This is a genomic window from Streptomyces sp. NPDC037100 (assembly GCF_055606225.1).
The window spans coordinates 1-402,348 of record NZ_JBVJSX010000009.1 but is presented as its reverse complement, the minus strand read 5'-3'; the positions used below and the strand labels follow the sequence as shown (position 1 = coordinate 402,348).

The 402,348-nt window shown below is 70.9% G+C and carries 340 protein-coding genes and 20 pseudogenes; 194 read left to right on the top strand and 166 right to left on the bottom strand.

Going from position 1 to position 402,348, the window contains the following annotated elements; translation table 11 throughout:
- Positions 1-176: 176 nt before the first annotated feature.
- From ACZ7EG_RS28740 to ACZ7EG_RS28730, 3 genes and pseudogenes are all read right to left on the bottom strand, one after another.
- On the bottom strand, positions 177-1,400 hold the full coding sequence (locus tag ACZ7EG_RS28740) for a PP2C family protein-serine/threonine phosphatase (RefSeq protein WP_471084922.1): 1,224 nt from the start codon (positions 1,398-1,400) through the stop codon (positions 177-179).
- 101 nt (positions 1,401-1,501) lie between these two features.
- Positions 1,502-2,260 carry an IclR family transcriptional regulator gene (locus ACZ7EG_RS28735; RefSeq protein WP_471084965.1) on the bottom strand — a complete coding sequence of 253 codons (759 nt, stop codon included), beginning with the start codon at positions 2,258-2,260 and terminating at the stop codon, positions 1,502-1,504.
- 108 nt (positions 2,261-2,368) lie between these two features.
- A pseudogene (locus ACZ7EG_RS28730) lies at positions 2,369-2,607 on the bottom strand (LacI family DNA-binding transcriptional regulator); the annotation flags it as partial.
- Positions 2,608-2,926: 319 nt separating this feature from the next.
- On the opposite strand from ACZ7EG_RS28730, the gene ACZ7EG_RS28725 reads away from it, so the two are divergent.
- The 7 genes from ACZ7EG_RS28725 to hypE are packed head-to-tail and all read left to right on the top strand — an operon-like array spanning position 2,927 to position 10,876.
- Positions 2,927-4,672, top strand: coding sequence for an enoyl-CoA hydratase-related protein (locus tag ACZ7EG_RS28725; protein WP_471084919.1), 1,746 nt, complete (start codon positions 2,927-2,929; stop codon positions 4,670-4,672).
- Complete coding sequence (locus ACZ7EG_RS28720; protein WP_471084916.1) at positions 4,669-5,256, top strand: hydrogenase maturation protease; 588 nt, start codon at positions 4,669-4,671, stop codon at positions 5,254-5,256. The genes ACZ7EG_RS28725 and ACZ7EG_RS28720 overlap by 4 nt, the downstream gene beginning before the upstream one ends.
- Before the next feature lie 39 nt (positions 5,257-5,295).
- Positions 5,296-6,039, top strand: a complete 744-nt coding sequence (gene hypB, locus ACZ7EG_RS28715; RefSeq protein ID WP_471084913.1) for a hydrogenase nickel incorporation protein HypB — start codon at positions 5,296-5,298, stop codon at positions 6,037-6,039.
- Positions 6,036-8,348 carry a carbamoyltransferase HypF gene (hypF, locus tag ACZ7EG_RS28710; RefSeq protein WP_471084910.1) on the top strand — a complete coding sequence of 771 codons (2,313 nt, stop codon included), beginning with the start codon at positions 6,036-6,038 and terminating at the stop codon, positions 8,346-8,348. Before hypB ends, hypF begins: the two co-directional genes overlap by 4 nt.
- Before the next feature lie 2 nt (positions 8,349-8,350).
- On the top strand, positions 8,351-8,674 hold the full coding sequence (locus tag ACZ7EG_RS28705) for a HypC/HybG/HupF family hydrogenase formation chaperone (protein WP_471084907.1): 324 nt from the start codon (positions 8,351-8,353) through the stop codon (positions 8,672-8,674).
- A complete protein-coding gene (gene hypD / locus ACZ7EG_RS28700) occupies positions 8,671-9,813 on the top strand; it encodes a hydrogenase formation protein HypD (RefSeq protein ID WP_471084904.1) in 1,143 nt (380 codons plus the stop codon). Before ACZ7EG_RS28705 ends, hypD begins: the two co-directional genes overlap by 4 nt.
- Positions 9,806-10,876, top strand: coding sequence for a hydrogenase expression/formation protein HypE (hypE, locus tag ACZ7EG_RS28695; protein WP_466979761.1), 1,071 nt, complete (start codon positions 9,806-9,808; stop codon positions 10,874-10,876). Before hypD ends, hypE begins: the two co-directional genes overlap by 8 nt.
- Positions 10,877-10,924: 48 nt before the next feature.
- Here hypE and hypA read toward each other — a convergent pair whose 3' ends face one another.
- From hypA to ACZ7EG_RS28650, 9 genes are all read right to left on the bottom strand, one after another.
- Positions 10,925-11,275 carry a hydrogenase maturation nickel metallochaperone HypA gene (gene hypA, locus ACZ7EG_RS28690; RefSeq protein ID WP_471084901.1) on the bottom strand — a complete coding sequence of 117 codons (351 nt, stop codon included), beginning with the start codon at positions 11,273-11,275 and terminating at the stop codon, positions 10,925-10,927.
- A gap of 7 nt (positions 11,276-11,282) precedes the next feature.
- Complete coding sequence (locus ACZ7EG_RS28685) at positions 11,283-11,474, bottom strand: hypothetical protein (protein WP_471084898.1); 192 nt, start codon at positions 11,472-11,474, stop codon at positions 11,283-11,285.
- A 34-nt stretch (positions 11,475-11,508) separates the two neighbouring features.
- Positions 11,509-11,715, bottom strand: coding sequence for a hypothetical protein (locus ACZ7EG_RS28680; RefSeq protein ID WP_471084895.1), 207 nt, complete (start codon positions 11,713-11,715; stop codon positions 11,509-11,511).
- A gap of 41 nt (positions 11,716-11,756) precedes the next feature.
- Positions 11,757-12,353: a DUF5947 family protein gene (locus tag ACZ7EG_RS28675; RefSeq protein ID WP_471084892.1), complete on the bottom strand. Its 597-nt coding sequence runs from the start codon at positions 12,351-12,353 to the stop codon at positions 11,757-11,759.
- Complete coding sequence (locus ACZ7EG_RS28670) at positions 12,350-12,901, bottom strand: NifU family protein (protein WP_471084890.1); 552 nt, start codon at positions 12,899-12,901, stop codon at positions 12,350-12,352. The genes ACZ7EG_RS28675 and ACZ7EG_RS28670 overlap by 4 nt, the downstream gene beginning before the upstream one ends.
- Complete coding sequence (locus tag ACZ7EG_RS28665) at positions 12,894-14,687, bottom strand: nickel-dependent hydrogenase large subunit (protein ID WP_471084887.1); 1,794 nt, start codon at positions 14,685-14,687, stop codon at positions 12,894-12,896. The genes ACZ7EG_RS28670 and ACZ7EG_RS28665 overlap by 8 nt, the downstream gene beginning before the upstream one ends.
- 64 nt (positions 14,688-14,751) lie before the next feature.
- On the bottom strand, positions 14,752-15,840 hold the full coding sequence (locus tag ACZ7EG_RS28660; RefSeq protein WP_471084884.1) for an NADH-quinone oxidoreductase subunit B family protein: 1,089 nt from the start codon (positions 15,838-15,840) through the stop codon (positions 14,752-14,754).
- A gap of 1 nt (position 15,841) precedes the next feature.
- Positions 15,842-17,392, bottom strand: coding sequence for a hypothetical protein (locus tag ACZ7EG_RS28655; protein WP_471084881.1), 1,551 nt, complete (start codon positions 17,390-17,392; stop codon positions 15,842-15,844).
- A 230-nt stretch (positions 17,393-17,622) separates the two neighbouring features.
- Positions 17,623-17,799, bottom strand: coding sequence for a DUF6069 family protein (locus ACZ7EG_RS28650; protein WP_471084878.1), 177 nt, complete (start codon positions 17,797-17,799; stop codon positions 17,623-17,625).
- A 284-nt stretch (positions 17,800-18,083) separates the two neighbouring features.
- Here ACZ7EG_RS28650 and ACZ7EG_RS28645 point away from each other — a divergent pair, with 284 nt between their 5' ends.
- Positions 18,084-19,769, top strand: a complete 1,686-nt coding sequence (locus ACZ7EG_RS28645; protein WP_471084875.1) for an NAD-dependent malic enzyme — start codon at positions 18,084-18,086, stop codon at positions 19,767-19,769.
- 151 nt (positions 19,770-19,920) lie between these two features.
- Here the strand turns inward: ACZ7EG_RS28645 and ACZ7EG_RS28640 are convergent, their stop codons facing one another.
- Positions 19,921-20,736, bottom strand: a complete 816-nt coding sequence (locus ACZ7EG_RS28640; RefSeq protein WP_471084873.1) for a LamG domain-containing protein — start codon at positions 20,734-20,736, stop codon at positions 19,921-19,923.
- Positions 20,737-20,985: 249 nt separating this feature from the next.
- Here ACZ7EG_RS28640 and ACZ7EG_RS28635 point away from each other — a divergent pair, with 249 nt between their 5' ends.
- Complete coding sequence (locus tag ACZ7EG_RS28635; protein ID WP_471084870.1) at positions 20,986-21,417, top strand: hypothetical protein; 432 nt, start codon at positions 20,986-20,988, stop codon at positions 21,415-21,417.
- A gap of 70 nt (positions 21,418-21,487) precedes the next feature.
- On the opposite strand, the gene ACZ7EG_RS28630 is transcribed toward ACZ7EG_RS28635, so the two are convergent.
- The 3 genes from ACZ7EG_RS28630 to ACZ7EG_RS28620 form a co-directional block, all read right to left on the bottom strand.
- Entirely contained in the window at positions 21,488-24,052 is a 2,565-nt protein-coding gene (locus tag ACZ7EG_RS28630; protein ID WP_471084867.1) for a SpoIIE family protein phosphatase, read from the bottom strand.
- A gap of 97 nt (positions 24,053-24,149) precedes the next feature.
- The gene (locus ACZ7EG_RS28625) at positions 24,150-28,421 is read right to left on the bottom strand and encodes a HAMP domain-containing protein (protein ID WP_471084864.1); all 4,272 of its coding nucleotides are present in this window, start codon (positions 28,419-28,421) and stop codon (positions 24,150-24,152) included.
- A 266-nt stretch (positions 28,422-28,687) separates the two neighbouring features.
- Positions 28,688-29,092, bottom strand: coding sequence for an STAS domain-containing protein (locus ACZ7EG_RS28620; protein WP_471084861.1), 405 nt, complete (start codon positions 29,090-29,092; stop codon positions 28,688-28,690).
- A gap of 105 nt (positions 29,093-29,197) precedes the next feature.
- Here ACZ7EG_RS28620 and ACZ7EG_RS28615 point away from each other — a divergent pair, with 105 nt between their 5' ends.
- A complete protein-coding gene (locus tag ACZ7EG_RS28615) occupies positions 29,198-29,527 on the top strand; it encodes a helix-turn-helix transcriptional regulator (protein ID WP_471084858.1) in 330 nt (109 codons plus the stop codon).
- A 15-nt stretch (positions 29,528-29,542) separates the two neighbouring features.
- Here the strand turns inward: ACZ7EG_RS28615 and ACZ7EG_RS28610 are convergent.
- From ACZ7EG_RS28610 to ACZ7EG_RS28595, 4 genes and pseudogenes are all read right to left on the bottom strand, one after another.
- A pseudogene (locus ACZ7EG_RS28610) lies at positions 29,543-29,623 on the bottom strand (peptidase inhibitor family I36 protein); the annotation flags it as partial.
- A 177-nt stretch (positions 29,624-29,800) separates the two neighbouring features.
- Positions 29,801-30,793 carry an Acg family FMN-binding oxidoreductase gene (locus ACZ7EG_RS28605; protein WP_471084856.1) on the bottom strand — a complete coding sequence of 331 codons (993 nt, stop codon included), beginning with the start codon at positions 30,791-30,793 and terminating at the stop codon, positions 29,801-29,803.
- A gap of 329 nt (positions 30,794-31,122) precedes the next feature.
- Positions 31,123-32,151 (bottom strand): type I glyceraldehyde-3-phosphate dehydrogenase, encoded by a 1,029-nt coding sequence (gene gap / locus ACZ7EG_RS28600; RefSeq protein WP_471084853.1) that lies wholly within the window; start codon positions 32,149-32,151, stop codon positions 31,123-31,125.
- 129 nt (positions 32,152-32,280) lie between these two features.
- On the bottom strand, positions 32,281-32,973 hold the full coding sequence (locus ACZ7EG_RS28595; protein ID WP_471084850.1) for a response regulator: 693 nt from the start codon (positions 32,971-32,973) through the stop codon (positions 32,281-32,283).
- A gap of 598 nt (positions 32,974-33,571) precedes the next feature.
- Between ACZ7EG_RS28595 and ACZ7EG_RS28590 the strand changes: the two genes are divergently transcribed.
- The 3 genes from ACZ7EG_RS28590 to ACZ7EG_RS28580 all read left to right on the top strand — a co-directional run bounded on the left by ACZ7EG_RS28590 (position 33,572) and on the right by ACZ7EG_RS28580 (position 37,736).
- A complete protein-coding gene (locus ACZ7EG_RS28590) occupies positions 33,572-34,618 on the top strand; it encodes a zinc-dependent alcohol dehydrogenase (RefSeq protein ID WP_471084847.1) in 1,047 nt (348 codons plus the stop codon).
- Between the two features lie 103 nt (positions 34,619-34,721).
- Entirely contained in the window at positions 34,722-37,406 is a 2,685-nt protein-coding gene (gene ppdK, locus ACZ7EG_RS28585; RefSeq protein WP_471084844.1) for a pyruvate, phosphate dikinase, read from the top strand.
- A gap of 141 nt (positions 37,407-37,547) precedes the next feature.
- Positions 37,548-37,736, top strand: a complete 189-nt coding sequence (locus ACZ7EG_RS28580; protein WP_471084841.1) for a hypothetical protein — start codon at positions 37,548-37,550, stop codon at positions 37,734-37,736.
- A 12-nt stretch (positions 37,737-37,748) separates the two neighbouring features.
- On the opposite strand, the gene pflA is transcribed toward ACZ7EG_RS28580, so the two are convergent.
- From pflA to ACZ7EG_RS28565, 3 genes are all read right to left on the bottom strand, one after another.
- Positions 37,749-38,495, bottom strand: a complete 747-nt coding sequence (gene pflA / locus ACZ7EG_RS28575; protein ID WP_471084838.1) for a pyruvate formate-lyase-activating protein — start codon at positions 38,493-38,495, stop codon at positions 37,749-37,751.
- Positions 38,492-40,753: a formate C-acetyltransferase gene (pflB, locus tag ACZ7EG_RS28570; RefSeq protein WP_471084835.1), complete on the bottom strand. Its 2,262-nt coding sequence runs from the start codon at positions 40,751-40,753 to the stop codon at positions 38,492-38,494. The genes pflA and pflB overlap by 4 nt, the downstream gene beginning before the upstream one ends.
- 270 nt (positions 40,754-41,023) lie before the next feature.
- On the bottom strand, positions 41,024-41,464 hold the full coding sequence (locus ACZ7EG_RS28565; RefSeq protein WP_471084832.1) for a pyridoxamine 5'-phosphate oxidase family protein: 441 nt from the start codon (positions 41,462-41,464) through the stop codon (positions 41,024-41,026).
- 284 nt (positions 41,465-41,748) lie between these two features.
- Here ACZ7EG_RS28565 and ACZ7EG_RS28560 point away from each other — a divergent pair.
- Positions 41,749-42,130: pseudogene (locus ACZ7EG_RS28560) on the top strand (STAS domain-containing protein).
- 313 nt (positions 42,131-42,443) lie between these two features.
- On the opposite strand, the pseudogene ACZ7EG_RS28555 reads toward ACZ7EG_RS28560, so the two are convergent.
- Positions 42,444-42,618 (bottom strand): annotated as a pseudogene (locus ACZ7EG_RS28555) (flavodoxin domain-containing protein); the annotation flags it as partial.
- Positions 42,619-42,627: 9 nt separating this feature from the next.
- A complete protein-coding gene (locus ACZ7EG_RS28550) occupies positions 42,628-43,533 on the bottom strand; it encodes a universal stress protein (protein ID WP_471084829.1) in 906 nt (301 codons plus the stop codon).
- A 380-nt stretch (positions 43,534-43,913) separates the two neighbouring features.
- On the opposite strand from ACZ7EG_RS28550, the gene ACZ7EG_RS28545 reads away from it, so the two are divergent.
- Positions 43,914-45,626: a SulP family inorganic anion transporter gene (locus tag ACZ7EG_RS28545; protein WP_471084826.1), complete on the top strand. Its 1,713-nt coding sequence runs from the start codon at positions 43,914-43,916 to the stop codon at positions 45,624-45,626.
- Positions 45,627-46,177: 551 nt separating this feature from the next.
- Here ACZ7EG_RS28545 and ACZ7EG_RS28540 read toward each other — a convergent pair.
- Entirely contained in the window at positions 46,178-47,086 is a 909-nt protein-coding gene (locus ACZ7EG_RS28540; protein WP_471084823.1) for a universal stress protein, read from the bottom strand.
- Between the two features lie 142 nt (positions 47,087-47,228).
- On the opposite strand from ACZ7EG_RS28540, the gene ACZ7EG_RS28535 reads away from it, so the two are divergent.
- On the top strand, positions 47,229-47,522 hold the full coding sequence (locus tag ACZ7EG_RS28535) for a hypothetical protein (protein WP_471084820.1): 294 nt from the start codon (positions 47,229-47,231) through the stop codon (positions 47,520-47,522).
- A 134-nt stretch (positions 47,523-47,656) separates the two neighbouring features.
- Here the strand turns inward: ACZ7EG_RS28535 and ACZ7EG_RS28530 are convergent, their stop codons facing one another.
- From ACZ7EG_RS28530 to ACZ7EG_RS28505, 6 genes are all read right to left on the bottom strand, one after another.
- Entirely contained in the window at positions 47,657-48,547 is an 891-nt protein-coding gene (locus tag ACZ7EG_RS28530; protein WP_471084817.1) for a universal stress protein, read from the bottom strand.
- A 40-nt stretch (positions 48,548-48,587) separates the two neighbouring features.
- On the bottom strand, positions 48,588-49,493 hold the full coding sequence (locus tag ACZ7EG_RS28525; protein WP_471084814.1) for a universal stress protein: 906 nt from the start codon (positions 49,491-49,493) through the stop codon (positions 48,588-48,590).
- Between the two features lie 881 nt (positions 49,494-50,374).
- Positions 50,375-51,085, bottom strand: a complete 711-nt coding sequence (locus ACZ7EG_RS28520) for a tectonin domain-containing protein (protein ID WP_471084811.1) — start codon at positions 51,083-51,085, stop codon at positions 50,375-50,377.
- Positions 51,086-51,492: 407 nt separating this feature from the next.
- Positions 51,493-52,035 (bottom strand): hypothetical protein, encoded by a 543-nt coding sequence (locus ACZ7EG_RS28515; protein ID WP_471084808.1) that lies wholly within the window; start codon positions 52,033-52,035, stop codon positions 51,493-51,495.
- 662 nt (positions 52,036-52,697) lie between these two features.
- The gene (locus ACZ7EG_RS28510) at positions 52,698-53,264 is read right to left on the bottom strand and encodes a hypothetical protein (RefSeq protein WP_471084805.1); all 567 of its coding nucleotides are present in this window, start codon (positions 53,262-53,264) and stop codon (positions 52,698-52,700) included.
- A gap of 315 nt (positions 53,265-53,579) precedes the next feature.
- Positions 53,580-54,014: a hypothetical protein gene (locus tag ACZ7EG_RS28505; protein WP_471084802.1), complete on the bottom strand. Its 435-nt coding sequence runs from the start codon at positions 54,012-54,014 to the stop codon at positions 53,580-53,582.
- 616 nt (positions 54,015-54,630) lie between these two features.
- Between ACZ7EG_RS28505 and ACZ7EG_RS28500 the strand changes: the two genes are divergently transcribed.
- The 9 genes from ACZ7EG_RS28500 (at position 54,631) to ACZ7EG_RS28460 (ending at position 65,814) form a co-directional block, all read left to right on the top strand.
- A complete protein-coding gene (locus ACZ7EG_RS28500; RefSeq protein WP_471084799.1) occupies positions 54,631-55,023 on the top strand; it encodes a hypothetical protein in 393 nt (130 codons plus the stop codon).
- Positions 55,024-55,088: 65 nt separating this feature from the next.
- Positions 55,089-55,991, top strand: coding sequence for a terpene synthase family protein (locus ACZ7EG_RS28495; protein ID WP_471084797.1), 903 nt, complete (start codon positions 55,089-55,091; stop codon positions 55,989-55,991).
- Positions 55,992-56,283: 292 nt separating this feature from the next.
- Positions 56,284-57,645: a prenyltransferase/squalene oxidase repeat-containing protein gene (locus ACZ7EG_RS28490; protein ID WP_471084794.1), complete on the top strand. Its 1,362-nt coding sequence runs from the start codon at positions 56,284-56,286 to the stop codon at positions 57,643-57,645.
- Positions 57,642-59,018, top strand: a complete 1,377-nt coding sequence (locus tag ACZ7EG_RS28485; protein ID WP_471084791.1) for an SDR family NAD(P)-dependent oxidoreductase — start codon at positions 57,642-57,644, stop codon at positions 59,016-59,018. Before ACZ7EG_RS28490 ends, ACZ7EG_RS28485 begins: the two co-directional genes overlap by 4 nt.
- A 67-nt stretch (positions 59,019-59,085) precedes the next feature.
- Positions 59,086-60,651 (top strand): wax ester/triacylglycerol synthase domain-containing protein, encoded by a 1,566-nt coding sequence (locus ACZ7EG_RS28480; RefSeq protein ID WP_471084788.1) that lies wholly within the window; start codon positions 59,086-59,088, stop codon positions 60,649-60,651.
- 179 nt (positions 60,652-60,830) lie between these two features.
- A complete protein-coding gene (locus tag ACZ7EG_RS28475) occupies positions 60,831-61,868 on the top strand; it encodes a beta-ketoacyl-ACP synthase III (RefSeq protein ID WP_471084785.1) in 1,038 nt (345 codons plus the stop codon).
- An 852-nt stretch (positions 61,869-62,720) separates the two neighbouring features.
- Positions 62,721-63,083 (top strand): CocE/NonD family hydrolase, encoded by a 363-nt coding sequence (locus ACZ7EG_RS28470; RefSeq protein WP_471084782.1) that lies wholly within the window; start codon positions 62,721-62,723, stop codon positions 63,081-63,083.
- Positions 63,084-63,389: 306 nt separating this feature from the next.
- A complete protein-coding gene (locus ACZ7EG_RS28465) occupies positions 63,390-64,505 on the top strand; it encodes an ArsR/SmtB family transcription factor (protein WP_471084779.1) in 1,116 nt (371 codons plus the stop codon).
- 52 nt (positions 64,506-64,557) lie between these two features.
- Positions 64,558-65,814: an MFS transporter gene (locus ACZ7EG_RS28460; RefSeq protein WP_471084776.1), complete on the top strand. Its 1,257-nt coding sequence runs from the start codon at positions 64,558-64,560 to the stop codon at positions 65,812-65,814.
- A gap of 157 nt (positions 65,815-65,971) precedes the next feature.
- Here ACZ7EG_RS28460 and ACZ7EG_RS28455 read toward each other — a convergent pair.
- The 3 genes and pseudogenes from ACZ7EG_RS28455 to ACZ7EG_RS28445 all read right to left on the bottom strand — a co-directional run.
- Positions 65,972-66,298, bottom strand: a pseudogene (locus ACZ7EG_RS28455) (transposase); the annotation flags it as partial.
- Between the two features lie 257 nt (positions 66,299-66,555).
- A pseudogene (locus tag ACZ7EG_RS28450) lies at positions 66,556-66,660 on the bottom strand (cupin domain-containing protein); the annotation flags it as partial.
- A 441-nt stretch (positions 66,661-67,101) separates the two neighbouring features.
- On the bottom strand, positions 67,102-67,845 hold the full coding sequence (locus ACZ7EG_RS28445) for an IclR family transcriptional regulator (protein ID WP_471084962.1): 744 nt from the start codon (positions 67,843-67,845) through the stop codon (positions 67,102-67,104).
- 272 nt (positions 67,846-68,117) lie between these two features.
- Between ACZ7EG_RS28445 and solA (ACZ7EG_RS28440) the strand changes: the two genes are divergently transcribed.
- From solA (ACZ7EG_RS28440) to ACZ7EG_RS28385, 12 genes are all read left to right on the top strand, one after another.
- On the top strand, positions 68,118-69,260 hold the full coding sequence (gene solA, locus ACZ7EG_RS28440) for an N-methyl-L-tryptophan oxidase (protein ID WP_471084772.1): 1,143 nt from the start codon (positions 68,118-68,120) through the stop codon (positions 69,258-69,260).
- 42 nt (positions 69,261-69,302) lie between these two features.
- The gene (gene solA / locus ACZ7EG_RS28435) at positions 69,303-70,439 is read left to right on the top strand and encodes an N-methyl-L-tryptophan oxidase (RefSeq protein ID WP_471084769.1); all 1,137 of its coding nucleotides are present in this window, start codon (positions 69,303-69,305) and stop codon (positions 70,437-70,439) included.
- An 18-nt stretch (positions 70,440-70,457) separates the two neighbouring features.
- Positions 70,458-71,429, top strand: a complete 972-nt coding sequence (locus ACZ7EG_RS28430; protein ID WP_471084766.1) for a succinylglutamate desuccinylase/aspartoacylase family protein — start codon at positions 70,458-70,460, stop codon at positions 71,427-71,429.
- A gap of 301 nt (positions 71,430-71,730) precedes the next feature.
- Positions 71,731-72,687 (top strand): ABC transporter substrate-binding protein, encoded by a 957-nt coding sequence (locus ACZ7EG_RS28425; RefSeq protein ID WP_471084763.1) that lies wholly within the window; start codon positions 71,731-71,733, stop codon positions 72,685-72,687.
- Between the two features lie 7 nt (positions 72,688-72,694).
- Positions 72,695-73,648, top strand: a complete 954-nt coding sequence (locus tag ACZ7EG_RS28420) for an amino acid ABC transporter permease (RefSeq protein ID WP_471084760.1) — start codon at positions 72,695-72,697, stop codon at positions 73,646-73,648.
- Positions 73,645-74,412 (top strand): amino acid ABC transporter ATP-binding protein, encoded by a 768-nt coding sequence (locus ACZ7EG_RS28415; protein WP_471084757.1) that lies wholly within the window; start codon positions 73,645-73,647, stop codon positions 74,410-74,412. Before ACZ7EG_RS28420 ends, ACZ7EG_RS28415 begins: the two co-directional genes overlap by 4 nt.
- Positions 74,413-74,764: 352 nt before the next feature.
- Positions 74,765-75,718, top strand: coding sequence for a succinylglutamate desuccinylase/aspartoacylase family protein (locus ACZ7EG_RS28410; RefSeq protein ID WP_471084754.1), 954 nt, complete (start codon positions 74,765-74,767; stop codon positions 75,716-75,718).
- Complete coding sequence (locus tag ACZ7EG_RS28405) at positions 75,715-77,175, top strand: aldehyde dehydrogenase family protein (RefSeq protein ID WP_471084751.1); 1,461 nt, start codon at positions 75,715-75,717, stop codon at positions 77,173-77,175. The genes ACZ7EG_RS28410 and ACZ7EG_RS28405 overlap by 4 nt, the downstream gene beginning before the upstream one ends.
- Positions 77,172-78,110 (top strand): aldo/keto reductase, encoded by a 939-nt coding sequence (locus ACZ7EG_RS28400; RefSeq protein WP_471084748.1) that lies wholly within the window; start codon positions 77,172-77,174, stop codon positions 78,108-78,110. Before ACZ7EG_RS28405 ends, ACZ7EG_RS28400 begins: the two co-directional genes overlap by 4 nt.
- A 40-nt stretch (positions 78,111-78,150) precedes the next feature.
- The gene (locus ACZ7EG_RS28395) at positions 78,151-78,855 is read left to right on the top strand and encodes an HAD-IA family hydrolase (RefSeq protein WP_471084745.1); all 705 of its coding nucleotides are present in this window, start codon (positions 78,151-78,153) and stop codon (positions 78,853-78,855) included.
- A 122-nt stretch (positions 78,856-78,977) separates the two neighbouring features.
- Entirely contained in the window at positions 78,978-80,390 is a 1,413-nt protein-coding gene (gene aspA, locus ACZ7EG_RS28390; protein WP_471084742.1) for an aspartate ammonia-lyase, read from the top strand.
- Positions 80,391-80,439: 49 nt separating this feature from the next.
- Positions 80,440-81,174, top strand: coding sequence for an SDR family NAD(P)-dependent oxidoreductase (locus ACZ7EG_RS28385; protein ID WP_471084739.1), 735 nt, complete (start codon positions 80,440-80,442; stop codon positions 81,172-81,174).
- A gap of 43 nt (positions 81,175-81,217) precedes the next feature.
- Here ACZ7EG_RS28385 and ACZ7EG_RS28380 read toward each other — a convergent pair whose 3' ends face one another.
- Complete coding sequence (locus tag ACZ7EG_RS28380) at positions 81,218-81,490, bottom strand: LysR substrate-binding domain-containing protein (RefSeq protein WP_471084736.1); 273 nt, start codon at positions 81,488-81,490, stop codon at positions 81,218-81,220.
- A gap of 675 nt (positions 81,491-82,165) precedes the next feature.
- Between ACZ7EG_RS28380 and ACZ7EG_RS28375 the strand changes: the two genes are divergently transcribed.
- Complete coding sequence (locus ACZ7EG_RS28375) at positions 82,166-83,254, top strand: homoserine dehydrogenase (RefSeq protein WP_471084733.1); 1,089 nt, start codon at positions 82,166-82,168, stop codon at positions 83,252-83,254.
- Entirely contained in the window at positions 83,247-84,677 is a 1,431-nt protein-coding gene (locus ACZ7EG_RS28370) for an aldehyde dehydrogenase family protein (RefSeq protein ID WP_471084730.1), read from the top strand. The genes ACZ7EG_RS28375 and ACZ7EG_RS28370 overlap by 8 nt, the downstream gene beginning before the upstream one ends.
- Positions 84,678-84,749: 72 nt before the next feature.
- Here the strand turns inward: ACZ7EG_RS28370 and ACZ7EG_RS28365 are convergent, their stop codons facing one another.
- Entirely contained in the window at positions 84,750-85,211 is a 462-nt protein-coding gene (locus ACZ7EG_RS28365) for an Lrp/AsnC family transcriptional regulator (protein ID WP_471084727.1), read from the bottom strand.
- Positions 85,212-85,406: 195 nt separating this feature from the next.
- Here ACZ7EG_RS28365 and ACZ7EG_RS28360 point away from each other — a divergent pair, with 195 nt between their 5' ends.
- Together ACZ7EG_RS28360 and ACZ7EG_RS28355 are read left to right on the top strand one after the other, a co-directional pair.
- Positions 85,407-85,859, top strand: a complete 453-nt coding sequence (locus ACZ7EG_RS28360; protein WP_471084959.1) for an Lrp/AsnC family transcriptional regulator — start codon at positions 85,407-85,409, stop codon at positions 85,857-85,859.
- Positions 85,751-87,396, top strand: a pseudogene (locus tag ACZ7EG_RS28355) (ISAzo13 family transposase); the annotation flags it as partial. The gene ACZ7EG_RS28360 and the pseudogene ACZ7EG_RS28355, both read left to right, overlap by 109 nt.
- 11 nt (positions 87,397-87,407) lie before the next feature.
- Here ACZ7EG_RS28355 and ACZ7EG_RS28350 read toward each other — a convergent pair.
- Positions 87,408-87,770, bottom strand: a pseudogene (locus ACZ7EG_RS28350) (transposase); the annotation flags it as partial.
- 105 nt (positions 87,771-87,875) lie between these two features.
- Between ACZ7EG_RS28350 and ACZ7EG_RS28345 the strand changes: the two are divergent.
- A pseudogene (locus ACZ7EG_RS28345) lies at positions 87,876-88,733 on the top strand (IS5 family transposase).
- A 21-nt stretch (positions 88,734-88,754) separates the two neighbouring features.
- On the opposite strand, the gene ACZ7EG_RS28340 reads toward ACZ7EG_RS28345, so the two are convergent.
- Positions 88,755-89,720 carry an NAD(P)-dependent alcohol dehydrogenase gene (locus ACZ7EG_RS28340; protein ID WP_030578233.1) on the bottom strand — a complete coding sequence of 322 codons (966 nt, stop codon included), beginning with the start codon at positions 89,718-89,720 and terminating at the stop codon, positions 88,755-88,757.
- Between the two features lie 108 nt (positions 89,721-89,828).
- Here ACZ7EG_RS28340 and ACZ7EG_RS28335 point away from each other — a divergent pair, with 108 nt between their 5' ends.
- The gene (locus tag ACZ7EG_RS28335; protein WP_030578230.1) at positions 89,829-90,509 is read left to right on the top strand and encodes a TetR/AcrR family transcriptional regulator; all 681 of its coding nucleotides are present in this window, start codon (positions 89,829-89,831) and stop codon (positions 90,507-90,509) included.
- Positions 90,510-90,571: 62 nt separating this feature from the next.
- On the opposite strand, the gene ACZ7EG_RS28330 is transcribed toward ACZ7EG_RS28335, so the two are convergent.
- Complete coding sequence (locus tag ACZ7EG_RS28330) at positions 90,572-91,207, bottom strand: TetR/AcrR family transcriptional regulator (RefSeq protein ID WP_471084723.1); 636 nt, start codon at positions 91,205-91,207, stop codon at positions 90,572-90,574.
- Positions 91,208-91,374: 167 nt separating this feature from the next.
- Here ACZ7EG_RS28330 and ACZ7EG_RS28325 point away from each other — a divergent pair, with 167 nt between their 5' ends.
- Entirely contained in the window at positions 91,375-92,136 is a 762-nt protein-coding gene (locus tag ACZ7EG_RS28325) for an SDR family NAD(P)-dependent oxidoreductase (RefSeq protein WP_471084720.1), read from the top strand.
- 290 nt (positions 92,137-92,426) lie between these two features.
- Positions 92,427-92,642, top strand: a pseudogene (locus ACZ7EG_RS28320) (transposase); the annotation flags it as partial.
- Positions 92,643-93,032: 390 nt separating this feature from the next.
- On the opposite strand, the gene ACZ7EG_RS28315 reads toward ACZ7EG_RS28320, so the two are convergent.
- Positions 93,033-93,608 (bottom strand): TetR/AcrR family transcriptional regulator, encoded by a 576-nt coding sequence (locus ACZ7EG_RS28315; RefSeq protein ID WP_471084717.1) that lies wholly within the window; start codon positions 93,606-93,608, stop codon positions 93,033-93,035.
- Positions 93,609-93,921: 313 nt separating this feature from the next.
- Between ACZ7EG_RS28315 and ACZ7EG_RS28310 the strand changes: the two genes are divergently transcribed.
- From ACZ7EG_RS28310 to ACZ7EG_RS28300, 3 genes are read left to right on the top strand one after another with little or no spacing between them, the layout of a single operon-like run.
- Positions 93,922-94,119 carry a ferredoxin gene (locus ACZ7EG_RS28310; protein WP_471084714.1) on the top strand — a complete coding sequence of 66 codons (198 nt, stop codon included), beginning with the start codon at positions 93,922-93,924 and terminating at the stop codon, positions 94,117-94,119.
- A gap of 5 nt (positions 94,120-94,124) precedes the next feature.
- The gene (locus tag ACZ7EG_RS28305) at positions 94,125-95,300 is read left to right on the top strand and encodes an NAD(P)/FAD-dependent oxidoreductase (RefSeq protein WP_471084956.1); all 1,176 of its coding nucleotides are present in this window, start codon (positions 94,125-94,127) and stop codon (positions 95,298-95,300) included.
- Positions 95,301-95,345: 45 nt separating this feature from the next.
- On the top strand, positions 95,346-96,554 hold the full coding sequence (locus ACZ7EG_RS28300; RefSeq protein ID WP_471084711.1) for a cytochrome P450: 1,209 nt from the start codon (positions 95,346-95,348) through the stop codon (positions 96,552-96,554).
- A 389-nt stretch (positions 96,555-96,943) separates the two neighbouring features.
- On the opposite strand, the pseudogene ACZ7EG_RS28295 reads toward ACZ7EG_RS28300, so the two are convergent.
- The 3 genes and pseudogenes from ACZ7EG_RS28295 to ACZ7EG_RS28285 all read right to left on the bottom strand — a co-directional run.
- A pseudogene (locus ACZ7EG_RS28295) lies at positions 96,944-97,173 on the bottom strand (PAS sensor protein); the annotation flags it as partial.
- 186 nt (positions 97,174-97,359) lie between these two features.
- Complete coding sequence (locus tag ACZ7EG_RS28290) at positions 97,360-98,163, bottom strand: citryl-CoA lyase (RefSeq protein ID WP_471084708.1); 804 nt, start codon at positions 98,161-98,163, stop codon at positions 97,360-97,362.
- On the bottom strand, positions 98,160-99,323 hold the full coding sequence (locus tag ACZ7EG_RS28285) for a CaiB/BaiF CoA transferase family protein (protein WP_471084705.1): 1,164 nt from the start codon (positions 99,321-99,323) through the stop codon (positions 98,160-98,162). The genes ACZ7EG_RS28290 and ACZ7EG_RS28285 overlap by 4 nt, the downstream gene beginning before the upstream one ends.
- A 304-nt stretch (positions 99,324-99,627) precedes the next feature.
- On the opposite strand from ACZ7EG_RS28285, the gene ACZ7EG_RS28280 reads away from it, so the two are divergent.
- Positions 99,628-100,233 carry an NADPH-dependent FMN reductase gene (locus ACZ7EG_RS28280; RefSeq protein WP_471084702.1) on the top strand — a complete coding sequence of 202 codons (606 nt, stop codon included), beginning with the start codon at positions 99,628-99,630 and terminating at the stop codon, positions 100,231-100,233.
- A gap of 172 nt (positions 100,234-100,405) precedes the next feature.
- Positions 100,406-101,215, top strand: coding sequence for an IclR family transcriptional regulator domain-containing protein (locus tag ACZ7EG_RS28275; RefSeq protein ID WP_471084699.1), 810 nt, complete (start codon positions 100,406-100,408; stop codon positions 101,213-101,215).
- 32 nt (positions 101,216-101,247) lie between these two features.
- Here the strand turns inward: ACZ7EG_RS28275 and ACZ7EG_RS28270 are convergent, their stop codons facing one another.
- Together ACZ7EG_RS28270 and ACZ7EG_RS28265 are read right to left on the bottom strand one after the other, a co-directional pair.
- Complete coding sequence (locus ACZ7EG_RS28270) at positions 101,248-102,411, bottom strand: LLM class flavin-dependent oxidoreductase (RefSeq protein WP_471084696.1); 1,164 nt, start codon at positions 102,409-102,411, stop codon at positions 101,248-101,250.
- The gene (locus ACZ7EG_RS28265) at positions 102,408-103,250 is read right to left on the bottom strand and encodes an alpha/beta fold hydrolase (protein ID WP_471084693.1); all 843 of its coding nucleotides are present in this window, start codon (positions 103,248-103,250) and stop codon (positions 102,408-102,410) included. Before ACZ7EG_RS28265 ends, ACZ7EG_RS28270 begins: the two co-directional genes overlap by 4 nt.
- A gap of 188 nt (positions 103,251-103,438) precedes the next feature.
- Between ACZ7EG_RS28265 and ACZ7EG_RS28260 the strand changes: the two genes are divergently transcribed.
- The 4 genes and pseudogenes from ACZ7EG_RS28260 to ACZ7EG_RS28245 all read left to right on the top strand — a co-directional run.
- Positions 103,439-104,464 carry an AraC family transcriptional regulator gene (locus ACZ7EG_RS28260; RefSeq protein ID WP_099926986.1) on the top strand — a complete coding sequence of 342 codons (1,026 nt, stop codon included), beginning with the start codon at positions 103,439-103,441 and terminating at the stop codon, positions 104,462-104,464.
- 20 nt (positions 104,465-104,484) lie between these two features.
- On the top strand, positions 104,485-105,177 hold the full coding sequence (locus ACZ7EG_RS28255; RefSeq protein ID WP_471084689.1) for an alpha/beta fold hydrolase: 693 nt from the start codon (positions 104,485-104,487) through the stop codon (positions 105,175-105,177).
- Between the two features lie 223 nt (positions 105,178-105,400).
- Positions 105,401-105,967 (top strand): VOC family protein, encoded by a 567-nt coding sequence (locus tag ACZ7EG_RS28250; RefSeq protein WP_471084686.1) that lies wholly within the window; start codon positions 105,401-105,403, stop codon positions 105,965-105,967.
- A 385-nt stretch (positions 105,968-106,352) separates the two neighbouring features.
- Positions 106,353-106,556 (top strand): annotated as a pseudogene (locus tag ACZ7EG_RS28245) (MMPL family transporter); the annotation flags it as partial.
- 41 nt (positions 106,557-106,597) lie between these two features.
- On the opposite strand, the gene ACZ7EG_RS28240 reads toward ACZ7EG_RS28245, so the two are convergent.
- Positions 106,598-108,097 (bottom strand): CoA transferase, encoded by a 1,500-nt coding sequence (locus tag ACZ7EG_RS28240; RefSeq protein ID WP_471084683.1) that lies wholly within the window; start codon positions 108,095-108,097, stop codon positions 106,598-106,600.
- A gap of 764 nt (positions 108,098-108,861) precedes the next feature.
- Between ACZ7EG_RS28240 and ACZ7EG_RS28235 the strand changes: the two genes are divergently transcribed.
- Positions 108,862-109,020, top strand: a complete 159-nt coding sequence (locus ACZ7EG_RS28235) for a hypothetical protein (protein WP_471084680.1) — start codon at positions 108,862-108,864, stop codon at positions 109,018-109,020.
- Between the two features lie 95 nt (positions 109,021-109,115).
- Here ACZ7EG_RS28235 and ACZ7EG_RS28230 read toward each other — a convergent pair.
- Positions 109,116-109,531, bottom strand: a pseudogene (locus ACZ7EG_RS28230) (hypothetical protein).
- 233 nt (positions 109,532-109,764) lie between these two features.
- On the opposite strand from ACZ7EG_RS28230, the gene ACZ7EG_RS28225 reads away from it, so the two are divergent.
- Positions 109,765-110,430: a response regulator gene (locus tag ACZ7EG_RS28225; protein WP_471084677.1), complete on the top strand. Its 666-nt coding sequence runs from the start codon at positions 109,765-109,767 to the stop codon at positions 110,428-110,430.
- A gap of 106 nt (positions 110,431-110,536) precedes the next feature.
- On the opposite strand, the gene ACZ7EG_RS28220 is transcribed toward ACZ7EG_RS28225, so the two are convergent.
- Together ACZ7EG_RS28220 and ACZ7EG_RS28215 are read right to left on the bottom strand one after the other, a co-directional pair.
- On the bottom strand, positions 110,537-112,195 hold the full coding sequence (locus ACZ7EG_RS28220) for a sensor histidine kinase (protein ID WP_471084674.1): 1,659 nt from the start codon (positions 112,193-112,195) through the stop codon (positions 110,537-110,539).
- Positions 112,196-112,434: 239 nt separating this feature from the next.
- The gene (locus ACZ7EG_RS28215; protein ID WP_471084671.1) at positions 112,435-113,703 is read right to left on the bottom strand and encodes a DUF418 domain-containing protein; all 1,269 of its coding nucleotides are present in this window, start codon (positions 113,701-113,703) and stop codon (positions 112,435-112,437) included.
- 255 nt (positions 113,704-113,958) lie between these two features.
- Between ACZ7EG_RS28215 and ACZ7EG_RS28210 the strand changes: the two genes are divergently transcribed.
- The 3 genes from ACZ7EG_RS28210 (at position 113,959) to ACZ7EG_RS28200 (ending at position 116,648) form a co-directional block, all read left to right on the top strand.
- Entirely contained in the window at positions 113,959-115,866 is a 1,908-nt protein-coding gene (locus ACZ7EG_RS28210; RefSeq protein ID WP_471084953.1) for a Xaa-Pro dipeptidyl-peptidase, read from the top strand.
- A 436-nt stretch (positions 115,867-116,302) separates the two neighbouring features.
- Positions 116,303-116,482, top strand: a complete 180-nt coding sequence (locus ACZ7EG_RS28205; RefSeq protein WP_471084668.1) for a hypothetical protein — start codon at positions 116,303-116,305, stop codon at positions 116,480-116,482.
- A 10-nt stretch (positions 116,483-116,492) separates the two neighbouring features.
- Positions 116,493-116,648: a hypothetical protein gene (locus ACZ7EG_RS28200; RefSeq protein ID WP_471084665.1), complete on the top strand. Its 156-nt coding sequence runs from the start codon at positions 116,493-116,495 to the stop codon at positions 116,646-116,648.
- Positions 116,649-116,862: 214 nt separating this feature from the next.
- On the opposite strand, the gene ACZ7EG_RS28195 is transcribed toward ACZ7EG_RS28200, so the two are convergent.
- On the bottom strand, positions 116,863-117,096 hold the full coding sequence (locus ACZ7EG_RS28195) for an FAD-binding protein (protein WP_471084950.1): 234 nt from the start codon (positions 117,094-117,096) through the stop codon (positions 116,863-116,865).
- 249 nt (positions 117,097-117,345) lie between these two features.
- Here ACZ7EG_RS28195 and ACZ7EG_RS28190 point away from each other — a divergent pair, with 249 nt between their 5' ends.
- The gene (locus ACZ7EG_RS28190) at positions 117,346-117,525 is read left to right on the top strand and encodes a hypothetical protein (RefSeq protein WP_471084662.1); all 180 of its coding nucleotides are present in this window, start codon (positions 117,346-117,348) and stop codon (positions 117,523-117,525) included.
- Positions 117,526-117,624: 99 nt separating this feature from the next.
- Here the strand turns inward: ACZ7EG_RS28190 and ACZ7EG_RS28185 are convergent, their stop codons facing one another.
- Together ACZ7EG_RS28185 and ACZ7EG_RS28180 are read right to left on the bottom strand one after the other, a co-directional pair.
- Entirely contained in the window at positions 117,625-118,677 is a 1,053-nt protein-coding gene (locus tag ACZ7EG_RS28185; RefSeq protein ID WP_471084659.1) for an alpha/beta hydrolase, read from the bottom strand.
- A gap of 47 nt (positions 118,678-118,724) precedes the next feature.
- Complete coding sequence (locus ACZ7EG_RS28180; RefSeq protein ID WP_471084656.1) at positions 118,725-121,574, bottom strand: alpha-L-rhamnosidase; 2,850 nt, start codon at positions 121,572-121,574, stop codon at positions 118,725-118,727.
- A gap of 521 nt (positions 121,575-122,095) precedes the next feature.
- On the opposite strand from ACZ7EG_RS28180, the gene ACZ7EG_RS28175 reads away from it, so the two are divergent.
- The 9 genes from ACZ7EG_RS28175 (at position 122,096) to ACZ7EG_RS28135 (ending at position 133,389) form a co-directional block, all read left to right on the top strand.
- A complete protein-coding gene (locus ACZ7EG_RS28175; protein ID WP_471084653.1) occupies positions 122,096-123,589 on the top strand; it encodes an MFS transporter in 1,494 nt (497 codons plus the stop codon).
- A 61-nt stretch (positions 123,590-123,650) separates the two neighbouring features.
- A complete protein-coding gene (locus ACZ7EG_RS28170) occupies positions 123,651-126,089 on the top strand; it encodes a glycoside hydrolase family 3 protein (protein WP_471084650.1) in 2,439 nt (812 codons plus the stop codon).
- Between the two features lie 55 nt (positions 126,090-126,144).
- Complete coding sequence (locus tag ACZ7EG_RS28165) at positions 126,145-126,780, top strand: TetR/AcrR family transcriptional regulator (protein WP_471084647.1); 636 nt, start codon at positions 126,145-126,147, stop codon at positions 126,778-126,780.
- A 338-nt stretch (positions 126,781-127,118) separates the two neighbouring features.
- Positions 127,119-127,889 (top strand): SDR family NAD(P)-dependent oxidoreductase, encoded by a 771-nt coding sequence (locus ACZ7EG_RS28160; RefSeq protein WP_471084644.1) that lies wholly within the window; start codon positions 127,119-127,121, stop codon positions 127,887-127,889.
- 55 nt (positions 127,890-127,944) lie between these two features.
- Positions 127,945-129,261 carry an MFS transporter gene (locus ACZ7EG_RS28155; protein WP_471084641.1) on the top strand — a complete coding sequence of 439 codons (1,317 nt, stop codon included), beginning with the start codon at positions 127,945-127,947 and terminating at the stop codon, positions 129,259-129,261.
- Between the two features lie 189 nt (positions 129,262-129,450).
- Positions 129,451-131,697: a glycoside hydrolase family 3 C-terminal domain-containing protein gene (locus ACZ7EG_RS28150; RefSeq protein WP_471084638.1), complete on the top strand. Its 2,247-nt coding sequence runs from the start codon at positions 129,451-129,453 to the stop codon at positions 131,695-131,697.
- Positions 131,698-132,109: 412 nt separating this feature from the next.
- Complete coding sequence (locus ACZ7EG_RS28145) at positions 132,110-132,418, top strand: alpha-L-rhamnosidase C-terminal domain-containing protein (RefSeq protein ID WP_471084635.1); 309 nt, start codon at positions 132,110-132,112, stop codon at positions 132,416-132,418.
- 26 nt (positions 132,419-132,444) lie between these two features.
- Positions 132,445-132,582, top strand: coding sequence for a hypothetical protein (locus ACZ7EG_RS28140; protein ID WP_471084632.1), 138 nt, complete (start codon positions 132,445-132,447; stop codon positions 132,580-132,582).
- Between the two features lie 45 nt (positions 132,583-132,627).
- Positions 132,628-133,389 (top strand): alpha/beta hydrolase fold domain-containing protein, encoded by a 762-nt coding sequence (locus ACZ7EG_RS28135; protein WP_471084629.1) that lies wholly within the window; start codon positions 132,628-132,630, stop codon positions 133,387-133,389.
- A 351-nt stretch (positions 133,390-133,740) separates the two neighbouring features.
- Here the strand turns inward: ACZ7EG_RS28135 and ACZ7EG_RS28130 are convergent, their stop codons facing one another.
- Positions 133,741-135,996, bottom strand: a complete 2,256-nt coding sequence (locus ACZ7EG_RS28130; RefSeq protein ID WP_471084626.1) for an MMPL family transporter — start codon at positions 135,994-135,996, stop codon at positions 133,741-133,743.
- 192 nt (positions 135,997-136,188) lie between these two features.
- Between ACZ7EG_RS28130 and ACZ7EG_RS28125 the strand changes: the two genes are divergently transcribed.
- From ACZ7EG_RS28125 to ACZ7EG_RS28105, 5 genes are all read left to right on the top strand, one after another.
- Positions 136,189-136,917, top strand: coding sequence for a response regulator transcription factor (locus tag ACZ7EG_RS28125; RefSeq protein ID WP_471084623.1), 729 nt, complete (start codon positions 136,189-136,191; stop codon positions 136,915-136,917).
- Entirely contained in the window at positions 136,911-137,948 is a 1,038-nt protein-coding gene (locus ACZ7EG_RS28120; RefSeq protein ID WP_471084620.1) for a sensor histidine kinase, read from the top strand. The genes ACZ7EG_RS28125 and ACZ7EG_RS28120 overlap by 7 nt, the downstream gene beginning before the upstream one ends.
- 543 nt (positions 137,949-138,491) lie before the next feature.
- Positions 138,492-138,971 carry an oxidoreductase C-terminal domain-containing protein gene (locus tag ACZ7EG_RS28115; RefSeq protein ID WP_471084617.1) on the top strand — a complete coding sequence of 160 codons (480 nt, stop codon included), beginning with the start codon at positions 138,492-138,494 and terminating at the stop codon, positions 138,969-138,971.
- Positions 138,972-139,002: 31 nt separating this feature from the next.
- A complete protein-coding gene (locus tag ACZ7EG_RS28110) occupies positions 139,003-139,593 on the top strand; it encodes a DUF5060 domain-containing protein (protein WP_471084614.1) in 591 nt (196 codons plus the stop codon).
- Positions 139,594-140,066: 473 nt separating this feature from the next.
- Entirely contained in the window at positions 140,067-141,278 is a 1,212-nt protein-coding gene (locus ACZ7EG_RS28105; protein ID WP_471084611.1) for an IS110 family RNA-guided transposase, read from the top strand.
- 700 nt (positions 141,279-141,978) lie between these two features.
- On the opposite strand, the pseudogene ACZ7EG_RS28100 reads toward ACZ7EG_RS28105, so the two are convergent.
- Positions 141,979-142,149 (bottom strand): annotated as a pseudogene (locus tag ACZ7EG_RS28100) (pirin family protein); the annotation flags it as partial.
- A gap of 615 nt (positions 142,150-142,764) precedes the next feature.
- Between ACZ7EG_RS28100 and ACZ7EG_RS28095 the strand changes: the two are divergent.
- On the top strand, positions 142,765-144,153 hold the full coding sequence (locus ACZ7EG_RS28095) for an MFS transporter (RefSeq protein WP_471084608.1): 1,389 nt from the start codon (positions 142,765-142,767) through the stop codon (positions 144,151-144,153).
- 46 nt (positions 144,154-144,199) lie between these two features.
- Here the strand turns inward: ACZ7EG_RS28095 and ACZ7EG_RS28090 are convergent, their stop codons facing one another.
- From ACZ7EG_RS28090 to lnt, 4 genes are all read right to left on the bottom strand, one after another.
- A complete protein-coding gene (locus ACZ7EG_RS28090; RefSeq protein WP_471084605.1) occupies positions 144,200-146,104 on the bottom strand; it encodes a helix-turn-helix domain-containing protein in 1,905 nt (634 codons plus the stop codon).
- Positions 146,105-146,180: 76 nt separating this feature from the next.
- The gene (locus ACZ7EG_RS28085) at positions 146,181-146,981 is read right to left on the bottom strand and encodes a 3-hydroxybutyrate dehydrogenase (RefSeq protein ID WP_471084602.1); all 801 of its coding nucleotides are present in this window, start codon (positions 146,979-146,981) and stop codon (positions 146,181-146,183) included.
- 54 nt (positions 146,982-147,035) lie between these two features.
- The gene (locus ACZ7EG_RS28080; protein ID WP_471084599.1) at positions 147,036-147,515 is read right to left on the bottom strand and encodes an NUDIX hydrolase; all 480 of its coding nucleotides are present in this window, start codon (positions 147,513-147,515) and stop codon (positions 147,036-147,038) included.
- Between the two features lie 68 nt (positions 147,516-147,583).
- Complete coding sequence (lnt, locus tag ACZ7EG_RS28075) at positions 147,584-149,200, bottom strand: apolipoprotein N-acyltransferase (RefSeq protein WP_471084596.1); 1,617 nt, start codon at positions 149,198-149,200, stop codon at positions 147,584-147,586.
- Between the two features lie 216 nt (positions 149,201-149,416).
- Between lnt and ACZ7EG_RS28070 the strand changes: the two genes are divergently transcribed.
- Positions 149,417-150,490 carry an O-antigen ligase family protein gene (locus ACZ7EG_RS28070; protein WP_471084593.1) on the top strand — a complete coding sequence of 358 codons (1,074 nt, stop codon included), beginning with the start codon at positions 149,417-149,419 and terminating at the stop codon, positions 150,488-150,490.
- Between the two features lie 101 nt (positions 150,491-150,591).
- Here the strand turns inward: ACZ7EG_RS28070 and ACZ7EG_RS28065 are convergent, their stop codons facing one another.
- Both ACZ7EG_RS28065 and ACZ7EG_RS28060 read right to left on the bottom strand, forming a co-directional pair.
- Positions 150,592-151,146 (bottom strand): hypothetical protein, encoded by a 555-nt coding sequence (locus ACZ7EG_RS28065; RefSeq protein WP_471084590.1) that lies wholly within the window; start codon positions 151,144-151,146, stop codon positions 150,592-150,594.
- A 116-nt stretch (positions 151,147-151,262) separates the two neighbouring features.
- A complete protein-coding gene (locus tag ACZ7EG_RS28060; RefSeq protein WP_471084587.1) occupies positions 151,263-152,048 on the bottom strand; it encodes a glutamate racemase in 786 nt (261 codons plus the stop codon).
- A gap of 39 nt (positions 152,049-152,087) precedes the next feature.
- On the opposite strand from ACZ7EG_RS28060, the gene ACZ7EG_RS28055 reads away from it, so the two are divergent.
- Complete coding sequence (locus ACZ7EG_RS28055; protein WP_471084584.1) at positions 152,088-153,278, top strand: glycosyltransferase; 1,191 nt, start codon at positions 152,088-152,090, stop codon at positions 153,276-153,278.
- Between the two features lie 13 nt (positions 153,279-153,291).
- On the opposite strand, the gene ACZ7EG_RS28050 is transcribed toward ACZ7EG_RS28055, so the two are convergent.
- Complete coding sequence (locus ACZ7EG_RS28050; RefSeq protein WP_471084581.1) at positions 153,292-154,623, bottom strand: TerD family protein; 1,332 nt, start codon at positions 154,621-154,623, stop codon at positions 153,292-153,294.
- 298 nt (positions 154,624-154,921) lie between these two features.
- Between ACZ7EG_RS28050 and ACZ7EG_RS28045 the strand changes: the two genes are divergently transcribed.
- The 4 genes from ACZ7EG_RS28045 (at position 154,922) to ACZ7EG_RS28030 (ending at position 159,657) form a co-directional block, all read left to right on the top strand.
- Positions 154,922-155,350: a DUF6643 family protein gene (locus tag ACZ7EG_RS28045; protein WP_362246813.1), complete on the top strand. Its 429-nt coding sequence runs from the start codon at positions 154,922-154,924 to the stop codon at positions 155,348-155,350.
- A gap of 44 nt (positions 155,351-155,394) precedes the next feature.
- Positions 155,395-156,222: an MOSC domain-containing protein gene (locus tag ACZ7EG_RS28040; RefSeq protein WP_471084578.1), complete on the top strand. Its 828-nt coding sequence runs from the start codon at positions 155,395-155,397 to the stop codon at positions 156,220-156,222.
- A gap of 164 nt (positions 156,223-156,386) precedes the next feature.
- Positions 156,387-156,992: an Rv1733c family protein gene (locus ACZ7EG_RS28035; protein ID WP_471084575.1), complete on the top strand. Its 606-nt coding sequence runs from the start codon at positions 156,387-156,389 to the stop codon at positions 156,990-156,992.
- 229 nt (positions 156,993-157,221) lie between these two features.
- Positions 157,222-159,657 carry a right-handed parallel beta-helix repeat-containing protein gene (locus ACZ7EG_RS28030; protein ID WP_471084573.1) on the top strand — a complete coding sequence of 812 codons (2,436 nt, stop codon included), beginning with the start codon at positions 157,222-157,224 and terminating at the stop codon, positions 159,655-159,657.
- Between the two features lie 8 nt (positions 159,658-159,665).
- Here the strand turns inward: ACZ7EG_RS28030 and ACZ7EG_RS28025 are convergent, their stop codons facing one another.
- Positions 159,666-162,065, bottom strand: coding sequence for a hypothetical protein (locus tag ACZ7EG_RS28025; protein ID WP_471084570.1), 2,400 nt, complete (start codon positions 162,063-162,065; stop codon positions 159,666-159,668).
- A gap of 292 nt (positions 162,066-162,357) precedes the next feature.
- Here ACZ7EG_RS28025 and ACZ7EG_RS28020 point away from each other — a divergent pair, with 292 nt between their 5' ends.
- Positions 162,358-163,188 (top strand): DeoR/GlpR family DNA-binding transcription regulator, encoded by an 831-nt coding sequence (locus tag ACZ7EG_RS28020; RefSeq protein WP_471084567.1) that lies wholly within the window; start codon positions 162,358-162,360, stop codon positions 163,186-163,188.
- Between the two features lie 30 nt (positions 163,189-163,218).
- Here ACZ7EG_RS28020 and cds1 read toward each other — a convergent pair whose 3' ends face one another.
- Positions 163,219-164,343, bottom strand: coding sequence for an L-cysteine desulfhydrase Cds1 (gene cds1, locus ACZ7EG_RS28015; RefSeq protein WP_471084564.1), 1,125 nt, complete (start codon positions 164,341-164,343; stop codon positions 163,219-163,221).
- Between the two features lie 505 nt (positions 164,344-164,848).
- Here cds1 and ACZ7EG_RS28010 point away from each other — a divergent pair.
- Complete coding sequence (locus ACZ7EG_RS28010; RefSeq protein WP_471084561.1) at positions 164,849-165,172, top strand: hypothetical protein; 324 nt, start codon at positions 164,849-164,851, stop codon at positions 165,170-165,172.
- A gap of 183 nt (positions 165,173-165,355) precedes the next feature.
- Complete coding sequence (locus ACZ7EG_RS28005; RefSeq protein WP_471084558.1) at positions 165,356-165,898, top strand: ATP-binding protein; 543 nt, start codon at positions 165,356-165,358, stop codon at positions 165,896-165,898.
- Positions 165,899-166,060: 162 nt separating this feature from the next.
- Here the strand turns inward: ACZ7EG_RS28005 and ACZ7EG_RS28000 are convergent, their stop codons facing one another.
- Positions 166,061-166,345, bottom strand: a complete 285-nt coding sequence (locus ACZ7EG_RS28000; protein ID WP_471084555.1) for an SHOCT domain-containing protein — start codon at positions 166,343-166,345, stop codon at positions 166,061-166,063.
- A 164-nt stretch (positions 166,346-166,509) separates the two neighbouring features.
- Here ACZ7EG_RS28000 and ACZ7EG_RS27995 point away from each other — a divergent pair, with 164 nt between their 5' ends.
- Genes ACZ7EG_RS27995 through ACZ7EG_RS27985 form a run of 3 tightly spaced genes read left to right on the top strand, consistent with a single transcriptional unit; the run spans position 166,510 to position 168,582 of the window.
- The gene (locus ACZ7EG_RS27995; protein WP_471084552.1) at positions 166,510-167,088 is read left to right on the top strand and encodes a TetR/AcrR family transcriptional regulator; all 579 of its coding nucleotides are present in this window, start codon (positions 166,510-166,512) and stop codon (positions 167,086-167,088) included.
- Between the two features lie 10 nt (positions 167,089-167,098).
- Positions 167,099-167,677: a DUF4865 family protein gene (locus ACZ7EG_RS27990; protein WP_471084550.1), complete on the top strand. Its 579-nt coding sequence runs from the start codon at positions 167,099-167,101 to the stop codon at positions 167,675-167,677.
- Positions 167,674-168,582 carry a phosphotriesterase family protein gene (locus ACZ7EG_RS27985; RefSeq protein ID WP_471084548.1) on the top strand — a complete coding sequence of 303 codons (909 nt, stop codon included), beginning with the start codon at positions 167,674-167,676 and terminating at the stop codon, positions 168,580-168,582. The genes ACZ7EG_RS27990 and ACZ7EG_RS27985 overlap by 4 nt, the downstream gene beginning before the upstream one ends.
- Before the next feature lie 98 nt (positions 168,583-168,680).
- Here ACZ7EG_RS27985 and ACZ7EG_RS27980 read toward each other — a convergent pair whose 3' ends face one another.
- The 4 genes from ACZ7EG_RS27980 to ACZ7EG_RS27965 form a co-directional block, all read right to left on the bottom strand.
- Positions 168,681-169,103, bottom strand: a complete 423-nt coding sequence (locus ACZ7EG_RS27980) for a PPOX class F420-dependent oxidoreductase (RefSeq protein ID WP_471084546.1) — start codon at positions 169,101-169,103, stop codon at positions 168,681-168,683.
- 12 nt (positions 169,104-169,115) lie between these two features.
- Positions 169,116-170,006 (bottom strand): NAD(P)-dependent oxidoreductase, encoded by an 891-nt coding sequence (locus ACZ7EG_RS27975; protein ID WP_471084544.1) that lies wholly within the window; start codon positions 170,004-170,006, stop codon positions 169,116-169,118.
- A 141-nt stretch (positions 170,007-170,147) separates the two neighbouring features.
- On the bottom strand, positions 170,148-171,395 hold the full coding sequence (locus ACZ7EG_RS27970; RefSeq protein WP_471084542.1) for an ROK family protein: 1,248 nt from the start codon (positions 171,393-171,395) through the stop codon (positions 170,148-170,150).
- Complete coding sequence (locus ACZ7EG_RS27965) at positions 171,392-172,126, bottom strand: alpha-ketoglutarate-dependent dioxygenase AlkB family protein (protein WP_471084947.1); 735 nt, start codon at positions 172,124-172,126, stop codon at positions 171,392-171,394. The genes ACZ7EG_RS27970 and ACZ7EG_RS27965 overlap by 4 nt, the downstream gene beginning before the upstream one ends.
- A gap of 68 nt (positions 172,127-172,194) precedes the next feature.
- Here ACZ7EG_RS27965 and ACZ7EG_RS27960 point away from each other — a divergent pair, with 68 nt between their 5' ends.
- Entirely contained in the window at positions 172,195-173,325 is a 1,131-nt protein-coding gene (locus tag ACZ7EG_RS27960; RefSeq protein ID WP_471084540.1) for a methyltransferase, read from the top strand.
- On the opposite strand, the gene ACZ7EG_RS27955 is transcribed toward ACZ7EG_RS27960, so the two are convergent.
- Both ACZ7EG_RS27955 and ACZ7EG_RS27950 read right to left on the bottom strand, forming a co-directional pair.
- A complete protein-coding gene (locus tag ACZ7EG_RS27955; RefSeq protein WP_471084538.1) occupies positions 173,315-174,175 on the bottom strand; it encodes a class II fructose-bisphosphate aldolase in 861 nt (286 codons plus the stop codon). The two genes, ACZ7EG_RS27960 and ACZ7EG_RS27955, sit on opposite strands and share 11 nt — an antisense overlap.
- 117 nt (positions 174,176-174,292) lie before the next feature.
- A complete protein-coding gene (locus tag ACZ7EG_RS27950; protein ID WP_471084536.1) occupies positions 174,293-175,174 on the bottom strand; it encodes an SIS domain-containing protein in 882 nt (293 codons plus the stop codon).
- Between the two features lie 134 nt (positions 175,175-175,308).
- Between ACZ7EG_RS27950 and ACZ7EG_RS27945 the strand changes: the two genes are divergently transcribed.
- Both ACZ7EG_RS27945 and ACZ7EG_RS27940 read left to right on the top strand, forming a co-directional pair.
- Positions 175,309-176,088 carry a DeoR/GlpR family DNA-binding transcription regulator gene (locus ACZ7EG_RS27945; protein ID WP_471084534.1) on the top strand — a complete coding sequence of 260 codons (780 nt, stop codon included), beginning with the start codon at positions 175,309-175,311 and terminating at the stop codon, positions 176,086-176,088.
- A 120-nt stretch (positions 176,089-176,208) separates the two neighbouring features.
- The gene (locus ACZ7EG_RS27940; RefSeq protein ID WP_471084531.1) at positions 176,209-178,035 is read left to right on the top strand and encodes a glycoside hydrolase family 15 protein; all 1,827 of its coding nucleotides are present in this window, start codon (positions 176,209-176,211) and stop codon (positions 178,033-178,035) included.
- Positions 178,036-178,038: 3 nt separating this feature from the next.
- On the opposite strand, the gene ACZ7EG_RS27935 is transcribed toward ACZ7EG_RS27940, so the two are convergent.
- A complete protein-coding gene (locus tag ACZ7EG_RS27935) occupies positions 178,039-178,998 on the bottom strand; it encodes a hypothetical protein (RefSeq protein ID WP_471084528.1) in 960 nt (319 codons plus the stop codon).
- Between the two features lie 200 nt (positions 178,999-179,198).
- Between ACZ7EG_RS27935 and ACZ7EG_RS27930 the strand changes: the two genes are divergently transcribed.
- Both ACZ7EG_RS27930 and ACZ7EG_RS27925 read left to right on the top strand, forming a co-directional pair.
- Positions 179,199-179,411 carry a heavy-metal-associated domain-containing protein gene (locus ACZ7EG_RS27930; protein WP_471084525.1) on the top strand — a complete coding sequence of 71 codons (213 nt, stop codon included), beginning with the start codon at positions 179,199-179,201 and terminating at the stop codon, positions 179,409-179,411.
- Positions 179,412-179,414: 3 nt separating this feature from the next.
- The gene (locus ACZ7EG_RS27925; RefSeq protein WP_471084522.1) at positions 179,415-181,664 is read left to right on the top strand and encodes a heavy metal translocating P-type ATPase; all 2,250 of its coding nucleotides are present in this window, start codon (positions 179,415-179,417) and stop codon (positions 181,662-181,664) included.
- Between the two features lie 12 nt (positions 181,665-181,676).
- On the opposite strand, the gene ACZ7EG_RS27920 is transcribed toward ACZ7EG_RS27925, so the two are convergent.
- Complete coding sequence (locus ACZ7EG_RS27920) at positions 181,677-182,333, bottom strand: class I SAM-dependent methyltransferase (protein WP_471084519.1); 657 nt, start codon at positions 182,331-182,333, stop codon at positions 181,677-181,679.
- 136 nt (positions 182,334-182,469) lie between these two features.
- Between ACZ7EG_RS27920 and ACZ7EG_RS27915 the strand changes: the two genes are divergently transcribed.
- Positions 182,470-183,171 carry a phosphatase PAP2 family protein gene (locus tag ACZ7EG_RS27915; RefSeq protein ID WP_471084516.1) on the top strand — a complete coding sequence of 234 codons (702 nt, stop codon included), beginning with the start codon at positions 182,470-182,472 and terminating at the stop codon, positions 183,169-183,171.
- Positions 183,172-183,346: 175 nt separating this feature from the next.
- Here the strand turns inward: ACZ7EG_RS27915 and ACZ7EG_RS27910 are convergent, their stop codons facing one another.
- The 8 genes from ACZ7EG_RS27910 to ACZ7EG_RS27875 form a co-directional block, all read right to left on the bottom strand.
- Positions 183,347-183,799 carry a phospholipase gene (locus ACZ7EG_RS27910; protein WP_471084513.1) on the bottom strand — a complete coding sequence of 151 codons (453 nt, stop codon included), beginning with the start codon at positions 183,797-183,799 and terminating at the stop codon, positions 183,347-183,349.
- 116 nt (positions 183,800-183,915) lie between these two features.
- The gene (locus ACZ7EG_RS27905) at positions 183,916-184,509 is read right to left on the bottom strand and encodes a hypothetical protein (RefSeq protein WP_471084511.1); all 594 of its coding nucleotides are present in this window, start codon (positions 184,507-184,509) and stop codon (positions 183,916-183,918) included.
- 5 nt (positions 184,510-184,514) lie between these two features.
- A complete protein-coding gene (locus ACZ7EG_RS27900; protein WP_471084508.1) occupies positions 184,515-185,375 on the bottom strand; it encodes a carbohydrate ABC transporter permease in 861 nt (286 codons plus the stop codon).
- Entirely contained in the window at positions 185,372-186,310 is a 939-nt protein-coding gene (locus ACZ7EG_RS27895; protein ID WP_471084505.1) for a carbohydrate ABC transporter permease, read from the bottom strand. The genes ACZ7EG_RS27900 and ACZ7EG_RS27895 overlap by 4 nt, the downstream gene beginning before the upstream one ends.
- Positions 186,307-187,590, bottom strand: coding sequence for an ABC transporter substrate-binding protein (locus ACZ7EG_RS27890; RefSeq protein WP_471084502.1), 1,284 nt, complete (start codon positions 187,588-187,590; stop codon positions 186,307-186,309). Before ACZ7EG_RS27890 ends, ACZ7EG_RS27895 begins: the two co-directional genes overlap by 4 nt.
- 56 nt (positions 187,591-187,646) lie before the next feature.
- A complete protein-coding gene (locus ACZ7EG_RS27885; RefSeq protein WP_471084499.1) occupies positions 187,647-188,411 on the bottom strand; it encodes a cupin domain-containing protein in 765 nt (254 codons plus the stop codon).
- Positions 188,405-189,328 carry a DUF6807 domain-containing protein gene (locus ACZ7EG_RS27880; protein WP_471084496.1) on the bottom strand — a complete coding sequence of 308 codons (924 nt, stop codon included), beginning with the start codon at positions 189,326-189,328 and terminating at the stop codon, positions 188,405-188,407. The genes ACZ7EG_RS27885 and ACZ7EG_RS27880 overlap by 7 nt, the downstream gene beginning before the upstream one ends.
- Positions 189,325-190,449, bottom strand: a complete 1,125-nt coding sequence (locus ACZ7EG_RS27875) for a Gfo/Idh/MocA family protein (RefSeq protein WP_471084493.1) — start codon at positions 190,447-190,449, stop codon at positions 189,325-189,327. The genes ACZ7EG_RS27880 and ACZ7EG_RS27875 overlap by 4 nt, the downstream gene beginning before the upstream one ends.
- Positions 190,450-190,748: 299 nt before the next feature.
- Here ACZ7EG_RS27875 and ACZ7EG_RS27870 point away from each other — a divergent pair, with 299 nt between their 5' ends.
- The gene (locus ACZ7EG_RS27870; RefSeq protein WP_471084490.1) at positions 190,749-192,344 is read left to right on the top strand and encodes an alpha/beta hydrolase; all 1,596 of its coding nucleotides are present in this window, start codon (positions 190,749-190,751) and stop codon (positions 192,342-192,344) included.
- 341 nt (positions 192,345-192,685) lie between these two features.
- Here the strand turns inward: ACZ7EG_RS27870 and ACZ7EG_RS27865 are convergent, their stop codons facing one another.
- From ACZ7EG_RS27865 to ACZ7EG_RS27855, 3 genes are all read right to left on the bottom strand, one after another.
- Positions 192,686-193,177, bottom strand: coding sequence for a hemerythrin domain-containing protein (locus ACZ7EG_RS27865; protein ID WP_471084487.1), 492 nt, complete (start codon positions 193,175-193,177; stop codon positions 192,686-192,688).
- A gap of 89 nt (positions 193,178-193,266) precedes the next feature.
- A complete protein-coding gene (locus ACZ7EG_RS27860; protein ID WP_184567467.1) occupies positions 193,267-193,437 on the bottom strand; it encodes a DUF5670 family protein in 171 nt (56 codons plus the stop codon).
- Between the two features lie 291 nt (positions 193,438-193,728).
- Positions 193,729-195,627, bottom strand: a complete 1,899-nt coding sequence (locus tag ACZ7EG_RS27855) for a CASTOR/POLLUX-related putative ion channel (RefSeq protein WP_471084484.1) — start codon at positions 195,625-195,627, stop codon at positions 193,729-193,731.
- Between the two features lie 287 nt (positions 195,628-195,914).
- Between ACZ7EG_RS27855 and ACZ7EG_RS27850 the strand changes: the two genes are divergently transcribed.
- From ACZ7EG_RS27850 to ACZ7EG_RS27835, 4 genes are all read left to right on the top strand, one after another.
- On the top strand, positions 195,915-197,936 hold the full coding sequence (locus ACZ7EG_RS27850; RefSeq protein WP_471084481.1) for a flavin monoamine oxidase family protein: 2,022 nt from the start codon (positions 195,915-195,917) through the stop codon (positions 197,934-197,936).
- A gap of 212 nt (positions 197,937-198,148) precedes the next feature.
- Positions 198,149-199,132, top strand: a complete 984-nt coding sequence (locus ACZ7EG_RS27845; RefSeq protein WP_471084944.1) for a Bug family tripartite tricarboxylate transporter substrate binding protein — start codon at positions 198,149-198,151, stop codon at positions 199,130-199,132.
- Complete coding sequence (locus ACZ7EG_RS27840) at positions 199,129-199,668, top strand: tripartite tricarboxylate transporter TctB family protein (RefSeq protein ID WP_471084478.1); 540 nt, start codon at positions 199,129-199,131, stop codon at positions 199,666-199,668. Before ACZ7EG_RS27845 ends, ACZ7EG_RS27840 begins: the two co-directional genes overlap by 4 nt.
- Before the next feature lies 1 nt (position 199,669).
- Positions 199,670-201,163, top strand: a complete 1,494-nt coding sequence (locus ACZ7EG_RS27835; protein WP_471084474.1) for a tripartite tricarboxylate transporter permease — start codon at positions 199,670-199,672, stop codon at positions 201,161-201,163.
- A gap of 157 nt (positions 201,164-201,320) precedes the next feature.
- Here the strand turns inward: ACZ7EG_RS27835 and ACZ7EG_RS27830 are convergent.
- Positions 201,321-201,845: pseudogene (locus tag ACZ7EG_RS27830) on the bottom strand (Dyp-type peroxidase); the annotation flags it as partial.
- Between ACZ7EG_RS27830 and ACZ7EG_RS27825 the strand changes: the two are divergent.
- The gene (locus tag ACZ7EG_RS27825) at positions 201,837-202,073 is read left to right on the top strand and encodes a hypothetical protein (RefSeq protein WP_471084471.1); all 237 of its coding nucleotides are present in this window, start codon (positions 201,837-201,839) and stop codon (positions 202,071-202,073) included. The pseudogene ACZ7EG_RS27830 and the gene ACZ7EG_RS27825 overlap by 9 nt on opposite strands.
- An 8-nt stretch (positions 202,074-202,081) precedes the next feature.
- Here ACZ7EG_RS27825 and ACZ7EG_RS27820 read toward each other — a convergent pair.
- Positions 202,082-202,372: pseudogene (locus tag ACZ7EG_RS27820) on the bottom strand (CoA transferase); the annotation flags it as partial.
- A gap of 110 nt (positions 202,373-202,482) precedes the next feature.
- Between ACZ7EG_RS27820 and ACZ7EG_RS27815 the strand changes: the two are divergent.
- From ACZ7EG_RS27815 to ACZ7EG_RS27795, 5 genes are all read left to right on the top strand, one after another.
- The gene (locus ACZ7EG_RS27815; RefSeq protein ID WP_471084469.1) at positions 202,483-203,592 is read left to right on the top strand and encodes a GDSL-type esterase/lipase family protein; all 1,110 of its coding nucleotides are present in this window, start codon (positions 202,483-202,485) and stop codon (positions 203,590-203,592) included.
- A gap of 233 nt (positions 203,593-203,825) precedes the next feature.
- Positions 203,826-205,457 (top strand): cellulase family glycosylhydrolase, encoded by a 1,632-nt coding sequence (locus tag ACZ7EG_RS27810; RefSeq protein WP_471084466.1) that lies wholly within the window; start codon positions 203,826-203,828, stop codon positions 205,455-205,457.
- Positions 205,458-205,664: 207 nt separating this feature from the next.
- Positions 205,665-206,780 carry an acyltransferase family protein gene (locus ACZ7EG_RS27805; RefSeq protein WP_471084463.1) on the top strand — a complete coding sequence of 372 codons (1,116 nt, stop codon included), beginning with the start codon at positions 205,665-205,667 and terminating at the stop codon, positions 206,778-206,780.
- Between the two features lie 121 nt (positions 206,781-206,901).
- A complete protein-coding gene (locus ACZ7EG_RS27800; RefSeq protein ID WP_471084460.1) occupies positions 206,902-207,939 on the top strand; it encodes a LacI family DNA-binding transcriptional regulator in 1,038 nt (345 codons plus the stop codon).
- A gap of 180 nt (positions 207,940-208,119) precedes the next feature.
- Positions 208,120-210,588 carry a CBM35 domain-containing protein gene (locus tag ACZ7EG_RS27795; RefSeq protein ID WP_471084457.1) on the top strand — a complete coding sequence of 823 codons (2,469 nt, stop codon included), beginning with the start codon at positions 208,120-208,122 and terminating at the stop codon, positions 210,586-210,588.
- Between the two features lie 354 nt (positions 210,589-210,942).
- Here the strand turns inward: ACZ7EG_RS27795 and ACZ7EG_RS27790 are convergent, their stop codons facing one another.
- Positions 210,943-211,287, bottom strand: coding sequence for a BlaI/MecI/CopY family transcriptional regulator (locus ACZ7EG_RS27790; RefSeq protein ID WP_471084941.1), 345 nt, complete (start codon positions 211,285-211,287; stop codon positions 210,943-210,945).
- A gap of 326 nt (positions 211,288-211,613) precedes the next feature.
- On the opposite strand from ACZ7EG_RS27790, the gene ACZ7EG_RS27785 reads away from it, so the two are divergent.
- On the top strand, positions 211,614-211,865 hold the full coding sequence (locus tag ACZ7EG_RS27785; RefSeq protein ID WP_471084454.1) for a twin-arginine translocase TatA/TatE family subunit: 252 nt from the start codon (positions 211,614-211,616) through the stop codon (positions 211,863-211,865).
- Positions 211,866-211,876: 11 nt separating this feature from the next.
- Here the strand turns inward: ACZ7EG_RS27785 and htpG are convergent, their stop codons facing one another.
- The 6 genes from htpG to ACZ7EG_RS27755 form a co-directional block, all read right to left on the bottom strand.
- Positions 211,877-213,775, bottom strand: a complete 1,899-nt coding sequence (gene htpG, locus ACZ7EG_RS27780) for a molecular chaperone HtpG (protein WP_471084453.1) — start codon at positions 213,773-213,775, stop codon at positions 211,877-211,879.
- 85 nt (positions 213,776-213,860) lie between these two features.
- The gene (locus tag ACZ7EG_RS27775) at positions 213,861-214,565 is read right to left on the bottom strand and encodes a class F sortase (protein ID WP_471084450.1); all 705 of its coding nucleotides are present in this window, start codon (positions 214,563-214,565) and stop codon (positions 213,861-213,863) included.
- 119 nt (positions 214,566-214,684) lie between these two features.
- Entirely contained in the window at positions 214,685-215,380 is a 696-nt protein-coding gene (locus tag ACZ7EG_RS27770) for a hypothetical protein (protein WP_471084448.1), read from the bottom strand.
- A 195-nt stretch (positions 215,381-215,575) separates the two neighbouring features.
- Positions 215,576-215,863, bottom strand: a complete 288-nt coding sequence (locus ACZ7EG_RS27765; RefSeq protein ID WP_471084445.1) for a DUF3040 domain-containing protein — start codon at positions 215,861-215,863, stop codon at positions 215,576-215,578.
- A 487-nt stretch (positions 215,864-216,350) separates the two neighbouring features.
- Positions 216,351-217,814 carry an arabinose isomerase gene (locus ACZ7EG_RS27760; RefSeq protein WP_471084442.1) on the bottom strand — a complete coding sequence of 488 codons (1,464 nt, stop codon included), beginning with the start codon at positions 217,812-217,814 and terminating at the stop codon, positions 216,351-216,353.
- A gap of 30 nt (positions 217,815-217,844) precedes the next feature.
- Entirely contained in the window at positions 217,845-219,101 is a 1,257-nt protein-coding gene (locus tag ACZ7EG_RS27755; RefSeq protein ID WP_471084439.1) for an MFS transporter, read from the bottom strand.
- 208 nt (positions 219,102-219,309) lie between these two features.
- Between ACZ7EG_RS27755 and ACZ7EG_RS27750 the strand changes: the two genes are divergently transcribed.
- Entirely contained in the window at positions 219,310-223,251 is a 3,942-nt protein-coding gene (locus tag ACZ7EG_RS27750; protein ID WP_471084436.1) for a glycosyl hydrolase, read from the top strand.
- A 40-nt stretch (positions 223,252-223,291) separates the two neighbouring features.
- Here ACZ7EG_RS27750 and ACZ7EG_RS27745 read toward each other — a convergent pair whose 3' ends face one another.
- Both ACZ7EG_RS27745 and ACZ7EG_RS27740 read right to left on the bottom strand, forming a co-directional pair.
- Positions 223,292-224,344: a LacI family DNA-binding transcriptional regulator gene (locus ACZ7EG_RS27745; RefSeq protein ID WP_471084433.1), complete on the bottom strand. Its 1,053-nt coding sequence runs from the start codon at positions 224,342-224,344 to the stop codon at positions 223,292-223,294.
- A gap of 148 nt (positions 224,345-224,492) precedes the next feature.
- Positions 224,493-224,897, bottom strand: coding sequence for a cupin domain-containing protein (locus ACZ7EG_RS27740; RefSeq protein WP_471084430.1), 405 nt, complete (start codon positions 224,895-224,897; stop codon positions 224,493-224,495).
- A 435-nt stretch (positions 224,898-225,332) separates the two neighbouring features.
- Between ACZ7EG_RS27740 and ACZ7EG_RS27735 the strand changes: the two genes are divergently transcribed.
- Complete coding sequence (locus ACZ7EG_RS27735) at positions 225,333-226,001, top strand: TetR/AcrR family transcriptional regulator (protein ID WP_471084427.1); 669 nt, start codon at positions 225,333-225,335, stop codon at positions 225,999-226,001.
- A 262-nt stretch (positions 226,002-226,263) separates the two neighbouring features.
- On the opposite strand, the gene ACZ7EG_RS27730 is transcribed toward ACZ7EG_RS27735, so the two are convergent.
- The gene (locus ACZ7EG_RS27730; protein WP_471084424.1) at positions 226,264-226,695 is read right to left on the bottom strand and encodes a helix-turn-helix domain-containing protein; all 432 of its coding nucleotides are present in this window, start codon (positions 226,693-226,695) and stop codon (positions 226,264-226,266) included.
- A gap of 92 nt (positions 226,696-226,787) precedes the next feature.
- On the opposite strand from ACZ7EG_RS27730, the gene ACZ7EG_RS27725 reads away from it, so the two are divergent.
- Genes ACZ7EG_RS27725 through ACZ7EG_RS27715 form a run of 3 tightly spaced genes read left to right on the top strand, consistent with a single transcriptional unit; the run spans position 226,788 to position 229,480 of the window.
- Positions 226,788-227,639, top strand: a complete 852-nt coding sequence (locus tag ACZ7EG_RS27725; protein WP_471084421.1) for a class I SAM-dependent methyltransferase — start codon at positions 226,788-226,790, stop codon at positions 227,637-227,639.
- Between the two features lie 51 nt (positions 227,640-227,690).
- Positions 227,691-228,401 (top strand): ThuA domain-containing protein, encoded by a 711-nt coding sequence (locus tag ACZ7EG_RS27720; RefSeq protein ID WP_471084418.1) that lies wholly within the window; start codon positions 227,691-227,693, stop codon positions 228,399-228,401.
- Complete coding sequence (locus tag ACZ7EG_RS27715) at positions 228,371-229,480, top strand: Gfo/Idh/MocA family protein (RefSeq protein ID WP_471084415.1); 1,110 nt, start codon at positions 228,371-228,373, stop codon at positions 229,478-229,480. The genes ACZ7EG_RS27720 and ACZ7EG_RS27715 overlap by 31 nt, the downstream gene beginning before the upstream one ends.
- Before the next feature lie 2 nt (positions 229,481-229,482).
- On the opposite strand, the gene ACZ7EG_RS27710 is transcribed toward ACZ7EG_RS27715, so the two are convergent.
- On the bottom strand, positions 229,483-230,961 hold the full coding sequence (locus ACZ7EG_RS27710) for a glutamate-cysteine ligase family protein (RefSeq protein WP_471084412.1): 1,479 nt from the start codon (positions 230,959-230,961) through the stop codon (positions 229,483-229,485).
- Positions 230,962-231,102: 141 nt separating this feature from the next.
- Between ACZ7EG_RS27710 and ACZ7EG_RS27705 the strand changes: the two genes are divergently transcribed.
- The 3 genes from ACZ7EG_RS27705 to ACZ7EG_RS27695 all read left to right on the top strand — a co-directional run bounded on the left by ACZ7EG_RS27705 (position 231,103) and on the right by ACZ7EG_RS27695 (position 234,069).
- Entirely contained in the window at positions 231,103-232,284 is a 1,182-nt protein-coding gene (locus ACZ7EG_RS27705; RefSeq protein ID WP_471084409.1) for an MFS transporter, read from the top strand.
- A gap of 112 nt (positions 232,285-232,396) precedes the next feature.
- Positions 232,397-233,275: an SDR family oxidoreductase gene (locus ACZ7EG_RS27700; RefSeq protein WP_471084406.1), complete on the top strand. Its 879-nt coding sequence runs from the start codon at positions 232,397-232,399 to the stop codon at positions 233,273-233,275.
- Between the two features lie 65 nt (positions 233,276-233,340).
- Positions 233,341-234,069: a maleylpyruvate isomerase family mycothiol-dependent enzyme gene (locus tag ACZ7EG_RS27695; protein ID WP_471084403.1), complete on the top strand. Its 729-nt coding sequence runs from the start codon at positions 233,341-233,343 to the stop codon at positions 234,067-234,069.
- Between the two features lie 135 nt (positions 234,070-234,204).
- On the opposite strand, the gene ACZ7EG_RS27690 is transcribed toward ACZ7EG_RS27695, so the two are convergent.
- A complete protein-coding gene (locus tag ACZ7EG_RS27690) occupies positions 234,205-234,600 on the bottom strand; it encodes a MarR family winged helix-turn-helix transcriptional regulator (RefSeq protein ID WP_471084400.1) in 396 nt (131 codons plus the stop codon).
- 86 nt (positions 234,601-234,686) lie between these two features.
- Between ACZ7EG_RS27690 and ACZ7EG_RS27685 the strand changes: the two genes are divergently transcribed.
- Positions 234,687-236,168 (top strand): MFS transporter, encoded by a 1,482-nt coding sequence (locus ACZ7EG_RS27685; RefSeq protein ID WP_471084397.1) that lies wholly within the window; start codon positions 234,687-234,689, stop codon positions 236,166-236,168.
- 198 nt (positions 236,169-236,366) lie between these two features.
- Positions 236,367-237,614 (top strand): ABC transporter substrate-binding protein, encoded by a 1,248-nt coding sequence (locus ACZ7EG_RS27680; protein WP_471084394.1) that lies wholly within the window; start codon positions 236,367-236,369, stop codon positions 237,612-237,614.
- Positions 237,615-237,636: 22 nt separating this feature from the next.
- Here ACZ7EG_RS27680 and ACZ7EG_RS27675 read toward each other — a convergent pair whose 3' ends face one another.
- From ACZ7EG_RS27675 to ACZ7EG_RS27660, 4 genes are read right to left on the bottom strand one after another with little or no spacing between them, the layout of a single operon-like run.
- Positions 237,637-238,377, bottom strand: a complete 741-nt coding sequence (locus ACZ7EG_RS27675) for an ABC transporter ATP-binding protein (protein WP_471084390.1) — start codon at positions 238,375-238,377, stop codon at positions 237,637-237,639.
- Positions 238,378-238,379: 2 nt separating this feature from the next.
- Positions 238,380-239,312, bottom strand: coding sequence for an ABC transporter ATP-binding protein (locus ACZ7EG_RS27670; protein ID WP_471084387.1), 933 nt, complete (start codon positions 239,310-239,312; stop codon positions 238,380-238,382).
- Complete coding sequence (locus tag ACZ7EG_RS27665; RefSeq protein WP_471084384.1) at positions 239,302-240,294, bottom strand: branched-chain amino acid ABC transporter permease; 993 nt, start codon at positions 240,292-240,294, stop codon at positions 239,302-239,304. The genes ACZ7EG_RS27670 and ACZ7EG_RS27665 overlap by 11 nt, the downstream gene beginning before the upstream one ends.
- A gap of 10 nt (positions 240,295-240,304) precedes the next feature.
- Entirely contained in the window at positions 240,305-241,300 is a 996-nt protein-coding gene (locus ACZ7EG_RS27660) for a branched-chain amino acid ABC transporter permease (protein ID WP_471084381.1), read from the bottom strand.
- A 112-nt stretch (positions 241,301-241,412) separates the two neighbouring features.
- On the opposite strand from ACZ7EG_RS27660, the gene ACZ7EG_RS27655 reads away from it, so the two are divergent.
- Together ACZ7EG_RS27655 and ACZ7EG_RS27650 are read left to right on the top strand one after the other, a co-directional pair.
- Positions 241,413-242,351 (top strand): SAM-dependent methyltransferase, encoded by a 939-nt coding sequence (locus ACZ7EG_RS27655; protein ID WP_471084378.1) that lies wholly within the window; start codon positions 241,413-241,415, stop codon positions 242,349-242,351.
- An 8-nt stretch (positions 242,352-242,359) separates the two neighbouring features.
- Positions 242,360-242,644 carry a DUF6332 family protein gene (locus tag ACZ7EG_RS27650; RefSeq protein ID WP_471084375.1) on the top strand — a complete coding sequence of 95 codons (285 nt, stop codon included), beginning with the start codon at positions 242,360-242,362 and terminating at the stop codon, positions 242,642-242,644.
- Here ACZ7EG_RS27650 and ACZ7EG_RS27645 read toward each other — a convergent pair.
- Both ACZ7EG_RS27645 and ACZ7EG_RS27640 read right to left on the bottom strand, forming a co-directional pair.
- Positions 242,605-242,808: pseudogene (locus tag ACZ7EG_RS27645) on the bottom strand (response regulator transcription factor); the annotation flags it as partial. The gene ACZ7EG_RS27650 and the pseudogene ACZ7EG_RS27645 sit on opposite strands and share 40 nt — an antisense overlap.
- Positions 242,809-242,868: 60 nt before the next feature.
- Positions 242,869-243,561 carry a TetR/AcrR family transcriptional regulator gene (locus ACZ7EG_RS27640; protein ID WP_471084372.1) on the bottom strand — a complete coding sequence of 231 codons (693 nt, stop codon included), beginning with the start codon at positions 243,559-243,561 and terminating at the stop codon, positions 242,869-242,871.
- Between the two features lie 171 nt (positions 243,562-243,732).
- Between ACZ7EG_RS27640 and ACZ7EG_RS27635 the strand changes: the two genes are divergently transcribed.
- Positions 243,733-244,182 (top strand): nitroreductase family deazaflavin-dependent oxidoreductase, encoded by a 450-nt coding sequence (locus tag ACZ7EG_RS27635; RefSeq protein ID WP_471084369.1) that lies wholly within the window; start codon positions 243,733-243,735, stop codon positions 244,180-244,182.
- A gap of 33 nt (positions 244,183-244,215) precedes the next feature.
- Here the strand turns inward: ACZ7EG_RS27635 and ACZ7EG_RS27630 are convergent, their stop codons facing one another.
- Positions 244,216-245,457, bottom strand: a complete 1,242-nt coding sequence (locus tag ACZ7EG_RS27630) for a geranylgeranyl reductase family protein (RefSeq protein WP_471084366.1) — start codon at positions 245,455-245,457, stop codon at positions 244,216-244,218.
- Positions 245,458-245,647: 190 nt separating this feature from the next.
- Between ACZ7EG_RS27630 and ACZ7EG_RS27625 the strand changes: the two genes are divergently transcribed.
- Entirely contained in the window at positions 245,648-247,003 is a 1,356-nt protein-coding gene (locus ACZ7EG_RS27625) for a M20/M25/M40 family metallo-hydrolase (RefSeq protein ID WP_471084363.1), read from the top strand.
- Between the two features lie 87 nt (positions 247,004-247,090).
- Entirely contained in the window at positions 247,091-247,240 is a 150-nt protein-coding gene (locus ACZ7EG_RS27620) for a hypothetical protein (RefSeq protein ID WP_471084360.1), read from the top strand.
- Positions 247,241-247,315: 75 nt separating this feature from the next.
- Here the strand turns inward: ACZ7EG_RS27620 and ACZ7EG_RS27615 are convergent, their stop codons facing one another.
- The 13 genes from ACZ7EG_RS27615 to ACZ7EG_RS27555 form a co-directional block, all read right to left on the bottom strand.
- Positions 247,316-248,413, bottom strand: a complete 1,098-nt coding sequence (locus ACZ7EG_RS27615; protein WP_471084357.1) for an ABC transporter ATP-binding protein — start codon at positions 248,411-248,413, stop codon at positions 247,316-247,318.
- A gap of 26 nt (positions 248,414-248,439) precedes the next feature.
- The gene (locus ACZ7EG_RS27610) at positions 248,440-249,543 is read right to left on the bottom strand and encodes an ABC transporter ATP-binding protein (protein WP_471084354.1); all 1,104 of its coding nucleotides are present in this window, start codon (positions 249,541-249,543) and stop codon (positions 248,440-248,442) included.
- A 26-nt stretch (positions 249,544-249,569) separates the two neighbouring features.
- Positions 249,570-250,562 carry an ABC transporter permease gene (locus ACZ7EG_RS27605; protein ID WP_471084351.1) on the bottom strand — a complete coding sequence of 331 codons (993 nt, stop codon included), beginning with the start codon at positions 250,560-250,562 and terminating at the stop codon, positions 249,570-249,572.
- 74 nt (positions 250,563-250,636) lie between these two features.
- Positions 250,637-252,322, bottom strand: a complete 1,686-nt coding sequence (locus ACZ7EG_RS27600) for an ABC transporter substrate-binding protein (RefSeq protein WP_471084348.1) — start codon at positions 252,320-252,322, stop codon at positions 250,637-250,639.
- Between the two features lie 76 nt (positions 252,323-252,398).
- Positions 252,399-253,430 carry an ABC transporter permease gene (locus ACZ7EG_RS27595; protein WP_471084345.1) on the bottom strand — a complete coding sequence of 344 codons (1,032 nt, stop codon included), beginning with the start codon at positions 253,428-253,430 and terminating at the stop codon, positions 252,399-252,401.
- 306 nt (positions 253,431-253,736) lie between these two features.
- Positions 253,737-254,780 carry an NUDIX hydrolase gene (locus ACZ7EG_RS27590; protein ID WP_471084342.1) on the bottom strand — a complete coding sequence of 348 codons (1,044 nt, stop codon included), beginning with the start codon at positions 254,778-254,780 and terminating at the stop codon, positions 253,737-253,739.
- A 146-nt stretch (positions 254,781-254,926) separates the two neighbouring features.
- Positions 254,927-255,169 carry a hypothetical protein gene (locus tag ACZ7EG_RS27585; RefSeq protein WP_471084339.1) on the bottom strand — a complete coding sequence of 81 codons (243 nt, stop codon included), beginning with the start codon at positions 255,167-255,169 and terminating at the stop codon, positions 254,927-254,929.
- A 66-nt stretch (positions 255,170-255,235) separates the two neighbouring features.
- The gene (locus ACZ7EG_RS27580) at positions 255,236-255,460 is read right to left on the bottom strand and encodes a hypothetical protein (RefSeq protein ID WP_471084337.1); all 225 of its coding nucleotides are present in this window, start codon (positions 255,458-255,460) and stop codon (positions 255,236-255,238) included.
- Positions 255,461-255,510: 50 nt separating this feature from the next.
- Positions 255,511-255,786 carry a hypothetical protein gene (locus ACZ7EG_RS27575; RefSeq protein WP_471084334.1) on the bottom strand — a complete coding sequence of 92 codons (276 nt, stop codon included), beginning with the start codon at positions 255,784-255,786 and terminating at the stop codon, positions 255,511-255,513.
- Positions 255,787-255,930: 144 nt separating this feature from the next.
- Complete coding sequence (locus ACZ7EG_RS27570; protein ID WP_471084331.1) at positions 255,931-258,333, bottom strand: ATP-binding cassette domain-containing protein; 2,403 nt, start codon at positions 258,331-258,333, stop codon at positions 255,931-255,933.
- 77 nt (positions 258,334-258,410) lie between these two features.
- Positions 258,411-258,827, bottom strand: coding sequence for a VOC family protein (locus ACZ7EG_RS27565; protein ID WP_471084328.1), 417 nt, complete (start codon positions 258,825-258,827; stop codon positions 258,411-258,413).
- 10 nt (positions 258,828-258,837) lie between these two features.
- On the bottom strand, positions 258,838-259,281 hold the full coding sequence (locus tag ACZ7EG_RS27560) for a helix-turn-helix transcriptional regulator (RefSeq protein WP_104785109.1): 444 nt from the start codon (positions 259,279-259,281) through the stop codon (positions 258,838-258,840).
- Between the two features lie 175 nt (positions 259,282-259,456).
- Entirely contained in the window at positions 259,457-260,422 is a 966-nt protein-coding gene (locus ACZ7EG_RS27555) for an ROK family protein (RefSeq protein WP_471084324.1), read from the bottom strand.
- A gap of 199 nt (positions 260,423-260,621) precedes the next feature.
- Here ACZ7EG_RS27555 and ACZ7EG_RS27550 point away from each other — a divergent pair, with 199 nt between their 5' ends.
- Together ACZ7EG_RS27550 and ACZ7EG_RS27545 are read left to right on the top strand one after the other, a co-directional pair.
- The gene (locus ACZ7EG_RS27550; protein WP_471084321.1) at positions 260,622-261,686 is read left to right on the top strand and encodes a LacI family DNA-binding transcriptional regulator; all 1,065 of its coding nucleotides are present in this window, start codon (positions 260,622-260,624) and stop codon (positions 261,684-261,686) included.
- Between the two features lie 7 nt (positions 261,687-261,693).
- Positions 261,694-262,509 carry a hypothetical protein gene (locus ACZ7EG_RS27545; RefSeq protein WP_471084318.1) on the top strand — a complete coding sequence of 272 codons (816 nt, stop codon included), beginning with the start codon at positions 261,694-261,696 and terminating at the stop codon, positions 262,507-262,509.
- Here the strand turns inward: ACZ7EG_RS27545 and ACZ7EG_RS27540 are convergent.
- Together ACZ7EG_RS27540 and ACZ7EG_RS27535 are read right to left on the bottom strand one after the other, a co-directional pair.
- A complete protein-coding gene (locus tag ACZ7EG_RS27540; protein WP_471084315.1) occupies positions 262,455-264,278 on the bottom strand; it encodes a serine/threonine-protein kinase in 1,824 nt (607 codons plus the stop codon). The genes ACZ7EG_RS27545 and ACZ7EG_RS27540 overlap by 55 nt on opposite strands.
- 153 nt (positions 264,279-264,431) lie before the next feature.
- A complete protein-coding gene (locus ACZ7EG_RS27535) occupies positions 264,432-265,733 on the bottom strand; it encodes a DUF6986 family protein (RefSeq protein WP_471084938.1) in 1,302 nt (433 codons plus the stop codon).
- A 191-nt stretch (positions 265,734-265,924) separates the two neighbouring features.
- Here ACZ7EG_RS27535 and ACZ7EG_RS27530 point away from each other — a divergent pair, with 191 nt between their 5' ends.
- Complete coding sequence (locus ACZ7EG_RS27530) at positions 265,925-266,830, top strand: endonuclease/exonuclease/phosphatase family protein (protein WP_471084312.1); 906 nt, start codon at positions 265,925-265,927, stop codon at positions 266,828-266,830.
- Positions 266,831-266,886: 56 nt separating this feature from the next.
- Here the strand turns inward: ACZ7EG_RS27530 and ACZ7EG_RS27525 are convergent, their stop codons facing one another.
- The 4 genes from ACZ7EG_RS27525 to ACZ7EG_RS27510 form a co-directional block, all read right to left on the bottom strand.
- The gene (locus ACZ7EG_RS27525) at positions 266,887-267,849 is read right to left on the bottom strand and encodes an electron transfer flavoprotein subunit alpha/FixB family protein (RefSeq protein ID WP_471084309.1); all 963 of its coding nucleotides are present in this window, start codon (positions 267,847-267,849) and stop codon (positions 266,887-266,889) included.
- Between the two features lie 55 nt (positions 267,850-267,904).
- Complete coding sequence (locus ACZ7EG_RS27520) at positions 267,905-268,693, bottom strand: electron transfer flavoprotein subunit beta/FixA family protein (RefSeq protein WP_471084306.1); 789 nt, start codon at positions 268,691-268,693, stop codon at positions 267,905-267,907.
- A 221-nt stretch (positions 268,694-268,914) separates the two neighbouring features.
- Positions 268,915-269,406, bottom strand: a complete 492-nt coding sequence (locus ACZ7EG_RS27515) for a flavin reductase family protein (RefSeq protein ID WP_471084303.1) — start codon at positions 269,404-269,406, stop codon at positions 268,915-268,917.
- Between the two features lie 83 nt (positions 269,407-269,489).
- A complete protein-coding gene (locus ACZ7EG_RS27510) occupies positions 269,490-269,903 on the bottom strand; it encodes a thioredoxin family protein (RefSeq protein ID WP_351640985.1) in 414 nt (137 codons plus the stop codon).
- A gap of 87 nt (positions 269,904-269,990) precedes the next feature.
- Here ACZ7EG_RS27510 and ACZ7EG_RS27505 point away from each other — a divergent pair, with 87 nt between their 5' ends.
- Both ACZ7EG_RS27505 and ACZ7EG_RS27500 read left to right on the top strand, forming a co-directional pair.
- The gene (locus tag ACZ7EG_RS27505; protein WP_471084935.1) at positions 269,991-270,407 is read left to right on the top strand and encodes a DUF4395 domain-containing protein; all 417 of its coding nucleotides are present in this window, start codon (positions 269,991-269,993) and stop codon (positions 270,405-270,407) included.
- A gap of 188 nt (positions 270,408-270,595) precedes the next feature.
- Positions 270,596-271,324, top strand: coding sequence for a lysophospholipid acyltransferase family protein (locus ACZ7EG_RS27500; RefSeq protein ID WP_351640982.1), 729 nt, complete (start codon positions 270,596-270,598; stop codon positions 271,322-271,324).
- 18 nt (positions 271,325-271,342) lie between these two features.
- On the opposite strand, the gene ACZ7EG_RS27495 is transcribed toward ACZ7EG_RS27500, so the two are convergent.
- The 5 genes from ACZ7EG_RS27495 to ACZ7EG_RS27475 all read right to left on the bottom strand — a co-directional run bounded on the left by ACZ7EG_RS27495 (position 271,343) and on the right by ACZ7EG_RS27475 (position 276,002).
- A complete protein-coding gene (locus ACZ7EG_RS27495) occupies positions 271,343-272,044 on the bottom strand; it encodes a B3/B4 domain-containing protein (RefSeq protein WP_471084299.1) in 702 nt (233 codons plus the stop codon).
- A gap of 12 nt (positions 272,045-272,056) precedes the next feature.
- Positions 272,057-272,629, bottom strand: coding sequence for a transglutaminase domain-containing protein (locus tag ACZ7EG_RS27490; RefSeq protein ID WP_471084296.1), 573 nt, complete (start codon positions 272,627-272,629; stop codon positions 272,057-272,059).
- Positions 272,630-272,749: 120 nt separating this feature from the next.
- Positions 272,750-273,820: a threonine aldolase family protein gene (locus ACZ7EG_RS27485; RefSeq protein ID WP_471084293.1), complete on the bottom strand. Its 1,071-nt coding sequence runs from the start codon at positions 273,818-273,820 to the stop codon at positions 272,750-272,752.
- The gene (locus tag ACZ7EG_RS27480; RefSeq protein ID WP_471084290.1) at positions 273,817-274,563 is read right to left on the bottom strand and encodes an SDR family NAD(P)-dependent oxidoreductase; all 747 of its coding nucleotides are present in this window, start codon (positions 274,561-274,563) and stop codon (positions 273,817-273,819) included. Before ACZ7EG_RS27480 ends, ACZ7EG_RS27485 begins: the two co-directional genes overlap by 4 nt.
- Before the next feature lie 41 nt (positions 274,564-274,604).
- Entirely contained in the window at positions 274,605-276,002 is a 1,398-nt protein-coding gene (locus tag ACZ7EG_RS27475) for a DUF6421 family protein (protein ID WP_471084287.1), read from the bottom strand.
- A gap of 249 nt (positions 276,003-276,251) precedes the next feature.
- On the opposite strand from ACZ7EG_RS27475, the gene ACZ7EG_RS27470 reads away from it, so the two are divergent.
- Entirely contained in the window at positions 276,252-276,935 is a 684-nt protein-coding gene (locus tag ACZ7EG_RS27470) for a glycerophosphodiester phosphodiesterase (RefSeq protein WP_471084284.1), read from the top strand.
- 64 nt (positions 276,936-276,999) lie between these two features.
- Here the strand turns inward: ACZ7EG_RS27470 and ACZ7EG_RS27465 are convergent, their stop codons facing one another.
- Positions 277,000-277,539, bottom strand: coding sequence for a GNAT family N-acetyltransferase (locus ACZ7EG_RS27465; protein ID WP_471084281.1), 540 nt, complete (start codon positions 277,537-277,539; stop codon positions 277,000-277,002).
- An 81-nt stretch (positions 277,540-277,620) separates the two neighbouring features.
- Here ACZ7EG_RS27465 and ACZ7EG_RS27460 point away from each other — a divergent pair, with 81 nt between their 5' ends.
- A complete protein-coding gene (locus tag ACZ7EG_RS27460; protein WP_471084278.1) occupies positions 277,621-278,013 on the top strand; it encodes a VOC family protein in 393 nt (130 codons plus the stop codon).
- On the opposite strand, the gene ACZ7EG_RS27455 is transcribed toward ACZ7EG_RS27460, so the two are convergent.
- From ACZ7EG_RS27455 to ACZ7EG_RS27445, 3 genes are all read right to left on the bottom strand, one after another.
- Positions 277,995-278,930, bottom strand: a complete 936-nt coding sequence (locus ACZ7EG_RS27455; RefSeq protein WP_471084275.1) for an N-acetyltransferase — start codon at positions 278,928-278,930, stop codon at positions 277,995-277,997. The two genes, ACZ7EG_RS27460 and ACZ7EG_RS27455, sit on opposite strands and share 19 nt — an antisense overlap.
- Positions 278,931-279,092: 162 nt before the next feature.
- A complete protein-coding gene (locus ACZ7EG_RS27450) occupies positions 279,093-280,262 on the bottom strand; it encodes an IS630 family transposase (RefSeq protein WP_471084272.1) in 1,170 nt (389 codons plus the stop codon).
- A gap of 76 nt (positions 280,263-280,338) precedes the next feature.
- Positions 280,339-281,328, bottom strand: a complete 990-nt coding sequence (locus ACZ7EG_RS27445) for a S66 peptidase family protein (protein WP_471084269.1) — start codon at positions 281,326-281,328, stop codon at positions 280,339-280,341.
- 281 nt (positions 281,329-281,609) lie between these two features.
- Here ACZ7EG_RS27445 and ACZ7EG_RS27440 point away from each other — a divergent pair, with 281 nt between their 5' ends.
- Complete coding sequence (locus tag ACZ7EG_RS27440) at positions 281,610-282,371, top strand: VOC family protein (protein WP_471084266.1); 762 nt, start codon at positions 281,610-281,612, stop codon at positions 282,369-282,371.
- A 98-nt stretch (positions 282,372-282,469) separates the two neighbouring features.
- Positions 282,470-283,522, top strand: a complete 1,053-nt coding sequence (locus tag ACZ7EG_RS27435; protein WP_471084263.1) for an aldo/keto reductase — start codon at positions 282,470-282,472, stop codon at positions 283,520-283,522.
- Positions 283,523-283,557: 35 nt separating this feature from the next.
- Here ACZ7EG_RS27435 and ACZ7EG_RS27430 read toward each other — a convergent pair whose 3' ends face one another.
- Positions 283,558-284,040 (bottom strand): MarR family winged helix-turn-helix transcriptional regulator, encoded by a 483-nt coding sequence (locus ACZ7EG_RS27430; RefSeq protein ID WP_471084932.1) that lies wholly within the window; start codon positions 284,038-284,040, stop codon positions 283,558-283,560.
- Positions 284,041-284,282: 242 nt separating this feature from the next.
- Entirely contained in the window at positions 284,283-285,947 is a 1,665-nt protein-coding gene (locus ACZ7EG_RS27425) for an FUSC family protein (RefSeq protein ID WP_471084260.1), read from the bottom strand.
- A gap of 147 nt (positions 285,948-286,094) precedes the next feature.
- On the opposite strand from ACZ7EG_RS27425, the gene ACZ7EG_RS27420 reads away from it, so the two are divergent.
- The 5 genes from ACZ7EG_RS27420 (at position 286,095) to ACZ7EG_RS27400 (ending at position 290,401) form a co-directional block, all read left to right on the top strand.
- The gene (locus tag ACZ7EG_RS27420) at positions 286,095-286,643 is read left to right on the top strand and encodes a DUF5134 domain-containing protein (protein ID WP_471084257.1); all 549 of its coding nucleotides are present in this window, start codon (positions 286,095-286,097) and stop codon (positions 286,641-286,643) included.
- A 405-nt stretch (positions 286,644-287,048) separates the two neighbouring features.
- Positions 287,049-287,984, top strand: a complete 936-nt coding sequence (locus ACZ7EG_RS27415) for a M56 family metallopeptidase (protein ID WP_471084254.1) — start codon at positions 287,049-287,051, stop codon at positions 287,982-287,984.
- 116 nt (positions 287,985-288,100) lie between these two features.
- Positions 288,101-288,808, top strand: a complete 708-nt coding sequence (locus ACZ7EG_RS27410; RefSeq protein WP_471084251.1) for a phosphatase PAP2 family protein — start codon at positions 288,101-288,103, stop codon at positions 288,806-288,808.
- A gap of 9 nt (positions 288,809-288,817) precedes the next feature.
- A complete protein-coding gene (locus tag ACZ7EG_RS27405; RefSeq protein ID WP_471084248.1) occupies positions 288,818-289,507 on the top strand; it encodes an HAD family hydrolase in 690 nt (229 codons plus the stop codon).
- A gap of 207 nt (positions 289,508-289,714) precedes the next feature.
- Positions 289,715-290,401, top strand: a complete 687-nt coding sequence (locus tag ACZ7EG_RS27400; protein ID WP_471084245.1) for a TetR/AcrR family transcriptional regulator — start codon at positions 289,715-289,717, stop codon at positions 290,399-290,401.
- Here the strand turns inward: ACZ7EG_RS27400 and ACZ7EG_RS27395 are convergent.
- Positions 290,389-291,891 carry an LVIVD repeat-containing protein gene (locus ACZ7EG_RS27395; RefSeq protein WP_471084242.1) on the bottom strand — a complete coding sequence of 501 codons (1,503 nt, stop codon included), beginning with the start codon at positions 291,889-291,891 and terminating at the stop codon, positions 290,389-290,391. The two genes, ACZ7EG_RS27400 and ACZ7EG_RS27395, sit on opposite strands and share 13 nt — an antisense overlap.
- Positions 291,892-292,081: 190 nt before the next feature.
- Between ACZ7EG_RS27395 and ACZ7EG_RS27390 the strand changes: the two genes are divergently transcribed.
- Positions 292,082-292,735: a DUF305 domain-containing protein gene (locus ACZ7EG_RS27390; RefSeq protein ID WP_471084239.1), complete on the top strand. Its 654-nt coding sequence runs from the start codon at positions 292,082-292,084 to the stop codon at positions 292,733-292,735.
- A 61-nt stretch (positions 292,736-292,796) separates the two neighbouring features.
- On the opposite strand, the gene ACZ7EG_RS27385 is transcribed toward ACZ7EG_RS27390, so the two are convergent.
- Entirely contained in the window at positions 292,797-293,576 is a 780-nt protein-coding gene (locus ACZ7EG_RS27385) for a hypothetical protein (protein ID WP_471084236.1), read from the bottom strand.
- 520 nt (positions 293,577-294,096) lie between these two features.
- On the opposite strand from ACZ7EG_RS27385, the gene ACZ7EG_RS27380 reads away from it, so the two are divergent.
- Positions 294,097-295,464 carry a cytochrome P450 gene (locus ACZ7EG_RS27380; RefSeq protein WP_471084233.1) on the top strand — a complete coding sequence of 456 codons (1,368 nt, stop codon included), beginning with the start codon at positions 294,097-294,099 and terminating at the stop codon, positions 295,462-295,464.
- Between the two features lie 729 nt (positions 295,465-296,193).
- The gene (gene ligA, locus ACZ7EG_RS27375; RefSeq protein WP_471084230.1) at positions 296,194-298,281 is read left to right on the top strand and encodes an NAD-dependent DNA ligase LigA; all 2,088 of its coding nucleotides are present in this window, start codon (positions 296,194-296,196) and stop codon (positions 298,279-298,281) included.
- A gap of 299 nt (positions 298,282-298,580) precedes the next feature.
- On the opposite strand, the gene ACZ7EG_RS27370 is transcribed toward ligA, so the two are convergent.
- Positions 298,581-299,039, bottom strand: coding sequence for a DUF6214 family protein (locus tag ACZ7EG_RS27370; protein WP_471084227.1), 459 nt, complete (start codon positions 299,037-299,039; stop codon positions 298,581-298,583).
- 209 nt (positions 299,040-299,248) lie between these two features.
- Here ACZ7EG_RS27370 and ACZ7EG_RS27365 point away from each other — a divergent pair, with 209 nt between their 5' ends.
- Positions 299,249-300,592: an FAD-dependent oxidoreductase gene (locus ACZ7EG_RS27365; protein WP_471084224.1), complete on the top strand. Its 1,344-nt coding sequence runs from the start codon at positions 299,249-299,251 to the stop codon at positions 300,590-300,592.
- A gap of 110 nt (positions 300,593-300,702) precedes the next feature.
- Here ACZ7EG_RS27365 and ACZ7EG_RS27360 read toward each other — a convergent pair whose 3' ends face one another.
- Complete coding sequence (locus tag ACZ7EG_RS27360; RefSeq protein WP_471084929.1) at positions 300,703-301,998, bottom strand: extracellular catalytic domain type 1 short-chain-length polyhydroxyalkanoate depolymerase; 1,296 nt, start codon at positions 301,996-301,998, stop codon at positions 300,703-300,705.
- Positions 301,999-302,392: 394 nt separating this feature from the next.
- On the opposite strand from ACZ7EG_RS27360, the gene ACZ7EG_RS27355 reads away from it, so the two are divergent.
- Positions 302,393-303,181, top strand: coding sequence for a pectate lyase (locus ACZ7EG_RS27355; protein WP_471084221.1), 789 nt, complete (start codon positions 302,393-302,395; stop codon positions 303,179-303,181).
- A 76-nt stretch (positions 303,182-303,257) separates the two neighbouring features.
- Here ACZ7EG_RS27355 and ACZ7EG_RS27350 read toward each other — a convergent pair whose 3' ends face one another.
- Positions 303,258-304,016: a PaaX family transcriptional regulator C-terminal domain-containing protein gene (locus tag ACZ7EG_RS27350; protein WP_471084218.1), complete on the bottom strand. Its 759-nt coding sequence runs from the start codon at positions 304,014-304,016 to the stop codon at positions 303,258-303,260.
- Positions 304,017-304,091: 75 nt separating this feature from the next.
- Between ACZ7EG_RS27350 and ACZ7EG_RS27345 the strand changes: the two genes are divergently transcribed.
- The gene (locus ACZ7EG_RS27345) at positions 304,092-305,768 is read left to right on the top strand and encodes an acyl-CoA dehydrogenase family protein (protein WP_471084215.1); all 1,677 of its coding nucleotides are present in this window, start codon (positions 304,092-304,094) and stop codon (positions 305,766-305,768) included.
- 279 nt (positions 305,769-306,047) lie between these two features.
- Positions 306,048-308,090 carry a HEAT repeat domain-containing protein gene (locus tag ACZ7EG_RS27340; protein ID WP_471084212.1) on the top strand — a complete coding sequence of 681 codons (2,043 nt, stop codon included), beginning with the start codon at positions 306,048-306,050 and terminating at the stop codon, positions 308,088-308,090.
- Between the two features lie 229 nt (positions 308,091-308,319).
- On the opposite strand, the gene ACZ7EG_RS27335 is transcribed toward ACZ7EG_RS27340, so the two are convergent.
- Entirely contained in the window at positions 308,320-308,904 is a 585-nt protein-coding gene (locus ACZ7EG_RS27335) for an Rv1733c family protein (protein ID WP_471084209.1), read from the bottom strand.
- 211 nt (positions 308,905-309,115) lie between these two features.
- Between ACZ7EG_RS27335 and ACZ7EG_RS27330 the strand changes: the two genes are divergently transcribed.
- The 4 genes from ACZ7EG_RS27330 (at position 309,116) to ACZ7EG_RS27315 (ending at position 313,076) form a co-directional block, all read left to right on the top strand.
- Positions 309,116-310,273 (top strand): WD40/YVTN/BNR-like repeat-containing protein, encoded by a 1,158-nt coding sequence (locus ACZ7EG_RS27330; protein WP_471084206.1) that lies wholly within the window; start codon positions 309,116-309,118, stop codon positions 310,271-310,273.
- Positions 310,274-310,381: 108 nt separating this feature from the next.
- The gene (locus tag ACZ7EG_RS27325; protein WP_471084203.1) at positions 310,382-311,059 is read left to right on the top strand and encodes a uracil-DNA glycosylase; all 678 of its coding nucleotides are present in this window, start codon (positions 310,382-310,384) and stop codon (positions 311,057-311,059) included.
- A complete protein-coding gene (locus ACZ7EG_RS27320; protein ID WP_471084201.1) occupies positions 311,056-312,042 on the top strand; it encodes an N-acetylglucosamine kinase in 987 nt (328 codons plus the stop codon). The genes ACZ7EG_RS27325 and ACZ7EG_RS27320 overlap by 4 nt, the downstream gene beginning before the upstream one ends.
- 110 nt (positions 312,043-312,152) lie before the next feature.
- Complete coding sequence (locus ACZ7EG_RS27315; RefSeq protein WP_471084198.1) at positions 312,153-313,076, top strand: sirohydrochlorin chelatase; 924 nt, start codon at positions 312,153-312,155, stop codon at positions 313,074-313,076.
- Positions 313,077-313,188: 112 nt separating this feature from the next.
- Here ACZ7EG_RS27315 and ACZ7EG_RS27310 read toward each other — a convergent pair whose 3' ends face one another.
- Both ACZ7EG_RS27310 and ACZ7EG_RS27305 read right to left on the bottom strand, forming a co-directional pair.
- A complete protein-coding gene (locus ACZ7EG_RS27310) occupies positions 313,189-314,214 on the bottom strand; it encodes a lactonase family protein (RefSeq protein ID WP_471084195.1) in 1,026 nt (341 codons plus the stop codon).
- Between the two features lie 400 nt (positions 314,215-314,614).
- On the bottom strand, positions 314,615-316,105 hold the full coding sequence (locus tag ACZ7EG_RS27305; RefSeq protein ID WP_471084192.1) for an FUSC family protein: 1,491 nt from the start codon (positions 316,103-316,105) through the stop codon (positions 314,615-314,617).
- Positions 316,106-316,303: 198 nt separating this feature from the next.
- Here ACZ7EG_RS27305 and ACZ7EG_RS27300 point away from each other — a divergent pair, with 198 nt between their 5' ends.
- The 3 genes from ACZ7EG_RS27300 (at position 316,304) to ACZ7EG_RS27290 (ending at position 318,391) form a co-directional block, all read left to right on the top strand.
- Entirely contained in the window at positions 316,304-316,780 is a 477-nt protein-coding gene (locus ACZ7EG_RS27300; RefSeq protein ID WP_471084189.1) for an Lrp/AsnC family transcriptional regulator, read from the top strand.
- A gap of 19 nt (positions 316,781-316,799) precedes the next feature.
- Positions 316,800-317,495 carry an HAD family hydrolase gene (locus ACZ7EG_RS27295; protein ID WP_471084186.1) on the top strand — a complete coding sequence of 232 codons (696 nt, stop codon included), beginning with the start codon at positions 316,800-316,802 and terminating at the stop codon, positions 317,493-317,495.
- A gap of 131 nt (positions 317,496-317,626) precedes the next feature.
- Positions 317,627-318,391, top strand: coding sequence for a DUF4142 domain-containing protein (locus ACZ7EG_RS27290; protein ID WP_471084183.1), 765 nt, complete (start codon positions 317,627-317,629; stop codon positions 318,389-318,391).
- Positions 318,392-318,585: 194 nt separating this feature from the next.
- On the opposite strand, the gene ACZ7EG_RS27285 is transcribed toward ACZ7EG_RS27290, so the two are convergent.
- On the bottom strand, positions 318,586-319,368 hold the full coding sequence (locus tag ACZ7EG_RS27285; RefSeq protein ID WP_471084180.1) for a LysR family substrate-binding domain-containing protein: 783 nt from the start codon (positions 319,366-319,368) through the stop codon (positions 318,586-318,588).
- 58 nt (positions 319,369-319,426) lie between these two features.
- On the opposite strand from ACZ7EG_RS27285, the gene ACZ7EG_RS27280 reads away from it, so the two are divergent.
- From ACZ7EG_RS27280 to ACZ7EG_RS27250, 7 genes are all read left to right on the top strand, one after another.
- Positions 319,427-319,810: a DUF5997 family protein gene (locus ACZ7EG_RS27280; RefSeq protein ID WP_471084177.1), complete on the top strand. Its 384-nt coding sequence runs from the start codon at positions 319,427-319,429 to the stop codon at positions 319,808-319,810.
- A 200-nt stretch (positions 319,811-320,010) separates the two neighbouring features.
- Positions 320,011-321,339 carry an ABC transporter substrate-binding protein gene (locus ACZ7EG_RS27275; protein ID WP_471084174.1) on the top strand — a complete coding sequence of 443 codons (1,329 nt, stop codon included), beginning with the start codon at positions 320,011-320,013 and terminating at the stop codon, positions 321,337-321,339.
- Positions 321,336-322,247: a carbohydrate ABC transporter permease gene (locus ACZ7EG_RS27270; RefSeq protein WP_471084171.1), complete on the top strand. Its 912-nt coding sequence runs from the start codon at positions 321,336-321,338 to the stop codon at positions 322,245-322,247. The genes ACZ7EG_RS27275 and ACZ7EG_RS27270 overlap by 4 nt, the downstream gene beginning before the upstream one ends.
- Positions 322,244-323,188: a carbohydrate ABC transporter permease gene (locus ACZ7EG_RS27265; protein WP_471084168.1), complete on the top strand. Its 945-nt coding sequence runs from the start codon at positions 322,244-322,246 to the stop codon at positions 323,186-323,188. The genes ACZ7EG_RS27270 and ACZ7EG_RS27265 overlap by 4 nt, the downstream gene beginning before the upstream one ends.
- Before the next feature lie 27 nt (positions 323,189-323,215).
- Positions 323,216-324,124 (top strand): 5-dehydro-4-deoxyglucarate dehydratase, encoded by a 909-nt coding sequence (locus ACZ7EG_RS27260; RefSeq protein WP_471084165.1) that lies wholly within the window; start codon positions 323,216-323,218, stop codon positions 324,122-324,124.
- The gene (locus ACZ7EG_RS27255; protein WP_471084162.1) at positions 324,121-325,371 is read left to right on the top strand and encodes a glucarate dehydratase family protein; all 1,251 of its coding nucleotides are present in this window, start codon (positions 324,121-324,123) and stop codon (positions 325,369-325,371) included. Before ACZ7EG_RS27260 ends, ACZ7EG_RS27255 begins: the two co-directional genes overlap by 4 nt.
- A 230-nt stretch (positions 325,372-325,601) precedes the next feature.
- Positions 325,602-326,090 (top strand): hypothetical protein, encoded by a 489-nt coding sequence (locus ACZ7EG_RS27250; protein ID WP_352099169.1) that lies wholly within the window; start codon positions 325,602-325,604, stop codon positions 326,088-326,090.
- On the opposite strand, the gene ACZ7EG_RS27245 is transcribed toward ACZ7EG_RS27250, so the two are convergent.
- Positions 326,056-326,493 (bottom strand): hypothetical protein, encoded by a 438-nt coding sequence (locus ACZ7EG_RS27245; RefSeq protein ID WP_471084159.1) that lies wholly within the window; start codon positions 326,491-326,493, stop codon positions 326,056-326,058. The two genes, ACZ7EG_RS27250 and ACZ7EG_RS27245, sit on opposite strands and share 35 nt — an antisense overlap.
- A gap of 230 nt (positions 326,494-326,723) precedes the next feature.
- On the opposite strand from ACZ7EG_RS27245, the gene ACZ7EG_RS27240 reads away from it, so the two are divergent.
- Both ACZ7EG_RS27240 and adh read left to right on the top strand, forming a co-directional pair.
- Positions 326,724-327,947, top strand: coding sequence for an AfsR/SARP family transcriptional regulator (locus ACZ7EG_RS27240; protein ID WP_471084156.1), 1,224 nt, complete (start codon positions 326,724-326,726; stop codon positions 327,945-327,947).
- Between the two features lie 131 nt (positions 327,948-328,078).
- Positions 328,079-329,596 (top strand): aldehyde dehydrogenase, encoded by a 1,518-nt coding sequence (gene adh, locus ACZ7EG_RS27235; RefSeq protein ID WP_471084153.1) that lies wholly within the window; start codon positions 328,079-328,081, stop codon positions 329,594-329,596.
- Positions 329,597-329,653: 57 nt separating this feature from the next.
- Here the strand turns inward: adh and ACZ7EG_RS27230 are convergent, their stop codons facing one another.
- A complete protein-coding gene (locus tag ACZ7EG_RS27230; RefSeq protein WP_471084150.1) occupies positions 329,654-330,871 on the bottom strand; it encodes an acyl-CoA dehydrogenase family protein in 1,218 nt (405 codons plus the stop codon).
- Between the two features lie 117 nt (positions 330,872-330,988).
- Here ACZ7EG_RS27230 and ACZ7EG_RS27225 point away from each other — a divergent pair, with 117 nt between their 5' ends.
- The 8 genes and pseudogenes from ACZ7EG_RS27225 (at position 330,989) to ACZ7EG_RS27190 (ending at position 338,604) form a co-directional block, all read left to right on the top strand.
- On the top strand, positions 330,989-331,825 hold the full coding sequence (locus tag ACZ7EG_RS27225) for an enoyl-CoA hydratase/isomerase family protein (protein WP_471084148.1): 837 nt from the start codon (positions 330,989-330,991) through the stop codon (positions 331,823-331,825).
- Positions 331,826-331,919: 94 nt separating this feature from the next.
- Positions 331,920-332,552, top strand: coding sequence for a hypothetical protein (locus tag ACZ7EG_RS27220; RefSeq protein ID WP_471084145.1), 633 nt, complete (start codon positions 331,920-331,922; stop codon positions 332,550-332,552).
- Entirely contained in the window at positions 332,549-335,176 is a 2,628-nt protein-coding gene (locus ACZ7EG_RS27215) for a putative PEP-binding protein (RefSeq protein ID WP_471084142.1), read from the top strand. Before ACZ7EG_RS27220 ends, ACZ7EG_RS27215 begins: the two co-directional genes overlap by 4 nt.
- Positions 335,173-336,291, top strand: coding sequence for an acyl-CoA dehydrogenase family protein (locus ACZ7EG_RS27210; RefSeq protein ID WP_471084139.1), 1,119 nt, complete (start codon positions 335,173-335,175; stop codon positions 336,289-336,291). Before ACZ7EG_RS27215 ends, ACZ7EG_RS27210 begins: the two co-directional genes overlap by 4 nt.
- Positions 336,292-336,307: 16 nt before the next feature.
- Positions 336,308-336,730 carry a Zn-ribbon domain-containing OB-fold protein gene (locus ACZ7EG_RS27205; protein WP_471084136.1) on the top strand — a complete coding sequence of 141 codons (423 nt, stop codon included), beginning with the start codon at positions 336,308-336,310 and terminating at the stop codon, positions 336,728-336,730.
- Complete coding sequence (locus ACZ7EG_RS27200; RefSeq protein ID WP_471084133.1) at positions 336,727-337,881, top strand: thiolase family protein; 1,155 nt, start codon at positions 336,727-336,729, stop codon at positions 337,879-337,881. Before ACZ7EG_RS27205 ends, ACZ7EG_RS27200 begins: the two co-directional genes overlap by 4 nt.
- Positions 337,878-338,117: pseudogene (locus ACZ7EG_RS27195) on the top strand (SDR family NAD(P)-dependent oxidoreductase); the annotation flags it as partial. The gene ACZ7EG_RS27200 and the pseudogene ACZ7EG_RS27195, both read left to right, overlap by 4 nt.
- 106 nt (positions 338,118-338,223) lie before the next feature.
- On the top strand, positions 338,224-338,604 hold the full coding sequence (locus ACZ7EG_RS27190; RefSeq protein WP_471084130.1) for an SDR family NAD(P)-dependent oxidoreductase: 381 nt from the start codon (positions 338,224-338,226) through the stop codon (positions 338,602-338,604).
- A 10-nt stretch (positions 338,605-338,614) separates the two neighbouring features.
- Here the strand turns inward: ACZ7EG_RS27190 and ACZ7EG_RS27185 are convergent, their stop codons facing one another.
- Entirely contained in the window at positions 338,615-339,280 is a 666-nt protein-coding gene (locus ACZ7EG_RS27185; RefSeq protein ID WP_471084127.1) for a TetR/AcrR family transcriptional regulator, read from the bottom strand.
- A 142-nt stretch (positions 339,281-339,422) separates the two neighbouring features.
- On the opposite strand from ACZ7EG_RS27185, the gene ACZ7EG_RS27180 reads away from it, so the two are divergent.
- Positions 339,423-340,028, top strand: a complete 606-nt coding sequence (locus tag ACZ7EG_RS27180; RefSeq protein WP_471084124.1) for a TetR/AcrR family transcriptional regulator — start codon at positions 339,423-339,425, stop codon at positions 340,026-340,028.
- Positions 340,029-340,120: 92 nt separating this feature from the next.
- Here the strand turns inward: ACZ7EG_RS27180 and ACZ7EG_RS27175 are convergent, their stop codons facing one another.
- The 4 genes from ACZ7EG_RS27175 to ACZ7EG_RS27160 form a co-directional block, all read right to left on the bottom strand.
- The gene (locus ACZ7EG_RS27175) at positions 340,121-341,491 is read right to left on the bottom strand and encodes a 2-oxo acid dehydrogenase subunit E2 (protein ID WP_471084121.1); all 1,371 of its coding nucleotides are present in this window, start codon (positions 341,489-341,491) and stop codon (positions 340,121-340,123) included.
- A 4-nt stretch (positions 341,492-341,495) separates the two neighbouring features.
- Positions 341,496-342,509 (bottom strand): alpha-ketoacid dehydrogenase subunit beta, encoded by a 1,014-nt coding sequence (locus ACZ7EG_RS27170; protein WP_471084118.1) that lies wholly within the window; start codon positions 342,507-342,509, stop codon positions 341,496-341,498.
- A gap of 5 nt (positions 342,510-342,514) precedes the next feature.
- Positions 342,515-343,519, bottom strand: a complete 1,005-nt coding sequence (locus ACZ7EG_RS27165) for a thiamine pyrophosphate-dependent dehydrogenase E1 component subunit alpha (RefSeq protein ID WP_471084115.1) — start codon at positions 343,517-343,519, stop codon at positions 342,515-342,517.
- A gap of 102 nt (positions 343,520-343,621) precedes the next feature.
- Positions 343,622-344,068, bottom strand: a complete 447-nt coding sequence (locus tag ACZ7EG_RS27160) for a VOC family protein (RefSeq protein WP_471084112.1) — start codon at positions 344,066-344,068, stop codon at positions 343,622-343,624.
- Between the two features lie 314 nt (positions 344,069-344,382).
- Between ACZ7EG_RS27160 and ACZ7EG_RS27155 the strand changes: the two genes are divergently transcribed.
- The 4 genes from ACZ7EG_RS27155 (at position 344,383) to ACZ7EG_RS27140 (ending at position 348,546) form a co-directional block, all read left to right on the top strand.
- Complete coding sequence (locus tag ACZ7EG_RS27155) at positions 344,383-345,549, top strand: aromatic ring-hydroxylating oxygenase subunit alpha (RefSeq protein WP_471084925.1); 1,167 nt, start codon at positions 344,383-344,385, stop codon at positions 345,547-345,549.
- Positions 345,546-346,370, top strand: a complete 825-nt coding sequence (locus ACZ7EG_RS27150) for an SDR family NAD(P)-dependent oxidoreductase (RefSeq protein ID WP_471084109.1) — start codon at positions 345,546-345,548, stop codon at positions 346,368-346,370. The genes ACZ7EG_RS27155 and ACZ7EG_RS27150 overlap by 4 nt, the downstream gene beginning before the upstream one ends.
- Before the next feature lie 52 nt (positions 346,371-346,422).
- On the top strand, positions 346,423-348,159 hold the full coding sequence (locus ACZ7EG_RS27145; protein ID WP_471084106.1) for a PEP-utilizing enzyme: 1,737 nt from the start codon (positions 346,423-346,425) through the stop codon (positions 348,157-348,159).
- 72 nt (positions 348,160-348,231) lie between these two features.
- Complete coding sequence (locus tag ACZ7EG_RS27140; RefSeq protein ID WP_471084103.1) at positions 348,232-348,546, top strand: putative quinol monooxygenase; 315 nt, start codon at positions 348,232-348,234, stop codon at positions 348,544-348,546.
- Between the two features lie 57 nt (positions 348,547-348,603).
- Here ACZ7EG_RS27140 and ACZ7EG_RS27135 read toward each other — a convergent pair whose 3' ends face one another.
- Genes ACZ7EG_RS27135 through ACZ7EG_RS27120 form a run of 4 tightly spaced genes read right to left on the bottom strand, consistent with a single transcriptional unit; the run spans position 348,604 to position 351,581 of the window.
- Positions 348,604-349,635: an NADP-dependent oxidoreductase gene (locus ACZ7EG_RS27135; protein WP_471084100.1), complete on the bottom strand. Its 1,032-nt coding sequence runs from the start codon at positions 349,633-349,635 to the stop codon at positions 348,604-348,606.
- Positions 349,636-349,639: 4 nt separating this feature from the next.
- On the bottom strand, positions 349,640-349,855 hold the full coding sequence (locus ACZ7EG_RS27130) for a transposase (protein ID WP_468419158.1): 216 nt from the start codon (positions 349,853-349,855) through the stop codon (positions 349,640-349,642).
- 5 nt (positions 349,856-349,860) lie between these two features.
- A complete protein-coding gene (locus ACZ7EG_RS27125) occupies positions 349,861-350,187 on the bottom strand; it encodes a 2Fe-2S iron-sulfur cluster-binding protein (RefSeq protein ID WP_471084097.1) in 327 nt (108 codons plus the stop codon).
- Positions 350,172-351,581, bottom strand: coding sequence for an aromatic ring-hydroxylating oxygenase subunit alpha (locus ACZ7EG_RS27120; protein WP_471084094.1), 1,410 nt, complete (start codon positions 351,579-351,581; stop codon positions 350,172-350,174). Before ACZ7EG_RS27120 ends, ACZ7EG_RS27125 begins: the two co-directional genes overlap by 16 nt.
- Before the next feature lie 314 nt (positions 351,582-351,895).
- Between ACZ7EG_RS27120 and ACZ7EG_RS27115 the strand changes: the two genes are divergently transcribed.
- From ACZ7EG_RS27115 to ACZ7EG_RS27100, 4 genes are read left to right on the top strand one after another with little or no spacing between them, the layout of a single operon-like run.
- The gene (locus ACZ7EG_RS27115; protein ID WP_471084091.1) at positions 351,896-353,038 is read left to right on the top strand and encodes a sugar ABC transporter substrate-binding protein; all 1,143 of its coding nucleotides are present in this window, start codon (positions 351,896-351,898) and stop codon (positions 353,036-353,038) included.
- A gap of 26 nt (positions 353,039-353,064) precedes the next feature.
- Complete coding sequence (locus ACZ7EG_RS27110) at positions 353,065-354,546, top strand: sugar ABC transporter ATP-binding protein (protein WP_471084088.1); 1,482 nt, start codon at positions 353,065-353,067, stop codon at positions 354,544-354,546.
- 27 nt (positions 354,547-354,573) lie between these two features.
- Complete coding sequence (locus ACZ7EG_RS27105) at positions 354,574-355,668, top strand: ABC transporter permease (RefSeq protein WP_471084085.1); 1,095 nt, start codon at positions 354,574-354,576, stop codon at positions 355,666-355,668.
- Between the two features lie 2 nt (positions 355,669-355,670).
- The gene (locus ACZ7EG_RS27100; protein ID WP_471084083.1) at positions 355,671-356,714 is read left to right on the top strand and encodes an NAD(P)-dependent alcohol dehydrogenase; all 1,044 of its coding nucleotides are present in this window, start codon (positions 355,671-355,673) and stop codon (positions 356,712-356,714) included.
- A 34-nt stretch (positions 356,715-356,748) separates the two neighbouring features.
- Here ACZ7EG_RS27100 and ACZ7EG_RS27095 read toward each other — a convergent pair whose 3' ends face one another.
- The 3 genes from ACZ7EG_RS27095 to ACZ7EG_RS27085 all read right to left on the bottom strand — a co-directional run bounded on the left by ACZ7EG_RS27095 (position 356,749) and on the right by ACZ7EG_RS27085 (position 359,633).
- Positions 356,749-357,534: a ThuA domain-containing protein gene (locus ACZ7EG_RS27095; RefSeq protein ID WP_471084080.1), complete on the bottom strand. Its 786-nt coding sequence runs from the start codon at positions 357,532-357,534 to the stop codon at positions 356,749-356,751.
- Between the two features lie 3 nt (positions 357,535-357,537).
- A complete protein-coding gene (locus ACZ7EG_RS27090; RefSeq protein WP_471084078.1) occupies positions 357,538-358,302 on the bottom strand; it encodes an SDR family NAD(P)-dependent oxidoreductase in 765 nt (254 codons plus the stop codon).
- Between the two features lie 92 nt (positions 358,303-358,394).
- Positions 358,395-359,633, bottom strand: coding sequence for an acyl-CoA dehydrogenase family protein (locus ACZ7EG_RS27085; RefSeq protein WP_471084076.1), 1,239 nt, complete (start codon positions 359,631-359,633; stop codon positions 358,395-358,397).
- Positions 359,634-359,827: 194 nt separating this feature from the next.
- Between ACZ7EG_RS27085 and ACZ7EG_RS27080 the strand changes: the two genes are divergently transcribed.
- The 11 genes from ACZ7EG_RS27080 to ACZ7EG_RS27030 all read left to right on the top strand — a co-directional run bounded on the left by ACZ7EG_RS27080 (position 359,828) and on the right by ACZ7EG_RS27030 (position 375,835).
- A complete protein-coding gene (locus tag ACZ7EG_RS27080) occupies positions 359,828-361,369 on the top strand; it encodes an AMP-binding protein (protein WP_471084074.1) in 1,542 nt (513 codons plus the stop codon).
- Between the two features lie 33 nt (positions 361,370-361,402).
- Positions 361,403-362,017 carry a histidine phosphatase family protein gene (locus tag ACZ7EG_RS27075; protein WP_471084072.1) on the top strand — a complete coding sequence of 205 codons (615 nt, stop codon included), beginning with the start codon at positions 361,403-361,405 and terminating at the stop codon, positions 362,015-362,017.
- A 21-nt stretch (positions 362,018-362,038) separates the two neighbouring features.
- Positions 362,039-363,229 (top strand): acetyl-CoA C-acyltransferase, encoded by a 1,191-nt coding sequence (locus ACZ7EG_RS27070; RefSeq protein WP_471084070.1) that lies wholly within the window; start codon positions 362,039-362,041, stop codon positions 363,227-363,229.
- Between the two features lie 18 nt (positions 363,230-363,247).
- A complete protein-coding gene (locus ACZ7EG_RS27065) occupies positions 363,248-364,225 on the top strand; it encodes a PDR/VanB family oxidoreductase (protein ID WP_471084069.1) in 978 nt (325 codons plus the stop codon).
- A 108-nt stretch (positions 364,226-364,333) separates the two neighbouring features.
- Positions 364,334-367,564 carry a fused isobutyryl-CoA mutase/GTPase IcmF gene (icmF, locus tag ACZ7EG_RS27060; protein ID WP_471084067.1) on the top strand — a complete coding sequence of 1,077 codons (3,231 nt, stop codon included), beginning with the start codon at positions 364,334-364,336 and terminating at the stop codon, positions 367,562-367,564.
- Between the two features lie 29 nt (positions 367,565-367,593).
- Entirely contained in the window at positions 367,594-368,454 is an 861-nt protein-coding gene (locus tag ACZ7EG_RS27055; protein ID WP_471084065.1) for a 3-hydroxybutyryl-CoA dehydrogenase, read from the top strand.
- A 274-nt stretch (positions 368,455-368,728) separates the two neighbouring features.
- On the top strand, positions 368,729-369,613 hold the full coding sequence (locus ACZ7EG_RS27050; protein ID WP_471084063.1) for a glycoside hydrolase family 26 protein: 885 nt from the start codon (positions 368,729-368,731) through the stop codon (positions 369,611-369,613).
- Positions 369,614-370,207: 594 nt separating this feature from the next.
- Positions 370,208-371,302 (top strand): UDP-glucuronic acid decarboxylase family protein, encoded by a 1,095-nt coding sequence (locus ACZ7EG_RS27045; RefSeq protein ID WP_471084061.1) that lies wholly within the window; start codon positions 370,208-370,210, stop codon positions 371,300-371,302.
- 101 nt (positions 371,303-371,403) lie between these two features.
- The gene (locus tag ACZ7EG_RS27040; protein ID WP_471084059.1) at positions 371,404-373,293 is read left to right on the top strand and encodes a glycosyltransferase family 2 protein; all 1,890 of its coding nucleotides are present in this window, start codon (positions 371,404-371,406) and stop codon (positions 373,291-373,293) included.
- A gap of 38 nt (positions 373,294-373,331) precedes the next feature.
- Positions 373,332-374,354, top strand: a complete 1,023-nt coding sequence (gene galE / locus ACZ7EG_RS27035; protein ID WP_471084057.1) for a UDP-glucose 4-epimerase GalE — start codon at positions 373,332-373,334, stop codon at positions 374,352-374,354.
- 47 nt (positions 374,355-374,401) lie between these two features.
- Positions 374,402-375,835 (top strand): UDP-glucose dehydrogenase family protein, encoded by a 1,434-nt coding sequence (locus tag ACZ7EG_RS27030; RefSeq protein WP_471084046.1) that lies wholly within the window; start codon positions 374,402-374,404, stop codon positions 375,833-375,835.
- Between the two features lie 241 nt (positions 375,836-376,076).
- Here ACZ7EG_RS27030 and ACZ7EG_RS27025 read toward each other — a convergent pair whose 3' ends face one another.
- From ACZ7EG_RS27025 to ACZ7EG_RS27005, 5 genes and pseudogenes are all read right to left on the bottom strand, one after another.
- On the bottom strand, positions 376,077-377,627 hold the full coding sequence (locus ACZ7EG_RS27025; protein WP_471084043.1) for a right-handed parallel beta-helix repeat-containing protein: 1,551 nt from the start codon (positions 377,625-377,627) through the stop codon (positions 376,077-376,079).
- A 242-nt stretch (positions 377,628-377,869) separates the two neighbouring features.
- Positions 377,870-378,085: a hypothetical protein gene (locus tag ACZ7EG_RS27020; RefSeq protein WP_471084040.1), complete on the bottom strand. Its 216-nt coding sequence runs from the start codon at positions 378,083-378,085 to the stop codon at positions 377,870-377,872.
- 23 nt (positions 378,086-378,108) lie between these two features.
- A pseudogene (locus ACZ7EG_RS27015) lies at positions 378,109-378,309 on the bottom strand (MFS transporter); the annotation flags it as partial.
- A gap of 478 nt (positions 378,310-378,787) precedes the next feature.
- Entirely contained in the window at positions 378,788-380,716 is a 1,929-nt protein-coding gene (locus ACZ7EG_RS27010) for a DNA/RNA non-specific endonuclease (RefSeq protein WP_471084036.1), read from the bottom strand.
- 647 nt (positions 380,717-381,363) lie between these two features.
- Positions 381,364-382,785 (bottom strand): DEAD/DEAH box helicase, encoded by a 1,422-nt coding sequence (locus ACZ7EG_RS27005; protein WP_471084033.1) that lies wholly within the window; start codon positions 382,783-382,785, stop codon positions 381,364-381,366.
- 515 nt (positions 382,786-383,300) lie between these two features.
- Between ACZ7EG_RS27005 and ACZ7EG_RS27000 the strand changes: the two genes are divergently transcribed.
- From ACZ7EG_RS27000 to ACZ7EG_RS26985, 4 genes are all read left to right on the top strand, one after another.
- Positions 383,301-387,029: a CHAT domain-containing protein gene (locus ACZ7EG_RS27000; RefSeq protein ID WP_471084030.1), complete on the top strand. Its 3,729-nt coding sequence runs from the start codon at positions 383,301-383,303 to the stop codon at positions 387,027-387,029.
- 57 nt (positions 387,030-387,086) lie between these two features.
- Positions 387,087-387,437 (top strand): hypothetical protein, encoded by a 351-nt coding sequence (locus tag ACZ7EG_RS26995; protein ID WP_471084027.1) that lies wholly within the window; start codon positions 387,087-387,089, stop codon positions 387,435-387,437.
- Entirely contained in the window at positions 387,437-388,054 is a 618-nt protein-coding gene (locus ACZ7EG_RS26990) for a hypothetical protein (protein WP_471084024.1), read from the top strand. Before ACZ7EG_RS26995 ends, ACZ7EG_RS26990 begins: the two co-directional genes overlap by 1 nt.
- A gap of 258 nt (positions 388,055-388,312) precedes the next feature.
- Entirely contained in the window at positions 388,313-389,533 is a 1,221-nt protein-coding gene (locus ACZ7EG_RS26985; RefSeq protein ID WP_471084021.1) for a metallophosphoesterase, read from the top strand.
- Positions 389,534-389,661: 128 nt separating this feature from the next.
- On the opposite strand, the gene ACZ7EG_RS26980 is transcribed toward ACZ7EG_RS26985, so the two are convergent.
- Positions 389,662-390,978: an RICIN domain-containing protein gene (locus ACZ7EG_RS26980; RefSeq protein ID WP_471084018.1), complete on the bottom strand. Its 1,317-nt coding sequence runs from the start codon at positions 390,976-390,978 to the stop codon at positions 389,662-389,664.
- A 100-nt stretch (positions 390,979-391,078) separates the two neighbouring features.
- A complete protein-coding gene (locus ACZ7EG_RS26975; protein ID WP_471084015.1) occupies positions 391,079-392,509 on the bottom strand; it encodes an endo-1,4-beta-xylanase in 1,431 nt (476 codons plus the stop codon).
- Between the two features lie 703 nt (positions 392,510-393,212).
- On the opposite strand from ACZ7EG_RS26975, the gene ACZ7EG_RS26970 reads away from it, so the two are divergent.
- A complete protein-coding gene (locus ACZ7EG_RS26970; protein WP_471084012.1) occupies positions 393,213-394,679 on the top strand; it encodes a non-reducing end alpha-L-arabinofuranosidase family hydrolase in 1,467 nt (488 codons plus the stop codon).
- A 509-nt stretch (positions 394,680-395,188) separates the two neighbouring features.
- Here ACZ7EG_RS26970 and ACZ7EG_RS26965 read toward each other — a convergent pair.
- Positions 395,189-395,803 (bottom strand): TetR/AcrR family transcriptional regulator, encoded by a 615-nt coding sequence (locus ACZ7EG_RS26965; protein WP_471084009.1) that lies wholly within the window; start codon positions 395,801-395,803, stop codon positions 395,189-395,191.
- Between the two features lie 79 nt (positions 395,804-395,882).
- On the opposite strand from ACZ7EG_RS26965, the gene ACZ7EG_RS26960 reads away from it, so the two are divergent.
- The 4 genes and pseudogenes from ACZ7EG_RS26960 to ACZ7EG_RS26945 all read left to right on the top strand — a co-directional run bounded on the left by ACZ7EG_RS26960 (position 395,883) and on the right by ACZ7EG_RS26945 (position 402,061).
- On the top strand, positions 395,883-396,791 hold the full coding sequence (locus tag ACZ7EG_RS26960; protein WP_471084006.1) for an oxidoreductase: 909 nt from the start codon (positions 395,883-395,885) through the stop codon (positions 396,789-396,791).
- A gap of 308 nt (positions 396,792-397,099) precedes the next feature.
- Positions 397,100-398,122, top strand: coding sequence for a LacI family DNA-binding transcriptional regulator (locus ACZ7EG_RS26955; protein ID WP_471084004.1), 1,023 nt, complete (start codon positions 397,100-397,102; stop codon positions 398,120-398,122).
- An 88-nt stretch (positions 398,123-398,210) separates the two neighbouring features.
- Positions 398,211-398,441 (top strand): annotated as a pseudogene (locus ACZ7EG_RS26950) (cellulose binding domain-containing protein); the annotation flags it as partial.
- Positions 398,442-398,809: 368 nt separating this feature from the next.
- On the top strand, positions 398,810-402,061 hold the full coding sequence (locus ACZ7EG_RS26945) for a family 78 glycoside hydrolase catalytic domain (protein ID WP_471084001.1): 3,252 nt from the start codon (positions 398,810-398,812) through the stop codon (positions 402,059-402,061).
- Positions 402,062-402,348: the final 287 nt, after the last annotated feature.

The following is a 402,348-nucleotide window of genomic DNA, read 5'->3' as shown; positions in this document are numbered from 1 at the left end:
ACCGCACCAGGAGCGTCCGGCCCGGCGCAGCCGCCACCGCTCTCACGACCAGCACCTCGCCTCGGCCACCGCACCAGGAGCGTCCGGCCCGGTGCCGCCGCCACCGCTCTCACGACCAGCACCTCGCCTCGGCCACCGCACCAGGAGCGTCCGGCCCGGTGCCGCCGCCACCGCTCTCACGACCAGCACCTCGCCTCGGCCACCGCACCAGGAGCGTCCGGCCCGGTGCAGCCGGCCCCGGGAGCCTCGGCTTCCGCCGCGCGCCCGGTCGGCTTGCGGATGAGGAGCAGGGCCGCGTCGTCGTGCAGCCTGCCGCCCACATGGGCCAGCAGTTCCTCGTGGAGTGCGCCGAGGGTGCGGGCCGGCTCCTGGGAGACATGCCGCTTCAGGCCCTCGGCCAGGGGGTAGAAGGCGTGGCCCCCGTCGCGGGCCTCGGTGACCCCGTCGGTGTAGAGCAGCAGCTGATCCCCGTCGGCGAAGGGGAGCGTGTGGAGTCCCGGGGCGTGCCCCGCGAGGTCGCGCAGCCCGAGGGGCGGCGCCGGGTGCGCGGGCTCCACGGGCGTGATGCTCCCGCAGGCGCCCACCAGGAGTGGGGGCGCGTGCCCGCAGTTCACCACCTCCAGATGCCCCTCTCGCGGGTACCCGGCGACCACGGCGGTCACGAAGTCGTCGCGGCCGAGGTTGCGGGCGAGGCTCCGCTCGATGCGGTCGACGACGGCGAGGAGTTCGGACTCGTCGTGGGCGGCCTCTCGGAAGACACCGAGCACCAGCGCGGCGGTCCCGACGGCGGGCAGCCCCTTGCCGCGCACGTCGCCGACGATCAGCCGCACCCCGTGCGGGGTGGGTATCAGGGCGTAGAGGTCACCGCCGATACGGGCCTCGGCCGCCGCGGCGCTGTAGCGGACGGCCACCTGGAACGGCCCGACGGTCGACGGAACGGGCTTGAGCAAGGCGTGCTGGGCGGTCTCCGCGACCGATCGGACAGCGGCGAGGACCCGCTCCCGGCGCCCGCGCAGCACGCCGGCCAGGCCGCTCGCGAGCGTGACGGCGACCAGGGCCGACAGCACGGCGGCCAGCTCCCGGCCCGGCACTCCGTCCAGGATCCCGAGCGTCGCACCGACCACCACGGCGAGGACGCCGACGCAGAGGACCCCGCGCGGCCCGTTGGTCGTGGCCGCCAGGGCCGGCCCGGCCGCGAGCAGCGGCAGCCAGATCATCCCCGCCCCGCCGACGAGGTCGGCGGACACGACGGCGGCGACGACCACGACGGGCAGGACGGGTGCGCCGGACCCCAGCCGCGCGACGGCGCGCCTGCGGGCCGAAGCCCCGGCGCCGGCCACCCGGTTGCGGAGCGGCCGTACGGGCGGGTGGTCGACGCCATGGTTGCGGGCTTGGCTCATGTCGGTGTCCGCAGTCCTCACCTGTGCGCGGGGCACGTCCCGGAAATGTCTGACTTATACAGAAAACGGGGTGAGGCTGGTCCCCGGCAAGAAGCGGGTTTTCAGATAGTGAGCGAGAGGTTCCTGGTCACGCGGCTCGCGGTGGGAAGCAGCCGCTCCCGGATCTCCGGCAGCCGGGAGAGCCGGTTCGACGGCAGCGAAACGCCCAGGGAGCCGAGCGTGTCCCCGCTGTAGACCGGGACGGCGACGCAGACCGTGCCGAGGGCGTACTCCTCCAGGTCCGTGACGGCCGGGGCCATGGGCGGGGCCTCCAGCCTCCGGAGAAGTTCCGGGAGGCTGGTGATCGTCCGCGGGGTGAGGTCCGCGAGGTGGTGCCGGGAGAGGTAGTCCTGGCGCGCCTCCTCCTCCATCTCCCGCAGGACGGACTTGCCCAGTGCGGTGGCGTGTCCCGCGTCCTCGAAGCCCACCCAGAGATCGACGCGGGGCGTGCCGGGGCCGTCGACGATCTCGGCGACCCGGATCTCGCCCTCCTCGTAGAAGGTGAGGTAGGCGGCCGTCGCGAGCTCGTCCCGCAGCGCGGCGAGGGTGGGCCGGACGCGACTGAGCAGCGCCTGCGCACGGCCCCTGGTCTGCAGCGTCTGCAGTTTGTCGCCGAGGACGAAGCCACCGTCGGCCAGCTTGCGCACGTACCCGTCGTGGACCAGGGTCCGCAGCAGGTGGTAGGCGGTGGCCAGGGGCAAGCCCGTCTCACGCGCCAGCTGCTTGGCCGGCGCGCCGTTCTCGTGTGCGCTCACCGCCTCCAGCAGACGCATGGCCCGCTGGACGGAGTTGATGAGCGTAGGGCCGTCTTGCCCACCCATACGAACAGCGTGCGTCCTTGCCCGGTCCCCGGGCAAGGGGGAGGCCGGGTGGATCGGCGTGGGCCGGCAGCCGTGTCCCCTCGCGGCTCCGCCGCGGTGGCCGCAGGCGGACCGCTCGACGCCGATCAGCAGCGACGCGGGGCCGTGGAGAGCGGTTCCGAGGGTGACCACGCCGATGGAACGGTCCGCCCGGAGGCCAGGGCCCGGGCAGCGCTGTTCAGCCGGTAGCCGAGTTCCCCGGCCGCCGCGAGCACTCTTCGGCGTACGTCCTCGGAGACACGGCGCTCCCCGCTGAGGACCCGTGACACCGTCTTCTGTGAGACCCCGGCCGGCCGGGCCACGTCCAACCCGCGCGGCGCGCCGCCACCGGCCCGTCCTCCCACTGGCGTCCTCGCTCACTCCCCGTGTCCGGCGACCGCACCACGGCCCCTCACGCCCAGCGTTCCACATCCCCGAACGCACCCGGCCCGCGCTCCGTGCCCGGCCCGGTGTGCCACCCCCTCGAAGTCCGCGTGGGCACCCCGGCGGCGCACCGATCGCAACGACCGAAGGCCCGGGACTGCGGCGGTGGCCGCCGCGTACCCGTTCCGCCGGAAGCGGATGAGCACCGCGAAACGCCGCCGTGGTCCTTCGCCGCCCTCCCGGGACGGGCGACCATGCCGTGTCATGGACATCTTGCTCGTCGCCAGCGCGTTCAACAGCCTGTCCCAGCGTGTGTTCGCCGAACTGTCGGACGAGGGGCACCACGTGGACGTCGTGCTCGCCTCGCACGGCCCCGACGCCGTCCGGGACGCCGTACGCGAGACAAGCCCGGAGCTGATCGTCGCCCCGATGCTGAAGTCGGCCCTGCCGGAGGACGTGTGGCGGGATCACACCTGCCTGATCGTGCACCCGGGGCCACCCGGCGACCGGGGCCCGTCGGCGCTGGACTGGGCGATCGCCGAGGAGGCACAGGAGTGGGGCGTCACGGTGCTGCAGGCCGAGGCGGCCATGGACGCCGGGGACGTGTGGGCGGACGGTTCCTTTCCCGTGCCGCCGGCGGGCAAGAGCGATGTGTACCGCAACGAGCTGGCGGACGCCGCCACGGCCGCCGTGCTGCTGGCCGTGCGGCGCTACGCCGACGGGTCGTACAAACCACGTCCGCAGAGCGAACCCGGGATCCACGTGGTGTGGCGGGACTTCTTCCGCCAGGAGCAGCGCCGGATCGACTGGGACAACGACGACACGGCGACGGTGCTGCGCAAGCTCCGCGGGGCCGACTCGCAACCCGGCGTCCGGGACGAGATCTGCAGCCGGGAGGTGTTCCTGCACGGCGGGCACCCCGAGGACCGGCTGCGCGGAGAGCCCGGTGAGCTGCTCGCGACCCGGGCCGGCGCGGTCTGCCGGGCCACCCGGGACGGCGCCGTGTGGATCCCGGAACTGCGCCCCCGCAAGAGCTCCGGTGACCCGGCGCCGTTCCGCCGCCCCGCGGCCTCGGTGCTCGCCGGCTTCCCGGCCCCGCCCGGCAGCGGACCGGGCATGCCGGGGTCGAACGGCCGCCCGTACTGGCTGCCCGAGATCGCGGCCCCGCTCGAACTGCCGCCCGACCGCGTCACCTGGACCGACATCCGCTACCGGCAGCGCGGTCCCATCGGCTTTCTGACCTTCTCGTTCCCCGGCGGGGCCATGAGCACCACCCACTGCCGCAGGCTGCTCGCCGCCTGGCGCTACGCCCTCACCCGCCCCACCTCGGTGCTGGTGCTCGGTGGCGCACGGGACTTCTTCTCCAACGGCATCCACCTCAATGTCATCGAGGCGGCGGGCGACCCGGCGGGCGAGTCCTGGTCCAACCTCAACGCCATGAACGACCTGGTCGAGGCGGTGCTGCGCACCACCGACCGGCTGGTGGTGGCGGCCCTCGGCGGCAACGCGGCGGCCGGCGGCGTCATGCTCGCCCTGGCCGCCGACGAGGTCTGGTGCCGCACGGGCAGCGTCCTCAACCCGCACTACCGGAACATGGGCCTGTACGGGTCGGAGTTCTGGACGTACTCGCTGCCCCGACGGGCGGGTGCCGAGACGGCCGAGCGGCTGACGAGCGAGGCGCTGCCGGTGAGTGCCGCGACCGCCGGGCGGATCGGACTGGTGGACCGTCTGGTGCCGGTCGCGGCCCAGGACTTCGCCGGCCAGGTCGAGCGGCTGGCCGCCGACCTGGCCGGCGATCCGGATCTCCCCAGCCGGATCACCGCCAAGGCCACGACACGCCACGCGGACGAGCTCCAGCGGCCCCTCGCCGAATACCGGCGGGACGAACTCGCCCGAATGCGCGCCGTCTTCTTCGACCCCGAGGCGCCCTACCACGCGCTGCGGTCCGCGTTCGTCCGCAAACTCCCGGGCGGCTCCGCCCGGCCGCTGGCCACGGGAGCAGCGCAGTGAGCGCGCGGCTGCTCGTGGCGGGCGTCGGCAACATCTTCCTCGCCGACGACGCCTTCGGCCCCGAGGTGATCCGCGCCCTGGCCCCACGCCCGCTGCCGCCGGAGGTACGGGTGCGGGACTTCGGCATCCGCGGCATGGACCTGGCGTACGAGCTGCTCGACGGCTACGACACGGCCGTCCTGGTCGACGCGGCCGTGCGGGGGCACGAGCCGGGCACGCTGTCGCTGATCGAGCCGGACCCGCCCGGCGGATCCACCGCGGGCGCCCCGCCCGAGGCGCACGGCATGGACCCCGCGAAGGTCCTCGCCCTGGCCGCCCACCTGGGCGACGAGCCGCTCCCCCGCGTCCTGGTGCTGGCCTGTGAGCCGGAGCTGCGGGCGCCCGCCGACGAGGACATCGCCCCGGGCATCAGCGCGACGGTGCGCGAGGCGGTGGGGCGGGCCGTCGCGGCGCTGCACGCGATGGTGCCGGTGCTGCTCGCCGACCCGGGGGCCACGCCCCCGTTGAGCCGCCCGGACGAATCCGCCGCCCTGTCGTCGGCCGGGCTGCCGGGAACGGGGAGCGGCGGCGCGGAGGATCGGTAGCGGAACGACGTCCCCACCGACCCGCGAGGAGCGGCGCCCATGTGCGATTCCGTGGACGAGGTCACCCAGGCCGTCCTGGCGAAGAACGACTCTCTGGCCGCGGGCCTGCGTGAGGAGCTGACCCGGCGCGGGGTGAGCGTGGTCAACCTGCTGTCCAGCCCGGGCAGCGGCAAGACGGAGCTGCTCGGTCGGGTGCTGGCCAGGGCGGTGGAGCGGGGCCTTCCGGTGGCCGCGCTCACCGCCGACCTGGCCACCGAGAACGACGCCGACCGGCTGGCGCTTTCGGGAGCCCCGGTGAAGCAGCTGCTGACGGACGGGCTGTGCCATCTGGAGGCGCGGCAGCTGCGCGGCCACGTCGAGAGCTGGCTGCCCGAGGGGACCTCGCTGCTGTTCGTGGAGAACGTCGGTAATCTCGTCTGCCCCGCGTCCTACGACCTCGGCGAGAGTCTGCGGATCGTGCTCATGGCGGTGACCGAGGGCGAGGACAAGCCGCTGAAGTACCCCACGGCCTTCGGATCCGCCCATCTGGTGGTGCTGACGAAGACCGACCTGTCCGGGCCGGCCGGGTTCGACGAGGCCGCCTTCGAGGCGAACGTCCGGCGGGTCAACCCGGGCGTGGAGGTGGTGCGGTCCTGCGCCCGCACCGGCGCCGGCGTCGACACACTGCTGGAGCGGGTGCTCGCCGTCCGGGACGGGGCCCCTGTCCACCGGCCGCCCCTGGCGCCCCGGCCGCACACCCACACCCACTCCCCCGAGGGCGCCGAAGCCGGCCTCGTCTCGTGACGGCGCCCGTCACCCGGGCGGTACGCCGTCGCGTCACCGTGCGCGGCACCGTGCAGGGCGTGGGATTCCGCCCGTTCGTACACCGTCTCGCCTCCGAACTCGCGCTGACGGGCTTCGTGAGCAACACGGCGAGCGGCGTCCTGATCGAGGTGGAGGGCCCGCCGGAGGGTGTCGCCGACTTCTGCGACCGGCTGGCCGAGGAGCCTCCGCCGCTGGCCACCGTCACCGGCGTCGGGTTCGAGGACCTGCCCGCGACGGGCGCCGACGGCACCTTCGACATCCGCTCCACCGACCGCTCCACCGGCACCACCCTCCTCCCGCCCGACACGGCGACCTGCCCGGACTGCCTGCGGGAACTGGGCGATCCGGCCGACCGCCGGCACCGGCACCCGTTCGTCACCTGCACCCACTGCGGCCCCCGCTTCACCATCACCACGGGCATGCCCTACGACCGGGCGGTCACGACCATGGCCGGCTTCCCGATGTGCGCCGCGTGCGCCCGTGAGTACGGCGATCCCCTCGACCGCCGCTTCCACGCCCAGCCCGTGGCCTGCCCCGACTGCGGCCCCCGGCTCCGCCTGGTGCCCGCCTCCGGGAGCGGGGTCCGCCCGGCCCGGGACGCCGAGGCCCTGGCCTCGGCACGCGCGTTGCTGGCGGCCGGGCGGATCGTCGCCGTCAAGGGGCTCGGCGGCTACCACCTGGCCTGCGACGCCGGCGACGCACGCGCCGTCGACACCCTGCGCACCCGCAAGGCACGCGGCGGCAAGCCGTTCGCGGTGATGTGCGCGGACCTCGACGAGGTACGGCGCATCGCCGGACTCTCCTCCTTTGAACTGGCCGCGCTCACCGGCCCTCGCCGCCCCATCGTCCTGCTGCGCCGGCGCCCGGAGGCGAACGGCCTCGCGCCCGGCGTCTGCCCCGGCAGCCCGCACCTCGGCGTGATGCTGCCCTACACGCCCGTGCACAGCCTGCTGTTCGGCCTTCCCGGTGATCCGCCCGGGCCACGCGTGCTGGTCATGACCAGCGGCAACCGCTCCGGGGAGCCGATCGTCACGGACGACGACGAGGCACTGACCCGGCTCGCCGGGCTGGCCGACGCCTGGCTCGCCCACGACCGGCCCATCGCCTCCCCCTGCGACGATTCCCTGCTGCGCGTGCGCCCCGACGGCACCGAGCAGGTGCTGCGCCGGTCCCGCGGTTATGTGCCCCGGCCGCTGCGGCTGCCGGTGCCGGTGCGGCCCGCCCTCGCCGTGGGCGGTGACCTGAAGAACGCCCTGTGCCTCGGTGCCGGCGACCAGGCCTGGTTCGGCCCGCACATCGGCGACATGGGCGACCTGACGACCCTGGAGGCGGCCCGGCGGGCGGACATGCACCTGCGGGGCCTCACCGGCGTGAGCCCCGAGCTGGTCGCCGCCGACCGGCACCCCGGCTACCACTCCACACGGTGGGCCTCCCGACTGGCCGGGCACGCCCCCGTGCTGGTCCAGCACCACCACGCACACATCGCCTCCGCCATGGCCGGGCACGGCCTCGACGGCACCACCCCCGTGATCGGCGTCGCCTTCGACGGCACGGGCTACGGCGACGACGGCACCGTCTGGGGCGGCGAGATCCTGCTCGCCGACTACTCCGGCTTCCGCCGTTACGCCCGCCTTTCTCCCGCTCCGCTGCCCGGCGGTGACGCCGGGGTCGCCAACCCGTGCCGTCTGGCCCTGGCCCGGCTGTGGGCGGCGGGGCTGCCGTGGGACGCGGATCTGCCGTGCGTGACCGCCTGCGCACCCCAGGAACCGGCCGTGCTCCGGAAGCAGCTGTCCAGCGGTCTGGCCTGTGTGCCGACGTCCAGCATGGGCCGGCTCTTCGACGCCGTGTCGTCGCTCGTGGGCGTGTGCCATCGCGCGGGGTACGAGGCGCAGGCCGCGCTGGAGCTGGAGGCCGCTGCCGCTTCGGCGTGGGACGCCGACCCGTCGGCGTACGCCTTCGCCGGGGATCTCGACCCGGCACCCGTACTCGGCGCGCTGATCGCCGATCTGCGGTGCGGCACCCCGGCGGCCGTGCTCGCGGCCCGTTTCCACCGGGCCGTGGCACGGGCGGTGGCGGGGATCTGCCGGCGGGCGCGTCAGGACACCGGCCTGGCCACCGTCGCGCTCAGCGGCGGGGTGTTCGCCAACGCACTGCTGGAGGAGGAGTGCGCGCGGTTGCTGTCCGAGGACGGCTTCGCGGTGCTCCGCCACGGCGAAGTCCCGCCGAACGACGGCGGCCTGGCCCTCGGCCAGCTGGTGGTCGCGGCGCACCTACGACAGGAGGAGTGACCATGTGTTTGGCAGTGCCCGGCAAGGTCGTGTCCATCGACGACAGCGCCGATCCGCTCACCGGGCTGATCGACTTCGGCGGCGTGCAGAAGCAGGCGTGCCTGGAGTACGTGTCCGACGTGCGGGTGGGTGAGTACGTCATCGTGCACGTCGGTTTCGCCCTCCAGCGTCTGGACGAGGAGTCGGCCCTGGCCTCCCTGAAGCTGTTCGAGGAATTGGGGCTGCTGGAAGAGGAGTTCGGGGACGCCTGGGAGCAGGCGGCCAAGGAGGCGGGCGCCGCCGCCGCGGTGACGGAGGCCCAGGACAGCGGGAGTGAGGCGCGGTGAAGTACATCGACGAGTTCAACGACCCCCAGCTCGCCCGGCGCCTGCTGGACGAGATCCGCGCCACCGCCACCCGGCCCTGGGCCCTGATGGAGGTGTGCGGGGGCCAGACCCACTCGATCATCCGGCACGGCATCGACCAACTGCTGCCCGAACAGGTCGAGTTGATCCACGGGCCCGGCTGTCCGGTCTGTGTCACGCCGCTGGAGGTCATCGACAAGGCGCTGGAGATCGCCGCGCGGCCCGGGGTGATCTTCTGCTCCTTCGGCGACATGCTGCGGGTGCCGGGCACCGACCGCGACCTGTTCCGGGTCAAGGGCGAGGGCGGCGACGTGCGCGTGGTGTACTCGCCGCTCGACGCCCTGGAGCTGGCCCGCCGCAATCCGGACCGGGAGGTGGTGTTCTTCGCGATCGGCTTCGAGACCACCGCCCCGGCCAACGCGATGGCCGTGCACCAGGCGCGCCGGCTGGGTCTGTCCAACTTCAGCCTGCTGGTGTCGCATGTGCGGGTGCCCCCGGCCGTCGAGGCGATCATGACGGCACCGGAGTGCCGGGTGCAGGGCTTCCTCGCCGCCGGGCACGTGTGCAGCGTGATGGGGATGGCGGAGTACCCGGAGCTGGCCGAGCGGTTCCGGGTGCCGATGGTGGTGACCGGCTTCGAGCCGCTGGACATCCTGGAGGGCATCCGCCGGGCGGTACGCCAGCTGGAGCGCGGTGAGCACCGGGTGGAGAACGCCTATCCGCGGGCCGTGCGCGAGGAGGGCAACCCGGCCGCGGTGCGCATGATCGAGGAGGTCTTCGAGGTCACCGACCGGTCCTGGCGCGGCATCGGGCGGATCCCGGCGAGCGGCTGGCGGCTGACCGACGCCTTCCGCTCCTACGACGCGGAGCACCGCTTCGACGTCAGCGGGATCCGTACCGAGGAGCCCGCCGAATGCCGGGCCGGTGAGGTGCTCCAGGGCCTGATCAAGCCGACCGAGTGCGCCGCGTTCGGCACCACCTGCACCCCGCGCACCCCGCTCGGCGCCACCATGGTCTCCAGCGAGGGTGCTTGTGCGGCCTACTACCTCTACCGCCGGATGAACGCCCCGGCGCCGCAGGCCGGCGGCACCGCGCAGCAGGAGGTGACCCCCGTTGCCTGAGCGACTCGCCGATGTGGTCGACCCGGCCAACTGGACCTGCCCCGCCCCGCTGCGCGACCAGGGGGTGGTGGTCATGGGGCACGGCGGCGGGGGTGCGCTGTCGGCGGAGCTGATGGAGCAGATCTTCACCCCGGCCTACGGCAATGCCACCCTGGCCGGGCTCGCCGACTCCGCCGTCCTCGAACTGGGCGGCGCGCGGCTGGCCTTCTCCACCGACTCCTACGTGGTCCGGCCGCTGTTCTTCCCCGGCGGCTGCCTGGGCGACCTCGCGGTCAACGGCACCGTCAACGACCTGGCGATGAGCGGCGCGCGGCCCGCCTACCTCTCCGCCGCCTTCGTCCTGGAGGAGGGCGTGGAGCTGACCGTCGTCGAGCGGATCGCCCGCTCGATGGGGGCGGCCGCCGAGGCCGCCGGAGTCACGATCGCCACGGGTGACACCAAGGTGGTGGAGTCCGGGCACGGCGACGGGGTGTACGTCACCACCGCCGGGGTGGGTCTCGTGCCCGACGGCGTGGACATCCGGCCCCAGCGCGCCCGGCCCGGGGACGCGGTCATCGTCAGCGGGCCGATCGGGCTGCACGGCGTGGCGATCATGAGCGTGCGGGAGGGTCTGGAGTTCGGGGTGGAGGTCGCCAGCGACACCGCGCCGCTGGCGGACCTGGTCGCGGCGATGCTGGCCGTCACTCCGGACGTGCATGTGCTGCGCGACCCCACCCGGGGCGGCCTGGGCGCGTCGCTGAACGAGATCGCCCGTGCCTCCGGGACCGGTGTCCGGCTTCAGGAGCGGGCGATCCCGGTGCCGGACGCGGTGGCGAACGCCTGCGGGTTCCTCGGGCTCGATCCCCTGTACGTCGCCAACGAGGGTCGGCTGGTCGCCTTCGTGCCGCCGTCGGAGGCGGAGGAGGTGCTGGCTGCGATGCGGGCCCATCCACAGGGTGCCGGGGCGACACGGATCGGCGAGTGCGTCGCCGAGCATCCGGGGATGGTGGTGGTCGCCACCGGGCTCGGCGGCACGCGGGTGGTGGACCTGCCGCTCGGGGAGCAGCTGCCGCGCATCTGCTGACCCTGGACAGGAGAAGGGCCCCGCCGATCGGCGGGGCCCTTCTCCTGTCTATGCCGGTATCGGCTCGATCCCGGCGATCTCCAGTTCACGGCCGCTGCGCAGGTCGCTCGAGGGCTGGTCGCAGCGCGGGCACCAGAAGAACGGGGGCATGCCCACCGGGAACTCCTCGGCGCACGGGCCGCACCAGGCCTGCGCGGGAATCTGCTCGACGACGAGGTGCGCCCCCGCGAGGGCGGTGCCGTCGCGGGCCACCTCGAAGGCGAAACCGAGGGCGTCGGGGACGACGCCCGCCAGCTCGCCGACCCGGACGGTCACCTTCGAGACGGCGTCCGTCCCGTCCGCCCGGGCCAGCTCGTCGGCCCGCTCGATGATCGCCGTCGCGATCGACAGTTCGTGCACGGCCGGCTCACGGGTAGCGGTGGCCGGCGCGGAACCCGCCCGCCATCCGCCAGATCCGCATCTCGCGTCTCAGGCTGGGCCACTCCCAGGCGAGCAGGGCCAGGGCCGCGCCGCCCACCAGGACGGCCTCGGTCTTCAGCACCCTCTGCCCGCTCATCCCGCCCCGCCTGCGCATGACGCTTCTGCGTGCTCGTTTCATTGCGGCGACTCCCTGCTCGTTCGCATCACGGTGTTCATCCCGGCGAGATGTTCGGCATGGTCTCGACGAGGGCGTCATGCCGTTTCCAGTGGATCCCGGTGGAGCGGCGGGCGTCGGCGGTGCCGTCCGCGTGGTGCCCCTTCTGCCGCTCGCGCGGTCCCTTGTTGCCCTGGTGCATCCCGGCGATGTGCCCGGGCGTGTCGGGCTTCGCCTGGGGCCGGCCCACTCTGATGTTGCCCATGGGTGCTCTCCTTCCTCGCCTCCGACCTGCGGAGTGCGTGGCTATGGCCGCTCGGTGAGGTCCTGGAAGAACTGCTCGACGGCCGGCCAGATCCGGCCGCCACCGGACATGCCGCGCCACTCCCGGCGTACGACGGCGATCATCCGGTAGCAGTCGTCGATCGGCACGATCCAGTGCTCGTCGAGGCCGTGGACGGTGTTCACCAGGAGCGCCTCCACGTCGGGTTCCACGGTTGCCAGCTGCGGACACGTCCCGGCCAGCTGCTGCCAGGCCGCCGTGTCCACCTCCCACCGCATGGCTCCCGCCGGGCTCGGGCCCTCGGCGGTGATGGTGCCGTCCGCCCGGGGCACGAAGAAGACCAGGCCGACGGGTACGCCCAGGACGGCCGTGTCGACCTTGGGCAGCCGGAGCCGGCGCCGGGGCACGAGCCGGTACTGGCCGTCCCCCGCCGCCGCGTCGGCGAACAGCACGGAGCAGGGGCCGCAGGCGCAGCGCACCTCCTCCTGCCCGGTGTCGTACAGGTGGGCGTGCTCTTCGGCGACCGGTGCGGCGCACAGGTCGCACACCTCCTTCTCGGCCGCCGCCGTGCGGTCGGCCGAGGAGCGGATGAGGCGGGCCAGTGCCCCGTCGGTGGTCACGGTGCACCCCGGCGCGTCAGCGTGGTCAGGGGGACGAAGGCGGGGGGCGTCTCGGTCAGGGGCTCCACCGTCGTCAGCTCGGGAGCCACGGCGAGCACCGCCGCGCGGACCGCGTCGGTGACCTCGTCACCTCCGCCGCCGCAGCCGGACCCGCATCCGCCGCCGCCCGTGGTCAGACGCACCCGGGCGACCTGCCCCTCCACGCCGGCCCACTCCACGTCGCCGCCGCGTTCCTGCACGGCGGGCCGCAGCCGTTCGACCGCGCGGGCCGCCCGGCGTTCGGCGGGCTCGGGGTGGATGTCGTGCAGCACCATGAGGTGCCCGAGCAGCTCGTCGTCGGCGAGGCGCTCGGCCAGCCGCTCGTCCGCCTGGTCCAGGACGCGGGCCAGGGCCTCGCCGTAGACCTCGGTCAGCAGGGCCACCGCCTCGGTCGCGGAGCGGGTCGTGGGGCCGGGGGCGGACTCGAGGCTTTCCAGCGCCTGGTCGAGCCGGGCGAGCCGGGCCTCGACATCCGGGTCGGCCAGCCGTGCGCCGGCGGCCTCAGCCATGGTTCGCCCCGTACGTCGGCGAGTGCAGGGTCGTCAGCGTCTTGCCCTTGCCGACGTACATGTGCACACCGCACGGCAGACACGGGTCGAAGCTGCGGACCGTGCGCATGATGTCGACGCCCTTGAAGTCGTCCGGCCCGTTCTCCTCGAAAATGGGCTGGCCCTGGACGGCGTCCTCGTACGGGCCGGGGGTGCCGTACATGTCCCGGGGGCTGGCGTTCCACGGGGTGGGCGGGTACGGGTGGTAGTTGGCGATCTTCTTGTCCTTGATCACCAGGTGGTGGGAGAGGACGCCGCGCACCGCCTCGTGGAAGCCGCAGCCGATCGCCTCGTCGGGCACCTCGTAGTTCTCGAACACCTTGGTCTCGCCCGCGCGCACCATGCCCATGGCCTCTTCGAGGAACTGCAGGGCCATGGCGGCCGCGTAGGCGATGAAGTAGGGCCGGGCGCGGTCGCGCTCGATGGTGTTGCTCCACTGCGGGATGCGCCACTCCAGGGTGGTCTCCGGCAGGGACTCGCCCTTGGGCAGGGAGATGCGCACGCTGTGGCCGGTGGCCTTGACGTACGGGGTGTCGACCAGGCCGCTCAGCGCCGTCGACCACAGGCGGGCCAGGGGGCCGCCGCCGGTGTCGAGGGCGAGGTGGTCGCCGGTGCGCTGGTCGAACCAGCGGGGGCTCATCACCCAGCTGTACTTGTCGTCGAAGTTGCGCTTCTGCGGCACCGGGACGGTGGTCTGGTTCCACGGGTGGCGCATGTCGACGGGGTTGCCGAGCGGGTCGTGGGTGACGAACGGCTGCTCGTTGACCCAGTCCTCGTAGTAGGAGCTGCCGAGCATGATGCGCAGGCCGAGGTTGATGTCGACGAGGTTGTTGGTGACCAGCTCGCCGTCGACGATGATTCCGGGGGTGACGTACATCGCCTTGCCCCAGGTGTTCATCGTCTCGTAGCGGTAGTCGACGACCTTGGGGTCCTGGAAGGCGCCCCAGCAGCCCAGCAGTACGCGGCGGCGGCCGACCTCCTCGTAGCCGGGCAGCGCCTCGTAGAAGAAGTCGAAGACGTCGTCGTTCATGGCGACGGCCTTCTTCACGAAGTCGATGACCCGCATGAGGCGGCTGAGGTAGTCGGTGAAGACCGTCGGCTGCGGCATCGTGCCGACGCCGCCCGGGTAGAGCGTGGAGGGGTGGACGTGCCGGCCCTCCATCAGGCAGAACATCTCGCGGGTGACCCGGCTGACCTTCAGAGCCTCCTTGTAGACCTCGCCCTCGAAGGGGTTGAAGGCCTTCATGATGTCGGCGATGGTCCGGTAGCCGTGGATCTCGCCGCGGGGGGCCTCGGTGCGTTCGGCGCGGGCCAGGACTCCGGGGTTGGTGGCCTTGACCATCGCCTCGCAGAAGTCCACGAAGACCAGGTTGTCCTGGAAGATCGTGTGGTCGAACATGTACTCGGCCGCCTCGCCGAGGTTGACGATGTGTTCGGCCAGCGGGGGCGGCTTGACGCCGTAGGCCATCTGCTGGGCGTAGTCGGAGCAGGTGGTGTGGTTGTCGCCGCAGATGCCGCAGATCCGGGACGTGATGAAGCCCGCGTCGCGCGGGTCCTTGCCCTTCATGAACACCGAGTAGCCGCGGAACAGCGACGAGGTGCTGTGACATTCGACGACTTCCCGGTTGGCGAAGTCGATCTTCGTGTAGATGCCCAGGTTCCCGATGATCCGGGTGATCGGATCCCAGGACATGTCCACGAGCTGTGGCGGCTTGCGGTCCGTGGGCCGCGCCTCGGTGGTGGTCATCTGCGGTACTGCCCCTCGCTGTCGGTGGTGTGTGGGGTGGTGGGCTGGCTGCGGGGAAGCGTCATCAGGCGCGCCAGTGCGGGTCGTAACCGCTGGTCAGCTTGCGCTTGTTGTGGCGCCATCTGGGCTCGTGGTTGACCAACTCGTTGGTCATGCCGCGCAGTCGGCGGACGACGGCCCCGTACGGCTTGATGACCAGGGACGACAGGGTGCTGCCCGGGGGCTCGTCCATGAACGGCATGAACGCGTCGGGGAAGCCGGGCATCGTGCAGCCGATGCAGATGCCGCCGACGTTGGGGCAGCCGCCGATGCCGCCCATCCACCCGCGCTTGGGCACGTTGCAGTTGACGACCGGGCCCCAGCAGCCCGTCTTCACGAGGCACTTGGGTGAGTTGTAGTCCGCGGCGAAGTTGGCCTGCTCGTAGTACGAGCCGCGGTCGCAGCCCTCGTGGACCGTCTTCCCGAACAGCCACTGGGGGCGCAGCATGTGGTCCAGCGGCGGCGGGGGCGCGGAGCCTGCCGCGTGGTAGAGGACCCAGATCAGGGTCTCCATGAAGTTCTCGGGCTGGATCGGGCAGCCGGGTACGTTGACGACGGGCAGGCCGGCCTGGGAGGTGTAGTCCCAGCCCAGGTAGTCGGCGAGACCCATGCAGCCGGTCGGGTTGCCGGACATGGCGTGGATGCCGCCGAAGGTGGCGCAGGTGCCGGCCGCGACCACCGCCCAGGCCTTGGGGGCCAGTTGGTCGATCCACCAGTTGAGGGTCTGCGGCTCGCCGGTCTCCGGGTCGTTGCCGAAGGACGTCCAGTAGCCGTCGCCCTCGATGATGTTCTGGTTGGGGATCGAGCCCTCGATGACGAGGATGAACGGGCCCAGCTCGTCGCGTACGGCCGCCCGGTAGGGCGCGAGGAAGTCCTCGCCGCCCAGGCTGGGCGAGAGCACCTTGTTGACCAGGTTCACCTTCGGCAGGCCCGGGATCAGCCCGAGCACCAGATCCTCGATGGAGGGCTGGTCGGCGGCGGTGAGCGAGACGGTGTCGCCGTCACAGCTCATGCCCTCGGAGATCCAGAGGATGTGGATCTCGTCGATGCCCTGCCGGTCCTCGGACCGTTCGGGTTCCTTGCTGACTTCTTCGGTGCTGCTGTGGGTGGTCATGTCACTCGGCCTCCGCTGCGGGGGTCTCGGAGTCGGTCGTGTGCCGCGCCGAAGCTGCGGCGGGAGCCGGTGCCGACGGCTCGTCCGGGGATCCGGCGGGCTCGAGGGGTTCGAGCTCGTCGGGCCGGAAGTAGTGGAAGCGGCCGTACCAGTTGTTCAGTTCGGCGGCCGGATCGTCGTCGAGAGTGACGGCGAGGTGGACGCTGCCGTCCACGTCGTGGAAGACGGCGGCGACCTCGGCGGTCCGCCCGGCCAGGAACATGTCCTGGGCGTCGGCGCCGCGTCCCCGGGGGCGGAGCCGTACGCGGCTGCCGCCGCCGAGCCGGACGCCGTCGACGAGCACGGTGTCGGTCGTCGGGGACAGACCGTCGTCGGCACCCTCCTGCCACCAGGCGGGGCGGTCGGCGGACGCCGTGGGGGTGACGGGCGTGAGGGGGTGGCCGGCGGACGTCGTGGAGGCGGCCGGGGTCAGGGACCGGACGGCGCCGTGCAGGCGTTCGAAGACCTCCTGCGGCATGGTGTCGACCCTGTCGAGGATCGCCGCCGCCCGCGGGTCGGTGGCTCGCGCCTCGCGCTTCTCCTCGTCGGTCAGCAGCATCGTGCGCAACGTGAGGATCTCGTCGATCTCCGCGGCGTCGTGCAGGTCACCCGGACTTTCGGGGGCGACCTGGGGGTGGTCGGGCAGGATGATCGGTGCGGACAGCAGGACGCGTCCGGTGTCCCCGGCCTCGCCCCCGAGCACGGGGAAGGTGAACTCGTTGCGGCACGCGCGCACGGGTGTTTGCAGGTCCGCCGGTGGATCGATCAGCGAGACGAACTCCACCCCGTCGCCGCCGACGAGGGTGTGGGTGGCGATGAGGGCCCGGCGCAGCGCCTCGTCGCGCGCGGTGCCCGGTCGCGGTGCGGGCGCGGTGTTCGCGGTGCGTACGCGGATCCGGCAGAGGTCCTCGGAGAGCCGCTCGGCGGTGAGGGTGGTCTCGGCCCGGATCTCCTCCCGGCTGCGCACCACCCGCCCGGTGCCCTCCGGCAGCGGCTCGACGTCCTCCCCCGCCGCGGCTCCCACCGCTACGGTGCGTCCGCCCCGGAGGAGTTCGTCGAGCGGGGCCTCCACCTCGCACTCGCGCGGCAGGGCCTCGTCGAAGGTCAGATGCACCGTGCCGTCGTCACAACGCAGCGACTCGACGGGGCGGTCCGCTTCCTCCACCTGCTTGCGCTGCATCTGGAGGTAGCGGACCCGCACGCGTACGCGGGCGCTGTCCGGCTGACGGATCCGCAGCAGGCACTCGGTCTGCTGGTACCAGGAGTCGGCGGAGCCGGAGACACCGGGGAGGACGGGGCCGTCCGCCTCCACCCAGTCCCGGGGGAACAGCACGCCGAACTGCCAGCGGACTCGGTTCTTGGTGGACGAGCGGCGGTAGGGGTAGAGGAGGTAGCCCTCGTAGAGGACGGCGTCGGCGACGGCGCTGAGCTGCTCGAACACACCCGGGGACGGGCGTGCGCCGACCGTCGTGGCAGCGCCCTTCGCGCCGCCCCCGACCAGTGCCTCCGCCATCGCGCCTCCTCGTCCCTGCGTGCAAGGGGGTCCCTGTGTGCACACGGTCCCTGTGTGCACACGCATCCCTTCCACCACGGTCACACCGCTCATCCACGTTCGCCTCCTCCGGCGCAGCGAGATTGGGCTGTTCGGGGGGCGCACGGTGCCGCCGCCGTGCGGTGGCCCGGTACGAGACACAGCGACGGGCCCGTCAGCGCCGAGGCGTGACGGGCCCGTCGGGGGCGAGGTCAGCCCTGTCCGTGGGCGAGCCGGTGGGCCGGCAGCGGGACGACGACCACGGCGGCCACATGGGAGGCGGCCAGGACGATCCGGGTGGCCGTCGCGGTGTGCGGGGCGACGGCCGGGCCGGCGAGGGAGAGTGCGGTGAGCGCGATGGGCGTGATGGGCGCGATGGGCACGGTCACGACGGCACCGGCGAGGGTGGCGAGAACGCCTGCCAGCCATACGGGGCGGGTGGCGAGAAACGCGCTGCGGGACTCGGCCGGCGTGAGCGGGGTTGAGGCCTCGTCACACTCATGTCGCCGTCTCCTGGCGGATGTCGAGCTCGGTGGGACGCACACGGAAAGGCAGGCCGGGCGGCAGGGCGGAACTCGTCGGTGGCCGGGGGGCGTTTCCCCGGAGCCGGTGTTTCGTCCGGATGGCACACGTCACCCGCACGAACCGGTGCGTCCCGGGAAGGCGTCATCTCATGGACCAGCCGACACATCACCCCCGTCCCACCACCAGCCCCGCCGTCACGACCCTGGCCGACCCCCTGGTCAACAAGGGCACCGCCTTCAGCCGGCGCGAACGCGAGGAGCTGGGCATCGACGGGCTGCTGCCACCCGCCGTGGAGACCCTGGAGGAGCAGGTCGCCCGCGCCTATGAGGCGTTCCACGGCTACGACAAGCCCCTCAACCGGCACATCTACCTGCGGCAGCTCCAGGACACCAACGAGGTCCTCTTCTACCGTCTGGTCACCGAGTACCTGGAGGAGCTGCTGCCCGTCGTCTACACGCCGACGGTGGGCGAGGCCTGCCAGAAGTTCAGCGAGATCTACCGGCGGCCGCGCGGTCTGTTCCTGACCTGGGAGGACCGGCACCGCTTCCGGGACATCCTGCGCAACCGCCCGCACCGGGACCACGACGTGGACGTCATCGTCGTCACCGACGGCCAGCGCATCCTCGGCCTGGGCGACCAGGGCGTCGGCGGCATGGGCATCCCCGTCGGGAAGCTCAGCCTCTACACGGCGATCGGCGGCATCCATCCCGCCCGTACCCTGCCGATCCTGCTCGACGTCGGCACCGACAACGAGACCCTGCTCGGCAATCCCCGCTACCTGGGCCGGCGCGCCCGGAGGCTGACCGGCGCCGAGTACGACGAGATGATCGAGGCATTCGTCTCGGCGGTCGAGGCGGAACTCCCCGGGACGCTGCTGCAGTGGGAGGACTTCGCCACCGCGCACGCCCACCCGATCCTCACCCGCTACCGCGACCGGCTGCTCACCTTCAACGACGACATCCAGGGCACCGCGGCCGTCACGCTGGGCGCCCTGTCCACCGCGGCCGACGTGGCCGGCACCCCGCTGCCGGAGCAGCGTGTGGTGATCCTGGGCGCCGGGTCGGCCGCCATCGGCGTCGCCGACATGATCCGTACGGCCATGGTCGACGAGGGGCTGCCGGAGGACGAGGCCACGGCGCGGTTCTGGATCCTCGACGTCGACGGCCTGCTGGTGTCCTCGCGTTCCGAACTGACCCCGCAGCAGCGAGAGTTCGCGCGTGAAGACAGCGAGGTGGCCGACTGGGACGGCACCGGCCTGGCCGAGGTGGTGCGCCGCGTGGAGCCCACGGCGCTCATCGGGCTGTCGACGGCGCACGGCGCGTTCACCGAGGAGATCGTGCGGCAGATGGCGTCGACCTGCGAACGGCCCGTCGTCTTCCCGCTGTCCAACCCCACCTCGCACTCCGAGGCCGACCCCGCGGACCTCACCCGCTGGACCGACGGGCGGGCCCTGATCGCCACCGGCTCACCCTTCCCGCCGCTGACGGTCGACGGGCGCGAGGTGCCCGTGGCGCAGTCGAACAACGTGTACGTCTTCCCGGCCATGGGCCTCGCGGTGACCGCGAGCGGGGCCACCCGGGTCACGGACCGCATGCTCGTGGCCGCCGCCCGGGCCGTCGCGCGGTGCGCGGTGCGGGCGGCGGACGGCGAGGACCTCCCCGTGCCGCTGCTGCCGCCGCTGACCGGGATGCGGGAGTCCGCCCGCGAGATCGCCCTGGCCGCGGCCCTCGCCGCCGTCGAGGACGGGGTGGCCCCGCAGACGACGGAGGAGGACCTGCGCAAGGCCATCGCCCGGGCGCAGTGGACGCCCCGGTACGAGGACCAGGTGTGCTGACCGGACAGGTCGGTGACGCGGCCGGCCGGGGTCTGGCCGCTGCTGCCGGTGCGGGGTCGGTGGCAGTGCACCCGGCGGCCGCTTGTCCGTGGTGAACTTTCCTCAGCCTGAGCCTGTGACGAGGGCGGGTCCGGGTCGTACTCCTGCCCGGCTACTTCCTGCCGGACGCCCAAGTGGCGTTCCATCCACGTACGCGGTGGATGTGAGCAGTCTTCGGGTAGGGGGTGTCGGTCCCCGAGCGAGGGCCGATCTCGAAGAGGTCGATCATCAGGAAGAGCGGGTAGCCGGGAGACTGAGGCGTCTGTTTCACCATGATGCCCTCGCAGCCGATGAGCGTGCCTGACGGTCCCCAGATGGCTGTCCAGGTGTGGGGCTTCGACGCGTCCAAGGGAAGGACGACTTCTGCCATGTCGGTTGTCAGCCGCGCGTCTGAATGTGCCTTCACGCCGCATCGGGCGTGACTCCTCCCTTTGCCGACAGCGTCGGCGTCGATCTCGAAGATGCAGATCTCGCCGCTGTCCCTCTCGGACAGATGCTCCGTCCCCACGAGCCACGCCGCGAGCATGCACCCCTGGTGCACGCTCGCGCTCACGGTCACATCCACACGTCCGGCGGTGGGCGCCCACAGCAGGCGCTCTGGTGTCTGTGTGCGGACGACAAGTCCGTCCGAACGATGCCGATGTGTTCCTCTCCGAGAGCCTGCGGGACCGGAAAAGGCTCCGGTTTGCAGGTTGGACACGCGAAGCGGGGCGTCTTCCTCTCGCCAATCCAGCTGGTCAGCGTCGATACGGAGCCGCAGCCCGGATTCGTCGATGTCGTAGCGGGCCTGAGACCGCCCGGGTGACGTCCAGTGCGGAAGATAGTGATCGACCCAGCGATCTTCCCTGAGCCGCGGAGCGCTGAAATCCTCCTCGAAGTCGGGCTCACGAGCAGGAGGATCGGGCAGGCGTCCGAGATCGGCCATCATGACACCATCCTGTCAGTGGCTGTGGTCAATCATCTTGATCCGTGACGCTCGCCGTGCGGTTCACCTGGGAGCCGATGAGGCCGGTACCGCCGACGACCACGCTCTTCCTCATTGTCTCCATTCGCTGAGATTCCGACTCACCGGAGAGACCGGGCAGGGCCCGGACCAGGGCAGGTCGGAGCGGTGTGTCCCAGGTGCGGCGGTGGCCAGGTCCAAACGGTTGAGCAAGCACGCGGCGGCAAGGGTGCGATGCGACATGACCTGTACGGCCGACTGGCGCCGGGGCCGGAGAAGTCCGGCGACGGGTGCCTGCACGTCGCGGAGGGCATGGTGCTGACCGGCACGGGTATCGCCTTCGCGTACGTCGGCGTGCACCAGGACAAGCCGCTGTACCTGGTCGGCGGGGCGGCGTTCGCCCTGCTGTGCTTCGTCGGGACCATCGTGGTCGCGCGGAGCGACGGTGGGGAGAAGGCCGCGGCCGAGGCCGGTGCTCAGCGCGCGGAGCGCTTGTGGCGGCCTGCGCACTACTGCTCCGTCTGCTCCTCGGTGTTCTGCCCGGGCGGCGCCCCGTGGCAGGGAGCGCTCACCCCGGAACAGTTCAAGAAGCTGGTGTGGACCGAGGCCGGCTACGCCGACCAACTCCCCGCGGGCGACAAGGCCGAGGACGCGGTGCTTCCGTGAGGCGTCCTGCCGCAACGGTGAGGCACGAGGGGCGGCGGAGCCGCTCACCGCACCTCCTCGTCCGTGTCCCTCACCCGACCCGGATGCCCACGATGCACGTGTCGTCGTCGGTGTCCGACTTGCTGTAGGTCAACAGGCGGTCCAGCTGCTGGTCGAGGCTGCTGGGCGCCGCGCGGGCGGTCGTCAGGAGGTGGGTCAGGGACTCCTCCACCGGCCGGTCACGGCGCTCGACCAGACCGTCCGTGTACATCAACAAGGTGTCTCCCGGAGCCAGTTGGAGCTCCGTCTCCTCGTAGACGGCCTCGGGGACGGCCCCCAGCAGCAGCCCCTTGACCAAGGGCAGGGGGGCCGCTTCGGTGTCACGGACGAGCACGGGCGGCAGGTGCCCCGCCCGGGCCCAGCGCAGTGTCCGCCGGACCGGGTCGTACAGACCGCACACCGCCGTCGCGGTGACGGCACCCGTCAGATGGTGCGCCACGATGTTGAGCCACGACAGCAACTGGCCCGGCCCGGCACCGGTCACCGCCAGGCCGCGCAGCGCGTTGCGCAGGACGACCATGCTGGTGGCGGCCTCGATGCCGTGCCCGGCCACGTCCCCGACGCACAAGAGCACCTTCCGGGACGGCAGCACGACGGCGTCGTACCAGTCGCCGCCCACCAGTTGCTCGGTCTCCGCCGGCCGGTAGCGCACGGCCACCTGCAGACCGGACACCTGCAACGGTGCCTGAGTGGGGGGCATGATGGCGTGCTGCAACTGCAGGGTCAGCCGGTTGCGTTCGGTGGCCTGCTGCTCGGTGTGGGCCAGCTGGTCGCGGGTGGCGGCGAGCGCCACCTCGGTCCAGTGCTGGGCCGAGATGTCCTGGTAGGCACCGCGGATCAGGAGCAGCCGGTCGTCGGTGTCGAGGACGGGTTCGGCGACGATCCGGATGTGACGGGTCACCCCGTCCGGCCGCTGCAGCCGGAAGGCGGCGGCCGCCGGACGCTGGTGGTGCAGCAGTGTGCGCAGGAAACGGCGGATGGAGACGCCGTCGTCCGGGTGCGCATGGGCCGGCAGCTCTTCCAGAGGCACCGGGGTGCTCGTCTGCGCTCGCCCGTACAGGTCGAAGAGCTGCCCGTTCCAGGTGATCTCGCCGGTGAGTACGTTCTCCTCGAACCCGCCGATACGGCCCAGCCGTTGGGCGTGCTGAAGCAGGCTCGCCAGTCGTGCCGTCTCGTCCTCGATGCGCCAGATCAGGAGGACGGACATGCCGTGGCGGCTGATGCTGATGTCCGCGACCGCCGAGAGGGAGACCTGGTCGACGAGGGCGGTGAGGTTCATGCGGCGGGCCCGGAAGGGTTCACCGGTGGCATAGACCCGCTCGACGCGCTGGAACAACTCGCTGTCCCCGGCGGCCATCGGGTAGGCCTCCAGGAGCAGCGCGCCGTTCACCACCGCCCGCGGCCTGCCTGCCGGGTCCAGGAAGCGGTTGTTCACGTGCTGGATGCGGAAGTCGACCAGGTGCCCGTCGCCGTCCAGGTGCGGCACCAGGACGAGGGCGGGGTCGTACAGCCCGTCGGCCAGATCCATCAGCTCGGCGGCGTCCGGCAGCACGCGCGGCTCCTGGGCCGCTCCCTGGGGCGGCGTGTACATCTCCAGCGTGTGGGCGCACAGCTCGGCCAGCGCCTCCATCTGCCGGACGAGCTGCGGGGGCTGCGGCGCCAGCGGGGTCGGCCAGGCGATCTCCAGCACACCGTGGATGCGGCCTCCGGTACCGGCGGGCAGGGCGGCCCTGCCGCCGTCCGGATGGTGGTGCAGGCCGATGGTGGGCAGTCCGGTCGGGCCGAGGGTGGTGATCCACTGCCCCTCGCGCTCGATGAGCCCCCGTCGCGCCACGGTCACCACGTCCGGCGGGACGTAGCGCCAGCGCTCCGCCTCGGCCGGCGAGAAGCCGGCACTGCCCGCCAGGGTGAGCGAACCGTCGGCGCCCGCGGCCCAAATGGCCACGGCCACCGCACCGAGCGGGCGCAGCGCCTGCTCCAGCAGGGCGTCCGCCACGGCCTGGGCGTCGTCCGCCGCCAGTACGCCGCTCTCGGCCGCACGCAGGCGCACGGCGGCCGACTCGGTCTCCCCCTCGTCCGCGGCCCTGGTGGCGGCGAGGAAGGCGTCCGTCACCTCGGACATCCGGTCCCGGGCTGCCTGGTTGATGACGTCGACGGCGAGTTCCAGGGGGGTGACCTGGGCCTGTTCGGCCAACTGGGTGAGCTGGCGGGCGGCCTGGGCCGGGCCGCACTTCAACCGCTCGACCAGGACGCCCTTGGCAAGCTCGATCAGGGCACGTCCTTCGGCCTCCGCCTGAGCGGCCCGCACCTCCCGGCTGAGCCGTTCCACGGTGGCGGCGAGCCGGCCCACCGGAGAGGCGGGTGGGAGGTCCTCGAGGTCGGCCGGCGGTTCGTCGCGGGACTCCGACGGGCCGTCGGAGTCCCGCGACGGTCCGCTGTGAGCCGCCGCCTCGTCGGAGGTCTTGGACTCCCCGTCCGTGGCCGGGGACGACGCGTCGGAGGTCACCGCCTGCAGCGAGGACTCCGGGTCTGCGGCCGAGCCGCGCTCGGGCTCACCGCCCCGACCCGGCTCGCGCGGCTGCTGGGACATGCTCACGGTGTGGAAGCTCCTCGGCTGGAGTGCCCTGGGGCGCGGAACGACTGGCGCTGCGGGGCGTCCGGCCCGCCGCTGTGCGGGTCGGACGCCGGTGTGCTCATGCGGGCAGCCAGCGGCGGACGCAGGCCATGAGGTCGCGCGTGTCGACGGGCTTGGTGACGTAGTCGCTGGCACCCGAGGCGAGGCTCTTGTCCCGGTCGCCCGGCATCGCCTTCGCCGTGACGGCGATGATGGGCAGCTCGGCGTACTGCGGCATCCGACGGATCTCGGCCGTCGCGGTGTAGCCGTCCATCTCCGGCATCATCACGTCCATCAGCACCAGGGCGATGTCCGGGTTGTTCACCAGCGTCTCGATGCCTCTGCGCCCGTTCTCGGCGTGCAGGACGTGGAAGCCGTGGAGCTCCAGGATCCCGCTCAGGGCGAAGAGGTTTCGTGCGTCGTCGTCGACGACGAGGACGGTGCGGCCGGCCGACCCGTCATGGACGACGGGCGGCGTCAGATGCTGCGGCCCTTCTGTCCGGACGAGGGAGAGCACGTCCCCGGGTTCCTCCGCGGACAGGTGCAGGGCGATGCGCTCGCGCAGTTCGTCGAGGCTGGACAGCAACTCCAGTGCGCCGTCCGCCGAGCGGGAGCGCAGCCGCTCGTTCAGGGGCACGTCCGCGGGGTGGCTGCTGTGCACCAGCACCGGAACGCTCGTCAGCGCCGAGTCGCCCTCCAGGGCCTGGAGGAAGCGGGACGCCTCGTCGTCGGGCATGCCCAGCTCCAGGACGACGCAGTGGCACGGCTCGGACGCGAGGGCACCGGCCGCCTCCTGCGCGCCGACGGCGGTGATGATGTCGACCGCGGGGCGCTGAGCGCCGTCGGAGCGGCCGTGCGTCAGGTCCGCGACCACGCTCTCCGCGACCAGGGTCAGCAGACCGCGCGACCGCTCCTCCACGACGAGCAGACGCCGGGGCCGGGGGCCGGGCCCGATCTGGGGCACCGGCACCGAGCCGGACAGTCCCTCCGGGGAGGGTTCCACCGGGACCCGCTCCAGGGTTCTGCCGTGGCTGAGCAGTTCCTCGAAGTCGGGGCGGGCCACGGGCAGGAACAGCGTGAACGTACTGCCCTGACCGGGCGTGCTGTGCACCGAGACGGCGCCGCCGAGCAGTTGGGCGATCTCCCGCGTGATGGACAGGCCCAGGCCGGTGCCGCCGTACTTCCGGCTGGTCGTGCCGTCCGCCTGCTGGAACGCGCCGAAGATCGTCTCCAGGTGCTGCTCCGGGATACCGATGCCGGTGTCCTTGACCCGGAAGGCGACCACGGCGGCGCCCCGCACCACACCCCCGGGCACCTCGTCGTCCGAGGCGGGCTCGATGCTCAGTTCCACACCGCCCTGCTCGGTGAACTTCACGGCGTTCGACAGGAGGTTGCGCAGCACCTGGCGCAGCCGGGAGTCGTCCGTGAGCACGTCGGCGGGCGCGCCGGGCGCGGTCGCCACCGTGAACTCCAGGCCCTTCTGGGTGGTCATCGGCCGGAAGGTGGCCTCGACGTACTCGATGAGCTGGCGCAGCGTCACCCGCTCGGGCGTGACGTCCATCTTCCCGGCCTCGACCTTCGACAGGTCGAGGATGTCGTTGATCAGCTGCAGCAGGTCCGAACCGGCGGAGTGGATGATCTGCGCGTACTCGACCTGCTTGGGCGTGAGGTTGCGGGACGGGTTCTGCGCGAGCAACTGGGCGAGGATGAGGAGGCTGTTGAGCGGGGTGCGCAGTTCGTGGCTCATGTTGGCCAGGAACTCCGACTTGTACTTCGAGGCCAGCGACAGCTGCTGGGCACGGGTCTCCAGCTCCTGACGCGCCTGCTCGATCTGCAGGTTCTTGGCCTCGATGTCCCGGTTCTGCGCCACCAGCAACGAGGCCTTCTCCTCCAGTTCCGCGTTGGAGCGCTGCAGTTCCTCCTGCTGCACCTGCAACTCGGTGGACCGCGCCTGGAGTTCGACGGTGAGGCGCTGCGATTCGACCAGCAGCTCATCGGTGCGGGCGTTGGCCACGATGGTGTTGACGTTGACGCCGATGGTCTCCATCAGCTGCGCGAGGAAGTCCCGGTGGATCTGGGTGAAGGGTGTGACCGACGCCAGCTCGATGACGCCGAGGACCTGGCCTTCCACCACGATGGGCAGCAGCACCAGCGCGGACGGCACCACCTGGCCGAGGCCCGAGGAGATGGTGACGTAGCCGTCCGGCAGCTCCTCGACCATGATGGTGCGCCGGCTGCGCGCGGCCTGTCCGACCAGAGTGCGGCCGAAGGCGATGCGGGAGGGCCGGCTGCTCTCCTCCGGGTAGCCGTAGGAGCCGACGAGCCGCAGTTCGGGCCCGTCGTCGCCGTCCTCGGCGAGATAGAAGGCTCCGTACTGGGCCGACACCAGCGGGACCAGCTCGTCCATGATCAGCTCGGCGACCACGGGCAGGTCGCGGTGGCCCTGCATCAGGCCCGAGATCCGGGCCAGGTTCGTCTTGAGCCAGTCCTGCTCCTGGTTGGCCCGGGTGGTCTCGCGCAGGGACTCCACCATCGAGTTGATGTTGTCCTTGAGCTCGGCGACCTCGCCGGACGCCTCCACGGTGATGGAGCGGGTCAGGTCGCCCTCGGCCACGGCACTCGCGACCTCGGCGATCGCGCGGACCTGCCGGGTCAGGTTGCCCGCCAGCTCGTTGACGTTCTCCGTCAGGCGCTTCCAGGTGCCGGAGACGCCCTCGACCTCGGCCTGGCCGCCGAGGCGGCCTTCGGTGCCGACCTCACGGGCGACACGCGTGACCTCGTCGGCGAACGCGGACAGCTGGTCGACCATCGTGTTGATGGTCGTCTTGAGTTCGAGGATCTCGCCGCGGGCGTCCACGTCGATCTTCTTCGACAGGTCGCCCTTGGCCACCGCGGTCGTCACGAGCGCGATGTTGCGCACCTGGCCGGTGAGGTTGTTGGCCATCGAGTTGACGTTGTCGGTGAGGTCCTTCCAGGTGCCGGCGACGTTCGGCACGTGCGCCTGGCCCCCGAGGCGTCCCTCGGTACCGACCTCACGGGCGACACGCGTGACCTCGTCGGCGAAGGCCGACAGCGTGTCGACCATCGTGTTGATGACCTCGGCCAGCGCCGCGACCTCGCCCGCGGCCTCCACGGTGATCCGCTGCGACAGGTCGCCGCGCGCCACGGCGGTGGCGACCTGGGCGATGGAGCGGACCTGGCCGGTCAGGTTCGACGCCATGACGTTGACGTTGTCGGTGAGGTCCTTCCAGGTCCCCGACACACCGCGCACCTGGGCCTGGCCGCCGAGGCGGCCCTCGGTGCCGACCTCACGGGCGACACGCGTGACCTCGTCGGCGAACGCGGACAACTGGTCCACCATCGTGTTGATGGTGCTCTTCAGCTCCAGGATCTCCCCGCGCGCGTCCACGGTGATCTTCTGGGAGAGGTCGCCCTTGGCCACCGCGGTCGCCACCAGCGCGATGTTGCGGACCTGGCCGGTGAGGTTGCCCGCCATGAAGTTGACGGAGTCGGTGAGGTCGCGCCAGGTGCCCTTGACGCCCTTGACGTCCGCCTGGCCGCCGAGGCGGCCCTCGGTGCCGACCTCACGGGCGACACGCGTGACCTCGTCGGCGAACGCGGACAACTGGTCCACCATCGTGTTGATGGTGCTCTTCAGCTCCAGGATCTCCCCGCGCGCGTCCACGGTGATCTTCTGGGAGAGGTCGCCCTCGGCGACCGCCGTGGTCACCTGGGCGATGGAGCGGACCTGGCTGGTGAGGTTGCCCGCCATGTGGTTCACGGAGTCGGTGAGGTCACGCCAGACGCCCGCCACGCCGGGCACCTGCGCCTGGCCGCCGAGCCGTCCCTCGCTGCCGACCTCACGGGCCACGCGCGTGACCTCGTCGGCGAACGCGGACAACTGGTCGACCATCGTGTTGACGGTCTCCTTCAGCTGAAGGATCTCGCCCCGGGCGGGCACGTCGATCTTCTGCGAGAGGTCGCCCTTGGCAACCGCCGTGGCCACCTGGGCGATGTCGCGGACCTGGGTGGTCAGGTTGCCCGCCATCGCGTTCACCGAATCGGTCAGGTCGGCCCAGGTGCCCGAGACCCCCGGCACCTCCGCCTGTCCGCCGAGCGTGCCCTCGGTGCCGACCTCACGGGCCACCCGGGTGACTTCGGAGGTGAAGACGGACAGCTGGTCGACCATGCCGTTGAAGACCGTGGCGATGTCGCCCATGAGGCCGTCCGCGTCGTCCGGCAGCCTGGTGCCGAAGTCTCCGTCGCGGACGGCTGTCAGGCCGGCCAGCAGCCGACGCAACTCCTGGTCACCCGGCACCGCATCGACGACCCCAGTGCTGTCGCTGGTCATGCGCACCCTCGTTCCGCTCCCCAAGAGCCCTCGAATCCGAGGACTCGGAACCCCCCGGACCGATGGGCGGCCCGGTTGTCGTGCATGCGTGTTCCACGGTCACAGATGTGTATGCGATGTGGAAATACGCCGCAGGTTAACCCACGTTTCAAGCCCTGAACAAAGCAGAAGCCACCACCCTCGGCCGAACTGCGTCAGCGCGCCCCGAACCCGTCGGCGGCCGGCAGGCAGACCGGGGAAGTGACACGGGAGCGGGGCGGGCCCGCTCAGGAGACGGCGGCGTCGTCGACGGAATCCCGGGTCTCCAGGAGGGTGTCGACTCCGGTGATCTCGCAGAGCCGCTGCAGCTGCGCCGACGGCGTCACGACCCGCAGGGTGGCCGCCTGGTGGGTGAGGATCAGCAGATTCAGCAGGGTCGAGTCGGCGAAGGTGATGCCGGAGGCGTCCAGGATCACCTTCGGATGCTTCCTGGCCGCGTCCGCCAGCGCGTCCGCCAATGGCGTGATCGAGTCCATGTCGTAGGAGCCGCGGGCGATGACGACCCAGGCCCCGCGCCATTCGTATTGCAGCACCGCGGCCCCTACCGAGGCGGGCGCGGTGGGCTCTCCCGGCCGCGTCTCGGCGCCGGCGTCGCGCGTGAGCGCCGGCATGCCGGCCTCGTCCCAGGGCATGGTCGGGCTCCTTCTGTGGATCCCCGAAGGGAGCACGTCATCTGTTGCATGAAAAGTATGTCACGTATCTACGTTCCGGCAACGGGCTCATCTAAAATGCTCGGCATGGTCGGAGTGCCCGAGTCCCACAGCGGATGGACGTTCATCACCAGCCACGCGCGCGTACTGGCAGTCATTGCCGACAACCCGAACGTCCGCATCCGCGACATCGCTGCCCGCTGCCGTCTCACGGAGCGCGCCGTCTCGCGGATCATCGCCGATCTGGAGCAGGACGGTTATCTCTCCCACACCCGGGACGGACGCACGAACACCTACCGCATCCAACCGGACAAGGTGTTGCGCCACCCGGCCGAAGCCGGCCTGTCCGTGGCTTCCCTGCTCTCCCTGCTCCTGCAGGACGAGTCCGCCCGCGTCAGGAAGCCGGTCGCCCGGTAGCCGGCCCGCGGGTGTCCCGCCCAGACGGGCGCTGGAGTACACCCTGACGTGGTCCTTGATACCCGGCCCGGAGATCCCGTGGTTGGACCACGAGGAACTGGGAGCATCATCGAGACGGCCGTGAGCAGCGGTGGGGCCACGAAAGTCGTCACGCTCTGAGCGGGAAGCTGACCGGTGAAGGAGCCGTTCGACACGGCGGTCCTGCCCTGGGACGCGACCGCGGCACACCAGCGACGGCAAGACGATCTGGTGCGCGCAGCAGGTGCCGTCCGGTCACACGATCTCCAGAACGTCCCGTACCGGGCGGCGGGGCGTGGCCGGGCCCCTCGGGCCGTAACCGAGGCGCAGCACCATCTGCACCTGACCGACCCCCGACGCGGGGTCGCGGGCCAGCAGTCGCAGCGCGCGGTCCTCCAGCGCGTGAGACGTCAGGGAGGTGGCCAGGTCGGCCAGGGTCGCTTCCAGCAGGACGCGCTCCAGCGCCTGACCCGCGCGCAACCAGTCGGCCGGTCCGTCCCCGGGAGTGCTCAGCAGGGCCAGGTGCGGGGTGTGCTCGAACGTGGTGGTTCCGCGGTCCGCGACACGCCGGCGTCCGGCGAAGTCCCGCACGGGGGCCTTGCCGTCCCGCTTTCGCGGCCCGAACGCGTACTCGGGGACGCCGTCGACGGCCGTGTCCGCCTCCGGCCCGAGCCGGGTCCAGCGGGCCAGGTCCTCACTCGCGTCCGGGTCCAGAGTGTCCCGGCTCTCGGCGTCGCGGATCAGGTCGAGAACGGTCTCGGCGTGCCAGGGTCCCGGGAAGTGCAGCACGGCCCCCTCCCGCTCGGCAGCGTCCCGCAGGGTGGCCCGGACGTCCTCGGGGACCTCCTTCTCGGCGAAAGGGTGGCGGCTCGTGTGCCGCTCGCGGATCGCCGGGTGCAGCCGCATCAGGTCCCGGTCCCGCGAGCGTCCGACCTCGTCAGCCAGATGAAGAGCAGCGAGCAGCAGTGGGTCCTGCGGCTCGGGCAGCAGCCGGACCTCGGGGAGGAGGTTCGCGTGCGCGGCAGCGACGCGCAGGTTGAACAGTGCCGCCCCGCAGCCGATGTGCAGGGCGCGGTTGTCGGGATCGGGCCGGGGCATGGCCCGCTCGGGATCGGCGCGCAGCAGCAGGACGCGCTCGCCGGTCAGGAAGCGGAAGCGCCATGGCTGCGCGTTGTGCATGGACGGCGCCGCGGCGGCGTCCGCCACCAGGCCGGTCACGGTCTTCTCATCAAGCTGCCGCGAAGCCATGGAATCCTCCTCACATGCCGCGGACACTCCGCGGGTCTGCATCGGCGTGTACCTCGATGGGCCGCGTGGTGGATGTGCCGGCACCGCAATCACGACGGCGATCGGTCCGCGTTCGGCGAGTCAGTTCCAGTGTCCGCCTGAGGGGCACCGGGTGTCTCACGCAGTCGTGGACGCCACCGCGGGTGTGTATGCCGACGACACGCCCACAACACGACAGACCGCAGCCCCTGACAAGCAAGACCCCCATCGGCTCCGATCCGGGGCCGCCCGCCCCGCAGCCCATGAACCGGCCGCCCGGCCCGGACGCTCTCGCTCCACGGCCCGTTCGGTCAGTTGCGAGGGGGCCTGTCGGCGACGTACTCCGTGAGGTCCAGCAGCCGGTTGGTGTAGCCCCACTCGTTGTCGTACCAGCCGAAGACCTTCACCAGGTCGCCGTGCGCCTGGGTCAGCGGGGCGTCCAAGACGCAGGAGGCCGGGTCGCCGACGACGTCGCGGGAGACGATCGGGGCGTCGGACACGCGCAGGATGCCCTTGAGCGGCCCGTCGGCGGCCTCCCGGAAGGCGGCGTTGACCTCGTCGGCTGTCACCGGCCGGTCGAGGACCACGCTCAGGTCGGTGAGTGAGCCGTCCTCGACGGGGACGCGTACGGCGATGCCGTCCAGAGTGCCGGCCAGCTCCGGCAGGACCAGGCCGACGGCGCGGGCGGCCCCGGTGCTGGTGGGGATGATGTTGACGGCGGCGCTGCGGCCGCGCCGCAGGTCCTTGTGCGGGCCGTCGAGGACGACCTGGTCGTTGGTGTAGCCGTGGATGGTGGTCATCAGCCCCTTGACGAGGCCGAAGTGCTCGTCGAGCACCTTCACCATGGGCGCCACGCAGTTGGTGGTGCAGGACGCGTTGGAGACGACGTGGTCCCGCTGCGGGTCGTAGGTGTCCTCGTTGACGCCCATGACGACGGTGGCGTCGACGCCTTTGCCCGGCACGGACAGCAGCACCTTGCGGGCGCCGCCCAACAGGTGCAGCCCGGCCTCTGCGCGGGTGCGGAAGCGGCCGGTGGACTCGATGACGATGTCGACGCCGAGGCCGGCCCAGTCCAGGGCGGCCGGGTCGCGTTCGGCGGTCACGGCGATGCGGTGCCCGTCGACGGTGATCGAGGTGTCGTCGTGCTCGACGGTGCGGCCGATGCGGCCGTACGTCGAGTCGTACGCCAGCAGGTGCGCCAGCGCGGCCGGCGAGGTGAGGTCGTTGACCGCCACGACCTCGACCGGCGTGCCGGTCCCGGTCTCCGCGCGTTCCAGCACCAGGCGCAGGTAGTTGCGTCCGATGCGGCCGAAGCCGTTGATTCCCACGCGCACGCTCATGTCCGTCGTCCTCCCGGTCGATCGGCGTCTCCTGTGCGCTGCCAGCCTGCTGGCCGGGGATGCGATCGGGCATGGGCCGTACGGGGGCGAGTCGGGGGACGTTCGGCCCCCGGGCTCGCCGCGCGGGTGTCAGCGGCCTTCTTGCTTCAGCCGGTCCTGGGCCTGGGTGGCGATGACGGCGGCCTGGATGCGGCGCTCCACACCGAGCTTGGCCAGCAGCCGGGAGATGTGGTTCTTCACCGTCTTCTCGGCGAGGTAGAGCCGCCGGCCGATCTGCCGGTTGGTGAGGCCCTCCCCGATCAGGGCCAGGATCTCCCGCTCACGGTCGGTCAGGCCCGGCAGGGCGTCGGGCTCGGGTTCCGGCTCCTGGCCCTGACGCAGCCGGGCCATCAGCTTGGCGGTGGCGCTGGGGTCGAGCAGGGACTGGCCCCTGGCCACCGTGCGCACGGCCGATACCAGGTCCGATCCCTGGATCTGTTTCAGCACGTACCCGGAGGCGCCCGCCATGATCGAGTCCAGCAGCGCCTCCTCGTCGTCGAACGAGGTCAGCATCAGGCAGGCCAGTTCCGGCATGCGTGAGCGCAGTTCCCGGCACACGCTCACCCCGTCGCCGTCCGGCAGGCGCACGTCCAGCACCGCGACCTGCGGGCGCAGGGCGGGCACACGGGTCAGGGCCTGCTCGGCAGTGGCGGCCTCGCCGACCACGGTGATGTCCGGTTCGTCGTCCAGAAGGTCGTGCACCCCGCGCCGTACCACCTCGTGGTCGTCCAGCAGGAAGACCCGGATCGGGTTGTCGGGTCCGGGCTGCTCGCCATCCGCCATCGGATACTCCTTGTTCTGGGTTCTGCGCCGTCTGAATCCCGCACCGGACTTCGCCCAGGGTGCGACCGGTCCTGCTCTATCGCAGATCTTGCGCGGTCCCGGGCCGAAGGGCCAGGGCCGGTCGGCCCAACTGGCACGGGCGCGCCGTCTGACCACGGGGTACCCCGTCGGACCGGATCGCCTACCCCGTAGCCACCGCTGCCGGCAGGGATCTGGCCGACGCGCTCAAGCGGCATTCCCGCGCATCACAGCACCGCACGGCTGGACTCGCGGCGGATCAGCCCTGCGGCCTGTCGGTCGCCCGGCGGGCCGGACCGGCACGAGGGCGGCGGTCTGCCGGCCGCGCTGCATCGGGCCCCGCCAAACGCCGTGGCTCATCCCCCGGCAGCGATTTCCGCCGGACAGAGGGGTCCGGTGCCGCGCGGTTCAGGGCCGACCGGCCCCACTCGCGAGGACGTCCAGCACCTGCCGCGGCACCGGGCCGCGGTCGACCCTGGAACCGCACAGCACCGCACCGCACCGCACCGCACCGCACCGCACCGCACCGCACCGCACCGCACCGCACCGCACCGCACCGAAAGAGTCTGAGGAGCATTCCATGAAGGCAGCAGTCGTCCGGTCCTTCGGTGAACCGCTGGTGATCGAGGAGCGGCCGGATCCGGAGCCCGGTCCGGGCCAGGTCCGCATCCGGCTAGAGGCGTCCGGGCTGTGCCACACCGACATCCACGCCGCGCACGGTGACTGGCCGGTCAAGCCGAGCTTGCCGTTCGTCCCCGGGCATGAGGGCGTCGGCATCGTCGAGGCGCTCGGCGACGGTGTGACCCTCCCCCAGCCTCCGGCCGGGGGGACCCCCATCGCCACGCTCGCCGTCGGCCGGCGCGTCGCGGTGCCGTGGCTGGGGTGGGCGTGCGGTCGGTGCGAGCACTGCCTGTCCGGCTGGGAGACGCTGTGCGAACAGCAGCAGAACACCGGCTACAGCGTGGACGGCGGGTACGCCGAGAAGATGCTCGCCCCGGCCGACTTCGCCGCCGTGGTCCCCGACGGCATCGACCCGTGCGACGCCGCCCCGCTGACCTGCGCCGGCGTGACCACGTACAAGGCGCTGAAGGTCGCAGGCGTCTGCCCGACCCAGCTCGTGGCGATCTCCGGCATCGGCGGCCTCGGCCACCTCGCCGTGCAGTACGCGAAGATCGCCGGAGCCACGGTCGCCGCGATCGATGTCACCGACGACAAGCTCGACCTCGCCCGTGAGCTCGGCGCCGACATCCTGATCGACGCCCGCAAGGAGGATCCGGCCGAGGTCCTCAAGCGGCACGGGGGCGCGCACGCCGCGCTCGCGCTGGCCGTCGACGAGCAGGCCTTCGCCTCCGTCTACGGCGGTCTCCGGCGCGGCGGCAAGCTGGTCATGGTCGCTCTGCCTGCCGGCGGAACCATCCAGGTGCCGATCTTCGACACCGTCCTGAACGGCACCTCCGTCATCGGCTCCATCGTCGGTACCCGCCAGGACCTGGACGAGGTCTTTCAGCTGCACGCCGCCGGACGCACCGAGGTGATCTACGAGACCCGGCCGCTGGAGACCGTCAACGAGTCCATCGCGGACGTCCTGAACGGTCAGATCAAGGCACGCATCGTCTTCGAGATGTGACCCTCCGGCACGGCCGCTGCGGCTCGTGCACTGATCGGGGTGCAGCTCGGCCGGTTGCCAGGCCCGCACCGGCCCCTGCTCAGCAGGAAGGAACAGCACTGTCATGGTCCGTTACGTGTACGCGTTCACCGAGGGCGGCCGTGACATGGCCGACCTGCTCGGCGGCAAGGGCGCCAACCTGGCCGAGATGACCCGGATGGGTCTGCCGGTGCCGCCGGGATTCACGATCACCACCGAGGCCTGCCGGGCCTTTCTCACCGCTGGGCACGAGCCGGACGGACTGGCTCGTGAGGTCTCCGACCGGCTGACCGTCCTGGAGCGGGCGGCCGGGCGTCTGCTGGGGCAGCGCGACGATCCGCTGCTGTTGTCCGTCCGGTCCGGGGCCCGCTTCTCCATGCCCGGCATGATGGACACGATCCTGGACATCGGTCTCAACGACGAGACCGTTCTCGGCCTGGCGAAGTCCTCCGGAAACGAACGCTTCGCGTGGGACTCCTACCGCCGCCTTGTGCAGATGTTCGGCAACACTGTCATGGGTGTCGCCGGCGAGCGGTTCGAGGACGCCATGACCAGGCTGAAGCATGCGCGGGGCGCCGCCGACGACCTGGGCCTGGACGCGGCCGACCTGGCCGCTCTCGTCGAGGTCTACAAGGACCTGATCCGCCTGGAGACCGGCGAGTACTTCCCGCAGAACCCGGCCGAGCAGTTGCGCCGGGCGATCCTGGCCGTCTTCGAGTCCTGGAACGGCGAGCGCGCTCGGCTCTATCGCCGCCGCGAGCACATCCCCGACGACCTGGGCACCGCCGTCAACGTTCAGATGATGGTCTTCGGCAACCTCGGCACCGACTCCGGCAGCGGTGTCGCCTTCACCCGCGACCCGGCCACCGGCCGCCCGGGCCAGTACGGCGACTACCTGCCCAACGCCCAGGGCGAGGACGTCGTCGCCGGCATCCGCAACACCGTCCCGCTCGAGAGGCTCAGTCACCTGCACCCGGAGGCGTACGTCCGACTCCGCGACCACATGGGAATGTTGGAAACCCACTACCGCGACCTGTGCGACATCGAGTTCACCATCGAGCGCGGTCGGCTGTGGATGCTGCAGACGCGGGTGGGCAAGCGCACCGCGGAGGCCGCGTTCGCCATCGCCGCCGAGCTGGTGGACGAGGAACTCATCGACCCGGCCGAGGGTATGGCCCGGGTCGGCGGGGACGGCCTGGCCCGGCTGATGTTCCCGCGCTTCGACACCGACGCGGTCGGCTCGGCGTTCGCGCACGGCATCCCCGCCTCGCCGGGTGCCGCCGTCGGGGCCGCGGTGTTCGACTCGGCCGAGGCGGTGCGTCGCGCCGCAACGGGCGAGAAGGTCGTTCTCGTACGGCAGGAGACCACTCCCGACGACCTGCCCGGCATGGTCGCCGCCCAGGCCGTGCTCACCAGCCGGGGCGGCAAGACCAGCCACGCGGCCGTGGTCGCCCGCGGCATGGGCAAGGTGTGCGTCTGCGGCGCCGAGGAACTCGCCGTGGACACGCGGGCGCGGAAGTTCACGGCCAACGGCATCACCGTGGAAGAAGGCACCGTCCTCTCGGTCGACGGCTCCGATGGCGCCGTGTACCTCGGCGCCGCGCCGCTGGTCGACTCCTCGGTGATGCGCTACTTCGAGGCCGGCGAACGGTCGGCGGGCCTGGTCGACGCCGTGGCCCGGGCCATGGAGCAGGCGGACGGGGTGCGGAAGTTGGGCGTGCGGGCCAACGCCGACACCCCCGAGGACGCTGCCCGCGCCCGCCGGTTCGGCGCCGAGGGCATCGGTCTGTGCCGCACGGAGCACATGTTCCTCGGCGACCGCCGGCACCTGGTCGAGGCGATGATCCTGGCCCGTACCGACGGCGAGCGCGAACGGGCGCTGGATGCGCTGCTGCCGCTGCAGCGGCAGGACTTCGTCGGGATCCTGGAGGCGATGGACGGGCTCCCGGTGACGATCCGGCTCCTCGACCCGCCGCTGCACGAGTTCCTCCCGGACCGCACCGACCTCGCCGTGCGTCTCGCGGCTGCCGAGGCCCATGGCACCTCGCCCAGTGCGCACGACGCCGAACTGCTGGACGCCGTGAACCGCATGCACGAGGAGAATCCGATGCTCGGCCTGCGCGGGGTGCGCCTGGGGCTGGTGGCTCCGGGCCTGGTGGCCATGCAGGTGCGGGCGATCGCCGAGGCGGTCGTGGAGCGCAAGCGGGCCGGCGGCGACCCGCGAGCCGAGATCATGGTCCCGCTGATCGACACGGTCGAGGAACTGCGGCTCGTGCGCGAGGAGGTGGAGGAGGTCCTGGCCGAGGTGAGCAAGGCGTCGGGCGTCCCGGTCGAGTGCCCGGTCGGCACGATGATCGAGCTGCCCCGGGCCGCCCTCACCGCGGGCCGCATCGCCGAGGAGGCGGAGTTCTTCTCCTTCGGCACCAACGACCTGACCCAGACCACGTGGGGCTTCTCCCGCGACGACGTGGAGGCGGCGTTCTTCTCCGCCTACCTCGACAAGGGCATCTTCAAGGTGTCGCCGTTCGAGACGATCGACCGCGACGGTGTGGGGCGCCTGGTCGAGATCGCGGTCGCCGAGGGCCGCGCCGCACGGCCCGACCTGAAGATCGGCGTGTGCGGCGAGCACGGCGGAGACCCGGAGTCGGTGCACTTCTTCCACGCTGCCGGGCTCGACTACGTCTCCTGCTCACCGTTCCGGGTGCCGGTCGCACGCCTGGAGGCCGGACGCGCCACGCTGCGCGAGACGGAGGACAGCGACAGCAGGTGACGGGGGCCCGGCTTCCACAGGAGGGAACCGGCCAGGAGGGAACCGGCCGCTCCTCGACGGCCGCGGTGAGAGCGAACATGCTCGCCGCGGCCAAGCTGCTGCACACCGCCGGCCCCGTTCAACCCCGGACACTCGTGGGCCGTGACCGCCGCCCACGTCTCCCCCACCCTTGCCCGAGCCGCATCCCTGTCGATCGCCTCCCTGGCGATCGCCTGGTACACGGCCGTCGTGTACGTCATCGCCGGCGCCGGGCTGCTCGCGAGCAGCAGTTGGTGGCCTACAGCCGCTCTCCCGGCCGGGGCGCTTCGGGGACGTGCGTCTCGCCCGTGATGTACCACCCGTTCACAGCGCCCGCAGGCCGTGCCCCCGGAACTGCTGGCGGACCCGCTCGGTCAGCTCCTGATCCGGCACGGGTGTGTCCCGCAGGGGGAAGGGGATGCCCAGGGCCTCGTACTTGTGGGCGCCGAGCTTGTGGAACGGCAGGACGTCCACCCGGTCGACGTTGCCCAGCCCGGCGAGGAACTCACCGAGCCCGTCGACGGCCGCCGGGTCGTCGGTCCAGCCGGGCACGAGGACGTAGCGGGCCCACACCGGGACGCCGAGCCGGTCCAGTCGGGTGGCGAAGTCGAGGGTCGGGGCGAGGTCTGTGCCGGTCAGCTTCCGGTAGGTCCGGGCGTCGAAGGACTTGATGTCCAGCAGGACCAGGTCGGTGTCGGCGAGGAGTTCGTCGCTCGCGCGGGTGCCGAGGAAGCCGGAGGTGTCCAGGGCGGTGTGCAGGGCGAGTTCCTTGCAGCGGCGGAAGATCCCGGCCGTGAACACGGGCTGCAGCAGGGCCTCTCCGCCGGTGAGGGTCACTCCCCCGCCGGCGGTGGTGATGAAGGGCCGGTACTTGTCGATCTCGGCCATCACGTCGTCGACGGTGCTCTGCTCGCCGTCGCGCAGGTGCCAGGTGTCCGGGTTGGCGCAGTACAGGCAGCGCAGCGGGCAGCCGCTGAGGAACAGCACGAACCGGGTCCCGGGACCGTCCACCCCCGTGGACAGGTCCCAGGAGTGGATCCGGCCCGTCACCGGCTCGACGGTGGTGTTCACGGCGATCCGTGGAAGGTGCGGCTGATCACGTCGAGCTGCTGCTCGCGGGTCAGGCGGACGAAGTTGACGGCGTAGCCGGAGACCCGGACCGTCAGTTCCGGGTACTTCTCCGGGTGCTCCATCGCGTCCTCGAGCGTCGCGCGGTCCAGGACGTTCACATTCATGTGGAATCCACCGGAGGCCGTGTACGCGTCCAGGATGCCGACCAGATGGCCCGCGCGCTCGGCCGGGTCGTGCCCCAGCCCTTCGGGCGTGATCGTCGTGGTCAGCGAGATGCCGTCCCGCGCCTGCTCGTAGGGGAGCTTGGCCACCGAGAGGGCCGATGCGGCCACACCGTGCCGGTCGCGGCCGTTCATCGGGTTGGCGCCCGGTGCGAACGGGGCGCCCGCGCGCCGGCCGTCGGGCGTGTTTCCGGTGTGCTTGCCGTACACCACGTTCGAGGTGATGGTCAGCACCGACTGCGTGTGCTCGGCGTTCCGGTGGGTGGGGTGCTTGCGCACCTTCGCCATGAACGACTCCACCAGGCCGACGGCGATGGCGTCGGCCCGGTCGTCGTTGTTGCCGTAGGCCGGGTAGTCGCCCTCGGTCTCGTAGTCGACGGCGAGCCCGGTGGCGTCCCGTATGACCTTCACACGCGCGTACTTGACGGCGGACAGGCTGTCGACGGCGACCGAGAGGCCTGCGATGCCGCAGGCCATGAAGCGGTGCACGGGGTGGTCGTGCAGGGCCATCTCGATGCGCTCGTAGGCGTACTTGTCGTGCATGCAGTGGATGACGTTGAGGGTGTTGACGTAGGTCGCCGCGAGCCAGTCGAGCATGTGGTCGTACGCCGCCGACAGCTGCTCGTAGTCCAGGTACTCGCGGGTCAGCGCGGGCGCCTCGGGCGCGATCTGCTCGCCGGTCATCTCGTCCCGGCCGCCGTTGATCGCGTACAGCAGGGCCTTGGCCAGGTTGACCCTCGCCCCGAAGAACTGCATCTGCCGGCCCACCGCCATCGCGGACACGCAGCAGGCGATCGCGGTGTCGTCCCCGGTACGCGGGCGCATCAGGTCGTCGGACTCGTACTGAATGGCGCTGGTGTCGATGGAGACCTGCGCGCAGAACCGCTTGAAGCTCTCCGGCAGTTGCGCCGACCACAGCACCGTGAGGTTGGGCTCGGGGGCCGGGCCGAGGTTGTACAGGGTCTGCAGGAAGCGGAAGGAGGTGCGGGTGACCAGCGGGCGGCCGTCGGTGCCGATGCCCCCGATGGACTCCGTCACCCAGGTCGGGTCGCCGGAGAACAGCGCGTCGTACTCGGGGGTGCGCAGGAACCGTACGATCCGCAGCTTGATCACGAAGTCGTCCATCAGCTCCTGGGCACGGACCTCGTCGATGGTCCCCTCGTCCAGGTCACGCTGGAGGTAGACGTCGAGGAAGGTGGAGGTGCGGCCCAGCGACATCGCGGCGCCGTTCTGCTCCTTCACCGCGGCCAGGAAGCCGAGGTAGAGCCACTGCACCGCCTCGTGCGCGGTCGTGGCAGGCTGGGTGACGTCGCAGCCGTACGTGGTCGCCATCCGCGCCAGCTCGCCCAGTGCCTTGATCTGCTCGGCCAGTTCCTCGCGGTCGCGGATGACGTCCGGGCTCGACGGCTGTGCGTCCAGCCGGGCCCGCTCGGCCCTCTTCGCCTCGATCAGCCGGGTCGTGCCGTACAGCGCGACGCGCCGGTAGTCGCCGATGATCCGGCCACGGCCGTACGCGTCCGGCAGCCCGGTGATGATCGCGGCCTTGCGTGCGGCGCGCATCTCGGGGGTGTAGGCGTCGAAGACACCGTCGTTGTGGGTCTTGCGGTAGCTGCCGAACACCTTGGTCACGAACGGATCGGGCTCGTAGCCGTACGCCTTCAGGCCGTTCTCCACCATCCGCAGACCGCCGTTCGGCATGATCGCGCGCTTCAGCGGGGCGTCGGTCTGCAGGCCGACGATCAGCTCACGGTCCGGGTCGATGTAGCCGGGTGCGTGCGAAGTGACGGTGGAGGGGGTGGCGGCGTCCACGTCGAGGACGCCGCGCCGTCGCTCCTCGGGGAACAGGGCGCTGACCTTGCCCCAGACCGAGCGGGTGCGCTCGGTCGGGCCGGTCAGGAAGGCGGCGTCGCCCTCGTAGGGCGTGTAGTTGGCCTGGATGAAGTCGCGCACATCGACCTGGTTCCGCCAGTGCGTACCGGCGAAGCCTCGCCATGCCTCGGTGGTCGCCCGGGGTCCAACTGTCACCGTTGCCGTCATCGCCCGTCTCTCCCTCGTTGTGCACGTGAATGTCTGCACTGTCGATGCTCGTCGCCGGCGATGCCTGCCGGGAGGGCCTGTCGGCGTGCCCGGGGCACGCCATCCGTCCCTCGCGGCGGGGCCGTTGGGCCCGGTCAGGCCGAGCTTCGTCTCGCCGAGCCGACGGGAACCCCTCGGCACGCCCTAAGGGCCCGTCCCCTCGGGACGTAGGGCCCGGGCGGCCCCGCCCGGCCGGACGAGAGGGAACCCCGGGAAGGAGGAATGAGACGTTCAAACGGTGAGGTCCACGCCGTACGCAGTGCGTCCGCCGATGAGCTCACGTCCAGTGACCAGTTCCGGCTCGATGCGAACGAAGACCTCCTGCGGCGCGGGCACCCAGGAGACCGGGCCGGTGCGGGCCAGTCGTTCGTGCTCGGCAGGGTCGGTCACCACTGCGGCCGATCCTGTGACGACAACGCTCCAGCCGGAGTGCCTGGCCGCGACGACGTCGTCCGCCTCGAAGGCGACCACCGCGCCGTCGATCGCGCGGACCAGATCCGAAGCCGCGCAGGCGCGCAGCAGGATCGCGCCATCGTGGTCGAGGCTGAAGTTGACCGGCAGTACGGCGGGCAGGGCCCGGCGCGTGTAGACGATGCGGCCGACGGGCACCTTGGCCATCAGCCGCAGGCACTCCTGCCGCCCGAGTTCACGGAAACCGTCGTTGGGGTACATCTGCCAACCTGTCTTTCACCTGGTACAGCGCTCCTGCGTCTTGTCCAGCCTGAACCGTGTGAGGCTCGGAATGAGGGGGCCATCGGTCCCGGCCATGCGGAGAACGACCCGTGTCACCCTGTGATCGATCCCCCAGTGGGCCCTGGCCTTGCGGAGAGATGCTGGTCCTCCTTGGGCCGGCGGGCTGCTTCACGCCCGCGGCGGGCGCGGCAGCTCCACCCGAACCGGGCAGTAGGGCCGACCGGCCCTACCGTCACCTCGCTTCTGCCCCGTTGTCTCGGACCATGTCCGGAATCGGCCCCAGGTCCACCCCTCACCCTGCGGACTACACCGCCGGTGAAACCACCGTCGTGGAGCTGCGTGGCGAGATAGGCATCTTCACCGCGCCTCCCCTCGCGGCCCGGCTGGAGGCCCTGACCGCCAACCCGCGCCCCGATCTGGTGCTGGACCTGCGCTCCATGGCCTTCATCGACTGCACCGGCCTGGGCGTCCTGTGCCGGGCACGGAACCGAGCCGAGGCACGGTACGGCCGGCTGCGGCTGGTCACCGACAGCGCCGGGCTTCCGGCGGATCCTTCGCGCCGTGGGCCTGGCGGGTGTCTTCGAGCTGCACTCCAGCCTGAACGAAGCCCTGTCCCGTACGTCCCCGGTCGTCGCCACGAGCTGATGGGAGGACCGGGGCCTGCCGGCTCGGCAGCACCTCATCGAGCACCGCGCCCGGAGCGCGCCGGGGGCTCGCAGCGCCTTCGGGGCCGTATCCGAGACGGATGATCATCTGCAGATGACCGGTCCGCCCGGGGACCGGGCTCAGGGAACGGCGCGGGTCCGGCCACTCCAGCGCCCACCCGGCATCCGGGCCGCCTCCGCAGGCCACTCAGCAGGGAGAGCTTCGGATTCCCGGAATCGGCGAAGCCAGAGCGAGCGCGTTCCCCAATCTCCTGGTTCCCAAGATTCCCGGCAGCGTCACGCACTCGTGTGCCCGTCAGCCCGGCGGCGACGCGTGCCGCCCATGTCTCGATCGCGGTGAGGTCGCGGAAGTCCCCCCTTTCCGTTATGGCGGATCATCCGCACCACCCCTCCCTTCGCACCCTCCTCCAGGCAGCCCCCGAAGGTGACGTGTTCCCCGGCGTCGAGCCGGATCATGGCCTTCTTCACACGGTGCGTTCAGTGGTGCGCGACAACGGCGACAGGGGCGGTTGCGTGGTGCAGTACGGCGTGGGTGACGGGTCCGATGTGGGCGCCGATCGGGCTGCGGCGGATCCGGCGGCCGACGACGACCAGCGATGCCGCGCGGGAGGCGTCGATGACGTGGTTGGCGGGGCTGCCGAGGCGGGACTCCTCGAGGACCTCGACGGCCGGGTACTTCTGCCGCCAGGGGCTCAGGACCTTGGCCAGGTCGGCGGCGTCCTGCCGGCCCAGCTCCGCGCCCACCTCGGGTGCGTCGGGCAGGCTGGAGACGTAGTAGGGCGGGAGGATCCAGCCGTGTACGACCCGCAGCGACGTCTGCCGTCGGGCGGCCTCGTCGAAAGCGAAGGCGATCACCGTGTCGTCGGGGTGGTCGGTGTCGAGGCCGAGCACCACGGGCCGGTATGCGGTGGCGGCGGACGCGATGCCCACAGGGTCCTTCTCGTGCTCGTCGGCGGCCTGTTCGCCGGATCGCACGAGGACGACGGGAGTCTCGGTGCGAGCGATCACGGCCGCGCCAACAGACCCGACGAGGAACCCCCCGATCCCGCTCAGCCCGCGGGAGCCGAGGACCAGCAACTCAGCGTCCTTGGCAGCCTCCACCAAGGCGTCCGTCGGCCTGCCGGAAATCTGTTCCATGACCACGTCCACACCCGGGTGATGCAGGCGGAGTCCCTCAGCCGCTTCGCGCGGAATCCGCTCGCTCCAATGCTGCTGCGTCTCAGCACCCAGGAGCGGGGCCTGCGCGATGGGCTCCGGAACGGGCTCCCAGACGTGCACGAGCTTCAGCGGCAGGCCGCGCAGCTTCGCCTCACGGGCCGCCCACTCGGCGGCGGCGCGACTCTCGAGCGAGCCGTCGAGGCCCACGGTGACGGTGTGGGACATTGATGTCCACCTCCTGAATCGGGGTTACGGTCCCAGGGTGGTGGCGAGGCAATGGCGCGATGCAGAGACCGCAGGTCCCCTGTCGAGGGCCGATAGGCCCCATGGGCCGACCGCTGTTCTCCGTGTCGCAGCGTCCGGCGACGCCGACCGACGGCAGAGCGGGACGTGCGGGCGGAGTGAGGTCAAGCGGTGGCCTCCAGGCGCCCGGCCTCGGTCGGAGCGCTCGTGCGCGGTCGGTTCCCCGAGGGGGTGGTGGCGGCCCGTGCCCGCCATGCCGACCAGCAGCGCTGCGCCGGCAGAAGATGCCTCGCGGGCCGTTCGGCACCTCGCGGCCGGCCAGAAGCCCGGAGGATCCTGAGTCCTTGACCCCAAGGAGGATCATGTCCCAGAGCTCGGTCGGCCGTGCTCCACAATGGCGCCGTCTGGTGCCCGGACTCGGCACGCTGCTCGGCTATCGGCGCTCGTGGCTGCGAGGCGACGTCCTGGCCGGAGTGACAGTGGCCGCGTATCTCGTGCCCCAGGTGATGGCGTACGCGGGCGTGGCCGGCCTGCCGCCGGTCGCCGGGCTGTGGGCGATCCTGCCCGCGCTCGCCCTGTACGCCCTGCTCGGCTCCTCCCGCCTGCTTTCGGTCGGCCCGGAGTCGACGACTGCGCTGATGACGGCGACGGTGGTCGGGCCGCTCGCCGCCGGAGATCCGAACCGGTACGCGACGCTGGCCGCGACCCTCGCGATCGCGGTCGGCCTGCTGTGCGCGCTGGCATGGGCGACACGGCTCGGATTCGTCGCGGATCTGCTGTCCCGGCCGGTGCTGATCGGGTATCTGGCGGGCGTGGCGCTGATCATGATCGTGGACCAGCTTCCCAAACTCACCGGTGTCCCGACGACGGGCTCGGCCTTCTTCGCCCAACTGTGGTCCTTCGTGCGGCACCTGTCACACGCCCACGTGGTCACGGCCCTGTTCGCCATGGTGGCGCTCGGCGTCCTCTTCACGGTGGCCCGCTTCTACCGCGACGTTCCCGGCCCCCTCCTCGTCGTGGTCTTCGCTACGGCGGCCGTATCCCTGTTCGACGTCGACGACCGATACGGCATCAAGGTGATCGGCGACGTCCCGTCGGGCCTTCCCACCGTGGCCCTGCCGGACCTGGCCGTACTGCCGCACCTGATCCTCCCCGCGCTGGGCCTCCTCCTGGTCGGCTACACCGACCTCATCCTCACCGCACGGGCCTTCACCACGCGCGATGACAAGGGTTCCGGGCTCGACGCCAACCAGGAGTTCCTCGCTCTGGGCGCGGCCAACCTCGGTGCGGGCACACTGCACGGATTCCCGGTCAGCAGCAGCGCCAGCCGAACCGCGCTCGCCTCATCAGCAGGCGGGCACAGCCAGGCGTACGCACTGGTGGCCGGCGCGGCCGTCCTCGCGGTCCTGCTCTTCCTGAGCCCGCTGCTCTCCCGCACGCCCACGGCGATCCTCGGGGCGCTCGTCGTCTACGCGGCCGTCCGCATGATCGACCTGACGGGCTTCCGGCGGCTGGCATCCTTTCGCCGCCGGGAACTCCTGCTGGCGCTCGGCTGCCTGGCCGGGGTTCTCGCCCTGGACATCCTGTACGGCGTGCTGGTCGCCGTCGGCCTGTCCGTGGCCGAACTGCTCACCCGGGTGGCCCGCCCGCACGACGCCGTCCAGGGCCTCGTCCCCGGTGTGGCCGGCATGCACGACATCGACGACTACCCCCAGGCCCGCACCATCCCCGGCCTGCTCGTCTACCGCTACGACTCCCCGCTGTTCTTCGCCAACGCAGAGAACTTCCGCCGCCGGGCCCTGGCCGCCGTGGACGGACAGACCGAACCGGTCCGCTGGTTCGTCCTCAACACCGAGGCGAATGTGGAGGTCGACATCACGGCCCTGGACTCGGTCGACGAACTCCGCCGCGAACTTGCCCGACGCGGCGTCGTCTTCGCCCTCGCACGCGTCAAGCAGGACCTGCTGGACGACCTGACGGCGTACGGCTTGGTGGAGTCCGTCGGCCGCGAACGGATCTTTCCCACTCTGCCGACGGCGGTGGCCGCATACCGGAAGTGGAACCTGGATCAGTAGACCTCCTAAGGTCCCTCTCCCTCGACGTGCGGCTTGCGGAGCGCCTGGCGATCACGTCGCCGCCGGCGCTCACCCGGAACGGCTGCCACAGACAGAGCCGACAGTCGGTCGTCCCGGTGCCGTGCGGCCCCGCGGCGGTGCGGATTGTGGGACCGATGTGCCCGAATCCATGGGGCCGTTCGGCCCCAGTCGGCCCAGCACCGTGAATCAGCGCCGAAACGCGGTCGGGTGCCTGTTACACAGGAGATGCCGCCGGATGCGATGCGGCGCCCTGTGTGGGTCTTGCGCGGGTGATTTCCCACGCTGTGGAGTGTGTGGGGGCGTGGCAGCGGGAGGAGACGTTGCCGGAACCGAACCGCCTTTTCGGGCAGGCCGGGGAGTCGTCGGCGGCCGAGCAGGACGAGTGGGAGGCCATCGCGGACGCCGAGGAGGAGGACCGACGCCGGCGGGGCGCCCAGCGGGAAGGCAACGGCTCGCAACCATCCAAATCGGCGCCGGCTGACGACGTTGATCAGCGGGAGAAGCCGATGACGTCAGGCGCGGGTGCTGGTTCAGACGTGGGGCACAACGGCGACGGGGCAGCCGACGTGGTGCAACACCCCGTGAGTGACCGGACCGGTGTGGAACCCGAGACGGCTGTCCCGTATCCGGCGCCCCACCACCACCAGGGCAGCCCCGGCAGCGGCACGGACCAGTTCGGTGACCGCCCGGCCCTCGGCGACCGTCTCGGTGACGGCGACCTCGGGGAATTTCTCGCCCCACGGGCGCAGCGCCGCGACCACGGCGTGCTCGTGCTCCGCGAGCAGCTCCGGGCCGGGCGGCGGGACGACCCGGTCGGCGGTTGTGTATCCCGGCGGGACGGTGAAGGTGTGGACCACGCGCAGCGCGGCGCTGCGGCGCCGGGCCGCCGCGAAGGCGAACTCGATGAGGTCGTCGCACGGTTGGCCGGTGTCGAGGCCAAGGACGATGTCGCGGTACGGGAGCTCGGGTATCTCGTCCGGTGAGACACCGTCGGGGGCCGGGAGGTGTTCGGCGGCGGAGCTCTCACCTGCCCGGGTCAGGACGACGGGGCGCGGGGACCTGGCGAGGACCCGCTGGGAGACCGAGCCGAGCAGGAAACCCCTGACACCGCTGAGACCGCGGGAGCCGAGCACCAGGAGGTCGGCGCGTTCGGCCGCTTCGAGCAGGGCGGCCACCGGTGATTCCTTCACCTGCCGGTCGACGATGCTCAGCGCGGGGTGCGCGGCACGGACGCTGTTCGACGCCTCTGCCAGGATCTGCTTGGCCCAGCCGCGCTCGGTCATGTCCATGGGCACATAGGCCGGAGGGCGCGCGTGCACCTGCCAGGCGTGCACCAGCTGCAGCTCCGCGCCGCGGCCCAGGGCCTCGCGGGCCGCCCAGTGCGCGGCGGCGAGGCTCTCGGGAGAACCGTCGATCCCTACGGCAACGTGTCGATCCATGACCTGTGCCTCCTCGGTGTCCGCGTGTCCACTCTGAAGCCTGCTACGAACACCGAGCCGTGCGCAGGGACCAGAGGTCCCTTTCCTCGGGCTTCCCGGCCCCCGTGCTTCTCGCCGTGATTCCGGGGAGCCGTTCAAGGAGGTGGCTCGTCTGCTGGGCCGGCATCCGATCAGCGGCCCGCCGGTGGTGGACGCCGACGACAAGGTCGTGGACCTGATCTCCGAGTCCGACCTGATCCTCCGGCAGGCGGCGCAAGCCGAACGGGACCGGGGACGCGGCTTCCGGCTCCCGGCTCCCGGCACTGCGCCGCAGGACGCGGCGCACGACAGCCAAGGAGCGTGCCACCACCGCCGGGCAGCCGATGTCGCCGCCCGCGATCACCGTGCACCCGGAACAAGGTGTGGCGGACACGGCGCGGGTGATGGGGCGTCATGATGTCGAACGGCTGCCCGTGGTCGACGAGGAGGACCGCCTCATCGGTATCGCCACCCGCCGTGACGTGCTGCGGGTCTTCCTGCGGCCCGACGAGGAGACCTATGTCCCGGCCAGGCGGCGAGCCATTGAACCGGTCAAGACCACTGGGGTACGACCGCCACCGGGCAGGAGGAGTGGTGCAAGGCCGTGTGGGCGACCCTGCCGAGCTGGAGCCCGGCGTGTCCGCGGCGGCGCTGGGCGCCTACGACGAGCAGGTCGGCGGTGGCCGAGGCGTCCAGCAGCACCTGGTGGGCGGGACCTTCGGCAGTGCGCCGGCGCACTGGCACGGACGGGTGGGCGGCCGCCGCGTCGGACAGGGCCGCTTCCACCGTCATGGCGGCCTGCTGCTCAGGATGACGGGCGGGCTCTCCCGCAGGCAGGGCACGGGCGGTGCTCGGGTGTGTGGGGCGGCGCCAGGCCCGTACGGCGTGCAGGGTGGCGTAGCGGGCTGCCGCCTCCTCGAAGGCGAAGCGCACGGCTGCCGTGTTTCCCGGTTCCTCGCCGACACCGAGCACGATGCGCTGGTAGATCCGGGACGTGCGTCGGTCGTCGTGGCCGCCGCGCAGCACGATCACCGGGCAGTGGGCGCGGGCGGCGACGGCCAGGCTGACCGAGCCGAGCAGCCGCTCGGCGATACCGCTGCGGCCCCGCGATCCGATGACGAGTGCGCAGGCGTGGCGGCCCTCGTCGAGGAGCGCGCTGACGGCGTCATCGGGCAGAACCGCGGTGGTGATCTTCAGGTCCGGGGCCCGTCGGTGGGCGCGCCGCGCCGCGGCCTCGACGATGTCGTCGGCCAGCACCTGCTCCGAGGATCTGCCCAGCCCCTGGGCGAGCGCGGCGCCTTCGTACCGTTCCCACAGGGAGGCGTACACCAGCCGCAGCGGCACCCCGTGCAGGACGGCCTCGTCAGCCGCCCAGTCCACCGCCCGCATGCTCGGCTCGGAGCCGTCCACGCCCACGGTCAGGGGCAACTCCATGGTCCTCATCTCCCTTGCTGTCCCTTCCTTTACTCCTCTGCCGGGCCATTCAGTCGTGCGGGACGACGGCGACGGGGGCAGCAGCGTGGTGCAGTACGGCGTGCGTGACGGGGCCGATGTGGGCGCCGAACAAAGAGCGGCGGATCTGGCGCCCGACCACAACCAGGGAGGCGTCGTGGGAGGCGGCCACCAGTTGGTCGGCGGCCTTGCCGGCCCGGGAGCTCTCGACGATCTCCAGCGACGGGAACTTCTGTCGCCAGGGACGCAGGACCTCGGTCAGCGCTGACGCCCATTCTGCGGCGATCAGGGCGTTCAGCTCCGGGTCGTCGGGCAGCCCGTAGGCGAAATAGGGCGGCAGGGTGAAGCCGTGGACGACCTGCAGCGTGGTGGCGCGGCGCATGGCCGCGTCGATCGCGAACTCGATCAACGCCTCGTGGGGATGGCTGGTGTCCAGCCCCAGGACGACGGGCCGGTACCCGGTCGCGGCGGACGGAATGCCTGCCGGGTCCATGACGTGCTCGTCAGCGGCCGCTTCCCCGGCCCGTACGAGGACCACGGGCCGCTCGGTACGCGCGACGACGGCTTGGCCGACCGAGCCGACCAGGAACCCGCTGATGCCACTCAGCCCCCGGGACCCCAGCACGAGGAGCTCAGCCTCCTCGGCCGCGTCGGACAGCACCTCGCCCGGTCGCCCGGTGAGCTGTTCCCCGACGACCTCCACGCCGGGGTGGCGCAGCCGCAGCCCTTCGGCCGCCTCGCGCAGGATCCGATCCGGCCACTTCTGCTGCGCTTCGGCGCCCAGCAGGGGTGCCAGGGCCATGGGCGTCGGCACCGGTTCCCAGACGTTCACCAGCCTCAACGGCAACGCGCGCAGCTGCGCCTCACGGGCCGCCCACTCGGCGGCGGCCCGGCTCTCGGACGAGCCGTCGAGCCCTACGGTGACGGTGCGGGACATGGGACGTACCTCCTGGGGCAGGTCGAACGCATGGAGTATCCGGCTGCAGCCTCGCAGCCGGGGATGGTGTGTTGGAGAGGCCACAGGCCCCCTGGCATGGGGCCGATCGGCCCCATGTGCGGGCCCAGAACGTGTGCAGAAGTGCGATCGCGGCGCCGGGACTGCGGGGGGCCTCCCGGAGCCCCGCAGTCCCGGCGCTGTCAGCCAGTCGGCCCGCCGGTCACCTCTTACGCAACGACTCCGAGTCGATCAACCCCAGATGTCCGAGTTCGACGGAGCGTAGTCAGCACCAGGTCAGCACGGGGAGTGAGGACAGGTGATGGGGTGAGGACAGGTGATGACGTGGGCTTTTGGTCAGCACCAAACCAGCACGGGAGTCAGCACCGCACCGCCACATCACTCCGACCTACGCGTCACGGACAGCACTCGTTTCGACCACCTTCGAGCCCCTGAACCGCCCTGTCGTGAGCTGGCATGGTGGCCACACGCATAGCCAACCCTCGAACTATGGTGCCCCGCCACATGTGCGCCTGACCTGCGTGTTTCTACGGGTCAACTTGCCAACCCCATCAATCTCGTGGGGACGGTGACGGCCCCGGCATTCGCTCAACTCCAGGGCATGAACATCAACGTGGGCAAGCTCCTCGGGTGGATCCTGGTCTCCGTCACCGAACGCCCAAGCGGCCCATCCGCGCCGCCTGTCCGTACCGCTTTTGGTGGACCTGTTCTGGAAGCTCGGCCATCGGGCAGCGGGCCGCGCTGGGCTGCTGCCGGTTCCGCCTCGCGGCCAGCTGAGCAGGACAGCGGCGCGGGGGCTACAGACCGGAGCAGCCGTGCGGGCCCGACCTGTTGGCCGGGGCCGCACGGTTGTCGGGGCTGGATCAGCTTGGCTGGTCGCCGGTGTACCGGTAGATCGCGCCGGCGCTGTTGACGTGCCACACGGTGCCGTCGGCGCCTGCGGCGATGTCGGTGGCGTTGCCGGGGATCTTGACCCAGGGGTTGGTGCCGCTGGCGTCGTTGTTGGTGTACCGGTAGATGCTGCCTGCCGTGTCGACGCCCCACACGTTAGTCCGGGAGCCGACCGCGATCCGCTTCAGGCTGCCGTTGACGCTCTTCCACGGGTTCGAGCTGTCCTGGTCCCCCACGTACCGGAAGACATAGTTGCCGCTGTTGACGCCCCACACGGTGCCGTCCGCCGCGGCGCCGATGTCACTCAGTCCTCCGGGGATCTTGAGCCACGGGTTGGTGTCGTTGTTGGTGTACCGGTAGATGGCGCCGGCGGAGTCCACGCCCCACACGTTCGTCCGGGAACCCGCATCGATGCGGACCAGGCTGCCGTTGATGCCCACCCAGTTCGTCGTGCTCTGGTCGCCGGTGTACCGGTAGATCTGGTTGCCGCTGTTGACGCCCCACACGGTGCCGTCCGCCGCGGCACCGATGTCGCTCAGCCCACCCGGAATGTTGATCCAGGGGCTGCCGTCGAAGTTCGTGTACCGGTAGACGGCATTCGCGGAGTTCACACCCCACACCGTCGTCCTGGACCCCGCCGAGATGGCCGAGAGACCGCCGTCGACCTTCACCCAATCCGCCATGAAGTCCCCTCCGTCGAGCCGCTGTTGGCTACGACACTGAGTGACGAGACGACCGCGATAAAAGGGGCGAATTCTTGTCTTAATGTCAAACGAGCCAGTAAATCATGGTTTCAGTTCCCGTTGCCTTGCTAGGGCGCGGCGGATCCGGCTCGGCCGGGAGCGCTTCGGCCGGACACGCTGTCCCACCCATGGGCTATCGACATGAGCACCGGTCCGTGCTCCCCACGAAGCGGCCCAGGACTTCCGGCGCATCGGGCGAGGCCGTGGACTTCGGCACGAAAGACGCGCGAGCAGGTATCGGCCGACAGAGCCCTGGCTGCTAGGAGCCCAGCGGGGTCCGCCACAAGTGCCGCCCCGCCCGTCCCGTCTGCCTGTCGACAGGCAGACGGGACGGGCGGGGCGGGTGGTCAGGGGTTGTGGGACATGGTCATCGGAAGGGCCATGAGCTGCACGACGACGTTGCCCGGGTCGCCGACGGGTGCGAAGTCGACCGGCTGTTGCAACTGGTAGACGGCGCCCTGCGGGGGGAACACGGTGAGGTTGCCGTTCAGGGTGGTCATCGTCTTGGTGTTGGACAGCACCATAGGCTCACCGGTGGCGGGGAACTTCTCGATGGTGAGGGTGAAGTCGTGGAACAGGGTGCTCCTGAACGTCGGCGGCATGTTCGAGACGACTTCCAGCAGGCTGAGCGGCGTGGTGTCGACGTCGGCCTGCGAGAGCGTGACCTTGCCGAGCGTCGGGTGGTCGGCGCTGTACTCCTCGCCGATGATCCTCATCTTCACTCCGCCGAGACCGCCATTGAGGTTCGCCTCGATGCGGACCCTGATGCCGCCCTTGAAGTCGAGCTCGACCATACCGGTCGCGTCGATCTTCAACGGCACGTTCACGGCGTAGCCGGAGCACGGGATCTCCAGCCCGATCGGGGGTAGCAGGCCGCCAATACTCACCATCGGGACACCTCCGGAGCAGGGGGCCGCGCCGGGCGACGCGGACATGCCGCGCGAACGACGGCTTTCCGCACGCTACCGATCACCACAGGGCCGGGCCTGCTCACGCACCGGGAGACCACGAAAGGATGAACCCGGTGCGACGGCCCAGGCCCAAGCCGTCGGAGCCCGATCCTGCGCGACGCTGACCGCCCGCGCGAAGAGGGCCGGAGTTCGAGGCCCGGGGCCCGGCAGGGGCACGTGAGGGAATCCCTGCGACGCATGCAGCTCTTGGGCGCCTGGCCGGTTTCTTCAGAAGGGGAGGGCGGCCTGAAGCGCGGCATACATGGGCATGAGGTCGTCCAGGCCGACGAGGTGCAGGAGCCGTTGCACGGGTGCCGGAACGATGGCCAGACGGAGCCAGCCGTCGCTGTCCTGGGCACGGTGGGCGTAGCTGCTTCTGAACTACCCGAAACCGTGGCCCTGCTGTCCGTTCACGTCTTCGAGGCGGCGCGCGATGCTAAGACGGTCAGCGACGTGATGGACCGGGCCTGGGCGTCGACGTCGCAGCCACTCTCGGCTAGGTACGCGACACTCCGCGCCCGTACGGCAGAAGGCCGAAGGCCGAAGGCCCCGGCGGCCCCTGCGGCAGCCGGGGCCAGGTGTCGCGGGAGGAGGGGTACGCCTTACTTACTGATCTTCCAGTCGGCGAAGTTGCCGCCGCGGTTGAAGTAGGCGTTGGTGCAGACGTCGAGCTTGCCGCCGTTTGTGGCGTTCTGGTTGACCTCCAGGAAGCCGCCGTTGTCGTCGTAGGTGTTCCACAAGAGGACGATGTCTCCTTCCCGGACGTTCTGGTCGCCGGGTGCGGAGGTCTGGGCGAAGATCCGCCAGCTGCCGCTGCCGGGGGCGCGGTTCGTGGCCTGGGCGGTGGACACGTCGTACTTGCCGCCGACGCTCTTCTGCACGGTGCTGGCGTGGTTTGCGGTGTCGAGGTAGCCGCCGTCGCCGCCGTAGAGGTTGCGCAGGTGGACCAGGTCCCCGCTCAGGACGGGCTGGCCGGCTGCCTTACCCGAGGCGGACAGGATCTCCCACGTGCCCGAGCCCTGGGCGCGGGTGGGGCTGTCGGCGGTGGCCACCTCGTGCTTCAGGCCGGCATGGGGGCTGTGGTTGAGGGTGTCGAGGTAGCCGCCCTGCCAGCTGTTGTACCCGTTCTGCAGGTGGATCTGATCGCCGTACTTGAGTTCGTTCGCCATCAGGCATTCCCCTCACTCGTTGACGTCTGGTCCAGATTCCGGGATGGATCCCGCAAGAAAGCTCGCGGCGGCGGCTCGGCCGGGGTCGTGGGCTACACGTAATCGAGGAGCCAGCCGACGGGGTTGTCGTCCGGTACGTCGCTGTCACCCGCCCGTGTGGATCTTCTGGATGCCCCTGGGGAGCTTGCCGGCGCGTCGGCCATCGGCCTGGTTGACGGCCCAGGCGACGGCTGGGAGCCATGTCGTGCCGCCGCGCATCTGCACCTTCAGACACGCAGCCGCCCAGCAGGCGCCCAAGCTGACTGAAGCAGCGGCCTAGAACCCGGGGCTCACCCAGTGCGCCATGACTCCCGTACGTCCGTCGCCGTTGCTGATGACTTGGGCGCTGCCCGTCCCGATGCGGTACGCGTGGAGCGTGATGACGTCTCCGATGGCGAACTTCTCCAGGATCGTCTGCCCGGGGGTGGTCTGCATTTCCACGTTCCCACCGGTCAGTGCTTCAGTGCCGGGGATGACCTGGCCGTTCTTGAACAGTGCAGTACGGACGAGCAAGCTCGCCGCTGCGGTCCCGCCGGTGTACGAGCGGGCGTGGTACGAGATCTCCCACACTCCGGGGAAGGGGATCGTGAGGTCCGGGACCTCGGAGATCCGCTCATCGGTCCTGTCGGCACCGGTGAGTGAGTGGCTGAAGTCGACCGGGCCGGTCTGGAGCCATGTCGAGCCCTGCCGGTAACTTGCTGGAGTTGTCATGCCTTTACGCTAAGTAAGGCAGTCGTAGGACAAGACATGATCAGTCGGATGCCACCCGTCCAGGTAGAAAGAGGCATTTGACGTTTAATGTCGGGGGCTTGGCGTTCGCCCACCCGGTGATCCAACAGACCGGCAAGCGCCGGTCGGCGCCACGGCCGGAACGACGCGGCGTCGCGGCGTGCTGTCCTTCAGTGATCTGCCGGACAGAACGTAGACGGAACCGGCACGCGGCGTTCATTCATGAGGATGACCGACGTGTGTCCGCGTTACAACTCAGGGGAAGCAGGCACCTCTCTCACGCCTTCAGGTGAACTTCGGCCAGGGAAACGTTCATTCATCCCACTTTGGAGGCGTTATAGGCAAATCTGGCAGCCCTCTAAAGGAAGGCTTGCTCATGCGGCGTCGTACAGTGATCGTCACTGCTCTGCTTTCCCTGTCGGCTGTGGGCGTGTCTGCGGCTGTGGCTGCGGGGCCCGTGATGCCTGTTGCGGGGACGGTCACGTGGTGCTTGTCTGCCGTGGCGGCTGAGCGCCTGGCGGCCGACGGAATTGCGACGACAGCCGACGCTCCGGCCGTGCTCGACTCTTCTGGGCCGACCCCGTGTGTGCAGTGGCCGATGAAGGGCAAGATCAGCCTCGACCTGACCGAGGGGTCCTGGTCGGCGGGTGGCGGCATGACCTTCACGCGGGCCTCGGACGGGCGCAGTCTTCGCTTCACCGGGGCGCAGGGTGACTTGGCGCGGCGGTCGATGCTGATCCATGGGGCTGTCGGAGATGAAGCCGCGCAGCCGGTTGATCTCTCCACGTACGAGATCGACATGTCGAAGGTCACGGTCACTATGCCGTCCCTGAACTCGCCTGGCTCGGTTGAGAGCAAGCCGTTCGACACGATGCTCCAGCCGGACGGTTCGGCGGTCTTCTCTCGAGCGTTCGGTGTGTCACCGGTTCCCACTGGGAGCAGCCTGGCCACGCTCGCGGGCCGTGTCGATGTGGCACCGGGGCTGGGCTGAGGCGGATGACGGGGGAAACTGGTGCTGGCCTACTCCGCTCTGACCTGCCGGGTGAGGTCCGGGCTATGCAGGTCGGCGCCGCAGTGCTGGCATGGACACGGGATTTGAGCCTGGTGGTCGACGCTTTTGAAGAGAAGCGCCTGGCTGCTATGCGACTGGGGAAATTCGCTGAGTTGACCGCGCCGGAGGCGAACACCTGCGATGTGGAACTGACGGCCCAGTGGGCTGCATTCATCTGCCTGGTCGACGACCGGCTCGACCGCGGCGGGGTCGACGTCCGGCCGGAGGAGGTCGCGTCGCTGTTCAACCGGCTGCTGGACGTGCTCACCGGTGGCTCTGCCGGATCTGGCAGCGGGTTCGAGCGTGCCCTGCACGACTTGTGGCGGCGTACGGCTCCGCGGATGCCCACTCAGTGGCGGGAGCGGTTCGTTGCAGACTACCGCGACTTCGCCCTGGCTACGCATGAAGAGGCCACCGGCCGCGCCGACCTGGACCAGCTGGGGCTGCACGACTACGTCCTGCGGCGTCGAAGAACTATCACCGCCCTGCCTATGGCAGACATCCTGGAGTGCACCACTGGCGCGCCCTGGCCCGGCCTGCCCGCCGGGGAGGACCTCGTGAGGGCCCTGCGGCGGGCTGCGGCTGATGTGGCCGGTTGGACCAATGACCTGGTTTCGGACGAGGACGACCTGCGGGAGGGCCGCGACAACCTGGTGACTGTGTTGAGCCGTGAGCGCGGCTGCTCCCTGGCCTCGGCGCGCGAACAGGTCACGGTGATGCGCGATGACCGACTGAGGGATTTCCATGCGTTGGCCGCCTCGTTGGCCGCGATGGCCGTGCCCGGTGCCGAGCGGGATGGAGTACGGCGTTACGTAGCGGCGCTCGGTTCCTTTGTGGCCGCGACGCTGCACTGGCTCGGCGTCACCCATCGCTTCGATGCCCGCTGGGCGCCCGGCCTGTGTGACTGACCTCGGTGCCCGGCCCTTCCGATCCACACCACCGAGTTCTCCGTGCCCTCCAAGGACTGTCCTACCGATGAGACTCCCTTCCGCAGAGCAACTCCCCCCGGCCTGGCCGTCGTCGCATTTCCCAGCAACGCTGCCTGCCGGGCGCGAGCGGCTCTTGGCGCGCGTGTTGAACCGGGTGGGAGCCAATGGTGCCGTGCGCGACTCCTGCCGAAGCCGGGTCCTTGAATCCGCGCTCGCCCTGGCACTGGTGGAACGGTGTGCATCTGGCCACCGCGAGGCGCGTACTCGCATCGTGCGCTACCTGGAGCACCATCGGAACAGCGACCTCATGGACGCGACCGTAGCCGCCGCTGCCCTGGGCCGAGGTGCCGGGCAGCCGGCGTGTCGCCAGGCCTCGGAGGACATCGTCCGCCGGGTACCGGAATTCACCGGACCTCGCAAACGTGCTCTGGCCCACGCCATCTTCACCATGCTGGGCGCGGGTGCCGTCCATGACGACGCTGACGCCCGTGCCATCGATGCGAGCACGCTGCATCCTTGGGCTGCGGTGCAAGCCGTTGCCGTGAAGGCCATCCTGGGACGGGCGGCGGGCAGAGGCCCGGCGGGCCGGGACGACGTCACTGTGCTGGTTTCCACCCAGCGCCCCGGAACGGTGTGGGAGGGAAACCTCTTCATTCACCTGTCAGTCCTGCACGCCTTGGCGGACGTCCCCGGCATGGAGAGCCTGGTAGAGACCGGCCTGCGCACCGCTCTCATGCACCAGAGGGGGGACGGTGGTCTGCCTTTCGTAACGGACACCGACACGTGGAGCACCGTCGTCTCTGGCCTCGCTCTGAGCACCGTCGGCGCACCGCAGAAGGCGTTGCACCGCATCGCCCGGCACCTCGCGCACGTTCAGCACGCGAGCGGCGGCTGGTCCTACACCGACCAGGCCGAGCTCTCCGACACGGACTGCACCACCGTCGCGATCGAATTCCTGCACCAGCTGGACGCGATCACCTACCGCGATCCGATTCAACGCGGGCTGGAAGCCCTGATCGCGGTTCGCGGCACCGACGGCGGATTCCCTACCTATGGATCAGGCACGCCCTCCGAAGCCTGCATGACGGCCGCCGCGATCAACGCGCTCCATGTCCAAGGGCGCCACCATCACCTCATCCAGCCTGCTCTGCGTTTCCTCGCCGACAGCCAGATGCCTGACGGCTCCTTTCCCCCCGGCTGGAGCAGCAGTCGCCTGCACACCCTCTTCAGGGCGTACCTCGCCGCTGGCCCCCACCACCCGATGAGCGGTCGGATCACCGAGCTGCTGCGCACCACACAGAACGCGGACGGCGGCTTCGGACAGCAGAACCGGTCTCCGAGCGATGCCATCAGCACCGCCTACGCCCTGATCGTTCTGGCCGGGCAGCTCGACCCTGCTCCCGCTGCGCGCGCCGCTGGCTACCTGCTCGCTCAGCAGCGTTCCGACGGCAGCATCCACTCCGTTCCCGACATGCTCGGCCCGCGCCCCTTCCCGTATCACGTTCCGGTGTTGACCGACGCGTTCGCTCTGCTCGCCCTGGGTCACCTCACCCACCGCATCCGGCCATCACGCGTCGTCTTGCCGGCCCGTCGGCACAGCAGTGCGCAAAGCGCCGAAAGGACCACCCCATGAACCCCTTCCGCTCCAAGCCGGCTCCCGCTTCCCTGACTGGGCGCGTATGCCTGATCACGGGAGGTGCAGCGGGCATCGGCTGGGCCCTGACCTGTGCCTTGGCCGCGGTCGGGGCCCATGTGCACGTGTGCGACAACTCCCAGGCGAGCCTCGAGCGAGCTGCTGCCGACGTCATCCAGCTGCCTGGGGCGCCATCCGTCCAGTTCGCGCATGTCGACGTGACCGATCGTCCCGCCCTGGAGGAGTGGATCGCCAAGGTTCATGCCGAGCGCGGACGCGTCGACGTCCTGGTGCACAACGCCGCCTACATCCGCTGGTCGGACGTTGAAGAGATGGCTGTCGAGCAGGCCCAGTTGTCCATGCGCACCTCCTACGATGCCCTGGTCTGCTCCGTCGCAGCGGTGCTGCCGCTGATGCGGGCGGGCGGCGGTGGACAGATCGTGGCGATGGGCTCGGCCGCAGGGCGGATCTTCGTCAAAGGGCCCTCGGCGGCCTACGCCGCGGCGAAGGCCGCTGTCGAGGCGTACACCGAGATGCTGCGCATCGAACTGGCCGGCTCCGGTATCGGCGTGACTCTGGTACGCCCGGCCACCGTCGTAGGCACCGACTTCTTCAAGGTCCACGTCCGCTCGGCCCGCATGCCGAGGGTCGCCGACTTCCTGCCGCCCACCACACCGGAGAAGGTCGCAGCTGCGACCGTTCAGGCCATCAGCAGCCGTCGGCAAACCGTTGACATTCCCGGCTATCTGCCCTCGTTCTACCGTGCCTACGCCATGGCTCCCGAGCTCACCCGCAAGGCCGCCGCAACCGGAGGCAGCGCCCGGCGCGACTATGCCGCCGGGCGCCCTGCAGCCGCCACACCGGCGAAGATCGAGCCCTTTCAAACCAGCCGCACACATCAGGACGGGCTCATCGCCCGAGCCTTGAAGAAAGCGGGAGGAAACGCTCGCTTCGTGCGCATCATGTCCCACATCGCGCCAGGCGTCGACCGGGCAGCTCATCGTCTCAGCGGGGGCCGAATGCTGCTCATGCCCGCCACGCTGCCCTCACTGATGCTCACCACCATCGGCCGCCGCAGCGGCCTGCCCCGCCAGACACCTCTGCTGTGCCACCCCGAAGCAGACGGAAGCTTTCTCGTCGTCGACACCAACTTCGGCCGCCCCCCGAGCCCCGCCTGGTCCCACAACCTGATCGCCACACCCAGCGCAAGCGTGATCCGCCGCGGACGCACGCTGCCGGTGACCGCCGCCCTCCTGGAGGGCGACGAGCGGGCCGCCGCCTGGGACCACCTCGTCGAAGTCTGGCCGGCCTACGTCTCCTTCGCTCACCGCTCCGGGCGCCGCTTGCGGATCTTCCGGCTCACGCCGGCCTGAGCCCTGCCTCCCCACCGAGCCCACCACAGCGGAGAACACCGTGACCGTCCCCCTTCGTCCCACCCCCATGGACCTGACCATGCACGACATGGCCCAGGCCCACCCCTCGGTCTCCCAGACCATCGGAGTGATCCTCCACCTGGAAGGAACCGCTCCCGCCCTCAGAGAACTCCGCGCTCACGTCGGCTGCCACCTGAAATCCGAACCGCGCCTGACGCACTTCCTCCGCGGCCCCGGACTCAAAGCCCGCTGGCACCACGACCCAGCCCCCGACCTGCAGCACCGCGTTCACGAACAGCGCATCCCCTCAGGCGACCAGCACCTCGAGACGGCTCTGGCCGGCCTCGTCGCGCACCCCTTGCCCGACACGGGCCCCCTGTGGGACATCTGGCTGCTGACCGGATACGCCCCGGGGCGTTATGCCATCTGCCTGCGCGCACACCACAGCACCCAGGACGGCATGGGCCTGATCGGTACCGTGACCGCTCTGTTCGGCACCGCGCCCGCGCCCACCGTGCAGCCCGCGCCCCGGGCAGGAGCCGGAGCCTACCTGGGCACCGTGCGCAGCATGCTTGCCGCAAGCGCCACCAACAACGTCTGGAACGACACGGCACTGCCCCTTACCGGCCACCGTGACATCAGCTGGGCGCATGTCCCCACGCAGCGACTGCGGCAGGCCGCCACCGCCCGCGGCGGCGACACGAACGACGCCTTCCTGACCACCCTCAGCGGAGCCCTGCGCACCTGGACATCACAATCCTGGCCCCGCGGCGCCGACAAGTCCCTGCCGGCTATCACCATGGTCAACCTGCGCCGGGGCGAGGAGCACGACCTGCCGGGGAACTACTGCACCTTCGCACCCGTGCCCCTTCCCTGTCACGAGCCGACGGTTGAAGGCCGCCTCGACCAGGTCATCACCTCCACCCGCGCGGCCAAGGCCCCGAGCCGTCACAAAGCCATGCGCTCTGTGATGGACCTCGTCCCCGCACGCGCCTTCCAGGTTCTGGCGACCCGGCTGACCACGCCCGATCGGGCCACCATCACCACGTCCTACCTCGCCATCCACCGGCCACTGCGCTACAAGCAAGACCCAGTCATCCGCCTCCAGCCCTTCAACTGGCTCCCGCGGCACCAGCCAGCATCGATCGTGGCCTGCAGCTACAACGGAATCACCAGCGTCTGCTTCGTCACCGATGCCGCTCTTCCCGGGCTGAATCGGCTGCCCAGGCTGTTCCACGACGAGGTAAACGCACTGCCCCAATTCCACAGCAAGCCACAGGTGCCGGGTCAGCCACCCCACACCGGCGCAACGCTTCCAACGCCCGCCACTGACCGAGGTACTGCCCCTGTCATCGATTTCGCGCTCATCAAAAACATCCTGGTCCAAAGGGGAGATCTGCCAGCCGCGCCGATCACTCCTGCGGCCACGCAGGCACAGGCGGGCATCGACTCCCTCGCCGTTGCCCTGCTGTCCATGAATCTCGAAGAACGCTTGGGCATCGTGATCACCGAACACGAACTGGTGAAGGCGCCCACCGTCGCACACCTGGTCGACCTGGTGGCTCAACGGGCAGCATCGGCCTCCCGCCGCAAGAACCCGGAAGAGCCAGGCCTCTGCCCGCAGACAGACTGACCGAAGGCCGTACCAAGGACGCAGTCGCACTCCAGCCCCTCGCCGCAAGCTCCGGTCCCCCGGCCGGCACCAGCGCCGGCCCACCCGGCGGCAACGCGATACGACGAGCGCCCCGGCCGGTGGGAATCCCGACGGCATACCTCTGCCGACGGTGACGCCAGCACAGGGAAGAAGAACCGTTGATCTTTGCACGAAAAGCCGCGACACCGTTGCCGACGCCTGCCGCGCGATTGATCGGCCTGGGGTCCTACCTGCCCCCGCAGAAGGTAAGCAACGCCGACCTCGTATCCCGCCTGGACACGACAGACGAATGGATCCGCACCCGCATCGGTATTGCCGAGCGACGCATCACCGATCCGGCGACGGCCACCAGTGACCTGGCGGTAGAAGCAGGTCTCCGGGCGATGAAATCGGCGAAGACCGAACACGTCGACGCCGTCATCCTGGCCACCGCCACTCCAGACCATCATGTGCCCGGCACCGCGCCCCTGGTAGCCCACCAACTCGGCCTGCGCCAAGTCCCCGCCTTCGATCTCGGCGCCGGCTGTTCGGGGTTCGTCTACGCAATGACCGTTGCGGCGGGACTCATCCAAGCCCGAACTGCCGGCACCGTGCTGGTCATCGGAGCGGAGAAGATGTCGGCCGTCATCGACCCAGCCGACCGATCCACCGCGCCGATCTTCGGAGACGGAGCGGGAGCAATCGTGCTCACAGCCGGACACGCCCACGAACCAGGAACCCTCAAAGCAGCCGCATGGGGCAGCGACGGCGAGCACGCAGACGCCATCTGCATCCCCGACGGGGGCTCCCGCCACCCCTCACACCCAAGCGACGACATGAAAAGGCCGTACGTGCGTATGAAAGGAAACGAGGTATTCCGTCACGCGGTGCGCCGCATCACTCAGGTGACTCAAGAGTCGGCCGCCGCAGCAGGATGGGCCATCCAGGACATCGACAGACTGATCGTCCACCAAGCGAACGCACGCATCAGCGCAGCCGTGGCCAACACCCTGAGCATCCCGACAGAGCGCGTACCGTCCAACATCACCCACGTCGGCAACACCTCCGCAGCATCCATCCCCCTGCTGCTGAGCCACTCAGCCATCAACGGGCAGCTCAAAGCCAGGCAACGAGTCGTCGTGACCTCTTTCGGCGCAGGCTTCACCTGGGCGGCTACAACTCTGCTGTGGCCCACCGACCTCCAACCTCTCGCCTGAGCGCCTACTGATCATGGGTGCAGGCGTCCTCGCTCTGCTAGCGTCGTCAGCCAGGCGGCAACACCTGCAAACTGTCCGCAGAAGCTGTGCGGACCGTCGTGATGTTCGGCGAGGGGGACGAGCATGTCCTCGTGGACGCCGACCTTGCGGTAGGCGGGTCCGATCGTCGATAAGCTTGTTCTCGTCCGCGGCCTGTCTGGCCGCGGCTCCATCGCAGGCGCGTGGTCGTATTCATCCAGCCCTCGCGGTACGCACTGTCAGCGTCCCGCGCGGGGATGGTCCCGGGCCCAGCTGACCGACCTCGATGGCCAGCGCTCCTTGGCCATGCGGAGATGATCCCGGTTCGTTGACCCCGTCTTCCGCGCACTTGACTGGCGGTGACACTCAAGATCCGGACCATTCGCGGGCCAACACCGCCTCTCGGGCCTCAACATCTGCCGTTTCCGCTGTTCAACGAGGTGTTGAGTCCGTACCACCAGCAGACGAAGAACCTGCTGGGAGGGACCGAGGGACGGGACCTCGCCATGTGCCGCTACCCGCAGGAGGACACACAGGCAGGTATGCGCCCTCACCGATGAGGCGCCCCAGTTCGGCGATACCTGTCGCCACAGCGGTGCCAGCCACCTACCGAGGCTCGCCCGATATGGCCCACACGCCGGATTTTGACGCAGCGTAGTCAGCACCAAGTCAGCACGGGAGAGGTGAGAACGGGTGATGACATGGGCTTTCAGTCAGCACCAAACCAGCACGGGAGTCAGCACCCCACCTCCCAAACATGCCCGAACAGCGCAACTCGGACAGCGCTCTCGCGGGCTCGATCGGGGCTCTCGTAGAGGCTCCGGCGACGCCCTCATGGTGGTCCGCGCCTACGTCCACGCCGCGACCGATGCCCCTTCAACGGACTGGGTGGTCCGGCTCTGCGACGTCGACTCCCAGGGCGTGTCCCTCAACGTCGTCGACGGAATCGCACGGGTGAAGACCACACCCGGTGAATTCGCCGAACACGTCGTCGACCTGTGGTCGACCAGCTATGTCTTCCGTGCCGGTCACCGTCTGCGCGTCCACGTCACCTCCAGCAACTTCCCACGCTGGGACCGCAACCTCAGCACCGGCGCGTCCCCTGACAGCGGAACGGACTTCCACCCGGCACGCCAGGAGATCGCGCACGACGCGGCACGGCCCTCACGCATCGTTCTCCCCGTCGTCCGGCCTTGACGCTCTCCCCGTGAAGGAAGGGGGGATGCACAGATCACCGCGTTCTGGCCGCCGAATACTCGGAGAACGAGCAGATCAGGCGACAGTCACATGATCGGCCGGGCTGGCTCGTTCTACGGTCCGTGCGGGCGGTCGCGTGATCACCGACTGGTGATCGACCGGATACGGAAGTACTCGAGCTGCCGGACGGCCCTGCGGCGATTCCCGCTTGCCGCAGGGCCGCCCGCCGCGCGCAGGTAAGCTGTGCAGAAGCCGCCCCGGCGCGTGTCTCCCGTTGTGGACGCGGTGCGGCAAGGATGACGGGCTATGACGATCGTGTTCCGGGTCCCTGCCGGCGGTGCGGAGCGGGTGGGGTTCGCCTACTCGCCGACGATGGAAGCCGTACTGAGTCTCCATGTGCTGGTGGAGCCCAAGCACCACCCCGTCCAGCACGGCTGGGTGCGTGCGATGCGCAAGCTGTCCCCGGCGCTGAAGCGGGAGATCGAGGCGTTCTCATACGCGGTGCGCTCGTACTTCCCCGAGTTCCTCTTTCCGCAGCCGACCGGCCGACTGGCGGACTTCGAAGACGAACTGGCCGGCCTGCGCGGGGCGGATCCGGAACTGGTCCGCCTGGAGTTCGCCGTCCCCCTGCTCACGCCCTGGCCGGGCGGCGGCAGGGGCAGAGATCTGCAGGTGCTGCACGAACCGGAAGTACGCCGCCTGCTGCGCGAGCGCCTCGCACGGGAAAGCGACGAAGCCATGGCCACGATGCTCCTCGACGACCCCCGCGCGCTGCTCGAACGGTTCCTGAGCATGCTGGAGCGCTACTGGCGGGAGGCCTTCGAGGAAGAATGGGCACGGCTGGAACCCGAACTCGCCGCCGGCGTCAGTGAGGCCGGACGCCAGATCGAGGAACGCGGCCTCTACGGGATGCTGCGCGGGCTGTGGCCCGAAGTGCGCAGCGATCCGCGCGCCGAACGCTTCTGGCTGGAGCGACCGCACGACCACGAGGTCACCATCAGCCCGGACAACACCCTCGTCCTCGCCCCCAGCGCCTACGTGTGGCCGCACGTACGCGTCAACTGCGACGGCCCGTGGCCCCTCGGGCTCGTCTTCCCCCTCTCCTCGATCGTCCGGGAAGCCCGCCCGAGAATTCCTCCCACCCAGCTCGTCGGCACGTTGCGGGCGCTCGCCGACGACACCCGGCTGCGCGCCCTGCGACTGCTGGCCGAACGCCCGCGCAGCACCCAGGAGTTGGCCCCGCTCGTCGGCGTCAGCGAGGCCGCCCTGTCCAAGCACCTGCGGGTGCTGGCGGACACGGGCCTGCTGGAGCGCCGCCGCGAGGGCTACTACGTCCTGTACCGGCTCGCGCCCGGACAAGTGGCGGGCCTGACCCCCAGCCTGGAAAGCTTCCTGCACGGCGACGGCGAGGCGACTGATTAGCCATCTGCCTAATAAGTGGATCAGACCTCCGACGGGATCCGACAGTGGCCGCATGTCACTGCTGAAGGACCGCAACTTCCTGCTTCTCTTCGCCGGCCAGGGCATCTCACGCTTCGGCGACGGCCTGTACACCGCCGCGACCGCGTGGCTGGCGTGGTCTCTGACGAAGGACCCCACCGCCGTCGCCGTGGTGAGCGTCTCTGCGTTCGCGCCCGCGTTCGTGGCCACCTTCGTCGCTGCCTCGTACGCCGACCGCTGCGACCGCCGGAAGCTGATGATCGCCACCGACCTGGCCCGGCTCGCCGTGGTGGCCGTGGCTTCGGTCCTGCTCTCCCTCGACCTGCTGAACCTGCCCCTGCTCGTGGCGACCACGGCGTTGCTGGCGCTGATCGGCGCCCCGTTCGCCCCGGCCCGCAACGCCATCGTTCCCCAGATCGTGCCGGACGACCGCCTCCAGCAGGCCAACGGGCTGCTGCAAGTCGCCTTCCGGGCCGCCTTCTTCGTCGGACCGCTCATGCTCGCGCCGCTGCTGGCCTTCGGCTCGCTGCAGTCGGCGCTGGTGGTCAACGGACTGACCTTCCTGGGCTCGGCGGCCGCCGTGGCCGCCATCCGTGTGACCCGCCCCGCCCCCAGCAGCGCACAGACGGGACTGTGGTCCGATCTCGGAGCCGGGCTCAGGGCGGTGCGGGCCGCCCCCGACGTCCTCGTGGCCATCGTGACCTTCGTGCTCGCCCTCGCCCTGACCAACGGATTCCTGACCGTCGGGCTGGTCGCCGTCGTGGGACAGGGCGGCCAGTACGGCCTGCTGCTCGGGGTCGCCGGGGTCGCCGAAGTGGTGGGCGCCCTGCTCCTGGCCGGCCTGCGCATCCGCAGACTCGCACTGGCCGCGGTCCTGGCGTGGGCCCTGCTCGGGATCTTCCGGGCCCCGCTGGGAACGGTCACCTCCCATGCAGTGGCGGCGGTTCTGCTCACCGCCACGGGGCTGGCCTCAGCCCTCACGGACATCCCCCTGATCGCACTGGTGCAGCAGCGCATACCCAGCCACCATCTGGCGAAGGCGCTCGGCCTGTGGGAGGCAGGGGTGGCAGGAGCCCTGGCGATCTCCCCCTTTGTCGCCTCGACCACCATCACCCTCGCCGGAGCCGCGAACGCCTTCCTGCTCTCGGGAGCCGCCGTTGTCGTCCTGGCCGTGACCGCCGCGCTCACCCTCGCATGCGCCGGCGCACGGCAGCCCGGTCAGGAGCCCCTCGTCACGGCAAGCGTTGCGGGGCCGGAAGAGACAGCGGTGAGCACGGCCAAGCCGGAGTGACTGCGCGGATCAGCTCAGGACGCTGAGGACCGGCCGCCAGTGGCGCGAGGCACTGTCCACGGCGCTAGCTACTTGGCCCTGAAAAAGGGTTTGGGCTGGTGAGGAGACCGGTGCTGCGGGAAGGCTCTGCGCCGCTGGCCTGTCGGCGGCACGTGCCTCACCGGCTGAGGACGGTCATTCGCTGGAGGTTGTAGGCGAAGATCCCCAGTCCGGCCCAGGTCTGGGCGCCGGCCGGGCGACGCAGGCGTGTTCGACGGAAACCGAAGCTGCGCTTGAGGTGATTGATTCGGGCCTCGACGCCGACCCTCCAGTTGCGCATCCGCCGGAATCGGCGGCTCTGCTCGTACTCGCGCCGTGCCTTTCCAGGTTTCCCTGCGCGTTGCAGGCCGATTCGCTGGACGCCGAGTTCGGCCAGGGCGAGATCGTTGGCCGCGGTGCCGAAGCCGCGGTCGGCGACGACCGTGCCCGGCGGGCGGCCGGTCAGTAAGAGGTCGTTTCCAGCTATTTTGCGTCGCTTCATGCGCCATAGATGAGTACTCGCGCCTAGCACGTGTCGGGTTTCTGCGCAGGCCGGCTGCTATCAACGCTTCTTAGAGCGAGACAGGTTTCATGGGATGAGACGGTCAATATGGACTTCCCATGGACCCCGCCAATCGCGCCAGCCCATAAATCCTCCCAAAGGCCGCTCCGTCGCAGGGACTTGTTGGGATGAAACACACTCAGCGGATGAAAACGACCTCTGAGGGCGTGTCCGGTTTTTGAGTCGAGGCGCTCTGGGATCTCGTGGCGATCGCCTACGGCCGGTGTCCCGGTGGGCTCGAACATGAGGATGGCGGCGCCGGACGAGCTTCGTCGGCTCCCCGACGGTGACCGGCTGATGCTGGGCGACCGCCATCCAGGATGCGCAGTGACCTGGTGACGCTCTTCACCTCCATCCGGGGCCTCGCATATGAGTGAACGGCTCGGTCCCCCTCTTGACTCCCTCCGGAGCCTCAATCAAGCGTGCTGTGCTGGAAATTGGCGCAACATTCCACAATACGGCACGGATGATCGGACCGGACATCGGGCCGACGCCGTGGAGGTGCGACATCCCCCGTCCGCGCGGCGATGGACAGCGGTAGTACCTGACTCGCCTACCGAGCCGCGCGATACAGCCGCTCTGTGCCCGGCCCACCTCCCGGTCGGGCACAGAGCGGTGACGGCCGGGTATACACACGAGTCGGCCCCCCAGCTGGTGCGTGAGGGGCCGATTTCGTCGTGCGGCTCTTGAGTGCTTCCGTCTGGCGTTCAGTCGCGTCGGCGGCCCGTGATCTCCGCAGCCGTCTCGGCGACCATGCGGCTCCACTCGGGCAGTCGTTCGGCGTCGAAGCGGGAATCCGGCAGGGAGACGGCGACGGAGGCGAGCGGGGCGCCGTCCTCGTCCAGAACGGGTGCGGCGATGGCACAGACACCGGGCCGGTGCTGGTTGCGGTTGACCGCGTAACCGTCGGTGCGGATCCGGTCCAGTTCGGCGCGCAGTTCGTCGGGATCGGCGGGCGTGGTGTCCGTGAAGCGGTCGAGCCCCTGCGCGATGAGCTCCTCGACGTCCTGTTTCGGCAGATGGGCGAGAACCGCCCGCCCGACCGCGGTGGCGTGCAGGGGTGAGGTGTCGCCGATGGTGTGGAACGTGCGTACGGGATGGTCGCAGTCGACGCGGTCCACCACGACCATGCAGTGAAGGGCGTCCGGCACCGACAGGTGGATCGTCTCGTTCAGGGCGTCGCGCAGGCGGACCATCGGCTCATGGGCGGCGGTGAGCAGGCTGGAACCCTGCAGCGCGGCGGGCCGCACGGCGAGAACGCGGGCGCCGATCTCCCATCGGGTCGTGTCTCTGCGGTTGGCCCGCAGCCAGCCGGCCTCGGCCAGGGTGACCAGGGTGCGCTGCACCGTCGACTTCGGAAGGCCGAAGAGCTTCGTCAGCTCCCCGACGGTGACCGGCTGATGCTGGGCGACCGCCTCCAGGATGCGCAGCGACCTGGTGACGCTCTTCATCTCCATCCGTTTTCCCCCTGTTGATCCTCTGAAATTGCGTTGGACACCCTCTTGACTCCCCTCGGAGCCGCCTGTCATTCTCTGTGCCAGATCATAGCACAGCATTCCACAATGTGGCACGGCTTAAATTCCGAGGGTTGAGGGGATCCCCGAACCCGGACGGATACAAGCGATCAGGGCCTCCAGGGCCCGACCCCTGCAAGCCGCTGCAAATCGACCATCTTCACGCTTGGGGCCCAGCATCGGGCCCGGCGGTACGAAAGGAAAGCCCTGTGTCAGCAGCCAGGAAGCGCGTCGCCGTCGTCGGAGTCGGAACAGTGGGCAGCCAGGCCGCCTGGCGGCTCGCGTCCCGGGGCGCCGAGGTCGTCGGCTACGACCGCTTCGCCCCTGGCCACGACCGCAGCGCCGCAGGCGGCGAGTCCCGTATCTTCCGCAGCGCTCACTTCGAGGACTCCCGGTGGGTTCCGCTGCTCCGGCACGCCGACGTCCTCTGGGAGCAGCTCCAGCAGGAAACCGGCCGCGAACTGCGCACCCTCACCGGATGCCTTCTCATGGGGTCCACCGAGGAGCAGCAGATGGCCACCGTCCTCGAGTCCATCGCCGAGCATGGCCTCGACCACGAGGTGCTCGATGCCGAGGCCATGGCCAAACGTTTCCCCCAATACCGGGTCGAAGACGGTGATGCCGTCGTGCTCGACCGCCGGGCCGGTGTCATCCGTCCCGAGCTGACCGTGCAGACCGCCGCCCGCCGCGCGGAGGAGCTGGGTGCCACGATCCACCGCTACACGACGGTGCGGGAGATCACGCCGGTGAACGGCGGGGTGGAGATACACACCGACTCCGGAAGCGAGCACTTCGACGCGGTCGTCGTCACCGTCGGCCCGTGGGTCAACGACCTGCTCCCCGGCCTGCCGTGGGACGTGCAGATCCGCCGCTTGATCAGCGCCTGGTTCGTCCCCACCACCGACGCCTGGTTCGGCGAGGAGCGTCCCGCTTTCATCCGCACCACCCCCACCCACTGCTACGGCCTGCCCTCCCCGGACGGCATCTCCGTCAAGCTCGGGCTCAGCAAGGACCTGCACCGCCCGGCCGACGATCCCAACGCCCTGGACCGCACCGTCCAGCCGGAGGAGCTGGAGATCTACGCCGAGCTGATCCGCCGCCACATACCGGACCTGCACCCGGACCCGACCCGCGTGTCCGTCTTCATGGAGGGCTACACGGACAGCACCCGCCCGCTGGTCGGTCCACTGCCCGGGGCCGGCAACGAGAACGTGATCCTGCTCGCCGGCTTCTCCGGCCACGGCTTCAAGCTCTCCCCGGCCTTCGGTGACATCGCCGCTGACCTGGCGCTGGAGGGCTCCTCCTCCCAGCCCATCGACTTCCTGTCGACCGTCGGGCGCACCGAGGCCTGAACCACACCCGGCCACCACCGGTACACGCACAGAGAGAACCACATGGCCACCAGAAAACGCGTCGCTGTCGTCGGGACCGGAACCATGGGCAGTCAGGCCGCCTGGCGGCTGGCGGCCCGGGGCGCCGAGGTCGTCGCCTACGACCGCTTCGCCCCCGGTCACGACCGCAGCGCCGCAGGCGGTGAGACCCGGGTCTTCCGCAGCGTGCAGACCCACGACGGCCGCTACGTACCACTCGTACGGCATGCCGACGCCCTCTGGCAGCAGTTGCAGGCGGAGACCGGGCGGGAACTGCGCCGCCTGACCGGAGCCCTGGTCATGGGGCCGGCCGACGACCCCGAGATGCGTACCGTCATGGACGGCATCGCCGAGCACGGCCTCGACCACGAGGTGATCGACACCGAGGCGATGGCCAAGCGTTTCCCGCAGTTCCGTGTCGACGACGGTGACCTGGTGATCCTCGACTCCCACGCGGGCTTCGTCCGCCCCGAGCTGACGGTCCAGACAGCGGCCCGGCGCGCAGAGGAGCTCGGTGCCAGGATCCGCCGCTACACCCCGGTGCGGGAAGTCACCCCCGTCGCCGGGGGAGGCGTGGAGATCCGCACCGACACCGACACGGAGCGCTTCGACGCCGCGGTCGTCACCCCCGGCCCGTGGGTCGGCGACCTGCTGCCCGACCTGCCCTGGACGGTGAGCATCCACCGCGCGATCAGCGCCTGGTTCCTGCCCCACCAGGACCCCCCGGCGGACGCCGAGCGTCCCGCCTTCATCCGCTGCGGCGACTTCCCCTTCTACGGCATCCCGTCCCCGGACGGCCTGACTGTCAAGCTCGGTCTGCCTCAGGCCCACCACAAGCCCGTGGACGACCCGAACCGGCTGAACCGGACCGTCGCACCGGAGGAACTGCAGGCCTTCACCACTGCGGTGCGACGCCACCTGCCCGGCCTGAACCCCGACCCGGTACGGCTGTCCGTCTTCATGGAGGGCTACACCGGCAGCACCCGCCCGCTGGTCGGCCCCCTGCCGGGCTGCGACGACATCGTCCTGCTGGCCGGCTTCTCCGGCCAGGGCTTCAAGATCTCACCCGCCATGGGCGACATCGCCGCGGACCTCGCCCTGGAGGGCCGCACCTACCAACCGATCGACTTCATCACCACAAACGGCCGCATCGCGGCCTGAGTTCGAACGAGGTAAGACATGACCCTGACCATCGGCTCGCTGCGGGCCGAGCCCGGCCAGAAGACTCGCGGGAGCCTGTCCGCCGACCTGGGCACCACCACCGTGGAGATCCCGCTGGTCCTCGTCAACGGTTCCCGGCCCGGCCCGAGGGCGGTGATCACCAGTGGCGTCCACGGCGGTGAGTTCATCGGCGTCGACGCCGCCACCCGGCTGTCCGGTCTGTTGGAACCGGACGACATCGCCGGCCAGGTGGTGATCTGCCCCGTGGCCAACCCCCCGGCCGTATACGGGGGCAGGCTCAACAGCTCCCCGCTGGACGGCGTGAACATCAACCGGGTCTTTCCCGGTGACAAGGACGGTGGGCCCACCGAGCGGTTGGCGTCCTGGCTGTTCGAGAACCTGATCGACGGCGCCGACGCCTACGTGGACCTGCACAGCGGCGGCATCGACCAGCATCTGCTCGACTTCGCGGCCTACCGGCTGACCTCCGATACCGAGCTGGACGCGAAAAACAGGGCGATGGCCCACGCGGTCGGTTACGAGCGGGTCATCGTCCGCCCCCTCCCTGACGGAGGGAACAGCCATGCCGCGGCGAACCGGCTGGGTGTGCCCGCCATTCTCGTGGAGACGGGGCAGCTCGGCGACCGCGACCCCGCCACCGTGCGCAGGCTGCTCGATGCCCTGTACCGCCTCCTGCACCACCTCGGCGTCGTCGAGGCGTCGGAGCGCGTCAAGCCGGCGACCGTGCAGCCACGCGAGTGGCTTCGCACGGGTGACGTCTCCTCCGAGGTCACCGGCCTGTGGTACCCCGACGCGATCACCGGGGACGAGGTGACCGAGGGACAGACCATCGGCCGCATCATCGACCCGGTCGACGGCACCGAGCACAAGGTCACCGCAACCGCCACCGGAAAGATCATCTACGGCATGAACGGGCTCACCGTCCGCCCCGGCACGGAGCTGGCCACCATCGCCGCCCCGCACGACTGACGGGCGACATGCCCGCCCACTGATTCCACCCCTCTACCCCACCGGGCCGGCCCCCTTGCAACTACCTCCAGGAGCTTGCCATGAGTGATCCCTAGATCGTCCGGTGAGCGCTTCTGTGCCAAGCAGGCGGCCTGACCGCCCCTGCCACTCTTCCCTCACTCGCCCCCTGCGGCACCGGCAGGGCAGCAACTCAAACGCCCCGCCTGATGTGTTCCCGATCGCCCCGGCCAGTTCGAAATAGCCCCCCATCCGGGATCTGAGCGGCTCCCAGCGCGCTTTCCCTTTTGTAAGGAGCAAACCCATGCGAATCAGAAGACACTTGAGCGTCCCGATCGTCACGACCGCCCTGGCCCTCGCGCTCGCCGCGTGCGGATCGAGCGGCACCGCGCAGAACGCGGGGGCGAAGAGCACGACGCAGGGCGGGGGATCCGGGTCGTCGGCCGAGCACACCGACGACATCTCGGTCGGTGTGAAGCCGGATGCGAAGGCGGTTGCGCTGCTGCCGGCGGCGGTGAAGTCCAGGGGCACGCTCTCGGTGGCCATGGACCTGAGCAGCCCGCCCACCTCGTTCATGGCGTCGGACAACAAGACCCCCATCGGGTTCAACCCGGACTTCTCCCGGCTGATCGCCGCGAAGCTCGGCCTGAAGCTGAAGGTCAACAACATCAAGTTCGACACCATCATCACCGGCCTCCAGGCCAACCGCTACGACTTCACCGCCTCCACCATGGGCGCCACCCGGGACCGGCTGAAGGTGCTCGACATGGTCGACTACTTCAAGGCCGGGACCGGGGTGTCCGTCCCTTACGGCAATCCGCAGAAGCTGACCACGCATACGCTGTGCGGGCACCGCGTCGCCGTCCAGTCCGGCAGCACCGCGGAGCTGCAGTGGCTGCCCCTGCGGTCCAAGGAGGACTGTACGAGCAAGGGCAAGCCGGCCATCAAGGCGGTGACCCTGCCCAGCGTGAACGACGCTCTCACTCAGCTGGCCTCCAAGCGGATCGACGCGGTGATGTACGACTTCACCGGGCTTCAGTGGGCGGCCACGCAGCAGCCCAAGACGTTCGAGGTCCTCAAGCCACTGGTGGCCACCAAGACCGTTACCGTCGCGCTGAAGAAGGACTCTCCGCTGACCCCCGCGGTGAAGGCCGCCATCCAGTCGATCATCGACAGTCCCAAGTACGCCGAGGCGCTGGGCCGCTGGGGCTTCAAGGACCTCGGGATCAAGACCGCGGCCATGGCCGTCCCGCAGGACTGACAGGCCGATGGACGTGATCGAGACGAAGACCAGGAGCCGACCGGTGCCCCAATTGCTGGCCGAAGAAAAGAAGCGGATCACGCCGAAACGTCCGCGCGACTATGTCGCCTGGGCTGTCGCGATCGCGATCGTCGCCGGACTGGTGTGGACCGCGGTGACGAACGAGAACTACCGCTGGCCGGTGGTGTTCAGCTACTTCACCACCGAGACCATCCTCAACGGCCTGCTGATCACGCTCCTTCTCACCGTGGCGAGCATGGCCCTGGGCACGCTGCTGGGGCTGGTGCTGGCGGTGATGCGCATGTCGCACCAGCGACCCGTCTCCGGGCTGGCCCAGCTCTACATCACCTTCTTCCGCGGCACCCCGGTGCTCGTGCAGCTGATCTTCTGGTTCAACATCGCGGCGCTGTACCCGAACATCTCCATCGGCATCCCGTTCACCGACATCTCCACACCGGTCAACGTGAACGCGATCATGACACCGATGACCGCGGCCGTGGTGGGGCTGACGCTGAACCAGGCCGCGTACATGTCGGAGATCATCCGCGGCGGGTTCGCGTCGGTCCCCCGGGGACAGCACGAGGCCGCGGAGTCGCTGGGCATGTCGGGGTTCACCAAGCTCCGGCACGTGATCATCCCGCAGACCATGCCGGCGGTCATTCCGGCCACCGGCAATCAGGTGATCGGCATGCTCAAGGAGACCTCGCTGGTGAGCGTGCTCGGCGTCGCCGACCTGCTGAACAGCGCACAGTCGATCTACGCCCGCAACTACCAGACCATTCCGCTGCTGATCGTGGCCAGCCTCTGGTACCTGATCATGACGCTGGTGCTGAGCGTGCCGCAATCCATGATCGAGCGCCGTTTCTCCCGCTCGACCAGGACGCGGCTGACCCCGGCCGCCACCTCGGCCGAGCCGGGGGCGGGCCAGCCCGTTCCCACCACGAGGGAGTCCCTGCTGTGAACGCCGACGGAACGATCGTCGCAAGCAAGCTGTGCAAGAGCTTCGGACGTCACCAGGTTCTGCGTGACATCGACCTGACCGTTGCGGCCGGGGAGATCTCGTGCATCATCGGGCCCAGCGGATCCGGGAAATCGACACTGCTGCGCTGTATCAACGGGCTGGAGACCGTCGACCGCGGTGTCCTGCGGGTGAACGGGGAGGACTTCGGCTACGTCGAGAAGGACGACGCCTACCACGCCGTCGGTCCCAAGCGGCTGGCCGAGCAGCGCGCCCGTATCGGCATGGTCTTCCAGCAGTTCAACCTGTTCCCCAACATGACCGCCGAGAGCAATGTCATGTCCGGACCGGTGTTGGTGAAGAAGAAGGACCGCGCGGCCAGCCGGGAGAAGGCGCGAGAACTGCTGGCCAAGGTCGGCCTCGACGGGTGCGGCCACAAGTACCCCGCCCAGCTCTCCGGCGGCCAGCAGCAACGCGTGGCCATCGCCCGGGCGCTGGCGATGGAACCCACCATCATGCTGTTCGACGAACCTACCAGCGCACTGGACCCCGAACGCGTGGGCGAAGTACTCGCCGTCATGCGTGACCTCGCCGGCAACGGAATGACCATGCTGCTCGTCACCCACGAGATGGGCTTCGCCCGCGAGGTCGCCGACGAAGTGCTCTTCATGGACGGCGGCATCGCGGTGGAACGCGGCGACGCCCGTGAAGTCCTGGGCAACCCGCGCGAGAAACGAACCCAGGCGTTCCTCGAAAGGGTCCTGTAGAAGCGGCACGGATTAGCGGTTTCGGTAGCGTCCCCAGCCCGGCGTTAGCTTCGCTGAGGGCCATCGCCTGGAAAGGCGTCGCTGCCGCTGCGTTGCGCCGTCTCCGCGCTGGTCCCAGGACCGCTGGTCATTCGCAGATCGTCACCGCGCTGTGGATCGTCGACCTGATCCCACGCCTGCTGCGTGAAGCCGGCCTGCTGGCCCTCGTCCATAACCGATCCCCGCCGCTGGTCAAGATCGCGCCCCCCACTGATCAGCGACCGCGCTCTGCTCGACCGTATCGCCGCGATCGTCGCCGGCACCCTCGCCGAGGCGTCCGCCCACATCTGATCCACTATTGGTAAGGAACCACATGTACTCCATCGGTCCGCTGACCATCTCCCCGGGCGAGCGCGCCCAGGGACTCATCCCCGTCGGCACCAACAGCTACGGAGTGGAGCTCGGCATTCCGCTGATCATCGTCAACGGCGCCCAGGACGGCCCGGTCCTCTGTGTGGACGCCGGCGTGCATGGCGACGAGTACGACGGCCAGGAGGCCATCCGGCGCGCCCTCGCGGAGATCGACCCTGTCACCCTGCGCGGCACCGTCGTCGGCATCCCCTGCATGAACACCCCCGCCTTCGAGGCCGCCGCCCGCGCCAGCGGCATCGACCACCTCAACCTCAACCGTATCTTCCCCGGCGACGCGGAGGGCTCGTACTCGCAGCGTCTGGCCGCCACCTTCGTCGAGCAGGTCGTCCCCGCCGTCGACGCCGTGGTCGACCTGCACACCGGCGGCGCCTACGGCGAGATCGCCCCGCTGGTCATCCTCCAGGGCGGCTACGAGGACCTGGCGACGGACCTGGCGCTCGCCGCCGGGCACGAACTGGTCTGGAAGGGCGGCAAGTGGGGCGGCACGGTCCGCCACCCCGTCCTCGCGGCCGGCAAGCCCGCCATCACCATCGAGTGCGGCGGCGCCACCTATCGCGAGACCAACGTCGAGCACCACATGCACTCGATCCGCAACATCCTGCGGAGCCTCGGCATGACCGACGGCGAGGCGGAGCTGCGGGACACCTACACCACCGTCTCCGGCACCTTCGCCCGCTCCGCGGCCGGCGGCTTCTTCGTCGCCCGTGCAGAGCCGGGGGAGACCTGCAAAGAAGGCGACCTGATCGCCACCATCACCGACCACTACGGCAACACGCTGGAAGAGGTGACCGCCCCGCAGGAGGGCATCGTGCTCTGGGTCCGCCGGATCCGCACGGTCCGTCCGGGCGACGAGGTCGTCATCTTCGGCGAGGTGCTGGGGGAGATCCGGCCGTGACCGCTGAACTTCAGCTGACCGAGCTACTCATCGACGGCAAGCAGGTCCCGGCCTCCGACGGCCGATCCTTCACGGTCCTCGACCCCTCCGACGGGACGGCCCTCGCCCAGGTGGCACTGGCCAGCGAGGCGGACGTGAACCAGGCGGTGGCTGCCGCACGCGCGGCGTTCACCTCCCCCGCGTGGGCCGGGATGCGCGCCGCCGACCGGGGCCGCATCCTCTACCGGATCGCCGAGGCCATCCGCTGCCAGGGAGAACGGCTGGCCCGCCTGGAGAGTCAGGACGTCGGTAAGCCCCTGCGCCAGGCCAAGGCCGATGTAGAGGCCGCCGCCCGCTACTTCGAGTTCTACGCGGGCATCGCCGACAAGCTCGGCGGCTCCACGATCCCGCTCGGGCCCGGCCTCATCGACTACACCGTCCGCGAGCCGATCGGTGTGTCCGGCCAGATCATCCCCTTCAACTATCCGCTGCAGAACACCGCGAGAGGTTCCGCTCCCGCCCTGGCGGCCGGCTGCACCGTGGTACTCAAGCCGTCGCCGGAGGCGCCGCTGACTCCGCTGGAGATCGGCAAGATCGCTCTGGAGTGCGGCCTTCCGCCGGGCGTCCTGAACGTCGTCCCCGGTGACGGCGAGACCGGTGCGGCCCTCGCCGGTCATCCGGACATCGACCAGGTCACCTTCACCGGCTCGGTGGCGACGGGCATCAAGGTCGCCCAGGCAGCCGCCGCCAACGTGGTCCCATCGGTCACGGAGTTGGGCGGCAAGTCCCCAGTCGTCGTCTTCGCCGACGCCGACTTCGACCTGGCCCTCGGCGCGGTCGCCGCCTCCACGTTCGGCAACGCCGGACAGACCTGCTCAGCCGGCACCCGGCTGCTGCTCCAGCGGGGCGCCGAGCAGTTCCTCGACAAGCTGGTCTCGCACGCCGCCTCAATGCGGATCGGCCCGGGGCTCACCGACCCGGACGTCGGCCCGCTGGTCGCCGCCCGGCAGCGCGACCGGGTGCTGGGCTACCTGGACCTGGCCCGCGAGGAGGGCGCCGTGGCACGCGCCGGTGGCCGTGCCCCGTCCGACCCGGCCCTGGCCGACGGCTACTACGTCGAGCCGACCGTCCTCACAGGCCTGACGAACGACGCCCGGTGCGCCCGCGAGGAGATCTTCGGCCCCGTCGTCACCGTCATCGAGTTCGACGACGTCGATGAGGCCCTGGACATCGCCAACGACAGCCCGTACGGCCTCGCGTCCTACGTCTGGACCCGTGACATCGACAAGGCGATGCGGCTGGCCGAGGGCATCCGTGCCGGTCAGGTATACGTCAACGCCACCGGCATCGGCACCGGCGTGGAGCTCCCCTTCGGCGGCTACAAGCACAGCGGCTGGGGCCGGGAGAAGGGCCTAGAAGGCCTGTCGAGCTACCTGCAGACGAAGAACGTCTGCATTGGGTTCGGTAACCGGTCATGAGATACCGCCCGCTCGGAGAGCGGGGCCCGACCGTGTCGGTGGTCGGCGTGGGCGGCAGCAACTTCGGCAGCCGCCTCGACAAGGACGGCACGAAGGCTGTCGTCCACGCCGCCCTCGACGCGGGCGTCACACTGTTCGACACCGCCGACGTGTACGGCGGGTTCGGTGAGGGCGGCGGCTTGCGCGGCGACGGCGAACGCCTCCTCGGCGCCGCCCTCAAGGGCCACCGTGACGACGTCGTCCTCGCCACGAAGTTCGGTATGCAGATGAGTACCGAGGCCGACCTGTACGGCCGGCGCGGTGCCGGTCCCTATATCCGGTACGCCGTCGAGGCTTCCCTGCGCCGCCTCGGCACCGACCGGATCGACCTGTACCAGTACCACGAGCCCGACGGCCTCACCCCGATTCAGGAGACGGTCGCCGCACTCGAGGAACTCGTGACTGAGGGCAAGATCCGGTACCTCGGGTGCTCGAACCTTCCGGCCGAGCAACTCACCGATGCTTTCGTATCGAGCCAGGGTCGCTACCACCTGCTCGACCGGAAGGCCGAGAACGACCTGATCCCTGCCTGCCTGCGCCACGGCGTGGGTCTCCTTCCGTACTATCCGCTGGCCAACGGCCTGCTCAGCGGCAAGTACCGGCGCGGCGAGGAGCCCCCGCCCGGCAGCCGGCTGTCCTGGCGACAGGGCTGGCTCACCGGCACCGCCCTCGACCGAGTCGAGGCCCTCACCTCGTATGCCATCGAGCGTGGCCTGACCCTCCTCCAAGTCGCTGTGGGCGCCCTGGCCGCGTGCCCCGCAGTCGCCTCCGTGATCTGCGGCGCCATGACTACGCAGCAGGTCACAGCCAACGCGGCGGCGGCCGACTGGGTCCCCGACGCGGCCGACCTGGCCGCACTCGACGCAATCGTCGCCCCCGGCGAGCGCATCGTCTGAAGCCCCAGCTCCCCGAATCCGCGAATCGAGGCTGCACCCCGTGCGAGAGATCGTCACCTTCGATGCCTACGGCACCCTGATCGACTTCCAGCTCGGCCCGACCACTCTGAAGATCCTTGCGGACTCCGGCCGGCTGGACCTGGACAACCTGGACGTCGACGAGTTCCTCGACGACTTCCGTGTCATGCGCTTCCAGGCCGTACTGGAGGCCTACCGCCCCTACCACGAGGTCCTGCATTCCAGCCTGCGCAACGCCATGCGCCTGCACGGCCTGGAGTACCGCACCTGCGACGGTGACGCCCTCGTCGAGGCCGTCCCCATCTTCGGCCCCTTTCCGGAGGTCCCGGGCGCCCTGCGACAGCTGAAGACCAAGTACGAGATCGCCATCATCTCCAATACCGACGACAACCTGATCGCACGCAGCGTCGAGAACATCGGTGTCGAGTTCGACCACGTCATCACCGCCCAGCAGGCAGGCGCCTACAAGCCCGACCGGCAGACCTTCGAGCACGCCTTCAGGGCCATCGGTATCGCGCCGTCCCAGGTCATCCACCACCGCCCAGGGCTGGGAGTACGACCTCATCCCCACCCGCGACCTCGGCCTCGAGCGCCGCGTGTGGATCAACCGCCACGGCCGCCCGGGCAGCGCCGACTACCGGCCCTACGACGAGCTGCCCGACCTGACGGGCCTGCCGAAGCTGCTCGGCTGCTGACCGCGGCGACACGACACCCACACAGGCGGTGAGGCTGCGGGGGCATATCCGCGAAGCGGTCATGGGGACACCGCCGCGGGCCCGATCGCGCAGTGATGCTGCCGCCCTTGCACCCATGCCTTAAGCGCTCCGAGAAGGAAGGCCCCCTCCCGCCATGACCGCCTCAGTCACCCGCAGCGAACACGACCTGCTCGGAGACCGGGACATCCCCGCCGACGCGTACTGGGGCATTCACACCCTGCGCGCCACCGAGAACTTCCCCATCACCGGCACCCCGATCTCCGCCTACCCGCACCTGATCGACGCCCTGGCCGCGGTCAAGGAGGCCGCCGCCCTCGCCAACGAGGAACTGGGCCTGCTGGAACCGCGAAAAGCGAGTGCGATCGTCGCGGCCTGCCAGGAGATCCGCGTCGGCAAACTGCACGACCAGTTCGTCGTCGACGTCATCCAGGGCGGCGCCGGCACCTCGACCAACATGAACGCCAACGAGGTCGTCGCCAACCGGGCCCTGGAACTCCTTGGCCACAGCAAGGGGCAATACCGGCATCTGCACCCCAACGAGGACGTCAACCTCGGTCAGTCGACCAACGACGTCTACCCGACCGCCGTGAAGATCGCGACCGTGTGCTCGGTGCACGGCCTGCTCAAGGCCATGGCCGCCCTTCAGGACGCCTTCGCGGCCAAGGCCGTGGAGTTCCGTGGCGTCCTGAAGATGGGCCGCACCCAGCTTCAGGACGCGGTGCCGATGACATTGGGGCAGGAGTTCTCGGCCTACGCCGTGATGCTCGACGAGGACCGCAGCCGCCTGGCCGAGGCAGTCGAGCTGATCCATGAGATCAACCTGGGCGCCACGGCGATCGGGACGGGCCTCAACGCCCCCGCCGGGTACGCCGAGTCAGCCCGTCGTCACCTCGCCGAGATCACCGGGCTGCCGTTGGTCACCGCCGCCAACCTGGTCGAAGCGACCCAGGACTGCGGCGCGTTCGTGCAGGTGTCCGGGGTACTCAAGCGCATCGCCGTCAAGCTGTCGAAGAGCTGCAACGACCTGCGGCTGCTGTCCTCCGGCCCGCGCGCCGGCCTCGGCGAGATCAACCTCCCTCCCGTACAGGCCGGTTCGTCGATCATGCCCGGCAAGGTCAACCCGGTGATCCCCGAGGTCGTCAACCAGGTCGCCTTCGAGGTCATCGGCAACGACGTGGCCATCACCATGGCCGCCGAGGCCGGACAGCTCCAGCTCAACGCCTTCGAGCCGATCATCCTCCACTCGTTGGCGGAGAGCATCACGCACCTTCGCAACGCCTGCCTGATCCTGGCCGAGCGGTGCGTGTCCGGCATCACCGCCAACACCGAGGCCCTGCGCGCGAGCGTCGAGAACTCCATCGGCCTGGTCACCGCCCTCAACCCGCACATCGGCTACACCACCGCCACCGACATCGCCAAGGAAGCCCTCGCCACCGGCAAGGGAGTCGCGGAACTCGTCCTGGAAAGAGGCCTGTTGTCCGCGGAGACGCTCGCGGACCTGCTGCAGCCCGAGACCGTCGCGGGCAGCGGCCAGGTACTGGCCTGAACAGACAGCTCACACTCGACGACAACCCCACCCTTGAAGCGGGACGAACATGAGACTCCAGGACGTCAACGCCGTGATCACCGGAGCATCGAGTGGGATCGGTCAGGCTGTCGCCTCCCATTTCCGTCGGGAGGGGGCTAATCTCCTGCTCACCGGACGACGGCCAGAGCTGCCCGAGAACCATCCGGAGGACCTCTACCTCCCGGGGGACCTCAACGACGAGGCCTTCGTCTGCGAGCTCGCCGACCGAGCAGCGAACCACCTGGGGGACGTGGGAGTGGTCGTCCTCTGCCACGGACTGCAGGCGTCCAGCCCACTCGAAGAGATGACCTACGACGCCGCGCGCGACGTGCTCCACGGCAACCTGCTCAGCGCGTTCCTGGTCATGAAACACCTGGTACCACTGGCTCCAGAGCCGGGAGGGTCCATCGTGTGCGTCAGCTCGCGCCTCGGCATGGTCGGCATGCCGAACCAGACCCTGTACTGCGCAGCCAAGGGCGGCCTCATCGCACTCGCGCGCGGCGCTGCCATGGAATGGGCGTCCCGCAACATCCGCGTCAACGTGGTGGCGCCAGGTCTGACCGCGACGCCGATCATCGAAACTTCGTTCCAGCGACGTCCGGATCCCGCTGCCTACCGGCGCGTGAGGGAGGACTCCATCCCGCTCCGCCGGCTCGCCACACCCGAAGAGGTCGCCGATGCGGTCCTCTTCCTCGCCTGCCCCGAGTCGTCATACGTCACCGGCGCCGTACTTCCCGTGGACGGTGGCTACACGGCGTTCTGAATACGCCTGTCCCCAATACGCCGGAAACGTGCCCTGGGTTGCCCTAGGAATCGTCCTCGAGCCGGCTCGTCTTGGCCCGCAGCCATGCCGTCAGTCCGCGGACGCGTCCGTCCTGCTCGGGTGATCGGCGGCTGAGGAGGTGGTAGCTGGTGCCGTCGGGGACGAAACCGAAGGGCGCGACGAGTTGTCCCCGCTCCAGGTCGTCGCGGACGACGGCATACGGGGCGATCGCGACCCCGACGCCGGCCGCGGCGGCCTGGAGGGTCGGGCAGAAGTGCTCCAGGGTCTGCTGGGAGGCGGGTGTCGACCCCGACACCCTCGCCAAGCTCCACACCCGCATGAAGGACGTGGGCGCCACCACCTACCTCGAAGTCGTCAGCGCCCACCGGGACCAGGCAATTGCCTCAGTACGGACGGCCACCGAACTCGGGGTTGACTGGCTGATGGGCGGCACCTGGATCGAGGAGACCCTCAACGTCCTACGGCACACCCATCGGCTACCTGCCCTTCGCCGGGGAACCCCTGGGGCACCCACCCGCCTCGCCGGAGACCCGTACCGCCTCGCCGATGACTGCCGGCGAGCCGAGGCCGCGGGCTGCGCCGGCTTCGACCTCCTCGCCTACCGCGCCACCGACGCCGATCCGCTCGACCTGGTTCGCGCCGCCCGCGCCGCCACCACCGGCCGTCTGGTCGTCGCCGGCTCCACACCAGCACCGATCAGATACAGGCGCTCGCATCGGCCGGAGTCGGCGCCTTCACCATCGGGTCCGCCGCTTTCGACGGCACCCTGCAGCCCCGCGCCGCCACCCTGCGATCGCAACTGGCCCCCGTGGTGGGTCTGTAGCAAGGACCGAGGGTGAGTGAATCGTCATCACAACGGTGCAGGCCGGCATGCCGTGTGGCCGTTGCGACATGGAGCAGGTGACAGGCGCGGAAGCGAAGCTCTGACCAGCCGCACCGTGAAGGCGGCGGACTGTGAAGGAGCGAACTCATGGGCCGATACGATCTCGCCCTCATCGGCTTCGGCGGCGTCAACCGCGCGCTTGCCGAGCTCATATCCCACGGCGGGGAACGCCTGGCAAAGGAGCTGGGCTTCTCCCTGCGGGTGGTGGCGATCACCGATCTGCGGGCCGGTTCCCTGGTGGACACCGACGGTGTCGATCTGGCGCCGCTGCTGGCCGCCGAGCCTGGGGAGCTGAGCTTTGCGGGCCTGGCCGGTGGCAGCGCGGATCCGCGCAACGAGTGGGTGATCCGCGAGGTCCCGGCCGACATCGTGGTGGAGGCGACGTTCACCAACCCGACCGACGGCGAGCCGGCCCTCTCCCATGTGCGCTGGGCCCTGGAATCAGGCAAGCACGTGTGCACCACCAACAAGGGACCGGTCGCGCTCGCCGGCCGCGCACTGAAACAGCTGGCCGCCGAGGGCGGCGTCAGCTTCGAGTTCGAGGGCTCGGTACTCAGCGGCACCCCCGTCCTGCGCACCGCCGAGCGCATGTTCGGAGGCCTTCAGATCACCGGGGTCCAGGGCATCATGAACGGCACCTCGAACTACATCCTGGGCCGCCTCGAAGAGGGCATCGAGTTGCAGGCGGCCATCGCCGAAGCCCAGAAGCTCGGGTACGCCGAAGCCGATCCCACCGCGGACATCGAGGGCCACGACGTCCAACTCAAGGTCATGATCCTGGCCAACGAGGTCCTCGGCGCCGACCTGCGCCGCGAGGACGTCTTCTGCGAGGGCATCTCCGCCATCACCCCCCACGAGGTGCAGGACGCCGCCGCCAAGGGGCTGCGCTGGAAGCTGGTCGGCTCCGCCACCCGCCACGAGGACGGCAGCGTCGACGCCCGCGTCGCCCCCCTCGCGCTGCCCGCCCAGCACCCGCTCGCCGGGATCTCCGGCCCCCTCAACGCGGTCGCCTTCCACACCGACCTCCTCGGCACCATCACGGTCTGCGGGCCGGGCGCCGGCCGCATCGAGACCGCCTACGCCCTGCTGTCGGACATCATCGCCATCCACCAGCGCCACGCGGACGACGACACCGCCCCCACGCGCCCCGTCCTTGAGGAGACGCACCGTGTCTGACACCGTCGTGCCACCCGGCATCGAACTGCGCACCGACACGGCGCCCGTGCACAACCCCTACACCGGCGAGGTGATCGCCTCGGTGCCCACCGTCGACGCAGGCGCCATCGGCAGCATCCTGCAGCAGGCCAGATGCGGGCGCCGCACTGCGGCCGCGCTGTCCCGCGCCTCCAGGGCCGCGGTCCTGGAACGCGCCGCCCACCTGATCGAGCGGCGCGCCGAGTCCTTCGCCCAGCTGATCGTCAGCGAGTCCGGCAAGACCATCACCCAGGCCCGCAAGGAGGTCGGCCGTGCAGTCAACACTCTGTCCCTGTCCGCGGCCGAGGCCCGGCGCAACGCCGGCGAGGTCATCCCCTTCGACTCCTACGAGGGCTCGGAGAAACGGCAGGGCTGGTTCACCCGCGAACCGCTGGGCATCATCGCCGCCATCACCCCGTTCAACGACCCCCTCAACCTGGCGGCCCACAAGCTCGGCCCGGCCATCGCCGGCGGCAACGCGGTCATCCTCAAACCGTCCGCGCTGACGCCGCTGTCCGCGCTGCGCTTGGTCGACACCCTCATCGAGGCCGGCCTGCCCGAGGAGATCGTCACCGTCGTCAACGGCGACGCAGGCATCGCCGCCGCGATCGTGGCCGCCCCCGACGTGCGCATGGTGTCCTTCACCGGCGGATTCGCCACCGGCGAGGCCATCAGCCGCACAGCCGGCCTGAAAAAGCTCGCCATGGACCTCGGAGGCAACGCCCCGGTCATCGTCATGGACGACGCCGACCTGGACGAGGCCGTGACCTCCTGCGTCTCCGGCGCGTTCTGGGCCGCGGGCCAGAACTGCATCGGCACCCAGCGGATCCTGATCGCCCGCGAGGTCTACGACCGCTTCCGCGACGCCTTCGTCGCCCGCGCCAAGCTGCTGCATGTCGGCGACCCGCTCGACGAGAGCACCGACGTCGGCCCCATGATCACCCCGGAGGCCGCGGCCGCCACCCGGGCCAAGGTCGACACGGCGGTGGACCAGGGCTCGGTGCTGCTGTGCGGCAACGACGTCACCGGCGCCCTGTACACGCCGGCCGTCCTGGAAGAGGTACCGGTGACCTGCTCGATCTGGCAGGAGGAAGTCTTCGCGCCGGTCGTCGTGCTGCAGCCGTTCACGTCCTTCGAGGACGCCATCGAGCAGGCCAACGCCATCGACTACAGCCTGCACGCAGGCGTCTTCACCTCCCGCCTGGACCGCGCCCTGAACGCGGCCCGGCTGCTGGAAGCCGGCGGGGTCATGATCAACGACTCGTCCGACTACCGCTTCGACGCCATGCCCTTCGGTGGATTCAAGTACGGCAGCATGGGCCGCGAAGGCGTGCGATTCGCCTTCGAGGAGATGACCCAGCCCAAGGTCGTCTGCGTCAACCACATCACCGACGCGGTCCAATGACCCGAGCTCGAGTGACGTGACGCTGAATCTCCGTCCTGCAGCGCAGTGGCCGGGAGCAGGCCACCGCGCTACTCACCCCGGCGCCACAGAACTCCGCTCTCCTCGCGGTCGGTTGACCACCCTGGACAGGGTGAGCGCCGTGACCGTGTCCCGCACGCCGGGCATCTCGGCGATGTCCTCCCAGATGTTCCGTATGCGTTCCAGCGAGGCCGCCTCCAGGCGCACCATGACGTCGAAGTCGCCGCTGAGGATCTCGCAGATGACGACCTCCGGAATGCGTTGGAGCGCGGCCAGGACGTCACCGCCGCGCATACGGTCCTGGCGGTAGACCAGTACGAGCGCCGACACCACATCGCCGGTGTCGGCGCCGGAGCGGACGATGGTGTAGCCGGCGACGTGCCCCTCGCGCTCAAGCCGTTCGATGCGCTGGCGCACCGCGTTGCGGGACAGCAGCACTTTGCTCGCCAGTTCAGAATGCGAGATGCGGCCATTGCGGGTCAGTTCGGTGATGATCTTTTCGTCGATGGCATCCACAGCGGACCGTCTCCTTCGCGAATCGGGCGACGTTATATACCCCCATGGCACGCGAATCGCGGGCGTGCCGCAGCGTGATGCGGCGCGGCGGCGACACCCGCTCAAACTCTGCCTTCGAGGCCTCGGCTCACATCGGCAGGAGCCTCCGAAAGTTGCATGCCGAAGAGTGGAATAACATGCCAGGATGTGGCACACATGATGGTGGCGACTTGGAAGGCAGTCAAGGGTCTCGGACGCAACCTTCAAGCCACACCCGCCTATGGCAACCAGGGCGCTGGTATCAGAACTTTCCGCTTGCGCCTGGCCACCGAGCTCGATCTCGCACTGCTCGGCGCGCAGACCGAGGCACTGCTGTGGATCTCGGTGCGGCCGGGTGCGCTACAGGTGGCCGCGCGGCCACTGAGCGCTCACCCGCACGTCCGGTTCTGCGCCACCACCACCGGGCTCGCCAACCTGGTCGTCGCCGTCGCCGCCCCGAACCTCGAGGCCCTGTACACCTTCCTCACTGACGCCGTCGGTCCCTTGGAAGCGGTCACCGGTTGCAGTGCAAGTTTGAGCAGGTTCTGCCTCATCTCGACGAACGCCGTCGCCGGCTTTACCTCGCCAGCGAGGCCGTCTCGCTCGGTCATGGCGGAATCGCCCCGGTAGCTGCCGTCTCCCGAACCAGCACCGCCACCATCGCGCGCGGCATAACCGAACTGGAGACGCACGCGGCGCCCACGCACCGTATCCGGGCTCCGGGAGGCGGGCGCAAGCCGTTGACGGCCACCGACTCCGGTCTGCTGCCAGCTCTGGAATTGCTGATCGAGCCGCATACCCGCGGTGATCCCGTCGCCCCATTGCGCTGGACCACACTGTCGCCGCGGAACTTGGCTCGGGCCCTGTCCGCGCAGGGGCACCTGGTCGGCTCTACGACCGTCGGACGTCTGCTGCGCGCGATGGGATACAGCCTGCAAGGCACGACCAAAACCACTGAAGGCGCACGCCATCCGGACCGCGACGCCCAGTTCGCCCACATCAACGCCACCGCCACCGCCTTCCTTGACGACGGCCAGCCGGTAATCAGCATCGACACCAAGGCCAAGGAGTGGATCGGCAACCGCGACCGGCCCGGCCGTGTCTGGCGCCCCGGCAAGGACCCGATCAAGGTGGACTACCACTCCCACCTCTTCGATGACGACCAACCGGCGGCCATTCCCTATGGGGTCTACGACCTGGCCACCAACACAGGCTGGGTCAACGTCGGGACCGACCATGACACCGCCGAGTTCGCCACCGAATCCATCCGCCGTTGGTGGCGCCGCCGTGGGCGAGTGGACCATCCGAACGCGGACCGGTTACTGATCACTGCCGACGCCAGCGGCTCGAACAACCCCCGCTACTGGACCTGGAAGAAGCAGTTGCACAATTTCGCCCGCGAAAGCGGACTGAAGATCACGGTGTGTCACTTTCCGCCGGGTACTTCGAAGTGGAACAAGATCGAGCACCGAATGTTCTGCCATATCACCGCTAATTGGCGCGGCCGGCCGCTGACCAGCTACCAAGTCGTGCTCGAGACAATCGCCGCAACGACCACTGCGGCCGGACTCAGGATCGGTGCCGAGCTGGACACTGGCGACTACGCCCTCGGCACCACCGTCACGACCGCCGAATTCCACGCTCTGCCGATCACACCCGATGCGTTTCACGGCAACTGGAATTACGCTCTGGCTCCGGATCCCCCAAGTCCTTCCGAAGAACCGGCGGCTCTCCGGCCGATCGACCCCGCCGTGACCTTGATGCTTACCGATCCGACGCTGACCGGCATGGCTCGCTCGGAGTTCGCACACCTCGTGGAGGTCTCGGAACCGTACTGGGACGCCCTGGCCGAGGCAGCCTTCCAGCGCCGCTTCCACCGCCCACGGGGCTACCTCCATCCGCAAACCAGCAGCCTCGATCACTTCCACCGGCTGCTTGCCGCACTCCTGCGCCGCCGCAAGGCCGCAACCAGCACCCTGACGGCCCAGATGCTGGGCGTCACACGCACCAACCTGTCTAACCAGTTCCAGGACGGCCACCGAATTCTCGACCTGCACCGCATCCCCGTCACACCGATGCCCGGCTCACCAGCATGCACGCTCCAGCAACTGCAAACTCGTCCAACGTCCGTGGAGAACACCTCCACAGATCAACTCTGACAGTTATTTACGGACAAGCCCCGGCCGTGCCGGAATACTGCCGCTGCACGCCGGCAGACATGGCGCCCTTCTTGAGGAAGCCGGTGTCATCGATGATCAGGACACCGTCAGGAGTGCCGAGGCGCTCGGCGACGTACTGTTGCAGGTCGTCCCGGACCGCGTCAGCGTCCCAGGACGCACCGTTCAGCAGATGCTGGAAGCCGGCCGGCCCGCGGTGACCTGCGTACTCGGCGAGCTGCCAGCCGTTCTTCCGTTGCACCGGTGCCAGCAGACCACGCATGTAGTCCCGCATCCGCCATCGCAGATCCACCCTCGAGAACCGGCCCGCAACCCGCGTGAACACCGACTCCAACTCCCCAGCCCACAAGGCGCCTTCATCCATCCCCACCATGCTTGGCTCAGGCAACGATTTCTGACTGGAGTACTAGGGCCTGTTGCGAAAGTGGATCTTGGTCGTGGATGATCACGCCCTGTCGGGCGTGGTGATCTGACGAATGGACAGTGGGCCCGGCTTGAGCCGTTGTTGCCGCAGGGCATCAAGCCGGGCCGTCCGCCGGTGTGGACGCGACGGCAGCTGATAGACGGCATCCGGTGGCGGACCCCGTACCGGTGCTCCCTGGCGTGATGTGCCGGAACGCTACGGGCCCTGGGAACGCTACGACCTGTTCCGGCGCTGGCAGCGCGATGGCACCTGGGCCAGGATCGTCACTCAGCTCCAAGCTCAGGCGGACGCGAAGGGCCTGATCACCTGGGACGTGAATATCGACTCCACCGTCTGCCGGGCCCACCACCACGCCGCCGGGGCCTCGAAAAAGGGGATCTGCAAAAGGAACCGCCCGGCGGCATTGCCGTTGAGCCGGCCGACCATGGTCTCGGACGTTCCCGAGGCGGCCTGACCACCAAGATCCACCTTGCCGTCGAGCAGGGGCAGAAGCCGCTGAGCGTCGTGATCACAGCCGGCCAGCGGGGTGACTCGCCGCAATTCGAGCCGGTCCTGGAAGCCATCCGGGTACCCCGCCTTGGTCCGGGCAGGCCCCGCAGGCGGCCGGACCGGGTGCGGGCCGACAAAGCGTACGACTCCCGCCGCAACCGGGCCTACCTGCGCAGACGCGGGATCAAGGCGACCATCCCGGTCCCCGCCGACCGCGTCCGCAACCGCCAGAAACTCGGTGCCCGACGCGGTCGGCCGCCGAAGTTCGACAAAACCGACTACCGCGAGCGGCATGTCGTCGAGTGCGGGATCAACCGCCTCAAGCGCCACCGGGCCGTGGCCACGAGATACGACAAGCTCGCCGTCCGCTACGAGGCGACCGTGTTGGTCGCAGTCCTCAACGAGTGGCTGTGACCAGCACCTTTCCAACAAACCCTAGTCGACCCTGACCACGTACTTGCCCTGCACCCCGCCCGCCTCCAGCGCCCGGTGTGCGGCCGCTGTCTCTTCCAGCGGGAAGACCGTGTCCACCGCCGGCCGCAGCTTCCCCTCTGTCACCTGGCGGGCGAGGTCGTCGAAGAGCGCACGTTCGGGGTTGCCGCTGAAGAAGCGCACCCGGCCGCGTCCGTGGACGGCGCTGGCCGCGATGTAGCCCAGCGAGGCGGCGGGCCGCGTCAGGTCGAAGGCGATGGTGACCATGCGTCCGCCCGGCTTCAGCATCCGCCGTACGGTACGCAGGTCGGTGCCCGCCGTGTCGAGGACCACGTCGAACAGCCCCAGTTCCGCAGGGGACACGGTCCGGTGGTCGACGGCGTGGTGGGCACCGAGCGTACGGACGAAGTCGAGGTTGGCAGCGCGGGCCAGGGCCGTGACCTCGGCACCGTACGCCTGTCCCAGCTGGACGGCGGCGTTGCCGACGCCGCCCGCCGCGCCCCGTACAAGCAGCCGTTCGCCGGGGCGCAGTGCGGCCTTGTCGCGGAGGGCCGTGACGGCCGTGGTGGCCACCGGCAGCGCGGCAGCGGCTACGAGGTCCAGTCCGTCCGGGACCCGGCCGAGCCGCTCGGGCCGTACCGTCACGTACTCGGCGGCGCTGCCGAATCCGGAGCTGCGGCCCAGGACGCCCCACACCTGGTCGCCGACCGCTACGCCGGTCGCGCCGGTGCCGAGTGCGGCGATCTCGCCAGTGAAGTCCAGCCCGATGCGCTGCGGGAACTTCCGGCCGGTGATGAGGCGGGCCCGACCGGAACGGGCCGCCAGTTCGCCGCCGTTCACGCTGAACGCGCGCACGCGCACGAGGACCTCGCCGGGTGCCGGTCCGGGACGTGGCACCCGGCCCACATACAGCACCTCGGGGCCGCCGAAGCGGTCGAACAGTACGGCTTTCATCGTGCGGTCGTCCATCGTTGCGTTCTCACCTTCGCCACCAGTGGCCGTGCGGGGGATCGTGGCGCCGAGCGTAGGCTGGCAAGCGGACGAGATCGTCCATTTGACCGGAGGTGAGAGACAGCGGTGGGGGAATCCTCTCGGATCGCGGGGCAGGACAGTCTGCGGGCGGACGCCCGGCGCAACCGGCGGCGCATCCTTTCGGCTGCCCGCGTGGTCTTCGCCGAGCACGGCATCGACGCGCCCATGGCGACCGTGGCCCGGCGGGCGGGGGTCGGCGTGGCGACGCTGTACCGGCGTTTCCCGACGCGGGACGCACTGGTGCGGGCCGCGTTCGCGCACCAGATGGACACCTGCGCTCGGGCGCTCACCGAGGCGCTGGCCGACCCCGATCCGTGGCAGGGCTTCCAGCGACTGGTCGAGACGGTCTGCGAACTACAACGGGAGGAACGGGGCTTCCCGGCCGCGTTCGTCGCGGCCTTTCCGGACAGCACGCGAGAACACGCGCGGGTACGGGAACAGGCCGAGCGGGACTTCATGACCCTGGTCCGCAGGGCTCAGGCGGCGGGCGTGCTGCGGGCCGACTTCCACCCCTCCGACTTTGCCGTGGCCCTGTTGTCCCACTGCGGTCTGGTCACCGCATTGCCGGATGACCGTGCCGCGTCCCGGCGTCTGGTGGCGTACTTGCTCCAGTCGTTCCGCGCCGAGGCGGCCCACGGAGCGCTGCCAGCGCCGAGCGCACTGTCGCTGCGCAGTCTTCCGCTCGCGGCCCACGGCTCCCAGGGACAGCGGTCCTCCGGAGCCTGATACGAAGCGGCGCCTGCCGCGTGGCCGCCCTTCGGGTGACCGCGCCACTTTCGCAACAGGCCCTAGGCGAGCCCGTCCGCCACGACGGCGAGGGCCGCGCGCATGGTCGCTGTGAGCTCGGCTTCCGCTGTGGCCGCGTCCGTCGCGCCGTCGGCGACACGCCAGGCGTAGTACTCGACGGCCGCGCGCAGGGCCGCGTTGACCATGGCCGCCTGGATGGTGGGCACGAGGGCGTCCGCGGGCAGCCCGGAGCGTTCGGCGAGGGCGCGGGCGAACGCCGGTTCGGCCGCGTCATATGACTGCAGCCATTCCGCTCGCAGACCTGGTTCGCTGCGGGTCAGTCGTACCAGGGAGCAGATGGTGGCGCGGTCCGGACCGTGCACGAGGCGGCTGTCCGTCGGCAGGACGGTGCCGAAGACGTCCTCCAGCGGCCGATCAGGGCGCCAGCGGCGCAGTACGTCGGCGATCGCTTCGATGCCGGCCGCGAACAGCGGTCGTACGCATGCCTCCTTGCTCGGGAAGTAACGCCACACCGTGCGCGCCGAGACCCCGACCGCCTGCCCGATCTGCTCGCCCGTGGTCGCGGCCACCCCCTGGGCGGCGAACAGGTCCACCGCGGCACGGGCAATCTCCAGTCTGATCTCGGCCTTGCGCTCCTTGCTCAGGGGCGGCCGTCCCGTGCGTCCCCCTGCGGTCATCTGTCCCTCCGGTGCCAGTGGCTGCTGCACCGCGATTCTCCCCCGAGGAGCCGGAACGACAAGAAAGAACCCCTGCCCCGACTTTATGTCATTCAGAGACATTAAGTCGTATGGTGTGACTGCACCGGACGCCGAGCGCCCTCGGAACCACCTGATAGGAGCACCACATGGACAGCGGACTCGACGAGCGCAGCGTCATCGTCACCGGCGCGGGATCAGGGATCGGGCGTGCCGCCGCCCTGGCTTTCGCGAAGGAGGGCGCCCGGGTCGTGGTCGCCGACCTGAACGCCGAGAGCGCAGACACGGCGGTCAAGGAGATCGAGGCGGTCGGCGGTACGGCGGTGGCCGTCACCGGCGACCTCAGCGAGCAGTCGGTGGTGGACCAGGTGGTCGCGATCGCGGTGGAGCGGTTCGGCGGGATAGACGTCCTGGTGAACAACGCCGGGATCATGGACCGGATGTCGGCACTTGCGGACGTGACCGACACCGAGTGGGAGCGGGTCATACGGGTCAACCTCACCGCGCCGTTCCTGCTCACCCGGGCGGTGCTGCCGCACATGCTGGCGTCGGGCCGCGGCGCGATCGTCAGCACCGCCTCCGAGGCCAGTCTGCGCGGCAGCTCGGCCGGTGCCGCCTACACGGCCTCGAAGCACGGCATCGTCGGCCTGACCAAGAGCCTGGCCGTGATGTACCGCAACCAGGGCATCCGGGCCAACGCGATAGCGCCGGGCGGCACCAAAACCGGGATCCAGGTGGACGTGGAGGACGGCGCGCACGGACCGGCCGCGCTCGCGCCCTACTCCAGCAACGTGGGCCAGCTCTCCGAACCCGAGGAGCAGGCCGCCGCGATCGTCTTCCTGGCATCGGACGCGGCCAGCAACATAAACGGCGCGATCCTGCCGGTGGACAACGGCTGGGCGGCCGTCTGACCGCCCCGGTTCCTCCAGGGCCGGGCAGACGGTCACCCGCCGCCCGGCCAACCGGGCCTCCGGCCGCTCCCCCTCCGCCTGCACCGCCGCACGGCCGCCGCCGCACGGTCCTCGATGGGCTCGGCCCGGGTCCTTGAACAGCGCAGCACGCTATGACACGAGTTCGCGAAAGGGCCGCTTCCGTGGTGGTGCCGAAGCCTGCGTAGTGGACATTGAGATCGAAGCCCGCGCCGGCCCATTTGGCGGCATCAGCGACGACGTCCGTGACACCGAGGGAGCGGGCCCTGTCCCCGCGCAGCCCGTGGCAGCGCGGCACCAACGAGAACACCAACCGGCTGCTTCGACAGCACCTGCCCAAGGGCGCGGACCTCCGCGCCTTCAGCCAGGCCGACCTGGACGCCATCGCCTACGAGCTCACCCATCGCCCGCGCAAGACACATGCCTGTCGAACACCGGCAGATGTCGACGCTGACCTCCTGAACAGCGGTGGCGCGCTGACCGCTTGAGCTGGCCATCGTTTGACGACAGGCGTGCCTTGGGGATCGGCAAGGATGTCGCGCGGAACCTGGCCCGCCAGGGCGCGACGGTTGTACTGCACGGCCGCGACCAGGCGCGGGGCGAGGCCGTGGCGAAGGAGATCCCGTGCGGCCGTGCCGGTGATCGGCGGCTGATCTCCGAGATCGTCTGGATCCTGGGCGAGGGGCCGCCGACGAAGCCGGAGAACACCGATATCGGTGACAGCGTCAGCCGCCCGAGCGGGAACGAGCCGATCTCGTCCACTCGCTCCAGCGCTTGGGAGAACGCGGTGCCCATCGTCCTCGTGGGCGGTCGGCGCAGCCGCTCCAACTCGGAGAACCTGCGGTCCTTCCGGTGTCATCAACGCGCCGCACGCCATCTCAGTCGGGGAGCCCTTGAGCCGCTGTCAACACGGCGGTGCGGAGTGCCTCCGACAGTCCCGCACTTTCATTCTGGCCCGGCTCGGCTCGGCCATCGCGCTCCCGCCATGCGTAATGCTCCGCGGCCACGCGCAGGGCAGCGTTGATCGTCGCGGCTTGGATCCTGATGTGCAGGTCATCAGCGTCACAACCTGCGCGCTCGGCGAGGATTTCGGCGAGCTGACCGTCGTATTCGTGGTACGTCTGAAGCCATACGGCCTTCAGCCCCGGCTCGGTGCGGGTGAGGCGGATGAGGTCCAGACTCGCGGCGACATCGGGCTCGTCCATCAGGGCGTCGCCGTCTTCCCAGTCATTCACGGCCTCTCTCAGGGTGCGCCCTGACGGCCATGTGCGCAGTCGCCGGGTGACCGCTTCGGCCCCCGCTGCCAGCAATGGCTGGACGCATGCTTCCTTGCTGGGGAAGTACCGCCGCAGTGTGCGCGTCGAGATGCCGACGGCTTCCGCGATCTCATCGGCCGAGGTCGCGGCGACGCCCTTGCTCGTGAACAGTCGCACTGTCTCGCGGGCGATCTCCATCCTCGTTTCGGCCTTGCGCCGTTCCGTCAGTGGCGGACGGCCCGTTCTCCGCTCCGCGTCCGGCGCGCCTCGTCGGCTTGTCGCCGTGTCGCCGCACTTCACGTCACCCGTCTCCGCTCATCCCCACCATCTGGCCGAAAGTAATGCTATGTCATCCAGGGACTTCATGTCCCGTCCGGACTTACTGTCCGCTTGGGCCAATAACTCGTAGACTGCTTCCCATGGCGCCGGGGTGACGGCCTACCGCCGACAGCACGCTGTGCGCCGCAGTGAACAAGCCAGCCATGACAGTTGAGGTGATACGCCTATGCCTATGCGGGTAGAAGTCGACGCTCCCAAATGCGTCGCCTCGGGGCAGTGCGTCCTGCTCGCCCCGGAGGTCTTCGACCAGCAGGAGGAAGACGGCCTCGTCATCCTCCTGGACGAGACCCCGGCACCCGACCACCACGACGCCGTGAGGGAGTCGGCGGTGGTGTGCCCGGCCGCGGCGATACGGCTGACCGAATCGTGAACTCACTGAACCGGATCGCGATCGTCGGAGCCTCGGCTGCCGGGCTCGCCGCCGCCGAGACGCTGCGGCGGGAGGGGTACGAGGGTGCGATCACGTTCATCGGCGACGAGCCCCTGTCGCCGTACGACAGGCCGCCGTTGTCGAAGGAGATCCTGTCGGGATCGTGGGCCGCCGACCGGCTCCCGCTGCGCCCGGAGTCCGATCTGGAAGCCCTGCGCCTGGAGCTGCGCCTCGGCCTCGCCGCGACCGGACTGGACCTGACCGGTCGTACGGTGTCGCTGGCCGACGGCTCCGAGGTGGGCTTCGATGGCCTGGTCGTGGCAACGGGTGTACGGCCGCGTCGACTGCCCGGCGAGCGGGCGCATGTACTGCGCACACTGGACGATGCGCTCGCTCTGCGGGACCGCATCCGGCCCGGTTGCCACCTGACCGTGGTCGGAGCCGGATTCCTCGGCTCCGAGGCCGCCTCAGTGGCCCGCAGTCTGGGCGCGCGGGTGACGCTGCTGGAGCCGGCCTCCGCGCCACTGGCCCAAGCGGTGGGCGAGGACGTCGGACGCGTGCTCTCCTCCCTCCACGACGAGCACGGCGTGGACCTGCGCACCGGAGTGACAGTCGCCGAGGTCGTCTCCGGTGGCGTACGCCTTGGCGACGGCAGCGTGCTCAGAGCCGACGAAGTACTCCTGGCCATCGGCTCCCACCCCAACACCGAATGGCTGAAGGGCAGCGGCGTGACCGTCGGCGACGGCCTGGTGTGCGATGAGTTCAGTGCCGCTGCCCCTGGCGTGTACGGAGCCGGCGACGTGGCCTCGTGGCACAACCCCCTGTTCGGCACGCGGATGCGCGTCGAGCACCGCACGAACGCCGCCGAACAAGGCATGGCCGCCGCCCGCAACCTGCTCAACCCGCAGGCGCGCAAGCCCTTCGCGCCGGTGCCGTACTTCTGGTCCGACCAGTACGGCATGAAGATCCAGGCCCACGGCTACGTGCGCGGACACGACGAGGTCACCGTCGTGGAGGGCGACCTGGCTTCCCGCCGGTTCGTCGCCGCCTACCGCAGAGGCGACCGCCTCACCGGAGTCCTCGGCGTCGGTATGCCGCCGAAGGTGGTCCGGGCATGGCGGCAGTCCGTCGCCCTGCGCGCCGCCTGGCGCGACGCCGTGGAGGCGGCCCGGACGCCCTGACGCGCCGCGCCGCCTCACCCACATCCCATGAAGAAAGGAATCCCCATGTCGGAAACCCTGCCCGAGCGCCGTTCGATCCCCATTCAGCGGGCGAAAGGCTGCCCGTTCGACCCGCCCCCCGAGCTCGAGGAACTCCGGGAGAAGGAGCCGGTGTGCCCGGTCACCATGCCGGACGGCACCGACGGATGGCTGCTCACAGGCTACGACGACGTCTACGCGACCCTGCGCAACCACGAGACCTTCAGCTCCCGCGGTGAACTGCGCACCTCGGCCATCGGAACCATGCTCTCCGCACGCCGGCCCGCCGGCCCCGGCAACATGAACCCTATGGACCCGCCGGACCACACCCGCCTGCGCCGCAAGGTCCAGGGCAAGTTCACCACCAAGCGGGTCGCCCAGCTCGCCGATGCCATCACCCGGATCGTCGACCAGCGCCTCGACGAGATGGAGCGCGTGGGGCCCCCGGTCGACCTGGTCGAGACGTACGCCCTGCCCATCCCCTCACTGGTCATCTGCGAACTCCTCGGCGTGCCCTATGGGGACCACGCGGAGTTCCAGTCCCGTAGCGCCGCCCTGCTGAAAATGGGCAGCACCGCGGAAGAGTATGCCGCGGCGAACCAGGAGCTCCTGGACTTCGTCCACGAACTGGCCCGTCACAAGCGCGCCCAGCCGACGGACGACATACTCAGCGAACTCGCCCAGGACGAGGAGCTCTCCCTGGAGGAGACGGCCGCCCTCGGCATGAGCCTGCTCGTGGCCGGTCACGAGACCACCGCCACCATGATCACCCTGTCCACCTTCGCCCTGCTCCAGCACCCCGACCAACTGGCACTGCTGCGCGAAGACCCGGCCGGCCGGATCGACAACGCGGTCGAGGAACTGCTCCGCTACCTGACCATCCCGCAGTACGGCCTGGAACGCGCCGCTCTGGAAGACGTCGAGGTCCGCGGACGGCAGATCAAAAAGGGCGATGTGGTGATCCCCGCCCTGTTCGCGGCCAACCGTGACCCGGAGCGCTTCGAGGACCCCGACACCCTCGACATCGGCCGCCGCTCCGCCAACGCTCACCTGGCCTTCAGCTTCGGCATCCATCAGTGCCTCGGCCAGCAACTGGCCCGTGTCGAGCTGCGCATCGCGATTCCCGCGCTCCTCGAACGGTTCCCGACGCTGCGTCTGGACGCTCCCGCGGACGAGATCGAGATGCGGACGAACAGCTTCGTGTACGGCGTCACCGCTCTTCCGGTGGCCTGGTGACCGAATCCACCCAGAGGCGACAGCAGCTCCTTGTTCCCCTGCCGCCGTCACACAAGGGGCACCCTCTCTTCCCGTCCGCCCCGCCACCGTCCGGCTGCTGAGCGTCACCACACCCGCACCACCGCCGGTCTCTCACCCAACCCGGGACTCATCTCCGCCGAACTGACAACGATTCCGGCCCCACAGCGCGCGGTGGGGCCGGAACCCGGCACCGCCGTGGCCGGTGCGAAAGCCACGGATGGTTTTGGGCCGGCGAGGCCGGAGAGCTGTGCGTCGAGAAGGCGGTGGTGTCGGCGCCCGTACTGTTCAGCGGGCATGGCGGGACTCCGTTGCTGGTTGGCCGGCGGTGCTGGCCGGTGTCCGGGGATGGGGCGTGTCAGGACGGAGGGGCCCATGGTGGCGGACACGTTGATGCCATGGCCGACGACGAGGCCGACCCGTGCGCCGGGCAACGAAATCACGTCGAACCGGTAGCCGCCCACCTCGGCGTCGCCGCCCGACGTTCGATAGCGGGCGGCCATCTCCACCGTGGCGTGGGAGATCTGGGTCGGGGCAGCAGGGCGCGCTGAAGTGCCAGCGCGATGCCGCGTTCGCGCGTGTACCGGCGGGCGTTGTCCACGTGGTTGGCTGGAGCCGGTCCACATGGGCGGTGCGAGGCGTAATGCCGCAGCCAGGCAACCGGCCGTCAGGTGGTCGTGGCCGTAGTCCCCGTCCTCTGTGGAACCCGCCCCCCGGCTCACCGACGGGCACCGCAGGAGGGGCTTTCTCCATCCGCCGAGGCAGCCCCTCCTGTCCTTGCGGTTGTTCATCCGACGGCGTCACCGGCGACGTAGCGGGCGTTGCGGTCGACCGAGTGGTAGATGTCGGCGGCGATGGGGCGGCGGAGTTCCTCGGCGAGGTGGCCGAGGAGTCCGGCCGCGCGGGCCAGGAGAGCGAAGCCGCGCAGCAACTCGGCGGGGAGCCGGAGGTCGGCGAGTGCGGCACCGCACACACCGGCGCCGTTGAGGGGCAGGGTCCGGCCGAGGAACTCGGGTGCCATGCGGCCGAGGGCCTCGAACAGGGCGAGGTGGGGGCCGTAAACCCCTTCCTCGCGTGCGATGCGGATGATCACCGCTGTACGCGGGTCGCGTTCCTTGTGCACGGGGTGGCCGAGGCCGGGCACGAACCGTTTGGTCGCCTTGCGTTCGGCCAGTGCCTTGCTGGCCAGGGCGTCCCACTCCTCGGTGGTGGCCGGGAGCGGGTCTCCCGCGGCAGTGATCACCTCGTCGAGGAAGCGGCCGGTGTCCTCGGTGACACCGAGGAAGCGGGAGCCGCCACCGAGCAGGCCGGCGGCCATGGCTCCCTGGATGGACTCCGGTGCGGACAGCAGGGTCAGACGGGCGGCAATGGCGGTGGGGGTGAAGCCGTGGTCGGCCAGCGCGACCAACACTGTCTCGAAGAGCCGTACCTCGCCCTCGCTGGGGCGGCGCTGAGCGGCGAGCCAGAAGGCGAGTTCGCCGAAGCCGACCTGGCCCATCAGGTCGTTCGCCAGGTCATGGCCGAGCAGTCTGATGGTGGTGGCATCCGATGTGCCGAGTCCGGTCGGGTACTGGGGCTGTCCGGCAGTCACTGGTCCACGTCCTTGTCCGCCGCGAGCCAGGCCCGCAGCTCGTCGCCGTGCTGGTCGAGGTCGGGGGGAGGAAGGATGTGCCGTGGCGCGGTGGCACTGAAGGTGATCGGGTTGCGGATCATCGGTATCGCCTGCGGTCCTGAGCCGACGGTGACCACCGGGTCGAGACCCAACTCCTTGGCGAGGGCAACACCGCCGTCCACGTGGTTGATCGGTCCGCACGGGATCCCGGCCGCGGACAGTTTCTTGAACCACTCGTCCGCCGGGCGCTCCTTGAGCTTGGCGACCAGGAGCGGGCGCAGCTGTTCGCGGTTGCGGGTGCGGGCCTCGTTGCCGGCGAAGCGGGGGTCCTCGGGCAGCTCGTCCAGGCCGAGTTCGGCGCAGAGTCTGCGGAACTGGCCGTCATTGCCTGCGATGACGATGAGGTCCTTGTCCGCCGTGGGCAGCGGCTCGTAGGGGAACAGACTGGGGTGTGCGTTGCCCATCCGGTGCGGGACGACGTCGCCGGCCACGTAGGCGGAGGTGTGGTTCACCAGTCCGGACAGCGCTGAGGACAGGAGATTGACCTCCACGTGCTGCCCGGCCCCGGTCGCGTTGCGGTGGTTCAGGGCGGCCAGGATACCGATGGCGGCGTGCATCCCCGTCATGACGTCGAACACCGAGATCCCCGCCCGATACGGCGGGCCCTCCGCGTCTCCGGTCAGGCTCATCAGGCCCGATGCCGCCTGGACCAGCAGGTCGTAGCCGGGCAGGGACGCCCCACCCGCGGTGCCGAACCCGCTGATCGAGGCGTAGACCAGTCCCGGGTTGTCGGCGCTGACCGTGTCGTAGTCCAGGCCGAAGCGCGCCAGGCCGCCGGGCTTGAAGTTCTCGATCATGACGTCGGCGCGCGAGACAAGTTCCCTGGCCAGGCGCAGGTCCCCGGGGTTCTTGAGGTCCAGGGCGATGGACCGCTTGTTGCGGTTGATACCGAGGTAATAGGTCGAGACCTCGTCCCGGACCGGCGGCACCCAGGTGCGTGTGTCGTCACCGGCGGGCGATTCCACCTTGATCACCTCGGCGCCCATGTCCCCGAGCAGCATGGTGGCGTACGGCCCGGCGAGGATGCGGGAGAAGTCGGCGATCAGCAGCCCGTCGAGGGCTCCAACTGTGTCGGTCATCGGGCGACACCCTTCAACTTGTCCGCCATGCGGACGACTGTCCGACAGTTTGGGTTCCTGATACAGCCAGTGTCAACCACCCACCTCCGTATGGAAGGTGTGTCGTCCGTCGCGTGTGGGTTGAAGTAGCCGTTGTACGGACGTGAGTCCGTTGTACGGCAGGAAGAAGTGGTCCTGTTGCCGGAAACGGCCCGACCGTGCCGGAAGCGGCTCGTGCCGCCGACCGCCCCCTCCTACCGTCGCCCCTACGGACAACGGACCGAACGCTCGATGACGAGCACGAGATCGCACTGTGGAGGACGCCATGGGCGTGCAGACGACACGAGTCCTGGGGATCGGCGGGACGACGCGGCAGAACTCCAGCTCGGAGCGCGCCTTGCGGGTCGCCGCCGCGGCTGCGGCGGACGCCGGCGCGACCGTCGAGCTGATCACCGCGGAGGAGCTCGTCCTTCCGCTCTACGATCCCGAGAAGTCGGCGAGGACGGAGCGGGCCACCGCGTTGGTGGCCGCGCTGCGTGACGCGGACGCACTGCTGATCTCGTCCCCGGGCTACCACGGCACGGTGTCGGGGATGGTGAAGAACGCCCTTGACTATGTCGAGGACCTGCGAGACGACGAGCGCTCCTACCTTGCCGGGCTCCCGGTCGGCTGCATCGCCGTCGCTTACGGCTGGCAAGCGAGTGTGGCGACCCTGCAGACCCTGCGCACCTGCGCACACGCGCTGCGAGGGTGGCCTACCCCGATGGGTGCAGCGCTGAATGCCTCGATGCCGGGGCTCTTCGACCCGGTCACCGGCGCCTGCACGGACGAGTCGGCCCGGTTCCAGCTGGAGACCGTCGGCCGGCAGGTCGTCGAGTTCGCCGCCGCTCGGCTGGGAGACGAGAGGGTGCTGGCTCCGGCGCAGGCGTGAGGTGGGCGCACGGCGTGACCGTGGGGCAGCGTTGCGCGCCGTCCCACGGTCGCGCCATGCGCCAACCTGGACCTGCCCTGCGCGGAGCGGGCGGCGGTACAGTGGCGGACAACCATCCGGTGGGCGGTCATTCGGCCCGTCCGCCCATTTCGCAGGCGTGGAGGGACGACAGATGCGCCGGGACGCCGGTCCGGATTTCATCGAGGCCCTCGCGAGAGGGCTCGACGTTCTGCGCTGCTTCCAGCCGGGCAGGCGGTACATGACGCTGAGCGAGGTCGCAGCCGAGGCACAGCTCGCCCGGCCCACAGCACGCCGGATCCTCATCACGCTCCAGAAGCTGGGATACGTACGCAGCGACGAAGCCGGGTTCGCCTTGACGCCCAGCGTGCTCGAACTCGGGATGACCTACATCGGCTCGCAGAACATCTGGGAGCTGGCGGAACCTCACCTGCGTACCCTGGTCGACCGCACCCGGGAGTCGTGCTCGCTCGCGCAGCTCGACGGATCCGACATCGTCTACGTATCCCGGGTCGCCATGCCCAAGCTGGTGACGCTGTCGGTGACCGTCGGTACCCGCTTCCCCGCCGCGCAGACGTCTCTCGGCAAAGTGCTGCTCGCTGCCCTGGACGGTCCCTCACTCGACCGCGTCCTCGCTGAGCCCAGCAGGTCGGGCATCACGCCCCGGCACCGCCTTCAGCGCGACGAACTCGACGAGGTGCTCCGCGACGTACGGGCCAAGGGGTGGGCGGTGACCGACGAGGAACTCGCTCTCGGCATCAGGTCTGTCGCCGCGCCCATCCGCAACGGGCAGGGCCGCACAGTCGCGGCGGTGAACGTGAACGCGCATGCCGCCGAGACCTCGGTCGACCGCCTGGTCGAACACCATCTTCCCCTGCTGCTGCGCACCGCCGGCGACATCAGCGCCGACTGGGCCGCATGGGAGAACCGTCCCCTCGCCACGCTCGCCCCCCGGGCCGGCTGATCGGGCCGGGGGGCGAGCGTGGGCTGTACCGGTCAGGAGGAGGCCGGCACCTTGCCCGCGACGCCCAGCGGACGCAGAGCGGGCATCACCTCTGACGCGAACAGCTCCATGCTCCTGTTCATCTCCTCGGCGGTGATGTCTCCGATCGAGAACAGCCCGATGAGCTGGCCGAAGCCGAGCTGCGCCTGCAGGTCGCTCAGTCGGGCCGCGACGGTCTCGGGGCTGCCCACGACGGCGTATCCGCCCGCCAGCAGTTCCTCGTACGACGTCTCGGTGTACGGCTTCATTCCGGACATCAGCAGACCGCGCATCGAGCCCGGCGACATGTAACCCGGCGGATAGACCTGCGGGAAGCTCTGCTTGAGCCCGCGGTGGAACAGCCACTCGATGTGCCGCCGTCCCTCACGGTGGGCCTTCTCATCGGTCTCCGCCACATAGATCGGCACCGAGAAGGCGGACTTCACCGGGTCGTGTTCCATGCCCAGTTCCTCCACCGCCTGCCGGTGTCCGTCGAACCAGCGGCGGACCAGGGGCGTCGGGGCGTAGACCGACATATAGGTGTGGCCGTGCTCGGCGACGAACTTCATCGTCTCCGTACTGCCGGCGCCGGGGATGTAGATGGGCGGATGCGGCTCCTGCACCGGCCTCGGCCACAGGTTGACGTAGCGGTACTCGTAGTTGGGGCTGACCCACTGGAACGGCTCGTCGGACGTCCACGCCTTGATGATCAGGTCGTGGGCCTCGTTGAACCGGTCCCGTGACCGGGTCGGGTTGACGCTCTGCGCGAAGTACTCCCAGCCGATGCCGCGGACGAATCCGGAGACCACCCGCCCATTGCTGAGGTGGTCGAGCATGGCGATCTCCTCCGCCACCCGCAGCGGATTGCCGCGCACGCCGATCGCGTTGCCGAGCACCATGATCTGCGCCCGCTCCGTACGCCGGGCAAGGGCCGCAGCCATGAGGTTCGGCGAGGGCATCAGACCGTAGGCGCTCTGGTGGTGCTCGTTGACGGCGATCCCGTCGAAACCGAGCTTCTCGGCATACTCCAGCTCGTCCAGGTACCGGTGGTAGAGCCGGTTGCCGAGTTCACGGTCGAAGAACTTGTTCGGGAAGGTGAGGGAAGGGCTCGGGTACTTCTCGTCGAAGTCGTCAGGCAGGTACGGGTAGGGCATCAGGTGGAAGAAGACGAACTTCATCGGCTCGCTCCGCTCAGCTCGGTCCTGGCATCGGCTTCGGCCAGGAATTCGGTGACAACCTGGGCGAACTCCTGCGGACGTTCGAAATACATCGCGTGACCGCAGTCCTCGACCTGTGCGAACCGGGCCTGAGAAATGAGTTCGGCGTAGCGCGCTCCGTGGGCAACGGGGACGACCTTGTCCTCGGACGGACAGGCGACGAGTGTGCGCGCGGTGATGCGGTGCAGCCTGCGTTCCAGCTTCGGGTTGTTCAGGAAGGGATGCCACGAGAAGCGGGCGAGTGCGGTCATGTCGCGGTAGGCCGCGAGGATGTCGTCGACGTCCGGCTCGCCGGGGAACAGGGCCGACGCCTTGGCGGGGTCCTTGAACAGTGCGTCGACCACCTGATCCGGCGTCATGAGGAACAGATCGGCGAGCGGATGTGCCGGCAGCCGCAGCCCGGCCGGGCCAAGCAGGGTCAGAGAGCCGATCAGGTCCGGGCGGGCGACCGCGAGTTCCGCCGCTACCCATCCGCCGAAGGATGCGCCCACGATGTGCGGACGCTCCAGCCCCAGCCGCTCGATGACGTCGAGGTAGTGGAAGACCAGATCGTCGACGCCCTCCAGCTCGGGGAACTCGTCCGATCCGCCGAACCCCGGGTGGTCGGGAGCGAGAACTTCGAAACCGCGCGACAGCAGTTCATGGAATCGGTGCCATTGGCCCGCGCCGCCGGCCGCGTGCAGAAAGAGGACCGGCGCCCCCTTACCGCCCCGCAGCAGATGAACCCGCCCTCCGGGGACCTCGAGAAAATCCTCGGTCGGCGGACTGCTCACGTCCCGCCCGGCCTCGGTGGTCGTCACTTGTGTCACTGCACTACCTCCGGCTCTTGTGGTGCTGACGTCCGAAGGTAGGGAGTCGCCGGCAGAGACACCGAGCCGGATGCCGCAGCCTTGGGCCGCTTCCCGCACCACGGTTGACATACCGGTCGCAACCCCGGATTCTGCGAGCTGGACGTCATACGGACAGGCGTCCGACGGTGGAGGTAGTCATGCGCGCTCCGTCAATGTCGATGGACGAGGGGCTGATACCGGAGGGCACCAGCGTTCCCTACGGCCGATTGATCAACACGCGGGACCCGTCCGAGGCGCGGGCACGGACGCAGGAACTCCTCAAGAACGTGCACAGCATGAAGGTGCTGGAGCGCGGGAGTCCCTTCCAGGCCCGCGTCGAATACCGGAAGCTGAACGGCATCGGCCTGATGGCCTCTGGCTACGGCCCCGCGGTGGAGATCTCCTGCACGCCGCCGATCAGCGACGTGTGCGTGAATTTCGTCTTCGGCGGCACCATGCTCATCGACGAGGGCTCGACCGGTGAGGCCACCGCGGTCGCCGGCCCGGCCCGGGCGGCGGTCTTCTGCTTCCCGGAGACCGTCAGCATGCGCTGGTCCCCCGGGCTGCGCCAGCTCATGCTGACCGTCGACAAGGCCCTCATCGACCGCTGTCTGCGGAACCTGCTCAACGAGCCGCTGCACGCGCCCCTGCGCTTCGAGACCGAAATGGACCTCAAGCGCGGCGGCGAGGGCATCACGGCCGCGATCAGGACGCTGCAGCGGGCACTCGAACAGTGCGGCAAGGCAGGCCCTCCCCCGGTGCTCGCCAAGGAGATCGAACACGGCATCCTGACCGCCCTGCTGCTCGGGCAACGGCACAACTACACCGACCGAATTTTCTCGGCGCAGCCGCTGCCGGCGCCCCGTGTGGTCCGACGCGTCGTGGAACTCATCGAGTCGTCCCCCGACGCCGCCTTCACCGTCGCCGACCTCGCCGAATTCGCCGGTGTGAGTGAACGTTCCCTGCATTCGGCGTTCCGTCGGCAGTTGGGCACGTCACCGATGTCGTACGTCCGCCGCCACCGCCTCGAACAGGTCCACGAGGAACTGCTGATCGCCGACCCCTCCACCGGGGTGAAGGTCACCGATGTGGCTCTGCGCCACGGGTTCACTCACACGGGCCGCTTCGCGGCCGCCTACAAAGAGCGCTTTGGAGAGTCGCCGTCCGCGACGATGCGCCGTTAACGTTGAACAGAGAGCGAGCTGTGGACCCCCTGATTCTCTTCGTACACGGAGCCAACCACGATGGCTGGTGCTGGGCTCCGGTCCTGGAGCGGCTGGATCGCGTCGGCGTCGCCGGCCGGGCGATCGACCTTCCGTTCACCTCCTTCGAGGACGACACCGCCGCTGTGCGGGAGGCCGTCCGCGAGATCGCGCGGGCACGGCCCGTCGTGCTGGTCGCGCACAGCTACGGCGGCCTGCCGGTGACCGCCGGAGGGCAGGGAGCAGACCGATTCGTCTTCGTGGCCGCGCGGATGCCGCTGGCCGGAGAGTCACCCGCGGCGCACACGCCCCGCTGGAACCATCCGGAGTTCCGGGCGGCATGGGACACGGGCGAAGACGGCGCCGTCATCCTGCGCGGGGAGGCCCGCGAGGTCCTCTACTCGCGCTCTCCGCCGAACATGGCCGAGTTGGCGGCACAGCGATGGCGGCCGATGACGAGCCGCGTACCGCGAACACCGATCATCGAACCCGCGTGGAGGTCCGCACCGTCCGTATACGTGGTCTGCACGAAGGACCGGACGGTCCGGGTCGGCGCGCAGCGCGAATGCGCGGCACACGCCACCGAGAGCATCGAGATCGACTGCGACCACTCCCCCTTTTTCTCCGCCCCGGACCGGCTGGCGGCACTTCTGGCCGAGCAGGCCGCGCATGCCGCGCGAACGGTCAGGACCTGAGATCCCGGCCCCGCCGGGATCTCAGGTGCGCTGCGGTCCGGCTCCGCGCAGATCCGCTCTCCGCGCGATTCATCCGATTCCCGCAGGGCTTGATTCCCCTGCCTTTCCCGGCTCTTGACCGGGGAAGAGCCGCGCGCGACCGTCGACCCATGCTCGCCTGACGGACAGATGTCCGGAGATGTTTCCGTCTCAGTGAGCGGAAGATGACGAAGGAGAGTCAACGATGACCCAGTCCCTGCCCGAAGCCGCCAACAGCACGGCCGTCGGCTCCCTGCCGACGCGACTTCACCACAACGCCTACGTCACGCGGGACCAGGAAGCGACCCGGGCGTTCTACGAGGACATCATCGGCCTGCCGCTGGTGGCGACGTGGAAGGAGTCCGACGAGCTCTTCGGGGCCGTGCGGACGTACTGCCACACTTTCTACGGTCTCGGGGACGGCAGCGCGCTGGCCTTTTTCCAGTTCGTCGACCCGGCCGACCAGGAGCAGTTCGGCCCGAGGATGCCGCACTCGCCGTTCCAGCACATCGCGCTCAAGGTCACCGCGGAGGTCCAGGACGCCGTCGCCCAGCGGCTCAAGGACGCCGGCTGGAAGCCCGAGGAGACCTACGTCCTGGAGCACGGGTACTGCCGCTCCCTGTACACCAGCGACCCGAACGGCCTCCTCCTTGAGTTCACCCTGGACGCCCCCGGCATCGAGGCCTCCGACGAGGAGCGCCGACGGACCGCGCACGCCGAACTCAAGTCGTGGCTCGAAGGTGACCACGTCAGCAACAACACCTACCGCTGAGCCCCAGTGCCGCCGCCCGTATCCACCTCCCATCCCTGTGTCCCGCGCGGGTGGGTACGGGCGGCCCCCGGGCACTCAGCGGCGACACCGCGTACCGCCCGCCAGACAGGCGACGAGGTGGGTCCGAACCTCAGGGCCTTCGTCGGGTCCTCATAGCGGCCATCCGTCGGCCGACGAGGCCGCCCATGGACAGGCCGACCCAGTAGGCCGGCGGGGTCGAGCCGTTCGATCAGATCCACCGCGGCGATGGTCAGAGTGTGCATACCGTAGGGTTTGAGGCGCGCCGCTCTCATCGTCGGGCCAGCGAGGCAGGCGCCACTCACGGTCAACGCGGGCGGCACCGCCATTGCCGGACTGCTGGAGACCGGGTCCACCGAGCTGGTTGGTGTCGCCCTTGCCGCGCAATCCTTGGCATCACCTTCGGCTCGCTGCCGCTGGCGAGCTGCCCCTCCTGACGGCCGTCGTAGGCGTCGGTGTCACCTCGTTCATGTCGCTCACCGAGGTCCTCGACCTGTCCATCACCACTCCGACGTTCGACTCGATGATCGGTATCGCGTGCGGCATCGACCACGCGCTGTTGGTCGTCTCCCGTTACCGTGCCGGACCTGTGTCTCTGGGCTCGGCCCTGCCTCAGAACGTGAGGACGGGCTTGACGACATCTGCCCGCATGCGTGCGACCGCCTCGTCGATGTCTTCGAAGGCGAACGTGGAGATGACGCGGTCCGCGGGGAAACGGCCCTGCGCGTGCCAGTCAAGTAGGAGTGGCACGAGCTCATGCGGATTCGCGTCGCCCTCGATGCTGCCTCGGATCGTCTTGCCTCCTCCGATGAGGTCCATCACGTCGAAGCCGATGTCCGCCGCGCCGAGGCCGACGACGACCAGGGACCCCAGGGGGGCCAGCGCCAGGGCGGCGTTGCGGATCACACCGGGGGCCCCGGTCGTGTCGAAGCCATGGGTCGCGCCGCCTGGGGTGAGCTCCCTGATCTGCTCGACGAGGTCCGCGCTCGCGCCGTCGAGGGCGTGGGTGGCACCGAGTTCCGTCGCCAGGGCACGCCGCTCCTTGGAGAGGTCGACGGCTATGACGGTGCCGGTGCCGAGGGCCGCGGCGGCCATGACCGCCGCGAGGCCCACTCCCCCGGCGCCGTACACGACCAGGCTGGAGTCAGGAGTGGGCCGCAGCAGATTGACGACCGATCCCGCGCCGGTCTGGAATCCGCACCCCATGGGGGCCGCGGTCACGAGGTCGGTGTCCTGCGGGACGACGACGATGTTCTCGCGCACGGCGAGGTTCTCGTAGCGCCGGTCGGCCAGTTCCTCGGGCTCGCCCAGCCAGGCCCGCATGCCGCGCCACTGCCGCGCGCTCAGCACACAGACGCGCACCAGGCCGTCGGCGCACCGGAAGATCGGGTAGAGATGTCCGGCGGCGGGTCTGCCGGGCGGCAGGTCTGCGGCGCGTCGGCCCCCGGCGGCGGAGCCGCCCATACCGAAACCGGGGTCCACGATCTGGGTGACCGCCTCGTGCACGGAGAAGTCGATGTGGTCGCCGCGCCCGGTCTCAAGGCTGCTGTGATGCGCGAGCAGGGTCACCCAGGCGGCCTGCAGATATGCGGACTCGGTGACGATCGAACCGGGAGGCGGAAGCGGTGGGCGCCCGGGCAGACCGGAACGGCACAGAAGGCCACTGAGGGCCGCGTGCACGGCGTCGGTCGCCGCGTGTCCCGCATAGGGGCCGGTCAGTCCGAAGTCGGTCACGGTGAGCAGGACGAGCCGGGCATTGCGGGCCGTGACGCTCTCGTAGTCGAAGCCCGGCACGCCGCAGGGTTCGGACTCGATCCAGATGTCCGCCGTGTCCAGCAGCGCCCTCAGGTCGCACCGGCCGTCCTCGGTGTCCAGGTCGAGGGTGACGCCGCGCTTGCCGGCGTTGCGCACGGCGAAGTACAGGCTGGTTCCCTCGTGAAGCGGGGCCCGGGTGCGGGCACGAGCGCCCCCGGGCGGCTCCACGAGGATCACGTCGGCGCCCAGGCCCGCGAGGAAGCGGCCCACTCCCTCGCCGCGTCCGTCGGTGGTGTCGACCACCCGGACCCCGTACAGAGGTGCCGACGTGTCCCCGCCAGTCACTGCTCCGGTCATCGTTCGCCTCCTGGGCCGGGCCGGCCGGCGCCGCGCTCCGACGCAGGGCAGGGCAGACCGACCCGAGGCTGAGGGCAAGGGAGGATCACGCCGGGGTCGGGAGCGAAGCCCGTACCCGTGCACGTCGGAGACCTGCGGCGGCCTGATGTCGGCCGTGTGAACACCGCGTTTCCGTGCAGCAGCTTGCCCCGCAGACGGGCGCCTGTACACGTCCGTTTCGCTGATGTGCACGTGACCGGAACGGCAACGTCGCAGGTCCCCTGGAGGCGGACACGGGGCGGGTGATCTACTGACTCCGTGGACATCCAGCAGCTGCGCTACTTTCTGGCCGTGGCCGACGAACTGCACTTCGGCCGGCGAGCAGCGAAAGCCTAGTGATCACCGCGAGCGTCGGCGGCGGCCCGGCGAGCAGGAACAGTCCGGCGAGCGCCGGGCCGGCCGGCGTCGCGGTTTGGTCGACACCGAGTAGCACGGCCTGGACACGGTGAGCGCGTGCACCTGCCCGGCGGCCGACGGCGGTGCCAGCGGTATCAAGATGGAGAACCAAGGGAGGAACTCCTGGATGGGTGAGGGGAAAATCGCCTGCGGTCAGCGGCTGTGCGCCGGGCTCTGCACCGGGAGGGACGGAGCCGTTAGCGGCGGGGACAGCGCCGAGGCCGGCCGGGACACGGACGAGGCTTTGCAGGACGGCGGCGACCGACTTGGACTGGGCGTCGCGGACGGCGATGGCTTCGGCGAGCCGGCCGTCGTGCACCGTCGAGAAGGTGGGAGACCTCGTGCCGACCGATGTGCCCCTCGGGGTGGATGAGCCGGGCGAGGTGGTCGCGGTGGAAGTCGATGCTGCCCTCGGCGAGCGCGAGGCCGTCGTGCATGCCGAGCAGGGCGGAGAGCATGCCGGGCGGCTGGCCCTAGAAGGCCGATGAAGATCTTGGGGAGGGGCGGTCGGCGAACGGTGCGCCGTACAGGTCCTCGTCCGTCCGGCAATCTCGGTGGACGTGAGGTGGCGCAAGCGGGGCTTTCAGGGTCGGCCGGCCCGGGCCGCCCCGGCACGCGGCGGCGCCAGCGCGGCGGACAGAGGCAGGGTCGCGGTGGCCTTGAGCTGCGTCATGCGGACGGGCCGGGCCTGCTGATCGGGCGGGGGCATGATGCGTAGCAATTCACCGAGGGCTGCGCGGTAGCCGTCGCGGGCGTCGAGCGCGGCCTCCAGCCACTGCGCGTCGGAGCAGAGTTTGTGCGCCGACAGCACGCCCATGTCGCGGTCCGGATCATGTCCGCGTACACGCGGACGCGGACGACCTGGTCCTCGGCCAAAGCCAGGAACGAACGCAGTTCCAGGACACGGACGAGGGCACCGGCGAGTCCGACGTCCAGCCAGCCCGGAGCGACACGGCCGACGGCCTCGCCGCCACCGGGGTGAGCGGCACTGTCGCCCACGGCGCCCTCGGTGGTCTACTGGCCATCGCCGCAGGCTCCCTGCTGGTGATTCGCAGGCGCCGCAGCAGGGCCAGACCGACCCGAAATGTCACACATCATCGTTCGGTACACGCCACCCTGCGGTCCGTTGATAATTGAGGCGCCAACACCTGCGGCGCTCGCCGGGTCCTGACCAAGGACGACTTGCGCGTTGGCCGTCGGGGACGTCGCGGCTGACTGAGTGGGGTGGCAGGGTGATTCGGGTGCTCTTGGCCGACGACGAGGCGTTGATCCGTGCCGGGATCCGGTTCGTGCTCGATGTAGCCGATGACATCGAGATCGTGGCCGAGGCGGACTCGGGTGCCGACGCCGTCGAGCTCGCTCGCAAACACCTCGTCGACGTGGCGCTGCTGGACATACGTATGCCCGGCGTCGACGGGCTCGCCGCTGCCGCGGAGATCAGAAAGGCGGCACCGCGGACGACCGTGGTCATGCTGACCACCTTCGGCGAGGAGGATTACGTCACCCGGGCGCTGCGCTGTGGCGCTGCGGGGTTTCTCCTCAAGGACACCCCGCCCGACGACCTGATCAGGGCTGTCCGGGTGGCTGCCGCCGGTGAGCCCGTCCTCTCGCCCCGGGTCACCAAACAACTGATCGAACGCTACGTCAACCGTGACGTGAGCCAGGCCGACGAGGCGCGGCGCCGGGTATCGGCTCTGACCGACCGCGAGCGCGACGTGCTGTTCCTGCTCCGTGAGGGTTACTCGAACGCGGAGATCGCTAAGGCCCTGCTGATCGGCGAAGGGACCGCCAAGTCCCACGTCAGTCGTATCCTCTCCGTCCTTGGCTGCACCAACCGGGTCCAGGCAGCCATCCTGGCGCACGACGCCGGGATCCGTCCGCCGGACAGCCGTTCCTGATCTGCCTCGAGCCGATGCGCGCGCCTGCTGGGCGGGTGCTGTACCCAGCACGCGTATCGGGCACAACGCTCCGCTTCGGGGGCCCTGAACCCTGCCGGGTTTGCGGTTACGCCCTCTGGATCTCGTCCTTCTGCATGAGCTTGCCGTCTTTGAAGCAGAATCGGAACACGCTCCCGAAGCCCTCGGCCAGCGCGTACTCGCACGTGGTGTCGGGCGGCGTCACAGGCTGCTCGGCCTCGCCCACTTCGCGGGCGGTCGCGTTGTCGCCGCCGGTCAGCTCGCGCACCCTGTCCTGGGTGTCGCCGGTCCTGATCTTCCGGTAGGTCTGTGGCGAGACCGCCGACTCGATGTAGTAGAAGGCGCTGAAGCCGAGGCCACCGCAGACCAGGACGGCCCCTCCGGCAAGGGCCAGGAAGGCCGTCCTGCTCTTCCGTCGTGACGCGTCGTGGGACGGCCCGTCTTCGGTGCCCGTACGGGAGGGAAGCATCTGCCGGTCGGCCGGAGCGGATTGATCGCTGGCCGGGCTCATCGGGACCGGGCCTTCCTGGCGCAGGGGGAGCACGGCGGTGAGGGCGTGGTCACCGGTGAGCGGGTCCGTGCCGGCGGTGAAGTCGCCGCCGACCAGGCGTGCGCGTTCGCGCAGGCCGGCCAGTCCCAGACCGCTGCTGGGCGGCGGGACGGCCGGCGGGCGTGGGACGTTGCGTACGTCGACGGTGAGTTCTTCGGCGGTGACGGTGACGGTCAGCCGTGTGGGCGCGCCCGGGGCGTGCTTGTGCACGTTGGTGAGGGCTTCGCGCACGATGCGGTTGACCGCTCGGCGGATGCCCGCGTCGGTGTCGGTGAGGTCGTCGCCGTGCCAGGACAGGGTGACGGGCAGGCCCGCATGCTGGGCCTCGGCGACCAGGTTGCTGACATCCTCGCGCGTGCCGACCACCGATTCGGTGCCGTCCGGTGGTTCGGCGCCGTCGAGGCGCAGGATGCCCAACACGGCGCGCAGTTCGTCGAGCGCGGTCCGGGAGGTGGTCCGCAGCAGGTCGGCCTGCTCATTGAACTCGGGGGCCGCGGTGCGGGTGCGCATCTCCAGGGCCCCGGCGTACAGGACGATCAGGCTGAGCCGGTGCCCGAGCAGATCGTGCATCTCACCGGCGATGCGTGCTCTCTCCTGCATCCGGGCCTGCGACTCGCCGAGCAGGTTGGCGCGTTCCAGCAGGGCGTTGCGTTCCTGCAGGGCATCCATGGTCCGCGCTCGCTCCCCCTGCAACATGCCGATGGCTCCCGGCAGCACCACCAGCAGCACGGTGACGACGACAATGAGCCCGGCCGCCCCCAGGTCGGCCTTCATCCCCGCGACCTGGTCGACGAGGTTGGCAGCGGATTGCGCGCCGGTGGCGAGGGCCAAGGCGGCCACGGCACGTCGGGTGTCCGGCACCTGGCGGCCCACCGCGTAGGCGAGCGTCGCGCTCACCGGCCAGAGAAAGACCGGCAGGATCATGCTCGGCCAGATCAACGCCACCACCGCGACGCCGGTCCCGGCCAGCAGCGAGGTGATCGGCCGCGTGAACCGGCAGAGCAGGGCGACCGCGGCGGCCAGCAGGCCGATCGCCGTGGCGGGCTCCCTCGGCACGTTGACGACGCCGGTGACGATCGCGGCGGAGGGCAGGAACAACCACCACGCCACCAGCAACCTGCCCTGTCGTGACAGGTACTGCCAGGTCGTCACCACCTCGGCGGTGACGACCGCGGCGAGTTTCACGTAGCCGGCCACGGCACCTCCACGACGACGACGGCGGCAGGCGAGCCGGCCGGTCGCCCGACCGAGGAGCGCGAGCACGTCCGGGCCACACAGCCCGGAGGCACGTACCACGGCCGTGCGGGGGTACTGGCCGGTAGCCCGTGATCGGCACAGAGCGTACCCGAGGGCAGGGGACGTGGTCGCCGTATCCGCGCCCGGCCCGGACCGATCTCGTTCGAGTACCGGGTGAGCGCCCTCTGGCACGCCGCGTCTCACCGGACGAACTTCGCCAGTTTGGTGGTGCTGTTGAGCAGGTATTCCAGCGGTCCTCGACGGAAGTAGCGCGACCAGACGGTGGCGAACAGGATCGCACCGGCGATGAATCCGAGCAGCGGTACAAAGGTGCGGGTAGCTTCCTCGGGCAGCATGGCGAAGGCAGCGACGTGGGCGACGTACAGCGTCAGGGACATGGTGCCCACGGCAACCAGCGGACTCGCCAGTCGGCGCAGCCACGCCAGCCGGTCCATTGCCACGATCGCGCAGAGGAGTACGGTGATCGCCACGCCGAGGCCGCCGACGATCTCGAAGGACGTGCCGCTGTGCGGTTCAGCCCCCAGCAGCGACAGGGCGTTGTTCGAGCTGGCCGCGAGCTTGTTGTGGAGGGCCTCGAAGGCTGGAGACCCCGGCTCCAGGGATGCGGTGGACTGCGGGTCCATGTTCGCGAAGATGTCCTTCATCTCGGCCTTGCCCTCCTGCAGCGGCGGGTACAGCCTCGCCGTGAGCCAGGAGGTGCCGTATCCGAGGGTCATCAGGGCGGGGCCGAGCACGGCCAGCCGGCGTCGGACCGTGCGGGCGGCCAGGTCGAGCCGGGCCAGCGCCATGCCCGCGACGACGAACGGCATCCAGGTGATCGCCGGGTAGTAGCCGTCGAGCAGCAGGTTCAGCAGTCCGTCACCGCCGAGCCGGGCGATCGGGTCGTACGCCTCGACGGTCCTCGCCCCCGACTTCCCCAGCAGCCACCTCAGGCCGTACGCCGCCTGCGGCCCGACGAGCGCGAGGGCGGTCGCGAGGACGGCGAGCGTCTTCGCCCGCAGTCGCACCAGGGGTAGCGCGAGCAGGAAGTACACGCCGTAGAAGGCGAGGATCACCAGGATCCCGGTCTTGAGCATGGTCAGCGCGGTGCCCAGCGCGAGCAGGACCAGGGCGCGGATCACGATTCGGGCCCTCGCCTGCCGGCCGGCCAGGCCGGTCTTCGGTTCCCGGCGGCCGGCGATCAGCATCAGGGAGAACCCGGCGAGGGTCGCGAACAGGATCGACGCCCGGCCCTCGGTCAGCCCCAGCAGCCAGCCGCCGAAGCCGCCCACGCCCTCGGCAGGTGGGGCGACGTGTACGGCGAACATGCCGAACACCGCGAGGGCCCGGGCGAGGTCCACCCCGACCAGCCGTCCCACCGGGGGCTGTTGTGCGGGCGCGGTGGCCGAACCGGTCGGTGCGTCGGGCTGTGGGAGTGGCGTCTCGTTCAGGATCTCCGTCTGTGTCATGCGTTCACGGTCGCCGGTCGGGGTGGGCCGACGCGTCTGCCGGGTTTCCGGGTGTTCCTCTGCCGATCGGCAGAGGCCGCCGGGCCGTTCGGCGGGGACGGGAAGGAGACCCGGCAGACGCGCCCAAGCGGGCGGACCGGCGACCTTGGGCGCATGACCCCGAATCAGACACCACCATCCCGGCGCGACACACCGGCGGAAGCAGGCCCGGCCGACAGGGAGGCGAGGGCCACGGTCCGCAGCGCCTACGCCGCCATGTCCGCCGCCCTGTTGGCCGCCCTCCTCACCCCGGCGGCGGCCCAGGCCGCCCCCGCCCCCAAGGAGAGCCGACCGGTCTACAACTACGCCCATGCCGTCCGTGAGTCCGTCTGGGTGGACACCGGCCTCGACAGCGATGGCGACGGGAAGAACGACCGCGTCGCCGCCGACATCGTCCGGCCCCGCGAACCCGCCCGGCAGGGCCGCAAGGTCCCCGTCATCATGGACGCCAGCCCGTACTACTCCTGCTGCGGGCGCGGCAACGAAGACCAGAAGAAGAAATACGACACGCGCGGTCGCGTCAGCCAGATGCCGCTGTTCTACGACAACTACTTCGTTCCCCGCGGCTACGCCTTCGTCGGTGTCGACCTCGCCGGCACCAACCGCTCCGACGGCTGCGTCGATGTCGGCGGCCGCAACGACATCCGGTCCGCGAAGGCCGTCATCGACTGGCTGAACGGCCGCGCCCGGGCCTACACCAGCCGCCGCGGCGGCACCGCCGTCAAGGCGAACTGGACCAACGGCCGCACCGGCATGATCGGCAAGAGCTGGGACGGCACCATAGCCAACGGCGTCGCCGCCACCGGCGTCAAGGGCCTGAAGACGATCGTCCCGATCAGCGCGATCTCCTCCTGGTACGACTACTACTTCGCCAAGGGCGCCCCGTTCTCCGAGTTCGGCCCCGACTGGCTGTCCTGGGCGGTGCAGAGCGACGACGCCTCCAGGCACTGTGCGGCCACGGACCGCAAGCTCGTCGACGGGGCCCCGCGCAGCGGTGACTGGACGCCCCTGTGGACTGAGCGCGACTACCTCAAGGACGCGGCGAAGGTCCGCGCGAGCGTGTTTCTCGTGCACGGGATGCAGGACCTCAACGTCCGCGCCAAGCACTTCGGGCAGTGGTGGGACGCCCTCGCGAAGAACGGCGTCGAGCGCAAGATCTGGCTCTCGCAGACCGGTCATGTCGACCCCTTCGACTTCCGGCGTGCCGACTGGGTCCGTACCCTGCACCGCTGGTTCGACCATGAACTCCTCGGCTACGACAACGGCATCGACCGTGAGCCCATGGCCGACATCGAGCGCCACCCCGACCAGTGGGTCACCTCGAAGCTCTGGCCGCCGCGCGCCACGCACACCGCCACCCTGTACCCGGGCACCGGCAGCCGGCCGGGCGTGGGAACCCTCGGCCTGAACAAGGGCACCGGCACCGAGACGTTCACCGACAACCGAGCGCGGGGCGAGACCGACTGGGCGGCACGGATCGGCAGCACGACGCCCGAGAAGTCCGGCTTCCTGACCAAGCCGCTCACCAGCGACCTGCGACTGTCCGGCTCCACCAAGGTCACCGTCACCGCCACCCCGACCACGTCGACGGCCCATCTCTCCGCCGTCCTCGTCGACCTCGGCCCCGCCACCATCCGGGACTACGCCCACAAGGCCGAGGGCATCACCACCCTCACCAACCGCACCTGCTGGGGCAGCAGCACCAAGCAGGACAGCGCCTGCTTCAAGGCCACGCGGGCGAAGAAGAAGTCCGTCGACTACACCGTGTTCAGCCGCGGGTGGGCCGACCTCGGCAACCACGCCTCCGACCGCAAGGGCGTCCCGCTCACCCCGGGCAAGGCCTACACCATCACGCTCGACCTCGCGGCCACCGACCACGTCGTCCCCAAGGGCCACCGCCTGGCCCTGATCATCGCGGGCACGGACAAGAACCTCATCGACCCACCGTCCACCACCCCCACGCTCACCCTGGACCTGGCCCGTACATCGGTTCACGTCCCGCTCCTCGGCGGCACCGCCGCGTTCACCCGCGCCACCTCGGGCGGCACCTCCCCCGCACCCGAGGCCACGGTCCTGGACGGCGTGCGGGCACCGCACACCGTCCAGCGCCTCCCCGGCGACTGACCGGCTCGGGCGGCCGGGGGTACCCGGCCGCCCGGCTCCCGGGCTACGGCATGTGGTGTCGTGCGCACCAGCCTGCGAGAGCCCGAGCGCTACGCAAGGTCCGTGGACGAGGTCTTCCGCCGAACTGGGCCGCCGCGCGGACAGCCCGTACATGGCTCAGGTACTTCATGTGAGCATGCCTCAGGGGCCGACGGAGGCGGATCCAGCCGCCTGGTTCGTGATGGATCTGTCCCGCCGCTTCCCTGGCCTCAGCGGGCACCCGCCACAATCTCGCCATGCCTGACTGGATGCCCTCGTGGAGCACGACGGCGCTGATCTCGATCGTGAAGTCCCTGCTGAACCTGATCGTCGCGGGGCGGCACGTCTCGCCCCTGCTCGAAGTTCGCGACCGGCGCTTCCGGGCGAGATGCAGGCCCGCGAGAAGTGCAAGGCGAACATGCTGGACCTCCTGTCTGCAGTGCCCCATCTGCTCGCCGCACCCATCGTGCCGGAGGCCACTGACACGGTCCGTAGTGCCCTGCGGGAGGAACGTGCTCTTTGGCGTGCCCAGGTCGACGAGGCGACCAAACACCTCACCGACCACGCCGTGCAGCTCCTCTTCGCGTACACCGGGTAGCGACTCCCGGATGGCGGTGCGCTACTCCAGCACCGCGCGCGGGGTGTGGATCTCGGACATGAGCGAGGACCCCAAGTTGACCGCCCTGCAGAACATCACCCAGCACTGCCACGCACTGTTCTTCGACAGCCCTGTGTACGCCCGTCAGCGGGAGCGCTCACGATAGCTCCACGCGCCTGGGTGACCACGCGCTGGGCACCGCTCGTGGCGGGAGTCGACGAAGATCCACCACATCGTCGACGGGAACGGGCGCTACTCTCCGCATCCCTCGCGTAGAGATGCCCCGGTGGAGCATGTGGATTCGAGGTGCGGCGGCTGCAGCCGTCGCGATGTCGCCGACCGCGGTCCCGAGGTCATACGGTGACCGCCGTGGAGGCGATCTAACGGGACCTGGTGAGCCCCGCCCGCCGGCCGAAGGTCATCGAAGGGAGGCCGGAGGTTACCGCCGGGTACCGCTCGTAGAAGTTCCCCGCGATTTCGCCTGCGGCGTACAGGCCCGGAATCGGGCGGCCGAAGACGTCCAGCACGTGCGTGTCGCCGTCAACACGCAGGTCGCCGTACGTGAAACAGATCTGGCCGGGCACCGGCCAGGCGCGGAAGGGGCCCTCCGTCAGCGGTGTGGCGAAGTTGACCTTCGGCGGGACGATGCCGGTCTGCCGTCCGTGGCGAGGACAGCATCCACTGAACGTGCTGCCGCCAGCACTTTCGGAGAGAGTCGAGCGAATGCCGTGGTGTCTTCCGTCATAGCGCCTTGCTTGCGTCGGGGCCGCCGGGAGCGGCCACCCCCATCGTCATCCAGGTGGCTGGCCCTGGCAAGGCAAGCCGCCAGGGCCAGCCACCGGCTCGCAACCAGGACCACGGCTGTGGAAGAGAGCCTTCCTATCGTTCAGCCCGCAGCCGCCAGTGCCTCGGGCAGGCAATCTCGTTCGACCGGGCCGCTCGAGCATTCGGGCCAGTCGACCACCAGACACCGCGCGAAAGTGCTCATCACGCTGGCCGACGACCTGGACCTGGAGATCCCCAAGGTCCGCACCGGCAGCTAGGTTTGCCGTCCCTGACGCTCGACCAGAGGCCGTTGATGAAGGTAGTTGCCGGTGAAGACGGCCCTCAGTCATTCCGACGGGCCCCGCCGAGTCACCGGCTCACGAACGATCCTCGATCCACTTGGCCAGCACCCCGAGTGCCTCTTGGCCGTCTGCGCCCGCGGGCCTGTTCAGGGAGCCGTGTGACGCACCGGTGAGCAGGTGGCGCTCACACGGCACGCCGGCCTCGGTCAACTGGCGGGCGAGGAGTTCCGCCGACGGCCGCACCGTGTCGTTCTCACAGTCCAGGAAGAAGGTGGGGGGATGGCCGGGGAGCGGGTCTCCCAGCCCGGCGAAGGCCGCCGGGTCATTCATGTGGTCCGGGCCGGCGTAGTGGAGGTCCATCTCCACCAGCCATTGCGGTTCGAAGGAGGTGCCGTCGGTGGCCTCCCGTATGGCGGCCAGTTCCGCCGGGTCCCAGTCGGGGATTCCGCTGTGGAGGGCGGCGTAAGCCAGGATCAGTGTGCGCGGCGGCGGCTTCCTGTGGTCGAGGAGATACCGGGTGGCGGAAGCGACCAGGTTGCCGCCGGCGCTCGCGCCACCGAGGTGGAGCGTGTCGGCCGTGGCGCCAAGGACATCGGTGCTGTTCTCGACAGCCCAGTGCCAGCCTGCCAGCACGTCGTCGCGGGGCACCGGATAGCGCACACCGTGCAGGGCCTTGCGGTAGTCGAGGGCGAGCACCGGAACGCCCCGGGCGGCGAGGGCGAGGCCCACCCAGTGGGACTCGTACATGTCGAGGCTGCCGCTGACGTAGGCGCCGCCGTGGACCCAGACCAGTGCCGAAACGACCGGCTTGTCCGGATGGCGATACACCCGGGCCGGTACCCCTGCCGGCCCGAGGCGCAGGTGGCGAACCGTCACCGTTGCCAGCTCCGGAAGGCGTGCGACCAGATCGATCGGATTGTGCTGGCCCATGACGCGGTCTGCGGCTGGTCCCAGCCCTTCCAGGAGGGCCACGAACTCGCCGAAGGGCGGTAGCGCGGACTTTCCGCCCTGCGCCCCACGTCGTAGGACGGCCCCCAGCACCGGCGCGGGGAGTCTGCGCAGGACGTGTCCGGCGAGCTTCATCCGCAGCCGCTGCGAACGACTGCTCGTACCAACGGGTGTGGACACGCGTACTCCTCAGAGGTGATGCGGGTGAGCGTCGGCAGGGGTGGCACTCAGGAACTGGCGGCCTCCAGGGCAACGAACTTCTCCTGCAGGTCCACCAGGAACTGCTCACCGTTGGGCAGCATCTTCGCGACGGAACGCACTGTGGTGCCGGCGGGGGCGGAGGAGGCACCGTCCTCGATGTAGGCCGCGGCTTCCGGCATGTACGCGATAAGCAGGTCCTTGAAGGCGCGCATCGCGTCCTCGCGGTCCAGCAGCGCGTCGATGGCCATGTCCAGGGACAGCGGCGCACGCGCGTGGTCATCCGTCGCGAGGGACACCGTCCAGATGTGCCGTCCCGAGCCCACCTGCAGCTCCTGCCGGCCGGGCAGTAGCACGTCGGCGGTGGTGTTCGGCGGTACGAGGGCCTCGACGGTCAGCTCGCCGCCGGACAGGGACCAGGAGACCGCCGCGTCGCCGTACGGCGTGCGCAGCGCTGCCTCCGCGTGGGTGAGTCCGCCTCCCGGCACCGGCTCGATGCGCAGGCGCCGGTAGCCGGGTGCGGCGGGGGCCAGGCCGGCGACCGTGCGGTGCAGCCAGTCGGCGACAGCGCCCAGCGCGTAGTGGTTGAAGGAGGTCATCCCGCTCGGGTTGACCGTGCCGTCGGGCAGCATGCTGTCCCAGCGCTCCCAGATCGTGGTGGCGCCCATGGTGACCGCATAGAGCCAGGAGGGGCATTCGCGCTGGAGCAGCAGCCGGTACGCGGTGTCGGCGTGTCCGGTGCTGGTCAGGGCGTCGCAGATCAGTGGGGTGCCGACGAAGCCGGTGGCGATCTTGTAACCGCCGCCCCGGACCAGCTGGGCGAGCCGGTTCCCGGCGTGGACGCGCTGGTCGGCTGTGGGCAGCAGGTCGAAGCAGAGGGCGAGGGCGTAGGCGGTGGGGGCGTCGGCCATCATCCGGCCTGCGCCGGTGACGTATTCCTTCTGGAACGCGGACCGGATCTCGGACGCCAGCGTCTGGTAGCGCTCGGCGTCGGCGGTCTTGCCGAGGATCTCGGCGGAGCGGGCGAGAAGGTGGGTGGAGCGGGCGAAGTAGGCCGTGGCCACGAGCTCTTTCGGGGTGGCCGCGGCGTCCGGGCGTCCGGCCGGGGCCGTCGGGTCGAGCCAGTCGCCGAACTGGAAGCCGCTGTCCCACAGTCGGGACTCACCCGCGAGGCCGGCCACGTGGTCCACCCAGGCACGCATCGATTCGTACTGCGCCGCCAGGACCCCGGTGTCGCCATAGCGTTCGTACAGCACCCACGGCACCATGACCGCCGCGTCGCCCCAGGCCGCCGTGGCCGAGTCGGCTCCGGGAACGACCTTGGGCACGACGAACGGGACGACGCCGTTCTCGCCCTGCTCGGCGGCGAGGTCCGCCAGCCAGGAGGTGAGGAAACCGGCGCTGTCGTGCAGGTAGGAGGCGGTCGGCGAGAAGACCTGGATGTCGCCCGTCCAGCCAAGGCGTTCGTCGCGCTGGGGGCAGTCGGTGGGCAGGTCGAGGAAGTTGCCGCGCATGCCCCACACGACGTTCTCGTGCAGACGGTCGACGAGGTCGTCGGAGCAGCTGAACGTGCCGGTGCGGGCAAGGTCGGAGTGCAGGACGACGGCCTTCACCGCGGTTGCGGCGTCGAAGTCGTCGGGGACGCCGGTGATCTCGGCGTAGCGGAAGCCGTGGAAGGTGAAGCGGGGTTCGAAGACTTCGGTGCCCTCGCCGCGCAGGGTGTAGGTGTCCGTCGCGGCGGCGGTGCGCAGCGGGCGGGTGCACAGTTCGCCGTCTTCGAGGACCTCGGCGTGGCGCAGTACCAGCTGCCGGCCCGGCTCGCCGGTCACCGTCACGCGCAGGCGTCCCACCAGGTTCTGGCCGAAGTCGAGGAGTGTCTTGCCGGAGGGCGTCGTGGTGACGGAGACCGGAGCGATCTCCTCGATACGGCGTACCGGTGGTCCGTCGGGGGCGACCAGGGTGGCGAGGTCACGTTCGACGGTGCGGACCGCGCGCCAGCCGGCCTCGTCGTTCCCGGGTTCCGACCAGCCGTCCCGTTCCAGCCGGGCGTCGTAGACCTCGCCGTCGTACAGGCTGGAGGTGACGATGGGGCCGGTTGCCGCCCGCCATGAGCCGTCGGTCACCACGCGCTCGGAGGTGCCGTCCTCGTAGGTCACTTCCAGTTGTGCGAGGAAGGCGAGGCGGTTGCCGTAGACGGCCCGGGTCTTGCCGTCGAAGCCGATACGGCCGCGGAACCAGCCGTCTGCGAGCACCGCGCCGAAGACGTTGCGGCCCGGACGGAGCAGGCCGGTGACGTCGAAGGTCTGGTAGCGCAGACGCTTGTCGTACGCCGTCCACCCGGGTGCGAGGATGTGGTCGCCGACCCGGTTGCCGTTCAGTTCGGCCTCGTAGACGCCGAGCGCGGTGGCGTAGAGGCGAGCCGAACGCACCGGGCCGTGCAGGTCGAACTCGCGGCGCAGGAGCGGGGAGGGCTGATCGAGCTGCGCATCCTCCTCCCAGTCGGGACTGATGAAGGCCGCCGACCAGTCCTCGGGAGCGAACAGCCCCGCCTCGACGGTCGCCGGCTCGCTCCAGGAGGACTTCGCGCCGTCGGGCCCGGTGACGCGGACACGGACGGTGGCTCGGTTGCGGGCCGGCAGCGGTGCGAAGGGCCAGGGGACGAGGACGGAATCGTCGGATTCGATGTGCAGCACGGTCGGCTCCGATCCCCCCTGCCTGGTGAGCTCCACCTCGTAAGCCGTCTGATGCCAGTTCGCGGTCTCTGTGAGCGTGGTCCAGGACAGACGGGGGGTGGCAGTGCCCAGGCCGACGGGTTCACGCACATGCTCGAAGCGGACGTCGGCAACGGTGACGGCGTGGGTGCGGGCTGCCTGGATCACTAGGGGCTCCCCATTTCTATGAATCGATTCAATCCATGACCCACACCTAGACCGACGGTCCGGAGTGGCTCGAAAAAGTCTGTGACTGAACCCTAGCCATGAAACCCGAATGCCACTAGGTTTCCGCCGTGTGAACTTCCGACACGGTCCGATCACCCCCGTTCACGTGCAGTTAGGAAGCAGTCTTTCCCGTCTGTCCACGCTCCGTCGGTGACCAGCAGGTCACCACTGGGGACGGTTGACGGTTCAGGCCATGGTTCCCGTCATGGCCGCCACGGATCTGAAAGGTTCCAACCCCTCGCGTCGGCATCCGACCTCACCGCCGCAAGCCGCACTTCCCGGCTCCGTCCGAGTCCCCCACCGGCGTCGCTGCTGCGCCCCGCGCCTGCACGTCGTGCTCGACAGCCACTCACCACCGCTCGACGCGCTCCGAACCGCTCCGCATGAGCGGGCAGGTGCCGTCGCCCTCCCGCAGTCCGCCGAGCCGCGCGGGCCGCCTTCTGATGAGAGGCCACACTGCCGTGTCTTCATCCACCACTCCCTCCGCGCCCCCGCCCACCGCACCGGCGTCCCCGACCACTGCCGAGCCCGCAGGCCTCGGTGCCCGTCTGGCTCTGATCGCGGTGGCCCTGATGTGGCCGACCCAGTTGCTGTCACTGAGCGGCCTGCTCGGAGGCAGCGCCCAGGCATCCGTCGCCCTGCACTTCCACACGGCGGAGATCGGCTGGTTCCTCCTCGTCAACGCGCTGGTCGGCACGGTCGTCCTGCCCTTCGTCGTGAAGGCGGCCGACCTGTACGGCAAGCGCAACACGATGATCGCCATCACCGTGCTCGGCCTGGTCGGCGACATCGTCGCCGCACTCGCCACCAACTACGAGACCCTGCTGATCGGCCGCGCCATCGCCGGCTTCTACGCGCCGATCGCTGCCCTGGCCTACGCCAGCGTCCGTGAGCTCTTCCCGCCCAAGCAGGTCGGCACCGCCAGCGGGTTCATCGGCAGCGGCATCGCATTCGTGGCCCTGGGGGGCCCTTTCCTCACGGGGTGGCTGCTGGATTCCTTCGGCTTCCGCGGCGTCCTGTGGGCGCTGGCCATCGCCACGGCCGTCGGGCTGGTTCTCCTGCTCACTGTCGTGCCCGAGACACCCCACCGGGTGAAGGACAGCAGGTTCAACTGGCTGTCCGGGCTGCTCCTGGGCGTCGGCGCGGCGTCGGTCATCTACGGCGTGGGCAAGGGCGGCGAGTGGGGCTGGACGGACGCCGCCACTCTGGGGTTCATCGTCGGTGGCGTGCTGGCGGTGATCCTCTTCGTCGCCATCGAGAAGAAGTCCGCCAACCCGCTGTTCGACCTCACGATGATGTCCCGCCGCCCGGTGTGGAGCGTCATGGTCGCGACCTCCCTCATCGCCGGAACCGTCTTCGGCACCGGCGTCATCACGCAGCTGCTGGTCCTCTTCCCCAAGATCCCCACGGTCTCGGACGGTCTGGGCATGACCGCCACCCACTTCGCGGTCATCGGCATCCCCTCCAGCATCCTCATCCTGCTCGTCGGCTTCGGCACCGGCGCCCTGGTGCGCAGGATCGACGCACGCATCCCGCTGGGCCTGGGCGCCGCGCTCGCCTGCCTCGGCTTCGTGCTCTCGCACAGCTGGCACTACACGAGCTTCCAGCTGATCATCCTGGGGCCCGTTTCCGCGTTCGCCATGGGCATGATCGTCGCGTCGATGCCTGTGCTCATCATCCAGGCGGTCGACCCCGACGAGCAGGCCACCGCCAGCGGCCTGCAGAACCTCATGCAGGGCGTGACCATCTCGGTGATCACGCAACTCGTCTACGTGGTCCTCGCCCAGGACAGCCGTGTCGTCCAGGGCACCCGCTTCTACCTGGACGCCGGTTACAAGAACGCCATGCTCCTCGGCGCCGGTCTCGCGGCGGTGGGGCTCCTGACCGTGGCGCTGATTCCGAAGCTGAAGCGCACCGAGGACGTGACCGCGGGCGAGGCCCTGAGCCACTCCTGACCGTGCCCCCTGTCTGGTCCGCCCTCGGCGGACCAGACCTCCCATCACCGAAAGGCAACCCATGGCCCGTCGGCAGTCAGTCGACGAAGCGGATCTCGCCCGGCGCCTCGACGCCATGTCCCTCAAAGAGAAGGTGACCCTGCTCACCGGCGGCGACGCCTGGACCCTGACACCGGTCGTCGCCGCCGGCCTCGCTTCTCTCGCTCTGTCCGACGGGCCCGTCGGCCCCCGTGGCACCACGTTCGGCGGCGACGCTCCTGCCGCACTGCTCTTCCCCAGCCCCACCTCGCTGGCAGCGACCTGGGACGAGGACCTTGCCCGCGAGGCCGGGCGGCTGATGGGACTGAAGGCCCGCGAGATGGGCATCCGCGTCCTTCTCGCCCCCACCGTCAACCTCCACCGCTCACCCCTCGGCGGCCGCCACTTCGAGTGCTACTCCGAGGACCCCCACCTCACCGCACGCATCGCCACCGGCTTCGTCAAGGGGGTGCAGTCGACCGGCGTCGCCGCCACCGTCAAGCACTTCGTCGGCAACGACTCCGAGACCGAGCGCATGACCTACGACGCCCGGATCGACCCGACGACGCTGCGCGAAACGTACTTGCCGCCCTTCGAGGCGACGGTGCGGGAGGCGGAGGCCTGGGTGGTGATGGCGGCCTACAACTCGGTGTGCGGCACGACGATGACCGAGAACGCCGAGCTGCTCACCGGCCTGCTGAAGGAGGAATGGGGGTTCGACGGTGTCGTGGTCTCCGACTGGCAGGCCGCCCGGTCCCTGGAGGCCTCAGCCCTGGCCGGCCTCGACCTGGTGATGCCGGGACCGGACGGCCCCTGGGGCGACGCACTGGTCGCCGCCGTGGAACAGGGCGGCGTGCCCGAGTCCGTGGTCGACGACAAGGTACGGCGGATCCTGCGGCTCGCGGCACGCACCGGCGCCCTCGACGGAATCGACGCACCGCCGACGGAGGCTGTGCCCGGGGACATCCGCGCACGCATCCGCGACCTCGCTGTACGCGGGTCGGTCCTGCTGCGCAACGACGGCCTGTTGCCCCTGGCCCCTGCCGCGCTGCGCAAGGTCGCGCTCATCGGACCCAACGCGGTCCGTTTCGCACCGCAAGGCGGCGGAAGCGCCCATGTCACGCCCGAGCATGTCGTGACACCCGCGGAAGGACTGCGCCGCGCGCTCGGTGAACACGTCGAGGTCACCGTCCACCCGGGCGTCTTCCCGCACGCCAAACTGCCTCCGATCCACGCCGGACTGGCCACTGACCCCGTGGACGGAGCGCCAGGTGTGCGCCTGGAGTACCGCGCGGCGGACGGCACCCTCATCTCCGACGAACACAAGGACCCCTCGGCCTGGTGGTTCCCCATCATCCTGGGCGAGGACGTCGATGAACTGTGCGTGCGGACCCGGCTCACCCTGACGGAGTCCGGCGAGCATCGCCTGTCCGTCCTGGGAACCGGCCGCTTCACGCTGCACGTGCCGGGGCAGCAGCCCCAGACCCACCAGGAACTGCAAGAAGGCGACGACCTCGCCGCACTCCTGCTCAACCCGCCGTCGCACACCTTCGTCTTCTCCGCGGTGCGGGGCGAGTCCGACATCCTGGTGCGGGTGCGCCCGCAGCGCAACCTCCCCTACCCCATCGCTCTGCTGGGCCTCGGCTACGACGTCCCGCGTGGCAGCGACGAGGAAGAACTGCAGGCGGCAGAAGACGCCGCGGCGGACGCGGACGTCGTCGTCCTCGTGATCGGAAGCGACGCCGACACCGAGACCGAGAACGCCGACCGCGCTTCCCTCACGTTGCGTGGTCTGCAGGACCGGCTCGTCGAACGGGTCTGCGCCGCGAACCCCCGTACCGCCGTGGTCGTCAACGCCGGCTCGCCCTTCCTGATGCCGTGGGCCGAACGACCGGCCGCGCTGCTGTGGTCGTGGTTCCCCGGCCAGGAGGGTGGTGACGCGATCGCGGACATCCTGACCGGTACCGAGCCGGGCGGCCGACTGCCCACGACCTTCCCGGCGGTCGAGGAGGACGTTCCGGTGCTGTCGACCCAGCCGGTCGACGGCGTCCTCGACTACGCGGAAGGGACACTGATCGGGCACCGGGCCTACGCCGCGTCCGGCACGGCACCGCTCTTCCCGTTCGGTCACGGGCTGTCGTACACGACCTGGCACTACCAGGACTTCGTGCTCACCGGAGACCTGGCGCGCGGACTCACCGTCAGTGTCAACGTCCGCAACACCGGCTCAAGAGCCGGCCGCGAGGTCGTCCAGGCGTATCTGGAACCCGCCGACGGCTCCGAACCGGCCCACCTGGTCGGATTCGCCACCATCGAGGCGGAGGCAGGCGCGGCCGCGGTCGCCACCATCCAGGTGCCCGCACAGGCTCTCGCACGCTGGACCGGAAGCGGTTGGGGCACCCGATCCGGGCCGCACCTGCTCCGGGTCGGACGCTCGGTCCTGGACACCCGGCTCAGCACCCACGTGGCACGACCAGCCTGAACGCCTGTGAGTCCCGGGTATGCCGAGCTGACGGACGGTGAAGTACGGTCGGGGCGTGAGCACACCACGCAAGCCCCGTGGCCCCTACCGCAAGGGCCTGGAACGCCGGAAGCAGATCCTGCGGGCCGCCCTGGAGGTCTTCAACGAGCACGGCGAACGCGGCTCGTCGCTCAAGGAGATCGCCGACCGCGTGGGCATGTCGCAGGCGGGTGTGCTGCACTACTTCGACTCCCGCGAGGAGCTCCTGCTGGCCGTCCTGGCCGAACGGGACGCCCTGGACACCGAGTCGGTCGCCGACGCGACGTCCCCGGGCGAAGCCGTGGCCCGGACCGTGGCGCACAATGCCCAGCAGCCGGGCCTGGTGGACCTGTTCGTCACCCTGTCCGCCGCCGCGTCCGACCCGGACCATCCGGCCCACGCGTTCTTCAAGCAGCGGTACGCGGACCTGAGTGCCCAGATCGAGGACGGTCTGGGCAAGGCCCAGCAACAGGGGCAGGTCCGCCCGGACGTCGCGCCGCGGCACATGGCGCGGATGCTGGTGGCCCTGTCGGACGGGCTCCAGCTGCAGTGGCTGCTGGACCCGAGTGTCGACATGGCGGAGACGATCGAGGCGTTCAACCGGATGTGCCTGGCCTGGTCGGACGAGACCGAAGGTCAGGCGCACAAGGCGTCCTCCCGCGACCGCGCCTGAGCCTTTTCGACGCCGCACCTCACCGCAGTACCGCGTTCAAGCCCCCGCGCACCGTCACAGGGTGTGCCACGCGGTCGCCGACGCATGCCCTCGGCGACCTCTTCACGGTCCTGGTACATCCACGGCGCCCAATACCTAGCGCCATTCGCTTTTTGCTCTTAGAGTCGGTCGCCGACGCCCTTCTGTCTCGTCGCGCCCGACGAGCCGCGTATGCGGCGCAGGTACCCCGCCGCAGGCCGCAGCGCGGGGTACGGCGCATCTTCCCTCTCCTCAAAAACGACCACGATGCGTGCGCGCACCGCACTCAGCGGTCCGCCGCAAGACCAAGAGGTAGCCCTATGGAACGTCTGGACAGCCGCCGCATCCTCGTCACCGGATCCGCTTCCGGCATCGGCCGTGCCACCACCCTTCGGCTCCTTTCCGAGGGAGCGCGCGTCGTCGCAACGGACATCGACAAGGACGGCCTGGCGGAGACGGCCGGGCTTGCCGCCGAGGCGGGAACCGGTGAGCGGCTCCGGACGGCCCTCCTCGACGTCTCCGACGAGAGCGCGGTGAACAGCGTCGTGGCGGACGCCGTCGCCGGATTCGGCGGCCTGGACGCCCTGGTCAACGTGGCCGGCATGCTGCGCGGGGCCCACACCCACGCATGCTCCCTGGAACTGTGGAACCGCATCATCGCCGTGAACCTCACCGGCACCTTCCTGGTGACCCGGGCGGCGCTGCCCGCACTCCTGGAGACGGGCCGGGGCGTGGTGGTCAACTTCAGCTCCACCTCGGCCCAGTTCGCCCACCCGTTCATGGCCGCGTACTCCGCGAGCAAGGGCGGGATCCTGTCCTTCACCCACAGCATCGCCCAGGAGTACGCCAAGCAGGGCCTGCGCGCGGTGAACATCAACCCGGGCAGCATCTCCAGCGGCATCACCGAGAACATCTTCTCGCTCGTCCCCGAGGACACCGACTGGAACCTCTTCACCAAGCTCACGCCCGCCCTCGGCGAGGGCTTCGGTTCGCCCGACACCGTCGCCGGCGTCGTCGCGATGCTCGTCTCCGACGACGGAGCCTTCATCACCGGCACCGAGATCCGCATCGACGGCGGCACCCACCAGTAGGACCTGCGCGGGAGCATCTCGCGCCCGCGTCGACACTCCCCCACCGAATCCGCGCATGAGCATGCCTGACCGGCCGGAGGCCGCCATGTCCCACCCCTCAGCCGGGCTCCCCGCCCGAGCAGTCGTGGCCGAACGCGGCTCCGGTGCTCCCGCCCCGGTCAGCCGCCGGTTCATCACCCTCTACGTCATCGCCTACCTGGGCTTGTATCTGGCGGTGTTGACCCCCTTGCTGGTGTCGCTCGCAATCCGGCTAGGGGACATCGACCCGGACGGCAAGACCAGGAGCCTTGGCCTGGTGGTGGGTGCGGGAACACTGGTGAACATCGTGGCGGGTGTCGTCATCGGGGTCCTGAGCGACCACACCACCGCGCGCCTGGGCCGGCGCAAGCCCTGGATCATCGCCGGGATCCCGGCGCTGCTCGCCGGATCCGTGGTCACCGGTCTCGCCTCGTCAGTCGGCATGGTGCTCGTCGGCTTCGTCATGGGTCAGCTGGGGCTCAGCTCGATCATGACGGGGATGCAGGCGATACTTCCCGACCAGGTGCCCGAGCAGCAACGCGGCAAGGTGTCGGGGATGCTCGGCTTCACCGCACAGATCGCGGGAGTGGCTGGTTTCCAGCTCGCGGAACCCCTGAAGGGCTCCGGGCTCCTGCTGTTCCTCGTCCCGGCCGCCCTCGCCTCCCTAGCGCTCGTGCCCGTCGTCGTCCTCCTCCCCGACCCTGCCGTACGCGTCGCGGGGAAGGACCGTCAGAGCTTCGCCACAGTGTTCCGCGGCCTCACCTTCAACCCGCGGCGCCACCCGGACCTGGGATGGACCTGGGCGGGCCGGTTCCTGATCCAGCTCAGCCTGATGTTCCTGTCCACCTACCAGCTCTACTTCCTCACCGACCACCTCGGCTACAAACTGAGCGAGGTGACGGGTCTGCTCGCACTCTCCGGCGGGATCGGCCTGCTGATGACCTCCACGGGCGCCGTGGTCAGCGGCATCCTCTCCGACCGCCTGCGCCGCAGGAAACCGTTCATTTACGCCGCCGCTGCCGCGTTCGCCGTCGGCTTCGCCATCGTGGCGACCGCGCCATCGTTCCCGCAGGTCATGGTCGGCTCCCAGATCATCCTGCTCGGGGCGGGCGTCTTCGGAGCGGTGGACATCGCACTGGTCACTGATGTCATCCCGAACCGGGAGACCGAAGGCGCCAAGTACATGAGCGTTTTCGGGATCGCCAGCGCCCTGCCGCAGTCACTCGCGCCGCTCATCGCCCCCTTCATCCTCGCGATCGGCGGCGGCGACAACTACACGCTGCTCTTCCTCACAGCGGCGGGCGTCGCCGTGGCCGGCGGATTGACAGTCCGTCCGATCCGCGGCGTCCGCTGACGCGTAGGTGTTGTTCTCATACGCTAAAACCTAGCATCATTTGGTATTGGCGGTAGGATTTCCTTCACCGACGCACACCTCTCCACACCTCTCCCGCAACGCCGAACCAGCCGTCGCTCCACGCGTCGGCATGCCGGTCCGCGTCTCTTGCACCCGGCAACCGCCCAGAAATCTCGAGGTATAAGCCACATGACTCACGCCCACACGGCCACCGAGCCGAGTCTCGACGACAAGACCGCGCTCCTTTCAGGCCGGGACTTCGGCAGCACAGAGGCCGCCGAGGCCTCCGGGATCCCCTCGCTGGTGCTCAGCGACGGCCCCCACGGAGTGCGGCGCCAACGCGCGGACTCCGACCACATCGGAATACACCAGAGCGAACCCGCCACCTGCTTCCCGCCCGCTGTGGCGCTGGCCTCCAGCTGGGACCCCGGCCTCCTGCGCCGACTCGGCGAAGCCCTCGGCCGCGAGGCCCGGCACCTCGATGTGGACGTTCTGCTCGGCCCCGGCGTGAACATCAAGCGCTCACCGCTGTGCGGCCGCAACTTCGAGTACTTCTCCGAGGACCCGCTGCTCAGCGGAGTCCTCGGAGCCGCCTACGTGCGGGGCGTGCAGAGCCAGGGCGTGGGCACGTCGGTCAAGCACTTCGCGGCCAACAACCAAGAGACCGACCGCATGCGAGTCAGCTCCGACGTCGACGAACGCACCCTGCGGGAGATCTACTTCCCGGCGTTCGAACGCATCGTCACCCAGGCGCGGCCGGCCACCGTGATGTGCTCCTACAACAGGGTCAACGGCGTCCACGCCGCCGAGAACCGCTGGCTGCTGACCCAGGTGCTGCGCGAGGAATGGGGCTTCGACGGCCTGGTCGTCTCCGACTGGGGCGCCGTCAGCGACCGCGTCGCCGCACTGCTCGCCGGCACGGACCTGGAGATGCCCGGCAACGGCGGCGCCACCGACGCGGAGGTCGCCGCGGCGGTGCGGGCGGGCGAACTGGACGAGGGAGTCGTCGACACAGCCGTAGCCCGGTTGCGCACGCTCGCGGAGCGCGTCCGGGCCGGGGACACCCCGGCCGGGGTGGACCACGAGGCGCAGCACCGGCTCGCCCGCGAGATCGCCGCAGACTGCCTTGTCCTGCTCAAGAACCGGGACCGGACCCTCCCGCTCGGCCCCACCGGCCGCATCGCCCTCATCGGCGAGTTCGCACAGACCCTGCGCTACCAGGGCGGCGGCAGCTCCCACGTCAACGCCACCCGCGTCGACAGCCCGCTGGAACAGCTGCGCGCCGCGCTGCCTGACGCCGACATCGACTTCGCCCAGGGGTACGACCCCACCGGCCAGGCCGACGCGGCCCACCTGCGTGGGCAGGCCGTCGCGCTTGCGGCGCAGACCGACACCGCCGTGCTCGTCGTCGGCCTGCCCGAAGCCGACGAGTCCGAGGGCTTCGACCGCGAGCACATCGATCTGCCGCGGGATCAGGTCGAGCTGATCCAGGAGGTGGCCCGCGCGGCCCGCCGTACGGTCGTCGTGCTGCTCAACGGCGGTGTGGTGAGCCTGGAGGGCTGGCACGACGAGGTGGACGCCGTGGTGGAGGCGTGGCTGCCCGGCCAGGCGGGCGGGGGCGCGATCGCCGACGTGCTCGCGGGCCGGGTCAACCCCTCCGGCCGTCTCGCCGAGACCATCCCGTTCCGCCTCCAGGACACACCGTCCTTCCTCAACTTCCCCGGGGAGCAGGGGCATGTCCGTTACGGCGAGGGCGTGATGGTCGGCTACCGCTACTACGAGAGCGCGGATGTCCCGGTCCGTTACTCGTTCGGCCACGGCCTGAGCTACACGACCTTCGAGCAGAGCGACTTCCGCGTCACCGCCACCGGTGCGGACACGGCGACGGCCACCGTCACGGTCACCAACACCGGCGACCGGTCCGGCAAGCACGTGGTCCAGGTCTACGTGGCCGCCCCCAAGCGACCGGTCAGCAGCCCGGCCCGGGAACTGCGCGGCTTCGCCAAGGTGTCCCTCGCACCCGGCGAGAGCACGGTCGTCGAGATCGACCTGGACCGCCGCGCGTTCGCCTACTGGGACATCACCCGCGCCGACTGGACCGTGGCCGCGGGCCGGTACGAGGTGCAACTCGCCGAGAATGCCCACACCGTCGTCGCCGCCGTATCCCTGGACCTCGCGGGGGACCTGCTGGCGAAGCCGCTCACGCTGGACTCCACCGTCGGCGAGTGGTTCGGCCACGCGTCCGTCGGCCCCGCCCTCACCGAGGCCCTCGAGTCGGGGTTGACCGAGGAGCAGGCCGCCGTCGCAGCGGAGAACGCGGACGCGATGCGCATGGTCGAGTCCATGACCATGCGGGCGTTCCTCGGATTCTTGCCGAATCCACTGCCCCAGGAGTTCCTGGAAAAACTGATGCAGACGAGCCGCACCCTTGCATGACGGAGTGAGCGGACAGACCCAGTCGGCGGTCAGGGACGGGAAAGCCCTGACCGTCGTGGCCGTGCAGCAGCGGACCTGAACGCACCGGCCGTGAACGGCGCGACGGCTCCGCAGGATCGCAACCGAAAGCCCAAGGCCGGCCTTCCCCTGCCTTGGGCGGCGGCCGGAGACCGGCTCACGTTAGGGAGGCAGGACGACCGGGGCCCGAGCTGAGCCGCATGACTGTGTCTGCCCTTTCGGGCAGCTCGCGTGACTTGACTCGCAAGGAGCCTTGGCGAAGCGAGACGTACCGTCGCGGTTGTCAACGCCCAGGCCACCGAAGTCCGAGTCGGCGAGGACGACCTGACCCCCGGCTTCACCGCCTATCGCACACACCTTCAGGTGCAGAGCCACGGCCGACTGGCGGAACACCGTGAGAAAGATCGTCGCCGCCGACCTCATGCGCTTCACCGTGGGTCAGGGTGACCTTGGTGCCCCGGGGAGCTTCCCGGCCTACCGGCACTTCGACATCCGGCCCGAGCCGGGGGGCGGCCTCGTCTCGGCGGAGGCCGAATTCGACTCCGCGTACGGTCGCATCGCCTCCCGGTGGCGTGTCTCGGACGGCCGTTTCCACCTGACCGTCACGGTTCCACCGGGCACCACGGCGACGGTGACCATGCCGGACGGGCGGGTGTTCGACGTCGGCCCCGGCGAGCACCACGAGACCTGCCCGACATCCTGAGATCACCGACACAGAGGACCAGAGCGATGCCCAGTGATGCCTTCAGCCTCATGAAGGACATCATCAAGTCGGGTCGGACGGACGCGAACGCGAAGCCGGCCGACCTGGCCGCAGAGCGGCGACAGCAGGCCGACATCGCGGCGATGTACCGGCCCGTTCCCTGAGTCCTCGACGAACCCCTGGCGGACCTGCGGGACGGCTCGTACCTGATGACCCCTGACCGGCCTCGCGAGGATCTTGTGATCCTCTACATCCACGGCGGAGGGTTCCGGACCGGACTGGCGGCGATCGCACGGCCGCTCGCCGCCCATCTGGCCCTGGGCACACAGGCGCGTGTGGTGCTCCCCGAGTACCGGCTCGCGCCCGAAGACCCCTACCCAGCAGGTCTGGAGGACTCTGTCGCCGCATTCGAGTACGCCGCGACCCTCGCCCCACGGGTAGTGGTCGCCGGGGAGTCCGCGGGCGCCAACCTCGCCGCCGCGGTGCTGCTGCACGCGAAGGCGCAGCAGGACACACGGGCCCTGGCCGGTGTGCTCTATTCCGGCGTCTTCGACCTGCGCATCGAGCGCTACGCATCCGGCAGCTGGGTGGAACGCCGCGACACCGATCTCATTCTCGCGGGCGCGGACAGCGCGATGACCACCGACTACATCGGTGATCAGCGCTACGACGCGCCCCTCATCTCACTCCTCCTCGCCGACCTGCACGGACTGCCGCCGCTGTTCGTCCAGGTGTCGAGCGCCGAGATGCTGCTGGACGACTCACTGGAGCTGGTGGCGAGGGCGGGTGTGCAGGTGGAGTTGGAGGTGTGGCCGGAGATGACCCACGCCCGGCAGATCGCCGCAGGCTTCCTACCCGAGGCAACCGAAGCCACCGCCCGCACGGCGGCCTTCATCAACCGCGTGGCCGAAGGCCGGGGCGTCGACGGGGCCGCCCTACTCGGCGGTCCCGCGATTCTCGACGAGGTCTGACAGCCTGGCTACTGTCGGAGGGCTCGCTGGCCCGAGTCCGATGAGCAGCTCGTGCCCCCCAGCTCACCGCGCGGTCCTCGGTCTCCGGAGAGAGCTCGTGGCTCGCCTCGTCAGGGGCGGTGGCCATGCGGACGGCTCAGGTCACGACCATCGCGTCCGAGAGGGGCACGGCGACGGGGCCCTCTGCCTGTGGGGAGGAGTCCGGCTCCAGGTCTGATTAGGGGTCACCGCGCCGCCGTGCACTCCTATTAGGTCTTGACTAATACTCGGGCCGCGTCCGGAGTGGGCTCGCGACATCGTCCGAGGTGGCTCATACCTCTCAATCTCGAACGTCAGTAGGTTTTTGACTGGCTACGCATCGCCTCCCCCGGTGCCCACCGCGACCCGGGCGCCATCCGTCTGCCGTGGCGGCGCGCCGGGCGCCGAGGCCGGGTGAGTCGTCCGGCGGGCCAGCCTCTCCCCCTCGATGTCCACGTCCGGCAGGGCCCGCTGCAGGAAGCGCGGCAGCCACCAGGCTCTGCCGCCGAGGATCGCCATCACCGCCGGCACAAGCGTCATACGGACGACGAACGCGTCCAGGAGCACACCGATCCCGAGGGAGAATCCCATGCCCTTGATGACCTGCATATCGGCGAAGACGAAGGACCCGAAGACGGCGATCATGATCAGGGCGGCCGCGGTCACGACCTTCGAACCGTGGGCGAACCCCCGGATCATGGCCTCGGCGGGCGGGCGGCCGTGGGCGTGCTCCTCGCGCATCCGGGAGACGAGGAAGACCTCGTAGTCCATCGCCAGGCCGAACAGGATGCCGACGAGCAGCATCGGCAGGAAACTCAGCACCGGGCCGGTGTCCTTGATACCGAGGAGCCCGGAGAGCCATCCCCACTGGAAGACGGCGACCAGTGCGCCGAGCGAAGCCCCCAGCGAGAGCAGGAAGCCGACGGCAGCCTTCACCGGTACGGCGATCGCGCGGAAGACGACAACCAGCAGCAGTAGCGCCAGGCCCATGACCAGCAGGCAGTAGACGGGCAGAGCCGCCGAGAGCTTGTCCGCCACGTCGATGTTGACGGCGGTCGTGCCGGTGACCGCGATGTCCGTGTCCGTGCGCTCCTCGACAGCGTCGCGCGCGTGCCGGATTTCGACGAGAACCCCCTTGGTGGCCTCCGTCTCCGGCCCGCTCGACGGCGTGACGCTGATCAGGGCGGCGTCGCCGGATGCCGCGGTCACCACCGGGGACACGGCGCGGACGCCGGGCAGGTCCCGGACCGTCGAGGAGAATTCCTCGGCAGTGGCGACCACGGTGCTGGTGGCGCCCTGGACCAGAACGACCAGGGTGCCGCTGTAGCCGGGACCGAAGCCGTCGTCGACGAGTCGCTGCGCGCGCGCCGCGGAGGTGTCGGGGTCCTGGGTACCGCCGAGGCCGAGCTGCAGGTCGGCCGCCGGGACGGCAAGGATTCCCAGGCCCAGAAGGGACACGACGAGCACGGTCCAGCGGCGCCGTGACACGAGGGTCGCCCAACGCCGCCCCGCGCCATTTCGCTCCGTACGGCGTGCGGCACGCTCCGTGGAGCGGCGCAGCACCGGGACGGTGCTGGTGGCGATACGGGTACCCATCAGACCGAGCACGGCTGGGAGAAGGGTGACAGCGACCAGCACGGAGACCATCACCGTCGCGGCGGCTCCCAGCCCCATCACGGTGAGGAACGGAATGTTCACCACGGACAGCGCGGCCAGCGCGATCACGACCGTGGCGCCGGCGAACACCACCGCGCCGCCGGCCGTGCCGTTCGCGAGGCCGGCCGACTCCTCGGGGTCCATGCCCTCCCTGACCTGGGTCTGGTGGCGGGAGGCGATGAACAGGGCGTAGTCGATGCCGACCGCGAGGCCGAGCATCACGGCGAGGATGACCGAGGTGCTGTCCATCGTGACGACGCTGGTCAAGGACAGCAGTGCGAGGACGCCTACGGCGACCCCGACCAGCGCGGTGGCCACCGGGATGACCGCGGCGCGCAGGGATCGGAAGACGAAGACCAGCACGCCCAGGGCGATCAGCACGCCGACCGCTTCCCCGGGCCCCAGCACCTCGACCTTGACCTGGGAGAACGCGTCACCGCCGAGTTCCACGGTCAGCCCCGCCCGACGGGCGTCGGCGGCGGCCTCCTCGACGGCGCCCTTCGTGGTCGCCGGCAGCGTTGCGCCCTTCTTGGTGGAGAAGACCAGCTCGGCGATGCCCGTCCTGCCGTCGGCGGACACGGTTCCGGCCTTCGCCGACGGAGCGGCGGCCGACGTCACGCCTCGTACGTCGGCGACCGCTTCGACGCTTCGACGAACGGCCGCTCCAGCCTCCCCGGCGCTCACAGTCGCCCCGCTCCGCGCCCGGAAGACGATCTTCCCGGTGATGTGGGCGTCGTCAGTGGGGAATTCTTCCCGCACGACGTCGAGCGTGCGCTGGGCCTCGGTGCCCGGAATGGTCGTGGCCGAGGCGAACGGCTTCATCAGCCCCAGTGCGGCAACGACCGCCACCAGCAACAGCACGGACCAAGCGCCGATGACGGACCATTTGCGCCGGTAGGCGAAACGGCCCAGGCGGTACAAGAGCGTGGACACGCGAAAACTCCCGGATACCTAGCGAGGACAGGCGACATCTGCGTGATCCACGCTAGGAACACCGTGCGGCCCTTCCCGCCGAAAGAGCCTCCGGCGACCGCTCTTCACACACAACTCCCATGGAACACGTCCACGCGGCCGCGAAATGATCGAATGGAGTCGCCGAGAAGCAGCGAACAGAAGAGGGTCCGCATGTCCGATCAGCCCGCCAGGACCGACGCCACGGCACCGAAGCCGCTCGGTCGACTGCTGGTGGTCGACGACGAACCCGCGATCCTCGACACGGTCGGCCGCTTTCTGCGATTCATCGGATACGAGGTCCGTGCGGCCACCACGGCCAAGGACGCCCTGATCGCGGCGCGCGAGTTCCTTCCCGAACTCATCCTGCTGGACGTGATGCTCCCGGACGGCGACGGTTTCGAGGTGATGCGCAGGCTGCGCTCGGACGGCCTGGCGCACGCCGTCGTCTTCCTGACCGCGCGCGACACCCGCAGGGACCTGGTCCGCGGCCTGAGCGAGGGCGGCGACGACTACATCACCAAGCCCTTCGGCCTCGACGAGGTCGCCGCCCGCGTCGGAGCCGTCCTGCGCCGAACCCGCCGCCACGAGCGCCCGGACCGCGTCCTGCGCGTCTGCGACCTCGAACTCGACCCCGACACCCACACCGTCCGCCGCGCCGGAAGCCCGGTGGACCTCTCCCCCACCGAGTTCCGCCTCCTGCGCTACCTCATGCTGCACAGCGGCCGGGTCGTGCCGCGCGCCCGGCTGCTGGAGCACGTCTGGTCGTACGACTTCAACGGCGACGACACCGTGGTGGCCACGTACATCAGTTATCTGCGCCGCAAGCTGGACGCCCTGGGCCCGCCACTCATCCACACCCAGCGTGGCGTCGGCTACAGGATCGGGGAGCCCCGATGCTGAGCCGGGCCCGCCCCCTGCGCACCCGGCTCAGCGTGCTGGTCACCGCCCTGTGCGCCTGCGCGATGGCGGCAACCGCACTCACGTGGATCCTCAGCGGGGATCCGGCCGTCATCGTGATCGTCGAGCTGGCCGGCCTGGCCGGAGTGGCGCTGGTCAGCACCGCGATGGTCCGACGGGAGCTGCGCCCTCTGGAACAGGCTGCGGACACCGCCGATGCCATCGCCACGGGCGACTTCGGCCGACGGATCGTCGCGGCCGACGACGCCCCGAACACCGAGGTCGGCCGCCTCACCGACGCGCTGAACCGCATGCTCGGGCAGATCCAGGCCTCCCTCGCGGCCCGCGAGCAGTCCGAGGACCGCATGCGCCAGTTCGTGGCGGATGCCTCGCACGAACTGCGCACCCCGCTCCAGTCGCTGCGCGGGTACGCCGAGCTCTACCAGCAGGGCGCGCTGCCGGACACGGCGGCGGTCGACGACGCCGTCGCCCGCATGCTCTCCGAAATCCACCGGATGACACGACTGGTCGAATCAATGCTGATGCTGGCCCGCTTCGACGAGCAGGACGACGCCGAACTCGAACAGGTCGACCTCTCCCGCGTCGTGGCCGATTCCTGCCGCGACGCCACCGCCGTCGAACCGGCACGCCCGCTGCACTCACTCATCGAGCCCGGAGTGACCGTCCTGGGTGACGAGGCACAGTTGCGCGGCCTGCTCGGCAACCTTCTCGGCAACGTCCGCATGCACGCTGGCCCAGGCACCCCCTGCCGCGTCGATCTGGTGAGGGCCGGGAGCGATGTGCTCCTGCGCGTCGAGGACGAGGGACCCGGCATTCCCGAACACGCGGTGGCCCACGTCTTCGACCGCTTCTACCGTGCTGACAGGGGTCGAAGCCGCGCGAGCGGAGGCAGCGGGCTCGGACTGTCCATCGTCGCCGCCATCGCGGAACTGCACGGCGGCCGAGTACGACTGGACAGCGCGCCCGGCCGCGGCACCCGCGTCGAGGTGGTCCTCCCCGGACGGGCGGCTTGAGGTTCACCGAACGGACGCGAGGGGCTGGGTGGAGCACCTGGTTCTCCCTCTGCCAGCCACGCCGCGGCGATCCGTGAGGCGCCTGATTGCGCGACCAGGACGGACTCCCCACGCGGGCGTGGTCAAAGGGCAGGCAGGGTGATGGCGGTGCGGGTGGCATCTCAGTGGTGGTCAGGCCGGATCCCTTGGGATGGTGGGAGGCGGTCACGGAAAGGCGTGAGCGCGGTCCTCAGGCTGCGCACTCAGCGTTACTTGGTCAGCAGATGGCGTGTGAGCTTGTCCTACCGTTTTCGCACGGGTCCACGCCGGTCATTCGTAGGATCGGTGGACTCGAGGACTCCGGGTATGGCAGTCAGCTTGTCGCCGCTCGATGGCTGAAAGGACTTGGCCGCCCGGAGCCCGTGACGGTCACAACCGCTCATTGGGATAAGCGACTTGATCGCTGTGTAGGACAATGTCGACGAGGCCGTCCGCGGGACCGCAGAATAAACAGCTGACGGAGGCGGCCATGTTGAGGCGGGCCTGCACTGCCACAACGGGATCGTGGTCGACGACAGGTCACTGGCCTCCGACGGTCACACCCTCGCCGTCGGCGACTGCGCGAACCTTCCCGATCCCTCCCCAACTCGCGGGCGCGTGTGGCGCCTCCGCCTGGAAAGCGTCGACAACGCCGCCGAACAGGCCCGGGCGGCTGCCACGACCTTGGTCGGCCGTCCTCAGCCCTACCGCAGTGTGCCGTGGTTCTGGTCCGACCAGGGCAGCCTGAAGCTGCAGATCGCGGGCCTGGCCGGACCGGACGACGACGTCATCGTCCGCGCCGGCAAGCGCCCCGGACAGCACACGACGCTGCGCTACCGGGGCCCCGCCCTGGTCGCCGCCGAATGCGTCAACAGCCCCGCCGACTTTCTCGCGGTACGCAAGGCGCTCACCGCCGGTACCTCACTGTCGCGAGAAGCCGCTGCGGACACCCGTATTACGCTCAAACAGCACCTCAGCACCGCCGTGACCGCCCTGCACCCCTGACGTCCCCGGTGGTCCCACTCAAGAAGCCTCGATGTCCTACGGTCCCTCATCGATCCTCGGCGAGGTACTCCGGAACCCACGAGCCGCAGCCGTGGTGCACAAACACCTCCCCGGTCTTGAGAACGCGCCGATCCGGGTGCAGTTCATGTACGGCACGCTGCAGCAGGTGGCCGGCTTCATGGAAGGCATCCGGAATGACCGAGCCGCCTGGAAGGCCTTCTTCGCCGAGCTGGCCACAGTTGTAGAGGACGCCCCGAACCCACCCTCTTCCATCACCTCGGCGGTCGTTCCGCCCTCGGACTACGAGTCATCGGAGGTGACGATCGGTAGCGCCAGGCTCGTCCAGCAGGACACCGCGACGCAATGGCGGACTTTCGAGTTGGAGCTCTTCGGACCGGAACACGGAAATCCCTTCACCGACGTCGTATTGGCAGCCGAGTTCCGCCATGAGGAGCGGGTGCTGACAGCTCACGGCTTCTACGACGGCAAGGGGGTCTATCGGATCCGGTTCCTACCGGACGAGGAGGGCGTCTGGTCGTTCTCCACCTCGAGCAACGCCCGCTCCCTGGACTCGATCACTGGTACGTTCCACTGCGGGCCCGCAAACTCGTCGCACAGGTGACGCAGGATGGCGGTGGGCAGGCCTTCTTTCTGCGTGTCGTGGAAGGCCCGGTCTCCGTCACGAGTGATCTTCGCGGCGTCCAGTCGGCTCGATGTAGTGGCGTCGGTCAGAACGTTGACAGGGTTGTGTTCGAGGCCGAGTCGGGTCAGGAGGTCATCGGCTGCCTTGATGACCGACCTGCGTTGTCCTCCGTGCAGCAGGGCGCCGGCCCAGACTGTGACCCGGGTGGACAGCAGCTGCGCGTCGCCCATTACCTTCCTTCGTAGAGCCCGGTTCGGGTTCGTGGCCTTCGGGGCCGGTATGACTCGTTGCCCCTGTTCTTGATGATCCGGGGGGTGCTGTCGCCGGTCCCGGCGGCACCGGTTGATCGCTGATGGAAGCGCGCCTGCCTTCGGGCAGGGCTGCGTAATGTGGCTGCCGATCGCCGGTGCCCGGGCGGGTCACCGGCGGTAATTCCGGGGAGGGAAAGCCCGGTGACCAGCAACGACTTCACATCGATCGACGTGTTCTGCGCCCTGGACGTGGGCAAGTCCGCCCACCACAACACGGCCCTGCTGCGCGATGGACGCACGACCTTCGACAAGCCGCTGCCCAACGGCGAGCCCCACTTGCGGGAGCTGTTCGCCCGCCTCCAACGCAAGGGGAAGGTCCTGGTCGTGGTCGACCAGCCGGCCTCCATCGGCACCCTGGCGGTGACCGTCGCCCGCACCTGTGGATGCGACGTCGCCTACCTGCCGGGCCTGTCGATGCGCCGGCTCGCCGACGTGCACCCCGGCAACGGCAAGACCGACGCCCGCGACGCCTACGTCATCGCCGATGCCGCCCGCACCATGCCCCACCTGCTGCACAGCATCGAAGCGGACGAGAGTGTGCGGGCCGAACTGACCATGGTCCTGGGCTACGACGACGACCTCGCCCAGGACGCCACCCGCACCTCCAACCGGCTGCGCGGACTGCTCACCTCGATCCATCCCGCCCTGGAACGCGTCCTGGGACCACGGCTGCGCCGCCCGGCCGTCCTGGCCCTGCTGCAGACCTTCGGCTCCCCGACCGCCCTGGCTCAGGCCCCCGCCGAGGAGCTCATCCAGGTCATGACCGACGCTGCCCCACGCATGCGCACCCCGCGCGAGCTGGCCGGACAGATCTATGGCGCCCTGGCCGAGCAGACCGTCCAGGTCCCCGGCACGGCCTCGGCAGGAGAGATCATCTCCGGCCTGGCCGAGTCTCTCGCCGTGCTCCTCAAACGCCGCGAGATCCTGGAGACCAGGATCTCCGCACTGCTGGAGGCCCACCCTCTCGCGAAGGTCCTGACCTCCATGCCCGGGGTCGCAGTCAGGACCAGAGCCCGCATCCTGGCCGAGGTCGGCGACGCCAGCGCGTTCCCCACCGCCGCCCACCTGGCCTCCTATGCGGGACTGACCCCCACCACCCGTCGTTTGGGAACCTCCATCCGCGGCGAAGGACCGCCCCACGGCGGCAACAAGCTGCTCAAACGGGCCCTGTTCCTGGCCTCGTTCGCCTCGCTGAGCAGCCCCGCATCGCGGGCCTACTACGACAGAAAACGCGCGGAGAACAAGCGCCACAGCGCAGCCCTCATCTGCCTCACCCACCGCCGCGTCGACGTCCTGCACGCCATGCTCAAACACCGCACCCTCTACCAACCCGGGCACGAACACGCCGCCTGACCAAGCCCACAGACCTTGACCCAATAGATAGAAGCACCCCCCGCGTGGCGGGGACCACGACGACAGCTCAACCGCGCGTGGCTGCGCCCTCGGTTCACCCCCGCGTCCGCGGGGGTGACCCGCGGCAGGCGGCCGAGCTCGGCCATATCCGTACGTGCTCCCCTCCAGCGCGGGAGTGTTCCGGTGCCTGTCTTCAGCGCCATCTGCCCGAAGTGGTACTCCCTGCCAGCGCGGCGGTGTTCCGAGCCTGCGGCCGGCGCGGTGTTTATCGGGGAACGTGGTCCCGGCGGCGTCCACGGCGGAACACCCCCGGGCTGCCGAGCAGCCTGCCGCGGAGGCGCACACCTGGCCTTGTCGACTCTCCACAAGGCGACAGTGGCAGGCCCCGCGATTCGTACCAGCGCCTGCCCCAGCCACGCCTCAGTCCAGCGTTCAGTTGGTCGCCGTCAAATCCACAAAGCCGTGAGTAAGCGACTGGGCTTCGAGAGGAACTTCCCGACCTAGCCTGACTAGGCGTCAGGAAAGTCAGCAAGAGCTCTGCCACAGCCGCCCACAGACGGCCACACCGTGGAACCGCCACCCGCCCGCGCCCGAGACGGCAACGCGGTCGACCGCCCTCCCGCAAGCGGTCGACCGCGGGAGGCATTGTCCGGCCGCGCCCCACTCGACAGGGTCGCCGGCAGGCGGGCATTCCTGCAGGTCAACGCACTCTGCCCCGCGGCTTCAACGGCACAGGCGGCAGTTCCGGAGCGGGCAGCGGGGCGCCGTCATATCCCTTGACCTCACCGAACCGCGTGCCTTCCATCCAGTCCCGACGGGCCTGTACGATCTCTTCTTGGGACCGTCCGATCCAGTTCCAGAACAAGTGGAGCAGGCTTGGCTGGACGAGCACGGCAATCTCCCAATCCCGTACGGCGCTTTCCTGTGTGGGTCGGCACGGTCGAAACGGCGTTGCCGAATCGAAAGCAGCTGACGGTCACGGCACCAGGGCTGTTACCAGCCCCAGTGAGCACGGCAGGCTGCTTCAGTCACGACCCTCGTACGGCGATAGCCCGTGGGGCCTCGCACCGTCCTGAAGAACGTGGCCATCATCCACCTCGCGCACATCCCCGGGCTCAACTCCGCGCAGGACCAGAAGGCAACCTCTGCCCGATCAGTCCCAGATGACGGAGTTCAACGCAGCGTAGTCAGCACCAAGTCAGCACGGGACAGATGGAGACGGGTGATGACGTGCGCTTTCAGTCAGCACCGAACCAGCACGGGAGTCAGCACGGCGGCGTCAAAGCATACCGAATGACGCAACCTGGACACCGCCGAATCTGCTGCTGATCAAGCCCTCAGTGCGGCCCTCGAAGCACCGGCATGGGGGAGACACGCACACCCCGCCCCCGAACTATGTAGTCCCACCACATGTGCCCCTGACCTGCAGATTCCTACCGTGTGCGCACACCCACCCGTCCCCACCGCACACGAGGAAGTGGCGCCCATGGCCTCCGCAGCAACCGCTCCCCCACCCCCCGCCAACCTCAAGCGCATCGTCGCCGCCAGCCTCATCGGCACCACCATCGAGTGGTACGACTTCTTCCTCTACGGCTCCGCCGCCGCGCTCGTGTTCAACAGGCTGTTCTTCCCGGACTCCGACCCGCTCGTCGGCACCCTGCTGTCGTTCCTGACGTACGCGGTCGGCTTCGCCGCCCGGCCGCTGGGCGCGCTGGTGTTCGGGCACTACGGCGACCGGCTCGGGCGCAAGAAGCTGCTGGTGCTGAGTCTGCTGCTGATGGGCGGGGCGACCTTCGCGATCGGGCTGCTGCCGACGCACGCCTCCATCGGGACGGCCGCGCCGGTGCTGCTCACCGCGCTCCGGCTGGTCCAGGGGTTCGCGCTCGGCGGTGAGTGGGGCGGTGCCGTACTGCTGGTGTCGGAGCACGGGGACGCGCGGCGGCGCGGGTTCTGGGCGTCGTGGCCGCAGACCGGCGCGCCGGCGGGGCAACTCCTCGCCACCGGTGTGCTGTCGCTGCTCACGGCCCTGTTGTCGGACGCCGCGTTCGGCAGCTGGGGCTGGCGGGTGCCGTTCCTGCTCTCCGGGGTGCTGGTGATCGTCGGTTTGTGGATTCGTCTGTCTGTCGATGAATCGCCCGTCTTCAAGGAGGCGTTGGCGCAGGCCGAGGCCCGCAAGGCGGACGCGGCGGCGGATGCCGAGAAGCTGCCGCTCGTCTCCGTGCTGCGGCACCACTGGCGTGACGTCCTGGTCGCGATGGGGGCGCGCATGGCGGAGAACATCAGCTACTACGTCATCACCGCGTTCATCCTCGTCTACGCCACCACCTCGGCCGGCGTCTCCAAGCAGACCGCGCTGAACGCGGTGCTGATCGCCTCGGCCGTGCACTTCGCGGTCATCCCGGCGTGGGGCGCGCTGTCCGACCGGATCGGCCGCCGGCCCGTGTATCTGATGGGTGCGGTCGGTGTCGGGCTGTGGATGTTCCCGTTCTTCTCACTGATCGACACCGGCGGCTTCGGCAACCTGACCCTCGCCGTCACCGTCGGGCTGGTCCTGCACGGGGCGATGTACGCGCCCCAGGCCGCGTTCTTCTCCGAGATGTTCGCGACGCGGATGCGCTACTCCGGTGCGTCGATCGGCGCGCAGTTCGCCTCGGTCGCGGCGGGTGCGCCGGCACCGCTCATCGCCACCGCGCTGCTGTCCGACTACGGCAGCTCCACGCCGATCGCCCTGTACGTCATCGCCGCCGCCGTGGTCACGGTCGTCGCGGTGGCGGCGGCCGAGGAGACCCGGCACCGGGACCTGGCCGACGCCGTGCTTCCCGCCGACCGGGGGGCGGACCGGAAGGCCGCCGCGGAGGACGCCCGCACCTCGTGACCGGGAACCCGTGACCTCCGGCCCCCGTATCTCCCGCGTACGGGGGTCAGTGCGGTGCCGGCGCCGACAAGCGGTGCAGGCGCAGCGCGAGCTGGATCTCCAGGGCCCGGGCCGGGCTCTGCCAGTCGTCGCCGAGGAGGCGCCCCACGCGCTCCAGGCGCTGGGCGACCGTGTTCACGTGGACGTGCAGTTCGTCCTTGGTGCGCGCGGGGCTCATGCCGCAGGTGAAGTACGCGTCGAGGGTGCGCAGCAGTTCCGTGCCGCGTCGCCGGTCATAGGCGACGACCTCGCCGATGGTGCGGTCGACGAAGCCCGTGATGTCCCGGTCGCCGGCCAGGAGCAGTCCCAGGAAGCCGAAGTCCTCGGCGGCTGCCCCGTCCCCGAAGCGGCCGAGGACGCGCAGGGCTTCGAGGCAGCGGCGGGCCTCCGCGTAGGCCGTGGCCACGCTCTCGGGGCGGGTCGCGAGATCCTCGGCGGGTGCGGAGGCGCCGACAGTGACCGGTGCGTGGACCGCCGTGCCCAGGTGCCGGGCGGCGCGGCGGGCCAGATCGGTGCCGGTGTCGCCGGGACCGAGGGGCAACAGCAGGACGGTGCCCCCGTCGCGTGCGGCGGCCAGGCCGTGCCGGGTGGCGGCCAGGTGGGACGCCGCCGCTGCCAGCCGTCTGCGGGCGTCGGCCTCCTGGCCGGCGTCGGGCGCGTCACCCTCCAGTCGCGCGGCCAGGACGACGTGGAGGGCGTCGAGGTCGGCGTGGAGCCGGGCCGCGCGTTCCCGCAGCAGGCGCGGGTCGCGGTCGCGGGCGTCGAGCAGGTCGTCGAGCAGCTCACCGCGCACGCGCTGTTCGGCTTCGGCGGCGGATCTGCGGGCCAGGAGCAGCAGGGAAGTGACCATCGCGGCACGCTCCAGGGTGCGCTGGTCGACGGGGTCGAGCCCCGGGTGCCCGCGCAGCACCAGGGCACCGAGCACTTCGCCGCCGGCGGCGACGGCGGCGATCCAGTCGTCCTCGTGCAGCACCGCGTGTCCCTGCGCGCCGGACTTCTCCAGGGCATCGGCGGGTGCGGCGGCGGCCTCGGCGAACTCGACCGTGCCGTCGAGGATCTCGGAGACCGCGGCGGCCACGTCGTGCACCCCGCCGCCGCGCAGGACGAGCTCGGCGAGGCGGTCGTGCACGTCGGAGGCGCGCTCGATGACCGCGCTGCGGTCCCTGATGATCTCGTTCGCCCGCTCCAGGCCGGCGAGGGCCGACCTGGTCTCGGCGAGCAGGTTGGCGGTGTCGATGGCGGCCGCGGCGAGGGCGGCGAAGGAGCCGAGCAGGGCGATCTGCTCGCGCTCGAAGACCCGGGCGCGGCGGTCCGCGGCGAACAGCACGCCGATGACGTGGTGCCCGAGCGTCAAGGGCACCCCGAGGATGGCCACCAGCCCTTCGTCCCGCACGCCCGCGTCGATGGTGAGGGTGTGCTGAAAACGGTCGTCCTTGAAGTAGTCGTCGGTGACATAGGGACGCGCCGTCTGTGCGACCAGGCCGCCGAGCCCCTCCCCCATGCCGAGCCGCAGCTGCTGGAACCGGGCCGCGACCGAGCCCTCGGTGACCCGCATGTAGGTGTCGCCGCGCTCGGTGTCGTTCAGGCTGAGGTAGGCGACGTCCGTGCCCAGCAGCGAGCGGGCGCGCTGCACGATCGCCTGGAGCACGGCGTCGAGGTCGCGCAGCCCGGCGAGGTCGTGGGCGGTCTCGAAGAGCGCGGACAGCTCGGCCTCGCGCCGGCGTCGCCCCTCCAGCTCGGCGCGTACGCGCAGGGCGAGCGGCTTGGCCTGCCGGAGCGCGGCGATCCACTGCGCCGAGCGCCCGTCGGCACGCGCGAGCAGCTCCGGCTGCTCATAGGCGTCGGCCGACGCGCCCCGGGCCAGGAGCTCGAGGAACGGCATTTCGGCGGACTGCACGTGATCGCTGGACATGCTCACAGGATTCACCATGTTCGGGCCGCCCCGTCAGCCCTGTGGACAACTCCCCCCGGCCGACCGGGCCGGCCGCTCAGTGGGCGGTCCAGCCGCCGTCGAGCACGAGCGAGGTACCGGTCACGAAGGACGCCTGCGGGCTGCACAGATACGCCACCGCCTCGGCTACCTCCTCCGGCTCGATGAGCCGTTTGACGGCGCTGTCCTGCAGCAGCACCTCGGACAGGACGCGTTCCTCGGGGATGCCGTGCGCCTGCGCCTGGTCGGCGAGCTGCTTCTCGACCAGTGGGGTGCGCACATAGGCAGGGTTCACACAGTTCGAGGTGACACCGTGGGGCGCTCCTTCGAGGGCGGTGGTCTTGGACAGTCCCTCCAGCCCGTGTTTGGCCGCCACATAGGCCGACTTGTACGCCGAGGCGCGCAGCCCGTGGACGGAAGACACGTTCACCACGCGGCCCCACCCCTGCCCGTACATGTGGGGCAGGGCCCCGCGGATGAGCCGGAAGGGTGCCTCCAGCATCACGGTGAGCACCGTGTGGAAGACCTCGGGCGGGAACTCCTCGATGGGGCGCACCAGTTGGATCCCGGCGTTGTTGACGAGGATGTCGGTGCCCGCGGCGGCGAGTTCGGCGGCGTCCAGGTCGGTGAGGTCGAGGACGTGCGGCTCCATCGTGCCGGCGAGGCCGTGTCCCTGGCCGGCCAGGGCCTCCAGACCCGCCGCGTCCCGGTCGACGGCTCTCACCTTGGCGCCGGCGGCCGCGAGCCGCAGCGCGCAGGAACGGCCGATGCCGCCGGCGGCGCCGGTGACGAGCGCGGTGCGGCCGCCCAGGTCGAGCGGGGAGGCGTGGGAAGCCAGGAGGGCACGGGGCGCGGTCATGGTTCGACCCTAGGCAGCGCCTACGCCCCACCCCATGTGGTCACGCCCCATAGTTCAGCCGGAGGCAGTGGGGTCGAACCATGTGGGGGCGTCCGACAGGGCCTGCTTGATCCGGTGCAGGCCGAACTCGTTCAGCTCGGGCAGTGCGTCGACGTCGAACCACGCCACGTCCAAGGACTCGTCGTCGTTCACCCGCGCCTCGCCACCGACGGCCCGGCAGCGGAAGGTGATGTCCATGTACTGGCAGGTGTCGCCGTTCTCGTAGGTGACGGGCTCCAGGGCCTGGACGACGACGACCCGTTCGGCGACGCAGCGTACGGCCGTCTCCTCGTAGACCTCGCGCACCGCGCAGGCGGCGGGCTGTTCCCCCGGGTCGGGGATGCCGCCGAGCACCGACCACTTGCGGGTGTCGGCACGGCGGTTGAGCAGCACCCTGCCCTGGTCGTCGAAGACGAGGGCCGTGACCCCGGGGAGCCAGAGCAGTTGCTGACCGGCCGAGGCGCGGAGTGCGCGGATGAAGTCGGGAGTAGCCATGCCCTCGACCCTAACGGGCCGCTCTCGGCGCCCCGGCGCGATTCAAACGGCGTGCGACGGGCGTACGGTCACACGTCACCGGCGCGTCGCCCGCGCAGCCCGGCGCCGACGGCCCAGCCGAGGCCGCCGGCCGCGACCAGGACGAGGGCGACCTCCGGCAGGATGCCGAGCCGCGTGGCGGGGGTCTGCGAGGAGCGCAGCGGCACCTTCTGCACCAGGGAGTCGGCGACGAACATGCCGGTCTTCTGCGTGATCCTGCCGTCCGGCATGATGATCGCGCTGACACCGCTGGTCACGGGTACCGTCACGGTGCGGCTGTGCTCGACCGCGCGGACCCGGGACATGGCGAGCTGCTGGTAGGTCATCTCGCTGCGGTCGAAGGTGGCGTTGTTGCTGGGCACGGAGATCATCTGGGCGCCGTCGGTGACCTCGGAGCGCACGGTCCAGTCGAAGGCTGCTTCGTAGCAGGTGACGAGGCCGACCTCGGCACCGTCCATGGTGAACACGCCCGGCTCGGTACCCCGGCTGAAGTCCTGGCGCTGCATCGAGGTCCAGTTGCTGTTGATGGCGCCGATCAGCGAACGGAACGGCAGGTACTCGCCGAACGGCTGGATCTGGCGCTTGTCGTAGGTGTCCACGGGCCCCTTGGCCGGGTCCCACAGGATCTGCTCGTTGTACAGCTTGCCGTCCCGCTCGACGACACCGCCCACCGAGATGGGCACGCCGATGGACTTCGCGGCGGCGTCGATGACGACGCGGGCGTCGGGGTTGGCGAAGGGATCGATGTCGGAGGAGTTCTCCGGCCACAGGACGAAGTCGGGCCGCGCGACCTTGCCGGCCTCGACCTCGGCGGCCAGGCGTTCCGTCTCGCGCACGTGGTAGTCGAGTACGGCCCGGCGCTGGGAGTTGAAGTCGAGTCCGGCGCGGGGCACGTTGCCCTGGATCACCGCGACGGTGGCGGTGCCGTTCTCGGCCGTGTCGCTCACGAGCGGCCGGGCCGCGACCGCGCCCACGACCGGGACGGCCAGGCTCAGCAGGCCCATGGCCGCCGCGGCACGCCGTACCTCGCCGGTCCGCCGCCATCGCACGGCCAGCCGGACGACCTCGTACAGTCCGAAGCCGCACAGGACGACCGCGAAGCCGAGCACGGGGGTGCCGCCCACCGCGGCAAGCGGCAGGAACGCTCCGTCCGCCTGTCCGAAGGCGACCTTGCCCCACGGGAAGCCGTTGAACGGCGCACGCGCGCGTGCCGCCTCGCCGGCGATCCACACGGCCGCCGCCCACACCGGCCAGCCGGGGAGCTTGGACACGGCCGCGACACCCGCACCGACCGCGGCGACGAAGAGGGCCTCGATCGCCACCAGCGCGAGCCAGGGGCCCGGGCCCACCTCCACTCCGGTCCACACCAGCAGCGGCAGCAGGAAGCCGAGGCCGAAGAGGTAGCCGAGGCCCAGTGCCGGCTTCCAGCCGCGGCCGCGCAGCACCCAGCCGAAGACGGCGAAGGCCGGCAGCGCCAGCCACCACAGCGTGCGGGGCGGGAAGGAGACGTAGAGGAGCAGGCCGGAGAGCGCGGCTGCGGCGGCCGGGACGAGACGGACGAGCCGCCGGGCCCACGTCCGCGCCCGGGGCGCGATCCGCGGCTCCAGCTGGTCCGACTCGCCGACGGAGGTTGCGGTGACGGTCACTCCCGGAGTGTAAGGCGCGTGACCTGGGAGCCGACAGCGCGGTACGGACCACGGGCTCCCTGTTCATTTCGTCACGACACATCCTCAAACCGCCCACCAGCCGTTACGGTGTGCCCAGCCTCAGACGTACGGCCCGTGGCGGCTCGTGACGGCGGGGGTCTTCACGAGTCGGGGGCGACGGTACGCCGGGGGGCGGGCGGGGTGGGTTCCAGCGGGATGACGTCTGCGTCCGAGGCGGACGCGGACGGCGAGAGACGAATCTTCGCGGACGTGGTCGGTGTGGTGGTGCTGGGGGCCTGCGCCGCCTGGTCACTGGTCACGGCGGCCGTGCACGACGGCAGACCCGAGGGGGTTCTCCTGGCGGTGCTGGCCGTGGCCGCCGGGTACGCCGCCGGGCGGATCAGCGGGGCGTTGCTGCCCGTCGGCGCGCCCTTCGCCGGGGCACTGGCCGGCATCGCGCTGACGGTGGCCGTTCCCCACCTCGCGCCGGGCCCGCAGATCGCCGCACCCCTGGGGCATGCGGGGGCCACCGCCGCCGTACTGACCCTGTCGGCCGGTGCCGCGTGCTGCGCGGCCTGGGCCACGCCGGTACCGGCCGTTCGGTTCGCCCTGCGTCTGCTGGCCGCCGGGACCGCGGTGCTGGCGGCCGTGCTCGGTTCCACCAGCGGCTTCGCGACCTGCCTCGCGGTGCTGCTGTGCTCGCTTGCCGCCGGCCGCACCCGTCACCGCGGCGCCGGTACGGCCGTACTGGCCGCGGTCGCCGCCCTGGTCACCGCTCTGGTCTGGGCGATTGCCGCGCGGGCCGTACCGGGCGGCTTCGTGGCGGCCGTGGAGGGGCGGCTCACGCCGCATCGCGTGCGGCTGTGGCAGGAGGCATGGCATCTGCTGGGCGACGACACGCTGCTGGGGGCCGGCCCGGGCCGCTTCGGGGAGCTGAGCACGACGTCCGCCCAGTCCCTGCTGTCCGACGACAAGCCCCACTCGGCACCCCTGCAGCAGGCGGCGGAACAGGGGATCGTCGGCGTGGCCCTGCTCGCGGCCGTGTTCGGCTGGGTCCTGTACGCCCTGTGGCGCGGTCCGCGCCCGACTCCGGTGGCGCTCACCGCGGGCGCGGCCCTGACGGCGCTCGCCGCGATCGCCGCCCTCGGCAACGCGCTGAGCTTCACGGCGGTGTCCGTCGGAGCGGGCCTGCTGGCGGGCATGGCCACGGCGCGCCCCCTCGCCGACGAATCGTCGAGCCGCGCTGGGCGAAGCCACGCACGCGGAGCGGGACGCACCCCTGCGTGGTGACCGGCGGGCACCTGGCGTCCGGCTGCGGGGGCGTCACCGTCCGGTGATCACAGACCGTGATCAGTGCCGGTGATCACAGCCGGTGACGAGACCCCTGCGGCTCAGTGCGCGGGAGCGCCCGGCTTGGTGGGCCGCAGCCGTGCCTCGATCACCCGCACGGCGGCCTCCGCGTCGTCCACGGTGACCGTGAAGGTGTGCCCGTCCCACAGTTCGAGCTCGACGCCCTCGCCGCGTCGTACGACCACCGCGGTGCCCTTCTCCGGCCGCCACCGGTAACCCCAGCCGCCCCAGTGGCGGGGGGTGACATGGGCGATGTACGTGGCGCCGGCCACGTCGGAGAGCGGAATGCGGCGGCGGGGCACTCCGATGTGGCCGCAGCGCACCTCGAGGTGCTCCTCGTCCACCCGCAGGGCGACGTGCACGAAGGCGAGCGTTCCGAAGAGGACCAGCAACCCTGCGGCGATGCACCCGACGACGGCCATGAGCAGCGGGGCGATGCCGGACGTCCAGGACGAGTCGACGGCCAGCTCGATGCCGAGCGCCATGCAGGCGGCGCCCCCGAGCGCCAGCAGCCACTGCACCCTGTTCGTGGCACGGCCGGTCCAGACGTCCGCGTGCGGGTGGGGGGCGTTCTCGCCGTGGCGGTGGTCCCTCATGCCTTTGAGGGTACTCAGATTTCGCTCCGCGGGTACCTTGTGGCGGAGCGTGACTGCGCCGGGCGGGCGTCGCGCCGATCCGGTTCGCCGGTGACCTTCGGTGACCGGTTCTGCGGTCAGTGGGCGGGCGTGACAGCCTGCAGCAGACGCCCTTCGGCGTACGCCAGGGCGGGGGCGGGCAGCGTGCCCTCGCGTCCGCTGAGCAGCACGGTGAGCGTGCCGTGCGGCCTGGCTCCCGGAGCGGGCTGCCGGCCGAGGCGGCGCAGGGCCTGGGCGGCCACGGCTCCGGCGGAGCCGTGCAGCACGAGGGGCGGGCGGCCGGGTCGCTGGACGGCGGCCCGGATGCGCTCGGCGACCAGTTCGTAGTGGGTGCAGCCGAGGACGACGGTGGTCACCTCGTCCGGCGTGAGGGCGGCCGCCGCGGTCACCGCCGCGTCGATCGCCGCCTCGTCCGCGTGTTCCACTGCCTCGGCGAGGCCCCAGCAGGGCACCTCGGTGACGGGCACGCCACCGGCGAAGTCCTTGATCAGGTTCTGCTGGTAGGGGCTGCCCGTGGTGGCCGGGGTGGCCCAGATGGCGAGGTGGCCGCCGCCGGCCGCGGCCGGTTTGATCGCGGGGACGGTGCCGATGACCGGAAGCTCCGGTTCGAGGCGGGCGCGCAGGGCGGTCAGCGCGTGCACAGTCGCGGTGTTGCAGCCGACGATCAGGGCCTCCGGGCGGCGTGCTGCGGCGGCTTCGGCGACGGCCAGGGCGCGCTCGGTCAGGTCCTCGACGGTGCGCGGGCCCCACGGCATGCCGTCGGGGTCCAGGGAGAGCACGAGATCGGCGTCGGGGCGCAGCCGTCGTACCGCGGCGGTGGCCGCCAGCAGACCGATTCCGGAATCCATGAGCGCGATCTTCACCCGATCACGATAGACGATGAGCCGTCCGGGGCAGCGCCGGTGGGGCAGACTGCGCCCGTGAGCGCCGTTGTGTGGACTGCCGCTGGATCACTCCTCGCCTGGTTGTGGCTGCTGCTCTGTCAGGGCTTCTTCTGGCGCACCGATGTGCGGCTGCCGTCGCGCACGGAGCCGGACACGTGGCCGCCGGTGTGCGTCGTCGTCCCCGCCCGCGACGAGGCGGCCGTGCTGCCCGCCGCGCTGCCCTCGCTGCTCCTGCAGGACTACCCGGGACGGGCGGAGATCTTCCTCGTCGACGACGGCAGCTCGGACGGCACCGGTGATCTGGCGCGTGAGCTGGCACGCCGGCACGGCGGGCTGCCGCTGACGGTGGGATCGCCGGGCGAGCCTCCGGCGGGCTGGACCGGCAAGCTGTGGGCGGTGCGCCACGGCATCGCGCTGGCACGCGCGCGTGATCCCGAGTACCTCCTCCTGACGGACGCCGACATCGCGCACGCCCCGGACAGTCTGCGGGAGCTGGTGGCGGCGGCCCGTTCCGGTGGATACGACGTCGTCTCCCAGATGGCCCGGCTGCGGGTGGACAGTGTGTGGGAACGGTTCGTCGTGCCGGCGTTCGTCTACTTCTTCGCGCAGCTCTATCCCTTCCGCCGGATCGCCGCGGCGGGTCGGACGGCGGCCGCGGCCGGGGGTTGCGTCCTGCTGCGGGCGGGGGCCGCGGAGCGGGCTCGGATCCCGGACGCGATCCGGCACGCCGTGATCGACGACGTGGCGCTCGCCCGGGCGGTCAAGCGCGGTGGCGGCCGCGTCTGGCTCGGGCTCGCCGAGCGGGTGGACAGCGTGCGGCCGTATCCGCGCCTGCGCGACCTGTGGCGCATGGTCGCGCGCAGCGCGTACGCCCAGCTGCGGCACAGCCCCCTGCTGCTCGCCGGAACGGTCGCCGGGCTGGTGCTGGTGTATCTGGTGCCGCCCGTGGCGGTCCTGACCGGCCTCGCCGCCGGCAGCACGCCGGCGGCGGTCCTCGGCGGTCTCGCGTGGCTCGCCATGGCGGGGACGTACGTCCCGATGCTCCGTTACTACCGGCAGCCGCTGTGGCTGGCTCCGCTGCTGCCGTTCACGGCGTTCCTCTATCTCCTCATGACCGTCGACTCGGCGGTGCAGCACTACCGGGGACGGGGTGCGGCATGGAAGGGCCGCACCTATGCGCGCCCGGACGCCCTGCCGGACGAGGGCTGACGCCGCCCGAGGGTCACTTCCGGCCAGGGGTCCAGTTCATGCCCCAGCCGTAGGCGTGGTCGACGGTCCGCTGCGGACTCACCCCGCGCTCGGGCACCAGGTAGCGCGCCTCACGCTGGACGATCAGGTCGCCTCCGGTGTTGGTGATCAGGGCGAGCGCGCACACGAGCGAGGGAACCGTGCACTCGTCGAGGGAGAACTCGATCGGCGCCCCGTGCTGCGGCCGGAGCGTGACCGAGGCGTGCAGATCGGCGAAGGAACGGGCGCCTTCGTAGATGGTGACGAAGACGAGGATGCGCCGGAAGGCGTTCTTGTGGTCGAGGTTGACCGTGAGGTTCTCACCGCTCGACACGGCGCCGGTGCGGTCGTCCCCGTCGAGGTGGATGTACGGCGGCCGGTGCAGCGCCCCGAAGCTGTTGCCGAGGGCCTGGACGACACCCTTGCTGCCGTCGGTGAGTTCGTACAGCGCGCACAGGTCGAGGTCGAGGTCCGCATGCATCGCTGTCGGGCGCCCGAACTTGCTGCTCCACCCCGAGAACTGCTTGCGCACCTCCCAGTTGAGGTTGACGTGCAGCGCTCCGGAGGTGCCGCCCTGCTTGGTGAGGGAGACGGACGGGGCCGCCTTGGTGAGCGTCACCTTGGTGAGGCGGACGGGCGCGGCCGGCTCGGCGGGCGGGGGCGGAGCGGCGGGCGCGGCCGGCGCGGCGGGCCGAGGCGGAGCGGCGGGCGGGGGCGGAGCGGCGGGCGGGGGCGGGGACGGGGGCGCGGACGCGGCGGGCGGCGCGGCTGCGGGCTGCGCCGCGGCGGGGGCAGGTGGCGCCTGCTGCGGTTCGTCCACCGTGATGCCGTAGTCCGTGGCCAGCCCTTCGAGGCCGCTGCTGTAGCCCTGGCCCACGGCGCGGAACTTCCAGGCGCCCTGGCGACGGTAGAACTCGCCCAGCACGAAAGCGGTTTCGGTGGTGGCACCCGGGTTGTCGAAACGGGCTACCGGCGTGCCCTGGGCGGCGTTCCGGACCTCGATATACAGGTTGGGGACCTGCCCGAACGTGCCTCCGTCGGCCGATGCGGCGAGGACGACGGTCTCGATGGCGGGTTCCACGCGCGCGAGGTCGACGAGGAGTGTGTCGGTCACCCGGCCGTCGGTGGTGCGCTTGCCCTCGTGCCGGATCGCGCCGGAGGAGTGCGCGGGCTGGTTGTAGAAGACGAAGTCCGCGTCCGAGCGGACCTTCCCGCTCACCAGCAGCAAAGCGGAGGCGTCGGTGTCGGGCACGCCCGCTCCGGCCCGCCATCCCAATTCCACCCGCAACGCGGCGGTCGGCACCGGAGTATTTGAACCTTTCAGCATTTGCATGTCCGCCCCCATTGCGTGTCGCCGTGTCAGGCCCGTCCCGGCCGTCCGTCGGGTTTCGTGCGCACAACCTAATTGCTCACCATGGCGAAGTCCCCAGCGCGACCGCCACGGAGACCGGCGATCGACCGTCGGTAACCCGCCCGGAACTCGGCCTTTACGCGATCAAGGCCTCGTTCGCCGCCCCTTTTCGGCGAGTTCGCTCGCATTGGGGATCCCAGGTCACTGCGGACACGGAAAACAACCCTCTTATCGGTCTCCCCAACGAGCACATCGTTGGCTTAACTTATGTGCCATGACCTCCCCCCGCTCCACCTATGGCGGCGGCTACTACTCCGCCTCCTTCCCGGACACCCCGATCTACGACAGGCTCGTCGCCGAGCGGGGCACCCCGCAGATCGCCCCGATCAGAGTTCCCGCCCAGTACGACATGCCGGGCAGCAACCTGCCCGCCCTCCCGTCGGCGCTGCCCGCTCTTCCGGCAGCCCCCTCCCAGTCCGCCTACGGCTATCCGCAGGCGCAGCAGCCCGCCCCTCTCCAGCAGGCACCCGCGGCCTACATCCCGCAGCAGGCCACCGCTCCGCGCGGCTACCCCGGCCCCCAGCCGCAGCAGCCGCGTCCGGCGGCCCCCGCGGGCTACGAGGCGATGCGCCCCGCAGCTCCCCGGCCGGCGCCGGCTCCCTATCAGGACCCTTACAACAGCCAGCAGTACCGCGGGTACTGAGCCGGACTCCGGGGGCTGTCGGTGCCGGCTGGCACGATGGCCCCATGGGGAACGCTCACCTGCACTCGATTCACGTCCATCCGGTCAAGGCTGTCCGGGGCCTGGCGCCCCGGCAGGCCGTCGTGGAGCCCTGGGGGCTGGCCGGGGACCGGCGCTGGGTGCTGATCGACCACGGGGGAAAGGTCGTCACCCAACGCCAACAGCCGCGACTCGCGCTCGTCGCCGCCGGGCTGCTGCCCGGTGGCGGCGTCCGTCTGTCCGCTCCGGGCATGCCGCCGCTGACCGTGCCCGTACCCCGGCCCTCGGTCACCGTGCCGGTGGAGATCTTCCGCGACAAGGTCGAGGCGGTCCCGGCCGAGGACGAGACCGCGCACGCCTGGTGCAGTTCCCACCTCGGCATCGAGGTGCGCCTGGTGCACCTCGACGATCCGGCGACGCGCAGACCCCTAGCCCCGGAGTACGCGCGGCCGGGTGAGACCGTCTCCTTCGCCGACGGCTTTCCGCTGCTGCTCACCACGACGGCCTCGCTCGACGCCCTCAACTCCCTGATCGCGCAGGGCGAGCACGCGGGCGAGGGCCCGCTGCCCATGAACCGCTTCCGGCCGAACGTGGTCGTGACGGGCACCCACGCGTGGGCCGAGGACGACTGGTCGCGCCTCGCCATCGGGGACGTGCCCTTCCGCGTGGCCAAGAGCTGCGGCCGGTGCGTGGTGACCACCACCGACCAGGACACCGGCGAGCGTGGCCGTGAGCCCCTGTTCAGCCTGGGACGGCATCGCCGGCGCGACGGCAAGCTGATCTTCGGCCAGAACCTGGTGCCGCTGTCCCGCGGCACGATCCGGGTCGGGGATCCGCTCAGGATTCTCGAATAGCTCTTCGGGCGGAGCGGGAACCGTGCCGCGGGCCCGGGCGTTTGGGCTTGTGTGAGAAATTCGTGAGAGGCCCTGGGGAGAGGTGATGTCGCTCTCTCTTCGACGGGTCCGTGGGTGGACGGCTCCGCCGGGGAGTATCACGGAGCGGGAAGGGGGTGCAGGCGGTGCGAGCGATCAGCGGACTCTGGCGCTGGCGGCGCAATCCACTCTGCCGCGCGACCGACCTGGCCGAGGCCTGGGTGGCGCTGGCCGCCCTGCTCTTGATCCTGCTGGCCGCGCCGGTGGCCGGCTCGCTGGTCGGGGCGTCGGCTCAGGACGCGCTGCAGCGCTCGGTGCGGGCGCAGCACGAGGCTCGGCATCTGGTGACCGCCACCGTGGTCCGCAAGCTGGACCGCTCCCCGCTGGACTCCGACCCCGAGACCTCGTCGGGCCGGGATCTGCGCAACCGCGTCCTCGCCGACTGGACGGCGCCGGACGGCACCGCTCGCCAGGGCCCCGCCCTGGCGAGCCTCAAGGACCCGCAGCCGGGCGACACGTTCCGGATATGGACCGACGGGCACGGCCGGATGGTGCCCCGCCCGCTCGACTCCGCGACCGCCTCGACGCACGCGGTCCTCGCCGGCTTCGGCGCGGCCCTGGCCACGGGCGGTCTCATAGAAGGCGGCAGACGGCTGATCGTCTGGCGCATGGCCCGCCGTCGGTACGCCCGTTGGGACCAGGCATGGGACAAGGCGGGCCCGGACTGGGGCAGGACGGGCGCCGGCAGCTGACGGCCTTCCGGCTCTGGTCAACCCACCACCCGCGCGCACGCTACGGTGGTCCGGCCGAACCGTTCGGCACAACCCGCGCGCGAGCGAGCCTCAGGGACGCGCCGGTGTCGATGCCGCGTGCGCGCCCAGGCCCCCAAGGGCCGGGCTCCGTCGCGGTCGCGACCCCGGCCGGAGCGCCCCGAGGGCGGACGAGCCATCAGTACGACCGAGGTGGGGGCACAGCTACACCATGGCACAGGGCACGGTCCAGGTGACGCACACCGGCACGTCGCGGTGGCGGCGCCGCACGGGTGAGTACGCATCGCTCGCCGCCGCCCTGGAGGCCGCGGCCGACGGAGACGTCCTCACCGTCGCGCCCGGCACCTACCGGGAGAACCTCGTACTGCAACGCGCGGTGACCCTCCGCGGCCCCGACGGCTCCCCCGGCTCGGTGCGGATCGCGCCCCTGGACGGCGTGCCGCTGACCGTGCGTGCCTCGGCGGTGGTGCAGGACCTGCACGTGGAGGGCCAGGACGCGGCCGCACCCGCCGTGCTGGTGGAGGAGGGCACCCCTGAGCTGCGGGACGTGCGGGTCGTGACACGGTCTGCGGCCGGGATCGAGGTGCGCGGCAGCGCCCGGCCCACGGTGCGGCGCTGCGCGGTCGACAACCCGGCGGGCATCGGCATCGCCGTGGTCGACGGCGCGGGCGGGGTGTTCGAGGAGTGCGAGGTCGTCGCGGCCGGCCAGGCCGGCGTGCTGGTGCGCGGCGGCGCCCACCCGCGACTGGAGCGTTGCCGGGTGCACCACACCTCGGGCTCCGGCCTGTCGGCGACCGGGGAGAACTCGGCGCTGGAGGCGGTGGGCTGCGAGGTGTACGAAGTCCGGGGCAGCGGTGTGCAGATCACCGGCCGGGCCACCGCGCACCTCACCGACTGCGATGTGCACCGCACGACGTCCGACGGCGTCACACTCGACACCGACGCGGTGCTGACCCTCGCCGACTGCCGTATCCACGACATCCCGGAGAACGCGGTCGACCTGCGTTCCCGGTCCGTTCTCACCCTGACCCGCACCACGGTGCGGCAGTTCGGGCGCAACGGCCTGTCGGTGTGGGACCCGGGCACCCGTGTGGACGCCAACCAGTGCGAGATCTTCGACAGCACGGGCGACTACCCGGCGGTGTGGGTCAGCGACGGCGCCACCGCCGTACTGGACTCCTGCCGGGTGCACGACGTGCCGGACGCGCTGTTCGTCCTCGACCGCGGCTCTCGTGCGGACGTCGTCGACACCGACCTGTCGCAGGTGCGCAACACGGCCGTGTCGGTGAGCGACGGCGCGACCGCGCAGCTCGACGACTGCCGGATCCGGGACGCGGCGACGGGCGCCTGGTTCCGCGACCACGGCAGCGGCGGCACGCTGAGCGGCTGCACGGTCGACGGCACCCAGACCGGCGTGATCGTCACCAAGGGCGCAGACCCCACGGTGGAGCGCTGCACGATCGACTCCCCCGCGGAGGCCGGTGTCTATGTCTCGGCCGGCGGCCGGGGCAGCTTCCTCAACTGCCGGGTGACGGGCAGCGGCGGCTACGGCTTCCACGTCATCGACGGCAGCCGTACGACGCTGCGGAAGTGCCGCACGGAGCGGTGCGCGCGCGGGGGTTACGAGTTCGCGGACAGTGGTGCCGACGCGGCGTCCGGGGCGGGTCCGCTCGTCGAGGACTGCACGAGCGACGAGAGCGGGGGGCTGCGCCCGCCCACGGCGCGGGAGACAGCCGTGCAGGCGGTGAGCCACTCCCCCGGCCTGCTGGGCGCGGTCCCGGGACCGCGCACCGAACCGGGGCCTGAGGCGCCGGCCGCCGAGCCCGAGCAGCCGGCCCGGACCTCCAAGGACGTCCTGGGTGAACTGGACGCGCTGGTGGGCTTGGAGAGCGTCAAACGGGAGGTGCGCGCCCTGACCGACATGATCGAGGTCGGCCGGCGCCGTCAGCAGGCCGGTCTCAAAGCGGCCTCGGTCAAGCGGCATCTGGTCTTCACCGGCTCCCCCGGCACCGGCAAGACGACCGTCGCGCGGCTCTACGGCGAGATCCTCGCCTCCCTCGGCGTGCTCGAGAAGGGCCACCTGGTGGAGGTGTCCCGGGTCGACCTGGTCGGCGAGCACATCGGCTCGACGGCGATCCGCACCCAGGAGGCCTTCGAGAAGGCGCGCGGCGGCGTGCTGTTCATCGACGAGGCGTACGCGCTGTCCCCACAGGACGCGGGCCGCGACTTCGGCAAGGAGGCCATCGACACGCTGGTGAAGCTGATGGAGGACCACCGGGACGCGGTCGTGGTGATCGTCGCGGGCTACACGGCCGAGATGGAGCGCTTCCTGTCGGTCAATCCTGGTGTGGCGTCCCGCTTCTCGCGGACCATCACCTTCAGCGACTACGGCCCCGAGGACCTCCTGCGGATCGTGGAGCAGCAGGCCGAGGAGCACGAGTACCGGCTCGCGCCGGGTGCCGCGGAGGCTCTGCGGAAGTACTTCACGCTGCTCCCCAAGGGCCCGGCGTTCGGCAACGGCCGTACCGCTCGGCAGACGTTCGAGGCCATGGTGGAGCGGCACGCGAGCCGGGTCGCCCAACTCCCGGAGCCGGACAAGGACGACCTGACACTGCTCTACGCCGAGGATCTGCCCGAGCTGCTCTGAGGATCCGCCTAGGCGGCGGGCGGCTCCGGCTGGTGGCGTGGCGAAGGCACTTCCGGATGCTCCGAGTAGCACTCAGCAGGCTCCGCGGGCACCTCCGGGAGCTCTGAAGACGCCTCGGGCCGCAGCCGGGCCAGCAGCGTGCGGCGCTCCTCGGCGAACACCGGGTCAGCCTGGTAGTCGGAGTGGCCGAGGATCGGGGCCGGCAGCGGCAGCAGGGTGGTGCGGCCGTAGGCGAGGGGGTCCATCAAGGGGGCGTGGTCGACCTGCGCGCCGGGCAGCCGCATCGGGCCGCCGATGGGGTCGGTGAGCCGGTAGAGGTTGCGCCAGCAGTCCACGTCCCGGTGCAGGGAGCTGAGTGCGGCGGGCCCGAAGTGGGCCGGGAACCAGCGGCCGTAGAGGCGCTCCAGCGGGGAACCGTAGGTCAGGAGCGCGACGCGCTTGCGGGCGGACGGGGCGAGTTGCCAGGCCGCGGCGGCGGCGAGGACGCTGCCCTGCGAGTGCCCGGAGATGACCAGCCGTCCGCCGGTGGCGCGCGTCCAGGTAGCCATCCGCCAGGTCAGGTCGGGCACCGCGCGCTCGGCGTAGCAGGGCGGGGCGAAGGGGTGGGAGGCGCGTGGCCAGAAGGTGCCGACGTCCCACAGGATGCCGATGGTGCGGCGGGCCGCGGCGTCCTTGTAGGCGCGCCGGCCCCAGGTGACGAAGAGTATGAAGCCCAGGCCGATCAGCCAGGAGCCGAGCGCCTGGGCGGTCTCGGCGGCGCCGTGGACGACGGGGTAGGTGCCCTGCGCGGCCTCGCCCGGGGTCTCGTCCGTGGCAAGGGCGCCCACGAGGGCCGCGGCGCCGAGCAGCAGGGTGACGCCGGAGGTGACGGCGACGATGCGGGGCCCGCGGTCGGTGAGCGAGGCCATCGCGCGGGTGTAGGCGATACGGCGGGTGCGGGCGCGGTCCTGGTTCTCGTCCGGGTAGTCGCGTGCCACGGCGGTGCGCTCGGCGCGGGCGAGCTGCCACGCTCGGTGGGCCAGCCAGCCGAAGAGCCCCAGCAGCACGACGAGCAGCGGCGGGATCACGGACGCCTGCCAGGTCAGCAGCACCGGCGGGCCCTCGATGGACGCCCCGGTGCCGTCCAGCCAGTCGGACACGCGCTGGGAGACGCCGCCGGACATCACCCCGCCGAGCGCGCAGGCCAGCATCGCCACCGCGGGTCCGCCCAGGCCCCGCAGCACCGCCCGGCGGCCGGGGTCGGTGCGGTGCAGGACGTGGGCGACGCCCCCGAGGACGATCACGAGCATGCCCTGGACCAGGACGATGCCGCCGAAGGTCGTGTCGCCCGGCAGGCGGCCGTCCGACGTCCACCCCGGGCGCTCCCATCCGGCGTACACCACGGCGAGGGCGAGCAGGAGAAGCGCGGCGAGCGGCAGGCGTCGTACGAAGCGCTCGTCGAGTTTCCGGTCCAGCCGTCTCTCGCTGCGGCCGCGGCGGCACACCACCCACACCACGGCGGCCGCGCAGAGTGCGAGGGCCGCTTCCAGGATCAGGCCCAGGGTGCCGAGTACGGCGGGGCCGCCGGGGCGGCGGTCGTGGCGGACGGCGGCGCTGCCGACGGCGGCGGCGACCGTGATCAGGCCGGCGGCCGTGTGCGCGGCGCGCAGCCGGGCCACCAGCCGGCGCCCGTACCAGAACCCGGGCCGGCCGAGGGCGGTAGGGCCGCCGTCCCCTTCGGGCTCGGGGGCACGCTCGATGGGCTGCTGGGACTCGTAGTCGCTCCAGGTGCGCCGGGACAGGTACCACAGAAGGACGGTCAGGGCGGTGGGCACGACGGCGGCGAGGGCGAGCCGGCGGCCGGGGGCGCTCCACCAGCCGCCGTCCGAGGCTGTGGGTGAGAGGAAGCCCAGCCAGGAGTGGCGGTCGGCGCAGGCGGCGGTGCCCGCGCACTGCCAGGCCGCCAGGTCGAGGGCGACCTCGCAGGCCGCCGCGACGAGCAGCACCGTCAGTGTGAGCCCCGCGAGCCGCACCAGCAGGCCGTACAGCCGCACGGTCCGGCGACGGCCGTGGGCGGTGGGGCGCATCCAGTGGGCGAGGTTGACGACCATGAACGGCAGCAGCAACAGCCACAGGGCGCGGGTGCCGTTGCCGGAGGTGAGGTTGCACCAGACGTAGGCCTCGGGCACCGGCCCGTCGCGACGGCGGTCGTCGGGGCTGTGCTCGGCGTCGACGTCGTCGGCGCGCCGGAAGACGGCCGCGGTGTGGTCGCCGGTGATCCGCACCGTCCGCGGATCGTTGAGCATCTCCTGCGGCGTGGTGCCGCCCACGCCGTGGACCAGGAGCTCCAGGGCGGTTCCGCTCTCGCCGCGCCGCGTGGCGGGACCGTCCGGTCCGCCGGTCGACGCCTGTTCCTGCGCGCGTTCCACTGATTCGCACTTCCCCCGTGACACGCCGTCGGCTCTGTCCGTGCGGGCACAAGGATCTCCGCTTCCGCGGCGTGGCACACCCCCTGTCACGGAATCTCCCCGATCTGTGATGAAGGGAGCGAGGAGATGAGCGGGCGGGTGGCACGGGCGCGACGAGCGGTCGGTGGCACTGTCCGCCCCCCGACATGCGAGGATGGGGCGTCCTCGCATCGCCGCCGGGAAGAATGTCCCGGTAACAGCCGGTGTGTGCGGGGCGTGTCGACGGCATTGAGGCGAAAGGACCGGAGCGTACGTGAGCGAGAATCAGAACCTCCTCGCGGAGCAGCGGCGATCCCTGATCCTCGACGAGGTCCGCCGCCGGGGCGGTGTCCGGGTCAACGAGCTGACCCGCAAGCTCGGCGTGTCGGACATGACGGTCCGCCGTGACCTCGACGCGCTCGCCCGCCAGGGCGTGCTGGAGAAGGTGCACGGCGGCGCGGTCCCGGTGGTCGAGGCGAGTACGCACGAACCGGGCTTCGAGGCCAAGTCCGGTCTGGAGCTCACCGCCAAGGAGGACATCGCACGCGCCGCGGCCAAGCTGGTCGCGCCGGGCGCGGCGATCGCCCTGTCGGGCGGTACGACGACGTTCGCGCTGGCGCATCAGCTGCAGGACGTACCGGACCTCACGGTGGTCACCAACTCGGTGCGGGTCGCCGATGTGTTCCACGCGGCGCAGCGCACCTCGGGCCCTCGGCAGGGCGCGGCCACGGTCGTGCTGACGGGCGGGGTGCGCACGCCCTCCGACTCGCTGGTGGGGCCGGTCGCCGACCAGGCGATCGCGGCGCTCCACTTCGACCTGCTGTTCCTCGGGGTGCACGGCATATCGGTCGAGGCCGGCCTGTCGACGCCGAATCTCGCGGAGGCCGAGACGAACCGGCGGCTCGTACAGTCGGCCCGCCGAGTGGTCGTGGTCGCGGACCACACCAAGTGGGGCAAGGTGGGCCTGAGTTCGTTCGCCGCGCTGGAGCGGGTCGACACGCTCGTGACGGACGCCGGCCTGCCGGACGAGGCACGCGGGGTGGTCGCGGACCATCTGCGGCGGCTGGTGGTGGCCGGGGAGCCCGAGGACGCCGAGGACATCTGACGGCCAGGGTGGCGCGCCGCGGCCCCGGGTTCAGCCGGGCCAGACGCCCGTCTTCAGGAGAGAGTCGATCGCGGCCGTGTACGGCTCGATGTCCAGCCCTTGGTCGGCCAGCCAGGCGTCCGAGTAGTACTTGTCGAGATACCGGTCCCCCGGGTCGCACAGGAGGGTCACGACGCTGCCCTGCCGGCCGTCGGACACCATCTCGGCGACGATCTTCAGCGCGCTCCACAGCCCGGTGCCGGTCGAGCCGCCGGCCTTGCGTCCGATGACGCGCTCCAGGGCCCGCACGGCGGCGACACTGGCCGCGTCGGGCACCTTCATCATCCGGTCGATCGCGCCGGGCACGAAACTGGGTTCCATGCGGGGCCGGCCGATGCCCTCGATACGGGAGCCGCAGTCACAGGTGACGTCCGGATCGCCGGTGGTCCAGCCCTCGAAGAAGCACGAGTTCTCGGGGTCGGCCACGCAGACGCGGGTGTCGTACTGCATGTAGTGGACGTAGCGCGCGAGGGTCGCGGAGGTACCGCCGGTGCCTGCCGTGGCGACGATCCACGCCGGCTCGGGAAACCGCTCCAGGCGCAACTGGCGGAAGATGGACTCGGCGATGTTGTTGTTCCCGCGCCAGTCCGTGGCCCGTTCGGCGTAGGTGAACTGGTCCATGTAGTGGCCGCCGGTCTCGGCCGCGAGGCGGGCGGACTCCGCGTACATGGTGCGGGGGTCGTCCACGAAGTGACATCGGCCGGAGTGGAACTCGATGAGGCGGATCTTCTCGGCGCTGGTCGTGCGGGGCATGACGGCGATGAAGGGCACGCCGATCAGCTTCGCGAAGTACGCCTCGGAGACGGCCGTCGAACCGCTGGAGGCCTCGATGACGGGCCGGTCCGGCCGGATCCAGCCGTTGCAGAGGCCGTAGAGGAAGAGGGAACGGGCGAGGCGGTGCTTGAGGCTGCCGGTGGGATGGGTCGACTCGTCCTTCAGGTACAGGTCGATGCCCCACCGCTCGGGCAGGGGGAACTGGAGCAGGTGGGTGTCGGCCGAGCGGTTGGCGTCGGCCTGGACTCTGCGGACGGCTTCTTTGAGCCACGCCCGGTAGGCGGCGTCGCTGTGGTCGACGTCGAGGGTCACGCCGGTCCGGGTCTGGTGGGAAGTGCTCACGGGGGGCTCCTAACGCTGCGCGCCGCCGACGCGTCGCGCGGCCGACCCCTCCGATCATAGGCACCTCGCGCACGCTTCTCACCTGCATAAACGCACCTTTGAGCCCCCCAAAGCGCCCCCAGGAGCAGAGCCGGGGCAAGGGGGCGCGTGGTCCCGGGGGCGCATTGGTGAGCGTGCTGCGGGCGCCCCCCGGCGAGGGGGTCGCGGGCACTGGTGCTCGGCGCCGGGCGGGGGCAGACTGCACGGCGGGACCAAGGCCCCGGACGGGGTGGCCGCAGAGGTACGACGCACCTTCCCCAGCAGACTTCCGGGCACGGGCACCGCACCCCGGGAGAAAGGGCCGGGGGGTGCACCGCGGTGCCGGGCCGGGGTCCTGACCGGGCACGACGCACCACCCGGAGGGGAGCACTCCTGCGGACGGGGCACACTGGAACACGACACGAGCCCGTACCGGGCATCGCGCGGAGCGAGCCGGTACACCGACGCACACCAGGGGGCGGGTGGCATGGGAGAGCCGGAGTTCAGGGCCACGGGCGTGCGGATCGGGAAGCGGCTGCGCTCGCTCACCCGGGCCGGGCAGGTGCGGATCAACGACGGCCGGCTCGAGCTCCTGACCAGCTACGGCAGTGAGATCGACAGCGCCCCGGTGCAGGCCGTGCGCGCCTCCAGGCCCTGGTTCGGGCCCGATGACCGGGCCACGGCGGACCTCAACGGCAAGCGGTACCTGCTCACCCTGGGCGAGAACGACCCCGCACCGGGAGAGCCGGGCCCGCCGGCCGCGCGGCGCTTCATCGAGGCCGTGCGCAGGGCAGCGGGGCGTGACGACTGAGATGTCCGCGAGTTGCGGTACCTCACCCCCTGCGCCACTCTGGTCTCACGTCACTCTGGGTTTACCGGCGATAACGCTGCGAACCAGCCCGCCGGACACGACAGCAGGCGGCAGTGTCACGCAGGCGCCCTGCTGGATCCGAATCCCGTGTTCTTCCGGACCTCACGTCGGGGAGTCGCAGCCGTGATCAGCTACCCAAGCAGGCACTGCACGGTGGAGCTCCAAGCCCTGCCGTCGCGGATCGGCCAGGTCCGCAGAATCGTATCTGCGCAATTGCGCTACTGGCATCTGGATCCCCTGATCGACCGGGCCTCGCTCGGCGTGACGGAGCTGTTGTCCAACGTCCACCGGCATGCCCAGCCCGACAAGACGTGCACCGTGGAGATAGAGCTGCTGCTCGACCGGCTCATGGTCTCGGTGCGCGACGGCGATCCACGCATGCCCGTGGTGGAGGACCCTCAGGACATCGCACCGATGGCGACCTGCGGGCGCGGGCTCGCGATGGTCGCCGCCATGAGCGAGAGCTGGGGCGTCCGGCCGGACGGCGAGTCCGGCAAGGTCGTGTGGTTCACCCTGCCGACGTCCGCCCCCGTGATGACGGCGCCGTCGCTCCGGACGCGGCGCACGGTGCAGGAGAAGCCCGAGCGCCGGTTCGCCGAAATCGGCGCCTCTCCCGACGGGCTCAGGCCCGACCATGCTCCCGCCCGGTCCGCCGTTGCCGGTTGACCGGGCGGTGACCACCGTCCCCCGGCGTGCCGGGGGCGTGCGCCGTCGCGTGCGCTCCCGCGGGGCACGCCACTGTCACTGTGACCCGACGGCGCGCGGCACGTCCGGGCGTGCCGCGCGCCGGGCCAGGCCGCGACGCCGCGAGGTGCCGGCCGCGCGTGATCACCCCGCACCTCCCTTGTGACCGAACTCCTCGTTCAGCACGGACAGCCGGCGCCAGTACTCGTCCTCGTCGATGTCGCCGGAGGCGAAGCGGCGCCCGAGTACGGCGATGGGCGAGTCGTTCCCCACGGGGGGCCGCTGCCCGGGGCCGCCGCGGCGTCCGCGCCACACGGTGCGGCGCAGCAGCGCGATGCCGGCGCCGATGACCAGCGCCCAGATCACCGGGAAGAGCAGGATCCACGGGCCGGGCCCGCCGCCGTCACCGAAATTCGCCAGGGTCTGCATGTCGTCCCACTCCTCGATCGCTCCCTGTCGTGTGTCGCTTTCGAGAGTCCTCCGGTGCGGGGTCCCCGGTCGTCGTACGGCCGGCGGCACCGTGCGTACCTCGCGGGGAGCAGGCGGGCGGGCCAGGAGTTCTCCGCGCACTCTCGACTTCTGTAACTACTGGTATGTACAGTTCGGGCATGAGCACCCCGGAACGGCTGATCGAGTCCACCCGCGAACTGCTGTGGGAGCGCGGCTACGTGGGCACCAGCCCCAAGGCGATCCTGGAGCGCGCGGACGCCGGGCAGGGCAGCATGTACCACCACTTCAAGGGCAAGCCCGATCTCGCCCTGGCCGCGATCCGGCGGACCGCCGAGGAGACGCGGGCCACCGCGGCGCGCGTACTCGACGGTCCGGGCACGCCGTACGAGCGGATCGAGGCGTATCTGCGGCGTGAGCGGGACGTGCTGCGGGGCTGCCCGGTGGGCCGGCTGACGATGGACCCCGACGTGATCGCGAGCGCCGAACTGCGCGCGCCGGTCGACGAGACGCTCGACTGGCTGCGCGGACGGATCGCCGGAATCGTCGAAGAGGGCAAGGCGCAAGGCCAGTTCGCCCCCGTCCTCGACGCCGGGGAGATCGCGGCGGCGGTCGTCGCGACGGTCCAGGGCGGCTACGTCCTCGCCCGCGCCTCCGGCTCCCCCACCGCGTTCGACTCCGGTGTCCGGGGACTGCTCTCCCTGCTGGCACCACGGACCCCGTGAGGAGGCTTCCATGCACGCCATGCAGTACGAGCTCACCCTGCCCGCCGACTACGACATGGACATCATCCGCGACCGCGTGGCCCGACGGGGGCACCTGCTCGACGACTGGGACGGGCTCGGCCTCAAGGCCTACCTGATACGCGAGCGCGGCCTGCGCGGCTCGCCGGTCCACCAGTACGCGCCCTTCTACCTCTGGAACACCGTCGACGGCATGAACGCCTTTCTGTGGGGCGGCGGGTTCCAGGGGGTCAGTGACGACTTCGGGCGGCCGTCGGCGCGGCAGTGGACGGGGCTCGCGTATGAGGAAGGGGACGGTTCGCACGCGCGGTTCGCGGTGCTGCGGCGTCAACCGGTGCCGGAAAAAGGGCCGTTGGCCGATGCCATGGAAGATGCGGTGAGCGAGGCCGGGCGGCTGGCGGCGCAGGACGGCGCCCTGCTCGCGGCCGCGGCCGTCGACACCGGCCGCTGGGAGCTGGTGCACTTCTCCCTCTGGGAGCAGGATGCGCCCAAGGCCGACGGCGACGTGTTCGAGGTGCTGCACCTGTCCGCGCCGGGCCGGGACCGGCTGCCCCGGGGACGCAGGTGGTGAGCGCGGTCCGCACGGTGCTGGGAGACGTGTCTCCAGCGGACCTGGGGGTGTGCGACGCCCACGACCATCTGTTCTTCGGCAGTCCCCGGCTGCCCGGCCAGGAGCTGCGCAGCGTGGCGGCGGCGCGGGCGGAGCTGGCGGCGTTCCGGGAGCAGGGCGGTGGGGCCGTCGTGCAGTGGACACCGTACGGACTCGGGCGGCGGGTCGCCGACCTGGCGCCGCTGTCCCGGGAGACCGGTGTGCACGTGGTCGCCGCGACCGGTCTGCACCAGGCCGTGCACTACGACGAGGAGACGCTCGCCGGGCTGCGGAGCCGGCTCGCCGAGGTCTTCGTCCGCGAACTCACCGAGGGCATCGGGACGTCGGGGGTGCGGGCGGGGCTCGTCAAGGTCGCGGGCGGTTTCCACGCGCTGGACGCGCACGCCCGCTGGACCATGACGGCGGCGGCCGAGGCGCATCACGCCACGGGCGCGACGATCACCGTGCACCTGGAGATGGGGACCGGCGCGCTGGACGTACTGGACCTGCTCTGCGGACAGTTGGGGGTACCGCCGGACCGGGTGGTGCTCGGGCACCTCAACCGCTCCCCTGACCTGGTGGTGCACCGGCAGGCGGCGGGGTACGGCTGCTATCTGGCCTTCGACGGGCCGTCCCTCGCCCATCACGCCACCGACTGGCGGATGCCGGACGCCGTACGGGCCCTCGCGGACGCCGGGTTCGGCGACCGGCTGCTGCTGGGCGCGGACACCACGACGGCCGCCGCCCGCTCGGTGGACGGCGGCCCCGGCATGCCGTACCTGCTGCGCCGGGTGCGCCCCCGGCTCGTGCACGCCGTGGGCGAGGAGCTGGTGGGGCGCATCCTCACGGAGAACCCGGGCCGGGCGTTCGGCACCGAGTGGCGCTGACCGGTGCGGTGACCAATAAGGTGACCGGTGCGGTGACCGGTGCGGTGACCGGTGCGGTGACCGGTGCGGTGACCGGTGCGGTGACCGGACCCAACCTCTCAACCGCCGGCCTGGTCACTGTCCTTCATCGAGCCCCAGCCGTGCCAGCGGTCGACCTCGATCCAGGCACTGACCCGGGGGCGGACACGGTCCGGGTAGGGCTTGCCGGTGTAGTGCCGGGCGAGGAGGTCGATGTCGGCCAGGTCCTCGTCGGCGTGCGTCTCGGTGACGCGGCCGATGAGGGTGACATGGGTGTACCAGTCGTCGCCGGCGAGGACGGTGAGGGTGACGCGCGGGTCGCGGCGCAGGTGCTTGAGGCGTACCCGGCCCTCGTCGAGGTTGATCAGCACACGGCCGTCCTTCCACGCGTACCAGGTGGCGGTGGAGACGGGGGCACCGTCGGAGCGCAGCGTGGCCATGACGCACGGGTTGGGCTTGCTCAGCAGGGCCTCGGCCTCGGGCGGCAGCGGCGGCTTGGACATGAGAGGAACCTCCTAGGAGTCGGTTTTTTCGTCGAAACTGGCGAAGTAGGCCGCGACCATGTCCTCGTCTGCGTGGCCCTGTGCGGCGGCACGCTCCATACGGGCGGCGGTCGCTTCGGCGACGTCCAGGCGGACACCGTTCTCCGTGCCGGCCCGGACGATGAGCCGGGCGTCCTTGGCTGCGGTGCCCACCGCGAACTGGGGCGGCGTGAGCCTGTCTTCCAGCAGGAGATCGGACTTGGCACGCAGATAGCCCATGTCGAGGGGGCCACCGGCGACGAGGTCGAAGAAGCCGTGCGGGTCGACGCCGAGGGCCTTGGACAGGGCGAGGGCCTCACCGGCGGCGGCCGTGACGGCCAGGACCCAGCTGTTGGCCACCAGCTTCAGCCGGGTGGCACCACCCGACGCCCCGTCTTCGCCGCTCCACACGGTCCGGACGCCGACGGCGTCGAAGACCGGCGTCGCCTTCTCACGCCCTTCGGTGGGGCCGGCCGCGAGCACGGTCAGCTTCCCGGCCTCGGCGGGCTGGCGGGTGCCCAGGACGGGGGCGTCGTAGAAGACCAGGCCGTGTTCGCGGGCGAAGGCGGCCAGCTCGGCGACACCCTCGAGGCCCGCGGTGGTCGACTGCACCCAGACGGTGCCGGGGCGCAGGGCGGGGGCGGCCTCGCGCATGGTGTCCAGGGCGGCGGCGCCGTCGTAGAGCATGGTCAGGACGACATCGGCGTCCTGGACCGCCCGCGCGGGGCTGTCGGCGATCCGTACACCCTCGGCGGCCAGCGGCTCGGCCTTGGCCCGGGTGCGGTTCCAGGCGTGGACGGTGTGTCCGGCCCGGGCGAGATTGCGGGCCATCGCGGCGCCCATGATGCCGGTGCCCAGGACGCTCACGGTGAGTGTGTCGGTCATTGCGTCAACTTCCTCGGTGGTGCGGTGCGGGCGGACTGCCTGTGGGTCAGCCTGCCCGCTCAGCGGCGCGCCTTCCCGGAAGCGGCGCCTCCAAGCCTGATACCAGTGGGGTCGGTCTCGCGGCCTCCCGCCGGCCACCGGTCACGCCCGCGGGGCCAGCGCCCCCAGTGGATCGTCCAGGACCGGCTGCCAGGCCAGTTCCGCCGCGCCGACCAGGCTGTTGTGGTCGAGGGTGCAAGGCAGGATGGGGACACCGCCGCTCTGGCCCCACAGGCTGCGGTCGGCCACGACCGCGCGCAGGCGGCCCGGGTCGGCGTCGAGGAGGGTGCGGTGCAGGCCGCCGAGGATGATGCGGTCCGGGTTGAGGATGTTGACCAGGCCGGCGAGGCCGAGGCCGAGGCGGTCGATGAGGGCCTCGGCGGCGGTGCGGACGCCCGGGTCGGCGTAGTGGTGGCGGATCAGGTCGATGGACTGCTGGAGCAGGGACACCTCGGGGCCCGGTTCGCGTCCGGCCTCCGTGAGGAAGGCCAGCGGGTCGGTCTCCACGTCGAGGCAGCCGCGGCTGCCGCAGTGGCAGGGGCGGCCCTCGGGGTGCACGGTGAGGTGCCCGACCTCCAGCGCAAGACCCGAACTGCCGCGGTGCAGACGGCCGTCGAGAACGAGCGCGCCGCCGACTCCGCGGTGGCCGGTGGCCACGCACAGCAGGTCGCGGGCGCCTCGGCCGGCGCCATGCCGGTGCTCGGCGAGCGCGGCGAGGTTGACGTCGTTCGCGGCGAACGCGGGTCCGTCGATGCCGGCCGCGCGCACCTGCTCGGCGAAGATGTCCCGCACGGGCGCACCCGCGGGCCAGGCCAGGTGGAGCGGGTTCAGCGCCAGTCCCTCGGGTTCGGCGACTGCGGAGGGTACGGCGAGGCCCGCGCCCACACACCGCAGCCCCGTCGTGCGCAGCAGTTCGGCACCGGCCGTGACGACGGAGGCCAGCACCTTGGCCGGGTCTGCGTCGACGACCTCGCAGCCGGGCGCGGTGGCGACGATCCGGCCGCCCAGTCCGACCAGTGCCGCCCGGAATCCGTCGGCGTGCACCTGCGCGGCCAGCGCGACGGGCCCGTCGTCGGCGACGGCCAGCCTGTGGGAGGGCCTGCCCTGCGAGCCGGCCGCCGCGCCGGGCCGGGCGTCGACCCGGATCAGCCCGAGTGCCTCCAGCTCGACGGCGACCGCGCCGGCGGTCGCCCGCGTCACCCCGAGCTCGGCGGTGAGCACGGCCCGGGTCGGGGCACGTCCGGTGTGGACGAGCTCCAGCGCGGGTCCGAGTGCTCCGCGTCCCCGGTCCAGCCGCGCCCTCGAAGTGCTCCCGTTCCCCGCCTGCCGGGGGTCCGCCTTCCCGCTCATGAGGGCGAGTCTCCCATGATCCGCCGGGATGGTGGCCGAGCGTGCCCGCCGGGCCTCGCCGTGCGGCCGGGGTCGCTGTCCGCCGGGCGCTGGAGGCCGCTCACCCGGAGCGTGATGTTGAGCCGCCCGGTCAGCCGCAGCCCCGGCGGTGCCGTCCCGGGGTGGATGCGGGGGACTCCGTGGTAGGCGAGACGGGAGGGGCCGCCGAAGACGAACAGGTCGCCGCTGCGCAGCTCGACGTCGGTGTAGGGACGGGTGCGCGTCGCGGTGTTGCCGAAGCGGAAGACGCAGGTGTCACCGAGGCTGAGCGACACCACCGGGGCGTCCGACTTCTCGTCGCTGTCGCGGTGCATGCCCATGCGGGCGTCGGCGTCGTAGAAGTTGATCAGCGCGATGTCGTAGTCCGGCGCGGGTCCCCCGAGGGTGTCGCGGACCGCCCGGCGGCCCAGTTCGCCGAGCCACGGCGGGAACGGCTTCACCGGGGCGCCGTCCCCGTCGGCGACCGTACGGGCGTAGGCGTACGGGTACCAGTGCCAGCCCAGGCAGACCTGCCGGGCGGTCATGGTGCCGCCGCCGGGGGTGCGGACCGTGCGCAGCCCGGCGGGTGGCCGGGCCCAGTCGCGACAGGCGTCGAGCAGCTCCGACTGGCGTTCCGCGTCCAGCCAGTCGGGCAGGTGCACGGCGCCGGGCGTGACCTGTGTACGGGCCCTGGGGAACAGCTCGGCGTCCATGCCTTCCATGGTGCCCGACACTCCCTGAGCTGCGGCTCGGCTAGCCTGGTCGCACGATGGACGACCGTATGACGACGCCGTGGGGCGAGCCGGCGCTGACCCGTTTCCCCGAGGACCCGCGCGACCGGCTGCGCGCCTGGGACGCCTCGGACGAGTACCTGCTGAGGCATCTGGCCGCGGAGCGGGTGCCGCTGGACGGCTCGGTCGTGGTCGTCGGGGACCGCTGGGGTGCGCTGGTCACGGCGCTCGCGGTGCACCGGCCGGTGCAGATCACCGACTCCCACCTCACGCAGGAGGCGACCCGCGCCAACCTCGCGCGGGCCGGCGTCGAGCCGGGTACGGTGCGACTGCTCACCACGCAGGATCCGCCGCCCGGGCGGATCGACGTGCTGCTGGTCCGGGTGCCCAAGAGCCTGGCGCTGCTGGAGGACCAGTTGCTGCGGCTGGCGCCGGCGCTGCACGCGGGGACGGTCGTGGTGGGCACGGGCATGGTGAAGGAGATCCACACCTCGACGCTGGAGTTGTTCGAACGGATCCTCGGCCCGACCCGCACCTCCCTCGCCGAGAAGAAGGCCCGGCTGATCTTCTGCACGCCGGACCCCGCGCTGGAGCGGCCCGCCAACCCGTGGCCGTACGTCTACACGCTGCCGGACGGCATCGGTCCCGCCTCGCACGGGACGGTCGTCAACCACGCCGGGGTGTTCTGCGCCGACCGGCTCGACATCGGGACGCGGTTCTTCCTTCGCCATCTGCCCGGCGGACGGGGTGGCCGGGTGGTGGACCTGGGGTGCGGCAACGGTGTGGTGGGTACGTCGGTGGCGCTGGCCGACCCGGGTGCCGAGGTGCTGTTCGTGGACGAGTCGTTCCAGGCCGTGGCCTCGGCGGAGGCGACGTACAAGGCGAACGGCGTGCCGGGCCAGGCGGAGTTCCGGGTCGGGGACGGGCTGGCGGGCGTGCCGTCCGGCAGTGTCGATCTGGTCCTGAACAACCCGCCGTTCCATTCCCATCAGGCGACGACGGACGCCACGGCCTGGCGGATGTTCACGGGGGCGCGGCGCGCCTTGCGGCCGGGCGGTGAGCTGTGGGTGGTCGGCAACCGGCACCTCGGCTACCACGTCAAGCTGCGGAAGCTGTTCGGCAACAGCCGGCTCGTGGCGAGCGACCCGAAGTTCGTGGTGCTGAAGGCCGTCAAGCGGTAGCGGTGCCGAGGGTCTTCAGGGTCCTCGCCACCGCGCGTGTCATCGCCTCCCGGGCGAGGGTCAGGTAGCTGCGCGGGTCGACCGCCTCGGGCCGGTCGGTGAGGAACTCCCGGATCGCTCCGGTCAGCGCGATGTTCAGGGCCGTGCCGATGTTGACCTTGGTGATGCCGCCCGCGACGGCCGCCGTGAGCTCCTCGTCCGGGACGCCGGAGGAGCCGTGCAGGACGAGTGGGACGTCCAGTGCGGCCGACAGTCGTTTCAGCAGGGCGTGGTCGAGGGCGGCGGTGCGGGTGGTCATGGCGTGGGAGCTGCCGATGGCGACGGCGAGGGCGTCCACGCCCGAGTCGGCCACGAACGCCCGCGCCTCGTCGGGGTCGGTGCGGGCGCCGGGGGCGTGCGCGTCCAGTGGCGGTCTGCCGTTCTTGCCGCCGATCTGCCCCAACTCGGCTTCGATCCACAACCCTTGGGTGTGCGCCCAGGCGACCGCCGCCCGGGTCGCCGCGAGGTTCTCCGCGTAGGGCAGCCGGGCCGCGTCGTACATCACGGAGCTGAAGCCGGCGTCCGCGGCCTGGTGCAGCAGGGCGTCGCTCTGTACGTGGTCGAGGTGCAACGCGACCGGCACGGCGGCGTGTTCGGCCGCGGTCACGGCCGCGCGGGCGAGCGGGAGCACCTGTCCGCCGCGGAACTTCACCGCGTTCTCGCTGACCTGGAGGACGACGGGGGCGCGCACCGACTCGGCGCCCGCGACGACGGCCTCGACGTGCTCCAGGGTGATGACGTTGAAGGAGGCGACGGCGGAGCGCGCCGTCGCGGCGCGGGTGACGAGGTCGCGGGTGGTGGTGAGGGGCACGGGGTCTCCTGGGGCCTGTGGTCCGGTCAGGTCGCGGGGCATCGGCTGCGGCCTGTCGTCGCCGTACGCGTGCGGGGCAACGTGCCCACGGCGCGGTCCGCACGACAGGCCCCTGGGTCAGGGCGCGAGGACCACCGAGCGCGTGAGGTGGCGCGGACGGTCGGGGTCCAGTCCGCGGGACGCGGCGACGGCGACCGCGAGGCGCTGGGCACGGACGAGTTCGGCGAGCGGGTCGAGGTGCCCGGCGATCCACGACGCGCCGGTGCCGCGCACCTGTTCGGCGAGTCCGTCCGGCGCGTCCCCGAACATCCAGGTCGCCGTGCCCGCGGTGCTGACGCTGATGGGACCGTGCCGGTACTCCATCGCCGGGTAGGCCTCCGCCCAGGCCAGGGCGGCCTCGCGCATCTTCAGCCCGGCCTCGTTGGCCAGGCCGACGGTCCAGCCGCGCCCCAGGAAGGTGAACTGCCCGCATTTCACGAGCCGTTCGGGCAGTGGCTCGGCCAGGGCGGTGCGCGCGTCGGTGACGGCGGTGCCGCGGTGGAGGCCGAGGTGGGTGCGCAGCAGGGTGAGAGCCGTGGTCGCGAACCGGGTCTGCACGACGGAGCGTTCGTCGGCGAAGTCCAGGACGGCGAGGTCGTCGGCGGCCGTCATCACGGGCGTGTCCGGGTCGGCGGTGATCGCGGTGGTGCGGGTGCCGTCCCGCAACCGGGCCAGCAGGTCCAGGACCTCGGTCGTGGTGCCGGAGCGGGTGAGGGCGACGACCCGGTCGTAGCGGCGGCCGTGGGGGAACTCCGAGGCGGCGAAGGCGTCGGTCTCGCCCTGGCCCGCGCCCTCACGCAGGGCCGCGGCGGCCTGCGCCATGAAGTACGAGGTGCCGCAGCCGACGATCGCGACCCGCTCCCCCGGCGCCGGCAGCGCTCTCCGGAACCGGGGCGCTTCCGACGCGGCGCGTTCCCAGCACTCGGGTTGGCTCGCCAGTTCGTCCTCGACATGCGTCATCCCGCACCCTCCGCTCCACGAGTCCGGCCGATCTGATTGTTCCTGCAAGATATAGCCTTTTTTCGAGCATCATCAAGCATCAGGTGGGGATCAGGTGCGCTAGGGTCGCCGGAGATCGAGACGTGGAGGTGCGGATGTCGCGCGACGCCCGCTGGAAGGCGCTGCTGGAACTGCTCGTGGAGCGCGGCCGGCTGGACGTCGAGGACGCGGCGGCGGAGCTCGGGGTGTCGGCGGCGACGATCCGCCGTGACTTCGACGGGCTCGCCGAGCAGCAGATGCTGGTGCGCACCCGGGGCGGCGCGGTCGTGCACGGCGTGTCCTACGAACTGCCGCTGCGCTACAAGACGGCCCGTCACGCCTCGGAGAAGCAGCGCATCGCCAAGGCGGTGGCGGAGCTGGTGGCGCCGGGTGAGGCGGTCGGGCTGACCGGGGGGACCACCACGACGGAGGTGGCGCGAGCGCTGGCCGTGCGCGGGGACCTGGTGTCCGGGGCGCCCGCGCTGACCGTGGTGACGAACGCGCTGAACATCGCGAACGAGCTGGCGGTGCGCCCCCAGTTCAAGATCGTGCTGACCGGCGGGGTGGCGCGGGCCCAGTCCTACGAGCTGGTCGGGCCGCTCGCGGACGGGGTGCTCGGGCAGATCACGCTCGACGTGGCGGTGCTCGGTGTCGTCGCCTTCGACGTCATGCACGGTGCGGCGGCGCACGACGAGGCCGAGGCGGCGATCAACCGGCTGCTGTGCGAGCGGGCGGAGCGGGTGGTGGTCGCCGCCGACTCCAGCAAGCTCGGGCAGCGGGCGTTCGCCCGGATCTGCGCGGCCGAGGCGGTGGACACGCTGGTCACGGACACGGCGGCCGATGCGGAGACGGTGCGGCGCTTCGAGGAGGCCGGGCTGCGGGTCGTCACGGTCTGACGGCGGCGGTTCGGCAGCGGCGGGTCCGGCAGCGGCGGTCCGCCGGCGGCGGCTCTAGGCTTGGGCTGAGGCGCCTGCCGGGCAGGAAGGCCGAGGCGCCTGCCGGGCAGGGAGGCTGTCATGGGCGGAGCGGCGCAGGACCGGGGCGGGCGGCGGTACGTGCCGATCGCGGAGCACGGGCTGATCGGTGATCTGCGCAGTGTGGCCCTGGTGGGGACCGACGGCACGATCGACTGGTACTGCTGCCCGGCCTTCGACGCGCCGAGTGTGTTCGCCTCGATCCTGGACGCCGAGCACGGTGGCTGTTTCGAACTGGCGGCGTCGATGCCGGCCCGGACCAAGCAGTTCTACTTCCCCGACACCAACGTCCTGATCACCCGGTTCTTCACCGAGGACGGAGTCGGCGAGGTGCAGGACTTCATGCCGGTCGGCGGCGGGCCGGCCGAGGCCGAGCGGCACCGGCTGATCCGGCGGGTGGTGTGCGTGCGCGGTTCGATCCCGTTCCGCACGCGCGTCGCCCCCCGGTTCGACTACGGCTCCCTGCCGCACACCGTCCGGCTGACCGGTGACACCGCCGTGTTCGAGGCGGAGCTCATGGCACTGGCGCTGACCGCGACCGTGCCGCTGGAGGCCGACGGGCCGGACGTGCGCGGCGATTTCAAGCTCTCCGAGGGAGAGACGGCGGTCTTCGCGCTGGACAAGGTCGGCGGCGATGTGATGCCCCGCCGGTGTGCGCGGACCGAGGCCGAGGAGCAGTTCGCGGCGACGGTGGCGTACTGGCGGCGCTGGCTGGCGGCGTCCCGCTACAAGGGCCGCTGGCGGGAGATGGTGCACCGCTCGGCCCTGACGCTGAAGCTGCTCACGTACGCGCCCACCGGGGCGATCGTGGCCGCGCCGACGACGAGCCTGCCCGAGGAGCTGGGCGGCGAGCGCAACTGGGACTACCGGTACGTGTGGGTGCGCGACGCGGCGTTCTGCGTCTACGCCCTGCTGCGACTGGGCTTCACCGGCGAGGCCGAGGCGTTCATGGACTTCGTGACCCGGCACATCAGCCCGGGCGACGGCACGGTCTCCGGCCCGTTGCAGATCATGTACGGCATCGACGGACGCACCGAGTTGCCCGAGCGCACCCTCGGCCATCTGGAGGGCCACCACGGCTCGGCCCCGGTACGGGTCGGCAACGCCGCGGCCGACCAGCTCCAGCTCGACATCTACGGCGCGCTGATCGACTCGATCTACCTCTACGACAAGTGGGCCACACCCATCTCCAGCGGCCAGTGGGACGACGTGTGCGCGTTGGTGGACTGGGTGTGCGCGCACTGGGACCAGCCCGACGAGGGGATCTGGGAGACGCGGGGCGGGCGCAAGAACTTCCTGTACTCGCGGCTGATGTGCTGGGTGGCCATCGAGCGGGCCATCCGGATGGCCAACCGGCGCGGTCTGCCCGCCGACCTGCCGCGCTGGCGGGAGTGCCGCGACACGATCTACCGGCGGATCATGCGCCGGGGCTGGTCCGAGGCGCGCGGGGCCTTCGTCCAGCACGAGGACGGGGACGTCCTGGACGCCGCCGTGCTGATGATGCCGCTGACGAAGTTCATCGCCCCCACCGATCCGAAGTGGCTGTCGACGCTGGACGTCCTCACCGAGGAGCTGGTGTCGGACTCGCTGGTCTACCGCTACGACCCCCGCTCCAGCCCCGACGGGTTGCGCGGCGACGAGGGCACGTTCTCCATCTGCTCGTTCTGGTACGTAGAGGCGATGGTGCACGCAGGCCGCATCGACGAGGCGCGCCTGGCCTTCGAGAAGATGCTGACGTACGCCAACCACCTCGGCCTGTACGCCGAGGAGATCAGCCACACCGGTGAGCAGCAGGGCAACTTCCCGCAGGCGTTCACCCACCTCGCGCTGATCAGCGCGGCCTTCAACCTGGACCGGGCGCTCGGCTGACCGTCAGTGCCCGTGACCGTCCTTTGCATGCCCCTCGGGGGTATCGGAGGCGGCCGCCGCTCCGCCGGCGTCGACGGTGAAGGCCGCCGTGTGGACCTGTCCCTCGTGCTTGAAGTCGAGGAACAAGCGGTAGGAGCCGGAGCTGGGCGCCGTGGCCGTGAAGGAGATGTCCGGGCCGGGCCTGGTCGTGCCGTCGCCGGGTTCGCCGTTCGGGTGGACGTGCAGGTAGGCGAGGTCCCCGGAGCGCAGGGCGACCAGGTGGCCGTAGGCGCCGAGGTAGGGCTGGAGGTCGGTGACGGGCCTGCCGTCGCGAGAGACCTTCAGCTTCAGTTCGCCCGCCTTGCCGGGGCGCAGGGCGCCGGCCAGCTTCACCTCGTAGCCGTCGACGCGGGCCGTGGTGCTCGCCGGCGGCAGTTGCCGGGCCTGGTACGGGCCGGAGGCGGCGAGGTCCGCGCCGAGGGTGAGGTTCTCGGCGTTCTTCTTGGCCGGGGTGAAGTCGGCGAAGACGCGGTAGCCGCCCGCGCGGGGCAAATCCACGGGGGTGCTCCAGGTGCCGTCGGCGGCGCGGGTGGGGTGCAGATGGCGATAGGTGACCAGGTCCCGTGAGGCCACGATGAGGTGCAGTTCCTTGTCGTGCTCGCGCTGGTAGGCGGTGAGCGCGCGACCGCCGGCGTCCTGGACGGTGAAGCGCAGGTCGGCCGGCTTGCCCGCGGTGACGCGCGGGGTTTTCAGGTCGAGCGTGTAGCCGCCCTCGGAGATCTGCAGTCCGCCGGCCGGCGGTGTGTCGTGTCCGGCGTGGCCGCCGCCCTCCGACCGCTCGGGCGTGGGCCGGCCGTGTTCGTCCCCGTGCTTCGGCGGACTGTCGGCGACGACGGGGCCGACGCCCTGTCCGACGCCGTAGGCCGCGCCGAAGGTCGCCGCCAGGGCGGCGGCGAAGGTGGTGATCCTCAGTCCGGTGTTCATGGCCGTCGGCTCCTTCAGATACCGGGCCTCCCGCTCGATTGCGAGGCCCCATGCACTTCACGATACCCCCGGGGGGTATTACGTCAAGTCATTGCCGCGCTTGCATCGTATACCCCTCAGGGGTATACCTGAAGGCGGCGAGGGGATACCCCCGCCCCGTATTCACCCGCATCTGTTGAATCGCCCAGAGGAGGCACCCGATGCCCGCCACCACCTACGCCGTCTCCGGAATGTCCTGCGGCCACTGCAAGGCCACGCTGACCAAGGTCGTCGGTGAGCTGGACGGCGTCCGCGGTGTCGAGGTCGACCTCGACAGCGGCCATGTCACCGTCACCAGTGCCGCCGAGCCCGACGACGCCGCGATCGCGGAAGTCGTCGACGAGGCCGGCTACGAGCTGACCGGGAGGGTCTGAGCCATGAGCACCGGTACGACGACCGGCACCGACGCCGAGGTGGAGCTCGCCATCGGCGGCATGACCTGCGCCTCCTGCGCGGCACGCATCGAGAAGAAGCTCAACCGCATGGACGGGGTCACCGCGACCGTCAACTACGCGACGGAGAAGGCCAGGGTCAGCTACTCCGGTGAGGTCTCCGTCGGCGATCTCATCGCCACCGTCGAGGCGACCGGATACACCGCGCGGGAGCCCGCTCCCCCCGCCGAGCAGGACGACACTGGCGTGCCGGCCGACGAACTGCGGCCGCTGCGCGAGCGGTTGATCACGGCGGTGGTGCTCGCGGTACCCGTCGTGGCCATGGCGATGATCCCGGCACTGCAGTTCGAGTACTGGCAGTGGCTGTCGCTCACCCTGGCCGCGCCCGTCGTGACGTACGCGGCGTGGCCCTTCCACAAGGCGGCGTTCACCAACGCCCGGCACGGCGCGGCCACCATGGACACGCTGATCTCCGTGGGCACCACGGCCGCGTTCCTGTGGTCGCTGTGGGCGCTGTTCTTCGGCACCGCTGGCACGCCGGGCATGGCACATCCCTTCGAGCTGACCATCGAGCGCACGGACGGCGCCGGGAACATCTACCTGGAGGCCGCCGCGGGGGTGACCGCCTTCATCCTGGCCGGGAGGTATTTCGAGGCCCGCGCCAAGCGCAAGGCGGGCGCGGCACTGCGGGCGCTGCTGGAGCTGGGCGCCAAGGACGTCACGGTGCTGCGCGACGACGGCGGTGAAACGACCCTTCCTGTCGCAGAGTTGAAGGCCGGAGACCGCTTCCTGGTCCGGCCCGGCGAGAAGATCGCGACGGACGGGACGGTCGAGGAGGGGTCCTCCGCCGTGGACGCCTCGATGCTCACCGGCGAGTCCGTCCCCGTGGAGGTGGGCGCGGGCGACCCGGTCACCGGCGCCACGATCAACGTCGGCGGGCGGCTCGTCGTCCGTGCGACGCGGGTGGGTGCCGACACCCAGCTGGCCCGGATGGCCCGGCTGGTGGAGGACGCGCAGAACGGCAAGGCCGCCGCGCAGCGACTCGCGGACCGGATCTCGGCCGTGTTCGTGCCGGTGGTGATCGCCCTGGCGCTCGGCACGCTGGGCTTCTGGCTGGGCAACGGCGTCGGGCTGACGGCCGCCTTCACCGCGGCGGTCGCCGTCCTCGTCATCGCGTGCCCGTGCGCCCTGGGTCTGGCCACGCCGACCGCGCTGATGGTGGGCACCGGGCGGGGCGCCCAACTCGGCATCCTCATCAAGGGCCCGGAGGTCCTGGAGTCCACGCGCCGGGTCGACACCGTCGTCCTCGACAAGACCGGCACGGTCACGACCGGGCGTATGACGCTGCTGGCCGTGCACACCGCCGAGGGCACGGAAGAAGCCGAAGTGCTGCGGCTGGCCGGGGCGTTGGAGCACTCCTCCGAGCACCCGATCGCCCGGGCCGTCGCCGAGGGGGCGCTGGAGAAGCTGGGCGCGCTGCCCACGCCCGAGGACTTCGCCAACGTGCCCGGGCTCGGCGTCCAGGGCGTCGTCGAGGGCCACGCGGTGCTCGTCGGACGGGAGCGGCTGCTGGACGACTGGGCGATGGAGCTTCCCGAGGGCCTGGCCCGCGCCAGGGCGGCTGCCGAGGACGCCGGGCGCACGGCCATCGCTGTCGCGTGGGACGGCGAGGCGCGTGCGGTGCTGGAGGTGGCCGACGCGGTGAAGGACACGAGCGCGGAGGCGGTCGGACGGCTGCGGGCCCTCGGCCTCACGCCGATCCTGCTGACCGGCGACAACGAGGCGGTGGCCCGGTCCGTCGCCCGCGAGGTGGGCATCGAGGAGGTCATCGCCGAGGTGCTCCCGCAGGACAAGGTCGACGCGGTCAAGCGGCTCCAGGCCGAGGGCCGGTCGGTGGCGATGGTCGGCGACGGTGTCAACGACGCGGCGGCCCTCGCCCAGGCCGATCTCGGTCTGGCCATGGGCACCGGCACGGACGCCGCCATCGAGGCCGGTGACCTGACGCTCGTGCGCGGCGATCTGCGGGCCGCGGCGGACGCCATCCGGCTCGCCCGCCGCACGCTCGGCACGATCCGCTCGAACCTGTTCTGGGCCTTCGCCTACAACGTGGCGGCCCTGCCACTGGCCGCGGCCGGCCTGCTCACCCCCATGATCGCCGGGGCGGCGATGGCCTTCTCCTCGGTCTTCGTGGTCGGCAACTCGCTGCGGCTGCGCACCTTCCGTGCCACCGGCTGAGGCGCCGATGGGTCACGGACGCCGCCACACCAGCGTGTAGCGCCAGAACAGGCGGCGACGCAGACGGACACCGGGGAGGACGGCCCGGGCCTCGCGTGCGATCTCGGAGAAGGTCAGGTCCGCCGGGCGGGTGGGGGCGGTCATCGAGACCGGCCGGGGCGTCGGGCGCCCCCGGCTCTTCAGCAACGCCACGAGGACGTTGAGCGGGATCGACGCGACGCCGAGCAGGTGGTCGACGGGCGCGTGCTCCCGGGCCACGCCGACGATCACCAGGGTGCCGCCGGGGGCGAGATGGTCACGAAAGGCCTCGAGGGCCTCGCTGAACGGCAGATGGTGGATGACGGCGACGCAGGTGATGACGTCGTACGACCGGTCACCGAGGCCGGTCAGCGCGTCGATCGCCGTGTACGTCACCGGGGCCGCCACCGGGGTCAGCTCCCGCGCCCGGGCCGTGATGGCCGGGTCGGCGTCGATCCCGTGCACACGGGCGGCCCGGCCGGTCAGCAGCCGGGCCAGGTCGCCGCTGCCGCATCCCACGTCCAGGGCACTGCCCACCCGCTCGGGAAGCTGCCGCAGGATCCAGCGGTGGAAGTGGGCGTTGTGGTCCCAAGGTCGGGCGGCGTGGAAACGCTCCAGTGCGCGCAGGGCCCGGCGGGGCGGCAGTGTCATGTGCTCAGTGTTCCGGATCACCGGGGTGGTCGTCGGCCGTCCGGGCACTCGAGAGGTACCGGCTCGCAGGGGCGCCGAGCGTGCGCCGAGCGTGAGCCGGTACCTTGCTGGGGAAGGCCACTGCGGGGAGAAGCACATGACCGATCCGACGACCACAGACGCGGACGCCCCCCGTCCGCTTCGGCACACCCGGGGTTTCGCGAGTCGACCCGGCCGGCTCCTGAGTGCCGTGTTCGGCGATCTCAGGGCCGTGGACGGCGCCCTGTACGCGGCGGTGGCCGCCACACCCACGCCGACCCTGGACCGGACGCTGCGCCACCTGTCGCACGCGGCCGACCACTCCAAGATCTCGTTCGCCATCGCCGCCGCCCTGGCCCTGTCGGGGAAGCGACCACGCAAGGCCGCCTTCGTCGGCGTCGGTGCGATCGCCGTGGCCTCGGCCTCCGCCAACCTGCTCGGCAAGCGCCTGGTGCGCCGGGCGCGGCCGGACCGGGAAGCGGCCCGGGTGACGGTGGACCGGCACGTCAAGATGCCGACCTCCGCCTCGTTCCCGTCCGGGCACACGGCGTCGGCGGTCGCCTTCGCCACCGCCGTCGGCGTGGTCCTGCCGCCCGCGGCGGTGCCCCTCGGCGCGCTGGCGAGCGCCGTCGGCTACTCCCGCGTCCACACGGGCGTGCACTACCCGGGCGACGTGGCGGCGGGCGCGGTCCTCGGCATCGCGAGCGCGGCGGCGGCCCTGGCGGCGGCAGCGGCCACCCCCTCGGCGCGGACGCAGGCTCTGCTCACGGCGGCCCGCTCGTGGCCGCGGATCAGCGTCGTCGGCGCCCTGCGCCGGTGAGCCACGGGTCGGCCGGGCGCGGGGCCACACCCCGCCGCCCGGCGTCCTCGCGATGCTCACGGCGGCCCGCTCGTGGCCGCGGATCAGCATCGTCGGCGCCCTGCGCCGGTGAGCCACGGGTCGGCCGGGCGCGGGGCCACACCCCGCCGCCCGGCGTCCTCGCGGTGACGAACCGTCAGCCGAAGGCCCGCACGGCCTGGTAGTACGTCCAGGCCGTGCTGGTGCAGGAGGTCTTCGTACCGCCGCTGTAGGCCGCACAGATCCTCTTGAGGTCCTCGTAGAAGGCGCTGTCGAGCCGGGACTTGTTGGCGCTGAAGGTGCCCGCCGCCTTGTAGTTGCGGTAGCCGAAGTCGTGACGGGCGCAGGACATCGAGAAGGGGAAGCCGAACGGGTTGTCCGGCGAGGAGGAGCAGTAGTCGGTCGACCAGTCGAAGGCGTACGCGGCCCATGCGGCCTGGTTGGCCCGGGCGGCCGCCCAGGTGCTGTAGCTGGACTGGCTGGTCTGCGTCCAGTTCGCGAGCACCTGGGGCTTGTCGGCAGGAGCGGCGCTCGCGCTCGTGGCGGCGCCGACCACGGTGACGAGGGTCAGGGTCGTGGCGGCAAGACCGGTAGTGAATCTGCGGTGCATCCCACACCTCCATGAGGCTGCGACCCGTCCGTCGAGCCGCAGGTCCATGACAAGAGGATGGCCACCTCGTCCCCGTGCTCACACCTGATGTGCCCCAATGGCCCCTGAATTTCTGGCTATTGAAGGAGAACGGCAGCGGACCGGCGTACATCGACGGCGGTGAGCGCCAGTGCCAGCGGCCCGGGGGCGAGGAAGGCGAGCGGCAGCAGCATCCAGGCGCACAGCGCTGCCGTCGCCACGGCGAGCAGGACCAGGCCGCTGCCCCCCACGTCCGCCACGGCGTCCCGGCCGGCCCCGCGCACCGCGGCCCGCCAGTCGGTGAGCGACTCGGGGCGCCCGCAGGCCCGCAGTCCGACCACCACCGCGCCCGTGCCGATGGCCGCGGCCGCCACCGAGAACAGCGGCGCTCCCGGCAGCCCGGCCCCCGCCAGCGCCACATCGGCGGCGAACAGCAGCAGACCCGCCAGGGCGACGGCTCCCGCCGCCAGGTCACCGGCGCGCAACCGCCGCCGCAGCAGGGCGAAGTACCGCCCCGCCGTGACGGGTTGATCCAGTCCCGCGCCCCGCAGCACGGCGCACGCCGTCGACAGCGCGGCCGGGACCGTGACCAGGGGCAGGCAGGCCGCCGCCGTGGCGAGGCCGACGCTCAGCACGTCGGCGAACAGGGTCATGCGCGGGCCGAACACCTCGCCCGCCTCGCGGGTGCGCATCCCGCTCACCCCTTCAGTCCGGAGCTCGCCATGCCCTCCACCAGGAACCGCTGGAAGGCGAGGAAGAACAGCACGATCGGCAGCAGCGCGATCACCGACAGGGCGAACATCGGGCCGAACGCGGAGGTGCTGGAGGCGTCCACGAAGGAGCGCAGCGCGAGTGTGAGGGTGAACTTGTCCGGGTCGAAGAGGTAGATGAGCTGGGTGAAGAAGTCGTTCCAGGTCCAGATGAACGTGAAGATGGCGGTGGTGATCAGGGCCGGCCGGGTGAGCGGCAGCACGACCTGGAAGAAGCTGCGGAAGGGCCCGCAGCCGTCGATCCGGGCCGCCTCCTCCAGCTCGCGCGGCAGACTGCGCATGAACTGCACGATGAGGAAGACGAAGAACGCCTCCGTGGCGAGGAACTTCGGCAGGATCAACGGCCAGTAGGTGTTCACCAGGCCGAGCTGGTTGAAGATGATGTACTGCGGGATCAGCACCGCGTGGTGCGGCAGCATGATCGTGGCGATCATGAAGGCGAACAGCGGCCCGCGGAAGCGGAACCTCAGCCGCGCGAAGGCGTAGGCGGCGAGCGAGCAGCTGATGACGTTGCCGAGGACCGCCCCGCCCGCGATCAGCAGGGAGTTGCCGAGCAGCCGCCAGATGGAGACGTCGTTGACGCCGTCGAGGGCGGTTGCGTAGTTCGACCACTCCAGGTGGCTGGGCAGCAGGTTGAGGCTGGCCAGGACCTCGTCGGCGGGTTTGAGCGAGGTGGCCAGCAGCCAGGCCAGGGGGTACAGCATGACCAGCAGGGCGGCCAGGCAGCCCGCGTGCAGGGCGACGCGGCCCCATCGAACGGGTTTGTGGGCAAGGGTCGTTGAGGTCACCGGTCCCCCTCGGAGGCGTAGAAGACCCAGGAGCGCGAGGTGCGGAACAGCACCGCCGTGACGACGCCGATCACGAGGAGCAGCACCCAGGCCATGGCGGAGGCGTAGCCCATGTGGGAGGCGACGAAGCCACGGTCGTAGAGGTACATGGTGTAGACGAGCGTCGAGTCGGCCGGTCCGCCCTTGCCGGCGCTGACCGCGAAGGCGGGCGTGAACACCTGGAAGGCCTGGATGGTCTGCAGGACCAGGTTGAAGAAGAGCACCGGGGACAGCATCGGCACGGTGACGGACAGGAACTGCCGCCACTTCCCCGCCCCGTCGACCGCCGCCGCCTCGTACAGCTCCGCGGGGATCTGCTGGAGCCCGGCGAGGAAGATGACCATCGGCGCACCGAACTGCCACACCGTCAGCAGGGCCACGGCCAGCAGCGCCCAGCCGGGCTTGTTGACCCAGCCGCCGGTGCCCAGCAGGTTGTCCACGGTGCCGCCGTCGTTGAAGACGGCCCGCCAGACGAGCGCGATGGACATCGACGCGCCGAGCAGGGACGGTGCGTAGAACGCGGAGCGGTAGAAGCCCTTGCCGCGCTTCATGCCCTTCAGGGCGAGGGCGACGACGAGGGCGAGGGCGAGTTGCAGGGGCACGGCGACGACGACGTACGTCAGGGTCGTCACGACCGAACGCCAGTAGCGGGGGTCCTCGGTGAACATCTGCGCGTAGTTGCGCAGGCCCACCCACCGCGGCGGGTTGAACAGGTCGTAGTCGGTGAACGACAGGTACAGCGACACGGCCATCGGCAGCAGCGTCAGGACGATCGCGCCGAGCACCCAGGGCGAGAGGAACACCCAGGCGGCGCCCTCGCGTTCGCGCCCGGGCCGGCGCTTCGGGGCGGCTGCGGGGGCGCGCCTCGCCTCCGCGGGGATCGCGGTGGTGGTCATGACCTCAGCTCCGCCTTCGCCTCGGTGACGTAGTTCTCGGCCGCCTCGCGGGGCGACATGCGCGCGTAGGACACCTGGTCGTAGTCGCGCTGGAAGGTGCTCTGCAGGGCGTTGTCGCCGGAGGGCGGCGCCTGGGGCGGATCCTTGAGCTTGCCCTCCAGCGACGCCTGGAAGCCGGCGATGGTCTTGTCGAAGTCCTTGAGGCGCGGTCCGATCTCGTCACGGATCGTCTCGTTGACGGGGATGCCGCGGCTCGCGCCGAGGATCTTCGCTGCCTGCCGGTCGTTGATCAGGAAGTCGACGAGCTGCGCGGCCTCCTCGGGGTGGCCGGTGTCGGCCGAGACGCCCACGAACATGGACGGCTTGAAGTACTGGCCGGGTGTGCCGTCCTCGCCGGACGGCATCGGGGCGAGGGCGACACCGCCCTTGATCAGGGCGACGAAGCCGCTGGCCGGGGCGTCCCAGTTGGCGTCGGTGACGGCCGTGCCTCGCCCCAGCGGGGTGTTCTCGACGGAGCCGTCGAGCTGGGTGGTCTGCTCGGCGGGCGAGACGGCGCCCTCGCGGCGCAGCCGGTCGGTGAAGGTCCACCAGCGTGTGAGGTCGCCGGCGGTGAAGCCCAGGGCGCCGTCCTCGGTGTAGAGGGCCTTGCCCCGGCCGCGCAGCCAGACCTCGAAGGCGTCCTCGCTCTGGCCGGGGTCGGTCGCCCCGGGCTTGCCGGTCTTCTTCGCGAGGGCCCGCATGGTGTCGGCCCACTCGCTCCAGGTCCAGTTCGCGCCGGGCAGGGGGACGCCCGACTTCTTCCACGTCCCAACGTCGTAGGCGACGGTCTCGGTGCCGCGGCCCTGCGGGATCGCGTACTGGACGTCGTCGACGCGGCCGGTGGCGAGCAGGCCCGGGTCGATCTCGGAGGTGCGCAGGACGGACTTCTGTTTCGCCAGGTCGAGCAGGACCCCGCCGGAGGCGTACTGGTCGATCTGGCGGTAGTCCAGCTGCATCACGTCCGGGGCGTCACCGCCGGCGGCCTGGGTGGCGAGCTTCTGCTTGTAGGCGTCGTAGCCGGAGAACGACGTCGCCACGTCGATGTCCGGGTGCTGTTTCTCGAACAGCGCGACGGCCTGTTCGGTGCGTTCCGCGCGGTCGGGGTTGCCCCACCACGTGTAGCGCAGCACGACCTTGCCGCCGCCTGCGGACTCGCCGGATCCTCCGCAGCCCGCCAGCACGGCACACAGTGCCAGTGCGGCGGCCGACGCGCAGAACCCCTTTGTCCTGTGTCCGGGCATGCCGAGGTCGCTCCTCTCGACGGAGTTTCGGTTGAACCCCCCTCAGGTCCCTGCTGCTACTCCCCCTGGTACGGCAGCGTGCTGCCGGGCAGCGTGTACTCGTCGCGCCGGCCGCACATGCCGAACCCGCCGAGCCGGGTGGGCGCGGCCTCGTGGGCGGTGGCCCCGCCGAGATAGGCGGGATCGCCGGCGGCCAGGGCGTCGAGCTGGGCGCCGGTGCGTTCCGCGGTGGCCAGGGCGCCCTCCCGCCACAAGGCCCGCCAGGTGGGCACCTTGTCGCGCACGATCCGGGCGGCGGCCCGCTGGAACTCCAGGTACGGTCCGTTGTCGCCGGCGACGAGGGCCTCGCGCAGCCCGAGGTAACCCTCGACGGCGAGGTCCCTGCGGCGCCGGGCGGCCGCGGCCGTCTCCGGTCCCGTGCCGGGCGGCAGGGCGGCCGCTGCGGCGTACCGGTCGGGGTCGGCGAGCACCTCGGGCGGGAAGGTGAACACGGCGTCCCCGGCCTCGGGCAGGCCGCTGTTCTGCATCAGCACGGTGATGCGCAGACCGCCGCCCTGCACCATGCGGTGCACGGTGCCCGGCGTGAACCAGGCGATCGAGCCGGCTTCGAGGGGGATGTCCCGGTAGCCGTCGGGGCTCAGGGTCTGGACCGCGCCCCGGCCGCCCGTGACGACATACGCCTCCGTGCACACCAGGTGCAGGTGCGGGCTGCCGCCGCAGACGCCGTCGGCGGCCTCCCAGTCGTAGGCGCTGAGGTGGGACAGGCCGATCGCGCCGGGCAGCGGGTGCAAAAGACCCGCCGGCTCGGGTTCGCTCACCACGGCAGGCCCTCCAGGTGCGTGCCCACCCGGTCGCGGTCCCAGGCACCGTCCGCGACGACGATGCGGTAGCGGTACCCGAAGGACTCACCCGGCGGCAGCTCGAACTCCTCGAAGAACGCCCAGGAGAACGCGACCGTCGGGAAGGGCTCGGAGCGGACGAACCAGTGCGACTCGTGGATCGGGGACGTCCCGTCGAGGTTCTCGGGCGCGTGCGCGAACACCAGGGTCGAGTGGCCGTCGACGTCGTCGTGCTCGGTGGTGAAGGCGAGCCACGGGCCCTGGGTGCCCATCAGCTTGCCCGCGTCGGCGTCGGTGTCCGGGGCGAAGACCGTACCGCCGGTGAAGTCGCGCGGGCCGCGCCACTGGAGTCCGGTGTAGCCGGCCATCTCACGGCCCGCGGTGGTCGGGGAGCCGAAGGCCAGGGGCTCGGAGCGGGTGTTGGTGAGGCGGATCGACCAGTCCAGGGCCCAGGATCCGGCCTCCTCGTCCACCGAGTGGACGGTCAGTCCGCGCACCTCGCGGGCCCACTCCTCGCCGCCGTTCTCGATCCAGGTGAGGTTCTCGGTGAAGGCGAGACGGTCGTCCTCGACGGTGAAGTCCGCGAAGCCGTCGTGCCGCATCGAGCCGACGCGCTCGGGCAGGGGGAGGTAGCCCTGCCCGTGGACGTAGCAGTTGCCGCCCCAGAAGTTCTGTCCGGACAGATGGCTCGCGGTCATCTGCAGGCCCTTGTGCCAGCGGTGGTCGTTCGGGCGGTAACCGGTGACGGTGCGCCCCGAGAGGGTGCGCACGGGGTGGGCGTAGGGCTTGCGGGACTCGAAGGGATCCGGGTCGGGGCGGTAGACGTAGCGGAGGATCTCCGTGCCGCCTGCGGTGACGGCGATGTCCTCGCCGTGCGTGTGGGTGACGCGGATGGTCATGCGCGCTCCTTGGGGGCCCAGTCGGGGTACTCGCCGTGCATGGCCTCGTAGAAGGGGTCGCCGGGGCCGATCTCCCCCGCGTGCACCGAGCGGCCGGTGAACGCCGCCTTGTACAGGGCGGCGGCGAACTCCAGGGTGGCGCGGGCGTCCTGGCCGCTGCCCGGGGGTCTGGTGCCGGTGTCGTAGGCGTCGAGGAGTGTGCCCAGCTGGGCGGTGTGCGAGCTGGGCACGTCGCTTGCGGGGGTGCGCCAGGCCGTGGCCCGCTCGGAGGCGACGTGCGGGGCCGGGGTGTAGGTCCAGCTGTCGTTGCCGTGACCGTACAGGTGGGTGAGCTCGACCGTGGCGTCCGCGCAGTCGATGCGGATGCGGCTCACCTCGTCCGGGGACAGCACGCTGTTGACGACGGTGGCGAGGGCGCCGCTGCGGAAACGCACCAGGGCGGTGGACACGTCCTCGCTCTCGGTGTCGTGGACCAGCCGTGCTGCCATGGCCCGGATCTCGTCCCACTCGCCGAGCAGGTGCAGCAGCAGGTCGTACTGGTGGATGCCGTGGCCCATGGTCGGGCCGCCACCCTCGCTGGCCCATTTCCCGCGCCAGGGCACCGCGTAGTACGCCGCGTCCCGGTGCCAGGTGGTCTGACAGTGCGCCACCAGCGGGGCCCCCAGCTCGCCGCTGGTGATCAGCTCGCGGGCGTGCACGGCGCCGGATCCGTAGCGGTGCTGGAACACGACCGACGCGTACCCGCCGGAGGCCTCCTCGGCGGCGGCGATCTCGTCGTACTCGGCGAGCGACAGGGTGAGCGGCTTCTCGCACAGCACCCAGGCGCCGGCCTTCAGCGCGGCCACCGTCTGGTCGCGGTGCAGCGAGGGCGGCGTCCCGATGAGGACCAGGTCGGGGCGTACGGCGTCCAGCATCGCGTCCACCGAGGTGTACCCGGCGACCTGTTCACCGGCCAGCTCGCGGAAGGCGTCGAGGCGCTCCTGGTCCACATCGACGGCGGCCACCAGTTCCACCCGGTCGGAGTGGGCCCGCAGCGCGGGCAGGTGACTGCCGCTGACGATGGCTCCGGTGCCGACGACGGCCACGCGGCGGCGGGCGGGAGACCCTGGGGTCACGGACATGCGGCGCTCCTCGGACAACCGGCGGACAGGCGCTTGGAAAGCGCTTGCACTCGGAAGGGACCCTAGGCGCGAGAGAATGTCTGGACAACCCCCCTGCAGCGACCTGCACAAGCTCTGCCCGTGCATTGTCCCAGCTTGGGGCGGAGACAGGGGTTGTCGCCCCCGCCATGGAAATGGCATTCCCCCCTCTCCTCGGTGGGGATGGCCCCACCAGGAACCGGCTGCAGGCCGGAGTGATCGCGCGGCGCACCGTCCCTAGCGTTCTGACGCACAGCACCCCTCTTCCGACATGCCCTGCCATGCCGTCGAGGGGGCAACAGCGACAGAAAGGACCCCACGTGTTACCCCGTTCCACGGGCACCGCGAGACGTGCCGCCCTCGCCGCGACGGCCGCCGCCCTCGCCCTCACGGCGCTGCCCGCCACCGCCCAGGCCGCCTCGGACCCTCTCACCCGCTATCACCGGCAGCAGCTGACCTGGAAGAGCTGCGTGCTCGGGCCCGACGACACGACCGGCAAGGAACTGGAGCAGGCCGGCGCCCGCTGCGCCGACGTGACCGTGCCGGTGGACTACTCCGACCCCGGCGGCCGGACCGTCACCGTCGCGATCTCCCGGATCCCCGCCACCGACACCGAACGCCGCGTAGGCCCCCTGCTCCTCAACGGCGGCGGCCCCGGCGGGCCCTCGCTCGGCGACGCGCCATGGGTGCGCAAGGCGATGAAGGACGTCGCCGCGCGGTACGACGTGGTGGGCGTCGACCCCCGTTTCATCGGCCGCAGCACACCGCTGGACTGCCGCTGGCCGACCGGCTCGGCCTGGCGCGGAGCCGGTGAGGACCGGGCCGGCTTCGACCGCATGGCGGCCTTCTCGAAGCACCTCGCCGACCGCTGCCGCACCCACGCCGGCGACACCCTCCCGCACGCCACCACCCGCAACACCGCGCGCGACATGGACGTCATCAGGGCCGCCCTCGGCGAGCGGCGGATCTCCTACCTGGGCTACTCCTACGGCAGTTACCTCGGCGAGGTGTACACCTCGATGTTCCCGGGCCGCACCGACCGGGTCGTCCTGGACGGTGTGATCGACCCGGAACGCTACAGCGCCCGGCTGTGGCGGGGCGTCGAGCCGTCCAACCGCCACGCCCTGCGAGGGTGGGCCTCCTGGGCCGCCGCTCGCGACGCGACCTATGGACTGGGCCGTACGCGGGGCGAGGTGCTGGCCACGGTGGAACGCGTCCGGGTCGCCGCCGCCCGCACCCCGCTGCGGCTCGGCGACCACCGGCTCGACGGGCATGTGATGCCGATCGTCGTCCTCAACGGCCTCTCGCAGCACAACGACTCCGCCTACGGAGACTTCGCACAGGGCGTGCGGGACATGCTGCGGGCCTCGCGAGGGCAGCGGGTGACACCGTCCCCGTGGCTCGCCGGGGTGCTCGAGTTCGTGCTCACGGGCACCGACTCCCCCTACGGCAGCGCGCAGACGGCGATCGTGTGCGGCGACAACGCCGCGCCGCGTGATCCCGAGGTGTACTGGCGCGACGTCCAGCGCTCCCGAGCCGAGGACCCACTGTTCGCGCCCGTCACGAACAACCTCAGTCCCTGCGCGTTCTGGGACCGGCCGCGTGAACGTCCGGCCAGGATCCGGGACGACGTGCCGGCCCTGCTGGTGAACGCCACCGGAGACCCGCGCACCTCCTACGAAGGCGCCGAGGCCGTCCGCGCGATGTGGCCCTCCTCGCGCCTGGTCACCCTGCGGGGGGCCGACCAGCACGCGGTGTACGGCGTCTACGGATCGGCCTGCGCCGACGGCGCGGTCAACGCCTACCTCGCGACGGGGCGTCTGCCGGCGCGGGACATCGATTGCCCGGCGCGCGAGAGCGGAAGCTCGGGAGGCTAGGCAGTCCGGCGGTTCGCGGGACGAGGCCGAGCCGCTCAGGACCTACAGTGCCTGTCCGTGATCGAAGAGTGACTTCGCGGTCCGCCCTGCCGGAGGGCGCACCGGCACGCCCCCCACAGACCGCACGGGCGAAGGGCCGCTCCCGACGCCGGGCGGGAGGAGCCCGTCGCCCCGCCCACCTCTTCGGCGTCACCATGGCCGCGCCCGCACAGCCGTCCCGCCCGCGCCGCTCCGGGGCCTGCTCGTCCGGCTTCCGCCACCACGCCACTCGGACCGCGACGGCAACCGGCCCTGATGGTCACCGCCCGCGGGCGGTGACCATCAGGGCCGGCCTGGCCGAGTCAGGACTCGACGATCTTGCGCACGTTCTCCACGGAACCGCACCCGGACTTCAGCCGGCGCTCACGTTCCTGCCAGAACGCCAGACCGAGTTCCTCGCGCCGCTCCATCGCCACGTTCTCCCGCGCACCGTTGAGGATGGTGCGCTCCTCCTCGTCGGCGTGGTGGGTGACGGCCTCGACCAGCTCCTCGAGCTTCGAGTCCCACTCCTCGGAGCCGACCTCCTCGACCTCGAGGAGCGCCAGGAGCGCCTCGTTGCCCTCGTCGTGCTCGTGCTCGCCGTGCTCGACCTCTTCGTCGTCGATGTTCTTGTACCGCTTGAGCGCCGGGTAGACCTTGGCCTCCTCGGCCTGCGCGTGCGCGATCAACAGGTCCGCGAACTCCCGCAGGGCACCGGCCCGGTCGTCCTCGACGCTCCGCATCCGACGGAAGAGGTCTTCCATGCGCCGGTGGTCCTGGAGAATGAGTTCTACGACGTCTTTCGTGTCGGCCATGGAAATGGAACGCCTTTCCTGGGAGAGCTTCGGGTCACTTTCGTCTACCCCATTCCTGATGATTTGTTCGTCACCGACGCGCCGCCGGTCTACCAGCGGTACCAGCGGCCCTTGCGGCCACCGCTGTCCGCGGTGCGCAGTACGAAGCCGAGCAGCCACAGGACCAGCACGATCACCGCGATCCACCACAGGGCCTTCAGTGCGAAGCCCGCACCGAACAGGACCAGGGCCAGCAGCAGGACGAGAAGCAGGGGAACCATAGTTATCAACCTCCGCCCCCACTGGTGCCCTGCACACAGGCGAACACACAGTCGAATTTTCATGTTTCTTCACAAGGATCACGGGCACGTGAACCGCTTGTGCCGAGCGGGGCACCAGGATCACGCCACGCCCGAAGTTCCCCTCGTTTCGAGGGAGTTGTTCTTCCCGCCACGGGTATCCGGAGCGGCGGCCGGGCCCGCTCAGTTCGTGCATCGCGCCACCTCAGGCAGGCATCAGCCCCATGGCTCCCGTTCACGCATCGGCGCCCTGCGTACCTGCACCGGCCCCTCTCAGTCCGTCCCCACGACGATCACCTCGTCGGCGGCCGTCCAACGGCGGCGCTCGGACTTGGGCGGGTTGATCCGCACGCCGTAACCCGGACTCGTGGATGCGTCGTCGTGGCTCCGGTAGCCGATGGCGCATTCGCCGCGCCCGCGTGCCGCGGCCACGACGGTGGCGAAGGCCGTCTCGCACCCGGGCAGCACGTAGTCGCCGGCCGGCCGCAGGCGGATGCCGGTGCCGTCGGCGGAGAACAGCTCCTCGAAGACCGCCGCGAGGTGCCGGTTCTGGGAGATCTGTGCCATGAGCAGGCCGATGAGCTTGCCGCTGATGATCACGTCGGCTCCGGGCCCGAGGGGTGCCAGCGCCCGGTTGCGGTCGTCCACCAGCTCGGTGACGACGGGGAGTTCACGCCCGGAGGCCTCCTCCAGCTGTCGTAGCAACAGCAGGGTGACGAGCGTGCGGTTGTCGGGTTCGTCCGGCGGCTGTCCGGGAGCGGGGTCCTCGCCCACGACGATCACGCTGTCGTAGGAGTGCACGTCCAGACGCCGGAGGGTCTCGGGGCGGGTGACGTCCCCCAGGTGGAGGGTGAGGGCCAGGCCGGTGCCGTGGGGCGGCCCGGACTCGCGCACCTGACGGACCATCGCTTCACCGCCGTCCGCCACCACGTCGACGACCGATCCGGGCCGGGCACGGCGGCGCAGCTGGTCGACCATGAGCGGCGCCCGGCGGTTCCAGCCGAGCAGAAGGACCCGCTCCGGCCGCGCGGGGGTCGCGGGCCCGGAGGCCATCGCCGCCTTCTCGACCCACTGCCCGCACTCCCCCGGCCAGGCCGTGTCGTCGTCGCGGGAGATGACGATGAGGGAATCGTCCGGTGCGACGGTCGTCTGCGGCGGCGGGTTGAGCAGCGGGGTGTCGCCGCGCATCAATCCGACGACGCTGGACGTCGGATAGGACAGCAGCGCGTCGCCGAACGGGCGGCCCGTCAGGGACTCTTCGCCGACCAGGTAGAACTCGTCGCCGGCGAAGTCGAGCAGCTCCTGGTGGACGAGGGAGAGGCCGGGGCGGCGGGCGGCCTGGACGATCAGACGGGCCGTGACGGTGTCGCTCTCCAGGACGACACCGCCCGGGCCTGCGGCGAGGCCGGCGGCCAGCCGGTAGCGGTCGTCCCGGACCGCGGCGACGACGGGCGGGCGGTTCTTCACCCCGGCCAGGGCCGCCCGCAGCGCCAGCAGCGTCTTGACGACCTCGGCATCGGCGTCGGGCTCGTCGCGGGGCAGGACCAGCACGACACCGGCCGTCGCCGGACTGGTCAGGGTCAGCACGGCCGGGTCGGTGGTGGGGCCGCTGCGGCAGATCAGCCGCGTCCTGCCGACGGGTCCCACCTTCGTGCCGAGTGCCTCCTCCATCGCGGTCTTGTCGCGGTCGGCCAGCACGGCCACCGCCGCGCGCCGCTGGTTGGCGTTGGCGGCCACCAGCTCGCCGACGACCGTGAACACCTGCTCCGACCACCCCAGAACCACGACGTGCCCTTGTTCGAGCACGGTCGACCGGCCGCGCCGCAACGCGGTGAGCCGCTCCGTGAGCGCCGTCGTGATCAGGCCGACGAGCGTCGAGACGTACAGCAGCGCGACCAGGGCGAGCAGCACCGACATCGTCACGCGCAGCGGCGTGCCGGTCGCACCGCCCAGCCGGAGGGTCTCCCCGGTCAGGCGCCACACCTGCGCCAGCCGGTCCGGCAGGGACCTGGGCGCGTGCGGGTCGGTCCACACCACCAGCGCACTGGCCGGGACGACGACGGTCAGACACAGCAGTGCCATCCAGCCGACCAGGGCCGAGGCACCGCGGGCCAACGTGCTGTCGAACCAGTAACGGACCCGGTCACCCCACGCGGTGCGCCGCTGCGCCACCCTTCCCCCTCCGTCGCCCGGGCTCTCGTGCCGCCGGCCGGCGCCGCGTGCGCGGTGCGCCGGGCGGGACGGCCGGAGAGCACGGTTGTGGATACGCAGTCGCAGTGTGGAGGCTCGTTCCCGGCGGCGGACGCGGTTCGCCGCGCATTCATTCCTTCGGGTTCGCCGGTCACGCCGTGGGCGGCGGATCCGCCGTGACGTGAGGGTTTTGCCCCTGATTCGCTCCTTAGGGGCAACGCCCGGGCGAACGACGGCGCCCCGTCACGACCACCGTTACAAAGATCGCCATGACAGATGATCACGCGGTGGTGCGCTCTGAAGGTGGTTTCTCCCGGCGGGAGTTCGCGGCGGTGGCCGGCACGGCCACGGTGGCGACGGCCCTGACCGGCGGTACCGCCACGGCCCTGACCGCGCCGGCCGCCCCGGCCGCGCCGCTCGCCCCGGCCGCCCCCGGCGGCAGCCGTGGCGCCGACTCCGACAGATGCCTCGCCGTCGCCCGTGCCCTGCTCGTCCTCGATTCCGACGACCGCCCCCTCGTCCCGCGCTACCTGCGCGCCCTGAAGGACGGACTGCCGGCGCGACGGAGGCGCCCCAAGGACGTCCTCGTCGTCGGCGCCGGCCCGTCCGGGCTGGTGGCCGCCTGGCTGCTGAAGGAGGCGGGGCACCGGGTGACGGTCCTGGAGGCCAACGGCAACCGGGCGGGAGGCCGCATCAAGACCTTCCGCAAGGGCGGCCACGAGGGCGCCGGGCAGCCCTTCGCCGATCCCGGCCAGTACGCCGAGGCGGGCGCGATGCGCATCCCCGGCAGCCACCCGCTGGTGATGGAACTCATCGACCGGTTCGACCTGAAGAAGCGGCGCTTCCACTACGTCGACGTGGACGAGGAGGGACGTCCCGCCGCCCGGACCTGGATCCACGTCAACGGCATCCGCGTACGGCGCGCCGACTACGCCCGCTCCCCCCGGCGCGTGAACCGGTCCTTCGGCGTCCCGAAGGCCCACTGGGACACGCCCGCCGCAGCGATCCTGCGCGCCGCGCTGGACCCCGTGCGCGACGAGTTCAGCTCCGTCGGCCGGGACGGCAAGAGGGTCGACAAACCGCTGCCGGAGCGGCTGCGGGGCTGGGCGCGCGTGGTGAAGCGGTTCGGCGACTGGTCGATGTTCCGCTTCCTCACCGAGCACGCCGGTCTCGACGAACGGACCGTCGATCTGATCGGCACCCTGGAGAACCTCACCTCACGCCTCCCGCTGTCCTTCATCCACAGCTTCATCGGTTCCTCCCTCATCAGCCCCGACACTCCCTTCTACGAGCTGGAGGGCGGCACCGCCGTGCTGCCGGACGCCCTGCTCGAACGCGTGCGCGAGGAGGTGCGGTTCGACCGCCGGGTGACGCGCATCCAGTACCACCACCCCGACCGGCCGTCCCCGGACGGCGGGCACGTGCGGAGCAAGGGCCCGCACGTGTGGGTGGACACCGTCTCCGAGGGGCGCGACGGCCCGGTCGTCCGCGAGCAGTTCACCGCCGACGTCGCCGTGGTCACGGTGCCGTTCTCCGGGCTGCGCCATGTGCAGATCGACCCGCCCCTGTCGTACCGCAAGCGCCGCGCGGTCTGCGAGCTGCACTACGACAGCGCGACCAAGGTGCTGCTCGAGTTCAGCCGCCGCTGGTGGGAGTTCGACGAGGACGACTGGAAGCGCGAGCTGAACGCCGTCGACCCGGGCCTGTACGACGCCTACCGCACCGGCAAGGCGCCCGCGGACGGCAGCCTGCTCGGCGCGCACCCCTCCGTGCCCGGCGGGCACATCACGCAGGCACAACGCACCCACTACGCCGCGAACCGCGCGATCGGCCGCGACCAGCCGGAGGCGGCCGGTGTCGTGGGCGGCGGCTCGGTGTCGGACAACGCCAACCGCTTCATGTTCAACCCGTCCCACCCGGTCCCGGGCAGCGCGGGGGGTGTGGTCCTGGCGTCCTACAGCTGGGCCGACGACGCCCTGCGATGGGACTCCCTGAACGACGAGGCGCGGTATCCGCACGCACTGTGCGGTCTGCAGCAGGTCTACGGCCGGCGCATCGAGGTGTTCTACACCGGCGCGGGGCGTACCCAGAGCTGGCTGCGCGACCCGTACGCCTACGGGGAGGCGTCGGTGCTGCTGCCCGGGCAGCACACGGAGCTGTTGCCCGTCATCCCGGAACGTGAGGGGCCGTTGCACTTCGCGGGGGACCACACGTCAGTCAAACCGGCCTGGATCGAGGGGGCCCTGGAGTCGGCCGTGCGGGCCGCCCTGGAGGTCCACACGGATCAGTGACCGTTGATCGAGGGGCCCCGGCGCGTACGCGCCGGGGCCCCGTGCGTTCGGCTCGCACCCGGCGGCACTCACGGTGACCGCAAAGACCAAAACCTCCGTTGCTTCCGGAAGGGAGACAGCCCACCGGAGCCCGGGCACCATGTGGCCCACGTCACCCTCCCTCACAGGGCCTTTACCTACCCGCATCGACGTACCGACAGGTGGTGGCACTCGTGCGCCTGCGCACTCCCCTCGCCCTGCTCGGGGCCGCCGTGCTCGTGCTCGTCGGACCCCCGCTGCTGACCACCGGCAGCGGCTCCGAGACCGGCACACAGATCCCGGGCCTGCGCTTCATGGTCCCCAACACGCCCGGCGGCGGCTACGACATCACGGCCCGGACGGCCGCGAAGAACGCCGAGGACGCCGGACTCACCCACAACATCGAGGTGTTCAACCTCCCCGGCGCCGGCGGCACGGTCGGCCTCAGCCGGCTGGTGAGCGAGCACGGCAACGGCAAGCTCGCCATGTCCATGGGCCTCGGCGTCGTCGGCGCCGTCCGCTCCAACGACGCCCCCAAGACGCTCGGGGACACCACGCCGATCGCCCGGCTCACCGAGGAACAGGACGTGGTGGTCGTGGCGAAGGACTCGCCGTACAAGACGATCGACGACCTGATCGGCGCCTGGAAGGACAATCCGGGCAAGCTCCCGGTGGGCGGCGGCTCCTCGCCGGGCGGGCCCGACCACCTCGCACCGATGCTGATGGCGCGGGCCGCCGGGATCCCTCCGAAACAGGTCAACTACATCCCCTTCGACGGAGGTGGCGAGCTGCTCGCCTCCATCCTCGGCAACAAGGTCGCCTTCGGCGTCTCCGGAGTCGGCGAGTACCAGGACCAGATCAAGGCGGGCGAGCTGCGACTCCTCGCGGTCACCGGCCCGGAACGTGTCAAGGGCCTGGACGCGCCCACGTTGAAGGAGGCGGGCTACGACGTGAACTTCACCAACTGGCGCGGCATCGTCGCCCCTCCCGGCCTCAACGACGCGGAGCGCGACAAGCTCGTGCGGCTGACCGAGGAGCTCCACGACTCGGACGAGTGGCAGAAGTCCATGGATCAGAACGGCTGGGACGACGCCTTCCTCACCGGCGAGAAGTTCGGCGCGTTCCTCGACGCCGAGGACAAGCGCGTGGTTTCGGTGCTGAAGGAGCTGGGACTGTGACGACACAGACCGACATACCCACCGCCGAGACCGGCGGCGAACGGCGCTCGTGGCTGCGGGAGCACTCCGAACTCGGCGTGTGTGTCCTGCTGCTGGCCCTGGGCGTCCTGGTCCTGACCGACGCGCTCACCATGGACGTCGACATCGCCCAGCGCGGCCCGGTCGGCCCGAAGACCGTGCCGCTCGTGGTCGGCGCCGGCCTGCTGGTCATCGCCGCGCTGCTCGCCGTGGACGTACTGCGCGGCGGCCGGGGACAGGCCGAGGGCGGAGAGGACATCGACCTGTCCGAGCCCGCCGACTGGCGCACGGTGTTGCTGCTCGCGGGGGTGTTCCTCGGCGCGGCGGTGCTGATCGAGCCGCTCGGTTTCCCCGTCGCGGGCGCGCTGCTGTTCTGGGGCGCGGCGTTCGCGCTGGGCAGCCGCCGGATCGACCGCGATCCGCTCATCGCCGCCGGGCTCTCCCTCGTCACCTACACCGTCTTCAACAACCTGCTCGGAGTGCCCCTGCCCGGCGGTCCGCTGATGGGAGTGCTGTGACATGAACGCCCTCAACTCCCTTCTGGACGGCTTCGGTACGGCCCTCACCCCGATCAACCTGCTGTGGGCCGCCATCGGAGTCCTGCTCGGCACGGCGATCGGCGTGCTGCCCGGCATCGGCCCGGCGATGGCGGTGGCACTGCTGCTGCCGGTGACGTACGGGCTCGACCCGATCGGTGCGTTCATCATGTTCGCGGGCATCTACTACGGCGCGATGTTCGGCGGTTCGACGACCTCCATCCTGCTCAACACCCCGGGCGAGAGCGCCGCGGTGGTGGCGGCCATGGAGGGCAACCCCATGGCCAAGTCGGGGCGCGGCGCACAAGCCCTGGCGGCGGCCGCGATCGGCCACTTCGCGGGCGGCATGGTCGGCACACTGCTGCTGGTGGCGCTCGCACCGACGGTCGCGAAACTCGCCGTCGACATCGGCGCCCAGGACTACTTCGCCATCATGGTGCTGGCCTTCATCGCCGTGACCTCGGTGCTGGGCTCGTCCCGCATCCGGGGCCTCGCCTCCCTGCTGATCGGCCTCACCCTGGGCCTGGTGGGCCTGGACCAGATGACCGGCCAGCAGCGTCTCACCTTCGGCTCGCTGCAACTGGCCGACGGTATCGACGTGGTGATCGTCGCGGTCGGTCTCTTCGCGATCGGCGAGGCGCTGTGGGTCGCTGCGCACCTGCGGCGCAGGCCGCCCGAGCCGATCCCGGTGGGGCGTCCCTGGCTGGGGCGCGGGGATGTGAACCGGACCTGGAAGTCGTGGCTGCGCGGCCCGTTCATCGGCTTCCCGTTCGGCGCGATCCCGGCGGGCGGCGCGGAGATCCCGACGTTCCTGTCGTACGTGACGGAGAAGCGCCTGTCGAAGCACAAGGACGAGTGGGGCAAGGGCGCCATCGAGGGTGTCGCCGGTCCGGAGTCGGCGGCGTCGGCCTCGGCGGCGGGCACCCTGGTGTCGATGCTGACCCTGGGCCTGCCGACCACGGCGGTCGCGGCCGTGATGCTGGCCGCCTTCCAGCAGTACGGCATCCAGCCCGGCCCGCTCCTCTTCGAGCGGGAGCCCGACCTGGTGTGGGGTCTGATCGCCTCCCTGTTCGTCGGCATGGTGCTGCTGCTCGCCCTGAACCTGCCGCTGGCGCCGCTGTGGGCGAAGCTGCTGCGCATCCCGCGGCCGTACCTGTACGCCGGGATCATGTTCTTCGCGGCGGTCGGCGCGTACGCCGTCGGCGGCGAGGTGATCGACCTGGTGATCCTGCTGATCATCGGCCTGATCGGCTTCGGTATGCGCCGCTACGGGCTGCCCGTGCTGCCCGCCGTGCTCGGCGTCATCCTCGGCCCGAACGCCGAGCAGCAGTTGCGGCGCGCCCTGCAGATCAGCGACGGCAGTGTCACGGGGCTGTTCAACACGCCGTTCGCGATGACCGTGTACGCGGTGATCGTGCTGCTGCTGGTGTGGCCGCTGCTGCGGAAGGCGGTGACGCGCCGCAGCGCCGAGGTCTGAGGTCCGGCCGTCGCGGCGCCCGTTCCCGGGGGCCGCGACGGGCGGCGGTTCCGTACCCCACCGGTCGCGGCGACCCGTACGCGCGTTCCTGAACATCGCGTGTGCGGGTCGCCGTATCTGGTGAGAGGTGCGTTCGGCCCGGCCCCGAGCGTCGGGCGGAGAGCAGCCCTCTGCCCAGCCAGTCGGAGGAGTCCCGCACCCCGGGCAGGGCGAAGAAGTAGCCGCCTCCGGTCGGGGAGATGTAGTCGACGAGGGGTTCGTCGATCAGCCGGGTCTGTGTGGCTTCGAAACTGGCGGCGCATGTCCTGCTGGTAGCAGCAGAAGACCAGTCCCATGTCGAGTTCGCCGACGCTGTCGGCACCCCGGTCGTAGTTGTAACCCCGGTTCAGGATACGGAAGTTGCCGATCCCCGGGATGCGGGTTCGGCGAGCCGAATGTGTGCGTCTAGCGGAATCGCCGTGCCGTGCGGGTCCTTGGCGTAGTTCGGGCTGTCGGTCTCGCGGGCGCCGTCGAGCGGGGCTCCGGTGTCCTTGCGCCGGCCGAACATCAGCTCCTGCTCGGACAGCGAGACCCGGTCCCAGAACTCGACGAGCATCCGGATGATCCGGACGACCTGATAGCTGCCGCCGGCCGTCCACGCGGGCTCGCCCTGCCCGTCACCGACCCACACCAGGTGGTCCAGGCCGACGCCGAGGTCCGCGGGCGTGCCGCCGGAGGTGAGGAAGCGGACCCGCTCGGTGAGGGTCTTCAGCAGGTCGGCCAGTTCGGTACGGCGGTCGGCGATGACGTCGAAGTCCTCAGGGGGCGCCGACGGCGCGAGACGGGGCGGGAGTCAGCCGGCGGATTCGCCGAAGATCTCGGCGGTGTGCGCACCGAGCGCCGGCGGCGCCAGCCGGTGCCGCGCCGGTGACGCGCTCAGCGGGCCCGCTCCCGGCCGGTCTCGTCCGACAGGTCCAGGGCGACCGAGCGCTTGTTGCGGTTGACGCCGAGGAAGTAGGTGGAGGTGCCGTGTCCGTCGGAGGGGGGACGCCACTGCCGGGTCTCGTCGCCCGCTCCCGGGCGCTCGACCTTCACCACGCCGACGCCGAGATCGGCGAGGAGCATGGTCGCGTACGGCCCGGCCAGGACCCGCGAGAAGTCCGCGATCCGCAGCCCGTTCAGGGCGCCGCGTTCCGTGTCCACGTCTGCCTCCGGATGATCGTCGCCGATCGCCTTCGACCTCCGGAGCTCACCCTCTCACCCTCTCACCTCTTGACGCGTCACTGACAACAATGGCTTGATGTGGTGGGAGCGCTCCCACCTCCAGGGAAGGGACCACCATGCACGGAACCCCCCACTCGTCCCCGCACTTACGGGTCATGTCCGTCCTCGGCCTCCTGGCCGCCCTGCTCCTCCCCCTCGGCATGACGTTCGCACCCCGCGCGTCGTCAGCGCCCGCGGCGGACCCCGTCCGCGTCATGCCTCTCGGCGACTCGATCACCGGCTCTCCGGGCTGCTGGCGGGCCGTGCTGTGGAACCGGCTGGCCGACAGCGGATACACGGACGTCGACTTCGTCGGCACCCTCCCCCCGCAGGGCTGCGGCCAGGCGCACGACGGGGACAACGAGGGCCACGGAGGCGAGCTGGTCACCAACGTGGCGGACCGGAACCTGCTGCCCGGCCGGTTGTCCTCCACGCGGCCGGACATCGTTGTCATGCACTTCGGCACGAACGACGTCTGGAGCAGCATCGCCCCCGATCGCATCCTCGCCGCCTACACCAAGCTCGTGGCGCAGATGAGGGCCTCGAACCCGGACATGCGGATCCTGGTGGCGCAGCTGATCCCCATGAACCCCAGCACCTGCGCGGCCTGTGCCCAGCGCGTCGTCGACTTCAACGCGCGCATTCCCGGCTGGGCGCGGGCGACCGGCACCGAGCGCTCCCCCGTCACCGTGGTCGACCAGTGGACCGGCTTCAGCACGGCCACCGACACCTACGACGGCGTGCACCCCAACGCCTCCGGCGACGCCAAGATCGCGGCCCGTTGGTTCCCGGCCCTGGCGGCGGCCCTCGACGCCGGAGTGCCGCAGGACCCGGACGATCCGGGTGGCCCGGGCGGGGACCCGACCGCATGCACCGCGCGCTTCCGGGCCGTCTCCTCCTGGCAGGGCGGCTACCAGGGCGAGGTGACGGTGACGAACACGTCGGGTTCCGCCGTTCAGGGCTGGACCGCGACGGTCGTACCGGCGGGCGGGGCGCGTCTGACCCAGCTCTGGAACGGCTCCCTCACCACGGCCGCCGACGGCACGGCCACCGTCGCCAACGCGGCGTGGAACGGCGCCCTCGCTCCCGGCGCGAGCGCCACGTTCGGTTTCGTCGCCACGGCCCCGGCCACGGCCGGTACCCCGGCGGCGACCGCCACCTGTGCCGGGAAGGCGCCCGCCGGATGACGGCCGTGCCGGGCCGGAAGCGCCCCGGCACGAGCCCACCCGAACCTGCTCCGCCCGAACCTGCTCCGTCCGAACCGGGCCTTGCCCGAACCTGCTCCGTCCGAACCAACCCCACCCGAACCAGCTCCGCTCGAACCAACCCCACCCGAACCGACCCCCGACGGCAGGACCCCGTTCGGCACGACAGCGCGACCGACAACGTGTGCCACTCGATCCCCACTTCTGGAGCCGTCATGAGACTCCGCCCCACCTCTCCACGCCCGGCCACCGTGGCCGCCGCCCTGCTCGCCCTCTTCCTGTCCTTCCTCGCTCTCACTCCGCCGGCCCAGGCCGCGCCCACCGGCTTGCGGGTGCAGAACGGCCGGCTGCTGGAGGCCGGCGGGAACGACTTCGTGATGCGGGGCGTCAACCACGCCCACACCTGGTATCCGGACCGCATCAGCTCCCTCGCCCACATCAAGGCCAAGGGCGCCAACACCGTCCGCGTGGTCCTCTCCAGCGGCGACCGCTGGACCCGCAACGACGCCGCCGACGTGGCGAACGTGGTCGCCCAGTGCAAGCAGAACCGGCTGATCTGCGTCCTTGAGGTGCACGACACCACGGGCTACGGCGAGCAGAGCGGAGCCGTCTCGCTCTCCCGGGCCGCCGACTACTGGATCGACGTGAAGAGCGTCCTGGCCGGCCAGGAGGACTACGTCATCGTCAACATCGGCAACGAGCCGCACGGCAACATCGGCTACGCGGCGTGGACGGCCGACACCAAGGCCGCGATCCAGAAGCTCCGCGCCGCCGGGTTCGACCACACGATCATGGTCGACGCGCCCAACTGGGGCCAGGACTGGGCGTTCACGATGCGCGACAACGCCGCCTCGGTCTTCGCCGCCGACCCCGACGCCAACACGGTCTTCTCGATCCACATGTACGGCGTCTTCGACACCGCCGCCGAGATCACCGACTACCTGAACCGGTTCGTCACCGCCCGACTGCCCCTCGTCATCGGCGAGTTCGGCCATGACCACTCGGACGGCAACCCCGACGAGGACACCATCCTGGCGGTGGCCCAGCAGCTCCGGCTCGGCTACCTCGGCTGGTCGTGGAGCGGCAACGGCGGCGGCGTGGAGTACCTGGACATGGTGACGAACTTCGACCCGGACCGGCTCACCTCCTGGGGGCAGCGCCTCTTCAACGGCGCGAACGGCATCGCCGCCACCGCCAAGGAGGCCGCGATCTACGGCTCCGGCGGGGGCGACACCACTCCCCCGACGGCCCCCGGCACCCCCACCGCCTCCGCTGTGACCTCCTCGTCCGCCACTCTGACCTGGGCCGCCGCCTCCGACGCGACCGGCGTCACCGGCTACGACGTCGTGCGGATCAGTGGCGGCTCCGAGTCGGCCGTCACCAGCACCACGAGGACCACCGCCACCCTCACCGGTCTGTCCCCCGCGACCTCCCACACCTTCGCCGTCTACGCCCGCGACGCCGCCGGCAACCGCTCGCCCCGCTCGGGCACGGTGACGGTCACGACCCCGTCCGGCGGCTCACCGTCGGCCTGCGGTGTCGGCTACCGGGTGACGGGCAGCTGGTCCGGCGGCTTCCAGGGCGAGATCGTCCTCCGCAACACGGGCACGTCGGCGATCAACGGCTGGACGCTGCGCTGGACCTTCCCGGACAGCCAGCGCATCACCAGCCTCTGGGGCGGGACGGCGACCCAGACCGGCTCCGCGGTGAGCGTGGCGGCCGCCCCGTACACCGCGACGATCCCCGCGTCGGGATCGGTCACCCTCGGCTTCACTGCCTCCCGGTCGACGGCCAACCCCAGCCCGACGGCCTTCACCCTGAACGGCGCCGACTGCTCCTTGAGCTGACCGGACCCCGTGCGGTGGTGCCGCCGCGGCCCCGGGCCCGGCGGCACCACCGTCGATGTGATCCGCGCTACAGCCGCGCGGAAAGCGGTTTACGTCGCTCCGCAGTGGTCAGGCGGCCGGGATGTCGCACCGGCACCCCATCGCCGCATCTACGGCAAGACGCGTACGCACCCGCCCGGGTTCCCCGCACGCCGCCCGGGAGGCGTGATGAGCGAGGACACGCTGCGCATCCGCGCGGTCCCGAGCGGAGCGACGGAACGGAAGACGCCGCCCGCGCCGGAGCCGGCCGGCCGTCGGGACGCGTTCTTCGACAACGCGAAGTACCTGGCGATCGTGCTGGTGGCGATCGGCCACTCCTGGGAGCCCCTGCGGGACGGCAGCCGGGCGGCCTCCGCGCTCTACATGGTCGTGTACGCCTTCCACATGCCGGCGTTCATCGTGATCTCCGGCTACTTCTCGCGCTCCTTCGACGCGAGCCCCGGGCGGATCCGGCGTCTGATCACCGGGCTCGCGGTGCCGTACATCGTCTTCGAGACGGCGTACACCCTGTTCACCCGGTGGACCGACCAGGAACCGGACCGGCCGGTGACCCTGCTGGACCCCCTCTACCTGACCTGGTTCCTGATCGCCCTGTTCGTCTGGCGGCTGACCACGCCGATCTGGCAGCGCGTACGGTGGCCGCTGCCGGCCGCCCTGGTCATCGCGATGCTGGCGACGCTCTCGCCGTCCATCGGCAACGACCTCGACCTGCAGCGCACGCTGCAGTTCCTGCCGTACTTCGTCCTCGGTCTGCTGCTGCGGCCCGAGCACTTCCGGCTGGTGCGGCGCCGTGCGGCGCGGATCCTCGCCCTGCCGGTCTTCACGGGCGCGCTCCTCGTGGCCTACTGGGCGGTGCCGCGGATGAGCGGGGCCTGGTTCTACCACCGTGACAGTGCCGAGGAGCTCGCGGCGCCCGCCTGGTACGGGCCCGTGATGACGCTGGTGACGTTCGGCTGCTCGCTGGTCCTGGTCGCCTGCTTCCTCGCCTGGGTGCCCGGCCGCCACATGTGGTTCACGGTGCTGGGCGCGGGCACGCTCTACGGCTACCTGCTGCACGGCTTCGTCGCGCAGGGGTCCAAGTTCTGGGGCTGGTACGAGCCGGCGTGGGTGCACCGGCCCCCGGGCGAGATCCTCGTGACGGTCGTCGCCGCGCTGCTCGTGACCGTGCTGTGCACCGCGCCGGTGCGGCGGGTGTTCCGCTGGGTGGTGGAGCCCGACATGGCCTGGGCGTTCCGTCGGGACGCACGCGATCAGGCGCGGGAGCGGAACGCCGCACGGGCGTGAGGGGCCCGGGGGGCCGACCGCCGATCCGTTCCGCGGCCTGCCGCGGGCCCTGTGCGGCGCATCCCGATTCGCTCGATACCGTCTCTTGACGATCCACGTGTGACCGATCACAATTCTCGACATGAATGTGACCGGTCACACCAGGCGTCCGGCGAGCATCCGGGATGTCGCCTCGGCCGCCGGGGTCTCGTACCAGACGGTCTCGCGCGTGATCAATGGTCACCCGAGCGTCCGGCCGTCCACCCGGGAGCGGGTACAGGCCGCCATCGAGGAGCTGGGCTTCCGGCGCAACGCCACCGCCCTCGCCCTGGCCAGCGGGCGCACCCGCACCGTGACCGTGCTCACCGCGAACACCACCCACTACGGCTACGCCTCGATCCTCCAGGGCATCGAGGAGTCCGCCCGCGCCGCCTCCTACGCGGTCGGCATCGGCGTGCTGGAATCCGATGAGGACGCGGCCGTCGCCGCCGAAGTGCAGCGTGCGACGGACGCGGGCGGCGGGATCGTCGTGATCGCCTACGATCCGGCCGGTGTGCGGGCGCTGAGAGCCGTGCCCGCCGGGGTGCCGGTCGTGGGCGTGGTCGAGACCCCGGCGAGCCCGCCCGGCGGCGAGAGCCCCTGGGTGTGGACCGACGACCGCGAGGCCGCCTACCAGGCGACCCGCCATCTGCTCTCCCTCGGCCACGAGACCGTGCACTACGTCGCCATCCCCTCCAGCACCCGCCGCACCAGCGCCCGCACCAGCGGCTGGCGGCAGGCACTGAAGGAGGCAGGCGCCCCGGAACCCCGTCCGGCGCAGAGCGGCTGGGGACCGGAGGGCGGTCACGCGGCGGCGCTGAAGCTGGCGCGGGATGCGTCCGTCACCGCGATCCTGTGCGGCAACGACGACCTCGCGCTCGGCGTGCTGCGCGCCCTGCACGAGACGGGCCGCTCGGTGCCCGGCGAGGTCAGCGTGGCCGGGTTCGACGACGCCCCGCACTCCGCCTTCCTCACCCCGTCGCTGACCACCGTGCGCCTGGACTTCACCGGCCTCGGCCGGGCCGCCTTCGCTCTGCTGCACGGCGCCCTGGAGGAGTCCGCCCCGGTCGCCCCGCATCCCGTGTCCGAACCGGAACTGGTGGTGCGGGAGAGTTCGGGCCCACCGCCCGCCCATGCCTGAACGGCCCCTGTGGGCACCGCAGCCGCGCGCCTGAACCGAGCCGCCTGTGGCGAAAGATCGTGTCCGGAATCGCCAGTGGAGCCGTCAAGTGACCGGAGGTCCAGCAGCGTGATCGCCCCCACCCGCACGAGATCCCGCACCAGAACCGCCCTGTTCGCAGCACTACTTGGAGCAGCCGCCATGGCAGCCACCCTCCCCGCGGCCGGTCCCGCTGCCGCCGCAGCCGACCCGCAGCGCCTCACCGTCGACCTCGATGCCTCCGAGGGCCCGGTGATGCTCGGTGCCAACGGCTCCCTCTACGGGCTCAGCGACGACGGGGTGCCCAGCGACGCGGCGATGGAGCCCCTGAAGATCACCAGCATCTCGCAGAAACCGCAGGGCGGTGCCCAGCACCCCAACGGCGACGCGCTCACGGTCTCGAAGTCGTTCTTCCGCACCGGCGGCGGCGAGATCAACGTGATGATGCAGGACATCTACGCCAAGTGGCCGTACGAGGACCTCGGCATCGACGACTACCTCCCCAAGGTCGACAAGATCGTCAAGGAGATATCGGCCGACCCGCACAGCGACCGCTTCGTCTTCATCCCCTTCAACGAGCCCGACCAGATCTGGTACAAGCTCGACGTCCAGGACCAGGCCCAGTACGAGAAGAACCGCGACCGGTTCTTCAAGGACTGGAAGACGGTGTACCGGCGGATCCGGGCGATCGACCCGGACGCGCGCATCGCCGGTCCCAACGAAGCCGCCTATCACACGCGCCTGTTGAAGGACTTCCTCGCCTTCACCAAGCGGGAGAACGTCGTGCCGCAGGTGATGACCTGGCACGAGCTCGGCTCCGGCTCCCTGCGCGACTTCCAGGCGCACTACGACGACTACCGCAAGCTGGAACGCGAGGCGGGCATCGCCCCCCTGAAGATCAACATCGACGAGTACGCCAACCGCCGCGACCTGTCCGTGCCCGGGCAGCTCGTGCAGTGGGTGTCGATGTTCGAGCGCAACAAGGTGTACGCCAACATGGCGTACTGGGACGCCGCCGGAAACCTCAGCGGCCACGTGGTGCGCTCCAACATCCCCAACGGCGGCTGGTGGCTGTTCCGCTGGTACGCGGGTCTGACCGGGGACACCATGAAGGTGACGCCGCCGCAGCCGAACACCGTCGACACCCTCCAGGGGCTCGCCTCCCTGGACACCTCCCGCCGCCAGGCCCAGGTGCTGCTCGGAGGTGCGGACGGCGACTCGGACGTGGTCGTGAAGAACGTCCCCCGCTCCGTGTTCGGCCGTACGGTCACCGCGACGGTCGCCGAGGCCGCCTGGTCCGGGTACGAGGGGCAGCACGCGGCTCCGCGGGTCCTGGCGCGCACCAAGGTGAAGGTCGCTGACGACGGCTCTGCGACGGTCCCGCTGCGCGGCCTGCACAAGATGTCGGCGTACCGGATCGTCCTCACCCCCGGCGGTTCGGGCACCCCGGCCGCCGTCTCCGCCCCGTGGTCGGCCTCGTACGAGGCCGAGGACGCCGCCGTGACCGACGGCAAGGTCTACACCCAGGGCACGGTGGGCAACGCCAACGGCTACGCCGCCTCCGGCACCAAGGACGTCGGCTCCCTCAACCAGCCGGGCAGCAAGGTCGCCTTCACCGTGAACGTGCCGGAGGACGGCACGTACGACCTCGCCATCCTGTACGGCAACCAGTCCGGCGGTCCCGCCACGCAGAAGCTGACCGTCGACGGCGCCGACCCGGTGACGGTCACCTACCCCTCGACCGAGAACTGGACCTACCGCGCCAAGAAGGACCTCTCCGTCCGGCTGAAGGCGGGCTCCCACCGGTTGGTGCTGGCCAAGGGCGACGCGGAGGTCACGCTCGACCGGATCGACCTGACGAGCGACACCGGCCCCGCCTCCGCGTCGTACGAGGCCACGCTGGCCGACATCGGCGGCAAGCCGTCGTACGACTACTCGTCCTCGGCCGGTGTGGGCACGGGCGCCCTGGTGCTGCGCCCGGGCGACAAGGCCGTCTTCGACGTCTACGCCCCGCGCGACGGCTACTACACGGTGACCCCGCGGACCTCTGCGGCGGTGCGGCTCGCCCTGCACGGCGAGAAGGTCACGGCGGCGCCCGGCCGCCCGCTGCGGCTGTACCTCGTCGCGGGCAACAACCGGGTCGCGATGACGTCGGGCCACGCCGCCGTCCGCTCCCTCGACGTCTCGGGCGACGGCTCGGCCTCCGGCACCCTCTCCTACGAAGGGGCCTCGGCCACGCTCGCGGGTGGCGCGAAGCTCGTCGACAGCCCGCACGCGTCGGCCGGCTCGTACATCGGCCGGCTCGGCAACAGCCCGTCCAGCACTGCCGAGTTCACGGTGACCGCACCGAGGTCCGGCCGCTACGTGCTGGTCGTCCACTACGCCCACAACGACCGCCGGGACAACGGTCACGCCTACAACACGGACATCATGTCCCGCACGGCGGACATCGGGGTCGGGGGCGCCGCACCGCAGAAGGTCACCTTCAAGAACACCTGGAGCTGGGACGACTACTGGACGGTCGGCGTCCCGGTCGATCTGGTGAAGGGAGCGAACAAGGTGACGTTCGGCAACGCCACCGCCTGGGCGCCGAACATCGACCGGATCGAGCTGGGCCGCGTCGTGGGCTGAGCCGTGCCGTGACGGATGAACGCGGTGCCGCAGTCCGCCGTTGAGGCGGGCTGCGGCACCGTCGCGTCCGGGCGGGCTGGATGCTGCAACCGGCCGAGCACCGGGCGTCGTACGGCACTCCGGCCGGCTACGCCTCGCCCATGGACCACGGCTCCCCGCCCCCTTCGGCCCGGGCGACCACGGGCACAAGGGGGAGCACCATGACGGCCGCTTGGCTCGGGCCCCGGCACGGGCGCGGCCGTCGCCGCGGGCGCGGCCGGGCTCGCGGTCCGTGAGTGGCACGACGAATGGCAGGACGAATGGCAAGACGAATGCCAGGACGAGTGGCAGAAAGACGAGAACCCCCATGAGGCCTCAGTCGTCCCCTTCACCCTGGGCCTGGTCGAGCAGGTCACGCACCAGCTGCTCCTCGTCCGGGCCGAGGCCGGAGACGAAACTGGCCAGCACGGCCCCGCGGTCGCTCTCCCCGTCCAGCACCTTGCGCACCTTGCGGGCGGCCAGACCCGCCTGGTCCGAGGCCGGTGTCCAGGCGAAGGACCGGCCGACCCGCTCCCGGGTGACCGCGCCCTTGCCCAGCAGCCGGGTCAGGATCGTGATCACCGTCGTGTACGCGAGGTCACCGCCGAGGCGTTCCTGCACCCACCCGGCCGTGGCCGGGCCGTCAGCCTCCCGCAGCGCCGACAGCACCAGCGCCTCCAGCTCGCCCGGCCCCCGGCGGGGACTGCCCGGGACCCGTCACCGCCCTGCCTCCCTCACGCCGCCCTGCGTTGCCCTTTCGGCCATCGTAGAGATCCGTCGGCCCGACCCCACGTACTTCTACAGTGCTGTAGAGGTGGAGCACGCCCGGCTGGTCCGGCGGCAGGAACTGCTCGCCGCGGGATGCTGCCTCACCCGCACCCGCACCTGCACCTGCACCTGCACCTGCACCTGCACCCGGTGCCGCATCCCGAGACGGCGGTCACGCCGTGCTCCCCGCCCGATACGCTCACGCCGTGCCCGGCCCGGGCGAGAGAGGACAGGACACCATGTTCGGACTGAGCGAGCTCGCGATCATTCTCATCGTCGTCATAGCCGTCATCGGGATGAAGAAGCTCCCCGAGCTGACCCGCTCGGCCGGAAAGGCGGCCCGCATCCTCAAGGCCGAGGCCCGCGCGGCGAAGGACGAGGAGGCCGGGACGGCCCCCGCGCCGCGGGTGGTCCAGGGCGAGGTCGTCCCGCCGGGCACCGGCACGCCCCCGCCCGGCCCCCGGGCGGCGGACGCCCCGGACCACCCCTGATCCGACGCTGACTACAGCGTCCGCTCCAGGCGGTCCGCCACGAGCCTGACGAAACGCGCCGGGTCCTTGGGCTGACCGCCCTCGGCGAGCACCGCCAGGGTGTGCAGCAGCTCGGCGGACTCGGCGAGCTCCGCACGGTCCTCGCTGCCCTGGTAGGCCTGGTGCAGGCCCTTCACCAGCGGGTGGCCGGGGTTGAGCTCCAGGATCCGCTTGGTGCGCGGCACCTCCTGGCCCATCGCCCGGTACATGTTCTCCAGGGCCGGGGTCAGGTCGTGCGCGTCGGAGACGATGCAGGCCGGGGAGACCGTGAGCCGGGTGGAGAGGCGGACCTCCTTGATGTCCTCGTCGAGCCGCTCCCGCATCCAGCCGAGCAGCCCGGCGTACTCCTCGGCCTGCTTCTCCCGCTCCTCGCCGGCCTTCTCCTCGTCCTCGGCGTCGAGGTCGATCTCGCCCTTGGTGACGGACCGCAGCTTCTTGCCCTCGTACTCGCCGACGGCGTCGACCCAGACCTCGTCGACGGCGTCGGTGAGCAGCAGGACCTCGATGCCCTTGTCCCGGAACGCCTCCATGTGCGGGGAGTTCTCGATGCTCTGCCGGGACTCTCCGGTGATGAACCAGATGTCGTCCTGGCCGTCCTTCATCCGCTCCACGTACTGCGCGAGCGTGGTCGGCTCGTCGTCGGAGTGCGTGGTCGCGAACGAGGAGACGGCGAGGATGGCGTCACGGTTCTCGGAGTCGGTGACCAGGCCTTCCTTCAGGGCGGTGCCGAACTCCCGCCAGAACGTCGCGTAGCGCTCGGCGTCCTTGGTCTTGATCTCCTTGACCGTGGACAGCACCTTCTTGGTCAGCCGGCGCTGCATCATCCGGATGTGCCGGTCCTGCTGGAGGATCTCGCGGGAGACGTTGAGCGAGAGGTCCTGCGCGTCGACGACGCCCTTGACGAAGCGGAGGTAGGGCGGCAGCAGCGCCTCGCAGTCGTCCATGATGAACACGCGCTTCACATACAGCTGGACGCCGCGCTTGAAGTCACGCGTGAACAGGTCGTGCGGGGCGTGCGAGGGGACGAAGAGCAGGGCCTGGTACTCGAACGTGCCCTCGGCCTGGAGCCGGATCGTCTCCAGGGGCTCGCGCCAGTCGTGGCTGATGTGCTTGTACAGCTCGTGGTACTCGTCGTCGGACACCTCGTCGCGCGAGCGCGCCCACAGGGCCTTCATGGAGTTGAGCGTCTCGGGCTCGGGCGCGTCCTCCCCGTCACCCGCCTCCGGCACCATCCGGATCGGCCAGGTGATGAAGTCCGAGTAGCGCTTGACGATCTCCCGGATCTTCCACTCCGAGGTGTAGTCGTGCAGCTGGTTCTCGGGGTCGGCGGGCTTGAGGTGGAGCGTGACGGACGTGCCCTGCGGCGCGTCGTCGACCCGCTCCAGGGTGTACGTGGCCTCGCCGCGCGACGTCCAGCGGGTCCCCTGGCTCTCGCCGGCGCGGCGGGTCACCAGCGTGACCTCGTCGGCCGCCATGAAGCCGGAGTAGAAGCCGACACCGAACTGGCCGATGAGCCCCTCGGCCCCGCCCGCGTCCTTGGCCTCGTTCAGCTCCTTGAGGAACGTGGCCGTTCCCGAGTTGGCGATGGTGCCGATGAGCTGCCCGACCTCGTCGTACGACATGCCGATGCCGTTGTCCCGCACGGTGAGCGTGCGGGCCTCCTTGTCGACGTCGAGCTCGATGTGCAGGTCCGACACATCGGCGTCGAGGGAGTCGTCCCGCAGCTTCTCCAGACGCAGCTTGTCGAGCGCGTCGGAGGCGTTGGAGACGAGCTCCCGCAGGAAGACATCCTTGTTCGAGTAGACCGAGTGGATCATCAGCTGGAGCAGCTGACGTGCCTCTACCTGGAACTCAAACGTTTCGGTCGTCATGGTTCGCGAATCCCTCACAGGTCCCACAGTCGCCTGAACTGGTGAGAGTCACTGTAAAACACCAAGTCAGGCCGGGGCCCCGGAGTCAGACGAGGTGGGCGAAGACGACCAGGTTCTCGGTGTAGTCCCGGGCCCGGCGGTCGTAGGCACCCGCGCACGTGATGAGCCGGACCTGGGCCTGTGGCGTGTCGCCGTACACGCGGTCGCTGGGGAAGGCGTCCTTGTCGAACGACTGGGCGGCGTCCACGGAGAAGGTGGCCCTGCTGCCGTCGGCCCGCACGACCTGGAACCGGTCGCCCTTCTTGAGCTCGCCGAGCCCGGCGAACACGGCCGGGGAGGTCGCGGTGTCCACGTGCCCGGCGATGATCGCGGTGCCGGCCTCTCCTGGCGTGTGGCCCTTGGCGTACCAGCCGACGAGGTTGATGTCGTTCGGCGGCGGGGGCTCCAGCTGGCCGAAGTCGTTGAGGGCGAGGTCGGTGAAGGGCGCGTCGACCGAGATCTTGGGGATGAGCAGACGGACCGGCCGGGACCGCGGCAGGTGCGGGCCGTCGGACCGGTTCGGCGCCGTGGACGCGGGCGTGTCGGGCAGGTCGGGGACGGCCGAGGGGGCGGCCACGGCGGGCGGTGCGTGCGGCGGGCCGGCGGCGTCGGACGACTCACCGCTGCCGCCGAACAGGTTCACGGTCAGCACGAGGGCGGCCACCGACCAGATCACCGTCACGACGGCGCGGAGCCGCCGCTTCGACGGCGCGGGGCGGAGGTCGGAAAGGGCGGGGGGAGGGGCTGCCATCAGGGACCACCTCATTCGGGCACGGCAGCGGACACGACACGCGATAGGGGGACGAGCCGGGCCGCCGCGACGTGAGAGGCACGTGCGGCGGCCACGGCGGCTATGGCGTCAGGCATCGGTCATACGGCGCCCTGCGTGGCCTTCCGGCGGCGCAGCGCGTACATGCCGGTACCGGCGACCGCAAGCGCGGCCAGCCCGCCGGCGGTCACACCCGGCGCGGAGGCCAGCCCGCCGCCACCGGTGTGCATGCCCCCGCGCGGCTTGTCGTGCTTGCCCTCCCAGGAGCCCTTCTCGTGCTTGTCGCTCCAGTCGCCCTTGTCGCCGTAGCCGTTCTCTTCGTGCTTGCCGCCCCAGTCGTCCTCGCCCTTGTACGTGTCCGGGTCGTGCTTGGGGTTGTCCCAGTCGTCCGAGTTCACCGCGGCCAGCGCTCCGCCGCCGGTGTGCACGCCGCCGTGCGGCTTGCCGTGCCCGTCGTGCTTGCCTTCCCAGTCACCCTTCTCGTGCCCGTTCTCCTTGCCGTGCTCCTTGCCGTGCTCCTCGTGCTTGCCCCCTTCGTCGCCCTTGGCGGCGTCGGAGTCCTTGTCGTGCCGGGAGCCGTCCCAGTCGTCGGCGGTCACGGCGGCCAGTGCTCCGCCACCCGTGTGCATGCCGCCGCGCGGCCCGTCGTGGTTGCCGTCCTTGTGGTGCTCCTTGTTGTAGGAAGAGGTGCTGTCGTGGTCCCAGTCACCCGTCGCCTCGGCGTAGGCGGCGGGTGCGGCGATCGCGAGGGCGGCCGTTGCCGTGGCCGTCGCGAGCAGCATGCGGGCAGAGCGCATCGGTGAGTCCTTCCGTCGCGGACCGGGCAGCTGACGCCTCGCCAGCTCACGAGACCCGGTCTCGACGTGAACCACCGTCAGTCATGCCGGCCTGTCCCACCATCCGGGGCGATCACACGGGTTACGACAACACTCCGACGGCGGCATACCCCGGCCGTGCGCCCGTCGCCCGGGGCCTCTCGACGTGCGCTCCCCTCAGCGGCGTCCGAATCCCCGGTGGGTCATACGGGCCGGGTCCTGGCCTGCCGGCTGGGCCGCCATGCCGACGAGGACCAGCCCGCCCGCGATGAGCAGGCCCTGGGCCAGGGCGATGCCGGAGCCCAGCACGGCGACTCCGAACGCCAGCCCCCACCAGGCTCCGGTACGCCGGTACACGCGGGGCCGGGTGGGGCGGCCGGATCTCATGGCCCGGGTGAACCGGGGGTCCTCCCGCTCGAGTCGTGCTTCGGGAGCGACCAGACGGTGGTCTTCGGACTGGGGCACGGCTTCTCCTTCCCGGAACCCGAGCGCTTCGAGGCAGGGCACGGCCGAGGCCATGACAAGTCCTCGAGTGTCGGGCCCTGTGACGGCGCGGAGGGAGACAGGCCGCCGATGCGGTGGTGCGGCGTGCCACGGCTGTCTTACCTGGGCCTCGGCTTCTCCCCCTCCAGCGGCTTCCACCGTCGGGCCCCACCCTCATCCTTCCCGCTGGCCGCCCCTCACGAACGCCGGTCCGCAGGCGGGGTGCCGGTACCGTGGCCGCGGAGGCCGACCAGGGCGCCGAGACCGTCGCCCGGGCCCGGGAGCACCGGCCCGACCGGGGCCTCCCGGGCCCTCACCGACCGTGAGGAGGAGATCCTCAAGCTCCTCACCGAGGGCCACACCTCACAGCAGGCCGCGGACCGCGCGCGGGCAAGCAGATGTGCGCGTGAGGCTGCGATGGGGCCGAGGACCGCGGGGACGACACCCATTGCCGGCCAGGCGGTGCCCGTCACACCTGCCGGTGGTCGATGCCCAGCAGGCTCGCGGCCGCCCGGAAGTCCGCCGTGCGGCGGCCGACCGCGAGGGACCAGTGGTGGCCGACGCCCGTGGCGCTCCAGGCGTCGACCCATTCACCGGGGTCCCGGCCGAAGTCGACACGGCTGGTGGTGTTGCCGATCTCCAGCAGCGGTCCCGGTACGACGGTGCCCTCGGAGGTGACGAAGGACAGACTGCCGTCGGCGTCCTGGCCGAGCCCGAGCAGGGTGACGGGCCCGTGCCGGACGTCGAACTCGACGCTCACGCCCCAGCCGCGTTTGCCGTGGTAGACGCCGAGCCCGCGCAGCAGCGGGTCGCGGGCGCCGACCGCGAGGTGGGCGGGGCCGTCGTGGCCCATCTCCACCACGCCGTCCTCGAAGTTCAGGGCCTGGATCTCGGTGAAGGAGCCTCCGGCGCCGACACTCTGGGAGGCCAACTGAGCCACGGACGTGCGCAGTTCGTACTCGCCGGCCGCGGGCACTCCCCGGGCGGTGAGCAGCGAGGCGCCGAGGATCATGCCTGCGCCGAGCCGCTCGTGCAGCTCACCGTCGAGTCCGCGGTGGTAGTAGGCGAGGCTGTCGAGTTCGAAGTCGGCGACCAGCCGGTCCAGGGCGACGGACACCGTCGCGCCCCAGGCGAAGTCCTCCTCCACCACGCTCTCGTCGACGGTGAAGATCTGCCGGGCGAGAGCCATCCGCTCCCGCGTCTCCGCCTCGGTCACCCGTTCCACGCGGTGCCGCAGGTCGTCGAACTCCAGGACCTCCACGTGCGAGCCGAACGTCGTGGCGAGCAGCGTCGGATCCGTCTGCACGTCGAGCATGCCGGGGTACACGTGCCCCATGAGGCCGTGCCGGGCGTGCCGGAGCGCGGCACGGATGTGCGCCGCCCGGATCCACTGCTCGATGCGCCGCCAGGCGGACTCCTGGCGCAGCCAGCCCGACACCGACCGGAAGGGGATGCCGGCGCGCCGGAAGACGTTGCCGACCTCGGGGACGGGGCACTGCCCGCAGTAGGCCAGCCAGGCCCCGGTGTCGAAGGTGGCGTGGTCCATCCTCTCGGACGGCTGGAGGTCGATGACCAGCACGGGTGTGTGCGAGCGCCGGGCGATCGGCAGCACCATCGACGAGGTGAGATAGGTCGTCAGAAACAGCACGATCAGATCGCAGTCGGCCCTGCGCAACTCCTCGGCGGCCCGGGCGCCTTCCTGCGCGTCGGAGACGAACCCGGCGTCTGTCACCTCCGCGTCCATCGCCCGGAAGCGCTCGGCGACATAGGCGGCCGACTCCTTGAGCTGCGGCAGGAGGCCTGGGAACTGCGGCCAGTACGTGCCCAGTCCGCCGGCGACCAGTCCGATCCGGGTGCGGCGCCGGGTGACCGGCGGGAGCAGGTCCTTGAGGGCGGCGGTCCGTACGGCCGTGCGGTCCGCGGTCGTTGCCATGGTCGGTGCTCCTTGTCGGGGTGCTGCGGCTCAGGTGCTGGGCACGCGCAGGTCGGCCCGGTCCGGGACGGCGCTCGCGGAACGCGGGACCAGGACGCGGAGGATGAACACGCCCGCGAAAGCCGCCGCCGTCATGCAGGCGGTGATCGTCCAGAGCAGGACGGAGGGGCTGTGGTCGGCGAGGGCGGGGGTGAAGAAGGCGGCGACCGCGAAGACGCCCCGGGAGAGGGCGTAGGTGAGGCCCTGGGTGGTGGCGCGGGTGTCGGCGGGCAGCGTGAGCTGCGACCACACCTTGTAGTTGGCCTCCCCGGCGAAGGGGTTGGAGAGCTGGTACAGCACGAAGAAGACGAGCATGCCGACGAGTGCGCCCGCGGTCAGGGACGCGATGACGAAGGCGAGGATCTGCACCACCGCGGCCACATGGAACAGCCGGTCGCGCCAGGGGCTGTCGGCGACACGGACGAAGGCGAAGGTCAACAGCACCCCGATCGGGATGAAGGCCAGGTTGATCCCGGTGGCGAGGCTCTGCGAGGCGTCGCTGACGGTGACGAGCAGGTAGGTGCCGAACTGCCCGAACGTGTTGGCTCCGAGGCCCCAGGTCACGTAGAAGACGAACGTCGCGGTCATCGGCAGCAGGGCGGCTCGCGTCCACACCCTCTTCAGGGAGATGGCTTCCGGGGCGGGGCCGCTCTCCGTCTCCGGCGGCTCGTCGGACAGTTTCAGCCGGGACCGCAGGGCCCAGGTGACGAGTGCGGCGACGGCCAGTTGCCCGGTGATGAGCCGGGCCCCGGTCATGCCCGTGGTGGACAGGGCGAAACCGAGGAAGATGGCGACGGCGATGCCCAGCATCCACATGACCTGGGTGAACGCCACGAGTCTCCCCCGGGCCCAGGAGGGTGCCGCGTCCGAGACGACGGCCAGGGAAGTCGGCAGATCGGCGCCGGCCGCGAGCCCCGCGACGAGCACGCCGGCCAGCAGGGTGATGTCGTCCGGCGCGAGGGTGATGACGAGGGCACCGATCGCGAAGCAGAAGATGTCCCAGTTGTAGACGCGTCGGCGGCCGAAGAGGTCGGCGAGCCGTCCGCCGATCAGCGATCCGACGGCGATGCAGCCGGTGACGATCGCGCTGATCGCCCCGGCCATCCACACGCCCATGTCGTAACTGTCGCGGTAGATGGCCAGGTTGACGGAGATGCTCACGATCAGCCCGGCGTCGAGGTAGGAGGCCATGCCCGACAGGGCGGCGGCCTTCCAGAGCGGTCTGGGGATGGGGCGGGTACCGGCCATGATGCGACTCCGTCGTCTGGTGACATCGCGGTTCCGGGGGCCTGGTCGCAGCGAATATAGGGCGAGAAAAACGTTGCAACAAGGTGTCTCGCACGTATGGCTGACATGACGTCGAGTTCCGGGACTCCGTGCGGGGATGTGGCGCGGCCGCTCCAGCTCACCTACGGTGACAGTGGTCTGAAAACGTTTTAGGGGAAGGACCGCATCCGTGATCTCCCCCGAGCTCCGGCGCCTGTTCGACGACCCGCCCCGCGACTTCGGCCCCACTCCCCTGTGGTGGTGGTCGGGCGCGAAGGTGACCCGCGAGCGACTCGCCTGGCAGTTGCGGGCGTTCGCGGAGGGCGGCGTCCACAACCTCGTCGTCATCAACCTGGCCCCGGCCGGCCCGACGTTCGGGGCCAGGGCCGACGATCCGGCGTGGTTCGGCGAGGAGTGGTGGGCGCGCTTCACCGACGCCTGCGAGATCGCGGCGGAGCTGGGCACGCGGCTGTGGTTCTACGACCAGATCGGCTTCTCCGGAGCCAATGTGCAGGGCGGTGTGACACGGCGTCACCCCGAGGCCGCCGGACTCGCGCTGCGCTGTCGCGAGGCGCGAGTCTCAGGGGGCACGGTCGCCCCGGCGGACACCGAGACGTTGCTGGCCGCGTACTCCCGGCGGGGCCGGCGGCTCGAGCTCGCCGCGGGCGGGGCCGTCGCGGCGCCGGAAGGAAGCGAGGTGCGGCTCGTCACCGCCGTCCCCACGGCGTTCGACTACCTGGACCCGCACGCCGTGGGCCTGTTGATGGACGCCGTCCACCACGAGTACGACCGCCGCGTACCGGAGTACCTGGGCACCGTCATCGCGGGCAGCTTCCAGGACGAACTGCCCGGCACCAACGCCTGGAGCCACCGTTTCGCCGACGAGTTCCGCACCCGGCGCGGTTACGACCTGCTCGACCACCTGCCGGCCCTGTTCGGCACCGGTGCCGGCGTGCCGGAGGGGAAGATCCGCGCCGACTACTACGCGGTCCGCGCGGAGCTGACCGAGGAGGCCCTGTTCCGGCCGCTCGCCGCCTGGCACCGCGACCGCGGTCTGCTGCTGGGCAGCGACCAGAGCCACCCCGCCCGTGCGGGGTACCCGGCCCAGTCCACCCAGCTCTACACCGACTACTTCCGCACCCACCGCTGGTACAGCGCCGCGGGCAGCGATCACCACGGCGACGCCAAGGTGCACTCCTCCATGGCCCACCTCCACGGCCACGAGCGCGTCTGGATCGAGGCGTTCCACTCCTCCGGCTGGGGCGGCACGCTGGAGGACACCTACGACTGGCTGCTGCCGTTCCTGCGCAGCGGCGCCAACCTCTACAACCCGCACGCCAGTTACTTCGGCACCGCGGGCGGCTGGTTCGAGTGGGCGCCGCCGTCGACCGACTGGCGCCAGCCCTACTGGAGGCAGTATCCGGCGTTCTCCCGGGCCGTGGCCCGGATCTGCTCGATCATGTCGTGGGGCGGCTACGCGGCCGACGTGGCGGTGCTGCACCCCACCGCCACCATGCAGGCCCTCCTGCCGCTGGACGCGCCGGTCCGGCACTTCGGAGACGGCCGGCTGGGCGAGGGCCATGCCCTCGCCGACGAGACGCAGCGGCACTACCTGGACCTGTGCGGCACGAACAACTGGCTCCGGCCGCATGCCGGTGCCCTGGACCGGCACGGGATCTCCTTCGACGTCGTCGACGACGAGTCGGTCCGGCACGCCGAGGCCGGCGACGGTGCCCTGCGGATCAGGGACCTGGTGTTCAGGGCGGTGCTGCTGCCCTCGGCGAGCGTGCTGGAGGAGGAGACGGCACGGCGGCTGGCCCAACTGCTCGACGTGGGAGGGCGGGTGGTGGTCGTGGGCCGTGCGCCCGCGACGACGGCGGGCCGGTCCGGTGACGACTCGGTCGTGGCGGCGCTGCTCGCCCATCCCCGGCTGGATCGGGTGCGCGACCCCGAGGCCGCCGCCGCGGCGGTGGCCGACGCGGCCGGACACGCCACGGGCGAGGTGCCGCTGCTCGTCCGGCGGAGGGGGAACGACGCGGCGGCGCTGGTCACGGCCGCCTTCCCGGAGATCGGCGCGCATCCCCTGCGACCGCCCGGCTCCGTGCCCGAGCCCATGCGCACCTCGTCCGTCACCGTCCGGGCCGCCGTCGCGGAGGCCGAGGTATGGAACCCGGCGACCGGCTCGCGCAGTCCAGCCCGCGTCACGGTCCTGGAGGACGGCGCCCTGTCGGCCATCGAGGTGCCTCTGGAGGGCGCCCCGGCGGCCTTGGTCGTCTGGCGTGAGGGCCGTCCGGCGCCGGCGCCCCTCGCGGGTGGGACGGCGGTGCGGGTGCTCGACGTCTCGTCCGGCTGGCACGGCCGGCTGGTCCCGACGATGGACAACACATGGGGCGATCTCGCACTGCCCCCGGGGACGTCCGTGGCGGAACCGCAGATCTGGACCATGGACTGGGCCGAGGGGGCGGCGTGGGAGCCCGCCCGGGTCACCTACGGCAACCGGGTCCGTGTCCTGCCCCCGGTGCCCCTCGACCGGGCTCCCGAGCCGCTGGACACGGCGTGCGTGGAGCGGATCCTCTGCGGTGAACTGCCCTTGGTGCCGCCGGGCTCGGCCTGGGACGTCGGGGTGTACTCGTCGAGCCGGGGCATCCTCGGCCAAGGCGGCCTGCTGGGCACCAAAGGGCTGGTGAACGAGGAGTTCGTGCATGTCCCGGTACCGGGCGGCGGCACGGCCGCGCGGGTCCGGGCGATCGTGCGGACCGGCCATCGGGGGCCCGCAGAGCTGCACGTCGGCGCGGAGGCCGTCAAGCGGGTGTGGTGGAACGGGGAGCCGCTGGGCACCTGCGGCGGCTATCTGGCCTCCGCCCCGGTCACCGTGGGCCGGGACCTGAACGTGCTCGAGTACGAACTGTCGGACGCCCAGGACCGGCCTTCGACGATCTCGGCCGCTGCCGGCACCCCGCTGGGCAGCTTCTTCTGCTTGTCCGAACCGGGCGGGCTCGGGCCGCGGCCGCGGTTCATGCGCCCACCGGACGGGGTCCGGCCCGACGGCCGGGTCGCCTATCGCGCGACGCTCTCGGTCCCGGCCCGGGAGGTACGGGCCGTGCTCGTCGTGGGCGCCGCCTCGGCGGTGACGGTGCTGCTCGACGGGGCAGTGGTGGCGCGGCAGGAGAAGGTGGAGTACTACGAGGCGGACTGGGGCGCCGTGCCGATGTTCTTCCGTCACGAGCCGGAACTCGGGGCGGGCGAGCACACGCTGGAGATCGTGGCCGACAGCGCCGACGTCCGGGACGCCGTGTACGTCGACCTGGTGGCGCGGGCGGAGTCGGGGGTGACGGCCCTGGTCAGTGGCGCCGGCTGGGAGGCCGAGACGGGCACGTGGCGGGGCCGGACGGTCGAAGACGCCCTCAGGCGCGGCGAGTTGCAGCACTGCCACGCGGCCGTGCGACCGCACCCGCTCCCGGAGACCGCGTGGCTGGGCGGCCCTCCGGTGGTCGGCGGTGCCGTACGGCCGTCTCGGTCCACCGATGACGTCCGCGCGGCACCCCAGCGTTTCCGGTTCACCGTTCCGCCGGGAACGGTGTCGCTGGAGCTGCCGTTGGAGCTGCGCGCGCGGGTACGGGTCGGGGACGGGAGGGAACGGGCCGTGACCGGTGACCGGATGACGCTCCGTGGGCCCTTGACGGCACCTGCTCGGGTCGAGGTGGTCACCGAGCCCACGGCCGTGCTGCGGGGTGGCTCGGCCTGGCGCGGGCCGGTTCGGGTGCGGACCGTGCCGGCGCCGCTGGCACTGGGTGACTGGCGCGAAGTGGGGCTGGGCGGTTGGAGCGGGGGCGTGACGTACGCGCGGGCGGTGGAGGTGCCGCCCGGGCCCGATCCCGTGCTGGATCTGGGGCGGGTACGGGGCAGTGTGGAGGTGGCGGTCGACGGGGAGTTCGCCGGTGAGGCGTTCTGTCCGCCGTACCGTTTCCCGCTGCCCGGTACCGCTGGGCGCACCGTCCGGCTGGAGGTGACGGTCCGGGGCACGCTGGCGCCGTATCTCGCGGAGGCCACGCCGACCGCCTGGGCGTTCGCGTCGCAGCTGTCGTCCGGGCTGTGGGGGCCGGTGACGCTGCGGACGGCGTCCGGGGGCTAGGTTGCCGCTGCCCGGACAGCAAACGCTGTCTGGCGCGCCACTAGGTCGTGTCGTCGACGGCCGGGGCCTGGTTCGGGGTGTCCGGGGCCGGTCGGGTGGAGTCGCGCAGGACGAGGCCCGGGGCGAAGACGCGGGTCTCGTGGAGGTGGTCCGCGCGGGCCTCGATCTCGTCGAGCAGCATCTCCACGGCCGCCCGGCCGAGGTCCTCGACCGGCTGGCGGACCGTCGTCAGGGTCGTCGCCCCGAAGGTCGCGACGTCGAGGTCGCCGTAGCCGACGACCTGTACGTCCTCGGGGACGCGCACGCCCCGTTCGGTCAGGCCCCGGCACAGGCCGGCGGCGAGGAAGTCGTTGGTACAGAACACCCCGTCGGGCAGGTCGTTCAGCCCGCGGGCGATCTCCGTGCCGTACGCGACGGTCATCCGCTCGGCGACGACCTGGCCGAGCCGGGCCCCGCGGCGGCTGCGCACGGCCTGCCGGGCGCCCTGGTAGCGGTCGGAGCACTGGCGTATGCCGCGCTCGCCGTTGACGACGAGGATGTCGCGGGCCCCGCTGTCCAGGAGGTGCTGCACGGCGATGCGGCCACCGGCGATGTCGTCGACGGAGGCCGAGCAGCCCTCCCGGTCGGGCATCGCGCGGTCTGCCAGAACGAGCGGGATGCCCCGCTCGCGCAGTCGGGCCAGCCGGCCGGGGTCGGCGCTGAGCGGCACCACCACGACTCCGACGGCCCGCTGCTCGACGAGCATGCTGAAGTAACCCTGCTCCCGTTCAGGGGCGTCGCCGCTGTGGCACAGCACCAGGGAGTAGCCGTGGTCGTAGGCCGCGTCCGCGGCGCCACGCGCGATGCGCGCGTAGAAGGAGTTGGTGACGTCGGGCAGTACGAGCCCGATCGCGGAGGAGTGCCCGGTACGCAGGCCCGCGGCTCCGGGGTGGGGGACGTAGTCGAGCGCGGCGACGGCGATGCGGACGCGCTCGGCGGTCCGGGCGGTGACGCGCTCGGGCCGGTTGAGAACGTTCGACACCGTCGACACCGAGACACCGGCGGCCGCGGCGACGTCCTGGATGCGGGCGGGGCGTGCCGGAACGGCGTCCACCCCCTCGCTGTTGCGGCCGCGCGACCAGGCACGACGAAGGCCTTCATGGGCGCCGCAAAGTATAACGTGGCCGGAGTTGGAACGATTTCCGCGATGCCCAGGTGCGGTTGTGGTGGCCCGGCAGGTCGCCGCCGGGCCACCGTCCCGCTCAGTGCGTGTCCGTGCGCTTCTCGAGGCGGGTGCCATGGCGGAGGGTGATCGACATCAGATCGCTGGGGGCGTTCAACTCCAGCCGATGCCAGCGGCCACGAGGGACGATCACCGCGGTGCCTGCCTGTAACCGCACCACTTCCTCGTCGCCGGCGGGCCCGGTGGCGCGGAAGTGGAGGCGAACATCGCCGGTCAGGCAGCACACCGCCTCCGCGGCTTCCGGGTGCATCTCCCAGTGATCGGCGTGCACGTCGGCGTCGCTCTCCGCGTGGAACGTGGCGATCTGCCAGGCGCCGGCTTCGCTACTCGTCATGCGCCGTTCGCCAGCTCTGACATCGCCGCCGGGGTGGACATGCAGCGCCGAGGCGAAGAGGTCGATGGGCAGGATCGGTTGGGTCGTCATGACGGCGTTCCTTCCAGTCGGTCTTGTGCAGGGGCGGCAAGTCGCGGGGCGGGTGTCTCGGTCCGGCGGCGGGGCAGAACTCCGACCGCCACGGCTGCGGCCAGCACGAAGGCGGCGGCAGCGATGGCCAGGCCCAGTGGGTAGCCGTGGTTGAGCGCGGCAGGATCGGTGGCCGTGCCGGTGCGGTGCGCGGCGACGGTGACCAGGGCGGACAGGCCGATGCTCCCGCCGAGTTGGCGGGAGCTGCGCGAACCCTAACGCGGTGCGCATCGCAGGCAGGGCGACGTTGACGACCGACAGGTCCCGGGCGACGGCGAACTGGGCGACGGCCACCGCCGCCAGCACTACCCGGGGCCGCCCTCGCGATTTTTTATACATGTATATAAAGTAGCCTCTGAGGGGCACCGCTGTCGACACCTCGGGGATGATGAGGGCATGCCGCAACCGTCCGCACCGCGCAAATCACTCGGCCGACCTCCCCGTATCTCCCGTGCGGAAGTCGTGACGACGGCCCGCCGCATCGTGGACGCGGAAGGCGTGGGGCGGCTGACCATGCGGCGGCTGGCCGCGGAGATCGGCAGTACGCCGATGGCGCTCTACCACCACGTCGGCAACAAAGAAGAACTGCTCGTCCTGCTCCTGGACGACTACGCAGAGCGGACATTGCAGCGGCCCGAACTGCCCGACCGGCCTCGCGAGCGGGTCGTCGCCGCTGCTGCCGCGATCCACGAGGCGCTCGCCGCCTGTCCCTGGATCGTGGAGGTGCTGACCGCCGACGACCTGATGTCCACATCCGCCTTGTGGTTCGTCGAGCAGATCGTCGACGGCCTGGTCGCATGCGGACTGACCCCCGGGCGGGCCGTACACGGATACCGGGCGATCTGGTACTACACCGCCGGGGAGATAGTGGTCCGTACGACAGCGACCCGCAGGCGCACGGACGACGACCGCCCCACCTACCGGGAGCGAGTCTTCGCCGATCTCGACCCGAGCGAGCTACCCCGTCTGGCAGAGGTCGCGGACCGCTGGGCGCCGTTGACCGCCGAGGACACCTACCTCGATGGGCTCCGAGCCATGGTGGACGGCCTTCTCGCGGCCCGCTGACCAGTCGGCCCGGGCACGGGCGCCCGGCTCAGGGTGCCGTCCTGGCTCCCCGGGCCTCAGCGCGAACTGGGCCGTCAGGACCGCAACGTGCCGGTCTCCGCGGAGTTCGGCGCCGTCGTACCACCACCCCCGAAGCGGATCCCCCTGGCCTCCTTTCCGAGGGCGCTCAGCAGGATCACCACCGCCGGCGGCCGAGGCCAGGCACGCGGCGAGGCGCAGGCGAAGCCGACGATCGATTTGGACCAAGAGAGCCGGCGACCGGTCAACGGCGTTCCGGTGGCCGCCTTCCCGGCGCCGCGACGCCGCCGGACGCCGCCGCGTCGATCAGACCGCGGAAGGTGGGGCATTCCAGGTGGCTGGGCGCGGGGCACGCGGCGGCATGCCGCAGGGAGTCGCGCAGGGCGCCCAGTTCGCGGATCTTCCGGTCCAGTTCCTCCGCTTTGGCCGACAGCACCCGCCGGTCGATCAGCGGCCGCCCGTCCGGCGCGAACATCCGCGCGATCTCGTCGAGCGAGAACCCGGCCGTGCGCCCCAGCGCGATCAGCGCCAGCCGCTCCAGCACCCCGCTGTCGTACTGGCGCCGCAGGCCGCGCCGGCCGGTCGAGGCGATCAGCCCCTTCTCCTCGTAGAACCGCAGCGTCGAGGCGGGTACTCCGGCGCGGTGCGCCACTTCTGCTATGTCCAGTTCTGTCATTGTCTTGACCTCAAGTCGACTTGAAGTTGAACGCTGACATCCCGTCCCGACGAAGACAAGCGGGACGGAGGCGAGCAGAGGGAGAAACGACGATGAATGCCGCACGCAGCTCCTACGACGAGCAGGCCGCCCGCTGGAACGGGCCCGCCGGCCACGCCTGGGTGGACCTCCAGGAGGTGCTGAACGGGATGTTCAGGCCCATCGAGGAACTGCTCGTCGACGCCGTGGTCGCCGAACACGCGGCGAGCGTGCTCGACGTCGGCTGCGGCACCGGGGCCCTCACCCGGGCCGTCGCACGCCGGACCGGTCACTGCGTCGGGGTCGACATCTCCGGCCCGATGGTCGAGGCGGCCCGGGTGCTGGCCGAACGCGAGGGCGTACCGGCGTCCTTCGTCCAGGCCGACGCGCAGGAGTACGCGTTCGAGCCGGCCGCCTTCGACGCGATCGTCTCGCGCTTCGGCGTCATGTTCTTCAGCGACCCGGTGCGGGCCTTCGCCAATCTCCGGAGCACGGTGAGGGACGGGGCCGGGCTGTGGTGCGTCGTGTGGCGGGGCGCCGAGGAGAACCCGTTCATGACGACGGCGGAACGTGCCGCGGCCCCGTTCCTGCCGGAGCTTCCCGAGCGCCGGCCGGACGAGCCGGGCCAGTTCGCGTTCGCGGACCCGCAGCGGGTCCACCGCGTTCTGACGGAGAGCGGCTGGGCCGGGATCGACCTCCAGCCGGTCGACGCGGTCTGCACCCTGCCCGAGCAGGACCTCGTCACGTACTTCAGCCGGCTCGGTCCGCTCGGCACGGTCCTGCCCGACGCCGACGAGCGGACCCGGGCGGACATCGTCGAGGTGGTCCGCCCCGCCTTCGAGCCCTTCGTGCAGGGCGCGGAAGTCCGCTACACCGCGGCGTGCTGGATGGTGTCGGCCCGGGCCGCCGGCGCGAAACTTTCGTGAGGCCCGGCCCCCTTTTCCGAACGCGGGCCACCGGCGCATAGTGAGATCACGATGACGCAGAAGAGAGCGCTGGTGGTCCGAGGCGGCTGGGAAGGTCATCAGCCGGTCGAGGCCACGGAACTGTTCCTGCCCTTCCTCCGGAACAACGGATACGCCGTCCGGGTCGAGGAGTCGACCGGGATCTACGCGGACGACGCCGAGATGGCCGCCACCGACCTCGTCGTGCAGTGCGTGACGATGTCGGAGATCACGCGCGAGGAGCTGGCGGGTCTGAGCTCCGCGGTGGTGGCGGGCACGGGCTTCACCGGCTGGCACGGCGGCATCGCCGACTCGTTCCGCTCCTCCTCGGATTATCTGCACCTGGTCGGAGGCCAGTTCGCCACGCACCCCGGCAAGGAGCCGTGCGAGCGCCGGGGTGAGGCGGCGGACAACTTCCTGCCGCACACCATCACCCTCACCGAAGCCGGCCGCGCGCATCCGATCACCGCCGGCATCGAGGACTTCACGCTGGACACCGAGCAGTACTGGGTGCTCCACGACGACCTCATCGACGTCCTGGCCACCACCACGCATCCCACCCGGCCGTGGCAGCCCTGGCACCGGCCGGTCACCTCCCCGGCGGTCTGGACCCGCCGGTGGGGCGCCGGGCGGATCGTGGTGACGACGCCGGGGCACAGCGTCGACGTGCTGGAGAACCCCCACGTCCGCACCATCGTCGAGAGGGGCATGCTGTGGGCGACGCGCACCGCGTCGGGGTCGTAGGGCTCGGCGTCATCTCCCGCGCGTACCTGGACACGCTCGCCGGCCATCCCGCAGTGCGGATCACCGCGGTCGCCGACCTCGACGCCTCCCGGTCGGCCGCGGCCGCGGCAGAACTGCCCGGCGCCCGGGCCCTGACGGTCGAGGAGCTGCTGAGCAGCCCGGACGTGGACTCGGTGCTGAACCTGACCACACCGGCGGCGCACGCCGGGATAGCCCTCGGGGCGATCCGGCACGGCAAGCACGTCTACGGGGAGAAGCCGCTGGCAGCGAGTCTGGAGGACGCCCGGGCCGTCCTGGAAGCCGCCGCGAAGGCGGGCAGCGGTGTGGGCTGCGCCCCGGACACCGTGCTGGGCACGGGAGTTCAGACCGCGCGGGCGGCCGTGGAGGCGGGAACCATCGGACGCCCCCAGTTCGCCTCGGCCGTGATGGTGACGCCGGGCCATGAACGCTGGCACCCGCACCCGGACTTCTACTACACGGCCGGCGGTGGCCCGCTGCTGGACATGGGGCCGTACTACCTCTCGTCCCTGGTTCATCTGCTGGGGCCGGTCCGTGCCGTGACCGGGGCGGCCGGGCGGCTGCGGGCCGAGCGCGTCATCGGATCCGGTCCGCGCGCGGGCGAGCGCATACCGGTCGAGGTGGACAGCCACGTCTCCGGAGTGCTGGAGCATGTGAACGGGACGCTGACGACGCTCACGACGAGCTTCGACGGCGTGGCCACCACGGCCGCGCCGATCGAGGTCCACGGCGAGAACGGCACCCTCTCGGTTCCCGACCCGAACCGCTTCGACGGCGAGGTACGTCTCCACGCGCTCGGCGACACCCGCTGGCGCGCCCTTGCGACGTCTGCGGGCTACGCGGACGGCGCCCGCGGGGTCGGCCTGCTCGACTTCCTCACCGCCGACGGTGAGCGGGCGCCACGCGCCAACGGCGAACTCGCCCTGCACGTGCTGGAGACGATGACGGCGCTGCTGCGTTCGGCGGCCGAGGGGCGCCGGATCGAGCTGACGACGTCGGCGGAGGTGCCCGCGGCCGTGCCCCTGACGAGTGCGGCGCAGTGGCAGGGCCGCCAGGTGTGAGGTCAGTCCACGGGCCACGTGTGGGCGGGCACGTTCATGTGCATGTAGTCCATGTACGTCCTGGTCATCTGCCGCAGTGCCTCCCGCCGGTCGGAGATGCCGGCCTTCTCCAGGTGGTGCACCATCTCCGCCTGCCACAGGGCGCCGTTGCGGGCGGTGACGCAGCGCTGCTCGATGATGCCCAGCAGGGGCTCGCGCCACGCGGCGTCCATGCCGGTCAGTTCCAGGCCCCGGTGGGCCAGGGGCAGCAGCCGCCGCAACACCAGTTCCGTGACCGGAACTTCGCCCACGCCGGGCCAGTACAGACGGGCGTCGATGCCGTCGCGGGCCGCGGTGTGCAGGTTCTCCTCGGCGACCGAGAAGGACATCCGCGACCACACCGGCCGGTCCTCGTCGACCAGGGCGCGGGTCAGGCCGTAGTAGAAGGCGCCGTTGGCGATGATGTCGGCCACGGTGGGGCCGGCGGGCAGGACCCGGTTCTCGATGCGCAGATGGGGGCCGCTCTCGGTGACGGCGTAGATGGGGCGGTTCCAGCGGTAGATCGTGCCGTTGTGGAGGGTCAGTTCGCCCAGCTGCGGAATGCCGCCGCTGTCCAGTTCCTTCTGCGGGTCCTCGTCCTCGCAGAGGGGCAGCAGGGCGGGGAAGTAGCGCACGTTCTCCTCGAAGAGGTCGAAGACGCTGGTGATCCAGCGCTCCCCGAACCACACCCGGGGGCGTACGCCCTGGGCCTTGATCTCCTCGGGGCGGGTGTCGGTGGCCTGCTCGAACAGGGGGATGCGGGTCTCGCGCCACAGCTCCTTGCCGAACAGGAAGGGCGAGTTCGCCGCGAGGGCGATCTGCACGCCCGCGATGGCCTGGGCCGCGTTCCAGTAGTGCGGGAACTCCCTCGGGTCGACCTGGAGATGGAACTGGGTGCTGGTGCAGGCCGCCTCGGGGGTGATGGTGTCGGCGTACGTCGACAGGCGCTCCACTCCGTCGACCTTGATCCGCAGGTCCTCTCCCCGGGCCGCGAAGATCTGCTCGTTGAGGAGGCGGTAGCGAGGGTCGCCGGAGAGCGCGGACTCGCTGACGTCCGACTCGCCCAGGGTGGGCAGGATGCCGACCATGATCAGGTGCGCGCCCACCTCGGCGGCACGGTCCTCGGCGTGGTTGAGGGCGTCCCGGATCGCCTGCTCCCAGGAGCCCGGGCCGCCGGCCGTCAGCAGCCGGGGCGGGATGTTGATCTCCAGGTTGAAGCGGCCCAGCTCGCTCGACCAGGCGGGATCGGCGATCGCCTGGAGCACATCGGTGTTGCGCATCGCGGGCAGCCCGGCGTCGTCCACGAGGTTGAGCTCGATCTCCAGCCCGACCCGGGGGCGCTCGCTCTCGAAACCCGACTCGCTGAGCATCCGGGCGAGCACCTCGAGGTCGGTGTGCATCTTCTCGCGGTACCGACGGCGGTCCTCCCGGGTGAACACCAGGGCCGGCACGTCACGTCCCATGTGCCCTCCTGCGTTCCTTCGGCGGATACGTCCGCCCCTCGGCGGACGGGTCTCGTCCCAGAGTCGCACCTTGTCCTCGACCCCGCACCCACCTAGCCTCAATTTGTGCCGCAAATAAACAAACCCCGAACGCACAAGGACGTGCCGGGCAACAGCAACTCCCTGACCCGGCTCCGGATCGCCCTCACCGTCTTCTTCGCCCTCGACGGCTTCGTCTTCGCCGGCTGGGTCGTGCGCATCCCCGCCATCAAGGCCCAGACCGGCGCCTCCGCCGGCACCCTCGGCCTCGCCCTCCTCGGCGTCTCCGCCGGGGCGGTCATCACCATGGCCCTCACGGGCCGCCTGTGCCGCCGCTACGGCAACCACCGGGTCACCGTCGTCTGCGCCGTCCTGCTGTCCCTCAGCGTCGCCCTGCCCCCGCTGACCCACTCGGCGCTCGCGCTGGGCCTGGTCCTGCTGCTCTTCGGGGCCGCGTACGGCGGGATCAACGTGGCCTTCAACAGCGCGGCCGTCGAACTCGTGGCCGCGCTGCGGCGGCCGGTCATGCCGAGCTTCCACGCGGCGTTCAGCCTCGGCGGCATGGTCGGCGCGGGGCTGGGCGGGCTGGTCGCGGGGGTCCTCTCCCCCACGCGGCACCTGCTGCTGCTCACGGTCGTCGGCCTGCTCGTGACCGCCGCGGCCGGCCCCACCCTCCTGCGGCACGAGCCGCCGCTGCCCCCGGAACGGGAGCTGCCCCCCGAGGGCTCCCCGCGCCGCCCGGACCGCCGCACCCGGCGGCTGGTCGTCGTCTTCGGTCTGATCGCGGGGTGCACCGCGTACGGAGAGGGGGCGCTGGCCGACTGGGGCGCCCTGCACCTCGAACAGGACCTGCACGCCTCGGCGGGCGCGGCGGCCGTGGGCTACTCGTGCTTCGCGCTCGCCATGACGGTGGGACGGCTGACCGGCACGACCCTCCTGGAACGTCTGGGGCGGACCCGGACCGTCGTCGCCGGCGGCACCACCGCGGCGGCCGGCATGCTGCTCGGCTCCCTCGCCCCCTCCCTCTGGGCCGCTCTTCTCGGCTACGCGATCACGGGCATCGGTCTCGCCAACCTCTTTCCCGTGGCCGTGGAGCGTGCGGGCGCCCTGGCGGGCCCGGCAGGCGTCGCCACGGCCTCCACCCTGGGCTACGGGGGCATGCTCCTCGGCCCGCCCGCGATCGGCTTCATGGCGGACTGGTTCACCCTGCCGACCGCGCTGACCAGCGTGGCGGTACTGGCCGCGGTGGCGGCGGTCGTCGGGGCCCTGGCGGGGGCGACGGCGCGGCGGGCGGCCGGGGACTGACGGGAGGAGTCCACCGGGGAGGAGTCCGGCTGGGGAATGCCGGTCATCCTGGGTACCCGTCCCACGCCCGTGGTGATCACCGGGCCGTACCCGTTGACGAGGAGGCAGACCCGTGACCGAACAGCAGCACCCCGGAGAGCAGCACCCGACGCCGGAGTTTCCCTCCCAGGACCAGCCGCACCCCGGCTGGACGGGGCCGATGGACCCGCCGCCGGACCACGGTGAGGAGTCCTACCGGGGCAGCGGCAGGCTGGAGGGCCGCAAGGCCGTGATCACCGGCGGGGACTCCGGGATCGGCCGTGCGGTGGCCCTGGCGTTCGCCCGCGAGGGTGCCGACGTGCTGTTCACCCATCTGGATGACGAGAAGGACGATGCCGCCGAGACGGCCCGGCTCGTCGAGGAGGCCGGCCGGCGTGCCGTGCCCGTCGCGTGCGACGTACGGGAGGAGGAGAACTGCCGCGCGCTGATCGACCGCGCCGTGGACGAGTTCGGCCGGATCGACGTGCTCGTGAACAACGCGGCGTACCAGATGTCCCAGCCGGACGGCATCGAGGCGATCACGACCGAGCAGTTCGACCGGGTGCTGCGCACCAACCTGTACGGCATGTTCTGGCTGTGCAAGCTGGCCCTGCCGCACATCCCGGAGGGCGGCAGCATCATCAACTCCACGTCGGTGCAGGCGTACAAGCCCAGCCCGCATCTGCTGGACTACGCGACGACGAAGGGCGCGATCGTCACCTTCACGCAGGGGCTGGCGCAGATGCTGATCGAGAAGGGCATCCGGGTCAACGCGGTCGCGCCGGGCCCGGTGTGGACGCCGCTGATCCCGGCGACCCTGCCGGACACGCAGACGTTCGGCAAGCAGGCCCCCATCGGGCGGCCCGCACAGCCTGCCGAAATGGCTCCGGCGTACGTCTTCCTCGCCTCGCAGGAGGCGTCGTACATCACCGCCGAGATCGTCAACGCGACGGGCGGGACGCCGCTGCCGTAGTCACCGCGGCCGGTCTCCGGAAATCCCCAGGCCTGGAGAGCGCTTCATGCGGCAGACTCGGCGCCATGGAGACCGCCGAGTTCCTTCGAGCACTGGAGACGGAAGGCCGGCTGCTGGCCGCGGCCGCCGAGGAGGCCGGGACCGACGCGAAGGTGCCGACCTGCCCCGGGTGGCAGGTGCGCGACCTGCTGCGGCACACGGGCGCCGTACACCGCTGGGCCGCCGCCTTCGTCGCCGAGCAGCTCATCGAACGGCGCCCGCTGGTCGAGCCCACCGATCTCGACGGCGCCGAGCTCGTGGCCTGGTACCGCGCCGGCCACCGGGATCTCGTCCGTACGCTGGCCGGCGCCTCGCCGGACGTGGAGTGCTTCGCCTTCCTGCCCGCTCCGTCCCCGCTGGCGTTCTGGGCCAGGCGGCAGGCGCACGAGACGGCGGTGCACCGGGTCGACGCGGAGTTCGCGCGCGGCGGCGTCCCGAGAACCGTCACCCCCGAGTTCGCGACCGACGGCATCGACGAACTGCTGCGCGGCTTCCACGCCCGCCCCAGGAGCCGGGTACGCACCCCGCAGCCGCGGGTCCTGCGGATCCGCACGGAGGACACCGGCGCGGTGTGGACGGTACGGCTGTCGCCGGAACCGCCGGTGACCACGCGGGAGGCGTCCGAGGAGGCCGAGTGCGAACTGTCGGGCCCGGCCGAGCAGTTGTACCTGGCGCTGTGGAACCGGGCTCCCCTGCCGGCCGCCACGGGTGACCAGGCACTCGCCACCCTGTGGCGGGAGACGTCGGCGATCTGAGCAGACCACCGCCGGGCGATCAACCGTCCGCGATCCGAGCAGAACGCCCGCGGGGCGATCAACCGTCCGCCATCCGGGCAGACCACCGCCGGGCGATCAACCGTCCGCCATCCGGGCAGAACGCCACGCCGTCGATCAACCGTCGGCGAGCATCCTCGCCAGTACCGCGCGCTGCACGGGAAGCACCTCGCCGTGCAGCGCGCGCCCCTTGGCGGTGAGACACACCTTCACGCCGCGCCGGTCCTCGGAGCACATGCCGCGCTCGACGAGCCCCTCCTTCTCCAGCCGGGCGATCAGCCGCGACAGCGCGCTCTGGCTCAGATGAACCCGCTCGGAGATCTCCTGCACGCGGTAGGACGGCGTGCCCCTGGGTGTCCGGCATCCGGCGAGGACGTCGAGCACCTCGAAGTCGCTGGCGCACAGACCGTGGCCGTGCAGCGCCCGGTCGAGTTCGCACTGTGTCCGCGCGTGCAGCGCCAGGATGTCCCGCCATCGTGCCACGAGGGCCTGCTCGGCCCGCTGAGCCGTCATGCGCCGCACCGTAACAGAGAACCGAGATTGTTGCACCTGAATTAAATGCGCTTGCATCTCATGCATGCGCATGTAATGTCTCGGGCATGACCTCTCCGCTCATCTCCCCCACGTCCGAGGGGCGTTGGACGCCGCGGCTGTGGGGCACCCTGCTCGTGCTCTGCGCCGCGATGTTCCTGGACGCCCTGGACGTGTCCATGGTCGGCGTCGCCCTGCCGTCCATCGGCGCCGACCTCGGCCTGTCGACCTCGGCGCTGCAATGGATCGTCAGCGGCTACATCCTGGGATACGGCGGCCTGCTGCTCCTCGGCGGACGCGCCGCCGACCTGCTGGGTCGGCGACAGGTCTTCCTGGTGGCGCTGGGCGTCTTCGCACTCGCCTCACTGCTCGGCGGTCTCGTGGACTCGGGGCCGCTGCTCATCGCCAGCCGCTTCATCAAGGGCCTGAGCGCGGCCTTCACGGCTCCCGCCGGCCTGTCGATCATCACCACGACGTTCCCCGAGGGCCCGTTGCGCAACCGCGCCCTCGCCATCTACACCACCTGCGGCGCCACGGGCTACTCGATGGGCCTGGTCTTCTCCGGCCTGCTCACGGAGGCCAGCTGGCGGCTCACGATGCTCCTGCCCGCCCCGATCGCTCTGATCGCCCTGCTCGTGGGCCTGAAGCTGCTGCCGCGCAGTGAGCGCGAACGCGGCCGGGGCGGCTACGACATCCCGGGCGCCGTGCTGGGCACCGCCTCGATGCTGCTGCTCGTCTTCACCGTCGTGGAGGCGCCCGAGGTGGGCTGGGGCTCGGCCCGGACCGTCCTGTCCTTCGCCGCCGTGGCCGTACTCCTGGCGGCCTTCGTCGCCGTCGAGCGGCGCAGCCCCAGCCCGCTGATCCGGCTCGGCGTGCTGCGCTCCGGGCCGCAAGTGCGGGCGCAGCTGGGCGCGTTGACGTTCGTCGGCAGCTACATCGGCTTCCAGTTCCTGGTCACCCTGTACATGCAGCAGCTGCTCGGCTGGTCCGCGCTGCACACGGCCCTGGCCTTCCTGCCGGCGGGCGCTCTGGTGGCGCTGTCCGCGACGAAGGTCGGATCCGTCATCGACCGGTTCGGAACGGCCCGCCTGATGGTTTTGGGCTTCGCCCTGATGGTCACCGGGTACGTGCTCTTCCTGCGCATCGACCTCGACCCGGTCTACGCGGCGGTGATCCTGCCGACGATGGTGCTGGTCGGCTCCGGCTTCGCGCTGACCTTCCCGTCCCTCAACGTCCAGGCCACCAACGGCGTCGACGAGCACGAGCAGGGCATGGTCTCCGGGCTGCTCAACACCTCGGTCCAGGTCGGTGGCGCGATCTTCCTCGCCGTCGTGACGGCGGTGGTGACCGCGAACTCCCCCGAGGGCGCCCATCCCTCCCCGCAGGCCGTCCTCGACAGTTACCGGCCCGGCCTGCTGGTCGTGACGCTCGTCGCCCTCGCCGGACTGCTGATCACCCTCACGGGGCTGCGGGCCGAGCGGAAACGGCCGTCCGTCGTGGTCGCCAAGTCCACCCCGAAGGATGCGGAGCGCGTCACCGTGGGCGACTAGGGAGCGTTCACCAGACCCGATCAAGGCCCTGCGCGACCTGACGAGGCGGCGCAGGGCCGGGGCGCGAGACACAATCAATCGAAAGAGTGTGCGTTTCATACCTTTTCCGGACTCCAGATGAGTTCTAGGCTCGTGTGCAGATGGCGGGCGGAGGGCCGGCCTGTCGACCACCGCCGCCTGTAACGAGCGGAGGCGGAGATGAAAGCGTCGATACGGCGGTCCGCGATCTTCGCAAGCGCGGCCGCCCTCGTGATAGCCGTCTGCGGTACGACGGGCACTGCCCGGGCCGAGCCGGGCGATGGTGAGCTCCAGTTCGGCTACGTCCTGCCGGAGACGGGACAGCTGGCCTACCTCGGCCCACCTCAGATCGAGTCGCTGAAGTTCGCGATACAGAAGATCAACGACGCGGGCGGGGTCCTGGGCAAGTCCGTGCCGGGTGTGGTCTCCAGTGACGAGGCGGGCCAGGAGGCCGTCGCCGCGCAGTCGGCGGACCGGGTCCTCGCAGCAGGTGTGGACGCGATCGTCGGCGCCGCGGCTTCCGGTATGTCGCTGGCGTTCATCGACCGGGTGACCGGTGCGGGCGTCGTGCAGTGTTCGGGGTCGAACACCGCTCCCACCTTCACCGACTACGAGGACGACGGCTTCTACTTCCGTACCGTCCCGAGTGATTCGCTGCAGGGGCCCATCCTGGCGGATGTCGTCCGCGACGACGGCCACGACCGGGTGGCCCTGGTCGCACGGGCGGACGACTACGGGCGCGGCCTGATGGAGGCCACCCGCAAGACGCTGGAGGAGCGCGGTGCGACGGTGACGCTCGCCGAGACCTATGACCCGAAGGCGACCAACTTCGACCAGGTCGTCCAGCAGGTGGAGAACTCCAGGCCGGACGCCGCCGTGGTGATCGCCTTCGAGGAGGGCACCCAGATCCTGCAGGGCATGATCGAGTCCGGACTCGGGCCCGACCAGATCGGCGTCTACGGTGCCGACGGACTGCGCAGTGAGGAACTGCCCTCGCTGGTCGCCCCCGGCCAGCCGGAGAGGCTCTCCGGCATGAAGGGGACCGCGCCGGCCTCGGCGGAGAACGAGCAGTATGTGAAGGAGCTGAAGGAGTTCGCGCCGAAGCTGAAGGAGCTGCAGTTCGCACCGCAGGTCTTCGACTGCGTGACGACGATCGCGCTCGCCGCCGAGAAGGCGGAGTCCGACGACCCGGGCGCGTACGTGAAGGAGATGAACGGGATCACCAAGGACGGCGAGAAGTGCAACTCGTTCGCCGCCTGCAAGGAGCTCCTCGCCGACGGCAGGGACATCGACTACGACGGTGTGAGCGGTCCGCTCGACTTCACCGACAAGGGCGAACCCGGCCAGGCGACGATCGAGGTGTACGGCTACGACGACGAGGGGAAGTTGCAGACCCTGCGTACCGAGACCAGCAAGGCCGAGGAGTGACCGGGAGGACCGACAGCGGGAGTCAACGGACGCGGGCGAGCGTGCCGAGGTACAGCTCGATCACCTTCTCGTCGTGCAGCAGGGCCGTACCCGTGCCGGTGTAGGCGTTGCGGCCCTGGTCGAGGACGTAGCCGCGGTCGCAGAGCTGAAGGCACCTGCGGGCGTTCTGCTCGACCATGAGCACGGCGACGCCCGCGCTGTTGATCATTCTGCACCGGTCGAAGACATGGTCCTGATGGAGCGGTGACAGGCCGGCCGACGGCTCGTCGAGCAGCAGCAGCTGCGGCTCCGTCATCAGTGCGCGGGCCATCGCGAGCATCTGGCGTTCGCCGCCGGACATAGCGCCGGCCTTCTGCCTGCGACGGTCGGCCAGCACGGGGAAGAGTTCCTCGACCGCCGTGACCCGCCGCGCGTGGTCCTTGGGCCGCAGGTACACGCCCATCCGCAGGTTCTCCTCGACGGTCAGCGTGGGAAACACGTTCTGAAGCTGCGGTACGTAGCCCACCCCCCGCCGCACCAGCTCGTGCGCGGGCCGGCCGGTCACGTCCTCGCCGCGCAGCCGCACGGTCCCGCCGCGCACCCGAAGCAGCCCGAAAACGGCCTTGACCAGCGTGGACTTGCCGGCGCCGTTGGGGCCGATCACGCCGACCACCTCGCCCGGCCGCACCTCGACGCTGCATCCGCGCAGCACGTCGACACCGGGGACGTAACCGGCGACGATGTCGTCGGCCGCCAGCACCGGTGCCTGCTCCTCAGCGGACATCGCTACTCCTCCTTCCCCTTCTCCTTCTCCTCGGCCGCCTTTCCCTTCTCCTTCTCCTCGGCCGCCTTCCCCTCCTCCTGCTCCTCGGCCGCCTCCGGCTCGTCGTGCCGCTTGCCCAGGTAGGCGTCCACGACGGCGGCGTTCCGGCCGATCGTGTGCGGTGGGCCCTCGGCCACCAGGCGGCCGTCGGCCATGACGGCCACCCAGTCGCTGATGCCCATCACCACGTCCATGTCGTGCTCGACGAAGCACACCGTCAGCCCCTCGTCCCGCAGCCGGGTGATGTGCCCGAGCAGCGACTGGGTCAGCGCGGGGTTCACTCCGGCCATCGGCTCGTCGAGCAGGAGCATGGCCGGCCGGGTCATCAGCGCACGGGCCAGTTCCAGCAGTTTGCGCTGGCCGCCGGAGAGCGTGCCCGCATGGTCGTCGCGCAGGGGCCCGAGCCGGAACCGGTCCAGCAGTTCGTCGGCCCGGCGCTCGGCCTCCCGCTCCTGACCGCGCCACAGCGGCCGCAGCAGCGCGGGCAGCACCCGCTCGCCGCGTTGCCCGGGTGCGGCGAGCAGCAGGTTCTCCAGCACCGTGAGCCGGGCGAGCGCCCTGGAGAGCTGGAACGTACGGACCATTCCGCGCCGCGCCACCCGGTACGCCGGGGCGCCGGTGAGCGGCTGTCCGTCGAACGACCACCGGCCGCCGTCGGCCCGGTCGAACCCGCTCACCACGTTGAACAACGTGGTCTTGCCGGCGCCGTTGGGCCCGATGAGAGCCGTGATGGCCCCACGCTGCACCTCCAGGTGCTCGACCCGCACGGCGACGAGGCCACCGAAGGTGCGGGTCACCTGGTCCAGGACCAGCAGGGGATCGGGCTTGCGCACCCCCGGCTCGGGATCGGTCGCGGAGAGCCGGCCCGGGCGGGAGGCGGCAGGGTCAGCGGCCACTGAGCAACATCTCCTTCCGGCTGCCGAGGATGCCCTGCGGCCGGAACGCGACCAGCAGGATCAGGGCGACACCGACCAGGGCGAAGCGCACCGCGCCGATCTCCGACGTGCTGATGAGGTCCGGGGAGATGTACTCGGCGTCGATGGCCTGGCGGAGCGCGCTGTCGAGGAAGCTGAGGACGAACCAGAACAGGATCGAGCCCACGACCGGCCCGAGGATCCGCCCGGCACCTCCGAGCACCAGCAGCGTGTACAGGAAGAACGTGACGGCCGGGTCGTAGTTGTCCGGGTTCACGGACTGCACCTGGATCGCCTGCATCATGCCCGCGACCGCCCCGATGACGCCGCCGAGCACGAGGCTCTGCATCTTGTACGCGTAGACGTTCTTGCCCAGACTGCGCGCGGCCACCTCGTCATCACGGATCGACCGGATGACACGGCCCCAGGGGCTGTGGATCAGCAGGGCGAGCAGGCTTCCGACCACGAGCACCAGCGCCCATCCGACGATCATCACCCAGAGGTCGCGAGCGCTGTACCTCACGAGCCACACGCCGTACGTGCCGGGCTCGATGGGGCTCAGCGCGTAGAAGTCGTTCGCGAAGCGCTGCAACCCGAACACCCCGCCGGTGACCGGCTCGGCCCAGCTGGAGCGGTAGAACAGCCGTAGCGTCTCCCCCGCCGCGATCGTGGTGATGGCCAGGTAGTCGGCGCGCAGCCGCAGGGTGGGCAGGCCGAGCAGCAGGGCCAGCACGATCGCGCAGGCGACTCCGCCCAGGACGCCGAGCCACATCGGGCCGTCGTAGGTCGACACCGTGATGGCGAGCCCGTAGCCGCCGACCAGCATGAATCCGACCTGGCCGAAGTTCAGCAGCCCCGTGTAGCCGAAGTGCAGGTTCAGTCCCATCGCGGCGAGCGCGTAGACGGCGGCGATGGGACCGATTCCCGAGCGCAGGGCGTCGGAGAGGATGGCCGAGAAGTCCATGGCGCACCCCTCACCCGACGCGTTCGGCCCGGCCGAGGATGCCCTGCGGCCGGACGAGGAGGACGAGGATGAGGACGAGCAGCGCCCAGGCGTACTGGAGGTCGACCGGGAACCACAGGGTGGACATCTGGGCGACGACACCGATGACGAGGCTGCCGACCATCGCACCGTAGGCGGAGCCGAGACCGCCCAGGATGATCCCCGCGAACATGAGCAGCAGGAGTTTGAAGCCCATGTCCCAGGTGACGATCTCGACCAGGCCGAAGAAGACCCCGCCGAGGGCGGCCAGTCCGCCGGCGAGCATCCACACGAACAGCACCACCCGCTGCACGTCGATGCCCGACGCCTCCGCGAGGTCACGGTTGGCGGAGACGGCCCGCACGGCCGTGCCGATCCGCGTCTTCTGCAGGAGCGCGGCGATGCCGAGCAGCACCAGGACGGAGAGCAGGGTGACGGTGAGGTCCCGCGGGGTGATGCCGGCCGGCCCGATACCGATCGTGCTCTGGATGTCGTACTGGGCGTAGGAGGCGGGCCGTGTTCCGTACAGCACGAGGACGACGTGGCGCAGCAGCAGCGAGAGTCCGATGGTGACGATGAACATGTTGATCAGCCCGGTGCCCCGAGCCCGCAGCGGGCGCCAGATGCCGCGCTCGACCGCCCCGCCCAGCAGGGTGCCGAAGGCCACCGCGGCGAGGGCGGCGGGGATGAGATGCCAGCCCGGCCCGGCGGCGGCGGCGTTGAGGAAGAACGCGAAGGTGGCGCCGATCGTGACGAACTCACCGTGCGCGAAGTTGATCAGGTGAATGGTGCCGAAGATCAGCGAGAGCCCGACCGATGTGATCGCGATGATCACCCCGAACTGGATACCGTCGATCAGCGCCTGCAGAGCGCGTGCGGCGAACGTGGGGCCGCGCGGGACTTCCTCACCCTGTGCCCGCGCAAAGATCGCGGGCGCCATCACGAGGACCAGGGCGAGGCCCGTCACGAGCATCCGCTGATAGCGCACGGTGGTTCCGGTACGTCACGAACGTCCCTTATGGGCTCAGTGTAGGCGCAGGTCGGGGCGGTGACACGGACAGTGGGCCCGGTGTGGGCGCCCATGGAACGGAGGATGCCGGATGGGTGACGGTGGGGACCTCGCGAGTGCGTACAACGACGACAGTGTGCTCTTCCGGGTGCTGCGCCACCTCGGCTGGGACAGCCTGGTCGACATCGGCTACTTCACGCTGCCCACCCTGCCGCTCGTGCTCCTGACCGGGCCGGTGCCCTTTCAGCGCCGGCTGGCTCGCCGGTCGCTGGCGTTGCTGGACGCCCGGCCCGGACAGCTCGTCCTGGATGCCGGGTGCGGTCGCGGTGACACCACGGCGCGGTTGGGTGCCGCGGGATGCCGGGCGCTGGGGGTGGACATCCAGCCCGCGCAGATCGACCAGGCACGTCGCCGCTTCGGCGACAGCGCGCGCTTCGCCGTCGCCGATGCCACGGCTCTGCCGCAGCGGGCAGCGGAGATCCCGCTGACGGAGGGTTCCTTCGACCGAGTGCACTGCCTGGAGGCCGCCTTCCACTTCGGCCACGAGGGCCGTAGGTCATTCCTGAGCGAAAGCTTCCGGCTGCTCCGCCCAGGAGGCCGGCTCGTCCTCGTGGATGTCACGTCCCGTACGGATCAGCCGATCGGGTCCCTCGACCCGAACGGCCTCGTACGCGGGACCTGGCGCTTCGACGACATCGAGCCGTACGAGCGGTACCCGCTGATGGCTTCCGCCGCCGGCTTCACCACGCGCCGGATCCTCGACTGGACCACCCCCGTACTCCACAGGGCGGCCCAACTCTGTGCCCTGTTCGTCGGCGCCGCGTCCACCCGGGCCGGCCGCGAGGCCCTGTGCGTGCGGTGGCCCGGCCTCAGAACACTCGACGCACAGGACTGGGAGGAGGCCGTCACCGTCGTCCGGGCTCACCGGGCCGTCGGGCGCGTCACTCGCTACACGGCATACGTCCTCGACAAACCCCCCTCCCGAGGGCGTCCGGCGGGACGCTTGCCCGCCGGGCACCCTCCTGTTTGACTCACCGCATGACCAGTCACGGGGGACGGCGCACACAGGCCGAACGGGATGCCATCACCGTCGAGATCGGGTACGCGCTGTGCAGTGCGGCCTTCGCGGCGGCGGTGGTCTTCGGGGCGGTGGCGGGGCCCGCGTTGCTCTTCGACCTGCCGGCGACGCCTGAGCGCCTGCTGGTGCGGGCCGGTCTGGTGCTCGCGCCGGTGCTCTTCGCCGCCCGGGTCGTCACCGTGCTTGTCCGGTTCCGGAGGGCGGATCAGCCCAGCCAGCCCGGCCGCATCAGCCCCGACTCGTAGGCCAGTACGACCAGTTGGGCCCGGTCGCGGGCACCGAGCTTCACCATCGTGCGGCTGACGTGGGTCTTCGCGGTGAGCGGGCTGACGACCAGGCGGCGGGCGATCTCCTCGTTGGACAGGCCCATCCCCACCAATGCCATCACCTCGCGCTCCCGCTCGGTGAGCCCCGGCGTGGTGATCACGCGTACTCCCCGGGAAGTACGCCCGTCCGCCGGGCCGGTGGCCTATACGGGCCCGGGCACCAGCCCCACTCCCCTGGCGAGTTGCTCCGCCGCGTGCCGGAAGAACGTCTCCCGGTCCTCCACCACCCGGTTGAACTGGCCGAACAGTTCGAAGCCGACCAGGCCGTACAGCTGGGCCCAGGCCGCGACGAGTGCGGTCACGACCTCCGGGGGGAGGTCCGGGGCCAGGTCGGCGGCCATGCGTTCGGCCTCCGGGCGGAGGTCGGCCGGCAGCGCGGGCCGGGCGAGGCCCGGACCGTGGTGGGCGTCGCGCGTGATGCCGATGAGCAGGAGGCCGACGCGGGCGGCGGCCGGGACGGTGATGTCGGGGGCCGTGTAGCCGGGCACGGGCGATCCGTAGATCAGCGCGTACTCGTGCGGATGCTCCAGCGCCCAGCGCCGCACCGCCTGGCAGACCGCGATCCAGTGCTCGAAGGGGCCGGCCGCTGCCTCGTCGGCCGCCTCGGCGCTCTCGCCGAGGGAGTCGTAGGCGTCGATGATGAGTGCGGTGAGCAGGTCGTCACGGCTTGGGAAGTAGCGGTACAGCGCGGAGGAGACCATGCCCAGTTCACGGGCGACGGCCCGCAGGGAGAGCCGGGCGGCGCCCTCCGCCGCGAGCTGTCTGCGGGCCTCGTCCTTGATGGCCGCGGTCACTTCGATCCTGGCCCGGGCTCGGGCGCCGTGTGCGGTGCTCATGCCGGCAGTCTCCCATGACGGCAGATCACTGCACACAAAAGAGAGCAGTGAAACAAAACGAGAGCAGCGCTCTTGCCTTGACGTCCGGTCTCGCGCAGACTGGCACCAGACAGAGCGAGAGCAGTGCTCACAGAGTGGAGCGCCGCTCCGTCACCACACGAAGGGGCCCCGATGTCCACGCACGTCCAGAAGCCCGGCTGGTTCACCGTCCATGTTTTCAACCGCTTCGTGGCCTGGCTGACCCGCCGCGGCATCAGTGTCTGGGGCTCACGGGTCCTCGCCGTCCGGGGCCGCAAGAGCGGCCAGTGGCGCACCACCCCGGTCAACCTGCTGACCCTGGACGGCAGGCAGTACCTGGTCGCCCCCCGCGGTCATGTGCAGTGGACGCACAACATGCGCGCCGCGGGCGGCGGTGAACTGCACCTCGGCAAGCACGTGGAGACCTTCACCGCGGCCGAGGTGGGCGACGACGACAAGACCCCGATCCTGCGCGCCTATCTCAAGCGCTGGAAGGCGGAGGTCGGGGTCTTCTTCAACGGCGTCGGCCCCGACTCCCCGGACGACCAGCTGCGCCGCATCGCACCCGACCACCCGGTCTTCGAGATCACGGTGAAGGGCTGATCACGACGAAGGGCTGCTCACGGCGTGCGGCGGTCACTCCGCAGAGCCGGCCTCGCCGCCCGTCGCGGGACGGCGGTCCAGCACGGCGAGGGCCCGCTGGGCCACCGGGTACGTGCGGACGATCTCGCCCAGCGACGTGGAGCCCGACGTGATCTCCTTGAACGCCTTCCAGGCCGGGCGGAAACCCGTCAGCGCCGCGTGGAACAGCCCGGGACGGCGCTCGAACGCCGTCAGCAGCCGCCTGCCGACGCTCATCTCCACCCCGAGACCGGCCTTGATCGCGAACGCGTAGTTGAGAGCCTGCCGTCGCGTGTCCACGGCGTCGTGCGCCTCGGCGATCCGCACCGCCCACTCCCCCGCGAGCCGGCCGGACCGCAGCGCGAAGGAAATACCCTCACGGGTCCACGGCTCCAGCAGCCCCGCCGCGTCACCGCACACCAGCACCCGCCCGCGCGAGAGCGGCGAGTCGTCGGCGCGGCAGCGGGTCAAGTGCCCCGCGGAGATGCTCGGTTCGAACCCTGCGAGGCCCAGCCGGCCGATGAACTCCTCCAAGTACCGCTTGGTCGCGGCGCCTTCGCCCCGGGCCGAGATGACCCCGACCGTCAGGGTGTCGCCCTTGGGGAACACCCAGCCGTAACTGCCGGGCATGGGGCCCCAGTCGATGAGCACCCGGCCCTTCCAGTCCTCCGCGACGGTGTCCGGCACGGGGATCTCCGCCTCCAGACCGAGATCGACCTGGTCGAGCTTGACCCCGACATGCGCCCCTATCCTGCTGGCGCTGCCGTCCGCCCCGACGACGGCCCGCGCGAGCACGACCTCGCCGCCCTGCAAAACCACGGCGACCGTGCGCCGGTCCGGCACCGCCGAGCCGTGCTGCTCGACCCGCTGGACGGTGACGCCCGTGCGCAGCTCGGCGCCCGCCTTCTGCGCGTGCTCGACCAGCTGCTGGTCGAACTCGGGCCGGTTGATCAGCCCGAAGAGCATCTGCCTGGAGCGGCGTGTGCGCGTGAAGCGGCCGTTGTTGGAGAACGTCACCGCGTGCACCCGGTCCCTGAGCGGCAGCTCGAAGCCGGGCGGCAGGGCGTCGCGCGAGGGGCCGATGATGCCCCCGCCGCACGTCTTGTACCGCGGCAGCTCCGCCTTCTCCAGCAACAGCACGCGTCTGCCGGCCACCGCCGCCGCGTACGCGGCCGAAGCGCCCGCGGGTCCCGCGCCCACCACGACGACGTCCCACACCTGCCGCACGTCGTGCGCCGAAGAGTTCTCGCTGCTCACGATGGTCTGTTGCTCCCGATCAAAGCCGCCTGCCGCTGTCTCCCGCATCCTACGGCGGCGGTCACCGCAGGCCGCTGTGGGAGGATCGGCGGCGTGGGTGGCCCTTACACGGGGACGCGCCCGCACCACACGATCACGCGTACCGAGAGGTACGCATCCTGACAACGTCGCACCCACGAGGAGCGTGCCCATGTCGTCGAATTCGGTTGCCGAGACCGTCGCCTCGCTGATGCCCAGGGCGAAGCAGGAGCTCACCGAACTGGTGGCCTTCCGGTCGGTGGCGGACTTCGACCAGTTCCCGAGGAGCGAGAGCGAGGGAGCCGCCCGCTGGGTCGCCGACGCGCTCGCCGCCGAGGGGTTCGAGGACGTGGCCCTGCTCGACACCCCCGACGGCACCCAGTCGGTCTACGGCTACCTGCCCGGCCCGGAGGGCGCGAAGACCGTCCTGCTCTACGCCCACTACGACGTGCAGCCGCCGCTGGACGAGGCCGCCTGGACGACCCCGCCCTTCGAGCTGACCGAGCGGGACGGGCGCTGGTACGGGCGCGGGGCCGCCGACTGCAAGGGCGGCCTGGTCATGCACCTGCTGGCGCTGCGCGCGCTGAAGGCGAACGGCGGCGTGCCCGTCCATGTGAAGGTGATCGCCGAGGGCTCGGAGGAGATGGGCACCGGCGGTCTGGAGCGGTACGCCGAGGAGCACCCCGGCCTGCTGGAGGCGGACACGATCGTCATCGGCGACGCGGGCAACTTCCGCGTCGGCCTGCCGACCGTCACCTCCACCCTGCGCGGCATGACGATGGTGCGCGTTCAGGTCGACACCCTCGCGGGCAATCTGCACTCGGGCCAGTTCGGCGGTGCCGCACCCGACGCCCTGGCCGCGCTGATCCGCGTGCTGGACTCGCTGCGCGCCGAGGACGGCTCGACGACCGTCGAGGGGCTCTCCGCTGACGCGGGCTGGGAAGGACTGCAGTACGAGGAGGAGCAGTTCCGGCAGGACGCCAAGGTCCTGGACGGCGTCGACCTGATCGGGTCCGGGACGGTCGCGGACCGCATCTGGGCGCGCCCTGCCGTCACCGTCCTCGGCATCGACTGCCCGCCCGTGGTCGGCGCCACCCCGTCCGTGCAGGCCGGTGCCCGCGCGCTGATCAGCCTGCGGGTGCCGCCGGGCGTGGACGCGGGCGAGGCGACCAAGCTGCTGCAGGCGCATCTGGAGGCGCACACGCCGTGGGGTGCGCGGGTGAGCACCGAGCAGATCGGCCAGGGCCAGCCGTTCCGCGCCGACACCACCAGCCCGGCGTACCAGGCCATGGCGGCCGCGATGGCGGTGGCCTACCCGGGTCAGGAGATGCAGTACGCGGGGCAGGGCGGTTCCATCCCGCTGTGCAACACGCTGGCCGCGCTGTACCCGCGTGCGGAGATCCTGCTCATCGGGCTGAGCGAGCCCGAGGCGCAGATCCACGCGGTGAACGAGAGCGTGTCCCCCGAGGAGCTGGAGCGGCTGTCGGTGGCGGAGGCACTGTTCCTGCGCAACTACGCGGCGGGCTGACCGCTCTGCCTGCAGCGGAAGCCCCTCGTCGCCGGACGGGGGCCTTCTGCTGCGGTCCGTGCATGGACGTCGTCGAGCTGCTCCCCCATGCTCGTCCACCGGCTGGACGCACCCGTCGTGCCGGGCGATGTCCCGGGCCCGAAGCCGGTGTTCGAGGAGTGGGAGCGGCCGCTGCACGAGCCGGCGGTGAGGTTCCTGCCCGAGGGTGACGTCACCCGGCCGCGGGAGGTCACCTAGGTGTCGGACGGTGAGCTACTGGACCTGGGCGGCGGGGCGCGGGTCGTGCACGTGCCGGCCCACCTGGACCCGGCCCTACCCGAGGGCCGGGTCCAGGACGATGTCCTCCTGCCGCGCGGTGACCGACGGCTCCTCGGGGAAGTGGCAGGCGGTCAGGTGCCCCGAGGGGCTGCCCTCGACGCGCACCAGCGCCGGCTCCTCGAGGGCGCACCTGTCCTGCGCCTTCCAGCAACGGGTGCGGAAGCGGCAGCCGGAGGGCGGGTCGATCGGGGAGGGCACGTCCCCCGCCAGCCGGATGCGTTCGCGCCGTCCGACGGCGTCCGGGTCGGCCTCGGGTACGGCGGACAGCAGCGCGTGCGTGTAGGGGTGCCGGGGCCGCATGTAGAGCGACTCCCGATCGGCGACCTCGACGATCTTTCCGAGGTACATGACGGCGACCCGCTCGGAGAAGTGCCGTACGACGGCCAGGTCGTGGGCGATGAAGACGAAGGCGATCCCGAACTCCCGCTGGAGGTCCTGGAGCAGGTTGACGACCTGCGCCTGGATGGAGACGTCCAGCGCGGAGACGGGCTCGTCGGCCACGATCAGCTTCGGCCTGAGGGCGAGGGCGCGGGCGATGCCGATGCGTTGGCGCTGACCGCCGGAGAACTCGTTCGGGTAGCGGTTGTAGTGCTCGGGGTTGAGCCCGACCGTCTCCAGGAGTTCCTGGGCGCGCTTCTTGTGGCCCTGGTGCGGGTTGACGCCGTTGAGCCGCATCGGCGTCTCGATGATGGTGCCGACGGTGTGCCGGGGGTTCAGCGACGAGTAGGGGTCCTGGAAGATCATCTGGAGATTGCGGCGGGCCTCCCGCATCCGCGCGGCCGGCTGGTGCGTGATGTCCTCGCCGTCGAACACGACGGAGCCGCCGGTGGGTTCGAGCAGCCGGGTGATCAGCCGGCCGGTGGTCGACTTGCCGCAGCCGGACTCGCCGACCAGGCCCAGCGACTCGCCGGGCCCGACCGAGAAGTCGATGCCGTCGACGGCGCGGACGGCTCCGATCTGGCGCTGGAAGATGATGCCCTGCCGGATCGGGAAGTGCTTCTGCAGACCGCGTACCTCCAGCAGGTTCTCGCCGGGGCTCTCGCCGGCGGGGCGGTCGCTGCTCTGCCCGGTGCGGGGCTCGGTGGTGCTCACGGCATGGTCCCTTTCGTCCGCCGGCGTCACTGCGCGGCCCGTGCGGCCACGGCGTCCCGGTCGTCCGGACCGGCCCCGCCGCGGATCTCCTGCTTGGTGTCATCGCTCAGATGGCAGGCGGCGAGGTGCCGTTCGCTGCCGGGGACGAGGCGCAGTTCGGGCCGTTCCGCCGTGCAACGGCCCTCCGTCACCCAGCCCTTGTAGGCGCAGCGGGGGTGGAAGGAGCAGCCGTCCGGCAGGTTGATCAGGCTCGGCGGGGTGCCGGGGATCGGGTTGAGCCGTTCGCCGACGTCGCCGCCGAGGTGCGGCATCGACTGCAACAGGCCCCAGGTGTAGGGGTGCTGGGGGTGCTTGAGCACCTCGCGGGTGGCGCCGTACTCGATGCGGCGGCCGCCGTACATCACCAGGATGTCATCGGCGATGTCGGAGACCACGCCGAGGTCGTGCGTGATGATGACGACGGCGGAGCCGAACTCCTCCTGGAGGTCGCGGATCAGGTCCAGGATCTGTGCCTGGACGGTGACGTCCAGTGCGGTGGTGGGCTCGTCGGCGATGAGCAGGGCGGGGTCGCACACCAGCGACATGGCAATCATGGCGCGCTGGCGCATACCGCCGGAGAACTGGTGCGGGTAGTCCCTGACCCGGCGCTCGGGCTGCGGGATGCCGACCCGCTTCAGCATCTCCACCGCGCGGTCCTTCGCCTCCTTCTTGGAGACCTTGTGGTGCACCCGGTAGGCCTCGGCGATCTGGGAGCCGACGGTGAAGAAGGGGTGCAGCGCGGACAGCGGATCCTGGAAGATCATGGAGACGGTGCGGCCGCGCAGGGCACGCATCCCGGCCTCGGGCAGGGTGACGAGGTCCCTGCCCTCGAGCCGGATCGCGCCGGAGACCCGGGCGCGGGTGCCCTTGTGGAGTCCGAGCAGGGCCAGTGAGGTCACCGACTTGCCGGAACCGGACTCGCCGACGATGCCGAGGGTCCTGCCCTTCTCCAGGGTGAAGGAGACGCCGTCGACGGACTTGACGAGGCCGTCCTCGGTCGGGAAGTGCACCCTCAGGTCGCGTACGTCGAGGAAGGGTGCGGGCGCGGGGGTGACATCCGCGGGCTGCCGCGGTGAGGTCGATACGGACACGGGTGTTCCTAAGGACGAAGAAGGGCTCAGGCGAGGCGCACGCGCGGGTCGACGAGGCCGTAGACCAGGTCGACGACGACGTTGGCGAGGACGACGAACGTCGCGGCGAAGAGCGTGGTGCCGAGGATGACCGGCAGGTCGGAATTCTGGACGGAGTCGACGGCGAGCTTGCCGATGCCGTTGATGCCGAACACCGACTCGGTGATGACCGCGGAGCCGCCGATCAGGGAGCCGACGTCCATGCCGAAGATGGTGATGACCGGGGTGATCGCGGCCCGCAGTCCGTGCTTGAGGACGACGGTGGCGGCCGGCAGGCCCTTGGCGCGGGCGGTGCGCAGGTAGTCCTCGGCGAAGACCTCCAGCATGGAGGAGCGGGTGAGCCGGGTGTACATCGCGAGGTAGACGATGACGAGGGTGGACCAGGGCAGGATCAGCCCCTGGAACCAGCCGGCCGGGTCCTCGGTGAACGGTGTGTAGCCGGAGGTCGGCAGGATCTGGAACTTGTCCACGAAGAGGTAGAGCAGAAGCAGACCGATGAAGTAGATCTGCACCGACACACCGAACAGGGCGAGTCCCACCGCTGCCTTGTCGGCGGCCCGGCCCCTGCGCACCGCAGCCACGGTGCCGAGGCCGACGCCCAGGATCAGGAACGCCACCGCGGCGCCGAGTCCGAGGGAGAGGTCCGCCGGGAAGTCCTGGAGCAGGGTGGTCAGGACGGGGGTGTCGGTCTGGAAGGAGATGCCGAGGCAGGGCGCGCCGCAGTGGATGCGGACGCTCTGGTCGCCGTAGTCACGGCCCACGACCAGCCCCTTGACGAACTCCCAGTACTGCGTCAGGTAGCTCTGGTCCAGGCCCAGCGAGTGCTTGATCTCCGCGAGGCGGGAGGGCGAGCAGGTCTTTCCGCAGGCCAGGAGCGCGGGGTTGGACGGCAGCGCGAAGAAGATGAAGAAGGTGATGGTGGTGATCACCAGCATGATCACGGCCGCTGCCAGCAGGCGTCTGATGAGGTAACGAAACATGGGGTGCCGGGACCTGACGTGAGTGGGGTGCCCGCCGGCGGCCCAGGCCGCCGGCGGGGTTCAGAGGGGTTGCGTCACTGCTTGATGTAGGCGTGCACCAGGCTGGGTTCGGCCATGATCGAGTCGTCGATGACACCGCCGACCTTCGAGCCGCTCACCTCGCTGAAGTTCATGTACATCAGCGGGACCACGGCGGCGTCCTTGAGGATCTGCTCGTCCAGGTTCCCGTAGGCGACGTTGCGCTGCTTGATGTCGGTCATCTTGCCGATCTTGTCGATCTGCGCGTTGACCTTCGGGTCGTTCAGGTACGCGAGGTCGTTGTTGGACTGCGGGAGCTTCTTGATCTGGCGCCCGTCGAAGAGGGTGGGCAGCACGGTGGAGGCGTTCGGCCAGTCCGCGATCCAGTCGCCCCAGGTCAGGTCGTACTGGTTCTTCACGTTGTCGACAGTGCTGAAGTAGTTGTTCTTGTCGATCGGGGTGATGTTCACCGTGATGCCGATCTTCGCGAGCGCGGTCTTCACAGCGTCCGCGAAGTGCTCGTGCGTGGGAATGTTCTCCACCGCGAGGGACATCGTCGGCTCGGGGTTGCCGGCCTGCTTCATCAGGGCCTTGGCCTTGGTGAGGTCGCCGGCGGGGTTGCTGCTGTAGAGGTTGAAGTCCTTGTGGCCGTCGATGCCGGGGGCGAGCATCGTGGTGGCGTAGTTGCCGTAGGCCGAACCGCCGAAGGCGCCGCGTACGGTGGTCTTGTCGATGGCGTACTCGATCGCCTCGCGGACCTTCAGGTCCTTGACCCGGTTCATGTTGATCGCCAGGTAGTTGATGCCCGGGGCCGGGATCTTGTAGTAGCGCGACGTGAGTGACGGGTCGCCTGCCATCGTCGTCAGGTCGGAGCCGGCGATCGGCGTCTGGGTGATCGCGGTCCGGGCGGAGCCGCCGTCGGACTTGATCTGCTGGTCGATGGCGGCCTGGTCCTGACCGAACTTCGCGTCGATCTCGTCCAGGTTCTGCTGCCGGATCGGGTCGTTCGACCGGCTCCAGTTCTTGTTCCGGACGAGGACCATTTCCTTGTTCTTGGTGTACGACTTGATCATGTAGGGCCCGTCGGACCACACATGCGTGTCGTACGTGGCACCCGTGTCGTGGGCCTTGGGCACGCCCGACCATCCGGTCATCGCGGTCGTCTCGTTGAAGTCGGCGACCGGCTGGTTGAGATGGAAGACGAGGGTGTACTTGTCCGGTGTCCGGATCGAGGCCAACTGCTTCCCCTGGTACGGGCCCTTGTAGGAATCACCGCCGACCAGCCACTGACTGGCGTACGGCGGGCCGCCGTTGATGTCCGGGGAGAAGGCCCGCTCGACGCCGTACTTGACGTCCTGCGCGGTGACCTCGCTGCCGTCCTGCCACTTGACCCCGTGGCGCAGGTGGAACGTCCACACCGTGGCGCCCTCGCTGGGCGTTCCGGTGTCGGTCGCCAGGTCGCCGACCAGCTTGGGCTGGGAGCCCGTCTCGTCCCATCCGGTGAGGGTGCGGACGAGTTCGTAGTCCATGCTCGAACCCTCGGTGGTGTACGTCCGCTGAGGGTCGATGTGGTTGAAGTCGGCGTCGTCGAGGATCGTCAGCGTGCCGCCCTTCGACGGGGAGCCGCCGGCGCTGTTGCCGGAGGACCCTCCGCAGGCGGTGGCTCCGAGGGCGATCGCCACGGCGGTTGCCGTGAGAGCGGCCGTGCGCGATCTGCGCGTGGTACGCGTGGTGCGCGTCATGGGGGAAACTCCGTTTCTTGCTACGGGCTCGGCGGCCGTTCGTGGGACCGCCGGGGCGACACTCGGGGAAGGCTTCTCAGCCGCGCCGGGCGCGGGGATCCAGGGCGTCCCGGACGCCGTCCCCGAGCAGGTTGAGTGCCAGCACGAGGAGGAAGAGCAGGACGCCGGGCACGAAGAGGTACATCGGGTCCTGGAGGAAGAACTGGGAGGCGTCCGACAGCACGGCTCCCCAGTCGGGGTTGGGCGGGATGACGCCCACGCCCAGGTACGACAGCGCAGCCTCGGTGGTGATGTTCTGCGGGACGGCGAGCGCGAAGGAGATCAGGATCGGCGCCCACAGGTTGGGCAGCAGTTGCCGGAAGAGGATGTGCCGCCGGCCGGCGCTCATCAGCCGCGCGGCGTCGACGAACTCCCGCTCGCGCAGGGACAGTACCTGCCCGCGCACCAGGCGGGCGGTGTACGCCCAGGCGAAGACCGCGATGTTGAGGACCAGGACGAGCAGCCGCAGGTTCTCGTCGGTGCCGCCGTGGCTGTTGGTCTGCAGGGCGTTCTGGATCACCGGGGTGAGCGCGATGATGAACAGCAGCTGGGGAAACGCCAGCATCACGTCCATGATCCGGGACAGCAGGGAATCGACCCAGCCACCGAAGTATCCGGCGGCGAGCCCGGCCACCACACCGACCGCGGTGGACAGCAGGGCCGAGGCGAATCCCACGTAGAGCGAGGTGCGCAGGCCGTAGACGATGCGGGCGAACAGGTCGTAGCCGGTGCCCGGTTCGACGCCGAGCAGGTGCTTGGCGCTGATGCCGCCCAGTGATCCGTAGGGGAAATTGCCCGTGTCCGGATTGATCGCCTTGTTGTCGGGGGTGATCGGCCCCCAGCCGGTCAGTGCGGTGAGCACCGGGGCGAGGAGCGCGATCGCGATGAAAAGGAGGGTGGCCGCCAGGGCGGCCGTGGTGACCTTGTCCCGCCTGATCCGCCGCCAGGCCATCCGGGCCGGTGAGCGGCCGGCGACTGCCGTGCCGTCGGGTCTGGAGCCTTGGGTCGACGGCCCGGTCGGCAGCGCGGTGCCGCCGCCGGTGTCGACCGGCTGGTGTTGCGTGGTCATCGTACGGACATCCCGGATCTGCCGCTGAGGCAAGGAAATTGGGTGGCGGTCGTTGCTTCCGCCGTGAGACTCTGCGGACTTTCGCAACCGTGTGCGAGTCCGGTCAAGCCGCGCAGGGGCGAGAAAAGGGATTGTTTGCTGAGATGGAGAAGTGTTGACGAGAGCAGGGAATGTGATTACCCGCGGCGTGAGTGTTCGCGGGAGATTCCATGGGCAGCGATTGGCCGTGGCCACGCCGTCATTTCCTTTTGCTTTTCCCTCGGAATCCCCCGTGCCGGGTAAAGGGGGCGGGCGGCGGGCCCGGCGTCAGCCGACGGGCACCCCGGCTTCCAGATAGAGCGCGGCTCCCCGTTCGCGTGCGCGCAGGGCCCAGCGCAGCCGCTCGTAGCGCACGGGGGGCAGCAGGTCGGCGGCCTCCGCCTCGGTGACGAACCGCCAGGCGCGCAGCTCCGGGCCGGGAAGCAGCAGCCGGCCGGCCTCAGCGGAGTGCAGCAGGCCGCCGTCGAAGAGGAGACGCAGACCGCCGAACGCGGGGGGCGCGGGGCGCTCCCAGTCGACGACGAGCAGGCTCGGCACCTCGTCGAGGTGGATACCGGTCTCCTCGGCGACCTCCCGCACTCCGGCGCGCGCGGGTGCCTCTCCGGGTTCGACGACACCGCCGGGGAACTCCCAGCCGGCCTTGTACGTGGGGTCGACGAGCAGCACCCGGTCCTGCTCGTCGAAGAGGAGCACTCCGGCGGCGACGGTCTCGGCGGTGGGCTCGGGCGTCTGCACGATGTCGCAGACCCGCACCGAGCCGTCGGTGACGGCCCCGGCGATTCGCACGGCCGTCTCGTACGGAGTGAGGTCGCTGGTGTCGACCGGGTGGGCGTCGGCGGTGAGCCAGGAGGCGAGGGCGGTCCGGTACGGCTCGATGTGGTCGAAGGACCACTGGCGTATTCGCATGTCGCCGTCGGGAAGGTCCGGCGGCACCTCCCGACCCGCTATACGTTCCCGCAGTATCGTTTCGGCCGGAGCGAGCAGGATGTGGCTGACCGGAATCCGGCGCGCGGCGAGGCCGCCGAAGATCTCGTCGCGGTACTCCTGGCGCAGCAGGGTCATGGGCACGACGAGGGTCCCGCCGAGCTCGGCGAGCATCGCGGCCGCCGTGTCGATCACGAGCCGCCGCCAGATCGGCAGGTCCTGGAAGTCGCCGACCTCGGCGAGGTGTTTGGGTGGCAGCAGGTGGGCTAGCGCGCCGCCGATGACCTCCGGGTCGAAGAGCGTGCTGTTCGGGATCAGTTCGATCAGTTCCCGTGCGGTGGTGGTCTTCCCCGCACCGAACGCGCCGTTGATCCAGACGACGGTCACAGGTCCCCCTCTTCTCTTGGCCCCCTGAGGCTTGCCCGCTCCACCCTGCCACGGAAACCAGCCGCAGTTGAGGGCGCATGACGACGGCGCCGGCGCCCCCTCACGCGGGGAGCGCCGACGCCGTGGGACGTGGCCGGGGCGGCTCGTCAGCCCTTCTTCTGGGCGCCCTTCTTCGGCGCGCCCTTCTTCAGGGCGCCCTTCTTCTTCTGTACGCCGTTCTTCCCGTCCACGGACAGGCCCTCTCCGCCAACGGTCTGGTCGAGCGTCTTGAGGGTCTCGTCCACGTTGATGGCGGGGAGCTTCTCTCCGATGGCGTGCGACGGGGTGATCGCCGCGACGGCGAAGCCGGTGGCCAGGGAGGCGATGGCAAGCATGCTGCGCTTCTTCATGCCCCACTCAACTGCCGGACGGGGCCCGGGGTCACGCCACTGGGCCGTTCGGGCGAAGCGGCGGCTTCAGACGCGGTCGGTGCCCCAGGTGCCGGAATCGCCGCCGCGCCACTCGATCAGCCCGGACGCCGCCACGTACGCCGCGTCCGCGTCCTCGATCCCCGCCCGCCGCAGGAACTCGGCGACGTCGAGCGGCCCGTAGGCGATGCCGAGGAACTGGTCGTCCACACGGACCCGGCGGCCGCCGTCCGCGGCGGGCGGGTAGACCACGACGGGTTTCTCGGACGCCATGGCACCAGGGTGCGCGGGAACGGTGCCGGCCGCGCGCCGGGATGGGCCGTTCAGCCCGCCTTGCGCGTCGGCCGGAACTCGTGCACGTCGGCGGTGAGGGTGCCGTCCTGCTGCTCGTAGTGGGACAGGGCGAGGCCGAGACCGAAGAAGGTGGGTGCCCATTCGCCGACGAAGATGCCCCAGCGGTCGGCCCGGGCGAGGCCGGTGCCCGCTTCCATCTTCCGGGAGCCCATCCAGGCGACGACGCTGAGGCCGATCGAGGCCATGCCGGCCAGGTAGGCGTGCTCGCTGCGGACGCCCATCTCATGCATCTTCTTGATGATCATCTGCGGCTCCGTTTCCGTGAGGGTTCAGGAGACGGAGTGCCCTCGACCGGTGCCCGATATTCGTCGCATTTGCACTTTATGTTCGACTTGGAGGCCGCGAGGTGCCCGCTGCGGGGCTCGCCTCACGGCCTCCGAAGACCCCCGTCAGGCGCCCACGTAGGCCGCCAGGTGCTCGCCGGTCAGCGTGGAGCGGGCCTCGACGAGGTCGGCCGGGATGCCCTCGAAGACGATCCGGCCGCCGTCGTGGCCCGCGCCCGGGCCGAGGTCGATGATCCAGTCGGCGTGCGCCATGACCGCCTGGTGGTGCTCGATCACGATGACCGACTTGCCGGAGTCGACGAGCCGGTCGAGGAGGCCGAGCAGCTGCTCCACGTCCGCGAGGTGGAGCCCGGTGGTCGGCTCGTCGAGGACGTACACGCCGCCCCTCTCGCCCATGTGCGTGGCCAGCTTGAGCCGCTGGCGCTCGCCGCCGGACAGCGTGGTGAGCGGCTGGCCGAGGGTGAGGTAGCCGAGACCGACGTCCGCGAGCCGCTGAAGGATCCTGTGCGCGGCGGGCGTACGGGCCTCACCGCTGCCGAAGAACTCCTCGGCCTCGGTCACGGGCATCGCCAGCACCTCGCTGATGTCCCGGCCGCCGAGGCGGTACTCCAGCACCGACGCCTCGAACCGCCTGCCCTCGCACTCCTCGCAGGGCGTGGCCACGCTCTGCATGATCGCCAGGTCGGTGTAGATGACACCGGCACCGTTGCAGGTGGGGCAGGCGCCCTCGGAGTTGGCGCTGAACAGGGCCGGCTTCACACCGTTGGCCTTGGCGAACGCCTTGCGGATCGGGTCGGCCAGTCCGGTGTACGTCGCCGGGTTGCTGCGCCGGGAGCCGCGGATCGGGGTCTGGTCGATCGCCACCACGCCCTCGGCCCCCGCGTGCCGGGGCAACGAGCCGTGCACGAGCGAGCTCTTGCCTGAGCCCGCGACGCCGGTGACGACGGTGAGGACGCCCAGCGGGATGTCGACGTCGACGTCGTGCAGGTTGTTCGCCGAGGCGCCCCGGATCTCCAGGGCGCCGGTGGGCTTGCGGACGGTCGCCTTGATCTTGGCCCGGTCGTCGAGGTGACGGCCGGTGACGGTGCCGCTGCCCCGCAGCCCCTCCAGGGTGCCCTCGAAACAGACGGTGCCTCCGGCCGTGCCGGCGCCGGGGCCGAGGTCCACGACATGGTCTGCGATGGCGATGGTCTCCGGCTTGTGCTCCACGACCAGCACGGTGTTGCCCTTGTCCCGCAGGCGCAGCAGCAGGTTGTTCATCCGCTCGATGTCGTGCGGGTGCAAGCCGATGGACGGCTCGTCGAAGACGTAGGTGACGTCCGTGAGCGAGGAGCCGAGATGGCGGATCATCTTGGTGCGCTGCGCCTCGCCGCCGGAGAGTGTGCCCGACGCCCGGTCGAGCGAGAGGTAGCCGAGGCCGATCTCCACGAACGAGTCGAGGGTGTGCTGGAGCTTGGTGAGCAGCGGGGCCACCGACGGCTCCTCCAGCCCTCGCACCCACTCCGCCAGATCGCGGATCTCCATCGCGCAGGCGTCGGCGATGCTGACCTTGCCGATCTTCGAGGAGCGGGCGAGCTCGCTCAGCCGGGTGCCGTCGCACTCGGGGCACCGGGTGAAGGTCACCGCCCGGTCCACGAAGGACCGGATGTGCGGCTGCATCGACTCGCGGTCCTTGGAGAGGAAGGTCTTCTGGAGCTTCGGGATCAGGCCCTCGTAGGTGAGGTTGACGCCGTTGATCTTCACCTTGGTCGGCTCGCGGTACAGGAAGTCGTGCCGCTCCTTCTTGGTGTAGTCGCGGATCGGCTTCTCCTTGTCGAAGAAGCCCGACTCGGCGATGACCCGCACCACCCAGCCGCCCCCGGTGTAGGTGGGGATGGTGAACGGGTCCTCGGACAGCGACTTGGAGTCGTCGTAGAGCTGGGTGAGGTCGATGTCGGAGACGGTGCCCCGGCCCTCGCAGTGCGTGCACATACCGCCGGTGCGGCTGAAGGACACCTTTTCGGTCCTGGTCTTGTCGGCCCCCCGGTCCACCGTGAACCCACCGCTCGCCGAGACCGAGGCGGTGTTGAACGAGAACGCGCCGGGCGGTCCGATGTGCGGTGTGCCGAGCCGGCTGAAGAGGATCCGCAGCATCGCGTTGGCGTCGGTGGCTGTCCCGACGGTGGAGCGGGGGTCGGAGCCCATGCGCTGCTGGTCGACGGCGATCGCGGTCGTCAGCCCGTCCAGGACGTCGACCTCGGGCCGGGCCAGGTTCGGCATGAAGCCCTGCACGAAGGCACTGTAGGTCTCGTTGATCAGCCGCTGGGACTCCGCGGCGATCGTGTCGAACACCAGGGAGCTCTTGCCCGAGCCGGAGACGCCGGTGAACACCGTGAGCCGGCGCTTCGGAATCTCGATGCTGACGTCCCTGAGGTTGTTCTCGCGCGCGCCGTGCACACGGATCACGTCATGGCTGTCGGCAACGTGCGGCCCGGGCGACTGTCTGTCCGTCGTCGTGGCCTTGCTCATGGTGTCTCCCTCTGTAGCGATCTCGTTCCCCCGCGCCGCTCCCGGGAGCGGCGCGGGGACTGCGGTGCGGGGGGCTGCTACGGCGCCTTCAGCTGCTGGATGCGGACCATGTTTCCCGCGGGGTCGCGGAAGGCGCAGTCACGGACGCCGTAGGGCTGGTCCACCGGCTCCTGGACCACCTCGGCGTCGCCCGCCTGCACCCGCTCGAAGGTGGCGTCGACGTCGTTGGTGGCCAGGACGATGCTTGCGTAGGTGCCCTTGGCCATCATCTCGGCGATGGTGCGGCGCTCGTCCTCGGTGACGCCGGGGTCGGCGGCCGGCGGGTGCAGCACGATGTTCGTGCCGGGCTGGCCGACGGGGCCGACCGTGATCCAGCGCATGCCCTGGTACCCGACGTCGTTTCTGACTTCGAAGCCGAGGGTGTCGCGGTAGAACGCGAGGGCGGCGTCCGGGTCGTCGTGCGGAAGGAAACTGGCGTGAATGCGAAGGTCCATGGCCCTCACGCTAGTTTCGGCCCGGGGCGGGCGCTTCTCGATTCCTGATGGGTCTGGTCACCTGTTTCGCCACGCACGACGGAATCCCGGCCGTCGCGCGCGCCGCCTCGCGCCGGTAGGCACTGGGCGGCATGCCCACCAGCTCGGTGAAACGGGTACTGAAGGTGCCCAGCGATGCGCAGCCGACCTCGAAGCACACCTCGGTGACGCTGAGGTCGCCCCGGCGCAGCAGCGCCATCGCGCGCTCGATGCGCCGCGTCATGAGATAGCTGTACGGCGACTCCCCGTACGCCTGCCGGAACTCGCGGCTGAGGTGCCCGGCCGACATGTGCACACCCCGCGCGAGCGCCTCGACGTCCAGGGGCTTCGCGTACTCCCGGTCGATACGGTCCTTGACGCGCCGCAGTCTGGCGAGGTCGCGCAGATGCTGCGCCGAGGCGGGTCTGCTGCTCACAAGCGCGATCGTGCCACATCGCACGCACGTGCGGCTGATTTCCGGCGATACGGACCGGACCGGTCCGTATCGCCCCGTTCGGCGTTCGGCGAGCGCGGCCTCCATGGGACGGCCGTCCCACCGGTCCCCGCACCGGCACGCATCACGCCACCGCAGGCTGAACGTTCCTGCTCGATCAGCCGACCCGGTCCCACACCCCGGCCACCGCGTCCGTCCGCTTCGCCAGTGCCGCCGCCGCCGCGCCCACCAGCCCCGCGTCGGTGCCCATCTGCGCCGGCGCCACGGTCAGATGGCGGACGAAGGACAGCGTCGCGTAGGAACTCAGGGCCTTGCGCAGGGGGGCGAAGAGGACGTCGCCCGCCTTGCCCACTCCCCCGCCGATCACGGCGATGTCGATCTCCACGAGGGTCGCGGTGGCGGCGATTCCGGCGGCCAGGGCCTGGGCGGCCCGCCCGAAGGAGGCGACGGCGACCGGGTCGCCGGAGCGGGCGGCGGCGGCCACCGCGGCGGCGGACGTGTCCCCGTCCGGGCCGGGCCGCCAGCCGTTCTCCAGGGCGCGCCGGGCGATGTTGGGGCCGCTCGCGATGCGCTCCACACAGCCGTGCGAGCCGCACGGGCACAGATCGCCGTCGAGGTCCACGCTGATGTGGCCGATGTGGCCCGCGTTGCCGGTGGGCCCGGGGTGCAGCCGGCCTCCGAGCACCAGGCCGCCGCCGACGCCCGTGGAGACGACCATGCACAGCGCGTTGTCGTGGCCCCGGGCGGCGCCCTGCCAGTGTTCCGCCGCGGTGATCGCCACGCCGTCGCCGATCAGCTCGACGGGCAGGTCGCCGGCGGCGGCCCGGACGCGGGCGACGAGCGGGTAGTCGCGCCAGCCGGGCACGTTCACCGGGCTCACCGTGCCCGCGGAGGCGTCCACGGGCCCTGCACTGCCGATCCCCACAGCCGAGGCACGCTCCCACAGCGGCGACGCGGTGAGCTCGCCGAGCACCTCCGTCACGGCCCGCATCACGGTGTCGCCGTCCTCCCGGGCGGGCGTCGGCCGCTGGGCGCGGACCAGGATCCGGCCGCCGCCGTCCACCAGAGCGCCGGCGATCTTGGTGCCGCCGATGTCGAGCGCGGCCACGAGGTCGGTGTGCATCAGAGTCGGATCTCCCCGTCGGGCATGAGAAAAACGCCGGTAAGGCCGTCAAGCAGGGCTCGCAGCAGGCCCGTCCCGCGGCGGTGCGCGGGCCGGAGAGTGCGGTGGACAGTCTCCCCCGAGCCTGACAACGTTGTCCAGGCTCTATGCTCGACGCCACATCCTCTCCTCATACAAACCGAGGATCGACGCACCCCCCGTGGACGACAGGACAGGACACCGCACCGTGCCCCAGACCCCTCTTCGATCCGCAGCGCGCTACGGCACCCGGCCGACCATGAAGGACGTGGCCGCACGCGCCGGAGTCGGCCTCAAGACGGTCTCCCGTGTCGTGAACGGGGAGCCGGGGGTCACTCCCGAGACGGAGCAACGGGTCCAGGAGGCGATCGACGCCCTCGGCTTCCGCCGCAACGACAGCGCGCGGGTGCTGCGCAAGGGCCGCACGGCGAGCATCGGCCTGGTCCTGGAGGACCTCGCGGACCCGTTCTACGGGCCGCTGAGCCGGTCGGTCGAGGAGGTGGCCCGCGCGCACGGTGCCCTGCTGATCAACGGCTCCAGCGCGGAGGACCCCGAGCGGGAACAGGAGCTGGTGCTGGCCCTGTGCGCGCGGCGGGTGGACGGGCTGGTGGTGATTCCGGCCGGGGACGACCACCGGTATCTGGAGCCGGAGCTCAAGGCGGGGGTCGCCACGGTGTTCGTGGACCGCCCGGCCGGGCACATCGCCGCCGACGTGGTCCTGTCGGACAACTTCGGCGGCGCCCGCGGCGGCGTCGCCCACCTCATCGCGCACGGCCACCGCCGGATCGGCTTCATCGGCGACATGCCCCGGATCCACACCGCCGCCGAGCGGTTGCGCGGCTACCGGGCCGCCATGGAGGACGCGGGCATACCGGTGGCTGACTCCTGGATGTCCCTCGGCGTCACCGGCCCCGAGCGGGTGCGCAGAGCGGCCGAGGACATGCTGACCGGCCCGGACCCGGTCACGGCGATCTTCGCGGGCAACAACCGGGTCACGGTGACCGTGATCCGGGTGCTCGCCGAGCAGGCCCGCCGTGTCGCGCTGGTCGGCTTCGACGACATCGAGCTCGCCGACCTGCTCCAGCCGGGCGTCACGGTCGTGGCCCAGGACGCGGCGGACATCGGCCGTACCGCGGCGGAACGCCTCTTCCGGCAGCTGGACGGCACCCCGGTCACCCCCGAGCGCATCGAGCTGCCGACCCGGCTGATCACCCGCGGCTCGGGCGAGATCCCCCCGGCGGACTGAGCGGCCGATGGACGACGCCACCGATCGGACGCTGCGGGCACTCGGCCTGGCGGAGGCGCCGCGCGAGCACCCCCTGCTGTACCCCGGAGCGTGGCCCGCCGGATCCGGGCTGCTCGACGGGGACTGTTTCCTGCCGCTGGAGCAGCTGGTGTACGAGGATCGCGCCCCGGTCATCGCCATCGGCTCGAACGGCTGCCCGGCGCAACTGCGGCACAAGATGGTGGAGTTCGGGATCAGGGCGCCGCTGCCCATGGTGAAGGCGCGGGTGACGGGCGTCGACGCCGGCGTTTCCGCGCATGTGAGCCGAATGGGGTACGTCTCCGCCTCGCCGGTCGGCGCCCCGGGCACCGTGCGGGAGTTGTTCGTCCTGTGGCTCGACGCGGAGCAGCTCGCGGTGATCGACGCGAGCGAGGGCGTGCCGGTGCCGGGCGGCAACTTCGACCGGGCCTGGCTGCCGTCGCCCGACGTCCGGATCGACCTCGCGGACGGCACCCGGCTGCCCGGGGCGTACGCCTATGTCAACCGGCACGGTGTCCTCCACGACGGCACGGGCACGCCGCGCACCCACCCGGGTGAGCGGGAGCTGCTGACCGAGCTCCTCGTCGGGCTGCCGCGTCTGCGGGAGCTGTTCGGTGTCGTGCCCGAGGAGTTCTGCGCGCGGGCGCGGGGAGACCGGCGGCTGTGCGAGCGGGGCACGCGGCTGTTCGTCGAGGAGAAGCTGGTGACGGCCTCCGGTCTCGAACGGTACGTGGCCGCTTCGGCGCGTGGTCAGCAGACCGGGAGCCCGGGGACCGGCGCGTCGTTGTCGCCGCCCTTGATGTAGACGTCGCTGACCCAGACGTTCGTGTTGCCGCTGTCGTCGTCGGTCTTCGCCCACCAGACGTTGGTCCACTCCCCGGACGTCTCGCGGCGGCCCAGGTTCCGCTGGCAGTAGAAGTAGTTGGTGCCCGCGTTGAGGATGCCGGCCTTGGCGCCGGAGGCGGTGTAGGAGCCGGCGGTCTTCCAGACCTGGCAGTTGTACTTGCCACCGCCGATGGCGTGACAGGCCGGGGCCGGGGTGGTCGAGCCGCTGCCGGTCGTGGCGCCCCCTCCTGGACCGCCGCCGGGGGTGGCGCCACCGGTCGATTTCCCGGGGGCCGGTGTGGTCTCCCGGTCGGTGGGCTCGGGGTCCTTCTGGTCAGCTGTCTTCTCGGAGGGTGCCCTGTCCTCGGCGTCGGCCTGTCGCGTGGACCTCGGGGCTTTCGAGCCGTCGTCCGGTCCACTGGGCTCGGAGGAGCTGCCATCCGCACCGACGGCGTCCGTCCGCGTGCCGGTCTCCTTGCCGCCGGAGTCGTCGCCGAGCAGGGCGATCGTGGTACCGGCGGCGGCCAGAACGACGGTGACGGCCGCGGCGGCCAGCAGGACGCGCGCCTTGCGGCGGGGCGCGGCACGGCCGGAGCCCATCGAGCCGGTGGGTGCGGTGGCGCCGGGGGCGAGAGGGCCGACACCCTGGGGGCTGGTGCCGGGGCCCGACGGCGTGGGATGACCAGGCCTCGGGACCTGCGTGTCGGTGCCTGCCTGCGCGGGGTGAGCGGACTCCGGCGGCCCCGCGGCGTCGTCGCCCTCGTGAGGTCCGGCCGTGCCCTGCCGCGGGGGTCCGAACCCCGGCGGCACCGACGGGACACTGCGCTCCGTCTCCGGGCGCGGGAGCGCGATCGCGGGGCCCCGCAGGGAGGACGTCGGCGTGTCCGAGCCGCCGGCGTCCGCGACGGCTTGGAGCAGTGCGCGGGCCTGGCCGGCCTCCGGGCGGGACTCGGGGCGTTTGTCCAACAGCCGCTGCAGGACGGCCGCGAGGGGACCTGCGCGGCGGGGCTCCGGCAGCGGCTCGGAGACGATCGCGGTGAGCGTGGAGAACGTCGATGTACGGCGGAAGGGCGAGGTCCCCTCGACGGCCGCGTACAGCGTGGCGCCGAGCGCCCAGATGTCGGAGGCGGGGCCGGGGTCGGCGCCCTGGGCGCGCTCGGGCGCCAGGTAGTCGAGGGAGCCGACGAGTTCGCCGCTGCGTGTGAGGTGCGTGGCCGAACCGTCCCCCGGATCGTCCATCGTGGCGATGCCGAAGTCGGTGAGGACGACCCGGCCCGTGCGGTCGAGCAGGATGTTGCCCGGCTTGACGTCCCGGTGCAGGACGCCCGCGCGGTGGGCGGCGGCCAGCGCGTCCATGACCTTCGCGCCGATCCCGGCCGCCTCGGCCGGGCCCAGCATGCCGCGCTCGCGCAGGACGTCGTCCAGGGACGGACCGTCGACCAGTTCCATGACGATGATCGGGCGGCCGTCGTCCTGGGCGATGTCGTGCACGGCGATGACACCGGGGTGGCGCACCCGGGCCGCCGCACGCGCCTCGCGTTGCATCCGCAGCTGCAGAGCGGCCAGTTCGGGGCCGGCCGCGTCGGTGTAGGTGCGCAGTTCCTTGACCGCGACCTCACGGCCGAGGACCTCGTCGACGGCCTTCCACACGACGCCCATGCCGCCACGGCCCAGCGCCGCCGTGACGCGATAGCGGCCCGCCAGCAGCCGTCCGGCCCCGTCCGTCCGCCCGTGCTCCCCCGTCGACACCGCTGCCCCGTTCCTGTGACCCCACCGGATGCGCCGACGGCCGACACCGTCAGTGCGTGGCGTACAGACTACGGGGCGGCGGTGACGATCACAGGCGTCGGTGACGGCTGTGACAGGGCCGGTACGTGCCGACCGGTCCGCCGAACGACCGGGTCAGGCGGAGGCCGTCAGATCCCCGCGGCGGGGCACCGCGAAGCTCTCCAGGTCCGCCCGGGTCAGGCCGGCCAGGCGCGCGACCTCGCCGTTGTCCAGGGCGCCGCAGTCCAGGCCGCGCAACAGGTAGCCGCTGAGGGCCTTGGCGGTGGCGGGCTCGTCCATGACGTCACCGCCGGTGCGGTTGACGTAGCGGGACAGGCGGGCGGCTGCCTGCTCGAAGCCCTCGCGGTAGAAGGCGAAGACGGCCGCGTAGCGGGTGGGGATGTGGGCGGGGTGCATGTCCCAGCCCTGGTAGTAGGCGCGGGCCAGGGCGCGGCGGGTGAGGCCGTAGTGCAGGCGCCAGGCGTCGTGGACCTTGGCGGTCGGGCCTACCGGCAGGACGTTCGTCGAACCGTCCGACACACGTACGCCCGTGCCGGCCGCCGCGACCTGCATGACGGCCTTGGCGTGGTCCGCGGCGGGGTGGTCGCCGGCCTGGTGGGCGGCGGAGACACCGAGACAGGCGCTGTAGTCGAAGGTGCCGTAGTGCAGTCCGGTGGCGCGGCCCTCGGCTGCCTGGATCATACGGGCGACGGTGGCGGTGCCGTCGGCGGCGAGGATGGCCTGGCTGGTCTCGATCTGGATCTCGAAACCGATCCGGCCCGGTTCCAGGCCGTGCGCCTTCTCGAAGGCGTCCAGCAGCCGCGCCATGGCCGTGACCTGCTCGGCGTACGTGACCTTCGGCAGGGTGAGGAGCAGGCCGTCGGGCAGGCCGCCGGCCTCCATCAGGCCGGTGAGGAAGATGTCGAGGGTGCGGATGCCCCGGGCGCGTACGGGCGCTTCCATGCACTTCATGCGGATGCCCATGTAGGGGGCGGCGGTGCCGTCCTCGTAGGCCTCGGCGATCAGCCGGGCGGCGCGGGCGGCGGCCTCGTCCTCCTCGGCGTCGGGGCGGTTGCCGTAGCCGTCCTCGAAGTCGACGCGCAGGTCCTCGACCGGCTCGCGCTCCAGCTTGGCGCGCACGCGCGCGTGGACGGGCTCGGCGAGTTCCTCGGAGAGGCCGAGGACGGCGGCGAAGGACGCGGCGTCCGGGGCGTGCTGGTCGAGTGCGGCGAGGGCCCGGTCGCCCCAGGAGCGGACGGTGTCGGCGGCGAAGGCGTCGCCGGGTACATAGACGGTGTGGACGGGCTGACGGGTACCGGGGTCGCCGGGGTAGCGGCGCTCCAGCTCGGCGTCGACCGGCGCGAGGGAGGCGCTGATCTCCTCGCTGACGGATCCCGCGAGGCTCGTCGCCACCTTCTCCTGCCGGCCCTGACCCATTGCGAGACCCTCCATTTCCGCAGAGCGGAATCAAAAATCCGTAGAACGAAGCTATCGGCCGACCTTCGACCTGGTCAACACCATCGTGACGTGGAATTCTCCATGCTTCCCCCTTGATCACTGCCGATCGGCCCCCTTCTTCCGTACTCAGAAGGCAAGCTTCATCCAGACGTGAAGGGGAGGGAGACCACGTGCCGAACGAGGTCGGCGTGACGCGCCGCCACACGCTCAAGGCAGCGGCGGCCACCGCCATCGCCGGACCACTGCTCACCACCGCCGGCCCCACACACCACGCCTCCGCAGGCGAGCACGCGGGCGCCCTGAACGTCATGACGTTCAACGTCCGCTTCGCGACCGTCGTCGACACGACACCGCGCTGGGACGTGCGCCGACCGGTGATGCGAGAACTGCTGCGCCGCGAGCGACCGCACGTCATCGGCACCCAGGAAGGGCTCTACCGGCAGGTGCGCGCGATCGAGAAGGACCTCGGCGAGCACTACGACTGGATCGGCACCGGACGCGGGGGCGGCAGCAAGGACGAGTTCATGGCGATCTTTTACGACACACGCAGACTCAACCCGATCGAGTTCGATCACTTCTGGCTGTCCGACACCCCGTACACGATCGCCTCGAACACCTGGGGCGCGGACTGGCTGCGCATGGTGACCTGGGTTCGTTTCGCCGATCTCGCCGACGGGGGACGGGAGTTCTACGTCCTCAACACCCATCTGGACAGCGTCAGCCAGTACGCCCGGGAACGCTCGGTGGGACTCATCGGCGAGACGATAGCCGGGTGGGACCGGTCGTCACCGGTCGTCGTCACCGGCGACTTCAACGCGGGCGCCCACGACAACCGGGTGTACGACCTCATGCTGGACATCGGCCTGGTGGACGCCTGGGACGCGGCGGCCTCGCGGGGTCCGGCGTACGGGACGCACCACGGCTACCGGGAGCCCCGGCCAGACGGGCGGCGCATCGACTGGATCCTCACCACCCCCGGCGTGACCACGCACTGGGCCCGGATGAACACCTTCAGCATGGACGGGACGTATCCGAGCGACCATCTGCCGGTGCAGGCCTCGATGACCCTGGGATGAGCAGAGGCCCCCGTGACCGTTCGTACGGTCACGGGGGCCTGCCACAGCCGGGTCGATCAGCCCTTGCGGGTCTTGATCTCCTCGGTAAGGGCCGGGACGACGTCGAAGAGGTCGCCGACGACGCCGTAGTCGACGAGGTCGAAGATCGGGGCCTCGGCGTCCTTGTTGACCGCCACGATCGTCTTCGAGGTCTGCATACCGGCGCGGTGCTGGATCGCGCCGGAGATGCCGTTGGCGATGTAGAGCTGCGGCGAGACCGACTTGCCGGTCTGGCCGACCTGGTTGGTGTGCGGGTACCAGCCGGCGTCGACCGCGGCACGCGAGGCACCGACAGCGGCACCGAGGGAGTCGGCGAGCGCCTCGATGATCGCGAAGTTCTCCGCGCCGTTGACGCCACGGCCACCGGAGACCACGATCGCGGCCTCGGTCAGCTCCGGACGGCCCGTCGACTCACGCGGCGTACGGCCGGTGACCTTGGTGCCGGTGGCCTGGGCGGAGAAGCTCACGGACAGGGCCTCGACCGCGCCGGCGGCCGGGGCGGCCTCGACGGCCGCGCTGTTGGGCTTGACCGTGATGACCGGGGTGCCCTTGGAGACACGGGACTTGGTGGTGAAGGACGCGGCGAACACGGACTGCGTGGCCACCGGGCCCTCGTCACCGGCCTCGAGGTCGACGGCGTCGGTGATGATGCCGGAGCCCAGACGCAGCGCCAGACGCGCGGCGATCTCCTTGCCCTCGGCGGAGGAGGGGACCAGCACCGCGGCCGGGGACACGGCCTCATGGGCGGCCTGGAGGGCGTCGACCTTCGGTACGACCAGGTAGTCGGCGTACTCGGAGGCCTCGTGGGTGAGGACCTTGACCGCGCCGTGCTCGGCGAGCGTGGCGGCGGTGTCGGCGGCACCGTTGCCCAGCGCGACGGCGACCGGCTCGCCGATGCGGCGGGCCAGGGTCAGCAGCTCGAGGGTGGGCTTGCGGACGGCGCCGTCCACGTGGTCGACGTAGACGAGAACTTCAGCCATGGGACTTCTTCTCTCCTGCTTGCGAAAGATGAGGGGCGGTCGGCGAATGCCGGGCTCAGATGAACTTCTGGCCCGCGAGGAACTCAGCGAGCTGCTTGCCGCCCTCGCCCTCGTCCTTGACGATCGTGCCCGCGGTGCGGGCCGGGCGCTCGGCCGCGCCGTCGACCGTGGTCCAGGCGCCTTCCAGGCCGACCTCCTCGGCCTCGAGGTCCAGGTCGGACAGGTCCCAGGACTCCACCGGCTTCTTCTTGGCCGCCATGATGCCCTTGAAGGACGGGTAACGGGCCTCGCCCGACTGGTCGGTCACGGACACGACCGCCGGGAGGGAGGCCTCCAGGTTCTCGGAGGCGGCGTCGCCGTCGCGGCGGCCCTTGACCGTGCCGTCCTCGACGGAGACCTCGGAGAGCAGGGTGACCTGCGGGACGCCCAGGCGCTCGGCGAGCAGCGCGGGCACGACGCCCATGGTGCCGTCGGTGGAGGCCATGCCGGAGACGACCAGGTCGTAGCCGGCCTTCTCGATCGCCTTGGCCAGGATCAGGGAGGTGCCGATGGCGTCGGTGCCGTGGATGTCGTCGTCCTCGACGTGGATCGCCTTGTCGGCGCCCATGGACAGCGCCTTGCGCAGGGCGTCCTTGGCGTCCTCGGGACCCACCGTCAGGACGGTGATCTCCACGTCGTCGTCGGAGTTCTCGGAGATCTGCAGCGCCTGTTCGACCGCGTACTCGTCGAGCTCGGAGAGCAGACCGTCCACGTCGTCCCGGTCGACGGTCAGGTCATCGGCGAAGTGCCGGTCGCCAGTGGCGTCGGGCACGTACTTCACAGTGACAACGATCCTCAAGCTCACGCCGGCTCTCCTACTGCATCGTCATTTCCATGCTGCCTACTTGCAGGCAGCATAGGCGCCTCTAGCGTCCGATCCCGGTCGGGGCGAACCCACGCCCCGAGCGAAATATTACTCGTCAGTACACCCAGTTCGTTCCCGCTAAGCAAGCGCTTTGAACTGTGACCTTCGCAACGCAGCGTAACCGGAACTCGACGGTCACGCAGCCCGGGGAGCCACCCGGTTCAGTCGCCCAGACGCCGGAAACGTCCCTGGTGGTAGAGGAGCGGACGACCGGTGCCCGAGGGGTCGCCGTCCACGACCTCGGCGATCACGAGCCGATGGTCCCCGGCGGGTACGCGCGCGACGACCCGGCCCACCAGCCAGGCGAGCACGCCGTCGAGGACGGGGACCCCCTCGGGCCCCTCCCGCCAGTCGGTGGACGGGCCGAAGCGGTCGGCGCCGCTGCGCGAAAAGGTGGCGGCCAGCTCCTGTTGGTGCTCACCGAGGATGTGGACACCGACGTGGTCCGCCGTCGCGATGGCGGGCCAGCTCGAGGCACCGGTGCCGACACCGAAGGACAGCAGGGGCGGCTCGGCGGACACGGACGTCAGGGAGGTGGCGGTGAAGCCCACCGGGCCCGCCTCGCCACGAGCGGTGATGACGGCGACTCCCGCCGCGTGCCGCCGGAAGACCGAGCGCAGGAGGTCGGGCGTGGCGAGAAGGTCCGCAGGCATGGGGTCAGGCTGACGATAAATGGTACGCGCAGTCAAGTTCGTTCCGTGATGTGGGAGATGACTCACTGACGGCGTCACGCCCGTCACACCGCCTCTCCCAGTGCTGCGATCACGTCGGCCTTGCGCGGCTGCCCCGTGGCACGCCGCACCACCCGGCCGTCGGCGTCGAGCACCAGCACGGTCGGGGTCTTGAGGATGTCCAGCCGCCGTACGAGGTCGAGGTGGGCCTCGGCGTCGATCTCGACGTGGGTCACGCCCGGCACGACGCCGGCCACCTCGCCGAGGACCCTGCGGGTCGCCCGGCAGGGCGCGCAGAACGCGCTGGAGAACTGCACGAGCGTGGCCCGCTCGCCGAGTTCCGCGCCGAGCTCCGCCGCATCGAGCCGCTTGCCGTCGTCGCGCCCGCGCACCCGCACTCTCCCGCTCCGCCGCCGTTGCAGCACTCCGTAGGCGCTCGCCGCCGCGAGCACCACCACGCACACCACCAGTCCGGTCATCGTCTCCTGCAAGCGTTCACGAGACCGCAAAGATTCCCGCCTGCTCAATGCGGCCGCGCTGCGGAATGCTTGGTTCCCATGGATCCCATGGATATCGACGCGAGAGGGCCGCGTTTCGGCGCGGCCGTCACGTCCGCCGTCCTGGCGGTCGTGCTGGTCACGGGAAGCGCCTGGCTGCTGGCCTGGCAGACACTGGCGTTCCTGGTGGGGGCGGCGGGCGGGGTCGGGCGCTCTCCCTACGGCCTGCTGTTCGCCAAGGCGGTCCGGCCGCGACTCGGGCCACCGACGGAGTTCGAGGCGCCCGAACCGCCGCGCTTCGCCCAGGCGGTGGGACTGCTTTTCGCCGGCCTCGGGCTCGTCGGCCACGCCCTGGGACCCGACTGGCTGGGACTCGCGGCGACCGGCGCCGCGCTCGCCGCCGCCTTCCTGAATGCGGCGTTCGGGTACTGCCTGGGTTGCGAGTTGTACCTGCTCGTGCGGCGGGTGGCGGTCCGCGCGGAGTAATGGGGACGCAAAAGCACGAGGTGGGAACCTGCGGACGACGTGACGAGAATCTCGCCGCCGACGGGCACGAGGACTGGCTACCCGGCCGTTCTTGGGGCACGATCTGCCACAAGCCGTAAACCTACGGCTGCGTAACTTCTCCACTGGGAATCCCTTCCCAGGCAGAGCAGGAAGGGTCCGAACCGCCCATGGCAGAGCTCGTCTACCGTCCCGTCGTCGGTTTCGCCCGCACGCTGTTCAAGGTGTGGGACCTCAAGATCGACTGTCAGGGTTCGGAGAACATCCCGCGCTCGGGCGGCGCCGTGCTGGTGAGCAATCACATCAGCTACCTGGACTTCGTCTTCGACGGCCTGGCGGCGCTGCCGCAGAAGCGTCTCGTGCGCTTCATGGCGAAGGAGTCGGTCTTCCGCCACAAGATCTCCGGCCCGCTGATGCGCGGGATGAAGCACATCCCGGTGGACCGCAAGCAGGGCGAGGCGGCCTACGCGCACGCCCTGGACTCGCTGCGGTCGGGCGAGATCGTGGGGGTCTTCCCGGAGGCGACGATCTCGCAGTCGTTCACACTGAAGAGCTTCAAGTCGGGCGCCGCGCGCCTGGCGCAGGAGGCCGGCGTCCCGCTGATCCCGATGGCGGTGTGGGGCACGCAGCGGCTGTGGACCAAGGGACACCCGCGCAACTTCAAGCGCAGCCACATCCCCATCACGATCCGGGTGGGCGAGGCGATCGAGGCGTCCCGGGACAAGTACGCGGGCGCCATCACGCGCCAGCTGCGCGAGCGCGTCCAGGAGCTCCTCGAGGCCGCCCAGCGCGCCTACCCCGTCCGCCCCAAGGGTCCGGACGACACCTGGTGGATGCCGGCCCACCTCGGCGGCACGGCCCCTACGCCGGAGCAGGTGCGGGCGGCCGAGGCGCACTGAGCCCCGCCCGGCCGGGGCTCAGGCGGAGGACTCCGGGGCGCGGACGGCGATGTCCGCTCCCGGGCTGAACCTCGTCAGCAGCTCGGCGAGTTCCGCGGCGGCCGCCGCCACCTCGGCGACCGGCATCGGCGCCAGGCTCTCCAGCAGGAAGATGCCCGATGTCGTCCGCTCGGTGAGCCGGGTGCGCGGGCCCTGACGCCAGTTCCAGCGACGGCAGGTCACGCCCGCGTCGTCGCGCCACACCACTTCGCCCTCGTCGGGGTGCTCGACGGTCTCCACGCCGCCGGCGACGGTCACGAAGTCCTCCTCCCCCGTGGCCCGGATCAGGCGCATGCCGCCTTCGATGCGGTCCGCGTCCTCACCGCCGACGGGGATCAGGTGGGCGACGGAGACGGCGTTGTAGAGGTCGACGAGCAGGTTGATGCGGGGCAGCCCCGACTCCGACAGCGCCCGTTTGGCCAGCGCCTCCGCGGAGTTACGGGTACGGGACGGCTTCGAGCCGAACGCCGTGTAGGTCTCGCGCCAGGCGGCCATGTGCGGGTCCTCGTGCGGGGCGCGCCCGTCCAGTCGTACGGCGAGCCGGCGCGCCGCGTCGTCCAGCAGGGCCGAGCCGGCCTCGGTGCTCGGCCCGTTGACCAGGCCGTGCGCCTCGATCGCGACGTGCGTGAAGCCGGGCGCCAGAGCACGTACGTCGTCGGACACGGTCAGCGTGAGCGTCATGGTCGCCTTGCCTCAGAGTGCGGTGGGGAGCGTCTGCCACAGGTGCGGCCGGTCGCGAGCCGCTGTGAGAGCGTTCAGCACGACCGGATGCGGTGCAGCATACAGCACTGGATAGTCCATTTCATTGGACTTGAGGTCGGGCGTGAAGGCGAGCCGCTCACCGTCGAGGGAGAACTGCGCGTCGACGCCGGGCTTGTTGCCCCGGGGATCCTGCCGGTGCCACGCACCGTTGAACCGCACGGCCACCAGCCCGTGCACCTCGTCGAACCTCTGATAACAGAGCGCGGTGGGGATGTCCTCGGCCCGCAGCAGCGCGGCCAGCGCGTGGGCCTTGGCGTAGCAGATGCCGGTGCGCCGCTCCAGGACATCGGAGGCGCGCCAGGTGACGCGGAGATCGCCGGAGTCCTGCGAGTGCGGGATGGCATCGCGTACGAATTCGAAGGCGGCCCGCGCATATCCATACGAGTCGGCCACCCCCTCGGCGAGCCTCGCCGCGGTCTCGCGAACGAGCGGGTGATGGTGGTCGATCGCCTCGTCGGCGGCCAAGTAGGCAGAGAGGTCGGGCGTTTGCTGGATGAGCTGCATGCAGGCAGAGCGTAGAGAGGAATCTGCGTCTGATCAATTCATTTACGCCCTGCCGCATACTTATGCATGTCTGCCCGGTGATCAAGCGGCCCTAGCGGGCTGCCCGGTGATCGGGCGGCCCTAGCGGGCCATCTCCTCCTTCAGTGCCGCCACGAACGCGTCCACGTCGTCCTCGGTCGTGTCGAACGCGCACATCCAGCGGACGTCGCCCGCCGTCTCGTCCCAGAAGTAGAAGCGGAACCGCTTCTGGAGGCGCTCGCTCACGTCGCGCGGCAGGCGGGCGAAGACCGCGTTGGCCTGCACCGGGTAGAGGATCTCCACACCGTGCACGGCCCGCACGCCCTCGGCGAGGCGCTGGGCCATCTCGTTGGCGTGTCCGGCGTTGCGCAGCCACAGGTCCCGGGCGAGCAGGGCCTCCAGCTGCACCGACACGAAGCGCATCTTGGAGGCGAGCTGCATGGACAGCTTGCGCAGGTGCTTCATGTGGCTCACGGCGTCCTGGTTGAGGACCACGACGGCCTCGCCGAACAGGGCGCCGTTCTTGGTGCCGCCCAGGGAGAGGATGTCGACGCCGGCGGCGTTGGTGAGCGTCCGCATCGGGACGTTCAGGCCGGCGGCGGCGTTGGCCAGCCGGGAGCCGTCCAGGTGCACCTTCATGCCGTGCGCGTGGGCGTGCTCGCACAGGGCGCGTATCTCGTCCGGCGTGTAGACCGTGCCCAGTTCGGTGGCCTGCGCGATGGAGACGACCTGCGGCATCGCGCGGTGCTCGTCGTCCCAGCCGTACGCCTGCCGGTCGATCAGCTCGGGCGTGAGCTTGCCGTCGGGCGCCGGAACGGTCAGCAGCTTCAGGCCACCGACCCGCTCCGGGGCCCCGCACTCGTCGACGTTGATGTGCGCGCTCTCCGCGCAGATCACCGCGCCCCAGCGGTCGGTGACCGCCTGTAGCGCGACGACGTTCGCACCGGTGCCGTTGAAGACCGGGAACGCCTCGGCCGTGGGCCCGAAGTGGCTGCGGATCACCTGCTGGAGGTTCCCGGTGTAGGCGTCCTCGCCGTACGCGACCTGGTGCCCGCCGTTGGCCAGGGCCAGGGCGGCGAGCACCTCCGGGTGGGCCCCGGCGTAGTTGTCGCTGGCGAAACCGCGGACCTCGGGGTCGTGATGACGACGGGCGTCGGTCTTCGGCGGGTTCACGGCTTCTCGGTGAGCCACAGACGGTTTCCGTTCACTTCGGCGGCGGGCTTCTCCCAGACCTCGGTGATGGCCTCGGCCAGGTCCTTGACGTCGGTGAAGCCCGCGAACTTCGCGTTGGGCCGGTCGGCGCGCATCGCATCGTGGACCAGCGCCTTGACCACCAGGATCGCTGCAGCCGACGTCGGCCCCTCGGCGCCTCCGGCCTTGCGGAAGTAGTCGGCCATGGCCAGCGTCCACGCCTCGGCCGCGGCCTTGCCGGCCGCGTAGGCGGCGTTGCCCGCGGTGGGCTTGCTGGCGCCCGCGGCACTGATCAGCACGTACCGGCCGCGGTCGCTGCGCTGGAGCGCCTCGTGGAAGGCGAGGGAGGTGTGCTGCACCGTGCGGACCAGCAGCATCTCCAGGAAGTCCCAGTCGTCGAGGCTGGTCCGGGTGAAGGTCTCGCTGCCTCGCCAGCCGCCGACGAGGTGGACGAGGCCGTCGACCCGGCCGAAGTTCTTCTCGATGTGGGTGGCCCAGTCGCGGGTGGCCCCCAGGTCGAGCAGGTCCACCGTGTCGCCGGTGACGGTGGCGCCGCCGGTCGCGTAGCTCGCCGCGTCCACCGCCTCCGCCAGCCGCTCCGGATCGTTGTCCGAGCCGATGACGGTCGCTCCCGCCTCGGCCAGCCTGAGCAGCGCGGCCCGGCCGGCGGGTCCGCCCGCTCCGGCCACCGCGATCACCGCACCGCTGAGCGCCCCGTTCCCCATGATCCTCGCCTCCTGAGCAGTGTTCCCGGTACGTCGATCGCTCACGCGGCGATCCGCTCGGCGCTGTCCGCCGTGATGCCCTTGGCGGAGGCGATCACGTTCTTCAGCTTCTTGGACAGTGCCTCATAGAACATGCTCAGCGGAAACTCGTCCGGAAGCACGTCATCGACGAGTTTCCGCGGCGGCTGCGTCGTGTCCAGGGCGTCGGGACCCTTGGCCCACTTGGAGCCCGGGTGCGGGGAGAGGTAGGTGGAGACCAGCTCGTACCCGGCGAACCAGTGGACGAGCTTCGGACGGTCGATGCCGTCGCGGTAGAGGTCCTCGATCTCGGCGCACAGCTGGTTGGTGACCTGCGGGGCGCGCTCCCAGTCGATGGTGAGCTTGTTGTCGGTCCAGCGGACGACGTCGTGCTTGTGCAGGTAGGCGAAGAGGAGCTGGCCGCCGAGACCGTCGTAGTTGCGGACCCGCTCACCGCTGACCGGGAAGCGGAACATGCGGTCGAAGAGGACCGCGACCTGCACGTCACGGGCCTGCGGAACGCCGTCCGCCTCCAGCTTCACGGCCTCCTTGAAGGCGGTGAGGTCGCAGCGCAGCTCCTCCAGGCCGTACATCCAGAACGGCTGGCGCTGCTTGATCATGAACGGGTCGAAGGGCAGGTCTCCGTGACTGTGGGTGCGGTCGTGGACCATGTCCCACAGGACGAACGCCTCCTCGCAGCGCTTCTGATCGTGGACCATCGCGGCGACGTCCTCGGGCAGCTCCAGGCTCAGGATGTCGACGGCGGCGTCGGTCACCCGGCGGAAGCGGGCGGCCTCGCGGTCGCAGAAGATGCCGCCCCAGGTGAACCGCTCGGGGGCCTCGCGCACGGCGATGGTCTCGGGGAACAGGACGGCCGAGTGGGTGTCGTAGCCGGAGGTGAAGTCCTCGAACTTGATGCCGCAGAACAGCGGGTTGTCGTAGCGGGTGCGCTCCAGCTCGGCCAGCCAGTCCGGCCAGACCATGCGCAGCACGACCGCCTCGAGGTTGCGGTCCGGGTTGCCGTTCTGCGTGTACATGGGGAAGACGACGAGGTGCTGAAGGCCGTCCGCACGGTTCGCGGCGGGCTGGAAGGCCAGCAGCGAGTCGAGGAAGTCGGGCACCTGGAAGCCGCCGTCGGCCCACCGGGTCAGGTCCTTGACCAGGGCCTCGTGGTAGGCGCCGTCGTGCGGGAGCAGCGGGGAGAGCTCCAGGACGGCGTCGGCGACCTGGCGGACCGCGAGCTCGGCGTCGGCCGGGTCGGGCGCGCCCTCGGCGTCGAAGTCGATCGACCCGTCCTTGGACTGCCATGGCCGGATCCGCTCCACGGCATCCTTGAGCACGGGCCATGCCGGGTGGTCCACCACCCTGGCCACGGGAGGAAGACCTTCCTCCGAACCCACCTGCACAAGAATTTCCGTCATGTCCCACCTTCCACGGGAGAATCTCACGTATGCAGACCGTATACACACGAGGTTCCGCCCAGCAAGGGTAAACCCGGGAAATTATCCTGCCCGCCCCTGTGCTTCACCGCACTTTTTCCTGTCGGTCACGCTTCTGCCCGGATGCACGGCGACCATGCCCTCACTCTCTGCACAGGGCGGATCCAGGCGATACGGTCAGAGGGGCCGTCAGGCCTCCAGTGCCGCCTGTCGACGGAAGAGAGTCGCGTCTTGAACTTCCTCACCATCGGACACCGCGGGGTCATGGGTGTGGAACCCGAGAACACCCTCCGGTCCTTCGTCGCCGCCCAGGAGGCGGGCCTCGACGCCATCGAACTCGATCTGCATCTCAGCAAGGACGGCGCGCTCGTCGTCATGCACGACACGGATGTGGACCGCACCACCGACGGCACCGGCCCGATCGCCGAGAAGACCCTCGCCGAGCTGCGGGCCCTGGACGCGGGCCGGGGCGAGCGGGTCCCGGTCTTCGAGGAGGTCCTGGAGGCCGTCCACACGCCGCTCCAGGCGGAGATCAAGGACAAGCAGGCGGCGCGGGCCCTGGCCGAGGTCATGAACAGGCGCGGGCTGGCCGGCCGGGTGGAGGTGTCCTCGTTCCACGACGAGGCGATCGCCGAGATCAAGCCGCTGGTGCCGGGCGTGCGCACCGCGCTGATCGCCAGCCGCTACGGCACGGACATCGTGGACCGCGCCGTCGAGGCCGGCGCCGAGACCGTCTGCCTGAACATCCGCCGGCTGACCCTGGAGATCGTGGAGCGGGCCCGCAAGGCCGACCTGAAGATCATCGGCTGGGTGGTGAACACCCAGGACCAGCTGCGGCTGGTCCGGGCGTTCGGTCTGGACGGCGCGACCACCGATCACCCGGACATCAAGCGCACGGGCCGTTTCACGGCCTAGGCCAGTTCACGGCCTAAGCGAGTTCACGGCTCAGGCGAGCTCACGGCCTAGGCGAGCTCACGGCTCAGGCGAGCTCCTTGACCAGCAGCTCGAACGTCAGGTCGTCGCGCTGCGGAATACCGAAGCGCTCGTCGCCGTACGGGAACGGGGTCATCCGTCCCGTACGGCGGTAGCCGCGCCGCTCGTACCAGGCGATGAGGTCGTCCCGCACGGAGATCACCGTCATCTGCATCTCCCGCACGCCCCAGATCTCGCGGACCTGCCGCTCCGCCTCCGCGATGATCAGCTTGCCGAGACCCGCGCCCTGCAGCCGGGGGCTGACGGCGAACATCCCGAAGTAGGCGTTCTCGCCGCGGTGCTCCAGCTGGCAGCAGGCCACGATCCTGCCGTCGCGCTCCACGGCCAGGAGCCGGCTGTCGGGCGACTTGAGGACCTCCAGCACCCCCTCCGGGTCGGTCCGCTGCCCTTCGAGGATGTCCGCCTCGGTGGTCCACCCGGCCCGGCTGTCGTCGCCCCGGTACGCCGACTCGATCAGCGCGACCAGCTCGTCCACGTCGGCGTCGGTGGCTTCGCGGAAGGTCAGTGCGGTGGCGGCGGTCTCCATGGGCGTACGTCTCCGTCTTCCTGGCGAGGCTCGGCTCGGGCAGGGATGAGCGTAACGCCACCGGGCCCTAAGCTCCGCTGCATGGTGCATGTACTCAGCAGCCGGATCCTGCTCCACCCCACCGACCCCGAGCGGTCCCGTTCCTTCTACGGCGAGCAGCTGGGCCTCGCCGTCCACCGGGAGTTCGGCACGGGAGCCGAACGCGGCACCGTCTTCTTCATGGGCGGTGGCTTCCTCGAGGTCTCGGGCCGGTCCGAGGCGCCCACGGCGCCCTCCGTACGGCTGTGGCTGCAGGTCGACGACGTGGCCGCGGCACAGGAGGAACTGCGGGCGAAGGGCGTGGACATCGTGCGGCCGCCGGTGAAGGAACCCTGGGGGCTGATCGAGATGTGGATCGCGGATCCGGACGGGACGCCGATCGTGCTGGTGGAGGTTCCGGCGGACCATCCGATGCGCTATCGGCCCGGCATCTGAGTCAGACCGGGACGGTGCTCCCAGCCCCGGTCGGTGCGGGTGAGTTCGCTGAAGCCCGCACCGGCCAGGAGGGCGAGCGGGGCACTGTCGGCGGCCGATTCATAGGCGACGAGACGGTCGACTCCGCACAGCCGCAGCCAGTCGGCGGCCCGGGCGAGCAGCCAGTGCTCCAGTCCGGTGCCGTACTGCGCGGGGTCGATGTGCAGGTTGCCGATGTCGGCGATACCGGCCGCGCGGGCATGGCGTTCCGGGCGTGCCAGGGCCGTGTCGATCTCGATGAAGCCGAGGCTCTTCCCCTCGGCCCGGGCCGTGAAGCGGGTGCCGCACTCCCCCAGGGTGCGCTCGGCCGTGACACCGGTCAGGGGCTCGGGGGCGGGCAGGTCGGCCACCCGGGCGATCAGGATGACCTCGGTGTCCCCGGTGTGCCGGAATCCCGCGCGTTCGTAGAGGGCCCGGATGTGGGGCCAGTTGCGGGGCAGGCCGTAGACGAGCGGGGCGGGGAGGGATCCGTCGGCGTACCGGACGCGGGCGTTCCAGCGGGCGAACCGCGCGAGGCACGCCCGCATCAGCAGGTCCGCGGCGAGGTCGGCGTCCGCCCGGAGGGACGCCGCCGGGCGGTGGACGAACCAGTTGATCTCGGCTGCGTTCCGGTAATGGTCGCCGACCTCGGCATCAGCGCGGTAGCGCAGCAGGTGGGCCGCGGCGACGAGGTGCTCGCGTTGCTCGGCGACGAGCGTCGTCCGCTCGGCCACCCACGGATCGGTGATGAACTCGCCGGGCTGCCGCTCCAGGTCACCGAGGACGGTGTTCACGGAGACGGAGACGCCGGGGACGACGGCCGCCACGTGCAGGTTGACCAGGTCGGTCAGCTGGTCGCGGTCGGTCCGGCGGAAGGGGCGCACCTGGGGTGCGAGCATGGGAGACCTCCGGGCAGGGTGAAGGAGCCGGCGGCCGCCACGCGGTGCGGTACGGGGTGAGGTTACGCCGGGGTCACTGCGGTACACCACTGGGTTTCCCCGGATGGCAGGGAGTCCGGGAGGCGGCTTAGTGGTCGGCTCCGGAAATCCTTCGGGGGTTGATCAGGCGGCCAGGGCAACAGAGGATTCTTCTGGCCGGTCGGCGGGTGCGTGCCGGTCGAGTCGGGCCAGCAGATCGTCCAGGTCGGTGGTGGTGAACTTCCACTGGAACGGCTGTGCCGTGGCGTTGTAGCGGTCTTCGAAGGCGCGAAGCCGGTTCCGGACCTGGGACAGGTCCGTGAAGTCGTTGGGTTGGACGACCTTTCTCTGGACGATGGAGAAGAAGATCTCTATCTGGTTCGTCCAAGAGGCATGTACGGGGGTGTGGACCATGACTGCGTTCGGAAAGGCCGTGGTGAGACGGTCGATGGCCTTCTTCCCCCGGTGGGAGGAGCCGTTGTCGACGATCCAGAAGACACGTCTGGCGCTCGCGTAGGGCTCCTGGGCCATGACCTGGGTGACCAGGGTCATGAAGGGCACGACTCCGGTCTTCGGCTCGCAGCGGCCGAAGACCTTCGCGCGGTGGACGTCGTAGGCAGCCAGGTAGGCCAGCGCACCGCCGCGGCCGTACTCGTGGTTGACCCGCATCGCCCGGGCCTGCCCTGGGGCCAGCGTCGGATGGCAGCGGCAGCGGGCTTGGACGGAGGTCTTCTCGTCGCTGGAGATGACGTACTCGTTCGGCCCGAGCGGGACACCCTCGAACGTACGGGCGTACAGGTCAAGGACACGCCGGGCCTTCGCGCGGAAGTCCGGGTCACGGATGAAGATCCAGGACCGGTACTGCCAGGGCTTGAGCACGTCCTCGCGCAGCCAGCGGCGGACCGTGGACGCGGAGACGGTGTCGGTGATCCCGCGCGCGGTCAGCTCGGCGGCCAGTTCCGGGCAGGACCAGCGCGACAGCGGCACACCGGTCTCGGCGGGTAACTGGCAGGCCAGCGCCTTGGTCTCGGCGATCTGCACGGGTGTGAAGCGAGCCGGGCGTCCTGAGCGTTTACGGTCGGCCAGGGCCGACAGGCCGCCGTGGGCGAACCGGCCGCGCCAGGCACGAACCGTGTCCAGGTGCAGGCCGGTCTCGTGGGCGATGCGCGCGTTGGAGCGTCCCCGTGCCGCGTGCAGGACGATCTGCGCACGGTACCGCAGCCGGTGCTCGGTCTTGTGGCCATAGGCCAACTTCTTCAATCGCTCGCGCTCGGCAGCGGTCAGGACGATCGGGCAGGCCGACGCAACGGGCATGTCAGACGGGCCGATCGGGAGAAGCGGAAGACGACGGGGCGCGGCTCTCCGGGCCCGCGCCAACAGCCAACAGAACTCAGCTTTCCGCGACCGCCGACTCGAGCAGGGACAGCGTTTGGTTGTCCGCGTCCACGTCTGCGCGGACGCCGAGAGGCAGCGGCAGGTTCGGCGAGGTGTGGCCGAAGTCGACCTGGGCGAGGACGGGGATGTCACGCTGCGCCAGAACGTCGAGCACAACGTCGCGCAGACCCACCTGGTCTCCGCCGCCCTCGTAGGGCGTGACCTCTCTCGGGATGCCGACCACCATGCCCGCGATCCGGTCCAGCACACCGGACAGCCGCAAGACATGCAGGTCGTTCCAGATCCGCGTGACCGGCCGCTGTAGCTCTTCCCAGAACAAGACGGCGCCGTCGAACCGTTCGGCGGGCAGGGCGAACGGTGTCGCCTGCAGCTGGACCAGGCGGTTCAGCAAGCCGCCGACCAGTGGTCCCTGCGCGCGGCCCGGCCGCCAGGTTTCCCAAGCCTCCCTTGCCGGCAGCGCGCCCGGCGCCTCGGCCTTGGTGAGCACACGGGCGTAGAGGTCGACGAGTTCGGACCGACGAGCCTCGTCGCCCAACGTGTACCAATCGCTGCCGAAACCGTGGGTGACGATGTCGGCGTGGAAGCCGACGAGGCCGGTCTTGGCGTACAACGCCATGTGCAGCACCGAGATGTCGCTATAGCCGAGGATCGGCTTCGGGTCAGCCCGGATCGCGTCCAGGTCGATCAAATCGAGATAGCCGATGGTCGCCTGTCCACCGGTATGCGCGACGATGGCCCGCACCTCCGGGTCACGGAGTAGACCATTGAGCTCGGCGGCCTGCTCCGCCGGAGTGCCCGACGCCCACCAGCGATTCTGCGCTGGGTCGACCATTGGGCTGACTCGCACGTGGAAACCCATCCGCTCCAATATCGCCACACCGCGGGCGAGCAGTGGTTCCTCACCCGGCTCAAGCTGGCCCGAGGGCGCGGTAACGACCACGAGGTCGCCGGAACGTAGCGTGCGGGGCCGAAGGATCACAGACATGGGGCCTCCTTGTTGATCAACGATGGCGAGCAACAAGGCCAGTGCCGCCGATATTCCGCCTCCCCGACGTGATCAAAGCCCCGGAACCCGGCTGGGCCCACCGACCGCCTCCACGCGGACACCTTCGACTGTGCCTGACAGCCCCACTTCGCCACCCCAGACACGACGGACCGATGTGGAATCGCGCCCCGATGTCAACCCCCGAAGGATTTCCGGAGCCGACCACTTAGCGTGCTGGAAGGCCCCCGGGGGCTGTCCCCGCCGCTCGCGGAAGGAACGCCATGAAGCTCGACGCACCGGTGACCGGCGGCCCCTGCTGGACCGAGCTGGGGACCAGCGACCTGGACGCGGCCCGGCGGTTCTACACCCGGCTGTTCGGCTGGCGGCCCGAGACGGACGCGCGTCAGGACGCCGGCGGCTACACCGTCGCGCATCTCGGGGACGCGGCCGTGGCCGCGCTCGCGCCGCTGTACCAGCCGTCACAGCCGGTCGCGTGGAACGTGTCGTTCGCGGTGACCGACGCGGACGCCACCGCACGGGCGGTGGCCGAGGCGGGCGGGACGATGCTGTTCGGCCCGGTGGACGTGTCCGAGGTGGGCCGTTTCGCGGTGGCCGCCGATCCGGGCGGTGCCGTGTTCCAGCTGTGGCAGGCGGGCACCTTCCCGGGCGCAGGGCTGTTCAACGCGCCCGGTTCGCTGGGCTGGGTGGAGCTGATGACACGGGATCCGGAGGGTGCCGTGTCCTTCTACACGCGGGTGTTCGGCTGGACGGTCGCCCCGTCGGACCGTTACACCCAGTGGGGCGTCGGCGGCGCCGACTTCGGCGGCATGGTGACGATGGACGACAAGTTCCCGCCCGAGGTGCCGGCGCACTGGCTGCCGTACTTCGCCGTGGCGGACGTGGACGCCACGACGGCCGTCGCGCGGCGGCACGGCACGGTTCTGATGGTGCCCACCTCGGTGCCCGACGGGCCCCGCATCGCGGTGCTCCGGGACCCGCAGGGGGCGATGTTCGGCGTGTACCGGGCGGACTACGAGGGCTGAGACGGCGGTGTGTCACGGCGGGGGGCCGGCCGGGACTTGCGCTGTTGTGCGCTCCAGCTCCTAGCGTCCTGCGTACGACCTGCCCGGAGGGGACAACCGTGCGTTACACACTGTTCGGCAAGACCGGTCTGCGCGTGAGCGAGCTGAGTCTCGGCGCGATGACCATCGGCGACGACTGGGGCTGGGGCGCCGGTGAGGAGGCCAGCGCCCGGATCGTCGACGCCTATGCGGAGGCGGGCGGCAACTTCATCGACACCGCCAACAACTACACCGACGGCAGCTCGGAACGGATCCTCGGCGAGCTGCTCGAAGGCCGGCGCGACAGGTTCGTGCTGGCCAGCAAGTACACCTGCGGAATCCGTGACGGTGACGTCAACGCCGCGGGCAGTCACCGCAAGAACCTGGTCCAGTCCGTGGAGGCGAGCCTGCGGCGGTTGCGGACCGACCGGCTGGACGTGCTGTGGGTGCACGCCCGGGACAACTTCACACCGGTCGAGGAGGTCATGCGGGCCCTGGACGACCTCGTCCGCACGGGCAAGGTGCTGTACGTCGGTGTCTCGGACTGGCCGGCCTGGGAGATCGCCCATGCCAACACCCTTGCGGAGCTGCGGGGCTGGACCGCGTTCGCGGGGTCCCAGCTGCGCTACAGCCTGCTGGAACGGACGCCGGAGCGCGAACTGCTGCCGCAGGCCCGGGCCTTCGACCTGGCCGTGCTGGGGTGGGCGCCGCTCGCGGCCGGGAAGCTCACCGGCAAGTACCGCAGGGGCGAGACGGGGCGTCTCGACACCAGCGGCGGGGACGCAGACCCGCGCGAGGAGGCGGTGATCAGCGCCGTGCTGGAGGTCGCCGAGCAGGGTGGCTGGAGTCCGGCGCAGGTGGCGCTGGCCTGGCTGCTGGCCCGGCCCGGCAACGTGGTCCCGATCATCGCCGCGACCAGGGAGAGCCAGCTCGCCGACAATCTGGGCAGTGTCGACGTCCGCCTCGACGCGGACGCCCTCGTCCGGCTCGCCGAGGTGAGCGCGGTGCCGCTCGGTTTCCCGCACGACTTCGTCCGTGAGCCGGTCATCACCCGGGCCGTCTACGGCGACCGCTGGGAGGCCGTCGACGACCGCCGCTCCACGCATCGCCGAACGGTGCACGAGGTGCTGTGAACGGTGCGCCGACGTGCCCCGGCCGGGTGGCCGCATCAGGCCCTCAGCACGCCGAGCCGGCCTTCCAGCTGGCTGAGCAACTCCCCGAGCAGGGAGGCTAGTTCACCCTGCTCGGGGCCATCGAGGCCGGACAGTACGGCGGTCTCGTAGGCGAGCTGGACGGGCAGGATGCCGTCGACGAGGTCGCGTCCGGCGTCGGTGAGGCGGAGGTGGACGACCCGCCGGTCACGGGTGTCCCCGCGCCGTTCGACCAGCCCGCGTTCGGTCAGCTGCTTCAGGCGTTTGGTGACGGCGGCACCCGAGGAGAAGGTCTCCCTGGCCAGTTCCCCGGGCGTCAGCTCGTGCCCGGTACGACGCAGGGCCCCCAGCAGATCGAACTCGGGCCGGCTGAGCCCCGCCCGGCGCAGGGGAGCGTCCTCGGCCTGCTGCAGCAGGGCGGCACAGCGGTTGATCCGCCCGATGATCTCCATCGGCCCGGTGTCGAGCCCGGGGCGCACGGCCTGCCACTGCCGCACCACGGCAGCGACGGTGTCGTCCCGACGGCCGCCGCCCGGGTCGGCTTCGGCGGAGGTGCCGCCGCGGAGGGTGTCGTCCCGACGGCCGCCGCCCGGGTCGGCTTCGGCGGAGCTGCCGCCACCCGGGTCGCTTCCCTCGGCCGCCGCTCCCGTTGTCCCGGCCTCGTCGGCCGCCCGCCACTCCGCCGCCGATTGCGGGCCGTGCCCCGTGTCGCTCCGCTCGGGCGGTGGTCCTTCGGTCGGCGTCATGGCCGTGCGTCCTCCGTTTCTGTGGCCGGGTCCCGGTCCGGGAGCAGGCCCTGGCGTCGGGCCGTCGCCGCGAGCGTACGGTGTCCGGACTGTTCGGCGAGCACGACCCGCTCCTGGGGCAGGGCCCGCTGCCACCATTCACCGGCGGCGGCGTCGGCGGTGGCACGCAGGTCGGCCAGGGCGACGGCGAGGCCGCGGCGGGCCGATTCCAGGGCCGCGGTGCCGGGGTCCGGCTCGGCCAGGAGGCGGGCGGCGTGCTCGCGGGCCCGGTCGGCGGCGGTCAGCGCATGGTCGACACGGTCGCCCGCGCGCCGGTTGGTGACGGCCACTGCGGCGACGAACCCCACCAGCGCGCCGACGACGGTGTCCACGACCCGCTCCGTCATCAGCGTCGTGGGTTCCTGGTATCCGGCGAACTCCGTGATGAGCAGGGCCATCGGTGTCACACAGACACTGCCGAGCCAGTAGTTCCGGCTGATCAGCACCTCCGCACCGAAGCTGAACGCCAGGCAGCACAGCACGAGGGCCACCGGGCCCAGGTGCGCGAGCGGCACGACGGCCAGGAAGACGAGCACGCCGACGACGTTGCCCACGACCCGCTGGACGGCACGGCTCCAGGTCAGGGCGATGTTGGCCTGGTAGAGCGAGGCGGCGGTGACCAGTGCCCAGTAGGGGCGGCCGACCCCGAGGGCGAGGGAGGCATAGCCGGCGAGTGCGCAGCCGAGTGCGGTACGCACCGCGAGCGGGATCAGCGGCCCCAGCCGTGCCCGCAGGGGCCGGGCCGTGGCCACGCCGAGCAGTTCGTCGCCGCCCGTGTCCGGCAGTCCGGCCTCCGGGACGGGCCCGGTGCCGCGCAGCGAGCCCGCCCACGCGCGCAGTCGGCCCGCGTCCGCCTCCGCAGGCGCCGCGAGGGCGACCTCGGCACGGACGACGAGTCGTTCGAGAGCTCGCCGGGTCCGGGAGGGGGCGTTGGTGGACAGCAGCGACTGCCAGGCGGCCTGCACGGCGGCATAGCCCGCGGCGCGGGCCCTGGCGTGGCCCTCAGCCGTGCCGGCGGTGTTCGCGTACCCGGCGGCGGCTTTGAGGGCGGCGGCGGTGGCGCGGCGCTCCGGTCCGTGCGGCCTGAGGAGCGCGGGCGCCATGCAGACCAGCCAGGCCCAGGCCCCCGTTCCGGCGGCCAGGGCCAGATGTCCGGGCACCTGACCGAGGGTCTGCGGCGCGAACAGGGAGGCGGAGCTGACGAAGGTGAGGACGACGTTGCCCGGCGGACCGACCCGGGTGGCGTCGCACAGCACCTTCTGTGCGGCGGCCAGCAGCGCACCCACGGTGACCAGGACGACGGCACTGCCGGTGAGCGAGGCCGCGACCAGGGCCACGGCGAGCCCGCCGAGCATGCCCAGCACCACCCACACCAGGACCCCGGCCCGGGCGGCGTACGGGCGGTTGTGGGCGTACAGCGCGCACAGGGAGCCGGCCATCGCGTACATCACCAGGTCGAGCCGGCCGAGCGCGAGCAGGGTGAGGGCGGGCGGGGCGATCGCCGCGACCACGCTCAGCGCGGGCTTGAACCAGATCTCCGAGGGCGCGCCGAGGCGCAGCACCCCCGTGAGGGGGAGACGCCGGAGGGGCGGGGTGACGGGGGCGGCGGGGGCACTGCTCATGGTCACGAGATTAACATGTGTTTTACCTGTAAAACAATTCTCCTCCTGGCGTGCCCCGTCGAATGCTCCCCGTGTACACCCTTGCGCTCGCGTGCGCGCCGCAAGGTCCGGGCATCGAATCACCGACCGTCGAACGGGGAGGTGCGCGTGCACGGACCGGCTTCGTCCGGCTGGCTGCTGGTGGCGCTCTGCGCGATGACCGGCGCCTACTGCCTGGCGCGGATGCGCGGCGGTGCCGAGGGGCAGCGCAGCGCCGCGGGCGGCGAGGCGCTGATGGGTTTCGGGATGGCCGCGATGGCCGTGCCGGCGGCGGTGTTCACGCCACCCGCGTGGGCGTGGCCCGTCTACGCCGCGGTGTTCGCAGCGGCGGGCGTCCACGCGCTGTGGGCGGCGCGGGCCGGCGCGCACCATCTCCATCACCTGATGGGAGCCGCCGCGATGGTCTACATGTCCGTGGTCATGGCCGGCTCCCCCGCGCACGCGCACGGTCAGGGCGGATCGGGGGTTCCGCTGCTGACCGGGGCGCTGCTGCTCTACTTCGCCGGGTACGCGCTGCTGACCGGCGTCCGTCTGGTGCCGGTCGCCGCCGTGGCCGGGGGTGCCGGCCCCGCCTGGTGGGGCGACCGGCCGGAACTGGCGCGGGTCTGCCGGCTGTCCATGGCGATCGCGATGGTGGCGATGCTGCTGACGCTGTGAGCGGGACCGACCCGCCCCCGAAGATCCGCCGACCCGGCAAACCCCCTGGAAGATCCGTCGGCCTGGTCCCCCCGGAGGACCCGCCGAACCGGCATCCCCAGAAGCTCCCCACCCCGCTAGCCCCTGGAAGATCCGTCGGCCTGGCATCCCTGGAAGCTCCCCGCCCCGGCACCCCCTGGAGGACCCGTCGGCCCGGCACCCCCGGAAGATCCGACGACCCCGCACCCCGGAAGCTCCGACGACCCGGCCCCCTGGAAGATCCGCCGTTCTGGCACCCCCGGAGGACCCGCCGACCCGGCATCCCCTCTCCGTGAGGTTCCCGGTGCCCCAACGGACCCGTTGTCTGCGTCACTTTGGCGCCACAAGTCGTACCCCTGAGCAGGGCCGCGCTCATAGGCTGCCCTCATGATGCTCACCGCCGTGCTGTTGCTGCTCGGCGCCCTGACCGCCGTGGCCGCCCCCCGGCTCCTCGCCCGGGCGGACTGGCCGGACCGTGAGCCGGTGGTGGCGCTGTGGGTGTGGCAGTGCGTGGTGGCGGCCGTCCTCGTGTGCTGCGCCCTGTCGATGACGCTCAGCGCGGCCGCGGCCTGGCACGCGGTCGGCTGGCACCTCTTCGCCACGGCCCCGCGCGCGGTCGTCGAGGCCTACGCCCTCGGCACCGCGGGCCCGTGGGCGGCGACCACGGCGGTCGCGCTGGCCGGCGGCGGGCTGTGGAGCGCGGCGATGCTGCTGCGCGAGATCGGCCGGGCCCGCGCCCGGCGTCGCCGTCGGCGCGCCGATCTGCTGGTCCGGGCTCCGCTGCTGCCGGGCGAGGTGGCCGTCTCGGGCCGGCTGGTCGTCCTGGAGAGCGAGCAGCCCGACGCCTGGTGGCAGCCCGGCGCTCCCCCGCAACTGGTCGTCACCACGGCCGCGTTGCACCGGCTGAAGGGCCGGCAGCTGGACGCCGTGCTCGCCCACGAGCAGGGCCACGCCCGGGCCCGGCACGACTGGCTGCTGAACTGCTCCTCGGCGCTGGCCGGCGGCTTTCCGCAGGTGCCGGTGTTCGCCGCGTTCCGCGACGAGATGCACCGCCTGGTCGAACTCGCCGCCGACGACACGGCATCGCGCCGCTTCGGCCGGCTGACCACGGCTCTGGCCCTGGTCGAACTGAACGAGCACCGCGGCGTGTTCGGGCCCTGCCCGACACCGCAGGCCCATGTCCCCGCCCGGGTGGACCGGTTGCTCACTCCCCCGGACCGGCTGACCGCGGCCCGACGCCTGCGGCTGACGGCGGCGGCCGCGCTGGTACCCGTGGTGCCGGTGCTGCTGGCGTTCGTGCCGGGTTTGCGGGCACTGGGGTAACGGAAGGCTCCCGGACACCCTGCGGAGGACACGGCATGGCCGAAGCACGTCGCACCGGTGGCGGAAGATCGTCCCCTTACTGGATCCGGACCCACCGGTTCGGCGAGGATCGCTGTATGCACACCTCGTCCGTCGACTCCCCGCCCCGTCCGGAACACCGCACCACCGCCGGTCTCGCCGGCGCTCTGGCCCTGTGCTCGGCGCTGCTGCTGGTCCTCGTCGCGGCCAGATGGAGCCCGTTGATCGGCGTGGACGGGGAGATCTCCGGCACCACCCACCGCTGGGCGGTCGACGAACCGGTCCTGACCAGGACGTGCCGCATCCTCACGGACTGGGTGTGGGATCCCTGGACGATGCGTCTGCTGTGCGCGGCCGTCGTCGTGTGGCTGGTGGTGCGATGGGCGGCCCGCTGGACGGCGGTGTGGCTGGCGCTGGCCGTCGCGCTGGGCACCCTGTTGCAGCAGGGCATCAAGGCCGCGGTGGACCGCCCCCGCCCCGTCTGGCCCGACCCCGTCGACTCCGCCCACTACTCGGCGTTCCCGTCGGGCCACGCCATGACCGCCACCGTGGTCTGCGGCCTGTTGCTGTGGCTTCTGCACCGGAACGGCGTCGGCCGGGCCGTGTGGCGTACCGCCGTGGCGGTGGCCGTCGTCTCCGTGGTCGGAGTCGGCCTGACGCGGATCTGGCTCGGTGTCCACTGGCCGTCGGACGTGGTGGGCGGCTGGTTGCTGGGCACGACCGTGGTGGCCCTCGCGGTGTGGGTGCACCGGCGCTGGCAGCCCTCGACCCGGGATCTTGCCGTGCCGCACGACACGGCCTCGTAGGATCACCGCATGACCGCCGTGCTCTTCGACTTCTCCGGAACCCTCTTCCGCGTCGAGTCCACCGACTCCTGGCTGCGGGGCGCCCTGGCCGGGACCGACGTCCGGCTCACGGAGGCCGAGTTGGCCGCCGTGGCAGCGGCGCTGGAGGCGGTCGGGGCGCTGCCCGGCGGCGGTGATCCCGCCCGGGTCCCCGAGGAGCTGGCGGACGCCTGGCTGATCCGCGACCGGAGCGCCGCCCTGCACCGGGCCGCCTACACCGGCCTGTCCCGGCAGGTCCCGCTGCCCGACCCGGCGCTGTACGACGCGTTGTACGACCGCCACATGGCCCCGGCCGCGTGGTCCCCGTACCCGGACGCCGTCGAGGTGCTGCGCACGCTGCGGGAGCGGGGCGTTCCGGTCGGGGTGGTCAGCAACATCGGCTGGGATCTGCGGCCGGTCTTCCGCGCGCACGGCCTGGATCCCTATATCGACACGTACGTCCTGTCGTTCGAGCACGGCGTCCAGAAGCCCGATCCGCGGCTGTTCGCCACCGCCTGCGAGGCGCTCGGCGCCGATCCGCGCACGACCTTGATGGTCGGCGACGACCGCCGGGCGGACGGCGGCGCCGCCACGCTGGGATGCGGGGTGCACTTCGTGGACCACCTGCCGGCGGCCGACCGACCGGACGGGCTGCGGCCGGTCCTGGATCTGGTGAGCTGAGCCGGCCCGCCTTCCGCGGGGAGGTGGCGGGGAGCCCCGCCACGGGAAGGTAGCCCAAGGCCACTACCGGGGCCGACTGCTCGCCCGCCTCGGACGATCCCCCGCGTCGCCCGAGGCAGACGGCATCACCGGCCGGGACCTGACAGGTCGTGGCCGGACCCCTCCGAGTATAGTTGGCTGGCAGCCAGTCAACACAGGAGTTGCAGCATGTCTCCGCGTAGCGCCTCGGTGAATGAAGAGTTGCGGCGGCGTTCCCGTGAGCGGCTCCTGCAGGCGGCGGTCGAGCTGGTGAGCGAGCGCGGCTACGACGCGACCACGCTCGGGGACATCGCCGACCGGGCGGGTTCGGCCCGCGGCCTGGTGTCGTACTACTTTCCCGGCAAGCGGCAGTTGGTGCAGTCCGCGGTGCACCGGCTGATGCACCGCACGCTGGAGGAGGCGCTGGAGCGCGAGCCGCGCACCGAGGACGGCCGGGAGCGGATGGCCCGGGCCATCGACGCGATCCTGGGCCTGGCCAGGGACCGGCCCGTGCTGATGCGCCAGCACATGGCGGGGATCCTGCAGGCCGAGGGCTTCATGCAGTGCCCGGAGCAGCGGCGGCTGGCCGAGCTGCTGCGGGACACGATGGCCCGGCACGGGTCACCGGACGTCGAAAGCGACTACCCGATGATGCGCGCCCTGCTGATGGGCGCCGTGTACGCGGCCCTGGTGCCGGGGGTGCCGATGCCGGTTCCGGTGCTGCGGGCCGAGCTGTTCAAGCGCTACCGGCTCGACCGGGAGCTGGGTCTCCCGCCGGAGACCGCAGCCTCCGGCGGGAGGGGCGACAAGGATCTGTCGCGGTTCTTCGCGACCGGGGCCGCACCGGAGTGCGACCCTCGGGATCAGTCGAAGTAGTCCGGCTGTGTCTGCACGTTGAGCTCACGCTGGTGGACCCGGCGGGCCGGGTCGGTGCGCCGGTCGTCGATCTTCAGGACGTCGAAGCCCCGGGCGTACTCGTTCGAGTAGATGTAACCGTTGTAGTAGTACGCCGACCACGAACCACCCGACTTGATCACATCGGTGCTCAGCGGGCCGCGGTCGAAGTAGGCGATCTCCGTCGGGTTCGCCGAGTCGGTGAAGTCCCAGACGGAGACCCCGCCCTGGTACCAGGCCTGGACCATGATGTCCTTGCCCTTGACGGGGATGAGCGAGCCGTTGTGGGCGACGCAGTTCTCGGTGTCCGCCTGATGGCGGGGGATCTTGAAGTAGCTGCGGAAGACGAGCTTGCGCTTGTCGCCCTTGCCGACGATGTCGTAAATGCCGTCGGCACCACGGTCCGGGCCGACCTCCGCGTTGCAGGTGGCCGCGCCACCGCCGCCCAACTCGTCGGTGTAGACGACCTTGTTCGCCTTCTGGTTGAAGGTCGCCGAGTGCCAGAACGCGAAGTTCACGTTGTCCTGCACGCGGTCGATGACCTTCGGGCGTTCCGGGTCCTTGATGGAGAACAGGATGCCGTCGCCCATGCAGGCGCCCGCGGCCAGGTCCTTCGAGGGCAGCACGGTGATGTCGTGGCAGCCGGTGGTCTTGGACACGCCCGGGTTGGTGGGTCCGCCCGGGTTGCCGCCGCCGTCCGGGCCCTCACCCGGGAACAGCACGGGGAAGCCCACGACCTTCGCCTTCTCGGGCGCCTTGCGCGGCACCTTGATGACGGAGATGCCGTCGTGCGGCGGCTGGCAGTCGGGATAGGCGGCGTTCGGCGAGTACGAGGAGACGTACACGTAGACGTTGCGCCGCTCGGGCACCAGCGTGTGGGTGTGCGAGCCGCAGGCGGTCTCGACGGCTGCGACGTACCTCGGGTTGCGCTTGTCGCTGATGTCGAAGACCTTCATGCCCTCCCACGAGGACTTCTCGGTCGCCGGCTGGGTGGTGCTGGAGCAACTGCTGTCGCTGCGCGAGGAGTCGGTGGACAGGAACAGCAGGTCGCCGGAGACGGAGATGTCGTTCTGCGAGCCGGGGCACAGCACTTGGGCGACGGTCTTCGGCGCCTTGGGGTTGCTGATGTCGAAGATGCGGAAGCCGTCGTAGTTGCCCGCGAACGCGTACCTGCCCTGGAAGGCGAGGTCCGAGTTCGTGCCCTGCAGCACGTCCTTGGGGACGTGGGCCAGGTGCTGGATGTTGTCGGAGTGGACGATCTCGTCCTGGGCGGGTATCTCGCCGTTCTGGATGGCCTCACGGACCTCGGCCTGGGCGCTCTTGGAAACCTTCTTCGGCGCGGGCGGCGCGTCCCCCGGGTCGGGGGTGGCCCCTGCCGGTGCCGCTGTGAGGAGCGCGGCCAGCAGCCCACCGGCGGCAGCCACGACTCCCAAGCGTCTGCGGCGTGTTCTGCGGTCGTTCAACAGGATCACTGTTTTCCTCCCTGGTTCCGTTCACTGCGGAACGGTTCACGCACCACGCAGTATCGTCTTCGCCATGCACATACCAACAGGGGGCAACAGAATCGCAATGAAGTTTCCCGATCAATGACCCGCGGAAGCGTGCCACTACGTCGTCCGCAACCCGAGGTGCTTTCCAACCCCTTTGCCACAGGAGGTCGTTGTGCTGTTCCGTCGTGCGTCCCGGGTGTCCGCCGTCACGACGGGGCTGGTCGCCCTGGCCGTGCTTGCGACCGGAGGCTGTGACTCCGGTCCGGACCGGAAACCGGCCGCCGCGGACGGGCCCGCCGTGATCGCGCCGGGTGAGCCCGGCGAGGCGAACCGCACCCTGTCCGCCGAGGAGGCCACCGACCGGCGCTCGGAGAACGACTCCCCCAACTCGGCCGACGTCTCCTACGTCCGCATGATGATCGAGCACCACGCCCAGGCGCTGGTGATGACCGAACTCGTCCCGGCACGCGCCGAGTCGAAGGACGTGAAGCGGATCGCCGAGCGCATCGCCGCCGGCCAGAAGCCCGAGATCGAGGCGATGAAGGGCTGGCTGAAGGCGTACGGCAAGCCGCTGAAGGCCGAGCGGCACGAGCACGCCACGATGCCGGGCATGGCGACGAAGGCCCAGCTGCAGAAGCTCCGCACGGCCGACGGGCAGGCGTTCGACCACCTCTTCCTGACCCTGATGACGACCCATCACCAGGGCGCGATCACCATGGCCACGGACGTGAAGGGCCAGGGCAACAACATCCGCGTCGAGGAGATGGCCGACGAGGTGATCGCACAGCAGACGAGCGAGATCACGCGGATGCGGAACATGCTTTGAGCGATCCGGCGAGTCTGCCGTAGCAGATGAGGGTGCAGGCGGCGATGCTGGTCACACCCGCTCAGCCGGCCGAAGTGTCCTGTGTCGCCTCGCGTGCTTCGGTGAGGGCTCGCTGCCTGAGGTTGCCTCCGAACAACTGAATCGTGGTGGCGGCCAGGATGTCGTCCCTGCCGATGGTCCGCCCGTCCCCCCTGCGGGTGGACAGCACCCGGAGGGAATCCTCGAGGAACGGAGGTGGGGCCGGTTCGCCCGACATCGCCGGGGTGACCGCACCGAAACGTCTGACCCCGCCCTCGCGGACGACCATGGCCGCGCCCCGGGCGAGGTCCGTCAGAAACACGCTCGCGATTCCGTCCAGGTCGCGAACCATCGCTGGGACGGCCGTCGCCCTCTGGCTCCGCAGCAACCTCTTGACCCCGGCCTCGAACCTGTGGGCGCCGACCACAGCACTCGGTCTGCGCGACCTGCTGCGCTTACGAGAAGGCACGACGACACCCTCGGCGTCGTACAGGACACCGGTGAGGCCTTGAAAGGTCGGGCTGTGGGCGTACCACGTGTCCCCCACGTCGAGCTCGACGTTCCGCTCGAGCGCCGAGAGAAGGTCCCCGGGATTGAGCTTCTTCCGGGCCTCCTCCGCCGCCGCTCTCCTCGCGCCGTCGATGATCTCCGTCAGTACCGTCCGCGTCACCGACGCGGCGGCCCACGCGGCCGACCGAGAGACGTGCATCGGGGTCACGTCCCTGAACACCGCTTTGACGAGAGAAGGTCTGAACGGCGAGGCAGCCATGACCGAGGCGGTCTCGCGACCGGTGCGCTCAAGGCGTGCGGGCTGTGCGGTCATGGGAAGAAACGCCCCCTGCTGTCGGAGTTCTCGAAGGCCCACACTTCACCACGCAGACCCGCCCTCTTCCTCCGCCCTCCGACGAAGCGGCATCCGTCAACGGGCTGACGGCACATCCCGACGGCCGGGGCCGACGATCAGCCACCTCCCGCACGCCCTCGTACCGTGGCACCTGCGTCCCCGTCCGGCTGCATGGGGGCACGTGAACGCGCGGAACCCGGTCGGCGAGGAGAGCGATCACGCCGGATGTGTCGGCGTGGGCGCTGCACTGAGGTCCACAGGCCGCAGCCGGGGCCGCCACTCCCGGGCGCAAGCCGTGCGGTCGCCGAACGAAGCAGCGCTCGGGCGGTCGGTTTCCCGGCCACTCGCCGCCGGAGCTCCCGTGCAACGCTCTCCGCTGGGGGCACCCCCTCCAGCCAGCTCGTCCCACGTGGCTCAGGACACGTTCACGACAGGATTGCGCCGGGGAAGGGGCAGGGAAGCCATAAGGGCGTAAGTGATTGCCGTGAAGGGATGACCCGTGACGTCCGCTGCGCCTCCCCCCATACCTCGGGCTGCCGGATCGCTTCCGTTCATCGGCCACGCTCTGAGAATGCGCGACAACCTCGGCTTCATCGACTCGCTGCGCGACACGCGGGAACCGCTCGTCGAGATCGTCCTGCAACCCGGAACGCGCACCGTCGTGGTCCAGGACCCGGCCCTGATCCACCAGATGCTCAAGGCCCTGGCACCCACTCTCGACAAGGGCCGGCTCTACGACAAGCTGGGCCAGCTGCTGGGCGACAGCGTCGTCACCGCCACCGGCCGGCCTCACGTACGCAAGCGCCGCCAGCTGCAACCGGCCTTCGCCCACACCGAGATCAGCCGGTACGTCGACATCATGCGCGCCGAGGTCACGGCCACGGTCGCCGGCTGGGAACCCGGGCGGCCCCTCGACGTACGCGAGGCGATGGTCGGACTCAGCCTCGACATGCTGGCCAAGACGGTGTTCGCCGGAAGCCTCGACGACGCCGTCTTCCGCCGGCTGCGCAGCGACCTGTCGGTGGTGATGAACGGCGTCGGTGTGCGCCTGATGCTGCCCGACTGGGCCGAGCGCCTCCCGTTGCCTTTCAACCGCCGCTTCGACCGGGCCCGGGCCGGCGTACGCGCCACCGTCAACACCGCCGTCGAGGAGTTGCAGGCCTCCGGACACGACACCGGAGACATGCTCTCCATGTTGCTGCGCGCCGTCGACGAGGAGACCGGCAAGCCGTTGACCGGGCATCAGATCTGCTCCGAGATCCTCACCCTGGCCGTGGCGGGCACCGAGACGACCGCGTCGGTTCTGTCCTGGACCCTGTACGAACTCGCCCGCCACCCCGGCATCGAGGCCCGGGTCCTGGCCGAGCTGGACGAGGTCCTCGGCGAGCGGCCCGTCACCTTCGACGACGTGGCCCGGCTGCCGTTCCTGAATCGGGTGATCACGGAGACCCTGCGGCTGCACCACCCCGGCTGGTTGGTCACACGCCGTACTACCGAGGAGACCCGTCTCGGCGAGTGGACGCTGCCCGCCGGCACCGAACTGGCCTACTGTCAGCACGCTCTGCACCGCGACCCCGAGCGTTTCCCCGATCCGCTCACCTTCGACCCGGACCGGTGGAACGACGCCGCGCAGGAGCCTCCGCCAGGCGCGTTCCTGCCCTTCGGGGACGGCAAGCACAAGTGCATGGGGGACCGCTTCGCCCGCACCGAGATGGTCACGGCGATCGCGACGATGCTGCGCTCCGTACGGCTGGAACTCGCCGAGGGCCAGGCCATCCGCCAGGTCGCCCGGCTCACCGTACGGCCGCGCGCCCTGCGGATGACCGTCCTCCCCCGGAACCGCCCCCGAGCCGGGGCCCGCCACTAGCGCATGTCTCGCGCAAGGGGTGGGTCAGTTGATGAGCGACGAGGGCGAGACTTCTTCTTTCCCGTGCTCTCCATGATGAACGTCCTCCCGGATCGCCCCCTGATCTCGGGTGTCCGCCAAGCGCATCAAGCCCAGGGCCGTGGTCAACGACCCGAGCTCGACCCTGAGGCACTGCCGGAAGGGACGGTGCCGGCTCGCGGTTCGCCGGCACCGTCCCTCAGGTCCTTCGCGTCGCTCGGTCCGGCCCGGCAGCAGCAGACCGAGGCGGCTGAGCGGGGCGTGCGGCCCGTGGCACGGAGGCGGTCAGTCCACGTTCACCGCCCGCCACAGTTGGCTGTCGGCGTTCGTGTCCGTCGTCTGCACGAGCTGAATGCTTCCTGTCGCCGACGTGCCCATGGCCTGACGGGAGATCGACGCGGGCACGCCTTCCGAGCGCTCCTGTGCAACCCCGAGGCCTGCCAGGGCGTCTCAAGCCCTTGACGGAGCCCTTCCGCGTTCGGCTGGTTCGCTCGTTCGAGGAAAGCCGCTGGCCGCGGCCGTACCGGGGTCGCGTGCGCCAGTGGTGTCGTCGTTGATGACCCGCTCGACGTACTTGTCGAAGTCCAGGTGGCGGGCACGCGCGGCGGCCTTGCCGGCTTCCGGCACGCTGCCTCCGCTCCCTCTTCTTCGCGTTCGATCTCCGCCCCGCTGCGTCGGGCGATGTCAGTGGTGGCAGGCAGGATGACGGGCATGACAACACCTGCAGCTGTGATCATGGATGCCGCCGCTTACGCGCAGGCGGTCGAGGACGCGGTGAAGGCGTCGGCCGCCTACTACGCGGGTGGGACGTCGGCATTGGACGATGACGCCTACGACCGGCTGGTGCGTGGCATTGCCGCGTGGGAGGCCGGCCATCCTGATCAGGTGCTGCCCGACTCTCCGACGGGCAAGGTCGCCGGCGGCGCTGTGGAGGGCGATGTCCCGCACACGGTGGCGATGCTGAGTCTGGACAACGTGTTCTCGCCGGAGGAGTTCACCGCCTGGACCGCTTCCCTGGCCCGGCGCATCGGCCACGAGGTCGAGCGGTTCAGCGTCGAGCCGAAGCTGGACGGGCTCGCGGTCGCCGCCCGTTACGCCGACGGTCGCCTCAGACAGCTGATCACACGCGGGGACGGGACGGCCGGTGAGGATGTCTCGCACGCGATTGGCACCATAGAGGGCCTGCCGGACCAACTCGCCGAGCCGGTCACCGTGGAAGTCCGCGGCGAAGTCCTGATGACGACCGCCCAGTTCGAGCACGCCAACGAGGTCCGCACGGCCCACGGCGGGCAGCCGTTCGCCAATCCGCGCGGCGCCTCGGCGGGCACCCTGCGCGCCAAGGAGCGCTCCTACACGGTGCCGATGACGTTCTTCGGCTACGGCCTGCTGCCCCTGCCCCACACCGAGGCGGCCCTCGCCGCGCGGCTGGCCGACGTCGCACACAGCGACCTCATGATTCAGGCCGCCGCATACGGGATCAACACCACCGCCACCACTGCGGTACCCGGCATCACCGCCGACACCGTCGAGCGGGTGCTGGCCCGCGTACAGGAGATCGCCGCCCTGCGGGCCGAGCTGCCGTTCGGGATCGACGGGATCGTCATCAAGGCCGACCTGGCCGCCGACCAGCAGACAGCAGGAGCTGGTTCGCGCGCTCCGCGTTGGGCGATCGCCTACAAGCTGCCGGCCGTCGAGAAGATCACCCGGCTGCTGGAGGTGGAGTGGAACGTGGGCCGTACCGGCATCATCGCCCCGCGTGCCGTCCTGGAACCGGTCGAGATCGACGGCGCCACCATCACGTATGCCACCCTCCACAACCCGGCCGACATCACCCGCCGCGGCCTGCGTCTGGGCGACCACGTCATGGTGCACCGGGCTGGCGACGTGATCCCCCGCGTCGAAGCCCCCGTCGCCCACCTGCGCACCGGCGAGGAACAGCCCATCGCCTTCCCCGAGGCGTGTCCGCGCTGCGGGGCGGCCATCGACACCAGCGAGCAGCGCTGGCGCTGTGGGAACGGACGCAACTGCCACCTGGTGGCCGCCCTGTCCTACGCGGCCGGCCGCGACCAGCTCGACATCGAAGGCCTTGGCCACACCCGCGTCGTCCAGCTCGTCGACGCCGGCCTCGTCGCCGATCTCGCGGACCTGTTCGCCCTGACCCGCGAGCAGCTGACGGGCCTGGAGCGGATGGGCGCAACCAGCACCGACAACCTCCTCGCCGCCATCACCGCGGCCAAGGGCCGGCCGCTGTCGCGGGTGCTGTGCGCGCTCGGGGTCCGCGGCACCGGCCGCTCCATGTCCCGCCGTATCGCCCGGCACTTCGCCACCATGGACAACATCCGCGCCGCGGACGGGGACTCGATGCAGCAGGTCGAGGGGATCGGCACCGAGAAGGCCCCTTCGATCGTCGCCGAGCTCGCAGAACTCGCTCCGCTCATCGACAAACTCGCCGCCGCGGGGGTGAACATGACGGAACCCGGCGCCACCCCACCCACCTCACACGACGGCAACACCGGCGACCACGACGAGAACACCGAGCGTGCGGGCGGACCGCTGGCGGGGATGACCGTGGTCGTCACCGGCGCGATGACCGGCCCCCTGGAGAAGCTCAGCCGCAACCGGATGAACGAGCTCATCGAACAAGCCGGCGGCCGCTCGTCCTCCAGCGTCTCCAAGAAGACCACCCTCGTCGTCGCCGGAGAAGGCGCCGGGTCCAAACGAGTCAAGGCCGAACATCTCGGTATCCGCCTGGCGACCCCGGACGAATTCGCCGCCTTGGTCGCCAACTACCTCACTTAGTAGTCCGGTCCGGTTTCGCGATCTTGAGTCGGGCCTGGGTGGAAACGGGTACGGCCACCGCGTGATCATCGGTTGGTGTGTGGACAAACGAAGATCGTGCGGTGGCCGCAGGCCATAGCGTGGACCCTGACCGCCGACGGGCGATGTTCGACCCGGTGATGGCCCGGATCGCGGGGCGGTTCAGGCGAGTTGAGCCTCGGGCATCGGCCCGCCTATCTGTCGTGAGCCGGCGGGAACGGTAGACGGAGCCCCCTTTGGACACGACGGTTGACGGGCAATCGCCAGGGGCCTGGACGCGTTCAGCGCCGGGCGCGACGCGGCGACAGCAGGCCCGCGTCCCGGGCCTGGCCGATCAGCCGGAGGGACGCGCGACGGCTGTGCCCGGTCGCCCCCATCACGGCGAGGATCGGGTCGGCGCCGTCCCGCTGGGCCGCGCGGTACTCCCGTGCCACCAGCCGACGCCCCTCCGGCCCGCGGGGCCAGGCAGGCCTGGCCCGGCGCCCCTGGCCCCCGCAGCCGTCGGGCCCGGCTCCGGGCCCACATGCCTCGGCCACCGACTCCTCGATCCAGTCGGCGAGCACGGCCAGGTCGTCGAGGGACAGTGCGGGCTGAGCGCGCACCTCCTCCACGCAGACGCATCCGCCGCCCACGACGGCCAGCGCATCCACCCGGGCACCGTCCCCGAACACCAGCCGGTACTCGAACCATCGCGTCGTGCCCTCGTTCTCCCGCACTTCCCACGCGGGGCGCACGGACACCGCACCGTCCGCCGGAGAGCGATCAGAAAGATTCAGAAAGGATGCTTTCAGCACAGGCCGAACGTAACCGCGTGATCACATTCCCTACAGATCGGACACGCGCCGCGGGTGGAGCACTGCACCCTGTCAGCGGAGCCCGGCGGGTGCGATGCTGGAGATGTCAGCGCTCTCCTGAGATCCGTCGGGTCCCCCGGGTAAGGAGTTCCGCCGTGCTGCGAGTCGCCGTCGTAGGCTCCGGGCCGAGCGGCTGCTACACCGCCCAGAGCCTCGTCCAGCTGGACTCCGACGTGCGCGTCGACGTCCTGGACCGGCTGCCGTGCCCGTACGGCCTCGTCCGCTACGGCGTGGCACCCGACCACGAGAAGATCAAGTCGCTGCAGAGCAACCTGCGCGCGGTCCTCGAGCACGACCGGGTCCGGTTCCTCGGCGGCGTGCAGATCGGCCCCGGCGGCATGGCCGTCGCGCGGCTGCGGGAGCTCTACCACGCGGTGGTGTACTGCGTGGGCGCCGCGACCGACCGGCGTCTGGGCATCCCCGGGGAGGACCTGCCGGGGAGCTGGTCGGCGACGCAGTTCGTGTCCTGGTACAGCGCCCACCCGGACGCCGTGGACGCCGGTTTCCTGCGGAACGCCCGGTCGGCCGTGGTCGTCGGCGTGGGCAACGTCGCCGTGGACGTCACGCGGATGCTGGCCCGGGGGCCGGCCGAGCTCACCCCGACCGACATGCCGCAGGCGGCCCTGACCACCCTCGCGGACAACCGGGTGACCCGGATCCACATGGTGGGCCGGCGCGGTCCGTCCCAGGCCCGGTTCACCACCAAGGAGCTGCGCGAACTGGGCTCACTGCCGGAGACCGACGTGGTGGTGGATCCGGCTGAGCTGGCCCTGGACCCGGGGTACACGGATCCTTCCGCACTGCCCGCGCCCCAGCGCCGCAACGTGGAGGTGCTGCGCGGCTGGGCGCAGACACCCCCGAAGGGCGCGCCACGCCGCATCCACCTCCGGTTCTTCCTCCGTCCGGCCGAACTCCTCGCCGAGGAGGGCCGCGTGGGCGCTGCGCGGTTCGAACGCACAGCTCCGGACGGTCACGGCGGCGTGACGGGTACGGGCCGGCATGAGGTCATCGAGGGGCAGCTGGTCCTGCGCTCGGTGGGCTACCGCGGAGTCCCCCTGGAGGGCCTTCCGTTCGACCCGGCCACCGGAACCGTGCCGAACCTGTCCGGCCGCGTGCTGCGCGAGGGCGTCGTCACTCCCGGCGAGTACGTGGCGGGCTGGATCAAGCGCGGCCCCACCGGCGTCATCGGCACGAACCGCCCCTGCGCGAAGGAGACGGCGACGTCCCTGCTGGAGGACGCCCCCGCCCTCGCCGCGAAGACGGTCCCCGACGACCCTCTGCCGGCCCTGCGCACGGAAGGTACCGATCCGGTGGAATGGCCGGGCTGGCAGTCGATCGAACGTGCGGAGGCCGCGCTGGGTGCGTCACTGGGCAGGGGCGTGGTGAAACTCCCCGACTGGCAGTCGCTCCTGGAAGCCGCTCGGGCCGAGGTGCGTTAGAGGCGCGCGTCAGTCGCCCGGAGGGACGGCCTGCCGGGCAGCCGCATCGAGCAGCGCGGCCAACTGATCGGTCCGGCCCGGCCGCCCGGTCCGGCACTCGCAGAGGTAGGTCAACCGGCCACGCACGCCGTTCCGTTGAGCGTGAAGGCGGCCGGGGCGGCGCTGTTGCCGCCGTGACTCGCCTGGTAGCCGATGCTCACGCTCGCGCCCGGCGCGATGATGCCGTTGTACGCGACGTCGGTGGCGGTGACCGACCCGGACGACGGCGTGTACGTGGCACCCCAGCCGCCCGTGACCGTCTGCCCCGCGGGCAGCGTGAAGCCGAGCTTCCAGCCGTTGACGGCTGTCGTGCCGGTGTTGGTGAGGGTCACGGAGGCGGTCAGACCGGTGCTCCAGGCGTTCACCGAGGCCGTCACCCGGCAGGCGCCGGGCTGGGGCTGGGGAGCCGGCCCGGAGCCGTCCAGGCCGAAGAAGGTGAGCACGCGGGACGCCATGCCCTGGGCGTACAAGTTGTGGCCGACGCCCTGCAGACCGACGGCCTCCACGGGGGCCCGGTCACCCGTGCCTCCGTAGCGGGTACGGGTCCAGCCGGACTGGGGCGTGTCGGTGGTGACGGGGGTCTGGCTCACGCCCTGCACGTTGGTCCACTGCTTGATCTGCTCCCCGAAGTTGGGGTAGCGCAGGACGTCGTCCTGGGTGCCGTGCCAGATCTGCATCCGGGGCCGGGCGCCGGTGTAGCCGGGGTACGCACTCCGGGCCAGGTCGCCCCACTCCTCCGGGGTGCGGGTGACCGAGCCGCCCGAGCAGGCGCTGTTCCACTCGGAGCCGTCGGTGGTGGCGAAGCAGCCGAACGGGACGCCGGAGAAGGCGGCGCCCGCCGCGAACACGTCCGGGTAGTCCCCGAGCAGGACGTTCGTCATCATCGCGCCGGAGGAGATGCCGGTGGCGAAGATCCGGCCGGTGTCGGCGTTGTAGGTCCGGGTGGTCCAGTCGATCATCGACTTGATGCCGACGGGGTCGCTGCCGCCGCCGCGGCGCAGGGCCTGGGGTGACGAGACGTCGAAGCACTTGCTGCTGCGGGTGACGGACGGGTAGAGCACGATGAATCCGTAGCGGTCGGCGAGCGTGTCGTACTCGGTGCCGTTGTACATGTCCGGGCCCGAGCCGGTGCACCAGTGCACGGCCACCACGATGGCCGGCTTCGGCGTGACGCTCTCCGGTACGTACAGGTACATGCGCAGGTTGCTGGGGTTCGTGCCGAAGTTCGTGACCTCGGTGAGGGCAGCGGCGGGGACGGCCCCCGTGCGGGCGGCATCACGGGCGGGCTCGCCCGCGGCCGCCGCGGGTGCGCCCAGCACGGTGGCCGCCAGTAGGGGCAGCAGCGCGGCGACGAGCGCGAGGAACATCGGCCACGGGCGTCTCGGCGCCGTGGGGTGGGGGGTCGCGGACACGTCGGGGTTCCTTCCGTCGTGAGGTGCGGTTCAGGAGGCATCCGTTTCGGCATGGTGACATGGACATGGTTTTCATGGAAGCGCTCCCACACCGGCAGCACCCTGACCAGGAGCGGCCGAATACGTTCTGCGCGAGGCGTTGACTAGAAAGCGCTTGCCCCCTACGTTCCGTTCAGCAGTGTGACCCGCCGACGCGAGCAGCCCCCCAGGGAAGCTCAGATCGAGCGGCATACTGAACGTTGTTCACCAACGTGACCCACCAGCTCAACGAAGGCACGCCCCCCGACGGGACGCTCGGGCTCCGGAGGAGCCCGACGCGCTCCACCCCCACGACAGAAGGAATCGGGACATGACTTCTGCGACACGCCCGCGCGCCCGCAGGCGCGCACTGACCGGCGCACTGGCCACCCTCGGCCTCTCGGTTGGCATGATCATGACCACGAATGCGCCCACCGCGAGCGCCGCCACCTGGCCGACTCCCAACGGCAGCCAGGGAACCTCCGCCACCATCTCCGTGTCCGGCACCAAGGACTACGGGATGAAGCGGTACTACGGCACCGGCGCCCTGGCCGGTGACGGCCAGGAGGAGGGTCAGGACCCGATCTTCAAGCTCGCCGACGGCGCTGTGCTGAAGAACGTCATCCTCGGCGCCCCCGCGGCCGACGGCATCCACTGCGAGGGCAGTTGCACGCTGCAGAACGTCTGGTGGGAGGACGTCGGCGAGGACGCCGCCACCTTCCGCGGCGGCAACGGTGCCACCTACCAGGTGATCGGCGGCGGCGCGAAGAAGGCGGCGGACAAGGTCTTCCAGCACAACGGCGGCGGCACCCTCACCATCTCCAACTTCGCGGTGCAGGAGTTCAAGACGCTGTACCGCTCCTGCGGTGACTGCTCCACGCAGTACACCCGCAAGGTCAACCTCAACACCGTCGACGTGACCGGCACCGGCTCCACGGCGCGGCTCGTCGGCATCAACGTCAACCGCAACGACGTGGCGACGCTGCGGAACATCACCATCCGCAACGACTCCGGCCGCAAGGTCGTCCCCTGCCAGAAGTACAACAACAACACCGCCGTCGGATCCGGGCCCGACAGCAAGAACTGCCTCTACTCCACCTCGGACATCATCTACAGGTAGTCCCCCCTCAGACTGTCCCCCCACGGTGAAGGCGGCCGTGCGGAGCGCCGGCGGGCGCTGCGCACGGCCGTCCGCGTCATGTGCCGCGCACGCGCGCGCGTACCTCCCCGATCAGCTCCCGCTGGTAGGCGGTGTAGGCGGCGCGCAGTTCGATGCCGGGCCAGTCGGCGGGCAGGAGTCCGGGCGGCAGCACGGGGTCGGCGAGCAGGTGCCGTACGACGGCGGCGAAGGCCGTCAGACGGTCGGCCGGGCGGGACGAGCCGGCGATGTGGGCGAGCAGAGCCCGGGCGGTGGCGGACCAGGCGTCCAGCGGCCACAGAGCTTCGGCCAGTTCGCCCGAGGGGCGATCAGGGCGGGCCGTGTAGCGCTGGACGACCTGGTTCAGGTCATCCGGGAGAGCACGGGCGAGATTGGCGGGCCGGAGCCAGACGCCTTCGCGGAGTTCGGCAAGCCGGAGGGCGGTCAGCCGTGTGCGCAGGTCTGCGCGTTCGGCCGGGCCGCGTCCGGTCGCGGTGATCACGACCATCTCCCAGTCGCCGTGCCACGCGCGCGTGCGCGGTCGCACGGCGTCGTCCTGGCGGCGCTGGCGCTCCAGCAGCCGGTCGCTGAGGCGGTAGCCGCCGTCCGTGCGCCGCAGGTCTCCGGCGGCCACCATCCGGCTGAGCGCCGCCCGCAGGGTGGAGCCGCCGACGTCGAACCCGTCCACGAGCCGCAGCAGCTCCCTGACCGGCAGTTCGGGGGGATGCGTGCCGAGGAGCAGGCTCAGGACGACCGACCGCGCGGACAGCGGGCGCAGATCGAGCGCGCCGGGCGGCGCCGGGACGTTCATCGGCATGGTCACAAACTGTACGCCGCGGATATCCGTGTTGCTGGATTGCTGCGACCGCAGTCAGAATGCAACACTCGACGCATGGTCTCCTCACTGGACGAACAACCGGCGTACCGCGGGCCCACGCACGAGGTCACCAACCAGGCCCCGCCCCTCACCCCCTACGACGCCTCCGACGACAGGGCCCTGCTGGAGGGGCTGCGGCGGGAGGGCGCCGGGTGGGCCGAGGAGGACCTGCGGCGGCTCGGGAGGCAGGCCGGCAGCGCCCAGGCGCAGGAGTGGGCCGACCTGGCCAACCGGCACGAGCCGGAGCTGCGCACGCACGACCGGTACGGCAACCGCGTCGACGAGGTCGAGTTCCATCCCAGCTGGCACCACCTGATGCGCACGGCGATCGGGGAGGGACTGGCCGCATCGCCCTGGGCGGACGACCGGCCCGGCGCTCATGTCGTCAGGGCCGCGGGCGGACTGGTGTGGGGGCACACCGAGGCCGGGCACGGCTGCCCCACGTCGATGACCTACGCCGCCGTTCCCGCGCTGCGCAGGCAGCCCGAGCTGGCGAAGCTCTACGAGCCGCTGCTGACGAGCCGGGAGTACGACCCGGTCCTCCGGGAGCCCACGGAGAAGCGCGGGCTGCTCGCGGGCATGGGGATGACCGAGAAGCAGGGCGGTTCCGACGTCCGGACGAACACCACGGCGGCCACACCGACGGCCGAGCCCGGCGTGTACACGCTGCGCGGGCACAAGTGGTTCACCTCGGCGCCGATGTGCGACGTGTTCCTCGTCCTGGCACAGGCTCCGGGCGGGCTGTCGTGCTTCCTGGTGCCGCGTGTACTGCCGGACGGGACCCGCAACACCTTCCGCATCCAGCGGTTGAAGGACAAGCTGGGCAACCGGTCCAACGCCTCCTCCGAGCCCGAGTTCGACGGGACGGTGGCCTGGCTGGTCGGCCCGGAGGGGCAGGGCGTGAAGACCATCATCGAGATGGTCAACTGCACGCGGCTGGACTGCGTGATGATGTCGGCCGCGCTGATGCGCAAGTCCCTCGTCGAGGCCGGGCACCACGCGCGCCACCGCAGCGCGTTCGGCGCACGGCTCGTGGACCAGCCGCTGATGCGCAACGTTCTGGCCGATCTGGCGCTGGAGTCCGAGGCCGCCACGACGCTCACCCTGCGACTGGCGGGGGCGGCCGACCGGGCGATCCGCAAAGACGATGTCGACAGGTCGGAGGCCGCGTTCCGCCGGATCGCCACCGCCGTCGGGAAGTACTGGGTGACCAAGCGGGGCCCGGCCTTCACCGCGGAGGCACTGGAGTGCCTCGGCGGCAACGGCTACGTCGAGGACTCGGGCATGCCGCGGCACTACCGCGAGGCTCCCCTGCTGTCGATCTGGGAGGGCTCGGGGAACGTCAACGCGCTCGATGTGCTGCGGGCGCTGACCCGCGAACCGGGCACCGCCGAGGCCCTGTTCGGAGAGCTCGCCCTCGCCCGGGGAGCGGACGCCCGCCTGGACTCGGCCGTGACGCGGCTCAAGACGGGTCTGTCCGAGGCGTCACCGACCACGGCTCGCCGGCTCGTGGAGCAGATGGCGCTGACCCTCCAGGCCTCCCTCCTCGTCCGGCACGCCCCGGCGGCCGTCGCCGACGCGTTCTGCGCGACACGGCTCGGGGGTGACTGGGGGCACGCGTTCGGGACGCTGCCGCAGACGGCGGACCTGGACACGATCGTGGAGCGGGCGCTGCCCGGCGGCAGGGGCTGAGGAGCCGGGGCCGGGCCGGCCGGTCGAGAGGGCGACCGACGCGGGCGGGGCAACCAGCCAGGGCGGGCAACCGGTCCGGGCGGGACAACCTGCCAGAGCGGGCAACCGGCCAGGGCGGGACAACCTGCCAGAGCGCGGGCCACCGGCCAGGGCGGGGCCGACTCGAACTCAAGCCATCGTGCGCACAGATCGCGCACAGTCATCTCCCGATTCCGCTTCGTTGTCGGTGCCGTGGTGCAGACTCCCCGTCAGTTGGCATTTCGTCTGGGGGAGGACAACGTGTTCAGGGGGATGGACGAGGTCGACTGGGCCTCGCTGCGCCACGCGCACGGCAGCGCGGAGGACGTACCCGGACTACTGCGGGGGCTGGCCTCCGCCGACCCTGCCGAGCGACAGACCGCGCTCGACGGGATGTACGGCGCCGTGCACCACCAGGACGACGACGTCCACGACTCGACGCTCGCCTGTGTTCCGTTTCTCCTTGCGCTCGCCGGCCGCGAGGAGGTGCGGGACCGGGCGGGGGTGGTGGAACTCCTCGTCAGCATCGGCGACATCGCCGGTGCCCGCGATGACCGCGCGGCAGAGGTGCGGGAGACCCTGCGCGCGCGTGCCGACGTCTTCGTCCGTCTCGCGGGGGACCCGGACGCCGCAGTACGACGGGCGGTCCCGGGCGCGCTGGTGCGGTACGTCGACCAACCGGAGCGGGTGCTCGACCTGGTGCGGGAGCGGATCAACGTGGAGCGGGACGACGGTGTCCTGCTCGCCCTCGCGGAGAGCCTCGGCCTGTTCGCGCAGCGCCACCGCCCGGCCGTGGAGGCTCACGCAGCCGAGGCGGTGCGCCTGCTGACCGAGCTGAGCGGGCCGCCTTACGGCCCCGGTCTCCGGCTCGCCGCACTCGGCCAGCTCGCGGGATGCGCCCCGGATCTGCTCCCCGCCGATCTCGTACCGACCGTCGTCCGGCTGCTCAGGGACAGATCGGGGAGGCGGGCCCGGGCGGGACGCCCGGACGACTGTCCGGGTCCGGACACACTCGCCGCCCGGCTGCGGCGGCTGCGCCCCTCTGACGAGGAGGGCTCCCGGCTGCTGCGGACCCTGCACTCCGCGCTCGGCAGCCGGGTGGCCGACCGTGTCGCCCTGCTGTGCGGGCAGTTGACCAGCCCGGATCCCCTCGACCGGTGCAACGGCGTGTGGATGTCGGCCGGGCTCTTCCGTGAATGGCGCGCCGGCCACGCGGAGCCGGTCACCCTCATCGGTAACCAACTGGGCGCGAAGGAGGTCCGGTTGCACGACGCGGCGGTCACGGTCCTGCTGGAGCTCTCCGAGCTGGCCGCGCCTGCCGCGGACCCTCTTCACGCGTTGGTGACGTACCGTCCCGAACTGCGCATACGGCATGGGGAGCGGGGCGCACCGGCCCTGGGCGGCCCGCTCAAGGCACTGGCCGGGACGGGGGACGCGCGGGCCGTACCGCTGCTGGCCGAGGTGCTGGCGGGTCCGGTCGTACCGCACGATCTGGGGCTGGCCGTACCCCACCTGGGCCGCGCGGCCGTGCCGCTCGCCCCCGCGCTGCGGCGACGGCTCGCCCGCGTGCCGCTCGACGCGTCCGACATCCGCGAACGGGCCGTTCCCCTGCTGTCGGCCCTTGCCGCGCTGGGCGACGACGCCTCCGTACCCGCTGTGTTGCGTCTGCTGCGCGGCATGCCGGACGGGCTGCGGCGGCGCGACGCCGTCACGGAGGCGGCGGTCCGTGCCCTCGGCGCGTTCGGCGACGCCGCACGCGAGGCGGTACCGGATCTGCGCGGACTGCTGGAGTGCGACTGCGCCCTCGCGGCGGCGGACGCGCTGTGGTCGATCACGGGTGACGCACATGCCGTGCTGCCCGTGCTGCTCCGCGCCTTGACGGACACGATGACGGACCCGGGGACTGACACGGGGAACGACCGCCGACGCCGCGCGGCGGCTCTACTGGGGCGGCTGGGCCCCGCCGCTCGCCCGGCCCTGTCCGGGCTGCGCGAGCTGGCCGACCACGGTGACGCGCGGGAACGGGCCACCGCCGCCTGCGCGGTGTGGCGGACGACCGGGGAACCGGAACGGTTCCTCCCCATCCTCCGCTCGACGTGGAGGGAGCACCCGCGCACGCGCGCGATGGTCGCCGAGTGCGTCTCGGCACTGGGACCGGCGGGAGCACCCCTGCACGACCTGCTCCGAGCCGAGCTCGCCTCTCCCCGCCGGCATCGCACCGACGCCGGAGGCAACGGCATACGCGAGGACCTGACACTGCTGCGGGTGTGTGGTCGGGCGCTGGCCGGAGCGGGGCACCGGTAGGGCAGGCGCCTGCGGGTGGCGGACAGGGCCGCCGGTGGGGCCGGCGCCTGGGGGTGGCCGGGCGAGGCCGCCAGCGGGAGCGGCGCCTACGGGTAGCCGGACAAGGCCGCCCGCGGGAGCGGCGCCTACGGGTAGCCGGACAAGGCCGCCCGCGGAGCCGGCGCCTACGAGTAGCCGGACAAGGCCGCCAGCGGAGCCGGAGCCTGTCGGACCGGGCGCCGCGACGGCCTCACCCCGTCGTACGCCCCCACATCGGGCCGAAGCGGGCCCACTCCGCGTCCCACTGCTCGATGCGGCGATGCTCCAGGCGACCGCGAAGAGCACGGCCGGCGACCAGGGGGACGGCCGCGGCGCAGAGGCCTGCCGCGCCCCCGATCAGGCAGGCCCGTACACGGGCCTGGGATTCGGTGACGGGCCGGGTGACCTGACGGCCCTCGGGATCCGTCCACACGGTGACCGGGGCCCCCACGGCGCTGCCCGCCGGGACCCGCAGCTCGCCGGAGTGCTCGGACCCGTCCGCGGCGGTCCACCGTGCCGTCGCCCACACCGTCTCGGTGCGGGACACACGGCCGTTCTCGGAGGCCACCCCGGGGGCGCGCTCGGCGAGCCGTGCCACGAGGGGGCGCCACTCGACGCGTTCCCGGGCCAGTCCGTCCTCGACGGAACGGCTCACCGTCGTCCCGGCGAGCAGCCCGACGAACACGGTGAGCATCCACACGCCCAGGACGACCCAGGCCTCCACCCGGTCGCCACGGCGCTTGAGCGGATTGCGCCGCCAGCGCCACAGCCACACCTTCGGTCCACGTAATGCCATCGAAGGCCTCCTCCTCACGAGCCCACGACCATTCCGCCGCTCTCCCCATACGGACGGCGGCGCCTGGATGCTCACTGCACCTACCCGGCGTCACGATCTCCGCGGTCCCCGGCCCCGGCGAACGCCCGGCCAGGGCGGCCCGCGAGACCCGGACCCGCCTCGCCGACACCCCGCTGACCTGGGGCTCAGCCCGCTCCGGAGGTGACTGTCAGTGGTCGGGTGCAGACTGGCCGGTGTTCGGGACGAGGGCGTCAACGACGACGCCGCGGAGGTGATCGGCATGACCGAGGTACTGCTCGCCGTGGGCACGCGCAAAGGCCTGTTCATCGGGCGCCGGCGAGGTGGTGGGGCCTGGGAGTTCGACGAGAGCCCCTACTTCAACGCGCAGGCCGTGTACTCGGTCGCCGTCGACACCCGGGCCGGGACCCCGCGGCTGCTGGTCGGCGGCGACAGCGCGCACTGGGGCCCGTCCGTGTTCCACTCCGACGACCTCGGCCGGACCTGGACCGAACCGGCCCGCCCGGCGGTCAAGTTCCCCAAGGACACGGGGGCGTCCCTGGAGCGGGTGTGGCAGCTGCACGCGGCCGCCGCCGAGCCGGACGTGGTGTACGCGGGCACCGAGCCGGCCGCGCTGTACCGCTCGGAGGACCGCGGGGAGACGTTCGAGCTGGTCCGGCCCCTGTGGGAGCACCCCACGCGCTCGAAGTGGGTGCCGGGCGGTGGCGGGGAGGGCCTGCACACCGTGCTCACCGACCGGCGCGACCCGAAGGCGGTGACGGTCGCCGTCTCGACCGCCGGCGTGTTCCGCACCCTGGACGGCGGCGCGAGCTGGGCACCTTCCAACTCGGGTGTCTCCGCGGTGTTCCTGCCCGACCCGAACCCGGAGTTCGGTCAGTGCGTGCACAAGGTCGCGCGGGACGCGGCCACCCCGGACCGGCTGTACCTGCAGAACCACTGGGGCGTGTACCGCAGTGACGACGCCGGCGGGCACTGGACGGACATCGGCGAGGGCCTGCCGTCCACGTTCGGTTTCGCCGCGGCGGCGCATCCGCACCGGGGCGACACGGCGTACGTGTTCCCGATCAACGCCGACGCCGACCGGGTCCCGGCCGACCGGCGGTGCCGGGTCTACCGGACGACGGACGCGGGCAAGAGCTGGGAGCCCCTCTCGGCGGGACTGCCCCAGGAGGACCACTACGGCACGGTGCTGCGCGACGCGATGTGCACGGACGACGCCGACCCCGCGGGCATCTACTTCGGCAACCGCAACGGCGAGGTGTTCGCGTCGGCCGACGACGGCGACAACTGGCAGCAGCTCGCCTCGCACCTTCCGGACGTACTGTGCGTGCGGGCCGCGCTCGTCGGCTGAGGCAAGGGCGAGGACGGGGGAGGCGGAGGACCAGGCGGGGGCGAGGGTGCACTCAGGCGTTGGCCACCGGTTGATCGGCGCTGCCGGTACGGCAGTAGGGTGACGCCCGTGGCACCACGACCCTTGCATGAGATCGTCGAAGCGGGCTGGGCGAAGGCCCTGGAACCGGTGGCCGAACGCGTCGCCGCGATGGGGGACTTCCTCCGCGCGGAGATCACCGCGGGACGCACCTACCTCCCGGCCGGGCCGAACGTTCTGCGGGCCTTCCAGCAGCCCTTCGACGACGTACGGGTCCTGATCGTCGGTCAGGACCCGTACCCCACTCCAGGGCACGCGGTGGGGCTGTCGTTCTCGGTGGCGCCGGAGGTGCGGCCACTGCCCGGCAGCCTCATCAACATCTACCGCGAGCTGAACGCCGACCTGGGGCACCCCCAGCCGTCCAACGGTGACCTCACGCCGTGGACGCGGCAGGGTGTGCTGCTGCTCAACAGGGCGCTGACCACCGCCCCGCGCAAGCCCGCCGCACACCGGGGCAAGGGCTGGGAGGAGGTCACGGAGCAGGCCATCCGGGCCCTGGCCGGGCGCGGCAAGCCGCTGGTGTCCATCCTGTGGGGCCGTGACGCCCGCAATCTGCGCCCGCTCCTCGGGGACCTGCCTTCCGTCGAATCCGCCCACCCCTCCCCCATGTCGGCCGACCGGGGCTTCTTCGGTTCCCGCCCCTTCAGCCGGGCCAACGACCTGCTGATCCGCCAGGGCGGCCAACCGGTGGACTGGCGCCTGCCGTGACCGGGGCGTCGGAGGGTTCCGGGTTTCTCGCCGTGGACTCCGGAGGCTCCGGGCTCCGGGCCGTGATCGGCACCGCCGAGCGCGGACCGCTGGCCCGCCGCGAGTCCGGTGAGCCGGTTCGCACGGGCGGGCGAGGCATCGATCCCGGGCACTTCATGGCGCAACTCGTGCCGTTGGTGAGCGCGTTGACCGTGGAGGCGGGAGCGATGCCGCTGACCACCGTCGCCGTGGGCGCGGCCGGGATGGCCTCCCTGGGGGACGGGCTGCGTGCCGAACTGCCCGGCGCCCTGGCCCGGGAGTGGGGGGTGCGCCGAGTCGCACTGGCCGCCGATGCCGTGACCGCTTACGTGGGAGCGCTCGGGCCGCGCCCCGGTGCCGTGGTCGCCGGCGGTACGGGGCTGATCGCGGTGGGCACCGACCTGACCGCCTGGCGGCGTGCGGACGGCTGGGGGCATCTGCTCGGCGACTGCGGGGGCGGTGCGTGGATCGGCCGGGCCGGCCTCGAGGCCGCGCTGCGCGCACACGACGGGCGTCAGGACGGCTCGGCCCGTCTGCTGGCCCGCGCCGAGGAGGAGTTCGGGCCCGTGGCGGGGCTGCCCGGCGCGCTGTATCCCCGTCCCGACCGGCCCGCCGTGCTCGCCTCCTTCGCGCCCCGCGTGGCCGCCTGCGCGGACGAGGATCCTGTCGCCGCGGGCATCCTGCGTACCGCCGCCCGGCACATGGCGGACTCCGCGGCGGCCGTGTGCCCCTCCGGCGGTGAGCCGCGCGTCGCCGTCACCGGCGGCCTGTTCGAGCTGGGCGACCCGCTGCTGGGGCCTCTGGACGAAGAACTGGCCCGGCGGCTCCCCCGGGCGCGGCGGGTGCCGGCCGAGGGCGATCCGCTGCACGGCTCGGTGCGCATCGCGGCCGAACTGAGCACCGGTTCCCTCACGCTGCCGGGTGACGAGAGGATGCTGTCCGTGACCATCCGTTCGGGTGATTGATCCGATCGCGTCCGATCCGTACGTAACTCAATAGACAAAACGGGACGGATACCGCTCACCTGCACCCTCCCCGAACAGAGGAACCCAGGAAGCCAGTAACATGCGGCGCCATGAGTTCCCCCACTGGGCCCGCGGATGGCCTGCCCGTACGAATGCCGCGCCCCCGCCAGCCCGGACGGCACCGCCGTCCCGAGCCGCTGGTTGCTCCCGAGGGCGCGCCCGCGCTCGTCCTCGCCGTGCCGGGGACGCCCAGTAACACCACGCGCAGCCTCGCCGAAGAGGTCGTGAGCATCGCCCGCTCCGAGCTGCCCGGCCTCGACGCCCGCATCGGATACCTCGACGGGGACAACGCGGAGTTCCCCTCGCTGCAGGCCGTGCTCGTGCACGCGGCCGAGGAGCGCACGGCCCGTTTCGAGCAGGCCCGCGCCGCCGGCATGGACGTCAAGATGCCCGACGGCCCCGTCGCCGTCGTCGTGCCGCTGCTCGCAGGCCCGGACGGTTCGCTGCTGCGCCAGGTCCGCCAGGCCCTCATGGAGAGCCGTGTCGCCGCCGAGCTGACCGACGTCCTCGGTCCGCACCCGCTGCTCGCCGAGGCGCTGCACGTGCGGCTGTCCGAGGCCGGTCTCGCCCGTGCGGACCGTGCCCGGCTGTTCACCGTGGCGACCGCCGCGGACGGCATCATCCTCGCTTCGGTGGGCGGTGACGAGGCCGTGCAGGCGGCAGGCATCACCGGCATGCTGCTCGCCGCGCGTCTCGCCGTTCCGGTGATGGCCGCGGCCCTGGACCAGGAGGGCTCCATCGCCTCCGTCGCCGAGCAGCTGCGCTCCTCCGGCTCGCAGCAGCTGGCGCTCGCGCCGTACCTGATCGGCCCGGAGATCGAGCAGATCCTGCTCGAGGAGGCCGCGAAGGAGGCCGGATGCTCCGCCGCCGAGCCGCTCGGCCCGTACCCGGCGATCGGCAAGCTGGCCCTGGCCAAGTACACGACGGCGCTGGGTATCGCGCCGCAGCAGGCGCAGAGCACGCCCGTGCGCTGACACCAGGCGCCGCGCACGACACCGAGAAGGCCCGCTCCGGTTCGGAGCGGGCCTTCGTCGTCCGTGGGCGCCCGGCAGGGTGCGGGCGTGCGGGCGGCTTGGTGACTCCTGCTCAGCCGAGGGCCACGTAGGACACCGCCGGCACCCTGATCGAGCCGCCTCGTCGCGGAACGCCCGTGAGCGGATCGACCGCGAACCAGGTCACGTCGCCGGAGCGCTCGTTGGCGACGTACAGGAAGCCGTCGTCGGCGGTGAGGGCGCGCGGCCAGTGGCCGCCGCAACGCACCGTGGTGACGAGCCGCAGCCCTTCGCCTTCGACGGCGAGCACGGACAGGACGTCCTCGCCGCGGGTGGCGGTCCACACGAAGCGGCCGTCGCGCGAGGCGGCGATGCCCGAAGGGTAGGCCTCGCGCGCCGGTGCACCGGGCAGGACCGGGGTTTCGGACAGCGGCGTCAGGGCGCCTTCCGCCGCGTCCCAGCGGCACACGGTGACGGAGGGGCTCAGTTCGTTGACGACGTACGCGTGGCGGCCGTCCGGGTGGAAGGCCAGGTGGCGGGGCCCCGAGCCGGGGCGCAGGGCGGTCTCCCGGTGCAGAACCAGGGCACCGTCCGTCAGCGTGCACACCCGTACCGAGTCCGTGCCGAGATCCACGCTGACGGCCCAGCGGCCGCTCGGGTCGGGCTGCACCTGGTGTGCGTGCGGCCCCTGCTGGCGGGGCGTGTGCGGACCGGCGCCGCTGTGCCGGAGCACGCGGGATGCGGAGCGGGTGAGCGTGCCGTCGGGGCGGAGGGGGACCGCGGTGACGCTGCCGGAGCCGTAGTTGGCGGTCAGCACGTGCCCGGCGTACAGGCTGAGGTGGGTCGGGCCGCTGCCGTCGACCGGCACGGGCCGCCCGGCCGGCTCGGGCTTGTCCCCGTCCACCCGGTACGCGGCCACCGCGCCCTGGGCGGTCTCACTGACCGCGTACAGCATCTCCCCGTCCGGCGAGAGCGTCAGGCAGGAGGGGTCCGGGACGGCGTTCACGCTGCTCAGCACGGTCAGTGCGCCGGTGTCGGCGTCGACCTCCGCGGTCACGATGCCGGGGCCGCCGGCCGCCGTGAACGACCCGATGAACGCCCGCCGTCTGCCGTCCGCCACCGCTGTCCCCTCTCGTCCGCGCGGCCGGGTGGACCGCGCAGCCGATCATGCGCGGTCTAGACCAAACGGTCAAGGGCGCGTAGCCCGGTCGGCCCCGAGCGGGCGTCGGCACCGTGCCGGGCCGGGTCAGGCGCGCCGAAGATCGATATGCCGTGGGGCGGGAGGGCGATGCGGTGGGTGATCGCCCGGGCCTGCCCGTGCCCGCCCGCCCGTACGCACACGGGACCGTGCAGGGCCGGCTGCGTGCGTCCTCACGGTCCCGTCAGGCGCCCACCAGCGGTGAGCCCGATGGGTGCGCAGGGGGCGGGCCGGATCCGTCAAGGGCGCGTCGCCCGGCCGGACCCGGCGGAGCGGGCGTCTGCACCGTGCCGGCCCGGGGCTGCGCGCGTCCACGGTCCCGTCAGGCGCCCACCAGCGGTGAGCCCGACGGGGTGCGCAGGGGGCGGGCCAGATCGGCCAGGGCTCGCTCCAGGCCGTGCAGATGCGCCAGGGCGGGTTCCGCGTGGGGCAGGCCGTCCGCGTGGACCGCGATGTCCCTGCCCTCGGTGAGGGCCTCCACGGCGGCCTCCACCCGTCGGCAGGCCGTGGCGAGACGGGCGTCGTGGGAGGCCTCGGGGTCCGCCGCGACGGCGACCAGACCACGGATCTCGCGGGCGCAGTCGTCGAGGAGGGCCAGCACGTGCCGGGCCCGCCGCTTGCGGCCGAGCATCGGGTTCAGCGGGTGCACGAGCGGGGCGACCGACAGCCGCACCCGGGCGAGGAGCTGCTCCAGCTCCGCCACCCGCGGGGCCGGGTCGGCGTCCGCCGCGCCAGCCAGGCGCCGGGCGGTCTCGACGGCGCAGGCGTGCACGCAGCGCAGGGCCCGCCGGATCCAGGCGTCGGTGATGCTGTGAGTGGTCACGGGCAGGACGAGGATCACGGCCAGGGCGGCGCCGAGCGCCCCGACGCCGGTCTCGGCGAGCCGCAGGGCGAGCAGGCCGGGGCCGAGCACGCCGAGGAGGCCGTAGAGCAGTCCGGCGAGGAGGGTGACCCAGAGCATCATCCAGGTGTAGGACACGGCGGCGGTGTAGAAGATGCCGAACACACAGACGGCGGCCAGCGCGGCCGTGACGGCCGGGTCGCCGTGCACGGGCACGGCCACGAGCAGGCCGAGGGCGATGCCGATGACCGTTCCGAGCAGCCGCCGGAAGCCGCGGACCAGGGTCTCGCCGCGCGAGGTGGTGTTGACGAAGATCCACCAGGTGGCGCCGACGGCCCAGTACCAGCGCTGCCCGGACACCAGCTGGCCCACGACGAGGGCGAAGCCGGCCCCGGCGGTCGCCTGGATCGCCTGCCGGGTGGTCACCCGGGCCAGACCGGTGCCGCCCGGTGGAACGGGCACGGCCGGCGGGGGCAGGCGGCGCTCGTAGCACCAGAGGCCGAAGCGCACCCCGGCGGCGGCGAGGACCGACAGCAGGACCGCGGCGTACAGCTGGGGCAGCTGGCCGGTGGTGGCGTGCAGGAACTGCGCCACGAAGAAGGTCATGAACGCGAACACCCCGAGGCTGTGGCCGCGCGGGCCCCAGCGGCGCGCGTACACGCCTGCGCCGACGACGGCGAGGAAGGTGAGGTCCCTGGCCACCGGGTGGTCGTGCAGCTCGGCCGCGGCGGTGAGCACGGGCAGGCCCACGACGGGCAGCAGAGCGGTCGTGACGGCCTGGCCCCGCACCGTGGCGTCGGTCACGGTGAACAGGGCGAGCAGGGCGGCGAGACCGCCGGTGACGGCACCCGCGAGGGAATGCCCGGCGAGGCCGCACACCGCTACCGCGAGCGCGATGCCGAGCACGGCTCGCGCACCGAACCGCAGCCGCGTCCGCCCCGGATCCGGAGCCATGAACACCCTCTTCAGCACCGCTTACCGCCCCTCTCGCAACACCGGCCATGAACACGCATGAAAAAGGCGCCGCGGGGTCCGCAGCGCCATCGACGCACCCATATCAGCATCCCGGAGGCCAGTGGCTCAACCGGCTCCTCCTGAACTGGGCCATTGGTACAGTCTGAGCGACCGGTGAGCGGCCGCGGCAGAGCCAACGGACGAGAAGGAGGCGCCATGCCCGTGGACGAGCTCGACACCCGCATCCTGCGGCTGCTGCTGGAGCAGCCGGGCACCAGCGTGCGCGAGTACGCCCGGATCCTGGGCGTCGCCCGGGGCACGCTCCAGGCCCGGCTCGACCGGCTGGAGCGCGACGGTGTGATCACCGGCACGGCACCGGCCCTCTCCCCCGCCGCGCTCGGGCATCCCGTCCTCGCCTTCGTCCACATCGAGGTCACCCAGGGCCATCTCGACGAGGTGGGGGACGCTCTGGCGGCGGTACCGGAGATCGTGGAGGCGTTCTCGATCACAGGTGGCGGGGATCTGCTGGCCCGGGTGGTCGCCCGGGACAACGCACATCTGGAGGACGTCGTCCAGAAGCTGATCAGCATGCCCGGGGTGGTGCGCACCCGTACCGAGGTCGCACTGCGCGAGCGCGTGCCCCACCGGATGCTGCCGCTGGTGGAGTCGATCGGACGGTCGGCCCGCGGATGATCTTTGAGAGCATGGCGACATGAGCAAGCTCCGCGGAATGTCAGTCATCTTCGATCTCGACGGAACACTCGTGGACAGCGAGCCGAACTACTACGAGGCAGGCCGCCGGACGCTCGGCGAGTACGGCATCGCGGACTTCACCTGGGCCGACCACGAGCGGTACGTCGGCATCAGCACGCAGGAGACGGTCGCGGACTGGAAGGACCGCTACGGCCTGCCCGCCTCCGTCGAGGAACTGCTCGCGGTGAAGAACCGCAACTACCTGGAATTGGCCCGCAGTGCCACGCACGCCTACCCGGAGATGCGCGCGTTCGTCGAGTTGCTGGCGACCGAGGGCGTGCCCATGGCCGTGGCCTCGGGCTCGTCGCCGGAGGCCATCGCCACGGTGCTGACCGGAACCGGCCTGGACGCTCGGCTGCACACCGTGGTCTCGGCCGACGAGGTCGCGCACGGCAAGCCGGCTCCGGACGTCTTCCTGGAGGCGGCCCGCCGGCTCGGCGCGGCCCCGTCCGACTGTGTCGTGCTGGAGGACGCCGCTCCGGGCGCCGCCGCCGCGCACGCGGCCGGCATGCGCTGCATCGCGATCCCGTACGTCCCGGCCCAGGCGGACGCACCGGAGTTCGCGACCGCGGGTCTGCTCCTGCGGGGCGGCCAGGAGCAGTTCACGGCACGGGCGGCGTACGACTGGCTCGTCGGCCCGGCCGACCTGTCCTGATCTGGCCTCTCCCGTCCCGTACACGGACCACGGCGGGCGGGCTCCGCGAACTTTTTTGCGGCAGGAGTGATTGTTTTGCACCCGGCGTCCGTACCTCTTGGTGTTGGGCCGTTCAAATCCCAGGAGGCACGATGCGCATCTCGCGCAGCACGGCAGGAACCGCGTTCGTGGGCGGTGCGTTGATCCTTACGCTCACCGCGCTCGCCTACCCGAGCATGCTGGGCGTGCAGAACGCGGCTTCCGGCCAGGACCGCATCATCGCCAACACCCAGTGGGGTCCGCTGACCGAAGCGGACCGCGACTTCGTGGTGCGCGTGCGCGCGGCCGGACTCTGGGAGTACCCGCTGGGGCAGATGATCAAGGAGCGGAGCACGTCGCCGGAGATGCAGGAGGTCTCCAAGCACCTGCTCGTGGGTCACGGCCGGCTCGACGCGGGCTGCCGCAAGATCTCCACGGACCTGGGCATCACCCTTCCGAACGAGCCCTCACCGCAGCAGCAGCAGTTCGTGGCGACGGCCGAGGGCAGCACCGGCAGGGAGTTCGAGTCCACTGCCGTGACCATCATGCGCGTTGCGCACGGGGGCATCTTCCCGGCGATCGCCAAGATCCGGGCGACCACCCGGAACAGCCTCGTGCGGGAGCTCGCGGACACGACCAACGACACCGTTCTCGACCACATCACGGTGCTCGAGAAGACCGGCCTGATCAATCAGGAGCAGGTCAGCTTCCAGATCACCGCCCCGCCCAAGCTGCCCCAGGACCAGACGACACCGCCGCCGCCGCAGCAGGGTGCGCCGGTCCGCGTGCTGCCGATCCCCGAAGACCTCAAGGATTTCCAGACGGTCGCGCCCAATCCGTCCTATGGGGCGCCGGCGCCTTCTCCGTCGGCCGGCTGAGCAGGTACGGGTACGCTTCCGGGGCCGCGGTCCATCCGCCGGCCCCGTTCCGCGAACCGGCCCCGGTATCACGAACGACGGCAGACGCGGATGCCACGAACCACGGCCGACGCGGGTACCACGAACCGCGGGCCGGTTCGGGCACCACGAACCGCGGGCCTGTTCGGGCACCACGAACGACGGTCGGCCCGGTACTACGATCGGCGGCGGGGCTTGCCGCGCCTGTTGCCCTGGGGCGCGCCGCTCCCGCTCTTCCCCGTGCGCTTCGCCCCCGCCGACTTGCCGGCCGCCGATGCGCCGGGCGCCGGCTTGCGCCGGGCGCCGCCCCGGGTCGCGTCCGTGGACCGGTCCCGCGCCGGGGACTGCTGACGCCCCCGGGTGCTGTTGACCGTGCGGCCGCGGACGATGCCGATGAAGTCCTCGACCCGGTCCGTCTTCGCGTCCTCGGGCCATGAGAGGGCCACGCTCGACTCGGGGGCGTCCTTGAGGGGCCGGTGGGTGAGGTCCTTGCGGTGGTGCAGTCGGGCGAGCGACAGCGGGACCACGAGGACGCCGATGCCGGCCGCGACCAGTTCCACGGCGTCGGCGGTGGTGACGGGCCGTTCGAGGGCGGGACGCCCGGGGAGGGTCTCCCAGTCGAGGACGTCGTCGAGCGGGTGCAGCACGATGTCGTCGGCCAGGTCCTCCGGCGCCACCTCGTCAACGGCCGTGACCAGGTGGTCCTTGGGCACCACGACGACCGTCTGCTCGGTGTAGAGGGGAATCGCGCTGAAGACCGTCCGGTCGACCGGCGTGCGGACGAGGCCCGCGTCGGCGTCCCCGCCCAGCAGCCGCTCGGCCACCTCTCCGGCGGGCACCTGCGTGAGGACCAGCGGGACATCGGGCTGCCGCTCGTTCCAGATGCGCACCCATTTGTCGGGCATCACCCCGGGGACGTAGGCGAGCCGGAACGAGGGGGTTTCATCCGAGCCTGTCACCTCGCCAGGTTACCGGCCGTGGTCAGGGGTCGTGCACACGCTCGATACCCTGGGAGCCATGACGTCGCACCAGAGCACCCAGACGATGAAGCCCGCCACAGCGGCGAAGAAGCTGGGTGTGTACCTCGAGGCCACACCCGCCGAGTTCCGGGAGGGTGTCGTTTCACGCGCCGAGCTGAACGAACTCCAGGCGAACCCGCCGCAGTGGCTGCAGGACCTGCGGCGCAACGGCCCGCACCCCCGCCCGGTGGTCGCCGCCAAGCTCGGCGTCTCCATCGCCGGTCTCGCCCGCGCGGGCGTCACCGAGCCCCTCACCACCGAGCAGATCGAGGCGCTGAAGCAGGAAGGCCCCGAGTGGCTGGAGCGGGAGCGCACCACTCAGGCGGAGGTCCGCAAGGAAGCGGCCCGGATCAAGAAGAAGAACGCAGAGCAGCAGGACTGACCCGCGCCCCCTCGTTTTCGGACGGCCCCCACCGGATGATCCGGTGGGGGCCGTCGGCGTCTCCCCCGGTGTTTCCGGGCGTCGTGTGACGTCGGTGAAAACTCTCGGCCATGTCTTGACATGGCGCTGAAACGATCCGTAGCTTGGCCGATCATTTAGATTCGTGAAGCGCGTTCACGAATATGAACGGAGAACCACCCATGCGGGATCGCCGACGAAGTCTCCGCCTGGCTGCCACGGTCACCGTCTCGGGACTCCTGTTCGGAACGGCCGGCTGCGGCTCCGGTTCCGGCAGCGCCGGGGCCGGTGACCCGAACACCCTGGAGGTGTGGACGCGGAGCGATCCGGAGTCCGCCAAGACCTATGACCGCGTGTTCGCCGCCTTCACCAAGAAGACCGGCATCAAGATCGACTTCCAGCCGGTCATGAACTTCGACCAGCAGCTGCAGAGCCGGGCGTCCATCAAGGACCTGCCGGACGTCATGATCAACGACACGGCCCTGATGGGCAGTTACCAGGCACAGGGCCTGCTCAAGCCCATCACCCCGGGCTCCATCGCGGGCCACGACGAGATCACCGCCAAGTCCTGGTCGTCCACCGTGGGCCGCGACGGCAGGCACTACGGCATCCCGTACTCCCGCCAGGCCATGACGCTGTTCGTCCGCAAGGACTGGCGCGAGAAACTCGGCCTGCCGCAGCCGAAGACCTGGCAGGACACTCTCGCCCTCGCCAAGGCGTTCGCCACCCGTGATCCGGACGGGGACGGCAGGAAGGACACCTACGGCATGGTCGTCCCGGGCAGCGCGCAGAACGGCTACGTCGCCTGGTGGGGCGCCAGTTATCTGTGGCAGGGCGGTGTGCAGATCCTCCGGAAGGAGGGGTCGGGCTACCGGCCCGCCATGGACTCGGCTGCCGCCGTTCGCACCGTCACCTGGATGAAGAAGAACCTCTTCTGCGGCGACAAAGGCGTCATCCAGCCCAGCGCCCTCACCTCCGTCACCGCGAACACCACCAACTTCCAGGACGGCAACGCCGGGATGTACCTCACCGGCCCGTACAACATCTCCACGTTCGACGAGGCGCTCGGCAAGGACAAGTACGAGGTGCTGCCCGCGCCCTCGGGCCCGGCCGGCAACAACGACGTCCTGGCCGACGGCGAGAACATCTACTTCGGCGCCAGGACCGGCAAGGCGAAGCAGGAGCGGACGCTCGCCGCGTTCCTCGTCTCCCCCGAGGGCCAGGAACTGGCCATGACCGGCGACCACCAGCCCGTCGTGCGCATCCCGGTCAACTCCACGCTCGACGCGGCGAAGGTGCGCGAGGACCCCCGGTGGAGCGTGGTGCAGAAGGCGTACGAGACGGCGTCCGCGCAGTTCCCCAACGCGCCCGACTTCGCCCCGATCAAGCAGGACACCGCCGACGCACTCAACGCGATCTTCACCTACTGCGGCAGCGACGTCCGCTCCGGCCTGAAGGAGCTCGACGACACCCTCGCCGGTGACCTCAAGGACCAGGAGCTGTTGAAATGACCGCGACCGCGACGACGCCCGGGCCGCGCAGAGCCCGGGTCCTCAGCAAGAAGGCCGTACTGCCCTGGCTGTTCCTCGCCCCGGCTCTGCTGCTGGCCCTCGTCTTCAAGTTCCTGCCGATGGGCAAGGGCGTCTGGCTCAGCTTCTTCGACGTACGGCCCTTCCTCGGTGACAAGTGGGTCGGCCTGGACAACTACACGCGGGTCCTGACCGATCACCGCTTCCAGGACGCCATCGGCCACACCCTGGTCCTCGGCATCGGCATGTCCCTCGGCGGGATCCTCGTCGGCTCCGCGCTGGCGCTGCTGCTGGAGGGCCAGACCCGCTCGCTGAAGATCATCCGTACCGCCGTGTTCCTGCCCGTCGTCACCGCCACCGCGGTGGTCGGCGAGATGTGGCGACTGATGTACTACCCGACGTCCGACGGCCTCCTCAACAGCGGGCTCGGGCTGTTCGGGCTTGGCCCGGTGCCCTATCTGGACAACCCCGACACGGCGCTGTGGGCCACGATGGCCATGGGCATCTGGATGCTCGCCCCGTACAACATGGTGATCATCCTCGCGGGCCTCGCGGGTGTGGACCGCTCGCTGTACGAGGCCGCCGCGATGGACGGCGTCGCGCTGTGGCAGCGCCTGCGTCACATCACACTGCCCGCCATCCGTCCCGCCCTCGGCATCGTCCTGACCCTCGCCGCCATCCGCGGGCTGCGCGTCTTCACCGAGGTGTACGTCCTCACCGGCGGCGGCCCGGCCGGCTCCACCGACGTGTGGATGACCCGCGCCTACACCCTCGGTTTCACCCGAAACGACATCGGCGGCGCCTCGGCCGCCTCCGTGGTCCTGCTCTGCGTGACGCTGCTGCTCACCGTCACGGTCAACTACCTCCGAAAGAGGGGAGACGTGAGATGAGCGCCCCCGCCATCGACCCCGTCCGGACTCCGGTGAGCGCCACTGCCGCGCGGAAATCCGCCGGGAAGCAGCGCACCACCCCCGCCCGTTTCGACACCGCCCTCGGTTGGAGCGACCGGCCGGGACCCGCCTGGGCGCTGCGCGTCCTGCTCTGTCTGCTCGCCCTGGGGGTCTTCGCGGCACCGTTCCTGACGATCTTCTCCGGCTCCTTCAGCGAGAAGGCCAGCGGTTCGACGCTGTCGTTCCTCCCCCACCACCCGACCCTGCTGAACTTCCGGGTGGCCGGCGAGCGCGGCATCTGGGACTACTTCGGCAACTCCCTGGTCATCGCGGGCGGCGGACTGCTGCTCCAGCTCGTCGTCTGCACCCTCGCTGCCTACGCGCTGGCCCGGCACAGGTTCCGCGGCCAGGCGCTGGTGCTGACCCTGTTCATGCTGACGATGATGCTCCCGGAGGAGGTCATCGCCATCCCGCTGTCGCTGGTCCTCGGCCATGTGCCCGTGCTCGGCGTCGACCTCAAGGGCACGGTCTGGGGCGTGATCCTGCCGCTCGGCGCCTGGGGGTTCTCGGTGATGGTGCTCACCGAATTCATGAAGGACATCCCCACCGAGATCGAGGAGGCCGCCCGCATCGACGGCGTGGGCGAGTTGCGGATGCTGTGGCAGGTCGTCCTGCCCCTGTGCAAGCCCGCCCTCGGTGTGGCCGGGGTGCTCGGCTTCATCATGATCTGGGACCAGTACCTGCTGCCCCTGATCGCCGCCAAGGACCCCACCGACTACACGGTCACCGTCGCCCTGTCCATTCTGCGCACCGACCCCGAGGTCGGCTCCGGGGTCGTGCTGGCCGGTGCGGTCATCGCCCTCGTGCCCAGCCTGATCGTCTATCTGCTCCTCCAGCGCTCGCTGGTCACCGGCATCGCCGCCGGGGCCACCAAGGGCTGAACACCCACCCCCACGTTTGAGGGAGACATGAAGTTCCACGGAGTGCTGTTCTTCCCGGTCACGCCGTTCGCGGCGGACGGTTCACTGGACGAGGAACGGCTCGCCCAGCACATCGAGTCGGGTGTCGCCGCGGGGGCGGGAGGTGTGTTCGTCGCCTGCGGCACCGGCGAGTTCCACGCGCTGTCGACCGAGGAGATCGAGCGGGCCACCCGGGTCGCCGTGCGGACCACGGCCGGACGCGTGCCGGTCCTCGCCGCGGCCGGCGGCCCCACACCGGTCGCCCGCGACCAGGCCGCCCGCGTCGAACGTGCCGGCGCCGACGGCATCCTGCTCCTGCCGCCCTACCTCGTCAGCGCCCCGCAGCAGGGCCTGGTGCGCTACGTCGAGGAGGTCATCGCGGCCACGGACCTGCCGGTCGTCTTCTACCAGCGGGGCACCGCCCGGCTCACCGCCGGGACGGCCGCCGAGATCGCCGCCCTGCCCGGGGTCGTCGGCCTCAAGGACGGCATCGGGGACATCGAGCGGATGCACCGCATCGTCCGCGCGGTGCGAGCCGTGCCGGGCACGGAGGACTTCCAGTTCTTCAACGGGCTGCCCACCGCCGAGATGACCGCTCCCGCCTACCGGGGCATCGGCGTCCAGCTGTATTCCTCGGCGGTGTTCGCCTTCGCCCCGGAGATCGCCCTGGCCTTCCACCGGGCCCTCGCCGAGGACGACGACGCCCTGGTCTCGCGGCTCCTCGACGAGTTCTACGGCCCGCTGGTCGCCCTGCGCGACGAGGTCCCCGGGTACGCCGTGTCGTTGGTCAAGGCCGGTGTGACCCTGCGCGGCCTGGATGTCGGCGGTGTACGGGCGCCCCTGCTCGACCCGGCGCCGGAGCACATCGCCCGGCTCGCGAAACTCCTCGACCACGGCCTCGAGGTGGTCGCCGCATGAGTGCCACACGTATCCGTGAGCTGATCGTCACCCCGATCGCCTTCGGCGACCCGCCGCTGCTCAACTCCAACGGCGTGCACGAGCCGCTCGCGCTGCGGATCATCCTTCAACTGGTCCTGGAGGACGGCACGGTGGGACTTGGAGAGTCCCCGGGGGGTGCGGCCCGCCTGGAGCGGCTGCACGCCGCCGCGAAGCTCGTCGTCGGCATGGACGTCTTCGACACCACCGCCGTGTCCGCCGCGATCGATGCGGCGCTGCTGCCGACCGTGTCGAGCTCCCACGAGCGCGGCTGGACCACCTCGGCGGTGGAGGTGGCCTGCCTGGACGCACAGGGCAGGCTGCTCGGCCGTCCGGTCAGCGACCTGCTGGGCGGGAAGGTCCGTGACACGGTGCCGTTCGCCGCCTACCTCTTCTACAAGTGGGCCGAGCACCCCGCGCTCGACGGCCGTGCGGCGATCGGCGACGACTGGGGCGAGGCCCTCGACCCGGCCGGCATCGTCGAGCAGGCCCGGCAGATGCAGGAGCGCTACGGGTTCCGGTCGTTCAAGCTCAAGGGCGGTGTCTTCCCGCCCGACGAGGAGATCGCCGCGATGCGCGCCCTCGCCGAGGCCTTCCCCGGGCAGCCGCTGCGGCTGGACCCGAACGTGGCCTGGACGGTCGAGACGTCGAAGTACGTCGCCCGTGAACTCGACGGCGTGCTGGAGTACTTGGAGGATCCGACCCGGGGCATCCCCGGGATGGCTCAGGTGGCGAAGGACTCCCCCATGCCGCTCGCCACCAACATGTGTGTGATCGCCTGGGAGCATCTGAAGCCGGCCGTCGAGCAGGACGCGATCCAGGTGCTGCTCACCGACCACCACTACTGGGGCGGACTGCGTCGCACCCGTGAACTGGCCGCGCTCTGCGAGGCGTTCGGGCTCGCCCTGTCGATGCATTCCAACTCGCACCTGGGCATCAGCCTCGCCGCGATGACCCATGTCGCCGCCGCCATCCCCAACCTCGACCACTCCTGCGACACGCACTACCCGTGGAACTCCGCGGACGACGTGATCGTCCCCGGCGTGCTGGAGCTGCGCGACGGCGAGGTCGAGGTGCCCACCGGGCCGGGACTGGGAGTCGAACTCGACCACGACCGGCTGGAGCGACTGCACCGGCGGTACGTCGACTCGGGGATGCGCAGCCGGGACGACACCGGTTACCTGCAGCGGTTCCGTCCGGAGTACGAGTTGAAGCTCCCCCGCTGGTGACGGCCGTGCGTGACGCGCACGAAGTTGAACTCGCTTGTACGGAAAGTGTCTTCGGCTGCCCTGGTTCGACCGGGACCGGCACGCCCCAAACGCCACACCGCGCCACCCCTTCCGACGCGTAGAAATATCTACGAGCATGGCTGGGCCGGGCGGCACGCGGAACCCCGCAGGCCACCGGCCCGTGTCCAGCGCGCCCGACCGCGGCGCCACCGACTGTGCCTGGGGTGGCCATGCAGAGCGTCATGTGGAAGCAAGCCGTCGAGTGGCTCGCCGCGGCCGCCACGGACCCCAAGGAGTGCAAGCGGGAGTGGGACTACGGCGCGGGGACCATGCTCGTGGAGGCCGGGCGGTACTGGGACGTACTGAGCGTCCCCGACCGGCTCGGCCTGCTCGCGCTGGACATCCTGTGGCGCGATCCGCTGAAGGTGCCCGGCCCCACTCTGGTGGACTGCGCCGCGCGCAGAGTGGGGTTCTTCCTGCCGCCCGATCCGGTCAGCGAGTGGATCGGTTTCGGCGTACGGCACGTCGGCCGGGGCTCCTGGGTCGCCGTGCCGCCGCCGTACCGGCCCGCCGGCCGGCTGGAGTGGCTCGTGCCGCCGGACGGAACCGGCACCCTGCACACGCCCGGCCCGCTCGAATCGGCCCTGCGGGAGGCCAGCGGAACCCTCGCAGTGCTGGCACCGGTCAGCGCGGAGCCGGTGGCGACGGACGGCTGGTGAGGCGGGCGCCGGACGACGGCCCGGCTGCCCCCGGGTGCCGGCCGGAGGCGGGGCGGGTGCCTGCGGGTGCGGCCGGGCCCGGGTGCCGGCCGGCCGCCGGGTGAGAGGTGGGGGCCGGGTGAGGGGTGGCGGCCGGACGCGGGGTGCCGGGGACGACCGGGCCCAGGTGCCGCCCGGTGGTCCACGAGGGGATCGCGGTCCAGGTCTCGCTGTCGGCCGGCGCGGCGAAGGAGACCCACTGGCCGTCGCGGTGGTCCGGGACCGCATGGCCCCGCGCCTCCCACTCGGCGACCAGAGCCGCGTAGATCGGCGGATGTCCCGCGTACCCGCTGGTGAGTTCGGCGTACGAGCGGGGCACCGCTTCGTTCCCCGACAGGCGTGGCGCCGTCTCCGTGCTGTTCATGCCGGGGGAACGCGGCACCGCGCACCGGTGGTACGCGGGCCGGGCGCCGTCCGTCGGGTCGAGTGAACCCGTCACCCGGACGGCGGCACGTGGGCACCGGACAAACATCCAGTCAGGCGGTCGCCCGTTCAGAACGTCTCACCGGGTCCGACGGAGTTCTCGACCGTGGCCGACGCGTCCGGTAACACTGGCCTCACTTCGAGAAACTGGTACGACGGCAGGGAGAGGCCATGTCACAGCGCCCTGACCTCACGCAGCGCAGGGCCGTGCTGGAGCACGAGTGGTCCCGCTGGGTGCCGCGGCTGAGCGTCCCGGGCACGCGGCCCGGCGGCACCGCCGCACTGCGCCACGAGGTGAGCGAGTCCTGGGCGCGTTCACTGGGCAGCGTCGACCCGGGCCGCGACAGCGCCCCCGTCACCGACGGCGGCCGGGTGCACCAGCGCTGGACGTCGTCACCGCTGTACGGGCCGGTCTCCGCTCTCGCCGGGGAGCTGCACAGCATCGCCGAGGACGCCGGGTTCGTCACGGCGGTCACCGACGAGTCCGGCACCATCCTGTGGACCTGCGGCGGACCGACCATGCGCCGCAGGGCCGAGCGGGTCAACTTCGCGCCGGGCGGTCGCTGGGACGAGCAGGCCATGGGCACCAACGCGCTGTCCCTCGCCCTGCGCACCGGCCGCCCCAGCTCCGTGTTCTCGGCCGAGCATCTGGTGTCGGCCCTGCACGGCTGGGTCTGTTACTGCGCGCCCGTGCACGGCAGGGACGGCAGCGTCCTCGGCGTGCTGGACCTGTCCACGACCTGGGACCGGTCGCACCCGCTGGCCATGTCCACCGTCCGCAGCCTGGTGTCGACGATCGAGGCCCGCCTGAGCACGGAGGTGTCCCGCCCCGCTCGGCTGCGGCTCACGTGCCTGGGCACCGAGCGAGCCGTCCACGAGGGGCGGCCACTCCCCCTGCGCCCGCGGCAGTTGGAGATCCTCACCCTCCTCGCGCTCGAACCCGACGGCTTCTCCCCGGCACGGCTGCGCGCGGCCCTGTACGGCGACCGGCAGGTCACGTCGTCCACCTTCAAGGCGGAGATCTCCCACCTGCGCCGGGCGCTGGGCGGCGCGATATCCCCCCGCCACTACGCCCTCACCGCCCCCGTCTCCTGCGACGCCGCCGACGTCCTGCGCGCGCTGGAGCAGGGCGACACCGACACCGCCCTGGGCCACTACGGCGGCCCGCTCCTGCCCCGCTCCGAGGCTCCCGGCATCGAGGAGTGGCGCACCCGCCTCGACGTGGCCGTACGCGAGTCCGTCCTTTCGAGCACCCGCCCGGACCACGCCCTGCGCTACGGCGAACGGGCCCCGTACGACGCGGAGGTCCACGAGCACGCACTGCGGCTGCTCGACCCCGAAGACACCCGCCGCGCCATCGCGGCGGGCCGGCTGACGACGGCCCTGCGCGACTGACGGCCTGCGCGACCGGCACCCTGCGCTGCTGCCGTGCCGTCTGTGCACGCCAACCTTGCACCAACCTCCCGGGAGCACAGTGAGGGCCGATCACAACCGTCCCGCACCGCCCTTCACCGAGGAGAGCCGCCATGGTGTACGCGCAGCCAGGAACCGAAGGAAGCATCGTCGCCTTCGCCCGCCGCTACGACAACTTCATCGACGGCGACTGGACAGCGCCGGTCGAGGGCCGCTACTTCGAGAACCCGACACCGGTGACCGGCAAAGTCTTCTGCGAGGTCGCCCGTTCCACCGCGGCCGACGTCGACCTCGCCCTGGACGCCGCGCACCGGGCGGCCGACCGGTGGGGCCGTACGTCCACGGCGGAACGCGCGAACGTCCTCAACAGGATCGCGGACCGCATCGAGGAGAACCTGGAGAAGATCGCGGTCGCCGAGACGTGGGAGAACGGCAAGCCGGTCCGCGAGACCCTGGCCGCCGACATCCCGCTGGCCGTGGACCACTTCCGGTACTTCGCCGGAGTCGTCCGCGCGCAGGAGGGCAGCATCGCGGAGATCGACGCCGACACCGTCGCGTACCACTTCCACGAGCCCTTGGGGGTGGTCGGGCAGATCATCCCGTGGAACTTCCCGATCCTCATGGCCACGTGGAAGCTCGCGCCCGCGCTGGCCGCCGGCAACTGCGTGGTCATCAAACCGGCGGAGCAGACCCCGGCCAGCCTGCTCTACGTCATGGACCTGATCGCCGACCTGCTCCCGCCGGGCGTGGTCAACGTCGTCAACGGCTTCGGCGTGGAGGCGGGCAAGCCGCTGGCGTCCAGCCCGCGGGTGGCGAAGGTGGCGTTCACCGGCGAGACGACGACCGGCCGCCTGATCATGCAGTACGCCAGCGAGAACATCATCCCCGTCACCCTGGAACTGGGCGGCAAGAGCCCGAACATCTTCCTGCCCGACGTGATGGCCGCCGACGACGACTTCCTGGACAAGGCGGTCGAGGGCTTCGTGATGTTCGCCCTCAACCAGGGCGAGGTCTGCACCTGCCCGTCCCGCGCCCTGATCCCCTCCTCCATCTACGAAGACTTCATGTCCCGCTGTGTCCAACGCACCGAGGCGATCGTCGGCGGCGACCCGCTGGACCCGGCCACGATGATCGGCGCGCAGGCGAGCAACGACCAGTACGAGAAGATCCTCTCCTACCTCGACATCGGCAGGAAGGAGGGCGCCGAGGTCGTCACGGGCGGCAGGCCCCGCGCGGTGCCCGGCCTCGAGGGCGGCTACTACATCGAGCCGACCATCTTCCGCGGCACCAACGACATGCGGATCTTCCAGGAGGAGATCTTCGGCCCGGTCGTCTCGGTCACGACGTACGACTCGGTCGACGAGGCCCTGAAGATCGCCAACGACACGTTGTACGGCCTCGGCGCCGGCGTCTGGACCCGCGACGGCAACACGGCCTACCGCCTGGGCCGCGAGATCAAGGCGGGCCGTGTGTGGACCAACTGCTATCACGCCTACCCGGCCCACGCGGCGTTCGGCGGTTACAAGAAGTCGGGCATCGGCCGCGAGACGCACAAGATGATGCTGGACCACTACCAGCAGACGAAGAACCTGCTGGTGTCGTACTCGCCGAAGAAGCTGGGCTTCTTCTAGACACAAGGAGAGGGCGCCTGAGCGGGCAAGGTGCCCGTCAGGCGCTCTCCGGAACGATCAGCCGTCGGCGGCGCCCGGGCGCGGCTGTCGGTAGGGCCGTACCGCGCGGCGCGCTATGGCGAAGCGGTGTGTCTCCGACGGGCCGTCGTAGATCCGGAACGGCCGCACCTCCCTGAAGAGACGGGCCAGTGGGGCGTCGTCGGCCGAGATGCCGAGTGCTCCGCAGATCTGCACCGCCCGGTCGACCACTCGGTTCACCGCCTCCGCCACGAAGGTCTTGGACACCGAGGTGAGCTGAGAGGCCGCGGCGGAGCCGGTGTCCAGCTCCCAGGCGGTGCGCAGGATCAGGGCGCGGCTCGCCTCGATGTCGATCTCGGAGTCGGCGAGCATCTGCTGGACCATGCCGAGGTCTCCCAGCGCGGAGCCGAACGCCATCCGGCTGCCCGCCCGCTCCAGCGCGACGTCCTGAGCGCGGCGGGCAGCCCCGAGCCAGCGCATGCAGTGGGTCGTCCGGGCGGGGCCGAGCCTGACCTGGGCGCCTTCGAAGCCGCGGTCCACCGCGCCGAGCACCTGGTCCTCCCCCACCACGCACTCCTCGAAGACGATCTCGCTGTGCCCGCCGAAGAGGGACTCGTCCAGGGTCTCGATGGTCCGGACGATGCTCATGCCGGGGGTGCCGGCGTCGACCAGGAACATGGTGGCGCCGCCCGGGTCGCCGGGGCTGCCGGAGGTCCGGGCCATGACGATGGCGAAGCCGGCTCCCTGGGCACCGGTGATGAACCACTTGCGCCCGTCGATGCGCCAGCCGCCGGGCACCCGGGTCGCGGTGGTGCGCAGGGAGCGGGGATCGGCACCCGCTCCAGGAGCGGGTTCGGTCATGGCGAAGCAGGAGCGGGTCTCGCCCGCGGCGAGCGGACGCAGATACCTCTGCTTCTGCTCTTCGGTGGCCACCTTCTCCAACAGGTGCATGTTGCCCTCGTCAGGGGCCGCGCAGTTCAGCGCCAGCGGTCCGAGCAGCGAGTAGCCCGCCGCTTCGAACACCACCGCCTGCCCTCGCAGGTCGAGGCCGTGTCCGCCCCATCGCGTCGGTACGTGCGGAGCGAACACACCCGCGTCACGGGCGGCTTTCTGCAGGGTTTCCCGGAGTGCCCCGGGGGCGTCGTGCACCGACCCGCCGCACTCACGCTCGGCCGGAATCACCACCTCGCGCACGAACTCGAACGTGGACGCGGCGAGTTGAGCGACAGTCGGATCGACATCGAACTGGATGGGCACGGGACCTCCCGCCGACGGGCGTACGGGCATCAGCTCCGTCGCACCCTAGAAACTGTATAGCGTCTTAAGTATCTTGCCGGAAACACCCGGCGACGGGAAGACGACAGGAGAAACGCCATGAGCCTGCCCGTGAGCGCCGAGCCGGTCCGGATCGTCCGACACCCCGACGGAGTCGTCGAGCTGAGGCTGGACGATGCCGGTCGGGGAAACGCCCTGGATCTGAGGACGGCCGAGGCGCTGCGGGACAAGGCCTTCGAGGCGGCAGCGGACCCGGGCGGCGCGGTCCTGCTCCGGGCGGCGGGCGGCAGCTTCTGCGTGGGTGGTGACCTGCGCGCATTCGCCGGTCGTGGTGCGGAGACCGGCACCTATGTGCATGCCGTGGCGAGCGCCGCGCACGCCGCGATGCAGGCGCTGCACGAACTGCCGGTGCCGTTGGTGACCGCCGTGCGCGGCGCGGCCGCGGGCGGCGGGGTCGGCCTCGCCCTCGTGGGGGACATCGTCCTGGCGGCGCGGTCGGCACGGTTCCGGCTGGCGTACACGGCGATCGGCCTCACGCCGGACTGCGGGGCCTCGTGGCTCCTGCCACGCCTGGTGGGCCCCCGAAGGGCGGCGGACCTGATCCTGACCAATCGGGTCCTGACCGGCGACGACGCCGAACGGTGGGGTCTGGTCTCCCGGTCGGTGGACGACGAGGAACTGGACGGTGCGGCGTATCGGACCGCGGCCGACCTGGCCGCCGGCGCCGGTGACGCGCTGCGCGCCGCGAAGGACCTGCTGCGCACCGGCGCCAGAGACGAGCTGCGCCGCCACCTCGCCGAGGAGGCGCGGCTGATCTCCGCCCTGGCGGACGGCCGGGAGGCACAGGACCGCATGGCGTCGTTCCTCGCCGCGGGGGGCCGCCCGAAGGCGGGCGACAGCCGGGCGGAGGTCAGGGAATCCGAAAGTGTTTCTTGAGTTCCTCTTCACTAACGGGCCCGGCGGGGCTTAACCTCCGGGCAACACAGAACCGAGGAACCGGTCACCACAGAACCGGGGAAATGGTGTGGCGATGCAATCTGCTGCCGTGGACCTTCCGGACGCATCCGACGAGACCCTCACCGAGGCCGTCGTCGACCTCGTTCTGCGTGGTATGTGGCGTGGCCGGCCGGAGTCCGAGCACCGCCCGCTGGTCGACGCCGGGCTGGCGATGGTGAAGGGGCCGGTGGTGCTGCCGACCGAGCGCGCCAAGACCACCGCCGCGCAGATCCTGCGGGTTCCCGCAGGCTCCGAGCAGGAGGAGCGGATCACCGCGGCGTACGAGGCGTTCCTGCCGGTCAACCGCAAGATCCGCGACGTCTGCACGGCATGGCAGTGCCGCCCGGACGGCACGGCCAACGACCACTCCGACGATGCCTACGACGCCGAGGTGCGCGAGTCGCTGGAAGACGTGCACGAGGCGATTCAGCCCGTGTTGCGCCGGCTGGACCGGGTGCTGGCGGGCAGCGGACGGTACCTGACGGCCCTGCAGGACGCCCTCGACCGCTTCGACGACGGCGCGCCGGAGTGGCTGGCCTCGCCGCTGTGCGACTCGTACCACACCGTGTGGATGCGGCTGCACCAGGAGCTGTTGTTCGTGCTGGGCATCAGCAGGGCCGAGGACGAGGCCCGCGAAGAGGAACTGGTCACAAGGAGCCGGGGTTGAGCGTCACCGACCGCGAGGCGGCCCTGCTCGCCCAGTCCGGGACGGTCCTCGCGTCGTCCGGGACCCCAGGCCGGCTCCTGGTGCCCTACGGGCAGGGACGCACCCGGGGCCTCGAAGCCGACGAACTGGGCGCGCACGGCGCGGCGATGGACCGCCTGGTGGCCCTCGGTCTGCCGGTCGTGCCGGGGCTCACCGTTCCCGCCGGCGCCGCCGTGTCGCTGTGCGAACCCGACACCGCCGCAGCCGCCGTGGACCTGGTCGAACAGCTCTCGGGGCGGCGCATCGGGGACGCGACCAGGCCGCTGCTGCTGCGCCTGTCGGCGAGCGCGCCGACCGAGATCGCCGGACTGCCGCCCGACCTGGCCTGTCTCGGCGTTGTTCCCGCGCATGCCGACGACCTGTGCGCCGTCATCGGGCGTGAAGAAGCGCTGTACGAAGTGTGGGCCACCACTGTGCGCATGATCGCCGAGTACGCCCTGGACGTGCCCGGCGCGCTGCTCGACGACGCTCTCCTGGACACGCCCGGGCCGCGGGCTCGGGTGGAGGTGCTGCTGTCCCTGGCGGCGGAACACGGCGCCCGCCCCTTCCCCGACGACCCGGCGCAGCAGCTCGCCCTGGCCGCCCGTGCCCTCCTCGCCCGCTGGGACGCGCCGCGTGCGAGAAGGTCCCGCCGAGCCCAGCGGCTCCCCGCCGACCTGGCCGTCGCCCTGCATGTGCAGGCCCTGCGCATCGGCCCGGCGGACCACTCGGGCTACGGCACGGCGGTCAGCCGCGACCCCGAGACCGGACGGCTGTCCCCCCAGGGCTTCTTCTTCCGGGGGGTACGCCGCAGTGCCCCGCCGCCGCACACCGGTGAGCCGCTGGATCGACTCGCGGGTGGCACCGCGCTCCTTGAGCACTCCCTGCTCACCCTGGAGCGGCATCTGCGCGCGCCGGTGTCCGTCGATTTCGAGGTGCGCGACGACGAGATCTCCTTGCTCGCCGCCTCGGCACAGGCCCGCCCGCCGCTCCGGGCCTCGGTGTGTCTGGCCGCGGATCTGGCCCGGGACGGGGCGATCGGCCGCGAGGAGGCCGTACGGCGGGTCACGCCCGCGCAGGTGCAGGAGCTGCTGCACCCCCGACTACGGCTGACCGGCGGGGAGGAGCTCCTGACGAAGGGGCTGCCCGCGTCCCCGGGGGCGGCCACCGGAACGGTCGTGCTGTCCAGTGAACGTGCCCTCGAACTGGCCGCGGACGGCACTCGGGTCGTGCTCGTGGCCGCCGAGACGACCCCGGCGGACGTCCCCGGAATGCTGGCCGCCGCCGCCGTACTGACCGGCAGTGGCGGTATCGCCTCGCATGCTGCCGTCGTGGCGCGGGGCGCCGGCAAGCCCGCGGTGTGCGGCGCCGAGGGGCTGCGCGTGGACCTGGCCGCCGGGACGGTCCGCTTCGGGGACCGGGTGGTGCGCGAGGGCGACCCGGTCTCGCTGGACGGCCGTACCGGCGCGGTGTACGCGGGGACGCTGAGCGTCAGTGTGGCCGGACCGCCACCCGAACTGTCCACCTTGCTGGAGTGGGCGGACGGCATGCGCCGGCTGGGCGTACGGGTCAACGCCGACACGGCCGCCGAGGTGGACACGGCCCTGGCCCTCGGCGCGGAGGGCGTCGGGCTGTGCCGTACGGAACACCAGTTCCTCGGCGACCGGCTGCCGCTGATCCGCCGGGTGCTCCTGGCCGCCGACCCGGCCGCCCGCGACGAGGCACTACTGGCGCTGGAGCGGGCCCAGCACGAGGACTTCCGCGCGCTGCTGGCCGCGGTCGGGAACCGCCCGGTGACCGTGCGCCTGCTGGATGCCCCGCTGCACGAGTTCCTGCCCGCCACCGGGCAGGCCATGGACGCGGCCGAGGAGCAGCGGGCCGCCGCGCTGCGTGAGGCGAACCCGATGCTCGGGCTGCGCGGTGTGCGGCTGGCGCTGCTGCACGAGAGGCTCTACCCGGCGCAGGCCGAGGCCCTCTTCACCGCCTGGGCCGATGTCGCCGCCACCGGAGTCCGGCCGGAGCTGGAGGTGATGATCCCGCTCGTCAGCCTGCCGGAGGAACTGGCGGCCGCGGCCGCGTACGTACGCGGTGCCGCCGACGCCGCCGCCGCCCGCACCGGGGTGGAGGTCCCGTACCGGCTCGGCACGATGATCGAGACCCCGCGGGCCGCGCTGCTGGCCGGTGAACTCGCCGAGCACGCCGAGTTCTTCTCCTTCGGCACCAACGACCTCACCCAGCTCACCTATGGGTTCTCCCGGGACGACGTCGAGCGGCAGGTGCTCGCCTCGTACCTGGAACGCGGGCTCCTGACCGCCAGCCCGTTCGCCCGGCTCGACCCGCACGGGGTGGGCGCCCTGGTCCGCCTGGCAGCCGAACGGGCACGGGTCGTGCGGCCCGGTATCAAGCTGGGCGTGTGCGGTGAGCACGGCGGGGATCCGGAGTCGATCGCGTTCTGCGACGACCTGGGCCTCGACTACGTCTCCTGTTCCGCGCACCGCGTGCCGGTGGCCCGGATGGCCGCCGCGCACAGTGCCCTGCGCCGGCGGCGCGACGAGAGCAAAGGCGCGCAGCGCGACGAGCGCGACGAGAGCGGGAAGGCACGATGACGAGCACCATGACCGACGGCGCGGCCCTGTCGGAGACGGAGCTGGAGGACCTGCGCGAGACCGTTCGGTCGGTGTGCGCGGACGCCGGCGGCACCGCCGCGGTCCGCCGGCTGTCCGAGGAGGCCCCCGGCATCGACGCCGGGTTGTGGGACACCCTCGGCCGGCAGGTCGGCCTCGCAGCTCTCGGCCTGCCCGAGTCCGCGGGGGGCATGGGCGGTCTCGCCGAGATCGCTGCCGTCTGCGAGGAGTTGGGCAGGACACTGACGCCGGTACCACTGCTGTCCTCCACCGTGCTGGCCGGGCAGGTGCTGGCCGGCTGCGGTACGGCCGACAAGGCGCTGGCCGAGCTGGCCGGGGGCACCGTGCATGCCCTGGCGGTGGCCGCGCCCGACGGGGCGTGGCGGGCCGACGCCGTGCCGGTGGCCGCCTCCTGGCAGGGCGGCGTCCCGCTGCTGGACGGCACCGCGCCGTTCGTCCTCGACGGCGCCGACGCGGAGGCGCTGGTGGTGGCCGCGGCCGGGCCCGACGGTGTGGACCTCTTCCTGGCCCATCCGCGTGAACCGGGAGTCACGGTGCGCCGGGTGCCCACCCTGGATCTCAGCCGGGGCCAGGCGGTGGTCACCTTCTCCGCGGCCCGGGCACGGCCGCTGACCGTCGGCGGCGAGGGGGCGGACATCGTCTCTGGCGCCCTGGACGTGGCCCTGGTGGCGCTGGCCGCCGAACAACTGGGCGGCGCGCAGGCAGCGTTGGACATGACGGTGGCCCACGTGCGCGACCGTACCCAGTTCGGCAGGGCGATCGGCGGCTTCCAGGCGGTCAAGCACGCCTGCGCGGACATGCTGCTCCAGGTCGAGGCCGCACGGTCGGCCGTGGTGCGCGCGGTCCGGGCGGACGGCTCGCCGGAGGCGCTGGCCGAGGCGGCGGCGGTGGCCCAGGCCTGGTGCGGTGAGGCGTTCGTGTCCGTCGCCGCCGAGTGCGTGCAGTTCCACGGCGGGATGGGCTTCACCTGGGAGCACGACGCGCACCTGTACCTCAGGCGCGCCCAGTCCGACGCGGTGCTGCTGGGCGGCGCGGCACACCATCGGGAACGACTGGCCGGGTTGCTGGGCTGGTGACGTGGAAGGCGGGCGCATGAGGACCACCAGACTCATCGACGAGAGCCTGTTCGACAGCGCGGATCCGCCGCGGCTCGTGGGAGCGCGCTGCGCCCACTGCGGCACGGTCGTCTTCCCCGGGCAGGCCTCGTGCCCCCGGTGTCCGGCCGGGATCATGTCCGCCCACGTGCTGCCTACGCGGGGGCGGACCTGGTCGTGGACGCTCCAGGCGTTCCCGCCGAGGCCGCCGTACAGGCCGCCGGCCGGGGGCTACCAGCCGTACCACGTGGGCTATGTGGACCTCGGTGAGGTGCTGGTCGAGGCACGGCTGGCGGTGCTCCGCGCGGAGCTCCGGATCGGGCTGCCGGTCCGGCTCACCACGGTGCCCGCGTACCACGACGAGGACGGAACCGAGGTACTGACCTTCGCCTTCCGCCCCGATGGGCAGGCCGGGCGGTGAGCCGCGCGGACCAGGTCTACGTGGTCGGATGCGGTATGCGTCCCTTCGGCCGCGACGAGAGCGTCACCGGGATGGACATGGCCGAGCTGGCGGTGCGCGAGGCGCTGGCCGACGCCGGTGTCGTATGGGAGGACATCGGCTACGCGGCCGGCGGCTCCGACGTGTCCGGCAAGCCCGACACCCTGGTGGGCCGTCTGGGCCTGACCGGAGTGCCGTTCGTCAACGTGCAGAACGGCTGCGCGACCGGTGCCTCCACCGTGCTCTCGGTGGCCAACGCACTCCGGGCGGGAGAGGCCTCCCTGGGACTGGCGGTCGGGTTCGACAAGCACGAGCGTGGCGCGTTCCACGTGTCCGCGGCCCGCTACGGCCTGGGCGACTGGTACGCCGAGACCGGCATGATGCTCACGACCCAGTTCTTCGCGCTGAAGACCCAGCGGTACCTGTACGAGCACGGGATCTCGGAGCGGGCACTGGCGACGGTCGCCGCGCGAGCCTTCCGCAACGGCTCGCACCACCCCCTGGCCTGGCGGCGAAAGCCGCTCACGGAGCGGGAGATCCTGGACTCCGCGGAGGTCAGTCCCCCGCTCACCCAGTACATGTTCTGTTCGCCCGGACAGGGCGCGGCGGCGCTGGTGCTCGCACGCGGCGACCGCGCGTTCGATCTGTGCGAGCGGCCGGTCAGGCTGGCCTCGCTGGCCTTCCGGACCCGGCGGTTCGGTTCGTTCGAGGTGTTCTCGCCCTGGCTGCCGCCGGGACCGCACCACAGCCCCAGCGTCGACGCCGCCGAGGCCGCCTTCCGCACGGCGGAGGTGCGGCCTGCGGACGTACAGGTCGCCCAGTTGCAGGACACCGACAGCGGCTCGGAGCTGATCCACCTGGCGGAGACCGGGCTGTGCGGCCACGGCGAACAGGAGGAGCTGCTGGCGGCCGGGGCCACCGATCCCTCGGGCCGGATACCGGTCAACACCGACGGCGGCTGTCTCGCCGGCGGGGAGCCCGTCGGTGCCTCGGGGCTGCGTCAGTTCCACGAGGTGGTACGGCAGTTGCAGGGAAGGGCGCCCGGTGTGCAGGTGCCGGGCGCCCCCCGGGTGGGCTTCACGCATGTGTACGGGGCGCCCGGGATCAGCGCGTGCTCGGTCCTGACGGTATGACAGGCAGGGCGGGAGCCATGCGGCACGGCGGTAGAACCGCGCTGGTGACCGGCGGGGCACGCGGTATCGGCCTGGAGATCGGCCGACAGCTCGCGGACCAGGGGCTGCGGGTCCTCATCGGGGCGCGAAGACCGGCGGCGGCCGAGGAGGCGTGCCGCGCCATCGGCCCGGCGGCCTTGCCGCTCGCGCTGGACGTGACCTCCGGGAAGAGCGTCACCGCTGCGGTCCGGGAGGCATCGGAGCTGACCGGCGGGATCGACGTCCTGGTGAACAACGCGGGAGTCTGTCTGGACGGGGAGCTGCGGCCCCCCGTCCCTCGACGAGAACATCCTGCGCGCCACCTTGGACACGAACGTCACGGGTGCCTGGCGCGTGGCGCAGGCCGTCGTCCCGGGCATGGTGGAAGCCGGCTACGGCCGGATCGTGAACGTCACCAGCTCCTACGGTTCGCTGGCGCTGATGGACTCCGGCCGGCACCCCGCCTACCGGATCTCCAAGACGGCGCTCAACGCCCTGACCCGTATGCTCGCGGCCGAGTTGGCCGGCACGGGCGTCCTGGTCAACGCCGCCGACCCGGGCTGGACCCGCAGCGGGATGGGCGGCCCGTCCGCCCCGCGCGGTCCGCGGGAGGGCGCGGACACTCCGGTCTGGCTGGCGACCCTTCCCGAGGGCGACGGGACGACGGGCGGGCTGTTCGCCGACCGCAGGCCACTGCCCTGGTGAACCGCCTCACTCAGGTGCGTGACCCGGCCGTTCTCGTCGGCTTCTGCTCGGCGGCGACGATGCGCAGCGCCAGTGCCCTGACCGCCTCCAGTACGGACCGGGAGGGCAGCTGGGACAGTGGTCCTCCCTCCGCCCGCAGTGCGGTGACGAGCATGGTCGTACTGATCAGCGTGCGGACCGCGAGCGCCTGCGCGGCGTGCCGGGCCTTGGTCGCCCTGGGGCTGCGTGTGGTGCCCTCGGGCAGATAGTCGTAGCCGCGCTGGATGTGGCGCTGTTCGAACTCGTCCCGCAGCACCTTGACATTGCCGCTGGCAGAGGCGACCTGGACCTGGTACAGGCGGGCCTCGTCCGGGTTCTGTTCCACCCAGTCCCACACGGCGTCGATGACCCGGACCAGGCCCTCCGCATCGCCTGGCTCGGACGCCGGGCGGGCCGCCTCCACGACCGCGTTCAGCTGGTCGAAGACCTGGCGCATGGCGAGTTCGAGCAGCTCCTCCTTGCCGTCGAAGTGGTAATAGACGGCGGTGGGAACCACCTGAGCCTCGTCCGCGATGTCCTGGATGCTGGTCTCCGCGAATCCGTTGCGGCCGAACACCCGCACGGCGGCGCCGATGATGTGCTGCCGCCGCGAGGGGCGGTGGGCGGGCTGCTTGCCGTTCTTCGTGGTGGCCATCATGCTCCCTGCCGGCTGCCGTGAACCCCGCGTCCTGGGCTCTGAAGTACTGGCGATTCTATCCAGTAACTCCTGCTGACCCGTCCGCATAATTCCTGCAACTTGAGTGCTTCCTGAACACCGAGATCACGGCATACTTGACACCATGACGACATCCGGAACCCGCGCCGCTCACCGTCCCTCGCGCAAGCAGTGGGTGATCGAGGCGGCCACGGAGTTGTTCGCCACCCAGCCGCCGGACGAGGTGACGGTGGCCGACATCGCCGCTCGTGCCGAGATGACCTCGGCGGCGGTGTACTACCACTTCTCCTCCAAGGACCAGGTCCTGGCCCAGGCCATGCGGGTGTTCGCGTCCGCGCTGCGCGAGCAGTTGGAGGCGCTCACTGAGGCCTACCGGCCCGGCACGGACGTGGGGGCGGCGGTCACCCCACTGCTGACCTGGCTGGGCGAACACCGGTCCGCCGCCACCGTGTTCTTCGTGTCGTCGGCCGGCATGAGCCAGGAGGCGGAAGCGCTGCGCCAGGAGTGCCGTACCGAGTTGCTGAACGAGCTGGTGCGCCTGATCCGCAAGGCCCGTGAATCCCTCTCCGACGCCGAGGCGGCGGTGATCGGCCTGGGCCTGCTGGCGCTGCTGGAGACCGCGGCCATCTCGCAGGTCCGGGGCGACGACGTCTACCGGTCGCTGGGACACCGCCTCTTCGTCCGCGAGGTCAGCGACCTCGCGGAGCGGATCGCCGACCCGGCCACATAGGCATCGGACCTCTGGCCTCGGACCTCTGGCCTCTGGCCTCTGGCCTCTGGCCTCTGGCCTCTGGCCTCTGGCCTCTGGCCTCTGGCCGCGGATCACACCAGCAGGCGGAGGGGCTTGCGCAGCGACTCACCGACCGTGCGCAGATACTCGGCGGCGGGTGCTCCGTCGACGGCACGGTGGTCGAAGGTCAGGCTCAGGGTGAGCACTCGTGTCCGCAGGGGCCGGTCGTCCGCCCACTCGACGCCGTCTCTGAGCCTTCCCACCCCGAGGATCGCGACATTGCCGGGGTTGATCACGGGGGTGAAGAAGTCGACGCCGTATCCGCCGAGCGAGGTGACGGTGAAGGTGGCGCCTTCGAGCTGTGCGGGGGAGATCCGCCCCTCGCGCGCGGCCTGGGCCAGAGACCTCGACCGGCGGGCGATCTCGGGCAGCGGCAGCGCCGCCGCGTCCTCGATCACGGGGACCATGAGGCCGCCCGGGACGGCCACCGCGAAGCCCAGGTGGATGCGGTCGAGCAGATGGATACCGTCCTCCCGCACCGTGGCGTTGAGCAGCGGGTGCTCGCGCAGGGCGAGGGCGGCGGCCTTCAGCAGGAAGTCGTTGATGCTGGGCACCGGCAGTTCGCTGTCGGCCCACTCCTGCTTGAGTTGGTCCCGCAGGGACACCACGGCGTCCATCCGCACCTCGTAGCCGTGCGTCAGCTGTGCCATCTCCTGGAGGCTGGCGTGCATCCTGCGGGCGATGGTGCCGCGCATTCCGGTGAGCGGGAGGACGTCGCCGGGCTGAGCGACCGCGTCCCGGCGAGGAGACGGCGGAGTGACGGCGTCGAGGTCGGACCGGCGGATCCGGCCGCCCGGCCCGGTGCCGTTCACATCGGAGAGGTCGATGCCCCGCTCCTTCGCCAGCTTGCGGACCAGCGGCGAGGAGGAGGTACCGCCCGCCGGGACCGGTGCGACGAGGTCGCCGGGGAGCGCCGCGAGGAACTCCTCCACGTCCTCGGACACGATCCGGCCGCCCGGCCCCGTGCCGCGTACGGCACTGAGGTCGACGCCGGCGGCCGCGGCGACCCGCCGGGCGTTCGGCGAGGACAGCAGCCGGTCACCGGTGCCGTTGACGGAAGTCACCGCGGCAGCACCGCCGGCGTGCGGAGCAGCCACGACGGCCGGCTCCGAGCCGGCCCCGGACCCGGCGGGCATCGGCGCACCCGCCGGGTCCGGTGGCAGCTCGCCCTCGGCCAGCAGCCAGCCGATGAGGGCACCGGCCGGGACGGTGGCGCCCGCCGGGACCACCGGATGGAACAGTCCCCCGGCCTCCGCCTCGACATCCACGTCGACCTTGTCGGTGGCCAGCCGCAGCAGTGCGTCACCCTCCGCGACGACCGCGCCGGTGGGCACCAGCCACTCGTCGATGGTGCCTTCCTGCATGGTCAGGCCGATCTTCGGCAGCAGAACCTCGACCGCCACGTCGTCACGACCTCTCGAGGAGGCGCCGGCAGCCGTCAGCGATGCGGGCGCGATCGGGCACGTACGCCTTCTCCAGGACCGGCGAGAAGGGCACCGGGGAGAAGGGGGCGCCGATGCGCAGGACCGGCGCGTCCAGGTGGTCGAAGGCGGCGTCCTGGATCTGGGCGGCGATCTCCGCTCCGAGCCCGCCGAAGGTGACGGCCTCGTGCACCACGAGCACCCGGTTGGTGCGGCGGACGGAGGCGAACATCGTCTCGGTGTCCAGCGGCTGCACGGTGCGGGGGTCGATCACTTCGATCTCCACGCCCTCTGCCGCGAGTTCGTCGGCCGCCGCGAGGGCCTCCCCCACCATGCGGCCGAGGGCTATCACCGTGACGTCGGACCCCTGACGCGCGGTGTGCGCCCGGCCCAGCGGGATGCCGTAGATCTCCTCGGGCACCTCGCTGGTGCTGCCGAGCAGGACCTTGTTGAGCATGACGACGACCGGGTTGTCGTCCCGGATGGCCGAGACGGTCAGGCCCTTGGCGGTGTACGCGTCGCACGGCATCACCACCTTGAGGCCGGGCACGTGGGCCAGCCAGGCCTCCAGGCTCTGGCTGTGCTGCGCCGCGGCGCCGAGGCCCGCCCCGGAGGCGGTGGTGATGGTGAGCGGCACGGACACCGCGCCGCCGAACATGTACTTCATCTTCGCGGCCTGGTTGACGATCTGGTCGAGGCAGACGCCGATGAAGTCCATGAACATCAGGTCGACGACGGGGCGCAGGCCCCGGGCGGCGGCTCCCACGCCGAGGCCGACCAGCGCGGCTTCGGATATCGGGGTGTCGATCAGGCGGCGGGGGCCGAACTCGTCGAGCAGGTTGTCGAACATGCGGAACACGCCGCCGTATCCGGCCACGTCCTCGCCGGCGACGAAGACGTTGTCGTCCTCGCGCATGGCCTGCGCGAGACCCTCGTTGAAGGCCTTGACGTAGGTGAGTTTCCGCGTGGCGACGGCCGGTGCTTCGTTGGTGCTGGTCATGGCGGTCATCCCGAGTAGACGTTGAGCAGCAGGTCGGCGGGGTCGGGCAGCGGGCTCGCCTCGGCGTACGCGATGGCCTCGGCGATCTCGTCGCGCGTGCGCCGCCATACGTCGTCCAGCTCGGCACGCGTCGCGGTGCCGTCGGCGACCGCCCGGGCCTCGATCAGGTCGATGGGGTCGCGGGCCTTCCACGCGGCGACCTCCTCGTCCGAGCGGTAGGGGTGACGCAGGCCCTTGACGCCCTGGTGGTCGAAGTAGCGGTAGGTCTTGGCCTCGATCATCACCGGGCCGGCGCCGGACCGGGCGCGTGCGACCGCTTCGGTCGCGGCGCGGTGGACGGCGACCGCGTCCATGCCGTCGACGATCACGCTGGGCATGCCGTAGGCGGCGGCCCGGTCGGCGACGTCGGTGAGGAGCATGTGCCCGGACTGCGGGGTGAACTCCGCATAGCCGTTGTTCTCGCAGACGAATACGACGGGCAGGCCGAGGATCGCGGCCATGTTGGCGCCCTCGTGGAAGGCGCCGATGTTGGTGGCGCCGTCGCCGAAGAAGGTCACGGCGACGCTGTCCTCGCCCTTGTACCGGGCGGCGAAGGCCGCGCCCACGGCGATCGGGACGCCGGCCCCGACGATGCCGTTGGCGCCGAGCATGCCGCGGGCGAGGTCGTTGATGTGCATGCTCCCGCCGCGGCCGAGGCACGCACCGGTGACCCGGCCGTACAACTCGGCGTACATCTCCCGGAATCCGACGCCCTTGGCCACGGCATGCCCGTGGCCGCGGTGGGTCGAGGTGATCTGGTCGTCGTCGCGCAGGACCGCCATCACGCCGGCGGCCACGGCCTCTTGGCCGACATACAGGTGCAGGAAACCGGGCAGCTTGCCCGCCTCCATGAGCTTTCCCGCCTCGGTCTCGAAGAGCCGGATGCGCACCATGCGCTCGTGCAGATCCATGATGACCTGCGTGCTGACCTGCGTGGTTTTCTTCGACGCCGTTGATGCTCGTTGAGCCATCGTCCGCTCCTTCGCCCGAGGGAGGTTGCCAAGCAATCGGACTTACTTATGCCGGTCTACAGTAACCAGCATGGGCACCTTACTGAACAGCGTCTCTAATTACTATGCCTCGCGTCCGGGTCGTTCCCGCGCGTCCACCAACTCAACGACGTTGCCCTCGGGATCCACCCAGAAGCTGATCCGCCGGCCGGGCACCCGGACGACGACAGGGTCCGACAGGGGCCGGGCACCCGCGGCCGGCAGGGTCGCCACCACCGGATCCATGTCGCCGAGGTGGAAGGTGAGATACGACAGCCCCGGACGCCCGGCCGGCATGGGGGCCGCACATGCCGACACAGGGGCCGACCGGGGAAGGATCAACTTGACACACCCCCCGGAGGGCACCCGCAGCCAGACGACCACCAGCTCGCCGCCGAGCCCGGCCGGACCTCCGACGGACTCCGGTACACGTGAGCGATGCTCGGCGCGACAGCCGATCACGTCGCAGTAGAAGCGCTCCATCAGCGCCAGGTCCCGCACCACCAGACCCACTTCGAACGGCTGCGTCATGAGCATCAACCCCACCCCCACGGGACAGCAAGCGGCAACTTCGACACTTTCTATTGACAGGCCACACTAAGTCCTGTTGTCGTTTCGGACACAGCCCAGCTGTCGCATTCCGAAGCCGGTCACCGGCTCGCGGCTGGGAGGATTGTGAGGACATCGTGGTCCAGACCAGTTCGCCGGGGATTCGGGAAGCAGATGCCGAGCGCAGGTCGTCGGCCTCGGCCCGCTCAGCGCCGTCGGCCCCCGCGGCCCCCTCGGCGCCCGAATACTCGTCGTGGATCAGCCGGGACCGGTCCACCGACGCCGCGTCCGTGACGATGCGCCGGGAGGCCGCCGAACTCGTCGAGCGTGTGATGGCGCACTACCGCGACAGCACGACGCACGAGGCGGACGGCCAGTGGACGGAACCCGTGGCCAACTACCTCGACGCCGACCGCTGGCGGCGCGAGATGGACGCCGTCCACCGCAGCGTCCCGTTGCCGCTCGCCATGTCCTGTGAACTGTCCGGTCCGAACACCTACAAGGCGATCGACGTGCTCGGCATCCCCGTGCTGATCACCCGTGACCGGCAGGGCACCGTGCACGCGATGATCAACGCCTGCCGGCACCGCGGGGCCAAGCTCCTCGAACCCGGCTGCGGAGTGTCGAGGCGGCTCACCTGCCCGTACCACTCCTGGTCGTACGACCTGGCCGGGGAGCTGCGGGGCGTGTACGCCGAGAAGACCTTCGGCGAGGTTCCGCGCGAAGGCCGCAGCCTCATCCGGCTCCCGGCCGGGGAGCGCGCGGGGATCGTCTTCGTCTCACTGGACCCGGCGGCCGAGCCCGACCTGGACGACTGGCTGGGCGATCTGCAGCCCCTGCTGGAGGGCCTTCGGCTCGCGGAGTGCCACCACTACTCCACCGGCGAGCTGACCAGCCCCAACTGGAAGGTCACTCTCGACGGGTACCTGGAGACGTACCACTTCGCCTCGCTGCATCCGAAGACGGTCTTCGAGACGAACCTGTCGAACATGATGGCCCACGACACCTGGGGCCCCCATCAGCGCATCGCACCGGCCCTGCGCCCCATCGCGCAGGCGGTGGAGCTGCCGCCGGACCAGCGCGACCCCGGGGACTGCGTCGGGCCCATCTACTGGCTCTTCCCCGGCCTCGCGATCGCCGGCGGCTGGCGCCAGAAGATCGCCGTCTCCCTGGTGCTCCCCCGTACGGCGACCGAGTCGGTGACCCAGCAGATCATCCTGCTGCGGGAACCGGCGGTCACCGAGGAGGAGCGCCAGGCCGCCGACCGGTTCGGCGCATGGTTCCACGAGGTGGTCCGCGACGAGGACTACGCGACCACCTACGGAGTCCAGCAGGGCCTGAAGGCCCTCGACGGGACCGACTTCGTCTTCGGACGCAACGAGCCCGGGCTCCAGCACTTCCACCGCACCATTCACCGACACCTGGACACAGGCGCCATAGCAGCCTCAAGAGCCACCAGGTGACGAACCAACAACACTCGCGGGAGAACACCATGGTGGCTACGGGCAGCCTCGACGGACGTGTCGCGGTGATCACGGGCAGCACGCGCAGCATCGGCCGCGCCATAGCCGAACAGTTCCTGGCCGACGGCGCCACGGTCGTTGTCAGCGGCCGCAGCGAGCTCAAGGGCAAGCAGGCCCTGGAGGAGATGGGCGCCGGGGACCGGGCCGTCTTCCACCCTTGCGACGCCAACAGCCAGGAGGACATCGAGGGCCTCGCCGACTTCGCCGCCGAGCGCTTCGGCAGGCTCGACATCTGGGTCAACAACGTCGGCGGCAGCTCCGGCTTCGCCCCGATCCACCAGCTCAGCGACGAGGCGTGGCACGACGCCCTCAAGCTGAACGTCAACGGCTACTTCTACGGCACCCGCCGGGCGCTGCCGAAGATGCTGGAGGGCGGCTGGGGCCGCGTCATCAACATCTCCTCCGTCGAGGGCAAGCAGGCCAACAAGCCGGGCATCAGCCACTACATCACCAACAAGCACGCCATCCACGGGCTCACCAAGGCGACCGCCTTCGAGTACGGCACTCAGGGCATCACCTGCAATGCCATCTGTCCCGGCGCCGTCGACACCGACCTGATGCGTGCCGCGGGGCCGGCCGCCGCCGAAGCCGAGGGCATCAGCTACGAGGAATGGCTGAGCCGCTTCGCCGAGCACGCCGCCACGAAGAAGATCACCACGGTGGAGCAGATCGCGGCCGTCGCCTCCCTGCTCGCGAGCGAGGCCGGGGCGGGTATCACCGGCGCGCTGATCAGCGTAGACGGCGGAACGGCCCAGTGGTAGGCGGGGGACGGGCAGGGGCAGGCACGGGTACGGACAGCGGGAGACCTCGGCCATGAAGAGCTGGATCACGGACTGGCAGCGCAGTGAGCGGCTGCCGCACTACACCCGGGCCAACGCGGGCGAGACCCTGCCGGAGCCCGCCAGCCCGCTGGGCTGGACCCTGGTCTGGGGGCGGGGCCTGCAGGGGTGGCGTCACGGCTTCGTCGGGTTCGGTATCTACCGCGAGGAGGAGGTGGCCGGCCCTCGACCGCCGTTCGTCGGCATGTTCGGCGGCTACTTCTACCTCAACCTGTCCCATATGCGGCTGTTCGGCATCCGCATGGGGCAGACGGCGGACCAGATCGACGCGGCTTTCGTCGGTCAGCGCTCCGACACGCCGGCGTACGTGGCGCACCCGGACGACCAGGACGCCGAGCTGACCGCCAAGGCAGGCGGCACGCTCCAGCGGATGCTCGGCCAGGCCGGCTTCCCCGAGGCCGACGCCGACCGGGAACGGCTGCGCGCCCTGCGTCGCTCGCGCCCCGATCTGACGCGGCTGTCCGACGCCGAACTGGTGGCGCACGCACGGTCGTTGCTGGACGAGGTGGAGACGGCCTTCCAGCGGCACGTCGAGTCGTCGCTTCCCGCGTCCGTCGGACCGGCGATCCTCGGCCCGCTGTGCGCGAGCGTGGACCGCACCGGCGCCATGCTCGACCTGATCGGCGGTCTCGGCGACGTCGACTCCGCCTCCCCCTCGACCGGGCTGTGGACGCTCTCCCGCCAAGTGGCGGCCTCGGCCGAACTGAGCGCGCTGTTCGACCGGGGTCCGGCCGCGGTGGAGCAGGCGCTCGACGGGGCGACGGGGGACGTGAAGGCGTTCCGTGACTCCTTCGAGGAGTTCCTTGCGGAGTCCGGCGACCGCGGCCCCAACGAGTGGGACATCCACGCGCTGTCCTGGGAGGCCGCGCCCGTCCAGGCGCTCGCCCTGGTCGACCGGATCCGGCACAGTCCCGACGACGACTCCCCGGCCGCCCGACGAGCTCGGCTGACCGAGCGGCGTGAGCGGACAGCGCGGGAGATCCGGGCCGCGCTGCCCGAGGACGCGCAGCCCATGTTCGACGCCGGCATGCACGCTTCTCAGGTGTGGATCCCGGCCCGCGAGCGCACCAAGGCGAACTGCGTCACCGCCGTCAACGAGATCCGCATGGCCGTACGAGAGCTCGGCCGCCGCGGTGTCGAGGCGGGGCTCTTCGCCCGGCCCGAGGACGTGATGATGCTGCTGGACACCGAGCTCGACGACTACGTCGCCGCCCCGGAGTCCTTCGGCCCGGTGATCGCGCGACGGCTTGAGGAGTACGCGGGCCTGCACGAGCTGGAGCCGCCGTTCTTCGTCGCCGACGACGCGCAGACCGAGATCGGCACCTGGCCGCGACGCGCCGAGGAGCGGACCCCGCCGGCCGTCGAGGGTGAGGCGCTCGGTGGTGTGGGTGGCAGCCCCGGCACGTACACCGGAAGGGTGCGGGTGGTCACCGACCCGGCCTCCTGCGAGGCGCTGGAGCCCGGCGAGGTGCTGGTGGCGCCGATCACGGACGCGGCCTGGACCCCGCTGTTCCTGGTCGCCGGAGCGGCCGTCGTCGACGTGGGCGCGCTCAACAGCCACGCCGTGGTGGTCTGCCGCGAGCTGGGCATCCCGGCGGTGATCTCCGTCGAGGGCGGGACCGAGCGGCTGCGGGACGGCATGGTGATCACCGTCGACGGCACCGCGGGCACCGTCACCGTGGACAGTGTCCCGGCGCCGCTCGGCAGCTGAGAACTCCGCGGGCCCGTCGCCTCCTCTGCACCGGGGCGACGGGCCCGCGGGTATGACTGTGAAAGGAAACCCGTGGCTGAGGAAATCATCGTCGCCGGCTGGATGGACTACGAACCAGGCGACCGCGGCACGATGTTGCAGGCCCTCGTCGAGCTGGGCCGGCGGACCCGCGAGGAGGAACCCGGCTGCCTGGACTACGCCATGACCGCCGATCCCACCGACGAGCGGCGTATCCGGGTGTTCGAGCACTGGGCCTCCCAGCAGGCCCTCGACGAACACTTCGCCACCCCGCACATCAAGGACTTCCGGGCGGCCGTGGCGGGGCTGACCCGCGTCGGAGTCTCCCTGACCGCCCACACCGTCGCTGCGTCACACCCCATGCGCTGAAGCCCGAAACGGCCCCCCGCCTGGGGGCGCCGTTTCACCGTTGGACGTCCGGCACGGTCAATGAGACTCGTCCAACCGGACCAGCATCTTGCCGACGTTGCCGCCGCCGAGCAGGGACAGCAACGCCCCCGCGGCGTTCTCCAGGCCGTCCACGACCGTCTCGCGCGCGGTGATCCGGCCCTCGGCGAGCCGGCCCGCGACCCACCGCTCGAACTCCGGCCGCAGGTCGTCATGGTCACGGACGATGAAACCGCGCAGGGTCAGCCGCTTGAGGACCGCCTGGATCAGCTGGTTGATGTCCGCGGGCCGTCGGTCGCCGCCGAACTGCGACATCATCCCGCACAGCGCGACCCGGCCACCGGTGCGCAGCGCGTGCAGCGCGGCGGCGAGCTGCTCACCGCCGACGTTGTCGAAGTACACGTCGACGCCGTCGGGGGCCAGCCGGGCCAGCGCGTCGCGCACCGGCTCGGCACGGTAGTCCGCGGCCGCGTCATAGCCGAACTCCTTCACCAGCAGGGCGCACTTGTCCGGCCCTCCGGCTGTCCCGATGATCCGGTCCGCGCCCAGCAGGCGCGCGAACTGGCCGACGGCGCTGCCGACGGCGCCGGCCGCCGCCGACACGAGAACGGTGTCGCCCGGACGCAGTTCCGCGATCCGGGTCAGGCCCACGTACGCGGTGAACCCGGTCTGCCCGAGCAGGCCCAACCAGGTGGGCAGCGGGGCGAGTCCGGGATCGATGCGTCCCGCGCCGTCGGTGTCGGCCGCGTCGAGCACTGCCCGCTCCCGCCAGCCGAGCTGATGCCGTACGTACGTGCCCGGCGGCACCTGGGCACACCGGCTCTCCTCCACAACACCGAGGGCACGGCCGTCGAGCGGCGAGCCCGGGGTGAAGTTGTGCGTGTAGTGCTTCTCGGTGCTCTCCAGACGGCCCCGCATGGACGGGTCGACGCTCATGTAGAGGTTGCGCACGAGCAGTTGCCCCTCCCCCAGGGGCGGCAGCGGGCGTTCCTCGACGACGAAGTCACCGGGGAGCGGCTCTCCGTCGGGCCGGCGCACCAGACAGACCACCCGGGTGGTGCGGGGCGTCACCGGGTCACTCCTCCGGCTGCCGCGTCGTGCGCCGCTGGGCGAGGCGGCCGACCCAGCCGGCCATCTGGAGGTCGGCGTGGCGCAGTTCGCCCGACTGCCACCGGGCCTGGAAGTCGAAGACGCCCTGGGCCCCGGTCCTGGGGTCGGTCACCTCGACCAGTCCGTCCTCGGTGAGCCGGTACACATGCCCGGTCAGCGGGTGGATCACTTGCTTGGACATGGGCCTCACTCCTGCACTCGGCGGCGCACGCCGCTCTTGGTCACGGTCACCGGGCCCTCGACCAGGAGCCGGCAGGCGAGCCTGGTCGAGCCGTCCACCGGCCTGCGCAGGGCCTCGATGCCCTCGCGCTCCAGCGGGCCCACGGGGGAACAGTTCTCGGCGCCCTCCTCGACATGGACGAAGCAGGTGCGGCAGGTGCCCTTGCCGCCGCAGACGGTGGGCCAGCGGTAGCCGAGTCGCCGGGCGGCGGTGAACAGGTCCTCGCCGTCGAGGACGTCGAGCTCGACGCCGGAGGGTCTGACCGACACCCGGTGGGTCACTTGTCCATCCACTGGTCGAGGGTCCGGTTGAAGTGGCGGATACGGCTCTCCTGGTAGTTGGCCAGGGTGATGCCCGGTTTACGCATGGCCTTCAGGCCCTGCTGGACGTAGGGGAGGTTCTCGCAGTCCTGGTCGAAGACGGGTCCGAGCACGCCGAGTTCGGGGATGTCGGCGAAGAGCATGTCCTCCGGTACCCAGCGGATCTTCGCCGGCGGCGGCATCTCGCCGGGCTGCTTGGGGGACGACATGAAGATGATCTCGGCGGTGCAGGAGTCGGGGTCGAGGCCGTTGGGACGGAACCGGTAGATGATGTTCGACTTGGCGCCGCCCCAGGGGTTGAAGTTCGGGAACAGCAAGTAGTTGATGGCGTCCAGCAGTTCGGTGTCGGGGGTCTGCGAGAAGTCCTGCTGCGAGGTGGCCGCCAGTTGCGCGCGCATCCGCTCGGCGAGGACCTGGCGGGCGGTGCCGCCGGGTGGGATCGCCGGCAGGTCGTCGCCCTCCTGCCGCACCAGGTCACGGCCCTGGGCGGCGGAGTAGAACGCGCGCGAGTCGTAGAAGGTCTCCAGGACGTCCTCCTCCGTGACGGAGTCCGCCACGTGCGGGCTGGGCGCGCCCTGGATGTTGATCATCCGGCTCCAGTTCGGCTGGTCCGCCATGACGTCGTACTGCGAGTTGGCGTCGGCGAGCCACGGCAGCATCTGCGGGTGGGTGGCGATCACGTGGAAGGACTCGATGAACGCGTCCTGGGCGATCTTCCAGTTGCAGGGCAGCACCTTGCCGATGTGCAGCGACTTGTAGCGGTTCTCCAGCGGCCAGATGTAGTAGTCGTCGAAGGTGCCGCGGTAGCTGTCGAAGGACTCGGCGTACGGGTCCATGTTGATGAACACGAAGCCGCGCCAGGTGGCCACCTGGGCCTCGGGAAGGGCGAACTTCTCCGGGGTGACGTGCGGGAAGTCCCAGGCGCAGGGCGGGGTATGCATCGTGCCGTCGAGGTTCCAGGTGAACCCGTGGAACGAGCAGCGGAACTCGCTGACGTTGCCGCCGCCGGTGCGCAGTTTGCGTCCGCGGTGCAGGCAGACGTTGACGAAGGCGCGGATCTCGCCGGGGGCCGTGCGGACGACGATGAGGGAGTCGTCGCCGATCTCGTAGACCTCGTGGTCGCCGACCTCGGGGATCTCGCTCTCCAGGCAGGCGAACTGCCAGACGCGCCGCCAGACCTGCCGCATCTCCCGTTCGGCCCACTCGCGGGAGGTGAAGCGGGCGGTGTCGATGTCCTCGCTGCCGAGGTGGTCGTTCCGCTCGAACCTCAGGGCGGGGGGAACCGGGCGGCTGTCCTGGTCGAGGTAGTCCTGGACGCTGGGCCCGGGGCACCGCGCTGTGCCCAGCTCCGACGTTTCGTCCATCATCTCTCCTCTGGCAGAAACTTTAGAGCGAGTGTAGTTAGCAGGTGTGGCCGGGAGCAACACTCCGACCGGCGAACGAGCTGGCACCGCTCGCGACTACCTTGCGATTTGTACGCGATCCCGGAATTTCTTACGGCGCCCCTCTCCCCAAGCCTGCTGGGGCGTGTCACACTCCGACCCACTTGAGGCTGTAGTGCCTCATAAGTTTCTGGGTGCCGTACCCCACGACGGCGGTGGATGCATCCCTCTCGATTTCCCTGTGTGCCGTCCCGACCCGGGTGGCACCGGTCCGTCTGAATGCACGGGAGTGCTCAACGATGAGTTCCAGACCCCGTCGCGCGGTCCGCCGCGCCCTCACCGCGATCGTCCCCGTCACCTCCCTGCTCGCCCTCGCGGCGTGCGGCACAGGCACCACCGAGGCCGCTGACCCGACGAGGGCGGCGGCGCCCGGCTCCCCCGGCCTGACGGCGGCCCGCGCAGCCCTGGCGAAGTACTCCGAGCGCCCGGCAACGATCTCCGTGACCCGGCCCGTCGGCAAGGCGATCCCCAAGGGCAAGAAGATCGACTTCATCCTCTGCGGCGTCCAGTCCTGCAAGGACCTCGCCGACTTCTTCACCGAAGCCGCCGGGGAACTGGGCTGGCAGGTGAAGCAGATCGCCACCCAGGGCACCCCGGAGTCCGTCCAGGCCGCCTACGAGCAGGCCGTGCGCGACAAGCCGGACGCCGTCGTCGCCTCCGGTTTCCCGCGCGCCGTCTACGCGAAGCAGCTGGCACAGCTGAAGGCAGACGGCATCCCCGTCATCCAGTCCAACGCCGACGACGTGGCGGGCAAAGGCGTCTCCCTGCTGAAGAACGGACCGGACGACGTCGGCGTCCAGGGCGAGATGCTCGCTTCATGGGTGGTGTCGAACAGCAGCGCCAAGGCGAACACCGTCTACTTCGACCTGCCCGCCTACACGATCCTGAAGCCCGTCAAGGACTCCTTCGCCGCCAAGTACGAGGAGTGGTGCGACAGTTGCGCGCTGGACCAGGTGGACGTGCCGATCACCGCGGTGGGCAAGGACATGCCGGACCGCGTGGTGTCGTACCTCCGGTCGCACCCGAAGGTGACCGATGTCGTCTTCTCCCTGGGCCTGCTCAACGTGGGCGTGCCGCCCGCGCTGAAGACCGCCGGCATCACCGGCAAGCGCATCGTCGTCAACGTCGGTGACGCGCAGAACTACCAGTACATCCAGAACGGCCTCACCGACGGCGCCATGGCGCTGAACTCCCACGAGACGGCCTGGCTCCAGGTCGACGCGCTGGCCCGGCACTTCACCGGCCAGTCCGTGGACGTGGACCAGAAGGCCGTGCTGCCCAACATGCTCGTCACCAAGGACAACCTGCCCTCGGCCGACGGCGACTTCCCGATCGTCGAGGACTATCAGAAGCAGTTCAAGGCGCTGTGGGGGCTGAGTTGACCGGGCCGGTGCTACGGGTGGCCGCCTTGTCGAAGAGGTTCGGCGGCACCCAGGCACTCGAGGACGTCGATCTCGAGGTCGCGCCCGGCGAGATCCACGCCCTGATCGGGCCCAACGGCTCCGGCAAGTCCACCCTGATCAAGATCCTCGCCGGCTACCACCACGCGGAGCCGGGCGCGGTGGCCGAACTCGACGGCGAGCCCTTCGACCTCGGCCATGTCGCCGCTGCCCGGCACGACCGGCTCCGCTTCGTCCACCAGGAGCTGGGGCTGGTGGGCGAGCTGAGCGCCATCGACAACCTGGCGCTCAGCCACGGTTTCGCGCGCACGGCCTTCGGCAACATCCGCTGGCCGGAGATGGAGCGGCGCACGACCGCCCTCGTCGAACGCTTCGGCCTGGGCATCGACGTGCGCCGGCCCCTGGCCACGGCGACCCCGGTTCAACGCACGGTGGTGGCGATCGCCGCCGCCCTGCAGGGCTGGGAGGGCCGCCGCGGTGTCCTGGTGCTCGACGAGCCCACCGCCGTACTGCCGCCCGGCGAGGTGGCCCGCCTCTTCGACATCGTGCGGGAGATCCGCGACGCCGGCGCCTCCGTCCTGTACGTCTCGCACCGGATGGACGAGATCTTCGCGCTCGCCGACCGGGTCACCGTGATCCGCGGCGGACGCCGGATCGACACGCGCCCGGTCGCCGACCTCACCCCGCGTTCACTGGCGGAACTCATGGCGGGCGAGGAGATCGAGACCGACCACCGTCCCGCGCCCCCTTCCGCTCGTGCCGACCCCGTGCTGGAGGTCCGCGACCTGTGGGCCGGTCCACTGCGGGGCGTCGACTTCGACCTGGCCAGAGGCGAGCGCCTGGGCATCACCGGTCTGGTCGGCTCCGGCCACGAGATCGTGCCGTACGCGGTGTGCGGCGCCCATACCGGGCCGGTGAGCGGCAGGCTGCGACTGCCGGAACACTCCGAGCGGTGGACCGAGGCGCGTGACGCCGACGGCCTGGGTCTTCCTCTGGTCCCGGCGGACCGGGCGGGCGAGGGGGTGATCGGCGACTTCTCGGTCGCTGAGAACCTCACCCTGCCCCTGCTGGACCGCCTGCGCGCCCGTTCCGGGCGGCTGCGCAGGCGCCGCGAGTCCGCCCTGGCGGAGGACTGGATCCGGCGGGTCGGCGTCCGAACAGCAGGACGCGGAGCGCGGATCACCACGCTGAGCGGCGGCAACCAGCAGAAGGTCGTCATGGCCCGCTGTCTGGCCCAGCGCCCGCCGGTGCTGGCGCTGTGCGAGCCCACGGCGGGCGTTGACATCGCCACCCGCCTGCAGCTCTACGACCTGATAGAGCGTCAGTCCGGGGAGGGCATGGGCGTCATCGTGTCCTCCTCCGACACCCAGGATCTGCTCGCGCTGTGCACCCGCGTCCTGGTGGTGCGGGGCGGCCGGATCGCGCGGGCAGTCAGCGGCCCGGACATCACCGAGGCCGCGCTCGTGCACGCCATGGAAGGAACCGAGTGACATGAGCCCTGGAAGGAACCGACCGACATGACGTCCACCCCGACCCGGGCGGCGAAGCTCCCACCGTCCGCACCCGAGAGGTCCGCGGTGTCCGCACCGATGACACCGCTCCGGCGGACGGCGGCGGCCCTGTCGTTCCGGAACATCGGCGCCGCGTACGTGTGGCTGGTCATCGTCGTGCTCTTCTCTGTCTGGGCGCCGGACACGTTCCCGACCACCATCACGGTCAAGCAGGTACTGAACGGCAACGCCGTGGCGGGCCTGGTGGCCCTCAGCGTCGTACCGCCGCTGGCCGCACGGGTCTTCGACCTGTCCATCGCCTACACCATGTCACTCACCAGCGTGCTGACCGCGTACTTCATGGTCTCCGCCGGACTCGGGCCCGGCACGGCCATCGCCCTGGCGATGACCGCCGCGCTGCTGGTCGGAGTCGTCAACGGAATCGTGGTGGTGGTCCTGCGCGTCGACTCGTTCATCGCCACCCTGGCCACCGGGGCGCTGATCCAGTCCCTGATCACCATGGTCACCAACGACAGCTCGATCACCGGTGTGCAACTGCTCGCCAAGCCGTTCGCGGACATCGCCCAGCTGGACGCGGGCGGCATCACCCTGCCGGTGCTGTATCTGCTGCTGGCCGCCCTCGCCATCTGGTTCCTGCTGGAGCACACCGCCACAGGGCGCCGGCTGTACGCGACCGGCTTCAACGCCGAAGCGGCCCGGCTGCAAGGGATATGCACGGACCGGCTGCGCTTTGCGACCCTGGTGGCCTCGGCGCTGCTCTCCGGTTTCGCCGGCGTGGTCTTCGCGTCCTCGGTGGGATCCGGATCGCCGACCGCGGGCACCCCGTATCTGCTGTCGGCCTACGCCGCCGCCTTCGTCGGAGCGACCCAGTTGCGCGCGGGCCGCTTCAACGCCTGGGGGACTGTCCTCGCCGTCCTCCTGCTCGGCACCGGCATCACCGGACTCGGGCTCGCCACCAGCGCGCAGTGGGCCGCGAGCCTGTTCACCGGCTCGGTCCTCATCGTGGCACTGGTCCTCACGGGTGGCCGGATCGCCCTGCCCGCCGTTCCGCGCCGCCGGACGGGGACCCGTCCGAAGGAAACCACCAGAAAGGAGGTCTGACGATGAAGGCTGTTCAGTACCGACGGGTGGGGCACGCCCCCGAGGTCGTGGAGGTGCCGGTGCCCGAACCCGGCCCGGGCCAGGTACTGCTGAAGGTGACGGCGGCGGGGCTGTGCCACTCCGATCTGGCGGTGATGGGCTGGCCCGAGGAGCAGTTCCCCTACGCACTGCCGATGACACTCGGTCACGAGGGCGTCGGGACGGTGACGGCGGTGGGCGCCGGAGTCACCGGCGTGGTGGAAGGCGAGGCGGTGGCGGTGTACGGCCCGTGGGGCTGCGGGCGCTGCCACAAGTGCGCCGAGGGCAAGGAGAACTGCTGTCCGCACGCCGCCGGGCTCGGCATCATGCCGCCGGGACTCGGCTCACCCGGTGCCCTGGCGGAATACATGCTGGTGGACTCGCCCCGCCACCTGGTTCCGCTGAACGGAGTCGACCCGGTCCAGGCCGCGCCCCTCACCGACGCCGGGCTGACCCCGTATCACGCGATCCGCAGATCACTGCCGAAGCTGCTGCCCGGCAGCACGGCGGTGGTGATCGGCGTCGGCGGTCTGGGGCATCTCGCCGTGCAGTTGTTGCGCGCGCTGACCCCGGCCCGGGTGGTCGCCCTCGACGTGAGCGAGGAGAAGCTGAAGCTGGCAGCCGAGGTCGGCGCCCACGCGACGCTCCTCTCCGACGGTGAGGCGGCGGCACGCATCCGCGAACTCACCGACGGTACGGGAGCGGAGGTCGTCCTGGACTTCGTCGGAGCCGAGGCGACGCCGGCGGTCGCCGCCGCGTCGGTGGCGGTGGAGGGCGATGTCACCGTCGTCGGCCTCGGCGGGGGGACACTGGCCGTCGGCTTCGGGGGCGGGCTGCCGTTCGAGGTATCGGCCTCCTTCCCCTACTGGGGCAGCCGCACAGAGCTCATGGACGTCCTCGAACTCGCGCGGCGGGGCGTCGTGTCCGCCCACGTCGAGACCTTCACCCTGGAGCAGGCGCCAGAGGCGTACGAGCGTCTGCACGCCGGGGAGATCGACGGCCGCGCGGTGGTACTCCCGCAGGCCTGAGCCACCCTTCGCTCAGAGCCGGCGCCCGACTCGTTCAGGCGCCGGCTCTCTGCGGCGTACCCACCACCCGCTCCACGCAGCGCCGGAGCACCGTCAGGAACTCCGGTGTCCGCCACGGCCCCACGTCCACGCGCCCGGTGTCGTCCACGCCCAGGTCCTGGATGTCGTAACGGCCCCGGCAGTGGCCGAGGGTGAAGTAGCAGACCTCGCCGAGGCCGTGCCGCTTGAGGTACAGCACCGGTCGGGGTGCGCCGTCGAGGGCCGCCGTGTCGCCCTCGGCGAAACCCCGGCACGGTCCGGTGTACTCGGCGTGCAACAGCACCTCCAGCTCCCCGTGCAGCTCGCACACGTACAGCTCGTCGGTGACCGTGAACGGCTTGATCCCGGCGACCAGCGGATGGTCGGGCCTGGTCGACTTCACCTCGTACGGCGCGATCGGCGGATGGGCCAGGAACTGGCTGCCGAGCACCTGAGCCAGTTCGCCGAGGAGCCGCGGCGTCGTGAACACCCGCGTCCCGCCGTTCGTCGACGGCTCGATCACCGCGTTGGTGCCGTGCAGGGCGAGCCAGCGCCCGCCCCGCTCGACGAACCTCGCCAGTGCGGCCCGCTGCGCCGGGCGGGGCCGGACGTCGCAGGTGTAGGTGACCAGCAGGTCCGCCTTGGCAAGGGCGGCCTCGCAGTCGTAGTCCTGGTACACCGTGGTGGTTACGCGCGGATGCTCACCGAGCAGTTCCAGCAGCCGCAGCCGCGCGTGGTCGAAGTCGTGCCAGCGGCCGCCGCAGACCAGTACGGCGTCCAGGCGGCCGGCCGGGCCCGCCACGGCTCAGTACTGGACGCGGGTGAGCAGCCCGCCGTCCACCACGAGGTTGACCCCGACGCAGAAGGAGCCGGTCCGCCCGAGCAGGAACGCCACCGCCGCGGCCACGTCCTCGGCGGTGCCGTAGCGGCCGATCGGCAGCTTGGCGAGTACCTCCTCGTACACCTCGGGGCGGCTGGTGCGGATGTTCTCCCAGGCGCCGCCGGGGAAGTCGATCGGGCCGGGCGAGACGGTGTTGACGCGGATGCCCTTCGGTGCGAGGGCGTGCGCGAGGGCCGAGGCGTGCTGGACGACGGCCGCCTTGAGCGCGGAGTAGGAGTTCGCTCCGGCCGGACGCGCGGTGTCGGAGGCGTTGGTGGTGCCGATGGCCACGACCGCGGCCCGGTCGGAGGTCTCCAGGTGCGGCAGGGCCGCCTCGACGAGTCCCGCGAACGGGATCAGGTCGCCGCGCAGGCTGGCCTCCCACGACTCGGGGCCCTTCACGTTTCCCGCCGACACGTTGGACACCAGCAGGTCCAGGCCGCCGAGTTCACCGGCCGACCGCTCCACGAAGCCCGCGAGGGCGGCCGGGTCGGTGACGTCGACCGGTTCCGCGAACACGGTGGCTCCCTCGGCCCGCAGTTCGGCGGCTGCCTTGGCCAGCCCCTCATCGCCCCGGGCGCACAGGGCCAGCGCGCAGCCCTCTGCCGCCAAGGTGGCGGCGATCGCCCGGCCGATGCCCCGGCTCGCCCCGGTCACCAGCGCCTTCGCGCCCGTCAGTCCCAGATCCATCGATGTCACTCCTTTGTGCCTTCGGCCATTGCCGAATTTGTGCCTCTGTGATTGCCGAAACGGTCCCGGTTGCCCAACTTCCGGGCTTCCCCTCAGTTGCCGGGCAGCTGCGAGAACGGCGCCCGGTCCGCCCGCGGCTCCGTCGGCAGCTTCAGCACGCGCTCGCCGATCAGGTTGCGCTGGATCTGATCGGTGCCTCCGGCCAGCCGGTAGCCGGGGGCACCGAGGAGGTGTTGCGTCCAGGCGAAGGTGCCGGGTTCGCCGGTGTCGGCGCTGATCCGCGCTCCCATCAACTCGGCGGCGACCTGTCCCGTGCGGGTGAGCAGGTCGGAGGCCATGAGTTTGGTCAACGACGCCTCCGGGCCCGGCCTGCCGCCGGCGGCGCTCGTCCTGGCGACACGGTCGACGGTGGCCGCTCGCAGGGCGGCACGTATGTACAGGTCGGCGAGGCGCTGACGGACCAGCGGGTCGCCGGTGCAGCCGAGGGAGCGGGCCAGCGCGAGTACGTCCGGGAAGGTGCCGCCCTTGCGGCGGTTGCCGCCGCCGGAGGCGGTGCGCTCGAAGGCGAGGGTGGTGGTGGCGACCTCCCAGCCCTGGCCCGGTCGCCCGATCCGGAGCCGGTCCGGGACGCGTACGCCGCTCAGGAAGACCTCGTTGAAGGAGGCGCCGCCGCTCATCTGGCGGATGGGCCGCACCTCCACGCCGGGCGCGTCCATCGGGACCAGGAAGGCGGTGATGCCGGCCTGTTTGACGACGTCGGGGTCGGTGCGGGCGAGCAGCAGACCGTAGTCGGCGAACTGGGCGCCCGAGGTCCACACCTTCTGGCCGTCGATCACCCAGTCGTCGCCCTCTTCCCGAGCTCGGGTGCGCAGGGCGGCGAGGTCGGATCCGGCGGCGGGCTCGCTGAAGAGCTGGCAGGCCAGCAGGTCGGTGCGCAGGAACGGGCGTGCGTAGCGGTCGCGTTGCTCGGCCGTGCCGAACAAGGAGACGGCCATCGCGACCAGGCGCACGGTGACGCTGATCAGCTCGGTGGACGGCGGCACCTCGAAGGCGGACTCCTCCTGGGCGAAGGCTGCCGCGTGGGCGGCGGTCAGGCCCGCGCCGCCCTTGTCCGCGGGGAGGGTCAGCGCCTGGTACCCGGCGTCGAAGCGGGCCCGCTGGTAGACGCGGCAGCGCTCCAGCAGCAGGCGTTCCTCGTCCTCCGGGAGGTTGTGGAACACAGCGAGGTCGGCGGCCGATCCGGCGGACTCCGGCGGCGGCGCCGGTTCGAGCACGGTGGCCAGCCACTGCCGGACCTGTGTGCGCCATGCGTCCGGATCGGGCTGGGACATGGCTCCTCCTCGGGCAGTTACCAGACAACAGGTTCAGTAAGAAAGGGTGGGGCGTAGGCCTCACTCACCGTGGAGCATGCGGGAACGGCTCCGTCTGGGATCAGAGTGTTCCGCACTTTCTTGATAAACGCTACAGTCTGGATATCCGCCCTCCCCTCGAATCGGGAGAGGACCGAGGAGCCGCCGGAGGAGCCATGTCGCTGCTGCCACTCGACCGTCGCGCCCAGGAGACACCCGACGACCCCGCCCTGGCGGACGACCTGAACGTGCTGTCCTGGTCCGGACTCGTCGACCAGGTCACGCGGGCGGCGGCTCGGCTGCTGGAGTTCGCGCCCGGCCCCCATGACCGGGTCGCCGTCCTCGGCGACAACGCGGTCCCTACGCTGGTGGCCCATCTGGCCGGTCTGCGGGCCGGGGTCGGGACCGTGGCCACGTCCCGGAACCTCACATCGGGGGAACTCGTCGACCAGATCACCGACGCGGGCGTGACCGGCATCATCACCGGACCCGTCGGCGCGGGCGCCGCCCTCGACACGGCCCGGGAACTGGGCCTGCCGCTGGTGATGCACGGAACCGCGGCGATCGGGCACGCCTTCGACTGGGACCTGTGGCTGGCGGCCGCACCCGCTGGACGCGCCCTCCCCACGGACCGCCCCGCCCGGCCTCCGCTCGTCTACACCTCAGGCACCACCGGCCGGGCGCGCGGCACCGAGGTGCGCTGGGTGAGCGGCCCGGTCTCCGACGCCTCCGCCTACCTCGCCGCGATGTCCGCCCGGCCCGGCTTCCCTCCGGGACCGCACCTGGTGTGCGGCCCGCTGCAGCACAACGCGCCGCTGACCTCGCTGCGGCACCTGGCGGCCGGTCAGCCCGTGGTCGTGCTCGGCAGATTCGACACGGAGATGTTTCTCTACAGTGTGCAGAAGTGGCAGGTCTCCTCGACGGTGATGGTGCCCACCCACTTCCAACGGCTCCTCGCCCTTCCGGGCGAGGTCCGCGCCCGGTACGACGTCTCCAGCCTTCGGCAGGTCTCCCACACCGGCTCCGCGTGTCCAGCGGACGTCAAGCGAGCCATGATCGACTGGTTCGGTCCGGTGCTGACCGAGTCGTACGGCGCCAGCGAAGCGGGCACCGTGGCCCGCATCAGCAGCGCCGAGTGGCTGGCGCACCCGGGATCCGTCGGGCGCGTCCGGCCCCCGTTCGAGGTGCTGGTCACCGATGACGACGGCCGGGAACTGCCGCCCGGCGAACGCGGGCTGCTTGCCTTCCGGGCGCCCGAAGACCAAGGCGTCCGGTACCACGCGGACCCGGACAAGACCAGGTCCGCCTATCTCTCCCCCGGCGTCTTCACGCTCGGCGACATCGGCTTCGTCGACGCGGACGGCTACATCTTCATCACCGACCGGGCCGCGGACGTCGTGGTCTCCGGCGGGGTCAACCTCTATCCGGCGGAGAGCGAGGCCGTACTGCGGCAGCACCCGGCGGTCGCCGAGGTCGCGGTCATCGGCGTGCCCGACCCGGACTTCGGTGAGTCCCTCCGGGCGCTGGTCGTGGCTGCTGCCGCGGACGAGCCACCCGCCGATGAGCTGGACCGGTTCTGCCGCGACCGCCTCGCCGCCTACAAGTGCCCGAAGTCGTACGAGTTCGTTCCCGAGCTCCTGCGCAACGCGATGGGCAAGCTCGACAAACGCGCGATGCGCCGCCCCTACTGGGGCTCGGAGCGGACGATCGCCGGCTGAGCATGCCCCCCTGACACGTACGAAGGATCATCCATGACCGAACTCCTCCTCATCCGGCACGGCCTCCCCCGGGCGGGCGTGTTCGACCCTGGGCTGTCGCCGGAGGGCATCGCCCAGGCCGAGCGTCTCGCCGCCTGGCTCGTGCACGAGGACCTCGACGCCCTGTACTCCAGCCCGTTCCTGCGTGCCCGCGAGACCGTGGCGCCCCTGGAGCGGCTCACCGGCATGACCGCCACCGTCCTCGACGACCTGCGGGAATGGGACACCGACGTCTCGCACCCCTACACGCCACCCGAGCAGATACAGCAGGACGACCCCCGGTCGGTGGCGCTCTCCGAAGGACGGTACGAGGACTTCGCACCGGATCTGGACTGGGACGCCTTCCGCGCCCGTGCCGTACGCGCCATGGACACCATCCTCGACGCGCATCCCGGCGAGCGGGTCGCGGCCGTATGCCACGGCGGTATCACCAACACGTATCTCGCGACGATGCTCGGCCTGCCCAAGATGTTCTGGTTCCACCCCAGATACACCTCGGTCAGCCGAGTGCGGCGGATGCCGGGCGGACGGATCGTCCTGCACTCGGTGAACGAGACGGCCCACCTGATCGCCGAGCGCGCCGTCGACGCGGCCGCCGGATCCCACTGAATAACCCAGGAGGTCCCGGTCATGCCCGGATCCGTCATCGTCGCCGGAACCAGAACGCCCATCGGCAAACTGATGGGCGCCCTGAGCCCCCGGTCCGCGGTCGACCTCGGCGCCCACGCCATCGGCGCGGCCCTGTCCGCCGCCCACCTCGACCCGGCGACCGTGCAGGCCGTCGTCATGGGCCATGTCGTCCAGGCCGGGGCCGGCCCCAACCCGGCCCGGCAGGCCGCGATCCGCGCCGGCATTCCGTTTTCCGTCCCCGCGAGCACCGTCAACAAGCTCTGCCTGTCCGGGCTGCACGCCATCGCCCTGGCCGACCTCATGATCGCCTCCGGCCGTCACGAGGTGGTTGTCGCCGGCGGTATGGAGTCCATGTCCGGCGCCCCGCATCTGCTGCGCGGAGCCCGCACCGGCTGGAAGTACGGTCCGGCCGCGGTGGAGGACGCCCTCGACCGCGACGCCCTCGTCTGCGCCTTCGACGGCATCTCCATGGGCGCGGCCACCGAGCGCTACCAGCAGCCGTTCGCCCTGACCCGCCAGGAACAGGACGAGTACAGCGCTCGGTCCCACCAAAGGGCCGCCCTCGCCCAGGAGTCGGGCGCGTTGTCCGAGGAGATCACCCCCGTCACCGTGGCCGGACGCCGGGGCGAGACGGTGGTGGACACCGACGAGGGCGTACGGCCCGGAAGCACCGCCGAGGGGCTCGGGCGCCTGAAGCCGGCCTTCGCCGGTGCGGGCACCATCACCGCGGGCAACTCGTCACAGCTCTCCGACGGCGCCGCGGCCGTCGTCGTGATGAGCGCGGAGCGCGCCCGGCGGGAGGGCCTCACGCCGCTCGCCGAGATCGGCGCCTACGGCACGGTCGCGGGCCCCGATCCCTCGCTGCTCGTCCAGCCGGCCGGCGCGGTCCGCGACGCCCTGTCCCGGGACGGCCGGCTGAAGGCCGCCGACCTGGATCTGTTCGAGATCAACGAGGCGTTCGCAGGAATCGCCCTGGCTTCCGTACGAGAGCTGGACATCCCCCTGGACAAGGTGAACGTCAACGGCGGGGCGATCGCGCTCGGGCACCCGGTCGGCATGACCGGAGCCCGGCTGGTGCTGACTCTCGCGGCGCAGCTGCGGCGGCGCGGAGGCGGCAGCGGAGCGGCAGCCCTGTGCGGGGGCGGCGGCCAGGGCGACGCGCTGTTGCTGCATGTACCGACGCCGGCCTGACCCTCGGAGCCAACCCCCATGAACGACCGACTGCCCCCGATCGACACGACCCTTGCCGTGGCGAGCCGCACCATCGCCGCCGACGGCGTCGTCACCCTCACCCTTCGCCGCCCTGACGGCGGTCCGCTCCCCTCCTGGACGCCGGGCGCCCACATCGACGTACTCCTGGACAGCGCCGACGGCGAGGAGGGCAAGCTGATCCGTCAGTACTCTCTGTGCGGAGACCCGGCGGAACGCGGGGCCTGGCAGATCGCCGTCCTGCGCGAGCCACAGGGCCGCGGCGGCTCCGCGTACATCCACGACCACCTGCACGAAGGCGCCACCGTGCGCGTCCGCGGACCGCGGAACAACTTCCCGCTGCGGCCCGCCGCACGTCATCTGTTCATCGCCGGCGGCGTCGGCATCACGCCCATCCTCCCCATGGTCGAGGCCGCCGAGGCCGCGGGGGCCGACTGGCGTCTGCTGTACGGCGGCCGCACCCGCACCTCCATGGCGTTCCTGGACCGCCTCGCCCCGCACGGGGAGCGTGTGCTCATCCGTCCGCAGGACGAGTACGGCTTGCTGGACCTCGCCGCCCACCTCGGCGAGCCCGACCACGACACCCTGGTGCACGCCTGCGGTCCCGAACCCCTGCTGCAGGCGGTGCAGGAGCAGTGCGCGGGCTGGCCGCCCGGCACACTGGGCATCGAACGGTTCGCCCCGACGCGGACGGCCGAAGCCGGCCCGACCGAGACCTTCGAGCTGGAGCTCGCCCGTTCCGGGCTCACCCTCACCGTGCCCCCAGACCGTTCGGTGCTCGAAACCGTGGAGGAGGCCGGCGTCTCGGTCGACTTCTCCTGCCGGGAGGGCACGTGCGGTACCTGCGAGACCGATGTGCTCGACGGCACGCCCGACCACCGCGATTCGCTGTTGACCGAGGACGAGCGGGCCGCCGGCGACACCATGCTCATCTGCGTGTCGCGCTCGTGCGGGCCCCGCCTGGTCCTCGATCTGTGACGGCGATCACTCCCAGGAATTTACTAGGACGTCCTAGCATTCACAATTACTAGGGCTTCCTAGTATCTCTTCGTCCAGCAGCACCTCGCCCTGCCCGGGAAGGCCCCCATGAGCGATCTGCATCGACCCGTGCACCCCGTCCGCCTGGTCACCGCTTCAGCTCTGTTCGACGGGCACGACGCGTCGATCAACATCATGCGGCGCATCTTCCAGTCCCAGGGCGCCGAGGTGATCCACCTCGGGCACAACCGTTCGGTACAGGAGGTCATGGACGCGGCGCTGGAGGAGGACGCGCACGGCGTGGCGGTCTCCTCCTACCAGGGCGGGCACGTCGAGTACTTCGAGTACCTGGTCGAGTCACTGCGCTCACAGGGAGCGGAGCACATCCGGGTGGTGGGCGGTGGAGGCGGCGTCATCGTGCCCGCCGAGATGGCCCGGTTGCGCAGGAGCGGGGTGACCATCTTCTCTCCGGAGGACGGGCAGCGTATGGGCCTCGCCGGGATGGTCAACTCGGTGGTGCGGGACTGCGACTTCGACCTCTGGGACGGCGGGCCGACCGATGCGGCCGCCGTGCTCTCCGGTGACCGGTTCGCGATCGCCCGCGCCATCACCGGCGCCGAACTCGGCAAACTGCCCTCGGGCTTCCTGGAACAGTTGCGTGCCGCCGCGGCGGCGCGGGTGGTGCCGGTGCTGGGCATCACCGGCACCGGCGGTTCGGGCAAGTCGTCGCTCACCGACGAACTGGTGCGCCGTTTCCGTGTCGACCAGCAGGACAAGCTGCGGATCGCAGTGATCGCGGTCGACCCGACCCGCCGCCGGGGCGGCGGCGCGCTGCTCGGCGACCGGATCCGCATGAACTCCCTGGACGGGAACCAGGTGTTCTTCAGGAGCCTGGCCACCCGCGGCAGCCGCGAGCTGCCCGAGCACCTGTCCGATGTGATCGACGTCGTGAAGGCCGCCGGTTTCGACCTGGTGATCGTCGAGACGCCGGGCATCGGCCAGGGCGACGCGGCGATCGTGCCGTTCGTCGACACCTCGCTGTATGTGATGACGCCGGAGTTCGGCGCCGCCTCGCAGCTGGAGAAGATCGACATGCTCGACTTCGCCGACGTGGTGGCGATCAACAAGTTCGAGCGGCGCGGCGCCAAGGACGCGCTGCGCGACGTGGGCCGTCAACTGGTCCGCAACCGCGAGGCGTTCGGCATGCGGCCCGAGGACATGCCGGTGTACGGCACCTCGGCGGCGACCTTCAACGACGACGGCGTCACCGCGCTCTACCAGCACCTGCGCACCGACCTGGCCGGGAAGGGACTGCCGCTGGGCGAGGGCGCGCTCGCACCGGTCGACGTACGCCACTCCTCGGGCATCGGGCAGGTGGTCCCCGCGGACCGGGTGCGCTACCTCGCCGAGATCACCGACACCGTCCGTGCGTACCACACGGAGACCGAGCGGCTGGCCGACGCAGCCCGACGGGTGCAGCGTCTGGAGGCGGTCGAGGGCGAGCTCGTCGAGGCGGGCTCCGACGCGGGGAACGTTCAGGCGCTGCTCGAGGACGCCCGCAGGCGACTCCCGCACGACGTCAGGGAGCAGATCGACGACTGGCCCGCCGTCATCGCCTCCTATTCCGGCGACGAACAGGTGGTGAAGGTCCGGGACAGGGAGATCCGCACCAAGCTGACCCGCGAGTCCCTGTCGGGCAACAAGGTCCCTCGCGTCGCCCTGCCCAGGTTCACCGACCACGGTGAGCTGGTCCGGTTCTGGCGCCGGGAGAACCTGCCGGGCCGCTTCCCCTTCACGGCGGGTGTCTTCCCCTTCAAGCGCGACGGCGAGGACCCCGCGCGGATGTTCGCCGGCGAGGGCGATCCGTTCCGCACGAACCGCCGTTTCAAGCTGCTCTCGGAGGGTCAGCCGGCCACCCGGCTGTCCACCGCCTTCGACTCGGTGACGCTCTACGGCCGTGACCCGGACGAACGTCCCGACATCTACGGGAAGGTCGGCACCTCCGGTGTGTCGGTGGCCACGCTGGACGACATGAAGGCGCTCTACGACGGCTTCGACCTCGTCGCTCCGACCACCTCGGTCTCCATGACCATCAACGGACCCGCGCCGACCGTCCTGGCGTTCTTCCTGAACACCGTCATCGACCAGCAGACCGACAGGTTCCGCGCCACCGAGGGCCGCGATCCCTCGCCGGACGAGGCGGCCGAGCTGCGCGCGCACACGCTGGCGAACGTGCGCGGCACGGTGCAGGCCGACATCCTCAAGGAGGACCAGGGCCAGAACACCTGCCTGTTCTCCACCGAGTTCTCCCTGCGGATGATGGCCGACATCCAGGAGTGGTTCATCGCGAACAGCGTCCGCAACTTCTACTCGGTGTCGATCTCCGGCTACCACATCGCCGAAGCCGGGGCGAACCCCATCAGCCAGCTCGCCTTCACCCTGGCCAACGGCTTCACCTACGTCGAGGCGTACCTCGCCCGGGGCATGCACATAGACGACTTCGCCCCGAGCCTGTCGTTCTTCTTCTCCAACGGCATGGATCCCGAGTACTCGGTGCTGGGCCGGGTCGCCCGTCGCATCTGGGCGGTCGCGCTGAAGGAGAAGTACCGCGCGAACGAACGCAGCCAGAAGCTGAAGTACCACGTCCAGACCTCCGGCCGCTCCCTGCACGCCCAGGAGATGGACTTCAACGACATCCGCACCACCCTCCAGGCCCTCATAGCGATCTACGACAACTGCAACAGCCTGCACACCAACGCCTACGACGAGGCCGTCACCACCCCCACCGAGGACTCGGTCCGCAGGGCGCTGGCCATCCAGCTGATCATCAACCGGGAGTGGGGCCTGGCCATGAACGAGAACCCCCTGCAGGGATCGTTCATCATCGACGAGCTCACCGACCTGGTGGAGGAGGCGGTGCTCCAGGAGTTCGAGCGGATCAGCGAACGCGGTGGCGTGCTCGGCGCGATGGAGACCGGCTACCAGCGCGGCCGCATCCAGGACGAGTCGATGCTCTACGAGCAGCGCAAGCACGACGGCACTCTGCCCATCATCGGCGTCAACACCTTCCGCAACCCCCACGCGGACACCGCCGAGCCGGGCGCCATCGAGCTGGCGCGCGCCACCGAGGACGAGAAGCGGTCCCAGCTGCACCGCGTGCGCACCTGTCAGTCCCGCCACCGCGACCAGGCCCACACCGCCCTCACCGCCCTGAAGGACGCGGCAGTGGACGGCCGCAACGTCTTCGCCGTCCTCATGGACGCCGCCCGCGTCTGCTCACTTCAGCAGATCACCGAGGCCTTCTTCGAAGTCGGTGGCCAGTACCGCCGCAACGTCTGACTCAACGAAACAACGAGAGAGGGCCCCAGATGGATCCCGTCACCCGTCTCGGCGTCGTCGGATGCGGCCTCATGGGCTCCGGCATCGCCGAAGTCGCCGCCCGCAGCGGCATCGACGTCCGTGTGGCCGAGTCCACGCCGGACGCCGCCGAGGCAGGCCGCCGCCGACTCACCACTTCCCTGGAGCGAGGCGTCCGGCGCGGCAAGCTCAGTCAGGAGCAGCGAGACCAGGCCCTCGCCAGGCTTTCCTTCACCCATGACCTCAGCGACATGGCCGACCGTCAGTTCGTCATCGAGGCCGTCGCCGAGAACCGCGACATCAAGACCGATGTCCTGCGCACCCTGGACAAGGTGGTCGAAGACTCTACGGCAGTCCTGGCCACCAACACCTCCTCGATCCCCGTCGTCGATCTCGCTGTCGTCACCGAGCGGCCGGCGCGGGTCATCGGCATGCACTTCTTCAACCCCGTGCCCGTGCAGCAGTTGGTCGAGCTCATTCCCGCTCTCACCACCAGCGCGGACACCGCGCGGCGCACCCGCGACCTGGCCGAGCAGTTGGGCAAACAGGCCATCCAGGCACCCGACCGCTCCGGCTTCGTCGTCAACGCCCTCCTGGTGCCCTACCTTCTCAGCGCGGTACGGATGGTGGAGACGGGCTCCGCGCAGCCGGAAGACATCGACCGGGGCATGGAACTCGGATGCGCCCACCCCATGGGGCCGTTGCGCCTGCTCGACCTCATCGGCCTCGACACCGCCCAGGCCGTGGCGGAGTCGATGTACGAGGAGTTCAAGGAGCCGCTGTACGCGCCCCCCGCCCTCCTGCGTCGCATGGTCGCCGCCGGCCACCTCGGCCGCAAGAGCGGCCGCGGTTTCCACACCTACGACGCCTGAACAAGGGCTTCCGGCCCACCGTGGGGGCCTGGTGCGCCCGGTGCCGTGCGCCATCGGTGGTCCACCAGGAGGTCTCAGCGGCTGAATCCAGAGAAGTGATGTCGGCTGCCTGGCAGGACACTCTCCTGCCAGGCAGCCCTGCCCGTCTTCGGCCGGCCGCGACACGCGCTCCGGGGGTGCCCGGGCAGCGTGATGGACTCGGGGATCCTGGCCGGGACCGAAGCCGGTTCCGCACTCCGGGAGGTGTGTCATCGACGGATCCGCCTGCGCCCTGTTGGGTGTGTACAAGGGGTTCGGCGCCGAGGCCATCGCCGCGACGGTGCGGCACGAGGATCTACTGGGCCGGCCCGTCGAGATCGGCAACGACTACCTGCCGCACAATAGTTGGGCAGAGTTCGATCCGGTGACGATGTGCCGGTATCAGCTCGATCCGTGGCGCACCTGGCGGGACGAACGCCCGGGCTCGGCGTTCGTGTACGGGGTTCCGCCGCTGGTCGAGGGTTTCGAGGGAGCGTTCGCGCGGGGGGTGGCGGGTGAGTTCGACGCCGCGTACGGGCGGGCGGCGCGGGCACTGGTGGAGTCGGGGCACGGCGACGCGATCGTCCGGCTCGGCTGGGAGCCGAACAACCGAGCCATCGGCCCGTGGCAGGCGACGGACGACCCGGCGGGCTACGCCGCTCTGTTCCGGCACGTCGTCGACGTGTTCCGCGCGACGCCCGGGTCGTGCTTCACGTTCGAGCTGTCGAGCTCACTCGGGGTGCAGCCGGGCCGGCGGCTGCACGCCTTCGTCGACTATTACCCGGGTGACGGGTACGTCGACTGGCTGGGCATGAACGCCTACGACCTCAAGTGGGGCGACCCAACGGTGTCCCCGGACGACCGCTGGTCGTGGATCCGGTCCCAGGAATCGGGCCTCGACGCCCACGTGGCCTTCGTCCGCGCGCGGGGGAAACGCAATGTGTGCTCCGAGTGGGGTCTGTATCGCCGCGGGAACGTATTCGCGGGCGGCGGAGACAACCCGTACTACGTCGATCGGATGGTCGAGTATTTCTCCTGGGGCGAGGTCGCGTACCAGTCGTACTTCGACCACGACTGGGGCGGCGGCACACTGGCGGAGTTCGCCGCGGGTCGGGCCGCATACACGGGGTGGTTCGGGTGACCACGCACGGGCGAACCACGCTGAGCGGTGCCGCAATTCCTGAGGTGAGGTGAGGGCGGCCATGGCCGCCGGCCGGGCATTCCACCGGACAGCCGTTCGGGCGGCCTCCAAGCGCGGGCGATGACGTCGGGGTCCGAGTAGGCGTGCCCCCTTGGGTCCACGACGCTGCCACCGAGACGGGCGGCGAGCCCCAGGGCGACGTCGGCCGACCAATCCGTCGCCGCGCTGTGCGCACGTCCCTGCGGGCCTGGTACGTGGAACACGACCTTACGCACCCAGGACATTCGTGCGAATACTTGGATGCCGATCAGGCATACGCGACCCGACTCACACCTGCGTGTGATCCTTACGGATTACGCCATTGGAAAGCGCGATCAATCCCGGACCGGGCGGTGACCCCGTGCGCTCCCCCGCGCGACACCCGCCGAACAGCCCAGCAACCAATCCGCCTCCGAAAATATGAGTACATACGTCGATAGTCTCATCCTGCGTTTCGAGATAGCTCCGTTTGTCGGCTCATCCGGTCATCCGCCATTCGCCTGTCCGAGCGAGCGGGGCGTGAGGTCATTTCGCTTCTCATTCATGGAGAAAGACATGCGCGTTGCCGTGACCGGTGGCGGTGGTTTCCTTGGGTCACACCTGTGCGAGGCGCTCTTGCGGCGCGGCGACTCCGTGGTGTGCCTGGACAATTTCTCGTCGGGTGACCCCGCGAACATCGCACACCTCCTGTCCAACCCGGCCTTCGACTTCCAGCACGCCGACGTGAGCGTGTCCGTGGAGGTCGCCGGCCGCGTCGACGCCGTCGCCCACCTCGCTTCCCCCGCCTCCCCCACCGACTACCTGCGACAGCCGCTGGAGACCCTCGCGGTCGGCAGCCGTGGCACCGAGAACGCGCTGCGCCTGGCTCTGCGTCACGACGCCCGCTTCATCCTCGCGTCGACGAGCGAGATCTACGGCGATCCCCTGGTTCACCCACAGGAGGAGACGTACTGGGGCAACGTCAACTCCATCGGTCCGCGCAGCGTCTACGACGAGGCGAAACGATACGCCGAGGCGGTCTCGGCCGCGTACCGCCGCACGCACTGCCTCAACGTCGGCATCGCACGGATCTTCAACACCTACGGCCCGCGGATGCGGCCGCACGACGGCCGTGTGGTGTCCAGCTTCATCACCCAGGCTCTGACCGGTGAACCGCTCACCATCTACGGCGACGGCAAGCAGACCCGCAGCTTCTGCTTCGTGGACGACCTGATCCGCGGTCTCGTCGCCCTCCTGGACTCCTCCGAGATGGGCCCGTTCAACCTCGGCAACCCGGTCGAACACACCGTCTCCGAACTCGCCGCGCTCGTGCTGGCGATGACCGGCTCGTCCTCCGAGGTGAACTTCCACCCTCTGCCGGTCGACGACCCGGTCCGCCGCCGCCCGGTGATCACCCGAGCCTGTGAGGTGCTGGGCTGGGAGCCGGAGATCGACATCACGGAGGGCCTGCGCCGGACCGTCGCGTACTTCGGCGCCCGCCCCGACCGGCTCGGCGCGTCGGCCGCGGCGATCCGCGGCGGCCAGAGCGAGACGGTCCCGTTGGCCGCAGCGACGGCCACGGCTGACGCGCCGCAGACGATCCCTGGCCCTGCGGCCGTCCCCATCGGCGTGGCGGCCACCGCACCCGAGCCGTCCACATCGAGATCCTGAGCCCCGTCCGCCCCGGCCGGGTGGTGCCCCGGCCCCGCCACAGTCCGTCTCCTCCCCACACACCACGGCCCGATGTCGCCCAACCTGGAGAACTTGCCGCCATGACGTCGTTGGAGCAAGGTCCCGTCCATGGGACCGGCACCGTCACGGACCCACCGCTCCCCTCCCCGGCTCCGGGATCACCGGAGGAGTGGCATGCGCTGGGCGATGAGCTCCGAGCCCTGTCGAACGGTGCGGTGGCCTCCATCGGCCCGAACGGACCCGTCCTCGCGATGCCGGCGCGCCGGCTCACCTTCCTGCCCTCCAGTTTCGTGCGGGCGTTCTCGCGCTTCGATCGCTTCCTTGTCGTGCTGCTGTCCCTCGGCTGGGCGGCCTGCCTGGCCTGGTTCTGGGTCTGGTGGCTCCAGCCGTCCCATCGCATCGGCTGGCCGGGCATGGTCATCAACAGCGCTCTCCTGCTGTACCTCACCTACCTGCCGGTGCACTTCCTCGTCGCACTGATTCGTATGCGCCGCTTCGACCCGGCCCATCCGGTACCTGTGCTCCGCACCGCGTTCGTGGTCACTCGCGCTCCGTCCGAGGGCTGGGACATCGCCCGCGCCACCCTGGAGGCCATGCTCGACCAGGACTTCCCGCACGCCTACGACGTGTGGCTGTGCGACGAGGACCCCACCGAGGAAATCGCCGACTGGTGCCGGGCCCACGGTGTCGGCGTCTCCTGTCGGAGGGGCCGTATCGACTACCACCGGGCCGACTGGCCGCGGCGCACGCGCTGCAAGGAGGGCAACCTCGCATTCTTCTACGACCACTGGGGCTACGCTCACTACGACGTGGTCGCCCAGCTCGACTGCGACCACGTTCCGGGCCCCCGGTACCTCGCCGAGGTCGTCCGTCCCTTCGCCGACCCGGCCATCGGCTACGTCGCGGCCCCCAGCATCTGCGACTCCAACGCCGACGAATCATGGGCGGCCCGCGGCAGACTGCAGCGCGAGGCAATGTTCCACGGGCCCGTGCAACTGGGCCACTCCGCCGGCCTGGCCCCCGTGTGCATCGGCTCGCACTACGCCGTCCGCACCCAGGCGCTGCGGGACGTCGGCGGTCTCGGCCCGGAACTCGCCGAGGACTTCTCGACCACCTTCCTGCTCAGCTCGGCCGGCTGGCAGGGCGCGTTCGCGATCGACGCGGAGGCTCACGGCGAGGGGCCTCTCACCTTCGGCGCGATGATCACCCAGGAGTTCCAGTGGTCCCGCAGCCTGGCCGTGGTGCTCCTGGCCATGCTGCCGCGGCACCTTGGCCGGATGCCCCTCACACTGCGGGTGCGCTTCGGCGCGGCGCTGATGTATTACCCGCTCCTCGCCGTGGCCACCATCATGGGCATCCTGCTGCCGCCGATCGCCGCGATCAGCGGCGCCCCCTGGATCAACGTCAACTACTTCGAATTCCTGGCGCACTTCTGGAGCATGTCCGTCTGGCTGATCCTGCTGACGCTGCTCTGCCGCCGCCGTGGTCTGCTGCGCCCCAAGGACGCCGCGATCTTCAGCTGGGAGGTCTGGCTCTTCGGGCTCTCCCGCTGGCCCTACGTCATGTGGGGCGTGCTGGCCGCGGTGACGCAGAAGCTGCGCCCCCGTCAGATCACGTTCAAGGTCACGCCGAAGAAGCGCGACGGCCTGGAGCCGCTCCCGCTGCGCGCCGTCTGCCCGTACCTGCTGATCACGACGTTCCTGTCGGGCTCGGCTCTGCTCGGCCAGTTCACCGGCCCGGCCGTCGGCTACGTCTTCCTCTGCATCCTCGGTTCCGCCTCGTACGCCGCCGTGACGCTCGCGATCGGCGGGCTGCACGTCAAGGAGACGGCACGCGCGACCGGTGTCTCCGTCTTCCGCTCGCTGCGCACAGCTGCGCTTCCGCTCGTAGCCGGTGTGATGTCCCTGCTTCCCCTGGCGCTCGCCGTCGCCGTCTTCCCTGTCTATTTCACCGGCTTCTACACCTGGTGACGGCTGCCGCGGCGGTCGATCGAGAAATGAGGTTCCTCGTGCCCCAGACGGTCCTGGTCACCGGCGGCGCCGGTTTCATCGGCAGCCACACCTGTGTCGAACTCCTCCGCTCCGGCCACGAGGTCGTCGTGCTCGACGACCACTCCAACAGCTCTCCAAAGGCCCTCGAACGCGTCGCGAAGATCGCGGGCCGCCCGATCGCCGGTACCCACATCGCCGACGTGCGTGACCGACGCTCCCTGGACGCCGTCTTCGCGCACCACCCGATCGACGCGGTGATCCACTTCGCCGCCAAGAAGGCCGTCGGCGAGTCGGTGCAGATCCCGCTCACGTACTACGACATCAACGTCAGCGGCACCATCGCCCTGGTCTCGGCGATGCACGACCACGGGGTGCACCGACTGGTGTTCTCGTCGTCCTGCTCGGTCTACGGCGACGCGACGACCGTCCCGCTGACCGAGGAGTCCCCGATCGCGCCGACGAACCCGTACGCCACCACGAAGTGGACCTGTGAACGCATCCTCGCGGACCTGTGCCGTCATCTCCCCGGCCTACGGGTCCTGGCGCTGCGGTACTTCAACCCGGCGGGCGCCCACCCCACCGGGCTGCTCGGCGAGGACCCGCGCGGCGTGCCGAACAACATCATGCCGTTCCTGACCCAGATCGCCGTGGGCCGCCGTGCCGAGCTCTGCGTCTTCGGCAACGACTACCCGACACCCGACGGCACCGGTGTGCGCGACTACATCCACGTCGTCGACGTCGCCGAGGGGCACCGCGCGGCCCTCGACCACATCGACGACGAACCCGGTATGCGGGTCTTCAACCTCGGCACCGGGCGCGGCGCTTCCGTCCTTGAGCTCGTGCGCGCCTTCGAGGAAGCCTCGGGGAGGCCGATCCCGCACCGCGTCATCGAGCGCCGGCCCGGCGATGTCGCGGAACTCGTCGCCGATCCGGCGAAGGTTGCAGGGGCCTGGGGCTGGAGCGCCCGGCGCGACCTGGCCGCGATGTGCCGCGACGCGTGGAATTTCCAGCAGCAGAACCCGTACGGCTACGTCAACTGACACGTTCCGCCACGCTCCCCAGCTCCCCCCAGACAGGAGAACAGCGCATGCGGTTGACCGTCATCGGTACGGGATACCTCGGAGCTGTGCACGCCGCGTGCATGGCCGGTATCGGACACGACGTCCTCGGCGTCGATGTCGACGCCGAGAAGATCACGTCTCTCGCCGAAGGCCGACCACCTTTCTACGAACCGGGTTTCGAAGATGTTCTGACCCAGGCGCTCGCCACCGGGCGCCTGCGCTTCAGCACCAGCCTGCGCGACGCGGCGGTGCACGGCGAAGTCCACTTCATCTGCGTGGGCACCCCCCAGCAGGCCGGCTCCCAGGCGGCCGACCTGCGGTACGTGGACGCCGTCATCGACGGGCTCGCCCCGCACCTGCCCGCATCGTGTCTGGTGGTCGGAAAGTCCACCGTCCCGGTGGGCACGACCGAGCGGCTGGCCACTCGCATCGCGGGGCTCGCGCCGGCCGGAGTGCGGGCGGAAGTGGCGTGGAACCCGGAGTTCCTGCGCGAGGGCTTCGCGGTCGAGGACACGCTGCGGCCGGACCGTCTCGTCGTGGGCGTGACCAGCCCGGAGGCGGACGAGACACTGCGCCAGGTGTACGCCCTGATGCTGGAGGCGGGAGTCCCGTACATCAGCACCGACCCGAACACGGCCGAGCTGGTGAAGGTCGCGGCCAACTCCTTCCTCGCCACGAAGATCTCCTTCATCAACGCCATGGCCGAGGTCTGCGACGCCGCGGGCGCGGACGTGGTGACCCTCGCCGACGCCCTCGGCCACGACGCCCGGATCGGCCGCCGGTTCCTGAACGCCGGCCTGGGCTTCGGCGGAGGCTGCCTGCCCAAGGACATCCGGGCGTTCTCCGCCCGCGCACAGGAGCTCGGCGTCGGTCAGGCGGTGGACTTCCTCGACCAGGTCGACGAGATCAACCAGCGCCAGCGGACCCGGACCGTCGCGCTCGCCCGCCAGATGGCCGGCGGCGACCTGACCGGCCGCCGGGTGACCGTCCTGGGCGCGACGTTCAAGCCGAACAGCGACGACGTGCGCGACTCGCCGGCGTTGGCTGTCGCGACGGCGCTGCGCCGGCAGGGCGCCGACGTCCGAGTCCACGACCCACAGGGCGCGGCGAACGCACAGCGCGCCCACGCGGAGCTGCGCTGCACCTCGGACCTGCTGACCGCTTGCGAGGGTGCTGAGATCGTCCTCCACCTCACCGAGTGGGACCAGTACTGCGAGGTGGATCCGGTCAAGCTGGCCCGCGTGGTCCGCAAGCCGGTCCTCGTCGACGGGCGGAACGCCCTTCTGCACGACAAGTGGCGGGCCGCCGGCTGGACCGTCAAGGCACTGGGCCGCCCCACGTCATCGGCCCGGCCGTCGGACGCCAAGGCCAGGCAGCACCTGCGGGCCACGATCGCGTCCCAGGCAGCCGAGCCGGACCGCGCCGCGGCCATGACCCCTGCGCCGACCAGCGGGCCATAGCCCGCCTGCGGACACACCGGCCTGCCCCGCGCTCATGATCCTCGACCGTGGGGCAGGCCGAACCATGCCGCACCCTGCACGCCCGCAGCGGTTCGCTCCGTCCGAGCCGCGGTTCGCGCCGTGAGCCGGTTCTCCGGAGGCTGTCGGGCCACGCCCGGTACGCGGAGATGCCGCCGATGCCGTCGGCGGTCCCCAGGCGGAGGGCGGCCGCCTCTGCGACTCGGTGGTCAGCGCGCTGGAGTCAGTCGGCAACGCGCGTCTGCGCGGCCCCGGCCGTCAGCGCCTGCGGAATCCGGTCGCCGAAGTAGTCGACGGGACCCACGCCGAGGCCCAACGCCTGCGGCCCAAGACCGACGAGCCCCTTGCTCCCGCAGTGCGGCACCAGGTTCCGGGCGCCGGCCCCGTCGGTGATCGGGGCTGCCAGACCAGGAAGGCACGGGTCCTCGCTCGAGCCGGCCGGCTCGCCGTCGAGTGTTTCCTGGCCGGAGGCGGTGCGCCACCCGTCCAGCCCCGTGAAGGACTGAGCGCCCCACCCCACCGACCAACGGCCAGTGCTGTAGTACACGTTGCCCTGGAGCCGAAACGTGCTGGGGCTGTACGACGACTGGGCGGAGATCAAGGGGCCGCCGTCAGTGGCGAAGATGTTGTTGTGCACGCGCACGCCCTGCATGCCGTCGTGCAGCCTGAGCGCCGGAGGCCGGCTCCCCGCGGCCTCCGCGGAGGCCAGGCCTTCCGTCCGCATCACAACGGTGTTGTGGTAGATGTCCAAGTTCGCCATGCGGGTGCCGTAGGCGACGATGCCGCCGTACTCGGGCAGTTTCCGTGCGTCGTCCCAGCTCATGTTGAAGCGGACGATGTTGTTCTTGTGGGCGCCGGTCGGCTGGCCGGAGTAGACGAGGAAGCCGGGCCCGTCGTTGCCGTACGCGAAGTTGTACTGCATGACCGAGAAGGACACGTTGTTGTCCAGGCCGAATCCACCGCCGTCGACCCTTGAGCCCGTGCGGTTGCGGTACGACCTGTTGTTCTCCAGCACCACGCGGGTGGAGTCGTACACCCAGATGCCCTCGGGGCCCTCCTCGGCGACGGCCGCGGAGGTAGAGCCGTTGTCGTGGGCCACCGAGCGCATCACCTTCGCGTCCCGGACGCTACCGAGCGTGATGCCGCTGCCGGTGTTGCGCTTGTCGCTCTGCGGGTCGCCGGTGTTGGAATACGCCTTGACTCGCTCGATCCGGAGCCCCGCGTGCGCGTAGGCCGGGCGGTCGGCTTCGAACTCGGGCCCATAGAAAACGAGCCCGCTCTCAAGATTGTGATGCACGGAGACGTCGCTGATCCGCACGTCGCCGTAGCCGGCGACGGCGTCCTTCTCCGCGCCGACGCTGATCCCGTTCTGGAAGCCTCGCGCCTCCACGTTCGTGATCCTGACGTGGTCGAGTCGCCGGGTACCCGGGAGGCTGTTGCGGAAGCCGATCCCCACCCCCTCTCGCAACGACTTGCGGTCGCCGACCAGCGAGAGGTTCCTGATCTGCACGCCGGCGGTGTTGCGCACGGTGATGCCGGACGAGCCGCGCGGCGCGATCGTGGCGCGGCCGGTGCCGTACGACTCGATCACGACCGGCTCCCTCGAACTGCCCGCCTCGTCCTCCTCCAGGGTGACGCTGCCCCGGAACCGCTCGCCGCCCTCGAGCCGGAGCCGGTCGCCGGGCCGGAAGCGCACGTCGTTGGCGTGGTCGAGGGTCCTCCAGGGCTTCTCCGGCGAGAGGCCGTCGTTCTCGTCGTCGCCGTCGGGGCTCACGTAGAAGGTGTACGGGCCGCCGGACGCGGGGCGAGCCGGCCGGTAAACCCCCTGCACGTCGCACCCTGTCAGCAGCAGGAGCACTGCGACCGAGACTCCAGCGGCACTCCTCGTCGCCCGGCTCCGCTTCACCGCGTTCAAGCGCACCCCTTAGGGACGTTCCCGTGTCACATCAAGCACACAACGGAGCAGGCTGCCATAAACAGTGCATGGGAAACGCCGTCGGCGATGCGGCATCCGAGTCATATGGCGCCTTCATTCGTTCCGGTGATCCACTCGATCGGGCCCATCCGCCGGCTCTGGACGTTCGAGAGACGGCCGCCAGAACCTGAGACCGGCTGCATCATGATCGCGAACTTCGCGGCCTGCGACATCCGGCCCGGCTCGATGGGGCGGCCGCTGTCCGGCGTCGACGCGACGGTGCTGAAGCAGGGTGAGGACGGCCGGGCACTGGTCACCGACGGCAGGGTCACGCAGGTGGAAGACCGGCCGGCATCAGCCACACGACCAGCGAGACCCCGAGCCATGACGGCGCGTCGGGCTTCGGCTTGAACCAGCCCCATTCGTCGGAGCGGAGCACACCGTAGACGAACACTCCGAGCCCGAGCGCGGACAGCAGGGCGCCGACCAGATCGATGCGGGGGCGTTCGCCGACCGGCGCGTCGGCGATACGGCGGGCGAGCCCTCCACGACGACGGAACGCGTCGAACGTGGCCCCCGAAGGACTTCGCCGACTTCATCAAGGCAGGGCTCCCCACCGGTTGAGGTACAAGCTGGGACCCGACTACCTGGGTCGTTGTCGCCGAAGCGGTCCGCGACGTGCTCGGCGTCCTCGCCCCCGGCCAGGCGCTCGAAGTGCGCGTCCTGTGCGGACTCCCCCGGACTGTGAGGCTCGACCTGGTGCTATGCGCTTGTCCTGTATGAGCTGCACGCCCCTGGACGGTCGTGCCGGCCGCGAAGATGTCCGTGGCCGAGTAGCACCGGACGTCGGTGATGAGTACGACGGGCCCGAAGTACTGCTGCCCGATGGCGTGCACTGCGTCCTCGGGGCTGATCGGGAAGGCGCCGGAGTAGACCGAGCCGGACTCGACGGCCTGTTCCATGGACGGCGCCCAGGGCCCCGGATCCAGTCCCCGAGCGCCGTGGAACCGCCGGCAGATTCAGCCCCATTGGATGTCGGACGTGGACCGCAGCGGCGAGCGATCCGCCGCCGCCTCGGGCACATGCAGGGTGTCGCCCTTGTGGAGGGCGGCGGGGAAGCGCACCCGGGTGCGGTCCTCGACTTCGCCGAGCGTGACCTGGAAGACCCGGAACTCGTCCAGTTCCAGCGATTCGAGCTGGTCCAGGTTCTGGGTGAGCAGAAACGCCCTGGCTTTCAGTTCGCCGTTCTCGGTGAAGGCGATGACCTTGTAGAACTCCCGGGGTATGCGCACGCCACGGTAAACCCGGTCGTCGTCCTGGAACACCGGTCCGCCGAAGACGCTGATCCTGAGGTCGTCGACGTCGACGTCGGCGAAGACAGCGTCCTCCAGCGCGCCCCACACCCCGTCCCTGGCGCTCTGGTTGAAGTCGTCCATCTGCGGTGTGATGTTGGTGTAGAAGAACGAGTCGGTGTTGGCCTTGCGCGCCTCCGGCAGACTGCCCCAGAGCAGGTCGGCGCGGCGGGCGATGTGGCCCCGGTCGAGCCGGTTGGCCTGGTACAGCTCGTTGCCGACCTGCGCCGTGCCGGGCAGCCGCAGGTCCTTGACGAAGGGGATGTCGCTGCGGCTGAGCTTCTTCAGCGAGCCGCCGTCGACGTTCCAGGCGACCCAGAACGGGAAGCGCCGCTTCTCGCTCAGGGTGAGGGAGAAATGCGTGTACGGGATGACCGGTGATCCGTCCAGGAGCACGGCGTCGCGCGCGAGCTCGGTGTCGAGTGCCGGGGTCTCGACCCGTTCGCCGAGGAAGTCCGGGTCGTAGCCGGCGATGATCTCCAGCTGCTCCGGCCCCGGCTGGCTGAGGGTGATGTCGAGCTTCTCGAACACCGAGGTCGACAGGCAGGCCAGGGCGTGCTCGTCCGGGTCGCCGGTGCCCTCGCCGGCGAAGTGCAGGCCGGCGAGCACCGTGCTCACGTGCTCGTCGCCGTCCTTGAACATCCACACCGAGCCGGAGTCACCGCCGCTGCTGACCTCACCGCCCGCCGACGGATGATCGGGGTCCGGGCCGATCTCGAAGCACCCGATGGTCTGCAGGCCCGTCACCCCGCCGTAGTCGATCTTGGCTACGGTGTCGACGCGGCGCACGATGCCATGGGTGACCCCGGTGGACCGGCCGCTCTTGACCACCTTGTCGCCGAGTTCGGGCTCCCCCAGGGTCCGGGGGGCCACGTCCAGTTCGAGGATCTCCGGGAGGGACCCGCGGTCGTTGATGGTCGCCACCGCGCAGTCGCCGGCCACGCCGAGATGGGAGCGCTTGAGCACGCCCATCCGGTTGCGGTCGATGCGGTTGTCGTCCCGTGTGCCGGGCTGCACGACCTCGACCCCGAGTTCGCCGAATGCGCCGTGCAGCACATGCCAGTTGCTGAGCACGTACGGTGTGCCGTCGGCCCGGTCGAACACGATGCATCCGATGGTTCCGGCCGACACCGTCACCGCACCGACGCTGGCCCCGGGCCGGATGGGATCCAGCCGGGTCTTGCGCAGCGGGCTCTCGACCTCGGCCACCATGTGGAAGCTCGGCTTGTAGGTGCGCTCGATGACATCGGTGGGCACCTCGACTCCGTCGACGGTGATGCTGGGCGGGATCGGCGAGGTGCCCAGGGCTTCCAGCTCCTCCGGCTCGGCCTTGGTCGCCACGGTGAACTGCAATGCCACTTCGCCGCCCGGCTGATCGCCGGTGACCTTACGGCCGACGCCCACCGACGTGATGTTCGGATCCTCCAGCAGGTGCGGGCCCCGAACGCGGATGTACTGCCTCAGCGACGAGATGAGGTCACTTTCGGAGGACGATCCCCTCTTCGCCGAGGCGGTCTTCGCAGCGGACCTCGACGCGGCCTGCGGTTTCGGGGTCTTCGAGGTGGTCTTCTTCGTGTTCGTGGTTCTGGTGGCCATGCCGGCACATCCCTTCGTGTGCGAGACAGCACCCGAGAAGCGCCGGGCCTGGCCCGCACCGGCGTGTTCGGCCGTACGCAGTCTTCGTGCGGGGCGGTGACGCTCACCGGCAACGTCGCCTCGCCGGTGGGGCGTTCGGTCGCGGCACTGTTGGCCGGACGAAGGCCGGGCACGACCCCTGCGACGTGGTCGGATTCGACCAACCGTCGACAGCGACTTCGGCGGGAAGTCATGTTCTGGAGGACTCGGGAAGGCTGTTGTGCCCCTCATATCCATGATGGTTGAGCGGCACGAAGAGGCAAGTTGACATTGGCACCCGGACAAGCTCGGGTGAAGCATCAAATGTTGAATAGGGGCTCAAGGTTGGGTACGCATCTCGGATCACGCGGCGCTCGGGTCCCACCAACATGCAGTGCCGGACAGGAACATGTCCGGTCCTTGTTCATCAGTCCTCGACGCTCGATCAGTTCGGCCGGCGTGGGCCGGGGTACATCCCCCGGCCCACCGCGTACATCCCCCGGCGTGGGCCGGGGGATGTACGCGGTGGGCCGTCCAGGCGCCTACACGTCGGGACCCAGGCCGATGTCCGGTCCCGCGTCTCCGTCCGGCAGCATGGACGGAGACGCCGCCGGCCCGGGTGGCCGGGCTCAGCCGCCGCGCCGCACCCGGGCCGCCTTGCGGGCCTCCGCGAGCTTGCGGGCCTCGCTGCTCTTGCGGGACGACCTGCCACCGGATCCGCTCTTCGCGTCCTTGGTGCTGCCCAGGCCGCGGAACGGGGCGTTGTGGTTCTTGGGCCGCGATACGGCCGGCCCGCCGTCGAGGCGCTCTCCGGAGGGGGCCTTGGCGCCGGTGATCCGGCTCAGCTCCGCCTCGCCGGACCGCACCTTGATGACCTTGGGAGCGACGCCGGCGTCCGCCATGACCTGGCTCGTCTCACGGCGCTGTCCCGGCAGGACGAGTGTCACGACGGTGCCGAAGCGCCCGGCCCGGGCCGTGCGGCCCGCGCGGTGCAGATAGTCCTTCGGGTCCGTGGCCGGGTCGACGTTGACCACGAGGTCGAGGTCGTCGACGTGCAGGCCGCGTGCGGCGACGTTCGTCGCCACCAGCGAGGTGACCTGCCCGTTCCTGAACTGGGCCAGGGTCCGGGTGCGCTGCGGCTGGGACTTCCCGCTGTGCAGGGCGGCGGCGGCCACGCCGTTGGCCCGCAGATGCCGCGTGAGCTGGTCGACGCCGTGCTTGGTGTCCAGGAACAGCAGGACCCGGCCGTCCCGGGCGGCGATCTCCGTGGTCACGGCGTACCGGTCCGGGCCGTGCACGACGAAGACGTGGTGCTCGATCGCGGACACCGCGCTGGACGAGGGGTCCACGGAGTGGACGGCGGGGTCGCGCAGGTAGCGCTGCACCAACTGATCGACGTCCCGGTCGAGGGTGGCGGAGAACAGCATCCGCTGCCCGTCGGAACGCACCTGGTCCAGGATCTCGGTGACCTGCGGCAGGAACCCCATGTCACACATCTGGTCGGCCTCGTCCAGGACCACGATGCGCACTCGTCCCAGTCGGCAGGCCTTGCGCTCGATGAGGTCGTGCAGCCGACCGGGCGTGGCGACGACGATCTCGGCGCCGTCCCGCAGCGCGGCGGCCTGCCCTCCGATGGACACCCCACCCACCACGGTCGCGAGCCGCAGCCGCAGCGCCTCGGCGTACGGGGTGAGCGCCTCACCTACCTGCTGCGCCAGCTCCCTGGTAGGGACCAGAACGAGCGCCAGCGGCTCTTTGGGCTGCGCGCGCCGCCCGGCCGTCCGGGCGAGCACCCCCAGGCCGAAGGTGAGCGTCTTGCCGGATCCCGTGCGGCCCCGGCCCAGGACGTCCCTTCCCGCGAGCGCGTTCGGCAGTGCAGCGGCCTGGATGGGAAAGGGAACAGTCACATCGTGCTCGTCGAGCACCCGCAGAATCTCGGCAGGCAGCCCCAGCTCTGCGAAGGACGCCACCGTGGGCAGCGCCGGTGCAGCGCCCGCCGCCCCGGGCCCACCGTCCTGCCGCCGGTCATCGGCACGTGCTGATTCGCTCACAGAAAGCCTTCCTCCGAAGGGGACCGTACCGAGGAAGGCGCGGCGGGGACGCGGTCACCAGTCAGGGATACCGAACGGAACACCGACACAGCGACGCTGCAAACAGGCAACGCTAGCACGGGCAAGCCGCCCGGTCCTCCCACGGCGGCGCCGATCAGCCGAGGAACGACAGCCGGACTGCCTGTGCACAGGGCCCCGCCTCGACACCCAGCGCGGCTCCGCCGCCTACCGACATCCGGGGCAGGAGCGGACCGGCTTCGCCGCCCCGCCGGCGATTTCAGCCCTCTTCTGCATGCCGGGGCCCTGCACCCCCTGATCAACCGATCCGAGCGGGACATGTTCGGTATGCGGCAGAAGACATCAATTTGGCGTCTGAATCGCGCAGTTGGGAAGAGAAGGGGAGGGGTGTTCGTATGGTCCCAGGATGGGCGGGGTGTTCCGGGCGACGAGGAAGCAGTGCGTGGTGCGAAGAGTCCGCTGTCCTGGATCGGCGCGATGTGCGGAGCAACATGGACATGTTCGAGGTATCCCCGGAACGGCTGCACCTCATGGTGAAGCAGCGCCTTCTCGCGTTCTTCACCCGCGGTGACCCCTCCGGCGTACTGGCCCCCGACGCGGTCGCCGCGGCGGCGCATCTCGTCCGGACGACAAGCCTGTCGGCCGAGGGACCGCCCGACGAAGTGGCAGCGACGGTGGCCTGGGTCCACTGGATCCGGTGGCAGTTGCGGGGGGACGACGAGGGCGGCACCGACTTCCAGGTGGCGCTGGAAATGTTCGGCCGGCTGGCCTCGGTCGACGTCGAATGGCTGCCGTACGAATTACGCCCGCTCTTCGCGCCGCCCGAAGCGGGCGACCGTAATCCCCAGTTGCTCTCCGCGCGGGCCGAGGCCCTGCTCACGCACAGTTTGGCCTCCGATGACGAGGGAGCGCTGGACGAGGCCATCGAGCTTCTTCGTGAGGCGGGGGCGGCTGGACCGGACTGGTCTGTTCTGGTGGAGGCGAACCTGGGGGCGGCACTACGGGTACGCCACAGCCGGAGACGGGACCCGGCGGATCTGGCGGCGGCCATCGACCTCCTCGCACATGCCGTCGAACTCTCCCCGGACGACGCGATCCGCCTGTCGAACCATTCCTCGGCCCTCGCGGCGCGAGCCAGGTCCTCCGGGTGCGCCGCGGACCTGGACGAAGCGGTCCGGCTGGTCGGCCGCGCCGTGGAGGTGACGCCTCCGAGCCATCCGGACCACCCCGACTACCTCTCCAATCTCGCCACCACGCTCGTCGACCGCTTCGAGCGGCGTGGGCTGCTCGAGGACATCGACCGTGCTGTCGAATCAGCCCGGCGCGCCCTGGCCTGTGCCGACTTCAGTCACCCGAACCGGCATCTGCACATGTCGGCCCATTCCAAGGCCCTGACGGCGCGATTCGAGCGGTTGGGGACGTCGGACGACATCGACGAGGCGATCGCCGCGCAGCGTGCGAACCTCGCTGCCACCGCGGCCCACCACCCGCGCCTGCCCGCGGCGAAGTCCGCACTCGGCATCGCCCTGGCGAAAAGGTTCGACCACCTGCAGGTCATGGACGACGTCGACGAAGCGATCGGACTCTTCGACTCCGCGGGCGACTCGGCCGCGTTGGGCGCGGCCCTCGCGCAGCGGTCCCGGCGAAGCGGGGACGTGGCGGATCTCGACCGGGCCATCGCCACGCTCAGCCGGGCCATCGACGACAACCGCAGCAAGGGCGCGACGCGCGACGCGCACGAGGACCTGAACAACCTTGGAAGCGCCCACCTCGGACGCTTCATGCGCATCGGCGGTTCCCGTGACGTCGACGACGCCGTCGACCGTCTGCGGCAGGCCGTCGGCGCGGCTCCCGACCCCCTCCAGCGCGCCCCCTATCTGTCGAATCTCTGCCACGCCCTGCAAGTCCGCCACGAGCACAGCGGCCGTCTCGCCGATCTGGACGAAGCGGTGCAGGCGGGGACGCTTGCCGTGACGGCCATGCCCGAGGACCACCCACACCGGATCGGCTACCTCAGCAACCTCGCCCTGGTGCTGCGCACGCGGTTCCTTCGCACCTTCGACGAAGAGGACATCAGCAGGGCGATCGCGTACGACCAGGAGGCCGTCGCGGCCGCCTCCGCATCGAACCCGGAACGCCCGCGCCTGCTGTCCAATCTCGGCGGGGCGCTGGCGACACGTTTCGACAGGAACGGTGGACAGGGCGATCTCGAAGCGGCCCTGGCAGCCTTGCGTGAAGCCGTGCGCACCACTCCGCCGGGACACCCCACAGCGAGTGTCCACCTGCACAATCTGGGTGCCGCTCTCGCCACCCGTTACGAGCGGAACGAGCGGATGCCCGACCTCGACGAGGCCGTACGGCATCTGAGACGGTCGACCCGACTCGGCCCGGCAGATCACCCGGAACGCGCCCAGTACCTGGCCAGCCTCGGAGCCGCGCTGGGCAAACGGTACGCGGTCACGCACACGCCCGAGGACGCGGCAGAGGCGGCGGACGTGCTGAGCGAGGCCGCCCGGATGGGTTCCGCGGCCGCCTCCTGCCGCATCGACGCCGCGGCCAGGTGGTGTTCCCTGGCCGCCGAACGCGAGGACTGGCCGACCGCGGTGCGTGCCGCCGGGACAGCGGTCGGTCTGCTCTCCCTGCTCGCGTGGCGTGGAGCGGAGCAGGCGGACAGCCGGCACCGTCTGGAACGCTTCACCGGCCAAGCGCGCTTCGCCGCGTCCTGTGCTCTGCAGTCCGAAAGCCCGGCACGCGCGGTGGAACTGGCCGAGCAGGGACGCGGCGTGATGTGGTCCCGCCTCCTGGACACACGGGCCGACCTCGGTGCGCTGCGAGAGACCGCACCCGACCTCGCGGCCCGGCTCGATCACCTCCGCATGCTTCTCGACGCGCCGGCCCAGCCGTCATCCGTTCCGTCTCCCGGGCGGCCTCCAGGGGATGCGGCCCCACCGGACCGTTCCGCGCTGGCCCGGGAATGGGACGACCTGGTCGAACAGGTCCGGCAGATCGACGGGTTCACGGATTTCCTCCAGCCGCTCGGTATCGACCGGCTGCTCTCCCTGGGGGACGAAGGCCCCGTCGTCCTGGTCAACATCTCCTCGCTGCGCTGCGATGCACTGATCCTCACCGAGGGGCAGTTGCGCGTCAGGCCGCTGCCGACCGTCACGGAGAAGGAGCTGATCGAGCAGGCCAACAGGTATCTCGGCTCACTGCTCGACGTGGAACTCGCCACGGACGCCATGCTCCGGGCCCGCGAAGCCTTCGACAGCGGCAACCACGGCTGGGCCGCCATCACCGCCTACACCACCGCCCGAAACGAGCTGCACCACGCCCAGACGGAACGCGAGGCGGTACTCGCTTCCGTGCTGGAGTGGTTGTGGGACCGCATCGCCGAACCCGTCCTCGCCGCCCTCGGGTTCGTGAACACACCCGAGGGCGAGGCCTGGCCGCGCATGTGGTGGTGCCCGACGGGGGCCTTGACGCTCCTGCCTCTCCACGCGGCCGGTCACCACGCCGACCCCCGCGACGGCCCCCGGCGGACCGTCGTCGACCGGGTGGTGTCCTCCTACACGCCCACCCTGCGAGCCCTGCTGGAAGCCAGGCTCAGAGCACCCGAGGCATCCGACCACGCCTCGGACGGGAGAATGCTCCTGGTCGCCATGTCACAGACCCCGGGGCAGGAACCGCTCCAGGCGGTACGGCAGGACATCGACGTGCTCACGTCTCTGCTCCCCGACCGGCTGACCCTGCTCGAGAACGCGGACGCGACATGGGACGCAGTGAAGTCCGGACTGCCGAAGCACCGTTGGACACAGTTCAGCTGTCACGGTGATCAGAACGTCCTGGATCCGCTGGCAGGAGGCCTGACCCTCTTCGACAAGACCCTCACGGTCGGTGACCTCAGCGCATTCAGCCATGGCGGTGAGTTCGTCTTCCTGTCCGCCTGCAAGAGCGCGGTGGGCAGCCCCAGGATGCCGGACGAGGCCCTCACGATGTCCGCGGTCCTGCACTACACCGGCTACCGGCACGTCATCGCCGCGCTGTGGTCAATCGCCGACGACGCGGCAGCGGACGTCGCCCGGCTCGTGTACCGGGAACTCGTCTCCGAGGGAGTCCTGCATCCCGAGAAGGCGGCCCACGCCCTGCACACCGCGCTGCTGCGACTCCGTGAGGACGCCGGTCTCCCCGCCAGTGCCTGGATTCCCTTCACGCACACAGGTCCGTGACCCCGGCGACCGTACACACCGGAACCGGTCGCACACGCCGCAGAGAAGAGGAATGCCTTGACCGTCGCACACCATGAACCCGCCCCCTACGCCGAGGCCACGGATCCCGCCTACGCCGAGCGGGCCGCGGAAACCTTCACCCTCCGAAAGGCCGGTCCCGACCTGCTCGTGCTGAGCGGTCCCTGTCCGCGGTGCGCCGCACCGTTGGAAGTGCCGCTGCCGCACATGGTCTTCCGAGGGCTGGACGGCCTGCTCGCCCTGTTCCGGCCCTCCCCGCGACGTCCGGCGCCGGATGTCCGTGACGAGCCGGTGGTGTGTGAGTGCGAAGAGCATCACCCCGACCGGCCGGAGGGACGCAAGGGGTGCGGAGCCTACTGGGTGCTGCGGATCTCCAGCGGTGACGCCTGATGCCGGCTGTCGCACCCGGCGACGGCGCCGCACCCGCAGACCTGCGCGCCGCGCAGGAGCGCCGGCGTCTGCTGGACGCGGAACTGCCCCGGGTGCGCGAGACCGCCATGGCCTGGCGCAACGCGCTGGGTGCGCTGCTGGCGGGGCTCATCGGATTCAGCCTGGTCCGTGGCCGGAGCGACGTGGGCCAGCTTGCCGAGCCCTGGGCCGTCACAGTCGGCGTGCTGCTCCTGCTTGCGCTCCTCGCGGGTCTTGCGGGGGCGCTCCTGCTGGTGCGGGCGGCACACGGCCGGCCCGCCGTCGTACCCATGAGCGCGGTGGAGAGCCGCCCGGTCGCCGATCACCTGGAGGCCCGCTCCGCAGCAGCCGCACTCAGACGCGGCATCGCCCTCACACTCCTGTGCGTCGGACTGCTCGTCACCGCTGTCGCAACGACCTGGTACGGGCCGCCGGACAAGGGTCCCGCGATCCGTGTCGACTCGCCTTCCGGCTCCGTCTGCGGCTCGGTGGTACGCCTGGACGCGGGCACGGTGGTCCTCAAGACGACGATGGGCGAGGTGAGGGTCGCACTCGACCACGCGTCGGCCTTGAGCCCGGTCGAGGCGTGTCCGCCCTGACGCCTCTTCCTTGCGACGCCCCGGGCGGCGTCTTTCTCAGGCCATCGTCCCGCCGGCGCGCTCGGGCGGCGGTCGCGCCGAGCCGGGGCAGTACCGCCCTGATCACGGCTGACCTCGCGGGAGGTGTCCGGACCAAGTCCTGCCCTCCCGCAGAGGGCCCCTCGCCCCATTGGGCGGCGCTCATGAACGCCGGTCCGGCCTTCCCGAGGGCGACCGGATACAGTGCGCGAGACGGCAGCCTGGCCAGAGAGGGGAAGCGTGCCGGACAGCAGCAACGCCCGACCCGCCGACAGCGAAGCGCGAGCTCCGCGGCCCAGCCGACTGCACCGTCTGATGCGTTACCTCCCCCTGATCGCCCCCGTGCTTCTGTGGAGCGTGCCCTGCTGGGTGCTCCTGTACACCGGCCAGCACTGGCCGCTGCCCGTCACGCTGGCCGGAACCGCCCTGTTCGTCCTCGGCCTCGCAGGCATGCCGCTCGCGATGGTGCGCGGCCACGGCCGGCGTCAGCACGACCGGGCGGCGATCATCGGTGACACCCTGCTGGGGACGAGCTGGGTTCTGTTCACCTGGTCCGTTCTGCTCGGCGCCCTCTTGGGACTCGCCCTGACCGTGGCCGGCGTCGGCGAGAGTCAGGACCGGGCCCGAATCGTCACCTGGGCCGTCCTCGGCGTAACCGCCGCGCTGCTCGCCTGGGGGTACACCGAGGCCCGCCGCGTGCCACGGGTGCGCCGACTCGATGTACGACTTTCACGACTGGGTGCCGGACTGGACGGCATCCGCGTCGTCCTCATCACCGACACCCACTACGGCCCGCTCGATCGCGCCCGCTGGTCGGCGAGGGTGTGCGAGACGGTGAACACACTGGAAGCCGACCTGGTCTGCCATACCGGCGACATCGCGGACGGCACGGCCGAACGCCGCCGCGGCCAGGCCGCCCCACTCGCAACCGTGCGGGCCACCCGGGCCCGTGTGTACGTCACCGGCAACCACGAGTACTACAGCGAGGCCCAGGGCTGGGTCGACCTGATGGACGAGCTGGGCTGGGAGCCGCTGCGCAACCGCCATCTGTTGCTCGAACGCGGAGGTGACACCCTCGTGGTCGCCGGCGTGGACGACGTCACCGCCGAGTCCTCAGGCCTGGCAGGCCACCGCGCGCACCTCGCCGGAGCCTTGAACGGCGCCGACCCCGACCTCCCCGTCCTGCTCTTGGCACACCAGCCCAAGTTCATCGACCGAGCAGCAGCCGCCGGCATCGACCTCCAGCTCTCCGGCCACACCCACGGCGGCCAGATCTGGCCGTTCCACCACCTCGTGCGCATCGACCAGCCCGCCCTCGCCGGCCTCAGCCACCACGGCCCCCGCACCCTCCTCTACACCAGCCGCGGCACCGGCTTCTGGGGCCCGCCGTTCCGCGTCTTCGCCCCCAGCGAGATCACTCTGCTCGTGCTCCGCTCCCCGCACCGGCCCACCTCGCCGTAGCACTCGACGCGGCGACACAGTCACCGTCGCCCTCGTTCGGCGGACGGGCCTGTGCGACCTTCGAGCCGGGACGGGCGTCGACGGAGTGGAGCCAGGATCGTCCTGGCTCCACCCTTGGTGCGGGACGGTCACTGGAACTGTGCGAAGAACCTCCAGATCTCTGTCTTGGTCCAGGTGGTGACGCCGCTTTCGTTGGGGGAGCCGTCGACCGGACCGGGTATGTGGCCTCCGTCGAACGCGGCCCATTGGACCGGGTACCCGTCACGGCAGCCCGAGTAGGTGGTGGTGATGTGCGTTCGGCTGCCCGGAGCGGGCTCGCGCGGGCTCTGGCGGGTGCAGCCGTTGTTGCTGACGAACCTGTCGCGCAGGGACCGCCCTTGCGCGATGTTGAGGACGGAGTCGCTGATGCCGTGGATGCCGAAGTAGGCGATGGGCTGGGCGCCGCCACTGCACCCGCTGATCTGAGCGCCGGAGATGACCGCGACGGCCCTGAAGACGTTCGCCCGGCTGCACGCGACTGCGTAGCTCATGCCGCCGCCCCAGCTGAATCCCGTGGCGAAACGCTGTGCCGGGTTGACACACAGGCCGCTCTCGATGCGCCGGATCATGTCGTCGACGAAGGTGATGTCCTCATCGCCCGCATTGGCCCAGCCGTTGCCGAGGCCTTGGGGGGCGACGAGGATCGCGGTGTTGTTCGACTGTTCCTGCTGGCCGTAGTAGGACCAGGCGTTCCCGCTCGTGCCGCCCGAGGCGACGTCGCCGGCGGTTCCGCCCCGCCAGTGGAACGCGAAGATCAACCGGTAGCGGTGGTTGTTGTCGTAGTTGGCCGGAACCCTGAGGATGAAGCTGCGGCTCTTACCGCCGCTCTGAATCGTGTGCGTACCGCTCGCCAGGGCCGGGGCGCTGCCGCATCCGCCGCCACCGCCACCGCCACCGCCACCGGACGACAGCTTGATCATCTGCCATTGCTGGTTGGCGCCGCCCCAGTCGGAGTACTGCACGACGTTGCCGCCGTCGGCGGTGGAGGCGCCCTGCACCTCCACCGCCTTGCTGCTGGTGCGGTTGATCAGCCGGACGTGGCCCGCGTCGGAGTCGGCCAGGCGGAACTGCTGGTTGGTCCCGTTGTGGTCGGCCCACTGCTGGATCGCGGCACCGTCCGCGGTCGAGGCGCCGGCCACGTCGAGAACCTTGCCCGAATGCCGGGCCTTGAGGCGGTAGAAGCCGCCGCCGGAGTCCACGAACTGCCACTGCTGGTTGGTTCCGTCGTTGCGCGTCCACTGGCCGACCCGTGCGCCGTCGGCGGTGGATGAGCCGGAGACGTCCAGCGCCTTGCCGCTGTTGCGATTGACCAGGACGTACCAGGCATTGGTGTCCACCGTCGCCGCCTCGGCGGGCGCCGGATGCACCGCGGCGAGCATGCCGATCGCCAGGGTGGCCGCCACCACGGCGGCTACCCGGGACCACCAGCGATGTATGCGTGAAGGGGCGGGAGGAACCGCACCGTCGGTCTTCATCGATTCACCCTTTCGTCTGTGACAGGTCCCCTCAGGTGCGGGTCCAGCGTTGGTTGCTGCCGTTCGAGCAGGTGTAGAGCTGGATCAGGGTGCCGTTGGCGGTGCCTCCTGAGACGGCGTCGAGGCAGAGGCCGGACTGGACCCCGACGATGGAGCCGTCGGAGTTGAGGCGCCATTTCTGGTTGTCACCGCCCCAGCAGCTGTAGATCTGGACTTTGGCGCCGTTGCCGGTGCCGGCGGCGTCCAGGCACTTGTCGCCGTAGACCCTGAGCTCGCCGGCGGCGGTGTGTGTCCACTGCTGGTTGGTGCCGTTGTGGCAGTCCCACAGGTGGAGCTGGGTGCCGTCCGCGGTACTGGTACCGGGCACGTCCAGGCAGCGGCCCGAACCGACTCCCTTGATCGTTCCGCCGCCCGGAGGGGGCGTGGAGGTACCGCCGTTGAGTGCGTTGAGGACGGCGGTGTAGGCGGGCTTCTTGCTGCCGTCGCGATTGAACAGCAGCGGCGTGTGCTCCGGTCGCCAGGAGTCGCTGTCGCGCACACCCCAGACGGTGATGCCGAGGCAGCGCGGGACGGCCAGGCAGTCGTTGGTCACGTTGGCGTAGGTGGTGGCCGAGGCGCCCTGGATGTCGAGTTCGGTGATGGCGACGTCGACCCCGAGGGCGGCGAAGTTCTGCAGGGTGGTGCGGAAGTTGCTGTTGTAGGGGCTGTCGTTGTTGAAGTGCGACTGGAAGCCGACGCAGTCGATCGGCACGCCGCGCTGCTTGAAGTCCCGCACCATGGCGTACATGGCCTGGGTCTTGGCCCAGGTCCAGTTCTCGACGTTGTAGTCGTTGTAGCAGAGCTTGGCTGCCGGGTCGGCGGCACGCGCGGTCCGGAAGGCGACCTCGATCCAGTCGTTGCCGGTGCGCTGCAGATTGGAGTCGCGCCGGGCTCCCGAACTGCCGTCGGCGAAGGCCTCGTTCACGACGTCCCACTGGGCGATCCTGCCCTTGTAGTGGGCCATCACGCCGTTGATGTGGTTGATCATCGCCTGGCGCAGCGCGCTGCCGCTGAGGCTCTGCATCCAGCCGGGCTGCTGGGAGTGCCAGGCCAGGGTGTGACCGCGCACCTGCTTGCCGTTCTGCACCGCCCAGTTGTAGACGCGGTCGGCGGCGGTGAAGTTGAACTGGCCGCGCTGTGGCTCGGTGGCGTCGATCTTCATCTCGTTCTCGGCCGTCACCGAGTTGAACTCACGGCCCGCGATCGTCGTGTACGCGGAGTCGCCCAGCCTGCCCGAGGCGATGGCGGTGCCGAAGTAGCGGCCACTCTGCGCGGCCGCGGCGCCGAGGGTGTTCTCGGCCGCCTGTGCGCTCGGCGGCGCGACCAGTGCGGCGACCACACCGAGGACGCCGGCCAACAGCGCCAACAGCAGACTGCGGAACGTCCGGCGGACAACCGGTCTGGGAAGGGCGTACGAGCCCATGACTGTGCCTCCAGGGTAGACATCACGGAAGGGCTGAAGCGCAGGGAAAGCGTCGTCCGCTCGCACTCGCAGACGGACGGGGCGAGCCAAAACCCGGGCGCCCGGAAACACCGGCCACCGCGGTCATGAGGCCGGGACGATCTCACCCAGCACGGAGGGCGCCGGTCGGCCGCGTTGCGTGACGCTCGGCGGACGGCGGCGGTGTTTCGGCACAGACATGAGGGCACTCCATCGCGGCTCGGCCGGGAAGACCGCCTCGCGGCGTCGCACAGCTCTCCGAGTACGTGAAGAGCCAGGAGGCGCTGGTGCGAACCTCACCGGAACGTGACGGGGTGGCGCAGGCTCGATCGCCGTGGTTCGACATGTCGAACCAGGGCCGGGTTCTCAGACAGGGATGATTGAGGTGTTGACGATGGCACGTCAATACTCCCCGCAGAAGAAGTTTCGGTTTGCCGCCCGAAACTTTCTGGAACGCCGACGAGACGGACGGCGAGCCTCCGGCGCCTCCGTCGGAGGCCTTGAGGCGCTGTTTGTGGACAGATCTGCGGCAGGCCTTGACCAGATGGCCCCGCATTCCTAGCTTGTGGCGTCGAAGCTTCCGGGAATTCTTCGAACGTTTCGATGCCCCCTCCCTCCCGGCAGTCCGCTCTGCGGTTCCCCGGGGTCACCTCGCCCCCGCCCCTCCCCAAAGGAGCGCCCTCTGATGCGGTTTCGCCCCCCACTCCCGGTCCGCCCAAGACGCTTACTCGCGGTGCTTGCGCCCTTGCTGCTCGTGGCCACCTTCCTCGGTGCCCAGCCCGCCGGCGCGGCGACCGTAGACCCCAATGCCTCGTATGTGCTGGTCAACCGCAACAGCGGTAAAGCCCTGGACGTCTACAACATGGCGACCGATGACGGCGCCCGTATCACCCAGTGGAGCAGGAACGATCAAAGCCAGCAGCAGTGGCAGTTCGTCGATTCCGGCGGCGGCTACTACCGCATCAAGTCCCGCCACTCGGGCAAGGTGCTGGACGTCCACCAGCAGTCCACCGCGAACGGCGGCTCGATCGTCCAGTGGGCCGACCTGAACGGCACCAATCAGCAGTGGCGGCTGGCCGACAGCCCGGACGGCTACGTGAGGCTCATCGCGCGCCACAGCAACAAGGCCCTCGAAGTCCAAGGCGCCGCCACCGCCGACAACGCGAACGTCGTCCAGTACGACGACTGGGGTGGCGCCAATCAGCAGTGGCAGCTCGTCAAGGTCGGCGGCGGCAGTTCCGGCCCGTGCGATCTTCCGTCGACCTACCGCTGGACATCGACGGGCGCACTGGCGCAGCCCAAGCCGGGGTGGGTCTCGCTCAAGGACTTCACCGTCGTCCCCTACAACGGCAGGCATCTCGTCTATGCGACGACGCACGACACGGGGACGAAGTGGGGTTCGATGAACTTCGGCCTGTTCACCAACTGGTCGGAGATGGCCTCGGCCGGCCAGAACACGATGTCGGCCTCCACCGTCGCACCCACGCTCTTCTACTTCGCACCGAAGAACATCTGGGTGCTCGCCTACCAGTGGGGCGGGACCGCCTTCTCCTACCGGACGTCGAGCGACCCCACCAACCCGAACGGCTGGTCGTCCCAGCAGGTGCTCTTCTCCGGAAGCATCTCCGGCTCCGGAACGGGACCCATCGACCAGACACTCATCGGTGACGGGACGAACATGTACCTGTTCTTCGCCGGTGACAACGGCAAGATCTACCGGGCCAGTATGCCGATCGGGAACTTCCCGGGCAGCTTCGGCACGACCTCGACCGTGGTCATGAGCGATACGACGAACAACCTGTTCGAGGCCCCGCAGGTCTACAAGCTCCAGGGCCAGAACCGCTACCTCATGATCGTCGAGGCGATCGGCGCGCAGGGACGCTACTTCCGCTCGTTCACGGCCACCAGTCTGAACGGCTCATGGACACCCCAGGCCGCGACCGAGAGCAATCCCTTCGCCGGCAAGGCCAACAGTGGCGCCACCTGGACCAACGACATCAGCCACGGCGAACTGATCCGCACCGGTCCCGACCAGACCATGACCGTCGATCCCTGCAATCTGCAGCTGCTCTACCAGGGGCGCAGCCCCAACTCCGGCGGCGACTACGGCCTGCTGCCCTACCGTCCGGGTCTGCTGACACTGCGGCGCTGACGGCGTGACAGGAGTCCGGCTCGGGTGTGGAGCCGGCGTGGGGGGGGGGGCGGAAAAGAAAAACACGGCCCCGGGCCCCCTTCCCGGTCCCCGCGCGAATGGACAAGGAGCACCCTCCTCCCGCGCCCAACAAACCCCCCCCCCCCTCCGTCCCCCTCTCCGCTCCCCCCCCCCCCTTCCCCCCCCCGGAGGAGAAAAAAAAACCCCCCCCCCCCCCCCACGGTCCTGCATGCGCGATCCGGGACCGGTGGGCCGGGCCGCGCCGCTCCAGCCGTTGCGGGAGGTGCCGATCAGCAGGCCGAGTCCGGAGTCGAACCCTGCCGCGACGTGCTTGGAGCGCCGGGCGGTCGCCCGGGTCCGGGCCGCTGCGGTTTTGGTGCTCTGGCGGGGCAAGGCATGTGCCGGCGGAGGTTCCGAACGTGCGCCGGACCCGCGCGGGAGTGAGCCGGTGCGGTGCGGTCGGCTTCTCCCAGTGACCAGCACACGCGTCGCGCACAACTGCCGGAGGGTCACCTGGGCTTGAGTCCGTGCAGCATCAGGTGCACCAGTTGGGGGACGCCGTCGAGAGTGGCCTGCGCGTCGAGCCGGTCGTTGGCGGCGAGGGTGGCGGTGCCCTGGAGAGTGGCGCCCACGACGAGAGTGAGGTGGGTGGGGTCCCCCTCGATGATCTCCCCGCGCTTCTGGGCGTGCGCGATGATCCGCTCCAGCGCCTCCACCGTACGGTCGACGGCGGCGGCCATCTCCTCGGAGGCGTCGGGGTCGTGCTTGCGGGCGAACATGAGCTCCAGGAGCTCGGCGTTCTCGGTGGCGAAGCCGAGGTAGCCCCGGGCGAAGGCGACGAGCCGCGGTTCCAGCGGGAGGGCGGGGTCGTCGCCGGCGGTCAGGACCCGGGTCAGCCGCTCGTAGCCGGCGAGCGCCAGGGCGTTGAGCAGGGCCTGCTTGTCCTTGAAGTGCCGCCCCGGGGCGGCGTGGCTGACGCCGATGTCCCGGGCCAGTTCCCGCAGGGACAGGGCCCCGGCCCCCTTCTCCCGCAGGGTGCGCTCGGCACTCGCGAGCAGGGCGGTGCGGAGGTCTCCGTGGTGGTAGGGGCGGGTCTCGCGGCTCTCGGACTTCTCGGACGGCATGGCCCCATCGTATGCGGATGTAGACGGCGCCAGCATTGTTGTCATTGACAGCATTGTTGTCGGTGTCTACATTGAGGTCATGGCTACTGACAAGTGGAACGCGACCGACCTCCCTGACCTCACGGGCCGCACGGCCGTGGTCACCGGAGCCAACAGCGGTATCGGCCTCAAGGCGGCGGAGGCGCTGGCCCGCGCGGGCGCGCATGTCGTCTTCGCCGTACGGGATCCGGAGCGCGGCCGCGCGGCGGCGGCCACCGTGCACGGCAGCACGGAGGTCCGCCGCCTCGATCTGGCGGACCTGTCCTCCGTACGGGAGTTCGCGGCGGACTGGCGGGGCGAACTGCATCTGCTGCTGAACAACGCCGGTGTGATGATGCTGCCGGAGCAGCGCACGAGGGACGGCTTCGAGATGCAGTTCGGCACGAACCACCTGGGGCACTTCGCCCTGACCAACCTGCTGCTGCCGCACATCACCGACCGGGTCGTCACCGTCGCCTCGGGTATGCACCGCTTCGGCACCGGAGTGATCGACTTCGCCGACCTGAACCGGACGGCGAACTACAGCCCCACCGGCGCCTACGCCCAGTCGAAGCTCGCGAACCTCCTTTTCACCCTGGAGCTCCAGCGCCGCCTCACGGAGGCGGGCTCCCCGGTCCGCGCCACCGCCGCCCACCCCGGGTACGCCGCCACCAACCTCGGGAGCCACGTGGCGAGCCCGCTGTCCCGGCTCCTCATGAAGTTCATCGGCCACCGGTTCATGGCCCAGGACGACAAGGCGGGCGCGCTGCCCACCCTGTACGCGGCGACGCAGGACCTCCCCGGCGCGAGCTACGTCGGCCCCGACGGCTTCCAGGAGATGCGCGGTGCGCCCACCCTGGTCGGCCGGAGCGCGGCGGCGAGCGACCCGGAGGCGGCGAAGCGGCTGTGGACGGTGTCGGAGGAGCTGACGGGGACACGGTTCCCGCTGGAGACGGCCGTACGCGGCTGAGTGCGGCCCGTCGGATGGGCGAAGACCACGCCGCCGGAGTCCCGGTGTCCGACGGCGCCGGCCGCGCCCGGTTCCGCAGGTATCGGCGCTGTCGGCACCCCCAGGGGCCGCCCGGCTCTCTCCACAGGTCACCGAAACCATGGGAGGTGGTCGAGCTGTCGGTCTCCAACGCGCCCTGGCCCTCACTCGGTTCGGGAGCGCTCCCAACCTCTGGGGACAGGACGACCGTCCGTGACGATGCCCCTGGTGAAGTCGTGTGCGCGATCCCCTCCGGCCGGTAAGATCGGTGATCTCTTGGGGGAGGTGGCATGGGCAGACGGCGCCCGGGGGCACCGACGCTGGAGGAAGTGGCTGCCCGCGCGCGGGTGGGACGAGGCACGGTCTCCCGCGTCATCAACAACGCCGACGGCGTGAAGGAGTCGACGCGTCGGGCCGTGCAGCGGGCCATCGACGAACTCGGTTACGTACCCAATCTCGCGGCCCGCTCCCTGGCCGGGCGGCGCGCCGACGCGGTCGCCCTGGTCATGACGGAACCGGACTGGCGCCAGTTCGCCGAGCCCTTCTTCTCCGAGATCGTCACCTCGCTCGGGGACGCCCTGACCGACACCGGAATGCAGCTCATGCTGACCCTGGTCCGCTCGGACGCCGAACGGCAGCGCTTCCTCGAGTACGCGCGCGGCGGCCGGGTCGACGGCGTCCTGCTGATGTCCGTGCACGCCGGCGATCCGCTGCCTGACATGCTGGCCGAGGCCCGGTTGCCGACCGTGCTGCTGGGGCGCCGCTCCGGCGACGAGTACGTCAGTTACGTCGACATGGACAACGTCGGCGGTGCGCGCAGTGCCGTCTCCCACCTCGTGCAACGGGGCCGCAGGGTCATCGCCACCATCACCGGGCCGCTCGACCTGCACGCCGCCCGCTCCCGGCTGCGAGGCTATGAGGAGGCCTTGACGCTGGCGGGCCTGAAGGTCGAGCGGACCCGTGTCGCCCAGAGCGACTTCACGGCGGAGAGCGGGCGCCGCGCCATGGCCGAGCTCCTCGAACGGCACCCGGACATCGACGGCGTCCTCGCCGCGTCGGACACCACGGCCGCCGGGGCCTTGGAGGCCCTGCGCGCGGCCGGGCGCCGGGTGCCCGAGGATGTCGCCGTGATCGGCTTCGACGACTTTCCGCTGGGCCTGCGGACCGAACCCCGCCTGACCACGGTGCGCCAGCCGATCGAGGAAGCCGGACGGGCCATGATCCGACTGCTCCTGGAGGAGATGGAGGAGGGCGCCGTCGCCTGGCGTCACGTCATCCTCCGTACGGAGCTGGTGGTCCGCGACTCGACCTGACGCGGGCCCGCCCACCGCCGGGAGGGCGCGGAAGCCGATTACGGTTCCCCCCGGCCTGACCTGCGCCTCCTGATTCCTCCGGCGCCTCCCCGTCAACGGCTGGAAGCTCGCGTTCACCCTCCCCTCCGGACAGCGGATCACCAACGCCTGGAACGCGAACCTGCCCGGGTCGTCAGGGGCGGTCACCGCGAGCAACGTCAGCCACAACGGCGATCTGAAGGCCGGCGGCCAGGCGACCTTCGGGTTCCAGGGCACCTCCAGCGGAACCTTCACCAAGCCCTCCGCCTTCAGCCTGAACGGCACCGCCTGCACCGCCGCCTGGGACACGCCCTCCCTCCGGGGCCCGCCCGGTTCCATCGCGCCGACGAGCGGGCCCCGGAGGCCGTGGCGGTCACGCCCCGATGACCGTTCCAGCCTGACGTTCCGCCCTCCGACAGCCCCTGCACACACCCCTTACGAGGAGTTCGTCGGCGTTCGGTTCCGTGCGGTGGCGACGATGCGCTTCAACGGCACGGCCGGCCGGGCCCCGTATGAAGGCGCTCGATCGCGCGGGTTCCGGCGTGAAGGTCAGGTCGTTTCCGTGCGCGCTTATTGACGTGTCCCCCGTCACACCAATAACGTCCCGGGCAACACCAGGGACTGAAACGATTCAATGCGGGAGAGAACATGCTCTGTAGGCGCCCGCTCATGACCGGACTCCTGACAGGCTTCGTCGTCATCGCCGTACTCGGCAGCATGGCCGCCCTGCCCGCCCCCATGGTCCCCGCCGCATCGGTGTCGAAGGCGTCGTTCGCGGTGAAGGGCCTGAGCACCAACGGCCGTACCGACCCGCTGGGCATCGGCGGCGAAGCCCCGACGTTCGGCTGGCAGGCCGCCTCGGCCCGGCGGGGGACCTCACAGACGGCCTACGAGGTCCAAGTGGGCCGGACGCCGGGAGCTTTTGATGTGTGGCGGTCCGGCAAGGTGGAGTCCGACCGTCAGGTCGATGTCCCGTACCGCGGTCCGGAGCTGAAGCCGGCCACACGGTACTACTGGCGCGTTCGGGCTTGGGACGACAAGGGAACCGTGAGCCGGTGGAGCGAGGCGCACTTCGAGACGGGTCTGCTCGCTCCCGACGACTGGGAGGGCGCCCAGTGGATCACTCGTCCCAAGGCTCCGAGTGAGCTGGACCGCTGGACCGACTATGCCGCCACGGTCGAGTTCAAGCTCGACAGCGCCGCCTTCGGCATGTTCCTGCGTGCTTCCGACGCGAGCAACGGGTACATGTGGCAGTTCAGCGTCACGGGCTCGACCCCGATGCTGCGACTGCACGAGCAGGTGAAGGGCAACTACAGCGTCGCGCGGGAAGTGGATCTCGCGCCCTTCGGTTTCTCCAAGGAGGAGCTCCTCGACGGCCGCCACACCGTGCGCTACGACGTGGCGGGCGACACGATCAGGACGACCCTCGACGGCACGCTCGTCAACACCTTCACGGACTCCACCTTCGCCAAGGGCTACATCGGCTTCCGCACCCATGCCTGCTGCGGCGAACGGGGAAGCGTCTACGACGCCGTCGTGACCGCAGCCGACGGCAGCACCCTGCTCGACACCGACTTCGCCTCCGGACGCAACCCGTTCACCGGCGGCGAGATCGCCGACTCCGCCCTCGTGGTGTCCGGCACCACCGACGCCGTCTACGAACCCACGCCACGACCGCAGCCGTTGCTGCGCAAGCATTTCCCGACCAGGCCGGGCAAGAAGATCGCCTCCGCACGGGTTTACGCGTCCGCACTCGGCGTGTATCAGCTGGAGATCAACGGCAGGCCCGTCGGCGACCAGGTGCTCGCCCCGGGCTGGACGAACTACCACCGGCGCATCCAGTCCCAGACCTACGACGTGACGAAGCTGCTGCGGAGCGGCGGGAACGCGATCGGCGCTGCACTGGCGGACGGCTGGTGGGCCGGCAAGGTCGGGCTCGGCTGGAGCCGCCAGTACGGCGACGCACCTGCGCTCGTCGCGAAGCTGCACGTCACTTACACCGACGGCACGGATCAGTGGCTCACCACGGACGGTTCGTGGAAGACGGCGGACGGGCCCTTCACGAAGGCGGATCTGCAGGACGGCGAGACCTACGACGCCCGTCTGGTGCCGTCGGGCTGGAGCGGGACGGGCTTCGACGACAGCCGGTGGGAGCCCGCCGCAACGGTGGAGTCCCGAAGCGCCCTCCTGGTGCCGCAGAGCGACGAGCCGGTACGCCGCACGCAGGTGCTCGAGGCCCGGAAGATGACCCGGCCCACAGCCGGGACCTACGTGTACGACCTCGGCCAGAACATGGTCGGCGTGTCCCGGCTGACCCTGACCGGCTCCCCCGGCCAGACCGTCAAGATCCGCTATGCGGAGGTACTCGACAAGAACGGCACCCTCTACACCGACAACTTCCGCAGCGCCAAGGTCACTGACCGCTACGTCTTCGCAGAGTCCGGCACGATCACCTACGAACCCACCTTCACCCAGCACGGATTCCGCTACATCGAGATAACCGGAGTGGACTCCCCTCCAGCGCTCTCCGACGTCAAGGGCGTGGTCTGGGGCTCCGACCTCCCCTCCACCGGCACGCTGGCGACCTCCGACAGCATGCTCAACCAGCTGGTGAGCAACATCTCGTGGAGCCAGCGGGGCAACTTCCTCTCCATCCCCACCGACACCCCCGCCCGCGACGAGCGCCTGGGCTGGACGGGAGACATCAGCCTGTTCGCCCCGACGGCCAACTACCTCGTCGACACCCGCGCGTTCCTGTCCCACTGGATGGCGGACGTACGCAACTCCCAGTACGCGAACGGCGATCTGCCGGCGGTCGTGCCGACACCCCAGAGCCAGTTCAGCGACAGCGGTGTCGGCTGGTCCGACGTGATGATCACCGTGCCGTACCACGTGTGGCGCTCCTACGGCGACACCCGCATCCTGCGGGACAACTACCCGGCCATGCGGAAGTTCTTCCAGTTCGTGCGCACCAGCGCCGGAGCGGACCTTCTCGAGCCCGGCCGTACCACGTTCTTCACCAATGACTGGCTGCATCTGGACGACCCGACCGAGCAGGGCGTCCTGGGCACGGCCTACTACGCCGAGGACGCCCGCATGATGGCGGAGGTGGCCAAGGCCCTGGGCGACGAAACGGCGGCGGCCGACTACGGCAAGCTCTCCGCCGACATCCGCGCCGCGTTCACCGAGGCCTACGTCGCGGCCGACGGCACCGTGAAGGGCAACTCGCAGACCGGGTACGCCCTGGCCCTCGGCATGGACCTCGTCTCGGACCCGGCACTGGTCGAGAAGGCAGGCGAGAAGTTCGTGGCCAAACTGGCCCGGTCCGACCACCACCTGCGGACCGGCTTCATCGGCACACCGTTGTTGCTGCCCGCCTTGAGCAGGATCGGCCGGCACGACCTGGCCTACAAGATGCTCCTGCACAAGGACTACCCGTCCTGGGGCTACGAGGTCGTCAACGGCGCTACCACCATGTGGGAACGCTGGAACTCGATCATGCCCGACGGCGAGTTCGGACCGGTGGACATGAACTCCTTCAACCACTACGCGTACGGCGCCGTGGGCGACTGGATGTTCCGGAACATCGGCGGCCTCTCCGCCATCGAACCCGGCTACAAGCGCGCCCGGATCGCACCGGCCCCGGGTGGAAACCTGACCAGGGGCTCCGGGGTGCTGCGGACGGTCTACGGCCCGCTGTCGTCGCGGTGGAGCACCCGCGACGGCGCCTTCCACCTGAAGGTGACGGTGCCGGTCAACACCGTCGCCGAGGTTCACGTACCGGCAGGCTCGCGCCAGGCCGTGACCGAGGGCGGCCGACCCGCCGACAAGGCCGAGGGCGTCCGGTTCCTCCGGATGGAGGGCGGGGCCGCCGTCTTCGAGGTCGGTTCGGGGTCCTACGACTTCGGCGTCGGCCACTGATCGAACGTGAAGACCTCCGAGGCGGGCTCGGGGCGCCGTGGCGCATCCGCCACCTCCGACGGGTGAACCCGGCGCGCGAGACCGATGACGGGCGTCTCAAGATCTGAACGGAGCTTCTCAACCAGCCAGGTCGAGCCACCTCAGACCTGCGGTGGTGGGGGGGGGGGGCACCCCCACCCCCAAAAAAAAAAAGGGCCCCCACAACCACCCAACCCCCAAACGCAAGCTCCCCAACCTCTCCCTCCAGACAAGGTTTTTCTTTGTTGAAAAAGGGTTTGTGGTGGGGG

Excerpts from the sequence above, each read along its gene's own strand:
- ACZ7EG_RS28740 (WP_471084922.1), bottom strand. The coding sequence starts at position 1,400 with ATGAGCCAAGCCCGCAACCATGGCGTCGACCACCCGCCCGTACGGCCG.
- ACZ7EG_RS28735 (WP_471084965.1), bottom strand. The coding sequence starts at position 2,260 with ATGGGTGGGCAAGACGGCCCTACGCTCATCAACTCCGTCCAGCGGGCC.
- ACZ7EG_RS28725 (WP_471084919.1), top strand. The coding sequence starts at position 2,927 with ATGGACATCTTGCTCGTCGCCAGCGCGTTCAACAGCCTGTCCCAGCGT.
- hypB (WP_471084913.1), top strand. The coding sequence starts at position 5,296 with ATGTGCGATTCCGTGGACGAGGTCACCCAGGCCGTCCTGGCGAAGAAC.
- ACZ7EG_RS28705 (WP_471084907.1), top strand. The coding sequence starts at position 8,351 with ATGTGTTTGGCAGTGCCCGGCAAGGTCGTGTCCATCGACGACAGCGCC.
- ACZ7EG_RS28685 (WP_471084898.1), bottom strand. The coding sequence starts at position 11,474 with ATGAAACGAGCACGCAGAAGCGTCATGCGCAGGCGGGGCGGGATGAGC.
- ACZ7EG_RS28680 (WP_471084895.1), bottom strand. The coding sequence starts at position 11,715 with ATGGGCAACATCAGAGTGGGCCGGCCCCAGGCGAAGCCCGACACGCCC.
- ACZ7EG_RS28670 (WP_471084890.1), bottom strand. The coding sequence starts at position 12,901 with ATGGCTGAGGCCGCCGGCGCACGGCTGGCCGACCCGGATGTCGAGGCC.
- ACZ7EG_RS28665 (WP_471084887.1), bottom strand. The coding sequence starts at position 14,687 with ATGACCACCACCGAGGCGCGGCCCACGGACCGCAAGCCGCCACAGCTC.
- ACZ7EG_RS28660 (WP_471084884.1), bottom strand. The coding sequence starts at position 15,840 with ATGACCACCCACAGCAGCACCGAAGAAGTCAGCAAGGAACCCGAACGG.
- ACZ7EG_RS28655 (WP_471084881.1), bottom strand. The coding sequence starts at position 17,392 with ATGGCGGAGGCACTGGTCGGGGGCGGCGCGAAGGGCGCTGCCACGACG.
- ACZ7EG_RS28645 (WP_471084875.1), top strand. The coding sequence starts at position 18,084 with ATGGACCAGCCGACACATCACCCCCGTCCCACCACCAGCCCCGCCGTC.
- ACZ7EG_RS28640 (WP_471084873.1), bottom strand. The coding sequence starts at position 20,736 with ATGATGGCCGATCTCGGACGCCTGCCCGATCCTCCTGCTCGTGAGCCC.
- ACZ7EG_RS28635 (WP_471084870.1), top strand. The coding sequence starts at position 20,986 with ATGCGACATGACCTGTACGGCCGACTGGCGCCGGGGCCGGAGAAGTCC.
- ACZ7EG_RS28625 (WP_471084864.1), bottom strand. The coding sequence starts at position 28,421 with ATGACCAGCGACAGCACTGGGGTCGTCGATGCGGTGCCGGGTGACCAG.
- ACZ7EG_RS28620 (WP_471084861.1), bottom strand. The coding sequence starts at position 29,092 with ATGCCCTGGGACGAGGCCGGCATGCCGGCGCTCACGCGCGACGCCGGC.
- ACZ7EG_RS28615 (WP_471084858.1), top strand. The coding sequence starts at position 29,198 with ATGGTCGGAGTGCCCGAGTCCCACAGCGGATGGACGTTCATCACCAGC.
- ACZ7EG_RS28605 (WP_471084856.1), bottom strand. The coding sequence starts at position 30,793 with ATGGCTTCGCGGCAGCTTGATGAGAAGACCGTGACCGGCCTGGTGGCG.
- gap (WP_471084853.1), bottom strand. The coding sequence starts at position 32,151 with ATGAGCGTGCGCGTGGGAATCAACGGCTTCGGCCGCATCGGACGCAAC.
- ACZ7EG_RS28595 (WP_471084850.1), bottom strand. The coding sequence starts at position 32,973 with ATGGCGGATGGCGAGCAGCCCGGACCCGACAACCCGATCCGGGTCTTC.
- ACZ7EG_RS28590 (WP_471084847.1), top strand. The coding sequence starts at position 33,572 with ATGAAGGCAGCAGTCGTCCGGTCCTTCGGTGAACCGCTGGTGATCGAG.
- ppdK (WP_471084844.1), top strand. The coding sequence starts at position 34,722 with ATGGTCCGTTACGTGTACGCGTTCACCGAGGGCGGCCGTGACATGGCC.
- pflB (WP_471084835.1), bottom strand. The coding sequence starts at position 40,753 with ATGACGGCAACGGTGACAGTTGGACCCCGGGCGACCACCGAGGCATGG.
- ACZ7EG_RS28565 (WP_471084832.1), bottom strand. The coding sequence starts at position 41,464 with ATGTACCCCAACGACGGTTTCCGTGAACTCGGGCGGCAGGAGTGCCTG.
- ACZ7EG_RS28550 (WP_471084829.1), bottom strand. The coding sequence starts at position 43,533 with ATGTCCCACACCGTCACCGTGGGCCTCGACGGCTCGCTCGAGAGTCGC.
- ACZ7EG_RS28545 (WP_471084826.1), top strand. The coding sequence starts at position 43,914 with ATGTCCCAGAGCTCGGTCGGCCGTGCTCCACAATGGCGCCGTCTGGTG.
- ACZ7EG_RS28540 (WP_471084823.1), bottom strand. The coding sequence starts at position 47,086 with ATGGATCGACACGTTGCCGTAGGGATCGACGGTTCTCCCGAGAGCCTC.
- ACZ7EG_RS28530 (WP_471084817.1), bottom strand. The coding sequence starts at position 48,547 with ATGAGGACCATGGAGTTGCCCCTGACCGTGGGCGTGGACGGCTCCGAG.
- ACZ7EG_RS28525 (WP_471084814.1), bottom strand. The coding sequence starts at position 49,493 with ATGTCCCGCACCGTCACCGTAGGGCTCGACGGCTCGTCCGAGAGCCGG.
- ACZ7EG_RS28520 (WP_471084811.1), bottom strand. The coding sequence starts at position 51,085 with ATGGCGGATTGGGTGAAGGTCGACGGCGGTCTCTCGGCCATCTCGGCG.
- ACZ7EG_RS28515 (WP_471084808.1), bottom strand. The coding sequence starts at position 52,035 with ATGGTGAGTATTGGCGGCCTGCTACCCCCGATCGGGCTGGAGATCCCG.
- ACZ7EG_RS28510 (WP_471084805.1), bottom strand. The coding sequence starts at position 53,264 with ATGGCGAACGAACTCAAGTACGGCGATCAGATCCACCTGCAGAACGGG.
- ACZ7EG_RS28505 (WP_471084802.1), bottom strand. The coding sequence starts at position 54,014 with ATGACAACTCCAGCAAGTTACCGGCAGGGCTCGACATGGCTCCAGACC.
- ACZ7EG_RS28500 (WP_471084799.1), top strand. The coding sequence starts at position 54,631 with ATGAAGGGCAAGATCAGCCTCGACCTGACCGAGGGGTCCTGGTCGGCG.
- ACZ7EG_RS28495 (WP_471084797.1), top strand. The coding sequence starts at position 55,089 with ATGCAGGTCGGCGCCGCAGTGCTGGCATGGACACGGGATTTGAGCCTG.
- ACZ7EG_RS28485 (WP_471084791.1), top strand. The coding sequence starts at position 57,642 with ATGAACCCCTTCCGCTCCAAGCCGGCTCCCGCTTCCCTGACTGGGCGC.
- ACZ7EG_RS28480 (WP_471084788.1), top strand. The coding sequence starts at position 59,086 with ATGGACCTGACCATGCACGACATGGCCCAGGCCCACCCCTCGGTCTCC.
- ACZ7EG_RS28470 (WP_471084782.1), top strand. The coding sequence starts at position 62,721 with ATGGTGGTCCGCGCCTACGTCCACGCCGCGACCGATGCCCCTTCAACG.
- ACZ7EG_RS28465 (WP_471084779.1), top strand. The coding sequence starts at position 63,390 with ATGACGATCGTGTTCCGGGTCCCTGCCGGCGGTGCGGAGCGGGTGGGG.
- ACZ7EG_RS28460 (WP_471084776.1), top strand. The coding sequence starts at position 64,558 with ATGTCACTGCTGAAGGACCGCAACTTCCTGCTTCTCTTCGCCGGCCAG.
- ACZ7EG_RS28445 (WP_471084962.1), bottom strand. The coding sequence starts at position 67,845 with ATGAAGAGCGTCACCAGGTCGCTGCGCATCCTGGAGGCGGTCGCCCAG.
- solA (WP_471084769.1), top strand. The coding sequence starts at position 69,303 with ATGGCCACCAGAAAACGCGTCGCTGTCGTCGGGACCGGAACCATGGGC.
- ACZ7EG_RS28430 (WP_471084766.1), top strand. The coding sequence starts at position 70,458 with ATGACCCTGACCATCGGCTCGCTGCGGGCCGAGCCCGGCCAGAAGACT.
- ACZ7EG_RS28425 (WP_471084763.1), top strand. The coding sequence starts at position 71,731 with ATGCGAATCAGAAGACACTTGAGCGTCCCGATCGTCACGACCGCCCTG.
- ACZ7EG_RS28420 (WP_471084760.1), top strand. The coding sequence starts at position 72,695 with ATGGACGTGATCGAGACGAAGACCAGGAGCCGACCGGTGCCCCAATTG.
- ACZ7EG_RS28410 (WP_471084754.1), top strand. The coding sequence starts at position 74,765 with ATGTACTCCATCGGTCCGCTGACCATCTCCCCGGGCGAGCGCGCCCAG.
- ACZ7EG_RS28400 (WP_471084748.1), top strand. The coding sequence starts at position 77,172 with ATGAGATACCGCCCGCTCGGAGAGCGGGGCCCGACCGTGTCGGTGGTC.
- aspA (WP_471084742.1), top strand. The coding sequence starts at position 78,978 with ATGACCGCCTCAGTCACCCGCAGCGAACACGACCTGCTCGGAGACCGG.
- ACZ7EG_RS28385 (WP_471084739.1), top strand. The coding sequence starts at position 80,440 with ATGAGACTCCAGGACGTCAACGCCGTGATCACCGGAGCATCGAGTGGG.
- ACZ7EG_RS28375 (WP_471084733.1), top strand. The coding sequence starts at position 82,166 with ATGGGCCGATACGATCTCGCCCTCATCGGCTTCGGCGGCGTCAACCGC.
- ACZ7EG_RS28360 (WP_471084959.1), top strand. The coding sequence starts at position 85,407 with ATGATGGTGGCGACTTGGAAGGCAGTCAAGGGTCTCGGACGCAACCTT.
- ACZ7EG_RS28340 (WP_030578233.1), bottom strand. The coding sequence starts at position 89,720 with ATGGACGACCGCACGATGAAAGCCGTACTGTTCGACCGCTTCGGCGGC.
- ACZ7EG_RS28330 (WP_471084723.1), bottom strand. The coding sequence starts at position 91,207 with ATGACCGCAGGGGGACGCACGGGACGGCCGCCCCTGAGCAAGGAGCGC.
- ACZ7EG_RS28325 (WP_471084720.1), top strand. The coding sequence starts at position 91,375 with ATGGACAGCGGACTCGACGAGCGCAGCGTCATCGTCACCGGCGCGGGA.
- ACZ7EG_RS28315 (WP_471084717.1), bottom strand. The coding sequence starts at position 93,608 with ATGGAGATCGCCCGCGAGACAGTGCGACTGTTCACGAGCAAGGGCGTC.
- ACZ7EG_RS28310 (WP_471084714.1), top strand. The coding sequence starts at position 93,922 with ATGCGGGTAGAAGTCGACGCTCCCAAATGCGTCGCCTCGGGGCAGTGC.
- ACZ7EG_RS28300 (WP_471084711.1), top strand. The coding sequence starts at position 95,346 with ATGTCGGAAACCCTGCCCGAGCGCCGTTCGATCCCCATTCAGCGGGCG.
- ACZ7EG_RS28285 (WP_471084705.1), bottom strand. The coding sequence starts at position 99,323 with ATGACCGACACAGTTGGAGCCCTCGACGGGCTGCTGATCGCCGACTTC.
- ACZ7EG_RS28280 (WP_471084702.1), top strand. The coding sequence starts at position 99,628 with ATGGGCGTGCAGACGACACGAGTCCTGGGGATCGGCGGGACGACGCGG.
- ACZ7EG_RS28275 (WP_471084699.1), top strand. The coding sequence starts at position 100,406 with ATGCGCCGGGACGCCGGTCCGGATTTCATCGAGGCCCTCGCGAGAGGG.
- ACZ7EG_RS28270 (WP_471084696.1), bottom strand. The coding sequence starts at position 102,411 with ATGAAGTTCGTCTTCTTCCACCTGATGCCCTACCCGTACCTGCCTGAC.
- ACZ7EG_RS28260 (WP_099926986.1), top strand. The coding sequence starts at position 103,439 with ATGCGCGCTCCGTCAATGTCGATGGACGAGGGGCTGATACCGGAGGGC.
- ACZ7EG_RS28250 (WP_471084686.1), top strand. The coding sequence starts at position 105,401 with ATGACCCAGTCCCTGCCCGAAGCCGCCAACAGCACGGCCGTCGGCTCC.
- ACZ7EG_RS28240 (WP_471084683.1), bottom strand. The coding sequence starts at position 108,097 with ATGACCGGAGCAGTGACTGGCGGGGACACGTCGGCACCTCTGTACGGG.
- ACZ7EG_RS28215 (WP_471084671.1), bottom strand. The coding sequence starts at position 113,703 with ATGACACAGACGGAGATCCTGAACGAGACGCCACTCCCACAGCCCGAC.
- ACZ7EG_RS28210 (WP_471084953.1), top strand. The coding sequence starts at position 113,959 with ATGTCCGCCGCCCTGTTGGCCGCCCTCCTCACCCCGGCGGCGGCCCAG.
- ACZ7EG_RS28205 (WP_471084668.1), top strand. The coding sequence starts at position 116,303 with ATGCTGGACCTCCTGTCTGCAGTGCCCCATCTGCTCGCCGCACCCATC.
- ACZ7EG_RS28200 (WP_471084665.1), top strand. The coding sequence starts at position 116,493 with ATGGCGGTGCGCTACTCCAGCACCGCGCGCGGGGTGTGGATCTCGGAC.
- ACZ7EG_RS28170 (WP_471084650.1), top strand. The coding sequence starts at position 123,651 with ATGGCCCGTCGGCAGTCAGTCGACGAAGCGGATCTCGCCCGGCGCCTC.
- ACZ7EG_RS28160 (WP_471084644.1), top strand. The coding sequence starts at position 127,119 with ATGGAACGTCTGGACAGCCGCCGCATCCTCGTCACCGGATCCGCTTCC.
- ACZ7EG_RS28155 (WP_471084641.1), top strand. The coding sequence starts at position 127,945 with ATGAGCATGCCTGACCGGCCGGAGGCCGCCATGTCCCACCCCTCAGCC.
- ACZ7EG_RS28150 (WP_471084638.1), top strand. The coding sequence starts at position 129,451 with ATGACTCACGCCCACACGGCCACCGAGCCGAGTCTCGACGACAAGACC.
- ACZ7EG_RS28140 (WP_471084632.1), top strand. The coding sequence starts at position 132,445 with ATGCCCAGTGATGCCTTCAGCCTCATGAAGGACATCATCAAGTCGGGT.
- ACZ7EG_RS28135 (WP_471084629.1), top strand. The coding sequence starts at position 132,628 with ATGACCCCTGACCGGCCTCGCGAGGATCTTGTGATCCTCTACATCCAC.
- ACZ7EG_RS28125 (WP_471084623.1), top strand. The coding sequence starts at position 136,189 with ATGTCCGATCAGCCCGCCAGGACCGACGCCACGGCACCGAAGCCGCTC.
- ACZ7EG_RS28120 (WP_471084620.1), top strand. The coding sequence starts at position 136,911 with ATGCTGAGCCGGGCCCGCCCCCTGCGCACCCGGCTCAGCGTGCTGGTC.
- ACZ7EG_RS28110 (WP_471084614.1), top strand. The coding sequence starts at position 139,003 with ATGTCCTACGGTCCCTCATCGATCCTCGGCGAGGTACTCCGGAACCCA.
- ACZ7EG_RS28095 (WP_471084608.1), top strand. The coding sequence starts at position 142,765 with ATGGCCTCCGCAGCAACCGCTCCCCCACCCCCCGCCAACCTCAAGCGC.
- ACZ7EG_RS28090 (WP_471084605.1), bottom strand. The coding sequence starts at position 146,104 with ATGTCCAGCGATCACGTGCAGTCCGCCGAAATGCCGTTCCTCGAGCTC.
- ACZ7EG_RS28085 (WP_471084602.1), bottom strand. The coding sequence starts at position 146,981 with ATGACCGCGCCCCGTGCCCTCCTGGCTTCCCACGCCTCCCCGCTCGAC.
- ACZ7EG_RS28080 (WP_471084599.1), bottom strand. The coding sequence starts at position 147,515 with ATGGCTACTCCCGACTTCATCCGCGCACTCCGCGCCTCGGCCGGTCAG.
- ACZ7EG_RS28070 (WP_471084593.1), top strand. The coding sequence starts at position 149,417 with ATGACGTCTGCGTCCGAGGCGGACGCGGACGGCGAGAGACGAATCTTC.
- ACZ7EG_RS28065 (WP_471084590.1), bottom strand. The coding sequence starts at position 151,146 with ATGAGGGACCACCGCCACGGCGAGAACGCCCCCCACCCGCACGCGGAC.
- ACZ7EG_RS28050 (WP_471084581.1), bottom strand. The coding sequence starts at position 154,623 with ATGCTGAAAGGTTCAAATACTCCGGTGCCGACCGCCGCGTTGCGGGTG.
- ACZ7EG_RS28045 (WP_362246813.1), top strand. The coding sequence starts at position 154,922 with ATGACCTCCCCCCGCTCCACCTATGGCGGCGGCTACTACTCCGCCTCC.
- ACZ7EG_RS28040 (WP_471084578.1), top strand. The coding sequence starts at position 155,395 with ATGGGGAACGCTCACCTGCACTCGATTCACGTCCATCCGGTCAAGGCT.
- ACZ7EG_RS28030 (WP_471084573.1), top strand. The coding sequence starts at position 157,222 with ATGGCACAGGGCACGGTCCAGGTGACGCACACCGGCACGTCGCGGTGG.
- ACZ7EG_RS28010 (WP_471084561.1), top strand. The coding sequence starts at position 164,849 with ATGGGAGAGCCGGAGTTCAGGGCCACGGGCGTGCGGATCGGGAAGCGG.
- ACZ7EG_RS28000 (WP_471084555.1), bottom strand. The coding sequence starts at position 166,345 with ATGCAGACCCTGGCGAATTTCGGTGACGGCGGCGGGCCCGGCCCGTGG.
- ACZ7EG_RS27995 (WP_471084552.1), top strand. The coding sequence starts at position 166,510 with ATGTACAGTTCGGGCATGAGCACCCCGGAACGGCTGATCGAGTCCACC.
- ACZ7EG_RS27990 (WP_471084550.1), top strand. The coding sequence starts at position 167,099 with ATGCACGCCATGCAGTACGAGCTCACCCTGCCCGCCGACTACGACATG.
- ACZ7EG_RS27980 (WP_471084546.1), bottom strand. The coding sequence starts at position 169,103 with ATGTCCAAGCCGCCGCTGCCGCCCGAGGCCGAGGCCCTGCTGAGCAAG.
- ACZ7EG_RS27975 (WP_471084544.1), bottom strand. The coding sequence starts at position 170,006 with ATGACCGACACACTCACCGTGAGCGTCCTGGGCACCGGCATCATGGGC.
- ACZ7EG_RS27970 (WP_471084542.1), bottom strand. The coding sequence starts at position 171,395 with ATGAGCGGGAAGGCGGACCCCCGGCAGGCGGGGAACGGGAGCACTTCG.
- ACZ7EG_RS27965 (WP_471084947.1), bottom strand. The coding sequence starts at position 172,126 with ATGGACGCCGAGCTGTTCCCCAGGGCCCGTACACAGGTCACGCCCGGC.
- ACZ7EG_RS27960 (WP_471084540.1), top strand. The coding sequence starts at position 172,195 with ATGACGACGCCGTGGGGCGAGCCGGCGCTGACCCGTTTCCCCGAGGAC.
- ACZ7EG_RS27950 (WP_471084536.1), bottom strand. The coding sequence starts at position 175,174 with ATGACGCATGTCGAGGACGAACTGGCGAGCCAACCCGAGTGCTGGGAA.
- ACZ7EG_RS27945 (WP_471084534.1), top strand. The coding sequence starts at position 175,309 with ATGTCGCGCGACGCCCGCTGGAAGGCGCTGCTGGAACTGCTCGTGGAG.
- ACZ7EG_RS27940 (WP_471084531.1), top strand. The coding sequence starts at position 176,209 with ATGGGCGGAGCGGCGCAGGACCGGGGCGGGCGGCGGTACGTGCCGATC.
- ACZ7EG_RS27935 (WP_471084528.1), bottom strand. The coding sequence starts at position 178,998 with ATGAACACCGGACTGAGGATCACCACCTTCGCCGCCGCCCTGGCGGCG.
- ACZ7EG_RS27930 (WP_471084525.1), top strand. The coding sequence starts at position 179,199 with ATGCCCGCCACCACCTACGCCGTCTCCGGAATGTCCTGCGGCCACTGC.
- ACZ7EG_RS27925 (WP_471084522.1), top strand. The coding sequence starts at position 179,415 with ATGAGCACCGGTACGACGACCGGCACCGACGCCGAGGTGGAGCTCGCC.
- ACZ7EG_RS27920 (WP_471084519.1), bottom strand. The coding sequence starts at position 182,333 with ATGACACTGCCGCCCCGCCGGGCCCTGCGCGCACTGGAGCGTTTCCAC.
- ACZ7EG_RS27915 (WP_471084516.1), top strand. The coding sequence starts at position 182,470 with ATGACCGATCCGACGACCACAGACGCGGACGCCCCCCGTCCGCTTCGG.
- ACZ7EG_RS27910 (WP_471084513.1), bottom strand. The coding sequence starts at position 183,799 with ATGCACCGCAGATTCACTACCGGTCTTGCCGCCACGACCCTGACCCTC.
- ACZ7EG_RS27905 (WP_471084511.1), bottom strand. The coding sequence starts at position 184,509 with ATGCGCACCCGCGAGGCGGGCGAGGTGTTCGGCCCGCGCATGACCCTG.
- ACZ7EG_RS27895 (WP_471084505.1), bottom strand. The coding sequence starts at position 186,310 with ATGACCACCACCGCGATCCCCGCGGAGGCGAGGCGCGCCCCCGCAGCC.
- ACZ7EG_RS27890 (WP_471084502.1), bottom strand. The coding sequence starts at position 187,590 with ATGCCCGGACACAGGACAAAGGGGTTCTGCGCGTCGGCCGCCGCACTG.
- ACZ7EG_RS27880 (WP_471084496.1), bottom strand. The coding sequence starts at position 189,328 with ATGACCATCCGCGTCACCCACACGCACGGCGAGGACATCGCCGTCACC.
- ACZ7EG_RS27875 (WP_471084493.1), bottom strand. The coding sequence starts at position 190,449 with ATGTCCGTGACCCCAGGGTCTCCCGCCCGCCGCCGCGTGGCCGTCGTC.
- ACZ7EG_RS27870 (WP_471084490.1), top strand. The coding sequence starts at position 190,749 with ATGCCGTCGAGGGGGCAACAGCGACAGAAAGGACCCCACGTGTTACCC.
- ACZ7EG_RS27865 (WP_471084487.1), bottom strand. The coding sequence starts at position 193,177 with ATGGCCGACACGAAAGACGTCGTAGAACTCATTCTCCAGGACCACCGG.
- ACZ7EG_RS27860 (WP_184567467.1), bottom strand. The coding sequence starts at position 193,437 with ATGGTTCCCCTGCTTCTCGTCCTGCTGCTGGCCCTGGTCCTGTTCGGT.
- ACZ7EG_RS27850 (WP_471084481.1), top strand. The coding sequence starts at position 195,915 with ATGACAGATGATCACGCGGTGGTGCGCTCTGAAGGTGGTTTCTCCCGG.
- ACZ7EG_RS27835 (WP_471084474.1), top strand. The coding sequence starts at position 199,670 with ATGAACGCCCTCAACTCCCTTCTGGACGGCTTCGGTACGGCCCTCACC.
- ACZ7EG_RS27815 (WP_471084469.1), top strand. The coding sequence starts at position 202,483 with ATGCACGGAACCCCCCACTCGTCCCCGCACTTACGGGTCATGTCCGTC.
- ACZ7EG_RS27810 (WP_471084466.1), top strand. The coding sequence starts at position 203,826 with ATGAGACTCCGCCCCACCTCTCCACGCCCGGCCACCGTGGCCGCCGCC.
- ACZ7EG_RS27805 (WP_471084463.1), top strand. The coding sequence starts at position 205,665 with ATGAGCGAGGACACGCTGCGCATCCGCGCGGTCCCGAGCGGAGCGACG.
- ACZ7EG_RS27800 (WP_471084460.1), top strand. The coding sequence starts at position 206,902 with ATGAATGTGACCGGTCACACCAGGCGTCCGGCGAGCATCCGGGATGTC.
- ACZ7EG_RS27795 (WP_471084457.1), top strand. The coding sequence starts at position 208,120 with ATGGCAGCCACCCTCCCCGCGGCCGGTCCCGCTGCCGCCGCAGCCGAC.
- ACZ7EG_RS27785 (WP_471084454.1), top strand. The coding sequence starts at position 211,614 with ATGTTCGGACTGAGCGAGCTCGCGATCATTCTCATCGTCGTCATAGCC.
- htpG (WP_471084453.1), bottom strand. The coding sequence starts at position 213,775 with ATGACGACCGAAACGTTTGAGTTCCAGGTAGAGGCACGTCAGCTGCTC.
- ACZ7EG_RS27775 (WP_471084450.1), bottom strand. The coding sequence starts at position 214,565 with ATGGCAGCCCCTCCCCCCGCCCTTTCCGACCTCCGCCCCGCGCCGTCG.
- ACZ7EG_RS27770 (WP_471084448.1), bottom strand. The coding sequence starts at position 215,380 with ATGCGCTCTGCCCGCATGCTGCTCGCGACGGCCACGGCAACGGCCGCC.
- ACZ7EG_RS27760 (WP_471084442.1), bottom strand. The coding sequence starts at position 217,814 with ATGGCAACGACCGCGGACCGCACGGCCGTACGGACCGCCGCCCTCAAG.
- ACZ7EG_RS27755 (WP_471084439.1), bottom strand. The coding sequence starts at position 219,101 with ATGGCCGGTACCCGCCCCATCCCCAGACCGCTCTGGAAGGCCGCCGCC.
- ACZ7EG_RS27740 (WP_471084430.1), bottom strand. The coding sequence starts at position 224,897 with ATGACGACCCAACCGATCCTGCCCATCGACCTCTTCGCCTCGGCGCTG.
- ACZ7EG_RS27735 (WP_471084427.1), top strand. The coding sequence starts at position 225,333 with ATGCCGCAACCGTCCGCACCGCGCAAATCACTCGGCCGACCTCCCCGT.
- ACZ7EG_RS27730 (WP_471084424.1), bottom strand. The coding sequence starts at position 226,695 with ATGACAGAACTGGACATAGCAGAAGTGGCGCACCGCGCCGGAGTACCC.
- ACZ7EG_RS27725 (WP_471084421.1), top strand. The coding sequence starts at position 226,788 with ATGAATGCCGCACGCAGCTCCTACGACGAGCAGGCCGCCCGCTGGAAC.
- ACZ7EG_RS27720 (WP_471084418.1), top strand. The coding sequence starts at position 227,691 with ATGACGCAGAAGAGAGCGCTGGTGGTCCGAGGCGGCTGGGAAGGTCAT.
- ACZ7EG_RS27710 (WP_471084412.1), bottom strand. The coding sequence starts at position 230,961 with ATGGGACGTGACGTGCCGGCCCTGGTGTTCACCCGGGAGGACCGCCGT.
- ACZ7EG_RS27695 (WP_471084403.1), top strand. The coding sequence starts at position 233,341 with ATGGAGACCGCCGAGTTCCTTCGAGCACTGGAGACGGAAGGCCGGCTG.
- ACZ7EG_RS27690 (WP_471084400.1), bottom strand. The coding sequence starts at position 234,600 with ATGACGGCTCAGCGGGCCGAGCAGGCCCTCGTGGCACGATGGCGGGAC.
- ACZ7EG_RS27685 (WP_471084397.1), top strand. The coding sequence starts at position 234,687 with ATGACCTCTCCGCTCATCTCCCCCACGTCCGAGGGGCGTTGGACGCCG.
- ACZ7EG_RS27680 (WP_471084394.1), top strand. The coding sequence starts at position 236,367 with ATGAAAGCGTCGATACGGCGGTCCGCGATCTTCGCAAGCGCGGCCGCC.
- ACZ7EG_RS27675 (WP_471084390.1), bottom strand. The coding sequence starts at position 238,377 with ATGTCCGCTGAGGAGCAGGCACCGGTGCTGGCGGCCGACGACATCGTC.
- ACZ7EG_RS27665 (WP_471084384.1), bottom strand. The coding sequence starts at position 240,294 with ATGGACTTCTCGGCCATCCTCTCCGACGCCCTGCGCTCGGGAATCGGT.
- ACZ7EG_RS27655 (WP_471084378.1), top strand. The coding sequence starts at position 241,413 with ATGGGTGACGGTGGGGACCTCGCGAGTGCGTACAACGACGACAGTGTG.
- ACZ7EG_RS27650 (WP_471084375.1), top strand. The coding sequence starts at position 242,360 with ATGACCAGTCACGGGGGACGGCGCACACAGGCCGAACGGGATGCCATC.
- ACZ7EG_RS27640 (WP_471084372.1), bottom strand. The coding sequence starts at position 243,561 with ATGAGCACCGCACACGGCGCCCGAGCCCGGGCCAGGATCGAAGTGACC.
- ACZ7EG_RS27635 (WP_471084369.1), top strand. The coding sequence starts at position 243,733 with ATGTCCACGCACGTCCAGAAGCCCGGCTGGTTCACCGTCCATGTTTTC.
- ACZ7EG_RS27625 (WP_471084363.1), top strand. The coding sequence starts at position 245,648 with ATGTCGTCGAATTCGGTTGCCGAGACCGTCGCCTCGCTGATGCCCAGG.
- ACZ7EG_RS27620 (WP_471084360.1), top strand. The coding sequence starts at position 247,091 with ATGCTCGTCCACCGGCTGGACGCACCCGTCGTGCCGGGCGATGTCCCG.
- ACZ7EG_RS27605 (WP_471084351.1), bottom strand. The coding sequence starts at position 250,562 with ATGTTTCGTTACCTCATCAGACGCCTGCTGGCAGCGGCCGTGATCATG.
- ACZ7EG_RS27600 (WP_471084348.1), bottom strand. The coding sequence starts at position 252,322 with ATGACGCGCACCACGCGTACCACGCGCAGATCGCGCACGGCCGCTCTC.
- ACZ7EG_RS27595 (WP_471084345.1), bottom strand. The coding sequence starts at position 253,430 with ATGACCACGCAACACCAGCCGGTCGACACCGGCGGCGGCACCGCGCTG.
- ACZ7EG_RS27585 (WP_471084339.1), bottom strand. The coding sequence starts at position 255,169 with ATGAAGAAGCGCAGCATGCTTGCCATCGCCTCCCTGGCCACCGGCTTC.
- ACZ7EG_RS27580 (WP_471084337.1), bottom strand. The coding sequence starts at position 255,460 with ATGGCGTCCGAGAAACCCGTCGTGGTCTACCCGCCCGCCGCGGACGGC.
- ACZ7EG_RS27575 (WP_471084334.1), bottom strand. The coding sequence starts at position 255,786 with ATGATCATCAAGAAGATGCATGAGATGGGCGTCCGCAGCGAGCACGCC.
- ACZ7EG_RS27570 (WP_471084331.1), bottom strand. The coding sequence starts at position 258,333 with ATGAGCAAGGCCACGACGACGGACAGACAGTCGCCCGGGCCGCACGTT.
- ACZ7EG_RS27565 (WP_471084328.1), bottom strand. The coding sequence starts at position 258,827 with ATGGACCTTCGCATTCACGCCAGTTTCCTTCCGCACGACGACCCGGAC.
- ACZ7EG_RS27555 (WP_471084324.1), bottom strand. The coding sequence starts at position 260,422 with ATGCACACCGACCTCGTGGCCGCGCTCGACATCGGCGGCACCAAGATC.
- ACZ7EG_RS27545 (WP_471084318.1), top strand. The coding sequence starts at position 261,694 with ATGGACGACGCCACCGATCGGACGCTGCGGGCACTCGGCCTGGCGGAG.
- ACZ7EG_RS27535 (WP_471084938.1), bottom strand. The coding sequence starts at position 265,733 with ATGGGTCAGGGCCGGCAGGAGAAGGTGGCGACGAGCCTCGCGGGATCC.
- ACZ7EG_RS27525 (WP_471084309.1), bottom strand. The coding sequence starts at position 267,849 with ATGGCTGAAGTTCTCGTCTACGTCGACCACGTGGACGGCGCCGTCCGC.
- ACZ7EG_RS27515 (WP_471084303.1), bottom strand. The coding sequence starts at position 269,406 with ATGCCTGCGGACCTTCTCGCCACGCCCGACCTCCTGCGCTCGGTCTTC.
- ACZ7EG_RS27510 (WP_351640985.1), bottom strand. The coding sequence starts at position 269,903 with ATGACCGGACTGGTGGTGTGCGTGGTGGTGCTCGCGGCGGCGAGCGCC.
- ACZ7EG_RS27505 (WP_471084935.1), top strand. The coding sequence starts at position 269,991 with ATGGATATCGACGCGAGAGGGCCGCGTTTCGGCGCGGCCGTCACGTCC.
- ACZ7EG_RS27500 (WP_351640982.1), top strand. The coding sequence starts at position 270,596 with ATGGCAGAGCTCGTCTACCGTCCCGTCGTCGGTTTCGCCCGCACGCTG.
- ACZ7EG_RS27495 (WP_471084299.1), bottom strand. The coding sequence starts at position 272,044 with ATGACGCTCACGCTGACCGTGTCCGACGACGTACGTGCTCTGGCGCCC.
- ACZ7EG_RS27490 (WP_471084296.1), bottom strand. The coding sequence starts at position 272,629 with ATGCAGCTCATCCAGCAAACGCCCGACCTCTCTGCCTACTTGGCCGCC.
- ACZ7EG_RS27480 (WP_471084290.1), bottom strand. The coding sequence starts at position 274,563 with ATGGGGAACGGGGCGCTCAGCGGTGCGGTGATCGCGGTGGCCGGAGCG.
- ACZ7EG_RS27475 (WP_471084287.1), bottom strand. The coding sequence starts at position 276,002 with ATGACGGAAATTCTTGTGCAGGTGGGTTCGGAGGAAGGTCTTCCTCCC.
- ACZ7EG_RS27465 (WP_471084281.1), bottom strand. The coding sequence starts at position 277,539 with ATGGAGACCGCCGCCACCGCACTGACCTTCCGCGAAGCCACCGACGCC.
- ACZ7EG_RS27460 (WP_471084278.1), top strand. The coding sequence starts at position 277,621 with ATGGTGCATGTACTCAGCAGCCGGATCCTGCTCCACCCCACCGACCCC.
- ACZ7EG_RS27455 (WP_471084275.1), bottom strand. The coding sequence starts at position 278,930 with ATGCTCGCACCCCAGGTGCGCCCCTTCCGCCGGACCGACCGCGACCAG.
- ACZ7EG_RS27450 (WP_471084272.1), bottom strand. The coding sequence starts at position 280,262 with ATGCCCGTTGCGTCGGCCTGCCCGATCGTCCTGACCGCTGCCGAGCGC.
- ACZ7EG_RS27445 (WP_471084269.1), bottom strand. The coding sequence starts at position 281,328 with ATGTCTGTGATCCTTCGGCCCCGCACGCTACGTTCCGGCGACCTCGTG.
- ACZ7EG_RS27440 (WP_471084266.1), top strand. The coding sequence starts at position 281,610 with ATGAAGCTCGACGCACCGGTGACCGGCGGCCCCTGCTGGACCGAGCTG.
- ACZ7EG_RS27425 (WP_471084260.1), bottom strand. The coding sequence starts at position 285,947 with ATGAGCAGTGCCCCCGCCGCCCCCGTCACCCCGCCCCTCCGGCGTCTC.
- ACZ7EG_RS27415 (WP_471084254.1), top strand. The coding sequence starts at position 287,049 with ATGATGCTCACCGCCGTGCTGTTGCTGCTCGGCGCCCTGACCGCCGTG.
- ACZ7EG_RS27410 (WP_471084251.1), top strand. The coding sequence starts at position 288,101 with ATGCACACCTCGTCCGTCGACTCCCCGCCCCGTCCGGAACACCGCACC.
- ACZ7EG_RS27405 (WP_471084248.1), top strand. The coding sequence starts at position 288,818 with ATGACCGCCGTGCTCTTCGACTTCTCCGGAACCCTCTTCCGCGTCGAG.
- ACZ7EG_RS27400 (WP_471084245.1), top strand. The coding sequence starts at position 289,715 with ATGTCTCCGCGTAGCGCCTCGGTGAATGAAGAGTTGCGGCGGCGTTCC.
- ACZ7EG_RS27385 (WP_471084236.1), bottom strand. The coding sequence starts at position 293,576 with ATGACCGCACAGCCCGCACGCCTTGAGCGCACCGGTCGCGAGACCGCC.
- ligA (WP_471084230.1), top strand. The coding sequence starts at position 296,194 with ATGACAACACCTGCAGCTGTGATCATGGATGCCGCCGCTTACGCGCAG.
- ACZ7EG_RS27360 (WP_471084929.1), bottom strand. The coding sequence starts at position 301,998 with ATGTTCCTCGCGCTCGTCGCCGCGCTGCTGCCCCTACTGGCGGCCACC.
- ACZ7EG_RS27355 (WP_471084221.1), top strand. The coding sequence starts at position 302,393 with ATGACTTCTGCGACACGCCCGCGCGCCCGCAGGCGCGCACTGACCGGC.
- ACZ7EG_RS27350 (WP_471084218.1), bottom strand. The coding sequence starts at position 304,016 with ATGCCGATGAACGTCCCGGCGCCGCCCGGCGCGCTCGATCTGCGCCCG.
- ACZ7EG_RS27345 (WP_471084215.1), top strand. The coding sequence starts at position 304,092 with ATGGTCTCCTCACTGGACGAACAACCGGCGTACCGCGGGCCCACGCAC.
- ACZ7EG_RS27335 (WP_471084209.1), bottom strand. The coding sequence starts at position 308,904 with ATGGCATTACGTGGACCGAAGGTGTGGCTGTGGCGCTGGCGGCGCAAT.
- ACZ7EG_RS27315 (WP_471084198.1), top strand. The coding sequence starts at position 312,153 with ATGAGTTCCCCCACTGGGCCCGCGGATGGCCTGCCCGTACGAATGCCG.
- ACZ7EG_RS27300 (WP_471084189.1), top strand. The coding sequence starts at position 316,304 with ATGCCCGTGGACGAGCTCGACACCCGCATCCTGCGGCTGCTGCTGGAG.
- ACZ7EG_RS27295 (WP_471084186.1), top strand. The coding sequence starts at position 316,800 with ATGAGCAAGCTCCGCGGAATGTCAGTCATCTTCGATCTCGACGGAACA.
- ACZ7EG_RS27290 (WP_471084183.1), top strand. The coding sequence starts at position 317,627 with ATGCGCATCTCGCGCAGCACGGCAGGAACCGCGTTCGTGGGCGGTGCG.
- ACZ7EG_RS27280 (WP_471084177.1), top strand. The coding sequence starts at position 319,427 with ATGACGTCGCACCAGAGCACCCAGACGATGAAGCCCGCCACAGCGGCG.
- ACZ7EG_RS27275 (WP_471084174.1), top strand. The coding sequence starts at position 320,011 with ATGCGGGATCGCCGACGAAGTCTCCGCCTGGCTGCCACGGTCACCGTC.
- ACZ7EG_RS27270 (WP_471084171.1), top strand. The coding sequence starts at position 321,336 with ATGACCGCGACCGCGACGACGCCCGGGCCGCGCAGAGCCCGGGTCCTC.
- ACZ7EG_RS27265 (WP_471084168.1), top strand. The coding sequence starts at position 322,244 with ATGAGCGCCCCCGCCATCGACCCCGTCCGGACTCCGGTGAGCGCCACT.
- ACZ7EG_RS27260 (WP_471084165.1), top strand. The coding sequence starts at position 323,216 with ATGAAGTTCCACGGAGTGCTGTTCTTCCCGGTCACGCCGTTCGCGGCG.
- ACZ7EG_RS27255 (WP_471084162.1), top strand. The coding sequence starts at position 324,121 with ATGAGTGCCACACGTATCCGTGAGCTGATCGTCACCCCGATCGCCTTC.
- ACZ7EG_RS27250 (WP_352099169.1), top strand. The coding sequence starts at position 325,602 with ATGCAGAGCGTCATGTGGAAGCAAGCCGTCGAGTGGCTCGCCGCGGCC.
- ACZ7EG_RS27245 (WP_471084159.1), bottom strand. The coding sequence starts at position 326,493 with ATGAACAGCACGGAGACGGCGCCACGCCTGTCGGGGAACGAAGCGGTG.
- ACZ7EG_RS27240 (WP_471084156.1), top strand. The coding sequence starts at position 326,724 with ATGTCACAGCGCCCTGACCTCACGCAGCGCAGGGCCGTGCTGGAGCAC.
- adh (WP_471084153.1), top strand. The coding sequence starts at position 328,079 with ATGGTGTACGCGCAGCCAGGAACCGAAGGAAGCATCGTCGCCTTCGCC.
- ACZ7EG_RS27225 (WP_471084148.1), top strand. The coding sequence starts at position 330,989 with ATGAGCCTGCCCGTGAGCGCCGAGCCGGTCCGGATCGTCCGACACCCC.
- ACZ7EG_RS27220 (WP_471084145.1), top strand. The coding sequence starts at position 331,920 with ATGCAATCTGCTGCCGTGGACCTTCCGGACGCATCCGACGAGACCCTC.
- ACZ7EG_RS27210 (WP_471084139.1), top strand. The coding sequence starts at position 335,173 with ATGACGAGCACCATGACCGACGGCGCGGCCCTGTCGGAGACGGAGCTG.
- ACZ7EG_RS27205 (WP_471084136.1), top strand. The coding sequence starts at position 336,308 with ATGAGGACCACCAGACTCATCGACGAGAGCCTGTTCGACAGCGCGGAT.
- ACZ7EG_RS27185 (WP_471084127.1), bottom strand. The coding sequence starts at position 339,280 with ATGATGGCCACCACGAAGAACGGCAAGCAGCCCGCCCACCGCCCCTCG.
- ACZ7EG_RS27180 (WP_471084124.1), top strand. The coding sequence starts at position 339,423 with ATGACGACATCCGGAACCCGCGCCGCTCACCGTCCCTCGCGCAAGCAG.
- ACZ7EG_RS27170 (WP_471084118.1), bottom strand. The coding sequence starts at position 342,509 with ATGACCAGCACCAACGAAGCACCGGCCGTCGCCACGCGGAAACTCACC.
- ACZ7EG_RS27165 (WP_471084115.1), bottom strand. The coding sequence starts at position 343,519 with ATGGCTCAACGAGCATCAACGGCGTCGAAGAAAACCACGCAGGTCAGC.
- ACZ7EG_RS27160 (WP_471084112.1), bottom strand. The coding sequence starts at position 344,068 with ATGACGCAGCCGTTCGAAGTGGGTCTGGTGGTGCGGGACCTGGCGCTG.
- ACZ7EG_RS27155 (WP_471084925.1), top strand. The coding sequence starts at position 344,383 with ATGCGCCGGGAGGCCGCCGAACTCGTCGAGCGTGTGATGGCGCACTAC.
- ACZ7EG_RS27145 (WP_471084106.1), top strand. The coding sequence starts at position 346,423 with ATGAAGAGCTGGATCACGGACTGGCAGCGCAGTGAGCGGCTGCCGCAC.
- ACZ7EG_RS27130 (WP_468419158.1), bottom strand. The coding sequence starts at position 349,855 with ATGTCCAAGCAAGTGATCCACCCGCTGACCGGGCATGTGTACCGGCTC.
- ACZ7EG_RS27120 (WP_471084094.1), bottom strand. The coding sequence starts at position 351,581 with ATGATGGACGAAACGTCGGAGCTGGGCACAGCGCGGTGCCCCGGGCCC.
- ACZ7EG_RS27115 (WP_471084091.1), top strand. The coding sequence starts at position 351,896 with ATGAGTTCCAGACCCCGTCGCGCGGTCCGCCGCGCCCTCACCGCGATC.
- ACZ7EG_RS27105 (WP_471084085.1), top strand. The coding sequence starts at position 354,574 with ATGACGTCCACCCCGACCCGGGCGGCGAAGCTCCCACCGTCCGCACCC.
- ACZ7EG_RS27100 (WP_471084083.1), top strand. The coding sequence starts at position 355,671 with ATGAAGGCTGTTCAGTACCGACGGGTGGGGCACGCCCCCGAGGTCGTG.
- ACZ7EG_RS27090 (WP_471084078.1), bottom strand. The coding sequence starts at position 358,302 with ATGGATCTGGGACTGACGGGCGCGAAGGCGCTGGTGACCGGGGCGAGC.
- ACZ7EG_RS27085 (WP_471084076.1), bottom strand. The coding sequence starts at position 359,633 with ATGTCCCAGCCCGATCCGGACGCATGGCGCACACAGGTCCGGCAGTGG.
- ACZ7EG_RS27080 (WP_471084074.1), top strand. The coding sequence starts at position 359,828 with ATGTCGCTGCTGCCACTCGACCGTCGCGCCCAGGAGACACCCGACGAC.
- ACZ7EG_RS27075 (WP_471084072.1), top strand. The coding sequence starts at position 361,403 with ATGACCGAACTCCTCCTCATCCGGCACGGCCTCCCCCGGGCGGGCGTG.
- ACZ7EG_RS27070 (WP_471084070.1), top strand. The coding sequence starts at position 362,039 with ATGCCCGGATCCGTCATCGTCGCCGGAACCAGAACGCCCATCGGCAAA.
- ACZ7EG_RS27065 (WP_471084069.1), top strand. The coding sequence starts at position 363,248 with ATGAACGACCGACTGCCCCCGATCGACACGACCCTTGCCGTGGCGAGC.
- icmF (WP_471084067.1), top strand. The coding sequence starts at position 364,334 with ATGAGCGATCTGCATCGACCCGTGCACCCCGTCCGCCTGGTCACCGCT.
- ACZ7EG_RS27055 (WP_471084065.1), top strand. The coding sequence starts at position 367,594 with ATGGATCCCGTCACCCGTCTCGGCGTCGTCGGATGCGGCCTCATGGGC.
- ACZ7EG_RS27045 (WP_471084061.1), top strand. The coding sequence starts at position 370,208 with ATGCGCGTTGCCGTGACCGGTGGCGGTGGTTTCCTTGGGTCACACCTG.
- ACZ7EG_RS27040 (WP_471084059.1), top strand. The coding sequence starts at position 371,404 with ATGACGTCGTTGGAGCAAGGTCCCGTCCATGGGACCGGCACCGTCACG.
- ACZ7EG_RS27030 (WP_471084046.1), top strand. The coding sequence starts at position 374,402 with ATGCGGTTGACCGTCATCGGTACGGGATACCTCGGAGCTGTGCACGCC.
- ACZ7EG_RS27010 (WP_471084036.1), bottom strand. The coding sequence starts at position 380,716 with ATGGCCACCAGAACCACGAACACGAAGAAGACCACCTCGAAGACCCCG.
- ACZ7EG_RS27000 (WP_471084030.1), top strand. The coding sequence starts at position 383,301 with ATGTTCGAGGTATCCCCGGAACGGCTGCACCTCATGGTGAAGCAGCGC.
- ACZ7EG_RS26990 (WP_471084024.1), top strand. The coding sequence starts at position 387,437 with ATGCCGGCTGTCGCACCCGGCGACGGCGCCGCACCCGCAGACCTGCGC.
- ACZ7EG_RS26975 (WP_471084015.1), bottom strand. The coding sequence starts at position 392,509 with ATGGGCTCGTACGCCCTTCCCAGACCGGTTGTCCGCCGGACGTTCCGC.
- ACZ7EG_RS26970 (WP_471084012.1), top strand. The coding sequence starts at position 393,213 with ATGCGGTTTCGCCCCCCACTCCCGGTCCGCCCAAGACGCTTACTCGCG.
- ACZ7EG_RS26965 (WP_471084009.1), bottom strand. The coding sequence starts at position 395,803 with ATGCCGTCCGAGAAGTCCGAGAGCCGCGAGACCCGCCCCTACCACCAC.
- ACZ7EG_RS26960 (WP_471084006.1), top strand. The coding sequence starts at position 395,883 with ATGGCTACTGACAAGTGGAACGCGACCGACCTCCCTGACCTCACGGGC.
- ACZ7EG_RS26955 (WP_471084004.1), top strand. The coding sequence starts at position 397,100 with ATGGGCAGACGGCGCCCGGGGGCACCGACGCTGGAGGAAGTGGCTGCC.
- ACZ7EG_RS26945 (WP_471084001.1), top strand. The coding sequence starts at position 398,810 with ATGACCGGACTCCTGACAGGCTTCGTCGTCATCGCCGTACTCGGCAGC.